We start from the raw sequence: 455,987 nt of genomic DNA, 5'->3' as shown, positions 1-455,987 counted from the left end.
TACTCGTCGATGAGCCCGTGTGGCATCAGCGAGGCCGCGAGGCTCGCGCCACCGACCTCGATGACGCCATCGCCTCCAGCCTTGAGCCTGCGGACCTCCTCGACCGCGTTCTCGCTGATCAGCGTGCTGTTCCAGTGGACCTCGGTGAGCGTCCGGGAGAAGACGACCTTCGGCTTCTCCGTCCAGAGCGTGGCGAACTCACGCTCGATGCGCGGCGCGTCCTCGGGCACGTGCGGCCAGTACTCGGCCATCAGCTCGTACAGGCGACGGCCGTGCAGCGAGACCTCGATCTCGCGGTAGCGGTCGTTGTGGAACTGGTGCAGCTCCTCGTCCGGGTTGGTCCAGTCGATGCTGCCGTCGCGGTCGTTGATGTAGCCGTCGAGGGACACGCTCAACCCGTAGATCAGTTTCCTCATGACCGGGTAGACCTCCTATGCACTCGAAACTCATCGGCGCTCATCGGATATTAGAGGCAGGCTTCAGGCTCTGGGGCCCGCCGCGAAGGCATCTACCGGGACCCCGACGCAGTCGAACACGGCATCGACCAACTCGAGCAGAACCGCGCTGTCGCAACCAGGTTCGACAAGCTCGCCGCCGGCTACCTGGCCGCCATCCACATCGCCGCCATCGACCTATGGCTCTGCGTCGGTGCCCGGCCCGGAGCCCTAGTCGTGTGTTTCGTCGGCGCCCGCTACGGCGATCATGTTCGCGGCCGCCAGTGCCGTGTCCTCGACACTGCATCGGCCGAGTCCGCACGCGGTGGCAACCGCGTAAGCGGTTCGGCCGGAGGCGCGTTCGAAATGCGTCAGCGCGTCGGCGCTGTCCTCGGTGGAGTCCGGAGAAACGACACCTGCGATCAGCCGCCAGCCCGGATCGAGCTTGCCCAACGGCGCATAGAAGGCGGGATCCCGGGGTGCCGGCTCGGCACCGTATGCACACGGAATATGGACCGGAGGCAACGGGACGCCCGACCTGTTCAGCTGTCGCGCGGTGTGATTGAGCAGCGTCACCGCAGGGGCGAGATCGCGCGGCGACAGCAGGCTCTTGTGCTTGTAGTCGCCATAACAGAGGTGCACCGCAATGTCGGCGGCGATCTCGTGCATCCGCCCGATCACGCCCGCGAGCTGTCGCGCGACCAGCGGGGCGATCGCCCACTGCGAGCGCAGCTGCTGGGCTTTCACCATGCTCAGCAGCGCGAGAGGGGATTCGAGTTGGAATAGCACATGGTCACCGTGCTGTGCGATGACCGTCCTCATCTCCTCGAGCACCGCGTCGGTGAATACGGGCAGATGCCGGAGCGCCGCGATGAGCAGACCCGAGCGGCGCACGGCTTTCCCGACGGGAAACCCGGTCGAGACCGCCGCACCTGCGAACACGAACATGGCCAGATCCAGCGGATTGGGTTGGCTGATCTGCACTTTCGTGGCAGCCAGCTCCGCGCGGCCGCTCTGCAATGCGTTGAACGCGTCGACGACCTCACTGATTCGGCCGATCCGATCCATGCTCACGTGCTGCGGCTCCAGCGTATGCCCCGAGCGCAGACCGTAGGACGGGAAGTCGCTGTAGTCTGCGTAGTCTCCCTGCCGCTTGACCTCGAACACATCCTGGTCCTTGCGCGCCAGTAGGTAGTCCATAATCCAGTCCGGATCCAGATCCCGGGGGACCGCGGTCACCGGGTGACCCTCGCTACGGTCGAGGACCCATTCCATCACAGCGCGATCACTCGTCACCAACTCCGCGGGCAGCGTTCCGACGTAGTGCAATTTTCTAGTCAAACCGAGCTCCCCTTTTTCCGGACACGTACAAAGGTCGATCCCATTGTGTCCCAGCGGCATCGACTCCATGTCCCCATGAGTGACTGCCGCGGCAGCACATTCATCAGCAACATGCTCCGGGGCACGGTTTCGCTGGCGGCTCCCGAGCCTGCGGGTTCGGGCTCCACGGCAGCCCGGAAGGGGCTCGCGTGGTGGGGAACGGGCAAAGACATGCTCCGATGCGCACCTGCTTCGATGAACGGAATGCACGACCTCGCGGTTGATGTCCACAGCCTCGGTCGCAAGTGTCCAGCGGGCGGCCACGAGCTGTTCTCGCAGACGATATCGGGCGTCACCGCTCGCTCGCGTGCAGGCATTCGTAGTGGTCGCGCACCTCGATCGCTCAATTCAGCTGGCGGACCGTGTGGTCGGTGGCGTCGATCGCGATCGGCGCGAACTCGGTGCAGCCCCGTTACTGCCCGAAGCGCCGGGTCCCGAATGAACGCGCGAGATGCGGACTAAACCGCTTGGACGGTGATGCGGTAGCCGAGGCGAACCTCGCGGGCGGGATGGGCGGCGGCGGTCAGATGGAGCCAGCGGTGCAGGGCGTCGCGTGGGTCCGGGACATAGGCCGCGTGTGCGTGGGCGACGCCGAAGGGGAAGCTGCCGGACGCGGCGGTGGCGGTCATCAGATGCATCTCCGCCCAGAGTCGCGGTTCGGGTGCGTCCTCGGGCAGGGGGCGGGTGTTCGGGAGGAAGAAGCCGAACTGTTCGGCGGGGGTGCCAGAGGTGTGGATGAGCGTGCCGGTCGTGAATAGTCGCACGGTTCCGGTATGCACCACGCATTGCGGCGTCAGGTGTAGGGGTGGGGTAGGTTGCAGCTCGAGCTGGAAAACCATGCGCCGACTCTACGTGTCGCCATGTGCTCTGAAAGCACTGGTACATCAATCCCCGCAGGAATGGCCCGTGCGCCCGCGGAATCCCGTGCGGAATGGACGCAGCCGCCGAACGGGCGCGTGCGGACCGGCTACCAAACCTCTTGCAGCGGTTCGATGCGTGCGGGAACGTGTTTGTGCCAAGGGGTTCCCGCAATGGCATCGCGCCAGGTGGCATCGGTGAGTTCGTTGGCCGCTACCCCGGTACGGGTGCCGTCGGGTAGGTCGAGGCCCAGGCCATTGGGCAGGGACGCGTGGCCGGGTTGCATGCGGTCGTTGATTTCGACGGCGGCGACGGCGGTGCCGCGGCGGGTGGTGATGCGGGCATGGTCGCCGGTGGTGAGGCCGAGGGCGTCGGCGTCGGCGGGGTTGAGGCGCAGGGCGCCGTCGGGATCGCGGCGGCGCCATGTGTTGTCGCGGAAGATGGTGTTGGCGGTGAAGGAACGACGTTCCCCGGCGGCCAGGACGAACGGGAATTCGGCGGTGGTGTGCGTGGCCGGGGTGCCGGGAAGTTCGCGCAGGGCATGCAGTAGTTCCGGGATTGCCAACGCAATTCGCTGCTGCGGCAGGTAGTCCCAGGCGTCCGGATAGTCGTCGACGGTGAAGGTGACCCCGGAGCGGCCCGCGAGAATGGCATCGAAGAGAGCGTCGGCATTCGCGTGGCCAGCGCGGCGCATCGCGGCAGGGTGCACCTTGGCGACACGCTGCGCGAGCGCCCACAGCACGGCGGCGGAGCGCGCGCCATCGGGCAGCGTCGGACCGAGCGTTTCATAGAGCAGATACGGCGCGACCCCGCCGATCTTCTTGTCCAGGGCGAGCAATGCGGCGAAGGCCCAGGTGTAGGGGCGGCGGCCGAGTTTCGCGGCGGTGCGCAGTACGGCCAGCTCGGTACGGCCGACGGTGCCGAGTTCCCGGATCAGGCGGGCATAGATCTCGGGTTCGGGCACAGTGCCGGGCAGCGGGTCGAGCACCGGCGCGCGCAGATGAAAAGTATTGTGCGGGAACTCCAGATTGAAGAAGGTGGCCTCCCACTTTTCGAACTGGCTGGCCGCGGGCAGCACATAGTCGGCGTGGTGTGCGGTTTCGGTGAGCGCGACATCGATGACCACGACCAGCTCCAGTGCCTCGAGTGCGGCGCGGAAGCTGGTCGAATCGGCCAGTGAATGTGCGGGATTGGCGGATTCGATGATCATCGCGCGGAACCGGTCGGGGTGGTCGGTCAGGATTTCCTCGGCGATCGAGTTGCACGGGACCATGCCGCCGAGGATGGGTGCGGCGGTGACCGGGCTGCGCTTGATGTCGCGGCTGTAGCCCGCCAGCGGGGCCATCCACGAATGTGGTTGCATAGCACCGGGTTTGGCAAAATTTCCGGTGAGCAGCCAGAGCAGCTTGTTCAGATAGGAGATCAGCGTGCTGTTGGGACTCTGCTGCACGCCCAGGTCCTCATAGGTGGCGACACTGCTTGCGGTACCGATCCGGTGCGCGGCGGTGCGCAGGAGTTCAGCTGGTACGCCGCAGGTTTCGGCGTAGGCGGCGACGTCGATATCGCGCAGCGCGGTGGTGACGGCGTCGACCTGGTCGAGGTGTTCGGCGAGGAAGGCGTGGTCGAGCAGATCGTCGCGAACCAGGATCGCGAGCATCGCGGCCAGGCACCACGCATCGGTGCCCGGGCGGACCTGCAGGTGGATATCGGCCAGGTCGGCGGTTTCGGTGCGGACCGGATCGAGCACGATCATGGTGCGGGCCGGATCCTTGGCGATCTGCTGTAATACGGTGCGCGCACGTGGCACGCCGTGCGACTGCCAGGGGTTCTTGCCCAGGAATACCGACACCTCGGCATGTTCGAAGTCGCCGGTGGTGTGGCCGCCGGTCAGGTGCGCATCGACCCAGCCCTCGCCGGTCTTTTCCTGCGCGAGCGCGGTGGAGCGGTAGCGGCTGCCCAGCGCGCGACGCAGGGCACCGCTGTAGGCGCCGCCGAGGTGGTTGCCCTGTCCCCCGCCGCCGTAGAAGAAGATCTTGTCGCCGCCGTAGGTGTTCTTGACCTTGGTGAGGCGCGCGGCGACCTCGGAGATCGCGGTATCCCAATCGATTTCGGTGAAGCTGCCGTCGGCCTCGCGGCGCAGCGGAGAGGTCAGACGGGTGCCGCCGTTCTGATAGTGGTCCAGGCGCAGCGCCTTGTTGCAGGTGTATCCGGCGGAGGCGGCGTGGTCCTTGTCGCCACGGATCTTGGCGAAGCGGCGGCCGTCGAGTTGGATGAGCAGACCACAGTTGTTTTCGCACAGGATGCAGGCGGTCTTGTGCCACTCCCCCGGTGCGGCAGCAGTATCGGCATGCTCGCGCTTCGACCGTTCGGCGTTGCCGAGGTGATCAGCTGGTTCGACTCGGCTGCCTTGCTGCGCGGGGGTGCTCATACTGTTCCTCTGGTCGGTGTCGGTCGGCGCCGTAGTGTTCGTCAACTGGTCTGGTCGACGCGGGTACCGTCGATCCATGCCTTCGGCTCGGCGAGGAAGGGTGTGTCGCCGAGGCGGGCCAGATCGTCGAAGAAGGCGTCCTGGGTGCGGGTGGCGGCCTTGCTGCTGCCGGTGGACAGGAAGGCGGCGAGTTCGTGATTCAGCGCACGCGACAGGGACTTTTCGGTGCCGAAGTAGATCGCGCGTTTGAGTTCCTTGATGACGACCGGATTGCGCGCGGCCAGGCGCGCGGCCGTGGCCCTGGTTTCGGCGAGCAGCTCGTCCTCGGCGGTCAGGCGATGCACCAGACCCAGGCGCAGACCCTCCTGTGCGCTCAGCGGTGCGCCTTCCAGGGTGAGTTCGATCGCTTTGGCTGCGCCGATCAGTCGCGGCAGGCGCTGGGTTGCACCGCCGCCGGGAATCAGATCGGCGATGGACTCGATCTGGCCGAGCTTGACGTGGTCGGCGTCGGCGGCATAGCGGATATCGCAGGCGAGGGCGATCTCGTGTCCACCGCCGAGGGCGGGACCGTTGATGGCGGCGAGGTAGACCACACGAGATCGGTTCATCCGCATGGTCGTTCGCTTCCAGCGATAGCCCCACACCATGCCGGTGCCGAGGCCGCCGCCGACACGCTCCAGCACCCGCGCCGCGCCCGGCACCCGCAGGCCGGTATTGAGCACCGGGATGAGCGGCGCTACCGCGCGGGCCGGGATGAACGGATGCGGCATCGCGAGCATGCCGGTGAGCGCGCTCGGATCCGCGTGGGTGAGGAAGCGCCCGGGCAGCCCGCCGGTGAGCACGATCGCGCCGACCGTGTCGTCGGTATCGGCAGCCGTGGTGAGCCGATCCAGATCGCGTACGACGGCGGGTGTGACGAAGTTCAGCGGCGGCGCGACGATGGTCGCGGTGAGGACTCTCCCGTTCTGGGCCAGCTCGATCGTCTCCAGATCGAGCTCGACTGCTCGCGACATCGGCGTCTCCTCTGGTCGGCGCATCGGCGGCGGGCGCACGGTGGAACCTTGTCGCTCCTACCCGGCACCGATTATGGTCTCCACCATAATCGGGATGTCAAGATGCAGCGATCGGCGCTGCGGTGACCGTCGACGGAGCGCCGCGGGTACGCCGCTATTCGCCGGGAGAGCTGATGGCGGCGGCGAGGTGGGCCTGGAGTTCGCGGACCGCATCCTCGAGCGGGGCCGTATCGCGTTCGACTCGGCACAGGGCGATCGCGCCCTCGACGGCGGCGATCGTGAGGGTGGACATGCGCCGGGCGCGGGCCGGATCCAGGCCGTGGCGGACGAGGAGATCGGTGAGGGCGGTGTTCCAGCGGGCGAAGATCGCGGCGGCGGCCGTGGCGAATTCTGGTGCGTCGTCATTGGTTTCGACGGCGACCGCGAAGATCGGGCAGCCTGCTCGGTAATCGCTGTCGATGAGGGTGTGCCGCCACAGGGCGACGAACATGTCCAGGGCGACCATCGGGTCGTTATCGCGAGTGATCGTCTCGATGAATTCCGACATCGAGCCTCCGGCCGCGGTCAGGGCGTCGGAGATCAGTTGGGTGCGACCGCCGGGAAAGTGGTGATAGACCGAACCGCGCGGCGCGCCGGTATCGGCGAGGACTCGGTCCACGCTGGTGGCGCTCGCGCCGTGGATACGCAGAGATTCGATCGCGCCCTCGATCATCCGCCGCCGTGCGTCACGCACCCGAGGGCGCGGCGGAGCATCCTTGTTCGATCGGCGTGTCGCTGCCATCTAGCCATGGTATGGGACACCCCATAATCGCGCGGAGTGCTGGTCGGCCCGCCGCCGCGGCGACGCATCAGCACATCCGGGCCACGGCGCGCAGGCGGATGCGACGCCGCTCGCGCACGAAACCGGAACCATCGTTCGGTGCGCGGGCAGGCGGGAGCGAAGTCCTAGGTCACGCGGCTGGTGTGGAAGTCGAGAACGGCCGCGAGGGTCTCTTCGGGGGCTTCGAGCTGCGGGTAGTGACCGACATTCGGCAGCTCGACGACATCCGGGTTCGCAATGAGTTCGCGATAGCGACGGACCATGTGCGCGCCGGATGCCGGATCGAGCAGCCCGTCGATCAGCCGGACCGGGACCGGCGTCTCGCGCAGTGCGCCCACCCAGCGCTCCCGGTTCGCCTTGCGCTCGCCCATGTAGCGAATCAGCTTGTGCCCATTGCTCTTCCCGTGCTTGCTGCACCACAGGATCCAGAACTGGTCCAGCTCGGCGGCAGTGGGCCGGGTGTCGGGTCCGAACACCGCGGCGAGGCTGCTGCGGAAGACCCGTTCGTTGGCGAACACCCCGACCAGTGGTCCGAGCGGACTGGCCAGCAGCTTCTGCACCAGCCGCGCTCGGTGGGTCTCCGGGAACAGTCCGCCGTTGAGCAGGCATGCCGATTCGATGACCAGCGAGTCGTCGCCGTCGGCGCGACGTTGCGCATGGCGGGCCAGCAACTCCTGGGCGACGGTATCGCCGTAGTCGTGGGCCAGCAGGTGCACACGTGAGATCCCCTGCTCGCGCAGCAGGTTCTCGTGGATATCGGCCTGATCGGCGATCCGGTAGTCGTAGTTTCGGGGTTTGGCCGACCAGCCGAAGCCGATCATGTCCGGTGCGATCAGACGCGCGAAACGTTCGCGCAGGCCCGGCCATACGGCATGCCAATCCCAGGACGCGGTGGGGAATCCGTGGATACAGAGCAGATTTCCGTCGCCGCTGCCGCTGCTGTCCTGCCAGAAGATCTGGTGGCCGCGGTGGGTGTAGCGTCGCCCGCTCGCCCGCCAGGACGCAAACTCTTCCATGTCTACCTCCTTCGTGCCGACAACTATCGCGCGCGAACGGTACCGCCACAGCAATTCCGGGGAACCGACCTGACTGTCCGTGTCACGTACCATGTGGTCTTTTTTCAGCCGGGTGTTTGCTCTGCGAGAATGCCACAGTGCATGTCGCGATCGGCCTCGTTGTTCTAGTCGCGTCGGCGGCGTCGCTCGCGGCGCTCGCGCGACGGTTCGGGATACCCGAACCGCTGGTGTTGACGCTGGCCGGGGTGGTCGCGTCGTATTTGCCGCATGTGCCCGAGGTCCATCCGGATCCGGAGATCATTCTGCTCGGCTTTCTGCCGCCGCTGCTCTACACCTCGGCGATCCGTACCTCGCTGGTCGATTTCCGGGCAAATGCGCGCACCATCGCGCTGCTGTCGGTGGGGCTGGTGCTGTTCAGCACCTTCGCGGTCGCGGCGGTGGTGTGGTGGTTGCTGCCGGTGTCGTTCGCGGTGGCGGTCGCATTGGGTGCGGTGGTCGCGCCGACAGATGCGGTCGCCGCGACCGGGATCGCACGGCGCATCGGCATGCCGCGCCGGATCGTCACCATCCTCGAGGACGAGTCGATGTTCAACGACGCGACCGCATTGGTGACGGTGCGCACCGCGATCGCGGCGGCCGCCGGGACGGTGTCGGTGTGGAAGGCCGGTGGTGACTTCCTGCTCGCCGCGGGCGGCGGTGCCGCGGTCGGCATCGTGGTCGCCTATCTGCTGGCGATGCTGCGACGGCGGATTACCGATCCGGTGCTCGACACCACGCTGTCGTTTCTTGCACCCTTCGTTGCCTACCTGCCCGCCGAAGGTATCAAGGCCTCCGGTGTGATCGCGGTGGTCACCTGTGGCATGGTTCTCGGCCACGGCGCGCCGGTATGGCAGAGCGCCGCCTCGCGGATCGCCGAGCGCACCAATTGGCGCACCATCCAGTTCATTCTGGAGAGCGTTGTCTTCCTGATCATCGGATTGCAGATGCGTGCCATCATCGAGGGCGCGTGGGACAGCGGACTCGACCACCGCACCCTGGTCGTGGCGACCGTGGCGGTCATGCTGACCGCGATGCTGTCGCGGCCGCTGTGGGTGTTTCCGGTATCGGTGCTCTCGCGCATGCTCGGATTGTCGAATGCCGATGTGCCGCTGAGTCATCCGGTGGTGGTGTCCTGGGCGGGGATGCGCGGGGTGGTCACCCTGGCCGCGGTGCTATTGCTGCCCGCTGACACACCGCAGCTGCCGGTGCTCAAACTGCTGGCGCTCGTCGTGGTCGCGGGAACGCTACTGCTGCAAGGGACTTCGCTGCCGTGGGTGGTGCGACGGCTACACGTGCGCGGGCCCAGTCGCGCGGAAAACGCCCTGCAGAAGGCGAACCTGTTGCAACAGGCGACCGCCGCCGGACTCGCCGAACTCGAAAAACACATCACCCCGGATACGCCGCCGGGGGTCGTGGAGACCTTGCGCGATCGGGTCACCTGGAAGACCAACGCGGCCTGGGAACGGCTCGGCCGCTCGGAAGCGGAATTGGCGACACCGACCGCGGAATATCGGCGGCTGCGACTCGAGATGCTGCGCGCGGAACGGGAAACGGTACTGCGCGTACGAGATTCGGGCGGTGCGGACTATGAGATCCTGCAGTATGTGCTGTCCCGGCTCGACCTCGAAGAATCGATGATCGACCGCTATGACGAAACCGAGGAGGAGCGCCTCGAACCGCTCGCCGCACCCGCGGCCGCCGACACCTGTCCGCATCTGGAGGCCGCCCCACTGGTGCTCGAACCGACCGAACTGGACGAATGCAAGGAGTGCATCGCCGAAGGACTGACCTGGGTACATCTACGAATGTGCCTGTCCTGCGGTCACATCGCCTGCTGCGACTCCTCGGTCGGCAACCATGCAACCAAGCACTACACCACCACCACCCACCCCGTCATGCGCAGCGTCGAACCCGGCGAAGCCTGGCGCTGGTGCTACATCGACGAACTCCTCGGCTAACCCCACCGCCGCCCGCCGACGGAGCCAAAAGGCCGCTGACCTCACTACGCACAGCGACCATTCGACTCCCCTCGGCGATCATCTCCTAGGCGCTCCGGGTGGGCGGCAGCGCCCGCTGAGGGGAGTCGGATGGTGGTTTCCGAGCGGGTTGGCGCCCGCCCTGTGACTGCCGTCGGCGGTTGATCAGCGGCGGGCGTGGGAGTAGATGAGGCGGGCGTACTGGGCGAGGAGTTTGTCCAGGGAGATGTCTTCGCCGCCCGCGGCGATTTGTTGGTAGCCGATCAGCATCGACATGCCGAGAGCGGTGACCACTGCGGTGGTCTCGTCGTCGCCCACAACGCCTTTGATCGCCTTGTGCACGGTGCGGCGGCGCGATTCGTCTACCCGCTTGAGTGCGAGATTCACCGATTCGTCATTGGCGGCCCAGGCACGGATCGCGGCCTCGGCGGCGTGATGCAGGCCCGAGGCGAGGTCGGACATGGCGCGGATGTCGTCGTCGGGATTGCCCTGGTTGAAGTTGAGCGTGCGCAGGATGACGACTTGGCGGTTCTCCCAGTGCTCGAGCAGTGCGTCCACGAAGCCCTGCCAACTGCCGAAGTGATGGTAGAACGAGCCGCTGGTGACCCCGAGACGGCGGCACAGCACGCCGATATTGAGGCCTTTGAAGCCGAGTTCGGCGAGGACCTCCAGAGCGGTGTCGAAATACTGCTCCTTGGTGACCACTCGTGACATTCGCAGGCGCCGTTTCTGTTGGTGCGGGCAGGGGCGAGAAGGACCAGACAGTACCTCATCGTATTGCCACCTCGCGGGAACGTAGCGAAGTCTACGAAATAGCGTCGCCCTGCCGCAAAAGTACCCGTGACCGGGCGAAACATGCAGTGGCGCAGTGGAACAGAGTTTGCCGGCGCGATGCGGAACCCCCGTGTTCCGATAACAGAGCAAATGCTCTGTTATAGTCGTGACATGCCCCGTCCCCGGACCCATGACCCCGACACCGTGCTCGATGCCGCGGAGTCGCTGGCCGTGCGCTCGGGTCCCGCAGCGGTCACCATCCGTGCCGTCGCCACCGCGACCGGAGTGTCCAATGGCGCGATCTATCACACCTTCGGCTCGCGTGCGGAACTGCTCGGGCGCAGCTGGTTGCGTGCCGCGCGGCGGTATCTGACGATGCAGGCGGACCTGGTCGAGGCGCACTTGGGCGCAGCGGAGGTCCTCGCCTCGAGTTCGTCGAAGGGCCGAGACGCCGCGCACTCGCCGCAGGTCGTCGCGGCGATCCTCGCCGCGGCCGAGACGCCGGTCGAGTTCGCGCAGCGGTTTCCGGATTCGTCGAAGCTGCTGCTGCTGACCGTCTCCCGCGACGAACTGCTCGGTGACGAACTGCCCGACCACATCGCGGCCGAACTCGCCGGAACCGATGACGCGCTGGTGGGACTGATCATTCGTCTGTCGCGCGCCCTGTGGGGTCGTGGCGACCGCGGCGCGGTCGATGTGATCACCACCTGCATCGTCGATCTGCCGACCGCCATCCTGCTGCGCCGCGACCGAATCGCCGAGCCCATTGCCCGCCAGCACCTGCGAGCCGCCGTTCGCGCGGTGCTCGAGGTTGGCCCACCCGACCGAATCTCGAAACCCACTCCGGACGAAGGAACAACATGAGCACACTGAGCTACCACGAGAAGATTGCCGTCCTTGACCTCGGGGACGACGAAAACCGTTTTACCCCAGCCTTTCTCGAGGCCGTCAACGCCCACATCGACACCGCGCTCGCCGAGGGCGCCGATGGTCTGGTGACCACCGCGAGCGGCAAGTTCTACTCCAACGGCCTCGACCTGGACTGGCTGGTCGCCAATGGTGAGCGCACCCAGTGGTACATCGGTCAGGTGCAGGCGCTGTTCGCCCGCGTGCTCACCCTGCCCATCCCCACCGCCGCCGCGCTGCCCGGCCACGCCTTCGGCGCGGGCGCCATGCTCGCCCTCGCCCACGACTACCGCGTAATGCGCAGCGACCGAGGCTACTTCTGCCTGCCCGAGGTCGACATCCGCATCCCGTTCACCCCGGGCATGGCCGCGCTGATCCAGTCCAAGCTGACGCCCAAGGCCGCGGTCGCCGCGATGACCACAGGTCGCCGCTTCGGTGGCGTCGACGCGAGGGCGCTCGATATCGTCGACGCCACCGCGGCCGAAGGCGCGGTCACCACCGCCGCCGCCGCGATGCTCGCCCCGCTCGGCGGTAAAGATCCCGCGACGCTCGGCGCGATCAAGAACACCATGTTCGGCTCGGCGGTCACCAAGCTGACCGACGCTGGCGCGTAAACCGCTGTGCCCCGATAGGTTTGCAAGCAGTCGACCCAGGAGCCCGATATGACCGACGCCGCCACCCTGCACCGCGAGGGCCACATCGCGATCATCACCCTGAACCGGCCCGAGGCGATGAACGCGGTGAACGCCGCGCTGTCGATCGCCGTCGGCGCGGCACTCGAGGAGTTGGCGGCCGATCGGGATCTGCGGGTCGGCGTGATCACCGGGGCCGGTCGTGCGTTCTGCGCGGGCGCCGACCTCAAGGAATTGGCGCGCGGCAACGGCATTCACGACCCGGGGCACCCGGAATACGGATTCGCCGGGCTGGTGCAGCATTTCGTCGATAAACCGCTCATCGCCGCGGTCAATGGGTTCGCGCTCGGCGGCGGCACCGAGATCGTGCTCGCCTGCGATCTCGCGGTGATGAGCGCCGACGCCCAACTCGGACTCCCCGAGGTCACCCGCGGCCTGTTCGCCGCCGCGGGCGGGGTGCTGCGGCTGCCGCGTCAGATCCCGCCCAAGATCGCCCACGAGATGGTGCTGACCGGAACCCCGATCGATGCCACGGCGGCCGCGCACTGGGGGCTGGTCAACCGGGTTGTCCCGGCCGAGCGAGTGCTGCCCACCGCGGTGGAACTCGCCGAGACGATCGCCGCCAACGCGCCGCTGTCGGTGCGTGCGTCCAAGCGAATCATGCACCGCGTCAACGAATTCGGCTCCGAGTGGGACAACCCGATCTGGGAGATGAGTTTCCGGGAGGCGGCTCCGATCTTCACCAGCGCGGACGCGCTGGAAGGTCCGCGCGCTTTCGCCGAGAAGCGTGCGCCGCAATGGCACGGGGAATGACGGTGGATTGCCCGCCTACTCGGCGCCGCCAGCACTGTCGGTGAGATGCGTATCGAAGAAGGCGAAGATGCGATGCCAGGCGTCGCGGGTGGCCTCCGCGTCGTAACCGAGGCCGGTGACCCGCAGCACCGGGTCGATGGGGAAGACATTCGCGAAACCGTGCATGGTGCCCGGATAGGTCTTGATGTCGTGTTCGACGCCGAGTTCGGTCAGCGTGCGGTCGAGCTTGCGGCCCGCGCCGATGAGTGAGGGATCGAGCTGGGCGTAGCTGGCGACCACCGGGCACGCACCCTCGAGTTGGGCGCGGTAGTCGCCGTAGAGACCCGGATAGAACGGCGCGGCCGCGTCGAAACCCATGGGCGCGGTGAGCAATGCGAAGCCGCCGCCCATGCAGAAGCCGATGACCGCGGTCTTGCCGGTGCAGTCGGGATCGGCGACGAGCCGGTCGCGGGCGGCCAGGATCTCCCGGATCGCCGGGCTCGCACCGGTAAGGACCAGCGAGCGCATGACCGCGCGGATGCAGCGCACCCGGCCGTTGGCGAACAGGTTCGGGGCGATGGTGAGATAGCCGTAGTCGGCCAGCATTTCGGCATTGCCGCGAATATCGGCGCCGAAGCCCACGCCGTCGTGGATCACCACGACACCGGGCCAGGGTCCATCCCCGGTCGGGCGGGCCAGGATCGCCTCGAGAGTACCGTCCGGCGCGTCGAGCTCGATGGTATTCATGACCAGAATGTATGCCCCTGTCTCAGACGTGTACAGCCACAGGTGGTTATCGCGTGGCGCACTCGATCGCGTGGCGCGAATTTCGACGTTGAGCGTGAAATGCCGATTCGGCGGCGGCGGGTGGTTTAACCTCAGCGCGTCATTCGAGCGAAAGGTGACCCGTTCATGTCTCGGCCACCGTGGCGCGCGCTATCGGTCGCGATCGCCCTCGTGCTCACCGTATTCGCGGCCTCCACCCTCGTCGCGGCCGACAGCGGTGACTACGCCGGTCTCGATCCCGACCCCACCGGTGACGCCTACCTCGATCAGCATTTCCTGACCGACGGATTGGCCAACGGCACCATCATATCGTCGCGCTCGGTGCAGATTCTGCCGCCGCTGGCCGCGACCTCGAGCTTCGACGCCTGGCAGGTGTGGTTCACAACCACCGCCGCCGACGGCACCTCGATCGCCGCGATCACCACCATCATGAAACCGAAGGCGTGGAATGGGCGGCTCGTCAGCAACAACTACGCCATCGACAGCATCGGGCTCGGATGCAATCCGTCCTACCAACTGACCCATGAGGTCTCCATCGAGGCGCCCGATATCACCCGCCAATTGCTGTCACACGGTTACGCGGTCGTCATGACCGACTATCAGGGACCGAAGATGGCCTACGCGCACGGGCCGACCCACGCGCGCGAGGTACTCGACGGAATCCGTGCGGCACTGCAGTTTCCGGCGGCCGGGCTGACGGGCAGCCCCGTCACGATGATCGGCTACAGCGGCGGCGCGATCGCCACTGTGTGGGCGGCGCAACTGCAACCGACCTATGCCCCCGAGTTGCCGATTCTCGGCGCCGCCGCCGGTGGCACGCCCGCTGATCTGAGTCTGCTGCGCACCACGATGGATGGGAAACCGCCTGCCTCGGCGCTGTATCTGATGGCGGCGTTGGGTGTGGCCAGGGCGACACCCGGTGCGCTGGATCTGCTCAACTCGACCGGCGTGCGGACCGCGCGCGAGAACAAGAACCTCTGCTCGAGTGCCGCGGTGCTCGGTGTCGCGCCGATACCGCTGCGTTCGTTGACCAAGGTCGACCCGTACCAGGCCGAGGTCACCCAGCGGATCTACCGCGAGACCAAGGCCGGTGGGCTGACACCGACGATGCCGATCTACCTGTGGCACGGCCTGTTCGACGAATGGATTCCGGCCGCGGGCGCGCAGGCGTTACAGCAGCGATGGCAGAGCGCGGGAGTGCAGGTTTCCCTGACGCTGCTGCCCTGTGACCACCTCAGCTGTGCGTTCACGCCGGGGGCGATCACTCAGATCGATGAGTGGATGGGCGTCGCCTGAGCGCATCGGGCCGCGTCAGCGCGGTTGCGGGGCGAACAGGTCGAGCACCGTGCGCGCGAACCGCTGATAGCGGTCGGTGGTGAACTGCTCGGGTCGGGTGAGCACCAGATGGGCGGCGCGTTCACCGATGGCGAGCAATGAGATCGCGGTCAACTCGGCATCGAGTTCGCTGAGGCCGGGGCGGCGGTCACGGCCCCATCCGATCTGGGCCCCCAGCTGGGTGAGTGTGAATTCCCTTGCGGCGGCGGCCCGTTCGCGGACCTGTGCGGGGTGTCACCGGCGGGTAGCAGCAGCAGCGTCGAAACGTCAACGTGATCGCCCGATTCCCCGACCGCACCCGATCCTGAGACTCGGCCTCCACCACCACCGTTCGCAACACCCGCCGCGCCAGCGCCGCGGACCCCACCGGCCTGGCCGCACCACACATGGCTTCCTGCACCCCATCCGATCCGGCATACGGTCACGTCCACACTCGGCCGTGACACGAATCGCCGCCCGCGGTGCCATAGATACGAACCTGGAGTTTCAGTAGCGCACTGAGGTTGGTCGTAGCCGAATTCCGCTGTGGCCGAACAGGATAATGGTCACCGCAATAGATGCCCACCGGTGCTCGCCCGCGAATCCCGATGCCTGCAAGGCCGATCGAGACGCGACGCCGACGCGTCCAGTCGATCCGATGCGGACCCCGGGCCGCACCGGCCGCGCCCGGTGTGCGAGTCTTGACCGGACATTCCGGTGAAAGGGCTGCTCATGACGCTCGGCATGGTGCTCGGCGACTGCTCCGCTCGCACTTCGATGCGGGGCTGCTAGCCCGTCCTTTTCCGGCCCATTCGGCTGCCTCGGGTCGTCCCGCTCCTCGTCGAAGTGCTCTCCGTGCCAACGCACGTCCGATCACGAGGAGCACTCCATGTCGACCATCCAGTGGACCGAAGCAGATGCCGACCACAGCGCGCAGTGGCATTCCGAGAGCGCCGCGCCGATGCCCACCCGGGTCGTCGTCATCGATGACCGCATGCGCGCCGATATCGCCTACCGGCTGGCCTGCGAAGGGACGGCGCTGCTGTGGCGCGGCGACTTCCACAACGCGCGCCAACTGTTGCAGGCGTTGTGCCGTCGCATCGATCGCAAACCCGTGCCGACGGGTGCAGGTCCGGCCGAATCCTTTCGCCTCTATCGCCGTGCGCGCGGCCATCGGGCCCGGGTGCTGGGCAGGCTGATCGTGCAACTGGAGCGGGATCATTCGCTGGCACTGCGACGGGCACCCGATGTGCGGCAGGCGTGCACCGAGGCCTACGGGGCGTCGCCGGAGCCGATGGTGGTCGCGTACACCGAACTGCTCGGTGCGATCGGGGCACACGAATGGCGTGAAAACGGTGTCCTGGTACCAGCTCTCGGCGTGCGGATCCACCCGCACTACGGGGTGTTCTCCCCCGTGCGCGGAGAGTACGTCGATCTGGTCGCCACAGCGCCGATGCCGGTCGAGCACCGCACCGCCTTCGATCTCGGCACCGGCACCGGCGTGCTCGCGGCCGTGCTGGCGCGCCGCGGCGTCGACCACATCGTCGCCACCGATATCAATCCGCGCGCGCTGGACTGCGCCCGAGACAATATCGACCGGCTCGCGCTCACCGGTCGCGTCGAAATGCGTGGCCCCGCCCTGTATCCAGACGGGCGCGCGCACCTGGTCGTCTGCAATCCGCCATGGCTCCCGATCCGTCCGACCTCGGCCGTCGAACAGGGCGTCTACGACCAGGACAGCACCATGCTGCGCGCCTTCCTGACCGGTCTGCCCGACCACCTCGAACCTGGTGGCGAGGGCTGGCTGATCCTGTCGGATCTCGCCGAACGCCTGGAACTGCGCACCCGCGCGGAACTGCTGGCCGCCATCGATGCGGCGGGCCTGCGCGTCGTGGATCGGATCGACACCACACCGAGGCATTCCCGCCCGAAGGACACCAGTGACCCGCTGCACGCTGCCCGAGCCATGGAGGTCACCTCGCTGTGGCGGCTGGTCCCCTAGATGTGCTGTCTCAGGATGTTGGTTCCACGGCGTCGATCTCGAAGGGTGCGCATCACGCGATTCATCGGTGTGACTGGCACGACTGTAATGATTCCTGCTGGGTTCGACGATCCTGCTGTGTGATCTTGTCGGCCATCGAGATATGAGGGATCGTAAGTGAGAGTTGCTATTTCAGCAGTCGTACTAGCCGCGGCAATCCTGGGTGCCAGTGCCTGCCAGGACAGTGCGACCGTGACCGGGTCCGTCTCGACGAGCAGTTCGACGGCCGCGTCCACCACGACGCCTGCTTCGAGCCCGGTGACGAGGACCGACGCTTCGGCCACATCAGAGGAAACGACGACGAGGACCGGCGCTGCGGCCGTGTCAGAGGAGACCACGACCCGCGCTCCGGCCACGTCAGAGGAGACGACGACGCGGTCCGCGCCGGTCACGAACCCGGCTGGCACGGCATGCGAGCACGTGACTCGGCAACAGTTGCAGCAGGTGCTGGACGCGAGCCGTGTCTCGTCGGTGCCGATCGTGCTCGGGGAACCACAATGCAAGGAATACTGGGCGATGGCGTGGTCGGAACACACCGATGCCGCGCCGCAGCCCACCGGATATCTGTTCCAGGTCTCGTCGCAGGGCTTCTGGCAATACATCACGCAGGGCAGCGCGATCGACTGCATCGCGAACGGAGTGCGGGCCGATATCGCCGTGATGCTGCGTGGCTGTCGGAAGTAACGTCGACAACGCGCGGGCCGGCACCGAACATGGGATGCCACACCGAGATCCCCACCGTCGGATACCTCGCCATCATGGTCGGCGATTCGTGGTCGGGCGCTGTGGCGAAATCGGGTGAAAACGGCACGCGCGCACCGTGGTGCGACCTACGGTCGGGGAGAAAATCCGGCCGTAGTGATTGTGATGGGCGATGACCGAACCGAATACCACCTGTGCTGCCTTCCAGCGCGTTGCGGCGATCGATCCCGATGCGATCGCGGTGCGCTCCATCGGCGGCGGGCAAGCATTGACCTGGCGCGAGTACGCCGAACAGGTCCGGCATATCGCGGCGGGATTGCACGGGCTCGGAATCGGGCGCGGCGATACGGTCGCGCTGATGATGGCCAATCGGGTCGAGTTCTATCCGATCGAGGTGGGCGCGCAACACACCGGCGCCACCTCGTTCTCGGTGTACAACACCCTCGCGCCCGAGCAACTGAACTATGTCTTCGGCAATGCGGGCAACCGGGTGGTGATCTGCGAGGAACAGTACGTCGAGCGGGTCCGCATGTGCGGTGCGCCGATCGAGACCATCGTCTGCGTGGATGCCGAGCATGCCGCGACGATCAGCCTCGCCGAGCTGAAGGCCAAGGGCCGCAACGATTTCGACTTCGAGGCGACGTGGCGATCGGTGCGTCCCGACGATATCGCGACGCTGGTCTACACCTCCGGCACCACCGGGAATCCGAAGGGTGTCGAGATCACCCACGCCAACCTGACCGCCGAGGCGCATGCGTTCAACGCCGTGCTCCCCGTCGAATTCGGCGACCGCCAGACCTCCTACCTGCCGACCGCGCATATGGCCGACCGGTTCACCGCGCTGTATCTGCAGGAGTACTTCGGTACCCAGATCACCGTGGTGCCGGATCGCACCCAGCTGCCCGCGGCACTGGTGGACGCGCGGCCCACGATCTGGGGTGCGGTGCCGCGAGTGTGGGAGAAGTTCAAAGCGGCGGTGGAATTCTCGGTCGCCAATCAACGCGACGAATCCACTAGGGCCGCACTGCAATGGGCGCTCGGCGTGGCCGCGCGCAAGGCCGCGGTGCTGCTGGACGGGCGCACTGTCGGGGTGGAACTGGCCGCCGAATGGGCCGAGGCGGACGAGTTGGTGCTGTCGAAGCTGCGTGCCGAACTCGGCCTGGACCAAGTGAAGTGGGCGATGTCGGGCGCGGCGCCGATCCCACCGGAAACCCTCGGCTTCTTCTGCGGTCTCGGCATCCCGATCAGCGAGATCTGGGGCATGTCCGAACTGACCTGTGTGGCCAGTGCCAGTCCGCCCGCCGAGGCGCGCCTCGGCACCGTCGGGCGGATGCTGCCCGGTTCGGAGGCCAAGATCGCCGAGGACGGCGAATTCCTGGTTCGCGGACCGCTGGTGATGAAGTGCTACCGCAGGGAGCCGGGCAAGACCGCCGAAGCGGTCGACGCCGACGGCTGGCTGCACACCGGCGATATCCTCACCCGCGACGCCGACGGTTACCTGCGGGTGGTCGACCGCAAGAAGGAACTCATCATCAACGCGGCCGGAAAGAATATGTCCCCGGCCAATATCGAGAACACCATCAAGGCCGCCACTCCGCTGGTTGGTTCGATCGTCACGATCGGTGACGCGCGCCCCTACAACACCGCCCTGATCGTGCTCGACGCCGAATCCGCGACACCTTATGCGGCCCAACGTGGTCTGCCCGACGCCTCTGTGGCCGCACTGGCGGTCGATCCGGGGGTCATCGCAGACATCGCCCGGGGTGTGGCGGCAGGCAATGCGAAACTGTCTCGGGTCGAACAGATCAAACGCTTCACCATCCTGCCCGTGTTCTGGGAGCCCGGCGGCGATGAGATCACCCTGACCATGAAGCTGCGCCGCAAGCCGATCGCAACGAAATACGCCACCGAGATCGAACACCTCTACGCGTCGGACCGATCCGACACCGTGCACGTACCCGCCGCTCAGGTCGCCTCGGAGGTCTGACCGGCGTGCGCCGCCCGCTGATCACCGCCCGGTTGCCGGCATTGCCGAAGACATAGTTCAGCTCGGGCGCGCGGGCGCTGTACACCGAGAACGAGGTAGCGCCGGTCTGCTGCGCCGCACGTCATCACCATGCGCTGATTCGGGCAAAGGTCGCGAGCGATCCTGCGTTGCTCACCGGGTGGTGACGCCGCGGCGCCTCGCACATCAATCGGGCGACTGCCGCAGGGCTTCGACCGGGCAGCTGTCGACCGCGAGTTCGGCATCGGCACAATCGGATTCGGCCACCTGCTCGACCCGTATCTGCACCTTGCCGGACTCGTCGACCTGGAAGACGTCCGGCAATAACGCCTCGCATATGCCATGGCCCGCGCAGCGAGTTCGGTCGGCGATGATTCTCATACGGGCCGCCGGGTTTCGACGCGAGCGGCTTGCAGGTGGATCGGGAGGCCATCGAGCGGGATCGGGCCGGTCGCCCATCCCATGGGCGGCACATACCCGGCAGGCACAGACCACCGATAGTGCAACAGCATTCGATGCATGATCGCCTTGACGGTCATGCCGCCGAAGTACAGGCCGATGCATTTGTGCGCGCCGCCGCCGAAGGGCGCCCAGACATAGCGGTGCGATTTGTCCTCGTGGCGCTCGGCGGTGAAACGCTCCGGATCGAAGACATCGGGGTCGTGCCACCAGCGGTCGAGGCGCATCGCCGGATGCGAGCCGATGACGACGATGGTGCCCGCGGGCACGAAATGCCCCTGAAGCGCGGTATCGCGCACCGTCTCCCGGATCTGCTGGCCGACCGGGGAGTACATTCGCAGGATCTCCTTGAACACCAGATCCAGGGCGGGCAGCCGGTCGAGATCGTCATAATCGAGCGAATCCTTGCCCAACGCTTGGGATTCCGCGCGTAGCCGGTCCTGCCACTCGGGGTGCAGGCCCAGTTGATAGCCCATCATCGACAGCGCGATGGTGCTGGTGTCGTGTGCGGCCATCAACACGAAGATCAGATGGTCGACGATGTCCTGATCGGTGAAGGTATGGCCCTCATCGCTTGCGGTATGGCACAGCACGCTGAACAGATCATCGCCGGTACCGGCGCGTCTCGCGGGCATTTCCTCGCGACAGTAGTCCTCGAGCACCTTGCGCCCGCGCAATCCCTTCGCCCACAGACCCCCGGGCAGATTGGTGCGCACCAGCGCCTGCCCACCGCGCACCGCGTCGATGAACGCGCGCTCGAGCCGGGCGGCCTCCGGGCCGAGGCGCGCGCCCATGAACACCTCCGACGCCATCCGAAGCAGCAGATCCTTGGTCGCCGGGAACAGTTGAAGGTCATTGCCGGGCAACCAGTCGCGCATGCCGCGGGCGATCGCCGGCGTGGTGATGTCGAGATAGCCGACCAGCCGCGGCCGGGTGAACGCCTGCTGCAGGATGCGCCGGTGGTACCGGTGCTCGTCGAAGTCACGCAACAGGATGCCGCCGTGGAAGAACGGTCCGATGAAGAAGTCGTAGCCGCGCCGGGCGGAGTACACCTTGTCGCGGTCGGCGAGGATTTCCTCGATCGCCTCCGGGCTCACCACCGTCACGACGCGGCGGCCGAGCATACCGGCCCACTGGATCGGACCGTATTTGTCGAAGCGCCGTCGAGCGAAGTCGAGATTGTCGGTCATGGCGGGAAGCGCGTGCCCGATCACCGGTAATCCGTAGTCGCCCAGCACCGGCCGCAACTGGCTGCCCGCGGGCGGATCGGCGAGGATTCGGGTCCGTGTGGGATAGCGCTCAGCCAGTGTGGCCGCGGCATATTTCGCCCGAAGGCCGATGGTCGCCATCATGGTCGTGGTCCTCTCGCGCCTTTGCGAAACCCGTTGTGATCCAGACCATACCGGAATCGATAGTTTCCGTAAACGCTTGTTTCCTGATTGTGCTGCGGCATACTGACCCTGTGACACGGGCAGCGACCGGGATCTACCGCGGCACCTCCGCCGAACAGCGGCGCGAGGAACGCCGACGTCGCCTGATGGACGCCGCACTCGACATCATCGGCACCCAGGGCTGGGCGACCACCACGGTGCGCGGGGTCTGCGAACAGGCCAAGGTCGGCCCACGTTTCTTCTACGAGAGCTTTCCGGACCTCGACGCCCTGGCCGCGGCCGTGCACGACGAGATCATCGACACCGCCATCCGCAGCTCCCTCGACGCCTTGGGCGCGGCACCCGACGGCATCGCGACCAAGACGCGCGCCGCGGTCACCGCCATTCTCACCTCCGTCATCGCCGATCCGCGTCGCGCCCGCGTCGCCTTCGCCGAGGCGCACGGTAGCGAAACCCTGATGCGCCGCCGCGCCGCCGCCATGCGGACCATCGCCGACGTCGTCGCCGATCAGGAGCGTGCGCTGCTGGACCCGCCGCCGGGCAGCGACACCCTGGTGCGCGCTGTCTCGCTGATGATCACCGGCGGCGCTGCCGAACTCGTTCTGGCCTGGCTCGACGGCGGCATCGACGTGACCCGTGACGAACTCATCGATCTCTGCGTCGAATTCGTTCTCACCTTCGCCGACAATCTCGCCACCATGGCCGCCCGCCTCCCACCGAGACCATCTCACTGACGCTTACCGGGGGAAGGTCAGGCGTTGCGGGCTGAGGTAGTCGACTGGGTCGTGCATTGCGCGGAATTCCGGGCGTTGGTCGGCGGTGATGCGGGCCAGTTCACCGCGCAGGGGTGCGTCGTAGGTGGCGGCCGAGGCGGTGATGCCGGGCAGCCAGTTGTCGTGGTGGGTGGGGACGAACAGTCCGGGGCGGATCGCCTCGATATAGCGACGGGGGTCGCGCAGGCCGTTGGTGATCTGGTTGAAGCCCTGGACCGCGCCGATCTGCAGATCGGTGGGCGGTAGGTCGGCGAATACGTCGAAGACGTGGGGCGCCTTCTCGGTGAGCGGGCCCGAGGAATCGTGCCATACCAAGGAGAATCCGGGGACGCGGAATTGGTAGAGCAGGGTCCCGCCCTCCGGGTCGTTGAGGCGTGGCGCGCTCTGCAGTACCCCGGCCAACGTGGGTGGATGCCGCACGAGCGCGCGCCACTCCGGCCTCGGGAAGAACGGCGAGGATCCGCCCGGCCGCTCGGGTGCGGTAGGCGCGGAGTGCACGTGGCGGACCGCGGTCACCTCGACCGCGCCGACGGTGAAGTCGTGCCGCTCCCCCGGCCGCGAACTCCCGTCCCCGAGCGCGACCGTCGGGAATGTCGGATCCGCCACCTGCGCACGGATATTCGCGCCATGGTCGGCGGTTCCGTACACGACAGCGCCGCACGCCTGCGCGATCCGGCCCGCATCACCGGCGTGATCGAAATGCCCGTGCCCGATGAAGATCGCCTCCGGCGCCAGATCCGCCAGATCCTGCGCGGTAGCGGGCACGTAGCCGGTGCTCGTCAACCGCGGCACCCACGCATCGAGCAGAAAGACCGAACCGGCCATCGCGAACGCATAGGTCGTGCACCCCACCCAGGACAACACCACCCGATCCGCGCGCACCGCACCCGTATCCGAATCCACCATATCCGCCCCGAAAAACCGTGTGCGCGCCGCAACAGTCCGCGGATCCCCCTGCCCGCCCGAAGCGTCCAAACGCCCCGCTGCGAGCCCAACCCCCGCCCCGATCACCCCATCGAGCTTGGACCGCCAACCCACCGAACCGCGAGGATGCATGCCGCACATCCGTGTACAACACCACGGATCAACTCCCTGAACAACCCATTCGCCGATCTCAACGCGCTCCTGCCCGATCACGTCGCCACGACACAGGCGGGTTCCCGCACCACACGCTCGATTGCCTATGGGCGATGCCGAAAGCATGTGTACCGTGCGCTATCACCGCCTGCAGCGTGCCTTGCGATCCTGTTCACCACGGTCGACGACCTGTTGGCCCCGCTGGCGATGCCGGAACGGCCGCACGCCCGGTAGGGCATCGACGGTGGTCGAGACCTCGTGGTACCGCCGGCCGACAGTGGCATGCCCTGGTGGGCCAGCTGTCGACCGTGACTACAGCCGTACGCCGTGCGGCGCGTCCACAGCAGTGGAGATGAGGACCGGGGCCTCGCCGGTTCTGGTCGCCACGGTCGGCGAGGGGCCGGGCCCTCGAGGTCCTGGTCGGCGCTCTGCTGCTCGTTGGTGATGCCGGACCATCGCGGTACGTCAGCAAGGCATCGACGGCGATGCGCGGCCGCAGCGGCAAGCCGTGTTCGGGGCCAGCTGTGAGCTATAGCTGCACGCCGAGTAGTGCATCCACGGCGGTGGCGACGAGGGTGGGGGCCTCGTGGTCCTGGCCGCCGTAGTCCATGGCCTGAGTGGCCCAGTTGTCGACGGCGGCAAGGGCTTTCGGGGTGTCGAGGTCGTCGGCGAGGTGTTGGCGCAGGCGTGCGACGGTGTCCTCGGCGGCAGGGCCGGATGTGAGCGCGGTAGCGCGGCGCCACAGGTCGAGGCGGGCCGTGGCCTCGGCGAGGACGGCGTCGGTCCACATGCGGTCCTGGCGGTAGTGACCGGCGAGCAGGCCGAGGCGGATGGCGGCGGGGTCGACTCCGGCGCGGCGCAATCTGGAGACCAGCACCAGATTGCCCTTGGACTTCGACATCTTCTCGCCGTCCAGGCCGATCAGACCGGCGTGCACGTAGTGACGGGCGAAGCGGCGGCCCGAGATCAGTGCCTCGGCGTGCGCGGCAGAGTACTCGTGGTGCGGATAGATCAGGTCGCTGCCGCCGCCCTGGATATCGAATTCGGGGCCGACGCGGTTGAGCGCGATCGCAGCACACTCGATATGCCAGCCCGGGCGACCCGCACCGAACGGAGCGGGCCAGGACGGCTCGCCGGGACGGGCGGCGCGCCACAGCAGCGCGTCGATGGTGTCGCGTTTGCCGGGACGGTCCGGGTCGCCGCCGCGCTCGGCGAACAGGCGGTCCATGGTCGCCCGGTCGTAGCCGGATTCGTAGCCGAATTGCTCGGTGGCGTCTGCACGGAAGTAGATGTCGGGGTACTCGGCATCGTCGACCGTGTATGCCGCACCGGAGGCCAGCAGCTTCTGCACGAATTCGACAACCTCGTCGACGGATTCGATCGCGCCGATGTAGTCGCGCGGCGGCACGATGCGCAGCGCGGACATGTCCTCGCGGAACAGATCGATTTCGCGGCTGCCGAGATCGCGCCAGTCCACACCGTCGCGGGCCGCGCGCTCGAACAGCGGGTCGTCGACGTCGGTGACGTTCTGCACGTAGTGCACCTCATGGCCCGCATCACGCCACAGCCGGTTGACCAGATCGAAGGTCAGATAGGTGGCGGCGTGTCCGAGATGAGTGGCGTCGTAGGGGGTGATCCCGCAGACGTACATGGTGGCCGTTGGGCCCGGGGTCACCGGGCGAACCTGCCGGTCGGCGGTGTCGTACAACCGCAACGGTGGCCCTGCTCCGGGAATTGTCGGTAGGGCGGTGTCGGACCAGGACTGCATGATTCGAGGGTAAAGGTGTGGTGACGGCCATCGCGCCGCACCCTGCCTCGAGCGGTACTTGCCACGGCAAAGACCCTGGATCTGACCTGCTCCGATGTCGTAAAAGTCGGAAGTCAACGTTTCCGCTCTCGCGGATCGAATTACCGCGAGTGGCGCAGGTCACTCCGATTCCCGCCGATGTCGCGCGTCCACTTCTGCCCACGGCTACACCATTTGCAGCGGGTCGAGCGCCAGGAAGGTCTCCTCGTCGCAGCCACTACGGACTGGAGGCGCTGTCGTTGGAGTTCGGCTGGATCCGTCAGCCACGGCGGCGGCGTATTCGCGCTGCGACAGTGTGACGGATCGGCCCACACGCTCGCGGTGGCGACCGTGAGTTCTCGGCGGCCAGCGGCGCCCGGCCTGGCTCACCGACACCGCCGCAGTGGACGGTTTCAACGGGCAGGGCAGCGCCAGATCAACAACTGCGTGGGTCTTTCGCGACTCGGTCGACGGTGCGGCGCAGCGCAGACGACCGACAGCTGCGACGCGACGGCCTGGACCCGCCAGCGGCCCCGATATCGGTCGCACACTGAGTCGATGGCCGGGCACTTCGTGTGCGGGTGCCCGAATCCCGCCGGGGCCGAACGGGATAGCGCTACGTTGGACGGGTGACTGTTCTCGGTGCGGTGTCGTTGCCCCAGCTTTCTCCCGAACGTTTGGTCGCGGTGGCGGCCGCGGCGGAAGACAGTGGTCTCGAAGAGTTGTGGCTGTGGGAGGACTGCTTCTGGGGCGGTGGGATTGCCACGGCCGCAACAGTGTTGGCGCGAACCGAACGGGTGCGGGTCGGCATCGGCGTGATGCCGGTGCCGCTGCGGAATGTGGCACTGACCGCCATGGAAGTGGCGGCGCTGCTGCGGCTGCATCCAGGGCGGGTGATTCCGGGGTTCGGACACGGGGTGCAGGACTGGATGGGGCAGGTCGGTGCTCGCGTCGAGTCGCCGATGACCCTGTTCCGCGAGCATGTGGACGCGCTGCGCGGCCTGCTGAACGGCGAGAAGGTCAGCACCGCTGGCCGATACGTGCGGCTCGACAATGTCGCCCTGGACTGGCCGCCGACCACACCCCCGCCGATCGCCGCCGCCGCGACCGGTCCGCGGACACTGCGGCTGTCCGGCGAACTCGCCGACGCCACCATCCTCACCGCGCGGACCACCACCGCCGGAGTCCGCGCCGCCCGAGCGCTCATCGAGGAGGGCCGCTCGAAAGCCGGACGCACCGAAGCGCATCGCCTCATCGTCAACCTGCTCACTGCCACCGGCTCGGACGCGTCCGAGCGCCTGAGGGCCGCCCAGCAACGCAACGGCAGTGAACACCCGGCCGAGGCGGGCATCGCGGGCGATGCGCACGCCATCGCGGACGCCGTCCGCCGCTACGCCGAGGCGGGCGCGGACACCGTCGTCCTCGAACCCACCGACGACGATCCGAACCTGATCGAATTCGTCCGCTTCGTCGGCGCCGAAGTCCGCCCGCTGCTGAGCTGAGTCACCGCGACGTCCGGCCGAGGTCGCCTGTGTGCATTCCTCGCCCGGACGGCCGCGCATACGAATACCCCGCTCAGCACAGCTCGTGCATCGTGGCATTCGATGCACGATGGCACTTTCCGCACATCGCAAGCAGTCGATGGCGGTCGGATGGTGCCGCCCGGTTCAGAACGCGGGCCACGGAATCGGTCGCGACGTTCGCGGCACCGGCATGACCGGGTTGTCCACCAGTTCGCGCGTGCGGTCGGCGAGTGCCTCGATCTCCATGTCGGTGAGATGCGGTGCGAGATCATCGGCGACCGCGCCGGGTAGCGCCGCGGCGAAGGCGGCGATATCGGCCATCAGACCGTCGCAGATGGGTTTGCCCGCCCAACCCCACAGCACCGTGCGCAGCTTGTGCTCGCTGTGCAGGCAGATGCCGTGGTCGACACCGTAGACCTGCCCGTCGACACCTTCCAGGGCATGTCCGCCCTTGCGGTCGGCATTGTTGATCAGCACGTCGAGCACCGCCATCCGCTGCAGGCGCGGGTCGTCGGCGTGGATGAGCGAGACCTCGTTGCCCGCCGGGTCCTCGGCGCGCAGCACCTCGCAGAACCCGTCCGGCACCGCACCCAACGGAACCAGATCGACCAGATCGAGCCGGTTGCCCTGGTCGGTGTGGTTGTCCACCGACTCCACCCACCGCTGCACCATGCCGGGCCCGTACGGGCCCTCGCGCAGGATCGTCTCCGGAATGACGCCCCAGCCGAGTGCGTCCGACACCCGATACGAGGCGACCTCACGCCCGGCGAGGGTGCCGTCCGGGAAATCCCACAGCGGGCGCTCACCGCGCACCGGCTTGTACACCACGCGAACGGACACGCCATCGGAGCCGTCCGTATCGCAGACCAGGGTGACGTTGCTCGCGGTCGTCACCCGCCCGATCACCGTCAATTCCGCGGTGTGCCACCGAGGCTCGGCCACCGACTACTCCTCTAGCTCGGCCGCGCCGAAAATATCCCCGCGCTTGTATCCGTTGGTTCGCACACACATATGTCCGCGCGCCGACAGCGGCTCGCCGCACAGTGGGCACGGCGGCCGCCCCGCCGCGATCACCCGCGTCGAGCGCAACGCGAACTCCCGCGCCTGGATCGGGGTCAGGAATACGCGCACCGCGTCCGGACCTTCCTCGGTGTCGTCGAGCACCACCGATTCATCGACCTCGGTCTCGGTGATCGCCAGCAGTTCCACGACCACCGCACCCGCGTCGGCGTCCCAGCCCAGCCCCATCGTGCCGACTCGGAATTCGGCATCGATCGGGGTCACCAGCGGGTCGCTGTCGGAGATGTCGTCGGCCTGCGGCGGCACCTCCGCACCGAAGCGGCGCGCGACCTCGTCCAGCAGCAGCCCCATGCGGTCGGCGAGCACCTTTACCTGCTGCTTCTCCAGTAACACGCTGACCACTCGTGGTTCCTGCACGGCCTGCAGGTAGAACGAGCGGTCGCCCGGCTCACCGACGGTCCCGGCGACAAAACGATCGGGGGTGCGAAATACATGGATTGCGCGAGACATCTGCACCTCCTGATACGTGACCCTGATCGACTAACCGCGGCGCTGGACTCCGCAACACGCCACCTACTCGTTTACAAGGAATCTCAACGCTCCGCATTCCCATTATCCGCACTCGGGGTACCACCCAGCTCGCCACCGGGAACCGGACCCGATGTATCGACCGGTTCGGCGTCCGACGGCGTCCGGGAATCCGATGCGGGCCGTTGCGGTCTGGTTGGCGCCAAGCCCGACAGATCCGTGCCCGTGTCGTTGAGCCGCACCACATACGGCGCGGTCGGGGTGTAGCGCACGACACTGATCGAGGCGGGCTCGACCACGATGCGCTGGAAACCGTCGAGGTGGATGCCGAGCGCGTCGGCGAGTACGGATTTGATCACGTCACCGTGGGTGCACGCCACCCACAGCACATCATGACCGGCCTTCTCGGCGAATCTGCGATCGTGCTCGCGAACCGCCTCGACGGCACGCACCTGCACCTGCGCCAGCCCTTCCCCGCTCGGAAAGATCGCGCCCGAGGCGTGCCGCTGCACCACCTTCCACAGCGGTTCGGTCAGCAGATCCGCGATCGCCTTGCCGGTCCAGTCGCCGTAGTCGACCTCGATCAGCCGATCGTCGTACTCCGGCTCCAGACCGAGCTTTTCCGCCAATGGCGCGACCGTTCGCTGACAGCGCAGCAGCGGTGAGTGCACGATGTGCTCGATCGGCAGCGCGGCGAGTCGCTCGGCGACGGTGCGGGCCTGGGTATTGCCGTATTCGGTCAGATCGACACCTGCGCTGCGCCCGGCCAGGGTGCGGGCGGTGTTCGAGGTCGAGACACCGTGCCGCAGCAGGATCACCGTCATGGCACCAGCCTAACGATCATGTCGCCGACACCACTCCGCCCGCGAGCAGGCCCATAACGGTCAGGCCGAGCACGATGCGGTAGCCGACGAACCAGTCCAGCGAATGTTTACCGACGAACTTCAACAGCCACGCGACCGAGGCGTAGCCGACGACGAACGCGAGAATCGTCGCGACCAGCAGTTGCGGACCGCTGGCATGGAGACCCTCGCCCGCCGGTTCGAACGCGTCGGGCAAGCTGAACAATCCCGACGCGGTCACCGCGGGAATGGCCAACAGGAACGAGAACCGTACGGCCGCTTCGCGCTCCAGTCCGAGGAACAGACCCGCCGTCGCGGTCGCGCCGGATCGTGACACGCCCGGTATCAGCGCAAGACATTGCGCGAAGCCCATGATCAGCCCGTCGCGGGTGGTCAGCTGTTCGAGCGGGCGGATTTTGCGCCCGTAGTACTCACCGGCGGCGATGACCAGCGCGAACGCGACCAGCATGAACGAGATCAGCCACAGATTGCGGGCGCCGGTGCGGATCTGATCCTTGAGCAGGAAGCCGAGCACACCGATCGGAATGGTCGCGATGATCACATACCAGCCGATGCGGTAATCGAGTTCGCGCTGAGCCTGTTCATCGAGGACGCGCTTGTGGTCGGCGGTGATGACCGGAAGTCTCATGGTGGGCTGGTCGTGCAGCGGCAGATCCTGCTGACCGCGGGCGGTCAGCCTGTCTCGCAGGCCAGCGAACCACGCGATGATGATCCGCCAGATGTCCTTGGCGAAATACACCAGCACCGCGGCCTCGGTGCCCAGCTGGGTCACCGCGGTGAACGAGGCGCCCGCGTCATCGCCGAAGAACACCGCCGACACGATGCGCAGATGCGCCGAGGAGGAGATCGGCAGAAACTCCGTGAGCCCCTGCACCAGACCGAGTACCAAGGCCTGCACCCAGGTCATCGACTCGCCGACCACGAATCCGCCTCCACTTCCGCCCGAAATACCTGTTCCTACTGGGCAATTGGTCCGGCGGCCGGTCGCGTCCCTGGGACCATCGCCGCAATCACGCAGCGACAGTACAGTGTCGAGACTACGACGGCGTGCCCGGCTGTTGCGCTGCGTGCAGGTTCGCACCGGATGGGGTGCGGATTTCCCACTCGAACTCGGGTCCGTCCGGACCGGATTCGCGGTCGAGGTCGCCGACTCGTCAGCGCGCCGGTGCGACCCACTGTGCTGGTGGGCGTCGAGTTGCGTATCCACACTCTAGGCTTGGCGCCGTGACGATTGCGCGGACACGGTGATGGAACAGCGGACGGTCGGCCGCAGCGGCCTACGGGTGTCCCGGATAGGACTTGCGACCCACACCTGGGGTGCGCACACCGATACCGATGAGGCAGCGGTGCAGTTGGTGGCGTTCGCCGAGGCGGGCGGCACCCTGGTCGATACCTCCCCCGCCTACTCCGGCGGTACGGCACAACGGATCCTGGCCGAACTGCTCGGCGATCTGGTCTCGCGCGACGATCTGGTGCTCAGCGGCTGCGCGGGTGTTGCGCCGCGGGCCACGCCCGCGCCCGCGGGACCGACCGTGCCCGCGCCGGAACCGGTGCGGGCGGCCGTGGACACCTCGCGCCGCGCGCTGCTGCGCCAGCTCGATCGGACGCTGCTCGAATTGGGCACCGACTATCTCGATATCTGGCATGTGGCGGCCTGGGATCCGGCGACCCCGCTCGACGAGGTCGCCGCCACCGTCGAATTCGCGGTCCGCTCCGGGAAGGTCCGCTACGCCGGGGTGCGAGGTTTCAACGCCTGGCAGGTCGCCAGCCTCGCCGCCGTCGCGCCCGTCACCGTCGCGCAGACCCCATACTCGCTGCTGGCCCGTGATACCGAAACCGATTTCATGCCCGCCACCCGGCATCACGGTGTCGGGTTGATCGCCACCGCGCCGCTGGCCGGGGGCATTCTCACCGGCAAGTATCGCGATGGAGTACCCGCCGATTCGCGTGGCGCGGACGAGGCGACCGCCGCCGAGATCCGACACCGGCTCGACGACCGCGCCACCCGGGTCGTCGACGCATTGGTGACCGCCGCCGATGGCCTGGCCACCTCACCGTTGGCGGTCGCGCTGGCCTGGATCCGGGATCGTCCCGGCATCGCGAGCATGATCGTCGGCGCCCGCGATATCGGGCAGCTCACCGGGGTATTGGCCGCCGAGACACTGGAACTCCCGCGCGCTATCGCGGCCGCGCTCGATGACGTGAGTGCACGCACGGAATGACGGAGGCTAGCCTTCCCTGCATGAGGTTTCTCGACCGTGTCCGATCCGACGGGGCACGTTTCCTCCTGGCCGCGCTGGCGTTGACCCTGCTGGTCGGTTCGGCCGCCTGCGGTACCGGTGGCGACGCCGCGACCTCCGGCGGGCGTGGGCCGGTCACCGCGAAACTGGAGAATCTGGACCCGGTGCCGATCGGGCCCGAACCCACCCCGACGCTGCCGGTGACCGTTCGCTCGTTCGACGGGGCCGAGGTGACGGTGACCGATGCCAGCCGCATCATCGCCGCCGACCGCTACGGCACCCTGGCCCAGACGGTGTGGGCCTTGGGCATGGGCGCCAAACTCGTCGGGCGCAGTACCGCGGCCGCGTTCCCCGCGGTAGCGAATGTGCCGAACGTGACCGGCGGCAGCGGGTCACTGAACGTGGAATCGATTCTGGCGCTGCGTCCTTCGGTGTTCCTCACCGACAGCACCAGCGCCGCGCCGCAGGTGCGTGAGCAGTTGCGCGCAGCCGGGGTCACCGTCGTCTACTTCGATCCACAACGCACCATGGACGGGGTGGTGCCGCAGATCGAAGCGGTCGCCGCCGCACTCGGCATCCCCGATCGCGGCCACGCCCTGGCCCAGCGCACCCGCGATGAAATCGCCGCCGCCAGTGCCGCGGTGCCCAAACCCGACAAGCCGCTCACCATCGCCTTTCTCTATCTGCGCAGTACCGCCATCACCATGCTCGCCGGACCCGGCTCCGGCGCCGACGCCCTCATCGCCGCCCTCGGCGCGCGCGACGCAGGCACCGCGGCCGGGTTGACCGAGCCATTCGTCGCGATCACCAGCGAGGGCATGATCGCGGCCGGACCGGATGTGCTGCTGGTGATGTCGGATGGCCTGAAGTCGGTCGGCGGCGTCGACGGCCTCGAGAAAGTGCCCGGCATCGCGCAGACCCCCGGCGGCCGCAACAAACGCGTCGTCGACATGTCCGACGCGGTGGTATTGAGCTTCGGCCCGAATACCGGCCGAGTGATCGCCGCCCTCAGCGAGGCCGTGTACGGCACCGAGCCCGCATGAACGGCACGCCACTTCGCATGCGGGGCCGCGGCGATCGGCTCGTGCCCGGGATCGGCGCGGCCGGAGATCGGCGAGATCGAGCGATGACCGCAGGGCTCATCGCCGCATTGCGTTCGGAGCGGCGCGGGGTGAAACACCGGCCGGACTCCTCGGGTTCGTTGATCGGTGGGCGCGACGCACTCAGGTGTCAGCGCGGTGTCATCGAGTTCGTGAGCGCATCGTGTGTCCGACCTGTTGTGCAGATCGCGGGGGCGAGCATCGCCGAGGTGCGGGCTGAGCGAGCGAATCATGTCACAGCCGGCTTCGTGGATTCGCCGGGCGGTGGCGGGGTGCGGGCATGAGCGAAAAGGCTACGGGGGCAACGGCGTCCGGTTCGGCGATGCCGCACAGTCCGCAGCCCGTCGTGCCGAAGTCGCGGGGGCGGTCGCGCACGACGATCGTGTTCGTGGTGGCGGTCGTCGCACTCGTGGCGTTGGCGTTGGCGTCGGCGGCGATCGGACAGGTGCCGACGACGCCTGCCGAGGTGGCGGGGAGTGTGCTGCATCGGATCGGGCTGGATTGGGGGCCGATGCCCGCGCATCCGGCGGGTGAGGTGACGTTGTGGCAGGTGCGGTTCCCGCGGGTGGTGCTCGCGATGCTGGTCGGCGCGGCGCTGGCGACAGCGGGTGCACTGCTGCAAGGGGTGTTCGCGAATCCGCTCGCCGAACCGGGCGTGATCGGGGTGTCGGCGGGGGCGGCGGTCGGTGCGGGCACGGTGATCGTGGTGGGTGGCGCGTTCGTGGCGGCATGGTCGGTGGCGGCGGCCGCATTCGTCGCGGGGCTGCTGACGACACTGCTGGTATATCTGCTGTCGCGGTCGAACGGGCGCACCGAGGTGGTCACGCTCGTGCTCACCGGTGTCGCGATCAATGCCTTCGCGGGCGGATTGATCGCGTTGTTGCTGTTCATCGCCACCCCCGCGGCGCGGGACCAGATCGTGTTCTGGCAGTTGGGCAGTCTCAACGGAGCCACCTGGGAAGCGGTGCGCGTCGTCGCCCCGCTGACCGCTCTCGGCATTCTCGCCGCGGTCCTCATCGCACCCAGCCTCGACCTGCTCGCCCTCGGTGAATCCGCCGCCCGCCACCTGGGTGTCGATGTGGAACGGTTGCGGCGCAACGTCATCGTCGTTGTCGCCGTACTCGCCACTGCGGGCGTGGCCTTCACCGGCATCGTGCTGTTCGTCGGCCTGATCGTGCCGCATGTGGTCCGCATGCTCGTCGGCCCCGCCCATCGCATCCTGATCCCGTTGAGCGCCATCATCGGCGCCGTCGTCCTGCTCGCCGCCGACGTCGCCGCCCGCTCCCTGGTGCACAACGCCGACCTCCCCCTCGGCATGCTCACCTCCCTCATCGGCGGCCCTTTCTTCTTCTGGCTCCTCCGCCGCACCCGCGCCCGCGCCGGAGGTTGGGGATGAGCCGACCAGCCGACCTGTGTCACGACCCGCACAGCGCACCGATTTTCGGTTCCCCCAACGCCCTCGGCATGCGCGGGCGCGAGAGTGGCGAGGTGGCGGCGTGAGTGGGGTGCTGCAGGGGTTGAGTTCGGTGTTCGCGCGGACACATGAGCTGCCGGTGGCGCCGAAGCGGGGGGCGGTGACGTTGCGCGCGACCGGCGTGAGCGTGGATCGGCGGGGGGCTTCTGGCGCGCATACGCGGCGGGTGCTCGAGGCGGTCGACTTCGATGTCGTCGCGGGTGAAGTCGTGGCGCTGGTCGGTCCGAACGGCGCGGGTAAGTCGACGCTGCTGGCGGCGCTCGCTGGTGAGCTCGAACCGAGCGAGGGTGCGATCGAACTCGATGGGCGGGCGCTGGCGCACTGGTCTCCACTGGATATGGCGCGCCGTCGTGCGGTGCTGCCGCAGAGCCACACCGTCGGGTTTCCGTTCACCGCCCGCGAGGTGGTGGCGATGGGGCGAGCACCCTGGCTGCGCACCGAGCGGCGTGAGCTCGACGATGAGCGGATCGCCGCCGCCATGACCGCCGCCGATGTGGAACACCTTGCCGCCCGGGCGTTTCCGACGCTTTCGGGTGGCGAACGTGCCCGCGTCGCACTGGCCCGGGTGCTCGCCCAGGACACCGGAACCCTGCTGCTGGACGAACCCACCGCCGCCCTCGACCTCGGCCATCAGGAAGCGGTACTCACCCTGGCCACCGCTCGCGCTGCCGCGGGCGCCGCCGTCGTCGTCGTACTGCACGACCTCGGCATCGCGGCCGCCTACGCCGACCGCGTCGCCGTTCTCGAGTCCGGCCGCATCGCCGCCGACGGCGCGCCCCGCAAGGTCCTCACCACCGAACTGCTCACCCGCGTCTACCAACACCCGGTCGAAGTCCTGGACCACCCGATAACCGGCGCCCAACTGGTACTCCCGGTCCGCCGCTGACGCGATCTCTGTCGGATTCGAGTGAGAGGCGCATGCTCAGAAGGGCTTCGGCTATGACCGAACTCAGGCCTGCCGCCAGAGCAACCGCAGCGCGCCGTTCACTGCCCACACCGCGAAGAACGCGATCCCGGCCACCGTCGTGACGGCGAGGCCGATCAACACCGCGGCACCGCCGAACCACGCGACCTCCACAGCGGCGCGCCAAGGGCCGGTGAGCGGGAATCGTGCGTTCTTGCCGCCGCCTGCCGCGAACAGCGCCCACACCACGATGAACACCGCCGGTGCACCGATTCCGGCGATGATGCGCACAATCGGATTCGCGTCCAGGGTGAATCCCCAGATCGCCGCTCCGGCGAGCACACCGAGCTCCAGCAGGAACATCAGGGCCAGATTCGCGCCCTTGACCACGTTCATTCTCGATCCTCTCGCCCGCTCAGGGCAGCCAACTCAACGCCAGATCAACTTCAACACCGCGGGTGTCAACAGCATGCGGACCACCGACGCGTCCAGGACCAGCGCCGCGATCATCCCGTAGGCGATGTACTTCATCAGCACCAGATCGGAGAAGCCGAACGCGCCGGTCACTACGATGAGAATCGCTGCCGCAGAGGTGATCACGCTGCCGGTGTGGGCGATGCCGTAGCGGATGGCCTCCGGCGGCGACGCACCGTCGGCGCGGGCCTCGGCCATCCGGGACAGCAGGAATACCTCGTAGTCGGTGGACAGCCCGAACACCACCGTCACGATGAGCGCCAGCACCGCGAACATCAGCGGCCCCGGCGTGAAGTCGAAGATCCCGGCGCCGTGTCCCTCGACGAACACCCAGGTGAGCACGCCGAGCGTGGACGCGAGGCTCAACGCGCTCATCACAACGGCCTTGAGCGCCAGCACAATCGAATGAAATGCCAGATACAGCATCACCAATGCCGCGGCCGCCAGAATCGCGACCAACAGGGGTAGTCGCACGAGTAGTCCGTTGATGCTGTCGCGCTCGAGCGCGGGCACTCCGGCCACCATGATCTCGACCCCGGGGGGCTCCGGAATCGCCCGCAGTGCATCGATTACCGCGTCCGCGTCCCGCTTGTCGGCGAGACCGGCATCGAGTACGTTGATCCCGTCCTTGGTCGGCGCCGCTGGTTCGAAACGGCCGGTGAGACCGTGGATTTGGCTCGCCTCGTAGCGAATATCGCTGAGCTGCTGCGGATTCGCGCCCACGACGACGAGTTTGATCGGTTCGGTGCGGAAGCTCGGGAACAGCTGGTCGAACCGTTCCTGTGCGACCCGCGCCGGATTGTCCCGAGACAGATACCGTTCGCTGATCCCGCCGAATTCGATATTGCGGATCGGGATGATCAATGCGAGCAGTCCGAGCACGATCGGTACCACCACCGCCCAGGGCCGCCGCATCGCCAGCAGCGCCAGCCGGGAGAAGAATCCGGCGTCGATCTGTGCCTCGGTCTTGGTGCGCGAGAAGCGATGCCAGCCCCACAGATCGATCCGACGCCCGACGATGCTCAACACCGCGGGCAGCGCCGTTACCGACAACAGCGCGGCCAGCAGCACCGAGCTGATGCCGCCGTAGGGCACCGACCGCAGCACCCCGTTCGGGAAGATGAACAATGCGGCCAAGCTGATCGCGATGATCGCGGCCGAGAACAGTACGGTGCGCCCGGCGGTGGCCACGGTGCGCGCCGTCGCCTCCTCCACACTGTGCCCGGCGGCCAATTCCTCACGGAACCGGGTCACGGTGAACAGGCCGTAGTCGATCGCCAACCCCAGACTCACCAAAGTGACCACCGCACTGGCGAAGACGTTCACATCGATGTGATCGGTGAGCACCCGGATGGTGCCCTGAGTGCCCAGCACCGTCATCCCGCCGATCAGCACCGGCAGTAGCGCTCCGATCACCCCGCCGAAGACGAAATACAGCAGGATCGCCACGATCGGCAGCGCGATGATCTCGGCGCGGTGGATATCGTCCTGCATGCCCTGGTTGATGCCCTCGACGATCGGCTGCAGCCCGGCCAATTGCACCGTGGTGCCGCCCGGTCCGCCGCCCGCGTGCCCGGCGCCGAGCTCACCCTTGATCGCGGTGTAATTCTCGACCGTCGCGGTGCCCTCCCCGCGCAGTCCGACGCTGGCGAAGGCGTGGGTGTGCGAGGCGTCGGTGGCGTGGGCGGCGAAGGGACTGTCCCAATAGCTATCGATCTTCTGGACCCGGTCCGGGTGGCGGGCCAATAGTTGCTTCAACGCGGTGGTCACCGCGCCGCGCACCGCGGGGTCGTCGACGGTCGTCCCCTCGGGCGCGGTGTAGAGCAGGATGATGTCGCTGTCGGTATCGCGGCCGAAGGTGGCGTCGGCGATCTTGGACGCGGCGACCGATTCACTGCTCTCGTCGAACCAGCCCTCCTGGGTGAGCCGGCCCGCGAGATCGCGGCCGTACCAGCCCGAGAGCAGCACCACGACAATGGCGATGCCGAGCACGAGGTGGCGATGGCGGTGGATGAACCGTCCCCACCGCAGCGACCCGGATTCGATCATCTAGCCGCAGGCCGGAGTGCGGTAATCGGCCGAGCGCAGAATGCCGCACAGGTCGGTGCGCGAGATCTTCCACTTACCGTCGAGCAGCACGAAGTGCACGACGGTGGTGCGCACCGCGGTGCCGGTGCCGTCCTTGTCCAACCGCATGGTCGCGGTCAGGGTGCCGTCGCGATTGTCGAAAACCGGATCGGTGACGCCGTAGATGGCGCGCGGATTGTCCTGCAGCGCGCGATACATATCGGGGATGGCGTCGTGGAAGGCGGCACCGTCCTCGATGAGGTCGGTGCGTTCGGAGTCGGGCAGCGCCGGATCCAGCGCGCGTTTGATCTGCGCATCCAGTTCGGCGGCCGTGGGCAGCGGCCGGTGCGCGGCGCTCGAGGAGGTCGCTATCGAGGACGACAGGGAGGCGATGGCCGAGGAGCGCGCGGCGTCGACCGAGGCTTCGTCGTGTCCCGTGCTGCACGCGGCGACCACTGCGACGAGGGCGGTCGCGGTCAGCACGGAACGGGCGAATCGTGTGGTTGGCATCACCATCTACATACCATCTATGACGGCACTGATCCGTCCCAGCAGCGCACGCACGGTTGTCACGTCACGATCCGCGGCCGCTTCGACCCGTTGGGCATCCGGGATCATGTCCCGGACCAGCGCGACCACGCTGCGTTCGTCGTCGAGATCGATATCGGTGGCCCGCGCCTGCGCGATCGCGACGACGTCCTCCGGCCCCGGCACATCGGTGTCCAGGTCGGCGCGGTAGATCTCCAGTACCACGGTGGACCGGACGGTGCGGAAGGCGTAGGGCCTGCCGTCGGCCGTGGTACCGAATCCGTGAGCAAACGGACCAACGGTTATGTCATCGATGGCAAATCCCGATGGATGGTCGGCTTTCAACCGGATCTCCCTGGCTTGGACACTGTTTCAACTCAACCGTAACCCCGATCACCGACATTCACCGCCGGCGACGACCCCGGTAGGCCGGGAAGGTGCGCCATCATGGTCAGATGGTGATGTAGCGGAAGGTCGTCGTAGTAAGGAGTTCGGTGGATGCGCCCTCGTGGCTGTGTTCGATTGGCGGCATTCGCGGGGCCCACCGTGGTCACGCTCCGCTACCGCCTCCGGGCCCGCCGCGGGCTCCCCTCGGTGCTGGCGAGTGTGGCGGTGCTGGTGCTGATCGCCGGATGTTCCACCGAGTCCGATAGCGACAAGCTACAGACGCGACCCGCGGCCACCGCGGCGATCGCGCCCGCGCAGACCGCGCAACCCACCGGGGACGTCGTACGGCTCGCGAACCCGATCGGCGGGCTGCTCACGGAGACGGGCACCGGCGCGTTGGTAGCGCTCGATACGAGCCGCGAAACGGGCACCACGCTGTTCGTCATCGACCCAGCGACGATCGCGCGCAAGGATTCCGAGGGCGCTTCCGGCGTCGGAATGCGCACGCTGATGCTCCCCGCGCCCGGCGTCGGCTTGGCGCAGGGCAAGCCGGGCGAGCTGCTGATCCCGGCCGACCATCGGATCATGCGCGTCGATATCACCTCCGGCGTGATCACCCAGGTGCCCGTCGACGGCGACGTCAGATCGGTGCGCTACCGCGACGACGGCACCTTGTTCATCGGTACCGCGGACGGCAGAGTTCGCGAACTCTCCCCCGACGGCGTAGTCGCGAAGACAGTCTCCGGCCTCGCCTCCGCCGACGCACTCGCCCTGACCGGCGACCACGTCTCGGTCCTGGATCGCCGCCAGACCTCGCTCACACAACTCGACTTCGGCAAAGATCGCCTCGGCCTGGCACTGCGCGCGGGTGATGGCGCAACCAACCTGATCACCGACCCGTTCGGCCGCATCACCGTCACCGACACCGCCGGTGACGAACTGCTGGTCTACACGGCCGGACCGCTCGTACTGCGTCAGCGATTCCCGGTAGGATCGTCGCCTTACGCGCTCGCCTACGATCAGCGGTCCGACACCGTATGGGTGACGTGCACGCAGAGCAATGAAGTGGTCGGATTCGACCTGTCGACGGGTATACCGAAAGAAGTGGGCCGATACCCGACGGTACGGCAGCCGAACTCGGTGACCATCGACGAGCGCACCGGTGACCTGTTCGTCGGTTCCGCGACCGGAGACGGTCTGCAGCGGATCCGCGCGGACCAGCGGAAGAAAGGGCAGTGATGGCGCCACAACCCACGGCGGGAGCGACGGGCCCGGACGAGATAGCGCAGCGTAACCGTGCGGGGCGACGCGGGCGCCGCCAGCCGGATCGCACCCCGCGCGCCACGCTACCGGCGAGCTGGGAAACCAGCAGCGACGATTACGAATACGTCCCGCTGCGGCTACCACCGGAGGTGACCCGGGTGACGGCGTCGATGCGACTGGCCATCCAAGCCGAATTCGGCGGTTGGGAACTGTCCCGCGTGCGGGCCTATACCGACGGCAGCAGGCGGGTGCTGCTGCGGAGGCGAAAAACCGCACTACTACCCCAGCCCGAACCGGGAATGTGAGGCTATGTATTCACTGCTGCTGCGCCTGATGTTCCTGCTGCCGCCGGAGCGCATCCACCATCTGGCGTTCACGGCCATGCGGCTGGCCGCCCGGTTCGCGCCGTCGCGCTGGGCGATGACCAAGGTCCTCACTACCGACGATCCGATCCTGCGCAACCATGCCTTCGGTATCGACTTTCCCGCGCCACTGGGCCTGGCCGCCGGATTCGACAAGAACGCCGACGGTGTCGACGCCTGGGCGCCACTGGGATTCGGCTTCGCCGAGATAGGCACCGTCACCGCACAGGCCCAACCCGGCAATCCCGCACCGCGCCTGTTCCGGCTGCCCGCCGACCACGGCCTGATCAACCGGATGGGCTTCAACAATTACGGTGCCGCCGCGGCGGCCCGACATCTGCGCAACCGCCGCGGCGGTGTCCCGATCGGTGCGAATATCGGCAAGACCAAAATCGTCGAACCTGCCGACGCCGCAGCCGATTACGCGGTCAGCGCCGCCCTGCTCGGTCCGCTCGCCGAGTTCGTCGTCGTCAATGTCAGCTCCCCCAACACCCCCGGACTGCGTGACCTGCAGGCCGTCGAATCCCTGCGCCCGGTCCTGCAGGCCGTCCTCGACAGCGTCGAGGTCCCGGTGTTGGTGAAAATTGCCCCCGACTTGTCCGACGAGGATGTCGACGCGGTCGCCGATCTCGCCGTTGAACTCGGCCTCGCGGGCATCGTCGCCACCAACACCACCATCCGCCGCGACGGCCTGCGCACCGATCCCGCCGAGGTGACAGCCATGGGTGCCGGCGGCCTGTCCGGTCCGCCCGTCGCCGAACGCTCCCTCGAAGTCCTGCGCCGTCTCTACCGCCGCGTCGGCGACCGCCTGGTGCTGATCTCGGTCGGCGGCATCGAAACCGCCGACCAGGCCTGGGAGCGCATCCTCGCCGGAGCCACCCTGCTGCAGGGCTATACCGGATTCATCTACGGCGGACCGTTTTGGATGCGCCACATCCATCGGGGGTTGGCGCAGCGGCTGCGCGCGGGCGGTTACCACTCGATCGCCGAGGCGGTCGGCGCGGAGCACGTCGCGCACACCTGATCCCGACCGGTCGTTTCGTGCGGCCGATGCATTGTTGCGGGACATGCCATTTCGTGGCCACGCGGCCTGAGCTTGTGCGCGGCGGCGAGATCGATCAGATCGTCGCTCCGACTCGACGATGGACCTCGCGCACCACGACGGCATCGACCGCCTCCCCTCCTGGCGGCCGCTGCCTCGCGGCGCCGCACGCTACCGGAACATCCACGGTGTCCGGTCGGTGTGCAGCGACATCCGGTGGGAGTGGACCGAGTGCCCTGCCGTGTCGCAGCCTGTCGCGTCGTCTTCCTGAATCCCGTTGGTGCGCTGGTGGAGTCGGGTCAAGATCCGCTTGGACAGCCGGATCACCGCCTCCTCCCAGATAATGCCGAGCGTCCCGGCCAGGATGGCTGCGTCGGCGTGGGCATGCCGGTCGTGCACACTGTCGAGATCGCTGAGGATCTCGTCGAGTTCCATTCCAGCCCTTGCCTGTTCGCGGGTGAGCCGTCGTTCGGGGAGCCAACTCAGCCGCCACACCGCGGCCCCGGAACCGGTCTCGCGGTAGGCGGACTCGGGTGATAGATCGCTGATCATGGTCCAGTCGGTGGCCTGGACGGTCATGGGTGCCTCCGGTGTAGCAATTCGAGCCCGATCAGCTCGAGGGGTATTCCGAGTTGCCCGGCGCAAAGGAAGGCCCGTGCCCGAACCGTCGAGTCGTGCCGGAAATCCTGGGTGCTGAAGATCTCTGCGAGATCCATTCCCGCCATTGCCTGTTCCCGCGTCAGTAGTCGGTCGGGCAGCCAGCTCAGCCGCCACGATTTCGCCCACTCCTCCGCCAGCCGGTGGGCCGACTCCGCGGTGATATCGCTGGTCATCGACCAATGAGTTACGTAGATGGTCACGAATGCCTCCTGTCGAGCATCCGTCGGTGCAGCAGGTGCAGGGTCTGCTGCACGGTGATTCCGAGTTGATCGGCCAATGCCCGCGCGTGCGCGTCGTGGTCCGATGCCGGGTCCGGATGGCTCAGGATCTCCTGCAATTGCATTCCGGCCCAGGCCTGTTCGTGGGTCAGGTGATTGGGTAGCCAGCTCAGTCGCCATGCTGGTTCGTCGTAGCCCACCACCCGCCACGCCCATTCGTCGGGCGTGCCGCTGCTGGTCATGGACCGGCTGCATTCGTAGATCGTCACGGCTGTCTCCAGGGACGGAGGAGGATGTCGCCGACCGCATGTAGGTGCACTGAGCCCCGGTCGACCGCTGCGGCGCGGTCAGCCGGGGCCTGCTGGATGGAGCAAGCGACGAAGGTAGCTGGGATATGCGAAATGTCCTGGCGAACGTGAATCGTTCGCCTAGACCGGGGCGCGGTTCGGCTCGAGCTCGGTATCGGTCCCGCCGGCCCTTGGCTCCCCGCGCCGCCGTGCGTTCCTGATCAGCAGAATCACTCTCATCACCAGGCCCTCCCGAGTCATCTGGTGGGCGACCCGCAGTCGCCGTAACTCAGTGTGGCATTTGCCATTCACTACGGTCAATTGCCGTTGTAAGTTGGTAATTGCCGGTTCATACGGCGGCTAAACCCGAAGACTGGGTAACACCCATGGATACCACGACGAAACACCGACGAACCACACGGAGATGGATCTCGCCCATGGTCCAGCAGGACTCACGCACGGTTGCCATCCGCAATATCCTCACCAGGCTCAGCAAGCGCTCGGGGCTGAGCGCGGATCGCTTGCGCACTACCGAGATCGACGTGGCTCCGCTGCTGGATCTACCCATCGTTCAGCAGCGTGCGCAGCAGGAGGGGGTATCCCCGGAGGAGGCCGTGCTACCGGTGGTCAGCGATCTGGCGCGGCAGTTGGATCCCACCAATCGGTTGATCGCCGATGTCGAGCTGGCTCTCGGCCTGCTGCGCGAAAAGCATCCGGCCGGAATCGATCAGGACCGCCTGTATGCCGCGGACCTCGGCGAGCGCCGGGAGTATCTGACCGCACAGTGGCGGGTGCTGCACGAGGCGCTCGGGGCCGAATCCATCCCCGACGCGCCGTCGGTTCGGTCGTTGCGGGCAACGCCCGAACGTCGGGCTTTTACCGCCCTGGCCGGACAACTCGCGGCCGCGTCGACGTATTCGGTGTCGAACTACCGATTCACACCCGAGCCGAAAGTTCTTATCACGCTGCCGGATTCGCAGTCCCGCCAAGGCGTGGTCACGGTCATCGGATCCGCGGTGATCGACCACATCTACCGGATCAGCGATATCCCGTCGGCGGGTAAGTCCACGCCCGGCAGTTTCGAGGTACATGCTGGTGGCAAAGGCTTGAACCGTGCTGTCGCCGCCGCGCGCCTCGGCCTGCGGGTCCGGCTGGTCTCGGCCGTCGGCGACGATGACGCGGGCAGGCATATCCTCAACTACCTGGCCACTGAAAACGTCGATACCGAGTTGGTCCGGGTGGTGCCCGGCGCGCAAACGAACGTGTCGGCGGTAATGATCACCAGTACCGGTGTGTCCAGCAAGATCGGTTGCGAGGATGACCGCATCCGGCAAGGGGCATACGACATCCGGGACCCGAAGCTCCGTGCGGCACTCGAGTCCTCGGACGCGGTCCTGCTGACCTTCGAACAGCCCGCCGACGCGGTCCGGCGGGTGCTGGCCATGGTCCGCGGCCTGGCCGACCCACCATCGCTGGTGGTGCATCCCTCGCCGCCGGTCGATGCGCCGCAATATCTCTATGAGTATCTGGATGCCGTCGACTATCTCGTGGGTGCGCCATGGGAATTGCGCCGCATGCTGCCCAGAGATTCCGTCGCGGCCGGACCCGACGATGCGCAGCGACTGCTCAGCCTCGGTGTGCGGGCGGTATGTGTGACCGAGGGCTTCCGGTGCACCGTCCGGTCCGCCGACGTCAACGCCGATATCGCGAATTTCCCAGTCGCGCTGGAGGATTCGCCGGGCGCCGCAGCGGCGTTCTCGGCGGCGCTGGCATATCAGCTCGTCACCACCCGGCGACCGGCCGATGAACCGGAATTTCGGTGGGCGACCGCCGCCATGGTCGCTACCCAGTCGTTCGGCGATATTCCGGACGCTATGCCCTCCATTCGGGATATCGACCGAATCGTGCAGCTCGCCGGGGAAGAACCGGCCGGAGCATGATGCTCACACGGCGCGGCTCGACAGAGATTTACAGCGCCGAAATGGTGATCGAGTTAGAGTTCCGTCGTTCGCCTGGCAGCCCGAGAAATCTCGTGCCGCACACGACAGCAACCCCAACTGTCCAATCGTCGTCGGAGGAGCATTGACCCCAGCTGTGCCCGATCTCGGTGAGACCGCCCATCGGCTCACCCGCAAGGGGCATGATCTGCAGGTTCGTGTGATGGAAGTGGCCGGTGGCGCCGAGTGCGGGCATGTGCTCGTCTTCGGCGACGTCGACGATGGGTGTCTGGTCCGGGTGCATTCGCGGTGCTTATACGGTGAAGGACTCGGCTCGGATGATTGCGATTGTGGGCCCGAACTGGACAAGTCGCTGGATCTGATCTGGGCCGAGGGCGGTGGCGTCCTTGTGTATCTGGAGCAAGAGGGCCGCGGCGTCGGCTTGGTCGCCAAGGCGCTCGGCTACCGGGAAAGTCAGCGTTCGGGGGCGGACACGTTCACCAGCTATGAACGGCTGGGATTCCCTGCGGACAGTCGGAGCTATCTGCACGCGGCGAAAAGTCTGCAGGATCTCGGATTGACCCGGGTGCGTCTGCTCACCAATAATCCGGCCAAGGTCGCGGAGCTGCGCTCGGCCGGTCTGACGGTCACCATGGAGCCGTTGCTGACTCCGGTACTCAGCGCGCGGGCCGCTGCCTATCTCGACGCGAAACGTCGACGCCGCGGCCATCTGATCCCCATCAGCGATGTGCCATGGGCGCCGGACGTACAACCGGTGTTCAAACCCAAGAGCCGCATCTGGCGTGTCTTCACGTTGCGCGTTCAGGCTCGACGCGCCCGTCGCCGCGCCGCTCAGCCAGCACTTCCCGCGTCCAAGTAACGGACACGATTACCCCGATCTGGCTACCATGAGTGAGCCGCGCCACTCGGTGCTATCCCACCGCGTGACACGATGAGATAGAGTCGCCTGCAATTTATCAGGAGCAGCGGGTCTCGGGCCGTGTGGGAACCGCACGGTTGCGCGCTGGGCGCGGTTCACCCCAGAGATATCGGGAAACGAGAAGATGACGACAACAGAAATCGGTTTCGCGCACGAGTCCGGCAAGACGGTCTACACGGTGCCCGAAGCATTCCAGGAAACCGTCAAGCTACGTCCGGATCAGGTCGCGTTGCGCACGGTCGGCGGCACCACGGAGATCAGCTGGCGCGAGTACGGCGAACGGGTCGAAGCGCTGGCGGCGGGGTTGGCCGGACTCGGGGTCGGCCACGGCGACACGGTCGGCATCATGCTCACCAACCGGCCCGAGTTCAATCTGGTCGATACCGCCGCACTGCATCTGGGCGCCACTCCGTTCTCCATCTACAACACCAGCTCCGCCGAGCAGATCACCCACCTGTTCACCAATGCCGAGAACAAGGTGGTGATCACCGAGCGCGCCTTCCTCGAGGTGATCAAGGGCGCGGGCGTCGCGCTGGAGCACATCGTGGTGGTCGACGGTCCGGCCGCCGATTCGGTCAGCCTCGCCGACCTGGAGGCGAAACCGGCCGCCGACTTCGATTTCGATGCGGCCTGGCAGGCGGTCACCCCGGACGATCTCGCGACCTTGATCTACACCTCGGGCACCACCGGCCCGTCCAAGGGGGTGGAGATCACCCACCGCAATGTGATGGCCCAGGTCATCGCGCTGGTCAACGGCCCGCTGCGGGTCGGTTTCGACGACCGCGCCATCTCTTATCTGCCCGCGGCGCACGTCGCCGACCGCATCTCCGGACACGCGATCAGCCTGCTCACCGGCATTCTCATCACCTGCGTACCGGATCCGCGCGAGATCGCCGCCGCACTGCCTGACGCGCGCCCCACCATCTTCTTCGGTGTGCCGCGGGTGTGGCAGAAGATCAAGGCGGGTATCGACGGCAAGCTGGCCACCGAACCGAGCCCGGTGAAGAAGGCGCTCGCGCACTGGGCCATCAGCACCGGTATCGCGGCCGCGCGAGCCGATTTGACCGGTAAGGGTCGTGGCCCAGTGCTCGCAGCGCAGCACAAGGTCGCCGACGTGCTCGTGCTCTCGAAGCTGCGGGCCGCGCTCGGTCTGGACAATCTCAAAGTCGCCGCATCCGGCGCCGCGGCGATCCCGGCCGAAACCCTCGAATACTTCCTCGGACTCGGGTTCACCGTCAGCGAGGTATGGGGCATGTCGGAGACCACCGGCGTGGCCACCTACACCGAATTGGCCAAGCCGCGACCGGGTTCGGTCGGGCGCGCCGTCGAGGGCCTGGAACTGCGGCTCGGCGAGGACGGCGAGCTGCTGGTACGCGGCCCGATCATCACACCCGGCTACCGCAAACAGCCCGACAAGACCAAGGAGGCCCTCGACGCCGACGGCTGGCTGGCCACCGGCGACGTCGCCACCATCGATGCCGACGGGTATGTGCGCATCGTGGACCGCAAGAAGGAACTGATCATCAACGAGTCGGGTAAGAACATCTCCCCGACCAATATCGAGAACGCGGTCAAGGCGGCCTCGTCGCTGATCGGTCAGGTGGTGGCGATCGGTGAGGCCAAACCGTTCATCTCCGCGCTGATCGTGCTCGATCCGGACACCGTCGCCATCCGGGCCAAGGAAATCGACGCGCCCGCCGACGATCTCGCCGCACTGGCCACCCGCAAGGAAATTCTGGACGAGGTGCTGGCCGCGGTCGTCGCGGGCAACCGCAAGCTATCGCGGGTCGAGCAGATCAAGCGGTTCACCGTGGTCGGCAAGTCGTGGGAGCCCGGTGGTGACGAGCTGACCCCGACGATGAAGCTCAAGCGCAACCCGATCGCGGCCAAATACGCCGAGGAGATCGGCACGCTGTACACCACGCCGCTGCCCGAGTCGGTCGTCAACGTCTCCTGACCTCGCACAAGATCTGTGGCCCTGAGCAAACGCTCAGGGCCACAGTCGTTCCCGTCCGCCGCAGGAGCGCACGCATCGGTCGGCCGGACCGCATATGTCCGGTCACGAGCAGACGTGTGCGCTTCCTAGGCGACCTCGTACTTGGCGACGATGGTCGCGCGGGCGAGGGTGTGGGAGAAGAGATTGAAACCGAGGTAGGCGGGGGTGCCGTTCTCATCGATCTCGAGCCGGTCCACGTCGAGCGCGTGCACCACGATGAAGTAGCGGTGGTACCCGTGTCCCGCAGGCGGCGCCGCACCCACGTATCCGGGGAACGCGCCGTCATTGCGCAGCGTGACCGTGCCGCTGGGCAGCGACCCGCCCTCGCTGCCCGCGCCGCGTGGCAAGGAGGTGATGCTCGCCGGGATATCGGCCACCGCCCAATGCCAGAAGCCGGACGCGGTCGGCGCGTCCGGGTCATAGACGGTGACCGCGAAACTCTTTGTCTCCGTAGGGAATCCGGACCAGGACAACTGGGGCGAGATGTCCTTGCCGCCCGCACCGAACACGCCGCTGACCTGATCGTTGTCGAACGTCTGGCCATCGGCGACATCCTCGGACGTCACCGTGAAGCTGGGCACCTGTGGGAGCGCGTCGTAGGGGTTGTAGGAGTAGTCGGGCACGATGGTCCTTTCGATCGTCAGCTGTGCAACAGGAAGTGTTCCAGCACCTGGGTGCCGAATTCGAGTGCTTGCACCGGAACCCGCTCGTCGACACCGTGGAACAGCGCGGTGAAGTCCAATTCCGGTGGCAGTTGCAGCGGTGCGAAGCCGAAGCAGCGAATGCCCAAGCGGGCGAACGCCTTTGCGTCGGTACCGCCGGAGAGCATGTAGGGCACGGTGCGACCCTGCGGGTCGTGGGCGAGGATGGCGTCGTTCATCGCCTCGACAAGATGTCCGTCGAAGGTCGTTTCGTAGGAGTCGAGTTTGGTGATCCACTCGCGTTCGACATCCGGGCCGATCAACTCGTCCACCTCACGTTCGAACGCGGCCTGCCGTCCCGGCACCACCCGGCAGTCGACAACCGCCTCGGCGGTCTGCGGGATCACGTTCGCCTTATAACCCGCCTGCAGCATGGTCGGATTCGCGGTATCGCGCAGCGTGGCGCCGATGATGCGGGCGATAGTGCCCAGTTTCGCGAGCTGACCCTCGATATCGGGGCTGGACGGATCGAACTCCAACCCGGTCTCCTCGGCGACGGCGGCAAGGAATTCGGCCACCGAATCCGAAAGCACCAGGGGGAAGGTGTGTTTGCCCAGCCGCGCCACCGCCGCCGCCAAAATCGTGACCGCGTTGTCCTCGTGCAGGAATGAGCCGTGGCCGGCACGGGCCTTGGCGCGCAACCGCATCCAGCCCAGCCCCTTCTCGGCCGTCTCCACCAGATACAGCCGACGTTCGGTGCCGTCCGGACGCGGCACCGTCAGTGAGAATCCGCCGACCTCCCCCACCGCCTCGGTGATCCCCTCGAACAGATCGGGCCGGTTGTCGACCAGCCACTGCGAACCCCACTTGCCGCCGTTCTCCTCATCGGCGAGGAAGGCGAAGACGATATCGCGCGGCGGCACCGTGCCCTCGATCTTGAACTGCCGCGCGATGGCCAGCATCATGCCGACCATATCCTTCATATCGATCGCGCCGCGCCCCCACACATAGCCGTCGCGCACCGCACCGGAGAACGGGTGCACACTCCAGTCCGCGGCTTCGGCGGGCACCACATCCAGATGTCCGTGGATCAGCAGCGCACCGCGACTCGAATCGGCACCTTTCAACCGCGCGAACACATTTCCGCGGCCCGGTGCCCCCGATTCGACATATTCGGTCGTATAGCCCGCCTGATGCAGCTGATCGGCCACCCACTGCGCGCACTCGCGCTCCCCCTTGGTGGTGGCCAGATCCCCGGTGTTGGAAGTATCGAATCGGATCAGCGTACTGACCAACTCGACCACCTCGGACACGGCACGAGATGTGGTGTTCGGACCGGATACTTCGCCACTTGCAGACACGTACCCTTTCCTACCACCTGGTACCGGCCGCGCCACGCCGAACCTCCGGCGTACGACCGGGTTCGCACCGCCTGTGGTGCGGATTCGCGCGCCGACCACATCAGCATCACGATGATCGCAACGACCGCAAAGCCGGATGGTCCGAGTAGACTCCGCGGTTCTGGTGCGGACGCAGCGCCCGCACCGGAGGATGGTGCGCTACGGGGTGTGCCGGTCGAGTGTGAATACCACCTCGTACCGCCCCGGACTCGCGTGGCCGAAGCGCTTATTGCCGTCGATCAATCCCCGGTCCATCAGATGCCCGATAACGCGCTGGACGGCGGCGAGGTCCTCGGTCTGTGCGTAGTTCACGACACGGGTGCCATCGAGGCTGCGGTGCAGGCTGGCCGAGATCCAGCCCCTCGCGCGCTACCTCGGCTGCCCGTGCGAGGTAATCGATCAAGGGCTGCTGCTGTTCCGATGCCACGGTAAAGGCGCTTACCGGTGCCGACCCAAGTCCTTTTCGACCCCTGCAGCCTACGTGGTTTGGTCGAAAGAGGTCAGCTGCCAACACCTTCCGCGAACCGCACTCGGACTGCTGCGGCTCGGCGCGCTCGCACGACGGCGGCCGTCATCCGGGCAAATGCACGCGTCCGGCGCCGATCCGGTCGATGCGGACGCGTCCCCACGCGCCCAGCGGTGCCAGCGCGGCGTTGAGCGCACTGCCCAACTCGGTCAACCGATACTCGACCTTCGGCGGCACCTCACGGTAGATCTCACGGTCGACGATGCCGTCCTCCTCCAGTTCGCGCAGCTGCTGGATCAGCATCTTCTCCGAGACTCCGGGCAGACCGCGGCGCAGTTCGCCGAAGCGACGCACACCATGGTTCTCCAGTTCCCAGAGGATCAACGCCTTCCACTTGCCACCGACCACGTCCATCGCCGCGTCGATGCCGCAGAAGTATGGCCCGGATCTCTTTCCACCCATCGCCTGACCTCGCTACCTGTTCACAAACGTGTCGGTAAGTACCCGACCGAATAGTAGGTACTTGTCGACGTCTCCGGCAAAGAGCAGATCATCGACGGCCACGGCCCCCTGGCCTTCGAACGCACCGTCGAGGAACGCACCTGACCACCCTGCGCGTCGTACGCTCCCCCGAACGCGCGACCCCAGAAATCACCAGCTAAACCCACGATTTGGTCAACGCCGGCACATCCGATAACCTTGCTGAGCACACCGGTCCGGGTGGCGGAATGGCAGACGCGCTAGCTTGAGGTGCTAGTGCCCTTTATCGGGCGTGGGGGTTCAAGTCCCCCTCCGGACACCAGTGCTAAACCCAAGGTCGGCCCCGACGACAGCGAGCTGTTGTTGGGGCCGAAACTGTATGTGGAGTTGCAGGGCTTGATACAGGTTCGCCTTGTCTGATCGCGCGTCGGCCGCGAGTACGGCGGTGATGTCGCCGAGTGAGTCGATGAGCTTGCGGATCTCGGTTTCGGTCAGCCGAGGTGCATGCGGCAGATTCTGGAGTTCTACGTGGGCTGCCGCTTTGTCGGCTTGCGCGGTGTTCATCGCCGAGACCAGCGCTTGTGGGTCCACCCCGGCCTCGATGGCGGCGAGGTGGCGCGTGAGCCGGGCTTCGGCGTCGGCGACGCCGCCGCCGCAGCGCACGCTTTGCGTCGCGGTCGTCGTCGTTCTGGGCGGCCAGCAGTGTCGCCACGGTGTGATCGCGGTGGGCGCGATCGAACAGGGTCGCCAGCCACCCTCCGGAAGCATCCGCCTCCCCACTGCCGCTGTCCATTCACGTCCACCGCTACCGCAACCCGTCGCATCCCAGGGGTGGCGCTCTGAGTTGGGGTCCCGGTAGTAATCCTGCGAAAACAACGACAATGGTTTGACCAGCAATGATGGCGGGCGTCCTGGTCCTCGACCTCTTTATCGGGTATTGCAGCGAGAGCGCGTAATTGGTTGCGACCATTGTTCTCATGAGCACTGAGCCCAGCGCTCCTCAACCCTCGGGCGAGCAGCCCGAGGCCGACGCGGCGCAGCCTCAACCATCACCGGCCTCCGCCGACCCGTCGCAGCCGCCGACTGCTGATGAGCCGCCCGGCGCAACCTCTTCCGCTCCGAATGAACCTCAAGCCCGCGGTGCGGACCGCAGCGGACGATATGCACTTGTCACCGCGCTGAGTGCGGCACTGCTGTCAGGAGTTGTATCGGCCGGTGTCGCGGCCTACGTCAGCGCGAACCAGTTGAACCGCACCGCACAGTTGACCGCGGAGACGACACTACGAGCGGAACGGCAGAAGGCGTACGCCGACTACCTCAACAGCCTCGGCGACGTGGCGACAGCGATGGGCGAGCTCAAAGGCGCGCTGACGGCGCATCCACACGACCGCGCTCTCGCCTCCCAAGCGATAAACACGCTCGCCAACGCTTTCACCGTCGGTACCAAAGCCGCCAACGTCGTGACCGTCGCCGGGACGGACGGCATGCAGACCATCATCATCGATTACAAGCACAGCGTCGTGGTGCCTGTCATCGACGGAAGGCTCACCCCCTTCGTGATGCAGTACGTCGAACCCGGAACGGCAGGCGAGAACGACGACGCAGGCATGGACCGAGAGTCCTCCGCACTCGTCACCGCGATCGACGGCTACGTGGACAACCTTGGCAAGCTTGTCCACCAATTCGTTGAGCAGGCCCGCAAGGACCTTCATACGCAGTAGGGTCCCGGTAGGCAGCCCAGAACGTCGTCGAACGGACCAATCGTTGCGGAGCGAGTAGTCGGCACGATCGGTCAGGGCCACGCCTCGTGTCGTCACCGTCCGGGCCTGCCGGGGAACCGAATACCTGCCAACTCCAACACTCAAACGCCGGCGCCCAGATCATGCGGGCCACAGAATTCCTGGCCTGGCTGGGCGAATCCGGTCTGTCGTTGCGCCGCTGCGACCAGGCAACACTCGACGGCTGGCACGCCACCCATCTGGTTCACCAGCGCGCCAGCAGCAAATCGTTCTTCGACTGGGCGAAATCCACCGACCGCATGCCTCGACTCGACGTCCCGGCCACACCAACCCGGCCCGGGCAGTCACTCACCCAGCACCGACGCCTGCAAATCCTTCGAAAGCTACACCTATGCGGGATGGTTCGCCTGCCTGGCCGATCCGACGCGGGTTCGGCTACTGCATCAGGTCGCCACGCGCCCGGCGGGCATCACCGTGGGCGAGTTGGTCGAGGCGCTGGACATCGGACAACCCACGGTCTCGCATCATGTCCGCAAGTTGGCCGATGTCGGGTTCGTCAGCGTCCACAAGAACGGAACCTCCACGGTGGTGATGGTCAATCCGGCATGCTGCACCGGCATGCCGCATGCCGCGGACGCGGTCATGGGCGTGCTCACCCAGCGTCCGTGCTGTCCGGCCGATCTACCCGCCGATGTGAGCGTGCGCGCGATGACCGACGGCGACTGGGATGATGTGCTGCGCATCTACGGCGAAGGGATCGCCACCGGCAACGCCACCTTCACCACCGAGGTTCCCGACCGTGAATCCCTTGACACGCAATGGCTTCCGGATCACCGGTGGGTCGCCGAGATCGACGGTGCCGTGGTGGGCTAGGCGGCGCTGAGCCTGGTCTCGGCGCGCGAGTGCTACCGCGGGGTAGCCGAGAACTCCGTCTACGTCGCCGAGGACATGCGCGGACGCGGTGTCGGCAAGACGCTACTGCACAAGCAGGTCATCGCCGCCGACGAAGCGGGCCTGTGGACCTTGCCGACCGCAATCTTCCCGGAGAACCGCGCCAGCATCGCCCTGCACCACTCCGCGGGCTACCGCACCATCGGCGTGCGCGAACGCATCGCCCAACTCGACGGAGTCTGGCGCGACACCGTTTTCCTCGAACGCCGCAGTCCCGTGCACTGACAACGGATCTCGCAAGTCCGCCCGCTCACGTGAGCGAGGTGAGGGTCAGTTGTCGGCGATGGTGCTCGTAGTGCCGACCCGGGTAGCGGTAGATGTCGGCGAGGGTCATGTAGTCGTGAAAGTAGGGATCCCAGCGGGTCGAGTAGTGCATCCCGCGCGTGAACTCGCGCTCACGCTGGAATGATCGCTCTAGCGCGCTGATGACGCGGTCGAGTTCGGCGCCCATGCGCTCCCGGTTGTAGAACCGGGCCGCCAGGCAGGAGCCGTAGTAGTTGACCTGATGGAACGGTCGTGTTGCCGCGTCGAGGAGGCGAGCGAAGCCACGGTCCACGGGGTCAGGAAGCCGATCGAACACCCGCACCAGGATCAGCAGTCGCTGCACGATCATGTAGCCGAACACCATGTGGAACGGCAGTTGCTCGTTGGTCCACCGTGTTCCCGACGACGGCGCGTTCCACTCGTCGGCGCGCACAAGCGCGAGCAGTTGATGAAAGTCTGTGCGCGCTCGCTCCAACTCGGCGGCCAACGCGGCGCGGTCCACCGTCGGGTCTGCCATGCGATGCTCCTCAACCTGTATTCGCATTGTCGCACCGCGCTTGGTGGACACGACCGATTCGGCAGTTCGAGAGCGCGGCCCGGACCTGCGGGCCTTCATCGCCCGCCGGGTCCCGCGCCCGGAAGACGCCGACGACATCCCGTCGATCGTGTTCCTGCGAATGGCCAAAGCCTGGACAATCTGCGTGATCAGGACCGGCTGCTGGGGTGGATGTATGCCATCACCCGCAACGCGATCACCGACTACTACCGCTCAGCGCCCCACCGCCGCGAACTGCCATCGCCGCCGCCCCGGACAACCCATCCACCGGCGACGCTGAACTCGACACCGACGAAGCGGTGCAGAAGGAACTCGCCTCGTGCCTGGTTCCGATGCTGTCCGCCCTGCCCGCCCAGCAAGCTGCCGCGGTGAAGATGGTCGACCTCGACGCCCGCACACACGCCGCCGCCCGAGCAGTCGGGTATCTCGGTATCCGGGATGAAATCCCGCGTCCAACGCGGCCGCGCCGCTCTGCACGCACCGACTCCATCCAGCGATGAGATGCGACGTCACTGCACCGCTAATTCAGCAAGTTTCGATATCACACACCGCCAGTATCGGAACTTCCACGGATCAGGTACGGGAACCGAAGTCCGGCTGCAGATTGATCCCTCGCGAGACAAACGCGGCGGCCTCCTCGGACCGGTGCTGCCCGGCGAACGGCCCCGCCGCCGGACCGCGTCACAACAGGACACCGACGAACTCGCCGCCCGCCGCCAACTGGTCGCCGTCACCCGCGCCCGAGACTACCTCTGGCTCGGAATCGTCGACGGAGCACTGTGAATCAACTAGGTGACTGGTGTCGAACGGACCCTTATGCGGGCCCCCGGCGAGATCGCCGGGCCCACATAAGGGTGTTGGGCTGGTTGGACGGTCTCGGCGGCTGAGAGTTGTTCCCGGTTGCGCCGGTAGCGATTTGGCGTTCGGGGTGTTGCCGGTTGTCAGGCGGTGGCGGCGCGCAATCATGAAATGGCAAGCCCGGAAGGGCAATCGGGGGCGACTACTGACTCCAGCGCGACCGGCTCGACCCCGCACACCGGCCCTTCGGACAAGCCACAACCCGGACCTATCACCAAACAGACCAACCCCGACCTGCGAATCATGTCTTGACACGAGAGGGGAGCCATTATCGTGCGTTGGTCGAGCGCTCCGCAGTTCCTCTCGCTGTATCGCGCGCCGCGTACCGCATGACTGGTCGGGGCCCATCCGATAGGTCGGCTTGCCTGCCGAAATCTGGTACAGAACAAGGGATTACGGCCTGGGTTACCAGAAAATTACGGCCTCCGACGCCTTCGTCGGTAGCGTGGGAGGCCGCGAGCATCGGCTCGTGACCGAACGAAGGTGATACCCGTGAAAGTGCTGTTCAGTGCAACTCCGGCCTATGGCCACGTTCTGCCGCTGGTACCGCTCATGCAGGCGGCCGTCGATGCCGGCCACACCGTCGGGCTGCTCTCTAGCGCCGGGTTCCGCACCGCGATCACCGGCGAACTTCCCGGGAACGTCGAGTTCCTCCAGGCCGGGGTGATGCCCGACAGGTTCTCCCAGGAGGCGGCCGACCGCACCGGCGCTGATGTCTTCCATCCGACGCCCCCGGTCATCGGAGAGATCTTCGGCGGCGCCCGAGTCGACCTCGCCGTCGCCGAGAGTGTCGAGCGGGCCATCGACTGGCACGCGGATCTCGTCATCGCCGAACCGTTCGACGCACTGGGACCGCTCGTCGCCACCCGGCTCGGCATTCCTTGGCACAGAGCGGGTCTCGGCCCGGCTCTCCCGGCGATCATCGCCGAGGAGATCGACCGCGCCGCCGCGATCCGATACGAACGACTACATCTGCGCCCGGTCTCGCCCGCGAGCTACATCGATCCGTGCCCACCTCAACTCCAGGATCCGAAATGGACACCCGCGACCGCGGTACAGCCGATCCGGCCACAAGCCCACCGCCGCTCGGAAAACGTCGTTCTGGAGCTACCCGACTTCGACCCGGCCGACCGGCCCACAGTGCTCGTCACCTTCGGCACCATTTTCTCCGACCCTGACACGCTCTCCGCAGCCGTCACGGCCGTCGCAGACACCGGAGTAAACGTGATCGCCACGCTCGGCGCATCCCTGCGCCACCCGACCGCGCATCGGGAACCCCGGCAGCACACGGCCGGAACCGACCCGGCACGCGTACGGTACGTGCCCTTTATCCCGTTGGCCCAGCTCCTCGACCGAGCCGATTTGGTCGTCGGCGCAGGGGGCGTCGGCACCATCCTCGGCGCCCTCGCCCATGGCCTACCGATGGTGCTGTGGCCCCAAGGCGCCGACCAGCCCATCAATGCTGCCCGCGCCGCCGCGTCGGGAACCGCGATCACTGTCGACGCCGCGACCGCAATCTCCGTGGCGGTGACGAAGGCGCTCGATAACCGCGCATACGGTGCGCGGGCCCGCGAGGTCGCGGACGAGATCGCCCAGCGTCCCGGGCCCGCCACGGTGATCGCGGAGATTACAAACCCGTAGCACCGCGACACCAGGGAGCAGCGATCCACATGACCGAAACTCGTGAACTGTATATGAATCTCATGAAGCGCGTGCTCACCAGTCTCATCGACGAGGACGCACCGCTCCAGACTTTCGACTTCGGCGACGGAACCGCACCCGCCGACCTCCGCCTCGTGGGCCGCGACTGGCCTACCGTCGCACACACGATGGTGGGCTCGAAGCGGCTGGACAACCTGCAACTGTGCGCGGAAACCGTTATCCGTGAAGGGATTCCGGGAGATTTCATCGAGGCCGGCCGACTGACGTCGAGAGCGGACCGCAGCCCTCCTCCGAACAGGCGGTATTCGGCTATGAGCGTGCGCCTACTCTCGCTACATGGACCGCCCGCCCGGAGTGTGTCGGGCGTTGACGGCCGTGGATCGCTCGGACATAAACGACGCTCGCGGATGGCTGAACCTCCGCAAGGTGTTCGCGCAATACCACACAACAGCGAAACCGCAGATCGATGACCTGCGGTTCCGCCAGCCGGTGGAGCTAAGGGGACTCGAACCCTGACCCCCACACAGGAGTTCGTGATGTCTCGTGATTCCCGCTTGGCCCCACTCCTGGGCAGAACGATCCCTCATCCCAAGTGCGCGAAGGTTTCTTGGATTATCAGCGTTCCTCAGGAAACCGCCGGTCAGAACCGGTCCCATCCTTATAGGGCACCGCCGGGGCACGAACCTGCGCAAACCGGACCAGAACCGTCACGCCACCGCTATTTCGCGATGACCAGCAGTTTTCGATGTTGCAGGAGGTTGGCGTACTGGTCGATACCCCCTCCGGACACAATTCGCAGCGGTTCTACCTGCTGTTATTCAAACCCACATTGACACCTTGTGACATCGTCGCAGGTCGGAAGCGCGGGGGTCCAAGTCCGTCCCGGACACCACCCGCCACGTTCCGCTCCATCGCGGGCCGGCTCATCAGCTGCACCGCCGCCACGACAGTCGCACCCCGCGAGACACGGTGCCGGGCAGCAACTCACGCCGGGTAGCTCGAGCAGGACGACTACGAAGAAATCCTTCCAGCCCCTCCTCTCGGTGAGCCACCTCGGTGTCACCTATCTGCGCAACAGCCCCAGCTGCGGCCGGAATGGATGATGCAGTCTCGTCTCGAGCAACGGATGGTCTCGACGGGCCGCTTTCGGGTGTGCTACACCTCGGCTTCCGTACCTCACCCCACCGGAACCTCTCCAGGTCCACAGCAATGTCAGCGGCATGAGACGCGACCTGGCATCCCCCAATTTCTGACCTTGGGTGGGCATCAAGGTAAGGACAGGGATTGAGCCACGGAGCCAGAGCTGCCAAGTCTTCGGGATTCAGCTTGGTAACGCCATTCTCACACTCGCGATGAGAGCCCGTTCTGTAGTCGTAATCCGCATACATGCGGGTGTTACATACTGAGCAACTCCACGCAGTTATCATGGTCTCGGATTTTCTTGCACTCTGGACTCATGAAGTAGGACAGCTTCACGAGCTTCGCCTGGCTGTGGAAGCTCCTGGTAGAGCTTGAAACCAAGATTCTGAACAAGGTAGGTTTGTTTTGCCCATTCATATGCGTAGAGCGCTCTCTGCAGCCATCGTGAGGGACAATCTTGAAAGTAATCGCTAAAGCAATCACTGGGGTGGGGATCGTCCATCATCAGGGCTTCCATAGCCGCATGAAACCCGGCTCTGTTGATATCTATGTCGTGAGAATTCATGATCAATCCTTGGTTTGAATTAGTGTGAGACACCTCCGGCGATGGCAGCAATAGCAAGAGGCAGCAACATACGGATCGCATTTACCTGTCTGCTTGGAACAACGCCAGCAATCCGCGGCCCAGTTGCCGCAAGCCGGCGGACTGGATCGACGCGTTCGCCGTCAGAGGCCGGTGGTGCGCGTACCGGCGAACGGTAGCGAAGGGCTCGTCGCGGCAGTGCTGTTCGCAGAGGATCGGATCGCCAGTAGTACGCACCAGGAGACACGTCGGAAATGAATTCCGCGGCGGGCTGGGCCGGCGTGGCCGGCGACCGTACCAGCAACACCGGATCACCGTTCGGATCCCGGATCAGCCGCTGCCAGGTGAACACCTTCCCTGCGGTGCTCTCCCGAGCCTCCCGCACGACCTCCTCAGCCGTCGGATAGTTCAGCGCCCCCGCTTCGTCATCAGAGCCATGCTTGCCCCGGTTCGTCGGCAAATCCCACAGCGAGTCGATAAGGGCTGGCGCCTCGGCCATCGCGCATCCTTCCGTTCACCTGGAATATGAACACTCACCGTACGTTCGATAGGTAGCTGTTCAGTTGGTGACCATCGTCACTACACTTCGGAAGGATGTCAAGTGATCTGCTGGTACCTCTGCAATCTGGTTGGCAAGGGGTGTGTACGATGTTCAGCATGCCTGAACATGAGATCGCGGGTGAGGGTTCTGGCGACACCGGTGCGGGTCATCTGGTACGCCAGGCTCGAACGGCGGCTAGAGTCTCGCTGCGCGAACTGGCGCGCACCATCGGCGTCAGCGCGGGGACCCTCAGTGCCATCGAGAACGGCAAAACACCGCTGACCGTCGGCCGGCTCGACCGGATCGCTGCCGAACTCGGCGTCTCCACCGTCGACATTCTCGCCACCCGGCTACCATCAGCCGCCGACGCTACCGGCACATCATCCGCCCGGTCGGCCGGTGATGGGCAAACATGGCGCAGTTTCGAGCCCCTGGAACTCGATCCTGCTCTCGACGCGGCGATCTCCGCATTCCTGCAAACCGGTTACCACGGCGCGACGATGAGGAGCATCGCGGCCAACGCCGGTATGAGCGTCGCCGGCGTCTACCACTACTACTCGAGTAAACAAGACCTGCTCGTCGCGATCTTCGATCTCGGAATGTCCGAACTGCTTTGGCGAATCCCAGCGGCCCGCAACGACGGCGCCACCGCGGTCGAACGATTCGCCAAAATGGTCGAAGCCCTCACGCTGTTCCACGCGTACCGTGGTGACCTCGCGTTCATCGGCGCCAGCGAAATGCGCAGCTTCGACGAACCCAACCGCTCCCGAGTCGCTACTCAGCGCATAGATATTCAGCGAATGATCGACGACGAAGTTGCCGCCGGCATCCGGGCAGGCGAGTTCACCACCCGCTACCCCCGCGAAGCCGCCCGCGCTGTCGCCACCATGTGCACGTCTCTGCCGCAGTGGTTCCGCCCTGGCGGCCCCATCTCTCAACAACAAATTGCCGTCGAATACGCGCAATTCGCCGTCGACATCATGCGCGGACACACAACCCGAGCCGTCATGGCCCAGACTTCTTCAGGGAGTGTCGGCTCCAGTAGGAGTTGAAGGTTCCGTTGCTGGGCGGTCGGCAACAAAGGTAGTCTCCGCCGCGACGAACTACTGGAAACCCTCGAGATGGCGAAACCGGCCCGCGCCCAGGTGATCGTGCTCGCTCTGGTACTCGGTGCCGACGAGAACCGGGCCACCAAGAAACTGTGGCGCTACGCCGAGCGCGGCGTGCGCCGCTACCTGAAATTCCTGTGCGAGCTCGGACACCGCTCGTGCCAGTCGAACTCGCCGCCCTCGGCGACGTTGGTGATGCGCCGCGCCTCCGCGCCCTGCCAGTGCGGCGCAGCCCAACAACCACCCGTGGCCCGCAGCGAGAGGACCGACGAACACCGATACGACCGGGCTGAACCACCTCGAGCGGCTTTGCTGGCGAGGCAGGCCACCGTGTCCCCTACTGTGACTGGTCGGTCACGGCGGTTTCGAAGCAGGTAAGCCGCGAAAGGGCTTCCAGCTGTTCGAGATAGTGTGTGAGCGACCGATGTCGCAGGCGAGGCTGCACTATGGTGGCGCCCGCCGCACTTAGTACGCCGATCACCTGTTCGGCATGATCCGGTGCGGCGACCGGGTCCAGCGGCTCCGGTGTCCCCACCACCACCTCGAAATCCGGTGCGGCGGGCGCACACTCCTTCAGCCGAGCCCGCAGCTGTTCAGCAGTCACGGCGGCGGGCATCCATCCGTCGCCGAGCATGGCTGCACGTCGCAGTGCGGCGTCGCTGACGCCGCCCACCCAGATCGGCATGCGCCGCTGCACGGCATGCGGATCGACTACCAGACCAGAGAATTGGACGTACTGCCCGGTGAATTCGGGCGCGCGCTGCCCCAGCGCGACACGCAGGGCCGCGATAGCTTCGTCGGCCCGACGTCCGCGATCGGTGAACGGTGCACCCAGCATCTCGAATTCCTCACGCGCTGTCCCGACGCCGACACCCAGCACCACCCGGCCGCCGCTGATGCGGTCCAGGGTGCCGTATCGCTTGGCAATGGCCAGCGGGTGGTGGTATCCCAGCACAAGCACACTGGTGCACAACCGGATTCGCGTTGTCCGGGCGGCCAGGTACGACAGCGTGGCCAGTGGATCCCAGTAGCGGGTCCCGCGCGCCCCTTTCAACATGGCGGACTCGGAGTGCTCCGCGACCGCGATGTGCTCACTGCATGTGACATGGTCGAAGCCCAGCCGATCACCGACCTCGGCGACGCATGCGATCTCCTCGATCCCGGCTTCGCTCTCCCACTCGGCGGAGCGCCCCGGAATCTCCAACACCACCGGGGTACTGATACCCATCCGCACCTTCACCAGTCCTCCCAAGGGTCGATCGTCCGCAGCGGGCCCGTCGGCAGTATCGTCTCGACGTCGGGACACGGCGGTCCGAATCCGGCGGCGTCCCATTCTCTCTCTTGCGATCAGCCAGCTCGCGGGTGACCTCGGCTGGGTCCGAGTCCAAGTACAGCAGCCGGATTCGCACCGAGCCAGGCAGGTATTCAACCGTGCCGTCCAGCCGCGGCGCCGGATGCTTGCGTAGTGAACGCAGCGCGAAGGTCCACGCGCCGGCCACGCCCACTTGGCAGGCAACCGCACTCGGTCGTACCAGCGATGCTGCCCTGGTGTCCGCAGGCCGTGTGGCTCCGCCAGCCGGCTCACCGTGATGTGCAGGCACTGATCTCCAACTCGGTGGCGCTGACCCGCCGCACCTGGACGCCGACCGCGTCGGTGACCTCAGGCGCGTGCTGGTACACCATCAGCAACAGCTGCCGCGCCGCAGCGGCCAGTTCCTCGTCCGCGCCGGCGTCGGCATGCGAGAGTTCCTCGGCCAGCACGGCCCGCCGGGCGGGTGACTGTGGCTGCTGTTCCACCACACCGACATCCACGGAACGGAATCGGCGGGCGATCAACTCCTTCACACTCCGATAGGCGTCTGCGACAACCTGTTTCGCTGTGTCGGTAGTCCCCGCAGCCGCACCGGCCGCAATCGCCGCCGCCACCATCGTCACCGGATGCAAGATGTTCCTCAGCGACATGCCTGAATGGCTATGGCGCCAACAATTATTGGCATTCGACAGGCATGCGTATGCGAGCGAATACTGCCGTAATGATCTCCGCCACACCGAAGGATCAATTCAAATGTGCGTCAGTCACGACAGCATCCGCAGACGAGGCGTTCTGAGGGGGCTCTTGCCGGCGGGATTGCCTTGACCGCAGATCTCAGATGTCGTGAATCGACTCCGACCGGCCTCCGTGGGTTGGCCAACAAAGCGACGCGACAACCGCGCAGCACAAATAGTGAATCCGCGACCCATTATGCATATATCGGCATTGCCGTCGCTCATTGCTGATGACATTTGCGTTTGGGCATACCCGGACAGCAATAGCTCAGGCGAAATTCGGCATTTGTATGTGATAGCGCACACCGCCACTATTCGAAATACGGCTTGCAGATCCGCACGAAGCGGCGTTTGCCGGCACTCTCACCCGAACCGATAGGTCACGTCCATGAGCAGCTCCCCACGAGTAGCCCTGCCCCGCACCGAACAGTAGCTCCCAGCGGGATCGCGCTGGCAACACTCGCCGGCACCACACTCGAGTGGTATGACTTCTTCCTTTACGGGACATCCGCCGCGCTGATATTCAACAAGCAGTTCTTTCCGTCCCTCAGTCCCACGGTCGGCACACTCGCGGCATTCGGCACATTCGCCGTCGGGTTCATCGCGCGCCCAATCGGAGGCTTGGTCTTCGGCCACTTCGGCGACCGGATCGGGCGGAAGGCGACCCTGGTCGTGTCGCTGGTGATGATGGGGCTCGCGTCCACACTCATCGGCGTCATCCCGAACTATGCCTCGATCGGGTTCTGGGCGCCGGTCCTGCTTGTCACCGTCCGCATCGTCCAGGGCGTCGGACTCGGTGGAGAAGGCGCCGGCGCGACGCTCATGTCGATGGAACATGCGCCCCCGAACAAGCAAAACCTCTATGCCGGCTTCCCGCAGATGGGCACACCCGCCGGACTCGTTCTCGCCAACACCGTCTTCCTGGTGTTCAGTACCCAACTGTCCGAGCAGGCATTCACCTCGTGGGGCTGGCGCGTGCCGTTCCTGCTGAGCTTTGTCCTCGTCGCGATCGGCCTGGCCATCCGGCTGCGCGTCACCGAATCGCCGTCGTTCACCCGGGTCCTCGCGGAGGCGGACGTGGTGAAGTTCCCGCTGACGGAATCGTTGAAGGTCGGATTCTCCCGGCTATCCCTGACCCTGCTCGCGGTGGTCGCAAACTCCGCGGTTGCGTACGTGTTCATGGTCTTCGCACTGGCCTACGGCACCCAGCGGCTCGGTTACGGCAAGAACTTTCTGGTGCTCAACGTCACAGTCGCGGCCATCCTGTGGCTGGCAACGATTCCGTTGTGGACGGCCTACGCCGATCGCCACGGTCGACGCGCGATGTTCGTCATCGGATCCGTAGCGATCCTGGCCTGGTGCGTCGCGTTCTTCCCGCTATTGAACACCGGTAACAGCGCCCTCGCGGTTCTGGCATTCCTCGGAATGGGCGTCATCATCCCGGTGACGCACTGCGTGCAGGGCAGCATCATCGCCGACACATTCCCCACGCACGTGCGGTACTCCGGTACATCGCTGATTCTGCAATTGGGTGCCATCCTCGGGGGCGGCCTGACTCCGATAATCGCCACCGCACTGCTCAACGCGACCGATTCCTCGATGGGGGTGACCTGGTACCTCGCCGGGATCTGTGGTGTCAGCCTCGGCGGCGGTGTCGCGCTGTTCCGCCGCTACCCGGATACGCTGACCCAGCACCCGCACCGACCGACGGGCCCGACCGCAGACCCGGCAGTATCGGTGCAATGACGGTGCGAACGGAGTACCTGATGATCGCCCCAGAGCCGGTGCACACCGAAACCATCCGCTATGCCACAGCGGGCCGATTCGAGAGGCCGCGTCCGGTCACCGCTGACGACCCAGCCAGTGGCCAGCTCTGTCCCCAGCTGTCGTCGCGGCTCGACGCCGTGATGGGCCGGCCCCACGATCGCCCTCCGCAGGGCGAAGATTGCCTGAACCTATCCATCGCCACCCCTGCGCGTGATCACCGGGCGCGACCGGTGATGGTGTGGTTACACGGCGGCGGATTCAACAGCGGTGGCGGACTCATGCAGTGGTACGACGGCAGCAGATTGAGCGCCGACGGTGACGTGGTCGTGGTCAGCGTCAACTACCGGCTGAGCATATTCGGATTCCTGCACCTCGACGGAATCAGCACAGGCAACCTCGGCATCCTGGACCAACTCGAGGCCCTGCGCTGGGTGCACGCACACATCGGCGAATACGGTGGCGACCCCGACAATGTGACTCTCTTCGGTCAGTCGGCCGGCGGTGTATCGGCCCGACTGCTGATGGAGGTGCCCGAAGCGCGCGGCCTGTTCCACCGAGTCATTATGCAAAGTGCCCCGCTGTCGATCTCGAAGCAAGATCCCGAGATCGCGGCGCGGGCAGCTGAGATCTTCGCCGACCACCTCGGCTCGGATCCGCGCACCGCCGACCCCGCCGACATTCTCCGTGCGGTCCACGCGACCGCCGCCGAGTGGAAGAACGTCGCCGCGTATTCCTTCGAGCCGCCATTCGGTCCGACCGGAGGGGTCGGCCCCCTCGACGCGTCCGACGACAGGCTCGGCGAGCTCGCCACCGACCTCGACGTGCTGTACGGCTGGAACGCCGACGACCTGACCGCATTTGCCCCCCAGGGGCGCGACATCGAGCCGATGATGGAGGAGATCTTCGCTGCGCCGTGGCGAGCACTGAACCAGCGGCTGGTGCGGGCGGGCGCACACACGCAGTCCTATCGCCTCGACTGGCGTCCGGATGGCTCGGCGTTCGGGGCAACCCATTGCCTCGAACTGCCGCTGCTGCTGGGGCCCGAGAACGCTTGGCGCGGATCACCGATGCTCGGCGGCACCCTCTGGAACGAGGTCGAGGCATTCGGCACAGCGCTGCGCCGCGCGTGGATATCATTCGCCCGCACCGGTACCCCCGACTACGAAGCCACCGCATCGTGGCCGATCACTTGGCGGCGCGAAACCGATTCCGCTCTGCGCCCGGTACGGTTGGCGCCATAACTGGAAAACGAGTCGGCGCGGGTGTACGCCCGGTTGACCCGGCCGGGGTGGCTGCATCCAGATGAGCCCAAACATGCTGTCGCGCTGCACTATTCGCACTGCGGCGCAGGAGGATGGCGCCGAAGTGCTTGTCGGCGGCGGGATTCCGAATCTGGGCAGCGACCTCGCCGGCGGGGCATGGATCGAGCCGACCCTGTGGCAGGGACTGGACAATACCGCCCGCGTGGTGCGCGAGGAGATCTTCGGTCCGGTCGCCGCGCTGATCCCCTTCGATGACGAGGACGAGGCGGTGCGCCTGGCCAACGACACCGACTACGGCCTGGCAGCGGCGGTGTGGACCCGGAACCTCGAGCGCGGCCATCGCGTCGCCCAGCGCATGCGCGTGGGCATGTCCTGGATCAACACGTGGTACTTGCGCGATCTGCGCTCTCCCTTCGGCGGGGTGGGCCGCTCCGGCATCGGCCGCGAGGGCGGCGCCCACTCGCTGCACTTCTACACCGAACCGACGAATGTGTGTGTGGCCCTGTGACAAATCCAATGATCGAGCAAGCCGCCGAGCGGCTCCGAACCGCCGCCGAGACCCGCACGCCGTGCGAACCGGTGCGCGACTTGATCGGCGATTCGGATCTGGAAACGGTCTACCGGGTGCCGGCACTGGTGACCGAATCCCGTTGCGCGGCCGGACATCGCATGATCGGGCGCACCGCCGCCGCGGTCCAGGGCGAGTTGGGTGTGGAAAGCCCCGACTTCGGGCACCTGTTCTCCGACATGGCCTTTGCTGATCATGAGCCGATGCCGCTGACGGGGTTTCTACAACCGCGGGTCGAAGCCGAGGTGGCGTTCGTGCTGGGGCGCGATCTGGACCTAGCGGGCGCCACGGTCGCCGATACGCAGCCCAGTCCGGAAAGCCGTGCGGTGCACACACTGGGACCGTCGACCGGGACGACCGGCCCGAGTGCGCTCGACCTGATGAAGGAGGCATCGTGACCGATATCGCCTGTCTGGCAACGGAATTGGATGAGGCAGTCCGGAATGTGACCGCCATGGCGCAGCTCTCGGCCACGGTGCCGCTAACCCTCGACCAAGCCTACGAGGTGCAGCGGGCCGGTGTGTCCTTGCGGTGCGACCGCGGTGACGCCGTCGTAGGCGTCAAACTCGGTTTCACCAGCAAGGCCAAGGCAATTCAGATGGGTGTCGGCGATGTCATCATCGGCGTCCTCACCGCGAGTATGCGGATCGATGACGGCGGTGAGGTCGACACGCACCGGTTGATCCATCCCCGGGTCGAGCCCGAGGTCGCCTTCCGCCTGGGTGACGATATCGATCCGCACGATCCACGTGCCGATCCACGGTCCGCGGCGGTCGAGGTGGCACCGGCCCTCGAAATCATCGACAGCCGGTACCGTGACTTCACCTTCAGTCTCGAGGACGTCGTGGCCGACAACACCTCCGCGGCCCGATTCGCCGTCGGACCGTGGCAGTCGCTGGCCGAGGTATCGAGCGGCCTCGACCTCGCAAACCTCGGCGTGACACTCGACATCGATGGTGATATCGCCGAAATCGGTTCCACGGCAGCCATTCTGGGCCACCCGCTACATGCCCTCACCGCCGTCGCGCGGATGGCCCGCCGCTACGGACTTCCCCTGCCGGCCGGAACGATCGTCCTGGCCGGCGCGGCGACCGCCGCCGTCCCGCTGCCGACGACGCCGGGCACGTGCGTCACCGCGGCCGTCACCGGACTCGGCCGGGCCAGTGTCACGATGGGACAACGCCATGACTGAATCATTTCTCGTCCACGGCAAGGCCACCCCGCGCGGCCGTTTCCCGCACGCGAAGGCTGCGGGTGGATTCTTGTTCGTCTCCGGCACCAGCAGCCGCCGCCCCGATAACAGCTTCGCCGGTGTACGGGTCGACGAATTCGGCGTCACCGACCTCGACATCCGGGTGCAGACCCGCGCCGTGCTGGACAACATTCGCGACATCCTCGCCGCCGCGGGCGCCGCACTCGACCACCTGGTCCAGATCACCACCTATCTGGTCGACATGAACGACTTCGGCGGCTACAACGAGGTCTACGGCGAGTACTTCGACCACGTCGGCCCGGCCCGCACCACCGTCGCCGTGCACCAACTGCCGCATCCGCATCTACTCATCGAAATCCAGGCAATGGCCTGGGTGCCCGATCCCATCGAAAAGGAGTCCGAGCGATGACCATCCCGCCTGTCGTCAATTTCGCTGCGTGGATCGCCGAATACGAACACCTGCTGCGGCCACCGGTGAACAACAAGCAGGTGTGGAAGCCCATGGGCGACTTCATCGTTCAGGTTGTCGGCGGCCCCAACGAACGCACCGACTACCACCTCGACCCGTACGAGGAGTGGTTCTATCAGGTCAAGGGCGATATGCACGTCAACGTGATGACCGAGGACGGTCCCCGGCGCATCGACATCCACGAGGGTGAGATGTGGATGCTGCCGCGTAATGTGCACCACTCGCCGCAGCGCCCCGAGCCCGGATCGATCGGCATTGTCATCGAGCGCATCCGGGAAGAGGGCACGGTCGAGAAGTTCGTGTGGTTCTGCCTGCGCTGCCATCACCGGGTGCACGAGGTCGAACTGCAGGTTCGCGATATCGTCACCGATCTACCGCCGGTGTTCGAGCAGTTCTACAACTCCGAACAAGCTCGCACCTGCGGCAACTGCGGTGCGCTGCACCCGGGCCGGGGGTGAGCTGTGACCCCGGCCCACGAAACCATCGATATCCATACCCATTTCGTGCCGCAGTGGTGGCCGGATCTCGGTCCCGGCCAACCGTGGCTGCGGCTCGAATCCGAACGCGAGGCCATGATCATGGTCGGCTCCACCGAGTTCCGGCGGATTCAGTCGGACGCCTGGGACACCGAAATCCGGCTGGCCGCCATGGATTCCGACGGTGTCGCCGCTCAGGTGGTATCACCGACCCCGGTGTTCTTCTCCTACGACACCCCACCGGAGCAGGCGGTGAAGGTCGCCCGCATCTTCAACGATCTCGCCCTCGAAATCTGTGCTCCAGGCGAGGGTCGGCTGATCCCGTTCTGCCAAGTCCCCCTGCAGGATCCGGATGCCGCCTGCCGTGAACTCGACCGCGCGGTCGATGCCGGCCACGCCGGGGTGGAGATCGGCAACCACGTCGGGGACCGCGATCTCGACGATGCGGGTGTGGTGACGTTTCTTCAGCATGCGGCCGATCGCGGCGTTCCGGTGTTCGTGCATCCCTGGGATATGCCCTCCTCGCCGCGCCTGGACCGCTGGATGGCGCGTTGGCTGTCCGGCATGCCCGCGGAAACCCATCTGTCGATCATCGCGATGATCCTCGGCGGGGTGTTCGACAAGGTTCCCGACTCACTGCGGATCTGTTTCGCCCACGGCGGCGGGTCGTTCGCGTTCTGGCTCGGGCGCTTCGAGAACGCCTGGCACCGGCGCGGCGATCTCATCGCCACCTCGCAACAACCACCGTCGGCGTATCTGCGCCGTTTCAGCGTCGATTCGGTCGTCTTCGATCCGGTCGCGCTGCGGACACTGGTCGATACGCTCGGCCCGACCCAGGTGATGGTCGGCAGTGACTACCCCTATCCGCTCGGCGAGCGACCCGTCGGGCAGGTGGTCCACCGCGCCGAATTCCTCTCGCCACCGGACCGTACGGCCATCTTGTCCGGCAATGCTCGGCGATTCCTCGGAATCGTCACGTGACTCGTGGACACCTCGACTACGTCGAGCTCGTGGAGGGTGGCACAGATGCGCAGGTCAGCGCCCACTGGTCGAGCAGTTGGCCGATGGTCGGTGCGGGATTGGCGAGCAACGCCCGTCCGATCTCCCGGACTCGGTGGCGTTCGGCTGTGTCGAGATATTCCACTGGGGACGTGCCATCGACGCGGGCGAGCGCGAGCGCTGGGAGCAGCGCCGCCACCCGCGTGCCGAACGCGCTCGGTGATTCCCAGTCGATGTGGCGCGCGTGTTCGCCGGCCAGCGCGTGCGCCGCCGCGCGCAGTTCGGTGGCGCGGCCCGGCAGCTTGACCGATTTGATGAGCAGGTGGTTGAGGCAGAAGGCGATGTCGAACGCCGGGTCGCCGAACCATGCGCATTCCGCGTCCAGCAGCACTGGGCCGTCGGGACCGAGCAGGATATTTTTCGGGCTGAGGTCACCGTGCACGACGGCGAGGTGCGTGTTCGCCGTCGTCCGGGCCAGTTCGGCGAACCGATGCCGCAGGTCCGGGTGAGTTTCTGCGGTCACCCGCAGGAACGGTTCGATGCGTAGGGCGTCGAAATTGTCGTCGGTGGCGAATCGATGCGGACTGTGTGGATCGGTGGCACTCACCGAGTGCAGCCGGCCGACGAGATCACCGACCGCTCGGGCGGCCGCGACATCCACCCGGCCGTCGAGCAATTGCGCTTTCCACACCGGGTACTGCTCCGGCAGCAGGAATTCCATCGCGAACAGGCCCGCTTCGCCGTCGTGGGCGATGACCCGTGGTACCTGACCCGGGCACAGCCGGGCGGCGAACTGCAGCCAGTCGTACTCGACCCGGTTTCGTGACACGGGTGCGAGCCACTCGTGCGCGACCTTGAGCTGAGCCAGTGCTCCCTTGACACACACTGTCCCGGTGGGCAGGTCCACTTTCCACAGATCCGACGACACGCCGCCGGTCAGCGGAGTCAATTCCGCGTGCTCCCCTTGCCCGAGTAATCCCTGCCTGCGCAGGAATTCACGCACTCGTGTGTGGGGGTCGGTTGCGGTCATCGGGCCAACGCTGCGGCGGGGAAAGGGCTGAATCGCAAAGCGGTGTCCTCCGCGATGCGGATCAGCTGGTTGTACTTGGCCAGGCGCTCCGACGAGCGCACCGACCCGACCTTGATCTGCCCCGCGGCGGTGCCGACAGCGAGGTCAGCGAGAAAGTCGTCCTCGGTCTCACCGGAGCGAGCCGAGACCACGCAGACATAATCGGCGTCGCGGGCTGCGGAAACAACGTCGAGAGTGCCGGTGAGCGTCCCGTTCTGGTTGACCTTCACGAGGACGCCGGTGGCACATCCCTCCGCGATCCCTTGCGACAGGCGATACGGGTTGGTGGTGAACAGGTCGTCGCCGATCAACCGCACCCGATCTCCGAGCCGCGCGGTCAGCGCCTGCCACCCGGCCCAATCCTCCTCGTCCAGCGCATCCTCTATGGACACGATGGGGAAGTCGTCGACCCAGGACGACATGATGTCGATCATGTCCGCAGCGCTGGCCCGACGCCCCTCCCTGACCAGGTGATATTCCCCGGACGTGCCGTCATACAGGGACACGGCCGCGACATCGATCGCGATCGCGATATCCACGCCGGGCTCGAGCTCGGCCCGTTCGATCGAGGCCATGAGCAATTCGAGCGCGTCCCTTCCGGTGCGGCAGCCGGGGCTCAGCCCACCCTCGTCGGCGAGCAGCGTCGGCAGTCCGCGTTCGGCACACACCGCTGCCGCCGCGTCGCGGACCCGCGCGGTGAGCTGGATCGCCTCCAGCATCGAGGTCGCCGCAATCGGCACGGCGAGAAAGTCCTGGACGTCCATCCCGCGTCCAGCATGCAGACCGCCGGAAAGGATGTTGACCATCGGCATGGGCAGCACCGGTTCGGCGATACCGGTAAGGTCCGCAATCCGCCGATACAGCGGCTGCCCGGACACCTTCGCCGAGGCCCGGCAGATAGCCAGCGACGTACCCAATACTGCGTTGGCGCCGAGCCTGGACAGCCCTGGCGTGCCGTCGAGTTCGCGCAGGAGGTGATCGCAACCCCGCTGGTCCATCACGTCGTGCCCGCGCAGCGCGGCCGAAATCTCCTTATCGACGTGCTCGACGGCGGACAACACGCCGAGGCCGTTGAAGACCGTCTTGTCACCGTCGCGAAGCTCATGCGCCTCGTGGGTGCCGGTGGACGCACCGGACGGCACCGAGGCACGGGCGACAACACCGTCCTGAAGGCATAGCTCGACCTCGACCGTGGGCCGCCCACGGGAATCGAGCACCTGCCGGCCGTGCACGCTGTGGATCACGTTCATGAAGACACTCCGTTAATTGTCGTCTGTACAGGTTGGTTTGCAGGGAAGTCGAGGGGTTCGCCACGCAGGACTCGGACAACTTCCGGTTGCGGCGCTGCGGCGGAGTTCGATGGTCGAGGCGTCTGAGGAGAACGCGCTGTGGGGGGTGATCACCACCGAATGGAGCTCCGTCAGTTCGGCGGGCGCGGCGGGCTCCGCTCTTCGAGGACGTCGAGGCCCGCGCCGCCGCGGTGGCCTGCCCGCAACGCCGGCGCGAGCGCCGCGGTGTCGGCCAGGCCGCCGCGACTGACGTTGACCAGCAGCAAACCGGGCGGTATCAGCGACCGACGAACTGCGCCACATCACCGGCGATTCGAAGACGGCGAAGTCATCCGAGGCACAGATATCTCCGGCCGCCCGGACCGGAACCAACGGCGGCGGGCGGTACCGCAGGACATCCTGAATGTGTCGCCGAGCCTGGGCTAGGTGCCGCCCGGAAACCGGGTCGAAGCGTGAGTGCACCGGGGCGTTCGCCCCCAGCTCACGGGGAACCTGCAAGAGCTGGGTGACGAACGGGCCGGCGGATCCGATAGTGAGCGCTCCCCTCGGCGTCGTCCCGAGGTCAAGGCTGTGGGAGCCGGGTATCCAAATGACTGATCCGCCCCTCAGGGGTGCGGTCCTCCCACCGGGCACCGCTCAGGAGGTGAAGTATCCCGGGTGCTCGGACTGGACCCTTGCGGCCTGATCGAGCACGTGACGAGAATGTTCCGCGATGAGGTGCATACCCGCCTCGACGTCCCTGTTCTCGAGCAGATCCACAATGCGTATGTGCTCGTCGATGACGTCCCGGGAGATCACGGTCTCGGAATAGGTCAGACGGCGAAGACGGTCCAGCTGCAGCTTGGAGCGCCGTATCACGTTCCAGACTCCCGGATAACCGCCCAGCCTGAAGATCTCCTGGTGCAGATCCTCATCCGAGACGAAGAAGGCGTCAACGTCGCGGTCCGCCACTGCCTGCTCCTGACGTAGCAGAATGCGCCGGAGCTCTCCAATATCGCCGCCCGATTCGCAGGCTTCCCGGAATGCCGCCGTCTCGAGGGTGCGGCGAATGAAGCAGGCTTCCCGGACCTCCGCTAGGTCGATGAGCGCCACGCTGGTGCGGACCTGGGAGACGACGCTGAGCAGGCCCTGGTCGACCAGCCGGAAAATGGCTTCCCGCAACGGCGTCCGGCTTACCCCCAACTGCACGGAGAGCTCGGTCTCGGACAGAAGAGCCCCTGGTTCGAGCCGCAGGTCGCGGATCGCCGACGCGAGCTCATCGTGGACCCGGTCTGAGATGCGCTGTCGAGCCGGGATGCGGTCGACCCGCCGCAGACCGACCGCCGGTGACGGCGGCACCCCAGCGGATAGGGAAGTAGAAGGCATGCTCAATTTTGACACACCTAACCGCTTGTATACAAGTATGTTTGGGCTCTAGTATCTAGCCACCTACAATCAAAGGGGATTGGAATGCAGCGGAGACTTCTCTCGCTTGTGGCAGCCGGGGTCCTGACCGTCCTTGCGGTCTCGGGGTGCGGGCCCGCGGGCAGCGGTGGCGCGGGCGGCAGTGGCAAGAAGCTCACCGTCGGGCTGATCATGCTTCAGGGCGACGAGTACTTCAAAGGGATTCAGTCGGCCTTGGCAGCGGCGGTGAAGGCCGACGGGGGTACGGTCATCACCGCCAACTCGAACAACGATGCGGGCGCGGAGGCCACCGCCGCGCAGAACATGATCCAGCGCCAGGTTGACGCGATCATCATGCAGCCCGTTACCGTTGCCGGCTCGCTGGCGACGATGAAATCGATCAAGGCTGCGAGCATCCCACTGATCTGCTACGGCAACTGCTCGGCCGATGCCACGAATCCCTCCGTTGTCAAGGGTGTCGTCCAGTCCGACAACACGGCCCTGGGGTCGGCGACAGGAAAAGCGGCCGCGGAGTACATCAAGGCCAAGCTCGGCGGGTCGGCGAGGATCGGCATCCTGAACTGCGACAGTGCAGCCGAAACCTGCAAATTGCGCAAAGCCGGTTTCAAGAAGGCGCTCGAGGATGCGGGTGTTACGGCCACCTACGCCTCCGACCAGGAGGGATTCCTCGCGGACAAGGCCACTACCGTCGCCACGAACATGCTCTCCGGGGACCCCGGCATCAACCTGCTCTGGGCCGCCAATGAAGGAGGCACCGTCGGGGAGGTGACCGCGGTCCAGCAGTCCGGCAAGACCATTCCCGTCTTCGGCACGGACATCTCGAAGCAGCTCGCCGGCTTCCTGCTGGATAAGAACAACATTCTTCAGGCCACGACCGGGCAGGACCCGCAGACCACCGCGAAGGACGCGTACGAGCAGGCCAAGAACGCCGTTGCGGGCCAGGCGAACTCCCCTCTGGAGACCGATCTTCCCGGAGTCACCTACACCCGTGACGATCCGACCGCAGTGAACAGTTACCTGGGCAAATAGGAACAGGCGCGTGCCGAGGCCCTTGCGCGCCCCGGCACTGTGTGTCACCGCTCATCGATGAAGGAACGCTTGTGGATAAGACCGTGCCCCCGATCCTGGAATGCACTTCCCTCAGCAAAACCTATGGAACCGTCAAGGCGCTCGTAGACGTCGACCTCACGCTTCGTGCCGGGGAGGTGCGGGCCTTGCTCGGGAAGAACGGGGCCGGGAAGTCGACCTTGGTGAACCTCATCTCTGGGTCCCAGCAGCCGGATCCCGGACGCGGAAGGCTGCGTGTGTCCGGCAAAGAGGTGCATTGGAGTCGGCCGGGCGACGCACGGGCCGGCGGCATCGCCATGGTGCACCAGGAGTTCAGCCTCGTGCCGGGACTGTCGGTGGCGGAGAACATCACACTCGGTCGCTGGCCCGAACGCCGGACCGGGCTGGGCTTCATCGATTCCAAGACGTTGGAAGACAATGCCCGGTCGGCCATCGAGATGCTCGGCGCACCGATTCCGCTCTGGCAGGAAGTCGGCAACCTTTCCCTGGCGCATCAGCAACTCGTCGAAATCGCCAAGGCACTTCTCGACGAGCCCAGGGTACTGATCCTGGACGAGCCGACCAGTGCCCTGAACAGTCACGAGGTCCACGCGCTGCTGGCCCTGATACGACGCCTTGCCGCTCGGGGGGTGGCGATCATCTATGTTTCCCACCGGATGAAAGAGATCCCACTGGTTGCCGACACACTCACCGTGTTGCGAGACGGTCGCGAAGTGCAGACCTTCGGAGCGCACGAGGCGAGCGTCGAGAAGGTGGCCGCGCTCATTGCAGGCGAGAGCGGCCAGGTGGCGGCCCGGATAGAGCACCGGGACCGCCGTGACCAGCCGGTCGTACTGTCGGTGCGGGACATGCGCATCCCTGGTGTGCTGGACGGCGTTGACTTCGATCTGCACAACGGTGAAGTGCTCGGCATTGCCGGGCTGCTGGGATCGGGGCGGTCGGAGCTCCTCGAAGCCATCTACGGCCTGCGGCGCGGTGTCCGGGGCGCGGTGTCCGTGGCCGGGGAACGCGTCCTGCGCCGTCGCCCCCGCCGCATGCTGGCCAGGGGCGTCGGACTGACCCCTGAGGACCGGAAGGGCTCCGGGATCGTGCCGATGCTCGGGGTCGGGGAAAACATCCTGCTATCGGCCCGGGGCCGGGTGCTGCCGCGGTTCTGGATCAAGCCCCCGCTCGAGGCCGCGGTGACGAAGGAGGCGCTCCGCACGCTCTCGATCGTCGCGTCCACAGCGGGACAAGAGATCGGCACTCTTTCCGGCGGAAACCAGCAGAAGGCTGTGATAGGGCGGCTTCTGGCGGCGAAGATGTCGGTGCTGCTGCTCGATGAGCCAACCCGCGGCATCGACGTCCACGCCAAAGGCCAAATCTACAAGCTCATCCGAGAGCTGGCCGCCAGCGGGATTTCCTCCATTTTCGTTTCCTCGGAGCTCGAAGAACTCTCGGAAGTCTGCGATCGCGTGCTGGTACTCCGGGACGGTCGGATTAAAGACGAAGTCGTCGGGGGCGATGCCACGACGGAAAAACTATTGGCGCTTGCCATGAAAGAAGGCAACTGAAATGTCCGAGCCGGATGTCATACAGCCCCAAAAAAGGGTCGTCGAATCCGAGGCCGACGGCCTGTTCACGCGCATCCGTTCCTGGGAGGGCATCGGCCTGCTCGGCGTGCTGGTGCTGGTTTTCCTGGTGCTGGCCGTCAGCGCACCGAACTTTCTCAGTACGCATAACCTGCTCAACATTCTTCAGCAGGCTGCCTTCTTCGGGATCGTCGCCTTCGCTATGACGCTGGTCATCGTCGCCGGTGAGATCGACATCTCCGTGGGATCCCTGGCCGCGCTGTCATCTGCGTTGTTGGGAGTCATGGTCGTCAACCTCGGATGGCCGATGTGGGCCTCGTGCATTCTCGTGCTTGCCGCCGCCGCTACCATCGGCGCCTTCGCTGGATGGATCCGGGCGGTATTCGGAGTGCCGACCTTCATTGCCACGCTGGCCCTGTACCTGGGACTGCGCGGCATTGCCATGCTGATCACCAACACGTTCCCGATTCCCGTAGACTCCGACAAGTTTTTCTACTGGGGCAGCGGCAAGATTGCCGGGGTCATTCCTGTGCCGGCGGTCTATCTCCTGATCGTCTTTATCGTGATCGCGGTGATCGCACGCAAAACGGTATTCGGCCGGTCGATCTACGCGGTGGGCGGAAATGCCAAATCTGCCGAACTCTCCGGCATCAACGTGCGCACCATCCGGATTTCGGTGCTGGCGATCTCTGCGTTGACTGCGGCGGTCACCGGGTTGCTCCAATCCGCACAGCTTTCCTCCGGGAACGGCACCATCGCCAACGGGCTGGAGTTCGATGCGATCGCCGCCGCCATCATCGGTGGTGCCTCGCTCAGTGGCGGCAAGGGGACCATCGTCGGGACCCTGATCGGTGTCCTGTTCATCGCCGTACTCATGAACGGGATGGTGCTGCTGGGAGTCGACCCCTATGCCCAACAGGTCGTCCGCGGAGCCGTCGTCCTCATCGCGGTCTTGGTGAACGTATGGCGCTCACGCCGGGCGGCAACCTCGACCTGACCAGCGGGCCACCACCACCTCAGGATCATCGAAACAAGGAAGAAATGGCCACGATACCGCCCAACGACACCGAACGATTCAATCTCGTTGCCGCTTCGCTCTACACCGCAGTGCTCGGCGACGTCCTGGATGCACTCGGCCGCACGCACCAGTTCCTGCCGGCTGCGGTGCAGCCCCTGTTGCCCACCATGACCGTGGTCGGCCGGGCGATGCCGGTTCTGGTCGGGGATGTTTTCGGGATGCCGGCGAAGCCTTTCGGCAACCTGACAGAAGCCCTGGACGCCTTGCAGCCCGGCGACGTCTACCTGGCCCGTCGCGGCCGTCTCGATTGCGCCGCCTGGGGCGAGATCATGACTGCGGCCGCCCGTGCCAGAGGCGCGGTCGGCGCCGTCATCGATGGGTACCACAGGGACACCGACAAGGTTTTGGACCAGAACTTTCCCGTCTTCAGCCGCGGCAGCTACGGCCAGGATTCGGGAGTCCGCGGCTACGTGCTGGACTACGGGATTCCCCTTGAAATCGACGGTGTTCAGATCTCCCCCGGAGACCTCGTCGTCGGGGACAGGGACGGCGTCCTGGTCATCCCGGCCGCCCTCGAGGACGAAGTGCTGGCACTTGCATTGGACAAGGCCAGCGCCGAGAACCAGGTCCGCCACGCCATCGAACAGGGAATGAGCACCACCGAAGCCTTTGCGACCTACGGCGTCCTGTGAACGCCGCAGGTACAGCCCGCGATCGAAAGCGACAAGGAGCAAAACGATGGGTTCCGTAGAACTTTTTCCGACGCCTGACGTTGTGATCCGTGCCCAGGCCACGGTCGGTGAAGGACCTGTCTGGGACCGTCGGACCGGCCGGTTGTGCTGGGTCGACATCAACAACGGCCTGCTCTTCGAGAATGACCTCGCCACCGGCGGACAAAGCACCTCCGCCTTGGGCACTCTCCTGGGCGCGGCGGCGCCCCGGGCCCAGGACGAGGGATTCGCCGTCGCTGTATCCGAAGGTCTCGGGATCTTCGCCGACGGAAAGCTGCAGATTCTGGACCCGGTGCTGCCCGAACCCACCCGGCGCATGAACGACGCCAAATGCGACTCGCGTGGCCGGCTCTGGGCCGGGAGCACCCACCTCGACTTCGTCCCCGGCGTCGGTGCTGTGCACCGATGGGACGGGCAGGCGCCCAGCAGTATCGTGGCGACCGGATTCGCCCTGCCCAACGGCCTGGGCTGGAACGCCGAAGACAACACCATGTACCTGGCGGACAGCATGGCGAACCTGCTTTTCAGCGCGCCCTACCGCAGTGACGAAGGCGAGGTCGGAGCATTCACCCCGCTGTGCGAGATCCGCGGCGGACTGCCCGACGGGCTCGCCGTCGATCTGGACGGATGCCTGTGGGTCGCGATCTGGGGCGGCAGCGAGGTGCGCCGGTACGCCCCGACAGGCGAATTGATCGGACGGATCCCGATGCCCGTCGAACAACCGTCGAGCTGCGCCTTCGCCGATGACGGAACGCTGTACATCACCTCGGCATCAGCGGACATCTCCGAAGACGGGCTCAGCAAGCAGCCGCTGGCGGGCTCGGTCTTCGCGCTCGCCACCAACACCGCCGGTGTTCCCGTCCAGCCCTTCGCCGCATGAGCCCGCGGACCCTCGACCTCACGAGCCCCGACCTACAGGTCAGCATCGATCCCGGCAGAGGAGCGGACATTCTTTCGCTCGTCCACCGGCGCACCGGAGTGGACGCGCTCTTCAGTACGCCATGGCGGGAACGCGCGGACGCTGTCCGCGACGGTCAGCGGCCCTCGACATACGACCCGGTCGCTGGATGGCTGGAGCAGTACCGGGGCGGCTGGCAGACATTGTGCCCGAACGCCGGCGACCCTCGGTCCGTCCACGGCGCTCCCGTGGCATTCCACGGCGAAGCCTCGGTCGTCCCCTGGCAGGTAGACGAAGCATCGACGGGCTCGGCCCGCCTGCATGTGGAGCTGTTCTCGGTCCCGGTGCGCATCGACCGGGTCATCGAGCTCCGAGGCCCCCGGCTGCACCTCGCCGATACGCTCACGAACCTGAGCGGCACCGCTCTGGAGTTCGACTACTCCAGTCACCCCGCGCTCGGCGGCCCATTCCTGGACGGGGACTGCCGGCTCGAAACCGGCGCGCGCCGGTTCACCAGCGACCCGGAGCGGGAAACAGTGTTCGACTCCGGCTCGGAACACCGCTGGCCCTGGGCCGTCACGAAATCAGGAGAGCGTGTCGACCTGCGCCACATACCTCCCCGCGGTGGGTCGCGTGAAGTGTTCGGGTGGCTGCACGACTTCACCGAGCACTGGGCCTCGGTCACCAATCTGGACCTGGGTCTGACGGTCCGCCTCGAGTGGGACGGCACGCACCTGCCCTATGCATGGCTGTGGCAGGAGCTCAACGCCACCCAGCAGTTTCCCTGGTACGGGCGGGCCCGCGCGATGGCCATGGAACCGGCAAGCATGCAGACCAGCGGCCCGGACCGGCGAAGCGCCCTGCGCCTCGGACCCCGGGCCGCGATCGAGATCCCACTGAGCATCAATTTCGAGGACAGGAGTGCGTGATGGGTGAACACGACCAGCGGGTCGCCCTGGTCACCGGCGGATCCCAAGGCATCGGCAAAGGCATCGCGCTGGCATTGGCCCGGCAGGGCTCGGCCGTCGTCTGTCACGGGCAGACCGAGGACCCTGCCCAGGAAACGGCGGCGGAAATCAACCGGGCAGGCGGCAAGGCGGTTGCGGTATGGGGACCGATCGACGATCCCGAAACCAACCGGTATGCGGTCGAGCAGGCAATTTCCCGGTACGGGCGGCTCGATACCCTCGTCACCTCCGCCGGGATTCAGCGGTACGGCGACGTCCCCTCCACCTCAGAGGAAACCTGGGACGAGGTTTTCGATGTGAATGTCAAAGGAGTTTTCCTCGCCGCCAGGGCAGCCCTGCCCTACCTGCGCCAGAGCCCGGCCGGAAGCATCGCCATCATCGCCTCCGTCCAGGCCGCCGCGACCCAGAACAAGGTTGCCGCCTACACGGCAAGCAAGGGCGCTCTCATCGCCCTGACCAGGGCGATGGCGGTAGACGAAGCCGAGTACGGGGTCCGCGTCAACAGCATCAGCCCCGGTTCGGTGGATACACCCATGCTCCGCACGTCAGCGGCACTGTTCAGCGACGGCTCGGAAGAGAGCGCCCAACGGATCGTCGCGAACTGGGGCACCGCGCACCCGCTCGGCAGGGTGGCCGAGCCCGAAGAAATCGGGGAAGTCGTCTCCTTCGTGACCAGCCCTCGAGCCAGCTTCGTCACGGGAGCGGAAATCCGGGTCGACGGAGGCCTGCTCGCACGCATTGCCGCTCCTCTTCCTGACACGAAAAACTAAAAGCACCGACGCAATGGCCGAACCGACCAGGGCCAACTGAAAGGTTGCATGATGATTCAACTGAGCGAAATGCTCTCCCCCCGGCCCGAGCCGCTCTGGAAATTGATCAAACAGTGCGGGGTCGATAACGTCGTCGCCCTCCTCAACGGAGCCGAACAGGACCAGCGCATGTTCGCCTCTGTCGGCAAGAATGGATTTTCCGGGACTGCCTCCGACGATATTCCGTGGGGAGAGGCAGCGATCAGACGCGATATCGGAATTTTCGCCGAACACGGCCTCACAGTGGTCGCCATCGAGGACACGCCTCCTATGGACAAGGTCCGCCTGGGACTTCCCGGGCGGGACGAACAGATCGAAAACATCCACACGCAGATACGCGCGATGGGCCGGCTGGGCATCCCGACCCTGTGCTACAACTGGATGGCCATCTCGAGCTGGGGACGCACGAACGTGGACATCATCGGGCGCGGGGGCGCTCTGGTCACCGGGTTCCGGGCAGCGGACAGTGCAAGCATGCCCCCGCTCGCGGAACCGGGCGAGATCACCGAAGACCAGTTGTGGGATGCGCTGGGCTACTTCCTCGACGCCGTTATCCCGGTTGCCGAAGAAGCCGGAGTCCGGCTCGGGATGCACCCCGACGACCCGCCCCGCCCCATCGGCCGCAACGTGCCACACATCATGCGCTCCCCCGACGCATTCCGACGGCTACTGTCGCTGTTCCCCTCCACCAGTAACGGCATCACGTTCTGCCAGGGCAATTTCGCCCTGATGGACGCCGACCTGCCCGCACTGATCAGGGAATTCGGCGGTCTGGACCGAATCAGCTTCGTACACTTCCGCGACGTCCGGGGCACCGCCGACGACTTCCAGGAAACCTTCCACGACGAAGGCCAGACCGACCTGCCCGAATGCATGCGCGCCTATGCGGAAGTCGGTTTTTCCGGACCCATGCGTCCGGACCACGTCCCCACCATGCACGGCGAATCCAACGACCGCCCGGCTTACGGCACCCTGGGGCGCCTGTTCGCCATCGGATACATTCGCGGCCTCGAACATTCGGTCTATGGCAAGCCTCCGCTCCCCGAGCCGACGGAACACGCCCTTCCTGCGCGGGCCTGAAAAGACGCACACGTCCGGCCGTCGGGGCGCGCGAGGCGCGGCCCTGCCGACATGAAAAGGAAATCTGACTTGAAAATTGCACGCATCGGTGCGCCCGATGAAGAGAAGCCTGTCGTTTTCCGGGGCGAGGAATGTTACTCGCTGGAGTCCATCACCAAGGACATCGACGCCACGTTCTGGGCCTCGAACGGACCGGTGAGAACCGAGCAGGCGCTCGCCACCGGCGCTCTGCCCCTGCTCGATATCGATGGCATCCGTGTCGGAGCCCCCATTGCCCGGCCCTCATCGGTGATCTGTATCGGAATGAACTACGCCGCGCATGCTGCCGAATCCGGGTCCAAGCCCCCCGAGGTCCCGATCGTCTTCCATAAAGCACCCAACACCGTCGTCGGCCCGTATGACGATGTAGCAATCCCTTGCGGCTCATCCAAAACCGACTGGGAGGTTGAACTCGGCATCGTTATCGGAAAACGCGCCTCATACCTCGAAAGCCCCGATCAGGCACCCGATTACATCGCCGGATTTGTCACCGTCAACGACCTCTCCGAACGCGAATTCCAACTAGAAGTCTCCGGTGGCCAATGGTCCAAAGGCAAAAGCTGCGCCGGCTTCTGCCCCACCGGTCCGTTCCTCGTGACCCCCGACGAAGTCGACAGCCGCGACCTCCGCTTGCGCAGCTGGGTCAATGACGAGGTCCGCCAGGACTCGTCGACCGCGGATCTGATCTTCGACGTCAACACCATCATCTACGACCTCAGCCAATACCTGGTCCTCGAACCCGGCGACCTCATCTGCACCGGCACTCCGGAAGGTGTCGCCCTCTCGGGGCGATTCCCGTATCTCGCGGCCGGGGACGTCGTTCACATCGAGGTCGAAGGCCTCGGCAGACAGCGCCAACAATTCACCGCCGCGTGACCAAGGGACCCACAATGGAATTCGAAGGCCTCAAAGCCATCGTCACCGGCGGCGCTTCCGGAATCGGAGCCGCCGTCGCCGCCCAGCTGAACAAGCGCGGTGCCACCGTGGCGGTACTCGACCTCGACCCCGGGCAGGCCGCATCGGGCCTGCTCGCACTCCGATGCGACGTGTCAGACGACCAATCCGTGCGCGCCGCCGTCGAGAAGTCGGCCACAGACCTCGGCGGTCTCGACATCATCGTCAACAATGCCGGAATCGGGGCCCAGGGCACAATCGAGAGCAATGACGACCCGGAGTGGCACCGAGTCTTCGACATCAACGTCCTGGGAATGGTCCGGGTATCACGGGCAGCCCTGCCGTACCTTCGCCGCTCCGCGCACGCGTCCATAGTCAACACGTGCTCGGTAGCCGCGATTGCGGGCATACCGGAACGAGCCCTCTACAGTGCCTCGAAGGGGGCCGTCCTGTCTCTCACCCTCGCCATGGCGGCGGACCACCTCGCAGCAGGGATCCGTGTGAACTGCGTGAGCCCGGGCACCGCCGACACACCCTGGATCGGCCGCCTCCTGTCCAACGCGCCCGATCCGACAGCAGAAAGGTCCGCCCTCGAAGCACGCCAGCCCCATGGAAGGCTGGTCACCCCTGAAGAGGTAGCAGCCGCCGTATGCTATCTCGCAAGCCCGCTCGCCGGCTCCACCACCGGCACCAACCTCGCCGTCGACGGCGGGATGCAGGGGCTTCGCCTGCGGAGCACGCAAGGATAGGGCCCCCACCAGTTGGTAACAGAATCTGAGTGATCGCGGGCACCCGGCCGTCGGCGTGCGCGTCGGTCACCAAGGGCCGCAAGATGATCCGCGACTACTCGATGCCGATGCTGCGCGCCTACAACGCGGAGGCCGACACCCTCGTCCGAAGCCTCGAGCCGTACGAGCTCTATCGGCTCTCGAACGCCTCGACAAGATCGCTATCACCATCGGACGGCTGGGCAAGACGATGCAGCTACACGTCGCCCCGATCTATCACGAGCTCCGCCGACGCGAGCTGGACAACCTCCGTGTGTGCGAGTGCACTCACACACACGGAGGTTGTCCAGTGATTCTATGCTTTGACCTGCGCTGATATGTTCGCCGTGTGGTGTCTTGCGGATCAGGGACAGGCGCTCCTGGTCGGTAGCGTCAGCGGTGTTTCCGGGCGGACGGTCGCCGGGCCGCCGGGCGTCTCGACGGTGACCGGACCACCCGAAGTGACGTCGACGGTCGTGCCTTCCGGTCGGATGCGCACGGTCAACCTGCTATCGCGTACCGCGAGGTCGCGCACCGTCATCCCCTCGGGAAACCCACTGGGCAGCATCGGGTCCAGCCGGGGACCCGTCTCAGTCCATCGCAGCCCGCTCGGTCCGTACAGCAAACCTTGTAGGAATCCGCCCGCACCTGTCACGAAGATCCACGCCGGTTGACCGACCGTGTTCTCACCCGACCGTTCGCCACGCGCCTCGGACTGGAAACCATATGGCGGTCGGACATATGGCTGCACCGATTGATCCAAGAACTGCTGGGTGCGGCAGGGGTCGTACTGCGCGCTGAGGATCGCGCCGGCGCTGTTGCTCATGTTGGGGCCGTCGGGATCGGTGCGGTCGAAGTAGTACGCCAGTGTCGCCTCGGGCGAATAGCCCGGTGCCGCATAGGAGTACGGGTAGCTGATCAGCACCGTGTCGGCCTGCTTGATCTTCGCCCCTTGGTACCCGAGATACTCGGCGGGCACCCCTGGCACGATGTCCGGCGGCATCGCCATGTGCGCGGCGATATCGGCCCATTGCGGGTTCAGCGGCAGTCCGGCCAGCCGGGCGGCCGACATCGCGGTGCGCATCGTCGCCATCACTCCGGCGTTGGTGAGTGCGTTGTCCACGGAAAACGAAACGTATTCGTCGGCGCCCGCCGCGGGCGCGTAGTGGTAGCGGCCGTCGGGCAGCTTCGGGCCGACGCGGGCAGCCTGGTAGTTCGCGATAGCTGTGATCACCGGCGCGCCGCTGTCACGCAGCCATTGCTCGTCGCCGGTGGCCGAATAGTACTGCCATTGTGCGAGCGCGATCTCGTTCCCCAAATGTTCCTGAACCAGTCCGCACACCGCCGGTGACGCGCACCGCTGTGTCGGTCCGTCGTTCCAGGGGAATAATGCGCCGGTCAGCCCAAAGGCGCGCGCGTTCGCCTCGGCTTGCGGTAGCGCCGCGACGCGGAAATCCACCACGGTGCGGGCCAATTCGGGATAGAGCGCGAGCAGGGTCGGGAAGATCCAGGTCTCGGCGTCCCAGTAGGTCAGGCCGCCATAGTCGTCGGAGGACAACCCCGCGGGCTGCACGGACCACCGCTGTCCGGCCCGGACGCTGGACAGCACTGAATACAGTGCGGGCCGGATCCAGTCCCGATAGTCGTCGCGGCCGGGGATCTCGATGGCGGGCTGCCACAAGCGATCCCACTCTGCTGCGTGTTCGGCGTGGGCGGCAGCGAAACCACGCGCCGCGCTGGATTCGGAGACGTCGGTGGCAATCGCGCGTGGGTCCGCGCCGTCCGTGCCGGAGGCGATTCCCACGTACTTGGTGACCGTGTAACTGCGGCCCGCCACGACAGTGCCGTCGAACCGTGTTCCAGCCGTCGCCCCGTTCGTAGGTAGTGCGGCGCCACCCAGCTCATCAGGCGTGGTGACCGTGGATACCAGGAAGGCCGTGTGGTCGGTGCCGTCGGCGCGCACGCCGACCGTGGTCTGCCCCCGGTTCGGATCGGAGGCCGCCGTCGTCGGGGTGACCCGGCGCGCGGCGGCCCCGTCGATCAGGTCGGTGACGGTGAGCGGCCCGGAGAAGTGCGGAGTGACAGTGAGCTGCTGGACCGCGAGGTTCTGCTGCGCCCGTGACACGAAGGTCCGGTAGGTCAGATCCAGCCGGTGTTCCGCGTCGGGTGTCCAGGTGGCTTCGGTGGTGGCGGTGGCATCGCGATAGTTCAGGCGCTGGCGGTAGTGCGTGAGCGTGGCCGGGTCGACGTCGGCTCGGTAGGTTCGGCCCGCGACGTCGACGGTCAGGCTCGACCACGCGGGGAGCGCAGCGATCGCCTCTGTGTTGTTCAACGACATGGACTTCATGGCATAGAAGCCCGCGAGATACGTTCCGGTGTAGCGCGGTTCCACTAAGGGGAACGAGGTGCGCACCGAGACGCCGTAGTCCTGATATCCGGCGCCGCTCGGCGGGATCATCGCGCCGATGCGGCCGTTGCCCAGGTACGGGGCAGCGCGGAAGTTCTCGGGTTCGAACATCTCGGAGACCGCCGACCAGCCGTCTCCGACTGCCTGCCCGCCCTGCGCGGTCGCGACCGTGGACAGTCCGGGCAGCGGCACAAACGCACAGGTCAGCAGCACCGCACCGATACTCGACACGAGTCGCATCGGGCCGACAGTAGCAGCGGTCACGCTGAGCCGATCGCAACGACACGGCGGCTGCACCACGTCCCTACTACTCGGGTACGCCGCGGCGCAGCAGCTGTCCGATGAGCTCGTCAATCGCGGCATCGTTGCGGTCGTCGAACGAACTGGACAGCCACCTCGATCGAGTCCGACCAGCGGGTTTCGGTCCGAATATCGAGTTCCACGGGTATCGCGACGCGGTGCGCGAGGATGCGCAGGCCGGGCCCGCTCTGCGACAGGACCGCGGAGTGGAAACCGCCTGCTAGGGAGGTGCTTGCTCAGCAGCGGTGACAGCGTCCGCGTTCACGACGGGTTCGGGCCGCCGCGACCCTTCGCTCGCGCCGATCACGCCGTACAGCACCAAATCCTCGAGGGAAGTCGCGAAGCCGTCGAGATCGTCGATGTCGCGAATGCACATCGCGAACAGCGCCGCACCGGCGATCGTGTCCAACAGTGTGTTCGGGTCCAGCCCCGGCCGGGCGGGTTCGCCGTCACCGGGCAGGTACTCGGCCAGTTCGCGGCGGGTGGGGGTATCCAGGCGCGCGGAGAGCTTCTCGTACAAACTGGAGTCGCCACGCATCTCCGCCATCAGGCCCGGCATGGCCTCGCGGGTCTCGGCCGCGCCGAACAGTTGGATCGTCCCCCGGATCACTTTGCGGATCTCGCCGATCAAATCGGGTGCGACCTGGTCGGAACCGACGTCCCGGAACACCGCCTGCGCGATCAAATGCGACTTCGTGGGCCAACGCCGGTAGATCGCCGGGCGGCTGACGCCCGCCCGCGTGGCGATGGCATCGATGGAGGTCGCGGCATAACCGCGTTCAACGAGTAGCGCGCGAGCGGCGTCGAGCACCGCCCGGTCCACCGCGGGGTCGCGGCGGGGGCCCAGCCGAGGGCGTTCGGTCACGAAATCCGTCCTTGTCAGCGCGATCGGGAGTCATTACAGTCTGTCACGACTAAAGTCGATACGTAGTGTAACGACTTTGATTCGAGGAGTTTCAATGAGCGCTGCTGCCCCGCCTCTCCCCACGCCGGCCGAGACCTATGAACCGGTGCCCCTGCTGCGGGACAAGGTCATTGTGGTGTCGGGTATCGGTCCCGGCCTGGGACATTCACTGAGCGTCGAGGCCGCCCGCATGGGTGCCAAGCTGGCGTTGGTCGCCCGCACCGAGACGAAACTGGAGAAACTAGCCGAGGAGGCGCGGGCGGCCGGCGGCACCGCGCTGGTCGCGCCGGCCGACATCACCGTCGAGGAGCAGCGCCGCACCATCGTGGAACGCACGCTCGCCGAATACGGACGGGTGGACTGCCTGATCAACAACGCCTTCGCCATACCGCCGATGAATCCCATCACCGAGATCGAGCTGGGCGCTCTGCGGAACGCGAACGAGACCAACGTCTTCGCCCCGCTGCGCCTGTCGGCCCTGTTCGCCGATGCCCTGGAGCAGTCGCGGGGCTCGATCATCATGCTCAACTCGTGCGTGTCCTATAGTTCGCAACCGGAATACTCCGGCTACAAACTCTCCAAAGGCGCACTGGCGCACCTGGCTTCGTCGCTGGCCACCGAACTCGGCCCGCGCGGCATCCGCGTCAACAGCATCGCACCGTCATACGTCTACGAAGGCATCAACAAGGCCTATTTCGATTGGCTCGCAAGCCAGGCCGGTGTCACCCACGCCGACATCTATCAGCAGAAGGCCGCGCCCACCGACCTGCAGCGGCTGGCCGGTCCCGAGGAAGTCGCCCGAGCCGCCCTGTTCTTGGCCAGCGATCTCGCCTCGGCCGTCACCGGCCAGATGCTGACCGTCGACTGCGGCGAGTTCCACCGATGAACACAGGAGTACCCGTGAGGAAACGAATCGTCTTGTGGGGCACCGGCGTCGTCGGCTCCATGGTGCTGGCCGAAATCCTGCGCCACCCGCGCTTCGAACTGGTCGGCGTCGGCGTCAGCAATCCGGCCAAGGTCGGCAAAGACGCCGGCGACCTGTGCGGCGCACCGAAAACCGGTGTGCTGGCCACGAATTCGGTCGAGGAACTCATCGCTATCCGCCCTGACGCGGTGGTGCACTACGGTCCCACCGCCGCGATGGCCGATGACAACATCGCGATCATCGGCGCGTTCCTGCGCGCCGGGATCGATGTCTGCTCTACAGCCATGACACCCTGGGTGTGGCCGGGCATGGACAAGCTTCCTGCCCTCTGGCGCGATCCGATCACCGACGCGTGCGCCGTGGGCAACGCATCCTGCTTCACCACCGGCATCGACCCGGGTTTCGCCAACGACCTGTTCCCCATGACCCTTATGGGCCTGTGCGGCGAAGTCCAGTCCGTGCGCGCCTCGGAACTGCTGGACTACACCGACTACGAGGGCGACTACGAATTCGAGATGGGCATCGGCCATCCGCCGGAGTTCACCGCGCTGCTCGAACACCCGGACATGCTCATCATGGCGTGGGGCGCGACCGTCCCGATGATCGCCGCCGCCGCCGGCATCGAACTCGACGACATCACCACCACCTGGGAGAAGTGGGTGACACCCGATGATCGTCCCTCGGCCAAAGGGGTGCTAGAGGCGGGCACCGTGGCCGCGATCAGGTTCACCATCAACGGCATCTACCGCGGGCGCGAGGTGATCACGCTCGAACATGTCAACCGCATCGGCCTCGACGCCGCCCCCGACTGGCCCGCGGGCACCCGCGACGACGTCTACCGCGTCGACATCGTGGGCTCCCCCTCCATCTCCCAGGAAACCTCCTTCCGCTTCACCGACGGCTCCGCCCGCACGCCCGCTGTGGCGGGATGCCTCGCCACAGGCATGCGCGCCCTCAACGCTGTGCCCGCCGTCAACGACCTCCCGGCGGGCTGGGTGACCGCACTGGACCTGCCGCTGATCCCTGGTATCGGCACCATCCGATGAACATCAGCACCGACCCGGCGAGACTCATCGCCGCGCGGCCGGCTGTGACAGCGCCGACTGCGCTCGACGAGAATCGGACCACGGCGTCGATATGTGAGGCCTCGGCCTGACCGTCGGCGCGGCATCCATCCAGTTGTGGAATACGCTGCCGCTCAACCGATTCGCAGCGGCCGAGATGCCGCGTGTGGATCGTGTGTGATGTCGCGCACGACTCTCACACCTGGTGCACGACTACGTCGTACCGAGCCAGCCACGACGTCTCGACGTCACCTCCGGATGTGGGGTGACGCCGCATGAGCCGGCCGAGCACAATGCGATCGATGCAAGCCATTGCTCTGCAATAGCTTTCGTGTCTTCCGTATTGCCCACCGACTTGAACCCCACCTTTCACCCTGGTGGCTGTTTCGAAACGCACGGGAGCGCGAGCTAGCCGATATCGACGACTCGCGCCCACGCCGGTGGTCCGTCCGGAACGTATTCGGGATCGCGTTCGCTCCACGAAGGGGCCCGGCGGAACAAGCCCACGACGGTGCGGCACCACGGCTTGGTTTCGGGCCAGGGCGTCTGACCGTCGGTGAGGACCACGACGACGTCCGGGCGGGGTTGAGCGCGAAGGGCTGTGGCGAAACCTGTGCGTAGGTCGGTTCCACCACCGCCCACCAGCGGTATGCCCTCGGCCGCGCACAGCGGGTGCGCGATCCGGGCGGCCGCGTCGCAGGACAACACGGTGAGCAGGTCGCGGCGCCCGCCCGCCGCGCGGCTGATGGCAGTCACTTCGAGTAGGGCGCTGCCGAGTTCGGCGTCGCTGACCGAACCCGAGGTATCGATGATCACGCTGACGCGAGGTGGCGTGCGCCGCAGGCTCGGCAGGATGACGCCGGGCACACCGGCCGAGCGTCGCGCGGGCCGGCCATAGGTGTAGTCCTCGCCGACCCCGGACGCGGAGACGGCCGCGCGCAGTGCCGCGCCGAGCAGGTCGCGCCAGGGCTGCGGTGGATGGAATGCTTCCTGCGCCCAGCGCCGCCATCCTTCGGGCACGTTGCCCGGCCGGCCGATGATGCCCTGCGCCACCCGGAAGCGCACGCCGTCGCGTTCCTGTTCGCTGAGGCCGTCCGCGCCGAGCGGCCCCAGCTCCCATTCGCGTTCCAGGCCGTCGGCGCCGCTGCCGCAATCGAGCCACGCCATGCCCGGCGTGTACGTTCCGAACCGGAACTCCCGCAGGTACTCCTCCATGAGTTTGCCCGCGGGCAAGTCGATATCGGCGGGCAGGATCGCGCCCTCCGGGCGGACCAGTCCGTCGCCGAAGATGTCGTCGTTGATTTCGAAGTCTGCGGCGATATTCATGCGCAGCCGTTCTCCGGGCCCGCTCAGATCGTGCTCGCGGGCGAAGCGCTCACCGCGGCCGTGATGGTCGCGCAGCAGGTGCGAGACCTCATGCACCAGGACCCCGGCCAATTCCTCGACGGGCAGGCTGTCCACGAACGCGGGCGAAACGTAGCAGCGCCAGTATCGGTCCACACTCATCGTCGGGACGCGGCGCGATTCGACGATGTGCAGAGCGAAAAGGGCGGTCGCCAGGTAAGGCCGGACTCGGACGGCGTATAGCCGGGCGGCGAAGAGCTTTTCCAGATCCAGTTTCTGGACCGCTGCCGACATCGTCATCGGCTCGCCCGCACGAGGTCGGCGGCGCGATCCGCGCGCTGCGACACCGACACCACGCCCGCGAGCTTCTCGATCGAGGCCGGCACCTCCCAATTTCCCTGGCGCAGTGTGGCGAGCGTGGTCGCGGGGACGACCACCAGATCCGGCGCCCCGGTTTCGATCGCCTTGACCAGCAGCGCCCACGCCGCATCCCAGCGGGATCGCTCCGGGCGCTGACGCACCGCCGCGACCACACCGTCGAGCGCGGCTTGGCGCAGATCCCCGCGCTCGGGGAGCTCAGCGCCCGCCGGATCGGCCAGCAGCGTCTCGGGGTCCGGGAGGTCCATCCGGTCCAGGCTGGTCAGCAGTTCGAAGCCCGGGCCATCCCCGACCGCGCCCCGGACCAACAGCGACAGCACATCCCTGGAAGACCCTGCGGCGGTGGCGAATGCGATCAGCCGCAGTGTCATCTCCCAACTGCGAGGCGAAGCCCAGGCGCTGCCCCGGCGCGCTTCACTGCTCGGCATCTGATGCACGAGCTTCGGGCGCGCCGCGAGCAGCACACACACCGCGCGACGTGCGAACGCCACTGCCTCCGTAAGCTTTTCCGGGTCGAGCTGCGGCAGTGTCGCGCGCGGCCAGGTGCCGCCGAGACCGCGCACGACCACATCGTGATCGTGCACCCATTGCAGGTGCACGAACCGATTGGCCAGCGGCGGGCTCAGCTCCCAGCCATCGGCCGCCGACGAGCGCGGATTGGCTGCCGCCACGATTCGGACGCCGGGCGGCAGCTTCAGTGAACCGATCCGCCGCTCCAGCACGAGCCGCAGCAGGGCAGCCTGCACGGCGGGTGGCGCGGTGGACAGCTCGTCGAGGAACAGCAGCCCCCGGCCCACACGGACCAATCGCACCGCCCAGTCCGGTGGTGCCATCGGAACACCGTGCTCCGCCGGGTCGTCGCCGACGATCGGCAGACCCGAAAAGTCCGACGGCTCATGCACGCTCGCGATCACCGTGGTCAGCGGCAGATCCAGAGTTCGGGCGAGTTGCGTCAGGGCCGCGGTCTTACCGATTCCCGGCTCACCCCACAGCAGCACCGGCAGGTCAGCGGCCACCGCCAGGGTGAGGGCCTCCAGTTGGATATTGGGGCGCGCTTCGGTGGTGGTCTCGCCGAGCAGTGTCAGTAGATCAGCGGCGATATCGAGCTGGGAAGCGTCAACCGCAGGAGTATGAGCTGCGGAGCCCGTGACTGAAGCAGACATATGAATCACCTTGTGTTGTAGGAGGATTAACGGAAGCGACGCTGGGAAGTCGTCGCGCAAACGCGGGCGGTCGTGCGCAGTAGTCGCAAGATCGGGAAGCAGTCGCCTCGCGCCGGAGCGCACTGCTGCGGCAGGGTCAGTAGCTCGTCGCGTTGCGCGGGTGCGCGCGGCGATCTCGTGGACGGCGAGCGCCGGGGTAGTTGGGGGCGAGTTGCGGTTCGGATAGCCCGGATCGGTAGAGCCCGTAGGTGATTCGCTGTTGCGCTGTGGCTGTCAGTTCGTCCCGGAGAACGCCGTCGCGCAGGATCGCTTCGGGACCGAGCAGGCCTTCGACGACGCAGAGTGCGCCGGCGACGTCACCATGTGCGAGACGTTCGCGAACGCCGGTGAGGCAGTCCGGTTGGCGATGTGCCCGATCGATGGCCTGCAGGCAGGGCAGCGGGGTGCCGGTCAAGGCGGCCAGGAGTTCCTCGCGCCGGATCTCGGCCGGGTCGTGGTCCAGCGCGGACAGCGCACCGTCGACCAAGCCGATTCGATGTTGCTCGCCGCCGCATTCCACCAGGTGTGTTCGCTCCGCTTGGATTGGCCCCCAGACGGATTCGCTCGGCGAATAGCCCGGCACCAGCGCCGCGGCGACCAGCGGATGCAGTCGATCGAGCGAGATCACGCCGGTGCGAAGCAGTTCCAGGTCGGGTGGTTGCCAGGTCGCGGCGTCGGGCAGCACCGGAAGCGCGGAAACAGCTCCGGCCGGGTACGCCGCCGCGATCCGCAAGCCAGCAGGCCCCAGTTCGGCAATCACCCGTTGCCTGGCACCCAATCGCACCAGGAACGTATTCTCCTGTCGCTCTTCGGAATCGAGCAGGATTCGCGCCTCTGCACCCCAACGATCAACGGCGTAGCCGCGATCGCGCGGCACAATCTCCAGCAGAGCCGGGTCCAGCGCCGACCGGTCGGCGCCCGGTTCGGCTCCACACCGTACCCCCAGCTCATCGGCCCTGCGCGCATCCCAGAGGTGACGGTGCAGGTCCATCCGGAAACGCCGGTCCGGCCGGGGATGCGGATGCAAGCCGGTTGCGGTGCCGGGCCCATCCCACAGCGCGAGGCCGACCCGCTGTCCGGCATCCGCCCACGCCGGCGCGGTACGGACCACTAGATGCACGAAACCGGCTCTGCCACGAGGGTAACGAGCGAGCGTGATCGTCAATCCCGGCCGGAGCAAACCATCCGGAGCAACCCTCGGCAGGTGCCAGCGCAGCAGATCCGGGGCCAAATGCCGGAGATCGGACCGAACCTCGGCCACCAACTCCCGGCCGTAAGCCCTTGCCATAGCACGTAAATCGACATCGACATCGAAACCGGCGGCAGCACAGGCCCCGGCCCAATCCCCGGCGCGACGCCGAGCGGTAGTGGTTTCGATCATGGAGGGCGGCACGGCGAACTCACGCACGCGCGGCCAGAAGGAAAGGCGGGAATCGTCCGCATTCGTCTTCACAGTGAGCATCAGCACTCACCTTGGACGAACGGGACCTCCGATCTGCGACCAGAAGTAATCATCATCGCGCCGATCATAGAGCGTGTTGCCGAACCTCGCCAAACACGGCCGGGAACCAAGCTGGCGACGACCGCCGTCAGACCGGCTCGGCACGGAAGTGGAGGTATGCGGTGTCGAGGGGGATGTCGACCGCGAACCAGGCGGCGGATCGATCGTCGTCGCGCGGGCACCAGGCGGTCGCGATGCACAGCCGCGCCACTCCCGCAGCAGCCCAGGCCGGGCAGGTGCCCCGCGATCCCGGCCGGATCGACCGGGCCCGCGCGCTCTACCGCCGCTGAGACCGATCAACAGGGCCCACGATGACGTCTTCGAGCAGGTTCACTGTGCATGGGTGGTTCTGAAGGACAGGGCTACCGGGGGCGATGGATTTTGGCACCTTCGCGTATCGGCGTTCCGGTTTCATCTGGTGGACCATCCCAGGCCCTCACGCGAACTCCTGCGATCTGGTCGCCGAGATTTGATTGGCGAGAATCCGTCGGACTCTGTCTTTTCGTCCTCTTGGGGCTCCCTGCACCAGCTCATAGCTTTGAGTCGAAGCCGGTGTCCACCGGCCTTTCTCTGACGAAGGACGCCCCCATGCACGTTCAGGTAGTTCTGTTCGACGGGTTCGACCCGCTCGACGTGATCGCCCCATATGAGGTCTTTCAGGCTGGCGGCACGGCATCCGGTGGTGCTGTGACAGTCGAGTTGGTTTCCGCCGAAGGTCCCCGGGAGGTTGTCAGCGGCACCGGTGGTTTGGCGTTGCGTGCCACGGGCATTCTCGACCCCGATCGTTCCGGCCTCGTCGTTGTCCCCGGCTCGTCCGGTCGCGTCGGCGATCCCGGTGAGCTGCCCGGCGATGACGTCGATGGTGACCGGGACGAGTTGATCGCGGTCGTGCTCGGCCGGACCTTGACCACCGAGTTGCCGGCCCGGCTCGGGGCGGCCATGACCAACCCGCGGATCACCATGGCCACTGTGTGTGGTGGCTCTCTCGTTCTTGCTATGGCGGGATTGATCGAGGGCCGCTACGCAACTACTCATCATCTGGGCCTGGATGTGCTCGATGCCACTGGGGTTCACGTCGTCCGCGCTCGTGTTGTCGATGACGGGGACCTGGTCACCGGCGCGGGTGTCACCTCCGGCCTCGATCTCGGCCTTTACCTGTTGGAACGCGAGATCGGACCGCAGATCGCCCATGCGGTGGAGGAGCTGTTCGCACATGAGCGCCGCGGCACCACCTGGCGCGCCCAGGGCCCCGCACCGGCCCCCTTGTGACCACGCCCCACGCACACACCGCTCGAGAACAAGGAAGCACCCATGTCCATCGAAGGTATTTGGGATCTGATTATCGCCACCCCTGTCGGGCGCGTGGCGCCGGTTATCGAACTACGGCGCGAAGGTGATGCGTTCGTAGGGTTCGCGCGGGGCACTGACGAGGAGGTACCCCTGCACGACGTTGTCGTTGACGGCAACCAGATCACCTGGACGCAATCGGTCACCAGGCCGATGCGCCTCAATCTTGTTTTTGCTGTCACGATCGATGGCGACACTCTTACGGGTACCTCCAAAGCTGGCCGTCTGCCATCCTCCAAGGTGACAGGTAGCCGCCGACCCGCAGGCGGGTAGCCCGCCACGCTCCGCGAAGAAGCACTCGGCCTATGCGCGCACAGTGACCGACCGCTCGGGGTCGAGGGAGTAGTGGCGAACCGGAGGACGACCGCCGGTGTGACCTCGTAAGACTGCCGGTCAGAGCCTGTGTCGATGGGCTGCGGGCCATCGGGTTCACGCGGCGTATCGCTGTCACCTGGTCGAGCTGTCACACCTGCTCGACGTCGGGCTCGAGAGCCATGGTGGCGATGTGCTGCTGCCTGAGTTGCTGGCGCCGGCCCGGACCGAAGGTCCGGGTCGCGCATCCGGCGGAGCGGCGCGATCGACGAGACGCCGGTGGACTGAACTCGTCACAGGGTTCTGGCGCGATTCAGTCCGGGGCGGGACGAATTACCTTCTCCCGCATGGACGGCCGACGCGCGCACGCGCGCTCCGGTTCGCCCGGCGGCTCCCCCAGCGCTGAACGACTCAGCGGATCTCGAGGCTACAGACCGAGCACATCGCCGCAACCAGAAGGATTCTCATGCAGATATCACGCGGGAAATCTCGGACACGACATGCACACCCCGGCCCGATTTCAGCCGACACCGGTCATCTCGCGCGTATACATGCTGGCGTCCGGGTCAAGATCACGCGTGCTGGCTGGGCCTCGGCAACAGCGGCCACAGCAGCACCCACAGTCGTCTTCCTCGGAGCCAATGCGGTTGGTGGCCTCGGTCCGGCATTGCTCTGTACCGCGGCTACGGCAGTCGGCATCCTCGTATGGCGCGTACGCGCTCGATACCAGGTCGTCCACACGCTTCTGGGCGCATCGCTTGCCACGGCCTGCGCTGTTTCGGCGGCCTTCACCGGGCAGGCGAAGAGCTTCTTCATCCTTCCTATGGTGTTGCCGGTCGCAGCCTCGGTCGTCTGTCTTCTTTCGGTGTTGACCGACCGCCCCTTGGCAGGTGTGGTCGCGAACCGGATCGTGGGCGGCCCACCGCAGTGGCGTGCGCACCGGCCCCTTCGCCGCTTCTATGCGGTGACCACTTTGTTCGTCGCCGTAGTGAGCCTTGCGAGCCTCGTCGCTCAGATCGCCCTTTATTACTTCGCCTCGATCGCGTGGCTCGGAATCCTCCACATCTTGATGGGGCCGATGTGGGCCGGGATCACGGCCGCCTCCGTTGTCCTGTCCCGCCAGGCGGTGATTCGCTACCGGACGCCCGCCGACTGCGCTGCTCAACCGAAGAGTTGACCTCGCTCGACGCCACCGGACTTCCGCCGGAAGCGCTGGACCGATTCGATGTTCCGACGGTAGCCACGACAGTCGGACATATGGTGTAGGTCATACGCGCAGGCTATTTTTGAGTGGGAAGGTTGCAACGGCGCATCGATTACCAAGTACATCGTTTCCACCGCGAATCGGGGTAATGCCGCTGTGGTCGAGGTTGTCGACTATCGTGCCCTCTTCGAGGCGGCACCGGGTCCTTATCTGGTGCTCGACCCTTCTTTGCGCATCGTCGCGGTAACCGACGCATACATGCAGGCAACGATGACCGAACGACCGGATATCCTCGGCCGAGATATTTTCGATGTCTTTCCCGACAATCCGAACGACCCGGAAGCCGAGGGCATGCGCAATCTGCGCGTATCCCTCGAACGGGTCGTGCATGATCGCATCGCCGATGCCATGCCCGTACAACGCTACGATATTCGCCGCCGCGACGGTTCATTCGAACAGCGGTTCTGGAGTCCCGCCAACTCTCCGGTGCTCGACGAAACAGGTCGGCTGCGATACATCATCCATCGGGTCGAAGACGTCACGGAATTCATGCGGTTGCAGGCCGAGGGCGCGGCGCAACAGGAGGAAACCTCCGCGCTGCGCGCATCGGCGCGGCAAATGGAACAGGAGGTATTCGCCAGAGCCCGCGAGGTGGCCGAGACGAGTCGCCAACTCAAGGAAGCCAATGCCGAACTCGCACGTATGTACGCGCGAGCAAAGGAACTCGACGACCTCAAGAGCCAGTTCTTCGCCAATGTCAGCCATGAGTTGCGTACACCGCTGATGCTCATCCTGGCGCCGGCGCGAAAGTTGCTCGACCATGCTGCGCTCGACGACCCGTCACATGACGACCTCGAGGTGATCGTGCGCAACGCCCAGGTGCTCCTCGGCCAGGTCAACGATTTGCTCGATACCGCACAGCTCGAGGCGGGGGCGATGCGGCCGGAATACGCGCATGTCGACGGGGTCGATTTGGTGCGGCTTTCCGCGGCATTCTTCGAAACGATCGCCTTGGACCGGGGCATCGAGTTCCAGGTCGAGGCCCCGGACCACCAGGTGTGGGCCGACTTGGATCCAGAGCATGTGCAGCGGATCGTGGTCAATCTGCTGTCGAATGCCTTCAAGTTCACCCCGGCCGGCGGCAGCGTCCGGTGCACGGTCGGTGCTGCCGACAACTCTATCGTTATCGAGATCGCCGATAGCGGACCCGGCATTCCGGTCGCTCAGCGCGATGCTGTGTTCGAGCGATTTCGTCAGGTCGACGGTGGTGCGAGTCGGTCGGTGGGTGGCACCGGGCTGGGGCTCAGCATTGTCCGAGACCTGGCCCAGTTGCAGGGAGGTTCCGTCACGATCGCCGACGCACCTGAGGGCGGCGCACTCGTTGTTGTCGAGATACCGCGCGCCGCGCCGGCAGGTATGCCCGTGCTCGGGACCGGGGCGCCGGCGAACACGGCCGGCACTGCGGCGAATGTGCTCGCCGCAGTGGCAACCTCGGTTGGCGACCTGCCCGTATCCACGGTGAGCCGACCGCCCCTGAGCACTGACCAGCGGCCCGCGATCCTGGTGATCGAGGACAATCCCGACCTGAACAAGCTTGTCCGCGAATCACTTTCGGACAATTACGAGGTGGCCTCGGCTTTCGATGGACAATCCGGGCTGGAACTGGCGAAATCCAGCAGACCGCAGTTGATCGTGTGCGACATCATGATGCCGCGGATGAGCGGAGACGAAGTGGTGGGTCGAGTACGTTCCGACCCCGATCTGGCGAATACCCCGATTCTCATCGTCACCGCCCGTGCCGATGACCAGTCGCGATTGGAATTGGTGCACGCCGGAGCCAACGACATCCTCCAGAAGCCATTCGATGTTGCTGAACTCCGTGCGCGCGTCGACAATCTGGTGCGGTTACGACGAGCCGAAGACCAGGCGCGGACCTTGCGGTTGATCGACGAACGCGAGCGTATCGCTCGAGAACTGCACAAGACGGTGCTGCACCGTCTGTTCGATATCAGTTTGAAACTGGGGGCGATTCGTCAGCTCGCGCGCGTGTCCGCCGTGGCGTCCCGCATCGACGGGACCATCGCCGAACTCGATGCGGTGATGGCGCAGATCCACACGACCGTTGCCGGACTGGAAGCCGAAACAGGCACTCCGGACAGTTTCCGGGTCCAGGTGCAAGATATGGTCGGCGATGTGGCCGAGGAGTTGGGGGCGGTATCCGAGGTCACCTTCGACGGTCCCGCCGACTGGGCCGAGGCGGCAGTCGTCGATGTCAGCCTGGCGGCCCTGAGTGCGATCCTGACCACGATCATCGCACGCGAAGTGGCCCAGGAAATCGAGGTCACGGTCATCGCGGATCGCGACCTGTGCATCAGCGTATGCGAAACAGCCAGCGCACCAGCGGCTTCCGCGCCCCGCTCCGAGGAGCTTGCGGTACTCGCCGCGAAACTGCCCACCTATTCCGTAGCGTTGACCACCACATCGCCCGCACCGAACCAACACACTTGGACCTGGACGGTGACCGCACCGCCGCAAGACTCCGCGGATTGCAGGGAGATCACCGCGTGAGGCGGCCGGCTGGTGGACCCCGCATCGCGTAGCGAAGTGGATGCGCTGTTGCCGGCGATCGTCCGTCGTGCGAGATGGGGCAGGACGTCGCTATCTCTCGAAGGCTATCGCGTGCCGCTGGTGCAGCAACTCTTCCTTCCATGATGACCATCATTGGTGCCGCGATCCTGCTCGTGAGGTTTCGACATAGCAACGCAGGGTGTTGGGGTTGCGTAGCGGGACTCGGCCATGAGTTCGAGCAGGCTGGCGCCTGCCTCGCCGAGGCGTGTCAGGGCTATGATCAAGGACAAGGGCCGCCGGTTCGGAAGTGGTGCCAACCAGCCAATGGAGGTTCCCTATGCCTATGTCACCGACCGTGCATACGTGCCTACGCAATGCAGGTGTCGAATATGAAGTCGTGCGGCATCCGCACAGCCATAGCAGCACCGAGACAGCCGTAACTGCGGCCATCCCCGGCGACCGACTCGCCAAGACGATCCTCCTCGAAGACGAGCAAGGGTACGTCGGTGCCGTGTTGCCATCCACTCATCACCTGCGGTTGTCGAAACTGTGGGACCAAACCGGACGGCGTCTATCGCTGGCCAACGAGTCGGACATGCGGGAAATCTTCAAAGACTGTGAAGTCGGCGCCATCCCTCCCCTCTGTACCGCCTACGGCATGAAGACACTGATGGACGAAAGCCTGAGCGCGCAACCTGATATCTACTTCGAGGGCGGCGACCACGAGACGCTCATCCACATGCGTACCGAACAATTCATGCGCTTGATGGAACAGGCAGAAAAGGGACACTTCTCCTAGCGCATGCAGAGATTCTGTGCACAAGGACACGCGGCGGTCGGCGCTGCCGGAAGGTTCTGCGCCTGTTCGCAGTCGGCGATCTGAGATCAGGCTAGGACAGCAGGACGGCGCGCTATCGCCGAGTGACGAAATCGACTGGCTGGAAATCCGGTTGCTCGCCGAGCTGCGTAAGGACGCACTCACCAGGAGCATGCAGGGCCGGCTCAGCTTCGAAGACTTCCGCTGCGGTTCGTCACTCCAGAACATGCCGGTGCGGTGTCGGCCGAGGGCCATGCCCGCACCGGCGTGCGTTAAGGGTTGCGACTGATCGTGATGCAGTGGTGCACCCGGCTTTTCGAGGTGCCGACGCTCCGGTACGTGTCTTCGCAGGCCCTGTCGGAGTCGACGCTCCTCGATGTCGGTGCGGTGCCACATCAGCTTGGTCTCGGCGCGCAGTACCTCGCGACGCAGGCCCCCGTCATCGTGGATTTGCGCCTCGACCAGCATCGCGACCGTGCGGGCACGGTTGCATACGACTGGTGATTTCCGCGGCCCGTAACAGCGGAGGATCATCCGACGACTACGCAGGGGGTGCCGGACAACCGTCCAAATTCATCAGACCCATTGCGCGTCTGTCTTTTTCAGGCAAAGCAGCAGGTGCAGGAGGAGAGACTGTGCGGATCATGCAGATGTTGGGCAGGGGGCGCCGATGGCGCGCCGGCGCCGGACTGGTGCTCGGCGTCGTGGCGCCGGTGCTGATCGTGACCGCGTGCACGGCTGACAAGCAGGATTCCGCCGCGCCGCGCTCTGGCACTGCGACGGCCACCTCGATGAGCGCATCGAGGACGACGCCCCCGGCCACCACCGCGGCACCGGGCAACCCCGGCGAGACCGTTGGAGATCCGGGCAATGGGGGTGGAGCAGGCACCGGACAGACGGCCGCCGGGCAGCCCGTCACTCCGGGCGGCACCGACAACTGCGGAATCGACTACTGCGGCGCACCCACGGAATCCCAGCCGACACCAGGCGGCACGGACACCTGTGGCGTGACCTTCTGCGGCACAACGAGCTATCCCGCTCCGGCACCCGGCGGCACCGACTACTGCGGCGACACCCCATGCGGCATCTATGTCAAGTGCACCGACAAGATCAACTACGCGGGCGATCCACGGTCCAACAACGAGATCAACAGCATCGGCGCACGAGACGGCAAGTGTCCCGAACCGATTCACCCCACGACAACCAGCAGCGCAGCACCCCCGACCACGACCACGGTGGCGCCAACGACTACTTCCTCACCGACTACGACCGTTACGACGACAACGGCTACGCAGCAGTAGGAGGGCGGGTCTGGAGTGCGGTGCCCAGTGCGCGGGCACCGGACACCGCCATCGTCGTGTGGGGCGCTGCGGCCCCTACGCCTTCTGACAGGCGTAACAAGCGTCCTGATAGGCGTCCCCAGTCCCAACAACTACTGTGCGGCCAGCTTTCAGGATTTCGGGACCGTGTACTGGGGCCGCAGACACCGTCCGGCTGCCGCCGAGACCGACCTTGACCCACATTTCCGCAGGTCCGGGGTGATCGAATGGCGCTAGGGTAAAGGGGGGTGGGTGCGAGGAGTCGGAAGATGAGCACCACCATCGTGATCATTGTCGTCGTCGTTTTGGTCATTTTGCTTGCGGCCAGTGCATGGGTGTTGATGCGCAAACGGCGCGAACACCAGCGGGCCGAAGCCGAGGGCATTCGGGACCGCGCGGCGGAACGGGAATTCGAGGTCGATCAACGGGAGGCACGTGCGGAGGAGACTGCCGCCAAGAGCCGTGCGGCAAAGGCTGAAGGCGAGGTCAAGGCGGCACAGGCCGAGCAGCTTGCCCAGCAGGCGCATGCGCATCGCAGGGAGGCAGCGGATTCGCGCACCGAGTTGGACAAGGAGTGGGAGCGCGCGAATAAGGTCGATCCGGACTCGAAGTCAGGTGAGAAGCAGCAGGGGGCTGATCCTGGACAGCCGTCACACAGCCCCTGACAAGGATCCCGAGGTTTCTCCGGCTTTCCGTGGCTCGGGAGCATGAGCACAGCGCGCTCCCGACCGTAACGGTGCGTTTCAGCGGTTGGGGCTGCGTCCGAGGGCGGGCGGAAGGCGCGCACCGGCAGCCACTGACCCCTGGATCGCATTCGCGCTTCGGATCCCGGTCGCCGTTCACCGCTGCGCCGTACTGAGCGCGCTCAGCGTCGGCGGTAATGGACCCGTGTCAGAACTCGGTCCACATGTCATCCACCAACCCGCCACCACTGTCGAATGGTCATGCGCGGTCCAACCCGCTGGCACCCGCACTGCCGACTCTGCCTGCTCGGCACATGCCGCGAGGGCGTTTGTCAGGCGACTTCGCAGCGGCTGTCCGCGCCGATCGCTTGCTCGCGCAGCGTATTCAGGGTCTTGGTGAGAATGCGGGAAACCTGCATCTGGGAGACGCCGAGGCGCGCGGCGATCTGGGATTGGGTCTTGGCTTCGAAGAAACGCAGGATCAGCACCCGACGCTGGGGTTCGGGAAGCGCGGCGATCAACGGGCGCACCGACATCGCGTCTTCCAACAATCGGTAGCACGGCTCTACGGCGCCGAGGGAGTCGATGACCGAGGCGCGCGTACCTTCGTCGTTATCGCCGACCCCGATGTCGAGCGAGTTGGTCTGGTAGGCATTGGCCGCGATCAACGCCTGAGTGACCTCACCGAGGTCGAGATCGAGTTCAGCGGCGATCTCCCGCGCGGTCGGCATTCGGCTGAGCCGCTGCGCCAGTGTCTCCACGGTCGGCCGAATCAGCGCCTGCAGTTCTTTGGCCCGGCGCGGTACTCGCAGCGCCCAGGTGTGGTCGCGAAAGTAGCGCCGCACCTCACCCATGACGGTCGGCACCGCGAACGACAGGAACGAGCAGCCTCGCGTGAGGTCGAAACGATCCACCGCCTGCACCAGCCCTAGCCGAGCGATCTGCTGCAAATCCTCGAATTCGGTACCACGACCCGCGAACTTGCGTGCAATGTGGTCGGCCAAGGGTAGACACCGCCGCACGATCTCCTCGCGCACGAGCTGCCGATGAGGGTCCCCGGGCTCCAGGGCAGCCAACTTCTCGAACCATGGCTCGATATCGTCGTAGTTGTCACCGGCACCGGTAGCGTGTCGGGATCCGTCGTTTCGAACTGTTGTTCTACTCATCCGAGTCTCCCTCACTTCCTATGAAGTTCGATTTCACAGGGGTACCCCAGTTGCCGTAATCGAAACGTGACCAAGGGGGCGCCACCCGCTCAAACCAGAGTGCTCGAGCCCGAGACCAGCGGCGATACTCGAGCATTCCGCGCCGGACACACAAGCGTTGCCAGGTTCGGGTCGGTTAGACCTGGACTGTGTCCAAGCATTCGGGCCAGTCCAGCACTTTGCCGAACCCGCGCTCGTCGCTTCCGCACACCAGCCCGCAGCCGCCAAGGTTCTGGTGATCTGTACCGCGTTCGACGATCAGCTGTCGCAGCTGCGTGCCGGTGAAACGATCAGCGCGCTCCGGTTGACCGCGACGCATCTCGGCCTGTTGACCTCTGTCTGCAGACCCAGCCCCTCCGCTCGCCCGATGTACGCGCCGAGATCCGGAGCCAGGTCTATGACTGCGCCTCCGCGCGGGCCATAGTCCGGCTGGGTGCCGACCAGCGCGGCGCCGTTTCCGCGCCGCACCGAGCGACCGAGGGTTCGGCGAGCAGCCCGCAAATATGGACCGGTGGCGACACCGGCGACTCAACCACGCGTGCCGACGTGACAGTCATCCAGCGACCTGCCGTGCAGCGAGAGCCCGTACCTATTCGCCTGCGGCAACCGCAGCGACACGCTGGCGCGCGCCCTCGGCGGCGTGCACCTCGTTCGCGTACAGCAGGCCGTAGGTGAAGCCGTTCTCATCGACTGCCGTGCCCGCTGCTGTCGCGGTTCGCCACAGGAAATCGGTCGACACGACGCTGTCGTTATAGTCGCCGAGTAGCCGGTGAATCTTCTTGTAGTACTTGATGTTCGACCTTGCACGTGCGGGCTTTAGAACGGGCTTGTGTAATTCGGCGGCGTAGCGTGCGCGTTTGGCGGCTTTACGCGCGCGGTGTAGCGATTCGTGTCGGTGGTTGTGCAATGCGGTCACTAACCGCCGGTCGGCTTTGCTCGCGGCCCGGCGGGCCCGCTTCACGAGTTGGCGCCGACGGATACGCCGCTCGAACGGTGGCTGTGATTTCCATGTCTGCAGGGTCGCGAGCAGTCGCAAGTAGCGGGGCGAGTTCATTGCCTCAGCGAGAGCATTGCGGCTCGGTAACTGCCGAGCCAGCAGCGCCGCGTCGATCCGCGCAGCGACGGGACCCAAGATGAGTTCGGGAGGTAGGGCATTGATTTCCTCGGCGAGGCGTCGGCGTTGGACGTGGCAATCGCGTATGTCGCCGAGCAGTGCTGCGTACCATTTCAGCTCGTTGTCGATCTCGCCGATGGCGGAGCGGTTCAGGAGCTTGCCGAACACGCGTAGCGTGCTGCGGAGTCGCCGCGTCGCGACACGGGTGTCGTGGATTGGTTCCTCGCCTCGGCGTAGCCCGACGTCTCCGACGAAGATCAGGTCGATCTGTGTGGTCATGTATTCGTGCACGGCGCGTTCCGCCCGGGAGTTGGTGGCGGCCGGTCCGGTTCGCTCCGGCAGTACACGAGACAGCTTGGAGGGATAGCTCGCCATGCGTGCGCCTGCTTCGGCGAGCCGGTCCCGCAATATCGTCGGGATTTTGTCGGTATTCGGGCCGAGTTCGACCTCGATCTCACGCCAGGCGAGCAGTTCCGCAGGCTGGTCGGCTGCGGTCGAGTCCACGGTGTCGTCATCGATCTCGACGATCAATTCGCCGTCCGAACCGAGGATGCGGTGACGGCGGCGCAATGTATGAACCGTGGCGACCGCATTCAACGGTCTACCCAGCGCGGCGCCGTTGACGACCTCGGCGAGTTCGTGCGGCAGCTCGTCCGACAGCCGGGCGGTTACTTCGACGCGACCACGTGAGTGCGGGATCTTCAGCTGCCACCCGGATTCGTCGTCTCCCTCACGGCGGCGCAACGTCAGGTCGTGGGCGAGCAGGTCCCGCTCGGCGGTGTCGAAATAGGTACTGGTCAGCTCGACCGGCAACTCCTCGATGCGGCTATTCGTGACAAGGTCGTCGAGCCTCGGAAGCGTGAAGTTCCGGTCGACCGCCCATTTGCTTTCACGTTCGAGTACGTCCTTCATGCGCTAGCGCATTCCCTGCAAACCGCGTGTCAAACAGGGAAAGCGATCTCGTTGCGGCTGATCGCGCCGAAAGCTTCCCGTCCAGCGGAACGGGTGAACACATCGGGTTGGTTGGCGCCGCTGCTGTCCGCTGTCCTGTACGGCCTCTCGGACGTCATCGGTGGAATTGCCTCTCGGTGTGTCCATTTCGCGGCTAGCGCGATCTCCGGACAGTCGGCCGGACTTGTCGTCGCGGAACTCGCACACGCCACGGCTTACTCCGGCATGGGGGCCGGTCGCGGCCGGAAGCTCGCGGCTGTCTGCATGGTCATGTCTCAGGCAGATCTTGCGGCGTCCCCTCCGCCGCAGTGATGATCTTGATCACCGCGGCAACAAGCCCGCCGTCGGGATCGCTGAGACGCGGCAAGGATCTCCGATCTACCAACAGAGATCCAAGAGTGAGATCTACCAGTTCAGCACCGACCTGCTCGGCAGATCGACGCCCTTCCGGCTCGAACCACGTCCACGCCCATTGCGCGGCACCGAAGATGAGCAGGCTGCGGATACTCGTATCGACGGGCCGGAACTCACCCGACGCAACGCCCGCATCGACCACGCCGTGCATTATTCCGATGTAATGCCTTCGGAGCTTGCGCCCCTCGGAATTCTCATCCTGCTGCGCGAACCGCGCGACCTCACGCTGGAATGCGACGGTCCGATTTCGATCGTGCACCTGATAGAGCATGGCCGCGTGCAATAGCCCAGCAAGCCGTTCGGTCGGCGTAGAAAACTCCGACACGATGCGCTCGGCCTCGTCGATCCGGCGCCGCATATAGGCAAGATGCAGAGCTTCCAGCAACCGCGCCTTTGTGCCGTAGTGATGCACGATCAAGCCCTGGGAGATGCCCAACTCGCTTGCAACACCACTGAAGCTGGTCCCGTCGTAGCCCTTCTCGGCAACTTGGCGCGTGAAAATGTCGAGGATCGCACCCGACTTGCCCGGTCCCGCCGCGCGCCCACTCACCGATCCCGCCCCTCCTCGTTCAACTTTGCCGCACACCCTAGCATCCACTGACTGCTCAACCAGTCATTGACTGAGTGTGCAGTCAGTACTAACATTATGCGCCGAGTCACAGCGGCGTACTCACTGCATCAACCATTCATCTCGAAATAGTCGAGCAATCAGCTATGAAACAGCATGCCTGTCCCACCGAGGCTGTCATCGACCAATCAGCATCGGAACTCCACGTACGAGCCCGCGCCCGCGGCATGGGGTACCTGCGCAGCGATCGCTCACGCACATGCTCGACGGCACCATCCGATCTGCGCTTCGCATGACCGGGCCCCCTGGCGACGCCAGCAACATCTCGACGCGCATCGCCCGAGGCGGCGACCAGTATGTCATCACCGGACGTAGAGGGTGGTCCCCCGCGCCATGAGCCCTCGCTGCCAGCTGGTCACCATCCACCGCGTTGCAACCGAGTCCGAGCAGACAGCCCCGGCGAAGTCCACCGCATGGCCGTCGCTGGCAACGAACTTCGGGGCCACACAACATGATTCGCTGGCAACCCGTCTCCTTGACGGTGACGGCCCAGCGACGAAGGACCATCTGGCGCACCTGAAGTGTCGGCCCGCGATGAAAGACATGTGATCACCCGTGGACGCGGGTATGGCGGGGCGGGGGGATCCGGCGATGGATGCGGCAGCTTTGTTGTCCCCGGATCAACTATTGGCGGCGATCGCCGGGCGTCTCGCCGAGCCGTTGCCGCTGATCGCGTGGGCGAGAGAACTGGGCGATCTACACGCCGCCCTGATTCCGGCGGTTTTGAATCCCCGGCGGCCTCCACCTGACGTCACCGAGGCAGACCTCCATGCGGATATCGCGAAGGTCATCGACAAGATCAACTCTTGGGCGGTGTTCTACGTCCGCCACAGCCGGTGCGCCCGCCGCCACACTCACTCCTTTGGTGAGGTCATCAGTCATGTCGCAAAGACCTACGCCGAGGCCTGGTGGACGGTGCTGCACGCCGACTGCGAGGAGCTTCGGCACTCGGCGTGGGTCCATCTCGGCGAGGTCCGTGAAGGCTATGCGCAACTCATCGGCGAGATCCGGGCCGGCCGCGTTCAACTCCCACTGGGATGGCGAGGCATCCGACATACCCGACAAAATGACAGCACTCCGACACAACAGGAAACCGACCAGGAAGTGGAGCACGAGGGCAAGCAGTAGGCCGGGTTGTCTCGTCGGGCAGTCAGCAATGGGACCGATCAGGTGCAGGTTGTGACCTGCCCACCTGCGAATAGCGGTTCGTCTTTGTGCCGGCTTCGAGTTGATGTCGCTTCTCGGCGGTCACCTGGCGCGCGAGACCGAGGCGGCTCGGCCGGCAACGGTGAGGCCCAAGCGCGCGGCGGTGTGAACGAGGCGCGAGACACCGTCCTGGGTGAACGAGCTCGCGTGCTCGGCGGCGAAACTCTCGATGGTCTGTGGGGGCCGGCCGGTCAGGTCGCGCACGGTGGTGCTGACCGTCGCGCCGGCACCGGCACGGAACAGTTCCGCCATCTCGGCGAGATGCTCGACGTACCAGTCAGGCTTTCCCTGGCGCCGGAGCACGTTCGCGGCGAGCTTTGGCGGCGTGTTGACGTAGCGGACCCGTTGTGCGGTCGCGCTGGCGAGGACCGCGGCCAGTTCCGCGTAGCTGAACGCGCGCGGCCCGGTGACGTCGTATACGCGGTCATAGTGGCTGTCGCTGGTCAGCACCGCGGCGGCGACGGCGGCGATGTCGCGGGCGTCGACCATCGCGATCGGTGCGCTGTCCATCGGCGCTGCGAGCAGCCCGAGCTCGGAGACCATCGGCGCTGCGGTCTCGAGGAGGTTCTGCATGAAGAATCCCGGGCGTAGGAAGGTGAAGGGCACGCCTGTCGCTTCGATTCGGTGCTCGGTCTGCCAATGCTGGCGGCCGATCTCCGCCGGACCGCCGGGTGAGACCGAGGGTGCAATGCCGGACACCTTGACGATGTGGCCGATATGTGCCCCGAGCGCGGCGTCGACGGCGTTGCCCTGTAGCTCGGCCTGCCGGAGGTCCTGGACCGAGACGAGGAACACGCGGTCGACGCCCTGCATAGCCTGGTCGAGTGAGGCGGCGTCACCCAGGTCGCCGGTTGCCAGTTCGACGCCTTGGTCGGCGAGTGCGGTTGCCTTCGACCGGTCGCGGATAAGCGCTCGCACCGGCGATCCTGCCGAGACGAGCAGGCGTGCGACTTCGCCGCCGATTCTTCCGGTGGCCCCAATGACGAGAATCATGCGCGGCCGACCTCCTTCTGGGCTGTACGGATCGAACGGGCTGCGCGGTTGGCGGCGGCCACATCCCCGCCGACCAATGACCTGTACAGGCCGGCTATGTGGTCGAGGTCGCTGGTTTCCGGCATCGCGAACACGATGCGGTCTGGCCGCACGATCGCGACGTCACCGCCGTGTCGGTCGAAGAAGTCGAGCGCGTAGCCGTCGATGTCCTCGACTGCGACGGTATCGGCCTCGCAGCGGGTCCGGCGGTGGCCGGGTCGGCTGATGGAAAGGAAGCTGGCGCCGAGCGACGTCCACAGCGCCTGGCTCTCTGGGCGCAAGTGGACTTGTGGATCGAGATCGCGACCGAGGACGGCCCAGCCGCTGCCGATCAGGTCGTCGAGGGGCCGCAGCCGTCCCTCTGGTGTGCGGACCGTGGGCTGGGGGAACGTATGTCCGGCGCCGGCGCGGCGTCGCGAACTGTCGAACGCTCCGGATGAGTACCGGAGGTCGGGCTTGAACCGTCCTTCGGTGAAGTAGGGCAGATGCGCCACCTTCGTCAGCATCGCGTCACGAACCACGGCGACACGGCGGCGGCGGGTTTGCACCATGGCGCCGGAGAAGCGGGTCAGCCGGGTCATGCGTGTGACGTGCGGGCGTCGCTCACGCTCATAGCTGTCGAGCAACGACGGGTCGGCGTCATCTGCGATGACCGCCGCGAGCTTCCAGGCAAGGTTGTGGGCGTCGCGTAGGCCAGAGCTGAGTCCCTGTCCGGCGAACGGCGGCATCAGGTGCGCCGCGTCGCCGGCGAGAAGCACACGGCCCGAACGCCATTGGGTCGCAGTGCGGGCGTGGAACGTGTAGACGATGTGCCGGAGGATGGTGATCCGGTCGGGGTCGACCCACGGGGAGATGAGTCGCCGCGCGTTCTCCAGAGTTGCGAGTTCAGCGTGGTCTTCGCCCGGGAGAACCATGAACTCCCAGCGGTGGTGCGTCCCGGGTAGTGGCAGCGTCACCGCTGGACGGTCCGGATTCCCGATGAACTGGAAGGACGTGACGTCGGTCAACGGGGCCTCGAGCTCGGCGTCGACGACGAGCCACGGCTGCGCGTACGTGGAGCCGGTGAATTCAATGGAGCGGAGGTTGCGCACGGTGCTTCGTCCGCCGTCACAGGCCACGACGTAGCGCGCGCGGATCGCGGTCTGCCGACCTCGGTCGCCGGCGCGAGCCCACACGGTCACGCCCTCGCCTTCTTCGTGGATTCCTTCGACGCGGACGCCCATCCTGACGGTGATATGTGGATACCGCGCGACCCCCTCATAGAGCACACGCTCGAGGTCGGGCTGGTAGAAGAACGCGAGCTGCGGGAACCCGTTGCGGCCTCCACTGGGATGCATCGTGACCAGCGGGTCGCCATGCATGGAGAGGAACTGCGTGCTCTGCCCCAGGTCGAGAAGTGGTAGGAGTTGATCGACGAGGCCCGCCGCCTGAAAGACGCGGAGCACTTCGTCGTCGGTGGCGCCCGCGCGCGGCATGGTGTATGGCTCGACGTCGCGCTCGAGCACGATCGTCCTGACCCCGGCCTGGCCGAGCAGGTTCGCGACCATCGCGCCGACCGGCCCGTAGCCGACGATCACAACATCAGTGTTTTCCGGGTCGCCGTCGGTCCGGGTGCCCGCTGTCGACTCGGTCTGAACTTTCATCAGCATGGACTGTTCTCTCACTTGTACCGGCATCGAGCCGGCAGGACGGAAGTCCGGATGAGCGGCATTTTGGTGCCGCGCAGAGCGTCGGTCACCCACAGAGACGACGCTTTCCTCAACACTGAGTGTAGCCTCAGTCTACTGAACGTCAAGAGATGAAGCGCCGACGGCGCGAGGTCACGTGGACGCGCGGAGACGTTCGCTGAGCTCTTGGCCCGGCTCGCAGCGGAACAGCGAAGAGGAGTCGTCAGCGCTGGCCGGTGTCGCCGGAAGATCGCGAGGCCAGCTCCGTGGCCTCGCTTGGCGGGATGCCGAGCAGGCGCAGTGAGTACGCGACGAATTCAGCGTCGACCGATCGGTCGAGCTCGCCGTCGAGTCTGGCGCGCATGCATCCGATCAGCGCCCCGCCGATCATGTACTCGGCCAGGGCAGGGGTGAGTACCCGGAAGCGATCGTCGTTGATTCCGCGACGGACATCGGATAGCAGGCGGGCTCCGAGCCGTTTGAGGAGCGACTCGTGCGAGACGGCGACCCTGACGAGCAGCCATCCCCACACCGGATCGTCGGCCGTCGCCGCGAGTGTGCCGTGAAGAGCAGCGGCGACGATCCCGGCAGGGTCGGAGAGTTCGGACGTGAGCGCGTCCATCGCCTGCCCGTGACGTTCGAGCGCGTCGTCGATAACCGCGTCGAGCAGCTCTTCCTTGGTGGAGAAGTAGTTATAGAAGGACCCGAAGCCGAGATCGGCGGTCTCAGCGATCTCACCAATGGTCGCGGCATCAACGCCCTTGCGGGCGATCACGGCGCGGCCGGCGTCCAGCAAGCGCGCACGCGTCTGGGCTCGACGGCGGGTGGCCCTGTCCTGGCGGCGGCCGTCGGGCTGGAGTGTGTCGTTGCCGGTGGCCATAACCTGCTCCGTCGACCCGCCCACTGCCTTCTTCGGCTGGCTCACCGCACTTGGTGCGGCGACGGGTTCGATCAGGTCGTCCATCGAGCAGTCGAGGATGTCCAGCAGTGCCGTGAGGATCCTGAGATTGAGTCGCTCGGGCCGTTCGGTGACCAGCCGGTAGACCTGGCTCGACGACAGCGCGATCTCCCGCTCCGCCAGCGGGGCGATCAAGTCCGTGGTCTGGAACATCCCGCGATCGGCCATGATTCGACGCAGGTGCCAGCGGTAGTCCGGCTTCCCGGGCATCAGCGGTCCTTCCCGTTCGGTGTGGCCGATTCCAAGGCCGGTGCGAGCGCCTTGTACAGCGCGATGTTGCCGCAACCCACCCTCCAAGACTCGCCCTGATAGGGAGAATATCATGCATTAAACGGGAGAGACTGGCCAAGAGCATGACTGCAAGTGACTGTGCGATCGGCTCGAGCCTTGGCAGCGATCGCGCGACCGACACTGTCTCGCCCATCTGATGCAATTCCCGAGGATTGGCGTAGGTGATCGTCGACCCGGTCACCGCACAGATTCGCGTCGCGGTATCGACGCTGCTCGCCGACACCGATGCCGAAGATCCGTCCACGGCGGACTTGCTGCATGCGGTCATCAACCAACTCGTAAAGCAGGCGAGGCTGCTCAGCAGCGAAAACCGCAACTCGCGATAGACCGCGGCGATGTCCGACAAGGTGGACGATGAATCGGGCTCGGTTCGTACCGGCCCAGCTGCACGGGCCTTCGATCAGAAAATGGCCGCCGTTCATTCTGTTGGCCGCCGACGACAACGAGGAGTGTGCGATGACTGGAATGACAGTTGGTTTCGCCGGGCTCGGCGCGATGGGGCAGGGCATGGCCGCCAGCCTGCTTCGGGAAGGCTATCGGCTGCTGGTCTGGAACCGCTCCCCCGAGCCGGTCGCCGCGCTGGTCGCGCAGGGCGCCGACGCGGCCGGGCGTCTCGCTGACGTGTTCGCCGCCGAAGCGGTCGTCTCGATGCTGGCCGACGACCAGGCCGTCGAGCAGTCGCTGCTCGACCCGACGCTGTTGGCCGGTGCAAAGGCGGCGGTGCACCTCAACATGGCGACGGTCTCGATCGCCCTTGCCGAGCGGGCCGAAGCCCTGCACACCGAGCACGACATCGGGTACGTCGCCGCGCCCGTCCTCGGCCGGCCCCGAGTAGCTGCTGCCGGCGAACTGAACATTCTCGCCGCCGGCGACGAGACGGCGCTGGCGAAGGCAGCGCCGCTGCTGTCCGCGATGGGGCGGCACACCTGGCATTTCGGCACCCGCCCCAGCCACGCCAACGCCGCAAAGATCAGCGTCAACTTCCTGATCGCCTGTGCCATCGAGTCCATGGCCGAGGCGTGCAGTTTGGCGGAGTCTCACGGTGTCCAGCCCACCGACCTGGTCGAAATGCTCAGCGGCACACTGTTTCCCGGGCCGATCTACTCCGGCTACGGCGCAATGGTCGCCGAACGCCGCTACGAACCAGCCGGCTTCCGGCTGCCACTCGGCCTCAAAGACGTCAACCTCGCCCTCACCGCCGGCGCGGCCGCGAACGTCCCGCTGCCGTTCGGCAGCGTGCTGCGCGACGCCTTCCTCGACGCCCTCGCCTACGGCGACGGCGATAAGGACTGGGCCGCCGTCGCCGCCGTGGCCCGCCGCCGGGCCGGGCTGCCCGCATAGATTCTTCCGGCGCACCGACCGGCACCACGCAGACCCGATAAACGCTGCTCCCGCCTCTGGGCGCAATCCGCACCGGGAGCCTTGCCCCACGATGCTGATAGAAGCCGGCCGATCGCTGATTTCACGGCGAGGCGCAAACGCGTCGGGGACGCCTACGCTCGATCGCCGACTCCACGGATCAACTCGATTCCGCGGCCGAGGTTGTCGAGGCGCGCGTGTAGGGTGTCGCCCCCCGGATAGAGGCGAACGGTGTCGACGCCGGCGTCGCGCCAGGTGCGCAGGCGGTCGCGGACCATGTCCTCTGTGCCGATCAGCGTTGTGGCCATAACCATTTCGTCGGTGATGAGAGCCGCGGCACCGTCGCGGTCACCGCTCTGCCAGCGCTCTCGCACCCGAGCGGCGACGTCGGCCCAACCTTGGCGGCTGTAGGCGTTGTTGTAGTAGTTGGTGGTTCCGGAACCCATGCCGCCGAGGGAGAAGGCGAGCTCCTTCCTGCGGCTGCCGACGACGGCCGCCAACTGGGCCGCATCGGCGACAATATTGATCTCCGCGCCCTGGCAGATATCGAGATCGGCGCGGGTGCGTCCGGATCGGGCCAGCCCGGCGTCGAGGTGGGTGAGGTAGGCATGCGCACCTTCGGGGATGAAGCTGGTGCCCAGCCATCCGTCGGCGATCTCGCCGGTCAGTTCCAGCATCTTCGGCGACAGTGTGGCGAGGTAGATCGGCACTGCGATGGGTTGCATGCTCAGCCGCATCGGACGGCCCTCGCCGCCGGGCAGCGGAATGGTGAAATGGTCGCCCCGGTAGGTGATTTTGTTGCCCGTGAAGACCTCGCGGATGATCTGCACGGTTTCGCGCATGCGGGTCAGCGGGCGCGCGAACGGAATACCGTGCAGGCCCTCGATGACCTGGGGACCTGAGGCGCCGAGACCGAGCAGGAAACGCCCTTCGGAAAGCTGCGCCAGGGTCATGGCCGTCTGGGCGATGAGCACCGGGGATCGGGTGCCGAGTTGAATGACGCCGGAGCCCAGCAGGATTCGCTCGGTACGCGCCGCCAGAAAGCCCAGCGGCGTGGCCGCGTCGGTGCCCCAGGCCTCGGCCACCCAGCAGATGTCCAGGCCGAGCTTCTCGGCTTCGACGACGAATTCGGTGAGTTCGGACCAGCCGACGGAAGAGCCTTCGATCGTTGTTGCCGTACGCATTACGCCGCACCCTCCACCAGATCCTTGATAGCGGCCAGATTGGCCTTCATACCGGTCTCGAATTCGCGCAGCCGGACGAAGACGATCTTTTGCTCCTTGTCGGGCATCGCGTCGATGGCGTAGCTGAGCCCGGAGCGGGCCGGGCCCATCTGCGTCCATTGCTCGAGGACCGACCCCGCACCTTCGGGTCGCAGCGTGAAACGCCAAATGCTGGAGGGATATTCGGGGTCGCCGACCGCCCAGGCGAAGCTGGACTCCGGATCGAATTCAACGATGGTGCTGATCGTCTCCCAGGATCCCAGCGCCTCGTGCGCGTTCTGCCCGCTGAACCGCGCACCCACCGCAGGGGTGGTCGCGCCGTCGAGCCACTGGACGGCGCGCAGTTCGGCGCTGAGGCGCGGCATCAGGTGGATATCGCTCACCCACCTCCACACCCGATCCGGCGGCGCATCGATGTAGGTCTGCACCGCCACGGTCGGGGTGTCCGCGTATCTCTGCCCGGTCCACTCCACAATCAGTTCCTTCCGCCCGTTGACGTCCATAGTTGCGTAGATAGACTTACCAGCGCAAGACCTGCTCGCAATATTGAACAGCTGAGTCTCAATGAAAGACCCGCTAGGATGACGACATGAAACGGACCTCGTTGGCGAACTGGCCCTGCTCCTTGGCCCGCACCATGGACCTGCTCGGTGACTGGTGGACGCCCCTGGTCCTGCGCGAGGCCTTCTACGGCATCCGCCGCTTCGATGAGTTCCAGCAAGAACTCGGCATCGCGCGCAACACTCTTTCGGAGCGGCTGCGTCGGCTGGTCGAGGCCGGGCTCATGGACAAGCGCGTGTACGAGACCATGCCCGTGCGCCACGAGTACCTGCTCACCGAATCCGGCCGCGACTTCTACGGCGTCATCGCTACCATGACGGCATGGGGTGACCGCTGGCTCGCAGGTGCGGCCGGCCCGCCGATCGTCGCACGACACGACACCTGCGGCCACGACGCCGACGCAGAGGTGGTGTGCTCACACTGCAAGCAGCCGCTGGCGTCGCAGAACGTGACCCCACGACCCGGACCCGGGTACCCGCCGAAGTTGCTGCAGCGCCCCAATATTCGACGGCGGTTTCACCTCGACGATCCGGACCGTCGGCCTGCTGACCTCGCCTGAGAGTCGATCATCCGACGCCGATGGTTCCGACCGTAGCGATCCACCGAGTTAATGCTCGCAGAAAATCGCCCGGGCGCTCCCGCTCGAACCAACCCCTACGCAGTTTTGACTACCCCAAACTGCTTGCGCCGCAAAGGAGAACAAGTGATTGCAGTGATTGCGAAGGCAGTCGATCGCCCGGGCCCAAGAGCTCACAGCCGCTCCGAATCTTTCCGGGCGGCCTCCCGGCTGACGGGACTCTTTGCTGCCCTACCGGGAAAAGAGAACGTCGACCTGGTGAGAATGCCCGCGCAAACCGGCGGCCGCGGCGGTGAAATGTGACCGCATCGCCGACCGGACTCGCCTCGACCGAGGACATGTACACGCTGCCCGAACAACCTCTCGGCGCAGAGGTTTTCACTGCGCGGTATCGGATGCGCACCTCCGATATCGATGCTGCGATGCGGCTTCGGCTCGATGCCGTCGCTCGCTACCTGCAGGACATCGCCGCCGATATGATCGAGACCTGGCAACACTACGAAACCGACCCGTTCTGGATCCTGCGCCGGACCATCATCGATGTGATCGAACCGATCAGCTGGCCGGGAAATGTGACGGTGCAACGGTGGTGCTCTGCCACCTCCACCAGATGGATGAACATGCGGCAGACGATCCGCAGCAGCCATGAGACCTCGCCGTTCAACCCGGAGCACCGCCCGCCCGGCCACATCGAAACCGAGTCGTTCTGTATCAAGGTCGACCGATCCGGGCAACTGTCGCGGATCACAGAAGCCGCGCAGGAACATCTGAACCGGCACGTGGCGGACACCCGGCTGCGCTGGCGCCCACTCATCACCGAGCCGCTACCCGCTGCCAGCGCAGACGATCGACAATTCAGCATCCGCGCAACCGATATCGACCCGTTCGATCACGTCAACAACGCCGTCTACTGGCACGCTGTCGAGAACGAACTCGCAATGCACCCTGACCTTATCGAGCGACGTCACCGGGCCATTGTGGAATTCCTTCGTCCCATCCCCCCGGCCACGCGCGTCACCGTTCGAACCAGCAGGGACCCGCATCAGCTCGTCGTCTGGCTTCTCTTGGACGAGAACACGATCGCGGCGACCGCAACGGTGAGACTGCTCGACGAACGCTGACCGGAATCCCATTGCAGCTCTAGGGTCCATCCTCAAAGTTTTTGTGCTCGATATGCTTTGACCTCTGGTGGCACGAGTCGACCAAGGAACAGTGCCGAGTGATCGAGCCGTACCTCGCCGGGCCTACCGGCCCCGACGAGGGTAGTCATACGGCCGCTCACCCCCCGACACCAACGACCATATGACTACCCTCGACAACCAAAATCCCGGCAACGCAACCACAGCCAGTCCTCGCGCCCGAGGCTGGTCCGCCTATGCCGACGATCCATGCGTGCCGCGCCACTTCGGCGCCCATGGGCCAAAGGTTAGCGCTCGGGGGCGTCGGTGGTCAGGAGTGTGTTCGGGATGAGGAGGATGGCGCGGATACCTCCGTAGTCGGATTCGGCCAGTCGGACCGAGATGCCATGCTGGGCGCCCAGTCGCGCGACCACGAACAGGCCGAGCCGCGAATCGGCGGACAGCGCTGCGACGCCGAAATCCGGTGCCCGGCGCAGCAAGTCGTTGGCACGCTCCAGATCGGCGGTCGGCATGCCCATCCCTTGGTCGCTGACCTCGACCACGACGCCTTTGCCCACCGTATTGCCGGTCACGTCGACGCGCGAGTGCGGGGGCGAGAAGGCGGTGGCGTTGTCGACCAGTTCAGCGAGCAGATGGATGAGATCGGCGACAACGCCGCCGACGACGAAGACTTCCGATAGCCGCGCGGTCCGCACCCGTGTGTAGTCCAGCGTTTCGCTCACCGCGCTACGCACGAGCTCGGCCAGCGGCACCGGTCGACGCCACTGCCTGCCAGGTTTGCCGCCGCCGAGGATGATCAGGTTCTCGGCGTTGCGGCGCTCACGCGTGGCCAGATGATCCAGGCGGAAGAAGGTCTCGAGCAGCCCCGGATCCTCCTGCCTGGCTTCGGCCTCGTCCAGAAGTTCGAGTTGGCGGTGCACCACGATCTGGGAGCGGTGGGCGATGTTGAGAAACACCGCCCGGACGTCCGCGCGCGTACGCGCTTCGGTGACCGCGGCCGCAACGGCGGCGGAGTGGGCGCCGTTGAAAGCCCTGGCTACCTGACCGATCTCGTCAGAGCCGAAATCCAGTCGAGCAGCATCCTTCTCGGCATCGATATGTTCGCCCTCGCGGAGGCGGCGCATCGCATCGGGCAGTTCCACCTCGGCCAAGGCCAACGTTTGGCTCCGCAACCGCTTCAAACGGCCGATGAGACGGTTGGCCAGCCACAGCGATGCGAGGATGGCGACTGCCGCCAGGACAAGCACGCCCGCCCCGGCCAGCAGCGAGTTTCGGGAGGTTCGGGCGGCGTCGTCCAGGGCGACCCCGTTGGCGTGCTCGTTCTGTCGCTGCCACAGCTCGAGTAGGTGGTGGTTGACCTGGTCGGCGGCCTGATGCCAGTCGCCGATGCTCAGCGGTGGAGGCTGCTGGGCGCCGGGTCTACTCGGCGGCGTGATGATGTAGTCCTCCATGACGCCGAGCTGCTGCCAGGCGGGGGACTCGATCAACTCTCGGGCGAGGTCTTTCTGCTGACCGCCGAGATCGGCGGCGAGCTGGGGTAATTCGGCGCGGTAGTAACCGACCATGGTGCGGTATTCGCGAACCAGCGCGGCAGGCAAGCCGGGCGAGCTCGAGGCCACGACAGTAAGCGCGGCAGCGCGCGACATCGCCTCCACTGTGAGCAGCACGCGCGCCGTGTCGGCGAACTCGAACGCGATCGGGGCGTCGGGGGCAGTCTTGCCGACGATCCGGATGCCGAAGACGACCGCGTGCAGCAGTTTGGTGTACATACCGTAGGCGTCGGAGATCGGCAGGGTTCGAGCATCGATTTGGCCGCGGATCGTCGGCAGCTGTGATTTGACCGAGTCGAATCCGCCTGTCGCGGTATCTGTTCCACCCGTGCTCATATCCGCCAGCGCCGTCTCGAGATCCGCGATCCCCAGAAGGGCATGGTCGAGCCGCTGGCGGGCCCGTCCCAACGCCATCGGATCCGGTTGGTCACCGGTCAGTTGCGACAGCGACAGCAGGCGTTCCTGCTCGACCGCGCCGATCATCTCCCGCGCTTGGGCGGCGGCGGCCTCCAGCACCGAGGACCACGCCTTGACATTGTCGCCCTGTCGGGCCAGATATCCCGCCGCACCCACGCCGAGCACGAGCACGGTGAGGCTCGGAACGAGCGCAATCGCGAGGATTCTGGTTCGGATGCCGAGCGTCGCTCTGAACATCGGGCAAACGTATCCGCTCACTGCTGCCGGACTCACTCCGTTTCTGCACAGCGAAACAACATTGACAGTGGCGTCTGACGGGCCAGAAGTCCCGCGCGGCCGATGAATGTATGAGCCCGACCCCGAGGCCATTTGATTTACCCACCCACGCGATTACCGGGATCGGTCGAGCGAGGAAATTCCGATGCTCACGACCTTTTGTCGACCGTCCTATGATCGGAATGTCGGGGTCTGCTGTTTCACATCGTTTCGGTGGAGGATGGATGGCTCGAGGTGCGTGACGAGTCGGTCGAGACGCGCGCCGCCGATCGCGGATTCGCGCGGGTGGATGGGTGAGCGCTCGGTGTCCGGCGGTGACGTGGACAAGACGCGGCGCGATCTGCGGCTCGGTATCTCAGACGAGCTGGCGGTGGCCGGGTTCGACGAGCCGGAGGAGATCGGCCGTGGCGGCTTCGGGACCGTATACAGGTGTACCGAGCATTCGCTCGACCGCACTGTAGCCGTCAAGGTGCTCCACGCGGAGATCGAGGAGGACGATCGCCGCCGATTTCTTCGTGAGCAGCGTGCCCTGGGGAAGTTCTCGGCTCACCCGAACATCGTGCAGGTGCTGCACGCTGATGTCACGGCCAGCGGACGCCCGTTCCTCGTCATGCCGTTCCATGCACGCGGGTCGCTCGCCGCCCGCGTTCGAACCAGCGGCCCGTTCGAGTGGCAGGAAGTGCTGTCGATCGGGATCAAAATGGCAGGTGCGTTGGCTGTCGCGCACACCTGCGGAATCGTCCACCGCGATGTGAACCCGGCCAATGTCTTGATCAGCGATTACGGCGAGCCGCAGCTAGCTGATTTCGGCATCGCACGCGTCAGCGGCGGCTTCGAGACGGATGCCGACCTCATCACGGGCACTCCCGCGTATACCGCCCCCGAGGTATTGCGGGGCGAGCAACCGACCGTCGCCTCGGACCTCTACGGACTGGGTGCGACGCTGTTCACCCTGCTCACCGGACATGCCGCGTTCGAACGCAAGGCTGAAGAATCGATGGTCGCGCAGTTCGTGCGCATCACCTCGCAGCCGATCCCCGATCTGTGCGCGACGGGAGTTCCGGCCCTCGTGTGCGCGGCCATCGAGGCGGCGATGGCGCACGACCCGCCGGATCGTCCCAGGTCTGCACGTGAATACGGCGAGCGGTTACGCAACATCGAGTTCGCCTGCGGCCTGCCCGTCGACAAGATGGCTCTGCCGACCGAACCCGACTCCGCGGTCGGGCACCTGCCCGAACCGACCGGGCCGCCGCAGCCGCCGCTACCGACACCGACGACCCGATACCGGCCGCCGAGATCCCCACGTCGCTTGGTCGAGCGCCCCCGCCTGCTGAGAGAACTGCGCGACGGCCAACCGCGGCGCCTGGTCCTCATCCACGCACCTCCCGGCTTCGGCAAGACCACCTTGGCTGCGCAATGGGTAGACGTTCTGAAGGCCGACGGCATCCCAGTCGCGTGGCTGAGCGTGGTCGCGGACGACAATAACGTCGTCTGGTTCCTGACCCACCTCGTCGAAGCCCTCCGACTGGCCCGACCGGCCTTGGCCGGCGAACTGGCACAGATTCTGGAGGAAGAATCGAGCGACGCCGCAAGCCTGGTGATGACGACATTGATCAACGACATCCACCACGGTGACGAGCCCGTCGCCCTCGTCGTCGACGACTGGCATCGCGTGACCAGCCGGGCAACGATCGGCGCGATGCGGTTCCTGCTCGACAACGCGTGCCATCATCTGCGGTTGATCGTCACCAGTCGCACCGCCATCGGGCTTCCGTTGGGGCGCATGCGCGTTCAGGACGAACTGGTGGAGATCGACGAAGGCCTGCTGCGGTTCGACACCTCGGAGGCCGAGCGTTTTCTGGTCGAGGTCAACAACCTTCCGCTGGCCGCCCCCGAAGTCGACCAGCTGTGCGAGTCGACCGAAGGGTGGGTTGCCGCTCTGCAACTCGCCTCACTCTCATTGCGCGGCAAAGACAATCCCGCCGCGCATATCGGACAGATCTCAGGACAGCACTACGCCGTCGGCGAATACCTCATGGAAAATGTGGTCGAGACTCTCGAACCCGACGTGCTCGAATTCATGATGCGCACATCTGTGACCGATACGATATGCGGCGATCTGGCCGAAGCTCTGACGGGAGCGCAATCGGGACAGGAGATGCTCGAGGATGTGCGCCGACGAGACCTGTTCCTGCGCAATATCGATGACGACGATCTACGGTGGTTCCGCTATCACGGATTGTTCGCGGATTTTCTGCGCCGCCGCTTGATCCGGCAACAGCCCGGCACAATCGAACGACTGCACGCGATCGCCTCGAGGTGGTTCGCCGAGCACGATATGCTCGCCGAGGCCGTCGACCACGCGCTCGCCGCCGACGCTCCGGACCGCGCGATGCGATTGGTCGAGGAGCATGCCGATACTCTGATCGAGAACTCCCGGATGGCGTCGTTGCTCGGGCTGGTCGGCAAGTTGCCCTCGTCGATCGCCGAATCCAGTCCGCGCCTGCAGTTGGCCGTGGCATGGGCGAACATCCCGCTGCAGCGCCCCGCCGCCGCGCACATCGCGCTCGAGCGGGTGGAAACCGTGCTCGCTTCCCCCTCCGGTGCAGACGACGCGACGGATCTACGATTCGAGGCCGATTTGGTCAGGGTCGCCGAGTCCTTGGTGACCGATCGGTTCCAGGACCTGCCGGAATCAGTGGTTACCCGGCTGCAGTCCCCCGTCCGTCCGTTTCTGGCACACGTGGCGGCGGGCATCGCGGCTGGCGCCGCCCTCTACCGTTTCGACTTCGATGCCGTACACCGCTGGCACGACTGGGCCACGCCCTACCGCGTGCGCGCCAGCGGCCCGTTCGGAGTCGTCTGGAGTGACTGCATCGCCGGAATGGCCGCAGTCGAACAACTCGACATCGCCGATGCGGAACGGGCTTTCCGTGCCGCACTGCAGTTGGCATTGCGGACCGGCAGCCGATCCAATGCCACCCGGCAAGCATCGGCCCTGCTCAGTGAACTGCTCTATCAGAAAGGGCAATTCATCGAAGCCGGAGAGCTGCTCGAATCAGGCCACGGCATCGCGGCAGGCGGAGTGGAATTCCTGCTGGCAAATTACGGGACCGGCGCCCGGCTCGCGGCCTTGCGCGGTGATCTCCCCGGAGCCGACCAACGCCTCACTGAAGGGCAGAGGCTTGCAAAAGATCTCGCATTGCCGCGACTATCCGCACGCATCGTCAACGAGCAAGTGCGACTGGGTCTTCCGATTTCTGCGGCCGAACGTGACGCGCTCGATCGGCTCCCGCCGTACCGCCGCCAAACGAACCAACTGCTGTCGAACGTTGCGGAACTCGCTCAGGACTCGGCCATTCGACTGCTCCTGGCTCGCCGAACCCCGGCGACCGCGCGGTCAGCGACCGATCGAGCCGCGCAACTGCTGCACGAGATCGACCAGCAACCTCGTCCGTGGGCGGCACTGCACGCCCGGCTCCTGTACGGCTGCTGCCTCGTCGCCTCTGAGCACACCGCACAGGCAATCGAGCAGGCGACCCCCGCGCTGGCCCAATGCGCTCGACTCGGCTTGGTCCGCGTCGTCGTCGACAGCGGTCCGAGTATCGCTCCGGTGATCGAGGCCCTGTCCGAGGTTCCCGAACAGTCAGGTCTGCCGCGGCCATTCCTGCAACAGCTGCTGGGCGAGATCGAGTCCGAGCAACAGCGGCGTGCAGGCAGGCACTGACCCGAGGCGGGCGCTTCCAGGAAGAGTCCACGTCCGCCCTCGGTCGCCAATCAGGCTGCGGCACACCCGGTTTCGATGGCTTGCGGAAGTACCTGTCGCTCTTCGAAGGGTAAGGACAGCAGCGAGCCGAGACGGACTCTTACAACGTGCATGTGGCTCCGCATGCGCCATCGGGAATTAAGATTCCGTTGTGCAGAATAAGCGGAGTCCGATGATCGAGCGGCCGACCTACATGCTCGAGTCGGTGGACAACGCGCTGCGTCTGATGCAGATGCTGCGTGATGTGGGGGGTGTGCGACTCAAGGACGCCGCCGAGGAACTGGGTATCGCACCATCTACGGCGCACCGGTTGTTCGCAATGCTGTTGTATCGAGGGTTTGCCCTGCAGGACGAGAAACGGCGCTATCACCCGGGCCCCGCCATGGGTGCCGGTCCGGCGCGGCGGGGGTGGACTCGAGAATTCACTGACAGGTCGCGCCCGCACATGGAGGCATTGGCCGGCGAGTGTGGGGAGACGGTGAACTTGGTCATCCGCGTGGGCGCGCAGGTCCGTTTTCTACTGTCGGCGGAGTCGAGCGAGATGCTGCGCGTCGGCGATCGTCAAGGTCAGGTGCTCGCCGCCGAACGCACCGCCGGCGGGAAGATCTTGCTGGCCCAGTTGGGCAGGCAGACGCTGGCGCAGCTGTACCTGAGGCCGGGCGACCACGCGTACGCCGAATCCTGGCCTGGCGACCGGCGGATGCCCCGCGAACAGTTCGACCCGTTCGTCCATGAGTTGGACAATTGTCGTTCCTCGGGCTTCGCGATCAACCTGCAGCAGACCGAGGAGGGGATCGCGGCCTTCGGGATGGCAATCCGCAATCACACCGGACGAGCACTCGGGGCGATTTCGGTGGCGGTGCCGGTCGTGCGCTACGCCCAGCACCTACGCGGGCCGCTCGTGGCGCAGATGCGCAATGCCGTTGCGGGCATCGAAGCCGACGTCGCCGCCATCGAAGCATAGATTCTGGACAGAAGAACATCCTGGGGTGTCGGGTGTGTACGGCGATACCGTGTTTGCGACGAAGTGTCTCGTGATGCCCGCGCGTCGCGGCGGATCGTTTCAGAGCCGGTGTGGGGCTGTGCCCCGCGGCCGTCGGCCCAGCGGGTGATCGCGGCGAGCGTTGCCTCGTGTCGGATGCCTGAAACCTTCGATGGACCACGGCTGAACACGTCATCCGAATTGCAGAACTCGGCAGCGTTGGAACGCGGTCTCCCGGGAGGCGTCCTCCCAAGCTTCGATGTCGTCGCGGACTTGGTCGAGGTGGGCGAGGATGCCGTCGACGGCATCGGCGCCGAGCACCAGTCGCAGTGGTGTCCGATCGACATCGAGGGCGGTGAGCATGACAGCCGCGCCGCGGACCGGGTCGCCGGGCTGTTCTCCGCCACCTGCGGCGATGACAGCGCGCATGCCGCCGACCGTGGCAGCGTAGTCGGATAATTCGGAGCTGACCGTGGTGTTGCCGGGCAGGCTGGTGCGGAACGATCCCGGCTCGACGATCATCACCTTGATGCCGAGTGGCCGGACCTCCCTCGCGAGAGCCTCGGACATGCCCTCGACGGCGAACTTGCTGCCGCTGTACGCGGAGAAGCCCGCCCGGGAGGTCTGACCGCGCAGGCTGCTGACCTGGATGATCGCTCCCGATCGTTGAGCGCGCATATGCGGAAGGACGGCGCGGACGACTGCGGCCGGCCCAAAGACGTGCAGTTCGAACAGATCCCGCAGTTCGGCGTCGGAGGTCTCCTCGAAAGCTCCGATATGGCTGCGGCCCGCATTGTTGACCACGACGTCGATGTGGCCGTAGCGGGCTGCGATGTCCGCGACAGCGGTGGCGATCGCGGTCTGATCGGTGACGTCGAGGCTCAGCGCCTCGATCCGATCCGGGTGGGCGGCGACGAGATCTGCCAGGGCTTCGCGTCGCCGCGCGGCCGCGACGACAATGTTCCCGGCGGCGACGGCCGCCTCGGTGATGGCCCTACCGAAGCCGGAATTGGCACCTGTGACAATCCAGATCTCGTTCATTACTTCAGCGTGCGGCCAGGTTCAGGGTGCGTCCAAGACCTGTCGTGATAACCATTGGTTATGGACCTGCACGGACGCGATCTGCGCTACTTCCTGGCTGTCGCTGAAGAGCTGAACTTCACACGCGCGGCCGAACGGCTCTATGTATCGCAGCCGGCACTGAGCAAGCAGATTCGGGCACTCGAAAGATATTTGGGCGCGCCACTTTTCACCAGGGCTCCGCAGCAGGTGACGCTCACGCCCGTTGGTGAGGCACTGCTCCCGCACGCACGGACAGTGCTGGAGGCACTCGACGCCGCGGCCGCGGCGGTGGAGCAAGCGCGAGCGGCCCAGCGCAGCACCCTCGTGATCGGGATGGGCGCGAGCCCGGGGCGTGGCGGACTGCTGCCGGCGGTGCGGTCGCGGTTCCTCGCGACCTATCCCGAAGTCACCTTGAAGTTACGTCAGGTGGGCTGGCAGGACCCGACCGCCGGACTGTCGGACGGCAGCAGCGATCTGGCCTACATTCGGCTCCCGCTGCCGGATCCGGAGCGCTACGCCACCACAGTGGTATCGGAGGAGCCCCGGCTGATCGCGCTGCCTCCCGGACATCAGCTGGCGGGCACGACGGCATTGGACTTCGCGGACCTGCTGAACGAGCCGTTCCTGGCGCTGCCGCATGCAGCGGGACCACTGCGGGACTACTGGCTGGCAATGGAGAAGCGGGCGGGGCGGCCGGTCCGCGTCGGCGCCGAGGTGGCCGGTATCGACGAGGTCAACGAAGCTCTGGCGGCCGGCCTCGGTGTGATCCTGACCGCCGCGGGCGACGTTCCGTTGCTCGACCGCGGCGGGGTGACTTTCCGCCTGGTCCGCGATCTACCCCCGCTACTTTTTGCGCTCGCCCGCCGCGCGAACGACGAGCGTCCTCTGGTTCGAGCCTATGAGCAGGCACTACGAGCAGTCCGCGACGTCGACGAGAAATAGAAGCACGCAGTGCATCAGCGGACCATCACGTCGGTCCGGTGCCCGACAGAGCTACCGAGATCCTCGAATGCGCTTCGCGTTCAGAGCCAGGTGGGCGCGGCAACCGCCGGACCCGTCGTGGCGGTGCCGATTGCCCCGCGGCCGGTCGCCCAGCGAGTCACCGCGGCAAGTGATCCCGTGATCGTGGTATCGGTCGAGCTCTCGGGCAGAACAGCGACCAGCGACCGATCATCGACCCGATAGGCCAAACCCGCGCCGACATCGCGTGTGCGCCAGACACTGACGACATCGTCGAGCAGGCTGCTCGAGATCACGTCGGGGAACACGTCGAAACGACCACCGTTGGCGAGGTCCACCGCGTGAATCCACACCTCGCGGCTGCGCATCCACAGTGTCTCCACGACCGGAACCGAACGCCCCTGCACAGTACGGACTTTCGTGTCCCAGGCCGCGTCCGGGAGGTTCCGCCACTTCTCGTCGAGCCGCGCGACCGTGTGGTCGAACAAGTTCCGCAGCGCCGCGGGCGACATCGTGGCGCCCTCCTCGATGTCGCGCCCACGTTGCTCGGGCGAGGTGTACATGGGTGTTTCGATACCCGTCGCCGCCCAGTCGAGCAGATTACCGAGGGCTACCGCGTTGTAACTCACATGCGCGACGAGGTGGCGTCGGGTCCAGCCCTTCAGCAGGGTCGGTTCCCCGAGTTCGTCATCGGTGAGCGCGGCGAGCCGCTCCGCGAAATAGGCGGTGCCACGGCGGGCGAGAAGCGATTGTTCGGTGCGTGCGAGATCGTGGAATCCCATCAGCGTGCGACTCCTATTTGACAATCGTCTTGTTCCGGACGGTCCCGAGGCCCTCGATGGTGACCTCGACGGTTTCCCCGTTCTGGATGTAGACCTCGGGCTTGCGTGCGTGGCCGACACCGCCGGGAGTCCCGGTGCAGATGACGTCACCCGGTTGCAGGGTGACGATGTGGGAGATGTAGTCGATCAACGTGGCGGGCTTGAATACCAGGTCGTCGGTGGTGGTGGTCTGCACGGTACGCCCTTCGAGCTTGGTCTCGAGCGTGCTTCCGAAGGTGTACGACTCCGTGGTGGTGAGGAAGGGACCGAAACCGGCGGTCTTCTCGAAGGACTTGCCCTGGTCCCATTGCAGGGTGCGGGTTTGATAGTCGCGCATCGTGTAGTCGTTGATGACCGAGTAGCCGGCGATGTAGGCCTCGGCGTCGGCTTCGTCCACCTGGTAGGCGGTCTTGCCGATAACGACGGCGAGCTCACCCTCCCAATCACATTGCGTCGCGGCGTAGGACGGGACGATGACGTCGTCGTACGGCCCGGTCAGCGCTTCCCGGAACTTGGCGAACAAGGTCGGGTAGGCGGGCAGTTCCCGCCCCATTTCCTTGATGTGGGTCGCGTAGTTGAGGCCGACGCAGATGACTTTGCTCGGTTTGGGGACCACGGGGGCGTATTCGATGCCGTCGAGGTCGATCGAGAGACCGTCCGCCGAATCGGCGATCTGCCGCCAGTCCGGCGCGGCGAGCAGCTCGGACAAGTCGGTGTATCCATCGATGACAGTGGCGAATTCGTCACTGTCCACCCGGACTGCGGCGGTGACGTTCCAATTCAGATGCAGAGTGGCCAATCGCATAGGTTCAGGCTCCTTCGGAAATCTGGGTGCGGTCGAAATGCAGGCGTTCGACGATCGGGGCGTCGGAGAACATGAACAGGTCCAGGCCGTGGTCGGTGTCGATGGACCATTCCGTCCAGGACGGGACGGCGATCATGTCGCCCTTCCCGATCTCGAAGACCTTGTCCCCCAGGTGGAATCGTCCGGTGCCGTTGAATACCTGGTAGACCGACGATCCGACGTCACGGCGCGGGCGGGTGTGCGCGCCGGCGCGCAGGCGGTGGAATTCGGCGCGAATGGTCGGCATGACATCGCCGCCGGTGGTGGGGTTGGTGTAGCGCACCGCGGCATGCCCGGGTTCGGTGGTGGCGGCGTAACCTTCGTCCTCGAGGGCGAGCTGTTCGCGCAGTGCCGCGTCGGTATGCTCCCACCGGTAGGCGGCGATCGGCGAGCTGGTCCTACTGCCCGATCCGACCAGTGGGCGCAACCCGGGATGGGCCCAGAGTCGTTCGGCGCGTGAGATATCCGGTGTGCCGTCGTCGGTGACGCCATCGGAACCGAATTCGAAGAACCCGGTGTCGGTGTAGTTGACGAACGGAATGTCGAGGCCATCGATCCATGCCATCGGCTGATCGGTCTCATTGTGGTGGCCGTGGAATGCCCAGCCCGGAGTCAGCAGGAAGTCGCCGCGGCGCATGGCGACCGGATCGCCGTTGACGACCGTCCAGACGCCTTCGCCCTCCACGACGAATCGGAAGGCGTTCTGCGCGTGGCGATGCTCGGGTGCGATTTCCTTCGGGCCCAGGTACTGGATGGCGGCCCACAGCGTCGGGGTGACGTACGGTACACCGCCCAGACCGGGGTTGGCCAGAGCGATGGCTCGCCGCTCCCCGCCGCGTCCCACCGGGACGAGGTCGCCGGCGCGCTGCGCGATCGGATAGAGCGTGGACCACTTCCAGACGAAGGGAATCGCCTTGGACGCCGGCGTCATCGGCATGAGGTCGTTGGTCTGCGTCCAGAGCGGGTTCAGGTGTTCTGCTGTGAAGTCCCGGTAAAGCTGCTCCAGCGCCGGGTCGGTCGCGGTCGCGGTGTCGACGTTTTCGATGGTGCTCATAGCTTTCCGCCTTGTTCAGACCGCGTGCGCGGTGCCTGGTTCCAGAACGACGAGTTCGCAACTGTCGGGACCGAGATTCCGCAACAGCTGGTAGTGCAGTTGCTGGTGAATCCGAGCGAGTCCGGCCTGGTGGATGGGGATCGCAACGCGGGGCGCGACGCGGCGCAGGAAGTCGATGCCTTCGCCGATCTTCATCCACGGTCCGCCGGCGGGGATGAGCAACACCTCGATCGCATGCCCTTCGGGGAAGCTCTCGAGGTCATCGCCGGGATGCAGGATCGATCCGTCGATGACGTAGCCGTTATTGAGGACGTTCGGCAGCGCGGCGTGAATGCACGCGTGCGCGCCGCCGATCACGTCCACCTGTACACCGGCGACCCACAGTTTGTCGCCCGGCTGCACTGTGGTGACGGTCCGGTCGAGGCCCGAAAGCAGTGCGGCGCTGGCGGAATCGGCCATGATGTCGGTGGTGGGATTCACCGCGAGCACGGCCGTCAATCGGTCGATGTCGATGTGGTCGGGGTGCGAGTGGGTGATCAGCACCGCTGTCAGACCACGGAGTTCTTCGAATCCGGTGGAGTAGGTGCCGGGATCGATGAGGACGCGGATCTCGGCGTCGGGCGCGGGGATCTCGAGGAGCACGCAGGCGTGCCCGAAGTGGGTGATCTTCATTGTTCTCGTTTCCATGGGTCAGATCCAGAACGGGAGGGCTGGACGGCTTCGGTCCGGGGTTTCGAGTAGGCCCCCGTCGTTGCGACCGGTCACCCAATCGAGCAGTCCGGCTGGGGTTCCGGTGATCTCGATGGGCCCCGGATGGTTCCCGGGCCGGGTGCACAGTGCCTGATCGGATCCGGTCGGTCGCAGCACCAGTGCGGGCCAGTCACCTCTGTGTCGCACCGCTCGTACCGCGTCGGCCAGCAGCTCGTCGATCAGATTCGTGGGCAGGTCTTGGAAGCGACCACCCAGGTCCACGTGGTGGACGGTGACTTCACGCAGCCGCAGCCATACCAAGCGGGAGACGGTGACCAGTTCCCCTGTGGGAGTGCGGATCAAGCGCCCCCAGTCCGCGGCGCGCAGCCCGGACATTGTCGTTGCGAGCCGGTCCGCCGAGTCGAATGCATCGGTGATCAGTACCGCGCCGGGTCGGTCCGCACCGGTGTCGACGGTCCATCGTCGGCCCGAATCGCGGCCGGTCAGCTGGTTGTTCATGCTGTCGGCGTGGTTCGCCAGGTGGGTGACCACTGCCCCGGTGGTCCACCCGGGCAGTGTCGATTGCTCGTTGAAATCCGATTCCCAGTACTCGTCGATGGTTTCGAGCAGGCGTGTGGTCTCCGACTCGAGCCAATCGAGGAGCCGATCAGCGGACATCGGCCTGCTCCGCGCGTCTGGCCAAGTACTCCCAGCCGGCACCCAGCTGACTCGGGTTCCAGATCTGATCACGTTTGAAGCGTGTCTCCTGTTCATCCGACCATACCTTCGGTCCACCAGCGGCCAGTGCGAGAAGTTGTGTGCGGCAGGCGCGTTCGAGCAGTACCGCATACATGACAGCGCTTGCGGCGTCAGGTCCGACCGTCACCGCACCGTGGTTGGGCATCAGGATGCCGTGCGCGTCACCGAGTGTCTCGGCGAGGGCGCGGCCCAGGTCCCGGGTCGCGATGAGGGCACCGGTTTCGGCGAAGCGGGGCAGCTGCGGATAGGTGAACGGCACCGCATCGTGCGAAATCGGTTGCAGCTCGACGTCCATCGACGCGAAGGCGGCGAGTGCGGGTGCATGGGTGTGCACGACACAGCCCACATCCTTGCGCCGCGCCATGATCTCGGTGTGGATGGGGAATTCGAGGTGTCGTTTTCCCTCCCCCATCAGCACCGCACCTTCGGGCGAGACGAGGTGGACCTTGTCGATGGCGATTTCTTCGAATCCCCAGCCGGAGGCCTTGATCCACACGCCCTTGCCATCCGGGTCGCGGACCGAGGCGTGGCCCCACACCATGTCACTGAGGCCCGCGAAGGCGAGTGCACCGCTGGCCCGGACTACCTCGCGCACAACGTCGTTCATCAGTTCTCCTATCCGACGCGGACCTGGTATAGCCAGTCCAGGTCGATGTAATGCTCGGTGCTGTCGCGGGCGAAGACCCGGTTACGCAGTTCTCGCACGATGGGGTCTTCGGTGTGCCAGATCTCGCCCCACATCCGGGCCACCGACTGGATCTGGGCGGTGCGCGGAATACGTTCGGCCTGATATGCGGCGAAGGCTGCGTCGACGTCACCGCTGTGCTCGACCATGAACCGGGTCAGGCACTCGGCGTCCTCCACGGCCTGGCACGCGCCCTGGGCCAGGTATTGCAGCATCGGGTGCGCAGCGTCACCGAGCAAGGTGACCCGCCCGACCGTCCAGTTGGCCAGTGGCGAACGGTCGTACATCGGCCAGCGCTTCTCGCGTTTGAACTGGGAGACGGACCCGCGTACCTGTCCACAGGCGGTGCCGAAGTGCTCGTCGAGTTCGTCGGGGGTGCCCCACTCCTCGGTCCCGGCGATGGCGGGATCGAAACGGTCGCTGCGGAATACCGCGACCTGGTTGTACAGGTCGCCTCCCCGGATCGGGTACTGCACGAGGTGCTTGTTCGGTCCGATCCAGATGATTTCGTCGTCGTTCTCGACGGGCACGGTGACCTCGCGCATCGGGAGCGCACCGCGGTAGGCGACGTAGGCCGAGCAGATGGGGGCGTCGTCGGAGAGCAACGTGCGGCTTGTGGACCACAGGCCGTCCGCGCCGACGACCGCGCCGCACACGTATCGGGTGCTGTCGGCGAAATCGACTGCCACCGTGTTGTTCTCGCGGTTCGCGATCCCGGTAACCGTTTTGTTGGTCTCGAGGGTGATGTTCGTCTGCGCGCGACAGGCGTCGAGCAGCGCGTCGAGCAGATCGCCGCGGTGCAGCACCGAGTAGGACTGTCCGTAGCGTTCGACGAACCGGTCCGCGAGATCGACGGTGGCCAGGTGCTCACCGGAGTCGATGTCGAGGAAGACCAGGTTCTTCGGCCGGACCGCGATCCGCTCGATGGCACCGGTCAGCCCGAGCTGATCGAGGATACGAATTGCGTTGGGCGCCAATTGAATACCGGCACCGATTTCACCGAACTCCGGGGCCTGTTCGACGATGTGCACAGCGAAGCCCGCCTGTGCCAGGGCTAGTGCGGTGGTCATACCACCGATGCCGCCGCCGATGATCAGAAAGGGAATACGCATGACTTACTCCTTGATCCATGAGGCCGCGAGCGGGGTGTCCACACCGACCGCGCCGAGTCCGACCGCGCCGCCGGGGTCGCCGAGGGCTACTTCGCGACCGGGCAGCGGTAATGCGAAGAACGCAGCGTTGTCCTGCTGCCAGGTCGGGTCGGTGATGTCCTTCGGGCCCTGGATCGCCGACACCGGGCATTCGGACAGGCAGTTGCCACAGTCGATGCATTCGTTCGGGTTGATGTATCGCTTGGTGAGACCCTCGTAGATGCAGTCGACCGGACACATGTCGACGCAAGAACCGTCGAGTTCGTCGATGCAGGCGTCGTTGATGACATAGGCCATGTCGGGCCTCCTTTCGGGCTACCAGCCGGGCTGGGTTCCTCTGTCCGCCAAGCTGGGGTTGCGCTTTCAGACCACCGGTTGGGGTGACATCTCGGTGGAGTGGCCGGGGAACAGGCCTTCGCCGGGCCGCAGGGTCACCGCGATGTTGTTGACGGCCGTGGCCGCCTCGCCGAATCCGACCGCGATCAGTTGCACCTTGCCGGGGTAGGTGGTGATGTCACCGGCGGCGAATACGCGAGATCGGCTGGTGGCCATGGTGGTATCGACTTCGATCTGTTTGTCGGTCATCCGCAGCCCCCACTCGGTCAGTGGGCCGAGCGCGGCGATATGACCGAGGGCGGGAATGAGGATGGTGGCGTCGAGTTGCTCGGTGGTGTCGTTGACGCAATCGCGGACGGTCACCGCGCGCAGGGAGCCGTTACCGTGCACCTGGGCGATCTCACTGTTGATGATCATCCGCGCCGGGGTAGCCGACAGCTGGGCCAGCGCGCTCTGGTGCGCCCGGAAACGGTTGCGACGATGTACGACGGTGACCGAGCGGGCGTGCGAGACAAGGGAATTGGCCCAGTCCACCGCGCTGTCTCCACCGCCGACGACGATCACATGATCGTTTGTGTATTGCTCGGGCGAGCCGACGACGTATTCGACGCCGTGTCCGGTGAATCCGTCCAACGCCGGCAGCGGTCGCGGGGTGAAGCGGCCGATGCCCGCGGTGACCAGGACCGCGCAGGCGCGGATGCGGGTGTCGGTCGCGGTGGTCATGATCAGCGAACCGTCGGGCTGGTCTTCGAGGGTGGTGGCCTCTTGATTCAGCAGAATGGTCGTGTCGGCGGTCGTCGCCTGCGCTACCAGTCGATCGATGAGTTCTCGGCCGCGGATCGCCGGGAAGCCTGCGACGTCGTAGATGTATTTCTCCGGATACAGCGCGGCGGTCTGCCCGCCCAGGTGCGGGAGGCTGTCGACGAGGGTGACGCTTAGTCCGCGCAGGCCCGCGTAGTAGCAGGCGAACAGCCCGGCCGGACCGGCTCCGGTGATCAGCAGATCTGTTTCGATCATGGTCAGCTCCAGATCAACCCGTCGGTGGCGGGCTTCTCTTGCGCCAGGTCGGTGTACGCCCGCTGAGCGGCTGGATGCAGCGGGACCGGGGTCTTCGCCATCGTGGCCGGATCCAGTGGGTAGCCGACCGGTGTGTGGTCGGGGGCCATATGCATGTACTGGGCCTCGAGGGCCTTGCGCTGCTGGACCATGCACCAGGTCGCCAGGTAGGCGATGTCGTCGGGCAGGTCGTCGCGGCACAGCACCACCAGGTCGGCGAAATCCAGTGTGCGCAGATCACTTTCGAGACCGGGAAGGTATCCGGCGTCGACGGTGACCGTGCCCCAGCCGAGTTCGGCGAAGTTGTCCATGGCTTCGTCGCCCCAGTCCAGGTAGCGGACCGGCCGCCGGTCGGCGATGTGCTGCCATACCGGCATCATGATCGCTTCATTGATCAGCACATTGGCTTGGCCGGTGGTGAAAGCGTGGAGTGCGGGGAACGGCCGCTCCCAGTAGGCGAAACGGGCGCCGTTGGCCACCAGCGTTTCCGGGTCCGCCCCGGCCAGCCGCAACCCGTGATGGGCGGCCATGCCGATGGTGTTGATCCCATCCTCCGCGCAGGTCGCGATGACCAGCTGGTCGGCCACCTTCGCGAGGTCGGCCACTGTATGCACCGGCAGGCTCGCGTCGACTGCGATGACCAAGCGGTCACGGTGCGCGATCGAGCCCAGCGCCCGCAGGTTCGGCTGCGGGCCGACCCCGATCGGTCCCGATCCGTCGAAGACGAGCCGGATGGCCGGGGCCGGGGTCATGACCGTGATGTCGACCTCGCCCGCGAGCAGAGCATCGGTCTGATCGCGGCCGCCGCGCCCCGCCCAGGTGGCGAAACGTGAACCGGCACCACATCTGTCGCCGATCTCTTGGGCCAGCCACCCGCAGATGCGGGTCATGTTCGCCTGGCCCCAGTCGGCCCGGAACTGCAGCGTGATGTCCCGCTCGATCCGAGGTTCGGCCGTCGCCCGCACTCCCGCTGTCATTCCGCGACCAGCGCGCTCAGACCCACCTCATCGAGGGTCAGGTCGATCTCGGTGATGGAGTCGAACGGGAATCCGACCCGCTCGAACTCCTTCTCGACCGACGCCGCATCGGCCGCCTCGTACAGGGTCACGATGAACCCCGTATCCGTATTGGCTTCCAGCCGCTTGAACGTCGCGTGCACGCCCTTGGCTACCTCGGGTCCGAAGCCGGCGACCTCCTCGGCGGACAGTCCGGGTGCCTGATGGAGGCTCAGAAAGAGGGGCATATCGCTCTCCTATATTGGTGTCACGATGTAGAACACTGTTCCTCATAATGACATGCTGTAGGTCACACTGCAAGAAAGTTGTGGTTGTAGTGGCTTGCCCGGCGGCTATGCGACACGGACGCCAGGGATGGCGACGGGCCGCGCGAGACTACGCATGCAGGCGGTGCCCTCCGGCCGACGAAGACACCTCCCCCGTCTGCCGTGATGCTGTCGACCGCCCGACCTCGTTCGGCATTGCGACCGGTCGCCAGCGCGCTGGCGCCCTCGGGGCGTACATCCAGGCGATCGCTACACCGATCCCCTTCGTCGTATCGGCGACCAGTGCAACCCGGCCGCTCGATCGCGCCATCAGGCCTCCACTTCACCAAGCCTTAATGTCTCACAATGAGGAACAGTGTTTCATATTGCGCCATGCCGTTCAGTGCATCACGAGAATTTTGGTTCCGCTATGAGGTCTTACGTTCCCTATCGTGAGATGAGTTGGATCACAGTGCTCGGGTGACAGGCGATGCGACCAGCGGAAACCGCACCGCCGTGGGATACCGTGAACTCATGAATGTCAATCGCCTCGATCGGCCGGGCAGCACCACCAAGCCTGTGCGAGCGGACAATTCGGATGAGGAATCCGACGAGCGACCCGCCGGCCTGATCGGAGCGGTCGACAACGTACTGCGCCTCCTGCGACTGTTCGAGAACAGCAAACAGCTTCGGGTCAATGAGGTCAGCCGCGAAATGGGTCTGTCCCGTTCGACCGTGCACCGGATGCTCTCCACGTTGAGCTACCACCAGTTCGTCGAACAGGACGAGTTCTCCCGGGCCTATCAGCCAGGACCGGCCCTGGTCGACATCGGGCTGGCCGTCGTGCAGAACATGGACATCCGGGTGATCGCCCGCAGTGCGCTGACCAAGCTGTGGACCGAGACCAACGAGACGGTCCATCTGGCGATCCTGCGTGGACCCGAGGTGCTGTTCCTCGACAGCATCGAAAGCCAGCAGATCGTGCGCACCGGCAGCCGCATCGGCTGGACCCTGCCCGCCCATGCGACCGCCAGCGGCAAAGCACTACTGGCCGAACTCGACGAGGTCGACCTACTTGCGCTGTATCCGAACGAGAAACTCGAGGCGCCGACCGACACCGCACTCAACAGCAGGGCCGCCCTGATCACGCAACTGGCCGAGACGCGCGACCGGGGCTACGCGATCAACAACGCCGAGAGCGAGACCGATGTCAGTGCCGTCGGTGCTGTCGTTCGCGACCGCGCCGGGCGGGCACGCGCATCGATCTCGGTAACAGCGCCCCGTTCGCGCGTCGACCAGGAGTGGGTGACGGCGACCGCCGCCGCTACCGTCCGCATCGCGGACGAACTCAGCGGCCGGATCGGGTAGCCGACAACACTGCATCACCAGCCACTTTCGGTGACCTTCGCGAACCATCGGGTTCACGCGGAGGTCACCGAACGCGTTTCACGGTCACAGGATTTCGATTGTTCGCAAATCGACCCTCTCGGGCCCGCCCCTTGCTAACCTACGGTTCGTGATGTGGGCCACCGTTCCGCATCGCGCTACATAACACTTGGTGAGCTGGCGGTGTGTCGTATCCACCCTGGTCGAATACCCGACTCAGCTCTCACCGAGATCGACCCGAGAGCAGACGCGACCATGAACGCAACGCCGACAAAGACGACTACCCCCACGACGACGACTCCGACTGCCACGGCCCGCCCCGCCTACCGGCTGGCATTGCTCCTCGGCCTTGTGCTGCTCATCCCCATCGGGGCTATCGCCTCTACAACGAAGTGATACAGAGGAATTCAGCTCATGGCACTGAACGAACCCACACCCGCCGAAGTCGAGCAAGAGATCGTCGAACTACTGCGCATCGAGGAGATCGGAGCCCTGGCCGTCGTCACCCCGAACGGCGCTCCGCTCGTCGCGACCATGCACTTCGCCTCCGCCGGGCTGGCCACCTACGTGCACACCTTCACCTACACACGCAAGTACGTCGCCCTCTCGAGCGACAACCGAGTCAGCTACACCCTGGATCACCTTCCGGCAGACGGCTTCGCGGGGCGGGCCGCACTCCGCGCTGTCCAAGTCAATGGGATCGCCACCCGGGTGACCGAACCTGCCGAGATCGACCGGGCGATCCAGGTAAGCCACGAGCAATTCGAGTGGCTCAAAGACGCTGATATCTACAAGAGCTTCAAGCGAACAGGTGGCGCCGGCAGTCAGGTCTTCTTCCGCATCGACCCGGTCGAGGCGCTGTGGACCGACAATCGCGTGCGCATCCAGTGGCGCACGCTGGTCAGGTTCGATGCCGACGGTAAGCACGTCGCGAGGCTCGAGCCATACAAGAGTCAGGGCTGACCGACCGCTGCGGCAAGTGTCGACGGACGCTTGCCGACGGTACCGACGCTTGCTACTGTTGTCTCGTGACGTGGGTCACTGTTCCGTATGATGCGACAGAATGCGTGGCAATCAGTCGCCGATCGGCCCGGACGCCATATCGGAGCCCTGCCCCGCACCTGGCGTCACCGCCCGCGTCCGGCCCGCCCATGCGTGCCCGCCGGCCCCAACCCCCGGACCGGCGGGCACGCATGAGGCACAGTTCGAAGGAGAATCATGTGAGCCAAGCCATCGAAGCCGCCGCAGCCATCCCCGAGATGACCGCCGGAAAGCGAATCCCGCTGCCCACAGGCAAGCGAGAACCGTTGAAAGTCAGCGTGTACGAGCGAATGGCGAAAGCCGGCGCCGAACTGGTGCCGATCTTCCCGTACGACGACGCGGGCGCGATGGTGCCGTGCGGCGCGCTCATGTACGGGGAACCGGGCAAAGATCACGGCCACTTCTTTCACGCCAACTCGGTGTCGGAGGTGACGGTGATCTTCGGCGCGAACGACGCGATGCTGCAGACCGGCCAGATCATGGCGCTGCAGAAGTTCCACGGTGTGAATTCCTTTCTGCGCGACCAGGAGAACCCCGAAGCCTTCGTGCTGGTGACGGTCACTCAACTGCAGTCCGAGGAGGCCGGGCAGAAGGAAGCCATGGTCGCCAAGTGTCAGAGCTGCAAGAAGGAAATGCTTCGGCACGAATACGATGCCGGCCCCGAAGGCGCACCGGATTTCGATCCGACCCGATTCGGCAAGGCCGACGACGTCTACCGACAGTTCTCCACCATGGTCGGATCCCACGAATTCGCGGCGATCCGCAACTCCGCTGCCGGTCGCACCTGCCGCAATTGCGGGCACGTGAACACCGAATTCCCGGCCGACCCGTGGGGCTGGGGCCGAGTGGTCGAACAAACCCGGGTCGCCAACGCGGCATACCACGCACTGCACAAGACCGCGCAGGAAGAGGGATAATCACATGTCGCGCCGCCGTATGCTGTCAGCCTTCAAAACCGGTGCCACAGTCGGCAATTACGCCGACCTCGCGGTCCTGCCGATCGATGTCGACCCCCAACTGGTGCTGTCGAGAAATTGGGTCGACCAGCCGTTCTATCAGATCTTCGCCAAGGACACCATTATCGTCCAGATGTCGGGCTCGTCCCGAATCAGTATGCGCAACAGCAATGTCAACTACTTCATCGCTCAGGTCGGCGACAACGTCTACGTCCCAGCAGGCACACCGCACCGTATCGAGCCCATCGAAGAGGGCGTCATGCTGCGCTATGTCGCGCTCGAAGCAGGACTCGTAGCCGCGGCCTGGTTCTGCGACACGTGCGGCAAGGAACTGCACCGTCTGGAATGGGAACACGACAATGACGTCGAAGCCGCACCCATCTACGCGACCGCCTGCGCCCGTTTCAGCGCCGACCTCGAGGCCCGTACCTGCGGCACGTGCGGCGCTGTAGCCGAACCGATCGACCTCGACATTCTCGGCTGGTCCGGACTCGTCTCCGAAGCCGTCCCCGCCGCGGGATAAAACATCCGATCCGATTCCGGCTCCGCACTCATCCAGTGCGGAGCGGTTCGAGCACGCGACGAAATCGCCTGCTGTAGAAAGTGATTCGACACTTGTTCAAGGACATTCCGACCGTTTACGGAAAAGGCACGAAGACCCGGCAGGAATGCCAGGACTACATCGCCGACTCGCACCGCTCGCTGGTCGAGCTCGTCGAAACCTGGGTCACCGATTTCGAATCCTTGGCCGGCCTGCGCGAACTGGTGCGTGCAGCCAACGAACCGTTCGTCGACGCCGACCGCAGCACCTCGATCCTGTCGATCGAATACGTCGCCGTGGACAGCGACCACACCGGAATCGAGGACTGATCATGTCGAATCTCGGGCATGCGGGCGCAATGTTGATGTTGCTGTTCGGTGGGCTCGCCACAGGCGGAATCTGGGTCATCGCCGTCGACCGGCTCGCAGTGTGGAACCGAATGTCGGTGGTCGAGTATGCGACCGACTTCCGGCGCACGTTGAAACACGTCGATCCGATGATGCCGATCTTCGTATCGCTGTCCGGCCTCGGCGCGGTGCTGTTCTCCACCCAGTCATCGGGGAGCTCGCGACTGTTCGGCTGGCTCGGCCTGCTCTGCCTGGCGGTGATCATGATCGGTTCGATCCTGTTCGGCGAACCGATCAACTCGAAGTTCCGCCGGCTCGCCGAGGGCACGCCGCCCGAGGGCGCCGAGGGGCTCCGCACATTCTGGCGGCGATTCCATTTCGCCCGTACCGGCGTCGCGGTCGTGGCGCTCATCTTCCTCATTGCCGCGGTCATCGCGGCGGTGTGATCTCAAAGTTTTTCGGATAAGGGAGTTTTCGTGCAGGAGCCGATTTACGACGTAGCGGTGGTCGGCGCCGGTCCGGTCGGGCTGGCGGTCGCGCGCATGCTGGGCCTGGCGGGTCATTCGGTGATCGTGCTGGAGCGCTGGCCCTCGCTGTACCCGCTGCCACGTGCGGTGCATTTCGACCATGAAATCGGGCGGGTTTTCCAGGCCATGGGCCTGCGCGACGAGATCGAGGCCATTTCCGCACCGGTTCCCGACCACTACGAATGGCGCAACCGCAACGGCGATTCACTGGTGCGGATCGACTGGTCCGGGCTCGGCCCATCCGGATGGCCGGTGGCGAACTTCTTCTCCCAGCCCGAACTCGAGCAGGTGCTCGGCGACGCGGTCGCGGCCATGCCGCAGGTAGCGGTCCGGCGCGGCCGCGAGGTGATCCGGCTCGCTGCCGAACCCGATCAGGACGTCGTGCTCACTCACACCGGTGCAGACGGTGCCACCGCACAGACCCGCGCTCGGTATGTGATCGGCGCGGACGGAACCAACAGCTTTGTCCGCGAACAGATGTCGACATCCATGCAGGATCTCGGATTCTACTTCGACTGGCTGATCGTGGACACCATTCCGCAGGACGACCTGGTGTGGTCGCCGCAGAACTGGCAACTCTGCGATCCCATCCGGCCGACCACGATCGTCTCCGGCGGGCCGGGGAGGCGCCGGTGGGAGTTCATGCGGCTACCGGGTGAATCACTCGACGACCTCAACCGCAGCGACACCGCGTGGCGACTGATGGAGCCGTGGGGCCGCACCCCCGCGAACACTGTCCTGGAACGGCATGCGGTCTACACCTTCCAGGCGCGCTGGGCCGACCACTGGAACGAAGGCCGGCTGTTCCTCGTCGGCGATGCGGCGCACAATATGCCGCCGTTCGCCGGTCAGGGCATGTGCTCGGGCATTCGTGACGCGGCCAACCTGAGCTGGAAACTCGATCGAGTACTGCGCGGGCAATCGGATCCAGCGCTGCTGAACACCTACACCAGCGAGCGACTCACCCACATCCAGCACGCGATCGCCATGTCGGTGGAGCTGGGCAAGGTCATCTGCGTGCTCGACGAGGAAGCCGCCGCGCAACGCGATGCTCGCATGATCGCAGGCAACGCCGATCCTGCTGTGGTGCTCCCGATTTCCGCTCAGCCGGTACTCGGGCCCGGCGTCGTGGCGACGGGAATCGACCTCCCCGGGCTGCGCGGCACCTTGTCGCCCCAGTTCCGTGCCGAACTCGATGGTAGAACAGCACTTCTCGACGACCTGGTCGGCGCGAACACCGCCATGCTGCTCACCACTGACGCACAGCTTCCCGAAACCCTCGGCGAGCAAGCCCGTGCCGAACTCGCCGACCTCGGGGTTCGGTTGCTCGTCCTCGCGCGGTTCACACCCGCATCGAACGCAGTCACGCCGATCGCCACGGCCGCCACGCTGATCGATGCCGACGACGAATGGCATTCCTGGTTCACGCAATTCGGTGCGACCGCGGCACTGGTACGCGCCGATGACTACATTTTCGGAGCCGTACCCGACATACAAGCCGTCGACGGCCTCATCTCCCAATACTCCCGGCATCTCCGGGCACAGGTTCACCCATCGGCCGATCTGGCCACACAGACAAGGAGCAATTGACGTGCGTATCGCAAACCTCGGTGGCCGGGCGGTTCTCATTCACGGACAGCGCGCCATCGATATCGCCACCGCGAGCGACGGACGCTTCGGACCCGAACTGTCCCCGATCTACGAGAACTGGGATGCGTTCCGGGCCTGGGCCGATGCAGCGGAGCAATCGGACACCGACGGTGTCGAGATCGATCGGCGGGCGCTCGGCGCTCCATCCCCGACACCCCGCCAAACCTTCGCGATCGGCCTGAACTACAGCGCGCACGCCGCGGAATCCGGTTTCGAATCCCCGACCCAGATCCCGCCGGTCTTCACCAAGTTCGTCAGTAGCTTCAGCGGCCCCGACACCGAGGTCGTCATCCCGACCGGCGGCACCGTCGACTGGGAAGTGGAGTTGGTGGCGGTCATCGGCCGCACCGCGGCCAAGGTCAGCGAGGCCGACGCCTGGGACTACGTCGCCGGGCTCACCGCCGGGCAGGACATCTCTGAACGTTCCTCCCAGTTGGCCGGTCCCGCACCCCAATTCAGCCTCGGCAAGTCGTTCCCCGGTTTCGCACCGATGGGTCCGTGGCTGGTCACCACCGATGAGCTCGGCAACCGTGACGACCTCGAACTGGGCTGCACCCTCGACGGCGAGCAGATGCAGAAGGGCCGCACCCGCGAACTGATCTTCTCCGTGCCCGAGCTCATCTCCAAGCTGTCGCACACCACCACCCTCTACCCGGGGGACATCATCTTCACCGGCACCCCCGCCGGCGTCGGCGTCGGCCGCGATCCCCAGCGGTTCATTCAGCCCGGTGAGCGCCTGGACAGCTGGATCGAGGGTATCGGTGAACTGCACCAGAGCTTCGTGGCCGAGTCGCAGGAGTAGGTCATGGCGCTGCACGGCCTTTCCCACGTCACCATCGGTGTTCCCAATCCGGCCGAAACCGAGGCCTACTACACCGATTTCGGTTTGACGCCCCGCGGTGACGGCTGGTTCGCGACCCAGGACGGCGGCGACCAGCTCGAGATCGTCCACTCGTCCCATCGCCGCCTGGTCGAGCTCGGCATCGCCGCGGACGCCGCCGACGACCTCGACGCCACCGCTGCCCGACTGGGACGCCTCGGCGTACCGGTTTACTTGCGCCCCAACGTGCTTCGCGCGACCGAACCGATCACCGGCTCGCAGATCAATATGAGTGTCACTGCGCGCATCATCCAGCCAATTACACCGCCCACTCCCTACAACGGCCCCGGCCGTGTCGAAAGAACCGGAAAACGGGCCGCCTTCATCGATCGCACAGGCCGGGTCCGGCCCCGCAAACTGGGGCACGCCGTCCTGGGCACCACCGACCTGGAAACCACCATGCGATTCTTCGTCGAGGGGCTCGGTTTCAAGGCAAGCGACTACATCAAGGACCACGGCGCGTTTCTCCGTTGCTCCACCGACCATCACAATGTCCTGGTCCTGGCGGCCCCGGTGTGCTTTCTGCACCACACCTCCTGGCAGGTGGAGGACATCGACGAGGTCGGGCGCGGAGCATTCGCGATGCTCGAAGACAACCCGGAGCGCCATGTGTGGGGCCTGGGCCGTCACCACGCAGGCTCCAATTTCTTCTGGTACCTCAAGGATCCCGCAGGCAATTTCAGCGAGTACTACTCCGATATGGACTGCATCGTCGACGACCAACTGTGGAGCCCTGAAACCTTCGAAGGCGCACAGGGTTTGTTCAACTGGGGTCCGCCGCCCCCACCGTCGTTCCTGCACCCGGAAGATCTGGCCGCACTCATGACCGGAGCCCACAAAGACCTCTGAGTGCGCGAACAACGATGACGAGCCCCACCGGTCACGAGGCGAACCCCGGGGCTCGTCGATATCCACCGAACAGACCGAAGCAGCTGCCAGTCCGACTTTCCTCATCGCATCGCCGGCACTTCTCGTACCCGTCCAGAAGGACATCATGTCCTTCACCGCGAGCGAAGATGGCCGCCGCGGTGTTCGCCGTGCTGTAATACAGGCTTGGAGGTGATCGCGTGACCCGCCAACCCACCATCGAGGACAAGTTCTCCTTCGGCCTGTGGACGATCGGCTGGACAGGTGGCGACCCGTTCGGTCTGCCGACCCGACCGACGCTCGGACCGTGGGAGTATGCCGAACGCCTGTCCGAGCTCGGCGTCTGGGGAATTACCTTCCACGACAACGATGTATTCCCGTTCGACGCCGACGAGGCCACCAAGGAGCGCAACCTGGCACGCCTCAAAGACGCCACCGATCGCTGCGGTCTCACCATCGAGATGGTCACGACCAACACCTTCACCCACCCGGTCTTCAAGGACGGCGGGCTGACCGCGAACGACCGCTCGATCCGCCGCTTCGGACTGCGCAAAGTCCTGCGCGCGGTGGATCTGGCGGCACAGGTCGGCGCCACCACCTTCGTGATGTGGGGCGGACGCGAAGGCAGTGAGTACGACGGATCCAAGGATGTCTTCGCCGCATTCGAACGCTATAAAGAGGGTTTGGACACGGTCGCCGGATACATCAAGTCACAAGGTTACGACCTGCGAATCGCGTTGGAGCCCAAGCCCAATGAGCCGCGCGGCGATATCTTCCTGCCCACCGTCGGGCACGCACTCGCCCTCATCGCCGAACTGGAGCACGGCGATATCGTCGGCCTCAATCCCGAAACCGGCCACGAGCAGATGGCCAACCTGAACTATATGCACGCCCTCGGCCAGGCATTGTGGAGCGGCAAGCTGTTCCACATCGACCTCAACGGCCAACGCGGACTCAAATACGACCAGGACCTGGTCTTCGGACACGGCGACCTCGTCTCCGCATTCTTCACCGTCGACCTACTCGAAAACGGTTTTCCCGCCTACCCAGACGGCCCGCGCTACACCGGGCCCCGGCATTTCGATTACAAACCCTCGCGCACCGAACATCTGACCGGCGTGTGGGAATCGGCGAAGGCGTGCATGGCGACCTATCTGATGCTCGCCGACAAGGCGCGCGCCTTTCGTGCGGACTCCCGGGTGCAGGAGGCGATGGCCTACTCGGGTGTCCTCGATCTGGCGCAGCCGACTCTCGGTGACGGGGAGTCGGTCGAAGCATTCGTCTCGGGCGATGACGGTTTCGATCCGGACAAGGCCGCCGAACGCGACTTCGGTTTCGTCCGACTGCAACAACTCGCACTCGAGCACCTGATCGGCTGAGGCGAACACCGAGCATCGGGCCGGACAGGGCCTCATCGAATGCCGGTGCGGCAGACCCGATCCGGTCCCACCGCGCGTTCCTGACGCCGGGGCGGGGGCGCGGCCCTGCGGAACGGCTCGGTCTGTCGGTGGCGTTGTGCACGTTGCCGTGGCTGGGTTTCGTGGCGGACCGGGTGGCGGCCGCGCCGCCGGTGGCGGTTGCCCGGTTGGCCGAGCAGCTGAAAGTTGATGCGTCGCTGATCCGTTCGTACAGGAAGCGTGCGCAGACCCGCACCGAGCATCTGCGGCTGGTCGCGCAGTTCCTGGGCTGGCGGTCGGCCGGTTCGATGGAGTAACGGATCGTGCTCGCATGCTCCTTTGCGGAGTGGGCGTGAGTGAGTTCATAGAGCACGCGCCACATTCGTGACTAGGTTCTTTGAATATGGATAACGACGGACCCAGCCGGACAGCGCTCATCACCGCGTATGCCCGCGCCTATCACCAGATCGCTGACCGACCACTGATCTTCACCGACCCCCTGGCGGCACGTCTGCTCGGCGTCACCGCAGCGGAATTGACCGAATTGGGCACGCCCACAACCGACTACCTCGATCTCGTGGTCAGCGATCGGTCCCGCCGCCTGTTCTTCGCCTCCCGCGCCCGCTTCGCCGAGGACGCCGTGGCCGCGGCCATCGCCGCTGGTGTGCGGCAGGTCGTGATCCTCGGCGCAGGCCTGGACACCTTCGCCTATCGCAATCCGCACCCGGACTTGCGTGTCTTCGAGGTCGACCACCCCGCCACCCAAGCGTGGAAACGCGAACGCCTCGTTGCAGCCGGAATCGACCGCCCTGAAACGTTGACCTTCGTACCGGTCGACTTCGAAACCCAGACGCTGGCAGCGGGATTGGAATCCAGCGGATTCACACGGACGGACCCGGCCGTATTCGTGTGGCTCGGCGTCGTGTTCTATCTGACCCCGAACGCTGCCCATGCCACCCTCGAATACATCGCTGGTCAGGCCGAGCCGGTCGAGGTGGTCTTCGACTACCTGCAGCCTGCGGACAGCGACGAGGACCGTGCGCACCAGCAGGCACGTGCGGATCGGCTGGCCGACGCCGGCGAACCCGTGTTCAGCTACTTCACGCCCGACGACATCGCCGCACAGCTGCGCGCCCTCGGCTTCACCGACCTCGAAGACCACTCCGCCCCCGACCTCATCACCGGCTACCTCGACGGATCCGCAAGATTCGGGGGCGAACCGCCCCGCGCGCTGCGCGCAAACCGCATACTGCGCGCGAGCCGCTGAGGATTGCCTGCCGCGCGGTTGCAGCCGCCACAAGATGAGCGTCCAGGCGCGGGAGCGTGGGGCCAGGATGACCCGGCCTGCTGCCGTGACCGGTCCGCCCGCCGATGTCATCGCGGCCGCGCGCCGCGCCCTCGATCGGACGCACCGGTACCTGGCCCGCTGCAAACTGGCCGCCAACACGGTCACCGCCGACCGCCGCCAGAATCGCGGTAGAACTGAGTGCCTTGCAGCACGCTGCCGTCGCGGGGCATCGTCACGGAAATCGCCTGGGTAGTCACCGCCGTGATGACGATGCCCCGCATCATCGCCTGCATACCGCTGGCGAGGGCCTGCTCGTCCAGGCGCAAAGCCTCGATGACTGATCGGGACGAACGCGGAGGCGATGCCGATACCGACGCCGACTTCAGTACGGGATGGGCTTGTTCTCCTCGGCCCAGGCCTGCTCGATTTCGCTGCCGATCGACGGCGGGAAGAGCCCAGCGATCATCCAGGTGTCGCGGGCGACCTCGTTGATATTGAATTCGAGGTACAGGCCGCGATCGTGCGTATAGGGGGCCATGAGGGTGTCGAGGCCGCGGGTCATGCGCTTTCGCATTTCAGGGTCGTCTAGTTGACGGGCGAGGTGGTCGATGGTGATGCGCACCGAGGCGGCGCTGGGTTTGCCGCCCACGTAGAAGGAGTCGGCGGGGAGTTCGTGGAAGAGGGCTACGGCATAGAACTCCGGGAGGCCGAAGCGGGCGTAGTAGGCGGTGATGTCCTGGGCGAAGTTTTGCTTGTCCTCGGGGGTATAGGTGTTCGTGGGGTGGTAGATGTGCCAGAGCGGCATGGTGAATTCCTTTGAGCGACCCGGTGTCTCAGCGACGGAAGGGAAGGACGAGGTTTTCGACGGGACCGGAGAGGGATGCCTTCACCTGCCGGGTGAACTCATCGACGAGGACTTCGTGCGCCCCCTGTTCCAGGCCGTCGGCGAGGGCGGCGGCGACCGTGGCGGGGCTGAGCTTCACGGCATCGATGGCCTTGACCATGTCGGTCTCGGCGAAGGCGAGGTGGACACCGACGACCTGGGTGCCCTGCGCCGTCAGTTCGATGCGCAGGGAGTTGGTCAGAGACCACAGGGCGGCCTTTGACGCACCGTAGGCTGCGGCCCCGGAGCTCCAGGACAGCACAGAGTGGATATCCACCAGTGCGCCACCACCATTGGCGGCGAGGATAGGGGCGAAGGCCTGGGCGATGCGCAGGGGCCCGAAGACGTTGGTCTCGAATGTTTCGACGACATCGGCCATTTCGGCATGCAGTAGCGGCGCTGGGCGCAGTACACCCGCGTTGTTGATGACGATGTTCACATCAGTGGCCCGATCCGCCACGGCCGCAACCGAATCCGGGTCGGTAACCTCCAATTCGAGCGGGACGATGCGGGCGTCATCGCCCGCCTCGGGCTTGCGGGCGGTGGCGTACACCTTGGTCGCGCCACGCGCCAGGAGCTCCTCGGTGAACGCGCGGCCGAGGCCGCGCTGCCCGCCGGTGACCAGGGCAATAGCGCCTTCGATTGTGGTCATGTCTACCTTCCTGAATCGTTTACGTCGTTGCTGACTATATATGACTATAGCCAACATTCTGGGTCCGCGGCAGAGGGGGACGCTGCGGCACAGCGCGCTCACCCACGCCGCCGAGGACGGCGCGTCCACCCCGATGTTGATGAAGATGTCCGGGCACGTCTCGGTGCGCAGTCTCGGGAAGTACGCGCGTCCGTCGGCCGAGGCGTTGGCGAGGTGGCGCGCGGAGACCGAAGCGGCCGCGCGAGGCCGCCGCTGAGGGGAACGCGGCAGCTCGGTCATATGAGTTGTGACCGGCCAGGGCGGTGTCGAGTTGGGGTCGCCGTAGTATCGGCCGAAAATCGGGCCGATATGACGTAACCGCTGGTCAGGGCAGCGTGTCGGTGGTACGTGGCATGACTCGAAGGCGGTCTACTGTGCACTCGGGAGGGATTGCGGCAGGCCGAATATGGGCAGGACAGTGTTTTCGAAGCGGGTCATGGCGCTGATTCGGTCGCCGGCGAGGGTGAGGACGAAGAGGCCGACTCCGTGGATGCCGGTGGGGGTGTGTCGGTAGACCCCGAATGCCGGCTGACCGTTGGCTCGCGTCGGCACCAGTTCGAATCTCTGTACCGAGCCGAAAATGAATGCGCAGAAGCGGGCCACGTTGTCTCGGCCCTGGTATTCCAGCGGTATCGGTGGCATCGACATGAAGACGTCGTCGGTCAACAGAGCCACCAACGCGTCGATGTCGGCAGATTCGTAGGCGCTGACGAACTTCGCCACGATCGCGTCCTCGGCAGGTGAGTCGCCAGCAGGCGGCTGCTCTCGGGCAGTAGTCACCGGCAGTCGGCGCTGCATTCCTGCACGCGCGCGTTTGAGGGCGCTTTTGACCGATTCGACGGTCGTGTCCAGCATGTCGGCTACTTCGTTCGCGTGGAATCCGAGGACGTCGCGCAGGATGAGGACGGCGAGCTGGCGAGGCGGCAAGATCTGCAGGGCGGTCACAAAGGCCAAGGAAATGGATTCGGTTTGCTCGTAGCGCGCCTCCGGACCGAGCGGCACACTGATCGCACCGTCCAGAAGGGCGTCGGGATAGGGCTCGAGCCAGTGGATTTCGCCGAGTCCAGTGGGTTCCGGTGGTTCGATTCCCGGGATGTCCCACTGCTTTGCAGGACGTCGGCCAGCAGAGCGCAGCGCGTCGAGGCACCGGTTGGTGGCGATGCGGTAGAGCCAGGTGCGAAGTGAGGCTCGCCCGTCGAATCGTTCGAGACCTCGCCAAGCGGCGAGCATCGTGTCCTGGAGAGCGTCCTCGGCATCCTGAAACGATCCGAGCATCCGGTAGCAGTGCACCTGTAGCTCGCGACGGTGTGGCTCGGTCAGCGCTCGGAATGCCTCGCCGTCGCCGGCCTGCGCCCTCGACATCAGGTCCGTTCTCGCCAACTCCACTCCCGCCACCTCATCCCTTGTGTGCAGTTCCATCCTGTATGGACGCCGGCCAAGGCGCGAACGGGGCGGTCGCGGAGCGCCTCCTTTTCCGATGCCGCGGCGTCTAGACCAGTGATAGCCGACAACATTGTCAAAGGAGCACGGAAATGGGAAAGATCGTCATCAGCTCAAATGTCACACTCGATGGAGTGGTCCAGGACCCGGACGGCGAGGAGGGCTTCGAGCGGGGCGGCTGGTTCCACCAGTTCGTGGGGAGCAAGGACCTCGAAGACTGGGTCGCCCGCGAGACGGAGGAAGCGCTGGGCGTCGAGGCGCTACTGCTGGGCGGGCGGAGCAGTGAGTGGTTCGCGTCCCGGATGCTATCGCGGGATGACGCGGATATCCGCGTGAGCCCCGAGTGGGCGGACAGAGTGAAAAGCCTCCCCAAGTACATCGTGTCGTCGACTCTCGAAGATCCTCAGTGGAGCAACGCCACGGTCCTCAACGGCGATGCGGTAAAGGAGATTTCGGAGCTGAAGCGGAAAGTTGACGGGGAAATCCTGGTCTACGGCAGCTATCAGCTCGTGCGCACACTGATAGAACAGAACCTGGCCGATGAACTGCGGCTGGTAGTTTTCCCGGTCGTGCTGGGAACCGGCCTGCGTATCTTCGACGAGACCAGCGACAAGAAGCCGCTGCACCTGGTCAACACACGAAAGATCGGTGACGGCCTGGTGTTCTACACCTACGAATTCGTGCAAGGCTAACGGCTGTCGACGGCGACGAAGTCGCGTTCGTCGGTGTTGCAGTATCCCCCGTTTGACGGAATTCGGGGAGAAGCTTGGTGGCGGGCGGGTTGATGGGATCGCGGATGCTGTCGTAGGTCATGAACGAGACCCACTCGGTGTTGATGTCGAGCTCCATCGCCCGCACGGCAGCAGTTCGGCGAGGGTGCGCACGGACAGCGCAGGGCCCATGGCGTAGACGATGTTTCCGTCCGCGGTGATACCGACGCCGGAGCGCCAGACGAAGTAGCGATTGTTGTCCGAGCCGATGGACCATTGATAGGCATGATCGGCTCCTCGCCTCTCGATTCGCTGTGGCTGGACACCGAATACATTCACAGGAGAAGAGGCCAGGATCCGTCCGCTTCTTCGGGCAATATTGGATTCATGCCGAAGACATCAGGGCGGCTGTTGAAACTGCTCTCACTGCTGCAGTCTCGCCGGGATTGGCCGGGGGCGCTGCTGTGCGAGCGCCTCGAGGTCAGCCCCCGCACCGTGCGCCGCGATGTCGACCGGTTGCGCGAGCTCGGCTACCCCATCGTGGCCACCAAGGGCCCAGACGGCGGGTACCGGCTCGACGCCGGATCCGAGCTGCCCCCACTGCTTTTCGACGACGAGCAGGCCGTAGCCCTCGCCGTCGCACTCCAGATCGCCACCACCGCCGGCGCCGGCATCGAGGAAGCCGCCGCCCGCGCACTCACGACCGTCCGGCAGGTCATGCCCGCACGGCTGGCCCGCCGCATCGACATGCTGCGGATCACGACAGTCGAGGATCCAGCGACCGGACCGGACCGGCAGGTCGCCCCCGCGGTGCTCATGACACTCAGCGCCGCTGTCCAGGCCCGCGAGGAGCTGCGGTTCGACTACGCCCCGGCATCCGCGCCGAAAGCTGCGGGCAGCTCCGTCGTGATCCCGCCGCGCCGAGTAGAGCCTCATCACCTGGTCACCCGAGGCGGCCGGTGGTACTTCATCGCCTGGGATCTCGAGCGTTGCGACTGGCGCATCTTCCGCGCCGACCGGATCACCCCGCGTACTCCGACCGGCCCCCGATTCACCCCGCGTGAGCTCCCCGGAGGTGACGTGGCGGCCTTCGTCACCAGCAGATTCCGCGGTTCGGCCGGTTCCGTCGACTGGCCGTGCCACGGCGAGGTGATCCTCGAACTTCCGGCGGCGATCGTCTCCGAATTCACCCGCGACGCGATCATCGAGGACCTCGGCCCGAATCGGTGCCGGCTGATCCTTGGTTCGTGGTCTTGGATCGCGCTGGCCGCCACCCTCGGCAGATTCGATGCCGATCTCGAGGTCGTCGAACCGAGTGAACTTCGAGATGCCTTCGCGCACTTGGCTCGCCGCTACGCCGCCGCTGCGGCCGGCACACCCGCATTGCGGCCGGAATCCCGCGCCGGCGGGGTCGTCGCCGAGGGTGATGAGCCGCGCGTCAGCGAAAGCCGTCGAGTTGGCGCTGACACCACTCGCGGAAGGTCCGACAGGTGATTCCAGTGATGTTCTCGATTCCGCCCGAATCGGTTGCGGCTACGGCGAATCCGACTGCCCGGCCGAATCGCTGTCGTCGAGGCCGAATCTCGATCGGCGGTGCGCGGCGCGCAACTGGTGCTCTGCCTCGATGGACATCGGATGATCGGAACCGAGGGTGCGCAGGCAGCTGGCGTGGGTTGCCATGTACCAGTAGAGCGCTTCGTCCTGCTGCCCCGACGCCCAGCACGCATCGGCCAGCACCAGCTGGGACCCGAGCGTGCGCGGATCCTCCGCACCGAACGTATCGATACATCGACCGACCTCCCACCGGAGCTGGGCAACGTCAGGACTCGCCGCTGGCGTGCGCTCGTCTACCGCCGTGCGCACTCCCAGCCGGTGACCGAACCACCACGCAATGACACCGACGACCCCGGCAGCCGCATAGGCACGCCAGTAGCCGCTATCGGTAAACCACGATCCGACCGCGAAGATCGTGCAGTACGCGGCCACCCCCGCCCCAATCCTGCTACCCCAGAACCAGAACGCCGACCTGCGCATTGAACTCCTTGCGAGCGATGATTGCTGCGTACTACGCATGTTCGTAGCCGAACGGGCTCACGATTGGTGCGCCGTCACCGCTGCGCTCAGGGCCCGGCGGCTCCCTACCCGAAGGGCTGAGGGACTCCTACGCTGCGAACCCGCCGAACGGCAAGCCTCGGCGCTGACAGCAATTTACGAGACACGCTGCGCTGCACAACAACTCAACCGAGGGCATTGGCATTGCCGGAGGCGCGGGACAACGGTCTCCTGGAACAGCTTCGGCTATGGCGACAGCGACTGCGCGCTCTAGATCGGTGAGAATCGACGGTTCGGCGGGTCGACGACGCACTCGAAGATGGTCACCGCCAGACGATTCCACATCTGCACCGAAGGATCTCTGCGAGCAACCGCGCGGCGGCGTTCCTCGAATCCATGCGTTACACGACTACCCGAGCACGCCTGCCGCAACATGCAGACCCAGCTCGCCACGAAGACGCAATCGAATACGCCGATGTCCAGGATTTCGATATCCGGGAAAAGTCGGCTGCTCCGCTGGACCTGGTTCGGCGGTGCCTGCTCCGACCGTACCCGTTGGGGTCACGGGGTGGCGGGCAGGATCGGGGGGACGAATTCGAATGTCATGCCGAGCAACCATACGAGAAGCAGTACCACCGGCAGGTGGAATATGAACTGCAGGAACGTGAATCCTACGAGGTCGCGGGCCCGCAGTCTGAGCACTGCCAGCAGCGGCAGCATGAAGAACGGGTTGATGAGGTTCGGCAGCGCCTCGGCGACGTTGTATATCTGGACCGTCCAGCCGAGGTTCATGTGGACCTCGGTCGATGCCTGCATGACGTAGGGGGCTTCGACCAGCCATTTTCCGCCGCCGGACGGGACGAAGACGCCGAGTACCACGGTGTAGAGGGCGATAACGATGGCGAAGCTTCCGCCGCCGCCGATGCTCGTGAAGAACTGCGCGAGGTGTTCGGAGATGGTGAGACCACCCCTGCCCTTCGCTTTGGTGAGGACCGCGGCCATGGCGGCGTACAGCGGGAACTGGACGAGAATTCCGGCCGTGGCGGGTACAGCGAGCGAGACCGCTTGCAAGAACTTGCGCGGAGTCCCGTGCAGCACCAGGCCCAGCATGAGGAAGACGAGCAGATAACCATTCAGGCTGCTGACCACGGTAAGCACTGGTTTGGTGGTCAGCTGAGAGGCCAACCAGCCCAGCGTCATCAGCCCGGCCAGGATCGGCAGGATACGGCTGTACTCGAGCCATTCCCCGGGACGGGAGCGTGGAGCCACTTCCGCGGGCTGGTCATCCAGATCGACGTCCAGTTCCTGGGCGGTCTTGATCGCTGCATCCTTCGGTGCCGAGAAGTGCGCGATCACCACCGTGAGCGCCATGATGATGGCGCACATGAGCAGGGACTGCCATGTGAAGATCGTGTGCCCGAAGTCGAGGACACCGGTGATTCTGAGCAGGGCCGGAGGCAACGAGGTGGCGGTGGCCTGTAGCTGCGCGGCCGAGGAGGATATTCCCAGCGCCCACACGGCGCCCAACCCCATGAACGCCGCCGCGCCCAGCGCGCGATAGTCCACGCGCAGATCGCTCCGACGGGCGATAGCACGGGCCAGCAGACCGCCGAAAACCAGACTGAGTCCCCAGTTCAGAAACGATATCGACATCGACAGGAACGCAACGAAACTCACTGCGCTGCTGGCGGTTTGCGGCAGGGTGGCCAGCCGGTCGATCAGCCGAGCGACAGGTGGGGAGGTGGCGATGACGTATCCGGTGAGAACCACCATTGCCATCTGAAGGGTGAAAGCGGTCAGATCCCAGAAGCCGTCGCCGAACGCGTTCGCGACCGTTCGCGGCGACGAGCCGTTGGCCAGTGCGGCGACGGCCACGATGAATACTCCCGCCAGCGCGACGACGTAGGCGTCCGGGAACCATTTCTCTGTCCACCTGGCGAGCGACTGCGCAACCCGCGCAAGACCCTTTTCAGGGCTGGCTGCTGCAACCTCTTCGGGGCTGGTTTCTGCACTGGTGGACGTCATCCCGTCGTTCCTCATCTTTCTCTCGCGCACGAGACTGCCCGATGCCTGTGACGCACCGCACAAGACTCGCTTGGCGAGTATTGATGCCCCACGGTGTCCGGACAAGAGGGAAATGCGCAGGTACGGTCTGCAAAAATGCACAAACAGCCGGTGGTGTGGCACTCAGCGGCGTTTGCGCGGTACCGAGGTGGGCAGCGCCGAATTGAGCAGGCCGAGTGCGTACGAGGCGTCAGCCGTACCGCCGCTGGCCCGCACCGCCCGTCGTTCCGGCGAAGGCCGGAGTCTGTCAGCCGAGTTCATCGAGTTTGCGCCGCAGCACCGCCCGCTCGCGCTCATTGCCGCACAGCTCCGCCGCGCGCTCCAGTTCGGTGCGCGCCTCATCGGTGCGTCCCAGGCGGGTGAGCAGCTCACCGCGAACGCTCGACAGCAGATGCGAATTCGACAGCGCCTCAGCCACTGTCAACCTGTCCACGATCGGCAGCGCCGCGGCCGGTCCCTGGGCCATGGAGACCGCCACCGCTCGGTTGAGGTCGACCACCGGCGACGGGGCCAGTCTGCCGAGCGCCTCGTAAATGAGCACGATGCGCTCCCAGTTCGTCGTCTCGACCGAGGCTGCGACGGCATGACATTCGGCAATCGCCGCCTGCAAGCCGTAGGCCCCGAGGCCACGGCCGACCTGCGCCGCGCGGGCCAAGGCGGCCCGTCCCCTGCGGATCGCGGCGCGGTCCCAGCGGCGGCGGTCCTGCTGCTCCAATAGCACCGACTCGCCATCCGGTCCGGTGCGGGCCGGAAAGCGCGCCCCGGTCAGTTCGAGCAGTGCGAGTAGGCCGTAGACCTCGGGCTCGTTCGGCACCAGCCGGGCCAGCACGCGGGCGAGGCGCTGTGCCTCGCCCGCGAGCTCGAATCGGATCAGCGCGTCACCGGAGCTGGCCGAGGAACCTTCGGTGAAGATCAGATAGATCACGTTGAGCACCGAGCCCAGGCGGTCGGCCCGCTCTTGGGCCGACGGCACCTCGAACGGCACCCGCGCCGCCGCCAACGTCTTCTTCGCGCGGGTGATCCTGGCCTGCACGGTGGCGGTCGGCACGAGAAACGCCTTGGCAATCTCATCGCTCGTCAGGCCGCCGACTACCCGCAGGGTAAGCGCCAGCCTCGCCTCCCGTGACAGCACGGGGTGGCAGGAGATGAACATCAACGCGAGCACGTCGTCATCGATCCGGTCCGGATCCCAGAGCATGTCCTCGGTCTCGCGAGTGGGTTCGCCCCCGGAGACCGCACCGCCCTCGCCCAGATCACGGGCGAGGGCGGCATACCGTTCGTCGAGGGCGGAGCGCCGACGGAACGCGTCGATCGCGCGACGGCGACCGACCGTGAGCAACCACCCCGCGGGGTTGCGGGGCGCGCCGTCACGTGGCCAGCTGACCAGGGCCTCGGCCAGCGCCTCCTGGGCGAGGTCCTCGGCCAGCGCGAAATCGCCGGTGTACCGCGCGAGTGCACCGACGATCCGCGCCGAGTCGATCCGCCAGATGGCAGCGACGGCCGCACGGCCGGTGTGATCAGCCATCGCCGTTGGATCCGATCAGAGCTGACCGGTCGCTTCCCGCCACGCCCGCTCTTTCTGGATCCACTCGTTGTCCTGCGGGAACTCATCGATCGTGGTGACCCGGCGGATCTCGGTCTTGAAGCCGGGGCCGGTGATCGGCGACCGCTTGGCCCACTCCACGGCTTCCTCCTTCGATGTCACGTTGAGAATGTAGAACCCGCCGAACAGCTCCTTGGTCTCGCCGTAGGGTCCGTCGGTGACCACGGGCGTCTCGGCGGAATAGTCGACGACCACGCCATCGGCGGCATCGTCGAGGCCCTCCGCGGCGACCAGCACACCGGCCCGGATCATCTCCTCGTTGTACCGACCGACGGTCTCGAGCAACTTGTCGAAGTCGATATTCGCCATCCCCGCATAAGCCTCGTCGGTGGCGCGCCAGATCAGCATGTACTTCATGGTTCTGTCTCCTCGAGTATCCGGGTCCCTCTCGGACCCTCTCACCCCTGGGTCGAACGGGGAACGTCCTAGATCGACGCGCCGCCGATAAATTCTTTACCACCATGTCATCTCAGGACCGGAATTCACCGGTAGATCCGTCCCCGGACAGCGCCAACCGGACGGCGACGGCGGCCGCCCGATCCTCTCCCGCGGCGGCGCTCTAGTGCAGGTCCGTGGTCAGCGTGATCCGGGTCAGTTCTCGGCGCGGGAGGATGCAAGCACATTCGCGCTGTCGAATCATGTTTGTGTGCAACGTATTTCGCGCAGAAGACGCGCGTCACCTTGCATGGGCGTCGAAGAATTGCCAACCCGCATCGGCGGCGTCGAAAGCGTGTGTCGTGGCGCCGATGACCGCTTTGGGGAGGTATTGCGATCCGCCGGGCCACGTGTGGCCGCCATTGTCGACCTGCATGAACTCCACCGCGGTGCCGGACGCGCACTCGGCAGCGGTGAACTGGTGGACTTCGGTGCCTTCGTCGCCGCCGGGCAATACGGTCTCGCCGGGCGCGCCCGGACAGGCGTCGAGTTCGCGCCAGCGGCTCGCGAGGTCGGTCGCCGAGACGATATCGCTGCGGCCGCCGCGGCCTATCATCGTGCCGCCGTTGAAGGGCACGATCGGGTCGGCTGTTCCGTGGGTCGCCATGACCGCCACCGGCCGCGTTGGATGGCATGCCACATCGACGCCCAATGTGCCTGCGACAGGTGCGATTGCGGCGAAGACGTCCGCACGATCGCATCCCAGGCGGTTGGCCATGAAGCCGCCGTTGGACATGCCGGTGGCGAATACACGACCAGGGTCGATTCCGTAGTCGTGCACCAGTTTGTCGGCCAACGCCGTGATGAAGCCGACGTCATCGATGCCGCGACGATCGGGTTCGGAGGCACCGCGCCCGTCGGCCCAGTTCTTGTCGACACCGTCCGGATAGACGACGACGAACCCGTGGGCGTCGGCGACATCGCTGTAGTGGGTCAATTCGGCTTCGCTGCGGCCAGTGCCACCGCCGCCGTGCAGCGCCACGACGAGACCGCTCGGTCTGCCGCCACCGAGGGGAGCATGCACGACGTAGGTGCGTAGCAGCCCGCCGAACTGTAGTTCGCCCACTTGGTCACCGCTGGGTGTGGCCCATGCGCTGCGCGGCCACCAGACGGCGACGCATATGACGGCGATACTCGCCATGATCGCCAGCAGGAACGTCAGTACGGTTCGGTGCGTCCGCGGCGAGGTGGCCTTAGTGTGTGGAACCGTCACAATGCCAAAGATACTGGACGGCGTTGGACGGTATCGCCGATGTCGAACCATCCTGAACCAGCCGATATCGGCGTTCGGTGGGGCCGGGACTGCACAGCTCTTGATGTCGAGCGAGATCTACTGCACGAGTGCACTTCTGGAACCGGCTGTCATGCGGCAGTCATGTCACGGTAATATTGGGGCGGTTGCTTTACCTTGATGCGGCGCATCCCGCCCGAACAAAGGTTGGTGAGTCCACCGGTGTCGGTATCGATGTTCGACGAGGCGCTTCCGCGCGGCGAACGTGACGGTGTTGGGTTGCGAGTCGGTGCGATCATCGACCGGGGCGGGGAAGTATTGCTGTTGGAAGCCCCCAGTACGGGGCCGATCCCGCTCACCCGCAAGCTGCCGGGCGCCACCGTGGAATCGGGCGAGTCGGTTGCCGCGGCGGTCATTCGCGGAGTCCGCGAGGAGACCGGTTTGACCGTCACCGGCATCGGCCACCACATCGGCGACTTCGACTACCTGTCTCCGGCCGGAAAGCCGGTCCGACGCCTGCATTTCGCCGTGGACGTGGCATCCACCGGTCCAATTCTGCTCAGCGCACACGCTGGCTACATATGGGCGCCATTGGATGGAGAACTGCTGGTGACGCCGTCGATCCGCGGAATCCTCCAAGCCTATAAGGACCTCGTCTACCGCTGATCCCATGTCGTCGGTGACCCCGCGTCGTGAGTGGAGCGAATCGGCGGCTACGGCCGTACCGTGCTGTCTCCCGTCGTGCGGCACTGCATACCGATGCGATCGGACGCGCTCGATCTGGACGGATTCATCGCTCGATTCTCATGGCACCCGGTCCCTGCGCCGACTGATCTAGGCCTGATCTTCGAGTGGAGCAGGCCAACGGTCGATGCGGGTCAACGGGGTGCGGCGAGTTGGTGGGATGAGGTCGCGCAGGCTGCGGTCGGCGCGCAACGCCGAGCGTGCTTGCGCCGCATAGTGTTCGGCGTGGCGGACGGCTGGGTGGCGGTGGCGCGCTTCGGCAAGCCATCCGGTGGCTTGGCGGATGGCCTCGATGCGGGTGAGCGGCGGCTCGGTGGGCAGTAGCAGGGTCGCGTGGGCGGGGGCGACGACGATCGCGGAGCCGAGATGCTGCAGGCAACGTCCGATGCCGAGGTCGTCGTCCAGGACGCGAAACGCCGTCAGAGCGAGTTGCCAGCAGCGCAGGGCGCGGCGGGGTTCGCCGCGGGCCCACCACAGCACGCCCATGGTCTCGTGGGTCTGGGCGCGCCCGTCGGGGTCTCGGCCCGTGCGAGTGAGGGAGTCGGCCAGCTCGAGACGATCCCCTGCGGCGTCGAGCCGTCCCTGCCCGATGTACACGACGGCCAAGTTGATCAGTGCGCACACCTCGCCGGAGACATCGTCGCGGGGCAGCAGCCACCACGCCGTTTCCAACTGATCGGCCACGCTGTCCGGATCCGGCGGTCCAGCGCTGAACCGCCGCAGCGCGGCACGATGTTCCCAGCGGGCGGCCAGGCTCGTCGACAACCGCCGCGGACGGTAGCGCCGTGGCCGTCGCGTGAGCCGACCTGCCCGCAGCAAGACCAGATCACGGCTCAGCTCGTCGAGGCCGGAAAGCGCGCACAGATCAGCTGCCACGCCACGCCCGTTCTCCCCCAACCCGATTCGTGCGTACCAGACATCCAGGCTATTACCGAGCCGAACCAGGTGCGCGAGCGCCGCGGCGGGAAACTGCACTCCAGAGTTCGCGCACGCGGCAATCAGCGCACGCAGATACGGTTCCTCGGATTCGAACCACCGCCGAGCTCCCACGGCGAAGCGCCGCGATTCCAGCGCGATCGCCCAGCGCTCGGCTCGGTCGGCGTAGTGGTGAAGCAAGGCGGTGAGCGCGGCGCCCCACTGCGGTCCGGCGGTGACCGTGGCTCGATCCGGCAGCCTGGGCACCTGTCGCACGCAGAACCGCTGGGCTCCGTGATCGGCCAGGATTCCGCGACGTCGCAGCCCGTCCAGTTGCACCGCCGCGGTGCGTGCCGAAGGTTCCCGGGCCAGCGGCAGTCTGCCCTGGCTATCGCGAATGGCGTTGAGCACGGCCAGTAGCGCGACGCTCTCGTAGTCATGCATGGGCAGGTCGCGCAGCACGGCGGCCACGAGATGCCCGTCCAATGCGGCGACCGGCCGCGGCGGCGGCGGATCCACGCGCGGTGGGCGGTCCGCCAGCGCGGGACCCGGTTCGACCAGACCCGCGATCAGGTCCATCTCGCGGGCGGTGCGCACCTTCGTGCCATACCCGGCGGCGAATCGGTACAGCGCATACGTCGCCGCCGCCGCGATGAACAGCACCGACAGCCAGCGCAGCGTGCCGTTGAGAAACTGGACGAGGGCGTTCTCGCCGAAGGAGTTGACCACGAGCGTCCGCACCAACTCGAACAGCACGGTGTATGCCACTACCGACGCGGTGCCCAGAAACCCTTGCCAGATCGACGATCTCGGCGTCGCGGTCTGCCCTACCGCTTCGGTGCGTTCGGTGGGCGCGCTCACCGGGCTGCCGCCCCGGCCATGCCGGATGTTTCCAGCGGTTGGGCCTGTCTCATCGCAGCACTCCCCCGGTCAGTCCCGGTACCAGCCAGCGCCGCCAGGTCACCAGCACCAGCGCCACCGGCAACACCGTCGACAGCAGCGAGCCCGCCGCCAGCTGCGCGGCGTTCTCATTGAACTGCCGCGCCTCGCCCCACAGCAGCAGCGACCATGGGCTCGCGCCCGCTCCGCTGACCACGAGTCCGATGAAGAAGTCGTTCCAGACCTGGACGAATTCGAGCACCGCCACCGCTGCCAGTGCGGGTCCCGACGAGGCCAGCACCCGCCGCGCGATCGTGCCCGGACTGGCCAGACCGTGCAGCGCATCGGCGGCTGCACTGCCTGGTGGTGCGAGCATGGCCCCGCGCAAGACGAGGATGGCGATCGGCAGTCCCGCGGCGGCGTGTACCAGGATCAACGGGATTCTCGTCCCGGACAGCCCATTGACGCCGATGAAAGCATCGATCGGCCCGAGATAGGTCTGCGCCGGGATCACCGCGAGCACCACCAGCCCCACGACGGCCAGCCGCGCCGCGGGCCCGTTCGGGCGCAGTGCGGCCAACCGATAGGCCACCGGCACCGCCGCGGTCACAACGACAACCGTCACGATCCCCGCCACCCATGCGGTGGTCTGCAGTGCGCGCCACAACCCGTCGTCGTTCCACACCACGCTGATCGCGGAGAATCCGAACCCGTCGTGCCCGTGCACTCCGGTGTAGGCGAGCACACCGATCGGAAACAGCGCCAGCACCGAGACGAGTGCGATGCCAGCCGCCCGCATCGGACCCATGCGACGCCGTCCGGCCGCCGAAATCTCTTGCACCGCAGGCCAGCTCGTCCGGTGTCGGCGGACATCGATCTGCAACAGCCACGCCACCGAGCCGACGAGCACCGCCAGCGGCAGCGCGTAGGCCGCTGCGGCGCTGGCATCGGCGTCGGCGGTCAGCCGCCACCAGTGCACGGTCGCACTGTCCACCTGGTACTCCAGTGCCCCGGGCACCCCGATCAGCACGACGTCGAACACCCGAGCTGCCGCGACCCCGACCGCCAGCCCTGCGATCAGCAGCACCGGCCGCAGCAACTCGTACAAGCGCACCGCCAGCGGTCTGCCATCGTCGCGATACAGATATCCGGCGCGCGCCGGATCGGCTTCTATCGCATGAATTCCCGCGCGGAACAGTCCGGTGAGAAATCCCAGCCAGGTCCACAGGAACGCCGAGGCCAGCATCGCCGCGAGCCACCACCGATAGGCCCCGACATCTTCGATGCCCAACCATTGCGCGCCATGGCCGAAGATCATGCGGAATGCCACCCCCGACACGAACGCCGACATCCCGAACGGCACGATCAGCGGCAACCACAGCCACCGCACCGCACGCCCCCACCAGGCGATCGCCAGTGCCACGCCCAGTAGCCCGACCCCGAATGCCACCCACAGCAACGTGCGCAGGTAAGCGCCTCGTCCGTCGGCGGTCATCGTGCCGCCCAGCAGCCACATCCCGCCTACGGTCCCCGCTATCGACAACAGCCACAACAGAATTCGCTGCCACCCCGCCAGCCGACGGAGCAGAGCAGGCAGCAGCGCACCGACGGCGACGACCGCGCACGCGAGCACACCGACCGGATGCGCCCGCGTGGCGATGAACACCGTCCACCCCGTCGGAACGAGCAGCAGCGCCACCGTCAGCACCGTCACCGGCAGCCCGGCCGCCCAGCCGAGCCAGCGCCGCGGCCTGCCACCCGGGACCAGCGGACCGCGCATCCGGCGCGTAGCGAGCTCGATGCGCAGTCCGTTGACTTCGAAGTCGGTGGGCAGCGTCATCGGCGCCGCCGCTCGAAGTCGTCCAGTGCGGCGATCGCGCGATCGATGGACTCGGCCACCCGCGTCTGTGCGCCGTCCCCGATGGCGATCAGGAATTCGGTCAGCACCCGCCACAGTCCTTCTCGCCCGCCCACCGCCCCGATCCGATCCGACAGGTCGAAAGCGCTGCGCGTATTCAGCTCGCCTGCCGAGGGCGCGAGCAGCGGCGAATAGTCGGCCACGGTACGCAGGTTCGGCGCGAGAAACCCGCCGTAGCGCTCGATCCACGGCAGCGGCGCATCCGCACCGGCCAGTTTCTCGACGAGTTCGTTCGCGCGCCCACTCGCCTGTTGCAGCACCACCATCACGTCACCGCCGACGATCTTCGGCCGCCCCTGCACCGCTGTGACGGACGGGAAAGGCGCGACCCCGACTACGTCCTGGACCTTGCGTCCGGACGCGCGTACCGCGCTGCGCACTATCGGCTCCGCGAAATCCGGCGCGACGACCGCCGCTGCTCGCCGCTGCTCGAACACATCCCGGATGGCGTCGGGAAACTGTCTTGCCAACGTGACTCCGACACCGCCGGGAAAGGCATGACGGTGTCCCCACAGCACCCCCAGGTGCCCGAACGCCGCCCGCACCGCCGGGTTGTCCCACTCCCGCACGGATTCCGACGCCAATTCGTCGTAGATCCTGGGGGATTCGGCCAGCAAAGCGTTCTCGAAGAAATCGGTCAGCACCCATCCGTCGGCGGCGGCCAGTGCGAGTAGGCGATTCGGCGATTGAGCCAGCACTTCCATGCGATCCACCCAGTCCGAGATGGTCCATTCGGTCGGATCGCCCAGGTGGTAGGCGGCGAATTGCTGCCGGTCGAACCACACCAGCGACTTGTCGGCGGCCTTGAACGGCACACCGAAAGGTTTGCCGTCATAGCGCAGCAATCGTTGCCAGGGCTCGGCGTACCGCGTTCCGTTTTCATCGGTCCACACCGTCTCGGCGATCGACCGCAGTTTGCGTCGTTCGGCGAGTTCGCGCACTCGCCCAGCCTGCGGCAGCATGACCACGTCCGGCGCGGATCGGCCACCGGCGGTGAACGCGGTGTCGGTGTTGTCTCCGAGCGGGATCACTTCCACGTCGAAGCCGAGGTGTAATCCGTCCACCACGGCGTGGAAGGCCGCCAGTTCCGACCCGCTCCAGGACACCCCGACCCGCACCGCGTCCGCGCTGCCCAACAGCAGATCGGGCGCGCAGGCGGCGGCAAGCGGGACGACCAGTCCCGCTTGCAGCACCGCTCTGCGCGTCCCCATCGACCCCCGATATCATTGCGTACCAATCGAACTCGATTATGCGCCAGCGGCGGTGCACCAGTGGGCGAGTTCACGATCTTCGCAACACATCGCCCTGCGGCTGAGCCGTCGGTGTCGCTGCGGTGACCGACTCCTCCAGCGAACCCGTCGAACCACAGCCGCCGCGACATCGACGACTTCCGTAGCGCAGCCATCGGACGGGGCGCAGTGGATTGCCGACAATCTTCCGCGCTCGGTCTCGATCCGGCCGACCTATGACTGACGATCACCCGGTCGGTGCTAGCCGCCCTGCAGCCAGCGTTCCTTCAACGTCCAGTGGTTGGCCCACCAGGCGCGTACGACTTCGGGATCAGCGTTCAGCGGTGGTGGCGAGGACTCGCCGGGAAAGAGCCAGTTGCCGTCCGGCGCACCGACCGTGGTCGGGGTCGATGTCGGCGATTCGGTCGTGGTGGATCCGGGTTCGGTCGGCGCTGTGGTGTCCGTTCTGGGTGCGGAGGCGGTGGTGGGCGGGGTGCGGCGTGCTGGTGTCGGTGTGGGTGCGATCGGCGTGATCTGTTGTGGCGGCGGTTCGCTGGCGATCGACTCGGCCGGGGTAATGGTCGGTGCCGATTCGATGGTGATCGACACCGATGGTGTGGCGGATGTGGGTGCGCTCGGCGGCAGCGCTTCGGCGGCTCCGACGACGAGTTCTGCCGGACGGTCGTCGTGGATCTGCGCCAGCGCGATTCCGGACGCACCCAGTACGGTCGCGACGGCGGCGGCGCCCAGTAGCAGTCGCCGTTTCCGACGGCCGTCGGTCGGCGCCGGCATCGGTAGCTCCCGGAGCCGCTCCGCGGCGATCAGTGCCGCACCGCGTGCCGCGGCATCGGCGTAATCCGGGACCACGATCACCGGCACCTCGAGTCCGAATCGCAGCGCGGTCGCGATATCGGGATCACCCGCCCCCGAACCGCAGACAGCGACCGCCTCCGGTCGCACGTCGACAGAATCCAGAATCGGGGAGATCCCGCCGACCGTCTTGCCTGCGGTATCGGCGTCGACAGTGCCATAAGCCCAGGAGCCGGCTGCCGATACGGTGTCCCGTGCCGGTCCGAGGAGCACGAACGAGGTGTGGCCGTCCACGATCTCCAACACGAGCACGGTGCCGAATTCGTCGAGTCCGCGCTCCTGCCGGGTCATTACGGCCAGCGCCGACCGATTCGAGACCAGCGACGACGACGCCCACTTCCCGGCCGCCAGTTGCGAAACGATCGACCGCCGCTCGGCCACCGACCGGTACACGATGGCGACGTCCTCGACCCCGGTGTTGTCACCCAACTCTTCGGCGAAACCGTCCAGTACGTCGGTGATGGCGGCACCGGCCGTACCCCCGTGTAGACGGCGCTGTACCGAACGTAGAACGATCCCCCGCGCCCCCTCTGCAAGCACGACCCCGCGCACCACCGTCTGCTCCACCGATATACCGACTGTGGCCATGCCGAACACCTCGATTCGAAAACAACTCTGCTCTGTGTTTCGCAACGGACACATCAACCGATTGCACGCCCGCTCGACTTCCTTCAGAGGAGTTGACCTTGCCTTCACGACGCAACGCCTTGCGGCTGCTTGCGCGTATTCCTCCAATCTTCAACCAGGTGCCCGGTTCTTGCTGCTCGATCTCCATGTCCGATGTTGCCGATCGGAGCAGAATTCTGGTTTGAACCAACCACTGTGGGAAGGAGATGTGCGCGATGGAAAGTAATGCCGATACGCCCTCCAGACCGGCCTGGGTCCCTGCGGACCTGTACCCGTTCGCAGACCACTTCGCTGAGATCGACGGTTCGCGGGTGCACTACGTGGACGAGGGCAGCGGAGCGCCGCTGATCTTGCTGCACGGTAATCCAACGTGGTCGTTCCTGTACCGGAACGTGATCATCGGGTTGCGAGATCGGTTCCGCTGTATCGCCATCGACTATCCCGGCTTCGGGCTCTCGCGGGCCGCTCCTGGTTACGGATTCACCCCCGCCGAGCATGCCCATGTGGTCGAGCAACTCATTACGCGGCTGGACCTGCGTGATGCGACCCTGCTGGTGCAGGACTGGGGCGGCCCGATCGGATTCGCCGTCGCCACGCGACACCCCGACCGATTCGCCGCATTCGTGATCGGAAATACCTGGGCTTGGCCCAAGTCCGATCCGGGCACCCAGGCGTTCTCACGGTTCTTGGGCGGTCCGATCGGCGGCTGGCTGATCCTGCACCGCAACTTCTTCGTCGAGCGAATCATCCCCGCGGGTGTCCGGCGCAAGAAGCTGTCCCATGCGGTGATGGCTGCCTATCGCGGTCCGTTCCCGACACCGGAATCACGTCGGCCGGTGCACGTCTTCCCTCGCGAAATCCTCGGCAGCAGAGCATTTCTCGCCGAAGTCGAGCGTGGATCGGAGGTGTTGCGCGACCGCCCGGCATTGCTGGTGTGGGGCACGAAGGACGTCGCGTTCCGCGCACCCGAACGCCGCCGATGGGAGCAACAGTTTGCCGACCACCGAACCGTCCTGCTGAACGGCGCCGGTCACTACATCCAGGAAGATGCCGCCGATGAGATCGTCGCCGCGATCATCGAATGGAACAAGCGCTGACAGCCGCCGCCCGGCCAACAGGGGATCGCGAGCCGACCCGTGTACGCGGATCACTGGAAACCCCTGACACCCGCCGCATGACCGAATGGGATCTCACGCACGAGGATCTCGTGGGTGTCGGCACTTCGCCATGTGAACACGCATCCACAATGCGTGGCCGGTTCGCGGATTCGAGTAATGAACTACCCGTGACCAGGGACAATGGTGGCTGGAAACTGGTGATGCGCATCGCAATCCGACAATGACGTACGGGAGCCGGGGCCATGGGTGACATCGACGTCTGGAAAGACAGGGTGCTGTCGGTCCTCGACACTGTGCCCGCCGGCAAGACGGTGAACCAGAAGAGGTTGCTGACGATGGTCGCGGCGCGGTTTGCCGCCAGCTTCGAGGCAGGCGAACGCGATTCGATGGCCGGCGAGCCGATGTGGTGGATCGCGGTCTCCGCCGCGCTGAGCAGCCTTCGTGCGGAGGGGCTCGTCGTGCCGGGGGCACCGATCGAACTCACCGCGCGCGGCAGCAGCGAGGCACCCGACGCGATCGCGCGCGCGGCAGCCTATGTTCCGACGCAGGGGCGGATGCCGGCGCCCGGCGCGCCGGGCAGGTTGCCGGTCGCGGGCGTTATCGCTCCCCCGTTGCGCGCACACCTCGAGAAGCGCAGATCGGAGCACGCCCGGGCGGCCGAGGCGGGCACCGCGTTGCCGGCCGGGGCGGACGATCCGATATCCGTCATGGTCGAGCTCAACTCGACCTACGGCCGCGGTCTCAATGCCGCGTTCAACCGGCTCAAAGAGCTCTGGAAGCTCGTCGCAGCTGCCGGTGCCCCGTTCCACCTCACCGACGAGTACGCAACGGGACGGCTGACCCCAGACCAGATCGAGGGGCTGGTGTCCGCGGATGCCGTGGTGTCGGATATGTCGGCCCGGGCAATGCAGCGCATCTGGCCGGACTTCGAGATCCACGGTCAGATCGACCAGTCCTTTGTGACGATCAAGGCCGAAGCCGCCCAACGATCGTTCAATGCCTACGGCGAGGGAATCGTCTGGGCGGTGGTGGATTCGGGCATCGACCGCAACCACCCGCATTTCCTCGCCAATGAGACACTCAGCCATCGATCGGTGCGCGATCTGCATCGCACATGCCCGGGAGACGGGCCTCCCGTTCGTGACGGTGCGCTCCTCGACGAGGAGGGACACGGCACCCATGTCGCCGGAATCATCGCTGGCGGACTGAGCGGATGGGCGAAGAAGGTTGTCGTCACCGAGAATCGGTACAACACCGCCGATGGCGCCGAGTTGCGCAGGCGCACTGTCGTCGAGCCTGCGCGCCTGTCCGGGATCGCGCCGCGGGCAAGGCTCGTGAGTCTCAAGGTGCTCGGCGCGAAGGGCAACGAAAACGCACGGGTCGGGCGGGTGATCCAAGCCCTGTCCTATGTGCGCAAGGTCAACGCGGCGAGCGATAACGCACCCCGTATCCACGGGGTAAACCTCAGCCTCGGTTACGGATTCGATCCGGCGTGGTACGCGTGCGGAAGTAGCCCACTGTGCATCGCGGTCGACAACCTCGTCCGCAGTGGCGTCATCGTCGTAGTCGCGGCCGGTAACTCGGCGTACGTCAGCCTCTTCGTCGAAGACCAGAACGCACCGACCCGGTTCAGCACCGGAATGACGATCAACGATCCGGGAAACGCCAAGCGGGCGGTCACGGTCGGTTCGACGCACCGCGATGCGCCGCATACCTATGGAATCTCCTACTTCTCGTCGCGCGGGCCGACCGGCGACGGACGGATGAAGCCGGATCTGGTCGCTCCGGGCGAACGCATCACCTCGGCTGCCGCGGGCAAGCTCGGTGCGGACGCCTTTCGATCCTTGGGGAGACGCGAGGAAGGCGCGGCCGTCTATATCGAACAGAGCGGTACCAGCATGGCCGCCCCACACGTCTCGGGTGCCATCGCGGCATTCCTGTCGGTCCGACGCGAGTTCATCGGCGACCCCGAATCGGTCAAGCGGATCTTCGTCGAGTCGGCGACGCCACTGGGCCGAGATCGTTATCTCGAAGGTGGCGGACTCGTCGACCTGATGCGAGCCCTTCAATCCGTCTGAACCTGGCGACCAAGGAGTAGTGAGAAGATGCCGGAATCTATTGGCGATAAGCCACTGTGGATCGTTTCATTCGATAAGGACGGTGATGTCGATCGGGTCGGCGCGGACGCACTTGTCGCGGGCGTGCGCCAGCGGCAGATCACCGACCTGATGGTGTTCTCGCACGGCTGGAACAACGACCGGAGTAAGGCGGTCGATCTGTACCAGCGGTGGTTCGGAAAGCTCGACACGTTGCCATCCGCCGCGACGCGCCGGATCGGCTACGCGGGCGTGGTTTGGCCGTCGGAGCGCTGGACCGACGAACCGATCGGGGACTTCGCGCCCGCCGCTGCGCCCACCGGGGCCGCGGCGGCAGGCCGCCGGGAATCTGTGCCCGCTGGAGCACCGACGCTCGACGCCGACACCCTGCGGATGTTGAAGACGACCTTTCCGGACGGCGCGCAACAGCTCGATCGGATTGCGGAACTGCTCGGAACCGAAGAACCGGACCACGGCACCATCGACGAACTGTTTCGACAGATGCGCGAGTTCAGTATCGCCACGTTTCCGGGAAATGCCGACAGCGAAGGCCCAGACGGCAACGCGGACACCGGGTTTCCCCCGATGCTCAGCGCGGACAACGACGCGTCGAAAGTGTTCCGGGACTTCGCGATGGAGCTGATGAGATCGGGTGTCGACCTCGATTCGGCGGAGGGTGGCGCTGCCGGAATCGGCGACCTGTTCGGGAAGGTGCTGCACGGCGCCAAAGAGGCGCTGCGGACGCTGACGTACTGGCAGATGAAGAACCGCGCCGGTGTCATCGGCGAGAAGGGCCTGGGACCGCTTCTGGGACAACTGAATCGGGAATTCCCGAGTCTGCGCATCAATCTGATCGGCCACAGCTTCGGTGCCCGGGTCGTGTCGTATGCCCTGACCGGACTACCCGACGGCCTGGTTCCGTCCCCGGTGAAATCTGTCACGCTGCTGCAGGGTGCGTTTTCGAGCTTCGCGTTCGCGGATCCGTTGCCGTTCGATCACAACCGCCGTGGCGGTCTGGCCGGACGATCCAGCCGGGTGGACGGGCCCGTCTCCGTCTGCTTCTCCAGCCACGACGGAGCATTGAGCAATTTCTACCCCCTTGCGTCGAAGGTCGTGGGAGACAACGCCGCAGGCGCGCACGGTGACAATCCGTGGACGGCGATGGGAGCAGTCGGTGCGTTCGATGTAGCCCAGGTTGAGCTACATGGCGTCGGTGACGACTATCCGTTCGCCGCAGGCGAGCTGATCAATATCGATGCGTCCAACACCGTAGTGAACGGCACACCGCCGTTCGGCGCGCACAGTGACATCGTGCACGAAAACCTCGCCTGGATCGTCGTGAAAGCAAGCAAGCTCGACACGCAGTAACCGACTTCGACTCGGGTTGGCAACGATGGTGTGGCGAAGGTCAGTTGGCTGCGGATGCCGGGTGCTGCTTGCGGATGGTCAGGATTTCGGTGACGGGGCGGCGCGGGGTCGGTGGTGCTGCGGTGGAGTCGGCGGGTGCGGTGCCGATGCGGATGATGACCTGAGGTGTCCCGGTGTGGGTGAGTGCGCCTGCGATGGCGGTGACCGCAGCGGGCAGTTCGGTGATATGGGTCAACGCGCAGGTGGCCAAACCGGCGGCGGTGCACTCGAGCAGGACCGCGGAGAGCGCCTCGCCGGTGTGCAGCCAGTCCGCGGCGGTGTTTCCGGTGGAGGTGAGCACCAGCAGCCGGGCCTGGTCGTCGAGGTCGCCACGGCGCTGGGAGTGTGTGGCCGAAGGGAAGCTGCGGGCGATCGGTACGTGCGAGGCTTCGGCGTCGGAGACCAGCGCTGCCGGGGGCACCCCTTCGGAGGGGCCGGTATGCCCTGCCCACCAGTGCAGTTCGGTTTGGTAGTCGGCGTCGTAGCGACGGTCGGTGCTTGCTTGTTCGGAGGCGGCGGCGAGTAGGGATCGGGCTTTGTCGTCGAGGATGTCGAGTTCGACATCGTGCGGGCTGGTCAGCATTCGCGCGATATGCACGAGGTCGTCGAACGCCGGTGGCGGAGTCATGGGGAGCCGGTCGGTGCGTCGGTTCCTGATCGCCGCGGCGCGGGTCATCACTGTGGTCGGCGGATCGGGCCAGATGCGGAAGTTGATCGTGGCGAGCAGTTCGGGTCGGGTCGGGTCAGGGATTCGCTGGGTGTCGGTGTGCCAGCCGCGGGCGGCCAACGCGGTGCGCAGGTGATGCAGCATCGCCCCGCAGCTGATGATCAGTTGCCGACCCTGTGGATCGGCGGAGCTCAACAGCCGGTCCTCATCGCGGTAGAGGTCCAGCTCGACGCCATCGAATTCCCAGCGCCACGGCTGAGTGTTGTGCACCGAGGGCGCACGGCTGGCCAATTCCAGAGCCGCCGCCACGGTGGAGATCTCCGGCACCGGCGGTGCGGGAAATGTGTGGCTTTCGGTCATATCTGCCATTGTCCTCGCCGCAGGTGTTGCGGGTCAGCACCGAACGTGCCGGAACCCAGGGAGCCGGGCAATATTCGGCCAGCCCGCTCTGCCGGCATCGGTTGTCGGAGCCCGGTGGCATCATCGGCGTATGGTCACCGTCGAGGATGTGCGCGAACTAGCGCTAACCTTGCCTCGCTCCTACGAGGCGGTCGTCGCAGACCGCATCAAGTTCCGCGTCGGGCGGATCGTCTACATCGCCTTCTCCCGAGACGAATCCGTCATGGGCTTCGCTTTTCCCAAGCCGGAGCGCGCGACGCTCATCGCCGCCGAACCGGAGAAGTTCCGGCTGCCACGGCCCTCGGATCAGCGCTACAACTGGGTCGAGTGCTGGACGGCCGCGATCGACGAGTACGAGATGCGCGAATTGATCGTCGACGCCTGGCGGATGGTCGTACCAAAATTCTTGCACGACCATCCCAGCACATCCGCCGCCACCCGCCGCCAGGGCTGAGCGACGGCGCCCGCGGATTTCCGGGAGCGCACATTCACTCTGCTGGTGTCAGGGAAGTATTCCAGAAATCGGCATAGCGGCCGCCGCGGCGCAGCAGCTCGTCGTGGCGGCCTTACTCCACGATTCGGCCGCCGTCCAGAAAGACGATCCGATCAGCGCGCTGGATGGTCCGCAGCCGGTGGGCCACGCATATCAGCCGCGCGATGGTGAAACTGGGAGCGCGCGACCGCGCGCAATTGGTCGTGATCGCCTACCAGACCGGGTTGAATCATTTCACCCCGTAGCGCTGAGCGGTTCAGCGAAATTCGACGTTTTATCGAAACAGGTTGTGGGCCAGCGCTATTGCGCCTTCGACATCGGGTAGGAGAAGCCGCTCGGGATTATGACACGTCAACAGCGAGATTCACTTCAATGCCGAACTAGAACCTGTTACAGTCTGCCGATTCGAGGCGCTCTCGTACGCCTCATATCGGAAGGTTTCGCTCATGTACGACCGATGCCCCTCGGCCAACAACGGTGTTCGCTCAGCGATGACCCGCCGTAAATTCCTGGCGGGCACTGCAATTGCGGCCGGGGCGATGGCGCTCAGTCCGGCCGCGTGGACCGCGAAGGCGTCGGCGGCACCCATCGGCAACGGGGATCATGTGCCGAACCTGATCATCGGAAGCGGCTACGGCGGTGCGGTCGCCGCGCTGCGATTGTGCCAGGCGGGCAAGCAGGTCGCGATGATCGAGATGGGGCAGAACTGGACCACGCCCGGGTCGGACGGAAAAGTCTTCTGCACCATGCTGAATCCGGACCAGCGGTCGTTTTGGTTCCGGACCAAGACCGATCAGCCGGTCGGCTATTTCGTCGGGGCGGATATCAACCGATCCATCAGCCCGAGCGACGCCGGTGTCCTGGACTCGGAGCATTTCGCCGCGACGCGGGTGTATCAGGGCCGTGGTGTGGGCGGTGGCTCGCTGGTCAACGGCGGTATGGCTCCGCTGCCGAAACAGGACTACTTCCAACAGATCCTGCCATCGGTCGACGCAACGACGATGTACTCCACCTACTTTCCCCGGGCTCAGGCCGCACTCGGGGTCAACAATGTCGACTCGGCCTGGTTCGAGTCGGCCGACTGTTACAAATACGCGAGGGTCAGCCGAACGACCGCCAACAACGCGGGTTACGCGACGACATTTGTGCCCAACGTCTACGACTTCAGTTATATGCAGAAAGAGCAGGCGAATACCGTCACGCGCTCGGCGCTGGGCGGTGAGGTGATCTATGGCAACAACTATGGAAAGCGCTCGCTGGACAAGACCTATCTGGCGGTGGCCGCCGCGACCGGCAACCTGAGCATCTCCCCACTGCACAAGGTCACCAGCGTGGCACCGGCCGGGAGCGGCTACACGGTGGTCATTACGCAGATGGATGTCCTCGGCAATACGGTGGCGACCAAGACCGTCACCGCGGATAAGGTGTTCTTCGCGGCGGGCAGCGTCGGCACCAGCAAGCTGTTGGTGACCATGAAAGCGCTGGGCAAGCTGCCGAACCTGGCCGATTCGGTCGGCACGGGTTGGGGCAACAACGGAAATGTGATGGTGGGCCGGGCCGGGCTCGATTTGACCGGGGCGCTCCAATCCGCGATCCCCTGCATGGGCATCGACAACTGGGCCGATGCCGATGGTCCGGTATTCGCCGAAATCGCCCCGTTCCCAACGAGTACCGAGAACGGCGTGAATCTCTATCTGGCGATCACCAAGAACCCCAACCGTGCTCGGTTCACCTACAACTCATCCACCGGCGGGGTAGATCTGTCCTGGCAGGCGTCGCACACCCAACCCTCGATCGATGCGGCGAAACGGGTATTCGATGCCATCAATGCCAAGGCGGGCACGGTGTATCGGTCCGACCTGTTCGGCGTCTACAAGATCTGGGGCGACGACTTCGTGTACCACCCCCTCGGCGGCTGCCTGCTCGGACAGGCCACCGATAACTACGGCAGGCTCAACGGATACTCGGGTCTGTATGTCATCGATGGGTCGCTGATTCCCGGTAGCACCGGCGTCAACCCCTTCCTCACGATCACCGGCCTCGCGGAACGCAATATCGAAACGATCATCGCCTCCGACCTGGCATGACGTTTGTCGATCAGCCCTGCTAGCAGGCACGACAGGCCCCCGGACCCGCTGCTGAGGGGTTCGGGGGCGAAGCCGCTGAGAGGCCCGAGAGTGGGGCCGGCTAGAGCGAGCGCGAGATGATTTCCTTCATGATTTCGCTGGTACCGCCGTATATCACCCTTTCGTAAGGAGATCGCGCCGAACCGGGAGCGCTGGAGCAAGCAACACCACGTCGACCGCGAGTTCTGGAACAAGGCCGGAGACGCAGGCCTGCTCGGCCTGGATCTGCCCGAGGAATTCGGCGGCGCAGCCGAGCGGTTCAACGAAGCGCATCGCGCGGCGGCCGCGGATCCGGCATCGGCGCCGCTCCAAGGATTCATCTTTTTCTGAATACAGAATCTGATGTACTGTCCGAGTGTGGAAGCACTGCTGCACCCTGATGCGTTGGCCCGCTTCGGGCATGCCCTGTCGGATCCGACGCGCACCCAGATCTTGCTGAGCCTGCGGACCGCACCGAGCTACCCCTCCGATCTGGCCGAGCAGATCGGAGTCTCACGGCAGATCCTGTCGAATCACCTTGCGTGCCTGCGAGGTTGCGGGTTGGTGGTGGCGATTCCGGAAGGCCGCCGGTCACGCTACGAGCTTGCCGACCCGCGCATCGCTCGCGCGCTCAACGACCTCACCGGCTTGGTGCTGGCGGTGGACCCCGCCTGCTGCCCGGACTCCGATGACCGGGGGTGCTGCTGATGTCGAAGTCGCTGGGAATCCCGTCGGTGACCGTCTCGGGTCTGTCGCCGCAGCGGCGAGCGGTGTTGGCGAGACGTATCCGATGGTTCGTCGCCGCGACCATCTCCTACAACGTGCTCGAGGCGATCATCGCGCTGACCGAGGGCGCCCGTGTGTCGTCCACGGCGTTGATCGGATTCGGTCTGGACTCGGTGATCGAGGTCTCCTCCGCGGCCGCGGTGGCGTGGCAGTTCGCCGGGCGTGACCCGGAGAAACGGGAAAAGGTCGCGCTGCGGATCATCGCATTCTCATTCTTCGCGCTGGCCGCCTACGTCAGCGCGGATTCGATCCGATCCCTGTTCGGAGTTGGTGAGGCCCGGCACTCTCTGGTCGGCATCACACTGGCGGCGGTGAGCGCGGCCGTCATGCCGGTGCTGTCGTGGGCGCAGCGTCGCGCCGGGCGCGAACTCGGTTCCGCCTCAGCCGTTGCCGACTCCAAACAAACCCTGCTCTGCACCTACCTGTCGGCAGTGCTGCTGGTCGGGTTGCTGTTCAACAGCCTTTTCGGCTGGTCGTGGGCCGACCCGATCGCGGCACTGGTCATCGCCGGTATCGCAGTCAAGGAAGGTGTCAACGCCTGGCACGGCGAGACTTGCTGCCCGGCCCCCGCCGCCCTCGGTACGAAGGACCCCGCAAGTGGGCAGGAATGCGAGTGCTGCTCGTAAATCATCAAGGGGTGGTGGATATTTCGTCAGCTCCCTGCTTCGGCGCTACTCGGAGGTCGGGGAACATCCGCGAGAAATCCGGCGCTAAGGAGTGACCGCACATAGTGACGCACTATGTGCGGTCTACGCGTATTTCATCTGATGAATGATCCTGATAGCCAGGCGATTTGGGCGTTGAGCTGCGGGCATTCGCCCTATGTCGACTGACTGTGACCGTCAACCAGGGAGTGAGCGGGGTAGACCGAACAGCTGCAGTACGGCGTTGTCGAAGCGGGTCATGGCACAGACCTGTTCCCCTGCGACGGTGAGGACGATGAGGCCGGTCCCGTGGCGGACGCCGGTCGGGTCGCGCAGGTAGATGCCGAACGCCGGTTGGCCGTTGGCCCGCGTCGGCACCAGGCTGAACTGTCTGGACGCTGCGAACATGGCGGCGCAGAAGCGGGCCACGGATTCCCGTCCCTCGTATTCGAAGGGCAGCGGCGGCATCGAGATGAAGACGTCGTCGGTCAGCAGTGCCACCAGGGCCGCGATGTCGCCGGATACGAACGCGCGAACGAATTCTGCCGTGATGGCATTCTCACTGGGCGAACCGGGGGCGGGGGCTGGTGCGTGGTCGCGCGCGGTCCCGCGATGGTGCCGCAGACCCGCGCGTGCCCGTTTGAGGGCACTGTTGACCGAGTCGACGGTCGAGTCCAGCATGTCTGCCACTTCACTCGCGCGGAATCCGAGAACGTCGCGTAGGACGAGGACTGCCAGCTGACGCGGGGGCAGAGTCTGAAGCGCGGTCACGAACGCCAGGGTGAGCGATTCGTTCTGCTCGTAGCGGGCTTCCGGTCCGAGCGGCATTTCCATCGCACCGTCGCCCAGCTCGTCGGGATACGGCTGCAGCCAGACCACTTCACCGAGCCGGGTCGGTTCGGGCGGTTCGACATTCGGCACATCCCATTCCCTGGCCGAGCGTCGGCTTGCCGACCGACGCGCGTTGAGGCACTTGTTGGTGGCGATCCGATAGAGCCAGGTGCGGATCGAGGCGCGCTCCTCGTACCTGTCGATGCCCTGCCACGCGGCCAGCAGAGTGTCCTGCAGGACATCCTCGGCGTCTTGCAGCGACCCGAGCATGCGGTAGCAGTGCACCAGCAACTCCCGCCGGTATGGCCCGGTCAGCTCGCGAAACGCCTCGCCGTCCCCGGACCGGGCTCGAGTCATCAAGTTGTCCGTCGTCAACGTCGCCTCTGCTTTCCCGTATTTCATGGCAGTTCCATCGGGTATAGACACCGGCCACACGCAGAACCGGGCGGCGTGCATGTAGGTCCAACGTACGAGCCGATCCCGGGAGCCGAGCATTCGGCGGGGAAAGGAGGACCGTGAGGAAGTTGGTCGCAGTCTTACGCGCTTGTACCCGGGGGTTGAGGAGCATCTGGGAGGAAAGTCACGCTGAGCAGACAGGGGGAATCACGTTGCTGTGCTGGTGATTTCATGTCGGCGTGACTGATCAGGTATTGCCCGAATACGGGCGTTTCGGTGCGTTGTCCCGCGTGGAACTCGAACGGTTCTGCTACCTCGATGACGAGGACCGAAGGTTGATCGCGGCGAGGCGCCGTGACTACATCGGAAGCCGCTACCCCGCGCACGGTGGCCAGGTCGAGCATCGCGGCCGTCGCGTGCCGATAAACGGCCTGATATCCGGCTTCGCCGACCAGTGGGCGTGCCGGTGCCGCCCAGTTACCCGGTCGGCCGGGGTCTGCATAGAGCACAAGGAAGCGTGCCGGTGCCGAGCCGGTGCGCAAAAGGTCCGACCAAGGAGGTCAACGCTGTGCGGAAGGTGATCGAGTACGTCCTGGTTTCGGCGGACGGCGTCTTCGAAGACCCGGTGGGGATGGGGGTCGGCGAGTATCAGGATGAGGCATACCTGCTCGACGGCTTGGGTCTACTGACGGCATGTGATGCGATTCTGTTCGGCCGCCGCACCTACGAGGCGTTCGCCGAGCTGTACGGCGGCAGGGCGCACAAGCCAATGTGGGCCGACCGGCTCGACGCAATCCCGAAATATGTGTTCAGCTCGACGCTGGAGAAGGCCGACTGGGGCAACCCGACCATCGTTCGAGGCGATGTCCTCGCCGAGGTGACCCGGCTCAAGCAGCAGCACGGTGGGAACCTGCTGATCATGGGCCACGGACTGCTCGGGGAGACGCTGCTGCGGGAACGGCTGATCGACGTGATCGACCTCGCCATCTACCCCTTGCTGGCTGGAAGCGGGAAGCAGTTCTTTCGAGAGGGGCAAGACGCCAACCTGAGGCTCACGGCCGTAAAGACCTTCTCGAAGATTGTCAAACTGACCTACGAGATAGAGAGGTGAGAGGAACTACTCACGGTGATGGAGACGTCAGTCCTGGTCCGGTGCGTCCGGGTTGCGCAGTGGGCGCTGGGCTCCGCCGAGGTCTGTAGTGCCCGTCGATGCCGATGTGGGCGCGGATGAACGGTGACAGCCTGGCCGCGTCGGGGTCCAGCACCGGATAGCCGCGAGGTCGGCGGCCGATAGTGACGGCGGTGGGCGTCCGGTCGACAGGCGCGTCGCGTCGAATATGTTCGGACAAATATTCTGATCAGCAGATCGAACAGCCCACTATTTCGGCAGCTCAGCGATTCAGCACCGTCGTATCGAAGAAGTGTCGCGAGGCCCGGTACACATGCCGACCCAGTTCGATCGGGCGCCCGGAATCATCGAAGGCGACCCGCTGCATGGTCAGTACCGGCGCGTTCGTGCGCTCCTCCAGCAGCTGAGCCTCGGCCCGGGTGGCACTGCGGGCGCCGATCCGCTGACGCGCGAGTGCGATGTGAATCCCCTTGGCCCGCAGGCATTCATAGAATCCGTGCAGTTCGAGCTGGTCGGGCGCGGGCGCGAATTCGGCGGGTACGTAGTTGGTCATGACGGCCAGCGGCTCACTTCCGGCTCGGCGCAGCCTGCGAAAGGTTACGAAGCGGGCATCCTCGGGCACGCCGAGCTCCTTGGCGATGTCGATATCGGGAGTGCCGAGCTGGTAGTCGAGCAATTCGGTGGTCGGCTCCTGTCCGGCGGTGAGCAAGTCGTCGTACAGGCTGGTCAATTCGACCGGGCGATGCACCTGATTCTGTACTACCTGGGTTCCCACCCCGCGCCTTCGCATCAACAGCCCTTTATCGACCAGCGCCTGGATTGCCTGCCGAGTGGTCGGCCGAGACAGGTTGAGCCGCTTGGCCAGGTCCAGCTCGTTCTCGATGCGGTCGCCAGGGGCGAGCCGACCCTTCAGGATCGCGTTCTCGATGCCCTGTGCCAGTTGGAAATACAGCGGGACCGGGCTCGTGCGGTCGATCGCGATATCCAGGGGCGCTGGCATCGTGTGCTCCTCGGGGCGGGCGGGCGCTGGTGAACGCCGTTGCATCCACTCTAGGACACTCCGAGCGGACTCGCTTACATATGTCTGTAAGTCAGTATGTCCTGACAAAGTCTTGACAAGAGGGTAGGGCGCGGCGCACAGTCTGGACAGGCGGCAATGCCCGTCCAGTTGGACCAATTCCTGGAGTCAGCCTGTGAACGCTCAATTCGAGGTGGTGTCGACCGGCCGGGTCGGCGTCGATATCTATCCACTCCAATCCGGAGTCGGCCTGGAAGATGTCGACACCTTCGGCAAGTTCCTCGGTGGCAGTGCCGCCAATGTCGCGGTGGCGGCGGCGCGGCTGGGACGGCGCACCGCGCTGTGGTCCGGTGTCGGCGCCGATCCCTTCGGCCGGTACGTGCGCCGCGAACTGGTCCGCCTCGGCGTATCGGATGCCCTCGTGCAGACCACCGACCGCCTTCCGACGCCGGTGACCTTCTGCGAGATTTTCCCGCCCGACGATTTCCCGCTCTACTTCTACCGCGAGCCCAGCGCGCCGGACCTGCAGATCACCGGTGGACAGGTGGATCCCGAACTCATCCGCGGTGCGGGCGTGTACTGGTCCACCGTTACCGGACTGTCCCAAGAGCCCTCGCGGACAGCGCATTTCGAGGCCTGGTCGATCCGGCAACGCCGACCGCTGACCGTGCTGGACCTGGACTACCGGCCGATGTTCTGGGCCGGGGAGAACCAGGCCCGCGAACAGGTACGCGCAGCTCTGCCCCAGGTCACGGTTGCGGTCGGCAACCGCGAGGAGTGTCGCATCGCCGTCGACGAGACCGACCCGCATCGCGCCGCCGACGCGCTACTGGATCTGGGCGTCGAACTGGCCATCGTCAAACAGGGCCCGGATGGGGTACTCGGCAAGACGCGCCACGAATCGGTGGTGGTGCCGCCAGCCACGGTCGAAGTGGTCAACGGCCTCGGCGCCGGAGATGCCTTCGGCGGCAGCCTGTGTCACGGCCTGCTGGCCGGGTGGGATCTGGAGACCGTCCTGCGCCGCGCCAACGCCGCCGGGGCCATCGTGGCCGCCCGGCTCGAATGTTCCACCGCCATGCCGACCAGCGCCGAAATCGACGCCCTTGTCGCGCTGTCGCTGACCGGAAAGGCCCAGCAATGAACGTAGCCGAGCTGACCGAGTTGCGCGCGGCTGATCCCGGCGCCGTCGCCAGGGCGTTCAACGCCAGGACACGCCGCGGTCTGGTGCGCGGAGACGGCCGTTTGATGATCATCGCCGCCGATCATCCGGCCCGCGGCGCACTGGCGGCGTCGGGCAACCCATACGCCATGAACAGCCGCAAGGAACTGCTGGATCGGCTGGTCACGGCATTGGCCCGGCCCGGTGTCGACGGCGTGCTCGGCACCGCGGACATCATCGAAGACCTGTTGTTGCTCGGCGCGCTCGAGGACAAGGTCGTATTCAGCTCGATGAACCGGGGTGGTATCGCGGGGGCGGATTTCGAGCTCGACGACCGGATGACCGGATATACCGCACGGGCGACCGCCGCGGCCGGGCTCAACGGCGCCAAGATGCTCAACCGGTTCGATCTCACCGATCCGGGCACCCTGTCCATGATGACCGCGAGCGCCGCCGCCATCGATGAACTCGCCGCGCTCGGCTTGGCCGCGATGCTCGAGCCGTTCCTGTCGAACCGGCCCGGCGGGCCGGGGACCAAGGTGGTCAACGATCTGTCACCGGATGCGGTCATCAAGAGCGTTCATCTTGCCCAGGGACTGGGCTCCACCTCCGCCTACACCTGGCTGAAGCTGCCCGTCGTCACCGAGATGGAGCGGGTCATGGACGCCACCACCCTGCCCACCCTGCTGCTCGGCGGCGATCCGAAGACGGACCCGGACGACACCTACGCCCATTGGGCGAAAGCCCTTGCGCTGCAGGGAGTTCGGGGCCTTATCGTGGGCCGCACCCTGCTGTATCCACGAGATGACGACGTCGCGGGCGCGGTCGATACGGCCGTGTCGCTGGTGCGGTGATCGAGATGCACAGTAAGCACTACGTGCCCGCCGCCCGCAGCTATCGTGCGCCGTACACGGTCGAGATCACCCAGGAGTCGGCGGGCTGGGAGCACTGCAGCCTGCACGTCATCGAACTCGAGCCGGGACAGTGCCATCGCACGCACAGCCGCTCCGATGAGATCGTCGTCGTGCCGCTGTCCGGTTCGTGCACCGTGGTCAGCGGTGGCGAGTCGTGCGAACTGGCCGGGCGCGCAAGTGTATTCGACGGCCCGACCGACTTCGCCTACATCGGCCGGGACAACTCCTACACCGTGACCAGTACCGCTGGCGGGCGATTCGCACTCGGTGGCGCTCGCGCTCGACAACAGCTCCCGTTCCGATATGTCCCCGCCGTCGAGGTGCCGGTGGAGTTGCGTGGTGCGGGCAACTGCAGCCGCCAGGTACACAACTTCGCGACCGCGGACACCTTCGACGCCGACTCGATCATCGCCTGCGAGGTGATCACGCCGGGCGGGAACTGGTCGTCGTATCCGGCGCACAAACACGATGAGCTCACCGATACCGAGACCCCGCTCGAGGAGATCTACTACTTCGAATTCGCCCGTGGCGCTGATGATTCGCCCGGCTTCGGCTACCACCGCGTGTACGGGACCCTCGAGCGGCCGATCGATGTGCTCGAGGAGGTCCGTGACGGCGATGTCGTGCTGGTACCGCACGGCTACCACGGCCCGTCCATCGCCGCGCCCGGCCACCACATGTATTACCTGAACATCATGGCTGGTCCCGGTCCGGAACGGGCCTGGCGGATCAGCGACGACCCGGCACAGGCCTGGCTGCGCGGCACCTGGTCCGATATGGCGATCGATCCGCGACTTCCCATGAGCGCGAAGCAGACTCCACCGTGAGTCCGATCGGCGCCCCGACCGGGCGGCGAGTGCAGAGACGACGGGCATGAAGCTCGTCCTCGCATCCGCGGCGTGAGCACCGGTAGTAGGTGGCGAAAGCGGCGCGGTCGGTGCAGATCGGCTCGCACGACCCCGGCTCAGTAGGGGCCAATGGCGAAGAAAACCGCATTCGGTCTGCGAAATTCGAACGGCAGTTCGTCATCCAACCAGTCCTGCTCGACGCCCCCATCGAGCTGTCCGACGCCCTCACCCACGATCACACGCCATGTCAGTGGCTGCAGTTTTGCGATCACCCGACAGGGAAGGCTTCCGGGCACCCGGGTCCGGTGGACTTCGTAACGCACGGCCGTCAGATTACCGAACATCCGCACGTTTCCTGACCGCCCATAAGTGAACTTGCAGGAGGGGGTCCCGGAACTCGCCTATTCAACTGTCGAGTTGGCGAGGGGGTCCAGCCGCTGGGTGACCGGAATCGGGGTGCGGTGACGTAGCGACTCCAGGTCGCTGCCGCCTCGGCGGCGAGTGACGTAGTGGTAGCCGAGCGCATCGGCGACGACGGGGGCGGGCATCTGCTGGATGTGCTGTCGCATGGCCGATGCGCGGCCCGCAACGTTGAGGACACCAAGGGCATTCAGCAGGCCACCCAGTGTCTGTGCCCGAGGATTTGGAAGAACATCCGGCCGACGGCGGTGGAGGTGTCGATGCCCTGGTCGAGCACCACCAGGTCCACACCCCGGTCTTGGAGAGTCTTGGACAGCTCGATCAGGTGCTCGAGGGAGCGCCCGAGACGGTCGGGCTTGGTCACCACCAGTTGGGCTTTGGGCCGGTTGGCCACCAACAGCGCCTTGCTCCGCTCGGGCCGGGAGGCCATTTGCCGGAGGCCTAGTCGATGAAGATCTGTTCGCACTCGGCCGTAGCAAGTGCGTCGTGCTGGGCTTCGGCAAGCTGATCGATTGGGATGCCGTACGCGCTGGCTCCCGCATCTTGTCCTGCCGAGGCGCGGTATGAATCGGGGGCCTGTCCGCACTGGTAACGGTGCCTGGAGACCCTGCGGACACGCGGGAATCGACAGGAGCGGATGTGCGAAGAGACCGACCTGGAGTAAACGCGCCGCCTCCTGTGTTGTGCCACTTACTGCTACAGCGAGTGCGACGCGGTGGGCTCGCGGTCCATCGTTGGGAGGGATAGGAGCCGATGAGCCTTCGTCAGTTCGAGTATGCCCTGGCCGTTGCCGAGGTGGGCTCGGTGACGGCAGCGGCGGAGCTGCTGCACGTCGCTCAACCGTCGATGTCCCAGCAGATCCGCAACCTGGAGCGGGAACTCGGCGTGACACTGTTCGCCCGCACACCGACCGGACTGGTGCCCACCGTGGTGGGTCGCGCATTCCTGCGGGAGGCGGAGGTCGCGGTGCGCGCGTCGCGGCGGGCGCGGGCGACGGCGCGGGCCGGTGCCGATGAGCTGGTGGGCGAGTTGGTGGTCGCGGCGCAGATGGGCTTCGGCACCCGGCAGCTGCCGGGCGTGCTGGGTACGCTGCGCCGCCGCTTCCCGCGGCTGGAGGTCACCGTCTTCGAAGAGCCGAGTTCCGCCGAGCTGGAGCGGCTGTGTCGCCAGGGCGTGCTGGACCTCGCCCTGATGGCGGCGTGCGAGCGTGGCCCCGCCGACGCCCACCACCTCGGCTACGAAGAGTTCGTCGTGGTGCTGGGCGCCGGACACCGGCTGCTCGCCGTTGACCGGGTCGAACTGCGCGAGCTGGAGGGGGAATCGTGGGTGCGGTTCGACCGCGACAGCGCGCTCGACGGTGTGCTGACGGGCGTGCTGCGTGACAACGAGCTGACCCCGACCACAGCCGCCCGCGTGTCCCAGACCGTGACGGCCGTGCGTTGGGCCGCCCACGGACTGGGAGTGACGCTCGTCCCTGCCTCCGCAGTTCCCCACGGTTACGAGCACCTCGCACGCCCGGTGGTCCCGGTCGTGTCCCAGCCCGTCGTCGCCGTGGTCCGGCAGCACGCGGGCCCGGCGGAGACGGCCCTGCTCGAACTTCTGCGTGAGGAGAGCTGGCACCAGCCCGCTCAGAGCTGGGTGACACCTCCGTCCACGACGAACTCGGTGCCCGCCGCGTAAGTGGCATCGAATGCGAGAAATGCTGCCGCCCTGGCAATTTCACCGGGAGTGCCGAAACGTCGCATGGGATTGTCCGCGACCCGTTCGGCTTTGAACTGTTCGGCGGCCTCCGCGGTCATCGTATTTTCCAGAATTCCCGTGTCGATGGGACCCGGGCTGATCGCGTTGACACGAATTCCGCGCGGAAGCAACTCGCGGGAGAAGCTACGGGCCATCGAACGCAGCGCCGCCTTGCCCGCCGCATAGACACTGGTCTCCGGTAAGCCCAGGACGTTCGCGTTCGACGTGGTGAGTACGACGCCCGCGCCCATGCTGAGCAACGGGGCGAGCTTCTGCACCGTGAAAAAGGCGCCCTTAACGTTGATCGCGAACAGTTCGTCGAACATCCGCTCGGTCGTCGACTCGAAGGGCGTGAGGGTTGCAATGCCCGCGTTCACAAAGAGGGCCTCGATCGTGCCGAGTTCGGCCTTCACCCGGTCTGCCAGAGCATCCAGATCGGCCAGCGCGGCCACATCACAGCGGGCGGCAATCGCGTTCTCGCCCAGCCGATTCCGCGCGGTGTCTAATGTGTCCTGCGAACGACCGCTGATCACCACGCGGGCTCCGCCTTCGACCAGTAGCTTCGCCAGCGCGAACCCGATGCCGCTGCCGCCGCCTGTGATCACGACATTCTTGCCGCTGTATGCACCCATGCCAGGATTCCTCCGTTATCTTCTCGAAAGCCGGTCAGCCCCTGGGGAATTCGCCGCCATCGACGACGAGACTGCTCCCGGTCAGCCAGCTTGCCCGGTGCGACACGAGGAACAGCACCGCGTGGGCGATGTCGTCGGGTCGGCCATCGCGCCCCAACGGTGGAGTGGTGTCGTCCTGGCCCGGCCCCGCGTCCAGGCGCGCCCACTGCTCCCGTGTTGCTTCGCCGCCGGGAGTGGCGGTTCTGCCGGGAGACACGGTGTTGACGCGGATTCCGAACGGGGCCAACTCCGCGGCCAATCCCCGGCTGTAGTTCTCGAGCGCCGCCTTTGCCGTCGTGTAGTGCAGGAATGGCGGTGCCACAGTCGGAACCGCGGCCGACGAGATGTGCACGATCATCCCCGAACGCCGTTCCCGCATCCCCGGTGCCAGCAACGAGTTCAGCCGCACCGAAGCCAGGAAGTTCAGGTCCAGTGCGTCTTGCCACACCTCGTCCGGGATCGCCAGGGCGCCTTGGTACGGTCCCGCCCCGCCCGCGTTGTGGACCACGATGTCCACCCCGCCGAGCAGCTGCTGCGCGGCCGTGGCGAGCGCCTCGGTGCCAGCCCGCGTCCGCAGGTCGGCCGCCACGAAGGTGGCCCCCTCCGGCACCGTGCTGGTTGCCGATCTCGCGGTTGTGAGCACTTCGGCGCCCGCGTCCAGGAGTTGGCGCACAATGGCCGCTCCGATTCCGCGAGTGCCCCCCGTTACCAGGGCCCGCTTCCCCGCGAATTCTCGTGTTCCCGAACCGTTCTCGATCGTGCTCATGCCAGCGGTCCTCTCGATTGCGTGTGTCGGCTCGACGGAAAAGAGATCGATGTGCCCAGAGCGTGAATCTTCGGAGAAACCGCGATGAGCACCTCGTCGAGCTGTTTCACGGTACGTCTGCAAAAGAACGCGAGGCAAAGACGAGAACTCAGCAGCTGGCATAGGCAATTCCTATGCCACCCCGGCCCTTTCGCTCGGTCGACGCAGAAGGGGATCGTCCATCGGCAGCTCGGTCGGCACGACCATCCGCAACTCGGCATGAGAATGCGTTGGCCACGATGCGGACGCGTGGGTGACACGACAACCGGTGACGTCAAACTTGGCCGATACCGGACGATCTCGATCTCACCGATTGACGTCAAGGTTCATTCGGTGGGCAGGAAATAGATTGGACGGGATTCGGTTCAGGTTGATAGCGTGCGCGAGAACGTGACATCACGCGAGGAGGTGAGACCCATGAACGCAATAACCATGTGGGTGCGCCCACCCGTATTCACGGTCGGGCAATAGACGTAGGTGACGCCGGGAGCGCCTGAACAAGGCAATCCCGAAACGCAACACCATGCATTTCATCTCCGGGACATCGTCGAACGGTGTCATCGAACGTAGTTTCATTCTGGATGCCGATCGCGATCAGCAAACCGGAACCCCGAGTTACCCGCTCGGCTGTGCGGAAGACGGGTTCGAACTCGCGCCCTCTACGTGTTGATGTAGGCCGCGAGGTGCTCAGCGGTGAGGGTGGAGCGCTCGGCGACGAGGTCGGCGGGTGTGCCCTCGAAGACGATCTTGCCGCCGTCATGGCCCGCGCCGGGGCCGAGGTCGATGATCCAGTCGGCGTGCGCCATGACCGCCTGGTGATGCTCGATGACGATGACCGACTTGCCGGCGTCGACGAGCCGGTCGAGCAGAGCGAGCAACTGTTCGACGTCGGCGAGGTGCAGGCCCGTTGTCGGCTCGTCGAGGATGTAGACGCCGCCCTTCTCGGTCAAATGGGTGGCCAGCTTGAGCCGCTGCCGCTCGCCGCCGGACAGCGTGGTGAGCGGCTGGCCGAGGCTGAGATAGCCGAGCCCGACGTCGGCGAGTGCCTGAATGATCTTGTGCGCCGCCGGGATCCGCGCCTCGCCGGTACCGAAGAACTCCGCGGCCTCGGTCACCGACATCGCGAGCACCTCGCTGATATCGCGGCCGCCGAGGTGATAGTCCAGCACCGCTGCCTGGAACCGCTTCCCCTCGCACTCCTCACAGGTGGTGGCGACGCCCGCCATCATCGCCAGGTCGGTGTAGATGACACCGGCACCGTTGCAATTGGGGCATGCGCCCTCGGAGTTGGCGCTGAACAGCGCTGGCTTCACGCCATTGGCCTTCGCGAACGCCTTGCGGATCGGTTCGAGCAGTCCGGTGTACGTCGCCGGGTTGCTCCGCCGCGAGCCGCGAATCGCACCCTGGTCGACCGACACCACACCTTCACCCGCGGGGATCGAACCGTGCACGAGCGAACTCTTGCCGGAGCCCGCAACGCCGGTGATGACGGCGAGCACTCCGAGCGGGATGTCGACGTCGACATCGCGCAGATTGTTCGTCGACGCGCCGCGAATCTGCAACGTGCCGTTGGGCTTTCGCACCGCCTCCTTCAAGGCGGCCCGGTCGTCGAAATGGCGGCCGGTGATGGTGCCGCTGGTCCGTAACCCCTCGACGGTGCCCTCGAAACAGACGGTGCCGCCGCCGGCACCGGCCCCGGGGCCGAGGTCGACGACGTGGTCGGCGATGACGATCGTCTCCGGTTTGTGCTCCACGACGAGCACCGTGTTGCCCTTGTCCCGCAGCCGCAGCAGTAGGTCGTTCATTCGCTGGATGTCATGGGGGTGTAGGCCGACGGTGGGCTCGTCGAAGACGTAGGTCACGTCGGTGAGCGAGGAGCCGAGGTGACGAATCATCTTGACGCGCTGTGCCTCACCGCCCGACAGCGTGCCCGACGGCCGGTCGAGCGACAGGTAGCCGAGCCCGATCTCGACAAACGAGTCGAGGGTGTGCCGCAGCGAAGCGAGCAGCGGCGCCACCGACGGCTCCTGCAATCCGCTGACCCATTCGGCCAGGTCGCTGATCTGCATCGCGCAGGCGTCGGCGATACTGCTGCCCTTGATCTTCGACGATCTGGCTTCCGCGCTGAGCCGAGTGCCGTCGCACTCCGGACAGATGGTGAAGGTGACCGCTCGCTCCACGAAAGCGCGAATGTGCGGTTGCAGCGCCTCGACGTCCTTGGACAGCATCGACTTGCGAATCCTCGGGATCAGGCCCTCGTAGGTCAGGTTGATGCCCTCGACCTTGATCTTGGTCGGTTCCTTGTGGAGTAGGTCGTTCAGCTCGCGTTTGGTGAACTTCTTGATCGGCTTGTCCGGGTCGAAGAAGCCACAGCCGGTGAAGATCCGGCCGAACCAGCCGTCCATGCTGTAGCCGGGGATGGTGAGCGCACCTTCGTTGAGCGACTTGGTGTCGTCGTACAGCTGGGTCAGATCGATGTCGTTGACCGAACCCCTGCCCTCACAGCGCGGGCACATGCCACCGGTAATGCTGAAGCTGCGACGCTCACGCACCGTCTTCCCGGAGCGCTCCACCGTGACCGCACCCGCTCCGCTGATCGATGCGACGTTGAACGAGAACGCCTGCGGCGAGCCGATGTGCGGCTTCCCGAGTCTGCTGAAGAGGATGCGTAGCATCGCATTGGCGTCGGTGGCGGTGCCGACCGTGGAACGGGGGTCGGCACCCATCCGCTGCTGGTCGACGATGATCGCGGTTGTCAGACCGTCGAGGACGTCGACCTCCGGCCGCGCCAGCGTCGGCATGAAGCCCTGCACGAAGGTGCTGTAGGTCTCGTTGATCAGCCGCTGCGACTCCGCGGCGATCGTGTCGAACACCAGCGAGCTCTTGCCCGAACCGGAGACGCCGGTGAAGACCGTCAACCGGCGTTTGGGGATCTCGACGCTGATGTCCTCGAGGTTGTTCACGCGCGCGCCGACCACGCGGATGAGATCGTGGCTGTCGGCAACCCAGGGTGCGGGCGATTGCGTGTCCGTCTTCTTGGCCATGCTGATCGTGTCTCCATCTGTTACGCGGGCCGCCTGCGCGGGCTCCTTCGGAGTCGCCTGGCTCGAGCTGACCAGCTTCGAGCAGTGCGTTCGGGTCTTTGTCGGTGCCGCCGTGGCAGCTGTTCGCCATCGCGGGCGGTACTGGTGGCGGGCGGCCGCCACCGGCACCGTCATCGGGCCCATGCGCGGAGCCGCCCGCGCAGGTCAGGTAGCCGGACGGCTCAACTCGGTTATGCGATGACTCAGCGCAGCTGCTTGATGCGGACCATATTGCCCGCGGGATCGCGGAAGGCGCAGTCTCGAACCCCGTACGGCTGCTCGGTCGGTTCCTGGACGACCTCGACGTTATCGCTGGCCTGCAGCTTTTCGAAAACGCCGTCGAGATCCGCGGTGGCCAGGTTGATGCTGGCGTAGGTGCCCTTGGCCATCATCTCGGTAATGGTGCGGCGTTCGTCGTCGGTGACGCCGGGGTCGGCGGCGGGCGGATGCAGAACGATGGATGTGGGCTGGCCGACGGGGCCGACGGTGATCCAGCGCATCCCGTTGTATCCGACGTCGTTGCGGACCTCGAAGCCGAGAGTGTCGCGATAGAAGGCCAGGGCAGCGTCCGGGTCGTTATGCGGGAGGTAGGTCTGGTGAATGGTGATGTCCATGGCGATCACGCTAGTTGCGACTCGGTGGCCTGCGCTTCTCGATTCCTGATCGGTCTGGTCACCTGCTTCGCCACGCAGGACGGCATCCCCTCCGTCGCGAGCGCCTGCTGGTCTCGATAGACGCTGGGCGGCACGCCGACCAATTCGGTGAAGCGAGTACTGAAGGTACCCAGTGACGAGCAGCCCACCGCGAAACAGACCTCCGTGACGCTCAGATCACCACGACGCAGCAGCGCCATCGCACGCTCGATGCGCCGCGTCATCAGATAGGCGTACGGCGGCTCGCCATAGGCGAGCCGGAACTGACGGCTGAGGTGCCCGGCCGACATATGCACGTCGCGAGCGAGCGCCTCGACATCCAGCGGCTGCGCGTACTCCCGGTCGATCCGGTCGCGTACGCGGCGCAACCGCGCGAGATCGCGTAGGTGGTCCTCCGTTGCCGGTCTGCTGGTCACCTACCAGATCGTGCCATATCGGCAGTCCAGCGGTCGAGGAGTGGGTGAACGGCTAGAACCCGCACGCGGTATCGACGGCTGACATGGCCCCCAGGAACGCCGGGTCGTTGAGCACGCTCTGCCGATCCGGATCCGCCACCGCCGCCAGCCGATTCAACTGCACCACCGCATCGCTGAGTGTGGCCCGCACCCGGCCTTGGTCGGCATTGGCCTCGGCATCGGCGAATTTCGTGGTGAGCTCGGACCACCGCAGCTTCGTTTCCGCCAGTCCGCGGCCATTGGAGCTGTCGATCGCGTCGGTTTCGGCGCTGAAATCATCGATCGCCGTACTGAGCACTGTGCAGGTGGCAGCGTCGCCGACCGCGTTCGCGGACCCGGCCACCACGACGCCACCACCGATCACGCCGATCACCGCCGCCATCGTGAGAAATGCGCCGCGCATGCGATCACTACCTTCCTACCTACGTTGTGAGCCAGCAATGTGTATCAGCGTGCTCACGATGCCGCAACTTCGAGTCGTGAAGCGGCACAGTCATACTCATGGCTGTCTCGCTTCGTTGGCTGTAGGTGGGTGCTGTCGATTCGGTGAGTACTGCAGCGGATTCGGTCGCAGCAGGACGGCCGTCGCGTGCGTCGGCACCGTCGGCTTCTGGTCGCGCGTCTCAGGTGGTGCCCGCGCTCATCCCGCCGGAGATGGTGATGGCTTCGCCGTTGAAGTGACGGCCGTGTTCGCTGACCAGGAGCAGGATTGTTTCGGAAACCTCTTGCGGCACAATCAGATCGCCGTTCGGCGGTCCGGCGGCGAACATGGCTTCGACATCTTCGAGGGTAGGATTCTCGATATCGGGCACCATGGCGGCATACATGGCCGGGTTCATGATCATATCGGTGCGCACACCGGCCGGCAGCACCGCGTTGACCGTTATACCGTGCGGAACCAGTTCCTGTGCAAGCGATTTCACCAAACCGACGACACCCCACTTCGCCGCCACGTAGTGGCCGGAGTTCGCCGCTCCCATACGGCCGACGATGGACGAGGTAGCAACGATTCTGCCGGATCGGCGTTCGATCATATGCGGCACCACGGCACGAAAGCTGTGGAAGACACCGCTCAGGTTGACGTCGATCATGTCCTGCCACATCTGCTCGTCCATCTCGGCGATGGAGGCACCCGAGGCGATACCCGCATTGGCGAGCAGGATGTCGATCCGGCCGAATTCGGCGATGGCGCGTGCGGCGACGGCGTCCATCTCGGATCGGCTGCGCACATCGGCTTTGACCGCCACACAACGCCGTCCGGTCTCCTCGACCAGCTTGACGGTCTCGGCGAGATCGTCTTCGGAGCTCAGCGGATACGGCACACTGCCGATCGGCTCGGCGATATCGCAGAGCACGATGTCGGCGCCTTCGGCGGACAAGGTGACCGCATGCGAACGCCCTTGACCGCGAGCGCCGCCGGTGATCAGCGCGACCTTGTCGTCCAGCTTCCCCATATCCGCATCCCCTCTCGACTCGGCAGTCCCATGGTTACACGGGGTCGCAGGACGTTTATCGCGAATCCGGAATCGACGGCCTCCGTAGCACGGTTAAACAGGTATGACGAACACACTCGAAGGTTCGACCGCACTGGTGACCGGGGCGACGGCGGGCATCGGCCGCGCGATCGCTCTGCAGCTGGCCGCTCGCGGCGCCGACGTGGTGGTGCACGGTCGCAGCATCGAACGCGGCGCCGAGGTGGTTCAAGAGATCGCAGACACTGGAGGCAGGGCTCGTTTCATTTCAGCCGATCTCGGCGCGGCCGACGATGTACGCCGCTTGGCCGCGCAGGCGGGCGCCGTCGATATCCTGATCAACAATGCTGGCGTATACAAGTTCGCCACGACCGCAGACTCCGACGACGCGTTTTTCGACGAGCACATCAACCTGAACCTGCGGGCGCCGTACATTCTGATGCAACAACTGGCGCCGGGGATGGCCGAACGCGGCAGGGGTGCCGTGGTGAACCTGAGCACTATCGCGGCTGGGACGCCGGCACGTGGCGCGGGAATCTACGGCGCGAGCAAGGCCGGCCTGGAATTGCTGACGCGGGTGTGGGCCGACGAGTTCGGTCGCGATGGGGTCCGGGTGAATGCAGTGCAGGCCGGCCCCACCGAAACTCCCGGTACGGCAGCCACTCCGGGCCTCACCGACGCCCTTGGTGAGCTGGCGACGCTGGGCCGGGCGGCGGCCGCCGACGAGATCGCCAACGCAGTCACGTTCCTCGCCTCGCCCGCGGCGAGTTACATCAACGGCGCGATCGTGCAGGTCACCGGCGGCCAGGCTGCGATTGCGCCGTGATCATGGATTCGCCGGCACTTCGAACGCCGAGTTGCCCAGGCCGGCGCCCACATATGGCACCTCGGGTCAGCTTGCGGACCATCCCGACCAGCGGATGACGTCGATGGCGACGACGGGACCGGGCGGCGGCTGGGTCAGGTACACCGGATAGCGTGCGGCGAGAAGGCGTTGGGCCAGTAGGGCTTCGGAGCTGTCGGTAATGCGGGCGGTGCCGTCCGCTCGGGTCCACCACAACTGGGTCCAATCGTCGCTGTAGTGGTCGGCGAGGACAGCGACCCCCGGGTTCGCGGCGATATTCGCCAAGCGGCGCAGGGCGGTTGTCGTCTTCGGCTTCGCATCGACAGCGGTATAGATGGTGTCGTCGGCAACCGCGAATACGATCGGCACGATGTGCGGGCGCAGGTCCTCCGAAACCGTCGCGAGCCGGGCCACCGGTTCTGCGATGAACCGCTCCCGCGCCATCCCTGCATGTAGTCGCACCACTACCGCCCTGCCCGCCTGGCGGCCAGAAAGTCATCGACGATGCGGACGCAGTCGGCGCGATCATCGCGTTCGAAACCGACGAGTTTCGCGGTGAGGATCGGGCCGACGAGCTGCAGTAGCGCCAGTTCGGTGTCGTAGTCGCCGAGTTGTGCCGCGGTATCGGGGTTTGCGAGTACCTCTTCGAACGGGGCACGGTGTTGCTCGATGAACCGATGACGCAGGGCGGCCAGCGCGGAGCCCTGATCGGCCACCTCCGGGCTCAGTGCCAGCCAAGCCAAGGTGGTGAGTTGCATCGGCGCCTGCGAGATGAGCGTGGCCTGGTGGTAGAGCAATTCGATCAGCCGGGTGCGCAGCGGTCCGGTGGTCGGCGCCGCGGCTGGCGGTGGCAGCAGTCTGTCGAAGGTTGCGGCAAGCAATTGTGTGCTGCTGTCGAAGTGGCGATAGAGGGTGGTGCGGGCGACCTTAGAGGTCCGCACGACCGCATCGATGGTGACCGCTTCGATCCCGCCGGACAGCAGCAGTTCGGCGGCTGCGTCCAGTAATCGGTTGCGGGACCGTATCTTTCGCGGATCCTCGGATTCCTGCTCGGCCATGTCCAACGGAGTCTATCGCAACCGGGTAGTCGTATGCTACTGATAGTAGCGTAGCGATACCAACAGTATCGTTTTATGGTGTGAGGAGTGCGCCATGGACACAGTCGAGATCCTGGAAGCGCCGCGCCTGTCCCGGTCACTGTGGTGGACGCTGACGGTGTCGTGCCTGGCCGTAGCGCTGGTGATCGCCTCCATGGCGGCGCTGTATACGGCCTTGCCGAGTATCGCCGTCGATATCGGCGCCAGCCAGGTGCAGTTGACCTGGATCGTCGACGCCTACACCCTGGCGCTGGCCTGCCTGGTACTGCCCGCCGGTGCGCTCGGAGATCGGTACGGGCGCCGCGGCGCGTTGATCGTCGGCTTACTCGTGTTCACAGTCGCCTCACTGCTGCCGCTGCTGGTGCGGGACCCGATCGTGCTGATCGCCGCGCGGGCTGGGGCAGGCGTCGGCGCGGCCCTGATCATGCCATCGACACTGTCCATTCTGACCGCGGGCTTCCCGCCGTCGGGCACGGGGCGCGCGGTCGGCATCTGGGCAGGCGTCGCGGGCTGCGGCGGTGTGTTCGGCATCGTCGGATCCGGGGCGCTGCTGCACTGGTGGTCGTGGCACGCGATCTTCGCCACTCTGGCGGGGATCGGCGCGGTGTTGCTGGTGGTCGCGTTCACCCTGCCGGAGTCGCGGGAAGCCGATCGGCCACCGTCGGATCCGATCGGATCGGGCTGCGTGGCCGTCGGGATCGGGCTGGTGGTCGTCGGCACCATCGAGGCACCGCTACGCGGCTGGCTGAACGCGGGGGTCCTCGGACTGTTCGCGGGTGGTGCGGTAGCGCTGGCGACTTTCGTCGTGGTCGAAATGCGGTCCGAACATCCGCTCCTGGATGTGCGGCTGCTCGCGCTGCGCGGATTCGGTTCCGGCGCGGCGTCCATCACCATCGAATTCCTTGCGACATTCGGTGTCTTCCTACTGCTCGTGCAGTACCTGCAGTTGGTCCTCGGTTACAGCGCGCTGCGGGCGGCGTCGGCCATAGGTCCGATGGTCGTTCCACTGGCGGTGATGTCGGTCGTGGTGCCGTGGCTGGCCGACCGGATCGGGCCGCGGGTGGTGATGTCGACGGGTATGGTCGTTCTCGCCGCGGGACTCTTCGCAACGAGCAGATTCGACAGTGGGACAACCTATCTCGACGTATTGTGGCCGCTATTGATCATGAGCGTCGGCATCGGGTTCAGCATGGCGCCCGCGACCGCCTTGATCATGACCGATGCCCCCATGGCGAAGCAGGGTGTCGCCGCCGCGGTCAATGACGCCGCCCGCGAACTCGGCGCCGCCATCGGAATCGCGGTGGCGGGCAGTGTGCTTGCGGCAGGCTATAGCGCCCGGGTCGAACCCGCCCTCCCCCGGCTCCCGGAGCAGGCTCGCGGCCCCGTCTCCGAATCCTATGCCGCGGCACTGGAACTGGCCGATCGGTCGGGTCCGGGAGGGCAACCGTTGCGCGAATTCGCCGAGGCCGCCTTCGTGCACGGCATTTCGCAGGCGGCATTCGTACTGGGGTGCGTGGTCTTGGTCGGCGCGGTGCCGATCGCGATCTGGTCGCCCGGTCGCAAACGTCGCCGACCTCGATGGGCGGGTACCGTTGCGGCGCGAGTCCGGGCCGTACGATGCCAGCTGATCCCGTCATTCGAGTCGCGAAGGGGCGTCACCGATGCCGATCGACCAGCTCGCCACAAAATTCCGCGCCGTCGACACGACGGCCATCTGCGACGCCGATAAGTCGACGCGGGTGCTGGACAGTGCGATTCGACTGCGATCCGCCGAGCCGCGCATCTTCGGCCCCGCCTTCACCGTCCGCTGTCGCGGCGACTTCCTCGCGGTGCTGCGGGCCGTCGAGACAGCCGCGCCCGGCGATGTACTCGTGGTCGACGGCGGTGGAGCCGATATCGCCTTCGCCGGAGAGTTGTTCGCCCGCGGCGCGCTCGTCCGCGGCCTCGGCGGCATCATCGTCGACGGCGGGTACCGCGATATCGGCTATGTCCGCGGCTGCGCGTTGCCGGTGTACAGCCGATTCGTTACGCCGATGGCGGGCACCACTTCTCAGCTCGGCCAGCTGCAGATCCCGGTGATCTGCGGCGGTGTCGAGGTGGCTCCCGGCGATCTGATCCTGGCCGATGCAGAAGGAGTCATTGTCGTCGCTCCCGAACGGATCGAGGCCTTGCTCGATGCGGCAGCGGCGGTCAAAGACGCCGAGGCCGAACTTGTCGCGCTACTCGACGCCGGGTCGACGCTGAGCGACGGTCTCAACGTCGCCGAGCACACCGCAGCCCTCGAACGCGGCGAACCCTCGGCACTGCGGTTCCTGGTCTGACGGCCCGTAGGATGAGCGGCTGTGTCCGTACCCCAATCGCTCACCCAGGTCCGTGCCCGCATCGATGCCATCGACGCCGAGTTGATCCGCCTCCTGGCAGAGCGGCAAGGCATGGTGCGTTCAGCCGCGGCGTTCAAGACCGATGAACACGCCGTCCGCGCGCCGGACCGGGTGGCGCAGGTGGTGGCGCTGGCCCGCGAGCGCGCCACGGAAGCGGGTCTTGCTCCCGCCGTGGCGGAATCGGTGTGGCGGGCCATGATCGATGCCTTCATCGAACTCGAACTCAGTGCGCAAGCTGCGCTGCGACAGAGCTGATCTCGATACCAGAGCCCTTCGGCGGGCCCGTGCCGATTCGGGTTCTCGCCACAGCTCGCTGCACACGGGTCGGTCCGGATATCCGGTCTACTTGCGGCGCGTAATCCGTTGCCACCAACGGGGTTCGGCCGGTGGATGCGGGGACCTCGGCTCGATCGTTTTCGGCTGCCCATCCCGCCGCACGGTAGCTCGGCCGCCGCGCCACTGCGCGACGACCTCTTCGGTGCTCACCGGCCCAACCGGAACGTACGGCCCATGTGGCATCCGAAGCCAGTCCACGATGCGTTCGTTCAGCTCCGACACCGTTTCGCGAACCTCACGCTCGGAAGCCATATCCCGTACCAGTTCGGGGAGTTCCTCGATATCGCGACGCAGCACCAGGGACGGGGGCAGCAGGCCGTCCGCACGCACCCCTTCGCCCCGCAGATAGTTCTTCAGCCACCAGTTCTCGTCATAGGCGGAGTTCGGAATCGGTTTGCCCGCGCCGCGAAGATTGTCGAATTCGCCGCGTTCGGTGGCCTCCCGGATCTGTTTGTCGATCCACGATTCGAAGGTCACACCGAGGGGTTTGCGCTCGGTCATGGCCATTGTTTCGACAGAACGTCCATACCTCCAGTTTACGGACGGTCCGGAAACACCCCGGTCTGCTGGTAAGGATGTTTCCCATGACCAGTCATGTCCTCGCGATCGATCTCGGCAAGACCGGCTGTCGCGCTTCGTTGCGCGTCGGCGGAAGCCAGACGGGCTATGCCGAAGCGCCGGGTGCGCCCGGGCTCGCCCATGCCGCGGGTGTCGCCGCGGCCGAACGTGCGATTCACGCGGTCATCGACCAGATATCACCGATGCCGACTACTTTCACGCTTTCGATCGGTGCCGCCGGTGCCGCATCGGCCCCGGCCGCGGCCGCATCCCTGGCCCGGCGCATGGCCGAGTTCGCTGGCGCGGTGGCCGTCACCTCCGACGCCGTCACCGCACACGCCGGTGCGCTCGGCGGATCCCCCGGTGTGGTGCTGGCGATCGGAACCGGTGCCGTCGCGACGGCGGTCGACGCGGCGGGCCGGTTCACCAGAGTCGACGGCTGGGGACCGCAGCTCGGTGACGAGGGCAGCGGCGGCTGGATCGGCCTCGAAGGTCTGCGCGCCGCATTGCGCGCCCACGACGGCAGGGGTCCACACACCGTCCTGACCGAGAAGGTCGGCGAACACTACGGCATCGACCTGGACGGATTGCCGAAATACCTTGGTGAACACGATAATCCGGCATTGGTCGCAGCCAGCTTCGCCCCCGTCGTCGCGGCTGCCATGGACGACACCGCGGCGGCCATCATGGCAACCGCCGCCCGCGCGCTCAGCCGCACCGTCCTCGCCGCCATCGAACGGTCCGGCATGCGCCCGCCGGTCCCCTACGCGATCACTGGCGGACTCACCAAACTCGGTGCTCCGCTGCTGGACCCGCTCGACCGCCAGATCGCCGACTCCATCGACCGGCGTGACCCGCTCGGCGATCCGATCGACGGCGCGGCCCTGCTCGCCGTCGACTCCAATACTGCGCTCGAAGCCCTGGTCACCCGAATCGTCTGACAATCATTGACAGATCTTCCCTGACACCTGACACTAATTTGCATCTCGTCCGCCCGCGTCACCGGGGAGCTGCGTTGAACGCACTCGATCTCGCCGTCATCGTCATCTATCTCGTCGCCGTCGCATGGATCGGCCTGCGGCTGTCCGGGAAACAGAAGTCCAGCAGCGACTATTTCGTCGGTGAGGGCCGAATGCCGTGGTGGACGGTGTGTTTCTCGGTGGTGGCCACCGAAACCAGCGTGCTCACCGTCATCTCGGTTCCCGGCGGCGCCTACACCGATCAGGCCTTCGGCAATGTCGAGTTGGCCATCGGCTACATCATCGGGCGCACGATCGTGGCCATCGTGCTGATCCCGCTGTACAAGCGCGGCGGGTTCGTCAGCGCCTACCAGTACCTCGAACTGCGCTTCGGCCGCTACCTGCAGGGTGTGGCATCGGTGACCTTCGTATTCACCCGGCTGCTCGCCGAAGGCGTGCGACTGTTCGCCTCCGCCATTCCGATCAAGTTGCTGCTCAGCGAATTCGGGCTCGACTTCGGCTACGACGCGATCATCATCGTGCTGACGCTGCTCACCGTCGTGTACACCTACCTGGGCGGTATCAAGGCGGTGATCTGGACCGACGCGTTGCAGATGGGCCTCTACCTGGCCGGTGCGCTCATCGCGATCTGTGTGCTCACCGGTCACGTCGGGGCTTCGGGCTGGTCGGATGCGTTGCACGCGGGCAAGTTCCGCGTCTTCGATACCGATTTCGGTGTCGCGCACATACTCACCAGCACCTTCGCGCTCCCGACCGCGATCATCGGCGGCGCGATCTTCGCGATGGCGTCACACGGTTCGGATCAGTTGATCGTGCAACGCATCCTGGCGACGCGGTCACTGCGCGACAGTCAGAAGGCGATGATCGGCTCGGGCATCTTCGTCGCCATCCAGTTCGCGGCATTCTCTCTGGTCGGCGTGCTGCTGTGGTCCTACAACGGTGGCAAGACGGCAAAGGAACTCGGGCTGGCCAGTGCCGACAGCCTGTACCCCAATTTCATTCTGCACGGGCTTCCAGTGGTGATCTCGGGGTTGCTCGTCGCCGGAATCCTCGGCGCGGCAATGGGTTCGCTGTCGTCGGCGCTGAATTCGATGGCGAATTCGACGGTCGCCGACATCATTCGCAGCTTCTCGCGCCGGACGATCCCCGATCACACACTGCTGCGGCTCGCCCGGGTCATGACACTGGTGTGGGCGGCGCTGATGGCGTTGTTCGCGATGGGCTTCAGTGCGACGACGGGCAATGTGTATCTGACGGCGCTCACCATCGCCGGATACACCTACGGCGCGCTGCTGGGCGCGTTCCTGCTCGGGCGACTGGTGGCGCGCGCCAATCAGGTCGACGCTATCATGGCGTTCGTCGCCACGGTGATCGTGATGACATTCGTGGTGCGGGTCATCAAGATCGATGTCACGGTTGCGGGGAAGGTGGTCGAAAAGGGTATCGCGGCACAGTGGTTGGTGCCGATCGGTGTGCTCGTCACCCTGGTCGTCGGCGCGATCACGAGTCTGTTCCATCCAGCGTCCACGCGGCGAGAGCCGGAATCTGTTGCGGCGGTGGCGTAGTGCGCGTCATCGGGTTGATGTCAGGGACGTCGCACGATGCGATCGATGCCGTAGGGGCGGATATCGTCCTGCGGGACCAGACCATTCATGTGTACCTCATCGGGCAGCTCAGCCGACCGTACCCCGGTTCGTTGCGATCGGAACTCATCGCGGCCTTGCCGCCGGGTACGGTCGATATGGCGACGGTATGCCGACTCGATACCGCGATCGGTCAGGCCTTCGCCGACGCGGCCGATGCCGCGATGCGCGAATTCTTCGGCGGCAGTGCCGAACTCATCGCATCGCACGGCCAGACCATGTACCACTGGGTATCCGACGGCACGACCCGCGGCACGCTGCAGCTCGGTCAGCCCGCCTGGATCGCCGAACGCACCGGAGTACCGGTCGTCAGCGACTTTCGCTCGCGCGATATCGCCGCGGGCGGACAGGGCGCACCGCTCGTCGGCCTCTTCGATGCGCTGTGGCTGGCGGGACGACCCGGGCGCGCGGCGGCATTGAATATCGGTGGGATCGCCAATGTCACCGTCACCGGTGACCAGCCGGTCGCCTTCGATACCGGCCCCGGGAACGCGCTCATCGATGCCGCAGTCGAACGCTGCACCGGCGGTTGCGAGCATTTCGATCACGCCGGGGTGCGTGCCGCACGCGGGCAAGTCGATGCGCAGCTGCTGGAAATCCTTCTCGCGGAACCCTATTACCGGGCACCGGCACCCAAGACGACCGGGAAGGAGCTGTTCAACCATGCCTACCTGGAGCGCGTGTTGGACGGCCGTACCTTATCTGCCGACGATATTGTCGCCACTGTGACCGCGCTGACCGTACGCACTATCGCCGACGCACTCGCGCCGCTGCACCCGACCGAAGTCATCGCCTCGGGCGGCGGAACTCGCAATCCCACGTTGATGGCGCTGCTCGGCGCGCACCTGGACGGCGCGAAACTGTGTACCTCCGACGAACTCGGACTCCCCTCGGCAGCGAAGGAAGCCACCGCATTCGCCGTGCTCGGCTTCCTCACCGCACACGGCCTGGCGGGCAGCCAGCCCGCTTGTACCGGAGCGAAGCGCGCGACCGTACTCGGTTCGATCACCCCGGGAGCGGCCGGGTTCACGATCCCGGCCGCTGCGGCCGCCGCGCCTCAACTACTCAGGGTCCACCATGTCTGAGGGTGATGACGTTCGCACTCGCCTGCTGGCAGCGCTGCCGCGGCTCACACCGACCGCGCTGCGCGTCGCACAGGTGATCCGACACGATCCGGCCGCCGCCGCACAGCTGACGGTCAGTCAGCTCGCCGAGCGGTCGGCGACCAGTACCTCCGCGGTGGTCCGGCTGGCCAAAACGCTGGGCTACGAAGGCTATCCGCAGTTGCGGCTCGCACTGGCCGCGGTCGGCGGCGACGACGGATCTCCGGTTTTCGCCACCGATATCGATGCCGACGACGAACTGTCCAAGGTTCTGCACAAACTCACCGCCTTCGAAACCGAGGGCATGGTCGCCACCGCGGAACTCGCCGATCCGGCGACTATGCAGGCCGTTGTCGACGCACTTGTGGGTGCCCGACGCGTGCTACTCGTCGGCATCGGCGCCTCCGGACTCGTCGCTATGGATATGGCGCAAAAGCTCACGCGCATCGGAATGTGGTGTGCCGCCTGCACATCCGAGGACGATGCGCTGGTCCAGGCCGCCCTGCTGCAGGCGGGCGATGTGGGCGTCGCGTTCTCGCATTCCGGCGAAACCGCCGCGGTCGTCGAAGCCGTGCGTCGTGCTGCCGAAGCGGGCGTGGCCACAGTCGCCGTGACGGCCGGAACTCATTCCGGACTCGCGAATTCCGCCGCGCACACGGTACTCGTCGCGGGGCGTGAAGACGGATTCCGTTCCGCGGCGATGGCCAGCCGCATGAGCCAACTCCTCATCGTCGACGCACTGTACGTCGGTGTCCTGCAACGCACACCGTCCGCCGGCAAAGCCCTGCGCCGCACTTACGACGCGGTAGCCGATCGCCGAACCAAGGAGGCCGAATGAAACACGTCCGGGCAGTATTTCGCCGTCGCCTCGCGATACCGGTGGCGCGGTGACCGAAATAGGTTCGCTGACAACAGAGGCGGCCAATCCGCGCACCACCACACTCGACTCGATGCCGATCGAGGAGTTACTGCGCACCATGAATGCCGAAGACACCGGTGTGGCTTCGGCGGTGGCGCAGGCGATCGCGGAGATCGCGCAGGCGGTCGAGCTGATCGTCGAATCGCGGCGACGCGGCGGCCGCTTGATCTATATCGGCGCGGGCACCAGTGGCCGACTCGGTGTACTCGACGCGGTGGAATGCCCGCCGACCTTCGGCACCGATCCCGGCGAGGTGCTGGGGATCATCGCGGGCGGCCCGCAAGCCTTCCTGCGCGCCGTCGAGGGTGCCGAGGACGAGCCCGCCCGCGCCACCGCCGACCTGTCCGCGATCGAGCTCACCGGCGACGATGTGGTCGTGGCGCTGGCCGCGAGCGGGCGAACGCCCTACGCCATCGGCGCGTTGCGGCAGGCTCGCTCGATCGGCGCCGCGACGGTGGCCATCTCGTGCAACCGCAATGCCGAAGCCAGTGCGCATGCCGATGTCGGAATCGAAATCGATACGGGCCCAGAGGTTTTGACCGGTTCCACGCGATTGAAGGCGGGCACGGCCCAGAAGATGGTGTGCAATATGCTCTCTACCGCCGCCATGGTGCAGGCGGGCAAGGTCTACGGCAATCTGATGGTGGATGTGAAGCCGACCAACGCCAAACTCGTCGACCGGGCCCGCCGGATCATCACCGAGGCGACCGGAGCCGATTCCGCCACGGCCGCAGCGCTTTTGGATGCGGCCGACGGTCACGTCAAGACCGCCATCGTCATGCGCCTGGCCGGAGTCGGAGCGCCGGCGGCGCGCAAACTCCTGCACGACGCGGACGGACGGGTGCGTGACGCCCTCGGCTAGTTCGTGCTCCGAGTTCGCCACGCAGCAGGCTCAGAGGTACTCGGGCGTAGGCGGGATCGGCTTGCCGTCCGCCACCGCCGTCACCACCGCATCCGCATCGGCGGCCCGATACTCCTCGCCATACACCGCACCATCGCGGCGCGGGGCCTCCATAACCGCGGTGGCCGCGGTCGCACCGAGATCCACCGGCACGAATCCGGCGTCGGCGATGAGCCCGGCCACGATCGCTTTGGCTTCCGCGTCATCACCGCAGAGCCACTGCACCACCCGGTCATCTCCGACCCGATGGGCAGCATCTGCCTGGAAACCCGAGGTCAGCGTATTGAACGATTTGGTGTAGCGCGCGCCGGCCATCCGCTCCGCGTTGAACTGCGCGGCTGTCGTACCTTCCGGTGGCTGCGGCGCGCCGAATTGATTCGTGGTGTCGATGACGATCTTGCCCGCGAGGGATCCGACCTGCGCCAACGCCTCCGGCAGTACCGGCCACGGCACCGAGATCACCACCACATCGGAGATCGCGACCGTCGCATCGGGTGCACCGATCGTGACGCCGCGCCCGATGTCGGCGGCCAAGGCCGCCAGTGTGTCCGGGTTCCGGCTGAAGGCCAGCTGGATCTGGTGTCCCGCCATGGCCAGTTGGCGGGCGATGCCGCCGCCGATCCGGCCTGCGCCGATAATGCCGATTCTCATACCACTCCTCGGTAACCGCAATTCTCCCCACCCATTGCTGGAACTGCGCGGGGTCAACCGTTTTCGACGCTACCCTGGCTCACAGTTCCGCGCCCCGCCGGAACACAGTGTCGGCAATTCGGAGGCACCATGCTGTCCCTGCAGGAGATTTCGGACCGCTTGGAGATCGAGGACCTCATGGTCCGGTACTCGCATGCGGTCGACACCCATCAGTGGGATCTGCTCGACGATATCTTCACCGCGGATGCGCATATCGACTATTCGGCCATGGGCGGCGCGGTCGGCGATCTCGAATCGACGAAGAAATTTCTCGCCACCGTTATGCCGAACTTCCTTGCGTTCCAGCATCTGATCAGCAATTCGTCGATCACCGTCGACGGTGACACCGCCACCGGGCGCACCATGTGCCACAACCCGATGCTGGTCTCGACCGGCGAAGGTCAGCAGAGCCTGATGCTGTGTGGGCTCTGGTATCTCGACACCTTCGAACGCGTCGATGGCCGATGGTGGATCAAGCGGCGCGTCGAGGAGAAGAGCTTCATGTTCGTCGCGCCCGGCACTGCCGGAATATGAACCGAGGCTCCCGGATCGGGAGCCTCGGCCGGGATGTTCGGTCGGTCATTCGTTTTGGCATTTATCGCCGCCGCACGGGCAGGCGCCGCCGTCCTGGCAACCGCACTGGCAATCGGGACCGCAGGTACAGGGAAGAACGCTGGGAACCATCGCAGAACCTTTCCGAAGTAGGGATCGCTGCCCGAGAACACCGAGATATAGCCGAAAAGCATAGTCGGACCACAGCGCGATCCCGCTGCTCGGACCATAGCCGTCGCAATGGCCTTCAACTGGTCTTGCGCGCGACGGCGAGGATCCGCCGGAAGGGCAACCAAGTGACCGAGATGCCGGCGGCGCGCAGCTTGGATTCGACGAGCGCGGCCAGCCGGGCCGAGGCCGGTGCCTGCTCTTCGCCGTGGTGGGCGATGAGCTGGAGCCCTCGCCGGGCCGAGTATTCGGCGCGCAGCTCGGATCCTCGGACCAATTCCGAGTCCCGGCCGCCGGCCGCGTTCACCGATTAGCGGCCAGCACTGCCGCGAGGCCTTCTTGCAGATCCTTGACGAAATACTGGGGAACCTCCAGCGACGGGAAATGTCCCCCGCTTTCGGGCGACCTCCATCGGACGATCTGTCGGTACCGCTCCTGTGCCCAGGGGCGCGGACACTTCTCGATGTCGCGGGGATACATACTGATTGCTGACGGGACGTCGACCCGAAGTTCGGGGTCGAGCGAGTTGACACCGCCGTGGCTTTCGTAATAAATGCGGGCTGACGATGCGCCGGTCCGCGTCAGCCAATACAGGGTGACGTCGTCGAGAATGCTGTCTCTGGAAATTGTCTCGAACGGGCTGTCTTCGGTATCTGTCCACTCAGCGAACTTGTCAAGGATCCAGGCGAGAAGCCCGACTGGTGAGTCGACGAGCGAGTAGCCGATGGTCTGCGGTCGGGTCGCCTGCTGCTTCGCGTACGCCGCGTGGTGGCGCCAGAAATCGCGGGTTTCCTCGGTCCATTTGCGCTCGGTCGGCGTCAGCCCATCCGTTGTCAACCCGGGCGGTGCCTGCGCGAGCGTTGTGTGGATGCCGAGAACGTGCGCCGGGAACCTGCCGCCGAGGACCGTGGTGATCACACCTCCCCAGTCGCCGCCGTGGGCTGCGAACTTGCTGTAGCCGAGCCTTTCCATCAGTTCCACCCATGCGGCCGCGATCTTTTCGGTTCCCCATCCGGTGGTGGCCGGCTTGTCGCTGTAACCAAAGCCTGGTAACGACGGGACCACGACGTGGAACGCTTGCGCGTCTGCATCTTTCGGATCTGCCAGCTCGTCTACTACATCGATGAACTCAGCAATGCTGCCTGGCCAGCCGTGCGTCAAGATCAGAGGAGTGGCGTCTGCGCGCGCGGATCGGCGGTGTAGGAAGTGGATCCCCAGATCATCAATGGTCGTGCGGAACTGGCCGATCCGGTTGAGGCGCGCTTCGAACGACCGCCAGTTGTACCCGGTGCGCCAGTAGTTCACGACATCGACGAGGTCGGCGAGAGGAACGCCCTGTTCCCATCGGCGAGGGTCGGGCGCGGCGCGATAGACCGTCTCGGCTTCCGGTAGCCGCGCCGCGGCTAATCGCGCGCGCAGATCGTCGAGGTCAGCGTCAGTTGCGTGGGTTTCAAATGCTTGCACGTCGCTGGTTGGACGGGACATGAGACCTCCTGGTCATCGTGAAACCGGCTAAGACCTACCTCGAACCGGCTAAGACGGTTCTAACATGCCTTCATGCCAGCGTGCAACCCGCTAAGGTGGTTCCATGCATGCTGAGTTCCCTGACTTTCGCCTCGGTAACGTGCTGGCGACCAGCTTCACGGGGACTCTGACGGAGCGTCGTGGCAACGCTGTGGAACGCATTCCCACGCCGCACCGACTCGTCGACTGGCTGGCAGCGAACGGCCTAGCCGTGGACTCCTGCACTACCGCCCAGCTCGAACTCGCTTGGGAACTGAGGGAATCAATTCACGCCGCCGCGACAGCGGCCGCGATCCAAGACGCTCTCCCTGCGTCTGCTGTCCAAGTCATCAATGACTGCAGCATTCAGGGTCGGGCCGCGGCCATCCTGACGCCCGAGGGCAATCGGCGATGGCGACTCAGCTCGGCTTCCTGCGTAGAAGATGCCCTAGGCGTGATCGCCGCCGACGCGATCAGCATCATCGCAGGCGAACGAGACGGAAGACTGGCCTTGTGCGCATCACCAACCTGCCGAGCCGCCTTCTTCGACACCAGCCAAAGTCGCACCCGCAAATGGTGTGACATGAACACGTGCGGGAATCGTCAGAAGAAAGCGCGCTTCAATGCCAACCAGCGCAAAAATCCCAACTCAGCAAAGTAGTCGTTACCCTCGGTACATCCAGGTTGGCCCCCACGTCTGCGACACATCTGTCGCGTTGGGTGCACCCCAACGGCACCACTAAGAGCCATCCGTCGCCTTCCATCAACGTGCTCGCGGTCTCCAGTCGCCCAGTCGTGTTGACTGCGACCAAGTTCGACCGGTTCGCCGGCGACATGGCCGTGGCCAGCCAGACCCTCACCGGCCTACGCGAGCGCGGCGTGCTGTTCGGGCTCGGCAGCTCGATCTAGGACTGGGACGCCCCCTTCGACAGGCTGTTCCTACAGACCCCGGCAATGGCCGCCGAATTCGAAGCCAACCTCGGGCACCTCCGCACTCGCGAAGGCATGGCCAAAGGCCGACTCAAAGGCAAAGCACCGAAACTGCGTCTCGCAGCACGGAAAACTATCCACCGCCGGTACCACGACCCCGACGACGACGCGAGCCTCGCGGACTTGGCCGAGGAATGCGGACTTGGCCGAGGAATACAGCGTCGGCCGCTCCATCATCAGCAGCACAACCCCGCCCCGGGCCTAACGCTGACCCGCGACCAAACTGGCCGCTACATCGGAACCGAATCCAGATACCGGCCACCCGACATCACCGCTGGTCCAGGCAACTTCGTTGTTTTCGCGCGACTACTACCGGGACCCCAAGGAGCGTGGCGGAATTTCGGGCGCGCCGCTGGGGTTGGTGCGGGGAGCACTGTGAACGATGGGAGTGAAGTGAACGATTTCAATGCGCAGGTGATCAATGAGTTCCGCGCGAACGAGGGCAAGGTCGGCGGCATGTTCGAGGGTGCGGCGATGGTGCTGATCACGACGACGGGCGCCAAGTCCGGCCGACAGGTCACCAGTCCGCTGGTCTATCTTCCCGACGGGGAGCGCATCGTGCTCATCGCCTCGAACGGCGGCGCGGAAAAGCATCCGGCCTGGTACCACAACCTGCGCGCGAACCCGGAGTTCACCGTGGAGATCGGCACCGCGAGCTACCGAGCGAAGGCCGAGGTGGTAGCCGGTACCGAACGCGACGAACTGTACGCGCGAATGGTCGAGATCATGCCGGGCTTCGGCGAGTACCAGGCCAAAACGTCCCGGTTGATTCCGGTCGTCGCGGTGTATCGCCAGGCGGCCTGACACGCGGATGAGCCGCGGCGGTGTCGGGCCGCGGCTCATCCGAGCCGATCTCGGTGGGGCACTACTGGTCTGAACGATCAGGATTTGTCGCCGAACCACTGGCGCAGTGCTTCGAGCAGTCCGCTGTGCGCGCCGGCGTCCGCTGCCCAGGCCACGTAACCGTCCGGGCGGACCAGTAGCGCGGAAAGCTCCCGTGGTGCAACGGGTTTCGCCGTTACCACGCGCACGAGTTCGGACCACGGTGCGGCGATCGTCCGGAGTTCATGGGAGTCGTCGAGGTCCAGCAGGACCGCGCGACCGTCGGTGCAGTGTGCACCGAGACGACTGCCGTCGGAGAGTTCGATATCCGGCGTGACCGCGCCGATGAGGTCATGGCCGGTGCCGAGGTCGTAGCGGTGCAGGACGCCGGAGATCTTCTTGAAGATGGCGGTCGAGCCGTCGCGGGTTGCGAGCAGATCGGTCATCACGCCGCGTAATGCCTTGCTGCGCTGGTCGAGTCGCATCAGGGGGATTTGCGCGCGGGTCCACTCCAGGACCCAAGCGCCGATCGGATGCCGTTCGGTGGTGTAGGTATCGAGCAGGGTTTCGCTCGCGTCACCACGCACCACGGCAGCCAGTTTCCAACCGAGGTTGACCGCGTCGCCGATGCCGAGATTGAGACCTTGCCCGCCGAACGGCGAATGCACATGGGCCGCATCGCCTGCCAGCAGGACACGGCCGTTGCGGTAATCGGTGACCTGGCGAGTGTTGTCGGTGAAGCGAGTCGCGGAGTGCACGGCGGTGATCTCGACCGGCACGCCGGAGACCGCGCGCAGGCTGGCCTGCAATTCGGCCGCGGTCACCGGCGTGGTGCGATCGGCGGGCGGGCCATCGAGCTCCACGGTGAGGAAACGACCCGGCATCGGGCCGTTGACATAGATTCCGGTGTCGGTAGAGTTCCAGCCGGGCCGCAGCCCCTCCGCGCCGGTCATCTCGACCAGCGCCTGATGCCCGGTGATCTCCGGATCCAGACCCGGAAAGTCGAATCCGGCCTGCTTGCGCACCGTGCTGCGGCCGCCATCGCACCCGACCAACCAATCCGTGCAAACCGTACTGTCGCCGACGCGAACGGTGACACCGGTTCCGTCATCATCGAATTCGGTCAGCTCGACGCCGCGACGGATCTGGACCCCCAATGCGGCGGCACGCCGGGCCAGAATCGCTTCGATCCCCTGTTGGGCCACCATCACCGCTTCGGCGCCCGGGCCGAGTTCGGCGAAAGCCGGATCGTCGAAGTCGATCTCGGACATGCGGAGCATGATGCCCGCGAAATGACCGGCAATAGGTAGGCGCTGGGTGGTCGCCTCGGCGCTCGGCGGCATACCGGCGCGGATGCGCTCCAGCACCGCGTTCTGCTGTTCGAGCAGGTCGGGCAGCAGTCCACGGCGGTAAAAGGCTTGTGCGGTCGGCACATTGATCGCACCGGCCTTGATGGTCATATCGGGTTCGGTCAGCCGTTCGACCACCAGCACATCCACGCCGCCCAAGCGCAGTTCGCAGGCCAGCATCAGCCCGACCGGACCGGCCCCGGCAACGACCACATCGAATGTCTCGTTCATGAACCCGACTCTGCCGACCGATGATTGCGGAGGTCTTGCGTCGGCTTGCGTGCGCCTTGCGTCATTCCCGCGGCGCTGCTCGCCGCCGGGAGCCGTTCATGCCGAACTCAATCGAGCTGGTCGATGGCGGCCACGCCGATCTCGTGGTCGGTCTGCGACAGCGCCGCGCCCGACACGCCCAACGCGCCGATGACCGTATCGCCGGAGCGAATGACCAGACCGCCGCCATAGGGAACCAGAGATCGCGCCCCGGCCAGGCCGAGTCCGATACCGAAAAGCGGCTGGCCCGGCTGGATGGCCGGGGTCAGGTTGATGGTGTCCGCACCGATCGAGATGGCGGTGAAGGCCTTACCGATCGCGGTATCGATGGTGATGAGCGGCGCGCCGTCGGCGCGCGCGAACGCGACCAGATTGCCGCCCTGGTCGACAACCGCGAGCGCGACCGTCTCGGATCGGTCGGTGGCCGCGGTCCTTGCGGCGGCGATAACGGCGTGTGCCTGGTCGAGGGTGATCGTCATGGTTGTGCGCAACCACCGCATATCCCCGGCTATTCCGAAGTTGTGTGAGCTGATGGATTCTATGGTCCAGCGGCGGTGCGGCGTAGAGAATCGAGTCGGACGAAGGAGACCCATGGAACCGATTGTTTCCGTCACCGGCGGCAAGATTCGTGGCCGGACGACCGCCGGCGTGAGTGCATTTCTCGGAGTGCCGTATGCGGCCGCGCCGGTCGGGCCCGCGCGGTTCCGCCTGCCTACGCGCGTGCCGGACTGGCAGGGGGTTCGTGATGCACTCACCCATGGCGCTACGTGTGTGCAGTCGCCGTATCCCCCACCGATCCACGCGCTGATCGGCAGTGACGGGATTCCGGGCGACGAATATCTGAATGTCAATGTGTGGACGCCGGATCCGGGCGGTTCGGGACTGCCGGTCATGGTGTGGATTCACGGCGGCGCGTATACCCGGGGGTCCAATGCCCGGGTGATCTATAACGGTGCAGGGTTCGCACGCGACGGTGTCGTGCTGGTTTCGATCAACTATCGGCTCGGCATTTCCGGATTCGCGGCGGTGGCGGACGCTCCGCTCAACCGAGGGCTGCACGATCAGCTGTTCGCCCTACGGTGGGTGCAGGAGAACATCGAATCCTTCGGCGGGGATCCGAATCGGGTCACGATATTCGGCGAGTCAGCGGGCGGAATGAGTGTGGCGACGCTGATGGCTTCGCCGCTGTCGCGTGGGCTGTTCCGGCAGGCGATCATGCAGAGCGGCAATGGGTCCGCGGTGGTCGCCGCCGAAGATGCGCGCAAGCTGGCCGGTGAGCTGGCCACCGAGCTCGGGATCAACGCTGTCGCAGACGATTTCGGCCGCCTCGGTCCTGATGAACTTCGCGCCGCGCAGGACGCGCTCGCACTCGCACTGCTGAGCGATCCAGATCCGGCGCGCTGGGGTTCGTCGATCATCGCCAACGGGCTCGGCATCATGAGTTGGCTCCCGGTGATCGATGGTGAACTGATCGAGGGCAGGCCCGTCACGGTGCTTGCCGAGCAGCCTGATCGCGCCGTGCCCTTCATCGCGGGATGCACCGCGGAGGAGTTCCGCTTCTTCACGGTGCCGACCGGTGTTGCCGCCGGGATCACCGCGGAGACACTACCTTTCGTGCTCACCCGCTACGGAATGGATCCTGCGCTGGCGGATATCTACGGACCGAACCGCCCAGCGGCGACGCCTGCGGATATCTTCGCCGCGATCATCACCGATCGCGCCTTCCGTTCCGATACCCTGCGCCTCGCGCAATCGAACGCCGCCGCAGGCGTGCCGACCTACGCCTACGAGTTCGCGTGGCCGTCGGCCATCGAAGGGCTCGGCGCATGCCACGTACTGGAGGTGCCCTTCGTCTTCGACGCGCTCGACGGCGCACACTCACTGACCGGCCCCAACCCGCCCCAGTCGCTCGCCGACGAAATCCATTCGGCGTGGGTAGCTTTCGCCGAGCACGGCGATCCCGGATGGCCGCTGTTCAAGCCCGATACACGCCTGGTACGGATCTTCGACAGCCCGCAATCGATTGACGTGAGCGATCCGCGTGGGGATGAGTTGGCGGCGTTGCGAAAGTCGGTCGGCTAGGCGCAGTGTCGAAGTGAGTTGAGGGGTGGCACCGCTGTGTGATCTGGAAGTTGTTGCAGGTCTTCGCCGGTGCGGCCGCGAGATCGGCAGCCATTACGTGCTCCCTCATGAACACCCTGATCGACGCTGGGCGCCCTGCCGCCTGGTTCGGCCTTTCACTTCCGTTGACTACGGACTCCTCATCGTGCATTCCTCCACCCATGTCCGCTGGCGAACGGGAGCAACCGACGGACAACTCCGGGAGACCGCAGGGTCTGTGCGACTGAAAGAAGGATGCCTCTTCGCTGAGTCGAGGGAACCGCAGAGTGCTGAGCTGCGTCAAAGACCTATACAAGTACAGACACGCTTCGCCTCGAGAACGACGATCACAGGAACGGCAAGGCAAAGAATGACCGAAGAATTCAAAGTAAGCCCGGACGATATCTACCTGGCCGCACGCGGCTTATGGAAGATCGCCGAGGACAACAGTCAAGCTGTGACGTATTCCAAGAAATGGCTCGACGTGCAGAGCGACGGCGGCCTCGTACTCACGCCTGTGCTCGATCAACTGCAGGAAGCGTGTGATCAGTTGAAGTCGAACTACGAGCGTTTGGGCACGGTGACCGACGACTCGTCCACGGAGTTGACGAAGGCCTCGAGGATGTATCGAACGACCGATTTCGAGCGGGCTAAGAATATGGACGCCTACTACGGGGAGCCCGGAAAATGACGACAACCACCACCTATCCCGTCGAAAAGCTGTTCGACCCGGATCTGCAGAAGCAGTTGCGAGAGATCCTGAACGGCAAGGGCAGCTTGCGTGACCTCGCGCAGAGCGAGTCGTTCATACGTCTCAGTGATGCTGTACTTCCGAAGGTCGCCGCGGATCTAGGACGAAGAACACCAGAGGAGATCCAGCGTCTGGCCGAAAAAGGGAAAACGATACTCGAGAGCTACCGCAACGAAGAACCCGATGCGGCGGCCGGCCCGGCGACCGATCAACAATCGGTGGTGCCCCGGTCCCAGCCGAGTTCGGCGCTGGCGACACCGTCGAATTCAGCACCTGAGCCGCCGAGCGGCAGTGGTCCAGGACCGGCACACAATGTGATTCCCGGAACTCGCAAACCCGACCGCGATCGGATCGTCATGCCCGATGAACCGGATGACGACGACCTCTACTACGAAGACCGACGCCGACGCGGTTGGTTGGAATGAGCGTGACCCTGTGCCACGGTCATCGGCACGATCATGTGGGTAATGGTCTCACCCCGATCCTCGGTATGTATTCAGGCCGGTCGCGATGACGTATCAGAGGCCGTGGACCAGCGAGAGCGATTTGATGGTCCGCCTACGTCGGTGTCGGGAGCCCCTACCGTTCACCCGAATGCTGTACCAGAAGAGCGCTGCGCGGACCGTCGAACCACTCGAATTGGAGATCGCCCAAGACCTTCCGGACACATGCAGCCGGCATGGACGTCTGGCGGTGTCGCGGCAACGGTTCAGGGCCTGCTTCTACGATACGAAGCAGCATCCTCGGTTCCACCGCACCGCCGTGGTCAGGGTGGCGTCGAAGCAACTCGCGCCGATGTCGACGATCCTGGTCGGCGCTTGGCCGGTCTGCGACCGGTGCGAACGTGAACGCCGGACATACCGCCGTGCCGCATCCATTCTCCTGTCGGTGATGGCCGCAAACCTGGCAATCTTGACGATCCTGATCGCTGCGGGCTGGGCAGGTATCAAGTTCGAGACAGCAGTCGGTCCGATGGTGTGGGCTTTCTCTCCGGGCTCGATTCCCTTGGGACTAGTGGCAGCAGTGTGGCTTTTCCGCAGGAGTACCGAGCCTGTGATGTTCCGCCAGATTGATGACGAACAGTTCGCCCTCGTACAGGCCCACCCCGGCTTTGCCGCTGCGATGCAGGCCATGCCCTGCCCGAATCCTTCGGACGGTCCGATCGAGGGCTGAGGCGAGTTCACGAGTTGGGTCAGCGTAGCCACTGGTTGATCGCTGCGATGTGGATGGTTGTCCAGGTCGCGGACGGCGAGTTTGTCGAATCTGGTTGCGACGGCACAGTTGTGCTCGAGTTGGTCTATTCCGCGTTCGACTGCGTTGCGCTGCCGATAGGTGTCGGGGTCGTAGGGCGGGGCCGCCCACCGCGGCCGCGCTCTGCGGTCGGGCGTTCGATGTTCTGGCAGGACAATCTGCCACCGGCTGGGATGCAGGGCTGAACCGCCCCGACTTTCCGGCCGGCTTCATGGTTGAGTTACCACCGGCTGGGATGGCTGTTGTCGAGCGTAATAGGCGGTCTCGTACTCGGCGGGTGGGACGTGCCCGAGCAGGCTGTGCAACCGCCGATTGTTGTACCAGTCGACCCATTCCATCGTCGCGTACTCGACGTCGTCGAGGGACCGCAACGGCCCAGCGAGAAACGGACTATCCCCGGCGACGGCTTCGGTTTTGAACAATCCGATCGTGGACTCGGCCAGGGCATTGTCATAGGCATCGCCTACACTGCCGATCGAGGCCGAGATGCCTTCGGTGACAAGTGTTTCCGCGAAGGCTATCGCAGTATATTGCGACCCGGCGTCGCTGTGATGTATCAACCCTTCGGGCACAGCGTGACCGTCGTGGTCTCGTCGCCACAGCGCCATCTTCAGCGCGGCTGCAACCATCGCGGTGTCCTTGATCGTGGCCGCCTGCCAGCCCACGATGGAGCGGGAGAAGCAGTCGATGACGAACGCCACATATACGAACCCGGTCCAGGTGGGCACGTAAGTAAAATCGGTGACCCACTTGCGATTTGGCTCGGGCGCGGTGAAGTCGCGGTCGAGAAGGTCCGGGGCTCGGCGATGCCCGGCGCCTTTCCCTGCGATTGTGGTGCGGTGTTTGCCACCGCGGACCACGCCCGACAGGCCTTCGTCACGCATGAGCCGGTCGACGGTGCCGATCCCGACCCTGTGGCCCTGACGACGCAGAAACGGGGTCATCTTGCGGCGCCCATACAATCCTTCGGGAGTGCCGACGGTGGCCAGCAGCGCGTCGGTCAGCAGCGCGTCGGTTACCGTCCGCGCCGACGCAGGCGCGGTCTTCCAGTTCCGATAGGTGCGTCCGGCGACCTGCACGCCCTGCTCGGTGAGCACGCGACAGATCGGATCGACCCGGTAACCCACAGCACGCATCTGATCGATGAACTCACAGATCAACGGCGGCGCGGGTCGATCTCCCGCGCGAAGAAAATCGAGGCCGCTTTCAGAATCTCGTTGGCCTCCTTCAGATCTCGGACTTCTCGTTCGAGCTCCTTGATCCGCACCTGCTCGGCGCTCGTCACCCCGGGAGCCTTCCCGGTGTCGATCTGGGCCTGCTTCACCCAGACACGCAGGGTCTCGGCGTGGATGCCGAGCTTCGGAGCGAGCGCCTGGCAGGCGGCATACGCCGACGGATACCCGTCGAGTCGCTCCAGCACCATCTTCACCGCACGCTCACGCTGCTCGATCGGATAACGCTTGGGCATGGCCCACATCCTTCACAAAGAAGGAAGCGGCCAGAAAGTCGGGGCGGTTCAGGCATTGATCAGGGGTGTGCTCGACCAACGATGAGCGGTCGATTGATACGTGACCGTTCCGCCCGTTCACCCCTGCTGACTGGGCCCCGATGGCAGGTCCACCGGCTATGCGAGTTGTAGTTGCTGCTCGAACTCGGTCGGTACCCATTGCTCACGGAATGCTTGCGGGGTAAGGAAACCCAGCGATCCGTGTGGCCGGTAACTGTTGTACTCGATGCGCCAATCCTCGGCAAGGACCCGCACCTCGGTCAGGGAATGAAACACCTCGCAGGACAGGAACTCGTCGCGGAAACGCCCATTGAACGACTCACAGACACCGTTCTGCCACGGCGATCCCGGATCGATGAACGAGGCATCGACCCCGGTGAACCGGCACCAATCCCGCATCGCGTGCGCGGTCATCTCGGTGCCATTGTCCATGCGAATGTGCATCGGCTTCCGCCCGGTGGCCACGATGATCTCGTGGAGCACACCGACCAGCTGATCGGCGGTGCACGACCGGAATGCTCTGGTGGCCAAGGCTTCCCGCGTGAACTCGTCGACAATGTTAAGGAACCGGACTTGTCGACCGTCGACAGTGACATCGACCTGGAAATCCAGGGCCCACATCTGATCCGGGAACGACGCCTTCAGACGCTGATTCCGACCCGGCCCGATGCGGCGTTTCTTACGCACTCGACTCGGTCGCTTCAATCCCTCCTCACGCCAGAGTCGTTGGGTGCGTTTGTGGTTGGTTACCAGACCCTCGCCACGGCACAACGCGTGCGCCTTCCGCCAGCCCCACCGCGGATGACGCCGGGAGATCACGCGCAGCCGCTCCCTCAGCGTCCGTTCGACCTCGGCGACCGCGCGCGGCCGACGTTGCACCGACCGCGACTGCCCCACCACTCGGCAGGCGCGGCGTTGCGACACCCGAAACCGCTGCTGCAGAACCACCACGGCCCTGCGACGGCGGTCCGGGCTCAATAGTTTCCCCGGTTCACTTCCTTGAGCATGTCGATATCGAGGGCCTGCTCGGCGACCATCTTCTTCAACCGCGCGTTCTCGCGCTCCAGCTCTTTGAGCCGTTTCGCGTCGTCGGATTTCATGCCGCCGTACTGGGCTTGCCAGCGATGCCAGGAAGCCTCGGAAATCTCGAGGTGCTTGCACACCTCCTCGATCGAGAATTTCTCCCCGATCAGCTTCTCGCCCTCGCGCAGCTTGCGGATGATCTGCTCGGGGGTGTGTCGTCGTCGCGCCATGTCGTGATCTCGTCCTCCTGCACCCATTCTGGTGCATCAGAACTCTCACAACCGCTGGACCTGCTCAAAGGGCTCCAGTCACTGCGCATATCGCCGAACCGAAGCGATCCGCTGAGCAGATACCAGTTCGACCTGATCTTGGTTCTCGTTCGGCAGACGCGTGCCGGTTAGCGGGATTGCGGGGCCGAGTCGGTCAGTGGCGCAGCGTGATTCGAGCGGACGAGTTACTGTGCGCTGGAAATCGTTGCGGCAGAGGCACGCAAGGCGGCGCGGGCCGCGACTACGGCCGGGTGTGCGCCAGTTCCTCGCCGGTAGGCCAGATGGGTTTTGCGGCAGGTCGGCAATGCTGTCAGCACCACGTTCGGGGGTGGGGTAAGTGCGCCGAGTTCTGGGACGAGGGCAACGCCCTGTCCGGCCGCGACCAGTGCGAGGACGGTGCTGAAGTCGTCGACGTGGTGGCGCACTCTTGGCGTGAATCCGGCTGCCTGGCATGCTCGGATCGTCATCGTGTGACAGAGCGTGCCCGGTGTGCCGACGATCCAGGAGGCGGTGCGGTGCTCCGATAGTGGCGCGGCGGTGTGTGCGGCCAGGTAGATCGTCTCCTCCAGGAGCGGCTCGGTGTCCAGGGCGGGATCGGGCTCCGCGGGCACATAGTCGTACTCCTGGACCAGCGCGACATCCAGCGTGTCGGTGCGCAGCGCGTCCGGGACGGTCGCCGGATCCAGTTCCGTTACCAGCAGTTCCAGTCGCGGATGGTCTCGGCTGAGCGTGATCAAGGCCGGGGACAGGATCGGTGCGACTGCGGTTGGGAAGGCGCCGATGCGCAGCGTTCCGGTGAGCGCGGTGCGGGAGGCAGCGAGGTCGGCGGTGGCCTGCTCGAGCGCCGCGAGAATGGTCTCCGCATGTTCGACCAGCGTCAGTGCGGCGGGCGTCAGGGCGACGCGTCGTCCGGTCCGCTGGAGCAGCGGGACACCGGCCTCCCGTTCCAACGCGGTCAACTGCTGGGAGACCGCGGATGGCGTATAGCTCATCGCCTCGGCGACGGCCGCGATCGTCTTGCGGTGGGCCAGTTCGCGCAGCAGGCGCAGCTTACGGACATCGAGCATCAGCTCAGCTTATGCTTATCGGAAGAAATATGAACTAGACCTGAAGTATCAGTGCCCGGCAACCTGGGAACCATGACGCTCACCGGCCTCTTCGTCCCCCTGATCACGCCCTTCTTCGCCAACGGCGAACTGGCCGCCGATGCCCTTGCGGGCTTGGCCCACGAGATACTCGATGACGGCGCGACGGGAATCGTCGCACTCGGCACTACCGCCGAAACCGCCACCTTGACCCCCGAAGAGCGCAACCGCGTCCTCGACATTTGCGGCACCGTCTGCCGAGAACGCAACGCCCCCTTGATCGCCGGTGCGGGTACGAACTCCACCGCCGCCTCGGGCGAAGCCCTCGCCGTCCTCGGCTCAACCGTGACCGCCGCGCTCACGGTTGTCCCCTACTACACCCGTCCCTCTGAGGCAGGCGTCCTCGCGCACTTCCGCCATTTGGCCGCCACCAGCCCGGTCCCCCTCATCGTCTACAACATTCCGTACCGCACCGGACGCACTCTCAGTCCCGACACCCTCCACCAACTGGCCCGCATCCCGAACATCATCGGCTTCAAACACGCGGTCGGCGGCATCGACGACACCACCATCACCCTGATGAGCACCCTCCCGCCGAATGTCTCCGTCCTCGCGGGCGACGACCTGCACGCTGCCCCACTCCTCGCCCTGGGCGCATCCGGCGCCATCCTCGCCGCCTCCCACCTGGCCACCTCAGCCTTCGCCACGCTGATCCGCCTGTGGCACAACGGCCCCATTCCCGAAGCCCGCCAACTCGGCCACCGCCTGGCTCCCCTGTCCGCAGCCCTCTTCACCGAACCCAACCCCGTAGTCATCAAGTCCGCGCTGGCCGCCCAAGGCCGCATCCCTACCCCTCACGTCCGTCTCCCCCTCCTCCCCGCTTCCCCGGCCGCGACCGACGCCGCCCTCGAAGCCCTGACCCACATCCCCGCAACCGTCCCCGCCTGACGCGCGGATCGCACCACAGTGTGCCTCGGTATCCGATAACGCCCCGCCCACATCATGACGTGCGGGACTCAGCCCGAGCAGGTGCAACCGGTGGTGTGGTCGGCAATCTTATTGGCAGCTGTTCTCGACGCCGGTAGGGCTCAGGCCGGTCGTCGTTGCACGGCGTCGGAGATCACCGCTGCCACGAACTTTTCGACTGTTGATGTAGTCGGTGGGCCGGGGTCGCGGTCTGTGAACAACAGGTGCCCGCCACCGACCAGGGAGAGGGTGAGTGAGTCGATATCTGCGTCGGCTGCGATGCGGCCCAGTTCACGCTCAGCGTTCAGATAGGTGGAGATCGCGGTCGTCGCCTCGGCGAGGATCGCCATGCCGCCGCCGGGCCTGGCTTGCCGCAGTCGCGCGCGCAGCTCGTCACGGAAGGTGATGAGCGGGATGATCGCCACCGGAACCGGTCCGAACAGGATGGTCAGCGCGCTGGTCAGATTGGCGGCCACCGTGCCGGCGCCGGCAGAGGCGCGCAGCTCACTCGCCTGCGCTTCGAGCTGCGCGGCCCGGTCGAGCACGAGGTCGGTGAGGAAGGTGTCGAAGTCGGTGAAGTGCCGGTGCAGAACGCCTTTGGCGCAGCCCGCCTCGTCGGTGACAGCCCGGCTGGTCAGCCCGTTCGGCCCGGCGCGCAGCAACACACGGTCGGCTGCGTCGAACAGTTGCCGCCGCGCGTCGCGAAGGTGCATCCCAGTCGGCACTCACAGATCCTTTCGTTCGTCGATCCAGCCGCATTATTGCGCAGTGGGCATGTGCCCACTAAGGTGGGCGCATGCCCATAATACCGGGAGAGCAACCAGCACCGTCCCCAGCGCAGCCGGGGCAGTTCCAGCGGATGGCCGTGTCGTTCGGCGTCGACGCACAGCGCTACGACCAGGCCCGGCCCGGCTACCCCGACGCATTGGTGGCGCGGATCCTCGCCGAGACCCCCCGGGCGGACGTGCTCGACGTGGGCTGCGGTACCGGCATCGCGGCCCGCCAGTTCCAGGCCGCAGGGTGCACGGTGCTCGGCGTCGAACCCGATATGCGGATGGCCGACTTCGCGCGAGCCCGCGGCCTGCGGGTCGAGACGGCAACCTTCGAGGCGTGGCAGCCGGGTGACAGGATGTTCGATGCGGTCATCGCCGCTCAGTCGTGGCATTGGGTGGATCCGGTTGCCGGCGCCGCGAAGGCGGCCGGCGTGCTGCGTCCAGGGGGACGGCTGGCGATCTTCGGTCACGTGTACGAGCCACCCGCCGAGGTGGCAGAACCGTTCGCCGCCGCCTTCCGGCGGGTGGCGCCGGACTCCCCGCTCAGCGGCCAACCGGCTCGTCGTCCCCTCGAGCTCTACCAAGCGGGATACGCGAAAATCGCCGACCAGATCCGCCAGACCGAACAATTCGAAGATCCCGAACAGTGGCTATTCGACTGGCAGCAGTCCTATACGCGCGACCAATGGCTGGAGCTGCTCCCGACCACAGGTGGCCTCACCCAACTCCGGCCTGATCAGCTGGCCGAGATACTGGACGCGGTCGGCAATGCCATCGACTCTCTGGGCGGATCCTTCACGATGGACTACACCACCCTGGCCGCGACCGCCGCACGCGCAGGCACTTCCTGACGGCCGCGCCCGGCACCGAAGCCGGTCCAGGGGCCGATGGCTGCGGCGGCCGACACCGCAAGGCTTCGGGTTTCCGCTGGAGAACATTGCGGCGCTGTTGCGGGCCGAGCCGACCCAGGACCCGCGGGATCTCGTCCGGCCGCAGTTGGCGGTGGTCGGTGAACGCATCGCCCGGGCAGCCGGACTGCCTGAGCGCCTACTCGGTGTGCTCGACGGACTCGATCCCGCGGTCGATCCGTCGACATCGAAGTTCCTGCGATCGGTAGCGGAGACAATTTCCATGAATCAGCCACTGACCCCGAGGAATTCGCCCAGCTGACGCGGCAGCGTGAAGAAGACGCACGGCAGTTGGGCGCGGAAGAACCAGCGGCACTATCGAAACGACGCGAGACGGCCTTCGCGGCGATGAGCCCGGCCGAACGCGAGCCAACGCAGGCGGAACCCGCACGGAAGATTCCGCCCGGCATCGACATCGCTGGCGGACACGCTCAGCCGTCCTCGCGTCGACCTCGGCCGTCTAGACGACGGATCGCCGGGTTCCAGCTGCACTGCGCCTATGGAGGGGCCGGTCGACTCGAAACCGGATGCCCTCGTCCTACCGTCGAATGCTCCGAACTGGGATCGAACCGTGCGCCAGGCTATCGAATTGGAGTTCAGGTGAGTGCCTGCCAGGTCCAAGTGGTGGAGAGTTCCAGGGGCGTAGTGGGGGTTACCGGGTGGGGGTGGGTGTTGAGGCCGTTGGGTGGGCCGGATTGGGGTTCTACGCAGGCGGCTTCGGGTTGCTGGTCGAAGATCACCACCCAGTGGGCAGGGCTGGTGATCTTCAGCTGCAGTGCGTGCGGCCAGGTGAGCGTGACGGTGGTGCCGGTGGGCATCGCGAAGCAGTCGTCCCAGGGGCCGGGTTGCGGGGCGATCCGGCGGCCGGTGGGAAGGTAGTCGGTGCCGCGTTCTTCCTGCCAGGCGGGAGTGAAGTCGAGCTGGATATCGTTGCCGGAGCCCAGGTTTCGTAGGAACCAGGGGTGCCAGCCGACCTGGGCGGGAAAGCTGTCCGCGGCTGCTTCGACGCGCATCGTGAGGGTGACCGAATCCAGGGTGAGCTCGATCAACTGGGTGACTCGGCCGGGATAGGGCCATGGGTCTGTCAGGTCGTAGCTCAGCGTGGCGGAGGTTTCGGAGGCACTGAGAACCTGCCAGGCCGTGTCACGGCCGGTGCCATGGATGGCGTGCGGCGCGGCGTTGATGGGCATTTGATGGATTACGTCGCCATTTCGGAACTGGCCCAGTCCCATTCGGCCGCACCAGGGGACCATCGGGAACGCGCCGTAGCGCGGACCCTGCCGCAGCAGCTCCAAACCGCTGATCCGCAGACTGGTCAGCCGTCCGCCGTCCGGCGGATCAATCGTCAGCTCCGCTTTCCCAGCGGTCAGCACGACAGTGGAATCGCCTGCATCGGCCATGAGCACTCCTCCTCCGGCAATGAACTGGTCCAGTGGGACACACTGCCACGGCGGCGGCCCCGATGTGCGGCGTGTACGCACTGGGGGCATCAGCTGATCCAGTACCGGCGTACCAATGTGCCGTCGGTCCAAGGCTCGATCGAATCGAGAATCCCGTCGCAGGATTCGATAATGCGCGCGGAGGCGGCGTTGGTGTCGTCGCAGGTGACGAGGATTCGGTCCACACCGAGGTCGCGAGCCACGGAAATGCTGGTGTGCAGGATCGCGGTGCCGTAACCGAGGCCACGGAACTGACGCAGGACGGCGTACCCGATGTGCCCGCCACGGCGCGTCAGAGCGGGGTTCAACGTGTGCCGGACCGAGGCTCTTCCGATGACCTCGTCGTCGACGGTGGCCACGAGGTAGGTCTCGGGCACGATGCCGGGTGGTAATCGCGACCGCTGCGACGGTTTTCGAGGGTCGTGAGGTACTGCGACCAGGTCATGCCCGGCTCGAGACCGAGCGCAAAGTCGAACCCATGCTCCGCCAACTCCGCGTGCGCCGCGCGGACTGCCTGCTCATCAGCGGCTCGAGGCACCCGGAGCAGCACAGTATCGGGCGGCACGGTATCGGTGCGGCGGGACGATTCCGGCATGGCGGCGACAGTAGGCGGTATGGCTGAGCCTTGTCGACGAGATTGATCATCACATCGAGCGGGCGTGGGATGGCGTAGCACATCCGACTCGGCACCGTGTCGGTGTGTGCGGCGCCGGGCGCACGGGCGTGGCACTCGGTGCAGGTCGACCGGGCGGTTGTAGGCGTGACGCGGATACGGTTACGTCATCACGATGGCACCCGATGCCGGAGCGCGCGGTCGGCGAGCTGCCGGATAGCCATCCGAACAGCGCGGATATCGCGCTCCCTTGTGTGGTCCGATGTATGCGCGCGCGGTCGGGTCGATGCAGTCCGACCGGCGGTTGAGAACGCGAGGTGGCGCGTTTGCTGGATATAGTGCGGGGCGTGTCCTTCATCCAGCCTGCTCTCGACCGCATTCCGGAGCCGTATCGGTCTTATCTGATCCGGCGCCGCGAACTGCTGAAGTTCGCGGTGGTCGGCGGGATCACCTGGTTCATCGATACCGGTATCGTGTACGCGCTCAAACTGACCGTGCTCGGTGAAAAGCCGCTCACCGCGCGGGTTCTCGGCGTATTGATCGCCACCATCGTGTCGTATGTGCTCAATCGGGAGTGGTCGTTCCGGACCAGGGGCGGCCGGGAACGGCATCACGAGGCGGCCCTGTTCTTCGCCATCAGCGCGCTCGGCATCGGTGTCACCCTGTTGCCGCAGGCGGTAGCGCTATATGCGCTCGATATCCGGGTGCCGCACGTCAGCCCGGTCACGCAGGCGGTATCGAACTTCATTACCGGCCAGATCCTGGGCGTGCTGCTGGCCATGGCATTCCGTTACTGGGCGTTCCGCCGGTACGCCTTCCCCGACGATCTCGTCCAATCCGAACTGGAACCGCGGTAGGCCGCTTACCTTCGAGGTAATTGACCCTGAATCCGGACAGACCGAAGATCGCCGATGTGACTCGAATCGGCGTTCTACTGCCCAGCCGCGAAACCGCCATGACCGGCGACCACGACGCCATCGGACTGGTCCGCTTCGCCCAAGCCGCCGAGGAAGCCGGTTTCGACTCGGTGTGGATCGGTGACTCCCCGTTGGCTCGGACCCGCGTCGATCCGCTACCGCTGCTGGCCGCAGTCGCCGCGACCACCTCGCGGGTACGACTCGGCACCGCCGCATTCACCGCGACATTGCGTCATCCGCTGCTCGGCGCGCACACCGCAGCCACAGTCGACCAGCTGAGCAACGGCCGGTTGATCCTCGGCCTCGGCGCCGGATTCCCGTTGCCCGAGAGCCAGGACGAATTCGGCGCTGTCGGTGTGCCTTTCACCGCACGCGTGGGCCGCCTCGACGAGACGGTCGCCATCTGGCGGCAGAGCTGGTCCGGGGCAACCGATTTCGACGGCCGCTACTGGCACCTCGACGACCTGTCCCGCACGCTGCCCGCCGCGAGTCCGGCCGGTCCCCCACTCTGGCTGGCGGGCAGCGACACACCTCGCGTGCTGGAACGGGTTGCGCGGCACTACGACGGTTGGCTGCCGTTCCTGCCGGACCCTGACGCCTACGCCCGCGCGTGGACCACGATCCGCGAAAAGACCACCCGAACCATCACTCCCGGCCTGTACGCCACGATCAATATCAACCCGGACGCTGCCGCCGCGCGCACCGAACTCGACGGCTACGTCCGGCAGTACTACCGCCAACCCCTGGACGTAATGTCCACGATCCAAGCCTATTTCGGCGGATCGGCCGACGAATGTGTGCAGTGGCTCGGCCGATACCTCGACGCCGGTGCGTCGCATCTGGTGCTGCGCATCGGATCACTCGACGCCCGCCGCCAACTTGATCTGCTCGCCGACGCGCTGCTGTCCGCCCACCAATCGGCGTGAGTCTCAGGCCTTGCGCTGGGCGATCTGAATCAGATTGCCACAGGTGTCGTCGAGAACCGCGGTGATCACCGGTCCGTGATCGAGCGGCTCCTGGGTGAAATACACGCCCAGCCCGCGCATCCGCTCGTATTCGGCGTACAGATCGTCCACCGCGAACGACGCACCCGGAATCCCATCCTCGACCAGCGCCTTCTTGTACGGCCCGACCGCCGGATGCCCGTCGGGCTCCAACAGCAATTCGACGCCGTCGGGTTCCTGTCGTGAGGTGACGGTCAGCCAGCGTGCCTCGCCGAGTGGAACCTCGGTCTTCTTCACGAAGCCGAGGACCTCGGTGTAGAAGCGCAATGCCTTGTCCTGATCGTCGACGAACACACTGGTGATGTTGATGCGGATCATTTGTCCTCCGGTAGCCAGCGGTGCGTGAGTCGCCGCAGTGGTTCTCGATTCAGATGGTGGAACTTGTACCGGCCGTCCCGGCGCGTGGTCACCAGACCGGCGGCCGCGAGCACCTCCAGATGCTGCGAGACCGCCTGCCTGCTCGAGGTGAGTTGGTGGCCCATGGTGAGTCGGGTGCAGAGCTCGAACAATGTCTGGCCGTCGCGATCGGCCAGTTCGTCGAGGATCGCGCGGCGCGTGGGGTCGGCCAATGCTTTGAATACGTCGCCTGCCGGGCCGGTGCTCACGCTCTCACTATAGGCAAGTGTTTACTTGCCTATCAAGTGACGGGTTGCGCAGACCGTGCGGTACGCAGGGCGAATAGGGTCGTGGCCGAGTTAGATTGGGTGGATGAGTTATGAGTTCGTGGTGCTGCCCGCTGGCGCGGCAGCATCGCCGGGGGACGTACTTCCGTATTTTCGGTCGCGCCGCGGGCAACCCGCAGACGATCATCTCTACCAGACCGTCATTGCCGGACTGCACGGGTGGAACAGCCGAATTCCGGCCGCCGCCCCGCACGCCAGACTGCGCATCGAGGCGGCAGGAGATTCGGTACGGGTGACCGCGGCCGATAGTGTGGACCGCCGCAGAACGCGTGGCTCCGCCAAGGATTACGCGGCGCCGCACGTTCGCGAGCTCATCGAGGCTCTCATCACCGGTTTCGCGTACGAAATCTACGATGCGCGGGCCAACACCTTGACCAGCCCCGAAATCCGCCGCTTCGTCCTGGTGGATATCGGCGGTGAGCGCAAATACTCCTCCCTCACCCAACGCGATATCTTCGACTGGGTCCGCCAACTCCACCTCTTGGCCGCCACCCCCTTTCTGATCGCCGAAAAGCGCAGTGCCACAAAGAGTTTCATCCAGACCTACCGCAACTCCCCCACCGACTACACCCTCGAACTCCACCACCCGGTCCGCGACCAACGCCTCGGCGCCACGATGACCGACGGCGCGACCGTCGCCCAACTCATCTGGGATTGGGCCAGCGACGAGTGGAGCCGCCTCGACCAAGTCCCGTGGGAGCCGTTGGACTGAGCCACACTCCAAAGGCCAACATTCACTACATGATTCGAGCCGCGGCCACTCGGCGGTTGGCGTCCTTCGATCGGGTCCTCGGCGATGCCACGGATTCGTTCGCGGATCTCTGGAATTGGCTCTCCGCCGCCACTACACCGTGTCGTACAGTTGGCGCGCCCGCTGCAGATCAACCTTTTGACCGTCGTCAAGCTCGAGAAAGTAGTTGCACTGCCACTTCTGAGACCTCTTTGCTTGACTGTTCTTCGTCACGGACCACGGCGGATACACACGAAACCCACGCTTCCCGCCCCGACCATCCACTGAAACGATGCCGTGCGTGACCAATGCGGTCTTCGGGAACACGAACTGACCGAAATACGGCCCCTCCCGCACACTGATCACCAGTAGATCGATGCCGTCGATGCATGCGAACGGCTCCGTCGACCCATCCTCCGCACGCTTCCACACAGTGACGAACGCCCCCACTTTTGCAGGCGTCAGCTTGCCCACCCGGAACCTGACCGACCCGCGACCCACGCTGGAAACGAACGCCCCGTACTCAGCGTTGTCCGCCTCAGGAACTGGATCCGAAACCGTCAAACCGAGACGGTCGAACAGACGCCTCATCTCGACCACGTCAGGATGTACACCAGCAGAAACCAAACCAACTCCCCACCGAACAAGATGTCGCGTTCAAGGGAGTCTATGTGACGAGGGTGTCGCCATGTCCCGTTGCCTTTGCGTCGACGGGTCGATGTCGTTGCGGGCCACCGAGGGCCGGGCAGCGATGTGGCCGAGGCCATCGACCAGGTCGCATCGGGTATAGATGTAGTCGTTGCCGTGCGCAAACGCCGCGACCGCGTTGGAGCGCAACGTGTCCGACTCGGCCCACGACGGTTCCGGCATGGGACGACCATAGGGTCGCCCCCTCGTCCGGGAACCGATTATCTGTGGGACGCGCCTATGACGAATGGCCCGGCAACACGCACACCGCGTCCAAGCCGAGCACATGGTTGAGCCGTCCGAAGGCCAGCCACGATCCGATGCTCATGCTCAACTCGACGATCTCGGTCTGGCTATAGTGCGCCCGCATCCGGTCCCAGAACTCCTCGTCCAGATTGTGGTGATCGGTGGCGTAACGTTCGGCGTATTCGGCGGCCAGTCGGGTGCGGTCGTCGAACAACTCGGTGGTGCGCCAGTTGGTCACCGCGTCCGCGAACGCCGCTTCCACCTTCTCGCCGTCGCGCTCGGTGCGCCAATCCAGGCAGAAGATGCAGCCGTTGACCTGGGCGATCTTCAGTCGCGCCGCTTCGAATTCGCGCAGTCCGAGGGTCGAATGCGAGTAGACCGACAGCGAGAAGTTCGAGGCGGCCAGGCCGATTCCGGGTACCATCTCGCCCCAGACGTAGCCGATCGGGTCCTTGCCTTCGGGAATGTCGATGATCATGGGAGCTTCCTTCCGAGCTTGCCGACTGCGGGGCGCAGTGGGACATCGAGCGCGTCATAGAGTCCGGGTTCGGCGTCGACGAGCCAGTCGATGGCGTTCACCAGTCGGCCGACCGCGGTGGCATTGCCGCCCGCGGAACGGTTTCCGTCCTCGTCGGCAGCCTCGATGGTGATCTCGATGTGCGGATGGCCCTCGATGATCACGCGGTGCGCGCCCTCGCCGTCGGGTGGTGTCGGCCAGTCGGGTGCACAGGACGGATGGATCCGGGTGACGTGTTCGATGACGATGCGGGGTTCCCCCTCCACTATCCCCTGCACCTCGAATCGCACCGCGCCCTGTGTACCCGCTTCGAAATCACCCATCCGCTCGGTGCTGACGGTGGTATCGAGTGCGCGCCGGTCCAGGGTTTCGCGAATCTCGTCTAGTTCGACGCCGAGCGCCCGCGCCATCAACCGAATCTGCCCACCCCACACCATGGTCGGCACGCTCGGCGCCACCATCGGCGGCAGGTAGTCCATCGGCTGACCCATACCGACCAGATAGCGGACCGAATCGGGCTGGTCGTAAGTGGTGTAGTCGAAGATCTCCTGGCAGCGGATCGCATCGACCGTGCTGGCGAGTCCGCTCATCAGCAATGGCAGCACGTCATTGCCCCAGCCGGGATCGACGCCGGACACGAACAGCGATCCGCCGCCGAGTGCGATCGCGGCCAGCACCGGATCGCGCAATTCGGGTGGCGCGCTGGACGGATCGTAGAGCGCGTAGAGCGCGGGGGTGACGACCACGGCTCCGGCATCGATGGCCCGGAGGATGTCGGCGAGTGCGTCATCAGGGCGGATATCGCCCGAAGCCGCGTACACCACCGCCCGAGGCCCGGCCGCGAGGGCCGCCTCGATATCGGCACTCGCCGTCACGCCGAGGTGGTAGTCGAGCCCCGCGAGCGGCCCCGCGTCGCGGCCGACCTTATCGGGGTTGTGGACGAGTACGCCCGTGAGTTCCAGCGCCGGGTGGGCGTCGACGGCGCGGATGGCCGCACGGCCGACATTGCCGGTGCCCCAGACGATCGTGGGGATCATCGAGTGAGCGTAGCAAGCGCTTGGTTCGGTGACTGGGATTAGCGCAATTACGCAGTGCGGCTATGGAATTCGGGCGGTCACTTCCCGGCGTTATAGCGGACCAGATACTCGGCGAAGCGCCGGATGTCGATGTCTTCCCACGCCGTCAAACGATCGGCGAATTCCCGATGGCGACGTTGCTCTGCCGCCCCTGCGACCCGGCGCCCCTGCGCCGTCGGTCGCAGAATGTGGTTGCGGCGATTGTCCGGATCGACCTCCCTGGTCAGATATCCCAGTCGCTCCAGCGCGCCCACCTGCCGACTGACCGTGGATTTATCGAGGACGAAATGGTCGGCCACATCGGTCGCCTGACAGCCGTCGCGCTCGATGACCAGGTCCAGAATGCTGAATGCGACCAGCGACAACTCCGGATGCAGCTCCGAGGCGCGGCCGCGGGCGCGCCGGGCGAATGCGGTCAGTTCGCGCTGGATGGTGTGGATCGCCGTGGTGCGCGGTTCCGAGGTCATGGTTGCACTATACATCAGTTGTATGATACAACGCTTATGGTTGTATTTACCAACTATTAGGAGTTGACCCCGATGCGCTCGCACCAGCTACGGCATGTCGCCGGGCATCTGCTGACCCCACTGCTGATGTGCCTCGGCATGGCCCTGGCCTACCTGGGCGCGTTCCATCAGCCCGAGCCCAACCATCTGAAGGTGGCCGTGGTCGGCACATCCGCGCAGGACATGGTGCTGGCGCAGACCATGAAGGACAAGGCGGGCGACGCACTCGAGGTGGTCACACTGCCCACCCGTGCTGCCGCAACGGTGCAACTGCGTGAACGCACCCTCTCCGGCGCTTACGTTCCCGACGCCCAATATCCGGAACTGCTTGTCGCCAAGGCCAATTCCGACACCACGGCCATGGCGGTCGAACTGGTGTTCCGGCAGGTCGCCGGAGCCCGGGGCATGCCGATGACGGTCACCGATATCACCCCGACGGCCAGTGGCGATCCGACCGGGCAGGGCCTGTTCTTCCTGCTCGTCGCCCTGAGCATCGGTTCCTACGGCAGTGTTGCCGCGATCGGCGCGGCCGGCGCCGGACTGTCCATGCGGGTGCGTGCCGCGATCGGGCTGGGCACCTCACTCGTGGTCGGCATTATCGGAATCGCGGTGGCCGGACCCGTCTTCCATATCGTCGACCACGACTACGCGGCGATCTGGGCCATGGGCTGGCTGTACTCGGCGGGCATCATCGCCATCGGCATCGCGCTGCACACCTTCCTGAAGCGCTGGACCACCCTTGCGCTGATGGTGTTGTTCGTGATGCTCAACTTCACCACCTCCGGCGGCATCTACCGTCCCGAGTTGCAGAACGGTTTCTTCGGCTCGCTGCACGCGTTCTGGAACGGCGCGGGTTTCGTCGAGGGGGCGCGCAGCCTGTTGTACTTCGATGGCGGCGCAGGTTTCGCGAGTCGGATCGCCAGCCTGTTCGTGTGGGTGGCGGCCGGCGCGGTGTTGCTCGTGGTGGCCGCCAGATATGAGCGCCGCAACTCCCCCGCTCCGGCGGCTCCCGAGCGTGTGGCGCGATCGGTCGATGCCGAAGCGGAAATCGAAGAGGCGGTCGGCGTCTGACGCCTCGGGCATTCGAATCGCCCCACGGATTCCGCCCGATCCGTGGGGCGAATTCCCTGGTGCGGCCGCGGGGTTCGCGGCCGTGTTTGCGGTCGTGTCGCATCGCGGCCCAGCACCGGGTACGATGATCGCATCGCCGCTCTGGCACTCCAATTCCGCAAAACTTGGTTTATGTGTAACCGTGAGTTACACATAAGTTCTGGCCGGGCATGCCCTGCAGCTTCGCGTGGCGCGCAACATCCTCGAACGCGCACCCGAGTTGATAGACGCCCCCGTCACGTGCAAGATCGTAGCTGTGTCGCGTGGCGGCGCCGGGTGGACGGCGATCGGCATGGAGGCACCGTGATCGAGGAGTCCGCCGTGCGTCCACATTCACACTCGCACTGAGGTCGAGCCGGGCATCGAAGCCCCTGGGCATTTCCCAACATCTTCGCGGAGCCGCACAGCCGTGCGTCTTCCTTGATCGAGAGACGATCCATGGCAGTGCACCTCGACGTCAACCGGGCGCGCGCGCTCGGGCAGGAACTGGTGGCGGTCCACCACTGGCTCCGCACCGAACTCACCCGAATCCGTACGGACGTCACCGCTTACGCAGCGGGCTCCGATCTGCGGCCGATGCAACTTCGCGCCCACTGCACTGCATTCTGCGCAGCGCTGACCCGACACCACACCAGCGAAGACGCCGCGGGCTTCCCGGCGCTTGCCGCGCAGTTCCCGGAACTGGCACCGGTATTGACGCAACTGCGCGCGGACCACGAACTGGTCGCCGATATCCTGCGCAGGTCGACCGAACTGCTCGACTCGATCGGGCCGGACAATGCCGACACCGTGCGGCGTGAACTCGACGGCCTGGCCGCGATCCTGGAATCGCACTTCCGGTGGGAGGAACGCAGGCTCGTGCAGGCTTTCGACGAACTCGAAATGGGTACAAGAACAGGCGGGGAACTTCTCGGTGCCGAGGTCGGGTGAAGACAGCGCGTAGCGAACCGGTGCGAGGTGGTAGCCGGGCGACGGTGGGGCCGCGTACGGTCCTGTCGGGATCGAGCCGCCGACCGCATCCGAGACGAGTACGGTATTACCGGCCGGACCGCGTAGACAGGGGCGAGGAAGCATCGGTGGAAAGTCGGGGCGCGATATGAATCAACCGTATTCGCACTGGTATGCCCAGAATTCGCCGGAGAACCTACCGCTGGCCGCCCGCTACCGATCCGCCGATCCGATCACCTGGAACGGCAGTCTCGTCTACCCGATGTACACCGAGCAGGTCGGACCCGCGCCGATCCTGGTCACCATGACCCTGCTGTCCGCCGCGCCGCCCGCAGGGCTGCGCGGACAGGGAATCGGGCTATCGGTCATCGATGGGCACATCGGGATCGATGGCAGGCGCCTAGCCGGTGTCGACGTGTGGAGCGACGCCCTCGCCGCGGGCGTGAGCTTCGAAGTAATCCCCAGCGATCCGGGCTCACTGTTCTCCCTGACCCCAGTCTGGGTGGACGGCTACGGCGCGCAGAAATCCTGGACCGGCAACTACGGCATCCTCATCGAACAACCCCCGAGCGGCCGACTCGTGCTCTGGTGCAGTGTCGGCGAGGGCCCACCCAACTTCGCCAACCTCGTCCTCGAGGTCGACACCGCCAGCCTCCCCGCAGTCTCCGCCCCGACCCCGCCCGCCTTCGCTGCCCACATTCCGGCAAACCAACCGACGCGGCCCGCGGAATCCCCCGACGTACAGTCGAAGCCGCCGACCGCCCCACAGCGAACAGTCTCCGCCGAATCCGAGCAGCCTCGATTCCCAGGTGCGCAGCCGACACCCCCCGACCTCGAATTGGTGCGGTTCTCGGAGCCACAGCACTCGGCATCCGCTCGGCCGGACCTCCTGGCGGCGGAGCAAACCGCACCATTGCAGCCCGCCTTAGCGGAACCGCGACCGACAGCAGTTACGGGCACAGCGCAGGCACGGTCTCCGGAGATGCGGAAACCGGATTCCGGCCGCATCCAGCTCCCGGAGCCATCGCAATCCGAACCACCGCAATCGCAGATACAGCGGCCGGACGCGGATGGGGACCATGGATACAGCGGTGCCCTTTACGATCTCGGCGTCGCGATGTTCGGGCGCGGTGAGGAGGAGCAGGCCTGCGGGCTGTGGGCGCAGGCGGCCGATGCCGGGCACGCCGGAGCGGCCTACGACCTCGGGGTCGTGTTGTTCCGCCGCGGCGAGCTCGGCGATGCCGAACGATGGTGGCGCACTGCGGCCGACCGACGCGAATCACGCGCCATGGTCGGACTTGCCGAACTCCTCGAGCGGCAGGGCAATCATGCCGAGGCCAGGGCCTGGCGCGCCTACGCGGCCGAGGGCCAGGCCGGGGAACCTGGTCAATCGGTCAATTCTGGCTGAGCGCCAGCGGGATTCGATGCGGCAAGCTGTGCTCTGGCCGCCATCAGGGCGAAGCCGAGGAGATTCAGGCCGCGCCAGGCGGATGGAGTTTCGGCACGCGGGTCGTCGGCGGCAAGGCCGATTCCCCACACTCGGTCGACCGGGCTTGCCTCGACGAGCACTCGGTTTCCGGTGCCGAGTAGATAGCGCTTCAGTTCCTCGTGCTGACCGAACTTCGCCACATTTGCGGCCACCACGACCTCGAAACGGCGTGCGTCCCAGATGATCTCGTTGAATCCGCGCACGGTGCGGCCGCGCTGCGCCGCACCTATCCGACCCCGCAGGTCCGACAAGCCTGCGCCGAAGCCGGAATCGCCATCGACGAACCGGTCGGCCTGGTCTCCCCCGATCGCTGGCTCACCCGCTACCAGGCATTGAGCTGGCAAATCACTTGCCCAACTCCGCCGCCTTGCGGGGATCGGCGGGGATACGATGCGCAGATGGCGCATCCCGCTCCGCCGGTTCCGGGGGCGACGGTCGCTCCGGACCGCTCGCCGGGTGGTTCACGCGGCGTCGGGGTCGCCGAGGTCGTAGCGCGGTTCGCGGCGGCGTGGCGGGCGGCCGACACGCCCCCGGATCTGCCCGCCTACCTGCCGGACTCCCCCGCCATTCGCCGGGTATCGCTGATCGAGCTGATCAAGGTCGACCTGGCGAACCGGTGGATGCGCGGCACCGAACCGAAGCGTCTCGCCGAATACGTCGACGACCTGCCGGAATTGCGCACCTGGCCGCTACCGCCCGATCTCATCTACGAGGAGTTCCACATCCGCAGGCGCGCGGGCAGTTCGGTGGATGTCGAGGAGTACACCGCGGCCTATCCGGAACAGGCCGAGCAGCTCTCGCAGATGCTGGCGACCGACGACTACCGCAGCACCTTGCTGGCGATCTCCGCCGATCCGGTAGATCTGGACGAGATCGAGGTCGGTCAGCAGATCGACGATTTCGACCTGATGACCGGTCTGGGCCGTGGCGCGTTCGCACGGGTGTTCCTGGCCAGACAGCGTTCGATGCAGCGGCTCGTCGCGGTGAAGATCTCCCAGGACAAGGGCGCCGAACCACAGACACTGGCCCAGCTCGACCACGACTACATCGTGCGGGTCTTCGACCAGCGGGTCCTCGAGGGCCGCCGACTGCGGCTGCTGTACATGCAATACGTGCCGGGCGGGACCCTGTTCACCGTGCTCGAGCGCGTGCGCAGCACACCAGCAGCCGAGCGCAGCGGCGCACTCCTGCTCGACGTCATCGACTCCGTACTCGCCGACAAGGGTGAGATCCAGCCCAGCGAATCCGCGGTGCGCGCCGAATTGGCCGCCCTGTCCTGGCCGGAGACCATCGCCTGGCTCGGGCGCAGACTCGCTCAGGCACTGGACTACGCCGGACGCTCTGGGGTGCTGCACCGCGATATCAAACCGGCCAATGTGCTGCTGACCGCCGAGGGCATCCCCAAACTTGCCGATTTCAATATCAGCTTCAGCGGCAATGTCTCCGGTGACAGCCCGGTCGCCTACTTCGGCGGCTCCCTGGCCTATATGTCACCGGAGCAGCTGGCGGCCGTGCATCCAGACAAGTCGACGACGGCCGCCGACCTCGACACCCGCAGCGATCTCTATGCACTGGCGGTAATGCTGTGGGAATTGCTCACCGGCAGTAAGCCTTTCGATGACAAGACGGCGACCGGCGGTGACCGCACCGCACTCGACGACATGCTGGACCGCCGCTCGAGCAGCCCGCAATCGCTGCCCTACCAGGACCTTCCGGCCGACTGCCCGGCCGCGCTGCGCCGCGCGCTGGTCCGCGCCCTCGATCCGGATCCCGATCGGCGCTGGGCGCGCGGAGCGGATATGGCCCAGCAATTCGATGTCTGCCTCGATGCGCGCGCCCGTGACCTGGTCGACCCGCCGCCGCGTAGTTGGCGACTGCGTGCCCGACTGCTCATGCATCCCATCATGGCGCTGGCCATCGGCGTTCCCAACGCATTGGCAATCCTGTACAGCTACAATCACAATCGCACACTGATCATTGCCAAACTCGATGAGAAGGCACAGCACCGCTTCGATCAGATCGCCGTCACCGCCTATGGCATCTGTTTTCTCATCGGGTTCATCGTCACCAATGTGCTGGTGGTGAATCTGTGGTCCATTTCGCGCGGACTACGCAAGGGCAAGTCCTACGACGCACCAACGCTGTCGCGAGCCCGCAGCGATACGTTGCAACTCGGTCGCCGAAATGTGTTGACCTGCTTCGCATTATGGGTACTGGCCGGCGTCGTCGTGCCGGTTTCGGTGCAGGTCTCGGGCAATCACCTCACCACCGAGGCCTATGTGCACTTCTTCATCACCCAGATCGTATGCGGTGCGATCGCCATGGCCTATCCGTATTTCCTGGTCAGTTTCTATGCCGTGCGCAGCATCTACCCGATGTTCCTGCCGCACGGCGGACTCGGCGCGGACGATGACGCACAACTGCGCCGACTCGACCGCAGCAGCACCTATTTCCTCGCCATCGCCGCCGCCGTACCGCTGCTCGGGGTTGCGGGTGCGACATTCATTCCCGCCGCGGATATTCCGGCGGTCATTGTCGCGCTGCGCGTACTCTGTGTCGGCAGCGCGCTGGCCTTCATCGCCATCTACTGGTTGTTCCGTATGCTCGAACAGGATCTTGCCGCGCTGGAACGGATTGTCGCCGAACGCGTCGTCGCCCGCTGAGCATGATCTACGGCTGACACTCGATGCATTTTCGCGGTCTGCGCAACCGAATGCGCATGCGGGCAACCTGTTCGGGCCGAACCGCGCGAAGCAGCCGCGCGCCGCACACGGGTCGGCACCATCGCTGATGCCCGAATGACGTACGGCGCGCGACGAACTACACCGGAGTGAAGTCCCTACTGGCGATGTAGGTCGGGCGTGGCGCCGGAGCCGCGAACGGCTCCACCAACGTGTTCTCCACGCTGTTGAACACCAGGAAGATATTCGAGCGCGGGAACGGGGTGATGTTGTTCGACGAGCCGTGCATGATATTCGAATCGAACAGCAGCGCCGACCCGGCGTGACCGGTGAACTGGGTGATCCCGTAGCGGTTCGCCAACGACGCGATATCGGTGTGGGTGGGCACGCCGATCTCCTGTTCCCGCAACGACTCCCGAAAATGTTCGGCCGGGGTGCTGCCGGTGCACGGCACGAAGGTGCGGTGCGAACCGGGCATCACCATCAGACTGCCGTTGATCGGGTAGTTGTTGGTCAGGGCGATCGAGAGGCTGACCGCGCGCGGCGCCGGCATACCGTCCTCGGCGTGCCAGGTCTCGAAATCCGAATGCCAGTAGAAGCCGGTGCCGCGGAAGCCGGGCATGTAGTTGACTCGGCTCTGGTGGATGTAGACCTCGGAGCCGAGCACCTGCCTGGCCAATCCGGCGACCCGGGATTCGCGCACCAGATCGGCGATCGCGCCGCTGAGCCGATGAACCTCGAAGACCGAACGCACCCGGTTCGAGGACTTCTCCACGATCACCCGGTCGTCACCGCGCAGCTCCGGATCACCGGCGAGACGATCGATTTCCGCGCTGAAATCGTCCACCTCGGTGAGGGTCAAGAGCTGCTCGACGATGCCGAACCCATTGGCGTCGAAGGACGTCAGCTCCTCGGAATCGACCGCACTCCATACGGTCGGATCGGCACGGTCCTGATGCTGGCCCGCCGCTGCGAGCCGGGTCGGGTAGCGATCGTCGGTGTGCACCAACGTCATTGCGCCTCCTATCGGCTGACTTGGGCCGCGACGAGCGGGTAGACACCGTCGCTGTCGTGGACCTCCTGCCCGGTGACCGGCGGGTTGAACACACACATCATCCGCATCTCGGTACGCGCCTGCAGGCGGTGACGTTCGTGTTCGTCCAATAGATACATCGAGCCGGGCGCCAATTCGTAGGTCACGCCGTTGTCCAGATCCGTCAGTGTGCCTTCGCCTTCGATGAGCCAAACCGCCTCCACGTGATAGCGGTAGTGGAACTCGTGCACGGTCCCGGCCTCGATGGTGGTCTCGTGGAAGGAGAATCCGACGCCGTCACCACCCAGCACGATGCGTTTACTGCGCCAACCATGGCCTTCGACATCGCGGTCGGTGCCGGTGATCTCCGCGGTGCTGCGCACGATCATCTCAGCGCTCCTGTCCGCAGACGGTGCCGATGGCGCCGGTCAGCACCCGCAGACCGTGCTCGACCTCGTCATCGCTGACGGTCAACGGCGGCAACAACTTCACCACCTCGTCCAGCGAACCGGAGGTCTCGACCAGCAGCCCGCGCTCGAAGGCGACCTGGCAGACCTTGCCGGCCTGCGAGGGATCGTCGAAGACCACGCCGTGCACCAGTCCGCGACCCCGCGTCGAAATACCGGGGAAGTACTCGGCAGCCTGGGTCAGCGCCGCACCGATGCGCTGCCCCTTCGCCTCGGTCGAGGCCTGCAGCGCACCATTGGACCAGAAGTGTTCCAGCGCCGTCTGTGCCGTGATGAAGGCCGGGTTGTTGCCGCGGAAGGTGCCATTGTGCTCGCCCGGCGCCCACTGATCGAGTTCCGGTTTGAACAGCACCAGCGCCATCGGCAACCCGTATCCGCCGATGGACTTCGACAGCGTCACGATATCGGGGGTGATGCCAGCGATCTCGAAGGAGAAGAACGGCCCGGTCCGGCCACAGCCCATCTGTACATCGTCGACGATCAGCAGAATGCCACGCGCCGTGCACAATTCGGCCAGATGCCGCAGCCACTCTGGTCGTGCTATGTTGACGCCGCCCTCACCCTGGACCGTCTCCACGATCACCGCGGCAGGCCGGTCGAAACCGGATGAGGAGTCGTCGAGGACCCGCTCCATCCACTGGAAATCGGCGGTGGTGTTGTCGAAGTAGCCGTCGTAAGGCATATGCGCGGCATGAACCAGCGGCACACCTGCGCCCGCACGCTTGGCGGCATTGCCGGTCACCGACAGCGCGCCGAGCGACATGCCGTGAAAAGCGTTGGTGAAGCTGATGATCGTCTCGCGCCCGGTGACCTTACGAGCCAGCTTCAACGCGGCCTCAACGGCATTGGCGCCGGTCGGTCCCGGAAACTGGACCTTGTAATCCAGGCCGCGCGGCGCGAAGACGGTGTCACGCAACGTTTCCAGCAGTCGCCGCTTGGCCACGGTCGACATATCGAGGCCGTGGGTGATCCCGTCACCGGCGATGTACTCCAGCAGCGGCTTCTTGAGCACCGGATTGTTGTGGCCGTAGTTCAACGCCCCCGCACCGGCGAAGAAGTCGAGGTATTCCTTGCCGTCCTCGGCGCGCAACCAGGTGCCCGACGCGGTGGTGAACACCGTCGGCCAGGCCCGGCAGTACCCGCGGACATTGGATTCCAGTTCCTCGAAAATGGTCGTCTCGGCGGTAATCAACGGCGATCCTCCTGCTTGCGGGCGGTGGGGGCGATCAGATAGAGGTCCTCGGCAGCGTGGCTGTCCGGGAAGAGTTCGGGATCGAACAAGGGCTGCTTGGTCATGCGCGCCGCCCGGCGACGCGCGACCGAGGTGAACATGGCGACCGAGGCCGGATTGTCCGGTGCGATCGTCGTCTCCAGCGCCGAAACACCGGCGGCGGCGACGGTGTCGAGCAGCGTGTTCAGCAGTGCGGCACCGAGTCCGCGGCCCTGCTGTTCGCGCTCGACCGCGACCTGCCATACGAAGAGGGTCTCCGGCGCCTCGGGGCGCAGGTAGCCGATCACGAATCCGACAACCCGACCGCCCACTTCGGCGACCACCGAGGTGCTGGCGAAATCGCGACACCACAGCAGGTAGGCGTAGCTGGAGTTGGTGTCGAGGACCCGCGAATCCTTGGCAATACGCCAGATCTGGGCCGCATCGCCGACTCGTGGCGGGCGCAGCACCGGCTGCGTGTGCGGCGCCGAAATCGGTACGGCCGATGGGTATTCGGTGATCGTCGGGTCGATCGTTGTGGATAGAGCATGCAGTGACATACATCTCCCTTGTCGGGTCTGCAGTACTTATCCAGGCTTGCGGAGCAACTTTGAGGTGAACTGGTCGATCTCTTTGCGGTTGTGTTACGAAAAGATCACAACTGCAGGCTGTGTCACATTTTTAGTGCGTTTCAACGCTGGAGATCGAGGCGATACCCAAGTCCGCGCACGGTAACCACGATGTGCGGATCGGAGGCATCGCGCTCGATCTTGGTGCGCAGGCGGCGCATATGCACGTCGACGATCCGCTCGTCGCCGAAAAAGCCGTCGTCCCACACTCTTTCGAGCAATACCGAGCGACTGAGCACCCGGCCCGGCGACTCCGCGAGTTCGCAGAGCAATTTGAATTCGGTAATGGTGAGCCGGATTTCGTCCTCACCGCGGCGCACCGCGCCGCCGTCGCGATCCAGCACCAGCGGTGCGTCCGGATGTGCGTCGAGCACGGCCTCCCTCGGCACCTCCCGCTCCATGGTGAGGCGGGCGCGGCGGCGCAGCGCACGCATGCGGGCAGAGATCTCCTTGATCTCGAACGGCTTGGTGACATAGTCGTCGGCGCCCGCCTCGAGCGCGGCCACCACATCGTGGGTGTCGTCGCGGGAGCTGACCACAATGATCGGCACGTCGTGTTCGCGCCGGATCTCCCGGATGCAGTCGAAGCCGTCCATATCGCCGAGCATCAGCTCGACGATCATCACATCGGGGGCGTCATTGCTGCGCAGATAGGTCAGCGCGTCCTCGGCCTCATGTGCCTCGGCAACGTCGTACCCCTCATCCTCCATGGCCGAGCGCAGCGCGCCCCGGACCACTTCGTCGTCGTCAACGATCATCAGGTTTGCGGTCAAGCCCTCATCCCTTGCAGCCACGCGGACGCGACGCGACGCGGAGACTCGCGTACCCATAACCGACGCGACAGTCCGCCTTCGAGCACCTTTGCCAACTCTGGAAGTACCCGTACCAGCCATTCGGTAAACGGCAGGTCACGAGCAGTCGGTTGGCGTCCGGCTACTCCACCCTGGGGGCGCGCACCCGTTTTGCGCAAATTGACTGTGTTCTACGCCACATCTAGGTGGGCTTACCGATCATCGCGATGGGACTGTTCCAGCCGGTTGAAGTTGCTCGGCCCGCCGTCGGCCCGGCGCTCCTGATAGCGGAAGGTCAGCCGGCGCGCGTCGAAGGTGGCGAACCATTCGTCCCAGCCCACCGCGCGCAGCACCGCGCCGCCGTATCCGGGAAAGTCGAAACGCAACACGCCGAGGCGACCGTCGTATTCACTGCCGGGCATGGTGGCCGGGCGCGCACCTCGCTGCTCGGCCCAGCGCCGGATCACATCATGATTGCGGGTGACGAGAATGCGACCCGCCTGCTGCGAGCTCTCGGCGCGCACGATCGACTCCGGCGGTTTCTTCAGCGAACTCGAAGCCCCCGGTCCCGCGTACGGATCTCGGGTGCCCGGTCGTCGCTGATCGTTCATGACGACCTCCTTGCGCGTCGGCATCATTCGTCCGGTTACCTGACGCGTACCCGTACGTAACCTCGGGCAAACAGTGGATCCGGTCACAGCGAAACACATTGGGCGACAACATATTCCCGACCAGGTCAATCGCGCAGCGCTTGATCGCGCAGCTTGCCGAGCGTTCTGGACAGTATCCGGGAGACATGCATCTGCGAAACACCGAGCTGCTCGGCGATCTGAGACTGGGTCTTGGCCTCGAAAAAACGCATGACCAGCACCTGATGTTCCCGCTCGGGCAGTTCCTCGATCAGCGGACGGACGGCCAGATAGTCCTCCACGTACTGGTAGCTGGGCTCGTCGTTGCCGAGGCTGTCCAGCAGGGGCAGGGGCGCGTTGTCGATGTCATCGCCCGCCACCGCGTCGATGGAGCTGGACTGGTAGGCGTTGCCCGCGATGAGCGCCTGGGTGACCTCGACGAGATCAACCGACAGCTCCGCGGCGATCTCGCGGGCCTTGGGCAATCGGCCGAGCCGCTGCGCCATCGCCTCGATGGTGGGGCCGATGCTGAGCTGGATCTCCTTGGTGCGTCGCGGCACGCGCACCGCCCAGGTGTTATCCCGGAAATGCCTGCGCACCTCGCCCATGATGGTCGGCACCGCGAACGACAAGAACGAGGAACCGCGCGTCACATCGAATCTATCCGCGGCTTGAACCAGCCCCAAACGGGCCACCTGCAAGAGATCGTCGAAGTTCTCGCCGCGCCCGGAGAACTTGCGCGCAATATGCTCGGCCAGCGGCAGACACCGGCCGATCAGCTCCTCCCGCAACGCTTCTCGACGGGGATCGGCCGGATCGAGGGCGGCGATCTTCTCGAACAGTGGCTCGATATTGTCGTAGCTGTCGCGGTGCGACCTCGACTCAGCCGCCATCGGTGCCTCGCGCCCAGCTGAAGTCGACGACCGTCGGATAGCCGGAGACCGCGCTGTCGAACGGCTCCTGCACCGCCGCAATCGACTGCGTCAGCGTGCGCACGATATGCCAGCCGAATCCAGCCTGACCGACCACCGAGTCCGACACCGCCACCGATGCGACGTGCACGAACATCTCGTTGTCGTTGTAGGTGAATTCGCAGTCCAACGTGGAACCCGGCGCCGCGTCCAGGATCAGCGAGGTGGCCACCTCATCGAGCGCGAGCCGGATATCGACCACTTCATCGATCGCGAAATCCGCGATCAGCGCGACGGTTTCGGCGAGCGCGCGCAGCATGGTGAGCTGCTCGAGCTCCGCGGGTACGCTAACCCCGATCGTCGTCGTCCGCTTCGCCGAGGTCTGGGAAGTCCACTCCCCCATGCCCATCACCACCTATTCCTCCGAGCCGACCGGAACCTGCCTTCGGGCCGGTGACCATTCGCGACGTACCCGGCCGATCACGATCGAAACATCGCAATCGGCGGACAATCGAATCAGTCGGCCCCGATCCGTTCATGCGCAGTCAACAGCACATGGTCGAACTTCGTGCGCAGATCGGATATCGAATGAGTGAGCGAGCTCAGATCGGCGACCAACCGCGTGGCCAGCGTCCGCAGCTTGATATTGGTCTCCTGAGAGCGCCAGCTCAGCACCCGGAATGCCTGGTCGGCGCTGAGACCGTAGACCAGCATCAGCGCGCCCTTCGCCTGCTCGATCACGGCCCGGGCCTCGTACAGTTCGGGCAGCGCGTCGTCCAGGGTCTGCTGCTGACGCTCCTCGAGCGCGGCGGTGAGGTCGATGTAGTACCCGGAGGTGCCGATCACCGCATCCGTCTCGTCGAGCATCTGATCGGCGACCACGATCACATGGTGTACGTGGCCCGCGGTATCGATGATCCGGTGCCGGCTCGAGAACGGCCGTGCGGTCTCGATGGATTTGGCCAAGGTATCGGCCACCTGCGCGCGATCCTCGGGATGTTTGTGCGAAAGCAGCAGTTCGGTCGTCGGTACCACTGTTCCCGGCTCGTATCCGTGCAGCAGAGCGACCTCGTCGGACCACTCCCACCGCTGATCGGCGAACCAGAAGCGGAAGGTGCCGACACGCTGTGGCTTACCCATGCCGATAACCCGGCCCAACGCTTGCGCATCCTGGGGTGAAGCCGATCGACTCTCTCTCACAGCGCCAGTATGGAGTGCGCCGAGGCCCAATGGCGGATATCGGCCAGACCAGGGACTTAAGGCACTTCAGGTGTCGAGCGCGGCGCGCATCGTTGGAAAATCGCAACACACGGCGCGTACGCCGGTGACGGTGAGCACCCGGTCGACCTCGCGGCGACCCGCCACAATCCGCACGTTCGGACCGCCGTGTGAGGCCCGATGGGTGATCGCACCGATCGTCGCCGCGGCCCGGATGCTCAGGAATCTGGTGGCACGCAGGTCCAAGACGACAGCATGGCAGCGGGTGGTCACCGCCCGTTCGAGCATGGCGCGGAATTCTGGGAGTGCGGCCGCATCGAGTTCGCCCTCGGCGCGGATGACCACACACTGTTTACGGCGATCGATCCGTTGTGCCCAGAACCGACTCCGCGGCCGTAAGCCGGCGCGGTACTTACCGTCGGATCGGTACTGAAGAATGGCGGACATATCGAACCTCCCAGAGGGATGCCCGGCCCTGCGCAACAGGATCGGACGGCGGGAGGGGCGGTGACCCGGCTTGTTCGTTGTGCCGCGTCGGTGGTCGCCATAGTGCGTCAGGTGTCGCTACGCCAGCTCCCGCTGGCCGGTCCCGCACCGTGCGTGTCGCGTGTCGGACCGGGTCGGCTGTAGTCTCAACCTGTCCCTAGTCTGGCACGGCGACTTGTCCTGATTCAACCATCCGCTCGGTCGCCGACACCGCGCCAGCGCCACGGTGCGAGCACCCAGGCCGTCGCGAACAGCGCTGCGACCACTACCCCCGACACCACCCCCGCGACCGGCCCCGCGACGGTGTCCATCACCAGAATCGTCGCACCGGTCAGCGCGAGTCCGAGCAGCGCGATCCCGGCCATGGCGCAGCGATGCGCCGCAGCGACGACATTGCCCAGCCGATGTCGCCGGAACAGGATCCGATGCCATGACACCGGTGCGACCAGGAATACCGTCGCCCCCATCGCCGCGGCCACGGTGGCCAGATAGACCAGCCGCATCGGCTGCGACAACGTAGCGAATCCAGCCTGGAACGGGAGCAGCAACAGCGATCCGATGAGGAATTGCACACCCGTCTGCACCACCCGCAACTCCTGGATCAGGCTGGCCCAATTGCGGTCCAGCCGTTGGGTTTCGGTCTCCTGCCTGGCTTGGTGGTCCCAGTTCTGATCACCGGCGGTCACAGGTGGCGCATACCCGCGTCGCGCGGGCATACACACGGCGATCTTCCATTGCCGCGGAAGTAGCCGCGGCCGCCGCGCTTGCGAGCGGTTGCAGAGAGGCCGAAAAGGCGATCAGCAAGAGCGATACTCCGTGTAGTGAATTCGTCGCGCAGGAAAGGGACAAACAGTGCATCAGTCGACAGGCGCAGAGAAATGGGTTGCCGGATATACGTCCGGCAACCCATTTCTCTTGTTACGGGCAGCAATTATCGAGAACTACCGACCCTGCTGGTGAGCGCGCTGGCGTTGTTCCTGTAGCTCGGCTTCGGCACGCTCCTTCTCAGCGGCCGCTTCCTTTTTGGCCGCTGCACGCTGTGATTCCGCCTTTTCCTGCTGGGACCTGCCTTCGTCCCGCAGATCGTCGTTTCCGAAGACCGCGCCAGCCGCTTCCTTGACCTTGCCCTTGGCGCCTTCGACGACGCCTTCGAGCCCTTCGCGGGGACTGCTCTTGTGCTCGGACACGATATCTACCTCCGAAATATCGGTTATCAGGTGGACACTGGCCGCATACCCGGGATCGGCCCGTTGAATCGAAATTCCGAATTTTCGTGGCAGATTCGCCCAATGCGCAGGGCAAGTTCTTGCGTAGCACTATCGCTACCAGAACCGAATCCCGCCGTTCCGGCTAGCGTCATTCGTGTGGTCAGTCGACCAAGTTCGGTTCGACCCCGGACGCCGCCCGCGGCCCGATATCCCTGCGAGGAACAATGACCGATGCGCTGCTACTGGCATCCGGTGCGGGGCGACAGCTGCAGACCATGACGCTGAAGGCCGGTGCCGAGCGCTCCGATGTCTGGTCGACCTTCGAGGCCGAGGTGCCACCGGGTTCGCTATCGGTGCGCACTGGCGCGGCCACGCCGAGGAGGTGACCGCCGACAATGAAGTGCCGGAACGCATCTCCGCGCACCTGCGCCGACTGCGGGAACCGCTGTGCGAGCGCCTGCGTGACAGTCGACTGCCCAGCGGCTCGGATGCCGGTGATCAGGTAGACGGCCGATTCCATACCTACCATGATCGCAGCGCGGCGCCACCGTTCCGAAAACGCGCTCACGTCGCGGACTCGGGCTGTAACGTGTTCTAAATCCGCGCGCCGGGTGGGGTTGACCAATTGGTAGTGCGGGCGTCTCACGTGCTGTTCGGAGGGGCTGGATGCCACGACTGTCGATGCTGGGTGCGGTTGCGGCCCTGGTTGTTTCGTGCACAATGATCGGCTCGCCCGCGCGGGCCGGGGTATTCACCTGGACCGATATCGAACAGTCCGCCGTGCCGAAGGCGGAGTGCGGCGCGGGGTCGTTGCCGGAGACAGGTTTGCAGGGCGATGTTCCGGCGGCGGATCGGGCCAGCGGGCGCAGCACCGAGGGGTATCGGTGCAACCTCTCGTTCGTCGGCGGGTTGCAGCAGCAGGGCGGCGGGATTCTCTCGCCGACCTACGACCATTGCTCGTACACGGGCACGTTCTTCCCCGGGAACCTGCTCGATGGGGCGGCGCCGGGCGTACACGTCCTGGACGTCTCGGATCCGGCCGACCCGGTGCACACCGCGACGCTGAACGAGCCCGCGATGCTGGGCGGCACGTGGGAGTCCCTGAAAGTGAATTCCGCGCGGAAGCTGTTGGCCGCGACCGCCGTTCCGATCACCACTGGCACCGCATACTTCTCGATCTACGACATATCCGACTGCGCCCATCCGGTACTGCTCAACCCCGGTCCCGGCACCGATCTGACAATGCCGTTGCCATTTCTGTCGCACGAGGGTGGTTTCTCCCCCGACGGCAATACCTACTGGGCCTCCAGCACCAGCCCAGGGCTGCTCACCGCGATCGACGTCAGCAATCCGGCGAATCCGCACGTTATCTGGAACGGGCTGCAGTCGTTGACCGCACACGGTTTCGGTATCAGCCCGGACGGCAACACCATGTACTTCTCCATCCAGAACGGGATGAATATCCTCGATATCAGTGCGATCCAGCGCCGGGATCCCTATCCGGTGGTTCCGCAGATCGCGACGTATCACTGGGCCGACGGGTACTTCAACCAGCAGTCCGTTCCGGTCACCTACGATGGCAGGCCGTATATCTTCACCGGCGACGAAGCCGGTTCCGGCGGTGTGAAATTGATCGACGTCGCCGATCCGGCCGATGCCAGGAAGGTCGCGACGATCAAACTCGAGATCAATATGCCCGCGCACCTCGGCGACCACGCCCAATCGGCGACCGGCAACGGAATCTTCTCCTACGACGCACACTATTGCGTCGCCGATCGGCCCGCGGATCCGACCGCACTGGCCTGCAGTTGGATCGCCTCGGGCATCCGTGTCTTCGATGTGCGCGATCCCGGCGATATCCGGGAGATCGCCTACTACAACCCGCCGGCGCAGACGGGAAAGCAAGGGCAGCTGCTGAATTCGGTGCACGCCGATACGTCGATCATCGGCGCTCCGGTCTGGAATTACGTCCCATTGGCCCGCGAGTTGGTCAACGGCAAACTCGATCCGACCACCATATTCGGCCCGCGCTCGGGCATGATGTTCGGCGGCGATATCAGCTCGGATTGGTGCCTGTCGCCGCCGATGTTCCATGGTGATCAGATCTGGACCACCTGCACCGACAATGGTTTCATGGCGCTGCGGCTGGATAGCGGAATCTACACACCGCCTGCCGATCAGGAGTCGACCATTGGCTCGTGAACGCCTGCGATTGGCGGCGGTGGCTGCGATTTTCCTGATAGTCGGTGCAGCGGGCGGTTTTTGGGCACATCGACCGGTCGATGCCGGGCGTACCGGCCCGCTCTCGACCGTGGATATCGGCTTCGCCCAGGACATGTCGGTCCACCATGAGCAGGCGGTGCTGCTCGCTCGAACCCTGCCCGCCGACGCGGGGCCGCTGATTCGCGGCGTAGCGGAGCGGATCGTGTTGGCGCAGACCGCCGAAATCGCCCAGCTGCGCGGCTGGCTGCAACTGTTCGATCTACCGCTGAGCACGGATCAGCCGATGCACCGGATGGGTCACGAGCACACCGGACACGGCGCACCCATGCCAGGTTCGGCGTCTACTTCCGAGATCACCCGACTAGCCGGGATGCACGGCACAGAGGCCGAAGTCCTGTTCCTACAGTTGATGATTCGCCATCACCGTGGCGGTGTGGAGATGGCGCAGACCGCCTTCAATACCGGCTCCGCCCCGGCGGTCACCCGGACGGCGCTGGAGATGGTCAACGAGCAGGGTAACGAAATCGGCCAGATGACAGCACTATTGACCGCCCGGCAAGGCCAACCCCTGCCGTTCCCCTGATGTATCAGCTCGCCCGGTGTATCGGGTGCAGCCGCGACAGTGCGCGCACCGCGTCGGCGCGCGAGATCAACTGATCGCCGTCGAGTTCGGCGATGGCCGCCTCCATCCACTCGCGGATCAGCGTCGACATGCCGATGCCTCGAGCATCGGCGAGCTGTTTGACCCGGGTGTGCAGTTCCAGCGGCATGCGGATGGAACTGGTCACCACGATGTCGTCACCGGGGGCGAGCGGCGGCGGCGCCTTATCCGGCGGGACCGATTCATTGCTGAAGGTCAGCCGATCCATGAACGCCGTCACTTCGTCCGGGGTGGACGGGAACTCCTTCTCGCTCATCACCGGTTCTCCTGTTCCCACTCCTCGAACATTGTCAGTTCGTCGGCACGCATTTCGCGGGCGCCGATGATCAGCCAGGTCCATTGGTCCTGCCGGCGCGTCGCCACGATCAACGGCCGCCCGGCACCGGTGCGCCCCCAGACCGACAACACCGTGACGTTCCCGTCATCGGCGATCCGCGGCCACCGCCTGGTGCCTTCGAGGACTTGGCGTACCTCCCGGGGTCCGATGCCGATCAGGTGCGCGAACGCCCAGTCCGGCCACTCGAACCCCATGAACACATACTACGCGCATAGTAACCGACCGATTGGTCGCTATTCACTATTCTTAACATATAGGATTTTTCCTACCTATGTTCGAGATCATGAACATGGCTCACGCCAAGGTCGTCACCGGGGGTCGAGGAGTAAATCCGCCCGATCCGGCGCTAAGGATTTACGGCAGATAGCGGCACACTATCTGCCCTCTGGCCCGTATTTCATCTGATGAATGATTCTCCGTGTCAACGTTTTTGGGTTCTGAGCTGGGAGTATTCGACGATTGCGGACTTGCGGTGACGTTCCGGAATGTGTCATGGCCAGGGCTGTGATCAGACGCTTTTCTGTGGGCCCTGATCATCTGATGAACGAATCGTTCGGCAGATGTTGGGTGGTTGGTGGCGGGATCGCGGAGGTTGGAGGTCGCCGGGGCGGCTCATCGGGTCGTGGCGGCCGGGGTGCTGTTGCTGCGTCCGGACGTGCAGGTGTGAGAGGCGATGGTGGAAGCGTGGCGGCAGCAGTTGAGCCGGAACCTGGCCTTCGGCACCGTCGATGCACGGTTGGATCTGCTATGACGCGATCAGGTGTTCCTGCAGATCGCCGAGGAAGAGCTGCCGATGCCCGAACCCTTGGGCAGTCTCATCACCGATGAGGATTCTGAGCATGGGAGGCCGAGTAGCGCAGAGGTGGTTCGGTGTCGAAGTCAGGTGGCGAGGTCGCCGAGTGGCGATGGCGACCTCAGAGTTGACGTCGGTCCTGTCCGATGGGCTACGGTGTGAGGCGATGACTACCGGGACGGCGATGCGCCACACACGGATTGGTTACCCGGTGCTGTTCTGAGCGCAGCGCGGGCCGGTGTTGGCCCGCTTTTCGATCGAGTTTCCTGCGTTGCGCGGGCTCCGCCTTCGTCGTGTTGATCACAGGACATCAACCACGACAGAAGGATTCAACGATGACTGCAACGCACGGTATTTCGGTAGACGTGCAGACACCCGATGGTGTCGCCGACGCATACGTCGCCTCCCCCGACGATGGCGCCGCCCATCCAGGAGTGCTGGTGATTCAGGACGGCTTCGGACTGCGGCCCAGCCTGCGGTCGCTGGCCGATCGTATTGCCGCCCACGGCTACACCGTCCTGCTTCCGAACGCCTATTACCGGCACGGGCGGTCGCCGGTGATCGAGCTGCCGGACTTCATCGACCCGGCGCAGCGGCCGGAGATCTTCCAGCAGGTCTTCCCGATGATCCGCGAGCTGACACCGGAGCTCCTGCGTTCCGATGCCGGCGCTTACCTCGAGTGGCTGGCAGCGTCGCCGCAGGTCTCCGAGGGGAAGGTCGGCCTCACCGGCTACTGCATGGGGGCGCGGCTGGCGGTGCTGGTCGCCGCCATGTTCCCCGATCGGGTCTCGGCGGTGGCCGGATTCCATGGCGGACCGCTCGTCACCGACACCCCGGACAGTCCGCACCTGACCGTCGGAAACATCACCGCGGAGCTGTATTTCGCCCACGCCGGCGTCGATCACCACATGACTCCGGAACACATCGCCCAGTTCGACAAGGCACTTGACGCCGCCGGCGTCCGCTACCGCACCGAGGTCTACGAAGGGGCCCAACACGGCTACACCCAGGCCGACACCTCCGCCCACGACCTCGAAGCTGCCGAACGGCACTACCGCGAACTGCTGGCCCTGTTCGACCGCAATCTGCGCCAGTAGCTGAGGAAACCCAACCCGGATCCGGAGTCCGACCACGCACGTCGGCCACAAGCCAGCAGCCGGTCATGCACTCCCTGCAACACTCGCAGTCCACTGGACATGTGGTGACGTGAAAGCGGCGACAGCGGAACAGGCAAGAAATAGCAAAGAGCACAACACGTTTCGTGATGCCTCGGGACGCTTCCCGAGGCATCACTGTGTTAGCGCCGGATGCCGGCCGGTTGCACCACTACTCCCAACTGCGCCGCCATGCGAGCCCGGCCAGCGCCCGCAAATCCGTGACTCCCGGAGGGATACGAGCACATCAAATATGGGATGGCACCACCAATAGACTGCGAATCGTCCTGGCGCGACGGTACGTTCGCGAGGGGGCGGCTCGGGAAACTATCTGCGGTAGCGCGGGAGACGGTCGAGATGGGCGCGGTGCGGACACCGGGCGAGTTTTGACATCCTTGGAGGTGTCCGGGCTGGGCTTCGCCGCCCGGGCCAGGGGATTGAAACCGGCTTGCCGGCTAGGCTTCCGGCATGAGCACGGCGCAGTCCGACAACCTTCCCGGTCGACAGGACAGGCGGCGATTCCGGTCACAGCTCGCCTGGTACCTGTTGCTCGCCTGCGCGGTTGCGTCTTGCCTGGGCGCACTCGTCCGGGCAAGCGCCCCAGACGGCGCCGAGTCGTTGCTGTTGCGATTCTTTTTGATCAGCGCGTCGTTCGGGTTGTTCTGCGTGATCATCGGCTACCTGACCCGGGTAGTCGTAACCCGGCGGCTTCGGGTACCCGAGCTGAGTCCCTTGCTTGCGCCGGCGCTGGTGGTGGCGTCCACGGTGGCTGCGTGGAGCGCAGACCTACCGATCGCTGTGCGCTGGCAGTTCTCAGCGCACAGCTTCGATGACGCCGCACAGCAGGTGCGCAACGGTGTCGATCCGCGGACGTTCGAAGGTCACCAGCTCGGGCTCTACCGCATCGACAGTGCGGACGGCTACGCCTGGGGTATCTACTTCAGGACCAGCCCCATGACGGGCAACTGCTCGAGCGGGGGCGGAGGGTTTGCCCAGCTCACCGGCGCCTCTCCCGCGTCTGACGCATTCCATCACCTGAATGGTGACTGGCATTGGTTCTGCCTCGACAGTGCTGGAGGGGAAGTGACAGTGCCAGACCACCCCATCGGGGGATGGCGCTAGTGTGTCGCGCCTGAAATTCAGTCTTTAAGTTAGTAGCCTGTTTTTGTGCCGCATCGTGGACCTTCTGCTGTTGAGATCACCTTGTCCGCCAACGAGCGTGCCGAGTTGGTGTGCAGGTCGGAGTCGCCGGATCGGCGTGAGGCCGAGCGGGCCCGGATCGTGCTGGCGTGTGCTGATGGCATGTCGAATGCTGGTGCGGCCCGGCAGATCGGTGTCGCGGTGGTGACGGTGGCGAGATGGCGGCGCAAGTTCGCCGACAAGAGGTTGGATGGGCTGTTGGACCGGGGTCGCGAGGGGCGACCGAAGGCGGAGTTGATGTTGACCGATGCCGAACGCGTGCAACTGATTTCGTGGGCGCGCCGGGCCAAGACGGCCCAGTATCTGGCAATGCGGGCGAAGATCGTGCTGGCTTGCGCCGAGGGGGCGACGAACAGGCAAGTCGCGGCCGACCTCGGTGTGGACGAAAAGACCGTGGTCCGCTGGCGGGCTCGTTTCATCACCGACCGCTTGGACGGGTTGTCCGACGAGCCACGGCCGGGCCGGCCGCCGTCGATCCTGCTCGACCAGGTCGAAGACGTGGTCATCACGACTTTGGAGTCGACCCCGGGCAAGGACACCCACTGGTCACGGGCGTCGATGGCCGAACGCAGCGGGCTGTCGAAGTCGACGATCGGGCGGATCTGGAAACGCTTCGATCTCAAGCCGCATCTGCAGGACTCGTTCAAGCTGTCCACCGACCCGCTGTTCGTGGAGAAAGTAGTCGATGTCGTTGGGCTCTACCACAATCCGCCCGAGAAGGCTGTTGTGCTCTGCGTCGACGAGAAGAGTCAGATCCAGGCCCTGGACCGCTCCCAGCCGGTGCTGCCGATGATGCCGGGCACGCCCGAGCGCTGCACCCACGACTACCTGCGCCACGGCATCACCAGCCTGTTCGCCGCGTTCAACATCACCGACGGTAGCGTCATCGGCGAACTGCACCGCCGCCACCGCGCGCGAGAGTTCAAGAAATTCCTGATCACCATCGACAAGGCCGTTCCAGTCGAACTCGACGTGCACTTGGTCTGCGACAACTACGCCACCCACAACACCGCCGAGGTCAAGGCATGGCTGGCTCGCCACCCTCGCTTCCACATCCACTTCACCCCAACCGGATCCAGCTGGCTCAACCAGGTCGAACGCTGGTTCGGCCTACTCACCGACAAACTCATCCGCCGCGGCGTCCACACCTCGGTCAAAGCCCTCGAAGACGACATCAAAGACTGGATCGACACCTGGAACGACAACCCGCGCCCGTTCACCTGGACGAAAACAGCCGACGAGATCCTCAAATCTCTCGCCGACTACCTCGCGAAAATCAACCCCACCACATCAACACAATCAACTCGATAACTTAAGGGCAGAATTTCTGGCGCACGACACTAGCTAACGAGTCCCAGGACACGGTGACGGTTACGGCTGGCTTTCCGGCCGATCGGCTTACACCGTTTGGTTTGTGCCTCTTCGATTCGGCATCCCGAGTCGATCCTCTTCATGGATCGGTCGGCGTCGACAACCAGTGTGGCCCCAGCCACTGGGCAACGCCTGCTCACTCGTCGTCGCGGGCGTCAGGATCGCGTAACTTCCGGTGGGTGCCACTGGGATCCGGCCGGTGACCGATCTGGCCGCGCACTTCGAGATGACGCGGTCGAGCTTCTCCGAACATCTGCGGGTGCTGCGGGAGGCCGGACTGGTCAGCGAGAACAAGGTCGGGCGGCGGCGGCTGTATCGACTCGAGGCGGCCCCGCTGTACGAGATCCAGGAATGGCTGTACCCGTTCGAGCGGTTCTGGCGCGAGAAGCTGGCCGGGCTGCGTTCCCTGCTGGACACCACGGCGGAGCACTGAACGACCTGACCATTCACGTGGACCAGTTCCGCACGTCGCCTACTCGGTGAGTGATCAGGCTGATTCCGCCGACACGACGATGGTGGTCCAGCCACCCAGGTGGATGTGGTCGCCGCTCTGCAGTGGGACCGCCACCCTCGCCGGAATCAGGTCCTCGCTGCCATTGAGGCTGGTGCCGTTGGTGGAGCCGAGATCGGTAATGCTGATACCGGTGTCGGCGATGTGAATGGTTGCGTGAGCGCGTGAGACTCCGGCGTCGGCGGGGGCGATGCCCAGATCGATATCGGGTTGCAGGCCCTGGGAGACGCTGTGCTTGCCGATCAGGATGTCGGTGCCGCGCAGGGTGATTCGGCGCTCGGGATAGAACGCCGGAAATTCGACCTGATCGGCGTCGGGGCCCTTGCGGGCTTGCACCCGATCGAAGAATTCGCGATCCGCGGTAATGGTTGCGACCCACATGAGCGCTCCGGGCGCGGCGGCAACCTCTGTGACAGTGGCGATTTCGGTCGGCGCGAACTCCGGCGTCCGCGCCGCCGGAGTCGGCAGCGCCGAGTCATGTCCGCAGACTTCGCAGAATCGGCCGCTGCTCGGCGACCCACAGGACGGGCACAGCGCGGCGGCCACCGTCGGAGCGGGCGCCCCGATCGGCGAACCGCAGACATCGCAGTAGTCCGTCGCGACGGAGTGATGCCCGTCCGGACAGGTCGCAATCGCCATCAACCCTCCTTGCGTACCCGCGCCGTCTTGGTAGACCGTGCGTCCAAGGCCATTTCGTCGGCGGCCTCGACTTTGGCGCGCAACCGCACGGTGCCGTTGTGCTCGTCCACCTCGACCACACCGCGCAATAGTTTCGCCGTGCCCTCGTTCCCGGATTCGGCAGCCAACTGCACCGCACGCCGCAGCTTCGCCGTCGCGGTTTCCACATCGCCGTTCTTGCGCGCGCTCAACCCCTCCTGCACGACCTGTGCGAGTTCGGCCTGTCCGGTGTAATGCGCGACGCGCCTGCTGATTCGGGCCGAAAGCTCGGTCTCGGTGGTCCATACCGCACGAACCAGTCCCTGCCCGACCACCTGCTCACCCGCGACCACACTGATCCGCGCCGCGAGCTTCTCCCGCCCCGGCGCGGCGGGCTCGACCCGCACCTGTACGTGATAGTCGCGGTCTTCCGCACCCCAGGCCCCGAGCGGGTACTCCCCCAACTGCGCTCCGGCATCGGTGCGCCGCGTAGTCAGATCCTCGATCGTCGGCGCGACCTGTTTGACGAACCGGACATTCGCGCCCGCCGGTGTCCACACCCGCAGTGTCAATTCCGGAATCGCCTTGGCCATCGAGGTCTGCATCATGGCGGCGAAGTCGGCGGCCAGGTTGGCCGGATTCGCGACGATATCGACGGTGCCGTGCAGCGCCGAGGCGATGGTGCGCAATTCGTCCACCCGCCAGTCGGTTCCGACGCCGCGGCAATCGCAGGTGAATATCCCCTCGGATTGCTCGATCTCGGCGGCCAGCGCCGAGGGCTCCTCGTGTTCGTTCTTGCCGTCGGTGAGCAGGATGGCGTGCACCATCGCGTCGGGGTGCTTCTTGGCCAACTGCCGGGTGAGTCCGAGCCAGGTGCCCATGGCGGTGCCACCGTTGGGACGCAACTTGTCCAGCGCGCGGCGAGCCGCGGCCCTGGTGTCGCGGTTGGCCGGCACCGATGGTTTATCGCTCGGATAGATCAACCGCGCCATCGAGGTGCCCTCGATGATCGCGAACCGGGTGCCGTCTTTCAGCACATCGAGCGCGGCCAGGGTGGCCCGGCGCGCACCCTCGAACTTCTTGCCGGTAGCCATCGATCCGGAGCAGTCCATGATCAGCACTTCCAGCCGCTGCGGCGCCGGTCCGGCCGCCACGAAATCCGCGCCGGTCTCCACGGTCACCACCGCGTCCACCGTATCCGCGCCCTCGGCCAGATATTCGTTCTGGTCGATCGCTACCGAAATACCCTTATCCGCCAAGGAACTCACCGTGCTTCTCCTGCATCGACCGATGGCCCGATCGGCACCAATGCGACGGTGATGTTGTCGCTCCCCCCGGACCGAAGCGCGAATTCGATGAGGCCCCGCGCCGCCTCCCTACGCGGCATCCCCGTGACCATCCGCGCCAGCTCCGCCGGATCGGATACGTAGTTCCAGAGTCCGTCACTGCACAGCAGCAACACCCCGGGGCCGGTGGTGTGGAAGGTCTGCACACATCTGTCCGCCCATGGTTTGTCCTCGCTGTCGGCTCCGAGCCAGCGCAACAACGTATGCGCCCGCGGATCCCGCATCGCGGATTCCTCATCCATCGCGCCGGCGTCGACCAGTGCCTGTGCCCACGAATCGTCCACGCTCAGTCGCCGCGACGGCGCATTCCCGCCCGCAATCGGTTCGATGCCGTCACCGCGCAACCAATATGCCCGGCTGTCACCGACATTCACGACAGTGATCTCCACGCCGTCGCCCCCATATCCGCGCACGATGGCCGAAACGTAGGTGCACGACGGGGCGTGGCCATCGTGCACCGCGATATCGCGGACTGCCCGCGACGCCGCGGTGAGCCCGGCCATGACAACCGCTGTGCCGGACAGTGATTCGGCCAATGCGGTCAGGCAGGCATCGACACCAGCGCGTGCCGCAGCCCCCGAAGCCACCTGCGGATCCTCCGACGTGGAGACACCGTCGCTGACCGCGATCACCGTGGCGATGGGGCGCCCGTCCGCGTGCTCGATAACCGCGGCCGCGACCGCATCCTCATTGCGCGCGTGCGCGATACCGCGATCGGTCGCGACGTACAACGCGCCCAGATCGGCCTCGAACCGGTCCGGTTCCGGACGCAGCTGCCCGCAGCCGCGGCAGTAACCGTCGATGTCATAGCTGGTGCCGCCGCACCCCTCACAGTTGGGGGTCGCATCCGGATCCGAATGCGGCAGCGCGACCCGGCGCGCGCCGAGCTCTCGTCCGCACGCCTCGCAGAACCGGTCGGCCACCCCGACCCGCGCCCCGCATTCCGGGCATCGCGGTGACACCGCAGCTTTCGGTGCTGTCATAAGGTCGTCCTCGGCCGGATCGTATTGGCCCGATCCACCAGCTCGAATCGTGCCCACATGTCATCGGTTTCGCGAGCGAGGTCGCGATAGCAGCGCTCCAAACCGGTCCGTACTCCGTCCTGATCGAGGTTCGCGCCGAGCAGCGCTCCATGTGTTGTCGGTGTTTTGCCCGCGGACAACCACTTCAGCGCGGCATCGAGCACGCGCATCCGTACCTGTGCGCCACGGCTTTTCGAGTCGATGCGCAGGGCCTCGACCCGTCCGCCCGCATTTCGCAGGATCGGTTCGGACAGTTCGTCGGGGGTGCGATCGGCCAGCATTGTCTCCACAGCGGTGAGGCGAGCTTCGGTATAGAGCGCCGATGTCGCATCAACCTCGTCGAGGACGGTCACCGCGCCCTCGCGATCACCATCCGCGTTGCGGAGCCGGGCCAGGCCGAAAGCGGCGCTGACGAAGCTGTGATCGGTGCGCCAGACGGTGTCGTAATAGTGCGCGGCCTGCCGCTTGTCCGGTTGCGCGCCCGCCAACTCGGCGACGGCTGCCTCCGCCAACTTCGGTGCGGCCTCGCCGGGCAGCGCGGCGTATACGGCATCGAAATCGGCATAGGCGGCATCGAAACCGCCCGCGAGCAATTCGGCTTGGCCGCGATACCAGGCCAGCCGCCAGTCACCGGGCAGGGTGTCGGCCAGATCGTCGATACGGCGCAGTGCATCGGCCGGATCGCCTACGTCGAGCGCGGCGCGCACCAGCCGCAACGGAATCTCCACCGACGCACCGCGCGTCGTGAGCACCGACCGCAGCCCGGCCTCGAAGGCGTGCTCCAGTTCCGTTGGCGTGGTCCCGCCGGTGGTCGCCAGCAGTGCTGAACCGCTGTCGTTCGGATCGACCAGCGGAACCGGCAGTGCCGCAACAATACTGGCCGGTGTCGGGGCCTCTTGCACCCCGAAGACGCCGCGTGGCGGCCCGAAGTACGCCGACATTCCGGGACGCGGCACACCGTCATCGGTGCTCAGGACCTCGCGCAGTACTCCGGTCAGCTGATCGGCCATCTCCTCCATCGAGGAGAATCGCGCCTCGGGGTCCGCATCGGTCGCGCGTTCGATGAATCGATACAGCGAATCATATTGCGCCAGTAACGGTTCGGCGTCCGGCGTCGGCAGCGCGCCGAAATGTCCGCCCTGCTGTGGCACATTCATCATCAGCACCGCGAGTGTGCGGCCCACCGTGTATACCTCGGTCGCGACAGTCGGCCCGGTTTCGGAGATCTCCGGCGCCTGATAACCGATGGTTCCGTAGATGGGACTGTCCTGATCGTCCATGGCGATCACCGCGCCCATATCGATGAGTTTGAGCTGCTCATCGGTCTGCATCACGTTGTCGGGCTTGAAATCACAGTAGGCGAGGCCGAGCGAGTGCAGGTAGCCGAGCGCGGGCAGCATCTCCAGGATGTAGGCGATGGCCTGGGGTGGCGGCAGGTAGCTGCCGTCGCTGTCGCGGCGGGCGCGCAGAATCTGTTTGAGCGAGGTGCCGCCGACATACTCCATCACGATATAGCCGACCGCGACACCGTCGGCGCCTCGGTGCTCGACGAAGTTGTAGATCTTGACGATGCTGGGGTGCTCGACCTCGGCCAGGAACCGTTTCTCGGCGACCGCCGCCGCCATCGCGTCCAGATCGCCGGAATTCAGCAGGCCCTTGAGCACCACCCAGCGGCCGCCGACATTGCGGTCGGTGGCCAGATAGATCCAGCCGAGTCCGCCGTGGGCCAGACAGCCGACAACGTCGTACTGGCCGCCGACCAGATCACCCTTGCTGAGCTTCGGCGCGAAGGAGAACTGGGTGCCGCAGTTCGGACAGAAGCCCTCGGTGCGACCGGGTATCCCGTCGCGGCCGCGGCCGACGGGCCGTTCGCATGTGCCGCAGAACCGTTTTCCCTCGGCGACCTGAGGATCGGCCAGTACCGCGGTGGCCGGATCGATGCGCGGTATCCGCGGCACATCCACCATGCCGGCGCCGAGCCGACCGCGCGCACTGGACTTCGACGAAGACCGGCCGGTGCGCACCGAGCGCCCGGAGGCGCGGGTGCTGGCCGAGCGTGTCGACAGACTCGATGGTGCGGATATCGCCGGTGCAGTGCCGCACATGTCGCAGTACCCGCTGACGATCGTTCCGCCGCAGCCTGTCTCGGCGCACGTCTGCCCCTCGCCCGAACCCTGGTGCGCCACCGACGTTTCCGCTGCGGCCGTGGCAGGTGCCGTGCCGCAGGTATCGCAGTACCCGCCTACGATGGCTCCATCGCAACCGGGTTCGGTGCACGTTTGCCCCTCGCCCGAATTCATCTGCGCCACCGGCGTTTCCGCCGATACCGTGGTGGCCTCGGTGGGTGCCGTGCCGCAGACCACGCAGTATCCGTCTTCGATGGTGCCGCCGCATCCCGGCTCATTACAGGTCATCTTCCCCGCCCCGATTTCTCCCCGATGATCTGCTGGAAGTCGGCGACCGCCCGGGTGACGGCCGCGAGATCACATGGTCTGCGTGTGAGCAGGCCCGCCGCGATCTGATCGGCGGCCAGCACATCTCGGTCCTCGCCGACACCTAGTCGGGCCGCCTTCGCCCGATAGGCGGCCAGCCGCCCACGCAGTTCGACGCGTCGATCCAACAGCCCCTGGGCCAGTCCCTCGGCGGTGGCCGCACCGGCCGTCGCGTCGGCGATCCGGCCGCGCAAGCGCACCAGGTCCGCGGCCGCCGCAGGATGCGCCGCGAGCACATCCAATTGTGCGCCGAGCGCGGCGGAGTCGTCGGTGTGCACCGGCAGCGGGCCCGCCAGAATCTTCACTTCGACCTGCGCCCTGGCCGCCGCTGCCCGTGCTCGGGTGTCGCGCAAAACCGTTAGGCGCCTGCGTGTCTCGGCGATGGACCCGGCCCAATCCGCTGCCACCGCATCGAGTTCGGCCAGGATCGACGCCACCTGCCGCAACTCCCCCGACAACTCGGTGATACGCGCGTCGATCTCCGATACCGTCAGCGCGAGCGGATCGGTCGCCGAACGGCTCAACACTGCGGCGATGCCATCGCCGATCGCGCGCAGTTCGGTCGTCTCGCCCCCGGCGGCGCGCGCCTTGTCCACCATGTCCTGCAGCGGCGCGAGGCCCGACATCACCCGGGTGTTCACCGCATCGACCGCGTCGAAGAATTCGGCGATCTCCGGGAAGGTGGCCCGCATGCGATCAACGGTATCGGCGAGTCCGACGAATAGGACCTCTTCCGCGGGTCCGGTGAGCGAACGTTGCGCCATCGGTATCGGTCTGCGCGACGCCTCGTAGGGCAGCCCGCGCAAGAGCCGGGTGAGTTCGCCGCGTTCGCTGTCGTCGAGCCGAGTACGAGTGCCGCGCACCTTCTTCGCCGAATCCAGGATGCCCTCGAGGCGGCCGTAGTCCTCCCACATCAGCGCGAGTGCGGCGCGCACCGGCAGCCAGCGCTGTTCGGTCAGTCCGGCCGGCGGATAGCGCTGTAGCAGTGTGTGGCCCGGATGTTTGTCCAGTTCCAAGAGAGTGGCGGTGATGGCGTCGAGTTCGGTTGTGCGTGCGGCCAATTCACCGTCGATCTCGGCGAGTGTGAGTAGCTGCATGGTCGCCGTTCTCACTCTTTGTACCGGAGATCGGGTGGTCCCGGCGATGGTCCGAGCGCACTCAGTCTGCTGCTGTAGAGCTGCTGCCAGGTGCCGTCACTGCGGATGCGCTCGAGTACGCCGTTGACGAAGCGGACCAGATCCGGACTCCCCTGCGCGATGCCGACCGCATAGGCGCCGGTGCCGATCACCTCACCGACGATCTCCAGGTTCCGATCCTGGGCGACCAGACCGACCAGGATCGGATCGTCGGCGCTGATCGCGTCCACATGGCCCTGTTGCAACGCGGCCAGACAGTCGGTCCAGTTGGATGCACCGAGGACGATCGGCCGCTTCGGCAGGGTGAACAGCGGGCCGGGTGAAGTCGTGCCGCGAGTGACGCATACCCGCTTACCACCCAGATCAGCGCTGGTCCGGATGCCCGAGTTGCGGACGGCGAGAATACGTTGGGTCGCACGGTAATAGACACCGGAGAAGTCGACGTCGCGGCGCCGCTCACAGGTCGCCGAGAAGGTGCGCACGATCAGATCGACCTGCTTGTTCTGCAGGGCGGGTATCCGCTCGGCCGCGGTGACCGAACGCAATTCGATCTTGTCGGGGTCGCCGAACAGGGAGCGGGCGATCTCCCGCGCGATATCGATATCGAAGCCCTCGAGCTGTCCGGTGGCGGGGTTGCGGAAGCCGAACAGATAGGTGTTCTGATCCACGCCGACCCGCAGCTTGCCGCGAGCGACGATAGCCGCCATCGTCGAACCCTGCGGCATCGCACCGGGACTCGGCAGCGGACCGGGGCGCAAGCTGGCCTCGGCGTCGCAGTTGCCGTCGGATTCGGACTGCGGCGGTGTGGTGATCTCGGTGAGGTCGGGCTTCGGGTCGATCGCGGCCACGTCGGTGGACATCGGGGCCTTGATGCCGGAACCGCATGCGGTCACCAGCGCGCTCATCGAGACCAGTGCCGCGGCCACCATCAGCCGCGCGAAGTCGTGCCGTCGCCACCTCACAGGAACTCCTTCAGCCGTGGCCACAGCCCCGTGATGAGCGCGGCCGCCGCGCCGAACAACAGCACCAGCGTCCCCGCTGGAGCGAGCGTCAATGCCGCACCCGCCGAATCGACCCCGTCGCGCAACTCACTGCGTTCCTCGATGAGGTTGTCGTGCAACAGTTGATCGAGTTGGGCGAACCGCATCGCCGAAGATTCCGAACCGGTGCCGATGGCCTGCGCCACCGCCCCCGGATAGTTTGCCGCCTCATACGCTTCGCGCTGTTTTGCATGTCCGGCGGTCCAGCTGAGCACCCCCCGCGAGGCCGCGGAATCGGGTCCGGTCACGGTCGCCAACAGATCCGCCAGTTCGGTGGTGTGCTTGCGGTAATCGGTTTCGCTCGCGGTGATATCGCCCCGGGTGATCAACTCGAGGGTTTCGTCCGTGCGTGCCTGCTGGGCCAGGATCCGGGCCTGGGTCAAGGCTTCGAAGCGACTCGTCGCCCCTGATTTGCCGGTATCGAGTGCCGTCGCGGCGATGGTCGTCGCCGCGATCAGCCACAGCAGCGCGACGGCGGTCGCGCCCGCGCCGACTGCGAGACCGAGGTTCACCCGGCGATTCGTGCGGCGCAGCAGTACGAAAGTTCCTGCGCCACAACTGATGAGCACCAGCAGCAGCAACACAATGGTCGTCCACGGCAGTGCACCGATATCGTGCTGATCCTGCCGCAGCCCCGCCATGCGGTCCTTGCTGAGCCTTTCGGCGTTGGGCAGCAACGAATTCTGCATCAACAGCGATGCCTCGTGCAGATAGGACGAGCCGACCGGAAAGCCCTGTCGGTTGTTCGCCCGCGCCGTTTCGACCAGGCCGGTGTAGGCGGGCAGGTCGGCCGCGATCTTGGCGACGATCGTCCTGGTCTGCTGATCGGCGGCGCCGGTGGTCGCCTCCGAGAGCGCGGCTGCCGCCGCAGCGAGCGCCTGCTGGTATTTTCCGCGCACTTGCGGTGATTCGATGCCGCCGGACAGGAAGGCCGTGGCCGCCGACGCGTCCGCGGCCGACAGCGCGACGTACAGCGTCTGTGCGGCGTAGGCCAGCGGTTCGGTGCGCTCGAGCACCGTATCGCGGCGCGCGACCTTGCCGCTCAATTGATCGGCGGAGGTCGAACCCGCGAGCAGACACAACACCACGGATATGACGGCGACCGCGCCGATCGCACCCGGGGTCGTCCTGGCCAAGCGTCGGAACCACGCACCCCCGCTGCGCATGGTCGCCGGTAGGCGAATCTTCAACACCGTCCCCCTTCGTCTACCCGGCCGGTGTTCCGATCGCGATAGTACGGGAGGGAATTCGGGTTTGCCGCCCATCGCACCGGGGGCATCGAAATCGGAGGCTAATCCGACGCCACATCGAGCAGCGGTGCCAGGTTCGGCGTCCACCGCGGGTATTGAGCGAAGACATCGCTGAAGGACTTCGTCGGTTGGCCGAGCGGCAGGCCCGCTGACCTGTCGGCGTGCAGTTCGTGCTGCAGCGATTCGACCGAACGCACCAATCCGGTATGCAGACTGCGCTGTTCGAGTATCGCGCTGCGGCCGGTCACCCCGATGGCGCCGATGAACGTGCCATCGGCATCGCGCACCGCCGAGGCCACGCAACTCCACCCCACCGCGGTCTGCTCGCGCTCGTGTACGAAACCGGTATCGCGGGCCTCATCGAGCAGTGCCCGCAGTTTGCGCGGATCGGTGACCGAATACTGTGTCAGCGGCGCCCATCCCGTGGCGAGGATATGTTCGGCCTGTTCCTCGTGTGCGGCGATCTGCAGCCGACCCGCGGCGGTGAGAACCATGCTCGCGCCGAACGAGGCCAGGCTCGGCCAGTTCTGTCGCTTCATCACCGAGGCATAGTTGCGGCCGAACGCCGAGCCGTTGAGGGTCAGCTCGCCGCCGTACAGGCTTGCACACCACACGATTTCGCCGCGCGTGCGCAGATAGATTTCTTGGATGTAGGGCTGGGCGGTGACGACGAAACCGTGCTGCTGGGCCGCCCGCAGACCGTGGTAGATCAGCAGCGTGCCCGCGCGATAGCCCTCCCGGGTCAGCTCGAGCATGCCGCGTCGGACCAGATCGTTGGCGATCCGGCGGACGGTGGGTTTCGGAATGCCGGTGCGCCGGGTCAGGGTGGCCAGGCTGACCGGATCCCGGTAGTCGGCGACCGCCTCGATAATGGTGACGGCACGCCCGACCACGGTGTGATCATCGGGCATAGCGCACGTCCGAGGCGACCGGAGTGCAGCGGCGACACATCATGTCGACCTTCTGGGAATTCGGTACCGGCCGCGCGAAGAATCATACGCGGTAGCGATGAGTGTGCGACCGCGCTGCCGCCCTGTCAAACCGATATCTCGTTGGACGGCCGTTGGAAATTCGTTGGCCGGTGCCGTGAATGTCAGGGGGTCGGCGAAAGCGTACCGACGAGTGTTCGGTACCGCCCCCCAACGCACCCCTATTCCAACCCTCCAGCGTCGCACCCCGACGCGACCGTAATCAATGCACGCACAGCCAATTTCGCCGAACGTGTCACTCAGTGATACGGCGGTGATGTTTCCGCACCGGATTTGCCGGACGCTGATTCCACGTCCCGTCCACCGGGCTCGGCGAGCAGGAAAGTGAACCCAGTGAAGTACCTACTCACCGCCGTTCTCGCGGTGGTCGCGGCCCTCGCCGTCGTCCTCGTGATCGGCAGGTCGCATTTCGATATCCATATGCCGCAGGTCGATCAGGCTTCGAATCAGGATCAGCCCAGCGGCAAGAGCACCGGATCGTCGGGTGGCAGCGGCGATTCGAGTGGGACGAGCAATTCCGGTTCCACTGGGCCCACCGGACCGACCGGTCCCACCGGGAAACCGGAGCAGACCAAGAAGCACACCGTCGTCTTCGACGTCACCGGCAGCGGCAAGGTCCGCGACCTCAGCTGGGGCGACGGCTCGAGCAGCTACCTCGGCGCGGGCAGTACGACACTGCCGTACTCGCACACCCTGGTCAGTAACAGGACCGGTGGTTTCGTCGTCTACGTCGAGGGCACGCCCGATCCCGCCGGTGCGGCCCACTGCAAGATCACCGTCGACGGCAAGGTCGTCGCCGATCAACAGTCCACCGCCCGCGGAATGTCCTGCCGCGCAGAAATTTCCAATTAGCCGGAGGTCAGGAATGCGTGAGGATACTCGTTTCAAACTCACCCAGGCGGGAGTGAGCGCCAGCCGGGTGTTCCCGTTCTATGTCGTCTGCGATGTCTCTCGGTCGATGTGGGATCCCGCGTGGACCAACCAGAAGATCACGCCATTGGAGACGGTGGAACAGGCGCTCCCGGATATGCTCAATGTGCTGGAAGAGGATCCGACCACCTATGACACCGCGCATCTTTCGGTCGTCGCCTTCGGTGATTCCGCCGTCGCGGTGCTGCCACTGACCCCACTGCGCATCGACCCCTCCATTCCGGCCCTGCCGCGGCAGGGCGCAACCGATTACGCGGACGTATTCCGTTATCTGGATCGGCAATTGCGTGCCGACCACAAGCGTTTCGCCAGTGCCCGCCTGGACACCTACACCCCGGTGATCTTCTTTCTCACCGACGGAAATCCCCAGGTGCGTGGCCAGTTCCAGCCCGAGGAGGTCTGGGTTCCGGTGCGCGCCGGACTGGAAGCCTCCGGCCATCCGTTCCGCCCGGTGGTGGTGGCCTTGGGTATCGGCGATGTGCGTGAGGAGACGGTGCGGCAGTTGCGTTCACGCAATCCGGTCGGCGTCGCATGTGTCGCTGAAGGCAGTGTGGCGCCAGGAGATCTGTTGCGCGCCATCATCAACAGCATCAAGTTCTCGATCAGCAGCAGTGTCGGCCAGGGGCGGTTCCTGTTCCGCACCCCCCTCGGCATGCGGGAACTGGACTGAATACCCATGATGCTGACTACATTTCGTCGCCGACCTATCCTGATCGTGGCCGGGATCGCCCTGCTGGGCACCTTGCTGTCCATCATCGCGCAACTGCTGGCCGACAGTGGGCCCGACAGCTGGACCACCACCGCCGTCGCCCAGCGGGTATCCGACGAAGTCTCGGGATGCCCGACCGCACCGCCGAGTGAGCCGGAAAACGTTGTCGCCGTCGTGAAGTCGCCGGTGCGCGCGCAGCTGGTCAATACCTCCGGGAACACCTGTGCGCTGATCTCGGGTCTGCCCATCACCCTGCCCCAGGACAGTAAGTTGCCCAAGCCGGGGTCGGGCCCGGTCCTGCTGCGCGATATCGATGGCCATGAGGTCAGCGCCCGGCCCTCCGGCAAGGCCGGTGATGTGCTGCTGGTCTCGATCGCCGATCCCGCGCCGGTGCGCTCCGAATTGTGGTGGCTGCCAACAACTCTGATGTGTTTGCTCACCGCGGCGGCGACCGGAGCGGCCGTGGTGCTCGTCGGACCCACTCCTGCAACGACGCCTGTTCCGCCGATTGCCGATCGTCGAGAACCCGAACGCCGCGAGCTTCCCGACCGGGCCGAAGCCGTTCGGCCGGTAGAGCTCCCCGCATTGACCACCTCCGGTGTGAGCGGACTCGCGGTCGACCGCGGCCGCAGCGGCCGCTACGACGTATATGCCGCAACGCAGGTGGGACTTTCGCATGCCAAGGACGGCCATGCCCGCGAAGACGCCTACGCCATCGGCGGCGATCCGGCCCACGGCTGGGTATATCTGGCGGTCGCCGACGGGCTCGGCTCGGCCGCCAATTCCCATGCCGCCGCACAGCGCGCGACTCGGGCCTGCTTGACGCTGCTGCATCACTACGCGGGCTCGCTCGATCGCGTCGGCTATCCGTCCACCTGGGAACCACTGGCAGCGGAGATCACCGCGAAGGTCGCCGCACAACTCGAGGCGGGCGCCGTCGACGAACTGGCCGCGCTGATCGACTATCGCAGCCCGCACGGCGCGGGCAATAACAAGCGCACATCGATCCCGGCCTGCACCTTGGCCTTTGCCGCGCTCGGCCCGGTATCGGCGGACGGCTACCCGCTGGCCTGGGCCACCGTCGGTGATTGCGATCTGCTGCTGGTGGATCTGGATTCCGGTGCGACCAAATGGCTGACCCAGCACACGACCAAGCACGGGATGATCAGCAATGTCACGCCGTCGCTACCGCGCGACGCCGATCGGGTGATCGCCGGGTTCACCTTCGTCCCGGCGAATCTGATGGTGGTGCTGGCCAGCGACGGGATGGCGGATGCGATCCGGCTGGTGCCCGAACAGTTCGCGACACTGCTGCCGCAGATCGCCGGGCCACGCCCGGCCGAGCACGTCTTCGGTCAGCTGGTCGGATTCGACCTGCCGGGCCTGCACGACGATCGCACCATCGTCGCGGCCTGGCCGACACGTGGGCGCGGGTCCGCCCGGGAAATACGATAGGTGGGGGGAATGACAATGCCGGGGTGGTCGGCGGACGGCCGCAGTGAATACCGCGTGGGCGAACTGCGCGTCATGGGTGACTTCCCGTTGGGCGAGGGCGGCTCCGCGCAGGTATGGCGGTGCACGACACCGGATCAGGTATCGGTGGCGTTCAAACGCTATGACCGGGATACGGTTCAGCAATTGCAGCCCGGGGTGCTGCGCGAGTTGGTCGGCTGGCCACACCGGCTGGACCAGGACGATCGCAAACGACTGCTGGAACTGTGCGCGTGGCCGCATGCGGTGGTCGTCGAAAACCGCACTGTCGTAGGCATTCTCATGCCGTTGGCCCCGCGCGAATTCTTCTTCGATACCAGTAGCGGACCGCAACCCCGCGCATTCACCAGGGTCGCGGTGCGGGTGCCGGACGCGCAGAAGCGCGGACACACCTATTTCGACTTCCCGCACAAGATCGCCCGGCTCGGCCAATTGCTGGTGGATCTGCAGTTCCTGCACGATAACGACATCGTCGTCGGGGACCTACAGCCCAACAACATCCTGACCACCGACGCGCGCCCCGTCGACGGCGTCGTCTCGGCGCACAACTACTTCCTGGACTGCGATTCGTTCATCATCGCGGGCCGCGCGGCGACCCCGCGACTGGACCCGCTGCCCTGGCGGCCGCCGTATCCGGTAGAGCAGTTCACCGCTACCACCGATATGTTCAAATTCGCGCTGCTGATGATCCGCTGCCTCGCTGAGAATCTGGCCGCGAATCAACTGGACTACCGCCAGTACACCCAATTGCTGCCGACCGGGGATTTCCAGAAGATCGACCGGCTGCTCACCACGCCCCAGCCCGATCTGACATCCGCCGACCTACGGGCGCTCGCACTGGCCTGGCAGTCAGTCGTGCGGCCGGACGGCCGGGTATATCGGCGCACCGACTTCGCGTTGCGTGAACCGTGGAACGAACACACCCGCGCCGCGCACTTCGCCGAATTCGCCGCAGCCGCGCCGACGGGCAGTCCATCGGCGCAAGGCATTTCGCCCGGCGTGGTGGTCGCGGTCATCGCGGTAGTCATCGTCCTACTCACCATCATTATCGCCCTCGCCTGATCAGGAACGCCCGATGCCGGAATCCGAACCCGCACTCCTGCTCACTACCGGAGCGACCCGCCACCGAATCTCCGGACGCACCCATTCCCTCGGTTCCGGCCGCGGCGCCGATATCTCGGTCAGCGACGAAGGCCCTGCCGGACAATGGCTTCGCTTCCGGTACGTCAACGGGTGGGCCATCCGAGCCGTCGATCCGGTGATCGAGGCGACCCTCGACGATGCGCCGATCGCCACTCGCGCTTGGACGCCGATCGACGGTTCGGGCGCGCACGACCTCCGGATCGCGGTGCGCGGGCGGAGGTTCCGCATCGTCATCGCGTATGCGGACGGCAATGGAAACAAAACGCCGCCGACGGTTGTCGGTGCGTCGGGTCGGACACCGGATCCGTCTATCGACCCGCGCGCATCGCAAACCCCGCCGCGACCGCGACACCAACAGTCGTCCCCGCCCACCACGGTCCCACCGGCGGCAGACCCTACGCCGGTCGATCCGGCCGCAGCTGCGCCGACACCAGCCGCGATGCAGACCCCTCCGCGACGTCAACATGCACATCCGAACCGGCCGGCCGCCGCCCCTTCGAGAGCGCGTGCAGTAGCCGACCCAACGCTGATCGATGAGCCCGCACAGGCATCGCCTGTCGGCCCCGCGGCCCAGCACAGTCCCCCGCTACCTGGTCCCGCATCGCGACTACATGTCCCACCATCGGCCCGGCCCGGATCCTGGTCGGTTCCGAGCGATCGGCCCCTCGCAATCGGACGTGAGGGTGGTGCCGCCGAAATCGCTTTGCCCGGATTGGATTTGGCGCACAGGCATGCGACAGTGCGCTGGACCGGGCGCGCTATCGAGGTGCGCGGGCTCGCCACGAATGCGCGGCCATTCGTCGACGGCAAACCCGTACTGCACGCCCGGCTGCGGGTGGGTGAGCAATTCATGGTGGCGCACCACACTTTTGAAGTGTCGGGGCCCGCCCAGCTCTCGCTGGTGCCCGTCGCTGTAATCGCGCGTGAGCCGCTGCTGCGATTCGACGGGGTCAGCCTGCGCTACCAGGGGCGCACCGAACCCACATTGCGCGATCTGACCTTCGAACTGGGTCGCGGCGAGGTCCTGGCCGTCATCGGACCGTCCGGGGCCGGGAAGTCCACCATGTGTGCGGGTCTGCTCGGCGAGGTCGCGCTCGCCGCCGGATCGCTGCGGCTCGGCCAGGTCGACCTCGTCGCCTCCCGCATGCAGGCCAGTCACCTCGTTTCCTTTGTGCCCCAGCAGCCGGCCATGTACGGCGATCTCGCGGTGCGCGATGCCCTGCTGTGGGTGGCCGGTCTGCGCACGGCCAGCGATACCAGCCGGACCGAGCGGTCGGCCCGGGTCGACACCGTGCTCGCCGAGATGGAGCTGGGCGGTGAGGTGAACAAGCGGATCGACACACTGTCCGGCGGTCAGCGCAAGCGCGTCTCGACCGCGATGGAACTGCTCAGCGATCCGCAGCTGCTCGTGCTCGACGAACCGACCTCCGGACTCGACGAGGGATTGGACCGCGCGATGATGCAGCGGTTGCGCGTGGTCGCCGAAACCGGCTGTGCGGTCATCGTTGTCACACATTCGATGGTCAATGTCGACTGCGCCGACAAGGTGCTCGCGGTGACCGGCCGCGGGCGGCCCGGATTCTTCGGATCGCCCCGGGAACTGCTGCGCGCCTTCGAGGTCGACAGTTACGCCGAGGTGATGGACCGGTTGCGCGCCGACCACCGAGCCGGGCAGCCGTCGACGCCCTCGACCCCGCAACCCGACGACCGGGCGGTCGCCACGCCGATGCGCGGTTCTGTGCATCGGCATCTGCCGCGCCTCATCGGTCGGGAATGGGCCAGGCAGCGCAATGGATTCCGTACGCTCGCACTGGGTTCGGCGGCCGGCATCGGCTTGACCACGTTGCTCGCCGCGGCCGCTTCCGACACCGGGCTCAGCGGTGATCCGCGCGCGATGAGTTCGGTCATGATCGCCTTGATCGTCTGTCTCACCTTCTTCTCGATGGCGCAGTCCTTCGCCGCCATCGTGGACGATCGTGTCGTCATCGAACGCGAAGCGCGCTGGGGCATTTCGGCGGCGTCGGTGGTGCTGGCGCGCGCGATCACGTGTACCCCGCTCGCGGTCCTGCTCGGCGTGGCATCGATCATCGGATACCAGGGCATGAAGTCCGGGCCCGGCGATCCGGTGCTTCCGGAGCCCTACGGTCTGCTGCTCTTCGGGACCACACTGCCGCTGGCCGCGATGGCGCTCGGACTGCTGGTGTCGGCATGTTCGAAATCGTTGCGGCAGGCGGTTTTCGTGCTCATGGGTGTGCTGGCGTTGCAGGTGGTGATGACCGGGCTCGCTCCGCCGTTCGAGGGTACGCCCGGTCGGGTACTGAAGATGTTCGCCTATGCCGCACCGTCGCGGTGGGCATCCGCCGGGCTGGGTGCCGATATCGGACTAACGGTGCCCGACCCGAATACGAATCCGTTCAAAGATTTGATCTGGACCCATGATCTGCGACATGTCTCGACGGCCGCGGCGGTACTGGTCGTCATCGCCGTCGTCGCCATCGCAGTGACCATTCGTGTGCTACGGCGACAGCTGCTGGCCCTGAAGTAGGAGCTGCGTATGACATCACGAACTCGCTCGTTGCTGATCATCCTGGCCCTGGTGAGTTTCGGCGCGGCAGGATGTTCCTCCCCCGCGCCGCACGGGGTTCAGGAGCAGCCACCGGAACCGGGCGCACCACATGTGGCGACCGCTCGGGCGGGACGGATTCCGAGCGGGACCATCACCCTGAAAACCAACCGACAGGTCACCTTCGAACCGAATTCCCTGCGGTACTGCACCACCAACGGGGCCGGATTCAAGTTGAGCACCGGAGAAACCGTATGGCTCAGCGGAATCGCATCCCTGGAATTCGGACCGCAAGAAGGTGCGGAGCTGCAGGTGACCTACCGGCCGTGGGGCGCGAAAGGTTCGATCGCGCAGATCTTTCCAGGTCCCGATTCATCGAATAGCCAACCCGCTACCGGTCGAATGTCGGCGGTATGCCAATTCTTCAAGGCGAACGGCGGAGAGCGGTATCTGCCGGGTGAGCTGACGAGTATCATCTTCAACCAGGAGACCGAACCGCAGAACTGATATCGGCGATAAAGTCCTGGCGAATCATCGGGACGTCAGCGCGACCACAATCATGACGATCGATATCGCGAGGGAAATCCAGCCGAGCCGAAGCGACCGCGCGGCCGACAATGGCGGCGCGATGAATGCCCGTCGCGCGTAAACCCGTTCGCGAATACCGCGAACGATCGCGATCGGGCCGAGCACGAGGCCGAATCCGAACAGCGACAACACAATTAATGTTACGGCGACCCAGGTGCGAGCGATCGGATCGGATGCGGCGACGGGTGCGGGCGGCATCGCCGCGACGATGGGCTGACGTTGCGGAGTAACCACGTTGTTGCGCGAAACCGGGGCACTCGGTAGCGAGGTATCGCGACAGGGTTGTGGGTCAGCGGACCACGGGCGCGGCTCGTCAGGCGTGAGACGCTCGGTGGCCTCATCCGGCTCGGACAGGACAACTTCGTCCGGCACCGAGGACGCGACGTCTGCTGGCTCGGGCACGGTGGCTTCGCCCGACTCGGACACCCCGACCTCACCAGCCGAGGGTGCCATCACCGTCTTGCGCCGCCCGCTCTGCTCGTCTCTGGCTTGTGCCGCAAGGAATTCCACCAGCGCACCGGCCGTCGGCCGGGCGTCAGGGTCCTTGTTCATCGCGGCCACGACCATGCGCCGGTACCGACCCGGCACACCGGTCAGATCGGGATCGTCCCGAATTATCCGTGCTATCACCGCCGCCTGGCTGTCCGCGTGGAATGGTGGCCGACCGGTTGCCGCGAAGGCGACCAGCGCACCCCACGCAAAGATGTCGGCGGGCGGGCCGACCTCCTGGTTGCCGAGCATTTCCGGTGGCATCCAGGCCAGTGTCCCGATGATGCGGCCGGGCTCGGTGAGTCGGGTGGCATCGGTGATTCGAGCGATACCGAAATCGATGACCCGCGGCCCGTCCCACGACAGAATGATGTTGTCCGGCTTCAAATCCCGATGAGTGACATCCGCGCCGTGGATGCACTCGAGCGCCTCCGCAAGCCCGCTCGCGAAATCGTATAGCTGTGCTGCCGACATCGCGCCGTGGTCCCGAATCGCATCCGCCATCGATTCCCCGGATACGAAGGAATTCGCCAGCCAGGGTCGCTCGGCATCGATATCGGCGGCCACCACCTCCGCGATGCGCCGCCCGTGCACGCGCTGGGCGGCCGTGACCTCTTGCCGGAATCTGGCCCGGAATTCTGGATCTCGCGCTAATTCCACATGCGGCATCTTTATCGCGACAACGCTGCCGTCCGGTCCGAAACCCTGAAAGACGATGCCCATTCCGCCCGCACCCAGGCGTCCGTGTAACACGAACGGACCGATAGCCGTCGGATCATCCGGCAACAATGGTCTCAGCATTCTCCCTCGCCGATCACGCTGAGCTGTCGTGGTTTTCGGAGTTTAGCACTCCGCGCCGATATTTTCCGACCGCGTTGGTGAGCCGTTGGAGTTTCATTGGTCGCCGCCAGGAATCTCATGGGCATGACCCCGACGACGAACCCGATCCGCCGCCCCGCCGCAGCCGTACTGGCCGCCATCGCGGGCCTGACGATCGCGGCTCTCCCCGTGACACACCTGCCCGCCGCCACCGCGGCGCCGACCGCCAACTGCACACACGCCGACGATCCCGTACTCCCGCCGGACAAGGCGCCGACGGCCAACTCCGGCTCCCGCAACCGCCTGCGCGACCTGTTCCCCGACCTCGCCTACCGCCACGAGATCGAGAAGGCAGTCCTGTGCCTGACGAACTTCGAACGCACCCAACGCGGTCTGCCCGAACTCGAATGGAATATGCAACTCGTCGACTCCGCCGAAAAGTACGGCATCGAGGCAGATCGCCTGAATTGGTGGACCGGCAGCACTCGCGCGGAAACCGTGAAGTGGCACATCCATCCCGAATCCCCCCGCACCTCCGCCGACGACGAACAGGAGGCTCCGATCCAAATCGGCAAACGCATCGCCGCCGCCCAACCCTGCGCCCCCGGCAAAACCCTGGTGTTCTGGGCCGAGAACACAGCCTGGGGCACCGGCAACCACTCCACCGCCCGAGTCACCGTCGACGCCTGGATGCACAGCGACCACCACCGAGACAACATCCTCAACAAAGACGCCACCCTCCTGGGCCCCGGGGTCGTCTACGGCTTCGCCCAACCCGGTACAGCACCTGACCAGGCAGGTCTCTACGTCCAGCACTTCGCATCCTGCAAGTGATCCAACCCGACCGACGGTGCCGGAGCCGATCGTCATCGACTGCTCCGGCTATATCCGACGGCTCGTCCTGGGCGTTGGCGACGGCGTGCTTTTGGCCGGAATCCATCGCTACCGATCCAGCGACCACGATGTGGATCCCGGCCAAAAGCACGCCGGGAGGACAGGGTTGGTGCGCCGAGTCCCGGTGCAGTACTAGGCGGTGGGATCCGCGCAAACCTCGGCCAATGCCTGGAAGGACTTCTTCGGTTCCAGGCTGCCGTCGGGCATGACCTTGTTGACCCCGAAGGCGGCCAGGTCGAGATCGAAGCGCGGGTCCGGGTTGTGCGGGTAGGTCCAGCTGGCAAAGGTGAACCAGAACGCGGTATCCACGCCCTCGTCCGCGGCGACCCGGAAGACGTCGCGCAGGTAACGGACCTGCTCATCCTCATCGCGGATGTACTCGCCCCGGATGCTGGGCGGATCGGTGTCGAAATCGGCAATCTCCCAGCCGAGTCCACCGCGCGGCGCCGCGCCCCGGTATGTGCAGCAACCGAATTCGGTGATCGCGACCGGCTTTCCATGCCGCAGGTATCCCCGTAGGCCCGGCCGGAACTCGGGGTGGTCGGGCTCGCCGTAGGCGTCGACACCGACGATGTCGAAGGGGGCCCAATCGATGGTCTCCCATGTTCCGGAGGCGTAGGTGAGCCTGCCGTCGAACCGCTTTCGCGCTGCCGCCGCGGTCTCGGCCAGCACCGCGTTCACCCGGCCGGAGGCCTCGGTGAGCCCGGCCAGGACCTCGGCATCGCCCTTCATTATGTTCTCGAGCCGGGCGAAGGTATCGGCGCCGGGGAGGAATCCGGTGTCGAACACCGTCATCTCACAACCGGCGACAAAGACTTGTGCGCCAACGGCTTTGGCGCGATCAGCGCAGTCGGCGAAGTACGGCACCAGCTCATCGCCGTTCAGCTCGCACGGGAACGGCGAGAACCAGACCTCGAGGCCGACATCGACAGCGTGCCGGGCGGCGGTCATGAGCCGCTCGGGATCACCGCCGCTGATCCGAACCGCATCGCACTGCAGCTCATCGGCGATACTGCGGATCTCTCGCCGCGCGATGTCGGGGTCGAAATCGGGCCGAGTGCTCTGCCCGCCGGGGGCAAAGCCGACGTCGTAGGTGATGCCCTTGGCCCGCATGCGCCTTTCGGTCATGGGATACCTTTCTGCTCAACCAACTTCGGAGAATCACCGGGTATCGCGGTCCGGGCTCCCGGGCTAGAACGTTAGGTATCCGCCGAATAGCCAGCAACTGAACCCTCGCCACATTCGCGATATAAGAGCAGTTCAGTGCCGGGATTTGCAGTTGCAATGACACTGCCGGTTAATGCACGCCAGCGGGTGCTATGTTGCAATGGCTCGAGGCCCGGAAGGTGTGCCGGTGCCGCGGGACGGGGGATACAAATCGGAGAGAAGGTAACGCCAATGCCGGGACGCAGGCTGACCGAACACGACCGGCAGCACATCGCCGCTGGATTGGCGCAGGGACTGGATCTGGCCGAAATCGCCCGCAAGCTCGACCGTCCCACCTCGACGGTGACCCGCGAGGTCACTCGCAACGGCGGTCCTGGCCGATACCGCGCGGACCTGGCCCAGCTCGCCACCACCCACCGTGCCCGGCGCAAACCACGCCCGGCACCCACCCGGCCGATCAGCGAACACCGAGGTCCCGGCCCCGCCGCCACAGCCTCCTTCATCCGCGAGCTCACCGCGGCATTTGCCGCCACCGGCCTGCCGCGCACTGCCGCCGGGGTGCTGGCCTGCCTGTTCACCGCCGAAACCGGCGGCCGCACCGCCGCCGAACTGGTTCGCGAGCTCCGGGTCAGCGCCGCAACCATCTCGGTGGCGGTGGCGCTGCTCGAGGAGCAGGGACTGATCGTCCGCGTCCGCGCCGAAAGCGGCCGTCGCCAACGCTATTTCATCGACGCCAACGCCAGCCACCGCACCGTGCTGGCCAGCGCCCGCACCAACCAGCACCTCGCCAATATCGCCCTGCGCGGCGCCGAAATCTTCGGCGCCGCTACCCCGGTCGGCGCCCGCCTCGAAGCCGCCGGCCGCTTCCTCGAACACCTCGGCAACGACATCGTCCGGTCCGTGGAACGCTGGCATGCCACGATCGACGCCGACTAGCTAGCAGTTTCGAATACTTGCGAGGTCCGATATCGAAGCGAGTGTGCTGCGGCAGAGTCCGGTCACCAGCAACGACTGAGCCATGGGGGATCCGGTTCGTCAGACCTTGTTCGACGCGGGTTCCTTGTCGAGATAGCGGCCCATCGCCCAGTTCAGCCCGCGCATGGCGAGGTTGTAGGACGGCGGGAAGTAGCGCTGCGCCAGGTAGCCGATCCGGATATCTGGCGAGGTGTAGACCATGTACTTATTGCGCTCGACCCCGCGCACCACCGATCGGGCGGCCTGCTCCGGGGTGACCGCGTGCCGCATGAACAGCGCGACGCCCTTCTGTACCGCCGCCGCCTGCCGGTCGATGCCCGCGATATCGGCGCTGTCCACCATCGGTGTCGCCATCGCACCGGGGCAGACCAGGCTGACGCCGATCCGGTGCCGACGCAGATCGAACCGCAGCACCTCCGAAACGCCGCGCAATCCGAATTTGCCCGCGCTGTAGGGCGCATGCCAGGGCAGCCCGAAGAGTCCGGCGGCCGAGGCCACATTCACCAGGTGTCCCCCGCGACCGGCCTCGATCATCGGTGGCACGAACTCCTCGATCACGTGGATGGGACCCATCAGATCGATATCGATGGTGCGCCGCCACTGCTTGTGCGTGAGTCGATCGACCGTGCCCCAGGTGGCAATGCCCGCCACGTTCATCACGATGTCGACGCTGTCCACCTCGGCATGTGCCTTCGCAGCGAGGGCGACCACCGCGTCGTAATCGCTGACATCGGCACGCGCGGCGAGGTGCACGACACCGCCGGTCGCGCGTACTTCGTCGGCGGTACGCTGCAGGCCGATGTCATCGATATCGGTGAGGATGACCGACGCCCCCTTGGCGGCCACTGCTAGCGCCGTACTGCGACCCAACCCGCTCGCCGCGCCGGTGATCAGGCAGTTCTTGCCGTCGAACTTCGTCATGGACCATGACGATAGACAATTATGAACACTGTTGTCTATAGATACTGATCACCGTCCCAGACGAACTTTTTCGTACCTCTGGCCGGATCGTGGAACTCGATTCAGCCCTAACTTGCCGAATGATAGCTGTTAACTATCGGTCGCCGTCCGGTGATCTAGGTAGGGCAGGAATGTTCGAGCACTGATTCCACGTTCCGCATACTGTTACAGGTACAGGATCATCGGGAGGACCATATGGGGAACCTGTTCAGATCTACCGCGTCGGGCAATCGAGCGGGTTACCGACGTGGCTGAGGGACGGGACACAGCGGCGCGCAGTTCGACACTCGCCGGGTACCGCGATGCCTCGATCACCACCACACCGGCCGCGCGGCCGATCATTTCCATCGCGCTGTTGCTGATGAGCGTCGCGCTGGTCTACGAGGCAGGGCGCGCCGCCCCCGGGGTGGACCACGGCTGGTTCGCCGCCGTCTCCATTGCCGGACTCTTCGTGGTCCGCGGGCTGCACTTGCGCCGCCCGATCACCCTGCCGCATTTCACGATCGCGGTCTTCGTCCTCGCGGCGGCCAATGTCGCCTATCGCGCCTCGCATCCCGGCTTCGGCTTCGTCTTCCTCGCCGCGACCGGATTCATCCTGATGTTGCCGCAGGCGAGTCGGCCGCAGCCCGAGCAGCTGTATCGCGTCGCCGAACTCGTCGGCCGGACCGAACGCGATCCGCTCGCCGCATTCGCGCTGCATTCGTCGAAGTCCTACTACTTCAACGCGAACTCGACGGCGGCTATCGGCTATCGGGCCCGCTTCGGGATCGCGGCGGTCGCCGGTGATCCAATCGGCGATCGGGCCGCCTTCCCGGCTTTGCTCTCGGATTTCTCCGAATTCGCGGCGAATCACGGATGGCGGGTCGCGGTACTCGGCGCCAGCCCGGAAATGGCGGGGATGTGGCGACATCGGGCGATCGAGCATCGTGGGTTGCGCGCGATACCCGTCGGGCGCGATGTGATCATCGACGTGGGCACGTTCGCGATGGTCGGACGGTCCTTCCGCAACCTCCGCCAGGCCGTGAGCCGCACCCGCAATTTCAGCGTGACCACCGAAGTCATCAGCGAGACCGACCTGAGTGAACCCCTGCGGGCCGAACTGCTCAATATTGTCGATTCGTGGAAGACCGGTCGGCAGAATCGCGGCTTCTCGATGATCCTCGATCATCTGCTGGACGGTCGGAATCCGGGCATGCTGCTGGTGCTCGCCCGGGATGAGGATGGCCGCGTCGTGGGCTTCCAGCGCTACGGCGTCTCCGGGCGCGGGCGCGAGCTGAGCCTGGATGTGCCGTGGCGGCGCAAGGACGCGCCGAACGGACTGGACGAGCGGATGATCGTCGATCTGGTCGACTACGCCCGTGACCAAGGGATCGAGCGGATCTCATTGGCGTTCGCGCCGTTTCCCGAGCTGTTCGCCGAGAAGGAGCGGTCACGGACCGGGAAGCTGATCTATCTGCTTGTGCACCTGGGCGATCCGCTGATCCGGCTGGAGTCGCTGTACCGGTTCCTGCGCAAGTTCCGCGCGATGTCGGAGCAGCGGTTCGTGCTGATCCGCTGGCGCGAGGTGCTGCTGGTGGCCGCGGCGCTGCTCACCCTCGAGTTCGTGCCGCACCGCAAGCAGCACTAGTCGCGGACGGTAATGCCGAACGATCGGGCGAACTCGGGGGCCAGATCGAGCAACTGGAGCGGGGTGATGGTCGCGCCGCGCAGCGCGTCCAGGCCCTCGGCGATATTGAGGTGCGCGGCGCCGCGCAGGTCGACCTGTCGCAGTCGGGCGCGATTGATCAGCAGGCCCTCGATAGTGCTGCCGGGGAAGGTCACCTTGGTCAGCTCGGCGTCACCGAAGTCGGTGTGGCGCAGCACGCAATCGACGAATTGCACCTCGCGCAGTTTCGATTTGCGGAAGTTCACGGAGTCGAATTTGCAGCCCTCGAAGCGCACTCGACGCAAGTTGGCACCACCCGCATCGACGCCGGACAACGCACCGGCGATCAATTCGACGTCCTGCCAGGAGGTATCGGACAGGTCGGTGCCGACCCACCGCACGCTGCGCTGCCAGACGTCGGTGAATCGCGAGAAGCGCAGGCTGCCGCGGTTGATCGCGAGCGAGGTGAAGACGGTTTCGTTGAAGCGCCCGTTGCCCGCATCGACGTCATCCATTTCGGCACCGGTGATATGCACACAGTCGTAGTCACCTTCGGGCTCGAGCGCACCTTCCAGCGGCGTCAAGTAACGCGCGTAGGGCAGATTTTCGAGCTGGTCGGGCACGGCTGACCTCCGGATTCGGCGACGATTCTCCCTGTCTACCAGTCACTGCCGACACGTCAGGGTTCGATGCGGTCCAGCAGCCAGCGCGGGCCGACGGATTCGGCGCCGAATGGTTCGAGTCGAGCGCGCAGCGCGCGGTCGGCCGTCACGACAGTGATCGGCCGGGTGCTGTCCTGCTCGATCGCTGCCGCGACAACGTCGACGATCGCGTCGTCGCCCGAACCCCGCGCCAGCACCACACGCAGGCCATCGAACTCATCCGACGACGCGGCCTTCGCGGCGCCTTCGAGCACGACGATCAGATCGGCTGGTTGCTCCAGCGTTTGCAGCCGCCTGAGTAGTCGCCGGGTCGCACCGGCGCGATCACGCCACCAGCCGTCGGGCCGCGAGCCGACGACATTTGCGGCGTCCACCACGATCAGCATCACTCCATCGTTACTCGCCCGCGCTCGTCGGCGCGAGGCGGACGGCACGGGTGTGTAGGTAGCGCTGCTGCGGGAGGCTCATTGTCTGTTGCGCCGCCAGGAGATACGCCTCGCGGGCGGCGGTCCGATCCCCCATCGATTCCAAGAGATGCGCACGGACCGCGGACAGCCGGTGATCCCCAGCCAGCTTGCCGTCGGCAGCCAGGTCGTCAACGAGTTTCAATCCGGCATCCGGGCCGCGCGCCATGGCGACGGCTACCGCGTGATTGAGGGCGATGATCGGGTTGTCGACAAGCGCGAGCAGGCGTTCATAGAGCAGCACGATCTGCGGCCAGTCGGTGTCCGCGTAGGTCGGAGCCTCGTCGTGTAGTGCGGCAATGGCCGCTTGGAGTTGATACGGGCCCGGCACACCGCGGGGCAGGGCGTCGGTGATCAGCGCGATGCCCTCGGTGATGGCGACGGTGTTCCACAGTGCGCGATCCTGGTCTTCCATCGCAACGAGTTCGCCGGTCGGTCCGGTGCGGGCGGGTCGACGGGCGTCGGTGAGCAGCATCAGCGCCAGCAGGCCGGTGACCTCGGCGTCGTCGGGTAGCAGTCGGTGCACCAGACGGGTCAGGCGAATCGCCTCGGCGCAGAGTTCGACGCGGTGCAGGCTCGGTCCCGACGTGCTGGCATAACCCTCGGTGAAGATCAGATACAGCACATGCAGCACGGCGGCCGCGCGTGCGTCGCGGTCGGCACCGGCGGGTGGGGCGAAACCGATGCCGCTGTCCTTGATCGTCTTCTTGGCACGGCCGATGCGTTTGGTCATGGTCGCCTCGGGCACCAGGAAGGCGTGGGCGATCTCGGCGCTGGTCAGGCCGCCGACCGCGCGCAGGGTCAGCGCCACCCGCGAGGCGGGTGAGAGCGACGGGTGGCAGCACAGGAACAGCAGAACCAGGGTGTCGTCGGAGTCGGTCGGGTCGCGGTCGGCGGGCGGAGTCAGCCAGTCCTCGGGCAGCGCCCAGCGGGCCACGGTGTCCTCGCGGCGGCGGCGGGCCTGCTCATTGCGGAGCAGATCGGTCAGGCGGCGGGAGGCGGCCGTGATCAGCCAGGCGCGTGGATTGTCCGGAATGCCGTCGACCGGCCACTGGGTGGCGGCGGCGAGCAGACCCTCCTGGACCGCGTCCTCCGCGGTGTCGAAATGCCCGTACCGCCGCACCAGCGCGGCGAGAACCTGCGGCGCCGAAGTGCGCAGCAGGTCCTCGACCTCGGTGCCCGACATCGAAGGGACTCAGCCGAATTCGGGTGCGGACTCCGCGATCGGCCGGACGTCGGCATAGGCGGTATCGGCGATATGCGGTGGAGCCGGGCAGGTGCTGAGTTCGGCCGCGATTTCGGTGGCGCGGTCGAAGCTCTCGCATTCGACGATCCAATATCCGGCGAGGACCTCCTGCGTTTCGGCGTAAGGGCCGTCGGTCACGAACGGCGCACCGTTCTTGGTGGTGATCCGGCGGGTGTGCACCGGTTCGACCAGACCGCGCGTCTCGACCAGTTCACCGGATTCCTCCAACTTGTTGTTGAGGTTCCCCATGAACTGTGTCATTGCCGCTAGGTCCTCGGCGCTCCACGCCGGTTTGCCGGTTTCCTTGCCGACCATGCCGTCGTAGTCCTGCTGCGAGCCGTAGCTCAGGATCATGTACTTCATGACAACTCCTCCGCTGTGACGGCGCCCGTGTGGCACCGCTCGTCAGATACGTCGCAGCCGCTGACCATTCTCGGACATCGCCGCTGCCGAGCGCAGCAGTTGCAGTGCGAGCAGCGCGACCGCGCCGAATTCGACGCCGGACGCGAGCAGCAGTCGCACGCTGAATCCGTCCAGCGACGGCCACGCGACCAGCCCGAGCACAGCAACCAGCGCGGTGATCCACGGCCACTTCTTTCTCGACCGTCGGATCATGGCGATGACGAAAACCAGCCAGCCCAGCTGCGCAATCGGGGACATCGTGCTGCATGACTGTGCTCGGACGAGGACCGCACCAGTCCTTCGCGTGCTCGTACGGCGGGCAATGCGCGACCCGTGACATGCTGAGCGACATGGTGATCGATGGCTTTGTCGCGTCCGGGTTCGAAGCGGTGCGGGAGGTGTTCGCAGCGAATTTCGCCGAGCAGGGGGATATCGGGGCTGCGGTGACGGTCTATCGGGACGGGCAGCCGGTGGCGGATTTGTGGGGTGGGCTGGCCGATCCGGAGGGTGAACGGCCGTGGGAGCGCGATACCTTGCAGCTGGTCTATTCGGCGACCAAGGGTGTCACCACGACGGTCGCGCATCTGCTGGCCCAGCGTGGCGAGCTCGATCTGGACGCGCCCGTGGCGCGGTACTGGCCGGAGTTCGCCGCGGCCGGTAAGGCCGACATTCCGGTGCGATGGTTGTTGAGCCACCAGGCGGGGCTGGCGGCGCTGGATAAGCCGGTGCCACTGGCGGATGCGCTGGCCTGGGGGCCGATGGTGGACGCACTCGCCGCGCAGACGCCGAACTGGCCGCCCGGTACCGCGCACGGGTACCACGGGCGGACGTTCGCGTGGCTCGTCGGTGAGGTGATCCAACGGGCGACGGGCCGTACCGTCGGGCGGATTCTGGCCGAGGAGATCGCCGGGCCGTTCGGCGTCGACTTCTTCATCGGATTGCCCGCGGCCGAACGGCACCGGGTCAGCCGACTTGTGTTCGCGCCCAAGGTCGATGTGTCGTCGGTTCCGGCGGAGTTGGTCCCGGAGCACCTGCGGCCGATGCTCACCGCGATGCGCGATCCGGAGGCGTTGGTGAACCGCGCCTTCCAGGTCACCGACCCGGCCGATATCGACTTCAACGATCCGGCGGTACACGCTGCGGAGCTCCCGTCCAGCAATGGGATCGGCACCGCGCGCGGTCTCGCCCGGCTCTACGCCGCGACGATCGGGGAGGTCGACGGCGTCCGCCTGCTGACCCCGGAAACCCTGGCCGCGGCAACGCGTGAACAGGCCGGTGGCATCGATCGCGTCATGATGCTCCCGGACCGCTACGCCACCGGATATATGCTTCCCACCGAGGATTTCGCCCTCGGCGGCCCCAACTCCTTCGGCCACCCCGGCCGCGGCGGATCCCTCGGCTTCGCCGACCCGGACACCGGCATCGCCTTCGCCTACGTCACCAACTACATCATCGAAGGCGCACCGGACCTGCGCGCCCGCAGTCTCATCGACGCCGTGAACAACGCGCTCGGATAGGCGCCAGCGTCGTCCTGAACGCTGTTCCGGTCTCGATTCCGCGGGATTGTGTGGCCGAGGATGGGCACTCGAGCCGCCGTCCCCGGCATCCAGCCGGGTTCAGCACAAGGTACGGATCCAGCGCCGGGTGTCGGCGGGGTCGATCACGTCGTCGAGTTCCAGCACGGTGGCGGCCGTGAGGGCCTTGCCGTTGGCATAGGCGAGTTGGACCAGGTTGTCGAAGGCCTCCTGACGTTCGGCGGGGTCTTCGATGGCGGCGAGTTCCTTGGCGAAGCCGAGACGGACCGCGCCCTCCAAACCCATACCGCCGATTTCGCCGGTGGGCCAGGCGATTACGAACCGTGGGGCGCGGAAGGAGCCCGCCGCCATCGCTTGTGCGCCGAGGCCGTAGCCCTTGCGGATGATGACGGTGCCGAGCGGGACGGTCAGTGCGGCGGAGTCGATGAACAGCTTGCTGAACTTGGTGACGGTGGCTTCCTTCTCCGCTTCCGGACCGACCATGAAACCTGGTGTGTCGCACAGTGATACGATCGGCAGGCCGTGAGCATCGCAGAGTTGCAGGAAGGCGCTGAGCTTATCGGCGGCGGGGGCGTCGATCGCGCCGCCGAGGTGGTGGCAGTCGTTGGCGATGAGACCGAACGGGCGGCCTTCGACGCGGATGAGCGCGGTGACGACACCGATGCCCCAGTCCCGGCGCAGTTCCAGCACCGAATCGACGTCGGCGACCGATGTGATGACATCGCGGATATCGAAGGCGCGCAGTCGATTCTCCGGGACGACATGGCGGGCGACCCGGGGATCCGGTGCCGACCAATCCTGCAGCGGCCCTTGGAAATACGACAGATAGCGGCGGGCAACGGCAACCGCCTCGACCTCATCGGCGGCGACGATGTGCACGACACCGTTGCGGCGTTGGACATCGATGGGACCGATATCCTCGGGTGCGTACACACCGAGTCCGCCGCCCTCGATCATCGCGGGACCACCCATGCCGATATTGGCATCAGGGGTTGCGATGACCACATCGCACATTCCGAGCAGAGCGGCGTTACCCGCGAAGCAGCGCCCGGACACTATGCCTATCAATGGAACTCGACCCGATAGCGCGCCCATCGCGCGGAATGTGGTCACATCGAGACCGGAGATGCCCGAGTAATCGGTATCCCCCGGTCGCCCGCCGCCGCCCTCGGTGAAGAAGACCACCGGCAACCGCTGTTCGTGTGCGAGTTCCAGCATCCGATCGGTCTTGGCATGATTGCGCATGCCCTGGGTGCCCGCCAGCACCGTGTAGTCGTACGACATCACCAGTGCCCGAGCGACTTCCGCACCGAACATGTCCGCGTTGATGGTTGCGATGCCACCGATCAGCCCGTCGGCCGGGGTATTGGCGATCAGATCCTCGGGGCTGCGGCGCAGTCGCTGTGCGGCGACAGCGAGGGCGCCGTATTCGAGGAAGCTGTCCGCATCGACCAGGTCCGCGATGTTCTCCCGAGCCGTACGGCGACCCAGCCGACGCCTTTTCGCAACGGCCGCCGGACGCCCCGCATCCAGTCCGATCCGATGCCGCTCCCGCACCTCCGCCAGATCGGTGCGCACCGCGTCCAGGTCGATGGCCTCGATAGCCGCGGCGGGACCGTCATGGTCGGCCTCGACCCAGCTGAACAACAACGCATGCGGGTCAACCGTCGCACCCGGTATGACAAAGTGCCGCAATACCCGCAGCGGCCGTTCCGCCCGCAGCACATGCTGCATCTTCATCGCCTCGAGCACAACAACTTCCGTGCCTGCTGGAACAACACGGCCCTGCTCCGCAAGACTCACCACCGTCGCACCCATCGGCGATCGCATCCCCTGCTCATCGCCCTCCAGTACAGCCTGGACCTCCGGTTCCACCGCATCGGCCACTTGGTCCCGACCGATCACGGTGGGCTCGTAGTTGCCTGCCCGACCGAGGAGTTCGCCGATATGCTGCTCGAACCATGACGTGGACACGAGGACACCGTCGGCGAGTTGATCCAGCACCGCACGTAGGAGTCGCGCGTTGGTATCGACGCCAGTGACCATCGTTTCCGCCAGCGCATCCGAACAGCGCCGCACCGCAGCCGAATACGTCGGCCCATACGCAACGACTTTCGCCAGCAACGAATCGAACTGGGCGCCCTGCCGCATCCCGGTGTACGCCGCGGTATCCACCCGAACTCCCACCCCGGTCGGCGCGGCGAACTCCGTCAACACGCCGGCACTCGGTAAAACCTCTCCACCCGCCGTCACCATCTCGGCATTGATCCGTGCCTGCACCGCGAACCCCCGCACTCCAGCGACCCCCACGCCGCGATCGACATTCGGCCCAGCACTGTCCGCGCGATCATCGCGGCCATCGGTTGGCGCACGATGGCCGCGCTGAGCAGCGCCCGCATTCTGTCCAGCGCCACGTACCGAATCCGACGATCGGGTGTCACCTGGGTGATCGCGTACGGCAGACGAAAAGTCCCTACGCTCAGCGGTTTCCACGAGGCCGCCGAGCGCGAGATCATTCAGCCCGGCGCCGCGTGCGAGGTCCAGTTGCACCGCAACCAGGTCGACATCGGTCACTGCTTCGGTGACCGTGTGTTCGACCTGTAGGCGCGGGTTGACCTCGAGGAACCAGGCGTCGTCGCCGGTGACGAGGAATTCCACCGTGATCACACCGCGGCAGGACACCGATTCGGCAATCAGGATGGCGTCACGGTGGAGTCGTTCCCTAAGTGCGCCAGGGAGATTCGGAGCGGGGGCGATTTCGATCAATTTCTGGTGGCGACGCTGGACGCTGCAATCGCGGTCGCCGAGGGCCATGGCGCGATCGCCGTCCGCGATGATCTGTACTTCGATGTGTCGCGCGTCGGCAGCCAGTGCCTCGGCGTAAACGGTGTCGTCGCCGAAACCGGCGCGAGCTTCGGCCCTGCAGTGGTCGAGCGATTCGGCGAGCGCCGCGGCCGTGCGCACCACGCGCATGCCGCGTCCACCGCCACCGGCCGCTGCCTTCAGCATCACACCGGCGGGGTGATCGGCGAGGAATGCGGATATCTCGGCCGGATCCGCGCCGAGTGCTGTCGCGGGCAGTACCGGAACCCCGGCCTGCCGCGCGGCGTCCCGCGCCGACAGTTTGTTGCCGAAGATGCGCAGCACCTCGGGCGAGGGGCCGACGAAAAGCAGACCGGCCGCCGCGCAGGCCGCGGCGAAATCGGCGCTCTCGCTGAGGAATCCATAGCCGGGGTGCACCAACGCACCCACACCCGCCGTGTCGGCCGCCGCGACCACGGCGGCGATATCGAGGTACGCGGCGGCCCCGATACCCGGCAGTTGGACCGCGTCGTCGGCCAAGCGCACCGGCAGTGTCGCCGCCTCCTCGCGGGTATACAGCGCGAGGGTGGAGTAATTCCGCTCGCGGGCGGTCCGGAGCACCCGGACCGCCACCTCACCCCTATTCGCCACCACCACATGCATGCCCGACAGTCTGCGTTGACATTGACGTCAATGTCAACGACGATGGATGCATGACTCAGGCAGGCTGGTCGGTCCGAGCGGCGCGGGAAAGGTCGCATACCGACCGCCACCGCGCCTTACTCGACGCGGCCACCCGCGTCTTCGCCGAGCGCGGCTACGACAAGACCACTGTCGCCGATATCACCGCCGCCGCAGGCGTCTCCCGCGCGACGATGTATATCTACTTCGCCTCCAAGGACGAGATCTTCCTCGCCCTCGCCGCCCAGGTCCGCGACGATTTCCTCGCCGCGCAGGAACCCGATATCGATACCGACGACCCCCGGGAAATGCTGGCGGCAACTATCGATGCCTTCGCCGCCGCGGTCCGCAACGCCGGACCCATGCTGCGCCTCATCGACGAACGCGGCGCCGTGGACGATCGAGTCGCCGCCCTCGCTCGGGAAATCGCCGAACGCCCCATCCGCCGCTTCACCCGATACCTCGAACGCCTCCGCGCCGCGGGTCGCATCGCCCCCGCCGTCCCGCCCCGAATTGTCGCCGAAACGATCGGCTACGCCCTGACTCGCGGCACCCTCACCCGCATCGACGCGACCCCGCGCGCCCGCGCCACCTATTTGGCCCACATGCGCACTGTCGCGGAGACTCTCTTGGCCCCAACGTGATCCGCCGATCACCCAGCGTCCGATTTCGCGCGAATCCGGCAGGCCCCCGACGATGACGAGTGACGCGGCGCCTTGACCGGAGACCAGGAATGGTCGTGGGTCCGGTCGAGGCGCCGGCATTGGTCGCCGCGGGGTCATGCTGGCAGTCAGCCCTCGGCTACTCGAGGTCCTGAGCTCCTGGGATTCGATCCGCTACCACGGATCAAGCGCGAGATTCCGTGTCTATTTACGGTATTCGCGGAACGTGGCACGCACGTCGTCGACGATGAGGTCCGGTTCCTCCATCGCCGCGAAGTGACCGCCTCGATCGAATTCCGTCCACCGCACGATGTTGTGGTTCCGCTCGGCGATGCGGCGGACAGGGATGCCGAGGTCCTGCGGCAACACCGCCACAGCGACCGGCACATCGGTCTCCGGTTCGGGCCTCCCCCACGTCGCGGCGCCCTCGTAGTAGTAGCGCGCCGACGAGCCCGCGGTGCCGTTGAGCCAATAGATCATGACGTTGGTCAGCATCGCGTCACGATCGACGGCGTCCTCGGGCACGTCGGTCGAGTCGGTCCAGTCCTTGAATCGTTCGACGATCCACGCCAGCTGACCTACCGGGGAATCGGCGAGCGCGTAGGACAGCGTCTGCGGGCGAGTGGCCTGCAACATCGCATACGCGCCGAGTTCGTACTGTGCGCGCTGGGCCAGCTGCAGTGCTCGCTTCTCGGCAGGATTGTCGAAGTCGGCCGTCTCGGGAGTGACGGTGGCCGAGGCGATCATCGTCACGTGCAGCGCCACGACGTGCTCGGGATCGATCACCGCCAGTTCACGCGAGATGGCCGCGCCGGTGTCTTCCCCATGTGCGGCGTAGCGGTCATAGCCGAGCCGCTGCATAAGTTCGGCCCAGGCCCGCGCGGCCCGGCTCGTCGACCAGCCGACCGCGGGCCCGGACAATCCGAATCCGGGGATCGTCGGCACGACGACATCGAACGCGTCCTCGGCCCGGCCACCGTGCGCGACCGGATCGGTCAGCGGACCGATCACGTCGAGGAACTCCACGATCGATCCCGGCCACCCGTGGGTGAGAATCAGCGGCATGGCGCCGGGCACCGCGGACCGGACATGGATGAAGTGCACATCGTGACCGTCGATCTCGGTGCGGAACTGGGGGAACGCGTTGAGTCGCGCCTCCTGCGCCCGCCAGTCGTAGGTGGTGCGCCAGTACCGCGCCAGCTCCTGGGTGTAGTCGAGCGGAATGCCCTGCGCCCAGCCGACTCCGGTGACGCCGTCCGGCCAGCGGGTCTCGTCCAGTCGCCGATGCAGATCGTCGAGCTGGGCTTGGGGGACGTCGATGTGGAAGGGAGTGATCTCTGCGCTCATGAGAATCACTTTACGGATCAGCTAGGACATCTTGTGCCCTAGCTCTGCGGAAGAATACACAGTGTGTTGGAAACTTCGGCTCGCCTCCTCGAACTCCTGGCGCTCCTGCAGACACCCCGTGTGTGGACCGGCGCCGATCTGGCCGAACGCCTCGAGGTCGATGCACGAACCATCCGCCGCGACATCGACAAGCTGCGGAATCTCGGCTACCCCGTGCACGCGGTCGCCGGAGCGGCGGGATATCGCCTGGGCGCGGGAACCAAGCTGCCCCCGCTGCTCTTGAACGACGATGAGGCGGTCGCCGTCGTCGTCGGGCTGCGCACCGCGGCGGGCGGAACGATCACCGGCATCGAGGAGAGTTCGCTGCGGGCGCTCGCGAAGCTGGAGCAGATCCTCCCGGCCCGGTTGCGGCACCGAGTTTCGGCGCTGCAGGCGGCGACCGTCAGCATGCCGGCAGGCACGCCGTCCGTGGACGCGGACGTCCTCACCACGATCGCCGCCGCGATCCGCGACCACGAACAGCTCCGCTTCGACTACAACACCCACGACGGTTCCGAGATCCGGCGGGCGGCCGAACCGCATCGGCTCGTGCACACCGGGCGGCACTGGTATCTGGTCGGCTGGGACGTCGAGAAGAAGAATTGGCGCACCTACCGTGTCGACCGCCTCCGCCCGCGCATACCCAACGGGCCACGATTCACCCCGCGCGAGGCACCCGAGGTCGACCTGACCGGCTGGGTGTCCCGCGGGGTCAGCACCGCCCCTTATCGCTACCAGGCGCGCATCACCCTCGAGGTATCGGCCGCCGTCGCGGCGGACCGCATCCCGCCGACCGTCGGTGTCATCGAGGCGATCGACGATGGGCACTGCCTGCTGCACACCGGCTCGAACTCACTCGACGAAATAGCCGTCTACACCGGACTTTTCGGCTTCGGATTCCACGTGCACGAACCACCCGAACTCATCGACCACCTACGCGCGCTGGCGCACCGCGTCACCGCGGCCATCACGCCCCGCGACGACGCACCCGGTTCGACCGACCGCACATCATGATCCGCACCCCGACCAAGCGTGGGCCGAAAACGATCTGTGACCCAATCACAAGCCACTCTGGGCGTCATCGCGAATCCCCGGTCGGCCGGAGCATGGTTGGGACAGAATGGGCCTCTCAGGCGGTGGGCCGCGGGCCAGCGCCGCGAATGGTCCGCCGGCAGCGACCGAGTCACCAACCGAGACAGCGGATCACCGACCAGCCACCCTTGCTTGCGCCGGTACTCGCACGCTCCGCGCAGCGACGCCAGGCGGACGTTGAACGTCTGCGCGGACCGATTGCCCCACTTGAAGGTGAACCAGCCGCCGACCCGCTCGGCCTCGACTTCCTCATCATTGCCACTGGCGGTCGCCGACCGCCGCCACTTCCGAACCTCCGTCGGCGAATATGACCTGACCCGTCACGAAACGGTTATCCGCGCTGGACAGCCAGCAGATGAGCTCGGCGACCCATTCCGGCCGCCCCGGAAACCCACCGAACGGTTGCGGCGCAGCGGTCTCAACAGCATTTCGCACGGCTTCGTCGGCGAAGATCAAGGAAGCTGCGGGCGTGTCGACGACACCCGAGGCCACCACGTTGAGGGCAATGCCGGTGCCGGCCCATTCGGAGGTCGGGGCGACCCTGCGCACCCAGCGATTCAACGCACGTTTCGCAGCCCCGTAGGCACCGGCCGTGCCACCCAGAGCGGGATCGGCCTCGAGCAAAGCAACAGCGGCAGTCTCGTCGCCGTCGAGACATGCCTGCATGACGCGCTCGTTCGCCGGCGCCAGAGATGAGGTCGACGATACGGCCACGGCGCGGGGCGCGGGGCTGCGCGCCAGCAGTGGCCGAAGCCCCTGCAACGTGGCAACGGCACCGAAATAGTTCGTTTCCAGCAGACCGGTTTTGCCGCCGCCGGCGATGGCGAGTACCGCGTCGATCGGCCCGTACTCGTTCACCTGGTCGATCATCGACTGCCGGCCGTCGGGTGTGGACAGATCGGCTTGGATCTCGGCGTCATTGAGGTCGCATCCGATGACCTTGGCGTCGTGTTCTCGAAGCAGCGCGGTGGTCGCTGCGCCGATGCCTGATGCCGAACCGGTGACGACGTATGTTCGCCCAGCGAACCCTGTGTGCGACGACATTGCATCCTCTCCTGCCAGGCGTCCGGGCACCCGCGACTGCACTGCCGCGCCCGGTGGCCAGGACGCATCGACACCTTATGCGTATGCCGCTGTCGCGCGGCGGTCGGAGCGCGATCCCGGCGCCCGTCGTCGCCGACGCACTCGGCTTCTCCGCCAAGCACTTGACCCGAGTCCGGGGCGAGGCCGGTGGAAGCTGGACGGCACACTCCACCAAGGAAACCCGCCGCGACTCAACAAGGTGATCTGAGGACTACCGATGAGTTGAATACGGGTCCCCCTCTCAGTTGGTGAGCAATGGCAGAACACCGAAAGGCGTTGCCGCACAGCGCGTATTGACACTATCGCGTATTAACCAGCCGAGTCCCAGGGGCCTGCTCGTCAGCCGAAAAGGTACCGTTTTTCGTGACCCCCGTTCAACGCCCCGGGAGCATCTGGACGCCGATTGATAACGGCCGAAAGAGCTTTCACGCGCTACGGGATACGATGGCGGCTGCACCCTGGGCGATCAGCTTGCGGGCCTGGCCCGTCGGCTTGCCGCTGGGGCGAGCGGCGCTTGTCGCGCCGTCGAACGTGAGCACCCCGTCCTCCAGCGGCGCCTTGCGCAGCAGTGCGCGATCGCGGAAGTAGTTGTTGATCACCTGCCAGGGGCCCCGGGCACCCTGGCGCGGCATCACACTGTCACCGCGCTGGATGTAGCCGGAGGTCAGGGCGCCGCCCATTACCGACTGATCGGATCGGTCGGCGTCTTCGGCGATCGCGACCACCTTTGTGAAGCCCTGCGCCTTCATATGGTTGAGGACTCGACAGAAGTATTCGGCGGCCAGATCCGCCTTCAGGGTCCAGGAAGCGTTGGTGTAGCCGAGCACCAGCATCGCATTGGGGATGCCGTCGAGCAGGGTGCCCTTGTAGACCACGCGCTCGCGCGTCAGCACCGGTTCTCCGTCGACTTCGAGCGTCGCACCACCCAGAATCTGCACGGTGAGGCCGGTCGCGCTGATCACGATATCGGCGGGTAGCTCCTCGCCGGAGGTGAGGCGGATGCCGGTTTCGGTGAAGGTGTCGATGCGGTCGGTGGCGATCGAAGCCTTACCGCTGCGCAGCACCTTGAACAGGTCACCGTTGGGGACTACGCAGAGCCGCTGATCCCACGGGTTGTACGACGGCGTGAAGTGCCGCATGTCGATGTGCTTGCCGACCTGCATCCGCACCGCGCCGAGGAACAGCTTCTTGGCCAGTTCGGGGTTGGTGCGCGAGAGCTGGAAACTGGCCCGCTGCAAGGCGATATTGCGCGCCCGTCCGGCCCGATAGGCGATCTTCTGCGGCACCCGGGCGAGCTTCATCCCGACCGCGACCGGGTCGTCTGCGGGCAGTGCGGTGATGTAGGTGGGCGAGCGCTGCAGCATGGTGATGTGCGCGGTGTCCTCGGCCATCGCCGGAATCAAGGTGATCGCGGTGGCGCCGCTGCCGATCACCACGACGCGCTTGCCGCGGTAGTCCAGATCGTGCGGCCAGTGCTGCGGATGCACGATCGGTCCGCGGAAGTTTTCCTCGCCGGGAAATTCCGGGCGGTATCCGTTGTCGTAGTCGTAGTAGCCGGTGCAGCCGACCAGGAAGTTGCTGGTGAAGATCTCGGTCTCGCCGGTCTGCTCATCGAGCGCTTCGACGGTCCAGCGTCCGGCCTCGCTCGACCAGCCGGCCTTGGTCATCTTGCGTCCGAAGTGAATGTGCTCGGTGACGCCGTACTCGGCGGCGGTGTCCTCGATGTACTGGCGGATATGCGGCCCGTCGGCGAGCACCTTGGTGCCGATCCAGGGACGGAAGCCGAAGCCGAAGGTGTACATATCGGAGTCGGAGCGGATGCCCGGGTACCGGAACAGATCCCAGGTTCCGCCGACGGCACGGCGGCGCTCCAGGATGGCATAGCTGCGTCCGGTCTGTTCGCGGGTGAGATGGCAGGCCATCCCGATGCCGGACAGGCCCGCGCCGATGATCAGTACGTCGACATGCCGCGTCATTGAGGTATCCGTTTCGTCTGGTCTCACCCGGGCACCCTTGTCCGAGCGTCCCCACGAGATTACGTGTTATCGACAGTAACGTCTAGTCGCCCTTGGCGTGACACCTCGATCAGCGCAGCCGATCGCACTTGCCGAACGATTGCCGGATAGCAGCCTGCACCTCCTGCAACGCCACGCCGGACGCACAACTGCATGGCACGCATATTTGCACCGCCGATTGCCTGCTGATCGCCCGCAACCGCCCCGGCGTCACCCGTACCAACTTCGCCGACCACAATGGATAGCCGACTCCGCCCCGTCGGCGGAGCCAGAGCACGCAGTAAGGGAGTTCATGACCAGCGCAACCCGGTGGCGCCGCCGCCTGCCCGACTCCGCGACGAGCCAGGAACCCGGGTCGCCGACCCTCGAGCGCAGCCTGGGACGCGTCGACCTCACAGCCATGGGTGTCGGCACCATCGTCGGCGCTGGCATCTTCGTCATCACCGGAGTCGCGGCCGCCGAGAAGGCCGGGCCGTCGATCGTGCTGTCGTTCCTGCTGGCCGGTACGGTCTGCGTGCTGGTCGCACTCTGCTACAGCGAACTCGCGGCCATGGCGCCGGTCTCCGGCAGTGCCTACACCTACACCTACGCCACACTCGGCGAAGGTCCGGCGTTCCTGGTCGGCTGGAATCTGCTGCTCGAATTCGTCATCGCGGGCGCCGCGGTGGCGATCGGCTGGTCCGGCAGCGTCGTATCGGCGCTGCACACCATGTTCGGTATCAGCCTGCCCACCGCGATCACGGCAGGTCCGTCCGAGGGCGGCATCGTCAACCTGCCCGCCGTACTCGTCATCGCCGTCGTTGTCGCGGTGCTGGTCGGCGAGGTGTCCCTGACGGCCAAGATCACCAAGGCACTGGTCGCCGTGACGATCGGCGTGTTGGTCCTGGTCGTCGCGATCGGCGCACCGCATATCGATATCGGCAATTGGACCCCGTTCGCGCCTTTCGGATTGGGCGGCATTGTCGGTGGCGCCGCCATCGCATTCTTCGCCTTCCTCGGATTCGACGTGGTCGCCGCGTCCGCCGAGGAGGCGCGCAACCCGCGCCGCGATATCCCGTTCGCGATCATCGGCACTGTCCTCATCGCGACGCTGCTGTACGCACTGGTGAGCGCCGTACTCACCGGCATCGCCCCGTTCGCCAGCCTGAACAACGCGTCGCCGATCGCTACAGCCTTCGGGAATCTGCGCATCGGCTGGATCGGCAATGTCATCGTGATCGCCTCGATTATCGCGCTCACCAAGGGGCTGCTGCTGATCGTCTACGCACAGGTCCGGCTGATGTTCGCGATGTGCCGCGACCGGCTGCTGCCGCGCGGTCTGGCCGAAACCGGCAAGCGCGCTACCCCGGTCCGGCTGACGTTGCTGCTCGGCGCTATCTGTGCGACCATCGCCGGTCTGCTGCCGATCGATATCGTGGTGGAGTTGGTGAATATCGGCGCGCTCTCGGCCTTTGCCGTCGTCTGTGTCGGCGTATTGGTCTTGCGCAAGCTGGAACCGAATCGGGAACGCCCGTTCCGCACCCCGCTGGTACCGCTGGTGCCGATTCTCGCGCTCATCGGCTGCGTACTGCTGGCAACCACCTTGGACGGGCTGACCTGGGTGCGGTTCGCGATATGGGTGGCGCTCGGTATCGCGATCTACCTGGGCTACAGTCGCAAACGCTCCACCTTGGCCGGTCCGACCGTAACCATCTCAACGGTTTCTGCCGACCGGTAACCGGCGCGAATTTCGCCATTGGGATTTTGCACGAATGCATTCCGGATCATTGCGTCGCACTGGTGAATTCGGCACGCTCTCTGGATAAGAGCCACGGCGCATACCCTCGCGGCCGTGCCGGAGAGGACGACGACCCGATATGTCCGATGACGAAAAGCAGATCCGAATCCTGATCGAGCGGTGGGCGGCGGCGGTTCATACCGGTGATCTAGCCGGAGTGCTCACCGATCACGCCGACGATATCGTCATGTTCGACGTACCCCCGCCGAACGAAGGTGTGCGCGGTATCGATGCCTATCGGGACATCTGGCCCGGCTTCTTCGAATGGCTGGCATCGGGTGCGACCTTCGACATCGTGTCGCTGGAGGTCGTCGCGGGCGCGGACGTGGCCTTCGCGTATGCACTGCTGCTGTGCGGTACGGCGGAGGATTTCGCGCGCGATCCGGCCAAGCGGCTGCGGATAACCTTCGGCCTGCGCAAGCAGTACGGGCGCTGGGTCGTGGTGCACGAACATCACTCCTTCCCCGACGACAGCCCCGCACCCGAAGCCTGAGATCACCCCGGTTCGCTACGGTGGCATCGAGCGCAACGATGCACCGGCCGCTCAGTGGCAGCATCGTTGCAGAGAGCGCGGCATCGAGTGCACCGGGAGTTCCACGTGAATCAGCCTGATAACGACGCCCTTTCGAACCATGCGGGCACCCGCCCCGCCGCCTGGTACGAGAACTGGACGGAGGTCCCGGACTCGCCGTGGCGGGATCGGCCCGAGCCGGGCGGTCAACGTGAATACCGCACGCTCACCTACGAACGCGATGGACGCGTAGCGCGGATCACCTTCAACCGACCGGAGAAGGGCAATACGATCACCCCGGATACGCCGGTCGATCTCGCGCACGCGGTCGAGCGCGCCGATCTGGATCCGCGGGTGCACGTGATCCTGGTATCCGGGCGGGGCAAGGGCTTCTGCGGCGGGTATGACCTGGACATGTTCGCCGAACAGGGCAGCCACGGTGTCGACGGCTCGACCGAGACCACCGGCACCGTGGCCGATCCGCTGGTGCAGGCGGCCAATCACAATCCCTGGGGCACATGGGATCCGATGATCGACTACGCCATGATGAGCCGGTTCAACCGCGGTTTCGCCAGCCTCATGAACGCCAATAAGCCGACGGTCGCCAAACTGCACGGCTTCGCCATCGCGGGCGGCACCGATATCGCGCTCTACGCCGACCAGATCATCTGCGCCGACGACACCAAGATCGGCTACCCGCCCACCCGTGTCTGGGGCATCCCGGCGGCGGGCATGTGGGCGCATCGCCTCGGCGATCAGCGCGCCAAGCGGCTGCTGTTCACCGGCGACTGCATCAGCGGAAAACGGGCCGAGGAATGGGGTCTCGCGGTCGAATCGTGTCCGGCCGACGAACTCGACGAACGCACCGAGGCCTTGGTGGCGCGCATCGCGCGAATGCCGATCAACCAGCTGATGATGGCCAAACTCGCACTCAATTCGGCCTTGCATTCGCAGGGCGTGACGAACTCCGCGATGATCAGCACCGTCTTCGATGGCATGTCCCGACACACGCGCGAGGGTTACGCCTTCCAGCTTCGTTCGGCCACCGTGGGGTTCCGCGAGGCCGTTCGCGAACGCGACGAACCATTCGGCGACTACAAGCGGGCGCAGTTCCGCACTGACGAATAGGGATCGAGATCACCGGGTGTAGCGGTGTTTGACGCCGACCGGGAAGTAATCAGGCCGTGCGCGGCGCAGAACGTCAACATATCCCCATGCGAGAGCACGTCACCGTCATCGGCGATGTGATACCGGATCAACGGAACTCCGGAGTCGGCGGTGAACGCCAGTGTGCCGTCTACGGATTCGAAGTACTGATCTGCCGGATCGTGCGCCACCGTCGCGATCGGCGGCGAGACGATGTTTTCACCGCTTCCTGCGGTGGTGCAGCCGAGATCGCTGGTGGTTAGCGGGGTGAGCGGAAGCCCGTCATCGGCTACAAAAAGTGATAGGCCTGCGCTGCAGATTCGGTGGCGCGATGATGTTCGGTATGGGCACAACCATGCTGGGCGACGGTTCGACGCAGCCGGAGCAGAGTACTCGGGTGCCGATATGAACGCCGCGGCGCCGATCGCCAGGGTGGACAGCATCATCGAGGGAGCCCACCGCGTCTACTTCGGTAACCGTGCCGTCACAGATCGCCTCGAGCAAGGGGCGCGGCGACTGCACGAACCGCTGCGGATCGCCCTGGCGGGTGCCGTCAAGGCCGGGAAGTCGACGCTGCTCAATGCACTTGTCGGCCAGGACATCGCCCCGACCGACGCCACCGAATGCACCCGCGTCGTGACCTGGTATCGGCACGGCGCCACGCCGACGGTCACCGCCCGGCTGGCGGGCGGCCGGTCGGAGAATGTACCGATACAGCGAGCCGACGGTGGTCTGACGTTCGACCTCGGACTGCTTACCGCGGCGCAGGTCGATCGCATCGACGTCGACTGGCCGGTGCGCCGCCTTGCGCGCACAACGATCATCGACACACCCGGCACCACGTCACTGTCAACGGATGTGTCCGCGCGCACGCTGCGGTTGCTGACTCCCGACACCGGCTCCGCGGGCGCTGATGCGGTGGTCTATCTGTTTCGTTCCCTCGACGATTCCGACCTGGCACTGATTCGTCGGATCGGGGAGCATGTCGGCGGCAGCGCCGGTCCGCTCGGAATCGTCGGCGTCCTCTCGCGGGCGGACGAACTCGGTGCGGGCCGTCCGGACGCAATGCACTCCGCCCGCGCGGCAGCCAAAGACTTCACCCGCGAGTTGGAAACGACGGGCCTGTGTCAGGCGGCCGTACCGGTTGCGGGTTTGCTCGCCTTTACCGCGAAGACTCTTCGACAGAGCGAGTTCGTCGCCCTTCGCCAGGTTGCCGAGGTTGCACCGGCCGACCTGGAATTGGCCATGCTCTCGGCTGATCGATTCCAGCGCGCCGAGCATCTGCCGATCGATGCCTCGACACGACAGCACCTCCTCAAACGTCTGGGGCTGTTCGGAATTCGCATGACACTGACTCGATTACGGGCCGGGACCAGCGATTCGCCGGCTCTCGTCGACGAACTGATCGCGCGCAGTGGCATCGGCGAACTCGAGCGCGTGATCGATATTCAGTTCGGCCAGCGTGCCGACGAACTGAAGGCACATACCGCTCTGCTGATGCTGAAGCGGATATTCGACGCCAACCCTGCGGCCCCGGCCGCACCGCTGGGCCGGGAAGTCGCGACCCTGCTCGCAAATGTGCACGGCTTCGACGAACTCCGTCTCCTCAGTCGGCTCCGCTCGACCAAGACGGTGCTGTCCGAACACGAACTGACCGACCTGCAACGCATGATCGGCGGTCAGGGGACCGGACCGGCCGAGCGCTTGGGAATCGAACCGTTCGCGGTCGCGGGCGTGGGGCAGGACATCGCATTGGCCGAAATCAGACGATGGCGATCCCGGGCCCAACACCCACTCGCGGACCAGTTCACAGTCAACGCCTGCTGGGTGGCGGCACGCAGTGCCGAAGGCGTCCTGAGCGAGTTGAGGCGGGGTTGCGCCCCGTCTGTCCGATAGCGCTGCTTATGAAACTCGCCGAGTGGGGTATGAGTGCGGGGTGGTGGTCGCGGCTGGTTGAGTCGGAACGTGAACCTGCTCATTCACCGCGGGAGTCGGCTGGGTTTTGGGCACGCCGATCACAACAAACCCAACAATTGCCGCAGCGAGCGCGGCGACGATCGTCCCTGCCGCAAGAATTGTTCGTTTACGAGGCCGACGGCCGACCTTTTCGCCACCTCCGATGGCCCCAAGGGCCACCGACTTCGGGGGTACGACGACAACCGGCGGCTTGCTCGCGACGGCGGCGGGAGGCGGCTCGGAAGCTTGCGGTTCGGAAGCTGGTTTCGGTGCCGAGATGGATGGCGGCGGCACCACCACCGATGTGGTGGTACTTGCCGAAGAACGCGCAAGCAGAGCAGCGCCGGTCGCCGACGTGAGTACTGGATCGGGTTCACCGATCACGGTTACCTGGAACTCCGCGGACAAGATCTCGGCGACGAGCGGGGTTGCGGCCGCGCCACCGGCCAGCACCACTGCGCGCATCTCACGAGTATCGATTTCGTTGGTGTGCAAGGCTTCTCTGACAAGTCCGGCTGACCCGACAACCTGCTCTCTGATCAAGTCCTCCAGTTCGGAGCGGACCAGTCGCACATCGTGACGCAGATGTCCCAGCTCCACCTCGACCACCGCGGCCGTTTCGGCGGAGAGCGTCTCCTTGGCCTGGCGACAGCGCAGGCGCAATTCGCTCAGCGGCGCCAGCAAAGCAGGGTCCGCGAGATCGACGTCTTCGAGTTCCCCACCCAGGCCCTCGAGCACATGCCGCAAGATGGCGTCATCGATGTGAGCACCACCGAATTCCGCACTCCGGACGGTGCTGCCGATTTGTTCGGTACCGCGGGCAACAGAGATGCTGAGGCCGTTGGCGCCGAGGTCATAGAGGACGACGGTGCCGTCCGGCGGCAGCCCACGTGTCGACTCGACGCGAGCGAGAATCGATCCGACCTCGTCCACAAGCGTCACGCTGGTCATGTCCATGCGGTCGAGCGCCGAACGAAGCGCCTGCACGCCGGGTGTCTTCCAATGGCTGGGATATGTCGCCGCGATTGCGGGCGGCCCGGTGAACGCACCGGCCGAATACCGTGTCAGATACTGGACGGCGCGGGCGACGAGATCCTCAGGCCGATGGGCGGACCCGTCGGCGGCGATGAGATCGATCGGGTCACCGACGCGGTCGACGAACCCGCTGACCACAAGTCCCGGGTGGACCTGGCGGGCGTCGCTGTCGAGTGGAGAGAGTATCGGCGCCATGCCTTGCGTCATGATCAATGTCGCTTGGTGCTGGGTTGTCCGCAGCCGCGGTGCGCACCGCCCGGAACCCCCGGCCGTCGCGGACACCGCATCGGCTGCGGTGGCGAAACCTGCCGAGCCGATCTTGATTCCAAGACTTCCAGACATGCACACCTCTCGGTTAATGGTCGGACTTACCTGCGCTTATCAATCTCGTTCACGCGCGGATCATCGGCCACGCCCCCAAGTGCTCAACCAGACCCCTGAAGGGGTGGGGTTCATTCACCCAAGGTGGCCCGCAGCCGCGTGGCACCCTCGCGAACCGCGGCGAGTACGGCCAACTTCTTCTCGACCTCGGCGGCACGCTTTTCCCGCTCGCCGAACTCCATGTTGGCTGCCTCCTGCGCTGCCTTTGTCGAACTCTGCAGCGACGCCAACGCCTGATCGGCGGATTCCTTGAAGTGATCGCGCAACTCCCGCTGCACAATCCGAAGGCGGTCGCGGGAGAGCTTGTGCACCTGGAAGGACACGTCGTCGATGTACTTTCGGAGCGTGACCTGAGCTTCACTACGGCGGCGCGCCATTCGTCCGGCGCGGTCCTGCTGGTATGCCTTCACACCGAGCACGACGCCTGCTCCGAGCGTGATCGGATTCATCATCGCCATGCCGAGCATCGTCGCGCCCATGCCGATGATCATCGCGCCGCTGTAACCGCCGCGGACTGCGGTGAAGCCCTTCTCCGCCAGCGAAACCTTCATCTCCCTCAGCTCGCCGATCCTCAGTTCGGGATCGATGAGGTCGCCATCGCAGATAGCCTCGAGCGCGGGAAGGTCGGTGCCGATACCATCCACGGCGAACGATGCCGCCACCCGCTCGGCCAGTACCTGCGCGGACTGGTACGCCCAGACGAAGTTGTCGCCGACGGCGGCGCTCACCTGCTCCTGGACCCACCCGGTCAGCTGCGGCCACTTCTTGTCCGGATCGTCGTCCGCGAGCTCGGACTCGATGTGCTTGTTGATGCTGCGCAGCCGTTCCCGAAGGTCATGCTCGATCTCGGAATTGAGGTCCGCGACACCGTCGCTCAATACTTGCTGCCACGACCTCGCCGACTTGACCTGCGCATCCGATATCTGCTTGCGCGCTTCCAACTCGTCGGCCATGCGTTGGCGGAACCCTGGGTCGCGCAACGCATTCAATTCCGCCTCGAACGGCACTGTCAGGTGCTGTGCGACAGACTCGAGATCCCGCGCCAAGCGGACACGCCGCTGGGCGCCCAGGTCGGCGAGGCCCTCACTGCGGAGGAATCCGAGCAGCTCGGGATAGCCGGATTCGGCGTTGAGTTCCTTATCGCCGAGGCGTATCGCGTGGCTACGCAGCGTCGACGAAACCGGAATGATCCGGCAGTCCACCTTCGCATCAGCGAGGTGGCGCCGGTCGGCGTCCACGATCCGGCGCCATTCGGGGTACAGGTCGATCTTGGTCAACGCGATGACGGCCGTGGGGCACAGACCGATCACCTGCCGCACGAACCGAAGTTCGGGTTCGGTGAACTCCTGGCTGGTGTCGCTGACAATCACGACGGCATCGGCCAGGGCCACCTCGTTCAATACTCGCGCGGCATGCCGCTGGCCGGGGCCGCCGACGCCGGGGGTGTCGACGAGGGTCAGGCCATTCGGCAGCGTCGCGATGTCGATGCCGACCTCCGCGCGCACCACCTGGCAGCCGCGTGCGTGCGGCGACTTCGCCAGGTCGGTCTGCAGTTCGGCAAGCGGTACTGGAGTTGCGGCGAGAGTTGCGGCACCAGGCGTCTCGACAACCAACTTCGCCGCCGATTCGTCCGCGTGCCGGACAACGGTGACCACCGAGGTGGCTCGACGGTCACCGACTACGCACACCTGCTTGCCCAGCAGGGCGTTGATCAGTTGGCTCTTCCCCTGCTGGCGCAACCCGACAAACGCGATCCGCACGGAAGCGTCGGCGGACCGGCGCAGCACGTTCTGGAGGGTGCCGAGCAGATCATCCCGGTCCGCCGACTGTGCGAGCCGAGTCAACCGATCGACCAGGACTGGGACGACGGCGACCGCGATGCGGCCGTCCCGGTTCTCAACTGCTGGCTCACTCACTGGAGCTGTCCTCCGATCGGTGCGCCGAGCCGACCCACCCGCCGGTAGTCGTCTGCCCGCATACTCAGAACATGTCGAGGGCATCGCCGCTGGTGTCACCCATGTCGTCGAAACCACCGTCGGACCACGCGCCCGCGTCGCCTGCCGCCCCGTCGCCCCAGTCGCCGCCATCGGAACCCGCGTTGTAGGTGTCGTCCTCGAACCACAGATCGTCGAGCGGCTGCTGATCCGGTTCCTGGTCCACCGGCTGCTGATCAACCGGTTCCTGGTCCACCGGCTGCTGATCAACCGGTTCCTGATCAACCGGCTGCTGATCAACCGGCTGCTGATCAACCGGTTCCTGGTCCACCGGTTCCTGGTCCACCGGCTGCTGGTCCACCGGCTGCTGGTCCACCGGCTGCTGGTCCACCGGCTGCTGATCAACCGGCTGCTGATCATCCGGCATCTCTTCGAGATCGGGGATATCGCCGAGCTGATTCATGATGTCGTCGAATCCGGGAATCTGGCTCAGCTGAGCCGCCACATCCTGCGGATTCGCTGTGGCGTCATCGGGAGCCGAGGTGCTGCCGAGCTGATTCATGATGTCGTCGAATCCGGGAATCTGGCTCAGCTGAGCCGTCACATCCTGCGGATTCACTGTGGTGTCCCCGAGACCCGGGATATCACCCAACTGAGTCATGATGTCCTCCAATCGTTTGCCCTCCATAGATGTCTGTCGTCGAACGTGGATGGGGCGATCCACGTCGGGACTTCCCAGTACCAAGTGGTTCGCGATCCATGGTCTGGGCTTATGAGAGCGGAAAGTAGACACCTGAGGGGGAAGAAGCCCACACCCTTAGTGGCGGGCATCCGCCCCTAAGGGCAGCGACGACGCCATTCTCGTCGGATAATTCTTCGACGGCGTGGTCCCCTGGCGCGGCACCCGCTGCCACTACTGATACCGGAAACGGTGGGGTCGCGGTGCTCGATAGTCATTTCGAGGACGGGAGGACTGGCGGGGATGTCGGATATGCGGGCTGGGTTCGGCGTACTCGGACCGGTTCAGTTGACGATCGACGAGGTGGCGCAACCGCTCGGCGGCGTCAAACAGCGTGCGGTATTGGCCTATCTGGTGCTCAATGCCAACCGGCCGGTGTCGATGGAGGCGCTGGCGCAGGCGGTGTGGGAGGAAAACCCGCCGCCCGATATCCGGATCAGTCTGCACACCATGGTGTCGAATCTGCGAAACCATTGCGGGATGCCGGACTCGACGCGCGCACGATCCTCTCCCGCGCCGGAACCGGATACCGGATCACGGTGGCCGGGGACAGTTGCGATGTCTTACGCTTCCGCGCTCACAAGGAGTCCGGGCTCCGGGCCATGGCCGCAGGCCGCTTCTCGGTGGCGAGCGACGTGCTCTCCAATGCGCTCGCACAATGGCGCGGCACCGCGCTGGCGGATCTGCAGGGACTCGGGTTCGCCGATGCCTTCGCCACCGCCCTCGACGACGAGCGCATCGGTGTCGTCGAGGCTCGCGCCCAGGCCGAGATCGCGCAGGGCCGGGCCGATAACGTCATTTCCGAGCTGGCCGAACTGGCGGAAAAGTACCCGTTGCGCGAACCACTGTGGGAGCAGCTGATCACCGCGCTGTATGTAGGTGGACGGCAGAGCGACGCACTCGAGGCGCTACGCCGGTTGCGTGCGACCCTCGCCGATGAGCTCGGCATCGATCCGGTGGCTTCGATTCGCGAACTCGAAGCGCGGATGCTGCGTCAGGAACCGCTCAGCCCGCCCGCGGATGCCGTCGCCTCCGCGCTGCGCGCAACCACGATCGTCGACCTGATCGCACCCGGATCCCAAGCGTACCTGCGGGATTCGACCGGACAGACCTTCCCGATCACCGGCCCGTTCACCCGCATCGGACGGCTGCCCGATAACGATATCGTGCTCGATGACGGCAAGGTCAGCCGCCATCACGCCGTGATCGTCAGCAATGGGCTGACGTGCATGGTGAAGGATCTGTTGTCCTCCAACGGTATCTACGTCGGCGGGGTTCGGGTCATCGACGGGGCCGCGCTCACCGACGGCGCGGTGATCCGCATCGGCGATACCGAATTCACCTTCGGCGTCGCGCCGCACAACTAGCCGAAGTGCTTATCGAACCAGTTCAGCAGTTGGGCTTCGGTTTTCGGGCCGGGCATCGGGTTATCCGGTGCCAATGTGCAGAATTGGGCGATCAGGTGGGCGTCGTCGTGCACGGCGAGCAGGCAGGTCCGCGGGCCGATATCTGGATCGTTGTCCACGAAGCAGAAGAGCCTGCCGACCTCGGTGCCAGCCTTGCGCCACGCGTCGTCGGTGCCGCCGCCATCACCGCAGACGTGTCCGCCGAGCACGCCGACATCGGCTCGGTACAGGGCGTCGGCCGACTGACGGTCCGGCAATCTGAAAAAGAGGGCGGACGGATACTCGGCGGGAGTACTGCACATTATGTAGGCAGTCACCGCACCGCCCGGCGGTGGCAGGTGGGAACAGTTCGCGGGACCGAAGTCGTTGGCGAGGCGCCCGAAGACGGCGTAGTCCTCGCGGGTGAAATAGTCCGGGTCACGGGCGGCTTCCTTGGTCAGGAACTGCGACCCGGTGAACTTGCTCATGTAGTCGCGCAGCGGCTCGTCGCTCGGCGTCGGCCAGATGTAGAACGCCAGCGCCAGCTGGGTTTCATCGGTCATCAGCAGGGATGGTTTCGGCGCGGTCGGTGTTTCCGCGCGATTGGCGATGCAGGCCTTGCGGCCGATCTCCTTGCCGTCGCGGATCGAAGGGCCGTCCGATCCGGCGGGGTCACCTGGACAGTTCTTGGCCTGGAAGGTGCGCAACAGGACGTTGTAGTAGTCGCGCAAGGCGTCGAGGCTGCGGAAACGCATGTATCGGGCCGCGGGTTCACTGGCCGCGGGGTTGTCCGGGCAGAAGATGACCGCGACGGTGGTGGAGGTGTCGGGCTGTTCGTGCAGGCAGGTGGATCGTTTGCGGCCGGTCTGAGCAATGATCTTCAGCAGGTCGATATCCGCGTCGCGCAACGCGGTGGCGTCGGCGACCGCGGTGCCTGTGCGATCACCCAGCAATTTCCAAGCCCCGAAACCGGCCCCGGCGGCGGTGATGGCGGCAACGGTCAGGATGAGTGCGACAAGTATGCGGCGGCGCCGTGCGGGAGCCGCGGCGCCGGTCTTCGCGCCGTCGGTACTCCGGTCGCCGGTAGGCCGGGAATCGGTTGTCTGTGCTTCGGGATGCCCGGCATCCTCTACCTCGAGAAGCCCTGTCGAGCGGGAATTATCCATTCCCCCTGTGGCATTCGATGTTCGATCGGGGACGGCATCCTGCACTCCGGTTGCGGGCTCAGGCGATACCGACCTCTGTGTGCGCCGCTCGGTGGTGGCACCAGCGCTCGTCAGTGCCGCCTGCGCGGCGGCCGCGAGTTCGCTTGCGACGCTGAAACGTTCGCGCACGCTCTTGGCCATACCGCGGGCGATGACGGTATCGAGCGCGGGGGTCACACTCGGCCGGATCATGCTCGCTCGCGGTACCGGCTCGAACAGATGCGAACTGATGATCTCCGCGTCGGTAGTGCCCGGATAAGGCCTTGCGCCCGTGAGGCATTCGTACAGCACACACGCCAAGGAATAGACATCGACCGCTGGTGTGGTGGGCTCGGCCCGGAACCGTTCCGGCGCCATATAGCTGAACGAACCGATCACCGCACCGTGGGTCGTCAGCCGATGATCGGCACTCGAATGGGCGATTCCGAAATCGACCAGATATGCGAAACCGTCCGGCGTGAGCAGGATATTGTCCGGTTTGACGTCGCGATGGATCAATCCCTCGGCGTGCGCGGCATCCAACGCGGTGGCGATCTGACGGATCACCGCTACTGCCTCCGCCGGCGCCATCGGCCCCTTGGTTCGCAGCACCGACGGCAAACTGGCACCGTCCACCAATCGCATATCGATATAGAGGCGGCCGTCGATCTCGCCGTAATCGTGAATCGGGATGACATGCGGTTCCCGCAGCCGCGCGGCCGCATCGGCCTCGCGCTGGAACCGTTCGCGGTACCCGTCGTCCTGTGCGAGCTTCTCGAGCAGCACCTTGATCGCCACAGTGCGGCGCTTGCGCATGTCGTAGGCCTGGTAGACCTCACCCATGCCACCGCGACCGATCAGACGATCCAATCGGTAATGTCCGAACATCGTGCCAACCGTCAGTGGCTGGCGCTGGCTCGTCATCTCGTCCTCCGCGATGCAGACCGAAGCCGTTTGCTCGTCGGTCAACTGTAGGTTCGGCGGGCGGTTCCATGAGCGGTTTCGCACCGACTGCGGGATGTTCCCCCTGATTGATCTTCTGAGCACCCCGGTTGGTTAACCATTGGTGCCGTCACGCGCCGATCGCTCGTCGACGATAGGGTCCAAGATGTGACCTGGACCGTTGGCTTCGACCTGGATATGACGCTGATCGACTCCCGGCCGGGTGTGAGCAAGGCGATCGACCAGTTGGGTGCGGAGTTCCGGCTGCCGCTGCGCGGGTCCGAGTTCGCCGACCGGCTCGGCCCGCCGCTCGGGATGCTGCTGGCCGATGCGGGTGCGCCCGAGGAGTTGATCCCGGCGCTGGTAGCCCGCTATCGCGAGATCTATCCGTCGATCGTGCCCGCCATTCCGGCCATGCCGGGTGCCGATGCCGCCTTGGCCGCGGTGCGGGCACGCGGCGGGCGGGTGCTCATCGTGACCGGTAAGCACGAGCCGCTGGCGCGGTTGCACGTGGAAGAACTCGGTTGGCGAATCGATGAGGTGGTCGGGGATCTCTGGTCGGATGGGAAGGCGGTCGCACTGCGCGAGCACGGGGCCGACTTGTTCGTGGGCGATCACGAGGGCGATATGCGTGGCGCACGGGCGGCCGACGTCTACGCGCTCGGGGTCACGACCGGTCCGTGCAATGCCGACGAATTGCGTGCTGCCGGAGCGGAATTCGTCGTGCAGGAGCTCACCGAGTTCCCGGACTGGCTGGCCGCGCACGGTCCTCGCTAACGCCCACGCCCCGCGCCGTCCACTGCCTCGAAGCGCAACGCCAACCCGTCCAGCAATGCGCGCAGCCCGGTCTCGAATGCGGCGTCATCGATATCGCGCTGGCGCCCCGACAGCAGATGCGCCTCGTCCAAATGCGGGTAGTTCCCGCGATACGCGGCCGCGTCTTCGGGGAACCCGCCCGCGAACGACCCCAGCGTCGATCCGGTGACGAAGAACCGCATCAGCGCACCCACCTGAGTCGCCTCTCGCCGCGGCCACCCCGCCGCCACCAGTCCCCCGAATACCGCATCGGCCTGCCGCAACGCATTAGGCCGGCGGCCCATGCCCTGATTCAAGGCGGGCACCAACTTCGGGTGCGCCGCCAGTGCCGCGCGATACGATCTGGCCCAATCGCGTAGCGCCGCTTGCCAATCCGAGATGTCGGTGAACATCGACAGATCGATCAGTCCGAGTACGGCGTCGACCATGGCGTCGAGCAGATCGTCCTTGGTGGCCACGTGGTTGTAGAGCGAGGGGCCCTGTACACCGAGTTCGGTGGCGAGTCTGCGGATCGATACCGCTTCCAGCCCTTCGGCATCCACCAGATCCAGCGCGGCCGACACGATGCGGTCGCGGCTGAGCAAGGGCCGACGCGGTCTCCCCAACGAAAACCTCCTGGTGGGTCCGTCCAGTGTCGCATGGCGGATGCCCGCAACAATAAACTTGCATCGTTAGTTTATCGAGGATTAGCATATAAGAAACTTCCACCGTTAGTTTTACCCGTCGGGAGCAAGGATGAACCTGGAACTCAGCGACGAACAGACCGCCGCCCAGCAGCTCGCGGCGGATTTCGTCGACCGTGAGATCGCGCCGCATGCCACTGAATGGGACCGTGCCGAATCCGTCGATCCCAAAATCGTGCCCAAACTGGGTGAACTGGGCTTTCTCGGCCTGACGATTCCCGAGGAGTACGGCGGCAGCGGCGGTGACCATCTCACCTACTGCCTGGTCCTGGAGGAACTCGGACGCGGTGATTCCGCCGTGCGCGGCATCGTCTCGGTCTCGTTGGGCTTGGTCGCCAAGTCGATCAACCACTACGGCACCGACGAGCAGAAGCACACCTGGCTGCCACGCCTCACCGCGGGCGCCGCACTGGGCTGCTTCGCCCTCACCGAGCCCGAAACCGGTTCCGACGCGGCCCAATTGCGCACGCGCGCGGTCCGCGACGGCGACGACTGGGTGTTGTCCGGGACCAAGATGTTCATCACCAACGGCACCTGGGCCGATATCGCACTGGTCTTCGCGCGCACCAGCGGTGAGGGACACCGCGGCATCACCGCATTCCTGGTCCCGACCGACTCCCCCGGCTTCAGCGCCCGCACCATCCACGGCAAGCTCGGACTGCGCGGACAGGCGACCGCCGAACTCGTGCTCGACGGCGTCCGCATCCCCGACAGCGCCCGATTGCACGACGAAGGCAAGGGGTTCACGGTCGCGATGGCGGCGCTGGCCAAGGGGCGGATGTCGGTGGCCGCCGGCTGTGTCGGCATCGCGCAGGCCTGCTTGGACGCCGCCGTCGGATACGCCACCGAGCGCGAACAATTCGGCAAGCCGATCGCGGGCCATCAACTGGTCCAGGAACTGCTCGCCGATATCGCCCTCGATGTGGACGCTGCCCGGCTGCTCGTGTGGCGGGTCGCCGATCTCATCGACCGCGGCGTCGAATTCGCGGTGGCATCGTCGAAGGCCAAGCTGTTCGCGAGCGAGGCCGCGGTGCGCGCGGCCGATCGGGCGCTGCAGGTCTTCGGCGGCTACGGGTATATCGATGAATTCCCGGTCGGCAAATATCTGCGCGATGCGAAGGTGACGACCCTCTATGAGGGCACCAGCCAGATCCAGAAGCTGCTGATCGGGCGTGCGCTCACCGGGGTGAGCGCATTCTGATGACCGCCGTTCACAACTCCCGAGAAGGACGTTAGATGACCAGATTCACCGACCGGGTCGCCGTTGTCACCGGCGCGGCGCAAGGTATCGGCGCGGCCACCGCCCAGCTGCTGGCCGCACAGGGCGCGCAGGTCGCGGTGCTCGATCGCAACGCACCCGAGGACACCGCGAAACAGATCGCCGCGGCCGGCGGTGTGGCCCGCAGTTACGTCTGCGATGTCACCGAACGCGCCTCGGTGGAATCGGTATTCGCCGACATCGCCACCGATCTCGGCGGTCCGCACATTCTGGTGAACAACGCGGGCATCACCCGCGACGATCTGTTCTTCCGGCTTTCCGAAGACGACTGGAACGCGGTGCTCTCGGTGAACCTGAACGGCGTCTTCCACTGCACTCAGGCGGCCCAGGAATACATGGTCGCGCAGCGGTACGGCAAGATCGTTTCACTGTCCAGTCGCTCGGCGCTCGGCAATCGCGGTCAGGCGAACTATGCCGCCGCGAAGGCGGGCATCCAGGGCCTGACCGCGACGCTCGCCATCGAGCTCGGGCCGTACAACATCACGGTCAATGCTGTCGCACCCGGCTACATCGCCACCGCGATGACGGCCGCGACCGCGAACCGGGTCGGGCTCAGCGCCGAGGAGCACCAGCAGGCTGTGGCCGAGCGGACGCCGTTGCGGCGGGTTGGTCGGCCCGAGGAGGTCGCGGCGGTGATCGCATTCCTGGCCAGTGATGAGGCGTCCTATGTCAGCGGTCAGACGCTGTACGTCAATGGCGGGGCCCGCTGAAGATCGTGATCAAGACCGATCGGTATGGGAAGATGGAGATGGTTCGCGCGATCGACAGCGTGGATCGACGTCTGGCCTCGGGCCAGTGGAAATAGCGCAATGGAGATAGCCGTCAACTGAAGGAGCAACCATGCGCGCCAAGTCGAATCAATTCTTCGGATCCACGCTTGCCGTGGTGTTCAGTAGCCTCGCGATGGTGTCCGGTCCGGTCGCCATGGCTCAACCTCCGTCTTCGGATCCGGCGCCGCAGTGCCAGCCCGGAGATTTTCAGGTCCAAGGCCCCTACGATTGCAATTGCGGGCAGAACGGCAAGTGGGTCTGCAACGAACGGGGGCACGGAGGCGACTGAGGCGTGTTTCGAAAGTGCCGTGTCAGTTTCATCGGCTCCCGAGTGGCTCGGGCCAATGGACATAGCGCCTTGGGGATAGCCGCCGACTGAAGGAGCAACCATGCGCGCCAAGTCGAATCAGTTCTTCGGATCCGCGCTTGCCGCAGTGTTCGGCAGCCTCGTAATGGTGTCCGGTCCGGTTGCCATGGCTCAACCTCCTCCTTCGGGTCCGACGCCAGAGTGCCAGGCCGGAGAATCTCAGAACCAGGGCCCTTACTACTGCGTCTGCGGCGACGACGGTCAGTGGGTCTGTCACCTATCGGACCGCTGAGCCCAACTCGGCGTTCACCAAGGAACGGCACCGAAGCGGTTGAAGAACCCGCCGGTGGGTCCGTCCGGCTCGATCGTGGCCAAGCGCACGATGGCATCGGTGCCCTCGGTGACCGTTTGATGGCCCGAGTTCCCGTTCAAATCCGTTGCGGTGTAACCGGGATCGGCCGCATTGACCCGCATCTGCGGCAGCTCGCGGGAGTACTGCGTGGTGATCATGTTCAGCGCGGTTTTCGAGGATGGGTAGACGAGCCCGAGGATCTGCGATTCGATCCTGCTCGGATCGGAGGTGTTGGTAATCGAACCGATGCCGCTGGACACCATCACGATGCGCGGGTGGGTGGACGCACGCAGCAGCGGTAGGAAAGCGTGGATCACCTGCACCGGTCCGAAAACGTTCGTCTCGAAGACTTCGCGGAAATCAACGGCCACGGTATCGGCGGGGGTGGCGCGCGTGCCGCCGATACCCGCATTGTTGATCAGCACATCCAGGTGCGGAGTCCGGCCAGCGATGGTCTCGACGGCAGCCGCGATCGATGCGGCGGAGGTCACGTCCAACTGGACGAATTCGACCCGCAGACCCTGTTCGGCGAGGTCGAAGGCGGCCGCCTTGCCGCGATCCGCATCACGCGCACCGAGAAAAACCTGCCAGCCGAGTTCGGCCAGCCTGCGGACCGTCTCACGGCCGAGTCCCTTGTTCGCCCCGGTCACCAGGGCTGTGGTGGTGCTGCTCATGACCCGAGTCTGGCCTGCTGCCCGGATTTCGCTCCAGGGCCGATAACTCCTGGGACCGGCAGTACCACCCCGGCACCCGTGCACTGCGGCATCATCGAGACATGGATCGCACCGAACTCGCCGCGCTGCTGCGGCAAGCCCGTGCTCGGGTGCGGCCGAGTGATGTTGGACTGCCGAGCGGTTCGCGCCGTCAGGTGCCCGGGTTGCGGCGCGAGGAGGTCGCCCAACTCGCCGGTGTCAGCGTCGACTATGTGGTCCGCCTCGAACAAGGTCGAGGACCGCGCCCGTCCGCCGCGGTGCTCGGCGCGCTGGCCCGCGCACTGCGGCTCGAGGACATCGAACGGGATCTGCTGTTCCGGCTGGCCGGTTCGGCGCCACCGCAGGAGGGACGGATCGCCATGATGGTGCGGCCGAGCGTGCTGCGGCTGCTGGACCGGATGGCGGATCTGCCCGCGCTGGTGATCTCCGCGAAAGCCGATGTGCTGGCCTGGAATTCGATGGCCGCGGCACTGCTCGGCGACTTCTCCGCGTGGTCGCCCGCCCGGCGCAACATCATCTGGCAAGCGTTTCTGGGCACCGAGCCCTCGCGTGTGGTCTTCACACCCGCGCAGGCCGAGGCAGCCGCGGAGTCCTGGGTCGCCTCGCTGCGCAGCGCGAAGGCCGCATATCCCGACGATCCGGACCTGGCCCGCCTGGTCGCCGAATTACGTTCGCGCAGTGAGCGATTCGAGCGGCTATGGCGTGAGGGGCGCACCGGTAACCGGCGCAGTGCCACCAAGACCATCGATCATCCCGAGATCGGACGGATGGTGCTCGATTGCGATGCACTGTTCGTACCCGACACCGACCAGGCCGTCGTCGTCTACTCGGCAGCACCCGGCACCCCGGCCGCTTCGGCGCTGGAACTGCTGCGAATCACGGGGACTCAGCAGCTTACCGAGCGGTGTTAGGGCTACGCCGAGAATTCGTCGGCGAGGGTGTTCCAGAACATGAGCTCGTAGTCCTGGAAGAGCCTGGCGTATAGGTGCGCCTCGCCCGGCTTCAGCCGCCCATTGTCGAGTCCGGCTTGGATGGCGGCGAGGGCACGCTGTTCGACCTCGGGCACGTCGGCGGTGAAGAAGTCGAAGAACGCGCACGCGGGGTCGTCGAAATCGTAGTGGGCGCGCATCGCCGCGGCGATATCCCCGCAGTACCTGCCGAATGCGGTGAAATTCGAGTAGATACCCGCTGCGGCGGCGGCGGATTCGGCGTGCAACGCCAACCAGGCGACGTAGGCCGGATACGCCTGGCAGCCCGCCCTCGGCAGCTCCATACCCTGGTCGGGTCCCACCGCCGCCACCAGCGCGTCCAGCAAGCCGTGCGCCTGCTGCTCGCCCGATACCAGCCCGCCGAAGAAAACTCGGGCGTGCGGTTCGTCCGCCCGCGCCGCCATGGCGTGGAAGCTACGCCAATCGCTGCTGGTGATGCGCTGTTCCTCCGCCGCGATCGCCGCGAACACCGCCTGTGGCGCCTTGCCCGTCGTGATCAGCGGAACCAAGCGGTTATCGTCGTCGCGCGGAGCCAGCTCCGCCTGGATCCCTTCGAGCAGTGCACGGGCGGCAAGAGTCATCGAAACCTCCCTATCCGGACGGGTATCTCTGTCTATTCAACCGCCCTGCGAGAGCTATCGCGGTCATTCGGTTCCGTCGACGCCGTGTTCGACATCCCAGCGTTGCCGGGCCGACGCGATGACCTCTTTGTGATTTCGCGACCAGTCGGCGAGCGCGCCGATCGCGGCGGCCAGGCTGCGGCCGGTTTCGGTGAGCCGATACTCCACCTGCGGTGGAATCGTCGGGTACGCGATCCGCTCCACCATGCCGTCCCGGCACAGTCTTTTGGTGGTCAGTGTCAGCATCCGCTGCGAGATCCCCGGAATCGCCCGCTCCAATTCACGGAACCGCCGCACACCTTTGCTCAACTCCACGATCACCAGCACCGTCCACCGATCGCCGAGCCGGTCGAGCACATCGCGGATGCCGCAGTCGTCATCGCCACAGGGACCGTCGGGAATAGTGCCCGCCACCTGCGCGGTGACCGCCGTGTTCGTGACCGACATCAAAGTGCCTCCTTATGCCGCGATCCGGGACCGCCGATGCTGGGACGAGTTTCAGCAACTACAACAATCGGGAGCGTTCCGATGATCCTGGTAACCGGCATCTCCGGATCCCTGGGTGGCCTCGTCTACCGCGGCCTGTCCACCCTCGATGACCTGACAGTGGCGGCGGGCAGCCGCTCCGGCGACGACACCGCCACACGCCGTATCGATTTCGACGATCCGGCAACGCTGGCCGCGGGGCTGCGCGGTGTCGACGTACTCGTCATGATCTCCGCAGGATACGCCGAGGACGATGTGGTGCTGGCTCGCCACGGCGCCGCGGTCGATGCCGCCGCGGCAGCCGGAGTCCCGCATGTGATCTACACCAGCCTCGCGGGTTCCGGTGATCTGATGACCATCGCCCTACCACATCGCTGGACCGAAAAACGGCTGGCCGCAGCACCATTCGAGGTGACTGTCCTGCGCAACGGCCTCTACGCCGAAGTGCCCGTCGGTCTCGCCGTCGCGGGAGCGGCGGCCTCCGCCGAATCCGGTGTCTTCGCCGCGCCATTCGGCACCGGCCGGATCTCGGTGGTAGCGCGCGAGGATCTTGCCGAGGTGGCCGTACGGGTGGCCGCGGAGACCGAGCGCGATCTCGCGGCGGGGCGACGTAGCAGGCATGCGGGCAAGGTGTACGAGCTCGAGGGCGTCACCGCGATCGGCGGTTCGGATATCGCCGAGATACTGAGCCGATCCGTGGCCCGCCCGGTGAACTATCTCCCCATCTCCCTTGCCGAAATGCGGAATATATTGCAGGGCACTGGATTAGAGCCATATCAGTGCACGCACACGCTGTCCTTGTTCGCCAACCTCGGCGCTGGCCTGCTCGAGGCATCCGGCACCGACCTGCGCGACCTGCTGCCGACCGCACCCCGCGATGTTCGGGCGCTCATTACCGGCGCGGTGCGGGCTGGTGGGTATCAATCGGTATCGGTCGGCACGACCCATTGAACGCCCTTGGCGAACCGTGCTTCGGTGCCCGAAGCACGGTTCGCCTTGACGGGCCAGGTGAGCAGAATGTGCATCACCCACGGCGCTGACGCCGAACGCGTCCCGGAAGGGAGTATCTCGCGCAATGCAGTGCCGATTCCGGCGCGCGGTAATTCACTGGCAGAGCTGTTCACCGCTGAATTAGTCTCGGGTAGATGCGCTTGCTCGTGCCATACCACCTTGATGAGTATCGGCCAGGGATCGATGCCCCTATTACTCCGGACGCGGTGATCACGGCCGAGCTGCCGGAGATCGACGATCCATGGGCTCGCATGGCCGTGCTCTACGACGTTGTGGCGGACCAGGTTGCGGCGTCTGTTCGCCGGGGTGAACGGGCAGTGGTCGCGTCCGGGGACTGCACCACTGCGCTCGGAACCGTGGCCGGGCTGCAACGCGCCGGGCTGGATCCCGCGCTCGTCTGGTTCGACGCACACGGTGATGTCCAGACCCTGGAGACCTCCGCGTCGGGCTACCTCGGCGGATTCCCGCTGCGCATGCTCGTCGGCTACGGCCGCCATTTGCTCGCCGACCGGATCGGCTTGCGCGACATCCAGGAAGAGCACGCCGTATTGGTCGGCGGCCGCGACCTCGACCCGCCGGAAGTGGAGTATCTGCGCGCCGCGCAGATCCGGCACCGCCCCGTCGACGATCTCGGCGAACTCCCGGACGGACCGCTCTACCTGCACCTCGACTTCGACGTCATCACCCCCGACGACCTCCCCGGACTCCTTTTCCCCGTCCCCGACGGCCCCACCCTGCCCACAGTCTCGGCCGCGGTGCGCACCGTCCTCGCCACCGGTCGGGTAGCGGCCTTCGGCCTCGCCTGCACCTGGCGCGACCACGCCGGCGCCGCCCACCACGTCCGCCCACTGATCGACTCCGCCTGACTCGCACAGATGCTGGAACAGCGCTCGCCATAATCGGGATCCGCACGCTGGGCACCGACACAGCGTCCGAATCCTGATGCGGGGTGCGGCTCTTCGAGGTCGCGGCTCGACGCCAACACCTAGGATCGGAACACCATGGATGCCTTCTATGTGCCTGACGGCTCGGACCCGGATCTGTTTCATCCCACCGAACTCACCCGGGGGCCGTGGTCGCCGGATGCCCAGCACGGCGGGGCACCGTCGGCGCTGCTCGGGCATGTCATCGAGCGGTGCGAGCCGCGCCCGGAATTCCGGGTGGTACGGGTCGCGGTGGAGTTTCTCGGGCCGGTGCCGCTCGAGCCGCTGCGGTGCGAGGCGCGCGTCACCCGGGCCGAGGCGCGAGTTGCTCAGCCCGGACGCAGTGTGGAATTGATCGAGGCCACACTGAGCTCCGACCGGGGACCGCTACTGAAGGCCAATGCCTGGCGGATGCGGCGGGCCGAGCCGGAACTGGAGGTGCCGACCGAGGTGCTGCCGACCGGCACCCGGCCCGGCCCGGCCACCGTGACGCCGAGCCCGGAACACAGCTTTCCCAGCAATCAGCCCGTCGGCTTCCACACCGGAGTCGAATACCGTTTCATCGCAGGCGCATTCCAGACTCCGGGTCCGGCCGTGTGCTGGATTCGCCTGCGCTACCCGATCGTTGCCGCCACCGAGCTCAGCCCGCTGGAGCGCACCCTCGCCGCCGCCGACTTCGGCAATGGCGTCAGCTCCGTGCTGCCATGGCGCCGATACGTGTTCATCAATACCGATCTCACCGTGACCCTGCACCGCGAGCCCGTCGGCGAATGGGTGTGCCTGGACGCGGTCACCTACCCGGAACGCAGCGGCGTCGGGCTGGCCGAGTCCCGCTTGTTCGATGAGCAGGGCCCGATCGGGCGCGGCACCCAGACCCTGCTGCTCGGCACGCGCTGACACCGCCCGCAGTTGGCCGCGCCCGATTGCTCAGACGCCCTTGTACTTCCGCAGGTATTCACCTGTCAGTGACATCGGGTGCATCAGCAACTCGGCGGGGGTGCCGGTGAATACGACTTCGCCGCCGTCCTTTCCGCCGTCGGGGCCGAGGTCGATGACCCAGTCGGAATGGGCTACCACGTCGAGGTTGTGTTCGATGACCACCACGGTATTGCCGCGGTCGACCAATCCGTCCATCAACGCGAGCAGGGTATCCACGTCCGACATGTGCAGGCCGGTCGTCGGTTCGTCGAGAACGTAAGTGGTGCCGGTGTTCTGGAGTTGAGTGGCCAGTTTGATGCGTTGGCGCTCGCCGCCGGAAAGGGTGCTCATGGCCTGGCCGAGGCTCAGATAGTCGAGGCCGACTTCGTTCATCGTGCGCAATTTCGTGGCGAGTGCCTTTTCGGTGAAGAAACTCAGTGCCTCCTCGGCCGACATCTCCAGCACGTCGGCAATCGACCGGCCGCGCAACATCAATGCCAGCACCTCGTCGGAGAACCGCCGCCCGTCGCACGCATCGCAGTGGGTGGTCACCGGGTCCATGTAGGCGATCTCGGTGATGATCACGCCGCGGCCCTCACACTGCTTACAGGCGCCGGTGGAATTGAAACTGAACAGGCCGGGTGACTCGCCGGTCGCCTTCGCGAACAGCTTCCTGATCGGATCCATCAGTCCCAGATAGGTTGCCGGAGTGGAGCGAGACGATGCGGCGATCGCCGACTGGTCGACGAAGATCGCATCGGGATGTGCGAGCACGAACACATCCCGGATGAGACTGCTCTTTCCCGATCCGGCCACCCCGGTGATCGAGGTCAGGATGCCGGTCGGAATCGCAACCGTCACATCTTTGAGGTTGTGCACATTCGCATGCTCGATCAGCAACTCGCCGTTCGACTTCCGGAAGGTGTCCTTCACGGTGAACGGCCTGCGCAAGCCGGCGCCGGTCGGCGTATCCGCGGCGCGCAGTTCCGCGAAGCTGCCCTCGAACACCACTTGTCCGCCGTGCAGTCCGGCCCGCGGCCCGACATCGACGATATGGTCGGCGATCTGGATGACATCGGGATCATGTTCGACCACGAGCACGGTATTGCCCTTGTCCCGCAACGCCCTCAGCAAGTTGTTCAACCGCCCGACATCGCGCGGATGCAGTCCGACGCTGGGCTCATCGAAGATATAGGTCATCCCGATCAACGTGCTGGACAAGTGTTTGATCATCTTGAGCCGCTGCCCCTCACCGCCGGACAGCGTGGCGGTCGGCCGATCCAGGCTCAGATAGCCGAGCCCGATATCGATGACGCGCCGCAGTGCGATCCGGATGGCGGCGGCCAGCCCCAGCGCGGCCGGATCGGTGATCTCGTCGAGTACCACCATCAGATCGGTGATCTGCAGACCCGACCAGTCGGCGATAGTGCGGCCGCAGATCTTGGTGGCCAGCGCGGCGGCATTGAGCCGGGCGCCGTCGCAGGTCGGGCACACGCCCTCGGTGAGGAATTTCTGCATCTGCTCGCGCGTCTTGGCACTGAGCGTCGAGGTGTCGCGCTGCAACCGGGTGCGCGTGAATTTGGCTGCCAGCCCTTCGTAATTCGCCTTCCAGGTGCCCTTGCTGAAGGTCAGTTCCACCTTGCCGCCGGTGCCGTAGAGCAGATCGGTGAACTCTTCGTCGGTGTAATCGGTCAGCTTCTTGTCCGGGTCGAAGCGCCCCGACCTGCCGTACATCTGCCACTCCCCGCCGCCGACGGTATAGCCGGGCAGCAGGATCGCACCCTCGTTGAGCGACTTGGTCCGGTCGAGCAGCCGATCCGGATCGGCCCGCACCGTGACCCCGAGCCCGTCGCAGTCCGGGCACATGCCCTGCGGCACATTGAACGAGTAGTTGTAGACGAATCCTGCTGAGGGCGAACCGAATCGGGCGAACATGGCGCGCACCATGGAATAGATATCGGTCATCGTGCCCACGGTCGAGCGCGGACCGCCGCCAACGGGCTGCTGGTCGATGATGACCGGGGCGGTCAAATTCTCCATCGCCTCGGCGTGCGGCCGCTCGTAGCGCGGCAGGAAGTTGAGAATGAACGCGGGAAACGTCGCATAGAGCTGACGCTGGGACTCCACGGCAATGGTGTCGAAGACGATCGACGATTTACCCGAGCCGGAGACACCGGTAAACACGGTGATCTTGTTCTTCGGGATCTCCAACGACACATTGCGCAGATTGTGCTCACTGGCACCGAGCAGACGGATGACATCCGTCGCGACGACGGAATCGGCAGAAGGCATGCCGACCACCATGCCACGCGCTACCGACAAAAAGCCCGGCGTAATGTGATGTAGATCACATTATTGAATTTTAGGCATCGACCGGAATAGGTGTTCTCACCAGCAGATTTATCCCCGACGCAGATTCATGCCGCACGACAAGGCACACGGGGTCCAGTGACGCGAAAAGTCGCGCTGAGAGCGTGTCTCACATGGATCCCCTTTTTTCGCCCTGACCGATGCACCGTCGCAGACCGCGCGTGACCAGTCGATCATGCCTTGACTGCCGAGTTCGTCGAGGACCGCCCGGTGCAGGCGCCGCCACAGCCCGGCCTCGGTCCACGCCGTGAACCGGCGATGCACAGTGGGCACGGTGACCCCGAACGACGGCGGCAGATACCGCCAAGCGCACCCGCTGGTCAGCACGAACACGATCGCGGTGAACACCGCGCGATCATCCACCGGCGCAGTGCCCCCACCCTGCGGGCGCGCCTCGAACCGCGGGATCAGCGGTTCGGCCAACGCCCACAACTCATCCGGCACCAGACGCCGCGACAGTTCGCCCACCGCAACATGATCACAGGATCAGCCCAATAACCACGTGAGACATAAGTCAGTTGCAGTTGGACGGTGTCTCCCGGAACCACGCTGTTGGGGACTTTGCCGAAAGGGGTGTGCATCATGCGCGGAGCGCATCAGCGTCAACGTTGCGCCACGTGCGGTCGGCGACGAACTCTGGGAAACGAATAGGTTGGGGCACTTCACATTTGACGCTGCGGTCGCCTACCCGGCGCAAGCAGCTTCGTTGCACCGCGCCGGATTTCCTCGATCACCGCGTCGAGCGCACGGCCGGTCGACCGGCGGCGGTGACGGACCAGCAGCAATCCGGGTTCGACGATCGCCGGCCCGGCGAAACGAGCCAGCCGCCGCTCGTCGACGGCGAAATCGGGCAGTACGGCCAGTCCGAGTCCGGCGGCGACGCAGGCCCGGGTGGCCTCGATACTGCCCAGCCGAGTCGTGCGAACCACTGCCGCACTGTCCCGCAGGCACCGAGCGACCTCGTCGCTGTAGGTGCAGCCCTCTTCGAGAAGGAACCATCGCTGCTTGGCCAACTCCGCCCACGATCGCGCTGTCACCGCTTGTCGCTGATCGGTAACGAATGCGAGCTCGAGCGTGCCCAGCTGATCGACAACGAGATCGGGTACCTCGAGCGACGGCTCGAGAATCAACGCAAGCGCATACCGGCCGGCACGCAGCGCGTGGGTCGCGTCGGTCGTGCCCGCCGGGGACAGCGTGACCTCGACTCCAGGATGACGCCGTTGCAACGCCGCGATCACTGCCGGAAGCAGGTGCCCGCACAAGGATTCCGGTGCCACTATGCCGACCGTTCCCTCGATCGGGCCACGCACATCCGGATCGGTGCGCAGCGCTGCCTCGGCATCGAGGACCAGACCGGCTTTCTCCAGGGTCCGCCGCCCGGCGTCGGTCAGCGTCGCGCCGAGCCGCAACCGATCGAACAGCCGCAGCCCGAGCTCGGCCTCCAACGTCTTGATGTGTGCGGTCACTGTCGACTGGGCGAGGTGTAATTCGGCCGCGGTCGCAGTGAAACTGCCGGTCCTCGCGAGTGCGACGAAGGTGGCGAGTACCCGGGTGTCCATACCGTCGATGCTATCGGAATATTCGATGGATACGATCTGAATACATCGTTGGACCCGATCATCGCTCGATGCGAGCATGAGACATATGAACACCGAAGTACTGCGCTACACCGCATTCAGTACCGATCCGGCCGGCGGCAACCCCGCCGGGGTCGTCCTCGACGGGACCGGACTCGACGACTCCGAGATGCAGCGAATCGCCGAGAAAGTCGGCTATTCGGAAACGGCCTTCCTGAACCACACACACGACCGGCACTACCGGGTGCGCTATTTCAGCCCACTCGCAGAGGTCGATTTCTGCGGGCATGCCACCGTCGCGACCGCGGTGGCACTCACCGAACGCATCGGCCCCGGCGCGCTGAATTTCCGAACCAATATCGGCGATATCGTCGTCGAGACCAGTACCGCGGACGATCGCCCGACGGCGACATTGACCAGCGTCGCAACGCATTCCAGGGCGGCGACCGCGACCGAGATCTACGACACGCTGGCAGCACTGGGCTGGGACCCAACCGATCTCGATCCGGCCTTTCCAACCCGGGTTGCCTATGCCGGCAACGACCATCTGATGCTGGCCGCCGCATCCCGCGAACGCCTCGCCGCCCTGGACTACGACTTCGACGCCCTCGGCACGATCATGCGCGAGGCCGGATGGACGACGGTGCACCTGTTCCACCGCGAGGACGATCGCCACTTCCAGGCCCGCAACCCCTTCCCCATCGGCGGAGTCGTCGAGGACGCCGCAACCGGTGCCGCAGCGGCGGCCTTCGGCGGATACCTCCGCGACATCGGTCACGCCGATTCGGGCCGGATCATCATCACCCAGGGCGTCGATATGGGGCGGCCAAGCCAGCTGCTGGTCGACCTCGATCCAGCCGCAACCGGCATTCGGGTCACCGGAAACGCAGTACGGATCGACTGAGTATCAGCCGGAACCGCACTGAATTCCGCACGGAGCGGCAAATTACCGCGGCGGCAATGCAGTTGCTAAGAGCATGTCTCACGTGGTTATTGGGCTGATCCTGTGATCATGTTGCGGTGGGCGAACTGTCGCGGCGTCTGGTGCCGGATGAGTTGTGGGCGTTGGCCGAACCGCTGATCCCGCGGTTCGAGGCGCGCCCGCAGGGTGGGGGCACTGCGCCGGTGGATGATCGCGCGGTGTTCACCGCGATCGTGTTCGTGCTGACCAGCGGGTGCGCTTGGCGGTATCTGCCGCCGTCGTTCGGGGTCACCGTGCCCACTGTGCATCGCCGGTTCACGGCGTGGACCGAGGCCGGGCTGTGGCGGCGCCTGCACCGGGCGGTCCTCGACGAACTCGGCAGTCAAGGCATGATCGACTGGTCACGCGCGGTCTGCGACGGTGCATCGGTCAGGGCGAAAAAAGGGGGATCCATGACCGGCTCGAACCCCGTCGATCGGGGCAAGGCCGGCTCGAAGATCCACGTGATGTCCGACCGTGCTGGCCTGCCGCTGTCGGTGGCGATATCGGCGGCCAACACCAACGACGCCGACGCGCTCAAACCTCTCGTCAAAGCCGTCCCCGCGATCAAGTCCCGACGCGGACCGCGGCGGCGCAAACCCGCCAAACTGCACGCCAACAAGGCATACGACCATGTCGAACTACGAAAGTGGGTGCGAGACAGGGGAATTACCGTCCGCATCGCTCGCAAGGGCATCGAATCCAGCAAGAAACTCGGCCACCACCGTTGGGTTATCGAACGGTCGATCGCCTGGCTGTCCGGCTACCACCGGCTCTCGATCCGATACGACCGCAAGGCCACCCACTACCTCGGCTTCCTCACCCTCGCCGCCACATTGACCTGCTACAAGAAACTCGCGAAAGCCGGGAAGCCAGCGACGTGAGACACGCTCTAAGGGATTCGGGCTGGTGCGAGCCCGGCGACCCCGGTGCCGTACATGGACATCACCCACTCGGCGACAGGTCATCGGATGGAGAACAGACCCCAGGTGATTGCCCAGGTCAGCCAGGCGCACCCGGCGGCGAGCAGCACGCCGAGCCCGGCGCGCGGCACTGCAGCCACCCCGGTTCGGCCGCGCACGGCAGTGGTCGCAGTGCCGGCCAGCAGCACAGCGGTGAGTATCGCGAGTCCTTGCAGCATCAGCCACACCAGAGGTCGGCCGGCGACCACCGGGCCGACGGTCCGGGCGTCGGCAGCCAGGATCGACTCCACGTACACCACGGTCGCGACCAGCGAGAGTAACCCGCACAGCGCCAGCAGCCGAGCGGATCGGCGGGCGGGGCGGGGGCGGCGGTTCATCGACGAAACCAACAGGTAGCCGAGGAAGACGACCAGCACGGTGGCGAGCACGATCGACTGGACCCACGCCGAAGTCCACCAGTCGCGGCCCGGGTCGACGCTCGACAGGGCTTGAGACGGAGGCGGTTGCGCCGAGGAGACCGGTGCGGCATCGTTGGCTACCTGGTTCACCCAGGTGGTCATGGCATCGAGGTAGCCGGGAGCGAAGGCGCCTTTCGGCGCGCCCGGACCTGCTGCGGCGCCCAGCCGGTCGAAGCCGTCGGTAGTCGAGCGCCCATTGTGGGCAGCACCGGTGAGGAAGCGGATGGTGACCGAAGGGCAGCCGGTCAGCGTGTTCTGCAGCACCGAAGCACTTTCCGCGGGTGGGACCTGTACGTCATGATCCCCCCACAGCGCGAGCACCGGGACGCGCACGCCGCGCAGCGCCGGCCGGGGATCGAATCCGGCCGCAGGGAACGCCCCGGTCTCGCCGATCAATCGGGCAGCAGGCCCGGCGACGGTGCCTGCGAGCGGACCGGTATCGCCGTGGTGGCGCAGGGTTTCGGCCAGACTCCAGGTCTGCGTGCGCAGCGGAGTGAACCCCGGGGCCCCGAGGGTGACCAGGAAGGCGACGTCGCCGGATCTCACGGCGACCAGCGGTGCGACCCAACCGCCCTCGCTGAGTGCCCACAGTCCGACCCGATCGGCCCGCACTCCCGGTGTGTGACGGAGGGTTTCGACCGCGGCGAGCGCATCGTCGGCGAGCAGAGAGAGGTCGCGGTGGGTGCGTGAGTAGCCCGTGGTTCGCTTGTCGTAGATCAGCGTGGTGATCCCGGCCGCCGCGAAGGCGCGGGCCTCGGCGAGGTATTCTGTGCGCGGCCCGGGCCCGGCGCCGCCGACCAGGACGATGCCAGGTGCGGTGGAATGCGGTGCGGCCGCAGCGATCACCGAGCCGCGCAGCGTCAGCCCGCCACCTCCGGTGAAGGTGACATTCGTACCCTCGGTCGACGCGACAGGGCCGGACGCGGGATCGGCACCGGCAGCCGGGGTGAAGACAGCGGTGAACGACACCGATACCAGCAGGGCAAGTACAAATGATCTGAGAGAACGCATATTCGGAGGGCCTTTCGAAGCCGGTTCAGGTCTCGGGAAAGCCGAAGAGCCGTAGCAGTACGGGTTTTCGCTCGTCGCCGGCATCGTCGGCGACGGCGCCGTAGCGCTGGACGAGCTGGATGTATTCCTCGAAGAACTCGCGCAGGAGCGGCAGATCCACGCGAATAGTGGCGCGGGAGAACAGGAATGCGTCCGCCCATGCCCCGAGGTCGGGCGCCTGCCGTTCGAACCCTTCGTACAGTTCGACGAGTTCGGCGAGATTGTTGCGGCTTATTTCCGTGCTGGCCGCCCGCATTTCGGCGGTCTGTGCGGTGTACGGCGGAAACCGGCGGTCGCCGGGAACGGCGCGCCACCAGCGTTCCTTGCCGGTGGCCAGTTCCGGGACTTCTTCGACGAACCCGTATTTGGCGAGCTGCCGCAGGTGATAGCTGGTGAGCCCACTACTCTCGCCAAGCGCCTGAGCGAGGGTGGTGGCAGTGACCGGACCACCACGCAGTTGTTCCTCGATGCGCCGGCGCAGTGGATGCGCGAGCAGTCGCAGCACGGCCACGTCGGTAATCGTCTGGGGGACAGGCTGATCGGCCACGAGGGTCAGCCTAACTCGTGCAAAGAGGCTTTGCAAAGAGCATTTGCAACTCGGATCCCGGGATCGTCGGCGATTGATAGGAGATGTCGGGCCCACGGCACTCCCCCGGGACGCAGGGCGACCGCGGAGGAGGCACGCAGTGGCGGCGCAGCCGGTGGCCGCGCACACCCGGCTCCTATTTCCGCCCGAGTTCCCGAGTACACCTTTCAGCGCCGGCGACCGCAAACTCGCTGCGCCACCACAAGACTCGCTGTCGGATGCGGTAGGCGCGGCGCGCTCAGCGCAGCAATTCCATCACCGGAGCCAACTGCTCCATACTGTCTTCCAGCACTGTGACGTAGCTGAACCCGAATCGCTCCCGCCGCTGTTCCAGCTCCTCGGCCATCTCCTTCGGCGTTCCGATCAGCAGTGCGGGCAACTCCTCCAGATGTTCGGCGACATCCGATGGCAGATACGGCCCATAGCGTTCCAGCGCCGCGGACCGCTCACTCGGCGGCACCACCCGCTGCAGCAGGATATTCAGTTCGACGTCCTCGATCCGCGACCCGAGCAGCTCCCGCAGGAACGCGATCCGGCCGTCGGTGGCGGCGGGCCCGAGCAATTGCAGCGGCCCGCCGTTGTACGCGGGAGCGGCGCCGGGCAGGGCGACGATATCGGCGTATTCGGCCGCGACCCGCAGCAGCCGATCGCCAGATCCGGCGATGATCAGCGGCGGCCCGGCGGGTTGTGCGGGTCGCGGCCGATACTCCGGATCGGCGAACAACCGCCGCAGCGTCGCGACGGTCGTGGCCAACTGCTCGACGCGCTGGCCGCCGCTTTCGAACGCGATCCCGGCCGACTCGAACTCCGCCCGCACATATCCCGCCCCGAGTCCCAGTTCTACCCGCCCATCGCTGAACAGATCGGCCGTTGCCACGTCCCGAGCCAACAGCGCGGGGTTGTAGAAGGGCGCGTTCAGTACGAAGGTCGTCAGCCGAACGCGCTCGGTTGCCTCGGCGGCGAGCATCAGCGCCGGAAATGGCGCTGGTAGCCCCAAATGATCGGCAACGCCGACCACGTCATATCCGAGTTCCTCTGCCCTGCGGCACTTTTCGACCCATTCGGCCCGCGAAGCGAGAGCCAGCAGGGTGACACCGAACCGGAACTTGCGTCGCGAGGCCGTCACCCCTCCTGTCTACCAACCGCACCGACGGTGTGCACCCGAAACCGCGATCAACAGATCAGCATGAGGCGAGCACCAGACCCGCCCACACCATTTCGGCCAGGATCACCTCCGCCGCTGGTACCGGTCCCGCGCTGCGCAACCTCGACGAGGTGGCGATTCGCCGCAGCGAGCTGCGCCACCGCGACGGACCGGATTCGGTCACGGCCCGACGTCTCCCGAACCTGCGCCGCATCAATCCGATGGTGGCCACGATGAGTGCTGCGATCAGCATGATCGGTCCCCTACGCGCCCACCCGATGCACCGCGGCAGGCCGCCGCGACGGCGCACCACCGGTCCGTCGTGCCCACACCATGCCGTACTGGATCAGACTCTCTGCCGTATCCAGGACGGTCTCGCGGACCGGCCGCATCGACCAACCGGGTTCGCGGCGCGCCTGCTCGGCAGCCGAGTCGCTCGATGCGTCCCGATGTCGGCAACATCAGACGCGATGGCCGCGGTCTTCGATGTCCTGACCGACGCCATCGCCGAATGCGTCTGCCAGCCGATAAGGCCGACCCTGGCCATCATGTGGTGGAGCTCGGCCCACGGCACGGCCTTGCTGTGGCTGGACGGTCAGCTCGAAAACGCCGCCGCCAAGTCGGCACCACCGCGCCGACGCTGGTCGAGGACACCATCAGCACATTTGCCGCAGTGGCCGCGCCGGGCGGGTGACATCGAACAGCTCGTAGGTCCGTGACCTACAGTGAATGCCGAACGTTTGCTGTCGGATACACCCGCACTCTTCGAGAGGGATATTCATATGACACAGCAGCTCGATCCCACGGTCCGCGAATTCGTCGACGCACTCAACGACAACGACTCGGAGCGTCTCCAAGCCGTCCTCACCGAGGACGCGTCCATGTCCGATGACGGGGTGGAGCGCAATCTCGCCCAGTGGACCGATTCCGAGATCTTCAGAAGCAACGGACGCATGAATGTCGAGTCCGTCGACGCCGGCGGCACCGCGCTGCTCGCCGAGTACACGAATTCCCGTTGGGGATCGATGCGCACCGCATGGCGGTTCACCGTGCGCGATGGCAAAATCAGCCGATTCGAGACCGGCCAGGCCTGAGTACGCTCGAGTTCGTGTTGGTTACGCCCCACTACGGCACGGGCTCCTTGGCGGATCTGTTTCCCTCCCTCCTCGCCGGGCTCGGCGTGCCCGGCGAGGTCGACCGGCTCGGCCTCGAATTAGTCGCCGACCAGATCTGTGTGCTGCTGGTCGACGGCCTCGGCGCGGACGCACTGGCCGCGAATTCCGAAGTGGCGCCATTCCTGTCGACTCTGACGCAGCGCACGCTGACGGCGGGATTCCCGAGTACGACCACGGTCAGTCTGAGTTCACTCGGCGTGGGTGCACCGCCCGGTGAACACGGGCTCGTCGGGTATCTGATGCACGTGCCCGGCTACGACCGGCTGGTGAATGCGCTGACGTGGCGGCTGCACGGCGCCGGACCGAAGATCGACCTGCTGCGCGATCTGGTGCCCGAGCAATTCCAGCCCGCCCCAACGGTATTCGAGCGAGCCGCGGCCGCCGGCATCGCGGTCGCGCAGGTCGCGCCGCATCTACAGGCAGGTTCCGGACTCACCCGAGCCGTGCTGCGCGGCTGCGAGTTCCGCCCCTATGTCTCCTTCGGCGATTTCGTCGACGGAGTCGCCACCGCGGTGCGCGCGGGCCCCCGCTCGCTGGTCTACGCCTATCACGGCAACCTCGACACCACCGGGCATGTGCGCGGACCATCCTCTTACGCTTGGCTTCTGGAGCTCGCGCACGTCGACCGACTGGCCGCGACCATCGCCGAGCACCTGCCGCCCGATGCCGCGCTCATCGTCACCGCCGACCACGGCATGGTGGAACTCGCCGACCGCGTCGACTTCGACACCACCGAGGTACTGCGCGACGGAGTGCGCCAGCTCGGCGGTGAACCGCGCGCCCGCCACATCTACACCCGCGACGGCGCGAGCGCCGATGTCGCGGCGACCTGGCAGGAGTACCTCGGCGCCGACTTCGAGGTCAGCACCCGTGCCGAGGCGATCGGGCGCGGCTGGTTCGGCCCCACCGTCACGCCGCGGATCGCCGACCGCATCGGAGATCTGGTGGTGGTGGCCCGTGGCCTGCGCGGCGTCGTGCGCACCGGTGCCGAACCGCTGGAATCGATCCTGATCGGCCACCACGGTTCGCTGACGCCCGCGGAGATGTATGTGCCGCTGCGCACGTTCCGCCCGTAATCGGGCCGCTGCCCTAGGCTGGACCGCGACGTCGCGGGCATCGCCGCCCGCCCAGCCGCCAGGAGGATATATGCACGCCACGCTGTTACGGACCGGACTCGGAGTCGCGGCGGTCACGTTACTCCTGGCCGGCTGCTCCGATATCCAGCGTGCGCTCAACCAGGGTGGCGACACCACCTGCCGCGACTACGTCAAGCAGGACCAGGACGGCAAGCGCATGACGATCACCAAATTCATCAAGCAGCAGACCAACGATGATCACGAGCCAGCGGGAACGGCGGTCGACGCCACGATGGTTCAGGTGGATCTGCTGTGCGGCGTCCAAGTCAATCAGGACACCCCGATCAAAAAGGCAGATATCGCGGGCATTTTCATCAACAAGTAGCGGTGGTCAGTCCGCGACGTCGTGCGCAGCCAGCCAGTCCGCCGCCCGCTTACGCGAGGCCCGTGACAACCAGGCGTCCTGGATCACCTCGGCCAGTTCCTGCTCGGTGAGTTCGCCGATTCGGCTGCCGCGCACCAGAACCGACAGATGTCCGTTGAAGTGCGGTGTGGTGAAGAACGGTGAATCCGGATCCTGCACGAGCGCGAGTTTGTCCGACTCCGAGGGCACCCAGATGACGATCACATCGGTATACCGCTCACCGGTGTCCGGATCGAAGGCGTCCGGGCGCGGGTTGCGGAAGAATACGAAGGACTTGGCGCCGACCTGGTAGACCGCATTGCCGCGCGGTCCGTCCACTCGATTGACGAACGGCATGCCAATGGCAAGTTCGTGCACGTCGGCGAGCCGGGCCCGCCGCGATACGGTCGCCATATCAGCAGCCTAGAACCCCGACCGCGCAAGCGGTTTGAAACACCAATGAAGACTGGTCGGTTTGCCGTCAAACCCTCCCCGACCCATAATGCATACGCCATCATGAGAGAGCGAATCCGCAGCCCCGGGCCGAGACCGCAAAGCCCCGCCGTCCCGCTGCAGAGCGGGACGGCGGTGTCGCGGGTGTGCGGGTCAGCGGCCGGGTAGGAATCGGAAGCCGCGCGCGAGGGTCATCAGCAACCGCTGCCACTTGTCCTGCGAAATCACGGCTGGCGCATCGAGATTCATAAATCTGGTGACAACGACGGTCTGTGGTTCGGTGAACTTCAGCAGACCGTCCGGGCCGTGCCTGCGCCCGACACCGGAAATGCCCATACCGCCCATCGGTGCGGCGGTGGTGCCCCACGCCGGTGCGTAACCCTCGTCGACGCAGACGGTGCCCGCATGCAATCGCTCGGCGATCCGCTCGCCCGCAGATTTGCTCTCCGCCCACACGCTCGCATTCAGTCCGTACTCGGTAGCGTTGGCCAGGTCGATCGCCTGCTCGACATTCTCGACCGGGTAGATCGAGACCAGCGGACCGAAGGTTTCATTGCGACCGCATTCCATCTCGTCGGTGACATCGGCGAGGACGGTTGGTTCGAAGAACAACGGTCCCAGATCCGGGCGCGCCGCACCGCCCGCGAGCACCTTCGCACCTTTGGAGGTCGCGTCGGCGACGTGTTTGGCGACGGTCTCCAATTGCGCCTCGGAGATCAAGCTGCCGATATCGGCCGAATAGTCATAGGCGGCACCGAGTTTCGCGGCCCGGACGGCGGCGACGAACTTCTCGGTGAATTCAGCGGCGACGGCTTTCTCGACGTACAACCGCTCGATCGAGATGCACAGCTGTCCGGCGTTGGAGAAACAGGCGCGCACGGCGGTCTTGGCGGCCCTATCCAATTTCGCGCCACGGGTGACGATCATCGGGTTCTTGCCACCGAGTTCGGCGGAGAAACCGATGAGCCTGCGCCCGCACTGTTCGGCCAGGGCGCGCCCGGTCGCCGAGGATCCGGTGAACATCAGGTAGTCGCAACTATCGACGATCGCGGTGCCGACCACGGTGCCCGGGCCGGGGACGACGGCGAGCAGGTCACGGGGCAGCCCGGCCTGGTAGAGCAGCTCCGCGCTGGCCAGCGCGGAGAACGGGGTCTGGCTGTCCGGCTTGACGACCACCGCATTGCCCGCGAGCAGCGCCGGGATCGAATCGCCGATGGACAGCAGCATCGGATAGTTCCACGGCGCCACCACACCGACCACACCCTTGGGCTGGTGACGCACGCTCGCGCGGTTGAGCACCGGGAATGCGCCGGGCACGCGGTGCGCGTCGAGCAGGTCGGGCGCGACCCTGGCGAAGTAGCGGGCCGCGAACATCAGCCCCATGATCTCTTCCTGGGCGGCCCAGCGCGCCTTGCCCGTTTCGGCCTGGATCACGTCCATCAGGAATTCCCGATGTTCGATGACCAGTTCCCGATACCGCTCGAGCACTGCGGCCCGGTCCTTGGCCGAGCGCACAGCCCACCGGGCCTGTGCCGCGCTGGCCTTACCGACGGCGACCGCCACGTCCTGGGCGGCGCCCACCGGCACACTGCCGAGCGGCTTGCCGGTGAAGGTCTCGGCGATCGTCTTGCGCGCACGCGCGGCCGGATCATCGATTGCGGCGAGCGCACTGAGACGGTCGAAGACTTCGGCATTCGGCGCGGGCATCGGTGCCTCCTACTTGTGAGTAACCCCGGGATACACACAACATACGCCGCGCGAGGTGCCCGCAGCAGCCGCTGGCCCGCGGTTGACGCAGAACGACGCCTATTCGGCCGAAACTGTCACGTTTCGCGGAGATGATTTGTCTCATGGACACCCCCGCCGACGACGAACTCAGGGAGGAATCATGAATATCGCCTTGTGGATCGGACAGATCCTGCTGGCCATCGTGTTCACCGCATCCGGGATCGCGAAATCCACGCAGTCCAAGGAGAAACTGGTCGAGATGGGCCAGACCGGTGTCGCGGTGTTCCCGAAGACGGTCGTGCGACTGACCGCCTACAGCGAACTGCTCGGCGTCATCGGGATCATCGTCCCCTGGTGGACCGGGATCGCGCCGGTGCTCACCCCGCTGGCCGCCGTCGGTTTCGCGATCGTGATGATCGGCGCGATCACCTCGCACATCCGCCTGCACGAACCCCGCAATATCGCGATCACCACGACGATCCTCATCATCGCCGTGCTGGTCGCCATCGGCCGCTTCGCTGGCCTGTGATCACGGTGACGAGCTGACCGCCGAATTCGGTTCAGGCGCCGCGTCTATCCCAGATGTGTTCGAGTTTCGGGCCCAGCTCCAGACCGATTTCGCGTTCCGCCTTCACCGAACGGGCCAACAGCTTGCGTGCGCTACGGAACGGCAACCGGTCGACACTCCACCCCCACAGTCGCTCGTTGACCATCTTGAAGGCCTGCTCGGTCGCGGTGCCGACAATCGCGCCGCCGATCGCACCGGGCGGGCCCGCGACGATGAGTCCGCCGCCCGCGCCGAGTCCGGCGCCGAGGGCCTTCGGCAGCACCTCGATCACGACGGAGCGCAACAGTTCCAGGCGATCGCGGGTGGAGTCGAGTTCGGTGACCACAGCGTCGGCCGCCTCGGTAAGGGCGCGGCGGGCCCGCTCGGAGCGATCGGCGTCCTCAGCGGCGAGTTCGGCGCGCAGTGTCCGATAGCGTGCCACCGCCTTGTTCTCACGCAGATCTTTGGCACGCCGCAGCAGGGCCTCCGGGCCGCCGCGGGTACCGTCCATCGTTTCCACGAGGTACGGAAGAAATGAAGGCGTCCAGGGCAATTCGTCGTCGCGCCAGCCGTCGCCAGCGGTGCGGCAGCGTCGGGCGAGTTCGGCGAACACCTCCGCCTCGGTGGCCGCGCGCCGGTTCGCCGCGCCGGTGCCGATCGCGCCGATCACCCGGCTGCGCGACGGCGATACGATGTGCGGTGCGCCGATCTGCTGTGCGTAACCAGTAAAGACCAGATGACCTACCAGAAAGCGCGCCAACTGCTTATCGCGCTCGTCGGGCAGCTGCGGGTCGAGATATTCCAGTGCCGGATGCCATTGGTAGCGCATACCGTGCAGCGTGCGCAGGATCTGGTCGGCGACGCCGCCGGGCACGAAGGGACCGTGTGCCATCCGATCCTTGATCTGTTCCAGCGCGGCGGCTTTCGTCCGCCCATACAGATCGAGCGCGACGTCGACATGGACCAGCGTCTGCTCGCCGTCGGCGTTCATCGCGCTCCCGAGACCGTCGCGGTACGTCATCTCCTCGACGTCGAAGGTGCTCGGATAGTTGAAGGCAGGCAGCTTGTCGTGCAACACGATCAGGTCGAAGAACGTCGCCAGCGCGCCCAGATCCGCTGCGATCACCGACCAGCGATCCGACCCCGCCGCCCTGCCCTCCAAAAAGAACTGGCCCACCCGATACACCAGCGGATCGACCACCACCGACAGCCCCTGCGGCGCAAGACTTTCCCACTCCCCGATGCTGCCGACGCGAACGTATCGCGGGCCGATCGGACCGGCGTTCATCTCCTTGGCCGCCTCTCCACACCATCGCTGTGCGCCGAATGTGCAGCGTAACTCGGGCCACCCCAGTGCACCAGAGGCCTTGCCTGAGCCCATCTTCCAGAGTGCAGCATCATCCAGAATGTCAAATCCTGTCCCGCTCACCGGGACACGGGCAACGAAACGGTCACAACTGGTTTAGGTTATGTCGATGTTCAGAGCGAGGCTCGGGGTCCGAACGCGGATTCTGGCGATCGCGCTCGTCCCGAGCCTGACTCTGCTCGTGGTCGGCGTGGGCGCGGCGGGATACCTGGTTGCCGAGGGAAATAAGGCCAAGGACTGGGCGTCGCAGAATCAGCAGGCGATTCCCTCGACCCGCGAATTGCTCGAGGCCGTCCAAAGTGAACGGCAGCTCACGCTGGCCGCGCTCACCGGCGACGAGACGGCGGCACCCGCGCTCGGCGCGGCCCGGATCCGGCTCGACAGCGCACTGAAGGGCCTCATCGAGGTATCGGCTGGGCTGCGCGCGGTGGACGATTCGAAGATCGGCGATAACGCCGCCAACTTCATGACGCTCTCGACGTCGATGACCCAGGTTCGGACCGCCACCGATGCGGGCGCACTTCCCCTCCCCGATGCGTACAACTTCTACAACCGGCTGCTCGATGTCATCTCCTTCGGTACCGAGATCGCCGAGCAGACCGCGCCGGACGCCGAAATCGGCGTCCACATCGCCGACGGTATGCGGATCTTCCTGGCTACCGAGGCGATGTCGCGCAGCAACGCGCTCGCGGCCATGATCGTCAATGCGAACGGGCCGACCCCCATTCCGATCGAGGAGTTCCTGCGCCAGACCGGCTTCTACCACACCGAAGTCGGCAATCTGGCGGGCGAACTCGACCCGAAGCAGCAGGAGAGCCTGCACTCACTGATGGCCGGTCAAGCCTGGCAGCAACTGACCGCCATGGAAAATGCCCTGACCCAACGCAATATGACCATCTCGAGCACAACCTCCACCGGCACCAGTTCGAGCGGAACTTCCAAACAGACGACGCCGCCTGCACTGCCGCTGAGCACGCAGGAGTGGCACAGCGCCGCCGCAGAGGTCAACCGCGGACTGATCGACGTCTGGATCGACCAGAACAAGTATTCGCAGAAGCTGGCCGAGGACACGGCCGCCGACGCGGCCGCGAACTCCGCATGGGCGGGCGGCGGAGTCGTGGTGGTCAGCCTGTTGGCGTTCGTCATCGCGATCGTGCTGGCAAACCGGATCATCCGCAGGCTCAAGCGACTTCGCGGCGAAACCCTGGCCCTGGCCGATGAGCGCCTACCCGAGCTCATGCGGCGACTGGGCGAGGGCGAGCTCATCGATCCCGATGCCGAGGCGGCGAACCTGGACTACGGTTCCGACGAAATCGGCCAGGTGGCCAAGGCATTCCAGCATGCGCACGCCGCGGCCGTCGCGGGTGCGGTGAACGAGGCCAGGACCCGCGAGGGTGTGAAGGCGGTCTTCCTCAATATCGCCCACCGCAGTCAGATCGTGGTGCACCGGCAGCTGGAAATCCTCGACAAAGCCGAAGAGCGCCAAGAGGATCCGATCCTGCTGGAGACGCTGTTCCGGCTCGACCATCTCGCCACCCGTGAACGCCGCAATGCCGAGAACCTGATCATCCTCGGCGGCGGCCGGCCGGGTCGGCAGTGGCGCAATCCGGTGCCGCTGATCGATCTGGTGCGCAGCGCGGTCGGTGAAACCCTGGACTACGCACGAGTTCGGGTGGCCCGGCTGCCGGAGACGCATGTGCTCGGCGCCGTCGTGGCCGACCTCATCCATCTGCTCGCCGAACTGGTGGACAATGCGACCTCGTTCTCGCCGCCGCAGTCGCGGGTCGAGGTGACCGGCAATGTGGTCGGCAAGGGTGTGGTCGCCGAGATCAGCGATCAGGGCATGGGTATGCCCGAGTCCGAGATCACCAGGGTCAACGACATGCTGCGCCAGCCACCGGATTTCGGTGTCGCGGCGCTGTCGGCGGACTCTCGTCTCGGCCTGTTCGTTGTCGCGCAGCTGGCTGCCCGCCACGGTGTTTCGGTCCGAGTGACGGAGTCCGATTACGGCGGCATCCGCGCCATCGTCCTCATCCCGGCGGCCCTGCTCGCCAACGGAACCCCGGCGCTCAGCTCGGGTGCCGAACCTTTGGAATCGGTGCGCAGGCGACGGCACCCGGTCCCCTTCGTCGACTCCTCCCCCTACGGTGTCGCCGAAACCGATTCCGCGGTTCTCACTGCGCCGCCGCTCGCACCGCCCGCGGCGGAGCCCGAGCCTCCGGCGAATCCGCCGCGGCCCACATTCGAGGCGCCGCAGCCAACGGGGTCCGATACCAGGCCCGCCCTGCCGCGCCGCAATCGGCAGGCCAGTATCGCACCGCAGTTGGCGCAGCAGGCCCCGACGGAACCGCCCGCCGAGCAGCCGCCGGAGCGCGAGCGTTCGGCCACGCAGGCCCGAGATCTGATGTCGGCCATCGAAAACGGGACCAGGCAGGGGCGTCGCGCAGTGCCCGACGCCGCCCTCCCCGATACCGTGGTGCCCGAGGTGGCCACCACCGAGCATTTCGGCGCGTCGCCCGCGCCGACTCACAATTCTTCGGATGAACAGGAAGGCAACGGTGACTTCTTCCAGCCCCGGTGATCTCAACTGGCTGCTCGATGATCTGGTCGATCGCCTCGCGGGCGTGCGCTATGCGGTGGTGCTGTCCACCGACGGCCTACTGCTCGGGCGTTCGACCACGATGACCCGCGAGGACGCCGAACACTTCGCCGCCATGTCTTCCACTCTCTACGGCCTGGCCCGCAGCGCCGGCGCCCGCTTCGACGGCGGCGGGGTCCGCCAGGCGGTGATCGAACTCGACCGCGCCGTGCTGTTCGTGACCTCGGCCGGAGACAACGCCTGCCTCGCGTTACAAGCCGCCGAAACCGCCAACCTCGGCATGGTGGCCTACGAAATGAACGTCACCGTCCAACGCGTCGGCACCTACCTATCGACCCCCGCCCGACTGCCATGACACACCCCGGTGGGCAATGGTTCGACGAAGACGCCGGTCCCCTGGTCCGGCCGTATGCCCTCACGCGTGGGCGGGTCATGGGGGCAGGTCATGACCTGGACATGCTCACCGTGGTCGTGACGGCCCATCCGGCGCCCACCCTGCGACGCACCGAACCCGAATACACCCACATCGTGGGCCTGTGCCGCCTCCCGCAGTCGGTCGCCGAAGTGGCGGCACACCTCAAACTCCCCCTAGCGGTAACCAAGATCCTCGTCGGCGACCTGATCGGCGAGGGCCACCTGATCTTCCGGGCACCGGTACAGCCGGACGCGGGCCCCGGCGATCTCAACATATTGCGAGCGGTACTGGATGGCATCCGAAAACTTTGACCCGACCCGCCCCGGTGCGACACCGCATCTGGCCGCCTCGGTCAAAATCCTCATCGCCGGTGGCTTCGGCGTCGGCAAAACCACCATGGTCTCCGCGATCAGCGAAGTCGCGCCGCTGCGCACCGAGGAACTGATCACCGAGGTCTCCACCGGCATCGACGACCTGTCCGGTGTCGAACACAAGACGACCACCACCGTCGCCTTGGACTTCGGTCGCATCACCATCGACCAAGACCTGGTCCTCTACCTGTTCGGCACCCCCGGGCAAGACCGATTCTGGTTCCTCTGGGACGAACTGTCCCGCGGCGCACTCGGCGCGGTCGTGCTCGCCGACACCCGCCGCCTCGGCAACTCCTTCGCCGCCGTCGACTTCTTCGAACGCCGCGGACTGCCCTTCCTCGTCGCGGTCAACTGCTTCGACCACGCCCCCGTCTACACCATCGACGAGGTCCGCGACGCCCTCGACCTCGACCCCCACACCCCCGTCCTACTCTGCGACGCCCGCGACCGCACTTCCTGCAAAGAAGTACTGCTGAACCTGGTACAACACCTCATCGAACGCGCCGGACGGGCACCGGTCGCCACCTAGTGGTATGCGCGGCGGGTGCTGAGGTGCCGGCCGGTGATGCTCGACTTTCCAGTCGTCGAGGCAACCGACGAGTCGGCGTTCGGTGTGTTCACCGAACGCCGTTTCGAGGGTAACCAGCCAGATCCCGTCGTACTCCAGTGGACCCGCCACGATGCGCACGTGATTCACGGTGCTCGCTCATTCCTTCCACCGGGTCAGCGCGGGATCCTCCGCCGGATCGGTGTCACGGGTCTGCGCGTCGAAACCGATTACCGCGCGGGTGTTCTCGGCGTCGGCGTCGGTGTGGAACTTCATACTCGACCCCTGTCAGATCTGATGTAGCCAGGAAATGAAGAGCAGCACGCCGCCGACGGTCAGCAGCAGCGAGACCGGGAGCGGCCACCATGGGCCGTCCCGGCCGAGTAGTCGGCGGGTCAATCGCACCTGCACCGCACCGAATCCGGCCAGCAGCAGACCCCACGCGGGCAATAGGCCGATCCCGAGCAGCGCGTGCACCACCCAGGCTCCGGCCAATGTCGGACCACCCCACGAGTGCTCCAGATCGTCGGCGGCGATGAGTGGGTAGAAGGTTCCGCGCACCGCAGCGGCGGTCGCCAGGAACGCCAGAAACCAGGTCAGCACGCCGACCGCGGCGGCAAGCATCGAATGCACAATCGCACGCACCGCCAAGGCGTCTCGCGGGGCGATGAAGATGCCGAGCATCCGACGCGGGACCCGAAACCGGCTCGCGATGGGGCCGAGACCGATCACCGGCGCCGCCAACGCGTATGCGGCCCAACGCAACAGTGTGCGAACCGTGGTCATGGCATCGACCGTATCCCGCGCACCGCCCCGGATGGGTGAGCTAGCACATCATGCCAATCGGCCCGCGTCGACGAGATCGTCGAAGAGCAGCTGATCCACCGGCGGCACCAGTGCGCGGTCGGCGTACGAGAACCAAGCGACCTCTTCGATCTCACTGCTGGCCGCGAGCGTGCCGTGATACTCGGCGGTGTAGCAACTCATCCGGACCACCACATCGGTGGTGGGTCCGTGCAGCGCGGCCTCGTAGGTCCCGACGTGGGCGGCGGTCTCCGGGAGCAGTGCCACGGTCAGCTCCTCTTCGATCTCGCGTAGCAGCGTCTGCAGATCGGACTCCGCCCCCTCCCGTTTGCCACCCGGGATGTAGAAGATGTCCTTGCCTTTCGGGCGCGCGCACAGAATGCGTCCGCCCTCGATGCGCACCCACGCGACCGTGTCGATCAGCTGTGCCATTCGCCCGTCCGCCACCGCCGCAGCCTAATGGACGCACCGCTCAGTGGGCGTGCTGGAGGCTGGCGGGCAGGATCGAGTGCTCGCCCGCGCCGGGACCGTCGACGGGACGCAGGTCGCGCCCACGCACCCGCTCGCCGCATTCGGCGCAGACCGGTTCGATCACCGTGGTCTTGCCGCAGCTTTCGTGGACCGCCTGCACCGGCGGACCGTCCGGTGCGGCCCATTGGTCGCCCCATTGCCGCATGGCGTTCACGATGAGCCACAGCGAGCGCCCTTTCGGCGTGAGCTGATAGTCGTAGCGGACCGGATTCTCCTGGTAGGGGACCTTGACCATGATGTCGTGCGCAACGAGGTGTTCCAGGCGCTGAGTGAGCACATTGCGCGCGATGCCGAGGCGCGCGCGGAAGTCGTCGAAGCGGGTCACCCCGAACAGTGCGTCGCGCACGATCAGCAGCGTCCACCACTCGCCCACCACCTCCAGACACTGGGCGACCGAGCAGTTCATCTCGTCGAAGCTGGTCCTGCGCATGAACCTCAGCATAGTCGGTTGCTTCAAAGAACTCACTAGCCTATGGTTCGTTTCATGATGCAACTCACTGGTCGGCTGGGTGACGAGTTCGCCCTGGCCGAGACCGACTACCGCATCTGGCGGGCCCAGATCGATAAATCCTGGCGGGGCTGGACCGGCCCGCACGGTGGTGTTATCGCCGGACTGCTGGTCGAGGTCGCGCGGCGCGCGGGCGGCGGCGACCTCCCGGTGCGCGCGGTGGATCTGCGATTCCTCGGCCGACCGGCCGATGGGGTGCTCACCTTCCGAGCGATCGCACATCCGGTAGGGCGTAGCACCTCGGTCGTCGAGGTAATGGCCGATCAAGAGGGCACATCCGTCGCATCCGCCGCGGTCACCTTCGGCCGGACCACGCCCACCCAGGTGCCCGATCTCCGGCCGACCACCGCGCCGCAGGTGCCCGCGCCCGATGACTGTGTACCGTTCCGGCTGCCACCCGAAATCGTGCCCGTCGGAGCGCATTTCGAGATCCGCCCGGCCGCGGGACCGCTGCCGCTCACCGGCGCGGACGAGGCATGGATGTGCGCGTGGATCTCGCTGGTGCCGGAGCTGGCGACCGATGCCGCGACGCTGGCGGTACTCGCCGACGCGCTACCGCCCGCCGTCTTCCCCACCCTGTCCAACCCGATCGCCGCGCCGACGGTTGCGTTCTCGATGCATCTGCACACCGACCTGGCCGGGCTGACCCATCAGCCGGTCCTCGTCCGCGCGACCAACGCCAGCACCGGCGGCGGTTGGTCGGTCGACGACATCGATATCTGGGATCGCGGCGGCGCGCTCCTCGCCTCGGCCCGCCAAACCCGCCGAGTGCTCGGCTGAATCGGAGACATAGTCGTGAATTCCCTAGTTCCACCGCAGTTGGTACGTCGCCGTGGTGGCCGGACTCATCGGCTTTGCTGCGCGGAAGCCGCAGCCGAGCAGCTGGGGCTGGGGCAACGCTTCAGGTCCGGCGATCGGACCCGACCCAAGGAGCTCGAACAGCTCATTCGGGGGTTGCGGACCGCCGCGCGGCTGGTCCCAAGGTGGTGGCAGACTTGCCGACGAGCCGAGTCGCGCGTCTCCATAATGGCCTCGCAGACGCTGGCGATCGAGCGCACCGCCCCTAAAATCGGACTTTCGTCCCTGCCGCTTGGGACCGAAGACCCTGCTCCCGAGCCCGCCCAACCGGCACCGTGATTATCGGGGCGCGGACAAACCGCCGAGCCGCGGCCCATCATCATCGGCAACCGGAGGCATCATCGTGAGCGACGCGTCATATCACACCAAGCCCGGCGAGAGCTCGGCCGATCCGCACAGCACTCCGAGCATCGTGCTCTTCATGTTCGGCCTGCTGGGCCTGGCATCGACGCTGACCGCGGCGGCGTTCGGACTCCCGGATTGGACCAAGCTCGGCGCTGCCACGGCACTACTGTTCCTCGCCAGCTTGGCAATGTTCGTCCTGGAATTCGAACGGCAGCGCCGTCTGGCCGCGCGCCGTACCGGTACCGAAACCGCGCCCGAATAGCTACGCCACGTGCACGGCGAACCCGCTGTGCCCGATGGCCGCCGCGACGTGATCCGCAGCGGCCTTCAGGTCACGGGTCGGGGGTAGTGAACCGTCGAAGGTGGTGACGGACAGATCGTTGCCGCCGATCTCCCAGGTGCCGGCGATACGACCGCCGATGACCAGGATCGGGGAGATCCACCCGGCCGCCCGGCTCACCCGAGCGCGATGTGCGGCAGGCAGCAGTTCAGTATCGCCGGTGCCGGGGCCGAGCACGTATTGGTCGAAGGCACCCAGCAGATGGACCGAGGTGCACAGCGGCTCGGTGGCGGCGAGTTCATCGGCGTGTTCGGTGAGCACATAGGAGCGACGGCCCGCGATATCGACCTCGGTCAACACCTCCCCCAACTCCGAAAACCACCGCCGTACCACCGTCTTCTTCAGACTGTTGCGGCTGAGCCAGGCATCGAAGGATTCCGGGGTGGCCGGACCGTAGGCACCGAGGTAGGCGGTGATGGCCACCGGTGCGGCGGCATCCGGATCGGGCAGGCCGCGCCAGCCGCGGATCAGGTGGGACGGACTGGTGAAGGTCACGCGGTTGCCCTGCGCCGGACCGTGACATAGCGCGCCCTGCCAGGCCAGCGGCTTGAGCAGCGCACCCCAGCCCGAGCGCAACTCCGCACCGAGCCGATGGAAGGCGGGATCGGCGACCAGCGCATCGACCAGTTCGTCACGGCTGAGCACAACACCATCCAGGACCTGCGACACCGCGTCGACCAATGCCGCGACCTCCGCCGGGGAGGCGCCGAACGTGCGCTGCCAGGTGGGCTTTTCCCAGGTGCGGGCCGAGCCGATCAGCGAAAGGACCGCCGCCGCCAGCTCCGGGGCGAGCGCATGCAGGGTGCCGCGCATGGCCCAGGTCTTCATCACGGTGCCCCCGGCCAACTCCGGTAGCAGCGCACCGGGTTCGGGGGTACGCCGCCGTAGCGCTACCGCGAGGTCGGCCGCCGCGGTCACCTGGGCCTGCACACCGCACAGCCGCTCGACGATCTCGGTGACCCCGATATCGACTCCCAGCGTGACGTATTGCCTGCGCAGTCGCCATGTGAAGACCTGATCCCAGGTGAGGTGCACCTACTTCCCCTCCTTTGTGTCCAGCCGACCGGCGTGCCGCGGATTCGGACGGGCGCCGGATTCGGCCCAGGACCCGATTCATCCCAGCACTGTGGTGCAGAACAGTACTCCGACAGCGATTTCCAGTAGGCCGATCACCGTCGCCGCCATCACGGCGAGCAAGGCTGTCCGGTTGGTCGCGCGCCGCACCGGCCCGACGGGCGCGGCCAAGCGCTCGGCCCTTGCCAGTACGGCGGTAGCCGCGGCGCTCAGCGCGCCCGCCGGGACCGGACCGGTCGCGCCCACGATCGCGAGCAGGCCGCCCAACAGCGGTTCCGGCCCATGTCGGCGCGCGGCCGCATCGTCGGCGCACATCTCCAGCAGCCGACCGATTTCGCCTACCCCGTCGGTCAGCAGACGCACTCCGGGCAGGGTGATCGCGATGGCGCGCAGTAAGCCGAGCAGCGCGCCATGGCGGCCGCTCAAATGCGCGTGTTCGTGCGCGAGCACCGCGGTGAGCTGTTCGCGGGTCAACGCGTCGACCGCGGCGCTGGTGACGACGATGGTGTCGGGGCGTCCGGCCACGCAATAGGCCTGGCGCTCGGAGGAATCCAGCACCACCGCACCTACGCCCGGCATGCGGCGGCCGACCATCCGCACAGCGTGCCCGTGCGCGCGGGTTGTGCGCCGCAAGCGCAGCATGGCTCGCGAGGCGTGCGCCAGCAGGCCGATGACGGCGACGGCGACCAGGGCTGCCAGTGTGAGGGTTCCCAATTGTGCGATCAAGCCGCCGTGCAAGTGGACGGGCGTCGATAGGACTGTGTAGGAGTCACGCAGTGTGTCGGCGGGATGCCGGCAGAAGGTGGCGAATTCGACGATCAGCAGTCCGGCCGCCATGGCCCACGCGCCGAGCACGCCCGCGATCGCGACCAGCCAGGCCAGTACACCGAGCCGGGGCGCGACGCCGCGCCTGGTGAGTCTGCGCAGCACGGTCGGGCCGAAGGTGGCCACCAAGCTGCCGTAGATCATCAGGCTCACCGCTATGTTCACGGCGCCTCGGGCGTCTTGCGCGAGGTCAGCCGACGCAACGCGGCACGCAGCCCAGCCGACTCCTCCTCGCTGATCCGATCGACGAAATGGCTGAGCACCAGATCCGAGCGGCCGCCGGAGCCGAGCGCCTCGAGCATGAGTCGGGCACTGTGTTCCTCACGGGTGAGGGTGGGCCAGTATCGGTAGGCCTTGCCCGCGCGTTCGCGCGCCAGCCAGCCCTTGCGATGCAGGTTGTCCATGGTCGACATGACCGTGGTGTAGGCGATACCGCGTTCGGCGGCCAGTTCGTCGAAGATTTCGCGGACCGTTGTGGTCTCCGCGTCCCGATCCCAGATACGGTCCATGATCACCGCCTCCAAATCCCCGAAACCACGCACGATGTCGACTCCCTCATCACTACTGGACGTCTCTGACGTCCCAGGGTAGCTGGCCACGCTCATTACTACGTAGTCATACCGTAGATTCGCCGCGCGGAAATCCGCCGCTTCGCTCGCCCCCCGCTCACACCGACCGAAGACCGCGAACTCCGACTCGTTCCAGCAAGCGCGCCCGTCGCGTGCTGTGACCGATCGACGCATCTGTCACCGACTGCGGCGCCCGAGCCGGCAGTTGTTACTGCGCTGACCGAGAAGAGGTGTAGCCGAGATTGCTCAGAGCATTTAGCTGTTCGACCGGTCTGCGGGAGATCACAAAAGTGCCTGGAGTCGACCTGTCCAGTCAGCACGGCAAGCAGAAAGGCAACGCACGACATGGTGTGCGGCCCCCAGCATGGGCCGCGGCCGCAATGCCGAAGCGGAAGGAGTCGGTGAGGGCCGAGCACGCGCGCAGCTGGCAACCCTTCTTGACGCGCTACCGTCCGGTCTATGCGAACATATGTTCGTGTCCGATGTCGCTCGCCCACCGCACCCCCAGGTCAGCGGTGCTCGCGCGCGATCAGGACGACCGCGGATCCAGGCGCGAACGGAGGCGTCGATTCTGCATGCGGATCTCGACTCGTTCTATGCCTCGGTCGAACAGCGTGACAATCCTCGGCTGCGTGGGCGTCCGGTCATCGTCGGGGGCGGGGTGGTGCTCGCGGCCAGTTATGAGGCGAAGGCTTTCGGGGTGCGCACGCCGATGAACGGCGGTGCGGCGCTACGGCTCTGCCCGCATGCCATTGTCGTGCCGCCGCGCATGTCGGCCTATGCCGAGGCGAGTAAGTCCGTCTTCGAGGTCTTCCACAACACCACACCGATGGTCGAGGGCATCTCGATCGACGAAGCGTTTCTCGATGTGAGCGGACTGCGGCGGATCGCTGGCGAACCGATCGAGATCGGGCGACGGCTGCGGGAGGCGGTCCGCGATCAGGTCGGGCTGCCGATTTCGGTCGGCATCGCCCGCACCAAATTCCTCGCCAAGGTGGCCAGCGCGGTCGCCAAACCCGATGGTTTGCGCCTGGTGCCACCGGAACTCGAACTCGATTTCCTGCATCCGCTACCCGTCGAAAGACTCTGGGGCGTTGGTGAGGTCACCTCCCGCACCCTGCACGAACACGGCATCACCAGGATCGGCCAGCTTGCCGACCTCGGCGAGTCACCGCTGCGCGCGATCCTCGGACCGGCCGCCGCCCGTCACCTGTATGCCCTGTCCTGGGCCCGCGACCCGCGCCGCGTCGAGACCGGCGTCCGCCGCCGTTCCATCGGCGCCCAACGCGCACTCGGCCGCCGCCACCGGCCGCCCGATGAGATCGAGGCCTACCTGCACGGCCTCACCGACCGCCTCGGCCGCCGACTGCGTGCGGCCGAGCGCGTCTGCCGAACCGTGGTGCTGCGCATGCGTTTCGACGATTTCACCCGCGCCACCCGCTCCCACACCCTGCCCGAGGCGACCGACCACACCGAGACGATCCTGCATGCCGCCCGCACTCTGCTCGGCACCGCGATGCCCATGATCCAGGAGCGCGGCCTCACCCTTATCGGCCTGGCCCTGACCAACCTCGACAATGCCGACGCCGTCCAACTCACCCTCCCGCTGGAACCCCGCGCCACCAACACCCTGGACACCACCCTCGACGACCTGCGCCGCCGCTTCGGGTCCGCCGCCGTCACCCGCGCCGCCCTGATCGGGCGTGGCGAAGGTCTTTCGGTACCGCTGCTGCCGGACTGATACTGCAACGGCACTCGGGCGCATCTCATCTACACCGCCGGCGAGGCGTTGCTGCTGTCTCCGCTGACCGAACTGAGCATGGCGGACGCGCGAAAATTCTTCGAACTCCGCTATTTCGGCGCTCTGACCACCATCCGAGCGGCAGGTCGACGGGTCCGGCGATCCCGGCCAATCGTGCAAATGCAGCGCCGAGCCGCCCGAACACACCCCGGACCCACTGGCCCGCGCCGTGTATCCTCCATGCGGGCCGGTTCGGCGGGGGGTGACCATCGAACTTCGGAAACCGCGGAAGCACAGGCCCGCAACTCTGCCGCGCACCCGAGGAGTTCTCGATGCCCTACGCAATACTCGGCCTTATCACCCTGGCCCTGTGGGTCTACTGCCTGGTCGATATCGTCACCTGCCCCGACGCGGGCATCCGCAACCTGCCCAAAATGGGCTGGCTCATCATCGTCATCCTGATACCGACCGTAGGCGCGCTGCTGTGGCTCTTCGCGGGTCGCCCCCTGCACGAGGGCCGCCCACGCGCCACCACCCGTTACGCCGAATACGACCGCCCCGGCCGCCGCGTCCCGCAGAACCCGGACGACGACGAAGCCTTCCTCCGCGGTCTGCGTGAACGCGCCGAATCCCAGCGCCGCGAAGCCCGCCGCCAAGAGGAAGAACGGAAGCGCGAGCTGGATCGGCGCGGCGAGCAGGGCGAACTGTAACCGTCAGCGGCGCAACGGAATCAGAGGCGCTCGATGATGGTGGCGTTGGCCAGGCCGCCTGCTTCGCACATGGTCATCAGGCCGTAACGGCCGCTGGACTGTTCGAGGTGGTTGACCATGGTGGCCAGGATGCGGGTGCCGGATGCGCCGAGGGGGTGGCCGAGGGCGATGGCGCCGCCGCGCGGGTTGAGTTTGGCGGGGTCGGCGTTGAGGTCGTGCTGCCAGACGAGCGGGACGGGGGCGAAGGCCTCGTTCACTTCGTAGGTATCGATGTCGTCGATGGTGAGACCGGCCTTGGCCAGGGCCTTGCGGGTGGCGGGGATGACGGCGGTGAGCATGAGCAGCGGGTCGTCGCCGGTGACCGCGAAGGAGTGGAAACGGACGCGCGGGCGCAGACCGAGGGCGTTGGCCTTTTCTTCGCTCATGATCAGGGCGGCGGAGGCGCCGTCGGTGAGGAGTTGCCGGGGGTGATCGACCATTCGATCTCCGGGAAGCGCGCCTTGAATTCGTCAGCGGCGAAGGCGGGGCGCAGACCGGCCAGCCCTTCGGCGGTGGTGGTGGGGCGGATGGTCTCGTCGGCGGTGAGGGTGCCCGCGGGGACGAGTTCGTTGTCGAAGCCACCGGCCGCGGCGGTGTCGGCGGCGAGCCGGTGCGAGCGGGCGGCGAAGGCGTCCAGGGTCTCCCGGTCCAGCTTCCAGCGCTGAGTGATGATCTCCGCCGAAATACCCTGTCCGATAAGGCCTTCCGGGAAGCGGTGGACCAGCGGGCCGCGGTTGGCGTCCTTGCCCTGGGCATTGGAGAACATCGGCACCCGGCTCATCGACTCCACGCCACAGGCGATCGCGATGTCATAGGCCCCGGCGATGACGCCCTGCGCCGCGAAATGCGCGGCCTGCTGGCTGGATCCGCACTGCCGGTCGACGGTGGTGGCGGGCACCGACTCCGGGAATCCGGCCGCCAGCACCGCGGTGCGCGAAATATTGAACGCCTGCTCCCCGCTCTGGGTGACGCAACCGCCGATCACATCGTCGACCAGCGCGGGATCGATGCCGGTGCGCTCGATCAGCGTCCGCAGCACCCCCGCCAGGAGCGTCGCCGGATGCACATCCGAGAGTCCACCACCGGGTTTCCCCTTTCCGGAGGGTGTGCGGACAACGTCGACGATGACTGCGGATGTCATGACGGCTCCTTGCTGTGTCTACGATCGCCCATGCGAACGGCGATTAACTTATGACACTGTACGCCGAGCCGCCGCACCCCCGCGACCCCCCGGGGTTCGCGCGCGAGCCCCAGGCCTTACCCGACACTGAGCACCGCCCTTGGCGCGCACCATGATCTCTCGGTCCCGCTTCACCTCGCACCGCGCCGCACATACTCCGGATTCCTTCCCCGATGACAAGGCCGACGCTACGCCGATCAGCGAGAACGCTTGGGGCGCTTGTCCATCAGGCGCAGGATGAGAGGGGTGAAGATGAGTTGCATGGCCAGTTCCATTTTGCCGCCGGGCACGACTATGCAGTTGGGGCGGGACATGAAGGAGTCGTGCAGCATTGACAGTAAATACGGGAAGTCGATGACCTTGGGGTCGGCGAAGCGGATGACGACGAAGCTTTCATCGGCGGTGGGGATGGTGCGGGCGATGAAAGGGTTCGAGGTGTCCACAGTGGGGACGCGCTGGAAGTTGACGTAGGTGTGGGAGAACTGGGGGCAGATGTATTTCACGTAGTCGGGCATGCGGCGCAGGATCGTATCGATCACGGCCTCACTGGAATAGCCGCGTTCGGTTTTATCGCGGATCACCTTCTGGGTCCATTCGAGGTTGACGATCGGCACCACCCCGACCAGCAGATCCGCGTATTGCGCGACGTTCACCGAATCGGTGATCGCGGCGCCGTGCAGACCCTCGTAGAACAGCAGATCGCTGCCGGGTGTCAGGTCCTCCCATGGCGTGAAGGTGCCAACAGGTTGCCCATAGGGTTTGGCCTCGAACTCGTCGTGCAGATACTTGCGCACCGAACCGACGCCGGTCTCACCGTAATCGCGGAACAGTGTCTCCAACTCTTTCAGCAGATTCGCCTCCTCACCGAAGTGCGAGAAGGTGCGATTGTGGTTCTGCTCGGCCTCGGCCATCGCGAGTTTCATCTCGTTGCGGTCGTAGCGGTGGAACGAATCCCCTTCCACGATCACCGCATTGATACCTTCGCGGCGGAATATCTCCTGGAAGGTCCGTGTGACGCTGGTCGTTCCCGCACCGGATGATCCGGTGATGGCGACGACGGGATGCTTGACCGACATGGCACCTCCTCGATTGCCGGACAGTGTTCGGTTTGCGGTGGCATTCAGCGACCGGCCGGACGGAACAGCGACCGGGAACCGAACAGTGAGCTGTCGAAACTCGGCCCTTCCTCGGGCTCGCTGTGATAGCGCTCGATGCGCTCGACCTCATTGCGCGAACCGAAGATCAGCGGCACCTGCTGGTGCACCTGCTCCGGCGGCACCTCCAGCACCCGGTCACCGCCCGTGGTCGCCCATCCCCCGGCCTGTTCGACGATGTAGGCGATCGGATTCGCCCCGTACAGCAACGAGACCCGCCCGGACCGCCGGGTGTCGTACGGGTACAGATAGACCCCGCCGCGGGTGAGGATGTGGAAGGTGTCCGCGACCAGTGACGCGACCCAGCGCATATTGAAATCCCGCCCGCGTGGCCCGTCCACACCGTCGAGGCATTCGTGCACATACCGGCGCACCGGCCGCTCCCAGAACCGCTCATTGGCCGCATTGATCGCGAAACCCGAAGTGTCCTCCGGGATTCGCATCCGCGGATGGGTCAGCACGAACGCTCCGATCTCCCGATCGAGGGTGAACCCGTCGACTCCGCTGCCGGTGGTGATCACCAGCATGGTCGCCGGCCCGTACAGGGTGAATCCGGCGCAGACCTGACGCACGCCCGGCTGCAGAAAGTCATCGACGCTCGGCGGCGCACTGTCCGGTGCCCGCAGCACACTGAAAATGGTTCCGACAGGCAGGTTTACATCGATATTCGAGGATCCGTCCAACGGATCGAAGGCCAGCAGATATTTACCGCGCCGGTGCACATCGGGCACCGGATGGATATCGGTCATCTGCTCGGACAACAGCGCCGACAGATGCCCCGTCCATTGGGTCTCGGCCACCATGATGTCATTGGCGATGGCGTCGAGTTTGCGGTGCACTGTCGGCGGCAGGTTATCCGGTTCGGAGGCGCCGAGGGAGCCGACGATGGCGCCCCTGGTCACCTGGTTGGCGATGATCTTCGTCGCGGTCGCAACGACATTCACCAGAGCAGAGAATTCACCGGACGATCCGGGATGCCGGTGTTCCTCCTCGATCGTGTACCGGGTGAGGGTCTTCAGTCCTTCTGGCATGAGTTCTCGATCTCGTCACGCGGGGGCCCTGGCGGTCGGCCCATCCGGCTGTTGTGCCCGGAACACACTGCTGCCGTAGACATCCCCGTCGGTCAGCGTGATCAGGTCGGACTTCGTGAGCGGTCGCCGCAGCTCGACCAGCCGCTTGGCCTGCCGTAACCGGCAGCGGTCCAGGGCATTGCGTACGCTGCGCGCATTGGAGAATCGAGGCCTGGTCATCCGCAGCGCGAGATATTCGCCGAAGGCCGCGGATCCGGTGTCGTCGAAGCGGAAGTTGTCGCGCGCCACCATGAGGTCGGCGATGCACACCAGTTCGTCGTGGGTGTAGTCGCTGAATTCCAGATGATGGGCCACGCGCGAGGACAGTCCCGGGTTGGCGGAGAAGAATTTCTCCATCCGATCCGGATAGCCCGCGAAGATCACCACCAGGCTGGTGCGTTCGCTTTCCATTTCCTGCAGCAGGATTTCGATGACTTCCTGCCCGTAATCGCGTTCGTTCTCCGGGCGGAACAGGTAGTACGCCTCGTCGATGAATAGCACTCCCCCGGCCGCCTTGGCGAGGGCTTCCTTGGTTTTGGGTGCGGTATGCCCGATGAACTGGCCGACCAGATCGTCACGGGTCACCGTGTGCACTTTGGGTTTGCGGATGTAACCGAGCGCGTGCAGCATCTGCGCCATCCGCAACGCGACGGTGGTCTTACCGGTACCAGGGCCACCGGTGAAGCTCATATGCATGGTGGGCCGGGAGGCCTGCAGGCCGAACTGCTGCCGGGCCCGATCGATGAGCAGCAGCGCCGCGATCTCGCGCACCCGTCGCTTGACATTTGCCAGCCCGACGAGTTCGGCATCGAGCCTGGTCAATACATCCTCGACGTCGTTGCCCGCGATATCGGTGGACAAATCCAACACCGCGTCGTCGGCCAGCTCCTCGCCTTGCGGCGGTGCGTCCGCTGGCACCGCGCGCACCGGCCTGCCGTCGTCGACGCCGGGCCGGTGCAATCGGAAGCCGCTCGCCGCGCTCGATCCTTCAGCCGCCATACCGGGTACCAGGCCGTTCATCGGTGGCATAGGACCGCAGTCCGTAGATCTGGCGCCGGTCCGGGCCCTCGGTACGGGTCAGCAGGAAGCCTGGTTCGTCGGCGGGGCGCTGCACCAGGAAACTCAATGCGGTGGTCTGCCTGCCGTAACGGGCATCATAGGCGAGCACCCGAATGTAGTGCCGCGGAAAGGTATTGCGGCAGGCGTCGATCTCGGCGAGCACACCGTCGGGCTCGTCGAGATCGAACAGCGGCAGCCCCCACATCTCCCAGTAGGCGTTGCGAGGGTGCGGGTCATCGGTGTACTCGATGGACACCGGCCAGTTGTTGAGCAATGCGTAGCGCACCTGGGCGGCGATCTCGGCGTCGGTGAGTTCGGGCAGGTACGAGAAGGTTCCGTGACGCAGATACATGGGCAGATCCTGTCGTTCAGCGGCTGGCCGTCGGCACGGCATCCGGTGCGTCCGTGGAGGTGTAGTCGAAGGTGACATCACCCCAGGTCGAGAGCGCGACATCGAGTGGGCGGCAGATCTCGGCGGCCTTGCGCAGCACCTCCGGACCTTCCTTCAGCAGGTCGCGACCTTCGTTGCGGGCCTTGACGACCGCCTCCAACGCCACCCGATTCGCCTCCGCACCAGCCGCGATGCCGAGCGGATGCCCGATGGTGCCGCCGCCGAACTGCAACACCACGTCATCGCCGAAAAGGTCGAGCAGTTGGTGCATCTGGCCCGCGTGGATACCGCCGGAGGCGACCGGCATGACCCCACCCAGACTCGCCCAATCCTGATCGAAGAAGATGCCGTTGCCCGGGTTGGTGGGAATGTGGTTCTCCCGCAACGTGTCGTAGAAGCCCCTGGTGGTTGCCGGATCGCCCTCGAGCTTGCCGACCACGGTGCCGGCGTGCACATGATCGACACCGATCAGCCTGCACCACTTCGCCAGCACCCGGAAGCTCACGCCGTGGGTCTTCTGCCGGGTGTAGGTGGAGTGCCCGGCCCGATGCAGATGCAGCAGCACACCGTTGCGCCGCGCCCAGTGCGACATCGACTGCATGGCAGTGAATCCCACGGTCAGGTCCATCATGATCACGACGCTGCCCAGTTCCTTCGCGAACTCGGCGCGCTCGTACATTTCCTCCATCGTCGCCGCGGTGACATTGAGGTAGTGGCCCTTGATCTCACCGGTTTCGGCTACGGCGCGATTGACGCCCTCCATGGCGAACAGGTATCGGTCGCGCCAGCGCATGAACGGCTGGGAGTTGATGTTCTCGTCGTCCTTGGTGAAATCCAGGCCACCCTTGCACGCCTCGTAGATCACTCGCCCGTAATTGCGGGCGGACAGACCGAGTTTCGGCTTCACCGTCGCCCCGAGCAGCGGCCTGCCGTATTTGTTCAGATACTCGCGTTCCATGACGGTGCCGTGCGGCGGACCCTGGAAGGTCTTGACGTAGGCCACCGGAATCCGCATGTCCTCCAAGCGCAATGCCAACAACGGCTTGAATCCGAAGACATTGCCGATGATCGAGGAGGTGAGGTTGGTGATCGACCCCTCCTCGAACAGGTCGAGATCGTAAGCGATGTAGGCGAAGTACTCCCCGGGGCGACCGGGCACCTCATCGATGCGATAACACTTGGCCTGGTAGCGATCATGTGCCGTGAGACGATCGGTCCACACGACGGTCCAAGTGGCCGTAGAGGATTCACCCGCGACGGCGGCCGCGGCTTCGATCGGGTCCACCCCCTGCTGCGGGGTGACGCGGAAGACGGCGAGGATGTCGGTATCTTTGGGGAGGTAGTCCGGCGCGTAGTAGCCCATCGACGCGTAGGAGTGCACACCCGGATCCCAGCGGTTCGGTTCGGTTTCCTCGGTCATCATTCCTCCGCTTCGGGTGAACGTCTGATGAGTTCAAGGATGACCGGGGTGTTAACGACAAACAATTTGATTGTTTCTCGGAATACTCAACGGATTCATAGAGTTTGATACCGTCGAATTGTGGGTATGGTGAGTGCGGCTCGGATGGAAACATTCCTGGCCGTGGCCCGACAGGGCAGTATCCGCCGCGCCGCCACCCAGCTGCACATCACCGAGGCCGCGGTGTCCGCGGCTGTCGCCCACATCGAAAAGCAGCTCGGCGCGAAGCTCATCGCGAAGTCCGGACGCGGTATCGCGCTCACCGAGGCGGGGCGCATCTACTCCGAATACTGCCGCACCATCCTGGGCCTCATGAAGGAGGCCAACGCGGCCGTCCGTCGCGCCGAAACCGGCAAGCTGCGGATCGGCGTCGTCGCCACCGCTGGTGAGTATGTGCTGCTGCGGCTGCTCGCGTCCTTCCGTAACCGCTATCCGGATATCGAACTCAGCCTGTCCGTCCACCCACGCGACGTGCTGTTCCTCGAATTGCACCACCACGAAACCGATCTCGTCATCGCGGGCCGACCACCCCGCGACACCGGACTCGTCATCCGCGCGCGCCGCCCCAGTCAGCTCGTCGTCGTCGGCGCGCCAGGCTGCCCGGATCCCCTGCACAGCACCTGGCTGCTACGCGGCCGCGGGTCCGGCACCCGCGACGCCACCCTCAGCCTCATCGACCGTCTCGAAATCGCCCCGCCCACCCTCACCCTGGGCAGCCACGGCGCCGTCCTCGCCGCCGCCCGCGAAGGTCTCGGCGTCACTCTCATCCACAGCGACGCCCTTGCCCAAGACCTGGAATCCGGTCTGCTGCATATACTCCCGGTAGACGGCACCCCCATGGACCGCCCCTGGCACGCCATCACCACTCGCACCCCGACTCCCACGACGCGTCTGTTCCTCGCCCACATCCTCGACCCCGCCGAAGTCGGCCCACACGCCTTCCACGCCGGTTAGCCCTGCACTCGCGGACCACGTGGCTCCACTGGACGAATAATTCCCAAGTTCGGCTGCATGGGCGGGTTGTGCGATCTGATCGAAATGACACTTCAACCTGACGTAACGTCAGGTTTTGGCGTGGGTGGTGCACATCGATCGAATCCGCTTCAGGGCAGCGGGAAGGGTCGGGCGGTGGAGTCCGGGGGGCACGACACCCGGACTCCACCCGACTGGCGATCGACTGATCGCACAGGATGTCGGCGGAAATTCGCCATCGGGATGATTGTGGCCCAAATAGTGGCTCAGCAGCATGTTTTGCTGTTACGAGCCCGTGAATATCGTGTTCTACGCAGCGCGTTTTCCTGGGCCGATGCTATCGGATGACACCAACTACACCTGCCTGTGGGGACCTACCCGACGCGAGGCTGTGCCAGACTGGCCCGCATGGCTGGTGGGGAAGCGTTGATTTCGAATGTGTCCGATACCGCGCGTTGGGTGGCCGCCTACCGCGCGGTCGAGACTGCGCGCGCGGACGCGCTGTTCCGCGATCCGCTCGCCGATCAGCTGGCCGGGGAGCGCGGACGTGCCATGGTGGCGGCCGCACCTCGGGTGATGCGCGGCGGCTGGCCGGTGGTCACCCGGACCGTACTCATCGATGACCTGATCGCCACCTCGATCCGCGAGGGCTGCGATCGGGTGCTGAATCTCGCGGCCGGACTCGACACTCGCCCGTACCGCCTCGACCTGCCTGCCGATTTCGTCTGGGTCGAGGCCGATCTACCCGCGCTGACCACGGAGAAGGACGCCGCCCTCGCCGACGAGAAGCCGCGCTGCACCCTCATCCGCCGTGGCGTCGACCTCGCCTCGCCGTCCGCGACGGCGAAGTTCCTGGATGCGGCACTCGGCCCGCTCGGACCCGAAAACTCGCACGCTACAAAGGCTTTGGTGATCACCGAAGGCCTGCTGATGTACCTGGAGGAGGAGACGGTTCGCTCCATCGCCGGCGCACTTGCCCGCCCGGAGATCAACTGGTGGGTCATGGACGTCACGGTGGCGATGAAGAGAATGCGCGCCGGTTCGATGTTCGAGAACGCTCCCCTCGAATTCGAACCCACACACGGGATCGCCTACTTCGAGGAACTCGGCTGGCGCCCACTCGAGGTCGAACACCTCCTTGTGCAGGCCCGCAAACTGGACCGTGCCCCGTGGTACCTGCGCCCCTTCACCTACCTCCGCCAACCGAACCCCCGCAAACCCGGCCGCGGCCCGTGGTCCGGAGTCGTCCGATTCCGCCGCGTACCGGATCGACCCACCGGCTGAACCGGCCCCGTCCACACGTCAGTTCGTCACTACACGTCGAATTGCGAGTCCAATGTGACCGGACAGTTCTGACACTCCAGTGACATGACATCCCTGACACTGACGGGCTGATCGGCGCGAGTGTGCGGTGACGAACTGACGTGTGCGGTCGCGAGTTGCGTGCGGCGGACCGGATCAGAACTGGCTGTGTTGGGAGTCGAAGGTGAGGACGCGACCGCCGAGTAGGATCTGGGAGCCCGCGGCCAGGGTGGCCGGGTGGTTCGGCATCGCGCGGATCCACTCCTGATGGCCGGGCATTCGGATATACGTACCATTCGCCGACCCCTGGTCGACCACGGTCACATCCCACTCGACCAGCCGAATCTCCGCATGCGCCCGTGACATTCCCCCCGACCGGTCCGGCAACCGTATCGGTCGCGCACCGCGCGCCACCGCCGCCGCATGCTCGGGTTCCCGTCCGAGGACGATGTCATCGTCGAGCACGAACGACGTCCCGTCATCGAGCATCAGCAACCCGAGCGGCGGCCGAACACCCTCGGTCAATACACAGGTCAGCTGATCCATCCGGATCCCGCACACCGCACAAAACGACACCCGCGGATCATTCAAATGCTGCCGCGAACACATGAATCCCCGAACAATGACACCACCGCCCTCGGGCAGCACCACCGGAACCACCCCGCCGGTCCGGACCGGCACCGGAATCGGCACATTCGGCACCAAGGTATCCGTATCGAACTCCGGCTCGCCGGACTCCGCGATGGGGCCAGCGTCAGCCCCGCCACCGACCTCAGCACCCCCGACTCCCTTCCGAAGCCCGACCGGTTGCCCCACCCGGACATCCGACGACGGCATCGGTGACCCTCCCACCCCGACACCCGCGTCCTCCGATTTCCTCAACCGAGAAGCACGCTTCGGTGCAGCCGGTGCACGATCCGACGCGGGCGCCCCGAACCACAGCACCGCCCCGGCCCCGGGCGCGATCCCCGCATCGAGCCCGGCGACACCGCGCCCCGGTAGCACGGCCTCGCTCACCCCGTCCTCGTCTACGAACAACCCCACCCCGATATCAGGCGCCGGAATCACCACCCGGTCCACGGTGAATCCGGCGTCACGGCCGTGCAGCACTTCCGAGCGATCCGAGCCTTCCAGCACCGCTGTCACCGCGCCGTGCAGAAACAATGCCACCCCGTCCGCACTGGGCGTGATCACTGCGAACTCCACCTGGTCCTCGTTGTCCAGGTTCATCAACCACGTGGTGGCAAGGCGCGCAAATATGCGCCCGGTGCGTCGTTGCACCTCGGCACCGGCCTCCCGCACCAGGCCCAGTAGCGCCGTCATCGTCTGGCCCGCGGGCGATTCGGCAGTCGCCGCAATATCCGCGCGATGGGCGACCACGATGACAACGCCATCGGCGTTCGCGATCAGATGCGTACCGCCCGGCAACACCTCGAGCCGCGGATCGGTCACAGGAATCGACCGCCCCGAAACCGCCACCGGTGGAACACCACCCGCATCGGCCCGTTCACGATGAGCCAGAACACGATCCAGGTGACGGTGAACTGGATGAGGAATGCCGTCAGCGATGGGTGCAGCGCTCGCGGCAGCACGATTGTCGTGTAGTGCACAAGGACCCACATCAGCGCCGCCTCGTTGACGATCGTCCAGAAGCCGAACAGCGTCGGCCAGTCCTTCTCCCACCGGAACTGCTGCAGAAAATGGTAGAGCAACTCCCACAGCACGCCCATGAGCACAGTCGCGAGCAGCACCGACAATGTCACGCGATACGCATGACCCAGTGACAGCGATCCGGTCGGCAACACCGGCGTGATGATCACCGCGACAACGAATCCGAGGGCGCCGAGCACGAGTATGCGCGTTTGAATCCGCCCGTTCAAGGTAAGCAGCATCGGTTCAGATCTTCTTGTTCGTCGCCCACAACCACCATTGCCGCGTCGAGCGCAGCGGTCCCATGCGCTGGCAGAAACCCAGCGCCGCAAGGTCGTCCGCGATCTCCTGCGCCGCGATCTGCAATCCGAGGAAGGTATCGACCCCGGGAAACGGACCACCCAGCGTCGCGCTACCCGATGCATAGATGCGTCCGCTGCCACTTCGCGTGCCGATCAATTCGAAGGTGGTCGCCACATCCATCCGCCCCACCGGATTACGTCCGGCCCCAGCATGATCCAGCAGATCTGCCAGCAACCGATGCTCGCGCACGTCGGCCTCCAGTCCGGTGCAGTCGATGATGTAGTCGGCGGCGGTATCGAAGGGCTGGGTCGGCGGCGGAAACGGTAGCGGTGCGGTCGGATCCGGCACGATGGTCGTGATCACCCCACCCGGCCCCGGCCCGGGCCGCAGATCGCGCGCTGTGCCCGCCATCACCTGATACCAGCCCTCCTCGCGACCACGCCGCAACTGCTCCTGCCATCCGTTGCGTACGGGTGTGCTGGTGCCGCCCATCTCCTGGTACGCCCGCGCCCGCTGTTCCCCTTGCAGCGTGCGCATTTTCGCCTCGAGCTGCCCGCCCCACACCGACTTCGGATAGTTGAATCCCTGATAGGACCAGCCATCGCCGGATTTGCGGCGGTTGAAGAGATTCGAGCCCTGCGCCTTGCCCACATAGTGGCGGAACAGATGCAGGATCTGGGTACTCAGCCGAAACTTGTCGCGATCATCGATGATCCGCTGCAAAACCCGGCTGGCCACGATCCCGCTACCGCGAATCATCACGGTGCACGGCCTGCGCTGCAACGCCTGGTAGACGTGCTCATGCGGTTCGTAGGCATTCACCACCCGCGTCGGATCGCGATACTTCTCTCGGTACTCCTGCAGATCGGGCAGCAACTTCAGCCCCGGATACCCAACGCCCACATGGACATATGAACTGCGAAACGCGATCCGCTTGGTCGGCGTCGCACCGGCGGGCGGGGTGAGGATGGTGAAATATCCACCGCCGTACCGTTTGCGCACCATGCGTACCTGCCCTTTGTGCAACGAACCCGCAAACCCGATCCGATGGAATTCCCGTTCCATCGAAACGAACGCCTGCCCGGCCTTCGGCGTGTAGTAGTTGGCGAAGATCGGCTCGGTGAACACATTCCACAGCGGCCGGATCGTTTTCTCCGCCAACGCCTCGCGCACCGCATAGGACGGAAACCCCCAGATATTGTCCGGAGTCGAGGCCGAGTCACTGCGCAACCGCTCCCCGCGGGGAATCTGCGACACCCGCGTCAGATACTCATACGACGACCACGGCACCTCCTGCGGCCCGAGCACCGCCATCGATGCGGCCGCGACGCCGTAGATCCGCAGGGTGTCATAGGTAACGAAGGACCCGATCCCGCTGCCGATGGTCACGAACGGAACGTCCACCACCGGAATTCCCGCCCGGCCCACCATCTCATCGGTCCACACGTCGGTTTCGACGAGCTCCCGGGTGATATCTCCCCGCATTTTCCGGATGCTACCGGCCGGAACTTGGCAATGGCTTTCGATTACCTTGCCCGACGCGTGGTACCGATCTGGGCCAACCTGCCACGCCGCGCCCCCTCGCAGACGTACCATCCCTGCGTGGCCGACGCAATTCGTTCCACCCCGCTGCGGGTTCTCGTCTACAGCAACGACGCCGATACCCGGCGCCAAGTGATGCTGGCACTGGGCAGACATCCACACGCCGAACTACCCACCTTCGAATACCTCGAGGTGGCGACCGCGCCCGTGGTCATCGAGCAGATGGATGCGGGCGGTATCGACCTGGCCATCCTGGATGGGGAATCCGCTCCCGCGGGCGGGCTCGGCATCGCCAAACAGCTCAAGGACGAGATCGACAACTGCCCACCGGTTCTGGTGCTCACCGGTCGCCCCGACGACGCCTGGCTCGCGAATTGGTCACGCGCGGAGGCCGCGGTGGCGCATCCGATCGATCCGATCAGGCTCACCGAGGCCGTCGTCGCGGTGCTGCGCAACCGCACTGCGGCCTGACCGAATTTCGCGGGTAAGCCCGCGTTACCCCGTGATGCCCGTGTCTTCGGACGCGGGCATTCGAATGTCACGTGACGGCGCATCACTGAGCGGGATCCGTCGGATCGGATTACCCCCGATTCAGTCATAAATAGCAGTCCCGTTTTCGATCAAAGACCCCAATCGAATAAATGGTCGACCCGGCGCGTCAGTTGTAGGCTGTGCCGTAGCTCACATGAGCGCGGGCCTCGATATGACAGACCCGCGCGGTGCGAGCAGGCCATGAGGCGAGTCTGACCGAGGCGGACAACGACGTCAGCCCGCCTCGGAAGCTGCCCGTAGCGACTGCTTGCAGATCGCTCGAAGGGTCTGCCACGGATCCCGACGCCGTCCATCACACCCCGGCGCCGTCGGGAACATGACACCCAACCGCCAGCTACAGCTCGCAAGGAGGGGAAGTGCAGTCGTGAATATCGAGATGCCCACTCTGGTCCTCGGCGCGGTCGCCGCCGCGTTCGCGGTTTTCTCCATCATCCTCTCGGCCCTCATCGGCCCCAAGCGCCACAACCGGGCCAAACAAGAGGCCTACGAATGTGGCATCGAACCGACACCGCACGCCATTGCGGGCGGGCCGGGAAACGTTACCGGACAACGCTTTCCGGTGAAGTACTACCTCACCGCCATGCTGTTCATCATCTTCGACATCGAGATCGTGTTCCTCTATCCGTGGGCTGTCCACTTCGATGCGCTCGGTTTCTTCGGTCTCGCCGCGATGGCGCTGTTCATCTTCAACGTTTCCGTGGCCTACGCCTACGAATGGCGCCGCGGCGGTCTCAGCTGGGACTGATCGCCCATACGTCATGGCAACAGGGCAATACACCGTCACCGCCATACGCACAGTGGAAGTGAGAGTTAGTCGAACATGGGTCTCGAGGAAAAACTGCCCAGCGGCTTCCTGCTGAGCACCGTCGAAGATTTCGCCGGATATCTGCGCAAGGGCTCACTGTGGCCCGCTACCTTCGGTCTGGCCTGCTGCGCCATCGAGATGATGGCCACCGGCGCCGGACGTTTCGATATAGCCCGCTTCGGCATGGAGGCGTTCCGCGCCTCACCGCGGCAGGCCGATCTGATGATCGTCGCGGGCCGGGTCAGCCAGAAGATGGCACCGGTGCTGCGTCAGGTCTACGACCAGATGACCGAACCGAAATGGGTGCTGGCCATGGGCGTTTGCGCGTCCTCCGGCGGCATGTTCAACAACTACGCCATCGTGCAGGGCGTGGACCATGTGGTGCCGGTCGATATCTACCTGCCCGGCTGCCCGCCCCGCCCGGAGATGCTGTTGAACGCCATCTTGGCCCTGCACGCGAAGATTCAGGCGATGCCGCTCGGCGTCAACCGCGAGGAGGCCATCCGCGCTGCCGAAGAGGCCGCTTTGGCGTCCACGCCGACCATCCGGATGGAGGGTCTGCTGCGATGACCTTCGATTCCCCCGACAATACCGAGACCAGGACACCGCAGGAGCTCGTCGACGCTGCGGCCACCGCTGGTCCGGAAGGCACACCGCCGGAACCGGATTCGGCGCCGACCGAGGTGGTCAACGTACGGCGCGGCATGTTCGGCGTCAGCGGTACCGGCGACACCTCCGGGTACGGCCGCCTGGTCCGCCCGGTGACACTGCCCGGCAGCACCCCGGCGCCATACGGCGGCTACTTCGACGAGATCGTCGTCGAACTGCACGCCGCCCTCGGCGCGGTCGGCACCCGCTGGGAGAATGCCATCGAGAAGGTGATCGTCTTTCGCGGCGAACTCACCCTGCACGTGCGGCGCGAACACCTCGTCACCGTCGCCCAGACGTTGCGCGACCACGCGGCACTGCGTTTCGAGCTGTGCCTCGGCGTCAACGGCGTGCACTATCCCGACGACACGGGCCGCGAACTGCACGCGGTCTATCACGTCATGTCCATCACGCACAACCGACGGCTTCGCATCGAGGTCTCCGCACCGGACGCCGACCCGCATATCCCGTCGCTGTTCAGCGTGTATCCGACCACCGACTGGCATGAGCGGGAAACCTACGACTTCTTCGGCATCCTCTTCGACGGCCACCCCTCGCTGACGCGCATCGCGATGCCCGACGACTGGCGTGGCCACCCCCAGCGCAAGGACTACCCGCTCGGCGGGATCCCGGTCGAGTACAAGGGCGCGCGCATTCCGCCGCCCGACGAGCGGAGGGCGTACAAGTAATGAACGACATCGACACCCGGCCCGGCGTCAACAACGACACCGGGCCCGAACCCGCTGGCAAGCCGAAACCGGAACCGACCGTGGTGACAGTGGCAGGCCAGGACTGGGACGCGGTCACCGAAACCCTCGGCGGCGCAGGCGAAGAACGCATCGTCGTCAATATGGGCCCACAGCATCCGTCCACACACGGCGTGCTCCGGCTCATCCTCGAGATCGAGGGCGAGACGGTCACCGAGGCCCGATGCGGCATCGGCTATCTGCACACCGGCATCGAGAAGAATCTGGAATTCCGGAACTGGGCGCAGGGCACCACCTTCGTGACCCGGATGGATTACCTCTCGCCCTTCTTCAACGAGACGGCGTACTGCCTCGGCGTCGAGCGGCTGCTCGATATCGAGGACCAGATTCCCGAGCGCGCCACCATCATTCGCGTCATGCTCATGGAACTCAACCGGATCTCCTCGCATCTGGTGGCGCTGGCTACCGGCGGTATGGAGCTGGGCGCACTCACCCCGATGCTGTTCGGCTTCCGGGAACGCGAACTGATCCTGGACGTCTTCGAGACCATCACCGGCCTGCGCATGAACCACGCGTACATCCGGCCCGGCGGCCTCGCCCAGGACCTGCCCGACGACGGGGTGAGCAAAGTCCGTGAGCTGCTCGCCCTCTTGCCCAAGCGGCTGCGCGATATGGATCATCTGCTCACCCAGAACCCGATCTGGAAGGCACGCACCCAGAACATCGGCTACCTGGATCTCACCGGCTGTATGGCGCTCGGCATCACCGGCCCGGTACTGCGCTCCACCGGTTTGCCGCACGATCTGCGCAAGGCCGCACCGTACTGCGGTTACGAGAACTACGAATTCGACGTTCCCACCACGACCGGCTGTGACTGCTACGGCCGCTACTGGATTCGGGTCGCGGAGATGAAGGAGTCGCTCAAGATCGTCGAGCAGTGCCTGGACAAACTGCGGCCCGGCCCGGTGATGGTGGACGACAAGAAGATCGCCTGGCCGGCCGATCTGCAGCTGGGTCCGGACGGACTCGGCAACTCCCCCAAGCACATCGGCCGCATCATGGGCACATCCATGGAGGGACTCATCCACCACTTCAAACTCGTCACCGAGGGCATCCGAGTCCCGGCGGGACAGGTGTATGTGGCCGTCGAATCGCCACGCGGCGAACTGGGCGTGCATATGGTCAGCGACGGGGGCACTCGCCCCTATCGCGTGCACTATCGCGACCCCTCGTTCACGAATCTGCAAGCGGTGGCGGCGATGTGCGAGGGCGGTATGGTCGCCGACGTCATCGCATCCGTCGCCAGCATCGACCCGGTAATGGGCGGAGTAGACCGATGACAGAGATCTTGCTGAAACTGTCCACCCGGCCGCAGCCGTTCGCGCCCTATGTGCGCGAGCGGCTGGAGATCGATGCGAAGGAGATCATCGCCCGCTATCCCGAGCCGCGCTCAGCGCTGTTACCGCTGCTGCATCTGGTCCAGTCCGAGGAGGGCTGCGTCACCGGCACCGGTATCGAATTCTGTGCCGAGCAGCTGGAATTGACCGGCGCCGAGGTCACCGCCGTGGCCACCTTCTACTCGATGTACCGTCGTACCCCCACTGGCGACTACCACGTCGGTGTCTGCACGAACACCCTTTGTGCGGTGATGGGCGGTGACGCCATCCTCGACACGCTGCGGCGACGCCTCGGTATCGGGCACGGCGAGACCACCCTGGACGGGGCGATCACCCTCGAGCACATCGAGTGCAACGCCGCATGTGATTTCGCGCCGGTGGTGATGGTCAACTGGGAGTTCTTCGATAACCAGACTCCGGAATCGGCTGCCGCACTGGTGGATTCGCTGCGCAGGGGCGAGCAGGTGACGCCGACGCGCGGCGCACCGCTATGCACGTTCAAGCAGACCGCACGCATCCTGGCCGGATTCCCCGACGAACGCCCCGGCGTCCTCGACGGCGCCGCGGGCGAGGCGACGCTGGCTGGCCTGCGGGTCGCGCAGGAACAGGATATGCAAGCGCCGGAACCGAATTCGGAGGGCGTGTGATGACCCTGACTCCCGTACTCACCCGGTACTGGGATGACCCGCAGTCGTGGACCATCGAGCACTACCACGCGCACGACGGCTATCAGGCGCTGCGCAAGGCCCTGCGCATGCAACCTGACCAGATCATCCAGACCGTGAAGGACGCCGGCCTGCGCGGCCGCGGCGGCGCAGGGTTCCCGACCGGCATGAAGTGGAGCTTCATCCCGCAGGGGACGGGACCCGATGGCGTCACCAAGCCGCATTACCTGGTGGTCAATGCCGACGAGTCGGAACCCGGTACCTGCAAGGACATTCCGCTCATGCTGGCCACCCCACACACGCTCATCGAGGGCGTGATCATCGCGGCCTATGCGATTCGGGCGGCACACGCGTTCATCTACGTGCGCGGTGAGGTCGTTCCGGTGCTGCGGCGGCTGCAGGCCGCGGTCGCGCAGGCGTATGCGGCCGGATTCCTCGGCAAGAATATTCTCGGCTCCGGCTACGACCTGGAACTGATCGTGCACGCCGGAGCTGGCGCGTATATCTGCGGTGAGGAAACCGCGCTGCTGGATTCACTCGAGGGTCGGCGCGGCCAGCCCCGACTGCGTCCGCCGTTCCCGGCCGTCGCGGGCCTGTACGCCTGCCCGACGGTGGTCAACAACGTGGAATCCATTGCCAGCGTGCCGCCGATCATCCTCAACGGCACGGCCTGGTTCCGGTCCATGGGCAGTGAGAAGTCCCCCGGCTTCACGCTGTACTCGCTGTCGGGCCACGTCGCACGGCCGGGGCAATACGAGGCGCCGCTGGGCGTTACGCTGCGCGAACTGCTCGACTACGCCGGTGGCGTGCGCGCGGGACATCAGGTGAAGTTCTGGACGCCCGGCGGTTCGTCGACGCCGCTGTTCACCGACGAACACCTCGACGTGCCCCTGGACTACGAGGGCGTCGCGAGCGCCGGATCCATGTTGGGCACCAAGGCATTACAGATTTTCGACGACACCACCTGCGTGGTGCGCGCGGTGCTGCGCTGGACCGAGTTCTACGCCCACGAATCCTGCGGCAAATGCACCCCCTGCCGGGAGGGCACGTACTGGCTCGTCCAACTGCTCGGGCGGATAGAGGCGGGCCGGGGCACCGAATCCGATATCGAGAAGCTCCTCGATATCAGCGACACCATCAACGGCAAGTCGTTCTGCGCACTCGGCGACGGCGCGGCCAGCCCGATCATCTCCTCGCTGACGTACTTCCGCCAGGAATACCTCGACCATCTGCGGCTCGACGGCTGCCCGTTCGATCCCGCGCGATCCACCGCCTGGTCCGAAGGAGTGATATGAGTACAGCATCGCGTAGCGATTCGGTGGGGGGCGGTGGCCGGGTGACGGGAGGGCGTACAGCATCGCGTAGCGATTCGGTGGGCGGCGCTGGCAGGGTGGCGGGTGGGCCGGCCACCGTGAATTCCACTACCAGTGGGCTCGTTCCGGCCGACCTGGTCACCGTCACCATCGACGACACCGAGGTCAGCGTGCCCGCGGGCACCCTGCTGATCCGGGCCGCCGAACTGATCGGCATCCAGATCCCGCGCTTCTGCGACCATCCGCTGCTCGACCCGGTCGGCGCGTGCCGTCAGTGCCTGGTCGAGGTGGAGGGACAGCGCAAACCGGTCGCTTCCTGCACGATGGCCGTCGCCGACGGCATGATCGTGCGTACCCAGCTGACCTCACCCGCTGTCGATAAGGCGCAGGAGGGGGTGATGGAGTTGCTGCTCATCAACCATCCCCTCGACTGTCCGGTCTGCGATAAGGGCGGCGAATGCCCGCTGCAGAATCAGGCGATGTCCAGCGGTCGGCCCGAGACGCGGTTCGATGGCGTGAAGCGCACCTACCCCAAGCCGATTCCGCTCTCGACCGCGGTGCTGCTGGACCGGGAGCGCTGCGTGCTCTGCGCCCGTTGCACCCGCTTCTCCCAGCAGGTCGCCGGGGATCCGTTCATCGAACTGATGGATCGCGGTGCGCTCGAGCAGGTCGGCATCGCACAGGCCGAACCGTTCGACTCCTACTTCTCCGGCAATACCGTGCAGATCTGCCCGGTCGGCGCACTCACCGGCACCAGCTACCGGTTCCGGGCCCGCCCGTTCGACCTGGTCTCCAGCCCGAGCGTGTGCGAGCACTGCGCGTCCGGTTGTGCGCAGCGCACCGACCATCGACGCGGAAAGGTATTGCGCCGCTTGGCGGGTGACGATCCGCAGGTCAATGAGGAGTGGAACTGCGATAAGGGCCGATGGGCATTCACCTATGCGACCGAACGCGACCGGCTGACCACACCGCTGGTGCGCGGCTGGGACGGCAAACTCGCCCCGGCATCCTGGTCCGAGGCGCTCGCCGCCGCCGCGGAAGGTCTGGCGTCGGCCTTCGGCAGCGCAGGTGTCCTGGTCGGCGGCCGCGCCACCGAGGAAGATGCCTACGCCTACGCCAAATTCGCCCGAATTGCCTTGGGCACCAACGATATCGACTTCCGCGCCCGGGTGCATTCGGTCGAGGAGGCGGACTTCTTGGCGGCCCGGGTAGCCGGACAGGGCGTCACCGTCGACTACGACGCGCTGGAGAACGCGCCGGTGGTGCTGCTCGTCGGATTCGAGCCGGAAGAGGAGTCGCCGATCATCTATCTGCGGCTGCGCAAGGCTGCACGCAAACGCGGTATGCCGATCTTCTCGCTCGCCGCCTACTCCTCGCGCGGACTGGACCGGATGGCGGGCACTCTGCTGCAGGCCGTGCCCGGTGCCGAACCCCATCTGCTCGATGCCCTGCGCACCGGTGAGATCGCAACGGACTCCGCCGCATCGGCGACGGCAGCGCAGCTGCTGCGTCAACCCGGCGCGGTGGTCTTGGTCGGCGAGCGGATGGCCGGAATCCCCGGTGCGCTGTCGGCCGCGGTCCGGCTCGCGGACGACACCGGTGCCGCGCTGGCCTGGGCGCCGCGGCGGGCCGGTGAGCGTGGTGCGGTCGAAGCGGGCGCGCTGCCGGGCCTGCTGCCCGGTGGCCGCCCCGTGGTGGATCCTCGTGCGCGCCAACAGGTTCGCACGATCTGGAACGTTCCAGAGCTGCCGGTCACCGTCGGTCGCGACACCGCCGCCATCCTGGAGGCCGCACCCGCCTTGGGCGCGCTGATCATCGGCGGGGTCGATATCACCGACCTGCCGGATCCGCAGGCCGCCCTCGATGCCATCGACGCAGCCCGCTTCGTGGTCAGCCTGGAGTTGCGGCACAGCCCCGTCACCGACCGCGCCGACGTCGTCTTCCCGGTGGCGTCGGCGATGCAGAAGTCCGGCACCTTCCGCACCTGGGAGGGCAGGCCGCGGCAATTCGATGCCGCACTGGGTGAGTCGATGGTTCGCCGCGAACCCGCACCGCTGTCGGATCAGCGGGTGCTGCAGGCCATCGCGGACGAGATGAAGGTGGCGCTCGGACTCCCCGACACCGCCTCCGCGCGTGCCGAACTCGCCGAACTCGGCGCATGGGACGGGCCACCGGTCGCCGCTCCCGCACATCGGCCGCATCCGGTGACGCAGCCGGGTCCGGGCACCGCCATCCTGTCCGGTTGGCGGATGCTGCTGGATCAGGGGCGCATGCAGGACGGCGAGCCGAATCTGGCGGGCGTCGCGCGGCCGCCGGTGGTGCGCCTGTCCGCCGCCACCGCCGCCGAAATCGGTGCGGCCAACGACGATCCGATCGTCATCGCCAGCGACCGCGGCGCCGTCACGCTGCCGCTGCTGATCACCGATCTGCCCGATCGGGTGGCATGGCTGCCGTTGAACTCGGCGGGCTGCTCGGTCAACGAACAGCTCGCCACCCAGCCGGGCGGTGTGGTGCATCTGCAGCGCGCCGACGAGAGGATGAAGGAACACCGCCATGAGTGATCTCTCTCTTTTCGGCCACGACCCGCTGTGGCTCGTCATCGCGAAGTCCCTGGCGATCTTCGCCTTCCTGCTGCTCACGCCGATGATGGCGGTGTATCTGGAACGCAAGATCGTGGCATGGATGCAAATGCGCGTCGGCCCGAACCGGGTCGGTCCCAAAGGTACGCTGCAGGCCGTCGCCGACGGCGTGAAGATGGCGCTGAAGGAAGATATCGTCCCGGCGATCGTCGACAAACCCATTTTCATTCTGGCGCCGGTGATTTCGGTGGTCCCCGCATTCATGGCGTTCGCGGTCATTCCGTTGGGGCCGGAGGTGTCGATCCTCGGCCATCGGACCGCATTGCAGCTCACCGATCTGCCGGTGGCCGTGCTCTACATCCTGGCCATCACCTCGATCGGCGTCTACGGCATCGTGCTGGCGGGCTGGTCGTCCGGTTCGACATATCCGCTGCTGGGCGGGTTGCGCTCGACCGCACAGGTGATCTCCTATGAGATCGCGATGGCGCTCTGCTTCGCTACGGTATTCCTGCTCGGCGGCACCATGGCCACCTCCGGCATCGTCAAGGCACAGGAGGGCACCTGGTATGTCTTCCTGCTGCTGCCGTCGTTCCTGATCTACTGCGTATCGATGGTCGGTGAGACCAACCGCGCACCGTTCGACCTGCCCGAAGCCGAGGGTGAGCTGGTCGGCGGCTTCCACACCGAGTACTCCGCACTCAAATTCGCCATGTTCATGATGGCCGAATACATCAACATGGCAACGGTTTCCGCACTCGCCACCACCCTGTTCCTCGGCGGCTGGCACGCGCCGTTCCCGATCAACCTGTGGGACGGCGCCAATTCCGGTTGGTGGCCGTTGCTGTGGTTCACGGCGAAGATGTGGACGTTCCTGTTCGTGTTCATCTGGTTGCGCGGCACGCTGCCCCGCCTGCGCTACGACCAGTTCATGAATCTCGGCTGGAAGCTGCTGATTCCGACCTCGCTGCTGTGGGTGATGCTGGTCGCCACCGCCCGGGTGTTACAGAACGAGGGCTACCACATCCAGACGCCGTTCCTGGTGATCGGCGGGCTGATCATCTCCGGACTGATGGTGCTGATGTTCCTGCGGGCCGGGCGCAAACAGGGCGAACCGCCGACTGTCGAGGAGCCCAGCCGATCCGACAGTGGCGCAGTGTTCCTCGGGTTCCCGACACCGCCGCTGCCGGATCCGTCGACCCGGCGGCCCGCGCCCAAGCCCGGACTCTTCGAACCGCTGGCCGGGTTCGCGGTCACCTTCACCACCATGTTCAAGAAGTCCAATACCGAGTCCTATCCGGAAGAGAAGGTCCCGACCGCGCCGCGCTATCACGGCCGCCATCAGCTCAACCGGTATCCGGATGGTCTGGAGAAGTGCATCGGCTGCGAGTTGTGCGCGTGGGCCTGCCCCGCGGATGCGATCTATGTCGAGGGCGCCGATAACACCGAGACCGAACGCTTTTCGCCCGGCGAGCGCTACGGGCAGGTCTACCAGATCAACTATCTGCGCTGCATCGGCTGCGGATTGTGCATCGAGGCCTGCCCGACCAGGGCGCTGACCATGACCAACGACTACGAGATGACCGATGACAACCGCGCCGACCTGATCTATGAGAAGGACCGGCTGCTCGCCCCGCTGCAGCCCGGTATGACCGCGCCGCCGCATGCGATGTATCCCGGCACGACGGAGCGTGACTACTACTGCGGCACTGTCCCGGGCGATGAAAGCGGTTCGGATACACCGCATTCCGATACCTGGGAGCCCGCCGGGGCGGGCGCGGAAGGAGGCGTGAGGTGACCGAATTGATGTTGGCCGCCCGAACATTGGCCGCCGAGCCACTGACCCACACCTCCACCGGTGAGGCCGTCCAATTCTGGATCCTCGGACCGCTCGCGGTGATCGGAGCGCTCGGCATGGTGTTCGCGGGCAAGGCCGTGCATTCGGCGATCTGCCTGGCCGCAACCATGATCGTGCTCGCCACCTTCTACATGGCCCAGGACGCACTGTTCCTCGGTGTCGTACAGATCGTCGTCTACACCGGCGCGGTCATGATGCTGTTCCTGTTCGTGCTCATGCTCGTCGGCGTCGACTCCCCGGAATCGCTCGGGGAAACGCTGCGCGGGCAGCGGCTCGCGGCGGGCACGGTCGGCCTCGGGTTCGGCCTGCTGCTGATCAGCGGCATTGCCAACGGCATCCGCAACTCCGGAATCACCTATCCGGCCAAAGGATTCGCGTATCAGGATGTGATCGGCCAGCTCGCCGAACTGATCTTCGTCCGGTACGTGTGGGCCTTCGAACTCACCGGCGCGCTGCTGATCACCGCGACCATCGGCGCGATGATCCTCGCGCATCGAGAGAACTTCGGGCCGCGCCTCGATCAGAAGGAGCTCTCGCGCCGCCGGTTCCGTAGTGCCTACGACCCCGCCCGACCGTCGGATCGCGCCACCCCGCTGCCGACGCCGGGTGTGTACGCCAGGCATAACGCGGTCGATATTCCGGCGCGGCTGCCGGACGGTTCGTTCGAGGAGCTGTCGGTCAGCACGATCCTGCGGCACCGCCGCACCAAGGCGCTCGAGGAGGCCGCCGTCATCTCGGTCGGCGCCACCCCGACGTTCGCGGTCGACGCCACGTATGAACCCGAAACCGCCACGGACGTCGACGATTCGACGCAGGCAGACGAGGAAGGCAAGCGGTGAATCCTGAGAACTACCTGTTCCTGTCCGCCCTGCTGTTCACCATCGGCGCGGCCGGTGTGCTGCTGCGGCGCAACGCCATTGTGGTGTTCATGTGCATCGAGTTGATGCTCAACGCGGTCAACCTCGCCTTCGTCACCTTCGCCCGGCTGCATTCGAATCTGGACGGTCAGGTGTTCGCGTTCTTCACCATGGTGGTGGCCGCGGCCGAAGTCGTTGTCGGGCTCGCCATCATCATGACCATCTTCCGCGCCCGCCGTTCGACCTCGGTCGACGACGCCAACCTGCTGAAGTTCTGACGTGGATACCGCAACGCTCTGGGTGCTGCCGGCGCTGCCGCTGGCCGGTGCCGTCGTGCTGCTACTGGTCGGGCGCTACAGCGACAAGTGGGGTCATCTGCTGGGCTGTGCCACGGCGCTGGCCTCGTTCGCCTTCGCCGTCGTCGCATTCTTCGATATGCGCGGCCGCGCCGATGCCGCCCGCGCGATCCACAAGGATCTGTTCAGCTGGGTCCCGGTCGACGGATTGCAGGTGGACTTCAGCCTCCAATTGGATCAGCTGTCAGTATGTTTCGCACTGCTGATCACCGGAGTCGGATCGCTGATCCACATCTACTCCGTCGGCTATATGGGCCATGATCCGGGGCGGCGGCGCTTCTTCGCCTACCTCAACCTGTTCCTCGCGGCCATGCTGCTGCTCGTGCTGGCGAACAACTACCTGGTGCTCTACCTCGGCTGGGAAGGCGTCGGCCTGGCCTCCTATCTGCTGATCGGGTTCTGGTACCACAAGCCGACCGCGGCGACCGCGGCCAAGAAGGCGTTCGTGGTCAACCGGGTCGGTGATATGGGGCTGGCCATCGCGATGTTCACCATGTTCGCCACCTTCGGCTCGATCGACTTCGGTGCGGTGTTCGCAACCGCGCCGCAGGCGAGCGAGGGCACGTTGACCGCGATCGGGTTGCTGCTGCTGCTCGCCGCATGCGGCAAGTCCGCGCAGGTACCGCTGCAGTCCTGGCTCGGGGACGCGATGGAGGGCCCGACACCGGTCTCCGCGCTCATCCACGCGGCCACCATGGTGACAGCGGGTGTGTACCTGATCGCGCGCTCCGGCCCGATCTTCGATCTCGCGCCCAACGCGCGGCTCGGGGTGGTGCTCGTCGGCGCGGTGACGCTGCTGTTCGGCGCGATCGTCGGTTGCGCGAAGGATGACATCAAGAAGGCGCTCGCGGCGTCCACCATGAGCCAGATCGGTTATATGGTGCTGGCCGCCGGCCTCGGACCGGCCGGATATGCGGTCGCCATCATGCATCTGCTCACCCACGGGTTCTTCAAGGCCGGGCTGTTCCTCGGGGCCGGATCGGTGATGCACGCGATGGACGATGAGACCGATATGCGCCGCTACGGCGGACTGCGCACACTGCTGCCGATCACCTACATCACCTTCGGGCTCGGCTACTTGGCCATCATCGGGGTGCCGCCGTTCGCCGGATTCTTCTCCAAGGACCGGATCATCGAGGCGGCGTTCAACCAAGGCGGCGCAGGTGGTTTGGCGTTGGGGACGGTGACGCTGATCGGTGCGGGGCTGACCGCGTTCTACATGACGCGGGTGATGATCATGACGTTCTTCGGCGAACGCCGTTGGAAGCCCGACACCCATCCCCACGAGTCACCGTCGGTGATGACCGGGCCGATGATTCTGCTCGCCATCGGATCGGTCGCCGCGGGTGGGCTTTTCGTCTTCGGGTCGTCGCTGCAGAACTGGCTCGAGCCCGTTGTCGGGGCACATCACGGCGAGGAGGTCGTGCCCGCGGGCGTCGTCACCGCACTCGCCCTGCTGGTGGTCGCGGTCGGCATCGGCTTCGCCTACAACCAGTTCGCACAGCGCGAAGTACCCGAGACCGCACCGGAAGCCGTGTCCGCGCTTACGATCGCGGCCCGCAAGGACCTCTACGCCGACGCGTTCAACGAGGACGTGTTCATGCGCCCCGGTGCGTATCTGACCCGGTCGCTGGTCTTCCTCGACAATCGCGGCATCGACGGCATCGTGAATGGGACCGCCGCACTGATCGGCGGATTGTCCGCGCGGATCCGGCGGGTGCAGTCGGGATTCGTGCGGTCCTACGCCCTGTCCATGTTCACCGGCGCGGCCCTCGTGGCCGCAGCCCTGCTGGCAGTGAGGCTCTGGTGAGTTCGTATCTCCGGTTGATCGCGCGGTTGCGTCCGGCTGTGGCGGTGCTCGTACCCGATGTGTCCATGTTCACCGGCGCGGCCCTGGTGGCTGCAGCCCTGCTGGCAGTGAGGCTCTGGTGAGTTCGTATCTCCGGTTGATCGCGCGGTTGCGTCCGGCTGTGGCGGTGCTCGTACCCGATGTGTCCATGTTCACCGGCGCGGCCCTGGTGGCTGCAGCCCTGCTGGCAGTGAGGCTCTGGTGAGTGACTTTCCCTGGTTGACCACGCTGTGGGTGTTGCCGGTCGTCGGCGCGGTGGCGGTGCTGCTGCTGCCCGCGTCCCGGCGCACCCTCGCTCGCGGGCTGGCGTTCGGCGTCGCGCTGGCGGTGCTGGTACTCGGCATCGTGCTGGCCGTGCGCTTCGAACCCGGTGGGGCGCAGTATCAATTCGTCGAATCCCATGAGTGGATTCCGGCCTTCGGCGCTGGCTATACGCTCGGGTTGGACGGAATCGCGTTGGTGCTGGTGCTGCTCACGGCCGCGCTGGTGCCACTGTTGATCCTGGCCGGTTGGAACGACGAACGTGAGGTCGGCAGTGGACGCCGGGTGTCGCACACCTATGTCGCCCTGACCTTGCTCGTCGAGGCGATGGTGCTGATTTCCTTTGTCTCGCTCGACATTCTGCTGTTCTACGTGTTCTTCGAGGCAATGCTCATCCCGATGTACTTCCTCATCGGCGGATTCGGGCCACGCAGCGCGGATCTCGCGCATCGTCAGCAGCGTTCGCGGGCGGCGGTGAAGTTCCTGCTGTACAACCTGTTCGGCGGTCTGATCATGTTGGCCGCGGTGATCGGGTTGTATGTGCTCACCGTGCGCCAGGGGCTCGGGTCCGGATCGTCGGGCACCTTCGACTTCCGCACGGTCGTCGCGGCGGCCAATGCCGGACAGCTCGGTGCGGGTCCGGCGGTGCTGAACGCGCTGTTCCTCGGGTTCATATTCGCGTTCGCGGTGAAGGCACCGCTGTGGCCGTTGCATACGTGGCTGCCGGATGCTGCGGTGGCGGCGACGCCATCCAGTGCGGTGCTGATGATGGCGGTGGTCGACAAGGTCGGCACCTTCGGCATGCTGCGCTACTGCCTGCTGTTGTTCCCCGATGCTTCGGGAACCTATGCGCCCCTTGTTATTACGCTCGCGGTGATCGGCATCATCTACGGCGCGCTATTGGCCATCGGGCAGACCGATGTGATGCGGCTGATCGCCTACACCTCGATCTCGCACTTCGGATTCATCATCCTCGGCATCTTCGCGATGACCAGTCAGGGGCAGACCGGGGCCACGCTCTACATGGTCAACCACGGCATCTCGACGGCCGCACTGTTCCTGGTCGCGGGATTCCTGGTGTCGCGCAGGGGAACTCGCGCGATCGCCGCCTACGGCGGGGTACAGAAAGTGGCACCGGTACTCGCGGGCACCTTCCTGATCGCTGGTCTGGCCACCCTGTCACTGCCCGGCCTGGCGCCGTTCATCAGCGAATTCCTGGTGCTGCTCGGCACATTCACCCGCTACGGTTTCGCGGCGGTGATCGCGACCGGTGCGCTGGTACTGGCCGCGCTGTATGTGCTGTGGATGTATCAGCGGATGATGACCGGTCCGGTCAAGGAGGGCAACGAACGGCTCTACGATCTGGTCCCGCGCGAGCTGGCCGTGGTGGTGCCGTTGATCGCCGCGCTGCTATTCCTCGGCATCTACCCGAAACCGGTGCTGGACTTCATCAATCCCGCGGTGGGCCAGACGCTCACCACCATCGGCGTCCACGATCCCGCGCCGAAGACGCCCGCGATCCCCGAAGCAGGACCGGCCGGGGCCGATCACGGAGGTGCCCACAAATGACAGTGTTGCTCGCGGCCAGTTTGCCCGCGCCGAGCATCGAATACGCCGAGCTATCGCCGATGCTGATCGTCTTCGGTGCCGCGGTGATCGGGGTGCTCGTGGAGGCGTTCGCGCCGCGCCGCCACCGGTACGCCATCCAAGTGCCCTTGGGGCTGGCCGGATTGGTCGCGGCGCTGGTGGCGGTGGTGCGGTTATCGGGGACCACGGCGACCGCGATGGTCGGTGCGGTCGCGATCGATGGCGTGACGCTGTATCTGCAGGGCACGATTCTGCTGGTGTCGATTCTGGCGCTGCTGTTCATGGCCGAGCGCGGTGCGCAGCCGCGGCCGCAGGGGCGGTCGGGGCCGGGGACCTGGAGTCTGGCCGCGGCGACTGTCGGTAGCGGAGTGGACGCGTTCACCCCACAGGCCTCCGCGGTTCCGGGCAGCGCGGGCGAAATGGCCGCGGTCCGCGCGGGTGTCGCGACCACCGAGGTGTTCCCGTTGGCCATGCTCGCGATCGGCGGACTGCTGCTGTTCCCGGCATCGAACGATCTGCTCACCATGTTCGTCGCCTTGGAAGTGCTGTCGCTGCCGCTGTATCTGCTGTGCGGGCTGGCGCGGCGCAAGCGACTGCTCTCCCAAGAGGCGGCGCTGAAATACTTTCTGCTCGGCTCGTTTTCGTCCGCGTTCTTCCTCTATGGGGTTGCGCTGCTGTACGGACAGGCGGGGACCGTCAAACTCGGCGGGATCGCCGACGCGATAGCCCAGCATCCGCAGAACACCACCCTGGCGCTGCTCGGTGTGGCGATGCTGGCGGTCGGCTTGTTGTTCAAGATCGGCGCGGTGCCGTTCCAGTCCTGGGTACCCGACGTCTACCAGGGCGCGCCGACCGCGGTCACCGGATTCATGGCCGCCGCGACCAAGATCGCTGCCGTCGGCGCGTTGCTGCGTATTCTGCAGATCGCCGTGCCCGGTATGCGCGACGACTGGCGGCCGGTGCTCGCCGCCGTCGCCATCGCGACCATGGTCATCGGCGCGGTCATGGCCATTACCCAGACCGACGTCAAGCGCATGCTGGCCTACTCCTCGGTCGCTCACGCCGGTTTCATTCTCACCGGCCTGGTCGCGGCCAACGAGGCGGGTACCTCGGCCATCCTGTTCTACCTACTGGCATACGGACTCGGTACGCTCGGCGCCTTCGCGGTCGTCAGCCTGGTCCGCGACACCGCGGGAGACGAGGCCACCGCCATGTCTCAATGGGCCGGTCTCGGCCGCCGATCTCCCTGGCTGGCAACGATTTTCGCGCTCTTCCTGCTCTCCTTCGCCGGCCTGCCCCTCACCGGCGGCTTCGTCGCCAAGTTCGCGGTCTTCCAAGCCGCGGCCTCCGGCGACGCCACCTACCTGGTGATCATCGGTGTCATCTCCAGCGCCATTGCCGCCTTCTTCTACATCCGCGTCATCGTCCTCATGTTCTTCACCGACCCGCCCGCCGAAGCCCCCACCGTCGCCACCCCGTTCCTGACCACCACGGTGATCACCTTCACCGCGGGTGCCACGGTCCTCCTCGGCATCCTCCCCCAGATGCTCCTCGATTTGGCCGACCGCGCAGCAACGTTCGTCCGCTGAACAACTCCCCCGACACCGCCGCACTCATCCCCGGGTGCGGCGGTGGTCTCGGCCTGAGCCCGCCTCCAGCGACCTGCCCGGTCGGTGGAACCGGATCGGTGAGGCCGCAAACCGTTCGTCACCTTCCCGATCGCGTGGCGGCGCAGAGCAGCATGTCGTGCCGCGTACCGCCGAACTCGTCGTAGCTGTGCAGCAGACGCTCGCGGACGTATCCGTCCGACTCCGCGACGCCGATCGAGCTGGTGTTCCACGGCTCGATGTACAGCTCGATGCGGTGCACAGCGGAGATTGTCCAGGAAGCCGGTCACCGCTCGCCGTACGGCGCTGGCGAACCTGAGACCGCGGTGGCGCGGCAAGACCGAATAGCCCACCTTCACACGGCCTTTCGGGAGCTCGCGCAGCCAGAGTCCGATCATGTCCACGGCATTGCCGGTGTCGGTGTCAGCGATCGTGAAGGCAAAGCCGACGCCTTCGGCGTGACGGCCGCGTTGCCGGTGTACCCAGTCCGCGGCCTGGGTGGCAGTCGGAAAGGCGGGCAAGGTGCCGAACGGCTCAGTGCAGGTAGGACGCTCCGTTGACGTTCAGTACCGCACCGGAGCTCCAAGTCGCTTCTGGGGAGGCGAGATAGCGTACGGCCGAGGCGATTTCCTCGGGTTCGGCGACGCGGTCGAAGGGGCTCTGGGCGCGGACGTCATCGGTGACGCGGTGGGCGACGCGCTCGGTCGCCACGAAACCCGGCGCTACCGAGGCGACCGCGATGCCGTACGGCGCCAAATAGACCGCCAGCGATTGACCGAGGGCGTGGACGCCCGCCTTGGTTGCGCCGTAGGCGGGGTAGTCGGGTTCACCCCGGAACGCGCCACGGGAACCGATATTGACGATCCGCCCGGGGACACCCTTGTCGATCATGTGTCGGGCCGCGCAATAGGAAACGTTCGCCGTACCGATCAGGTTGACATCCACGGTCTTGCGCCAAACGTCCTGCCATTCGGCGTACGACGTTTCCGCAAGGGGCTGCGGCAGATTGACCGCCGCATTGTTCACCAGCACATGCACGGTGCCGAGCGCTTCGACAGCCGCCCCGACAATCCCCTCGGCCCCTTCCGGCGAACCGATATTCCCGTCGACGAGCACATGCCCGTCACCCGGCAACCGCCGCAACGTTTCCTCGGCATCGGCCCGCCCGGAGGAGTAATGCACCGCAACCCGATCACCGTTTTCGGCGAAAGCCACCGCCACCGCCCGCCCGATCCCCCGCGAAGCCCCCGTTACCAACACACCACGACTCATCCGCAGATCACCATTCCCCTACCCTGCCATCCTCGCCGCGTCGCGACCCGATGAGTTCGGTGTCCGAGTCATCGAGCGCGGTGCCCCCATCGGTCGAATCGGATTTGTGCTGGCTCCTGAATCTGGTTCTCAGCACACGCGATCGGGCGAACGCCGCGTTCAGGCGGTTCCGTAAGGGCGCGGGGCGTGGATCGATGTTGCGGAGTGCCTCGGTGAGCAGGCGGATGGGTTCGGTGCACGAGGTGTAGCGGGCATCTGGGTCTTTTGCGAGCGCCCGCTGCAGGATCGCGTCGACCTCGGGCGGTATCCAGTGGTTGCGTGTGGAGATTTCGGGGGGTAGGTCGTGCAGTTGGGCTTGTGCGGTGGCCATGGGGTTGCCGCGCGGGAACGGCGGGCGGCCGGTGAGCAGTTCGATGGCCGAGCAGACCAGTGCGTACTGATCCGTCGCTGGGGACACCGTGCCAGCCCGCAGCAGTTCCGGGGCGGCATACGGTACCGATACGACGACGAAACCATTGGTGGCCAGGGGCGGTTCGGGCCGGTGCAGCCATCGGGCCTGATCGAAGTCCGACAGCTTCACCGTCGCGGGCTCGTCTGTACCGACCAACACATTCGCCGGTTTGACGTCGAGATGAACCACATCGTTGGCGTGCACGCAATCCAGTCCCGCCGCAACCCCGGCCAGCACGTGGAGCACCCGTCCCAGATCCGGGCGCCGGTGCGGCCTCCGCACCAACGTCGCTCCGGTCGACCCCGCCACATACTCGTGCGCCGACCACAGCCGGCCATCGGTTTCACCGTGTGTGTACATCCGCACGATATTGGGATGCCGCAGCGTGGACAGGATGTCGAACTCGTGCACAAATCGCGCACGCGCCTCCGGCGACCGACTGTCCTCCGGCCCCAGAATCTTCAGCGATACCAGTCGCGACCGTTCCAGATCCTCGGCCAGATATACATCGCTGCTGCCGCCATGACCGAGCCGAGCCTTCACAACAAATCCAGCAAACTGGTCATTCGGCGCGAGTAACACGGACTCACCGTAGTTCGCCGACGTCCGGCATCGCCGGGGCTACCTCTCCGTGCTGGGAAACCATGGTTCATTCGCGGGACCATGCCGTCGAATACCGCCGGTAAGTGCGGTGGATCGGATCAACTCGTGCCCACGCACCACAACCAGGTCAAAGCACATCGAGCACAACAACTTTGAGGACGGACCCTGGGACAACAGTGGCCTAGGCCCGGACATCGAGTTCCACCACCGAGCCTGGTTCGCCGCCCGGCCGGTCGACGGCTTGCAGCCAGCGGTCGATGCACTCCAGCAGTTCGTCGGGGTCGACGGGCTTGGTGATGTAGTCACTGGCGCCGGATGCCAAACTCTTCTCCCGATCGCCTGCCATGGCCTTCGCGGTGACCATGATGATCGGGAGCCGGTCGAAGCGGGGCATTCTCCGTATCGCTGCGGTCGTGGCATATCCGTCCATCTCCGGCATCATCACGTCCATCACGATGACATCGACACCCGGGTTGGCCTGCAGTGTTTCGATGCCTTTTCGCCCGTTGGTCGCGTGGTCCACCGACATTCCGTTCAGTTCCAGCACTCCCGCGATCGCCAGGACATTGCGGGCATCGTCATCGATGATCAGAACCTTGCGTCCGGCCAGTCTGGGCTGCCCCGCCGGGCGCGCCGGTGTTTCGAGCTCCGTCCGGTGTGGATGGGTCAGCAACAGGATGAACCGTTCGCAGAACTCATCGGGCGAAGCCACCAGTTCGACTCCGTGGTCCCGGGCATCCGCCTCGATAAGCCGTTCCTGGTCGGGATCGAGTTCACCGACGGGATGTGCAAGCAGCGGAATACTTCTCGATTCGGTGCCCGCACGCAGACCACGCAGGAACTCCGGCGTCCACACGCCCGGCAGGCTCGCATCCAGCAGGACACACCGATATGGAAGGGCCGGCAATGCCTCGAGTGCCTTGTCGGGGGTACCGACGGACTCGATACGCACCGACCCTGCGGTGTCCGCAAGTGCCCTAACGACCCCACGGACCATCCGGGTCAGCGGCCTGCTGTCCTGGTCTTCTATGACAAGTATGGAACGATCGATCGGCTTCGACCGCGTCCTCGACTCGGCCGCGACCTCCAGCTGCGGTGTCACCGGAATATAGACCGTGAACGTACTACCGACGCCGAGCCGGCTTTCGGCACTTATCTTGCCGCCGAGCAAGTTCGCCACCTGCCTGCTGATCGACAGGCCGAGGCCGGTACCGCCGTATCGCCGGCTGGTGGTGCCGTCGGCTTGCTGAAACGCGGTAAAGATGGCCTCCAGGTTCTGCTCGGCGATACCGATTCCGGTGTCGCTCACGGAGAATGCGATGTGGTCGTCCTGCCGCCACACTCTGAGCCGGATCATGCCTGTCTCGGTGAACTTGACCGCGTTGGACAACAGGTTGCGTAGCACCTGCCGCAACCGCTGCTCATCGGTGTTGAGGTGGGTGGGAACGTCCGGTTCGACATCGACGTCGAACTCGAGGCCCTTCTGGCTGATGAGTGGCCGGAACGTGGTCTGCACGTATTCCAGCAACTGCCGCAGCGGCACGAACTCCCTTTGAATATCCATCTTCCCGGCCTCGACCTTGGACAGGTCGAGAATGTCGTCGATCAGCTGCTGTAGATCCTTGCCGGCGGACTGGATCACGTTGGCGAATTCGACCTGCTTGGCGGTCAGATTCCGGGTTGTGTTCTGCGCCAATATGCCCGCGAGGATAAGCAAGCTGGTCAACGGTGTGCGCAGCTCATGCGACATGTTCGCGAGGAACTCCGACTTGTACTTCGACGCCAGCCCGAGCTGTTGGGCTCGTTCCTCGATCTCGCGCCGGGCCTGTTCGATTTCGAAGTTCTTGATTTCGATATCGCGGTTCTGGCGGACCAGCAGCTCTGCTTTTTCTTCGAGTGCCGCATTGGACTGTTGCAGCTCTCCCGCAAGTCGCTGCGATTCCTGGAGCAGGGCGTCGGTGCGCGCGTTGGCCATGATCGTGTTGGCATTCACGCCGATGCTTTCCATCAGCTGCTCGAGAAAATCTTGCTGTACCAGCGTGAACCGGCTGAAGGAGGCCAGTTCGATCACACCGAGCACCTGGTCCTCGAACACTATCGGCAGCACGATCAAGTTGACCGGTCGCGCGGCCCCGAGACCGGAGCTGATCTGGACGTAGTCCGGTGGTGTCCGGTCGACCACGATTGCCTTTTTGGACAGCGCCACCTGCCCGACCAGCGACTGGCCGAGCTCGAATACGACGTTGTCCCCATTGCGCCCGTAGCCCGCGATCAGCTGCAACCGAACGTGGCTGCCTTCGGATTCCATGAAGAAGAACGCGCCGTACTGGGCGCCGACGAGCGGGGTGAGCTGGTTCATGATCAGCTGGGCGACAGCGCTGAGATCCCGGTGTCCCTGTAAGCGTCCGGACATCCGCGCCAGGTTGGTATTGAGCCATGCCTGCTCTTCGTTGGTGCGGGTGGTTTCGCGGAGGGACTGCACCATTGCGTTGATGTTGTTCTTGAGTACGGCGACCTCACCTTGTGCCTCTACAGAAATCGATCGGGTGAGATCTCCGGTCGCCACCGCGCTCGCGACCTCGGCGATGGCACGCACCTGACGGGTGAGGTTGCCGGCGAGCTCGTTGACGTTCTCCGTCAGTCGCTTCCAGGTTCCGGATACGCCCTCGACCTCGGCTTGTCCGCCGAGCCGGCCATCCTTACCCACCTCGCGTGCCACTCTGGTCACTTCGGCGGCGAACGCCGACAACGTATCGACCATGGTGTTGATCGTGGTCTTGAGTTCCAGGATCTCACCGCGCGCGTCGACGTCGATCTTCTGCGACAGATTGCCGCGCGCCACAGCCGTGGTGACCTGGGCGATGGATCGAACCTGACTGGTCAGGTTGCCCGCCATCGAGTTCACATTGTCGGTGAGGTTCTTCCAGGTGCCGGCGACATTGGGCACGCGCGCCTGCCCGCCGAGGATGCCTTCGGTACCCACCTCCCAGGCAACGCGGGTGACCTCGTCGGCGAACGAAGACAAGGTGTCGACCATCGTATTGATGGTCTGCGCCAGCGCGGCGACCTCGCCCTTGGCTTCGACGGTAACTTTCTGCGACAGGTCGCCGCGCGCGACCGCGGTGGCGACCTGGGCGATCGACCGCACCTGATCGGTCAGATTGTCCGCCATCACATTGACGGACTCGGTCAGACCCTTCCAAGTACCGGATACGCCTTTCACGTCGGCCTGGCCGCCGAGCCGCCCCTCCGTACCAACCTCGCGCGCAACGCGAGTGACCTCGTCGGCAAATGAAGACAAAGTGTCGACCATCGTATTGATGGTGTCCTTCAACTCGAGGATCTCGCCCCGGGCATCGACCCGGATCTTCTGCGACAAATCCCCGCGCGCCACCGCGGTCGTGACCTGGGCGATCGACCGCACCTGATCGGTCAGATTGTCCGCCATCACATTGACGGACTCGGTCAGACCCTTCCAAGTACCGGATACGCCTTTCACGTCGGCCTGGCCGCCGAGCCGCCCCTCCGTACCAACCTCGCGCGCAACGCGAGTGACCTCGTCGGCAAATGAAGACAAAGTGTCGACCATCGTATTGATGGTGTCCTTCAACTCGAGGATCTCGCCCCGGGCATCGACCCGGATCTTCTGCGACAAATCCCCGCGCGCCACCGCGGTGGCGACCTGGGCGATCGACCGCACCTGATCGGTCAGATTGCCGGCCATGAAGTTCACCGACTCCGTCAGGCCCTTCCAAGTGCCCGAGACTCCCGGCACCTGGGCTTGGCCACCGAGTTGTCCTTCGGTACCGACTTCACGGGCGACGCGGGTGACCTCGTCGGCGAACGAGGACAGCGTGTCGACCATCGTATTGATGGTCGACTTCAGCTCCAGGATCTCGCCACGTGCATCCACGGTAATCTTCTGCGACAGATCCCCCTTCGCCACCGCGGTCGTCACCTCCGCGATCGACCGAACCTGCGCCGTGAGATTGCCCGCCATGATGTTCACCGATTCGGTGAGGTCCCGCCATGTTCCCGACACGCCGGGCACCTGCGCCTGGCCACCCAGCCGTCCTTCATTGCCCACCTCTCGAGCGACACGGGTCACCTGGTCCGCAAACGCCGAGAGCTGATCCACCATCGTATTGATGGTGTTCTTCAGCTCCAGCAACTCTCCTTTGACATCCACGGTGATCTTCTGCGACAGGTCGCCCTGCGCCACCGCTGTGGCGACGCCGGCGATGTCGCGGACCTGAGCGGTGAGGTTATCCGCCATCGCATTCACCGACTCGGTCAGATCCTTCCACGTGCCCGAGACCCCGGGCACCGACGCCTGGCCGCCGAGTTTGCCCTCGGTGCCCACCTCCCGGGCGACGCGGGTGACCTCGGTCGTGAACAGTGAGAGCTGGTCCACCATGCCGTTGAATACGGTGGCGATCTCGTCCAGCAGCGGATCACCGACCTTGGGCAGGGACCGCCGGAAGTCACCATCGCGTACCGCTTTGAGCCCATCCAACAGGGGCTGCAGGCGTTCGTCGTTGCTGCTTACCCGATCCATGGTCGCGCTGTCGTGGACCATTAGCTGTACCTACCTAACTTTGCCTCTGCAGCCACTCAGTGTCCGAGGTCGACGTCGAAGTAATCCTGGCCAGCGGCGACCCGCCGAATAGCGTCCAGTAGGTCGTCGAACACTCCGGTTTTGAGCACCAGGCCAGCACCACCCGCCGCGATCACCCGATCGACCATGGATTGGTTCGCATCCCCGGTGAAGACCAGGATCCTGGTCTCCGGGGAGACGGTGCGCAGCCGCTCGATCGCATCGATCCCATCTCCATCGGGCAGCCGACGGTCGAGCAGGATGACGTGCGGATGGTGACGGCTTGCTGCACCGATGGTGGCCTCGACCGACCTCGCTATTTCGATGACCTCGATGTCGTCGACGAGTTCGAAGGCGGAGTCCAACGCCATCACCACCATAGGGTGATCTTCCGCCACCAGCAGCCGGGTATAACCAGCGTCGACATCAGCCGACATGAATGTCATTCTACATCGACGCCTGTTTGTTGCTGCCAGATTTCTACGAGTCGAACTTTCTGACGGAACTTTCGTGCTCTCAATTGAATCGACACAATATCTGTACCGTCTTGCGATCCGGATCGCAAGACGGTTACCAAGCCTTCGGAAATCTATCCGTGTCGGTGCAATACTGCTGCAGCCTACCGCCGATACGGTGGCTGACGCAGGTCTTGGTCGTGATCAGTGCCGCATTACTGTATTGCCACAGAATGGAGCGCACACCTACATCAGCGGCCACACTCGTCACCACACCACGAGCGAAGCAGCATCGAGCCTGTCATCCGCCGATGTCACTGCCGGACACGGGTGACATGCTGTTGAGCACCTGCGGCGGGCAGACTTCGAGTTTCCCGTGATGGTTATCGGCGTCAGGGGCGGCACGAATATGCGGGGAATATACGGGTTGATGGATGGACATAAGATAGACGCGGATATATTCAATAATCGCGAACAAATTATCAGCTGACCGGATTTATCGCAGCTAGGAGCGATCCGCTGAATTAATTTGCCATGGTCACCAGGTGCGGAAAAGCCCATCGCCACTGAATGCCTTTTGATACGACAACCCTCGTAGTTCTGATGAGGCGGCCAAGTGGGTAGCTGTGGATTTACCTTGGGTTCGCCACGCTGTGATCTGCGGCTGGAAGGTCGCGTGGGGCTCGCCTTGGACGACGAGGAGTTTCGTCCGACAGGCAAATCGAACAAAGAGGTGGCGGCCGATCTGGGGATCTGACCGCAGACTGTGGGTAAGTGGCGTGACCGGTTCGTCGCGCGGCGGCTCAAAGGGGCGGTCGATGCGCGCGCGGCCGGGCGCCGCGCGCGATCACCGACGAGCAGATCGAGGCGGTGCTGGTGGCCACGTTGGAGCCGCAGCCGGCCGATGCCGACGAAATCCTCGAACGACTCGCCTCATATCTTCAACGAATTCCCGACGCAGGACACTACGAGGCTGCTTCGAGCACTTCACGCAAGCGAGCGGCGAATGCGGCTGGATCCTCGACGAATCCGGTGTGCCCGCCCGGGAATATGGCCGGCGTGACGTCGATGGCCGCGCCGAGAGCTCGGGAGGCGCGGTCGCAGAGCTGGTCGGTCGAATCGGCGCCGATGCCGATAATGATGCGCACCGGGGTCGATTGCAGCGCAGCGCTGTTCGGCTCCCACGTGATCGTGCCGCGCATCTCATGGTCGAACCAGTAGCGTTCGCTGGCCAGTTGTCGTGGGTCGCGCTCGCCGCCGAACATCTGCTGCAGCACCGGTTCTGGCATCTGAATGTTGGCGTTGGCCATGAACTTACGCCATGCGCCGACCACATCGCCGGTGCGGTAGGTGGCGATCATATCGTCGGTGTTGGCGCGCACTCGGTCGCGGTCGTCGAGCAGTTCGCCGAGCGGGGGTTCGTGGGCGATCACGGTGGTGACCAGGTCCGGTTGGGATTCGGCCAGTGCCAGCACGCTTACGGCGCCGCCGCTGGATCCGAAAACCACCGCCGGACCGATTCCGAGGTGGGCGATCAGGCGGGCGAGGTCGTCGGCGCGCAGTTGCGGAGTCGAGTCCTGCTCCGGATCGTCGAGCACGCTGCCCTGGTGCCCGCGCGGATCGGTCGTCAGTACGGTGCGGTTGACGGCGAGCAACTCGGCCAGCGGCGCAAAGGCCGTCGCGTCCATCGGGGCGCCGACCAGCACGACCAGCGGTCCGCTACCGCGCACCTCGTAATGCAGCCGCGCGCCGGGCACGTCGAGGGTTTGTGCGGCGGCGGTCGAAGTCGGGGTCATCAAGATCTCCTCGAGCTGTAGTCATGGGTCTTCGAGAATGTGGACCGCCCCGCCGCCGCGAACTAATCGGTCCCCCACCAACTTTCTTGCGCACCCGCCCGCCGCGTGCCCACTCCTTCCCGATATCTCAACTCCGGTGCGGCTGATCGACCGCGACGGCTTTGTGGCCACGAGGCCATCGTCTCGGACCGGAACTGCACGCTCAGCTGACGGCAGCACCGAACCATTTCGGGAGCTGGCTGAGCAGATCTTGCTGATCGTCACCGACCCACGCCACGTGGCCGTCCGGTCGTAGCAGCACCGCGGGCACGTCCAGTTCCGCACTGGCGTCGACTACGTGGTCGACCCGGTCCGCCCAGCCCGCCACCGAAAGCAGGCCGGTCTGGTCGAGCAGCAGTCCGCGGCCGCCGCGCATCAGCTCGTAGAGTCGCCCTCGCTCGAGACCTACGTCCCGTAGCCGCCTGCCGAGCAGTTCGTGACCTTCGCCGAAGTCGTAGCGGACCCCGATCGCGGTGATCTTCTCGATCAGGTACCGGTTCACGTCCTCGAAGTCCATCAGCTCCGACACCAGCCGGCGTACTGCCTGGGGCCCCGGCTCGAGAGCCAGCAGCTCCATCTGCGCGCGGGTGTTGATCAGCACGTCGGCGCCCACCGGATGCCGTTCGGTGTGGTAGCTGTCCAGCAGTCCCTCCGGTGCCCAGCCGTTGACCTCGGCGGCCATTTTCCAACCGAGGTTGAACGCATCCTGAATGCCGAGGTTGAGCCCCTGCCCGCCCGTCGGCGGGTGGATGTGCGCCGCATCGCCGGCCAGCAGCACCCGGCCGACCCGATAGCGCTCGGCCTGCCGGGTGGCATCGCCGAAACGGGACAGCCAGCGCGGTGAGTGCACGCCGAAGTCGGTGCCGGCGGTCGCCCGCAGCTGCTGCTTCAGCTCATCCAGAGTCGGCGGGACCGTGCGGTCCTCGGCCACCCCCGCGGCGGGCGCGCCGATGCGGTACACCCCGTCCCCGAGGGGTATGGCGCCGAACCGGAGCTGGGTCTTGCGGACTTCGGCCACCACGGCGTTCACTGTCTCCGGCGGCGCGGTCATCGCCACCTCGCCCAGCAGCGTGTCGACCCTGCTGGGCTCGCCGGGGAAGCCGACGCCGAGCAGCTTGCGCACCGTGCTGCGGCCACCGTCGCAGCCGACGAGGTAGCGCGAGCGCAGCTGGGTGCCGTCGGCCAGCTCGACGGTCACCGCGTCCTCGTTCTGGCTCAGCCCGACCAGTTCGCAGCTGCGCCGGATCTCGACGCCGAGTTCGGTGGCGTGCTCGGTCAGCAGCCGCTCGGTGATGGTCTGCGGGATTCCGAGGAGGTACGCATGGGCGGTGTCCAGCCGGTCGGGCTGCGGCTTGGAGATGCCGGCAAAGAAGCCGCCGACCGGGTACTGCTTGCCATGCGCGAGGAACTGCGCCAGCAAACCGCGCTGGTCCATCACCTCGATACTGCGCGCGTGCAGGCCGAGCGAGCGGACGATCCTGGTCGGCTCCGCGTCCTTCTCCAGCACGAGCGCGTGCACGCCGTGCAACCGCAACTCGCTGGCCAGCATCACCCCGGTCGGTCCGCCACCGGCAACGATCACGTCAATCATGAAAACCCCTCATTCGACAAGATTGCATTTCGACCAGCTGCTCCGCGCGTTCGGAACGGCGCGCGCACCCGCACTTCCGCGCCGAGCAACCGCACCCCGAGCCCATCGGCGGTTCGACGCCCCGCGCGACCCATACATCGCCAGAGCACGTGTACATCGGGAATCCCTGATTTCCGCAGGTTCTGACTTCGGCTGGACATTCTGCAGCACGACAGGGGTCTTGCCGCAAGGCCCCTGGTGCGCTATATGTTGAAAGTGGCAAGGGGTGTGCAACCTCCTTGCCCTTGCTTTTGTCGTCCGCTCTGGACGGACACTTTCCGTGCGAAGCCGCATGAGCCCTGGGCGGGAGCACGCCGGCGAGGACGCCAAAGTCGCGCCGACCGTCCCGGCCTCGGCCGGGTTCACCCCGCCGGACTCCGACACCCGGTGCGGTCGCGCACCGCGATCGACCGGCTCATCGGCCGCCGCGACATCCACGTGCACGGAGCAGCCACTGCTACGAAACCTGCTCTCGCTCAGACGAACTGCTCCGGGTCGATATCGAGAACCTCCACCTGGCCGGGCACTGCTGACCGGTGAAATTCCAAGGACGCCAAGCCCCGCTCCCGCCGCCGAGCACATCCTCGAATCCGTGGACTGGGGCCGCGCTGGCGCCAGGGTTGTTAAAACTAGGGGAACTAGGTTATAAACTAAGTACCCTAGCTTGAGCGGAGAGGCTATGTCACCACGCGCCGGGCTCACTGTCGACCGGATCACGCAGGCAGCAGCAGAACTGGCGGATGAGGTCGGCTTCGACAACATCACCGTGGCGGCGCTGGCAAGGAAGTTCGGCGTCAAGGATGCGAGCCTCTACTCGCACATCAGAAATCTCGAGGACTTGCGCACTCGTGTCGCCATGCTGGCCGCCGACGAGAAGACCAGCCGTATCGCCGCGGCGGTGGCCGGGCGCGCCGGACGGGACGCACTCGCCGCATTCGCCGACGAATGGCGCGCCTACGCATTGGCGCATCCGGGTCGCTATGCCGCCACGCAGATGCCGATGGACCCGAGCACCGCCGCCGACTGGACCGGCGGGCGGCGGGCGATAGATCTGACCTACGGGATGCTACGCGCCTATGGTCTCGACGAGCCCGATATCACCGACGCGGTTCGCCTGTTGCGCAGCACATTTCATGGATATGCCACCCTGGAGGCGAGCGGCGGCTTCGGCCACTCCCGGCCGCCGACCGCATCCTGGAACCGCATTGTCGACGCTTTGCACACCACTCTCACCCACTGGCCGTCGACCGACGAGAAGGCGAAAACTCAGTGAGAACAGAAACATTCGCCGTGCCGGGCGCCACCCTGTATTACGAGGTTCGGGGCAGTGGCCCGGTGCTGCTGTTACTACCGGGCAGCGGCGGCGACGCCGGAATTTTCGATCCGATCGCCGATACCCTCGCCCAGCACTTCACCGTCGTCGCCGCCGATCCGCGCGGCTACTCACGCAGCGTCCTGGACGATCCCGAACCCGTGGACCAGCGGGTCGAGGTATTCAGCGACGACGCGCACCGACTCCTCGAACACCTCACGCCCGCAGGCGAATACGCCTATGTCGCCGGCATCAGCGGCGGCGCGGTCGTCGCGCTCGACCTGCTCGCCCGCCATCCCGAACGACTGCGGCTGGTCCTCGCCCATGAGCCGCCGTGCTTCGCGATTCTTCCCGATGCGGATGCGCACCGGGCGATGGTCGAGGAGGTGGTCGAACTGTTCTATGAACAGGGCCCCGCTGCCGCAGGCGGGCGTTTCATGCAGGCCGTCGGCGTCACGTCCAAGCCGCTGCCCGATCCAGCGGAGGTCCCATCCCGCACCGCCGAGATGCTCGGCCGTCTCATGGCCAACACCCAGGTGATGTTCGCCCACGAACTGCGCCAGATCACCGCCTACCGCCCCGACACGACCGCACTCGCCGCCGTCCGGGATCGCCTCGTACTGGCAGCGGGACGGGAAACCCGTGGCCAACTCCCCTACCGCACCGCCGAAACCATCGCGAGCCAGCTACAGCACCCGCTCGTCGAATTTCCGGGCGGCCACAGCGGAGTCCGTGAAACCCCAACTGAATTCGCCCGTACGCTGCTCGAAACACTGACTGCCAGCGTCACCGCCACCGACCGCTGAACCGACCGCAAGGCGAAACCCGGTGTGACGGTAGAGGATGTCGACCCTCGCTGTCTTACCGGCGGGCAGTGGAACTCTTCGAAGACCACACCGACGACTTCAGCCGTGGCCCGTTCACGCCTGGCGAAACCGTTCTCCACCCGATTTCGGCGAGTGCTATCGCGACCGACTCTCACACCCCGTCACGCCGGGCCGCTCATCCTCGGTGCGGCGCTGTCCCCGCTGCGGCGAGGATCTTCTGGACGATGTCTTCCGGCAGTATTTCTTCGATCGCAGCCTGGATGTCGTCCTCGGTGATGGTCGTGCTTTGTTGTGCCGATGCTTTTTCGGATGCCTTTTCGTCGAGGAGTTCAAGAAAGTCGTCGAGGACCTTGCCGAGCTCGGCTTCGGCTTCCGGACTCCAGGTCACATCCGGATCGCTGTGCTCCAGTATGTCTCGGATGAACGCGTCATCGCTCGCATCGGATGGCGGCGGGTTCTGGCGGAGCGGTTGGTGAGAGTCCGCGGGAGGAGCACTCGGCGGGATATCTGCGCGCTCGGCGACGCGCTGCGCCGCGAGCAGAACATCCTGGTGTGCAACCGTTTTCCTTTTCGACTGGTTGGCGTAGACGACGGCACGGTCGAGGATATCCGTAATATACATCCTCGCGACATTGTTCACCTTTGCAAAAACTCCATCGGAGACGCGCTGCACACCTGAACGTTTCGCGAGCCTGCGGATAGCCGGGCGAGAAATACCCGCCTTGTTCCCCGAAGTCTTCTTCTGCTGGGACATCAGCACTCACGTCCTTCCTGTCATCAGGGGAGCGCCCGGCCCGACCCGGTCGGCAGACATACCGGGCAGCGAGCGGCGCCGAGCTTTGCGTGTGATATCAGAACGTAGAGCAACCGCGGGACTACCAAGATCATTCTCAGCGTCAAGGTAAGCGTGTGACCTGCACATACGCCGTTCCTAGGCGATTACTACCGGAACCCGAATCTAGAACACTAGCAACGGATTGCTGTCCGCGGGCCGTCTTCTTTCAGTTCCCTATGCGAAATTCCAGATCGGCCGATATGCCGCATAGTCACCACTCATTCCCGCGATACCGGAACATATTCCGGCCGACGCCATGCCGGAACCGACAGATACGTCGCTGCCCGCAAAACCCACTCCACCGGCCCATATGCATGACTGCGCAACCATCGCTCGCTGAGCACGATCTGCACCGCATAAGTCACCAGCGCGATCCCGATAACGCCCGCCGGCGGCACATCATCGGCGAGCGCGAAACCATAACCGGTATAGATCACCATCAACACCACCGACTGCAGAATGTAATTCGATGCCGCCATTCGACCGGCCGGTGCGAGCAGTGCGAGATACCGTGCGGCGCGCCCCGATTCGGTCAACATGATGATCCCGGCGATATAGGCGAAGGTCATGAACGGGTTCACCAATTCCTGGATCCCGCCCCAATACGGTGGTGGCTCGAGCCAGTCCATCACATTCGCGAAGGTTACTGCCGAGACCGGCAGCCCGACCGCCAGCCCGCCCACCAATACCCGAGGTGCCCAGCCGCGCAACATCTCCCGATCGGTGAACAACGTGCGTTTGCCCGCCGCCATCCCGATCAGGAACAATCCGAGCGCCGGAACGCCCTGGGTGAACCAGGTCAGGAGCATCCACCACGGCCCCTGTGACAACTGCATCGCGAAGGTGTCACCGAAGCTGCCCGTATACGCCTCATGCAACGCCAGCACGTCGAACACATCGGCAAGCGCCGCAACACCGCCGGAACTCGGCAGAAACGCCCATACCGACCACACTCCATACAACACCGCCCCACTGATAACCGCCGCCCGCGGCCCCAGCCACCGCAGCAGAATCAAGATCAGGCACAGGAACGCGTACAGAGTCAGAATGTCGCCGATCCACAGCACAAACACATGCGCCGATCCGATCACCATCAGCGCGGCACAGCGTCTCAGCAACCGCGGATTCGCCGAGACACCGGCGCGCTGCGCCGCCGCGATCTGCAGGGTGAACGAATAGCCGAACAGAAACGCGAACAGCAGATAGAACCGGCCCCCGAACAGCCCCTCCACCACGGCGTTCACCACATGGTCGGCCGTACCGTCGAAGCCGAGCCGCGGATCGTCGTCGGTCCCGGCGAACGACCAGATCAGTGTGGCGACATTGACATTCACGATGAGGATCCCGAAAAGCGCGAATCCCCGAAGTATGTCGACCTCGGCGATCCGTCGACCGGACGCTGGAGCGGACAGCACCGATTCGGACATGATCCGACGGTAAGCGGCCGCGCCGAACCGGGCGTCCTCCCCTCGGCCGATTCCCACCCTGATCCGATCCACCCCGAACCGCTACCTCCGGCGTATTGACATCACACCAGGTCGGCGACCTCCAGATAGATCTGCCGCTCGACCGCGATCTCGACGAGGAAGCCGCGCTCCCCACTTGCCGAGGCCGTCGCATGGAATGCGGCCACCGCGACCTCCCCGATCCGCAAACGCTGGCCGGTGAACTCGCGCTGTCCCAGAATGATCGGCTGTGCCCGCTCGAACTCGAACTCGGTGACATCGTCGGGCAACGGGAAGCCGAGCAGGTCGGTGACGCTGTCGGGGATGAGCCGAGCCGCGACGATCTGGTCGAAACTCGGACGCCGCGCGATCCGGTGCGCCAGATACATCTTGCCCGCCCTCCCGAAGCACAGATGGGTCAGCAACTCACCGGTGTGCAATGGATGCGGATCGAGTTCGGCGAAGGATACGACGTGGCGCACGGTAACGCCGACGTCGCGCGCGATCACGGTGCCGCGCCGATCCAGGTACCCGCGAATCAGATTGCCCCGGAATGTAGTTCGCGGACATTGCGCGCCCGGATCGAGTTCGGCGAGCGACAGGTCCGCCGGATCGAAGGCGTGGCAGCCGCCGAATCCGGCACGTCGGTCGGCGCCGAGCGCCCGGCGGCCGCGTTCATCCAGTTCGACATCGAGCAGCACCTGGAAGTCGTATGGCGCGAAGAACATCGGCCGATGCGAGAGATAGCAGTCGGTGCCGGTCCCGAAGACCACCATCCCGTGTGTACCCACCGTGGGCGCCGACCGCAGTAAACCGGCATGCACGGCCGTCTTGGTGAATATCCCACCCATGAGGAGGCTCCTTTCCTCCGTCCCCGACCCCCAGCCTGACCGGAACACGCCCCCCTTGCCACGAGTGTCCGGCTACCCGAATCCCCCGACCCCCGCTACTCGACCTCCGTCATTCGATATGTCCGCTTTGTACTCCACGATCCCCCCGTCGGGCCGACTGGGCAATCGGTCATGACCTGGACATGGGGGTCGCCGGTAAATGCCCTGGGCAAGGGCCTGCGGACCTGGCGTTAGTTGTAGGTCTTGGTGACGCCGTCGAGGAGGTGTTCGAGGGTGTCGTTGGTCGGGGTGTCGATCACGTCGATCACATCGGTGGCCACCGGAACGTGGTTGTCGGCGGTGACCTTGGCGAACTGGGTGGGATCGCTGGTGCGGAAGCCGTGCTCGGCGGCCAGTCGCTGCAGGTCCGGGTCGGTGACCAGCAGGCGGCCGATGCGATCGCCGGAGGCGGTCAGCGGCACCAGGGTGTGCTGGGAGAGCACGGTCGGGGACGGGTAGGCCAGCACCATGCCGGGCGTGATCTGCCCGCGCACGGTCGCCTCGACGAATTGCGACTCGTAGATCCAGACCATCGGCGTCGGTCCCATGCCCGCCGAAAGGTATTCGCGAAATGGCCCTTCGGTGGAATTCTCCGTGTACCCCTGCCGCACGAACAGCCGCGATACTGTGGGCAGCACCGACTGTTCGGCCGCCGGGCCCTGCACGATGGTGTTGTCGTTGGCGACGTGGCTGGCAATGGCCAGGTACATGGCCGCGGAATTCGAGGTGCGCGGATCGGTCGTTGACACCAGGATGTTCTTGTGCACCGGGTACACGGTGTTGCCGGGCAGCTTGTCCCACTCCACGTCATTGCGCACGAGTTCGAGGTATCGGGCGATGTCGAAGGTCGACACCGGCCCCGGACGCAGCACACCGGCCGCGGTCAGCAGATCCGCGATCGGTTGGAAGGTCGCGATCGCCATGGGCGAGGAGAACGGCGTGTACTTCGTGCTGATATTGCGTGCCCGCTGAATCCGTTCGGCCGCTGGCGCACTGGACGGGAAGGCGAAGTCGTATTTCCCGAGGTCGATCGAGGTCGCGATCTGGCGCGACCCCGCCGGATCGACCGCCGCTTTCACGCCATTGCGGGCGAGTGCCTCCACGACGCGCGGATCTTCGAAGAACGCCATCTTCTCCGAGCCGACCACGCCGCGCACTGTGGTCACCCCGGGCGCCGCCGCGCCGGCCGCGATGGGTTGGTCGGGCTGGCGCACGGCGAATCCGACGACCAGGGCGAGGACCAGGACGACGACGGCGGCGGCCAGTGCCATCAACCGCTTATCGGCGACGAGCTTACCGGCGCCGGACCCGACGATCCGGCGTATCGCGTTGGCTTGTGTCCCCGTATTTCCCCGAACGGCAATACTTTTCGCCCCAGTTCCGGCGGCGGATGCGATATCGCTTCCGCCTTCGACGACGGATGCCGCCGCCAACTCCCGGCGTGCGATCCGCTCGATGAGAATCGGGACGAACTCGCGCACCGGATGCCCCGCGAACCGCTGCCGCGCCGTCGCCACCACGGTCTCGACCTGCTCAGTCGGGTAGTCGTCGACCAAGCGATCGGTCAACCGCTGAATAGCCTGCTCTTCGCGGACAGTAACGACACCCACCACAGTCTCCTCGGCGTCACATCGGTCTCCGGTTGCGACGGCACTCACCCCTGCCGCGCCGCCGAACCCTACCCAAAATCTTCCGCCCACCCGCACCGCCGCCACCCCCCATCGGTGGCGAGCGAATCCCACTTCGACTGTGCCGCTAAGGATCTGCCACGGGCGGGTATCCACGTCTCTGCCCAGGTCAGCGCGAAATCGCGGCCCGAAAGGCCGATCGTCCACGAGTGGCCCGCCCCGCGACAGACGAGAACTCCGGCCCGAACTCGCGCCGAAAGTTCCATGCGCCGTTCACCTTTCGCCACCCCACGTTGTCCACATGTTTCCACGACACCCGGGCGCCGCCCTGTCACCGCGGCACCGGAATCCCAGTCGCGCACAACAATCCGGCGGCAGCAACCGAGCCGGGCCAACAGCCGCCGTCTCGACGGCGTCCTGGCACGTCCGCGACGGGGCGACTCGGGAAGCTATCCGCGGTAGTGGGTCGGAGGTCGGTCGATGGGGCAGGTTCGGACGCGTCCGATGCCAGTGAGCGACGCGGTACGGATCTGCTTGGCGACGATCACCGTGCCCAATACCGAGCGACGTATGCGGCGGCACTGGATCGGTTGGTGGCCGAGTTCGGGGCGGACGCGAAGGTGGCGCTGCTGGAATAGGGAGCCGGATCGGGTAAGCGGCTGGTTCGCGTTCGTGTGGGGCGGTAAATCGCACCGGCTGCGACGCTCCCGGTCGACACATACGGCCGAAGAAAGGCGCGGCGACGCCGGTATTGACGCTGTCCGGCCAGACGTCGGTGCGAAGCCTGGCCGATACCGAGCGAGTGTCCGACGAAGGGTTTAGCGCGCCGATATCGAGCCGACAGCGACCCGTCCGCGCGTCGCCGCGGCGGCCGATGGGACGAAATGGTGGATGTTTGTGCGCCCGGTCGTCCACAGTGTGGTCGATCGTTCGACGCGTTCCGGGTCACTGCATCAATAGGGCATGTGGGTGGTCGGGCGACACCGGGCAGACGCGGGCACGGGTACATAGTCCGTGCCGTTTTGCACGGCGGGAGGTTCCGGTGGGTCGGTGAGGATGTCGGTGACCGTGGCGGCGGACCGCCAGAACATCGCGGTCTTGGGCATGCCTACGGCCTCGGGTCGGAGTCGTGGTCGAGCGGGCACCACAACACCTGCAGCAGGTCCGCCCCCGCGGGTGGACGCAAACCGGGCACGTCACGCACGAACAGTTGCGCGACCGGCAGCATCGCAATCGGACCTTTCGGCAACCGGACAGTTCTGTCCAGCCCGTCGAGGATTTCCCGCTCCTGTGGGGTCAGAGCCCTGTCGTAACGGCCGGCATGGATCCACCGTTCCAACCTGGCGTCCGCCGGGGACATCAACTCCTCCGGGGAGTTCGAGTAGGGACTCCAGCCCGCCTGGTCGTGGGGGCCGGGGCAGCTCGGCCATGGCTCGCTCGCCGGCCACAGCATCGGTCCGCCAACCGAGCTGTCGTACGGCGTAGGCGTTCCGGGGCGTTTTCGCCACGCACACCAGTAGCCCACGAAGCCGGACACGGCGACGGTCACCATGGCCAGCGCCGGATTCACATCAGTCGCACCACGCCACGCGTCCCGGATTCACGGTGCGATCATGGCCCGGATGTCGGGCAGATTCCCGATCCGCTGGGTTGCGGGCCGTCCCGGCGCGTCCGCTTGGGGTGAGCCGGTGGCGCGCAGCCGGGCCCGCACTTCGGCCGGGGTCTTACGTCCGGCGGCCGCCGCGGCGAGTCCCTGGTAGCTGGCGACCGAGCCGACGACGATCGGGGATGCGCTCGAGGTCCCACTGAAAGTGTCGGTGTACCAGTAGTCTTCGTCCGTGCCGCCCTGTAGGTCGCCGTATCCTGTGGTGGTCACCTCGAGGCCCCAACCCTGCGCATCGACGCGGGATCCGTAGTTGGAGAATGCGAGCCGTGAGCGCGCGGGGCCGTGATCGCGGCCGTGGAATCCCGGCGGCGGGGCGCCCGCACCGACCAGGATCGCGCCGGAATCGACCGCGCCGCCACGGAACGGGTTGCGCCAGGAAGACGGGAAGTCGGCGGGCCGGGTGTCGTAGAGCGCGCTGTCCAGGTCCTCGGCACCGTTGCCCGCGGCCCCGACCACGATGACGCCGCGCCCGATGGCATAGCGGATCGCGGCCCAGTCGTCGGGCCACCATTCGATCGCGATGTATCCCGCCTGGTCCGAACGGTTCTGGTAGTTGTAGTGCGGTCCGGGCCGGTGCAGTTCGAGCAGGATGATGTCGCCGGCGCCGAGTGCGTCGGCGGCGGTGCGGATGGCGGCGGCGGAGCCCGCGTCGAAGACCGAGACCGCGCGGATGGCGGCGTCGGCGGCGATGCCGGTGATACCGAAAGTGTTGACGTCACCGCTGATCTCACCGGCCACCGCGGTGCCGTGATTGCGCCACCCCGCATCCGCCGACGGCGCATTACCGATCACCCCGCCCTGGTTCGCCAACAGGTCCTCGTGGGTGAATCGCCACGCGCCCTCCACGTCCACGATGCGCACACCCGCGCCGCGACCGCCGGGTCGGGTCCAAGCCCAGCGCGCGTTCACGCCCTGTGGCGCGGCGTCCAGATATCCTTGCCGGGCTTCGTAATTCGGCGTAACCGGTGGTGCGTCCTCGAGTCGACGGGCCGCGATATCGGCCAGGACGACCGGTGGTGCGATCGGCGGCTCGGCGGGCGGTTTGACGTAGGCCGCCTCGACCGCATCATCGGCACGCAGCCGATCCGCGACCGCCTCGAGTTCCGCTCCGACGCCCCGCACCGCGAAATAGTTCAGATACTCCGCACCGACCGGCTCCTGATCGGTGCCAGCGATCCGCTGCGGCAGCCGATCGGCGGGCCCGAAGATCCGCACCGGCGCACCGCCTTCCGGTAACAACTCGACCAGACGCGACTGCGCCGCGAGACTCTCGCGCACCGCATTCGGATCGATACCCGCCCGGGCACCGTGGGTGACAACGATCAGTTCCGAACCACTTGCCGTGGGTGCCATGCCCGACAGTTAACCCGCCCGATGATCTTCGCGCCACCGAAACCGCGCCAACGCGGTTGTGCGCCAACTCAGTTCGGCGAGGCCGGAATACGCGCCGCCCGCGGGACCGGGACGACCTCGCCGCGGCCGCGAGCAACGGTGAGGACTTCCAGCACGCCGATCACGATCGCGCAGCCACCGGCCGCCATGCCCAGCATGTCGACGGAATCGAAGGGCAACGCGATCATGACAATTCCGACGAACATGGTCAGCAGGCCGAACACCTCTTGCCAGCCACTCTCGGGCAACTCGTCGGCCCAGACGGCGACGGTGGCTTGCGCGATGCCTCGGACGGCCCAGCCCAGGCCGATCCACACCGCCAGTAGCAGTACCGAGTTCGTGCCACGCAGCGACAACACGGCCAGCGCGACCGAGGCGACGCCGCTGAAGAACACGAAGGTCCGCAGCGCGGCCGAGAATCGAGAACCCATCGCGATGATCAGCTGTAGCGCACCACTCAATAGGAGATAGAGACCGAACAACAGTTCCGCGGTCGCGTCGGTCTTGTCCGGCCATACAGCGATCAGCACCCCGAGCACCACCGAGCAGATGCCCGCGACCAACACCGCCTGCCGCGCCTCTCCGACAAGGGAACCCCCACGACCCGCACTCTCGTTTTCGGGCATAGCTCCATAGTATGGCCCGAGAATGCGGATAGCCGAATGTTTGCGTTAGACGCGCGGAATCCCGATATCTTTCCGACGGGCTCTGGGCTCATGCCCCGATCGCGAGGACCACGCCACGGGCGGTGGAGCCGTCGCCGAGTTGCCACGGCACGGCCACCTGAGCGCGGGCCGCACTCGTGCCCACAGAGTCGGAGACCCAGCGTGAAATAACGATCGTACCGCCGTTCACAGTGATATCGGTGTGCGACAGCCCATCGTTGGTCGAGACGAGTTCGCTTGCGGCATAGGCGAATTCACCCACCGTGACAATGACCGACGGATCCGGGGTATCGCTCTCGCTCTGCGCCTGCGCCCGCACTCGCCCGGCCAGCAGTGCAACAACCTGCGCGACTGCCACCGGATCCCGGGTTCCGTCATAGATCCATCGCTGCCCGAGCACCCCGTGCATCGAGGTGCCGATGAGTGCGTCATCGGCACCGTCGAGTGGCGCGCCACGGTAGGTCAGCGGCAGGTGGTAGGTGAGTGCCTCCGGCCCTGCGCCATCGGTCACCAGCATGAATTCGATGCCGACCGTGCCCGCCGGATCGTCGAGTCGGAAGCCACCGACCTTGGTCAGCTCCGGTGTGCGCCCACTGTCTGGATACCAGCGCCGGGTCGGCAACCAAGCGGTGAGCAGTTCGAGCTTGTCGGGAGACATGGTCGTGTGGTGGATGACAGCCATGGGGCACACTAACCCTCGGCGGCAGCGGACGACGTTACGCGGCTTGGAGTTCGGGGGTGCGTGCGACGGCCCGCCAGAGCTCAGCCGCGATCCACCCTACGATCCGATGGCTGCCGCACCGGCCGCATCGAAGACTTCGGAATCACCGCAGCGCTGCTCGGATCGGCCGGCTGAACGAGTACCGAGACCCATCCTCACCTTGCCCGGATCGAGTGCACAGTAATGCCGCTGGATTTCGATTGCGGTTCGTCCTTGCCTGCAGGCACTCTCGCATCGTGATCGATGTGCGGTCAGCGAGTTCGGGCGATCGGGACGTGCCGCGCGGCGGGTGCGAAAGATCAACCGTGCGTTGGCGAAGCTGTCCCCGCACGCGCATCCGGAGTTGGATTTCGAGGGCCATTCGAGCAGTTGGCGACCACCGAATGATTGGCGAGTTCGGCAGCATAGTGCGCCGGTCCACCTCCGTGTATCGTCCGAATTCATGGGTGACCTGGCAGGTGACCCCGCACCGACAAGCGGCCGGTTGTACTCACCACTGTTGGCGGTACGCAGTTCGAGCCAGTTGATAGCGTGAATGCCGGTCGGACAGACTGCTTCGGCGTACGCGACTAGGAGGTGGGTTGCCGCCTTACGGGTCAGGCCGAGCCGAATATTTCGGTGGCATCCGTATAGATGTACGTATGCCGAAACCACCTCCTTCGCGCGCCCTCAAAAACCGCCTCTGACGGTGGAGTCGAAGCGCTCATGCGAGCCGCTTCGGAGTCGCCCTGTCCAAAAGTTCCCCTGGGGTCCACCCAACACAAAATGGTCCGGCTCCAAGCCGGGCATTTTGTCGGTTCCGACAATGGTCACCAACGTTCACATGCACCGGTAGGTAGTCTCCGGAGCCCGTGGTGGTTTCCGGACCGGCGACAGCGGATGCTGCTGTCGGCATGGTTGTCATGCAGATGTGTCACCGATCCGCGACCCTGTTCACCTAGTCGTGGTGTCCATACGACATGCTGGTTCCGTGGTAGTTGCGTCTGATGTCGTCCCGGTGCGTGGCAGTGAGTACTCGGTTTTGTTGCGTCGGATCCGGGAGGCGGATCTGTTGGACCGGCAGTTGCGGTACTACGGGTGGAAGAGTGCGATGACCGCAGGGGCGTTCGTCGCCGGGTGGGCGGCATTCTTCGTCATCGGTGATTCGTGGTGGCAGCTGGGTGTCGGGGTGTTCCTGGCCGCGGTGTTCTCGCAGATCGCGTTCTTGGGGCATGACGCCGGGCACAAGCAGATCTTCGCTTCCCGGCGAGCCAATTACCTCTACGGTGTGATCGCCGGCAACCTCGGTATCGGGCTGAGCATCGGCTGGTGGACCAGCAATCACAACAGGCACCACGCCCACCCCAACACCGAGGGTGCAGATCCCGACGTCATGGGAATCCTCGCCCATTCCAGCGACCGCGCACGAGAAGGCAGGGGTATCCGTCGGCTGATCTTCCGCTACCAGGCCTGGCTGTTCTTCCCGATGTTGTTGCTCGAAGGCGGCAGCTTGCACTACGCGAGCGTCCGGGCTGTGTTTCGCTGGCCGATCCCCAATCGCGTCTGGGAGGGTGCGCTGCTCGCTGCGCACGGTGTCGGGTACCTCTCCGCGGTGTTCCTGGTCCTGTCGCCGGGTAAAGCGTTGGCGTTCATCGCTGTTCAGCAGGGTCTGTTCGGGTTGTACATGGGCTGCACGTTCGCCCCCAACCACAAGGGGATGGAAGTTCTGCCTGAAGGCGACAACACCGACTTCCTGCGCAGACAGGTGCTCACCTCACGCAATGTCCGCGGCGGCTTTCTCGTCGACACCGCCCTGGGCGGCCTCAACTATCAGATCGAGCACCACCTGTTCCCGTCGATGCCCCGCGCCAACCTGCGGCGAGCCCAGCCGATGGTCGCCCAATTCTGCGCCGAGATCGGCGTGCCCTACTGCGAGACGAGCCTTGTCGAGTCCTACGTCCAAGCGCTGAGCCACCTCAACGACGTCGGGCGCCAGACCTCGACGACACCTCAACCGGTCGAGTAGTGCACTCCCGTCTGTCATAGCCGAGGATCCGTAGGCACCCGATTCCGTATCGCACCGCTCACTGGGAACCACCCGCTATACCCCTTCAGGTATCCACGAGGTCGGATTGCGATTTCGGGACGGTCGACCAAGCATCGCACGGTTCGTATGCTGGTCCGTCAGGCCCACCAGAAGCCCAGCTCAGGCCGGGCTTTGTGCTTTCCGGCCCTACTTCGCGTCGGCCGATCTTCCAACTGATTCACCACTGAGTTGTTCGACGCGTCCCGGTCGGTCCCACTGCTGACCTCCCTGCGGACAGCCATTTCAGGAGACCGCTGTCGTCGTCGAAACCAAAGGATGTATCGCCCTCCGCTATCCCGGAGCGGCATCGGATACCGATCCCCTTCGGCGCTCGCGAGATTCGGCAACCAAATGGTCCAGCTGGCGTTCGGCGCGCTCTGCCCGTGCCAATGTCTGCGCCCTGGCATCGTCGAGTGCAGCCAGTCGTTCGGCCGCTTCGCGCCGCGCCTGCTCGAGTGCCGCCGCCGACTCGGCGCGCACCGCCGAGATGTCCGCACTCGCCGCGCGGCGAACATCGGCAAGCTCACCGCGCGTCCGATCCAGTTCCTCCCGCACTCGCTTCAACTCCTCGCGGGACTCCGCGACAACCTGATTGCGCTCGGCGGCAGCCTGTTCGGCTCGTTCGATGGCACGTTCGGCATCCGCGGCGCGCTGCACCGCCAGGTCGCGTTCGGCGCCGGCCGCGGTGATCTGCTGGGCGGATTCGCGCCGGATCTGCTCGATCTCGGCGGCCGCTTTCCGCCGCGCCAACTCGACATCCTCGGTTGCCTGCTGCCGCGCACGTTCCATATCGTCGGCGGCCTCGCGACGGATAGTGCGAATCTCGGACTCAGCCTCGCTGCGTGCCGCGAACACATCGTCGGCGGCCTGTTTGGTCACCCGCTCGACCTCACGCATCGCATCCGCCCGCGCCGCATCCGCCTCGGCGACCAAGGATTCCGCATGCTCGGCCGCGCTCGCCGCATCGTCGGCGGCCGATTCCGCGGCAGCCCGAGCCTCGTGCGCCTCTCGGCGCGCCTGCTCGGCCCCGACCGTCGCGACCTCCGCCTCGGCGATCCGCCGCGCCGCATCCGCCTGTGCGGCCTGTACCTGCGCCTCGGCGATGGACGGATCGGCCAGCGTGGACAGTTCGGCCACCGCCGCGGTAAGTGTGTTGCCCAATTGATCGGCCAGCCCACGGAATTGGGTGAGCAACTCATCGGCGCGCAACCGAGCCACCGTCACCGGCCCCTGTTGCGTCACCGTGACAGTGCCTGCGGGAGCTTCCGACTCCTGTTGCTGCCGTTGCCGTTCCCGCCATGCCCGCCATCGCGTGTGGTCCGGATGATCACAGTATTCCGAGGGCCGCCCAGGCCCTCCTCCGCGGGTAATCGGTCGGGCGCACCCTGGGTAGCTACAAACGTTGGACACCACAGAATCGTAGCGTTGATTTCGTCGTATCCAACGTATTCACACGAAACGAAATCCGTGTCGCCCCAGAGGTTTCCCCTACGTGGCGATCCAGCCTGACCGCCGATAAGTGAACATTATCGGCGGTCAGACTGCATCACGTCATCGCATATCTCCTCTCGGAGTTACGTTTACGTTTGGTTTGTGACAACGCAACGTATTGCCAACGGAACGCGCCAAAACTGGGTACCTCCGACCGTGTCAGGTCTCAGCGGCGCTGGCGGTTCTGTCATGTACGTGACGGGACAGCGGCGGGGTGCCCATCTCGAGCCACAACTATCGACGAACCGACTTCGCCCGGGAATCCTGAAGCTGGCCCCAGCCCCAAAGCAGCTTCGCGCTCAGGGTGATTCGTCTACTGTTGCCGGGCGTGCGTCAGGAGTGGTCGACCGAGAATTTGATCGGGTCGTGGACGCTGGTCGGTGAAGACTGGCGGCTGGTGGGCAATAAGTCGGGCGCGACCCGTCTCGGCTTCAGCCTGTTATGGACACACGCCTGGACCTGAGCCGAGAACGTGTTGCGGGCTAGAGAATTCCTGTACGTCGGAAGTGGCCGCGAAGCTGGACCAGCAGTGGACGCTACGTCACTGCAACGGGACGTCCGCAGTCAGCCGGTCGACGAGAAAGGCGAGGATCTCGTCGCGGGCCGCGGTGGTCGGCTCCCCCGCCGTATCGACCAGATGCGCGGTGACCACACTGTGCGGGCAGCCGACGATCTGCGAGAAAAACGGCGGCGGAGAGGGATTCGCCGCGTCGGCGGGCAGCACTCGCGGCTCGAAACGCGGACCCAGCGCTGCGGCGTAGGCGGCGAAACGCTGCGCGGTGCAGAAGCGGTCGCCCTCGAAGCGATAGGCGCGCACCACGAGATCATCGCGATCGAGTCGCTCCCGCACGGCCGCGAGCTCACCGGGCGAAATCTCCAGTCCGCCAGGCTCATCCAGTGGCAGCGACGGCTGGCACAGCACCGGCGCCAGCATCGCGGGCTCGAGCATCATGGTGAGCGCGAAATTCCCGGTGAAGCACATACCCAGCGCGCCGACGCCGAGACCGCCGCATTCGCGATGGGCCAGGGCTGCCAGCGCACGCAGCCACACCGCGACCGGGCTGGACTTGCCCGCGCCGAAGGCCCGGAATTCCGCGCTGACACAGGCTCGCTTGAAGACTTCCACGCCGGCCTCTGCCTCCGGATAGGCGCCGTCGCGGCCGAACAGTGACGGCAGGTAGACGGTGAGCCCAGCGTCGCGCACCCAGCGGGCGAAGCGAGCCACATCGGGGCTGATGCCGGGCATTTCCGCCATGACGATGACCGCCGGTCCGATGCCGCTGACGTACACCGTGCGGGCTACTCCGTCGAGCGTGATCGACCGGGGTGCGAAATCGGCGAGGTCGTCGTCGAGAGAATCCTGCGGGAGAGATTGCTGCACACCCCAAACCCTGCCGCAGCAGGTCAGCACACCGCCATTGGCAAGATCGCCACTCTTCGGTCTAATCTCGCCACATGATTACCCACCTCGCGCTGGACGGTGTGCTCGAAGGTGCACTCGGCCTCGGTATCGACATCGTCGACACGGCAGCCGGGATCGCCGGTGACACGACGGGCGGGCGGCTGCGGCAGCGCGTCGCATCACTCGATGGGTTGCCGGTCCGATCCAGCGGTGGGCGGCTGATCAGCGTCGATACCGAAACCCCGCTCGGCGCGGCGGAGTTCGAACCCGGCGATATTCTGGTGCTGCCGGGGCCGTCCGCGTCCAGCGAAGCGCGTGTCGAGGAACTGCTGACCCGACCCCAGACCATGCAGGCCGTCGAAATCATCCGGCGTGCCGCTGATTCCGGCGCTACGGTAGCTACCTCCTGCTCGGCTGTCTTCGTGCTCGCGGCCTCGGGGCTGCTGTCGGGCCGGGCCGCCACCACTACCTGGTGGCTGGCGCCGCTGTTGGCCCGCCGTTTCCCCGATGTCACCGTGCACTCCGATCGCATGGTGGTCGACAGCGGCGCAATACTCACCGCCGGTGCGGCTTTCGCCCACACAGATCTGCTGCTGGCGCTGGTCGCCCGCCTCGGCGGCGGTGCGCTGGCCGAGCAGGTGGCTCACTACCTCGTGCTCGATGCCCGCATGTCGCAGTCGCGCTACATGGTGCTCGAGCATCTACGGGCCACCGACCCTGTGCTGCGCGCCGTGCAACAGCACGTGCACGCCAATCTGCACCGGCAACTATCGCTGGACGAATTGGCCAGTGTCGCAGCGGTTTCTCCGCGCACTCTGACCCGCCGCATCCGCGACCGTGTCGGCGTCTCACCCACCCAGTACGTTCATCGCCTCCGGGTCGGGCAGGCGGCCACCCTACTCACGACCACGCGCGAACCCGTCGACGTGATCGCGGGCGCGGTGGGTTACGCCGATCCGGCGGCCTTCCGGCGCATCTACCGCAGGCACACCGGCGAGACACCGACCGCCACCCGCACCCGCGCGGCCGAATCGACCTAATAGGAGTGCCGTTAGCGGTCGCGTCACCTGGTTCATGAAGCCCTGTTCAGCCAGGTAGCCACCGCGATCACTGTTCTTGTTCGGTCGCCAACGTGAGGTAGCGGTGCAGTGATGTCTTCGGGATGCCGGTCTTGCTCGTGATTTCACCGAGGCTGTTTCCTTGTTCGCGGAGCAGCCGGGCATAGTCGATCTTGCCGTCGGGCCAGGCAGGGGGTCGGCCGATGTGGCGGCCCTTGGATTCGGCGACGCTGCGGGCGTGGGCGGCGCGTTCGGCGGTGAAGGTGCGTTCCATCTCCGCGAACAGGGCGAGCAGCAGCAACGCGATGCGGGCCATGCCTTCGTCGGCGGTGTTGATCGGGATGAGGTTAGGGGATGGGCACACCGTTGGTGGCAATGTCGCGTGGTCGTGCCAGTTCAGGTCGGGTCGTAGTTGCTGTCGGTCAGCGATGGCGGGCCGGGCCGGGCGCGATCGCCATGACACGCTGAGCCTGGGCGAGCAGAGCGTTGTCGAATCCCGATGGCAGCGAAAGCAGCAGTCCAGCACCGGGACCGGACCCCGAAATCGTTGCGGGGAGCGTGATTCCGCAGGCGCCGAGGTAGCTGAGCACCATGGTGGTGCGCAGGGCGGTGGCGTTGGCGCTGTCGTAGCGGGCCGGGTCCGATCGAAGGTCCGACAGGCTCGGCGGCGAATGGCGCACGGTGGGGCACAGCAGGGTTGCGTCGTCGAGTTCGGCGGCGAACTCGGTGCGCAGTCCGGACATCGCCGCGTAGACGGGAGCGATGGAATCCGCTGTGCGCGCATTGCTCTCGAGTCTGCGTCGGGTGGCGGGCTCGATCGGCATCGTAGAATCGAGGCGGTGGCGATGCAGGCGGAAGGCTTCCGCGCCGACGATGGTGCCGTTGCGGTCCATCAATTCCTGGGCGGTGGCCAGCGATGACAGGTGGCGGACGCGAATATCGGCTCCGGTGGAACGCAATTCGGCGATGATGGCGGCGAAATCGGCAGCGATCTCGGGTGCGGCGTCCTCGGTCCATTCGCCGGCGGGGATAACGAATCGCGGTGGCAGCGAACGTCGACCAGTGCTGGCCGGAGCGAGAACGCGGTCGAGCGCGATGATGTCGTCCACAGTGGTCGCGAAGGCACCGATACTGTCGAGTGTCTCGGACAGCGGCGCGAAGTCCTGCGGGCCGTAGCGTCGCGGGCTGGCCCGATATCCGACGATCCCGCAGTAGGCGGCGGGCACGCGTACGGAGCCAGAGGTGTCGGTGCCGACCGCGAGCGGGACGATGCCGCGGGCCACGGCGACCGCGGATCCCGACGAGGAGCCGCCCGGGACCAGTTCCGGGTCGAGAGGGTTTGTCGGTGTCCCGAAACAGAGATTGATCCCGAGGCCCGAGAAGGCGAATTCGCTGAGATTTGTCTTGCCGATGGTGACCAGTCCGCTGTCGTGGGCCCGCCGGACGAGATGACTGTCCACGGTGGCGGCTTCGTCGTGCAGATGACTGGCCGAGCCTCGAGTCGTGACGGTGCCCTGGATGTCGAATACGTCCTTCCACGCGATGGGGACCCCATCGAGCGGGCTGCGGCGGGCGCGGCGCAGGCGGCGGCGATCGCTGGCGCCGGCCTGGTAACTGGCACGCTCGCTGGTGACGGTGGTCATGATTGCGGCCGAATCCGGTCGCCGGGCACGGTCGATGGCGGCGGCGACCAGCTGCGTCGACGTCGTTTGGCCCTGCGTGAGAGCGTCGGCCATCGAGGTGGCGGTGGTCATCGAGGTGGCGGTGGTCATGGTGGGTACTCCCATTGGCCGGGTGCGGAACGATTCCTTAGCACGCTATCGACATGCATTCCCGCTAGGATGTGTGCAAATATCCATCAGATCCTCCCAGGACTGTGTATTCACCCATTGTCCAAGGTTGCTGCCATTCGGTTGACTGAGTGGCATGACAGCGTTGAGCTACCCGGAGCCAGTGACCGTACCGGCCAGGCAGGCCCGGTCGGTGACCTTGCGCAAAGGCGAGCGATTACGGATCACCGACGTCGCAGGCGGCCAGGTGGGCGATGTGTTCGCCTACAACGCCCACGACATCACCGAACACCACAGCGCCTCGCATACCCGCACCGATATCAGCCGGCTGTTTCCCGCGCTCGGCGAATCCTTCGTGACCGACCGCCGTCGCCCCATCCTCACCTATCTGGCTGATACTTCACCGGGTGCGCACGACATGCTGATCGCCGCCTGCGATCCGGAACGCTATGCGGCATACGGTGATACGGACCACGCCAATTGCGCGGACAATCTGCGACAGGCCATGGCCGAGCTGGGGCACCGACCGCTGCGGTTCATTCCGCAGCCGATAAACGTCTTCATGCGCATACCGGTCGCGCCGGACCAGAGCCTGTCCTGGCTCGAAGCCGCCACCGCACCCGGGGACGCGATCACATTCCGCGCCGAAATGGACTGCCTCGTAGTCGTTTCGGCCTGCCCGCAGGACCAGAACGTCATCAACGGTGCCGAACCGACACCGCTGGCCCTGACCATCCTTCCCCCGTTGACCGAGGAGACCACCGATGACAGCCACTGAACTGGCCCACCCGGCGCTCGAGCCGTTCGGGCTCGACACCCTGAAGCTGCGCAACCGATTCGCCGTCGCACCGATGACGCGTGTTTCGGCAGAGCCGGACGGCACCCCCACCGCGCAGATGGCCGCGTACTACCGCGACTACGCGGTGGGCGGATTCGGGCTGATCATCACCGAGGGCGTCTACCCGGATACCGCCCACAGCCAGGGCTATTTCAACCAGCCCGGCCTGGTCACCGAGCGGCATATCGCCGGATGGCGCGGGGTGGTGGACGCCGTGCACGCGGCCGGAGCTCCGATCGTCGCGCAGTTGATGCACGCCGGGGCCATTTCGCAGGGCAATGCCTATGGCTTCGAGACCATCGGACCGTCGGCCGTCCAGCCGCGCGGGCAGATGATGGCCGACTACGGCGGAGTCGGCGGGCCGTGGAACGCGCCCCGGGAAATGACCGCGAGCGATATCGACGATGTCGTGGCGGGTTTCGTCGCGGCGGCTGAGAACGCCCGGAAGGCAGGTTTCGACGGGGTCGAGATTCATGGGGCCAACGGTTATCTGCTCGACCAGTTCCTCACCGACTACACCAATCAGCGCACCGACGAGTACGGCGGTCCGGTGGAAAACCGTATCCGCCTGACCGCGCGTGTGTTGCGGGCAATGCGGGACGCGCTCGGCGACTTCCTCATCGGGGTCCGGCTCTCGCAGACCAAGGTCAACGACTTCACCTACCGCTGGCCCGGCGCGGAAGCCGATGCGCAGGTCATCTTCGCGACCCTGGCCGAGGCCGACTACCTGCACATCGCCAGCGAGGGCCGGAATTTCATCGAGACCGCGCGATTCCCCGGTGGCGCGACCGTCACCCAGCTGGCCCGCGAGGTGTCCGGCCGCCCGGTCATCGCCAATGGTGGAATGCACGCCCTCCCCCAGGCCGCCGATGTGCTGACCGGCGGACATGCCGATGTGCTTTCGCTGGGTACGGGTGCACTCGCGAATCCGGACCTGCCGCGCCGGGTGGAGACCGGGGCCGAACTCCCCGCGTTCGATCATGAGATGCTCCATCCTATGGCCACCTTGGACTCTGCCGCGGCATGGCGCATGCGAACCGGCAAATGAGCGATCGGAACTGGACCCGCGGCGCGGCCGCTGTGGCGACACTGACCTTCGACGTCGACGCGGAGACGCCGATTCTCGCGGAGGGACGCCGCTACGCCGACCATCCGATGGTGATGTCGCACCAGTCGTACGGACCGGATGTGGGTGTGCCGCGGATCCTCGATCTGCTCGACGAAATGGCCATTCCCGCAACGTTCTTCGTGCCCGGCTGGGTAGCGGAGCACCGTCCGGGTCTGGCCGCATCGATCATCGATCGCGGGCACGAGGTCGCGCACCACTCCTACAGTCACCGGCCGCCCACCTCGCTGCCGGCCGGTGGCGAACGCGCCGATTTCGAACGCGCACTGGATGTCTTCGCGGCACAGGGCATCGACATCGCCGGGCATCGCGCGGCGATGTGGAGCGCCAGTCTCGAAACCCTCGGTTTGGTCGCGGAATACGGTCTGTCCTACGACTCATCGCTGATGGGTGACGACCGGCCGTATCTCGTGGACAGTGCGCACGGGCCGGTGGCGGAGCTGCCGGTGCACTGGTCGCTCGACGACTGGGAGCAGTATGCGTATCTGCCCGAACCGCGCATCGGGTCGCTCATCGAATCGCCGGTCAAGGTCGAGCAGATGTGGCGCGCCGAACTCGACGGTATGCGCCACTACGGCTGCCTGTTCAACGTGTGCATGCACCCGTTCCTCACCGGGCGACCTGGCCGGATCATGGCCTTGCGCAACCTCATCGCCTACGCCCTGGAGTGCGGTGACGTTACCTTCGCCCGCTGCCGCGATGTGGCGGCCTGGGCGCGAGCGGATGCGCGGACTCCGGCCCGCCCACTGCCGGTCTACGACGTGGATCCGGCCGTCTATCCGAGCTGAGCTCGCGCGTCACGACGCTTCGGTGACCGAATTGCCGTGCGCCCCGGTCACCGGCTACGGCGCATGGCCGCCGGACCGCCGTCCGCTACGGCGCAGTCACCGCACTGCCGTATGTGGTGTGGTGACCGGCCCGACGGTATCGGCCGCCAAGGCGAGGAACAGGTCCACGGTGTCCTCCAGGCGGTTGACGTTGCGGCCGGTCAGCTCGGTGATCCGGGCCATGCGGTTGCGCAGGGTATTGACGTGTACGTGCAGGGCGGTCGCCGTGACCGCCCACTGGCCGTCATTGGCAAGGAAGTTTCGCAGGGTGTGCTCGAGTTCGGTGTGGGCGCGGGTGTCGTGGTCGCGGATGATGCCGAGCACCTGATCCGAGAACCGTTGCAGCACTTGCTCATCGAGCAGGCCCAGCAGCATACGGAAGGTGGCGATATCGGCGAAGGTGGCGGTGTCCGCGCCGTCCTGCACGCGTAGGACCTGGCAGACCTCTCGGGCGCGCACCAGTGGTTCCCGCAGCGCACCGGCGTCGGCGGCGATTTCGCCGAGCCCGATGACGATCCGACCGGTCATCGCGCGTCTGCTGAGTTCCGAGGACAGATCGCGGGCGAACCGCGCCAACTCCGCAGCGGTGCGCTCCCAGGGGCAGATGGCCACCACATCGTGGCTGCCCGCCGCGGTGCACACGGATATGCCGTGGGCGGCGAAGTACGCGCCAACGGCATGGGCGATGTCATCGGGCGGGGTGTCATCGTTGCCGGCTGCGGCGACGGGTGCGAGCGCGAACACGCCCAGCGGCCGATCCGATGGCACCCCATAAGCGCGCAAACGCCGGCTCACCTCGGCGCTGCGACGCGGCCCGGACAGGATCATCTCCAGCAGCTCGGCGGCAAACCGAGCCTCGATGGCATGCACCGCTTGCTGTTTGGTGACCTCGAGGCTCAGGAAACGCGCGGCCTGGGCCAACGCCTCCCGGTCGGTGGCGGTGAGTTTCGTAGCCGGTTCCAGGCAGTACAGCCCGGCGTCGATCTCCCCCATCGCACCCTCGATGAGATAGAGCGCCGATCGTCCGGTGTCCAGCAGATCGACCTCGATCGGCGGTGGCGTGCGATTGAGCGCGGCGGACGCGAGCCGTACCTGCTCATCGGTCGGTTCGCACCCGATACTGGCCAGGCAGCGGCCTTTTCGGTCGACGACCAGCAGCGGCAATTCCGTTTCGCCGCGCAGGATCTCGAGCACTCCGGCCGCGCCGCCGCCGCGCGAAAGGGCCGTGGCCAGGGCATCCCCTCGCTGGACGGTCGCGGTCAACTCCGCCTGCAGCACCTCGTTCTGGATCCGGGCGGCGGCCCGGGTGAGCGCGGCGAACGGCACCCCGATACACAGTTCGATCAGCGGCAGCCCACGCAAAAGGCACAGTGCGACGAGTTCTTCCGGCAGTGCTGGGGTCTGCGCCGTCAGTCCGAACACCAGCCCGACCGCACCCGACCGCGCAACGGCGTCCACGAACTGATCCACCGGGACGTGCGAGAGCCACAGGCCGTTGGTCAGCACTAGTTCGCCGGGCCGGACGTACCGCGACGGGTCGGGCAGTTCGGTGGTGTGCAGCCAGCGGATCTCCGCCGCCAGCGATTCGGTGAGTTCCGGCGTCACTACACGCAGCCCGAGAGCAGGATCGGCGATGAGTCGGCTAATGGTCAACACCTAGTGAAATATATATAGGCCACCGCAGTTTTGTGTATGAATGCACATCCCTATCTGGAGAGGAGCCGTGTTGATATGAGGTAGATCACTAACGAAAGAAGAAAGTCATGTCATCCCCGCAACCTCCCGGCAGCGCGAGCATCGCAGCCGAGGCCACCGCCCTCGACGACACCGGCGTCCGGTTCGACGATCACGGTGTGCTGCCCATTCCCGATCAGGAACGCGATTGTTCACCGTGGGAACTGTTCTGGGTCTGGTGCGGCGCGAATATCGCACCCATCAACTGGGTGCTCGGCGCACTCGGAATCACCCTCGGGCTCAGCCTGTTCGAAACCTTGATTGTCGTCATTGTCGGCAATCTGTTCGGCTGCGCGGTATTCGGCGTGTTCAATGTCATCGGCCAGCGCACCGCCGTCAATCAGATGGTGCTCGGGCGCTCGGCCTTCGGGATCACCGGGGCCGTGCTGCCCGCCGTCGTACAAGGTCTGTTGACCATGGCATGGGTCGGGGTGAACACCTGGGTTGTGCTCGATCTCGTGCTGGCCGTGCTCGACCAGCTCGGCGTCAGAGGTGGAATGGAGCTGAAAGTTATTGTGGCGGCCGCCATTATGGCTGTTCAGCTTGCCATCGCACTGTACGGGTTCTATGCGATCCGCACCTTCGAGAAGTACACCGTGCCGCTCACCATCGCGGTCATGATGGTGATGACGGTCGTGGCACTCGGCCGCACACATCTGGACTGGACCGTCTCCGCGGCCGACTCACCCGGCGCGAAGCTCACCGCGATAACGCAACTCGTCACGGCCATCGGTGTCGGCTGGGGCCTGACCTGGATTCCCTACGCCGCGGACTACAGCCGCTTCGCCCGCCCGAAGTTGCGCGCCCGAACCGTTTTCTGGGCGTCGGCGGCCGGAATGTATCTGCCCACCGTGTGGCTGGCGGCACTCGGCGCGTGCCTGGCGAGCGCGGGCGGCGGCTCCGACCCGTCCACCCTCGTCGTCGGCGCTTTCGGAGTGCTCGCAGTGCCCGTGCTGTTGCTGATCATGCACGGCCCGATAGCCACCAACATCCTCAACCTGTACTCGTGTTCGCTGGCGGCATTGACCATCGGCATCCGTATCGCACGGTGGAAGATCACGCTGTTCGCGGGCGTGGTCGCCGCCATGGTCTTGGCCGTATTCATCAACTCGTCGAGTTTCGCGCACGCCTTCGACAACTGGATGGTGTCGATTTTGATGTGGATCAGCCCGTGGATGTCGATCCTGCTCGTCGACTACTTCCTGGTGCGTCGCCACTCCTTCTCGGTGCCCGAGCTCTACCGCGATGCCGCCACTTCGGTATACGGCAAGTTCAACATTCGCGGGCTGATCAGCCTCGTCGCCGGTCTGCTCGCCGGCTGGTCCTGGCAGTATGGCGTGGTTTCCGCCATGCAGGGTCCAGTGGCGAAGGCATTGGGCAATACCGACTTCTCATGGCTGGCCGGCAGCCTCGTCGCCGGTGGCCTCTACGCCATCCTGACCGCCGCCCGCCGCCGGTAAGCTCGCCGCTCGATCCCGCCAACTCGCTGCCGCGGGAACTCGGCGACGCCGGCACGCAGCGTGCTCCAGGAGAGCGGCGTGCCGATTGTCTGAGCGAGGATGTACTGGCGCTGAATACTGTTGAGAGTCAAGGCGATCCAGAGGCGATGGCGCAGACTGACGGGTTCGTTGTGGTCGTGGCCGCGGGTGCGGTTGCGCGGCGGGCCAGGTGACAGTCACTGCCGTGGGGTGACCATCACCGGGTCACCCCACCAGACCTTCGCTCCGATGCGGTCAATGACCTACCAAGGGAAAGTGAGTGCCCCCGAGTGAGTATCGAATCCGAAATCCGCACGACCGCCGGAGTCGTGCGTGGCAGGTGGGAGAACGCCGTCGCGGTCTTCCGGGGTATCCCCTACGCCGAGCCACCGTTCGGCTCCCGTCGATTCGGTGCCCCCGTTCCGGTACAGCGGTGGGATGGCATCCGCGATGCGCTGGAGTTCGGTCCACTGGTTCCCCAAGCGGGCCATACAGGCTCGGTGATGTCGTCGGTGTCCGGCCGCCTCGGTGACGGTTCCGCCGACTGTTTGACCCTCAACGTCTGGTCACCGGACCTCGGTGCTGCTGGTCTGCCGGTGATGGTGTGGATCCAGGGCGGCACGTACCTCGAGAACAACACTGGTAACCCACATTGCGACGGTGCGACGCTCGCCCGGTCCGGTGTGGTGGTGGTCAGCATGAACTATCGCGTCGGCGCCGACGGCTTCGCCCGCATCGCCGGAGCCCCGGACAACCGCGGCATTCTCGACCAGATCGCCGCACTGCGGTGGGTCCAGGACAATATCGTGGCGTTCGGCGGTGATCCAGCCAATGTCACGGTTTTCGGCCAGTCCGCCGGCGGAGCGTGCATTGCCGCCCTGCTCGTTATGCCGATGGCAGCCGAACTGTTTCGTCGTGCGATAAGTCAGAGCATGCCGGGCACCTACTTCTCTGTACGGCTCGCCACCGCGATATCCGCAACGATCACCACACAACTCGGTGTCCAGGCGACCGTGGGCGATCTGGCGAGTGTCCCACCACGTGCACTGACCGACGCGACGGACGCGGTGATCGGCAAGATGGCGGAATTCGTCGAATCCTGGGGGCCCATGGCACTCACACCCACACCGTTCTCACCCGTCGTCGACGGCGATGTCCTGCCATGCGCACCATGGCGGGCGCTCGCGGACGGCGCCGCACGCGACATCGACCTGCTCATCGGCCACACCCGTGACGAATACCGGCTCTACACGTCCCGGCCCGGCGGTGAACCGACCGAGGCGCGTATGACCGCAGCATTCGACCACCTCGCACCCGGTACAGATGGCAATGCGCTCTACCGCACCGCCTATCCGGACGCGACCCCCGGGCAACGATATGAGCTTCTCAACAGCGACTGGCTGTTTCGGATGCCCAGCCTGCACCTCGCCGATGCCGCACACGCTGGCGGCGGACCCGTCCGGCTCTACGAGCTGGCCTGGAGCTTCAACTCCGAACAGGGCGCCTCGCACTGTCTCGACTTCCTGCTCATTTTCGGCACCCTCAGCCCCGACGAAGTGCGCGCCCACCGCTCCGCCCACCCGAACGCCGCGAACGAAATCACCCAGGTCGGCCATCACATGCGCACCGACTGGGTGAGCTTCGCGACAAGCGGCAAACCCGACTGGGCACCTTACGATCCACAGACACGAACCACCCGCGTCTACAATGCCGAACCAACCACCCAGCCCTACCCCGAAGAACGCTCGCGCCGCATCTGGTCCATGCACCAATTCGACACACTGGACCTACTTCATACCGAGTAACGAGTGTCAGGTCGGCCGCGGGCGGTGAATCGTTACCCCTCGCCCCTCGCCCCTCGCCCCTCGCCCCTCGCCCCTCGGCTCGGACCCGCCCGACTGGGCAGCATTTCCGCCGATAGGGAAGGGTGGGACGGTGCCGAACATCAGTCTGGATCGGGTCAGTGCAAGCCACGGGGCCGCGCCCATACTCACCGATATCACCGTGGCGTTCCCCGGCGGGCGGTGTGCGGCGGTGGTCGGCCCCAGCGGCACCGGGAAGACCACGCTACTGCGGCTACTCAACCGGCTCGACGAACCGAGCGGCGGCCGGATCCTGCTCGATGACGTCCCGATCACGCAATTCAACGCGCCAGACCTGCGCCGTCGCATCGGGCTGGTGCCGCAGCGACCGATGTTGCTCACCGAAACCGTCGCCGACGAGATCCGCGTCGGCCGTGCCGATCTCGCCGCCGATCGCCTCGATACGCTGCTCGCCCGGGTGGGCTTGCCGGACTTTCGCGATCGGCGTTGCCTCGAACTGTCCGGTGGCCAGGCGCAGCGAGTGTGCCTGGCGCGGGCCCTCGCCGTGGAACCGGAGGTGTTGTTACTCGACGAACCGACCTCGGCCCTGGACGCGGAATCCGCCGCGGCGGTCGGCACTCTCATTCGCGAGCACACCGCGGGCGGTGGCGGTGTCATCCTGGTCAGCCACGACACCGCCTTCGTAACCGACGTCGCCGAGGACATCTGGACTCTGCAGCACGGGCAGCTGTCCCCCAGCGATGAACGGAACCCTCAGTGACAGAACAGCTTTCCATACCCGGTTGGCCGGGTGTCGCGACCTCGCTCGTGCTCGTCGCGGTGGCCGCCGCGATCGCGTACCGCCAGCAACTGCACCTGACCCGCGAACTGCTCATCGCCGCCACCCGCGCCGCGGCGCAGTTGGTCGCCGTCGGTGCCATTCTGCTGATCCTGTTCCGGCACACCGGATTACCCGGCGCACTCGGGTGGGTTGTGCTCATGATCGTGATCGCCGGACAGGTGGCGGGCCGCCGCGGCAAGGGTCTGCCCCGATCACGCCGGGCCGCCACCATCGGCGTCGGCACCGGATCTGCCATTACGCTCGGCGCACTCATCCTGCTCGAGGTGATCTCCACTCAGGCCCGCGTCGTCGTCCCGGTCGGCGGCATGATCGTTTCGGCCTCGATGCAGGCCACCGGTATCGCACTACGGCGACTCCACGAGGATGCCCGCACTGCGCGCCCCGCCATCGAAGCCCGCCTGTGCCTCGGCCTTTCGGCGCGCGAGGCATTCCTGCCGCACCGCCGATCCGCGCTGCGCACCGCCCTGATTCCGACGATCGACGCGACCAAGGTCGTCGGCCTGATCAGCCTGCCCGGCGCCATGACCGGACTCATCCTCGCCGGTGTCGACCCACTGACCGCCATTCGCTACCAGATCGTGGTGATGTACATGCTGCTCGCGGCCACCGCCCTCGCCGCGCTCACCGCCGCCCGCGTCGCCGAGTCCTACCTGTTCGACGACGCCCACCGGCTGCGACCGCTCTCGGACTGACGCGTGTCGCGACCCCAGGGGAATCGCGGGAGAACGCATAGGCTTTGGTTGTCAGACGCTGGGCCGGCAGATGGGAGCGAGTGGGTGGGCGATGCGGTGGTCGCAGTGCCGGAGTCGGTGCGCACGGAGTTACGGCGTGGGGTGCGCAGTGTGCTGGTCGATGCTGTCGCGCTGCGGTTGGTGCGCGAGCGGTTCGATGACGAGCAGGCCGGGGCGTTGCGGCGTTATCTGGAGGCGTCGCAGTCGGCGAATACGTTGCGGGCGTATCGAACCGATTGGATCGCGTGGCAAGGCTGGTGTGCGGCGGAAGGTCGCCAAGCGCTGCCCGCGGATCCGCTCGATGTCGCGGTGTACCTGGCCGCGGCGGCGGATGCGTTGCGTCACAGTGACGATGGGTCGGGGCGGTGGGCGTTCAGCGCGGCCACCCTCGAACGCAAATCGGCCGCTATCGCGGCCGTGCACGCCGCCAACGGATTACTATCGCCCACCCGTTCCGATGTGGTTCGCCTGACCTTGCGTGGCATCCGCCGGACCCGCCGCACGCAGCCCAAGCGCAAGCGCCCGGTGCTGCTGCACACCCTCGAACAATTGCTCGCGGGACTGCCGGAACCACGATGGCCGACCGAACCCGCGCGACGCCGCGACGCCTTGGCGTTGCTGGTCGGATTCGCGGGGGCGTTGCGCCGCAGCGAACTTGCCGGGTTGCGGATCGCGGATGTGCGCGTCGATATCGACCACGGCACGGGGGAGCCGCTGCTGCTGGTGCAACTCCCGACCACCAAAACCGATCCCACCGGCATCGCCGAACAGCGCGTCGCGCTCCCCCGCGGCCAGCGTCCACACACCTGCCCGGTCTGTGCGTTCGCCGACTGGATCCAGCTGCTCGAAGTTCACCGTAGCGGTGGCGATGTGCGCGCCTGGCTCGATGACACACCCGCGACGTCACCGCAGATCCACCGCTGCCACGGCTATCAGGGCAGCGCACTCGCCGAAAACACCACGCTCCCACTGTTTCCGACCATCACCCGCCACGGCGGCATCGGCACCGAACCCATGTCCGGCCGCGCCGTCGCCGAGCTCGTCAAACGCTACGCCGCCCGCGCCGGACTGGATCCGGACCTGTTCTCCGGACACTCATTACGCGCCGGATTCGCCACCCAGGCCGCACTCGGCGGCGCGAGTGACCGCGAAATCATGCGCCAGGGCCGCTGGTCCAACCCGCGCACCGTGCACAACTACATCCGCACCGCAAACCCCTTGGAAGACAACGCCGTCACCAAACTGGGCCTGTAGGTCAGCAACTAGGATGAATTGCATTAAGTGCAACACTGCACATTCTCGCGATGAAGGCTGCGACGCAGGTTGAGAGCAATTGCCACCCTAGCGTGTCGCCGCGAAAATCACGCCCTACCTGGATGATTCCAGCGTTCCGCAACTACTTCACCAGTTTTGGGAATGAATTGCAATTTCCGGCCGTGCACGGGGTCCACCTGCCTCGTGGGCACGTCTCCTGAATTCCGGGCCGGCACCGTTCTCGCCGCACGTCGCCATGACCAGCGGCCGGTCGGACAGTCTGCGGCCGGAGCGGAACACGGTAGCCATTGTGACATCCGTCCCGTTGTGCGAAACGGCATTTCATGGCCTGCGCCAATCGATTCGGCTCTGCCGACACCATGACCTGGGATATGACACAACGAGTGCGTTAATTTGAACTGAAGGTCACCCGTTCGACTTTCCCGTTTGCGCGAAGCTGCATTTTATGTCCGCTGCGGCAGACCGATACCGTCCAATTCATGGAGTGGAGTTTTCTTGCGGCCGAAGAGCTCGCGGCCGCATTGCGTGCCGGTGAAGTGACCTCGGTGGAACTGACCGATGAGGCGATCGCCCGTATCGAACGCGACGACAAAGCGATCAACGCGATCTGTGTGCCAGATTTCGACCGTGCACGAGCCGCCGCACGCGAAGCCGACCAGGCGCGCGCTCGCGGCGAAGACGGGCCGCTGCTCGGTATTCCGGTGACGGTCAAGGAGTCCTACAACATGGCCGGGCTGCCCACGACCTGGGGCATGCCGCAGCACGCGAACTACGTACCGGCCGAGGACGCGGTACAGGTGTCGCGGTTGAAGGCGGCCGGCGCGGTGCTGCTCGGTAAGACCAATGTGCCGTTGATGCTGCGAGATATTCAGAGCTTCAACGAGATCTACGGCACCACCAACAATCCGTGGGATCACGGCCGCACGTCGGGTGGATCCTCCGGCGGTTCGGCGGCGGCCTTGGCGGCCGGATTCGGCGCGCTGTCCATCGGCTCCGACCTCGCCGGTTCGCTGCGCACCCCCGCGCATTTCTGCGGTGTCTACGCGCACAAGCCGACACTCGGGCTGGCGCCGACCCGCGGCATGGTCGCGCCGCCCGCGCCGGCCTTGCCGATCGACCTCGACCTCGCCGTCGTCGGTCCGATGGCGCGCACTGCCCGCGACCTCGCGCTGCTGCTCGACGTGATGGCCGGACCGGACCCGCTGACCCACGGCGTCGCCTACGACGTCGCACTGCCGCCCGCGCGCCACGAGCGGCTGTCGGACTTCCGGGTCCTGATCATCGAGGACCATCCGCTCATTGCGACCGGATCGGCGGTGCGGGCGGGCGTGAACCGGGTCGCCGAGGCGCTCGTCGACGAGGGCGCCCGCGTCGAACGGCGCAGTCCGCTGCTGCCCGATCCGACCGAAGCGGCGACGCTCTACATGCTGCTGATGCTGTCGAACGCCGCCACGAGTCTTTCTGTCGACGTGTACGAACAGCTGCGGACCCACGCCGCCGCCTTGAGCGCGGGCGACCGGAGTCTCGATGCGGCGCGGCTGCGCGCCATGGTGCTCAGCCACCGCGACTGGGTCGAGGCGAACAACCGTCGCGAACTGCACCGCCACGGCTGGCGGCAGCTCTTCGCCGAAGTCGATGCCGTGGTGTGCCCCATCACGCCCACTCCCGCCTTCCCGCACGACCACAACGGAGGTCTGGAGGACCGGCGCATCGACATCGACGGCGTCGAGTACCCGTACTTCGACCAGCTCGTCTGGGCCGGTGTCGCCACCATGCCCGGCCTGCCTGCCACCGCTATACCCGCGGGCCGGTCCCCTGAGGGGATGCCGGTGGGAGTGCAGCTCATCGGTCCGATGTTCGAGGACCGCACCCCGCTGCGGCTGGCCGAATTACTCGAGCAGAAGATCGGCGGCTTCCAGGCACCGTAGTGCGCGCACCGAATCAGACCAGTGCGTCGGCGTCGGTGCCCCGGCCGCCGCCAGGCCTGCGCACTCGAGTTCAAGAGGCCACTCTGGTGACGACACCGGCGAGCCCTCTTGCACCGAGCCAGGACCGAAAACTGCACGATTCCAATACCGCTACGGTGCGGCCGGCTCCAGGACGGGCTCTGGCATCACGGACTTTCTGGTGGGACGCAAGGCGATCCACAGCACGGCTGCCGCGCCGAGTGCGATCAGCATGGTCCAGACCGTGCCGACGTGCATGGCGTGGATGAATGCGTCATCGGCGGCATCGGCCAGGGCGGGCCGATCGATCGCGGTCGCCGCATGGCGTGCCTGTTCGGCGGAGATCCGTGCCGTGTCCTGTATCGGGCCGGGCAGATCGTGCAGGGCGGCGTCGATCCCACGCCGATAGGCGATCGACATGATCGTGCCGCCTACCGCGATCCCGAGCACGCTGCCGGTTTGTCGCACGGTGTTGGTGACGGCCGATCCGGCACCGGCTCGTTCCAGCGCCAGGGTGTTCATCAGCGCCGCCGTCACCGGGCCGATCACCATGCCGATCGAGAGGCCTTGGACCGCAAGTACGATCTCGTTCCAGATCAGGGGGGTGTGCAGCCCGAAGAATCCGAAGCTGCCCATGGCCAGTCCCGCCACGGTCAGCGCCGTGGTGGTGACGGGTCGCAGCGACCAGCGGTGTACCAGGCGGATCCCGAGCGGGCCGCCGATGATCACGCCCAGTGCCGCTGGGGAGCTGGCCAATCCCGCCTGCAGCGGCGAGAAGCCGCGTGCGCCTTGCAGATAGAACGCGCTGTAGAAACCGGCGGCGGTCATGGCGAACAGCAGCAATCCCAGTGCCGCGTTGCCGCCTCCGAACATGCGCTGGGCGAGCAGTCGGGGATCGAAACTCGGCTGCCGGGTACGCAATTCGATGAGCACGAAAGCGGTCAGCAGGGCAAGTCCCCCGATGATCGGCGCCCACACGTCGGTGCGGCTCCAGGTGGCCACCTGCCCCGCGCGGATCAGTCCATAGGCCAAGGTGGCGAGCCCGCTGATCGACAGCAGCAATCCGGTCGGGTCGAGCGGACGCGGGGTGGGGCTGCGGAAGTTCGGAACCAGCACGGCGATTCCGATCAACGCCACCGCCACGACCGGGATATTGACGAGAAAGATCGAGCCCCACCAGTAATGGCCGAGCAGCACTCCGGCGAGCAGCGGCCCCGCGGCGATGCCGACACCGGCTGATGCCGAGGAAATACCGATCGCGGTGGCCCGCGCGGGGCCGGTGAAGGTCCACATGAGGATGGCCATGGCGGCGGGCATGATCAGCGCGCTACCAACTCCCATCGCGGCCCGCGCCGCAATCAGTTGGCCCGCGTCGCTGGCGTATGCGGCGGCGATCGAGGAGCCGCCGAAGACGGCCATGCCCGTCGCCAGCACGGTTCGGTGACCGAAGCGGTCGCCCAATGCGCCTGCGGTGAACATCAGGGTGGCGAAGACCAAGGTGTAGGAGCCGGTGGCCCATTGCAGTTGGGCGGGTGTCGCACCGAGTCCGCGGAGCGGGTCGGCCAGAGTCTCGAAGGCGGTGCTGAGGATGGTGTTGTCCAGCCAGATCAGCAGCGAGGACGACAGGAGTACGGCGAGGATCAATCGCTGCCTGGACTTCGGCAGCGTCGGAGACGTGGTCATGGGAACCTTCGCTATGATTGGCAGGAACCTGACGATTGTGCGCAATCGTCAGGAACCTGTCAATCTCGGAGGAAGGGCTGGGCGTTGGGCTCCTACCGCAACGAGGTCGGATCACTGACCTTTATGGTCCGCACGGTCTGGCTTCATATGCGCGCGGCAATTGGCGAGGAGCTCAAGGCTTTTGGTCTTTCGACCTCGCAATATGCCACCCTGATGATGACCGAGGCGCATCCCGGAATGTCGGTCGCCGAGATCGCCCGCGCGGTCGCCAGCTCCCGTCAGGCGGCCAACGAAATGCTCGGTGGCCTCGAATCCGAAGGCCTGATCGAGCGCCGCCCGAACCCGACCGACCGGCGCACCCACCAGATCCACATCACCGAATCCGGCCGCAGCCGCTTGGCCGAGGCCAGCATCGCCGTCAATCGCCGCGAAGCCGAACTGGAATCGGCATTCACCCCCGAACAACAGAAAACGATCCGCGACTGGCTCGACGGCATCTCCGACGCCTGCCGCTGACCCGATCAGCCGCCACCGCCACAACCTCCACCACCACAGCCTCCGCCGCCGCAACTGCCACCACCGCCACAGCCGGAGTCGCCGCCTCCTGAATCGCCACCGCCGCAACCGCCGCCGTTGATATAAGCGCCCAGGCCAGCGCCGCTCGCGGCGGCTCCGCCGCGAGCGCGGGCGCGACCGCTGGCGGTCCACCGTTCGGCGCGACGGCGCTGGCGGAGGAAACGCACGACCGCGACTGCGGCGAATGCGGCGGCGATCACGAACGCCACGATGGCGGCGATCGGATAGAACTGGACCAGCACGGCTCCCGCGAGTACAAAGACCACGGCCGTCATGACCAACATCAAGACCTCCCCCACGGATACTCTCTGCGATCAGAATACCCGGCACCACCGACAATTTCGGCTACCCGAGTGCCCGTGCGCGGGAAGTGCGTGTCCACCCGATACCCGCGCCAGGGCGGGGCACAAGGCCGTGCACCAGCAGGTATCCAACCGGACGGAGATTGTCGGGCCCATGCCATAGTCTGGCTACGACAGGCCGACGTGATGGGCGCGGCACAACACGGGGGGCAGCAAATATGGCAGACGATCCGTCATCGCCCGATCCTCGACGTGGTCGGCGTCGTCCGGTCGGGTTGGGTAAGCGTGCGTGGCTCACGACCAAGGTGGTGCGCCGCTTGCTGCGGTTCATCGCCTGGTCGCGGTTCGTTCGTGTGACCGTGGTGAACCGCGAGGTCGTTCCGGCCAGCGGGCCGGTGTTGGTGGCCAGCAATCACATTTCGATGCTCGACGCGGTATTCCTGTGGGGCGCATTGCGGCGGCGCGCGATGGCGGTGGCCATGGCGGAGTTGTGGTCGTGGCCGGTGGTGGGCTGGTTGGTGCGGCGGCTCGGGCATGTGCCCGTGGTTCGACGCGACGCCGAATCCGGGCAGCAGGCCCTCGAGCACGCCGAATGGATCCTGCGCCACGGCGGCGTCATGCTCATCTATCCCGAGGGTCGATGCCTGCCGTCGGGCGAATCCGAACCGTACAAGCCGGGCGTCGCGAAACTCGCTCTGGCAACCGGTGTTCCGATCATTCCGGTCGCCACCACCGGCACCGACAATGTCCTGCCGCTACGCACCCAGCGCGGCGAACACCCCGGCTTCGACCGCTCCCATCCGGTCACCATCCGCTTCGGCACTCCGATCGACCCCAGCGACTTCGACTCCCCCGAAGAACTCCTCGCCCACCTGCGCATCCACATCGAATCCCTGCGCGCCGAATCAGCCTGATCCACAGCCGATTCCGGACCGCAGGCGCGGGCCGCCCACGTGTTCACGCAGAGCTCGCACCGGGAGTCGCCTACCGACCGGCACGCAATCCGCGATCGATGAAGTCGATCATCCACTCGAAGCTGACCTCCGGGTCACCGGTCCACTGGAATCCACCGGAGGCCTGCAGGGAGGCGAACCCGTGGAACGCGCAGCGCAGTGCACGCAGTGCGTGGTCCATCTCGGCCTCGGGGATGTGGTATCCGCGCAGTACCGCCGCCATCGAATCCAGCAGGCGGACACTGGGTTCCAGCAACGGATCATCATCGGTGCCGATGAATTCGGCGCCGATGGTGGCGGTATACCGGCCGGGGTGCGCCATCACGTAGGCGCGGAATGCGCAGGCGAAGGCCGCCAAAGCGTCGGCGCCGGAGAGTCCGTGCATGGCATCGCGGATCTGGCGGTCGAGTTCGGTCAAGGCCAAGACGGCGATACCCCGTTGCACGTCGGCCAGGTTGGCGACGTGTTTGTAGAGCGACGGTGTTCGAACCCCCAGCTTGTCGGCCAGCGGCGCCATTGCGAGATTGCCGTAGCCGACGTCGTCGGCGAGCTCCGCGCCCGCCCGAACGACGTCGGCCTTGGTGAGCCCGGCTCTAGGCACGAGCATGCTCCCGAAGGAAGGCCAAGGCGAGTTCGGCGACCCGCTCGGGCGCGTCCGCGTGTGGGTAATGCCCGGAGCCCTCGGACAATTCGACACTGCCCAGACCCGCGGGCATGAGCGCCACGATGGCATCGCCTTCGGCCTCGGGGTTCGGGAAGTCGGGGTCGGCGGTACCCATGATGATCAGCGCGGGCACGCTGAGGTTGGGCAGTTGCGCTTCGGCATCGGCCGGAGTGGACTTGCCGGTCTTCAGGAACTCCGCGAACCGGCCGGGTGCACGCAGTTGCTCGGTCAGCTCTGCCATGTACTGGTCGTAGTCGGCGGGCTTGATCGGGTAGGCGACATTCAGGTAGCTCATCCACAGCCCAAGGCTCTTGAAGATCATCGCGCCCAGCAGCCGAGTCATACCGCTGCGGTAGCGCGCGACGGTGAATACCGCACCCACGTCGAACTGCTGAGTCTTGGTGAACGGGTTGAGTTCGATGATGCCGCTGACGAGTTCGGGAGATTGCGCGGCCGCGATGGTGGCGGCACCACCGGAGATGGAGTGGCCGATGATGACCGCGGGCCCGCCGAGGTGGCGAATAAGGGCGAGCAGGTCACCCGCGACATCGGTGCGGGAGATGGCCTCGCTGCCGTCGTGGGACGTCCAGTTCATGCTGGATTCCCCGTGCCCGCGCAGGTCGGCCGACGCGACCCGAAAGCCCGCCGCGATCAGCTTCGGCGCCAAATGCCGATACGCCTGCCGCCGGTCACCGATCCCGTGCGACAGAACTACCAGCGGGCCACTGCCAGCCACTTCGTAGGCGATCTGTCCACCGTCGATGGTCAGGTACTCGGTCATGTCGAACTCCCAATGCGTCACTGGCTAATGTTGATAGCCGTAAAGCTAATCGGATTAGCCATAGGTGTCAAGCGGTGTTCCGGGTCTTTCCGAGAGGCAAGTCCGGATGTCGACTTGGGAATCCCCCTCCGACACCTCGCGTGGCTGTTCACGATCATCGAGTTCGCTCCGCGGATGACCACGGCGAGCGAGTAGAGCCAACCGGGCCTATCCGAGAACCTCACGGGCAGTTCGTATCTCGAGAACGACGACGACGTCCGGAGCTACGATGAGTCGTATCGAACCATCCACCACATCGCGCCCCTAGGTGAATCCTGACGTGACGCCCTTCCCCACAGGTCGAACGATCCTTGTTCGAGACATGATCTACGGCAGGTCGTTCACCGAATGGCCACAGCAGGTCATCGAGGACGGCGGCAACGAACTGCGGGTACTGCTGACACCCGGCACGGTCGGCCTCGGCCCGGCACTGTGGATCAGGTCGATGCGCGAGAACGACCCCGCGGCCCGTGGACAGCTGCTCGAGGCCTATGCCCGCCGGGGAATGGGAGATGGCGACCTGGACCTGGCAGCGCACCACCCGGCTGGCCATCATGTACGCCGACCGCTACTTCGCCATCGCGCCGATGTGGAACGAGCGCGGCGAATTCCTGTGCTGGTATGTCAACTTCCAGCTGCCGTTCATGAGGACCGCAGAGGGTGTCGATACCAGCGACCTGCATATCGACCTCGTCGTCGAACCCGATCTGACCTACCACTGGAAGGACGAAGACGAGTACGCGCTCGCCATCGGACTGGGACTGGTGCCCGAGGCCTGGCAGCGCCAGATCACGACCGCGCGCGAACAGGCGGTGGCGATGATCGAGCGTCGCGACGGCCCCTTCGGCGAGGAGTGGCTCACGATTCCCGCTTAGCCCGAGCTCAGTCCTGGATGCGGCACCAGGGACGTTCGGCTTCCAGCGCGAAGGCGACTTCCAGCAGTGTGCGTTCGTCGCCGTGGGCGGCCGAGAATTGCATGCCGATCGGGAGGCCATCGCTCGAGGTGCCCATGGGGAGCGAAATCGCCGGTGTGCCTGCGACATTGTTGAACGGGGTGAACGCGACCCAGGAGATCAGACGCGTGAAGAGTTCGTCGAATGGGACGGTCGGGTTCAGATAGCCCAGTTGCGGGGTGGTGTGCACCAGGACCGGTGACAGCACCAATTCGTTGTCACGGGTGATCTCGTCGTAGGCGTGTCGCACCTGCGATAGGCGGTAGAGGATGGCCGGAGTGCGCAGTATCGACTTCCGATACAGCGCACCGAGTCCGCGGGTGAACTCATCGAGTCCGCTCGGCCGGAACCGTGGATCGACTGCCAACTTCCCGCCCACCGTGATCAGGAACGCCAAGAGCCCCCAGTAGACGGTGAAGTCGTCGACGAAGCGCCGCCCGACCGGCGGTGCGACCGGCCGCACCTCATGCCCCAGCTTCTCCAGCACGGCGATGGTGTCATCGAGGACCGCGCGGGTCTGCGGGCAGGTTTCGGTGCCGGTGACGGAATCGGCGATCACCCCGATGCGCAGCCGCCGACGCGCCGGACCTTCCACCAAACCGACCGGCGGCAGCTTCGGATTGCGCCAATAGCGTTCGGCGGCAGCGAAATACGTCGCCGTATCACGAACAGATCGAGTGAGAACACCTTCGGACACCAGATTGATCGGCATCGACCGCGCCTGCGGCCCGTCGATATGCCGCCCGCGACTCGGCTTCAAACCGACCACGCCGCAGCACGCGGCGGGAATGCGGATCGACCCGCCGCCGTCGTTACCGTGCGCGATCGGCACCACACCCGCGGCAACCAACGCGGCCGCACCACCCGAGGATGCGCCCGCCGAATACTCGGTATGCCACGGATTACGCGTCGGTTCGGCGACGGCGAACTCGGTGCTCGCGTTCAAACCGAACTCCGGCAGCCGACTCTTGCCCAGCACCGTCATCCCGGTACTCAGTAGCTGTTTCGTATACGGCCCGTCCTTCGCGCACGGCCGCGCGACGAACGCGGCGGTGCCATGGTTGGTCGGCAGTCCGCGCACATCGGTGTTGTCCTTGACATAGGTCGGCACACCGAACAGCGGTGCATCGACATCGCCCGAGATCAACCCGGTGGTCTCGATCACGACGGCGCGCAACGTCGGATCCACCTGCGCCGCCCGCGCCCGCGCCGCCGCGGCGACCTCCGCCGCGCTGACCGCACCACGACGCACCAGATCCGCGATGGCCACCGCGTCGTGGTCAGCGAGCACATCATCAGTGAAGGCATGGAATCGCTGTGTCGACATATCCGGATTCTGCGCGCTCCCACACCGACAATGTGCCGTTTTGAACAAGCGCCCTGTCATGCCGTCGCATTGCCGCCCCACAGCTTCGGATATCGTTCGACCAGCAACACCGACGAGGAGACCTACAACATGAATAGCTCGATCGCCGTCCCGCTATGCCTCATGGCTGCGGGTGTGCTGAGTATCGTCCCAGCACAATCGGCTTCGGCGGATACACTGCCCGACCAGTCCCGAACGGTCACCACCGAGGACGGTTGGCAGCTGACAGTCACGAAATCCGCGGAAAACCTGGATCGAGTGCCCAATCTCGCGGACACTGCCTTCACCCGGGAAGGGTTCGTCAGTCTGCGCGCGGCCGCCGATATCACCGGCGCGGGCAGTGTCTCGGTGAATTCCGGCACAATCACACTCGGCTACCAAATCGGTTGCCAGATAGATGTTTCCAACGGCATCTCGATCGGACTCGCCGCCTCGGTCGGACCGAATGTCAACGTAATGGTCGCGCCGGCACCGGGACTGAGCGTCGGTGTCGGCGCCGCGGCACTGCCCAGCGTATCCACCACGTTCAAGCCGGGCACCATCACCACCATCCCGTTCGGCACCAAAGCCCTTGCCGGACCACATGGTTCGATCACCACCGATCAGGTGCAGATCAAAATCGATGCCTGTATGGGGCCGGTCAGCCTGCGCTCTTATGTGATCGCCACCATCTCCACCAACACCGCGGACAATTCGGTCGCGGTGTACGGCGACCCGATCTGGTTGTGATCACCATGTCCGCCGACATCATCACATCCCGTACGCGATCAGCCGCCGCGCTGCTGGTCGCCGCCGCGGGCATCCTGGCCACCGGCGCGATCTCGACCGGCACCGCCACATACGCGGCACCGATCGTGCCCGCCACCACCTGCGACAGCGCCGCCGGTCCCGACTGCAGCGAACCGGACAAGACTCCGGAACGGGTCATCGTGCCCGCACCGATGGCGCCGATTCTGACACCGGCCGCACCGCCCCCGCCCGCCAAGCCGGGTTCACCCGCCGCCGCGCTGACGCCACCACCACCGGGCCCGAATCTCGGCGCACCGATCGTGCCCGCCGAGCAGTAACTCGACGACCGGCACACTCAGCTGCGGCGCAGCTCGAAAATGCGGAAGATACGGCCGCCGGACAGCTCGTGCTCCATTTCGTAGCCCGGCCAGAACTCGACGGCGAGATCCCACGCGCGTTTGCGGTCCACCCCGGTGACCTCGGTGACGGTCACCGGGAACTTCTCGCCTTTCAGCAGCGCGGTGGCGGTGCTCGCGGCACGAAGGTTCGCCGACCACACCGGATGCTTCGGGCTGCCCCAATTCGAGCCGACGATCACGAAATCGTCACCACGCGGGACATACAGCAGCGACGTGGTGCGCGCAATCCCGGTCTTGCGGCCCGCCACGGTGATCTCGATCGAGGGCAAACCCGCGAGATCCAATACGCCGTGCCGACCACGGCTGACCCGCCGCAGGAACCGCTCCAGCAGCAGCACGATCGGCGCCATACGCATGACCCAGCGGTACTGCGCGATCCGGCGAGCTAGCGCGGGCAGCGGATTCGACACCATAGTCAAAAATCCTGACAGAAATCGCGGCCAGGACAGCGACCGGGACCCCGCGGTGAGACCAGCCTCACCCGCGGGGATGCCCGCCATGTGCTCTGTGTCACGAAAACCGTTGGGCTACCGACGCAATCGTGGCCGGTGGCCCGTCGACGGCCAACTCCGGCAGCGGACCACGGTGGGGCTCGATCTCGACCAAGGCCAGTTGCCCGGAACACCCCTGACTCAGACTGGACGCGGGCCGGTCCGCGGTCAGCACATTCGGATTGCCATGACGACAGAACGTAGGGTCGGCCGGATCCGGGTCGTACCAGGCACCGGTGGACAACTGCGCGACCTGCGGCCGGATCGCGTCGTCGATGACCAGACCGGCCAAACAGCTCCCCCGGTCGTTGAAGATCCGCACGATATCCCCATCCCGCAGACCCCGCGCCGCGGCGTCGTCGGGATGCAACCGCACCGGTTCACGCCCGGCGATCTTCACCGATCGACTGTGCGCGCCGACATCGAGCTGACTGTGCAGTTTGGTCCGCGGCTGATTCGCGACGAGTTGCAGCGGGAACCGTGCGGCCGACGCACCGCCCAGCCATTCCTCCGGCTCGAGCCAGACAGGATGCCCGGGGCAATCGGCGTACCCGAAACCATCGATCGTCGCCGAGAAGATCTCGATCCGGCCGCTGGGCGTGGCCAGCGGGAAACGCTCTGGATCCGCGCGGAAATCGGAAAGCAGGACCGGATCCGGATCGGGCGTCGGTAGTGCCAGCGACTCGCTGTCCCAGAATTCGTCGAAATCCGGCACCGCCGGATCGTTGACCTCAGCGCGCCATTGCTCATACAGGTGCCGCAACCACTCATCGACGGTGCGTCCCTCGGTGAATTCCTTACCGACACCGATCCGTTCGGCCAACTCACCGAAGATCGCGTAATCATCGCGGGACACACCGTGCGGGCGGGTCAGCGCCTTCATCGGAAAGAATTCGCGGTCGTTCTGCCCGGCACCGTAGTCGTCGCGTTCGATGCTCATGGTCGCTGGGAGCACGAAGTCGGCATGGCGTGCGGTGGCGGTCCAGAACGCATCGTGCACGACCACGGTCTCCGGCCGCGCGAACGCCGCGTGCAGCCGGGCCAGATCCTGGTGGTGGTGAAAGGGGTTCCCGCCGCACCAGTACACCAGCTTGATATCCGGATACACCAACAGCGCGCCGTTGTAGTCGAAGGTCTGCCCCGGATTCAGCAGCATATCGGCGATTCTGGCGACCGGAATGAAGGTCGCCACACCGTTGCTGCCCTGCCGAACCCGCGGCACCGACCGACCGCGCGCCGGTTCACCGACATGCGCGCTCGACCCGTAGCCATGTCCGAATCCACCACCGGGCAGCCCGATTTGGCCCAGCATCGCCGCCAGCACCACCCCGAGCCACAGCGGCTGGACTCCGCGCTCGGCACGCTGCAGCGACCAGCTGACACTGATCATCGTGCGCGCCGCGGCCATCTCGTGCGCCAGCGTCCGGATCCGCTCGGCCGACACGCCGGTGATCGACTCCGCCCACCCCGGATCCTTCACGACGCCATCGGCTTCGCCGCGCACATAGCCGACGAACCGGTCGTATCCGACCGTATACCGATCCAGAAATTCCTTGTCCGCCAACCCGTCCGCGTCCAGCACCTGCGCGAGCGCCAGCATCAGCGCGGTATCGCTACCCGGCCGCGGGGCGATCCACTCGGCCTCGGCCTCGGCCGGAATGTCATCACGCAGTGGGCTGATCGAGACGAACCGGCAGCCACGCGCCCGCGCCGCGCCGATCCAGGTCTTGGTGTTGTGCCGTGATACACCACCCGGCGACACCGCGGAATTCTTCGGCGACAAACCACCGAATGCCACCACCAACTCCGCATGCTCGACCAGCACACTCTTCGCGGTCGCGTGCCCCAACAACAGCTCCGCCGAGCCGATCACGTGCGGCAACAACACCTCCGAGGTACCGAGGCTGTAGCTGTTCACATGCCGCACGTAACCGCCGAGGCAGTTCAGGAACCGATGCACCTGACTCTGCGCATGATGAAACCGCCCCGCACTCGCCCACCCGTACGACCCGCCGTACACCGACTCCGCACCGTGCTCGCGATACACCCGACTCAACTCACCGGATAACAACTCGAACGCGGTCTCCCACGAGACCGGCACGAACGGCTCATCACCCCGCCCCGTCGCCCCCGGCCCCCGCTCCAACCACCCCTGCCGCACATACGGTTGGTCGATGCGCGTCGGATGATGCTGCGCCGATGCCACGTTCTCGATCAACGCCATCGGTTCCGGATCCCCACGCCACGGCCGTACCGAGGTCAACCGCTCCCCATCGCTGTCGGCCTCGAACACTCCCCAGTGCGTCAGATGCGTGGTCATCACCCCACGGTAGCCCGCCTCACCGACAGGTTCACTTCTTTATGAACGCCAGCAGATTACTGTCGAACCGCTCCCGATGCGTGAGGTGTAGCCCGTATGGGGCATTCTCGTAGACGAAATGGTCGGCGTGCGGCAACAGCGCCGCCAGCCTGTTCCCGGTGTACTCGACCGGACACGACACATCGGTATCGCCATGGATGATCACCGCCGGTACCGTCACCGCGCGCACTTCGGCGCTCAGGTCGGCATTCGCCATGTGCTCATTGCATGCCAGCAGCGCATACATCGACGAACGCGACAGATCCTCTCATCCACTGCTGTTGTGCCGCAGAGATTTCACATCCCGGCTGCCCCTCGCCGAAAAACGCACCGCACCAAGCTCATCGGCCTCACCACCGACGAAACCCAATCCCTCTTCCTGACCGGATTACCAACGGCCGCCACAGATCTCGGCCTCGGCGCCGCGGCCGCTGCCACCCAACTCGAGCTCACCGCCGCACTACCGGTCGAACTGCGCCGCTCGCATCCAGCGCTGCTTCCACCTGGACGCGCCGTCCTGATCTCACGGCCGTCGCGGACGCGGTATGGAATCAAAACAAGAGCACATCCGACACCACCGCACGGCCCGACCACATGAGGTCACCAAGACCGTCGCACCCTACGGACTCGTCCTCACGCCGGGCCACTGGTACCTGGTCGGCCATCACACCCGTCAGCGACGCACCTATCGCGTATCCCGGATCCTCGACGCCACTGCGCTGCCCCAACCCTTCGACCGTCCGGCCGGATTCGATCTCGCCGAGCACTGACGGACGCACCTTGCAGGCTTCGACGCCCGCTGCCTGCGCGACCGAGCGAGCGTCCTCCTCTCGCCGCGCGGTCTACGCCGACTCCCGGACCTGATCGATCCGGCCGTCGTGGCAGCGGTCGAACGAACCGCCACCTCACCGGACGCGGATGGCTGGTTCCGAGCCGTCATTCCGATCGAATCGATCGAGCGCGCGCTGCCCGAACTACTTGCCTGCGGCGCGGATGTGGAAGTCCTCGAACCACACCAACTACGCGCACAACTGAAAGGACGGCGTCGACGCGCTGTCACGGCTCTACCGGACCTGATGCACGCTCGGGCGGGCGGACTCCAGTCCGATCCACGAAGGTCGACCGTCAACCCGGCCGGAGTCCACCTTGTCGGCGCTCGATGCCAGGCCGCCGATCAGTGGTCGTACCGGTATTGCGGCGCCGGGCCCCCGACCAACTCAGCGATCAGGACGCCAGCACAACCAGCAGTACCGACCCAACAGTATGTTGAGCGCGCTCGATATTCACCTGGACGAGCAGCGGGCTGGCGCAACTGCGCGCTGGTCCGCGACTGCTTGCCCGCCTGGCAATCTCAGATACAGATACTGAAGCTGAAGAAAGGCCCCAGCGGAATGTTGAAGCAGAAAACGACCGAACCGGCGGGCGTTGGTGTTACCGGCTCCGCCGACGCTGCAGGTGCGGCGAGAGCGCCAACGGATACGGTGATGGCGATCGCGGCGATCGCCGAGGCAATTCTGGTGGTCATTACAACTCCTGACTAATCGACGATGATGAGATCCCCGACCAGAAATGGTTGCTCTACGATCATCCGCTGATCCGATGGCGGGCACAAGACCGCGCATCGACCCGTGCAGAATGCGCGGTCGGGCGGTGCACCGCCCGACCGCGCATTCTGTTCGACTCAGGATTCGGATTCGATCGGCAGTCCCGCCTCGGTCCAATCCTGGATGCCCGCGCGGTAGGCGCGGACGTTTGTGTACCCGAGGGCACGCAGCTTGACGGCGACGACCTCGCTGTTCTGGCAGGCGTTATTGGAGCAGTAGGTCACGATGGGTGCGTGCGGGTCCGGAAGCAGTTGCGCGGCTCGGGATTCCACATCGGCTTCGACCAGGGTGAGCGCGCCCGGCAGGTGTGCCTTCTCGTAGTAGCCCGCACCGAGGGTGTCGAGCACCGTGACCGAACCGGCCTCGATCGCGGCGGCCAGCTCTGCACGGGCGATGACTGTAGTCATGAGATTTCCTTCCTGACAGCACCTAAATTTTATGTGCGTGCGCACGCTATTATATGCGTGCGGGTGCACGCAAGTGGTTAGAATCGGTCTGTGACGCAATCGGAGAACCATCGCCACGCGGCGAGCAGCGCATGGTCGGCACTGCTGCGCGTACACGCCAGCCTGGTCCCGCGCCTGGATGCCGAACTGCGCCGAGACTTCGGACTCCCGCTCGCGTGGTACGACGTACTCCTCGAACTCGACGGCGTCGAACCACTGCGTATGACCGATCTCGGCGAACGCGTCGTGCTCAGCCGCACCCGCGTCAGCAGGCTCGTCACCGAGCTCGCGGCCGCGGGTCTGGTCGTGCGCGAAGCCAATCCCGACGACGGCCGATCCGCCTTCGTCGCCATCACCGACGCGGGTCGCGAACGCCTGCACGCGGCCGCGCCCAGCTACCTCGCCAGCATCCAGGAATGCTTCGCAGCCAAGCTCGATCCAGACGAATTGCTCAGCCTTGCCACGACTCTCGGCAAGATTCTGGGTCCGACCGATATCGCGATCACGTCGGGGCGCGTGCGCAGCTCATAGGCCGCAACGCTGCACGCCATGCAATTGGCTGCCGGACAGTCCGATCCATCGGGCAATTCGACCGTGGCAGTCGATGCAATTCGGGTCACACTGCCGCGCTACTGGGTATTATTTCTGAAATACTGCCACTTCACATTGGCCTGTACCTTTGATTGCAGGCACATCGAGCGTGCACCCCTGGAAAGGATGCAGCCCCTTGGCGATCGGCGCGGCAGAGCAAGCAGCACAACTATTTTCCCCGCGGCAAGGAGCCCGCTGATGTTCACGCGCTGGGGGGATCTCGTATACCGGCTGCGCTTCGCCGTCATCGGGATCATAGTCGGCGCGCTGCTGGCGCTCGGCGGATACGGCTTCGGCCTCGACGACCATCTCAGCTCCGGCGGTATGGACGATCCGACCTCGGAATCCGCACAGGCAGCGCGCCTGGCCGACGCCGCCTTCGGACGCAATCACGACTTCGATGTCGTCGTGCTCTACACCGCGCCGGACGGCAAGACGGTCGACGATCCGGAATTCAGCCAGCCGATCATCGACAACCTGAACAGCCTGCCGCACAAGTATCCCGGCGAAATCACCGGCATCAACGCCTCCTATTGGCGTGTCGAGAACGCCAAGATCAGCGGCGCGAAGGCGGCGACCGAAGATAAGAAGCACGCGGTGGCCGCCATCGCCATCGCGGGCGACAACGACACCGACTCCGTGCGCAACTTCCGAAAAGTCAAGGACGCCTTCGCCATTCCCGGTATCGACGTGCAGGTCAGCGGGCTGCAAGCGGTGGCGGGCACACTCAACGACACCATGGCCGACGACGTCCACCGCATGGAAGTCCTCGCCATCCCCGCCGTCGCGGTCCTACTCTTCTTCATCTTCGGCGGCCTCGTCGCCGCCGCGCTGCCGCTGATGGTCGGCGGGCTCACCGTGATCGGCGCCTCCGGCATCATCATGTTCCTGACGCGCTTCACCGAGGTGAATTCGTTTGTCTCGTCGGTACTCTCGATGATCGGTCTGGGCCTGGCGATCGACTACGGGCTGTTCATCGTGAGCCGATTCCGCGAGGAACTCGCCGCAGGCTACGAGACCCGCGTCGCGGTACGCCGCACCGTCATGACCGCGGGCCGCACCGTCGTGTTCTCCGCGACGATGATCATCGCGAGCCTCGGCGGCATGCTGCTGTTCCCCCAGGGCTTTCTCAAGTCGATGGCCTACGGTGCCATCGCGACGGTGCTGCTGGCCGCGTTCACCGCCATCACGATCCTGCCCGCCAGTCTGGCCATCCTCGGTCCGCGCGTGGATATGCTGGGTTTCAAGCGATTCCGAAGAACCAGGACCGCCGAAGAAGTCGAGGACGGTCTCTGGGGCAAGACCACCCGCTGGGTGATGCAGCGGCCACTGACCGTCGCGATTCCACTGGTCATCGTGCTGTTCCTGCTGATCATCCCGGTCAAGAACCTCATCTTCGGCGGCTTCAGCGAACGATATCTGCCGCCGGACAACCCGACTCGCGTCGCACAGGAACAGATCGACACCTTCTTCCCACAGCGCCGATCCGACCCGATCGAACTGGTCTTCTCCGCCGATAGCAGCGGCCCGGTCGGCGACGCCTGGCGCGCCGCGGCCAACGCCCCAGGTCTGGCCAGTCAGTTCGATATGCCGTCCAAATCGCTGACGCAGGACAACGTCTACCGGACCAAGGCGACGTTGGTAAACCCCAATGAGGCGGGCGAAACCATCGAATACCTGCGCGCCATGGAACTACCGGAGGGCGTCACCATGCTCGTCGGCGGGATACCGGCGATGCAGAAGGACAGCATCGACGCGCTGCTGTACCGAATCCCGGTGATGATCGCGCTCGTACTACTGGTAACGACGCTGCTGATGTTCCTCACCTTCGGCTCGCTCGTACTGCCGATCAAGGCCGCCCTGATGAGCGCGCTCGGCCTCGGCTCGACTCTCGGCATCCTGACCTGGATATTCGTGGATGGTCACGCCGCGGGACTACTGAACTTCACTCCGCAGCCGATCCAGTCGAATGTGCTCGTGCTGATCATCGCGATCATCTACGGACTATCCACCGACTACGAGGTCTTCCTGCTCTCCCGCATGGTCGAAGCCAGGGCCAAGGGCGCGAGTACCAGTGAGGCGGTGCGCACCGGCACCGCGCACACCGGACGCATCATCACCGCCGCCGCACTCATCCTCCTGGTAGTGACCGGCGCGTTCGCATTCTCCGATCTGGTGATGATGCAGTACATCGCCTACGGCATGATCGCCGCACTGTTCATCGACGCGACTGTGCTGCGCATGCTGCTCGTACCCGCCGTGATGAAACTGCTCGGCGACGACTGCTGGTGGGCACCGGTCTGGATGAAACGTCTTCAGGAGAAAATCGGACTCGGCGAACCAATTCTGGACGATGAACGCCCGGGCTCCGAGGAGATGCGCGACCTGGTCGGAACCACACCGATCACCGACCCCGTCACCCTCAAGCTCCCCGTCGTCACCGCCGGACGGTCGGACGGTTCCTAGTCTCGGACCGACGGCTGCGCGAAAGGGACGCCACGCGCCGCCTCGGGAGGTACGCTCTGCGCCGGAAAGCCCGCGGACCCGATCGCCGGACCTGGCGACCTGGTCAACCACCGGCCATTGGACCGAAGGACGACCGCGATGTGCAGCTACCGCCTCGATGCCGAATACGCCGATCCGACACCGCTCGAGGTGCGCATCGACACGCACGAGCGCTACTCCGAACAGCCCGACGATCCGGTCGCCGATGTCCTGGGCGCGCTAGCGCTGACCGGCACCGAACATCTAGCCGATATCGGCTGCGGGGACGCGCGTTTCCTCGCCCAACTGGCCGCCGCCGGTCACCACGGTTCCCTCGTCGGCATCGACACCTCCCCCGCGATGATCGCCGCTGCCGATGCGGTACCCGGGGTGCGCGGGGTGTTCGGCAGTGCGGAGCGAATCCCCTTCGACGACAACAGTTTCGATGTGATCACCGCGCGGCACATGCTCTATCACGTGCCCGACCCGATGGCCGCACTCAGGGAGTTCCGCCGCACCACCAAACCCGGCGGGTCGGTCACCGTCGTCGTCGATCATCCCGGTACCTGCCCCTACACCGGCGAACTCGTGGCCGCGCATGCCGCGACCTATGGCGTCGGTGCGGGCTCCGCGGTCATCAGCACCGTCGACTCCGATACTTTGCCGGAGCTGATGGCCCCGGTCTTCGGCGACGTGCGGATCCATCGGTCCGACAATGCTCTGGTCTTCGATACACCCGAACCGCTGGTGCGGTTCGCCGAGGCGCTGTTCACGTTCCACGGCGTGACACCGAACCACCCACGGCGGCAGGCGATCCTGACCGATCTGCGCGAGGACATCGAGGACTGGTTCACCCATCATCCGGGACGCACCTGGCGCGATCCGAAGGGCTACATCGTCGCGACGGCTGTCGTCGAGCCGGAATAGACGATCACCAGGGCAGCGCGCCTTCGGCATCGAAGTAGCCACCGGTGGGGCCATCGGGGCCCACCAGCGCCATGCGCACGATGATCTCGGCACCCTGTTCCACCGTCTGGACGCCGGTATTCGCGTTCAGATCGGTCTTCGTGAAGCCAGGCTCCACCGCATTGATCCGCATGTTCGGGAACGCCTTCGCGTACTGCACAGTGAGCATATTGACCACGGTCTTCGACGCGGGGTAGGCCACTCCGGGATAGGCGTAGGCCGGGGTGCCCGAAGTGGCGACGCTGGTCAGCGAGGCCAGACCGCTGCTGACGTTCACCACGACCGGTGCGGTGGACCGCTGCAGCAGCGGAAGAAATGCGTGCAGCACGCGCACGGTGCCGAAGACGTTCGTGTCGAACGTCTTTCGCATCACGTCGGCTGTCAGGTCCGCGGCGCCGACCACGACGTGCCCGACACTGCTCTCTTCCTGGATGCCCGCGTTATTGATCAGCACGTCCAGCCCACCGTCGGCCGCTATGGTCTCGACCGCGGCCGCCACGGACGCGTCGTCGGTGATGTCGAGCCGAACGACCCGCGCGCCCAACTGCTCGGCGGCGCGACGACCGCGTTCGGCGTCCCGGCTACCGATGTAGACGGTGTGGCCCGCGGAAACGAGTCGACGGGCGGTCTCGAAGCCGAGGCCTTTGTTCGCTCCGGTGATCAGTGTTGCTGTCATGACTCCACGCTAGTTTTTAGAGCGCGCTCGAAGTCAAGTCGACCCCTCACCTCTTGGCTCGGTTTTGGTTGTACTGATCTCGCGTTGTGTTCGGGAGGTGATTTCTGGTTGGCGCCTGTGCATGCATAGATGCGCATATCTACCTACCATCATATTATTTTCGGTCTGTGATTCTCAGTCGCCCAGTGAAGCCAGCTCGATGTATCTGGGGCTGGTAGGTGTGCCGCCCGCTGGATAGTCGACTCTCACTTCTGCGCTCACTCCCCCGTCCAGCCAGCGGCGCTCTGCGACTACCTCCACTCCCCCAACCCATTTCGCGTGTACGTCTCTCGCGAAAGTCGACCGACCAGCTACCCTCGTCGCGTGGTCCCGCCCCGACCCGGCACGCGCCGGAGGTCCACGAGCGCCCGTCACCCCAGGAAGCAGGAGTTCGATGCGATCACAGAGTCGTCGCCATATCTTGGCGACCCTGGCGGCCACCGCTGCCGCCGTTATCGTCGGCGGTACCGCGCCCGCAGCGGCGCACCCGGCGCCCGCACAGGTGCAGCCGCTCGGCGCCGATTTCCTCTGGGGCGTGGCCGCATCGGGCTACCAATCGGAAGGCTCCGCGCCGGACAGCAATTGGTCCCGATATGTGGCCGAAGATAAGACAGCCGATCCGTACCTCGACTCGGTCGACTTCTTCCACCGCTACCGATCCGATATCGACCTGGCCGCGAAGCTGGGCGTGAGGGTCTACCGCATCGGCATCGAGTGGGCCCGTGTGCAGCCGCGACCGGGTGAATGGGACGAGGCCGGACTTCGCTTCTACGACAATGTGATCGCCGCGATCACCGCCGCCGGCATGCGGCCGATGCTCACCATCGACCACTGGGTCTACCCGGGTTGGGAGGTCGATCGCGGCGGGTGGTCGAACCCGAATATCGTCGAGGACTGGCTGGCCAACGCCCGCACCGTCGTCGATCGGTACGCCACGGACAACCCGCTGTGGGTCACGTTCAACGAACCAGCCGCTTACATCATGAACGAGGCCACCCACGGCGGCCTCACCGCCAGCGCCATTCCGACGATGCAGGACCGAATCGCCCAGGCGCACAATGCCATCTACGACTACATCCACGCGGTACAGCCCGGCGCCATGGTCACCAGCAACGTCGCCTATATTCCCGCGGGCGAGGATGCGGTCAACGGCTCACTCATCGACAAGATCGCCGCGAAGCTCGACTACATCGGCATCGACTACTACTACGGCGCCTCCCCTGACACCGTCACCCAGCTGAGCCTGAACGAACTCTGGAAGAACCCACTCGAACCCGAGGGTATTTACTATGCCCTGCAACACTATTCGCGCAAGTTCCCCGGCCGCCCGCTCTACATTGTCGAGAACGGTATGCCCACCGAGAACGGCACACCGCGCAGCGACGGCTACACGCGCGCCGACGACCTCCGCGATACCGTCTACTGGCTGCAGCGCGCCAAGGCCGACGGCATGAACCTCATCGGCTACAACTATTGGAGCCTCACCGACAACTACGAATGGGGTTCCTACACACCACGTTTCGGCCTCTACACGGTCGATGTCCGGACCGATCCCGCCCTTACCCGCATACCGACCGACGCCGTCCCCGCCTATACCGAGATTACCCACAACGGCGGAGTCATCCCCGACTACCGCCCCATTCGCGACCCCAAACCCTGCTCGTTCGTCGACGCTGCCGCCAGCTGCGCCGACCCGGTCACCGTGCCCCGTTGAACCAGGGGGCAGGCACCGACGTCGGCTCCCGGGGAAGCCCGGGAGCCGACGCTCGACTCAGGCGCCGGTGAACTGCTCGCCGGAGATCGAGCGGGATTGTTCGCCGTCGACGCCAATGGGGATATCGCCCTCGAGTGTGGTGCGGTACAGAACGCGGGTGACATCGAGGTGGTTCAGGTCGCCCGGGGCCAGATGCGCGGTGGCACGGTTGTCCCAGAACGCGAGACTGCCCTTTTCCCAACGGAATCGGACGGTATAGGCCGGATTCGACAGTTCGTCGAACAGCAGCTGCAGCACCGCATCGCTCTGGGCCGGGCTCAGGCCGACGATATGGGTCGTGAAGCCGGGGTTGACGAAGAGCACCCGCTCACCGGTCACGGGATGCACTCGGACGACGGGATGTTCGGTAACCAACGGGGCGTTGGCGACCTTCTTCGCGTAATCGCTGTCCTCGTTCCATGCTGGCCTGCTACCACCGAACCGGTGCACGGCCCGCAGTCCCTCGACGAACGTCTTCAGCGATTCGGGCAGGTTCTCGTACGCCGCGGCGAGATTCGTCCAACTGGTGTCCCCGCCGCGCGCCGGTGCGATCTCGGCCCGCAGCAGTGAAGCGGCGGGTGGGTTGATCAACGCGGAGACATCGGTGTGCCAATGGTTGGTGTAGGTGAATTTCTTGATGCCGAAACGCTTTTCGTAGAGCCGACTGTCGACCGCAAGGATCTCGGGGAATTCGGTCGGCGCGTCATCGTCGTACGGATGTGACGGTGTCACGGCGCCGAAGCGCCGGGAGAAGGCGATGTGCTCGGCGTGGCCGATGTGCTGATCGCGGAAGAACAGCACCTTGTATTCGTAGAGGGCCGAGGTGATGTCGGCGACTTCCTGATCGGTGAGCTCGGCGCGCAGGTCGACGCCCGCGATCTCGGCGCCGATATGTCCGGCGACCGGCGTGATCTGGACAGTGGTGGCGGGGCTTTCGCTGACGGTGGTCATGGTCGTGCTTCCTTCGGGGATGGGTTGGGATGGTCGGCGGGGCCAGGGCGACAACCGCTGCTGCCCATGCGCATGAAGTCGACGGCACGCCGCCTGGTCAGCTGGGTAGTCATGCGCCGACTTCGGTCCGCACCCGCGCGAACTGGCTTTCCACCGGAGCCAGCCCGTAATGCCCGCGCAGGGACGTCGCGGTGTAGTCCGTCCGGAACAGGCCGCGTTCCTGCAGGATCGGGACCACTCGGTCGACGAACTCCTCGAGCCCGCCGGGCAGATACGGCGGCATGATGTTGAATCCGTCGGCGGCACCATTGTCGAACCACGACTGCAGTTCATCGGCAATCTCGGTGGGTGTGCCCGCGATGGTCCGGTGCCCGCGTCCACCACCGAGCTTGCCGATGAGCTGACCTACGGTGAGGTTCTCGCGTTCGGCGAGATCCTTCACCAGCGTGAATCTGCTCTTGCCACCCTCGATATCGCTCTCCTGCGGCAGCGGCGGCAGTGGCGCGTCGAGCGCGTATTCGGTGAGATCCACGCCGAGCAGCGAAGACAGCTGCCGCAGTGCGTAATCCGGCGAGATCAGGTCGGTGAATTCCTGTTCGAGCGCCAGTGCTTGTTCGCGTGTGTCGGCGATGAAGGGCACCAGGCCCGGCAGCACCTTCAGATCGTCGGCCGAGCGACCGTACTTCAGCAGCCGTGCCTTCAGATCCCGGTAGAACGCCTGCCCTTCCTCCAGCGTTCGTTGCGCGGTGAATACCGCCTCGGCATACCGCGCGGCGAAGTCCTTACCGCTCTCCGACGACCCGGCTTGCACCAGCAGCGGCCGCCCCTGCGGGCTGCGCGGTGAATTCAGCGGACCCTTGACCCGGAAGCGTTCACTGGCGTATTCGATGGTGTGCACCTTGTCCGGATCGGCAAAGACGCCTTCATCCGGATCGAGCACGATCGCCGAGGACTCCCAGCTGTCCCACAGCCGCACCGTGACATCCACGAACTCCTGCGCCCGTTCGTAGCGCCCGGCGTGCTCCGGAATGGCGTCGAAGCCGAAGTTGAACGCCTCCTGTTCATTGGCCGAGGTGACGATGTTCCATCCGGCCCGCCCACTGCTGATGTGATCGAGCGAGGCGAATTTGCGTGCCAGGTTGAACGGTTCGTTGTAGGTGGACGACGCGGTGGCGATCAGGCCGACGCGTTCAGTCGCGGCGGCGATCGCCGCAAGCAACGTGAGCGGCTCGAAGACGGCAAGGGTATTGCGCTCGATCCGCGGTCCGACCGCCAGCCCGTCGGCGAAGAAGACCGAATCGAGTTTGCCGCGCTCGGCGATCTGCCCGAGTTCCTGGAAATGCCGCACGTCCAGCACCCGGCGTTCCTCGGTCCGTGGATGCCGCCAGGCCGCCTCGTGATGGCCGACTCCCATGAGGAAGGCGTTGAGGTGGAATTGCTTGCGAGGTAGAGACATCGGAGGTCCTTAACGAGAGGATTCGGTGCGCCAGCGGGACAGGCGGCGTTCGAGGGCGACGACCACGCCATTGAAGGTCAGCCCCAACAGCGAGATCGCGAGGATGCCCGCATACATATTCGGAATCTGGAAGTTCTGCTGGGCGGCGGTGATCAGGTAGCCGAGTCCGGCTCGCGCACCGACCATTTCGGCGGCGATGAGCACCAGGATCGAAGAGGCCGCCGCCATCCGAACACCGGTGAATATTGATGGCACCGCAGCGGGCAGGACCACCTTCTGGAACAGCCGAAGCGGAGAGAAGCCGAGCGAAACAGCCGATTTGATCAGCAGCGGCTCCACCGTGCGGACACCGGTGATGGTGTTCAACAGGATCGGGAAGAAACTCGCGTAGACCACGAGCGCGATCTTGGACGTCTCGCCGATCCCCAGAATCAGGATGAACACCGGCAACAGCGCCAAGGCCGCTGTGTTGCGGAACAATTCGAGAATCGGAGTGAGCAACTCCGCCACCGGCCTGTACCAGGCGATCGCGACACCGACCGGAATGGCCACCGCTAGTGCGAGGAAGAATCCGGTCGCCGATCGGGTCAGGCTGGCCGAGACGTGTTCCCACATCTCACCGCTCTGGACCAGGTCGACAAAGGCCTGAGCGACCGTCGAGAACGGCGGCAGGAAGACCTCGTCGACCAGCCCGAGGCGCGGGGCCGCCTCCCAGACCGCGACCAGCAGACCAATGGCGGAAGTGGGCTTGAAGATTCGCCACGCAAGCAGCGCAAGCGCTCGCAATACCCGCGGCGCGCCGACCCGCGCCGGTGCGACGGACTCCACCCGGCTCCGCACGACGACCGGCCGGGACTTCTCGATAACCTGTACCGCGCTAGACATGAACCGACTTCCTTTCGGTATTCGCGGCCGACTCCCGCTCGAGTCCCTGCGCTCGGGTGACCTCGCTCTGCAACTGCGTCCAGATCTGATGCCGGGCTTCCCTGAAGCGTTCGCTCGAACGCACATCCGCACCGGAGTCCCGATCGATTTCGATATCGATAATGGCCTTGACCCGCCCCGGCCGGGATGTCAGCACCGCAACCCGCTGGCCGAGGTAGACGGCCTCGTCGATGCCGTGGGTGATGAACAGGATGGTCTTGCCGGTCGCCCGCCAGATCCGCAACAGCTCGTCCTGCAAGGACTCCCGGGTCTGGGCGTCGAGCGCGGCGAACGGCTCGTCCATCAACAGCACCTCCGGATCGAAGGCGAGGCTGCGGGCAATGGCAACGCGCTGCTTCATCCCACCGGACAGCTCGTGCGGATAGCGATCACCGAAACCGTCGAGCCCGACCAACTGCAGGTATTCGGCCGCGATCTTCCGACGTTCCCGGCGCCGGACACCCTTCGCCTCCAAACCGAATTCGATATTGGCTCGCGCGGTGCGCCACGGCAGCAGCGCATACTGCTGGAACACAATGCCTCGGTCCAGTCCGGGACCGTTGATCGGCTTACCGTCCAACAGGATTCGCCCGGCACTCGGCTTGCTCAGCCCACCGAGCAGATCGAGCAGCGTCGACTTTCCGGAACCGCTGGGGCCGACGAGTACCAGGAATTCGCCCTCACGTAGTTCCAGCGATATATCCTCGATCGCGGTGAACTCCTGGTTCGAACCCCGGACCGGAAACTGTTTGCGCACACCGGTGAGTGCGAGTTTCACCTGACTCATTTCGCCGCGACCGCCTCTCCGGTCGGGCCGGCAGCCGGACCGTAGGTGCCATTGGCGTAGGGGTTGTCCTTATTGGTGAACAGATCCTTCGCGGAGAGTTTTCCCGCGGGCAGATCACCGTTGCGGACCAGCCAATCGATCCAGATCTGCAGTTCCTTCTCGGCGATCACAGCACCGGGCACCGGGATGCCCGGACTCTTCCAGAACTTCAGCAGATCGGTATTCTCGTTGCGCCCGCGCTTATTGATGATCGAGGCGAGGCGTGCCACCACCTCGTCGCGCGGTGTCACCTGCAGCCAGCGCGTCGCCCGCGCGGTGCCCTGCACGAAGTCCTTGACCGCCTCTGGATTCTGGGCGATGTAGTCCTTGCGGAAAACGTAAGTCCCATAGTCGAACTGCCCGAACAAGGCCTTATCGGTGTAGAGCGGGTGGATCCCACCGCGCCCTTCCGCGCTCTCCCGAAAGACGCCGCCCAGGGTGCCGACATCGATCTGGCCCTTGCGCAGGGCGTCCTCGGTATTGGCGGGCGGCACCACGATCAACTCGACCTGTTTGATCTCCTGGTCGGTCAGCCCCTGCTGGTGCAGCCATTCCCGAGTGATGAATTCATGGTGTGCGCCAAGGGTATTGACACCCACCTTCTTGCCGATCAGATCCCGTGCCGAGGTGATACCGGAATCGTCGCGAACGAAATAGCCGGTGAACGATTGCTCGTCCGCGCCGTAGGAACTCAGTACCGAGGTGACTGCCGCGCCGCCCGCGACCAACTTGACGACCGCGCCGTTGAACGCGCTGCCGAACTCGATCTGTCGGGTCGCGGCGGCCTGGATATTCGCCGGTCCGCTCGTGGTGTCGCCCTCCCAGTGCAATGCGATCTTGGAGAAGTAGCCGAGGTCGTCGGCCAGTTCGAAGGCCGATACCTGGCCGGTCGACCCCTGGTAGCGCAGCACGGCCTTGCCGTCGGCATCGGTGCCCGGCCCGGACTTTCCGCAGCCGGTGAGCACCGCGAGTGCGGCGGGAATGGTGAGTGCAGCGGCCAGCGCACGGACGATCCGTGGCCTGGTTTTCTGGGACAACGTCATGGGAGTTCTTTCACCGAATGCGCCCTGCCGCGCGGCGGCATCTGAGCACGCCGCAACGACAGGTAAGCGCGAAGGATTACCTGATTGTCGAATGCGGCTACCGGTTTTCGGCGACCGCGGATTCAGGCGCGACAGACTCCGTGCGGGAGGCGCATGAGATCTACCGTGCGACGGCGGATCAGCGCAGTGGATTCGACCATGTCAACGACCTTCGTGGATTGGATAGAAGCGGCGACCCCGCGGCTTTGTGTCCATGGTGGGGTCGCCCCGTGCCGGGCGACAATGCCGATTTCACATTGTGAAAATCACCGTGAGTACAACTCGACCGGCGCATCGGTAATGGCGGCGGTCGAGTGGAAGAGTGGCGCGATCCGGCCCGAGATCCGGCGCATCGCCGGCACGATGCCACGAACCAATTCCGCATTGAGACGCGCCGAACGAGCCTGTACGCCGAGCGCGCCCCAGACCTGCCTGTCGGGGCCCAGGATCGGCACCGCTACCGAGCGCACCGGATCCTCGCGCTCGATGATCTCCTCGGCGAAACCGCTGCGGCGCACCCGATCCAGATCGGTGGGCAGCAGCGGCGTCGGCCGCCGGTCCGGTCCGTCGACAATGGCTCCCACCGGGGAGAAGGCCAGTAGCGCGTGCCCGACCGCGCTGGATCGCAAGGGCTGGCGGGCGCGCGGTAGCTGGTTCGGGCAGAAGTACACCGGCGGCCTGGCCTGGAAGACCGTGACCGCGTCCCGGTCCTCGGCGACACTCAGGCTGACGGTTATCTTGATGCCCGCGGCCAGCGCATACAGGTGCGGCGCTGCCGCGTCGATGCCCAAGCGCGACAGCGCGGGCCGGGCCAGTGCGGCGAGTCCCTGGCCGATGCGGTAGCGATCGGTCGCTGCATCTTGCTCCAGCAACCGGCCCCGCACCAACGCCTGGGCCAGCCGATAGGTGGTGCTGACCGGCAGGCCCGCACGATGGGCCAATTCGCTCACCGACAGTTCCGGATCATCGCCCTCGAAGCAGTTCAGCACGTGGATCGCGCGGTCGACCGCTTGGGCACCCGAACGGGGTTGATCGGCGGCAGTCATGGTTCCTCCTGATATTTCTACCGATCGGGATGTGACCAGAACTATCGCCGGGTGCGCCGGGTGCGGCAATGGTTCTGCGCCGGCTGCGCAGATTTCTCGCGTATCAATGTCCCACGCGTCAAAATCGCGCTGATTGCAAGGGTTTCGCGATGCCGATGACGTTCGTAGATTTCGAATTCCCTGCGCTGACCCCGCATTCCGCCGACGATTGCCCATTCTCGGCCGCAATCCCGACGCCTCAGGAGCAGACGCATGAGTGAACTCTGGCAGACCGATACCGATGTGCTGGTGATCGGTGGCGGACCGGCCGCCGCATGGGCGGCCGTCCACGCGCGCGAGGCAGGGGCCGAGGTGACCCTCGTCGATAAGGGTTACTGCGGAACCAGCGGCGCCACAGCGCCTTCCGGCACCGGCGTCTGGTACGTCGCCCCGGAGGCGACCGCGCGGGCGCATGCCAAGGCGAGTCGAGAGGCACTCGGCGGCCATCTCGCCGACCACTATTGGATGGATCGGGTCCTCGATCAGACCTACACCAATATGAATAGGCTTGCGGTGGAGGGCAAATACCCGTTCCCGATCGACCCCGCGACCGGCGAGCAGCTACGTACCGGAGTGCAGGGGCCCGAATACATGCGCCGGATGCGCATGTGGATCAAACGCCTCGGTGTCCAGATCCTGGATCACGCGCCGGCTCTCGAACTGCTGGTCGACGACGAAGGCACGGTTCGTGGCGTGGCCGGATACCAACGTCAACTCGACCGCGACTACCGCATCTCGGCAGGTGCGGTGGTGTTGGCCAGTGGTGGCTGCGCGTTTCTCTCGCGCGCGCTCGGCACCAACGTCGACACCGGCGACGGCGCGCTGATGGCCGCCGAGGTGGGGGCGCGCTTCTCCGGTATGGAGTTCTCCAATGCCTACGCGATCGTGCCCAAGGGTTCGACCATCACCAAGACCGCCTACTACGGCTACGCGACGTTCTTCCACGAGGACGGGCAGGTACTCGAGGGCGCTGGATCGACAAAGGGACGATCTGTTATTGCCCGAACCCTGTTGTCGGAGCGGGTGTTCGCACAACTGGACCGGGCCGATGTGACGGTACAGGCACAGATGCGACTCGGGCAGCCCAACTTCTTCCTACAGTTCGATCGGCGCGGCATCAATCCGTTCACCGACCGTTTCGAGGTCGATCTGCTCGCCGAAGGCACGGTGCGCGGCACCGGCGGCATCGATGTCGTCGACGACGACTGCGCGACCACGGTGCCCGGGCTGTTCGTGGCGGGAGATGCGGCCACCAGGGAACGGATCTGCGGCGGTTTCACCGGTGGTGGCAGCCACAATTCGGCGTGGGCGATGTCGTCGGGGAGTTGGGCGGGCGCGGGCGCGGCCCGATTCGCGCTCGGCTCGTCGCGGCCCGACGACGCGGCCTTGCATGGTGCGGGCCGGGTCGGATTGCGGCCGACGGGCTCGCCCACGCTCTCGGCCGCCGAGGTCGTCGACGCCGCGCAGCAGGAGCTGATTCCGTTCCAGAAGAACTATTTACGCCACGGCGATCGACTGCGGCCCGCCCTCGATGAACTCGACACGCTCTGGAAGCGCGCCGGTGCGGAGCTCGGCGGCCGCACCGGAGACGAGCGGATCCGCGCCCGCCAGGCCGCCGCCATCACCGCGGTCGGCAGGCTCATGTACGAATCGACATTGTCGCGCACCGAGACTCGCGGCATGAGCAAGCGCTCCGACCATCCGCACTTGGATCCGGCACAGCGGCACCATATCCGCTCCGGTGGCCTCGACACCGTGTGGACCGTGACGGCCGCGGTGGCGTCATGATCGAACGCGTACTCGCCGACGCCTGCATCGGCTGCGATAAGTGCGTCGACGCCTGCCCCACCAATGTCTTCGACCGCACCGAATCCGGAATCCCCGTCATCGCAAGGCAATCGGACTGCCAGACCTGCTTCATGTGTGAGGCCTACTGCCCCACCGACGCGCTGTATGTCGATCCCGAATCGACCCCGCTGGCCGCGGGCAGCCCCATTCCCGAGGACCAGATCGGCCGCTATCGCGAAACACTCGGCTGGGGAAAAGGGCGCGCGGCAGGCGCACTGGTCGCTATCGGCCCCCGCCTGCCCCACGGCGCACCCCCGCCCCGCCTCACCACCTGACCCCGCACCCCTTGTCGGGATCCGCACCCATTGCAGGCACCCGATATCGGGTGCGAATCCCGAGAAGCAGTGCGGGTGTTCGGACGCGGCCTGCGTACTCAGCCGCGGTAGCCGAGTTGGTCGAGTAGCCCGTCGAGTTGGAGTTCGAAGAGTTCGGCGCGGTCGGCGAAGGTGTCGGTGCCGTACTGGTCGAAGACGTCGAAGGTCACGGCACCGAATAGACCGGTCCACATGGTGATGCCGCGGGCGATGAGCCAGTCCGGTACGTCGAGGTCGAAGACCGCTCTGATATTCGCGAAATTGCCTGCGAGCGCGGATGATATCGACCGCTCCTTTGCCGGAGCGGTGAGCAGACCCGCATGGTAGGCGCGGGCGAACAGGGTCTGCATGGTGGCGATCACTCGGGTGCCGGGGACAGTCGTCTGTTCCGCTGGAGCGTCATAGCCAGGGACCGGTGTGCCGAATAGCAGTCCATAGCGGGCGGGTTCGGCCAGTGCCCAGGCGCGGACGGTGCGGCCGACGATGCGCAGCCCCTCGATCGGATCGTCGGGGGCATCGGCCAGCGCCGCGTCCACCGCGTCACCGAGCGCGTTATAGCCGTCGATCACGAGCAGAGTCAGCAGTTCATCGCGGCTGCGCACATAGCGGTAGACCGCCGAGGAGACGACACCGAGATCGCGCGCGACCGCGCGCAGCGACAGGGCGGCCGCACCATCGGTGGCCAGATGTTCGCGTCCGATCCGGACGATATCGTTCATGGTCTGGGCCCTGGCACGGGCTCGTGGTGTCGTCGCCATATCGATCACCTTGCGCGGTCTCGAGAGCGATGTCAACTAATGCGAGCACTGCTCTTGACTTCGGGTTGCGACGACGACATGCTTGACAGAGCTCACCAGAGTAGACGTCGGAGGATGCACCATGTCGGATTTGCACATCGTCACCGGAGCCGGACCCACCGGAACCACCATCGCCGAGCAATTGGCCGCATCGGGTGTGCAGGTGCGGGTGCTTACGCGCTCCGGCAGCGGTCCCGACCATCCCCTTGTCGAGCGACGCAAGATCAATGTGACACTGCCCGATCAGCTTTCGGGTGAGTTCGACGGCGCGACAGCCGTCTACCACTGTCTCGGCGGTTCGGAGTACACGGCGAAGGTCTGGCAGGCCGAGCTGCCACCGGCCGAGCTTGCCGTACTGGACGAGGCCGAAAAGGCAGGCACGGTAGTCGTTTTCGCGGAAAACCTGTACTCCTACGGCAAGGTCGACGGACCGATTACCGAAAACCTGCCCCGCAATGCCGATTTCGGCAAGCCCGGTGTCCGGACCCGGCTGCTGCGCGCCCGCGAGGCGCATGCGGCGGCAACGGTGAGCGTCGCCGCCGCGGACTTCCTCGGCCCATACGTGCGCAATTCGCTGGCCGGAGAGCAGCTCTTCGTCCCGATCCTCACCGGTAAGCGCGTACAGGCATTCGGCAAACTGAATCTCCCGCACTCCTACACGTATATGCCCGACCTCGCCGCCGCCATGATCCGCGCGGCCGCCGACCGATCGGTGTGGAACTCCGTCCTGCACGCCCCGACCGCACCGCCGCTCACCCAGCGCCAACTCATCGACGCCATCGCGGCCGCCGCGGGCGTCGACTCGCCCAAGGTCTTCGCGGCACCGGCCGCGATGCTGCGCCTACTCGGCATCACCAGCGAACTCATGCGGGAACTCGCCGAGATGAGCTACCAGGTCACCCGCCCGTTCGTGCTGAACTCCGCCGCCAGTGAGCAGCGCCTCGACCTGCACCCGACACCCATCGACCAGGCCGTCGCAGCGACCGTCGCGTGGTGGAAAACCCAGCTCTGAACCCCCGAACGGGGCTTAGCTACTCGGTAGTAGTGTTACCGGTGTCACTGGCGACACAGATCGAGGAGCACCACATGGGCCAGCGGGAGACGGATTTCGACGTACTCATCGTCGGTTCAGGATTCGGTGGCAGCGTTACGGCACTGCGGCTGATCGAGAAGGGGTATCGGGTCGGGGTACTCGAGGCAGGTCGGCGCTATGCCGACGACGAGCTCCCGGAAACCAGCTGGGACCTGCGCAAGTTCCTCTGGGCGCCCAAGCTCGGGTGCTATGGCATCCAGCGCATCCATCCACTGCGCAACGTGCTGATCCTCGGCGGCGCCGGTGTCGGCGGCGGTTCGCTCAACTACGCGAATACCCTCTATGTGCCGCCGGAGCCGTTCTTCCAAGACCAACAGTGGCGCGATATCACCGACTGGCGCGCGGAACTCACGCCGTACTACGAGCGCGCGAAGAAGATGCTCGGCGTGGTGCAGAACCCGCATCTGACACCGGCGGACGAGGTGTTCAAGAAGGTCGCCGATGATATGGGTTTCGGCGACACCTTCGTACAGACCCCGGTCGGCGTCTTCTTCGGCGAACCGGGAAAGACCGTGACCGACCCCTACTTCGGCGGTGTCGGTCCCGATCGCACCGGCTGCCTCGAATGCGGTGAATGTATGACCGGCTGCCGCCACGGCGCGAAGAACACCCTGGTCAAGAACTACCTGTATCTCGCGGAAAAGGCTGGCGCACAGGTGATCCCGATGACGACGGTGACCTCGATCCGCCCGCTGCCCGACGGCACCTGGGACGTCTCGACCGAGCGCACCGGCGCGTGGTTGCGCAAGCGCCCGCAGACCTACACCGCGGGCCAGGTCGTGCTCGCCGCGGGCACCCTCGGCACGCAGAAGCTATTGCACGCGATGCGCGATAAGGGTGTGCTCCCCGAATTGTCCAACCGGCTGGGCGAACTCACCCGCACCAACTCCGAATCCATTGTGGGCGCGGCGACCCGCAAGGTGGATCCTGACATCGACTTCACCCGCGGCGTCGCGATCACCTCATCGATCCACCCGACCCACGACACCCACATCGAGCCAGTTCGCTACGGCAAGGGCTCTAATGCCATGGGACTGATGCAGACACTGATGGTCGACGGCGGCGGCCGGATGCCGCGCTGGCTGCGCTTCCTCGGCCAGGTGGTACGAAACCCGTTCACCCTCATCAGTTTCCTGAGCGTGCAGAACTGGAGCGAGCGCACCATCATCTCCCTGGTCATGCAGCACCTCGACAACTCGATCACCACCTACACCAAGCGAACCCTGTTCGGCCGCAAGCTCACCAGCAAACAAGGCCACGGTGAACCGAATCCGACCTGGATTCCGGCGGGCAACGAAGTGACCCGCAAGGTAGCCGAGGAAATCGGTGGCGTCGCCGGCGGCAGTTGGGGCGAAGTCTTCAATATCCCCCTCACCGCCCATTTCCTCGGCGGCGCACCCATCGGCGCGAACCGCGACTCCGGCGTAATCGACGCCTACCACCGAGTTTTCGGCTACCCGACGCTGAGCGTGGTCGACGGCGCGGCGGTATCCGCCAACCTCGGCGTCAATCCGTCACTGACCATCACCGCCCAAGCCGAACGTAGCGCCGCCTACTGGCCCAACAAGGGCGAGCAGGATCTGCGTCCGCCGCAAGGCGTTGCCTACCAACAGATTCAGCCGATCGCCCCCAACAACCCGGTCGTCCCCGCCGCGGCACCGACCGCCCTGCTCCTCCCGATCGTCGAGATCCGCTCCGATAAGTCCGCCGCCAGCTGACGCAGCCCCAGGGCCTTCGATCCGCCGATCAACCGGGAACGGTTGACCTGGTATCACCGCAAGGTCCAGCTGACCTTGTTCGACACCAGAAGCTCACCGATGCCAAGAATGCCTCGGGCCGTCGTCGCGTCAATTGCACTGCCCCGCCGAGTCGCCAGCGTCGACCTCAGGCGTGTCATGCTGGCGGGGTGGAATCGGAGGCGGCGCAGATACTCGGCATTCTCGATCAGCTGCTGGCGATCGTGCGGTCCGGGCCACAAGATGTGAGCTGGCAGTCTCGGTATGCGGATGAGGCGGAGCTCGCGGTTGATCTCACCGAACATGCGGAACTGATCCGGCAAGGGGATCTGAGTCGGTTGCCCGATCTCAGATTTCTGTTCCTGACGACCGGGCCGCTGTGCGAGATCGCAGCCAGCAGTGGGTGGTTGGAGACCTATACCGTGCTCGGGAACCGGTTCGATCAGTTGTACGAGCGGCTGCGGTCGCCGTGATACCGGCCGTACGAGCGAATCCCTGTGCGCCCCAGGTCGACAGCGGTGTACTGGGGCGCATCCGTGCGCGACTAATTGCGCACGAGCAGGACCGCGCCCGCCACAACCAGGGCCAGCACGATGGCCGCAAGGCCGAAAGCGAGCCGATGGGTGCGCAGAGCGGGAATGAAGCGGTCGACGGCATATCGGCCCGGACCTGTGAGAGCGAGCGCTGCAGCGGCAAGGGTGAGGATCAGTTCGTATTCGATGCCCTTCGGGGCGAAGAAGCCGCCGCCCCATTTGACGGCGATCGCATTCAGGAGGGTTCCGACCAGCGCCGCGGCGGCGAGCGGGGTGAGTAAGCCGACGGCGAGAGCGAGTCCGCCGAAAGTTTCGCTGAGACCGGCGACTACCGCCATCGCCTTGCCCGCGGGGTAGCCGCTCATCTCGAAGAACTTGCCAGTGCCGTCGAGACCGCCGCCGTTGAACCAGCCGAACAGTTTCTGGGCGCCGTGTGCGGCCATGGTCAGTCCCACGACCAGCCGCAGTACGAGCAGACCGAGATCGTAAGTCTGCGTGGGCGTTGCGGTTTCGATGGGATGCACGGGAGCGGTGAGCGTGGCGGTCATGCGGATGCCTTTCGTCGGGGGTGGATCAGCCGAACTGGATGGAGCGCCGGGCCATGCCCAGCCAGAACCCGTCGATCACGGTGCGTTGGTCGGCCAGATCGTCCGCGCTCGCGCCGAGGGCGACGAACAGCGGTGCGAAATGGTCGGTGCGCGGATGCGCGAGATGTGCCGCGGGGGCCTTGTTTTCGAAGTCGAGCAGGGCGTCGAGATCGTGGGCGGCGAGGGTTTCCCGGCCCCAGTCGTCGAATTCGGCGGTGAAGCTGTAGACATGCCCGTCATCGCCGGTGATGGCGCGCAGATTGTGGGTGAAGAAACCGCTGCCGATGATCAGCACGCCCTCGGCGCGCAGCGGCGCGAGCTTGCGGCCGACCTCCATCAACTGCTGGGGGTCCAACGTTGGCATCGACAGTTGCAGCACCGGAACATCGGCATCCGGATACATCTCCTTCAACGGCACATAGGCCCCGTGGTCCAGCCCGCGATCCGGGACATCGACTACGCCGCCGCCGAGCAGCTTGCGGACCTTGTCCGCCAGTTCCGGCGCTCCGGGCGCGGCGTACCGCACCTGGTAGTAGTGCTGAGGAAAACCGCCGAAGTCGTAGACCAGCGGGACCGTTGTGGTCGCGCCGAGCGCGATCGGCGCAGCCTCCCAGTGCGCGGAAATCATCAAAATCGCCGTGGGCCGCGGCAATTCGTGCGACCACGCGGCGAGTTCACCGGGCCACCGGGGATGGTCGGCCAACGGCGGCGCACCATGTGAGAGGTAGAGCACCGGCATCTGTCCGGACCCATCCCGCATCGAATCGCGAAGCGATGTCGCACTCATTGCTGCTCTCCATCCAAATAGTTCAAATTTGAACTCGAACCGACTATAGCTCGTTGTTCAAATTTGAACAACCCGGGTAGAGTGGAAATCGTGGCTGACGCGAAATGGCTCAATGAGCGGGAGATGCGTACCTGGCAGGGGTTCCTGGCGGCCGGGGCGCTCGTCGGCCGCCAGATCGAACAGCACCTGAAGCAGGAGGGGCTCTCGCACACCCAGTACGAAGTCCTGGTCCGCCTCGCCGCCACCCCGAACGGCCAACTGCGGATGACCGAACTGGCCGATGCGCTCTACACCTCGAAAAGCGGCCTGAACTACCAGGTTACGCAGTTGGAGAAATCCGGGCTGGTCCGCCGCGAAGCCTGTCCGACCGACGTCCGCGGCGTCACCGCCGTCCTCACTGCAGACGGCCGTCACCGCCTCGAGCAGATCGCACCCGGTCATGTCGAAACGGTCCGCCGCGTGCTCATCGATGTGCTCAGCCCCGAACAGCAGCAGGCCATAGCCACCGGGCTCGGCGAGGTCGCGCGGCGACTCGGCTAGGTCGAGCCGATCGGACGAGCGCGATCCGGCGTGCGCCACCGCCTACTTCGCCCAGGTAGGACTGCGCGGGCACTTCCGGGGTTTGCCCTGATGACTCCGGGGTTGGGGTCCGACCAAAGGAGGACACCAGCCGCGACCATCGGGCGATGTCACCGCTGCGGGAAGCACGCACAATCAGGGCCGTAAGAAATCTGTTGGGAAACTCTAAGCCACAACAGATTTGATGCCCAGGTACGGATGTGACGCTGATGGTCGCAGATTGACGCCAGAACGGAGAAGACAGTGCCAACGACGTTTCCGAGTTCCGTCACCGAGACCACGTCGGATACGGTGCAGGACTGCCGCCGACGTGGATGGACGGTCGCCGAAACGGCCAATGGCGTCTGCCTGATCACCGACGAACAGATATCCGCCATCGAACTCACCGGCGCACTGGCCGCCACTGTGCGCCGGTTCCTGCGGGCCAACAACCTGTCCGGTCCCGTGATCGAGATTCCGGGCGCTGAGCGCCACGAGATCCATCTGGTCGTCGGCGCCGCCAAGGCAGCGATGGCGATCAGGGCACTGCGCGATGTCGGCGCGATCGTCCACACCGGCGGTGCGTCCATCCCGCTGCCGCCGACCCGACTGTCGGCCGGTTCGGCCTGCTGGGGGATTTCCCCGGCCGAGGCCCGCTGGGTGCCGCCGGTCGTCGCGATCGCCGCCGCGGTGCGCGCGGCCGAAACCGGCCGCAAACCGCACCTCAGCGGCGTGGCCTGCTGAAATCGCGACCCGGGTCGCCGGAATCGGCTCGGGGACAACGACCTTGCGCTGCACGCGTTTCATCCAGTTGTGACTATGTGGCGGTGTTTTCGCGCTGTCAGGTGGCGCGCCGGATGACGAGGGATTCAGCTGCGGATGCCTGGACCTTACGTCTCGATGTGGTGGTCGAGTACCTCGCGCAGGCGCGACAAGGTGGCCTTCCAACCTCGCTCCAAGGCGGCCGAGCGACCACTGAACTTGTCGACTCTGTCGTAGTCCCGATGAGACACATTGGCATGCCGACTACGCCGACAAGATCTGATTCGAAGGACACGCCGATCCGGCGACGATGACGCGTGCACCTCTCAGAGTTGTCCAAGCCGTATTGCCGATCGCCCGCGAATCGGTCCCGGTCGCCCGTGCGCCGACGCTGGGGCGCGATCACGGAGGCGAACACGGGTACCTAATTTTGTTGGGACAGACGACCGGCGAGCTCCACTGAACCTGGTGCCGGTCACAACCGAGCTATCCGCCCGAGACCGATACATCCGGATCCACCCCGGCCTCTGAGCGGATCGCCGGACGGGCGAATACGACTCGGACACAGTCGTGTTCGCGCGATATGTGTGACGGCGTGGCAAACCAGCAGCGGTCCGGGCGGAGCCGATCACCGACATTTTCGACACGCCACCTAGCGAACGCCAGAGTGCGTTCGTCCAGGGATGACGAATCGGTGCGGAAAGGAAGCGGCTTCGAACCACGACGACAGGGCAGGTGGCCGCGTTAGCCAGCGGTCTGCTCGCCGGTCATCGAACTGACCGCGGTCGGTGCTGCCGTGGATGCGACGACGCGGTGCCCTGGTCCGCTGAACCAGGCAGCGCGCGGGCTGCCAGCTACCGGATGGTTGCACGTCGAAGGCACTCAGTGGTTTGCGGCGGTAGTGCTGTTCGGACCGGTTCGTGGTGCAGACCCCGATATCGAGGAGTATGATCGCTCGGTGATCGAAACATGTTACGGTCGAATGCATTTGGCGAGCCGCTCAGTTTCGGACATGCGCGTCTATGATCGCGCTGCCCTGGGAGCGGCCACCGAGGTTCTAAACGCGTAAGGCCGTAACAGCCTGTGGATCAATGGGATCCATCCACCTCGCAGCGTTCCAGTAGCAATATGCCCCCGACCCGTATGACCGGTAGTGGGCCGACGATCTGGAGACGGTCGCATACACAGGCGTGAAAGACCGTGCAGTTAAGCAGATCTCGCCGTTAACGTGTCATTCGTTCTTGGGAGCTACTTTCTTGGTCATGTCATTGCATTCGCTGGAGTTCGCAGCCGATCCGCACGCCGCGTACGACGACATGCGGCGCCGTCACGGTCCGCTCGTTCCGGTGGAGATCACCGCCGACGTACCGGCGACGCTGGTGATCGGCTACCGCGAAGCGCTACACATCCTGGGTGATCCGGCGCACTTCCCGGCGGACCCGCGAGCCTGGCAAGCTACCGTTCCGGAGCACTGCCCGGTCTTGCCGATGACGGAATGGCGGCCCACCGGCTCGAAGACGTTGGGCGAGGACCACTCTCGCCATCGGGCGGCTTATACGGCCACCCTCGACAAGATCGATCTGTACGCACTACGCCATGCGGTCGAAGCGATCGCGGTGCCGCTGATCAACAGCTTTTGCGAGACCGGGTCCGCGGATCTGCTCGGCCAATACGCGGTCCCGCTCACCGTGCGGGTGCTCAACGATCTGCTCGGATTCACCCCGGAGGCGGGGCAGGAAGTGTTCGCAGCCCTGGTGGCACTGCGCGACGCGGCGGACGCCGCATCTGCCGAACGTGACGACCAGCGGTTCACCTCGGCGATATCGGATGTCGTAGCCGCCAAACGCGCGGCACCTGGTGCGGACGTGATTTCCTGGCTGACCGGACATCCAGCCCAGTTCGACGATGCGGAGATCGTCGCGCAAACGGCCATGTTGTACGCGACCGGCACCGAACCGACGTGGAACCTGATCGTCAACACAGTGCTGTTGATGGTCACCGATGACCAGTTCCACGACGAACTCCTGGGCGGCGCGCTGTCCATCCGAGACGCAATCGACGAAGTGCTCTTCACCGATCCACCGCTCGCGAATTTTTGTTCGCGTTTTCCACGTCAGCCCCAGATTATCGGGGATTCGTGGTTGCCGGTCCATCAACCCGTTGTGATCAGTTTGGCGGCCTGTAACGAAGATCCCGCGATCGGTGGCGACCGGACCGGCAATCGGTCGCATCTGGCGTGGGGCGCCGGGCCGCGTTCGTGCCCGGCCCAGTCGGTGGCTATGGTCATTGTGCAAGAAGCGCTCGACCAACTGCTCGACGCCTTACCCGATATCGAATTGGCCGTGCCCACCGACCATTTGCAGTGGCGGCTGGGCGCCTTTCACCGAGCTCCGACCGCGGTCCCGGTGATATTCCCGCCAGCACCACCGCTTACTTTCGTATAACGAGAACCCTCGGGTGAATTCAGCGCGGCAGGAGCACACTCGCGACGGCGCCGATGCCTTCGCGCCCATCGAAGCTGTCGGACCGTGCGTTCCGCGCTGGACCACGCCATGATCCGGTTCGATCAGGTGTGACTGCCGCGCTATGCGCTGCTGAGTGGTCACGTTCAGCGCCGATGGGCAATTCGAGTGCGCCCTCCCGCCGCGAATGCTCTGGTAGATCGACTTGCTCGTTGAACGAGAACGCACAGTCGCCACCCACTTGCGTAGCTGCACCTATACGCGGGCTGACACAACACGACATTCACCAGCGACGACCACGCCCAGCGATCGCTGACCACCTGAACCCGCAAATCCGATAACCGGAGGCGAGTCGATCGCGGGCAGGTCGACTTCGGTCAGCGAGACGCCTGCGAGTTGCCCTCGCAGGCACTCGTTATGATCACGTTCCTCTGCCCGCTGTCCACTTACGAAGAGGAATGCCCATGGCACGCAAGGTCGTTGTGACGCTGGTCGATGACTACGACGGCAAGTCCCCCGCCGAGGAAACAGTGTCCTTCGCACTGGACGGCGTCGAATACCAGATCGACCTGTCCACGCCCAACGCCAGCCAGCTGCGCGGAATCTTCGAGAACTGGACACCGAACGCCCGGAGAACCGGTCGCACACCGCGGGGCAAGGGCCAAACCTCCCGCTCGGCGAACGACCGCGCACGCACCGCCGCCATCCGCGACTGGGCACGCAAGAAGGGGATCACCGTCTCAGCGCGCGGACGAATTTCGGCCGAGGTGGCCGACGCGTATGAGAAAGCCAACGCCTAACCGGGCCACCGGGATTGCGCCAGCACACCCGTCGGCCGCTCGAGATTCGGTGTCGCAACCACGGCGCGGCTTCCCACCGCCGTGGACGAGGTTGGCTAAGCTTGCTGCGCTGTGCGACGTGGCGGCGTCCGCACAGCGAACGGGGAAGGGAACCCGCCCGGCGACGCTCCGCGTGTCGCCGGGCGGGCCTCGGAAAGTCCACGACGCCGTCCACCAACCGGGCTTTATCGGGCATCGTCACAGGCCTGGATCGAGGACCGAGGTGGTGAGAAGTTCCGCATCACCGGCGGTGATGCTCATGATGACGGCCGGAAGCCTCAGCGCGACAAGCGATCCCGGGGCGACGGTGGCCATGAGCCGAGCGACGAGCGGAATCAACGGCCCCTGATCAACATGTCCGGCCGACCGGCGGCCAGAAAGTACAGCTCATCATCCCCGGGATCGCCACCTCCACCGCACGATGCAACGACACATGGGTGAGGTCTTTACCGCGATCGTGGGCAGCCGCGACCTACCCGGTGAAACGATCCCCGGCGCGGACCTCGAACTCGACCGGAATCGGGTTCGTGTACCAGGCCACCGACCTCGATTCACCCGGCGTGCCACGGGTATTCGCGGGAGTGAGCCCGAAATACCAATTCCCACCGCCCAGTTGGAGTTGCGGTAGTAGTCGCCGAAATCCAACGAAGTTCGGGTAGTGCCCGGTTGCCAATCGGTCGCCGAAAAAGGAGTGGCCCGTGGGCCGCTGTGGTTGGTAGCCTGTCGGGACCGTGACATCGTGCGAGGAGGTGAGACCCATGAACGCTGCATCGAAGTGGGTGCTCCCCCTCGCCGTCACGGTCGGGCGAACGTCGTAGTTGTCGCCGGGAGCGCCTGAACAACGGCAATCCCGAGAGGCGACAACCATGTATTCACAACATTTCACGTTCGAAACAGGCGAGCCCGCCGCTATCATCACGCGGGTCGCGGACACCCAGTGGCACGCCGCGGTGGACGGCCGGGTGGTCGGCAGCGGCGACGTGGCCCGGCGGCCGGACGGGCGGCTCTTCGTCAGTATCGACGCCTGGCACGCCACCGTGTTCGACCAGCTCGCCGCGGCCCTGCGGGCCGAGCTGCCGCGGCCGCTGTACACCGTGGTGGACGAGTTCGAGACCGACCTGACCGCAGGCTGGCGGCGGGCGGGCTTCACGCCGGGCCGCCGCGAGTGGGAGTATTCCGTGCCCACCGACCCCGCGGTCACCGGACTCGACTCCACCGCCGGGGACACCTCGGTCACGATTGTGGCCGCAGGGGCCGCGGCGGAAGGTCCGCTGCGGGCATTGGACCGGGCGATCCGCGACGAGGTCGAGGCGACCGTCGGCTGGCAGGACATGCCCGCCGAAGTGCTGCCCCGCACGGACGGCGACACCGTCGTCGACCCGTCCAAATATGCGGTCGCGGTGCGATCGGGCCGCTATGTCGGGCTGATTCGCGTGGTGCAGGCGACTCGGCGGCCGCGCATCGGCCTGATCGCGGTCCGGGCCGGGGAGCAACGCACCGGCGTGGCGCGGGCGCTGCTGGCGCACGCGCTGGGCACGCTGCACCGGGACGGGCTCGGCCCGGCGTACACCGAGGTGAACGAATCCAACACCGCGGCAACGGCGCTGTTCGACAGCATCGGCGCTCAGCGCGGCGGCAGCAACCTGGAACTGGTGCTGCGATGACCAAGACGAGCAAGGGCATCGAGATCGAGGGCACCGTTAAGGAGTGCCTGCGCAACGCCACCTTCACGGTGGAGCTCGCCAACGGGCACACCGTGCTCGCGCACATCAGCGGGAAGATACGGAAGAACTACATCAAGATCATGCCCTTCGACCGGGTCTTGGTGGAGCTCAGCCCGTACGACCTGGCCCGCGGCCGAATCCTCTTCCGATACCGGACGTAACCGGGCCCTAACCCACGTGCGTGCCAAGTGTCGTCCCGGCGACACTTGCCACTCATATGGGTCTGAGCAAGGGGTGAGCCGCAACTCCGGTGGCTACTCGCACAGTCGGTTTCCGACCGCATCGGATTGCGTTCGGACTGATCGCAATCCTGTTCGGCGGGTAGGGAATACGGTTGGCTTCGACAAATGAGTTCTGCACGACCTCGGCCGTTGAAGACGGTCACCGGAGTGAGCGGCGCGGTGAGTGTGTATGCGGCCGCGATCGATCCGACTGATACGACAGTCGCGTCCTCGATCGAGATCGCGAAGATTGCCGAGGCCAATAAGTTCGACGCGTTGTTCGCCGCCGATCTGCTGAGCTTCGGCGCGCAGGGTGCGATCGGCGCGCAGGAGCCGCTGATCTTCCTGTCCGCGTTGAGCGCGGTCACCACACACGTCGGCTTGATCGCCACGGTGACCAGTACCTTTCATCACCCCTTCAACCTCGCCCGGCTGTTCGGAACGCTCGACCATGTGAGCAACGGCCGTGCCGCCTGGAACGTCGTGACCTCCTCGGTGGGTGAAGAGAATTACGGCGACCAAGGCCTGCCGAGCCCCGAAGAGCGATATGCGCGCGCGACCGAAGCACTCGAGGTCGTCAATGCGCTGTTCGACAGCTGGGAGCCGGGGGCACTGACTCCCGATGGGCGCGGTGACGCGGTCCTCGACGCGACCAAGGTGCGCCCGATCGAGCATGCGGGCCAGTACTTCACGGTGCAAGGTCCGCTCAATATTCCACCGTTGCCGCAGCGGCGCCCGGTCCAATTCCAGGCGGGTCAATCGGTGGGCGGTATCGGGCTCGGCGCCCGCTTCGCCGAGGTGGTCTTCACCTCGCTACCGACTCTCGACGACGCGCTCACCTATACGAAGACGGTCCGCGCCCGAGCGAGCGACCTCGGGCGTGCACCCGGATTACCGCTGATCATGAGCTCGTTACACGCGACATACGGAGCAACCGAGGAGCAGGCCCGCCAGCTGGTTCGCGAGGAAGCCGAAGCGACCGACTTCGATACGGGCCGAATCCGTTTGGCCGATATGTTCGGTGGCGGCATCGACCTCTCGGAACTGCCGCTGGACCAACCGATCCCGCAAACCCTACTGCCGGAGCTGAATTCGGTGAATCGCCGCCGCGGCCGCGTGGAGATCTTCACCAGGCTCGCGGCATCGGGCCGCACGCTGCGCGAGCTGATCATCGCATCGAAGGACACCGGCCACTGGGCCGCCGCCGGAACTCCGGAACAACTGGCCGACGCCATCGAAGAGCGCTACCGCGCAGGTGTCCTCGACGTCATCTCCCTGGGTGGCCTGGCCGATCCCCGCACCCGGGACTTCGTCACCAACGGAGTTCTGCCCGAACTACGCCGCCGCGGCATCGTCGGAAACGACTACATCGGCAATACATTCCGCGAGAACCTCGAACTACCCGCACTGCCTGCGCGATCTGGTGGTGCCCGAGGCTGAGCCTGCGGCCCGCGATCCCGATGCGGACCCGGTCCCGCTGACCCACCGAGTAGCCTGGCGATGGCCGAACACCACAATTCGACCAGTGACGTCGAAAGGCCCGATCCGATGACCGAACGCACACCGGACTGGCGACGAGACGGAGTGCAGGTCGTCCCCGGCGACCGCCTCGACCCCCGCACCGAACAGACACCAGGTATGCATCGCGAAGCCGCGATCAGCCATGCCATGGTCGGGGCCCACAAGATCTGGGCCGGCACCGTCCGGATCGAACCAGGCGCGAAAACCGGTGCGCACCATCACGGCCCGCTCGAAAGCGTGATCTACGTGGTCACCGGCCGCGCCCGTATGCGATGGGGCGACCGGCTCGAGTTCATGGCCGAAGCGGGCCCTGGTGACTTCATCTACGTCCCGCCGTTCGTACCGCACCAGGAACTCAACGCCACCGACGACGAGCCGCTGAGCTGTGTAGTGATCCGCAGCGACCAGGAACCGATCGTCATAAATCTCGACATCCCCATAGCGGAAAACCCTGAATCGGTCCCGTGGATCGACCCGCATCATCCACCTCGGTAGCACCCGGATCGCCTTATCAGGGGCGCAGCGCACCGCGGTCCCGTAGCAGCGGCACCCCCTTGTCGACGAATTCATCGAAGACCCACGGCACCAGGTGGGAGCGAGGATGAAGCCGTCGGAGCCGTCGTTCTGGACGAAGGTATCGATCTGCTCGGCGACCTGGGCCGGGGTTCCGACCAGCGCCCACATTTGAACAGATCACCGGGGTGAGTTTCTTCGCGTCAACGACCCATATCACTTGGCCTCGTGAGGTTCGTGGCGGTGCTCGCACGGTCCGACGCGGGGGCTGGTCAACGGTTGAGATCAGCTGGAGCCATGGGAAATAGCTTGTGGACGAAGGGGATTGAAGACCACGAGCGGATATGAATTGCGATGAGCGCAACCGATGCCAGCGGTCGTGCGCCTCGCTAATGTTCTCCGGTCGGACCCTGTTGCGGAGGAGTGCGCGATGACCACCGAGTCGACCATCGACATCGATACCTCACTGCACCCGCTCGACGACCCGGTGCGGGCGTCGCTGCGTGGTGAGCACCACCGTTTCGCCCGTTGGGTGGGCCGCATCGGCCGCTACGACCCGGAGGTCGCCAGATTCGTCGGTCATCCGCCGGTACTGGACGAACAGGACTGGGCCGACCTGAGCACCCTCCTCGGACCGGGCGGCAGCACCGCACTGCGCGGCGATGGCCATGTGCCGCCGGACGGGTGGACGGTGCTCGACGAATTCGGCTCCGTGCAAATGAACGGCACCGAACTCCGCGTGGCCCACGATCCGGAACTCGACGTCCTGACCGCTGCGGATGTGCCCGAGATCCTGGACCTGATCGCCCGCACCGAACCGGGCCCCTACGCACCGCGGACCATTGAAATGGGCACCTACCTGGGGCTGCGCGTGAACGGCAGGCTGGTGGCGATGGCAGGTGAGCGCTTGCATCCACCGGGCTGGACCGAGATCAGCGCCGTCTGCACCGACGCCGAATTCCGTGGCCGCGGCTTCGCCTCCCGCCTGACCCGTGCGGTCGGCGCGGGTATCCGAGCACGCGGTGAGACGCCGTTCCTGCACGCCGTCGCCCACAATGCGACGGCGATCAGTTTGTACGAGACGCTCGGATTCACACTACGCAAGCACTCACTGCTGACGATCGTGCAGGCACCATCGCCCGCCGATCCGGTACCGACGCCGAACTAGCGAGGGAATCTCGCTCAGGAACCTGCGCGACATTCGTTCGGAGCGGGCTCGCCACGCAGACGTCCGTCGATCCAGCTGACCTCTCCGGGGAAGCCGGTGAACATTGCGATGATGTGCTCGCCGGGATCGGTGCGGTGCACCGCGGGGACACCGCGCGCGCATTGGTCGCGGTAGAGGTTGTAGCCGTTCTCGAAGGGGATCCAGAAGTCGGTGGCGGCGTGGTAGATGTACAGCGGGACACCCGATTTCCGGTCGGTCAGGCCCGTCCGCGCAAAGATCTCATCCGCGATATTGCTGTCGAGCGGGTCGGCGATATCGGCCGCGACCTCGATCGGAAGGCCGACGATGCCGAGTGGGCCGTTGCTCTCACCACAGGTGTCCTTGATCGGGGAGGTCGCCGCCCACTGCGCAAGGTGATTCATATACCCGAGAATCTGCGGGTATTCCCGGCCCATCGCCAGCGCGACAACCAGCAGAACGCCGGATGTGGAGCTTCCATCGAAGTGGTGTGCGACCATGCGATAGTCGGTCACCAGTCCCCCGATGGCCGCCCCGACCACCACACCAGCCAATTCCGGCGCATACTCGTCGAGCAGCATGGCAGCCGCGTACGACGCGATCGCGCCGCCGGAATACCCGCCCATGCCGAAATGGCTGCCCGCGAACTCCGCTGGCAGCATATTCCGTACCGCGCGAATGGCATCGAGCAGCACGTGCCCGGCGACAGTCGGTTCCGCATACGCCATCCACGGACCTTCATGATCGGGGATGAGCACCGCATAGCCGCGGCCGACAGCCCACGCCGTGGTCGGCGGGATCAGATCATTCACATTGAATTTGCTGTGCACCCCGTGCGCCATTGCAAAGCTCGGCGTGCAGCTCAGCCCGAGCGAATTGATCGGCAATGCGTTCACCACCACCGGCCGATCCCCCGGACCGGTCCACGCGGCAGCGGGAATCACTAATGTCGCGGTGCCGAAGGACGGCCTGCCCGACGCGTCCGTCGTCCGGAACTTCAGCAGCACCGACCGACTGATCGGCACCACCACCAGCGGCGCGGAAGTCGCTGTCACATCACGCCATTCGATGATGTTGCCAGCGGCGAGCCGGTCGAGGCCACCCGGCCATTCGTCGAAGATCCGATCCCCCGATGGTGCGGGCCGCACCGCTTGCCATAACGCCGCCAACTCCGGCGGCAACTCACGCCACGGCGGCGACGCGGCGGGCGCGAGTGATGGAGCGGGGATGTTGGCACCGATCCACTGCTGCAACCCGGACGGGCCTGACCCACTCGGTGTCACCGGCACTCCCGGGCCGTCGGCTCGGTCGGCGTGTGCGGGCACCGGACCCACCACCAGCGAGCAGCCGATCATGGCCGCGACGAGAACAACTCGGAGCTTCGACATGTGGATCTACTCCTCCGGAATTCGAGTCCGCCCCCCTGAGGGGCCCGACCAAGTCGCACCGGAACCGCAGTCAGCGCGGTTCGAACTCCTCACGACCGAGCCTGTCTTCGATACACCTCGAGCACAAAGTCCAAAACCACGCGCGCGCAGACGATAACATGACCGCGGCTCATCTATTGGAACTGCAGGTCGGCGGGGCCCGATGCCGCCGAAGGCTGTCGGTCAGCGCCGCCGTCCGTCCCAGGAGCGAGCGAAGGCCACCCGGGAACACATCCTCGACACGGCGGCGGGCTATTCGGGAGCGCGGTATCGCCGATCGAAACCAACCGCCACACCACACGTATCGACCATCCGTAGGTTGACCGCACAAGTCAGCTGCGTTCGTACGTGCCGGTCAGCTTGCCTCGGGCGATGACGTGTCCGTTGATCGCGGACAGCGTGCTGGCGCGGGTTGCGTCGATGCCGAGTCCGCTGGGTTCGTCGAGAGCGAACAGCTGGAAGACGTAACGGTGTCGGCCGTGGCCGGGGATCGGTCGTGGTCCGGCGTAGCCGCGGCGTTTGAACGCGCCGACTCCGATCCGGATCGTCGTACCTGCGACGGTGGAAGTCGCTGCGACTGAATCGATCTCGAGCACACCTTCGGGGCTGTGACCCAAAGTTCGCAGCTCGCGGGCCGCGGTGGATTCCAGACGATTACGGCCGAGGCCGATGCGTTCACGACAGTTCTCGCAATGCGGCGACAGGACAAGAATTGATGGCCGCGCGTGCGACGGCGACCTGTTCGTCCGGCACCTCAGCGCCGTCGAACCGGTAGGTCAACTCCGCCTCGTCGTCGAGACTGAATACGGTCGGGGCCTGTTCGGTGCACAGCCCGTGCCCCTCGCAGCGGTGGTAGTCGACGATGATCTTCATCGGTGGCTCCTTTCAGGCGGGGATGAGTTGCACGGGCAGGCGGCCGTAACGATGGATGATGTTGTTCATGGCCCATTCGGGCTGCCCGGTTATCTCGATGCGATCGACTCGTTCGAGCAGGGCGCGCAACATCGCCTGGGTTTCCAGACGTGCCAGGCCCTGGCCTGCGCACCCATGGGTGCCGTGGCCGAATCCGAGTTGGCGTGCGGCATCGCGGCGGATGTCGAAGGTGTCGGGGTCGTCCCATTGGAGTGGGTCGCGATTGGCCGAGCCATAGATCACCACGACCCGCGCACCTTTCGGGATAGTGGTGCCGCCCAGCTCGACGTCACGAATTGCCTTGCGCGAGAACGCCCGGACCGGCGCTTCGAACCGGACGACCTCGTTGACCGCGTTCGGGATCAGAGTCGGATCCGCCTTCAACAGCTCCCATTGATCGGGATACTTCGCGAACAGATGCAGCGAACTGGCGATCGCGCCGATCGTGGTATCCAGCGACGGCGCCAGATAGTCGAGCATGAGCGCCGGACATTCCGAATGCGCCAGCTTGCCCTCATCGGCGGCCTGCAATACGTCGTGACCCGCACCGCCAGGGATGATTTCGCGGTCCCTGGTGATACGCCGGGCGAACCTCATCATCTCCAGGCCCGAGGGCGCGGACTTCACCGATTGCCGGTTGATCGGCCCGAGCGCGTCGAAAGTGGCTCCCGCCCAACGTAAGAGGTTGTCGCGGCCGTGTTGCGGCCAGCCGATCAGATCGGGTACGACCGACATCGGCAGTGCGGTCGCCAGTTCGACACCGTCGATGTGGCCGCGGGCGATCGCCGCCTCGACTGCCGCGGCCGCCTGCCCGTCGACTATCTCTCGCATCGCGCGCAAGGCCCGGGGGGTCAGTCGGTGGGAGAGCAGCGCACGGCGGCGAGCGTGGTCGTCGCCATCACTGTTGAGTGTGGTGCCCCGCGAAAGCCGATTGGTGATCGGATTGAGAGCGACACCGTCGCCGGAGATGAACGTCGCATCATCGAGCAGCACCTGCTTGCATTCGGCGTAGCGCGGTAGCGCATAGGCACGCTGCCTGGCCAGCCAGACGACCGGGCCGAGTTCACGCAATCGCGCATAGTGCGGGTAGGTGTCGCGAATGGCTTGCTGTGAGTACAGATCGGGTAGGTAGGTCGGGACGTCGGTGTGCGTATGCATCGGGACTCCTATCAACAGGACGTTCGCCTCCGGATAGCCGCTGCATCCACCGGCCGGATCGCGATCGAATTGGGCATTCAACGAATCGCTTCGAGCAGGACCACGACATGGCCGACGGCAATCAGGCCGGTGATCACCGCGGGCGCGAACTCCGGCACACTGTCGCGTTTGCGCAGATGAGTGGCGATTGCGGTCTCCCTTATCTTCAACTGAAGATATCGTCACTCACGACGATATGGTCAGTCAAGTGTTCCTGAAGAATTACTCACCACTGACTCGCAGCCCAGCAGCCCGCCCGTACACCGAAAAGATGGCCGTCGACGAAGACCGGATCGTCATCCGCTGCCGTCCCTACGCGACATTCGCCCAGCCACCACGTCATGTGCACCGCAACGATCAAGCCGAGCAGATCACCCACTGGGTCCCGGGCACGGTCCCCTGGGACGCCGCACACCCAGAATGCGGACTGCGCACCGCGAGTTCCCAGACCACGGGCCATTTCCTGAGTAATCTCTGAATCGTCGATCGATGCTTCGGAGCCCAGTCGCCGTCGTGGAGCGGGAACCCCATGGTCACCCATCGCAGGAATCCGATTGTCGCGGTTGTGGCAGTTGCCGCGTCGATCACGCTGGTGCTCACGGCGTGCACCTCCGATCGGTCCGCGACATCGGGCGGTGGCAACGCTGGCCCCAACGCCACACCGGTCGCCTACCGGGAGCCGGTCGAACTGACCAGCAGGGACGGCGTTCTCGAAGTGCGGCTGTCGGCGCACCAGGGCACCGTTGCACTCGACACGGCCTCGAAACCGGTCTCGAATTTCCTGGTCTTCGGTTACGAACTCCTCAGGGGAACCGCCTCGGACGGCTCTACCAAAGGTGACAACAGTTACCCGGCGCCGACGCTGCATGTCGATCCCGGCGAGCGTTTGATCGTGCACTTCGACAACGATCTGCAGGATCTGACGATCAGAGACTTCTACAACCCGGCCTTCACCCCGGCAGGTGGCGATGTGCCGATCTACCCGCCTGCCCTCACCTCCTCGCCCATCAACCTGCACACCCATGGGCTGCACGTGAGCCCCGACGGCAACGCCGACAACGTTCTGCTCGACATCCCAGCGGGCAAGGGCAACGTCTACGACTTTGCGGTCCCGAAGAGCATGCCGAACGGCATGTACTGGTACCACAGCCATCGCCATACGGTCACGGCTCAGCAGACCTACCTGGGACTGGCGGGCCTACTGGAAATCGGGCGACCCGACGGCAACCTGCCGCTGGTGACGCGGAACAACATTCCGATCCGCACCATGGCGCTGCAGTACAACTTCGTCTTCGACCGCAAGGGCAATGGCCACCAGTTGAACGACCCGAACTGGCCGCAGTATGTGAGCACGCTACGGCCGCCGCAGGAATCCCAGCTCGCCAACGGCACCTACCGGCCGAATATGGCTCCGGTGAACTTCGCCGAGACGGCCATCGGCTCCCGATACGTCACCAACTGGCACACCGGTCCGCTATCGCCCGCCAACCATCGGGGGCAGAACCAATTCGTGCCGAGCAACCTGCAGAGCTTCACCAGCGATCCGACGACCCAGCCGCCCATTTCGATCCCGGCGGACCCGAGCCTGCCGGACAACCAGCGCGACGTGCAGTTCACCATCAACGGGCAGTTCCAGCCCGCCTTGAAGCTGAAGCCGGGGCAGACCGAGATCTGGGTCCTGGCGAATATCAGCGACTTCGCCTATATCCCCGTCACGCTGACCGAGACGGCGACTGGCAGC

General features: G+C 65.8%; 450 protein-coding genes, 1 tRNA gene and 12 pseudogenes (2 of these 463 only partly in view). 230 read left to right on the top strand and 233 right to left on the bottom strand.

The window, feature by feature from the left end; all coding sequences use genetic code 11:
* From ACQP1G_RS24940 to ACQP1G_RS24910, 7 genes are all read right to left on the bottom strand, one after another.
* A protein-coding gene (locus tag ACQP1G_RS24940) for a dihydrofolate reductase family protein (RefSeq protein ID WP_433191999.1) crosses the window boundary here: on the bottom strand, positions 1–416 show its 5' portion. 136 nt of this gene lie to the left of the window's left edge; the window shows 416 of its 552 coding nt (coding positions 1–416); the start codon lies at positions 414–416; its stop codon lies off the left edge, out of view.
* A gap of 249 nt (positions 417–665) precedes the next feature.
* Complete coding sequence (locus tag ACQP1G_RS24935) at positions 666–1,775, bottom strand: hypothetical protein (protein WP_433191998.1); 1,110 nt, start codon at positions 1,773–1,775, stop codon at positions 666–668.
* Positions 1,776–2,272: 497 nt separating this feature from the next.
* Positions 2,273–2,653: a hypothetical protein gene (locus tag ACQP1G_RS24930; protein ID WP_433191997.1), complete on the bottom strand. Its 381-nt coding sequence runs from the start codon at positions 2,651–2,653 to the stop codon at positions 2,273–2,275.
* Between the two features lie 128 nt (positions 2,654–2,781).
* On the bottom strand, positions 2,782–5,100 hold the full coding sequence (locus ACQP1G_RS24925) for a molybdopterin-dependent oxidoreductase (RefSeq protein WP_433191996.1): 2,319 nt from the start codon (positions 5,098–5,100) through the stop codon (positions 2,782–2,784).
* Positions 5,101–5,141: 41 nt separating this feature from the next.
* Complete coding sequence (locus ACQP1G_RS24920; protein ID WP_433191994.1) at positions 5,142–6,113, bottom strand: enoyl-CoA hydratase/isomerase family protein; 972 nt, start codon at positions 6,111–6,113, stop codon at positions 5,142–5,144.
* 154 nt (positions 6,114–6,267) lie between these two features.
* On the bottom strand, positions 6,268–6,894 hold the full coding sequence (locus tag ACQP1G_RS24915) for a TetR/AcrR family transcriptional regulator (RefSeq protein WP_433191992.1): 627 nt from the start codon (positions 6,892–6,894) through the stop codon (positions 6,268–6,270).
* 164 nt (positions 6,895–7,058) lie between these two features.
* On the bottom strand, positions 7,059–7,949 hold the full coding sequence (locus tag ACQP1G_RS24910; RefSeq protein WP_433191991.1) for an alpha/beta fold hydrolase: 891 nt from the start codon (positions 7,947–7,949) through the stop codon (positions 7,059–7,061).
* Positions 7,950–8,086: 137 nt separating this feature from the next.
* Between ACQP1G_RS24910 and ACQP1G_RS24905 the strand changes: the two genes are divergently transcribed.
* Positions 8,087–9,946 carry a Na+/H+ antiporter gene (locus tag ACQP1G_RS24905; protein WP_433191989.1) on the top strand — a complete coding sequence of 620 codons (1,860 nt, stop codon included), beginning with the start codon at positions 8,087–8,089 and terminating at the stop codon, positions 9,944–9,946.
* 183 nt (positions 9,947–10,129) lie between these two features.
* Here ACQP1G_RS24905 and ACQP1G_RS24900 read toward each other — a convergent pair whose 3' ends face one another.
* A complete protein-coding gene (locus tag ACQP1G_RS24900) occupies positions 10,130–10,678 on the bottom strand; it encodes a TetR/AcrR family transcriptional regulator (protein WP_433191988.1) in 549 nt (182 codons plus the stop codon).
* A gap of 231 nt (positions 10,679–10,909) precedes the next feature.
* On the opposite strand from ACQP1G_RS24900, the gene ACQP1G_RS24895 reads away from it, so the two are divergent.
* From ACQP1G_RS24895 to ACQP1G_RS24885, 3 genes are read left to right on the top strand one after another with little or no spacing between them, the layout of a single operon-like run.
* Positions 10,910–11,602 (top strand): TetR/AcrR family transcriptional regulator, encoded by a 693-nt coding sequence (locus ACQP1G_RS24895; RefSeq protein WP_433191986.1) that lies wholly within the window; start codon positions 10,910–10,912, stop codon positions 11,600–11,602.
* Positions 11,599–12,258, top strand: a complete 660-nt coding sequence (locus ACQP1G_RS24890) for an enoyl-CoA hydratase-related protein (protein ID WP_433191985.1) — start codon at positions 11,599–11,601, stop codon at positions 12,256–12,258. The genes ACQP1G_RS24895 and ACQP1G_RS24890 overlap by 4 nt, the downstream gene beginning before the upstream one ends.
* 48 nt (positions 12,259–12,306) lie before the next feature.
* Positions 12,307–13,089, top strand: coding sequence for a crotonase/enoyl-CoA hydratase family protein (locus tag ACQP1G_RS24885; protein ID WP_433191983.1), 783 nt, complete (start codon positions 12,307–12,309; stop codon positions 13,087–13,089).
* Positions 13,090–13,104: 15 nt separating this feature from the next.
* Here ACQP1G_RS24885 and ACQP1G_RS24880 read toward each other — a convergent pair whose 3' ends face one another.
* Positions 13,105–13,815, bottom strand: coding sequence for a dienelactone hydrolase family protein (locus tag ACQP1G_RS24880; RefSeq protein ID WP_433191982.1), 711 nt, complete (start codon positions 13,813–13,815; stop codon positions 13,105–13,107).
* A gap of 165 nt (positions 13,816–13,980) precedes the next feature.
* Between ACQP1G_RS24880 and ACQP1G_RS24875 the strand changes: the two genes are divergently transcribed.
* Complete coding sequence (locus ACQP1G_RS24875) at positions 13,981–15,150, top strand: lipase family protein (protein WP_433191981.1); 1,170 nt, start codon at positions 13,981–13,983, stop codon at positions 15,148–15,150.
* 15 nt (positions 15,151–15,165) lie between these two features.
* Here the strand turns inward: ACQP1G_RS24875 and ACQP1G_RS24870 are convergent, their stop codons facing one another.
* Complete coding sequence (locus ACQP1G_RS24870; RefSeq protein ID WP_433191980.1) at positions 15,166–15,303, bottom strand: hypothetical protein; 138 nt, start codon at positions 15,301–15,303, stop codon at positions 15,166–15,168.
* A 754-nt stretch (positions 15,304–16,057) separates the two neighbouring features.
* On the opposite strand from ACQP1G_RS24870, the gene ACQP1G_RS24865 reads away from it, so the two are divergent.
* Positions 16,058–17,170: a methyltransferase gene (locus ACQP1G_RS24865; protein ID WP_433191979.1), complete on the top strand. Its 1,113-nt coding sequence runs from the start codon at positions 16,058–16,060 to the stop codon at positions 17,168–17,170.
* Here ACQP1G_RS24865 and ACQP1G_RS24860 read toward each other — a convergent pair.
* Positions 17,167–17,601: a hypothetical protein gene (locus ACQP1G_RS24860; protein WP_433191977.1), complete on the bottom strand. Its 435-nt coding sequence runs from the start codon at positions 17,599–17,601 to the stop codon at positions 17,167–17,169. The genes ACQP1G_RS24865 and ACQP1G_RS24860 overlap by 4 nt on opposite strands.
* A gap of 28 nt (positions 17,602–17,629) precedes the next feature.
* Between ACQP1G_RS24860 and ACQP1G_RS24855 the strand changes: the two genes are divergently transcribed.
* Positions 17,630–17,893: a hypothetical protein gene (locus ACQP1G_RS24855; protein WP_433191976.1), complete on the top strand. Its 264-nt coding sequence runs from the start codon at positions 17,630–17,632 to the stop codon at positions 17,891–17,893.
* Between the two features lie 190 nt (positions 17,894–18,083).
* A complete protein-coding gene (fadD11, locus tag ACQP1G_RS24850) occupies positions 18,084–19,898 on the top strand; it encodes a fatty acid--CoA ligase FadD11 (protein ID WP_433191975.1) in 1,815 nt (604 codons plus the stop codon).
* 204 nt (positions 19,899–20,102) lie between these two features.
* On the opposite strand, the gene ACQP1G_RS24845 is transcribed toward fadD11, so the two are convergent.
* Both ACQP1G_RS24845 and ACQP1G_RS24840 read right to left on the bottom strand, forming a co-directional pair.
* Positions 20,103–20,297, bottom strand: a complete 195-nt coding sequence (locus tag ACQP1G_RS24845; RefSeq protein WP_433191973.1) for a ferredoxin — start codon at positions 20,295–20,297, stop codon at positions 20,103–20,105.
* Positions 20,294–21,727: a cytochrome P450 gene (locus ACQP1G_RS24840; RefSeq protein ID WP_433191972.1), complete on the bottom strand. Its 1,434-nt coding sequence runs from the start codon at positions 21,725–21,727 to the stop codon at positions 20,294–20,296. The genes ACQP1G_RS24845 and ACQP1G_RS24840 overlap by 4 nt, the downstream gene beginning before the upstream one ends.
* A 110-nt stretch (positions 21,728–21,837) precedes the next feature.
* Between ACQP1G_RS24840 and ACQP1G_RS24835 the strand changes: the two genes are divergently transcribed.
* Entirely contained in the window at positions 21,838–22,500 is a 663-nt protein-coding gene (locus tag ACQP1G_RS24835) for a TetR/AcrR family transcriptional regulator (RefSeq protein WP_433191971.1), read from the top strand.
* A gap of 3 nt (positions 22,501–22,503) precedes the next feature.
* Here ACQP1G_RS24835 and ACQP1G_RS24830 read toward each other — a convergent pair whose 3' ends face one another.
* A complete protein-coding gene (locus ACQP1G_RS24830; protein ID WP_433191970.1) occupies positions 22,504–23,595 on the bottom strand; it encodes an MBL fold metallo-hydrolase in 1,092 nt (363 codons plus the stop codon).
* Between the two features lie 550 nt (positions 23,596–24,145).
* Positions 24,146–25,384, bottom strand: coding sequence for a cysteine--1-D-myo-inosityl 2-amino-2-deoxy-alpha-D-glucopyranoside ligase (mshC, locus tag ACQP1G_RS24825; RefSeq protein ID WP_433191969.1), 1,239 nt, complete (start codon positions 25,382–25,384; stop codon positions 24,146–24,148).
* Positions 25,385–26,031: 647 nt separating this feature from the next.
* Between mshC and ACQP1G_RS24820 the strand changes: the two genes are divergently transcribed.
* On the top strand, positions 26,032–26,904 hold the full coding sequence (locus ACQP1G_RS24820) for an LLM class flavin-dependent oxidoreductase (RefSeq protein ID WP_433191967.1): 873 nt from the start codon (positions 26,032–26,034) through the stop codon (positions 26,902–26,904).
* A 165-nt stretch (positions 26,905–27,069) separates the two neighbouring features.
* Here ACQP1G_RS24820 and ACQP1G_RS24815 read toward each other — a convergent pair whose 3' ends face one another.
* The 4 genes from ACQP1G_RS24815 to ACQP1G_RS24800 all read right to left on the bottom strand — a co-directional run bounded on the left by ACQP1G_RS24815 (position 27,070) and on the right by ACQP1G_RS24800 (position 30,243).
* A complete protein-coding gene (locus ACQP1G_RS24815; protein WP_433191966.1) occupies positions 27,070–27,867 on the bottom strand; it encodes an SCO1664 family protein in 798 nt (265 codons plus the stop codon).
* A gap of 3 nt (positions 27,868–27,870) precedes the next feature.
* On the bottom strand, positions 27,871–28,455 hold the full coding sequence (locus ACQP1G_RS24810) for a DUF3090 domain-containing protein (RefSeq protein ID WP_433191965.1): 585 nt from the start codon (positions 28,453–28,455) through the stop codon (positions 27,871–27,873).
* A gap of 83 nt (positions 28,456–28,538) precedes the next feature.
* Complete coding sequence (locus ACQP1G_RS24805) at positions 28,539–29,297, bottom strand: histidine phosphatase family protein (protein WP_433191964.1); 759 nt, start codon at positions 29,295–29,297, stop codon at positions 28,539–28,541.
* 16 nt (positions 29,298–29,313) lie between these two features.
* Positions 29,314–30,243, bottom strand: a complete 930-nt coding sequence (locus tag ACQP1G_RS24800) for an undecaprenyl-diphosphate phosphatase (RefSeq protein ID WP_433208777.1) — start codon at positions 30,241–30,243, stop codon at positions 29,314–29,316.
* 340 nt (positions 30,244–30,583) lie between these two features.
* Here ACQP1G_RS24800 and ACQP1G_RS24795 point away from each other — a divergent pair, with 340 nt between their 5' ends.
* From ACQP1G_RS24795 to ACQP1G_RS24775, 5 genes are all read left to right on the top strand, one after another.
* Positions 30,584–31,558: an aldo/keto reductase gene (locus ACQP1G_RS24795; protein ID WP_433191963.1), complete on the top strand. Its 975-nt coding sequence runs from the start codon at positions 30,584–30,586 to the stop codon at positions 31,556–31,558.
* Positions 31,559–31,578: 20 nt separating this feature from the next.
* A complete protein-coding gene (locus ACQP1G_RS24790; protein ID WP_433191962.1) occupies positions 31,579–32,619 on the top strand; it encodes a heme/hemin ABC transporter substrate-binding protein in 1,041 nt (346 codons plus the stop codon).
* Positions 32,620–32,702: 83 nt separating this feature from the next.
* Complete coding sequence (locus tag ACQP1G_RS24785) at positions 32,703–32,960, top strand: hypothetical protein (protein WP_433191961.1); 258 nt, start codon at positions 32,703–32,705, stop codon at positions 32,958–32,960.
* 38 nt (positions 32,961–32,998) lie between these two features.
* On the top strand, positions 32,999–34,072 hold the full coding sequence (locus tag ACQP1G_RS24780) for a FecCD family ABC transporter permease (RefSeq protein WP_433208775.1): 1,074 nt from the start codon (positions 32,999–33,001) through the stop codon (positions 34,070–34,072).
* Between the two features lie 109 nt (positions 34,073–34,181).
* Entirely contained in the window at positions 34,182–35,036 is an 855-nt protein-coding gene (locus ACQP1G_RS24775) for a heme ABC transporter ATP-binding protein (RefSeq protein WP_433208773.1), read from the top strand.
* A 63-nt stretch (positions 35,037–35,099) separates the two neighbouring features.
* On the opposite strand, the gene ACQP1G_RS24770 is transcribed toward ACQP1G_RS24775, so the two are convergent.
* Genes ACQP1G_RS24770 through ACQP1G_RS24755 form a run of 4 tightly spaced genes read right to left on the bottom strand, consistent with a single transcriptional unit; the run spans position 35,100 to position 38,468 of the window.
* Positions 35,100–35,450: a YrdB family protein gene (locus ACQP1G_RS24770; RefSeq protein WP_433191960.1), complete on the bottom strand. Its 351-nt coding sequence runs from the start codon at positions 35,448–35,450 to the stop codon at positions 35,100–35,102.
* A 33-nt stretch (positions 35,451–35,483) separates the two neighbouring features.
* A complete protein-coding gene (locus ACQP1G_RS24765; RefSeq protein ID WP_433191959.1) occupies positions 35,484–37,577 on the bottom strand; it encodes an MMPL family transporter in 2,094 nt (697 codons plus the stop codon).
* Entirely contained in the window at positions 37,578–38,105 is a 528-nt protein-coding gene (locus ACQP1G_RS24760; protein WP_433191958.1) for a hypothetical protein, read from the bottom strand.
* 6 nt (positions 38,106–38,111) lie between these two features.
* A complete protein-coding gene (locus ACQP1G_RS24755; RefSeq protein ID WP_433191957.1) occupies positions 38,112–38,468 on the bottom strand; it encodes a hypothetical protein in 357 nt (118 codons plus the stop codon).
* A 153-nt stretch (positions 38,469–38,621) separates the two neighbouring features.
* Here ACQP1G_RS24755 and ACQP1G_RS24750 point away from each other — a divergent pair, with 153 nt between their 5' ends.
* The 3 genes from ACQP1G_RS24750 to ACQP1G_RS24740 are packed head-to-tail and all read left to right on the top strand — an operon-like array spanning position 38,622 to position 41,159.
* Positions 38,622–39,749: a YncE family protein gene (locus ACQP1G_RS24750; RefSeq protein WP_433191956.1), complete on the top strand. Its 1,128-nt coding sequence runs from the start codon at positions 38,622–38,624 to the stop codon at positions 39,747–39,749.
* Positions 39,749–40,078: a DUF5703 family protein gene (locus ACQP1G_RS24745; protein WP_433191955.1), complete on the top strand. Its 330-nt coding sequence runs from the start codon at positions 39,749–39,751 to the stop codon at positions 40,076–40,078. Before ACQP1G_RS24750 ends, ACQP1G_RS24745 begins: the two co-directional genes overlap by 1 nt.
* Before the next feature lie 4 nt (positions 40,079–40,082).
* Positions 40,083–41,159, top strand: coding sequence for a quinone-dependent dihydroorotate dehydrogenase (locus tag ACQP1G_RS24740; protein ID WP_433191954.1), 1,077 nt, complete (start codon positions 40,083–40,085; stop codon positions 41,157–41,159).
* A 189-nt stretch (positions 41,160–41,348) separates the two neighbouring features.
* Here the strand turns inward: ACQP1G_RS24740 and ACQP1G_RS24735 are convergent, their stop codons facing one another.
* The 3 genes from ACQP1G_RS24735 to ACQP1G_RS24725 are packed head-to-tail and all read right to left on the bottom strand — an operon-like array spanning position 41,349 to position 42,324.
* Positions 41,349–41,756, bottom strand: a complete 408-nt coding sequence (locus ACQP1G_RS24735) for a hypothetical protein (protein ID WP_433191953.1) — start codon at positions 41,754–41,756, stop codon at positions 41,349–41,351.
* Positions 41,753–42,037, bottom strand: a complete 285-nt coding sequence (locus ACQP1G_RS24730) for a hypothetical protein (RefSeq protein WP_433191952.1) — start codon at positions 42,035–42,037, stop codon at positions 41,753–41,755. Before ACQP1G_RS24730 ends, ACQP1G_RS24735 begins: the two co-directional genes overlap by 4 nt.
* Positions 42,034–42,324, bottom strand: coding sequence for a hypothetical protein (locus tag ACQP1G_RS24725; RefSeq protein ID WP_433191951.1), 291 nt, complete (start codon positions 42,322–42,324; stop codon positions 42,034–42,036). The genes ACQP1G_RS24730 and ACQP1G_RS24725 overlap by 4 nt, the downstream gene beginning before the upstream one ends.
* 455 nt (positions 42,325–42,779) lie before the next feature.
* Here ACQP1G_RS24725 and ACQP1G_RS24720 point away from each other — a divergent pair, with 455 nt between their 5' ends.
* The 3 genes from ACQP1G_RS24720 (at position 42,780) to ACQP1G_RS24710 (ending at position 47,176) form a co-directional block, all read left to right on the top strand.
* Positions 42,780–44,282 carry a PfkB family carbohydrate kinase gene (locus ACQP1G_RS24720; RefSeq protein WP_433191950.1) on the top strand — a complete coding sequence of 501 codons (1,503 nt, stop codon included), beginning with the start codon at positions 42,780–42,782 and terminating at the stop codon, positions 44,280–44,282.
* 142 nt (positions 44,283–44,424) lie between these two features.
* A complete protein-coding gene (locus ACQP1G_RS24715; protein WP_433191949.1) occupies positions 44,425–45,159 on the top strand; it encodes a GTP cyclohydrolase II in 735 nt (244 codons plus the stop codon).
* Positions 45,160–45,343: 184 nt separating this feature from the next.
* Entirely contained in the window at positions 45,344–47,176 is a 1,833-nt protein-coding gene (locus ACQP1G_RS24710) for an AMP-dependent synthetase/ligase (protein ID WP_433191947.1), read from the top strand.
* A gap of 125 nt (positions 47,177–47,301) precedes the next feature.
* Here the strand turns inward: ACQP1G_RS24710 and ACQP1G_RS24705 are convergent, their stop codons facing one another.
* The 4 genes from ACQP1G_RS24705 to ACQP1G_RS24690 all read right to left on the bottom strand — a co-directional run bounded on the left by ACQP1G_RS24705 (position 47,302) and on the right by ACQP1G_RS24690 (position 50,184).
* Entirely contained in the window at positions 47,302–47,838 is a 537-nt protein-coding gene (locus tag ACQP1G_RS24705) for a YbhB/YbcL family Raf kinase inhibitor-like protein (RefSeq protein ID WP_433191946.1), read from the bottom strand.
* 17 nt (positions 47,839–47,855) lie between these two features.
* On the bottom strand, positions 47,856–49,217 hold the full coding sequence (locus ACQP1G_RS24700; RefSeq protein WP_433191945.1) for a M20/M25/M40 family metallo-hydrolase: 1,362 nt from the start codon (positions 49,215–49,217) through the stop codon (positions 47,856–47,858).
* Between the two features lie 198 nt (positions 49,218–49,415).
* Positions 49,416–49,568: a hypothetical protein gene (locus ACQP1G_RS24695; RefSeq protein ID WP_433191944.1), complete on the bottom strand. Its 153-nt coding sequence runs from the start codon at positions 49,566–49,568 to the stop codon at positions 49,416–49,418.
* A gap of 259 nt (positions 49,569–49,827) precedes the next feature.
* The gene (locus ACQP1G_RS24690) at positions 49,828–50,184 is read right to left on the bottom strand and encodes a winged helix-turn-helix transcriptional regulator (protein WP_433191943.1); all 357 of its coding nucleotides are present in this window, start codon (positions 50,182–50,184) and stop codon (positions 49,828–49,830) included.
* 252 nt (positions 50,185–50,436) lie between these two features.
* On the opposite strand from ACQP1G_RS24690, the gene ACQP1G_RS24685 reads away from it, so the two are divergent.
* A tRNA-Leu gene (locus ACQP1G_RS24685) sits at positions 50,437–50,524 on the top strand.
* On the opposite strand, the gene ACQP1G_RS24680 is transcribed toward ACQP1G_RS24685, so the two are convergent.
* On the bottom strand, positions 50,503–51,099 hold the full coding sequence (locus ACQP1G_RS24680; protein WP_433191942.1) for a hypothetical protein: 597 nt from the start codon (positions 51,097–51,099) through the stop codon (positions 50,503–50,505). The genes ACQP1G_RS24685 and ACQP1G_RS24680 overlap by 22 nt on opposite strands.
* A 59-nt stretch (positions 51,100–51,158) precedes the next feature.
* Between ACQP1G_RS24680 and ACQP1G_RS24675 the strand changes: the two genes are divergently transcribed.
* Positions 51,159–51,923: a hypothetical protein gene (locus tag ACQP1G_RS24675; protein ID WP_433191941.1), complete on the top strand. Its 765-nt coding sequence runs from the start codon at positions 51,159–51,161 to the stop codon at positions 51,921–51,923.
* Positions 51,924–52,325: 402 nt separating this feature from the next.
* Positions 52,326–53,117 (top strand): annotated as a pseudogene (locus tag ACQP1G_RS24670) (helix-turn-helix domain-containing GNAT family N-acetyltransferase); the annotation flags it as partial.
* 25 nt (positions 53,118–53,142) lie between these two features.
* On the opposite strand, the gene ACQP1G_RS24665 reads toward ACQP1G_RS24670, so the two are convergent.
* Positions 53,143–53,673 (bottom strand): DinB family protein, encoded by a 531-nt coding sequence (locus ACQP1G_RS24665; protein WP_433191940.1) that lies wholly within the window; start codon positions 53,671–53,673, stop codon positions 53,143–53,145.
* A 206-nt stretch (positions 53,674–53,879) separates the two neighbouring features.
* Here ACQP1G_RS24665 and ACQP1G_RS24660 point away from each other — a divergent pair, with 206 nt between their 5' ends.
* From ACQP1G_RS24660 to ACQP1G_RS24645, 4 genes are all read left to right on the top strand, one after another.
* Positions 53,880–54,212 (top strand): hypothetical protein, encoded by a 333-nt coding sequence (locus ACQP1G_RS24660; RefSeq protein WP_433191939.1) that lies wholly within the window; start codon positions 53,880–53,882, stop codon positions 54,210–54,212.
* A gap of 145 nt (positions 54,213–54,357) precedes the next feature.
* The gene (locus ACQP1G_RS24655) at positions 54,358–54,495 is read left to right on the top strand and encodes a hypothetical protein (RefSeq protein WP_433191938.1); all 138 of its coding nucleotides are present in this window, start codon (positions 54,358–54,360) and stop codon (positions 54,493–54,495) included.
* A gap of 567 nt (positions 54,496–55,062) precedes the next feature.
* On the top strand, positions 55,063–56,211 hold the full coding sequence (locus ACQP1G_RS24650; protein WP_433191937.1) for a glycosyltransferase: 1,149 nt from the start codon (positions 55,063–55,065) through the stop codon (positions 56,209–56,211).
* Between the two features lie 29 nt (positions 56,212–56,240).
* The gene (locus ACQP1G_RS24645; RefSeq protein ID WP_433191936.1) at positions 56,241–56,702 is read left to right on the top strand and encodes a TylF/MycF/NovP-related O-methyltransferase; all 462 of its coding nucleotides are present in this window, start codon (positions 56,241–56,243) and stop codon (positions 56,700–56,702) included.
* A gap of 953 nt (positions 56,703–57,655) precedes the next feature.
* Here the strand turns inward: ACQP1G_RS24645 and ACQP1G_RS24640 are convergent.
* Together ACQP1G_RS24640 and ACQP1G_RS24635 are read right to left on the bottom strand one after the other, a co-directional pair.
* A complete protein-coding gene (locus ACQP1G_RS24640) occupies positions 57,656–57,937 on the bottom strand; it encodes a hypothetical protein (RefSeq protein ID WP_433191935.1) in 282 nt (93 codons plus the stop codon).
* Positions 57,938–57,956: 19 nt separating this feature from the next.
* Entirely contained in the window at positions 57,957–58,454 is a 498-nt protein-coding gene (locus ACQP1G_RS24635) for a hypothetical protein (RefSeq protein ID WP_433191934.1), read from the bottom strand.
* A gap of 158 nt (positions 58,455–58,612) precedes the next feature.
* On the opposite strand from ACQP1G_RS24635, the gene ACQP1G_RS24630 reads away from it, so the two are divergent.
* Entirely contained in the window at positions 58,613–59,548 is a 936-nt protein-coding gene (locus tag ACQP1G_RS24630) for a TetR family transcriptional regulator (protein ID WP_433191933.1), read from the top strand.
* A 51-nt stretch (positions 59,549–59,599) separates the two neighbouring features.
* Here ACQP1G_RS24630 and ACQP1G_RS24625 read toward each other — a convergent pair whose 3' ends face one another.
* The 3 genes from ACQP1G_RS24625 to ACQP1G_RS24615 form a co-directional block, all read right to left on the bottom strand.
* Positions 59,600–59,758: a hypothetical protein gene (locus ACQP1G_RS24625; protein ID WP_433191932.1), complete on the bottom strand. Its 159-nt coding sequence runs from the start codon at positions 59,756–59,758 to the stop codon at positions 59,600–59,602.
* A gap of 184 nt (positions 59,759–59,942) precedes the next feature.
* A complete protein-coding gene (locus ACQP1G_RS24620; protein WP_433208770.1) occupies positions 59,943–60,833 on the bottom strand; it encodes a TIGR03619 family F420-dependent LLM class oxidoreductase in 891 nt (296 codons plus the stop codon).
* A gap of 353 nt (positions 60,834–61,186) precedes the next feature.
* The gene (locus ACQP1G_RS24615) at positions 61,187–61,567 is read right to left on the bottom strand and encodes a hypothetical protein (protein ID WP_433191931.1); all 381 of its coding nucleotides are present in this window, start codon (positions 61,565–61,567) and stop codon (positions 61,187–61,189) included.
* Positions 61,568–62,095: 528 nt separating this feature from the next.
* Between ACQP1G_RS24615 and ACQP1G_RS24610 the strand changes: the two genes are divergently transcribed.
* The 8 genes and pseudogenes from ACQP1G_RS24610 (at position 62,096) to ACQP1G_RS24575 (ending at position 68,387) form a co-directional block, all read left to right on the top strand.
* Positions 62,096–63,397 carry an MFS transporter gene (locus ACQP1G_RS24610; RefSeq protein WP_433208767.1) on the top strand — a complete coding sequence of 434 codons (1,302 nt, stop codon included), beginning with the start codon at positions 62,096–62,098 and terminating at the stop codon, positions 63,395–63,397.
* Positions 63,394–64,659 (top strand): carboxylesterase family protein, encoded by a 1,266-nt coding sequence (locus ACQP1G_RS24605; protein ID WP_433191930.1) that lies wholly within the window; start codon positions 63,394–63,396, stop codon positions 64,657–64,659. Before ACQP1G_RS24610 ends, ACQP1G_RS24605 begins: the two co-directional genes overlap by 4 nt.
* A gap of 103 nt (positions 64,660–64,762) precedes the next feature.
* A pseudogene (locus ACQP1G_RS24600) lies at positions 64,763–65,188 on the top strand (aldehyde dehydrogenase family protein); the annotation flags it as partial.
* A complete protein-coding gene (locus tag ACQP1G_RS24595) occupies positions 65,185–65,646 on the top strand; it encodes a 2-keto-4-pentenoate hydratase (RefSeq protein ID WP_433191929.1) in 462 nt (153 codons plus the stop codon). The pseudogene ACQP1G_RS24600 and the gene ACQP1G_RS24595, both read left to right, overlap by 4 nt.
* Entirely contained in the window at positions 65,643–66,440 is a 798-nt protein-coding gene (locus ACQP1G_RS24590; RefSeq protein ID WP_433191928.1) for a 2-keto-4-pentenoate hydratase, read from the top strand. Before ACQP1G_RS24595 ends, ACQP1G_RS24590 begins: the two co-directional genes overlap by 4 nt.
* Positions 66,433–66,870 (top strand): RidA family protein, encoded by a 438-nt coding sequence (locus tag ACQP1G_RS24585; protein WP_433191927.1) that lies wholly within the window; start codon positions 66,433–66,435, stop codon positions 66,868–66,870. Before ACQP1G_RS24590 ends, ACQP1G_RS24585 begins: the two co-directional genes overlap by 8 nt.
* A complete protein-coding gene (locus ACQP1G_RS24580; RefSeq protein WP_433191926.1) occupies positions 66,867–67,388 on the top strand; it encodes a 3-hydroxyanthranilate 3,4-dioxygenase in 522 nt (173 codons plus the stop codon). Before ACQP1G_RS24585 ends, ACQP1G_RS24580 begins: the two co-directional genes overlap by 4 nt.
* 3 nt (positions 67,389–67,391) lie before the next feature.
* Entirely contained in the window at positions 67,392–68,387 is a 996-nt protein-coding gene (locus tag ACQP1G_RS24575; RefSeq protein ID WP_433191925.1) for an amidohydrolase family protein, read from the top strand.
* Positions 68,388–68,403: 16 nt separating this feature from the next.
* Here the strand turns inward: ACQP1G_RS24575 and ACQP1G_RS24570 are convergent, their stop codons facing one another.
* The 4 genes from ACQP1G_RS24570 to ACQP1G_RS24555 all read right to left on the bottom strand — a co-directional run bounded on the left by ACQP1G_RS24570 (position 68,404) and on the right by ACQP1G_RS24555 (position 72,128).
* A complete protein-coding gene (locus tag ACQP1G_RS24570; RefSeq protein WP_433191924.1) occupies positions 68,404–69,435 on the bottom strand; it encodes a phosphotransferase family protein in 1,032 nt (343 codons plus the stop codon).
* A complete protein-coding gene (eno, locus tag ACQP1G_RS24565; RefSeq protein ID WP_433191923.1) occupies positions 69,432–70,724 on the bottom strand; it encodes a phosphopyruvate hydratase in 1,293 nt (430 codons plus the stop codon). Before eno ends, ACQP1G_RS24570 begins: the two co-directional genes overlap by 4 nt.
* Before the next feature lie 170 nt (positions 70,725–70,894).
* On the bottom strand, positions 70,895–71,041 hold the full coding sequence (locus tag ACQP1G_RS24560) for an NAD(P)-dependent oxidoreductase (protein ID WP_433208764.1): 147 nt from the start codon (positions 71,039–71,041) through the stop codon (positions 70,895–70,897).
* A 358-nt stretch (positions 71,042–71,399) separates the two neighbouring features.
* Positions 71,400–72,128 carry a GntR family transcriptional regulator gene (locus ACQP1G_RS24555; protein WP_433191922.1) on the bottom strand — a complete coding sequence of 243 codons (729 nt, stop codon included), beginning with the start codon at positions 72,126–72,128 and terminating at the stop codon, positions 71,400–71,402.
* Between the two features lie 108 nt (positions 72,129–72,236).
* Between ACQP1G_RS24555 and ACQP1G_RS24550 the strand changes: the two genes are divergently transcribed.
* From ACQP1G_RS24550 to ACQP1G_RS24505, 10 genes are all read left to right on the top strand, one after another.
* Positions 72,237–73,196 (top strand): substrate-binding domain-containing protein, encoded by a 960-nt coding sequence (locus ACQP1G_RS24550; protein WP_433191921.1) that lies wholly within the window; start codon positions 72,237–72,239, stop codon positions 73,194–73,196.
* Positions 73,197–73,267: 71 nt separating this feature from the next.
* A complete protein-coding gene (locus ACQP1G_RS24545) occupies positions 73,268–74,788 on the top strand; it encodes a sugar ABC transporter ATP-binding protein (RefSeq protein ID WP_433191919.1) in 1,521 nt (506 codons plus the stop codon).
* Position 74,789: 1 nt separating this feature from the next.
* Positions 74,790–75,803 (top strand): ABC transporter permease, encoded by a 1,014-nt coding sequence (locus ACQP1G_RS24540; RefSeq protein WP_433191917.1) that lies wholly within the window; start codon positions 74,790–74,792, stop codon positions 75,801–75,803.
* On the top strand, positions 75,770–76,516 hold the full coding sequence (locus ACQP1G_RS24535) for an RraA family protein (RefSeq protein WP_433191915.1): 747 nt from the start codon (positions 75,770–75,772) through the stop codon (positions 76,514–76,516). The genes ACQP1G_RS24540 and ACQP1G_RS24535 overlap by 34 nt, the downstream gene beginning before the upstream one ends.
* Positions 76,517–76,562: 46 nt before the next feature.
* Positions 76,563–77,435, top strand: a complete 873-nt coding sequence (locus ACQP1G_RS24530) for an SMP-30/gluconolactonase/LRE family protein (protein WP_433191914.1) — start codon at positions 76,563–76,565, stop codon at positions 77,433–77,435.
* Positions 77,432–78,382 (top strand): DUF4432 family protein, encoded by a 951-nt coding sequence (locus ACQP1G_RS24525; RefSeq protein WP_433191913.1) that lies wholly within the window; start codon positions 77,432–77,434, stop codon positions 78,380–78,382. The genes ACQP1G_RS24530 and ACQP1G_RS24525 overlap by 4 nt, the downstream gene beginning before the upstream one ends.
* Positions 78,382–79,191, top strand: coding sequence for an SDR family NAD(P)-dependent oxidoreductase (locus ACQP1G_RS24520; protein ID WP_433191911.1), 810 nt, complete (start codon positions 78,382–78,384; stop codon positions 79,189–79,191). The genes ACQP1G_RS24525 and ACQP1G_RS24520 overlap by 1 nt, the downstream gene beginning before the upstream one ends.
* Positions 79,192–79,239: 48 nt before the next feature.
* Complete coding sequence (locus tag ACQP1G_RS24515) at positions 79,240–80,310, top strand: mannonate dehydratase (RefSeq protein ID WP_433191910.1); 1,071 nt, start codon at positions 79,240–79,242, stop codon at positions 80,308–80,310.
* A gap of 69 nt (positions 80,311–80,379) precedes the next feature.
* Complete coding sequence (locus tag ACQP1G_RS24510) at positions 80,380–81,225, top strand: fumarylacetoacetate hydrolase family protein (RefSeq protein WP_433191909.1); 846 nt, start codon at positions 80,380–80,382, stop codon at positions 81,223–81,225.
* Positions 81,226–81,239: 14 nt separating this feature from the next.
* Positions 81,240–81,992: an SDR family NAD(P)-dependent oxidoreductase gene (locus tag ACQP1G_RS24505; protein ID WP_433191908.1), complete on the top strand. Its 753-nt coding sequence runs from the start codon at positions 81,240–81,242 to the stop codon at positions 81,990–81,992.
* Positions 81,993–82,374: 382 nt separating this feature from the next.
* On the opposite strand, the gene ACQP1G_RS24500 is transcribed toward ACQP1G_RS24505, so the two are convergent.
* Positions 82,375–84,657, bottom strand: a complete 2,283-nt coding sequence (locus ACQP1G_RS24500) for a glycosyl hydrolase family 65 protein (protein WP_433191907.1) — start codon at positions 84,655–84,657, stop codon at positions 82,375–82,377.
* A 101-nt stretch (positions 84,658–84,758) separates the two neighbouring features.
* Between ACQP1G_RS24500 and ACQP1G_RS24495 the strand changes: the two genes are divergently transcribed.
* Positions 84,759–84,941 carry a hypothetical protein gene (locus tag ACQP1G_RS24495; RefSeq protein WP_433191905.1) on the top strand — a complete coding sequence of 61 codons (183 nt, stop codon included), beginning with the start codon at positions 84,759–84,761 and terminating at the stop codon, positions 84,939–84,941.
* Here the strand turns inward: ACQP1G_RS24495 and ACQP1G_RS24490 are convergent.
* Complete coding sequence (locus ACQP1G_RS24490) at positions 84,938–85,582, bottom strand: helix-turn-helix domain-containing protein (RefSeq protein WP_433191904.1); 645 nt, start codon at positions 85,580–85,582, stop codon at positions 84,938–84,940. The two genes, ACQP1G_RS24495 and ACQP1G_RS24490, sit on opposite strands and share 4 nt — an antisense overlap.
* 94 nt (positions 85,583–85,676) lie before the next feature.
* Here ACQP1G_RS24490 and ACQP1G_RS24485 point away from each other — a divergent pair, with 94 nt between their 5' ends.
* Together ACQP1G_RS24485 and ACQP1G_RS24480 are read left to right on the top strand one after the other, a co-directional pair.
* On the top strand, positions 85,677–86,507 hold the full coding sequence (locus tag ACQP1G_RS24485; protein WP_433191903.1) for an SDR family oxidoreductase: 831 nt from the start codon (positions 85,677–85,679) through the stop codon (positions 86,505–86,507).
* Between the two features lie 14 nt (positions 86,508–86,521).
* Entirely contained in the window at positions 86,522–87,592 is a 1,071-nt protein-coding gene (locus tag ACQP1G_RS24480; RefSeq protein WP_433191902.1) for an NAD(P)H-dependent amine dehydrogenase family protein, read from the top strand.
* A 426-nt stretch (positions 87,593–88,018) separates the two neighbouring features.
* Here ACQP1G_RS24480 and ACQP1G_RS24475 read toward each other — a convergent pair whose 3' ends face one another.
* The 3 genes from ACQP1G_RS24475 to ACQP1G_RS24465 all read right to left on the bottom strand — a co-directional run bounded on the left by ACQP1G_RS24475 (position 88,019) and on the right by ACQP1G_RS24465 (position 91,996).
* Positions 88,019–89,254, bottom strand: coding sequence for a vWA domain-containing protein (locus ACQP1G_RS24475; protein ID WP_433191901.1), 1,236 nt, complete (start codon positions 89,252–89,254; stop codon positions 88,019–88,021).
* Entirely contained in the window at positions 89,251–90,495 is a 1,245-nt protein-coding gene (locus ACQP1G_RS24470) for an AAA family ATPase (RefSeq protein ID WP_433191899.1), read from the bottom strand. The genes ACQP1G_RS24475 and ACQP1G_RS24470 overlap by 4 nt, the downstream gene beginning before the upstream one ends.
* A gap of 136 nt (positions 90,496–90,631) precedes the next feature.
* Positions 90,632–91,996, bottom strand: a complete 1,365-nt coding sequence (locus ACQP1G_RS24465) for a hypothetical protein (RefSeq protein ID WP_433191898.1) — start codon at positions 91,994–91,996, stop codon at positions 90,632–90,634.
* A 173-nt stretch (positions 91,997–92,169) separates the two neighbouring features.
* On the opposite strand from ACQP1G_RS24465, the gene ACQP1G_RS24460 reads away from it, so the two are divergent.
* The 9 genes from ACQP1G_RS24460 (at position 92,170) to ACQP1G_RS24420 (ending at position 100,267) form a co-directional block, all read left to right on the top strand.
* Positions 92,170–92,325, top strand: a complete 156-nt coding sequence (locus tag ACQP1G_RS24460; protein ID WP_433191897.1) for a hypothetical protein — start codon at positions 92,170–92,172, stop codon at positions 92,323–92,325.
* 298 nt (positions 92,326–92,623) lie between these two features.
* Positions 92,624–93,304 carry a DJ-1/PfpI family protein gene (locus tag ACQP1G_RS24455; protein WP_433191896.1) on the top strand — a complete coding sequence of 227 codons (681 nt, stop codon included), beginning with the start codon at positions 92,624–92,626 and terminating at the stop codon, positions 93,302–93,304.
* Positions 93,305–93,346: 42 nt separating this feature from the next.
* The gene (locus tag ACQP1G_RS24450) at positions 93,347–93,655 is read left to right on the top strand and encodes a hypothetical protein (RefSeq protein ID WP_433191895.1); all 309 of its coding nucleotides are present in this window, start codon (positions 93,347–93,349) and stop codon (positions 93,653–93,655) included.
* 505 nt (positions 93,656–94,160) lie between these two features.
* On the top strand, positions 94,161–94,871 hold the full coding sequence (locus ACQP1G_RS24445; protein WP_433191894.1) for a DUF3159 domain-containing protein: 711 nt from the start codon (positions 94,161–94,163) through the stop codon (positions 94,869–94,871).
* A 183-nt stretch (positions 94,872–95,054) separates the two neighbouring features.
* Positions 95,055–97,466 carry an ATP-binding protein gene (locus ACQP1G_RS24440; protein WP_433191892.1) on the top strand — a complete coding sequence of 804 codons (2,412 nt, stop codon included), beginning with the start codon at positions 95,055–95,057 and terminating at the stop codon, positions 97,464–97,466.
* 343 nt (positions 97,467–97,809) lie between these two features.
* Positions 97,810–98,265, top strand: coding sequence for an aminoacyl-tRNA deacylase (locus tag ACQP1G_RS24435; RefSeq protein ID WP_433191891.1), 456 nt, complete (start codon positions 97,810–97,812; stop codon positions 98,263–98,265).
* A 357-nt stretch (positions 98,266–98,622) separates the two neighbouring features.
* Positions 98,623–98,787: a hypothetical protein gene (locus ACQP1G_RS24430; RefSeq protein WP_433191890.1), complete on the top strand. Its 165-nt coding sequence runs from the start codon at positions 98,623–98,625 to the stop codon at positions 98,785–98,787.
* A 131-nt stretch (positions 98,788–98,918) separates the two neighbouring features.
* Positions 98,919–99,584, top strand: a complete 666-nt coding sequence (locus tag ACQP1G_RS24425; RefSeq protein WP_433191889.1) for a hypothetical protein — start codon at positions 98,919–98,921, stop codon at positions 99,582–99,584.
* 287 nt (positions 99,585–99,871) lie between these two features.
* The gene (locus ACQP1G_RS24420; RefSeq protein WP_433191888.1) at positions 99,872–100,267 is read left to right on the top strand and encodes a hypothetical protein; all 396 of its coding nucleotides are present in this window, start codon (positions 99,872–99,874) and stop codon (positions 100,265–100,267) included.
* Positions 100,268–100,617: 350 nt separating this feature from the next.
* Here ACQP1G_RS24420 and ACQP1G_RS24415 read toward each other — a convergent pair whose 3' ends face one another.
* The 3 genes from ACQP1G_RS24415 to ACQP1G_RS24405 form a co-directional block, all read right to left on the bottom strand.
* Positions 100,618–101,451: an RNA polymerase sigma factor SigF gene (locus tag ACQP1G_RS24415; protein ID WP_433191886.1), complete on the bottom strand. Its 834-nt coding sequence runs from the start codon at positions 101,449–101,451 to the stop codon at positions 100,618–100,620.
* Positions 101,452–102,079: 628 nt separating this feature from the next.
* Positions 102,080–103,516, bottom strand: a complete 1,437-nt coding sequence (locus ACQP1G_RS24410; RefSeq protein ID WP_433191885.1) for a CHAD domain-containing protein — start codon at positions 103,514–103,516, stop codon at positions 102,080–102,082.
* Positions 103,517–103,823: 307 nt separating this feature from the next.
* Positions 103,824–104,519 (bottom strand): TetR/AcrR family transcriptional regulator, encoded by a 696-nt coding sequence (locus ACQP1G_RS24405; RefSeq protein WP_433191884.1) that lies wholly within the window; start codon positions 104,517–104,519, stop codon positions 103,824–103,826.
* A gap of 633 nt (positions 104,520–105,152) precedes the next feature.
* Here ACQP1G_RS24405 and ACQP1G_RS24400 point away from each other — a divergent pair.
* Positions 105,153–105,725: a hypothetical protein gene (locus ACQP1G_RS24400; RefSeq protein WP_433191883.1), complete on the top strand. Its 573-nt coding sequence runs from the start codon at positions 105,153–105,155 to the stop codon at positions 105,723–105,725.
* A 120-nt stretch (positions 105,726–105,845) separates the two neighbouring features.
* On the opposite strand, the gene ACQP1G_RS24395 is transcribed toward ACQP1G_RS24400, so the two are convergent.
* From ACQP1G_RS24395 to ACQP1G_RS24380, 4 genes and pseudogenes are all read right to left on the bottom strand, one after another.
* A complete protein-coding gene (locus tag ACQP1G_RS24395; RefSeq protein WP_433191882.1) occupies positions 105,846–106,796 on the bottom strand; it encodes an SDR family oxidoreductase in 951 nt (316 codons plus the stop codon).
* On the bottom strand, positions 106,793–108,478 hold the full coding sequence (locus ACQP1G_RS24390) for a bifunctional 3-(3-hydroxy-phenyl)propionate/3-hydroxycinnamic acid hydroxylase (protein WP_433191881.1): 1,686 nt from the start codon (positions 108,476–108,478) through the stop codon (positions 106,793–106,795). Before ACQP1G_RS24390 ends, ACQP1G_RS24395 begins: the two co-directional genes overlap by 4 nt.
* Before the next feature lie 247 nt (positions 108,479–108,725).
* Positions 108,726–109,382 carry a TetR/AcrR family transcriptional regulator gene (locus tag ACQP1G_RS24385; RefSeq protein WP_433208761.1) on the bottom strand — a complete coding sequence of 219 codons (657 nt, stop codon included), beginning with the start codon at positions 109,380–109,382 and terminating at the stop codon, positions 108,726–108,728.
* Between the two features lie 18 nt (positions 109,383–109,400).
* Positions 109,401–109,670 (bottom strand): annotated as a pseudogene (locus tag ACQP1G_RS24380) (helix-turn-helix domain-containing protein); the annotation flags it as partial.
* Positions 109,671–109,912: 242 nt separating this feature from the next.
* On the opposite strand from ACQP1G_RS24380, the gene ACQP1G_RS24375 reads away from it, so the two are divergent.
* Together ACQP1G_RS24375 and ACQP1G_RS24370 are read left to right on the top strand one after the other, a co-directional pair.
* Positions 109,913–110,077, top strand: a complete 165-nt coding sequence (locus tag ACQP1G_RS24375) for a hypothetical protein (RefSeq protein WP_433191880.1) — start codon at positions 109,913–109,915, stop codon at positions 110,075–110,077.
* 130 nt (positions 110,078–110,207) lie between these two features.
* Positions 110,208–111,092, top strand: a complete 885-nt coding sequence (locus ACQP1G_RS24370) for an NAD(P)-dependent oxidoreductase (RefSeq protein WP_433191879.1) — start codon at positions 110,208–110,210, stop codon at positions 111,090–111,092.
* A gap of 152 nt (positions 111,093–111,244) precedes the next feature.
* Here ACQP1G_RS24370 and ACQP1G_RS24365 read toward each other — a convergent pair whose 3' ends face one another.
* Positions 111,245–112,294, bottom strand: a complete 1,050-nt coding sequence (locus ACQP1G_RS24365; RefSeq protein ID WP_433191878.1) for an LLM class flavin-dependent oxidoreductase — start codon at positions 112,292–112,294, stop codon at positions 111,245–111,247.
* Positions 112,294–112,806, bottom strand: coding sequence for an SRPBCC family protein (locus ACQP1G_RS24360; RefSeq protein ID WP_433191877.1), 513 nt, complete (start codon positions 112,804–112,806; stop codon positions 112,294–112,296). The genes ACQP1G_RS24365 and ACQP1G_RS24360 overlap by 1 nt, the downstream gene beginning before the upstream one ends.
* A 116-nt stretch (positions 112,807–112,922) precedes the next feature.
* Between ACQP1G_RS24360 and ACQP1G_RS24355 the strand changes: the two genes are divergently transcribed.
* Together ACQP1G_RS24355 and ACQP1G_RS24350 are read left to right on the top strand one after the other, a co-directional pair.
* Positions 112,923–113,453, top strand: a complete 531-nt coding sequence (locus ACQP1G_RS24355) for a winged helix-turn-helix transcriptional regulator (RefSeq protein WP_433191876.1) — start codon at positions 112,923–112,925, stop codon at positions 113,451–113,453.
* A 317-nt stretch (positions 113,454–113,770) separates the two neighbouring features.
* Complete coding sequence (locus tag ACQP1G_RS24350; RefSeq protein WP_433191875.1) at positions 113,771–114,592, top strand: acyl-ACP thioesterase domain-containing protein; 822 nt, start codon at positions 113,771–113,773, stop codon at positions 114,590–114,592.
* 305 nt (positions 114,593–114,897) lie between these two features.
* Here the strand turns inward: ACQP1G_RS24350 and ACQP1G_RS24345 are convergent, their stop codons facing one another.
* The gene (locus ACQP1G_RS24345; protein ID WP_433191874.1) at positions 114,898–116,814 is read right to left on the bottom strand and encodes a nitrate- and nitrite sensing domain-containing protein; all 1,917 of its coding nucleotides are present in this window, start codon (positions 116,812–116,814) and stop codon (positions 114,898–114,900) included.
* A 328-nt stretch (positions 116,815–117,142) separates the two neighbouring features.
* On the opposite strand from ACQP1G_RS24345, the gene ACQP1G_RS24340 reads away from it, so the two are divergent.
* Both ACQP1G_RS24340 and ACQP1G_RS24335 read left to right on the top strand, forming a co-directional pair.
* Entirely contained in the window at positions 117,143–120,580 is a 3,438-nt protein-coding gene (locus ACQP1G_RS24340) for a protein kinase domain-containing protein (protein WP_433191873.1), read from the top strand.
* 190 nt (positions 120,581–120,770) lie between these two features.
* Positions 120,771–121,583: an IclR family transcriptional regulator gene (locus tag ACQP1G_RS24335; RefSeq protein ID WP_433191872.1), complete on the top strand. Its 813-nt coding sequence runs from the start codon at positions 120,771–120,773 to the stop codon at positions 121,581–121,583.
* A gap of 210 nt (positions 121,584–121,793) precedes the next feature.
* On the opposite strand, the gene ACQP1G_RS24330 is transcribed toward ACQP1G_RS24335, so the two are convergent.
* Positions 121,794–122,642, bottom strand: coding sequence for an oxidoreductase (locus tag ACQP1G_RS24330; protein ID WP_433191871.1), 849 nt, complete (start codon positions 122,640–122,642; stop codon positions 121,794–121,796).
* Between the two features lie 60 nt (positions 122,643–122,702).
* Here ACQP1G_RS24330 and ACQP1G_RS24325 point away from each other — a divergent pair, with 60 nt between their 5' ends.
* Positions 122,703–123,605, top strand: a complete 903-nt coding sequence (locus ACQP1G_RS24325; RefSeq protein ID WP_433191870.1) for a LysR family transcriptional regulator — start codon at positions 122,703–122,705, stop codon at positions 123,603–123,605.
* Between the two features lie 80 nt (positions 123,606–123,685).
* On the opposite strand, the gene ACQP1G_RS24320 is transcribed toward ACQP1G_RS24325, so the two are convergent.
* From ACQP1G_RS24320 to ACQP1G_RS24270, 11 genes are all read right to left on the bottom strand, one after another.
* Positions 123,686–124,405, bottom strand: coding sequence for a maleylpyruvate isomerase family mycothiol-dependent enzyme (locus ACQP1G_RS24320; RefSeq protein ID WP_433191869.1), 720 nt, complete (start codon positions 124,403–124,405; stop codon positions 123,686–123,688).
* Between the two features lie 13 nt (positions 124,406–124,418).
* On the bottom strand, positions 124,419–125,249 hold the full coding sequence (locus ACQP1G_RS24315) for a fumarylacetoacetate hydrolase family protein (RefSeq protein WP_433191868.1): 831 nt from the start codon (positions 125,247–125,249) through the stop codon (positions 124,419–124,421).
* Positions 125,250–125,253: 4 nt separating this feature from the next.
* Positions 125,254–126,342 (bottom strand): cupin domain-containing protein, encoded by a 1,089-nt coding sequence (locus ACQP1G_RS24310; RefSeq protein WP_433191867.1) that lies wholly within the window; start codon positions 126,340–126,342, stop codon positions 125,254–125,256.
* Between the two features lie 15 nt (positions 126,343–126,357).
* Complete coding sequence (locus ACQP1G_RS24305) at positions 126,358–127,029, bottom strand: MBL fold metallo-hydrolase (protein ID WP_433191866.1); 672 nt, start codon at positions 127,027–127,029, stop codon at positions 126,358–126,360.
* A gap of 3 nt (positions 127,030–127,032) precedes the next feature.
* Positions 127,033–127,710, bottom strand: coding sequence for a maleylpyruvate isomerase family mycothiol-dependent enzyme (locus ACQP1G_RS24300; protein WP_433191865.1), 678 nt, complete (start codon positions 127,708–127,710; stop codon positions 127,033–127,035).
* Positions 127,700–128,398 (bottom strand): class II aldolase/adducin family protein, encoded by a 699-nt coding sequence (locus ACQP1G_RS24295; protein WP_433191864.1) that lies wholly within the window; start codon positions 128,396–128,398, stop codon positions 127,700–127,702. The genes ACQP1G_RS24300 and ACQP1G_RS24295 overlap by 11 nt, the downstream gene beginning before the upstream one ends.
* Positions 128,399–128,406: 8 nt before the next feature.
* Complete coding sequence (locus tag ACQP1G_RS24290; protein ID WP_433191863.1) at positions 128,407–129,588, bottom strand: FAD-dependent monooxygenase; 1,182 nt, start codon at positions 129,586–129,588, stop codon at positions 128,407–128,409.
* A 3-nt stretch (positions 129,589–129,591) separates the two neighbouring features.
* Complete coding sequence (locus ACQP1G_RS24285; RefSeq protein ID WP_433191862.1) at positions 129,592–129,924, bottom strand: indolepyruvate ferredoxin oxidoreductase subunit alpha; 333 nt, start codon at positions 129,922–129,924, stop codon at positions 129,592–129,594.
* A gap of 66 nt (positions 129,925–129,990) precedes the next feature.
* A complete protein-coding gene (locus tag ACQP1G_RS24280; protein WP_433191861.1) occupies positions 129,991–130,980 on the bottom strand; it encodes an NAD(P)/FAD-dependent oxidoreductase in 990 nt (329 codons plus the stop codon).
* A gap of 2 nt (positions 130,981–130,982) precedes the next feature.
* A complete protein-coding gene (locus ACQP1G_RS24275) occupies positions 130,983–131,996 on the bottom strand; it encodes a TAXI family TRAP transporter solute-binding subunit (protein ID WP_433191860.1) in 1,014 nt (337 codons plus the stop codon).
* The gene (locus ACQP1G_RS24270; protein ID WP_433191859.1) at positions 131,993–132,262 is read right to left on the bottom strand and encodes a nickel-binding protein; all 270 of its coding nucleotides are present in this window, start codon (positions 132,260–132,262) and stop codon (positions 131,993–131,995) included. The genes ACQP1G_RS24275 and ACQP1G_RS24270 overlap by 4 nt, the downstream gene beginning before the upstream one ends.
* Positions 132,263–132,814: 552 nt before the next feature.
* Between ACQP1G_RS24270 and ACQP1G_RS24265 the strand changes: the two genes are divergently transcribed.
* The 12 genes and pseudogenes from ACQP1G_RS24265 to ACQP1G_RS24210 all read left to right on the top strand — a co-directional run bounded on the left by ACQP1G_RS24265 (position 132,815) and on the right by ACQP1G_RS24210 (position 143,139).
* Positions 132,815–133,648 (top strand): IclR family transcriptional regulator, encoded by an 834-nt coding sequence (locus ACQP1G_RS24265; protein WP_433191858.1) that lies wholly within the window; start codon positions 132,815–132,817, stop codon positions 133,646–133,648.
* A gap of 432 nt (positions 133,649–134,080) precedes the next feature.
* Positions 134,081–134,629: a pyridoxamine 5'-phosphate oxidase family protein gene (locus ACQP1G_RS24260; protein WP_433191857.1), complete on the top strand. Its 549-nt coding sequence runs from the start codon at positions 134,081–134,083 to the stop codon at positions 134,627–134,629.
* Positions 134,630–134,886: 257 nt separating this feature from the next.
* Entirely contained in the window at positions 134,887–135,624 is a 738-nt protein-coding gene (locus ACQP1G_RS24255) for a hypothetical protein (RefSeq protein ID WP_433191856.1), read from the top strand.
* Between the two features lie 4 nt (positions 135,625–135,628).
* Positions 135,629–136,186: a hypothetical protein gene (locus tag ACQP1G_RS24250; RefSeq protein ID WP_433191855.1), complete on the top strand. Its 558-nt coding sequence runs from the start codon at positions 135,629–135,631 to the stop codon at positions 136,184–136,186.
* 80 nt (positions 136,187–136,266) lie between these two features.
* The gene (locus ACQP1G_RS24245) at positions 136,267–136,533 is read left to right on the top strand and encodes a hypothetical protein (protein WP_433191854.1); all 267 of its coding nucleotides are present in this window, start codon (positions 136,267–136,269) and stop codon (positions 136,531–136,533) included.
* 2 nt (positions 136,534–136,535) lie between these two features.
* Positions 136,536–136,997 carry an anthrone oxygenase family protein gene (locus ACQP1G_RS24240; protein WP_433191853.1) on the top strand — a complete coding sequence of 154 codons (462 nt, stop codon included), beginning with the start codon at positions 136,536–136,538 and terminating at the stop codon, positions 136,995–136,997.
* A gap of 30 nt (positions 136,998–137,027) precedes the next feature.
* Positions 137,028–138,668: a bifunctional 3-(3-hydroxy-phenyl)propionate/3-hydroxycinnamic acid hydroxylase gene (locus ACQP1G_RS24235; protein WP_433191852.1), complete on the top strand. Its 1,641-nt coding sequence runs from the start codon at positions 137,028–137,030 to the stop codon at positions 138,666–138,668.
* Position 138,669: 1 nt separating this feature from the next.
* On the top strand, positions 138,670–139,530 hold the full coding sequence (locus ACQP1G_RS24230; protein ID WP_433191851.1) for a fumarylacetoacetate hydrolase family protein: 861 nt from the start codon (positions 138,670–138,672) through the stop codon (positions 139,528–139,530).
* A gap of 3 nt (positions 139,531–139,533) precedes the next feature.
* Positions 139,534–140,457 carry a VOC family protein gene (locus tag ACQP1G_RS24225; protein ID WP_433191850.1) on the top strand — a complete coding sequence of 308 codons (924 nt, stop codon included), beginning with the start codon at positions 139,534–139,536 and terminating at the stop codon, positions 140,455–140,457.
* 218 nt (positions 140,458–140,675) lie between these two features.
* Positions 140,676–141,854 carry a xylose isomerase gene (gene xylA, locus ACQP1G_RS24220; RefSeq protein WP_433191849.1) on the top strand — a complete coding sequence of 393 codons (1,179 nt, stop codon included), beginning with the start codon at positions 140,676–140,678 and terminating at the stop codon, positions 141,852–141,854.
* A gap of 74 nt (positions 141,855–141,928) precedes the next feature.
* Positions 141,929–142,186, top strand: a pseudogene (locus ACQP1G_RS24215) (DUF4158 domain-containing protein); the annotation flags it as partial.
* Between the two features lie 89 nt (positions 142,187–142,275).
* Positions 142,276–143,139, top strand: coding sequence for a class I SAM-dependent methyltransferase (locus ACQP1G_RS24210; RefSeq protein WP_433191848.1), 864 nt, complete (start codon positions 142,276–142,278; stop codon positions 143,137–143,139).
* A 182-nt stretch (positions 143,140–143,321) separates the two neighbouring features.
* Here ACQP1G_RS24210 and ACQP1G_RS24205 read toward each other — a convergent pair whose 3' ends face one another.
* The 3 genes from ACQP1G_RS24205 to ACQP1G_RS24195 are packed head-to-tail and all read right to left on the bottom strand — an operon-like array spanning position 143,322 to position 144,695.
* Entirely contained in the window at positions 143,322–143,486 is a 165-nt protein-coding gene (locus ACQP1G_RS24205) for a hypothetical protein (protein WP_433191847.1), read from the bottom strand.
* Between the two features lie 56 nt (positions 143,487–143,542).
* Positions 143,543–143,965, bottom strand: coding sequence for a tautomerase family protein (locus tag ACQP1G_RS24200; protein ID WP_433191846.1), 423 nt, complete (start codon positions 143,963–143,965; stop codon positions 143,543–143,545).
* A 28-nt stretch (positions 143,966–143,993) separates the two neighbouring features.
* Positions 143,994–144,695 (bottom strand): SDR family oxidoreductase, encoded by a 702-nt coding sequence (locus ACQP1G_RS24195; protein ID WP_433191845.1) that lies wholly within the window; start codon positions 144,693–144,695, stop codon positions 143,994–143,996.
* 40 nt (positions 144,696–144,735) lie between these two features.
* On the opposite strand from ACQP1G_RS24195, the gene ACQP1G_RS24190 reads away from it, so the two are divergent.
* A complete protein-coding gene (locus tag ACQP1G_RS24190) occupies positions 144,736–144,951 on the top strand; it encodes a hypothetical protein (RefSeq protein ID WP_433191844.1) in 216 nt (71 codons plus the stop codon).
* A gap of 152 nt (positions 144,952–145,103) precedes the next feature.
* On the opposite strand, the gene ACQP1G_RS24185 is transcribed toward ACQP1G_RS24190, so the two are convergent.
* A complete protein-coding gene (locus ACQP1G_RS24185; protein WP_433208759.1) occupies positions 145,104–146,096 on the bottom strand; it encodes a sigma-70 family RNA polymerase sigma factor in 993 nt (330 codons plus the stop codon).
* Between the two features lie 170 nt (positions 146,097–146,266).
* Here ACQP1G_RS24185 and ACQP1G_RS24180 point away from each other — a divergent pair, with 170 nt between their 5' ends.
* Together ACQP1G_RS24180 and ACQP1G_RS24175 are read left to right on the top strand one after the other, a co-directional pair.
* Positions 146,267–146,866, top strand: coding sequence for a dihydrofolate reductase family protein (locus tag ACQP1G_RS24180; RefSeq protein WP_433191843.1), 600 nt, complete (start codon positions 146,267–146,269; stop codon positions 146,864–146,866).
* Positions 146,867–147,271: 405 nt separating this feature from the next.
* Positions 147,272–148,378 (top strand): helix-turn-helix transcriptional regulator, encoded by a 1,107-nt coding sequence (locus ACQP1G_RS24175; RefSeq protein WP_433191842.1) that lies wholly within the window; start codon positions 147,272–147,274, stop codon positions 148,376–148,378.
* Positions 148,379–148,417: 39 nt separating this feature from the next.
* On the opposite strand, the gene ACQP1G_RS24170 is transcribed toward ACQP1G_RS24175, so the two are convergent.
* From ACQP1G_RS24170 to ACQP1G_RS24150, 5 genes are all read right to left on the bottom strand, one after another.
* A complete protein-coding gene (locus ACQP1G_RS24170; RefSeq protein WP_433191841.1) occupies positions 148,418–148,918 on the bottom strand; it encodes a tetratricopeptide repeat protein in 501 nt (166 codons plus the stop codon).
* Between the two features lie 579 nt (positions 148,919–149,497).
* On the bottom strand, positions 149,498–150,961 hold the full coding sequence (locus ACQP1G_RS24165) for a short-chain fatty acid transporter (RefSeq protein WP_433191840.1): 1,464 nt from the start codon (positions 150,959–150,961) through the stop codon (positions 149,498–149,500).
* Positions 150,962–151,247: 286 nt separating this feature from the next.
* Entirely contained in the window at positions 151,248–152,525 is a 1,278-nt protein-coding gene (locus ACQP1G_RS24160) for an RNA polymerase sigma factor (protein ID WP_433191839.1), read from the bottom strand.
* Between the two features lie 15 nt (positions 152,526–152,540).
* The gene (locus tag ACQP1G_RS24155) at positions 152,541–152,960 is read right to left on the bottom strand and encodes a YciI family protein (RefSeq protein ID WP_433191838.1); all 420 of its coding nucleotides are present in this window, start codon (positions 152,958–152,960) and stop codon (positions 152,541–152,543) included.
* Between the two features lie 319 nt (positions 152,961–153,279).
* Entirely contained in the window at positions 153,280–154,200 is a 921-nt protein-coding gene (locus ACQP1G_RS24150) for an extracellular catalytic domain type 1 short-chain-length polyhydroxyalkanoate depolymerase (RefSeq protein WP_433208757.1), read from the bottom strand.
* 279 nt (positions 154,201–154,479) lie between these two features.
* On the opposite strand from ACQP1G_RS24150, the gene ACQP1G_RS24145 reads away from it, so the two are divergent.
* Positions 154,480–154,935 (top strand): NUDIX hydrolase, encoded by a 456-nt coding sequence (locus ACQP1G_RS24145; protein ID WP_433191837.1) that lies wholly within the window; start codon positions 154,480–154,482, stop codon positions 154,933–154,935.
* Between the two features lie 168 nt (positions 154,936–155,103).
* On the opposite strand, the gene ACQP1G_RS24140 is transcribed toward ACQP1G_RS24145, so the two are convergent.
* From ACQP1G_RS24140 to ACQP1G_RS24125, 4 genes are all read right to left on the bottom strand, one after another.
* Positions 155,104–156,789 (bottom strand): hypothetical protein, encoded by a 1,686-nt coding sequence (locus ACQP1G_RS24140; protein WP_433191836.1) that lies wholly within the window; start codon positions 156,787–156,789, stop codon positions 155,104–155,106.
* Positions 156,790–156,838: 49 nt separating this feature from the next.
* On the bottom strand, positions 156,839–158,647 hold the full coding sequence (locus tag ACQP1G_RS24135) for a hypothetical protein (RefSeq protein WP_433191835.1): 1,809 nt from the start codon (positions 158,645–158,647) through the stop codon (positions 156,839–156,841).
* Positions 158,644–159,936 carry an ABC transporter substrate-binding protein gene (locus ACQP1G_RS24130; RefSeq protein ID WP_433191834.1) on the bottom strand — a complete coding sequence of 431 codons (1,293 nt, stop codon included), beginning with the start codon at positions 159,934–159,936 and terminating at the stop codon, positions 158,644–158,646. The genes ACQP1G_RS24135 and ACQP1G_RS24130 overlap by 4 nt, the downstream gene beginning before the upstream one ends.
* 279 nt (positions 159,937–160,215) lie before the next feature.
* On the bottom strand, positions 160,216–161,412 hold the full coding sequence (locus tag ACQP1G_RS24125; protein WP_433191833.1) for a hypothetical protein: 1,197 nt from the start codon (positions 161,410–161,412) through the stop codon (positions 160,216–160,218).
* 254 nt (positions 161,413–161,666) lie between these two features.
* Here ACQP1G_RS24125 and ACQP1G_RS24120 point away from each other — a divergent pair, with 254 nt between their 5' ends.
* The 3 genes from ACQP1G_RS24120 to ACQP1G_RS24110 all read left to right on the top strand — a co-directional run bounded on the left by ACQP1G_RS24120 (position 161,667) and on the right by ACQP1G_RS24110 (position 166,033).
* Positions 161,667–162,548 (top strand): alpha/beta fold hydrolase, encoded by an 882-nt coding sequence (locus ACQP1G_RS24120; protein WP_433191832.1) that lies wholly within the window; start codon positions 161,667–161,669, stop codon positions 162,546–162,548.
* A 263-nt stretch (positions 162,549–162,811) separates the two neighbouring features.
* The gene (locus tag ACQP1G_RS24115) at positions 162,812–164,647 is read left to right on the top strand and encodes a S8 family peptidase (protein ID WP_433191831.1); all 1,836 of its coding nucleotides are present in this window, start codon (positions 162,812–162,814) and stop codon (positions 164,645–164,647) included.
* Between the two features lie 27 nt (positions 164,648–164,674).
* Positions 164,675–166,033 (top strand): serine-threonine protein kinase, encoded by a 1,359-nt coding sequence (locus ACQP1G_RS24110; RefSeq protein WP_433191830.1) that lies wholly within the window; start codon positions 164,675–164,677, stop codon positions 166,031–166,033.
* Positions 166,034–166,073: 40 nt separating this feature from the next.
* Here the strand turns inward: ACQP1G_RS24110 and ACQP1G_RS24105 are convergent, their stop codons facing one another.
* Entirely contained in the window at positions 166,074–167,099 is a 1,026-nt protein-coding gene (locus tag ACQP1G_RS24105; protein ID WP_433191829.1) for an Acg family FMN-binding oxidoreductase, read from the bottom strand.
* A 130-nt stretch (positions 167,100–167,229) separates the two neighbouring features.
* Here ACQP1G_RS24105 and ACQP1G_RS24100 point away from each other — a divergent pair, with 130 nt between their 5' ends.
* The 5 genes and pseudogenes from ACQP1G_RS24100 (at position 167,230) to ACQP1G_RS24080 (ending at position 171,148) form a co-directional block, all read left to right on the top strand.
* On the top strand, positions 167,230–167,592 hold the full coding sequence (locus ACQP1G_RS24100) for an MmcQ/YjbR family DNA-binding protein (protein ID WP_433191828.1): 363 nt from the start codon (positions 167,230–167,232) through the stop codon (positions 167,590–167,592).
* Between the two features lie 530 nt (positions 167,593–168,122).
* Positions 168,123–169,718, top strand: coding sequence for a GMC oxidoreductase (locus ACQP1G_RS24095; protein ID WP_433191827.1), 1,596 nt, complete (start codon positions 168,123–168,125; stop codon positions 169,716–169,718).
* A 159-nt stretch (positions 169,719–169,877) separates the two neighbouring features.
* Positions 169,878–170,018 (top strand): annotated as a pseudogene (locus ACQP1G_RS24090) (acyl-CoA dehydrogenase family protein); the annotation flags it as partial.
* A gap of 81 nt (positions 170,019–170,099) precedes the next feature.
* Positions 170,100–170,444, top strand: coding sequence for an ArsR/SmtB family transcription factor (locus tag ACQP1G_RS24085; protein ID WP_433191826.1), 345 nt, complete (start codon positions 170,100–170,102; stop codon positions 170,442–170,444).
* Positions 170,444–171,148 (top strand): cation transporter, encoded by a 705-nt coding sequence (locus tag ACQP1G_RS24080; RefSeq protein ID WP_433191824.1) that lies wholly within the window; start codon positions 170,444–170,446, stop codon positions 171,146–171,148. The genes ACQP1G_RS24085 and ACQP1G_RS24080 overlap by 1 nt, the downstream gene beginning before the upstream one ends.
* Positions 171,149–171,364: 216 nt before the next feature.
* On the opposite strand, the gene ACQP1G_RS24075 is transcribed toward ACQP1G_RS24080, so the two are convergent.
* Positions 171,365–172,372, bottom strand: a complete 1,008-nt coding sequence (locus tag ACQP1G_RS24075) for a sigma-70 family RNA polymerase sigma factor (protein WP_433208755.1) — start codon at positions 172,370–172,372, stop codon at positions 171,365–171,367.
* Positions 172,373–172,961: 589 nt separating this feature from the next.
* On the opposite strand from ACQP1G_RS24075, the gene ACQP1G_RS24070 reads away from it, so the two are divergent.
* On the top strand, positions 172,962–173,504 hold the full coding sequence (locus ACQP1G_RS24070; RefSeq protein ID WP_433191822.1) for a dihydrofolate reductase family protein: 543 nt from the start codon (positions 172,962–172,964) through the stop codon (positions 173,502–173,504).
* 280 nt (positions 173,505–173,784) lie between these two features.
* Here the strand turns inward: ACQP1G_RS24070 and ACQP1G_RS24065 are convergent, their stop codons facing one another.
* Positions 173,785–174,522 (bottom strand): GntR family transcriptional regulator, encoded by a 738-nt coding sequence (locus ACQP1G_RS24065; RefSeq protein ID WP_433191821.1) that lies wholly within the window; start codon positions 174,520–174,522, stop codon positions 173,785–173,787.
* A 193-nt stretch (positions 174,523–174,715) separates the two neighbouring features.
* Between ACQP1G_RS24065 and iolC the strand changes: the two genes are divergently transcribed.
* The 3 genes from iolC to iolB are packed head-to-tail and all read left to right on the top strand — an operon-like array spanning position 174,716 to position 177,440.
* Complete coding sequence (gene iolC / locus ACQP1G_RS24060; RefSeq protein ID WP_433191820.1) at positions 174,716–175,681, top strand: 5-dehydro-2-deoxygluconokinase; 966 nt, start codon at positions 174,716–174,718, stop codon at positions 175,679–175,681.
* Positions 175,678–176,553 (top strand): Cgl0159 family (beta/alpha)8-fold protein, encoded by an 876-nt coding sequence (locus ACQP1G_RS24055; RefSeq protein ID WP_433191819.1) that lies wholly within the window; start codon positions 175,678–175,680, stop codon positions 176,551–176,553. Before iolC ends, ACQP1G_RS24055 begins: the two co-directional genes overlap by 4 nt.
* A gap of 5 nt (positions 176,554–176,558) precedes the next feature.
* Positions 176,559–177,440 (top strand): 5-deoxy-glucuronate isomerase, encoded by an 882-nt coding sequence (gene iolB, locus ACQP1G_RS24050; RefSeq protein WP_433191818.1) that lies wholly within the window; start codon positions 176,559–176,561, stop codon positions 177,438–177,440.
* 137 nt (positions 177,441–177,577) lie between these two features.
* On the opposite strand, the gene ACQP1G_RS24045 is transcribed toward iolB, so the two are convergent.
* The 3 genes from ACQP1G_RS24045 to ACQP1G_RS24035 are packed head-to-tail and all read right to left on the bottom strand — an operon-like array spanning position 177,578 to position 178,347.
* Positions 177,578–177,805, bottom strand: a complete 228-nt coding sequence (locus ACQP1G_RS24045) for a hypothetical protein (RefSeq protein WP_433191817.1) — start codon at positions 177,803–177,805, stop codon at positions 177,578–177,580.
* 57 nt (positions 177,806–177,862) lie between these two features.
* On the bottom strand, positions 177,863–178,030 hold the full coding sequence (locus tag ACQP1G_RS24040; RefSeq protein WP_433191816.1) for a hypothetical protein: 168 nt from the start codon (positions 178,028–178,030) through the stop codon (positions 177,863–177,865).
* Positions 178,031–178,071: 41 nt separating this feature from the next.
* Positions 178,072–178,347: a recombinase family protein gene (locus ACQP1G_RS24035; protein ID WP_433191815.1), complete on the bottom strand. Its 276-nt coding sequence runs from the start codon at positions 178,345–178,347 to the stop codon at positions 178,072–178,074.
* A 287-nt stretch (positions 178,348–178,634) separates the two neighbouring features.
* Here ACQP1G_RS24035 and ACQP1G_RS24030 point away from each other — a divergent pair, with 287 nt between their 5' ends.
* Positions 178,635–179,561, top strand: a complete 927-nt coding sequence (locus tag ACQP1G_RS24030) for a LysR family transcriptional regulator (RefSeq protein WP_433191814.1) — start codon at positions 178,635–178,637, stop codon at positions 179,559–179,561.
* Here ACQP1G_RS24030 and ACQP1G_RS24025 read toward each other — a convergent pair.
* From ACQP1G_RS24025 to ACQP1G_RS24015, 3 genes are all read right to left on the bottom strand, one after another.
* Positions 179,510–180,253, bottom strand: coding sequence for an SDR family oxidoreductase (locus ACQP1G_RS24025; protein WP_433191813.1), 744 nt, complete (start codon positions 180,251–180,253; stop codon positions 179,510–179,512). The two genes, ACQP1G_RS24030 and ACQP1G_RS24025, sit on opposite strands and share 52 nt — an antisense overlap.
* 34 nt (positions 180,254–180,287) lie before the next feature.
* Positions 180,288–181,058, bottom strand: a complete 771-nt coding sequence (locus ACQP1G_RS24020) for an SDR family oxidoreductase (RefSeq protein ID WP_433191812.1) — start codon at positions 181,056–181,058, stop codon at positions 180,288–180,290.
* A gap of 698 nt (positions 181,059–181,756) precedes the next feature.
* Positions 181,757–184,141: an ATP-binding cassette domain-containing protein gene (locus ACQP1G_RS24015; RefSeq protein WP_433191811.1), complete on the bottom strand. Its 2,385-nt coding sequence runs from the start codon at positions 184,139–184,141 to the stop codon at positions 181,757–181,759.
* Between ACQP1G_RS24015 and ACQP1G_RS24010 the strand changes: the two genes are divergently transcribed.
* A complete protein-coding gene (locus tag ACQP1G_RS24010) occupies positions 184,122–184,382 on the top strand; it encodes a hypothetical protein (RefSeq protein ID WP_433191810.1) in 261 nt (86 codons plus the stop codon). The genes ACQP1G_RS24015 and ACQP1G_RS24010 overlap by 20 nt on opposite strands.
* 1 nt (position 184,383) lies before the next feature.
* Here ACQP1G_RS24010 and ACQP1G_RS24005 read toward each other — a convergent pair whose 3' ends face one another.
* From ACQP1G_RS24005 to ACQP1G_RS23990, 4 genes are all read right to left on the bottom strand, one after another.
* Positions 184,384–184,794: a VOC family protein gene (locus ACQP1G_RS24005; RefSeq protein ID WP_433191809.1), complete on the bottom strand. Its 411-nt coding sequence runs from the start codon at positions 184,792–184,794 to the stop codon at positions 184,384–184,386.
* A gap of 5 nt (positions 184,795–184,799) precedes the next feature.
* The gene (locus ACQP1G_RS24000) at positions 184,800–185,249 is read right to left on the bottom strand and encodes a helix-turn-helix transcriptional regulator (RefSeq protein WP_433191808.1); all 450 of its coding nucleotides are present in this window, start codon (positions 185,247–185,249) and stop codon (positions 184,800–184,802) included.
* Positions 185,250–185,301: 52 nt separating this feature from the next.
* Positions 185,302–185,691, bottom strand: coding sequence for a hypothetical protein (locus tag ACQP1G_RS23995; protein WP_433191807.1), 390 nt, complete (start codon positions 185,689–185,691; stop codon positions 185,302–185,304).
* 220 nt (positions 185,692–185,911) lie between these two features.
* Positions 185,912–186,742, bottom strand: coding sequence for a mycofactocin-coupled SDR family oxidoreductase (locus tag ACQP1G_RS23990; protein WP_433191806.1), 831 nt, complete (start codon positions 186,740–186,742; stop codon positions 185,912–185,914).
* A 103-nt stretch (positions 186,743–186,845) separates the two neighbouring features.
* Here ACQP1G_RS23990 and ACQP1G_RS23985 point away from each other — a divergent pair, with 103 nt between their 5' ends.
* Positions 186,846–187,586: an SDR family NAD(P)-dependent oxidoreductase gene (locus ACQP1G_RS23985; RefSeq protein ID WP_433191805.1), complete on the top strand. Its 741-nt coding sequence runs from the start codon at positions 186,846–186,848 to the stop codon at positions 187,584–187,586.
* 66 nt (positions 187,587–187,652) lie between these two features.
* Here ACQP1G_RS23985 and ACQP1G_RS23980 read toward each other — a convergent pair whose 3' ends face one another.
* Together ACQP1G_RS23980 and ACQP1G_RS23975 are read right to left on the bottom strand one after the other, a co-directional pair.
* Entirely contained in the window at positions 187,653–188,048 is a 396-nt protein-coding gene (locus tag ACQP1G_RS23980) for a TIGR03668 family PPOX class F420-dependent oxidoreductase (RefSeq protein WP_433208753.1), read from the bottom strand.
* Positions 188,049–188,068: 20 nt separating this feature from the next.
* The gene (locus tag ACQP1G_RS23975) at positions 188,069–188,662 is read right to left on the bottom strand and encodes a TetR/AcrR family transcriptional regulator (RefSeq protein WP_433191803.1); all 594 of its coding nucleotides are present in this window, start codon (positions 188,660–188,662) and stop codon (positions 188,069–188,071) included.
* A 94-nt stretch (positions 188,663–188,756) separates the two neighbouring features.
* Here ACQP1G_RS23975 and ACQP1G_RS23970 point away from each other — a divergent pair, with 94 nt between their 5' ends.
* The 3 genes from ACQP1G_RS23970 to ACQP1G_RS23960 are packed head-to-tail and all read left to right on the top strand — an operon-like array spanning position 188,757 to position 191,337.
* Complete coding sequence (locus ACQP1G_RS23970) at positions 188,757–190,430, top strand: MFS transporter (RefSeq protein WP_433191802.1); 1,674 nt, start codon at positions 188,757–188,759, stop codon at positions 190,428–190,430.
* On the top strand, positions 190,363–191,022 hold the full coding sequence (locus ACQP1G_RS23965) for an RraA family protein (protein WP_433191801.1): 660 nt from the start codon (positions 190,363–190,365) through the stop codon (positions 191,020–191,022). Before ACQP1G_RS23970 ends, ACQP1G_RS23965 begins: the two co-directional genes overlap by 68 nt.
* 21 nt (positions 191,023–191,043) lie before the next feature.
* Positions 191,044–191,337, top strand: coding sequence for a chorismate mutase (locus tag ACQP1G_RS23960; protein ID WP_433191799.1), 294 nt, complete (start codon positions 191,044–191,046; stop codon positions 191,335–191,337).
* A gap of 87 nt (positions 191,338–191,424) precedes the next feature.
* Here ACQP1G_RS23960 and ACQP1G_RS23955 read toward each other — a convergent pair whose 3' ends face one another.
* Complete coding sequence (locus tag ACQP1G_RS23955; RefSeq protein ID WP_433208751.1) at positions 191,425–191,919, bottom strand: DUF1992 domain-containing protein; 495 nt, start codon at positions 191,917–191,919, stop codon at positions 191,425–191,427.
* Positions 191,920–192,002: 83 nt separating this feature from the next.
* On the opposite strand from ACQP1G_RS23955, the gene ACQP1G_RS23950 reads away from it, so the two are divergent.
* From ACQP1G_RS23950 to murQ, 5 genes are all read left to right on the top strand, one after another.
* The gene (locus ACQP1G_RS23950; RefSeq protein ID WP_433191798.1) at positions 192,003–192,917 is read left to right on the top strand and encodes an N-acetylglucosamine kinase; all 915 of its coding nucleotides are present in this window, start codon (positions 192,003–192,005) and stop codon (positions 192,915–192,917) included.
* A 74-nt stretch (positions 192,918–192,991) separates the two neighbouring features.
* Positions 192,992–194,521 carry a sodium:solute symporter gene (locus ACQP1G_RS23945; RefSeq protein WP_433191797.1) on the top strand — a complete coding sequence of 510 codons (1,530 nt, stop codon included), beginning with the start codon at positions 192,992–192,994 and terminating at the stop codon, positions 194,519–194,521.
* Positions 194,521–195,684, top strand: a complete 1,164-nt coding sequence (locus ACQP1G_RS23940) for an anhydro-N-acetylmuramic acid kinase (RefSeq protein WP_433191796.1) — start codon at positions 194,521–194,523, stop codon at positions 195,682–195,684. Before ACQP1G_RS23945 ends, ACQP1G_RS23940 begins: the two co-directional genes overlap by 1 nt.
* On the top strand, positions 195,677–196,540 hold the full coding sequence (locus ACQP1G_RS23935) for a MurR/RpiR family transcriptional regulator (protein WP_433191795.1): 864 nt from the start codon (positions 195,677–195,679) through the stop codon (positions 196,538–196,540). Before ACQP1G_RS23940 ends, ACQP1G_RS23935 begins: the two co-directional genes overlap by 8 nt.
* 49 nt (positions 196,541–196,589) lie before the next feature.
* Positions 196,590–197,483, top strand: coding sequence for an N-acetylmuramic acid 6-phosphate etherase (murQ, locus tag ACQP1G_RS23930; protein ID WP_433191794.1), 894 nt, complete (start codon positions 196,590–196,592; stop codon positions 197,481–197,483).
* 30 nt (positions 197,484–197,513) lie between these two features.
* Here the strand turns inward: murQ and ACQP1G_RS23925 are convergent, their stop codons facing one another.
* A complete protein-coding gene (locus tag ACQP1G_RS23925; protein WP_433191793.1) occupies positions 197,514–198,194 on the bottom strand; it encodes an NADPH-dependent F420 reductase in 681 nt (226 codons plus the stop codon).
* A gap of 108 nt (positions 198,195–198,302) precedes the next feature.
* Here ACQP1G_RS23925 and ACQP1G_RS23920 point away from each other — a divergent pair, with 108 nt between their 5' ends.
* Positions 198,303–198,746 carry a nuclear transport factor 2 family protein gene (locus tag ACQP1G_RS23920; RefSeq protein WP_433191792.1) on the top strand — a complete coding sequence of 148 codons (444 nt, stop codon included), beginning with the start codon at positions 198,303–198,305 and terminating at the stop codon, positions 198,744–198,746.
* A gap of 265 nt (positions 198,747–199,011) precedes the next feature.
* Here ACQP1G_RS23920 and ACQP1G_RS23915 read toward each other — a convergent pair whose 3' ends face one another.
* Entirely contained in the window at positions 199,012–199,209 is a 198-nt protein-coding gene (locus ACQP1G_RS23915; protein ID WP_433191791.1) for a hypothetical protein, read from the bottom strand.
* Positions 199,210–199,235: 26 nt separating this feature from the next.
* Complete coding sequence (locus ACQP1G_RS23910; RefSeq protein WP_433191790.1) at positions 199,236–200,417, bottom strand: epoxide hydrolase family protein; 1,182 nt, start codon at positions 200,415–200,417, stop codon at positions 199,236–199,238.
* A gap of 103 nt (positions 200,418–200,520) precedes the next feature.
* On the opposite strand from ACQP1G_RS23910, the gene ACQP1G_RS23905 reads away from it, so the two are divergent.
* The gene (locus ACQP1G_RS23905) at positions 200,521–201,096 is read left to right on the top strand and encodes a CGNR zinc finger domain-containing protein (protein WP_433191789.1); all 576 of its coding nucleotides are present in this window, start codon (positions 200,521–200,523) and stop codon (positions 201,094–201,096) included.
* A 278-nt stretch (positions 201,097–201,374) separates the two neighbouring features.
* On the opposite strand, the gene ACQP1G_RS23900 is transcribed toward ACQP1G_RS23905, so the two are convergent.
* Positions 201,375–201,611, bottom strand: coding sequence for a hypothetical protein (locus ACQP1G_RS23900; RefSeq protein WP_433191788.1), 237 nt, complete (start codon positions 201,609–201,611; stop codon positions 201,375–201,377).
* Positions 201,612–201,818: 207 nt separating this feature from the next.
* Between ACQP1G_RS23900 and ACQP1G_RS23895 the strand changes: the two genes are divergently transcribed.
* A complete protein-coding gene (locus ACQP1G_RS23895) occupies positions 201,819–202,229 on the top strand; it encodes a nitroreductase family deazaflavin-dependent oxidoreductase (RefSeq protein ID WP_433191787.1) in 411 nt (136 codons plus the stop codon).
* A gap of 77 nt (positions 202,230–202,306) precedes the next feature.
* Here ACQP1G_RS23895 and ACQP1G_RS23890 read toward each other — a convergent pair whose 3' ends face one another.
* Complete coding sequence (locus tag ACQP1G_RS23890) at positions 202,307–203,827, bottom strand: FAD-dependent monooxygenase (RefSeq protein ID WP_433191786.1); 1,521 nt, start codon at positions 203,825–203,827, stop codon at positions 202,307–202,309.
* 107 nt (positions 203,828–203,934) lie between these two features.
* The gene (locus ACQP1G_RS23885) at positions 203,935–204,345 is read right to left on the bottom strand and encodes a GlcG/HbpS family heme-binding protein (RefSeq protein WP_433191785.1); all 411 of its coding nucleotides are present in this window, start codon (positions 204,343–204,345) and stop codon (positions 203,935–203,937) included.
* A gap of 112 nt (positions 204,346–204,457) precedes the next feature.
* On the opposite strand from ACQP1G_RS23885, the gene ACQP1G_RS23880 reads away from it, so the two are divergent.
* The 4 genes from ACQP1G_RS23880 to ACQP1G_RS23865 all read left to right on the top strand — a co-directional run bounded on the left by ACQP1G_RS23880 (position 204,458) and on the right by ACQP1G_RS23865 (position 207,890).
* The gene (locus tag ACQP1G_RS23880) at positions 204,458–205,948 is read left to right on the top strand and encodes a carboxylesterase/lipase family protein (protein ID WP_433191784.1); all 1,491 of its coding nucleotides are present in this window, start codon (positions 204,458–204,460) and stop codon (positions 205,946–205,948) included.
* Between the two features lie 388 nt (positions 205,949–206,336).
* Complete coding sequence (locus tag ACQP1G_RS23875; protein ID WP_433191783.1) at positions 206,337–206,657, top strand: type VII secretion target; 321 nt, start codon at positions 206,337–206,339, stop codon at positions 206,655–206,657.
* Positions 206,654–207,142, top strand: a complete 489-nt coding sequence (locus ACQP1G_RS23870; RefSeq protein ID WP_433191782.1) for a hypothetical protein — start codon at positions 206,654–206,656, stop codon at positions 207,140–207,142. The genes ACQP1G_RS23875 and ACQP1G_RS23870 overlap by 4 nt, the downstream gene beginning before the upstream one ends.
* A gap of 169 nt (positions 207,143–207,311) precedes the next feature.
* Positions 207,312–207,890, top strand: coding sequence for a hypothetical protein (locus tag ACQP1G_RS23865; protein ID WP_433191781.1), 579 nt, complete (start codon positions 207,312–207,314; stop codon positions 207,888–207,890).
* A gap of 287 nt (positions 207,891–208,177) precedes the next feature.
* On the opposite strand, the gene ACQP1G_RS23860 is transcribed toward ACQP1G_RS23865, so the two are convergent.
* From ACQP1G_RS23860 to ACQP1G_RS23850, 3 genes are all read right to left on the bottom strand, one after another.
* A protein-coding gene (locus tag ACQP1G_RS23860; protein WP_433191780.1) for an IS3 family transposase occupies positions 208,178–209,436 on the bottom strand; the annotation gives its coding sequence in 2 pieces (ribosomal slippage) (positions 208,178–209,163 and positions 209,163–209,436; 1,260 coding nt in all).
* A gap of 156 nt (positions 209,437–209,592) precedes the next feature.
* Positions 209,593–210,728 (bottom strand): IS3 family transposase gene (locus ACQP1G_RS23855; RefSeq protein ID WP_433191779.1). Its coding sequence is split into 2 segments (ribosomal slippage): positions 209,593–210,467 and positions 210,467–210,728, totalling 1,137 coding nucleotides; the frame shifts between segments, so codons are not numbered across the junction.
* 224 nt (positions 210,729–210,952) lie between these two features.
* Positions 210,953–211,834: a LysR family transcriptional regulator gene (locus ACQP1G_RS23850; RefSeq protein ID WP_433191778.1), complete on the bottom strand. Its 882-nt coding sequence runs from the start codon at positions 211,832–211,834 to the stop codon at positions 210,953–210,955.
* Positions 211,835–211,906: 72 nt separating this feature from the next.
* Here ACQP1G_RS23850 and dapA point away from each other — a divergent pair, with 72 nt between their 5' ends.
* Positions 211,907–212,800, top strand: a complete 894-nt coding sequence (gene dapA, locus ACQP1G_RS23845; RefSeq protein ID WP_433191777.1) for a 4-hydroxy-tetrahydrodipicolinate synthase — start codon at positions 211,907–211,909, stop codon at positions 212,798–212,800.
* Between the two features lie 140 nt (positions 212,801–212,940).
* Here the strand turns inward: dapA and ACQP1G_RS23840 are convergent, their stop codons facing one another.
* Positions 212,941–213,543 carry a TetR/AcrR family transcriptional regulator gene (locus ACQP1G_RS23840; RefSeq protein ID WP_433191776.1) on the bottom strand — a complete coding sequence of 201 codons (603 nt, stop codon included), beginning with the start codon at positions 213,541–213,543 and terminating at the stop codon, positions 212,941–212,943.
* Positions 213,544–213,614: 71 nt separating this feature from the next.
* Here ACQP1G_RS23840 and ACQP1G_RS23835 point away from each other — a divergent pair, with 71 nt between their 5' ends.
* Together ACQP1G_RS23835 and ACQP1G_RS23830 are read left to right on the top strand one after the other, a co-directional pair.
* On the top strand, positions 213,615–214,442 hold the full coding sequence (locus ACQP1G_RS23835) for a class I SAM-dependent methyltransferase (RefSeq protein WP_433191774.1): 828 nt from the start codon (positions 213,615–213,617) through the stop codon (positions 214,440–214,442).
* Between the two features lie 97 nt (positions 214,443–214,539).
* On the top strand, positions 214,540–214,761 hold the full coding sequence (locus ACQP1G_RS23830; RefSeq protein WP_433191773.1) for a hypothetical protein: 222 nt from the start codon (positions 214,540–214,542) through the stop codon (positions 214,759–214,761).
* A gap of 334 nt (positions 214,762–215,095) precedes the next feature.
* Here ACQP1G_RS23830 and ACQP1G_RS23825 read toward each other — a convergent pair whose 3' ends face one another.
* Positions 215,096–215,899 (bottom strand): aldose 1-epimerase, encoded by an 804-nt coding sequence (locus ACQP1G_RS23825; RefSeq protein WP_433191772.1) that lies wholly within the window; start codon positions 215,897–215,899, stop codon positions 215,096–215,098.
* An 89-nt stretch (positions 215,900–215,988) separates the two neighbouring features.
* Complete coding sequence (locus ACQP1G_RS23820) at positions 215,989–216,315, bottom strand: GNAT family N-acetyltransferase (RefSeq protein WP_433191770.1); 327 nt, start codon at positions 216,313–216,315, stop codon at positions 215,989–215,991.
* A 583-nt stretch (positions 216,316–216,898) separates the two neighbouring features.
* Between ACQP1G_RS23820 and ACQP1G_RS23815 the strand changes: the two genes are divergently transcribed.
* Positions 216,899–217,408 (top strand): GtrA family protein, encoded by a 510-nt coding sequence (locus ACQP1G_RS23815; RefSeq protein WP_433191769.1) that lies wholly within the window; start codon positions 216,899–216,901, stop codon positions 217,406–217,408.
* A gap of 20 nt (positions 217,409–217,428) precedes the next feature.
* The gene (locus ACQP1G_RS23810; protein ID WP_433191768.1) at positions 217,429–218,394 is read left to right on the top strand and encodes an LLM class flavin-dependent oxidoreductase; all 966 of its coding nucleotides are present in this window, start codon (positions 217,429–217,431) and stop codon (positions 218,392–218,394) included.
* Positions 218,395–218,397: 3 nt separating this feature from the next.
* Here the strand turns inward: ACQP1G_RS23810 and ACQP1G_RS23805 are convergent, their stop codons facing one another.
* Positions 218,398–218,787 carry a VOC family protein gene (locus ACQP1G_RS23805; protein ID WP_433208748.1) on the bottom strand — a complete coding sequence of 130 codons (390 nt, stop codon included), beginning with the start codon at positions 218,785–218,787 and terminating at the stop codon, positions 218,398–218,400.
* Complete coding sequence (locus ACQP1G_RS23800) at positions 218,787–219,077, bottom strand: ArsR/SmtB family transcription factor (RefSeq protein ID WP_433191767.1); 291 nt, start codon at positions 219,075–219,077, stop codon at positions 218,787–218,789. Before ACQP1G_RS23800 ends, ACQP1G_RS23805 begins: the two co-directional genes overlap by 1 nt.
* Before the next feature lie 103 nt (positions 219,078–219,180).
* On the opposite strand from ACQP1G_RS23800, the gene ACQP1G_RS23795 reads away from it, so the two are divergent.
* Positions 219,181–219,867, top strand: coding sequence for a hypothetical protein (locus ACQP1G_RS23795; protein WP_433191766.1), 687 nt, complete (start codon positions 219,181–219,183; stop codon positions 219,865–219,867).
* A 132-nt stretch (positions 219,868–219,999) separates the two neighbouring features.
* Here the strand turns inward: ACQP1G_RS23795 and ACQP1G_RS23790 are convergent, their stop codons facing one another.
* The 5 genes from ACQP1G_RS23790 to ACQP1G_RS23770 form a co-directional block, all read right to left on the bottom strand.
* Complete coding sequence (locus ACQP1G_RS23790) at positions 220,000–220,512, bottom strand: MepB family protein (protein ID WP_433191765.1); 513 nt, start codon at positions 220,510–220,512, stop codon at positions 220,000–220,002.
* 30 nt (positions 220,513–220,542) lie between these two features.
* Complete coding sequence (locus tag ACQP1G_RS23785; RefSeq protein WP_433191764.1) at positions 220,543–220,755, bottom strand: hypothetical protein; 213 nt, start codon at positions 220,753–220,755, stop codon at positions 220,543–220,545.
* Positions 220,756–220,810: 55 nt separating this feature from the next.
* Complete coding sequence (locus ACQP1G_RS23780; protein ID WP_433191763.1) at positions 220,811–221,296, bottom strand: carboxymuconolactone decarboxylase family protein; 486 nt, start codon at positions 221,294–221,296, stop codon at positions 220,811–220,813.
* Positions 221,293–222,372, bottom strand: coding sequence for an NAD(P)H-dependent amine dehydrogenase family protein (locus ACQP1G_RS23775; RefSeq protein ID WP_433191762.1), 1,080 nt, complete (start codon positions 222,370–222,372; stop codon positions 221,293–221,295). Before ACQP1G_RS23775 ends, ACQP1G_RS23780 begins: the two co-directional genes overlap by 4 nt.
* A 77-nt stretch (positions 222,373–222,449) precedes the next feature.
* Positions 222,450–222,878, bottom strand: coding sequence for a MarR family winged helix-turn-helix transcriptional regulator (locus tag ACQP1G_RS23770; RefSeq protein WP_433191761.1), 429 nt, complete (start codon positions 222,876–222,878; stop codon positions 222,450–222,452).
* Between the two features lie 72 nt (positions 222,879–222,950).
* On the opposite strand from ACQP1G_RS23770, the gene ACQP1G_RS23765 reads away from it, so the two are divergent.
* The 3 genes from ACQP1G_RS23765 (at position 222,951) to ACQP1G_RS23755 (ending at position 226,383) form a co-directional block, all read left to right on the top strand.
* Complete coding sequence (locus ACQP1G_RS23765; protein ID WP_433191760.1) at positions 222,951–223,988, top strand: hypothetical protein; 1,038 nt, start codon at positions 222,951–222,953, stop codon at positions 223,986–223,988.
* Between the two features lie 477 nt (positions 223,989–224,465).
* Entirely contained in the window at positions 224,466–224,957 is a 492-nt protein-coding gene (locus tag ACQP1G_RS23760; RefSeq protein WP_433191759.1) for a hemerythrin domain-containing protein, read from the top strand.
* 166 nt (positions 224,958–225,123) lie between these two features.
* The gene (locus ACQP1G_RS23755) at positions 225,124–226,383 is read left to right on the top strand and encodes a hypothetical protein (protein WP_433191758.1); all 1,260 of its coding nucleotides are present in this window, start codon (positions 225,124–225,126) and stop codon (positions 226,381–226,383) included.
* On the opposite strand, the gene ACQP1G_RS23750 is transcribed toward ACQP1G_RS23755, so the two are convergent.
* Positions 226,362–226,808: an NADAR family protein gene (locus ACQP1G_RS23750; RefSeq protein ID WP_433191757.1), complete on the bottom strand. Its 447-nt coding sequence runs from the start codon at positions 226,806–226,808 to the stop codon at positions 226,362–226,364. The genes ACQP1G_RS23755 and ACQP1G_RS23750 overlap by 22 nt on opposite strands.
* Before the next feature lie 54 nt (positions 226,809–226,862).
* Here ACQP1G_RS23750 and ACQP1G_RS23745 point away from each other — a divergent pair, with 54 nt between their 5' ends.
* Entirely contained in the window at positions 226,863–229,127 is a 2,265-nt protein-coding gene (locus ACQP1G_RS23745; protein ID WP_433191755.1) for a serine/threonine-protein kinase, read from the top strand.
* 157 nt (positions 229,128–229,284) lie between these two features.
* Here ACQP1G_RS23745 and thpD read toward each other — a convergent pair whose 3' ends face one another.
* From thpD to ACQP1G_RS23680, 13 genes are all read right to left on the bottom strand, one after another.
* On the bottom strand, positions 229,285–230,160 hold the full coding sequence (gene thpD, locus ACQP1G_RS23740) for an ectoine hydroxylase (RefSeq protein ID WP_433191754.1): 876 nt from the start codon (positions 230,158–230,160) through the stop codon (positions 229,285–229,287).
* 8 nt (positions 230,161–230,168) lie between these two features.
* Complete coding sequence (locus ACQP1G_RS23735; protein ID WP_433191753.1) at positions 230,169–230,567, bottom strand: ectoine synthase; 399 nt, start codon at positions 230,565–230,567, stop codon at positions 230,169–230,171.
* Position 230,568: 1 nt separating this feature from the next.
* Positions 230,569–231,837 (bottom strand): diaminobutyrate--2-oxoglutarate transaminase, encoded by a 1,269-nt coding sequence (ectB, locus tag ACQP1G_RS23730; protein ID WP_433191752.1) that lies wholly within the window; start codon positions 231,835–231,837, stop codon positions 230,569–230,571.
* Positions 231,834–232,415, bottom strand: a complete 582-nt coding sequence (gene ectA, locus ACQP1G_RS23725) for a diaminobutyrate acetyltransferase (RefSeq protein ID WP_433191751.1) — start codon at positions 232,413–232,415, stop codon at positions 231,834–231,836. Before ectA ends, ectB begins: the two co-directional genes overlap by 4 nt.
* Before the next feature lie 131 nt (positions 232,416–232,546).
* Positions 232,547–233,257, bottom strand: coding sequence for a response regulator (locus tag ACQP1G_RS23720; protein ID WP_433191750.1), 711 nt, complete (start codon positions 233,255–233,257; stop codon positions 232,547–232,549).
* Between the two features lie 230 nt (positions 233,258–233,487).
* A complete protein-coding gene (locus ACQP1G_RS23715; protein ID WP_433191749.1) occupies positions 233,488–233,886 on the bottom strand; it encodes a hypothetical protein in 399 nt (132 codons plus the stop codon).
* 125 nt (positions 233,887–234,011) lie between these two features.
* Positions 234,012–234,797 carry an RNA polymerase sigma factor SigF gene (locus ACQP1G_RS23710; protein WP_433191748.1) on the bottom strand — a complete coding sequence of 262 codons (786 nt, stop codon included), beginning with the start codon at positions 234,795–234,797 and terminating at the stop codon, positions 234,012–234,014.
* Positions 234,787–235,218, bottom strand: a complete 432-nt coding sequence (locus tag ACQP1G_RS23705; RefSeq protein ID WP_433191747.1) for an ATP-binding protein — start codon at positions 235,216–235,218, stop codon at positions 234,787–234,789. The genes ACQP1G_RS23710 and ACQP1G_RS23705 overlap by 11 nt, the downstream gene beginning before the upstream one ends.
* Before the next feature lie 113 nt (positions 235,219–235,331).
* On the bottom strand, positions 235,332–235,955 hold the full coding sequence (locus ACQP1G_RS23700) for a PAS and ANTAR domain-containing protein (protein ID WP_433208746.1): 624 nt from the start codon (positions 235,953–235,955) through the stop codon (positions 235,332–235,334).
* A 126-nt stretch (positions 235,956–236,081) separates the two neighbouring features.
* The gene (locus ACQP1G_RS23695; protein ID WP_433191745.1) at positions 236,082–236,480 is read right to left on the bottom strand and encodes an STAS domain-containing protein; all 399 of its coding nucleotides are present in this window, start codon (positions 236,478–236,480) and stop codon (positions 236,082–236,084) included.
* A gap of 224 nt (positions 236,481–236,704) precedes the next feature.
* A complete protein-coding gene (locus ACQP1G_RS23690) occupies positions 236,705–237,205 on the bottom strand; it encodes a DUF6328 family protein (protein WP_433191744.1) in 501 nt (166 codons plus the stop codon).
* Positions 237,206–237,460: 255 nt separating this feature from the next.
* Positions 237,461–237,706, bottom strand: coding sequence for a microaggregate-binding protein 1 (gene mbp1 / locus ACQP1G_RS23685; protein ID WP_433191743.1), 246 nt, complete (start codon positions 237,704–237,706; stop codon positions 237,461–237,463).
* A gap of 181 nt (positions 237,707–237,887) precedes the next feature.
* Positions 237,888–238,247, bottom strand: a complete 360-nt coding sequence (locus ACQP1G_RS23680; protein ID WP_433191742.1) for a hypothetical protein — start codon at positions 238,245–238,247, stop codon at positions 237,888–237,890.
* A gap of 200 nt (positions 238,248–238,447) precedes the next feature.
* Here ACQP1G_RS23680 and ACQP1G_RS23675 point away from each other — a divergent pair, with 200 nt between their 5' ends.
* Positions 238,448–239,929, top strand: a complete 1,482-nt coding sequence (locus ACQP1G_RS23675) for an LVIVD repeat-containing protein (protein WP_433208743.1) — start codon at positions 238,448–238,450, stop codon at positions 239,927–239,929.
* Positions 239,919–240,533 carry a DUF305 domain-containing protein gene (locus tag ACQP1G_RS23670; RefSeq protein ID WP_433191741.1) on the top strand — a complete coding sequence of 205 codons (615 nt, stop codon included), beginning with the start codon at positions 239,919–239,921 and terminating at the stop codon, positions 240,531–240,533. Before ACQP1G_RS23675 ends, ACQP1G_RS23670 begins: the two co-directional genes overlap by 11 nt.
* Before the next feature lie 4 nt (positions 240,534–240,537).
* Here the strand turns inward: ACQP1G_RS23670 and ACQP1G_RS23665 are convergent, their stop codons facing one another.
* Together ACQP1G_RS23665 and ACQP1G_RS23660 are read right to left on the bottom strand one after the other, a co-directional pair.
* Positions 240,538–240,867 (bottom strand): hypothetical protein, encoded by a 330-nt coding sequence (locus ACQP1G_RS23665; protein WP_433191740.1) that lies wholly within the window; start codon positions 240,865–240,867, stop codon positions 240,538–240,540.
* Entirely contained in the window at positions 240,867–241,142 is a 276-nt protein-coding gene (locus tag ACQP1G_RS23660) for a hypothetical protein (protein WP_433191739.1), read from the bottom strand. The genes ACQP1G_RS23665 and ACQP1G_RS23660 overlap by 1 nt, the downstream gene beginning before the upstream one ends.
* Positions 241,143–242,076: 934 nt before the next feature.
* Here ACQP1G_RS23660 and ACQP1G_RS23655 point away from each other — a divergent pair.
* The 4 genes from ACQP1G_RS23655 to ACQP1G_RS23640 all read left to right on the top strand — a co-directional run bounded on the left by ACQP1G_RS23655 (position 242,077) and on the right by ACQP1G_RS23640 (position 245,899).
* Positions 242,077–242,838 (top strand): dienelactone hydrolase family protein, encoded by a 762-nt coding sequence (locus tag ACQP1G_RS23655; RefSeq protein WP_433191738.1) that lies wholly within the window; start codon positions 242,077–242,079, stop codon positions 242,836–242,838.
* A 525-nt stretch (positions 242,839–243,363) separates the two neighbouring features.
* Positions 243,364–244,017: a hypothetical protein gene (locus tag ACQP1G_RS23650; RefSeq protein ID WP_433191737.1), complete on the top strand. Its 654-nt coding sequence runs from the start codon at positions 243,364–243,366 to the stop codon at positions 244,015–244,017.
* 81 nt (positions 244,018–244,098) lie between these two features.
* Positions 244,099–245,406 (top strand): IS630 family transposase, encoded by a 1,308-nt coding sequence (locus tag ACQP1G_RS23645; protein ID WP_433191736.1) that lies wholly within the window; start codon positions 244,099–244,101, stop codon positions 245,404–245,406.
* A gap of 259 nt (positions 245,407–245,665) precedes the next feature.
* Positions 245,666–245,899, top strand: coding sequence for an ArsR/SmtB family transcription factor (locus tag ACQP1G_RS23640; protein WP_433191735.1), 234 nt, complete (start codon positions 245,666–245,668; stop codon positions 245,897–245,899).
* Between the two features lie 54 nt (positions 245,900–245,953).
* Here ACQP1G_RS23640 and ACQP1G_RS23635 read toward each other — a convergent pair whose 3' ends face one another.
* Genes ACQP1G_RS23635 through ACQP1G_RS23620 form a run of 4 tightly spaced genes read right to left on the bottom strand, consistent with a single transcriptional unit; the run spans position 245,954 to position 250,969 of the window.
* Positions 245,954–246,616: an FHA domain-containing protein gene (locus ACQP1G_RS23635; protein WP_433191734.1), complete on the bottom strand. Its 663-nt coding sequence runs from the start codon at positions 246,614–246,616 to the stop codon at positions 245,954–245,956.
* Positions 246,616–247,902 carry a vWA domain-containing protein gene (locus tag ACQP1G_RS23630; RefSeq protein WP_433191733.1) on the bottom strand — a complete coding sequence of 429 codons (1,287 nt, stop codon included), beginning with the start codon at positions 247,900–247,902 and terminating at the stop codon, positions 246,616–246,618. The genes ACQP1G_RS23635 and ACQP1G_RS23630 overlap by 1 nt, the downstream gene beginning before the upstream one ends.
* Positions 247,899–248,963 (bottom strand): phosphatase, encoded by a 1,065-nt coding sequence (locus ACQP1G_RS23625; RefSeq protein ID WP_433191731.1) that lies wholly within the window; start codon positions 248,961–248,963, stop codon positions 247,899–247,901. Before ACQP1G_RS23625 ends, ACQP1G_RS23630 begins: the two co-directional genes overlap by 4 nt.
* Positions 248,960–250,969, bottom strand: coding sequence for a tetratricopeptide repeat protein (locus tag ACQP1G_RS23620; RefSeq protein ID WP_433191730.1), 2,010 nt, complete (start codon positions 250,967–250,969; stop codon positions 248,960–248,962). Before ACQP1G_RS23620 ends, ACQP1G_RS23625 begins: the two co-directional genes overlap by 4 nt.
* Here ACQP1G_RS23620 and ACQP1G_RS23615 point away from each other — a divergent pair.
* Positions 250,968–251,444, top strand: a complete 477-nt coding sequence (locus tag ACQP1G_RS23615) for a hypothetical protein (RefSeq protein WP_433191728.1) — start codon at positions 250,968–250,970, stop codon at positions 251,442–251,444. The genes ACQP1G_RS23620 and ACQP1G_RS23615 overlap by 2 nt on opposite strands.
* Here the strand turns inward: ACQP1G_RS23615 and ACQP1G_RS23610 are convergent.
* The 4 genes from ACQP1G_RS23610 to ACQP1G_RS23595 all read right to left on the bottom strand — a co-directional run bounded on the left by ACQP1G_RS23610 (position 251,413) and on the right by ACQP1G_RS23595 (position 255,831).
* Positions 251,413–252,606: a hypothetical protein gene (locus ACQP1G_RS23610; RefSeq protein ID WP_433191727.1), complete on the bottom strand. Its 1,194-nt coding sequence runs from the start codon at positions 252,604–252,606 to the stop codon at positions 251,413–251,415. The two genes, ACQP1G_RS23615 and ACQP1G_RS23610, sit on opposite strands and share 32 nt — an antisense overlap.
* The gene (locus tag ACQP1G_RS23605) at positions 252,603–253,592 is read right to left on the bottom strand and encodes a glutamate ABC transporter substrate-binding protein (protein WP_433191726.1); all 990 of its coding nucleotides are present in this window, start codon (positions 253,590–253,592) and stop codon (positions 252,603–252,605) included. The genes ACQP1G_RS23610 and ACQP1G_RS23605 overlap by 4 nt, the downstream gene beginning before the upstream one ends.
* Positions 253,589–254,863 (bottom strand): hypothetical protein, encoded by a 1,275-nt coding sequence (locus tag ACQP1G_RS23600; RefSeq protein ID WP_433191725.1) that lies wholly within the window; start codon positions 254,861–254,863, stop codon positions 253,589–253,591. The genes ACQP1G_RS23605 and ACQP1G_RS23600 overlap by 4 nt, the downstream gene beginning before the upstream one ends.
* 98 nt (positions 254,864–254,961) lie before the next feature.
* Positions 254,962–255,831, bottom strand: coding sequence for an IclR family transcriptional regulator (locus ACQP1G_RS23595; protein ID WP_433191724.1), 870 nt, complete (start codon positions 255,829–255,831; stop codon positions 254,962–254,964).
* Positions 255,832–256,242: 411 nt separating this feature from the next.
* Here ACQP1G_RS23595 and ACQP1G_RS23590 point away from each other — a divergent pair, with 411 nt between their 5' ends.
* From ACQP1G_RS23590 to ACQP1G_RS23565, 6 genes are read left to right on the top strand one after another with little or no spacing between them, the layout of a single operon-like run.
* A complete protein-coding gene (locus ACQP1G_RS23590) occupies positions 256,243–256,761 on the top strand; it encodes a hypothetical protein (RefSeq protein ID WP_433191723.1) in 519 nt (172 codons plus the stop codon).
* Positions 256,762–256,774: 13 nt separating this feature from the next.
* The gene (locus ACQP1G_RS23585; RefSeq protein WP_433191722.1) at positions 256,775–257,509 is read left to right on the top strand and encodes a vWA domain-containing protein; all 735 of its coding nucleotides are present in this window, start codon (positions 256,775–256,777) and stop codon (positions 257,507–257,509) included.
* A 6-nt stretch (positions 257,510–257,515) separates the two neighbouring features.
* Positions 257,516–259,003 carry a protein phosphatase 2C domain-containing protein gene (locus tag ACQP1G_RS23580; protein ID WP_433191721.1) on the top strand — a complete coding sequence of 496 codons (1,488 nt, stop codon included), beginning with the start codon at positions 257,516–257,518 and terminating at the stop codon, positions 259,001–259,003.
* A gap of 9 nt (positions 259,004–259,012) precedes the next feature.
* Positions 259,013–260,101, top strand: coding sequence for a hypothetical protein (locus tag ACQP1G_RS23575; protein ID WP_433191720.1), 1,089 nt, complete (start codon positions 259,013–259,015; stop codon positions 260,099–260,101).
* Positions 260,102–260,114: 13 nt separating this feature from the next.
* On the top strand, positions 260,115–262,727 hold the full coding sequence (locus tag ACQP1G_RS23570; RefSeq protein WP_433191719.1) for an ATP-binding cassette domain-containing protein: 2,613 nt from the start codon (positions 260,115–260,117) through the stop codon (positions 262,725–262,727).
* A 9-nt stretch (positions 262,728–262,736) separates the two neighbouring features.
* Complete coding sequence (locus tag ACQP1G_RS23565; protein WP_433191718.1) at positions 262,737–263,252, top strand: hypothetical protein; 516 nt, start codon at positions 262,737–262,739, stop codon at positions 263,250–263,252.
* 24 nt (positions 263,253–263,276) lie between these two features.
* Here the strand turns inward: ACQP1G_RS23565 and ACQP1G_RS23560 are convergent, their stop codons facing one another.
* Positions 263,277–264,623: a serine/threonine-protein kinase gene (locus ACQP1G_RS23560; protein ID WP_433191717.1), complete on the bottom strand. Its 1,347-nt coding sequence runs from the start codon at positions 264,621–264,623 to the stop codon at positions 263,277–263,279.
* Between the two features lie 123 nt (positions 264,624–264,746).
* Here ACQP1G_RS23560 and ACQP1G_RS23555 point away from each other — a divergent pair, with 123 nt between their 5' ends.
* On the top strand, positions 264,747–265,475 hold the full coding sequence (locus ACQP1G_RS23555; RefSeq protein ID WP_433191716.1) for a CAP domain-containing protein: 729 nt from the start codon (positions 264,747–264,749) through the stop codon (positions 265,473–265,475).
* A 192-nt stretch (positions 265,476–265,667) separates the two neighbouring features.
* Here ACQP1G_RS23555 and ACQP1G_RS23550 read toward each other — a convergent pair whose 3' ends face one another.
* Positions 265,668–266,663, bottom strand: a complete 996-nt coding sequence (locus ACQP1G_RS23550; protein WP_433191715.1) for a hypothetical protein — start codon at positions 266,661–266,663, stop codon at positions 265,668–265,670.
* 270 nt (positions 266,664–266,933) lie between these two features.
* Between ACQP1G_RS23550 and ACQP1G_RS23545 the strand changes: the two genes are divergently transcribed.
* Entirely contained in the window at positions 266,934–267,638 is a 705-nt protein-coding gene (locus tag ACQP1G_RS23545; RefSeq protein WP_433191714.1) for a helix-turn-helix domain-containing protein, read from the top strand.
* A gap of 99 nt (positions 267,639–267,737) precedes the next feature.
* Here ACQP1G_RS23545 and ACQP1G_RS23540 read toward each other — a convergent pair whose 3' ends face one another.
* The gene (locus ACQP1G_RS23540) at positions 267,738–268,598 is read right to left on the bottom strand and encodes an SDR family oxidoreductase (protein WP_433191713.1); all 861 of its coding nucleotides are present in this window, start codon (positions 268,596–268,598) and stop codon (positions 267,738–267,740) included.
* 286 nt (positions 268,599–268,884) lie between these two features.
* On the opposite strand from ACQP1G_RS23540, the gene ACQP1G_RS23535 reads away from it, so the two are divergent.
* Positions 268,885–270,264: a bifunctional lysylphosphatidylglycerol flippase/synthetase MprF gene (locus ACQP1G_RS23535; RefSeq protein WP_433191712.1), complete on the top strand. Its 1,380-nt coding sequence runs from the start codon at positions 268,885–268,887 to the stop codon at positions 270,262–270,264.
* Here the strand turns inward: ACQP1G_RS23535 and ACQP1G_RS23530 are convergent.
* The 5 genes from ACQP1G_RS23530 to ACQP1G_RS23510 are packed head-to-tail and all read right to left on the bottom strand — an operon-like array spanning position 270,261 to position 273,314.
* Positions 270,261–270,905 carry a pentapeptide repeat-containing protein gene (locus tag ACQP1G_RS23530; RefSeq protein ID WP_433191711.1) on the bottom strand — a complete coding sequence of 215 codons (645 nt, stop codon included), beginning with the start codon at positions 270,903–270,905 and terminating at the stop codon, positions 270,261–270,263. The two genes, ACQP1G_RS23535 and ACQP1G_RS23530, sit on opposite strands and share 4 nt — an antisense overlap.
* A gap of 56 nt (positions 270,906–270,961) precedes the next feature.
* Complete coding sequence (locus tag ACQP1G_RS23525) at positions 270,962–271,330, bottom strand: hypothetical protein (RefSeq protein WP_433191710.1); 369 nt, start codon at positions 271,328–271,330, stop codon at positions 270,962–270,964.
* A 10-nt stretch (positions 271,331–271,340) separates the two neighbouring features.
* Positions 271,341–272,594, bottom strand: a complete 1,254-nt coding sequence (locus ACQP1G_RS23520) for an RNA polymerase sigma factor (RefSeq protein ID WP_433191709.1) — start codon at positions 272,592–272,594, stop codon at positions 271,341–271,343.
* A 9-nt stretch (positions 272,595–272,603) separates the two neighbouring features.
* A complete protein-coding gene (locus ACQP1G_RS23515; RefSeq protein ID WP_433191708.1) occupies positions 272,604–273,017 on the bottom strand; it encodes a YciI family protein in 414 nt (137 codons plus the stop codon).
* Between the two features lie 42 nt (positions 273,018–273,059).
* Complete coding sequence (locus ACQP1G_RS23510; RefSeq protein ID WP_433191707.1) at positions 273,060–273,314, bottom strand: hypothetical protein; 255 nt, start codon at positions 273,312–273,314, stop codon at positions 273,060–273,062.
* A gap of 92 nt (positions 273,315–273,406) precedes the next feature.
* On the opposite strand from ACQP1G_RS23510, the gene ACQP1G_RS23505 reads away from it, so the two are divergent.
* Entirely contained in the window at positions 273,407–274,573 is a 1,167-nt protein-coding gene (locus ACQP1G_RS23505) for a serine hydrolase domain-containing protein (protein ID WP_433191706.1), read from the top strand.
* Between the two features lie 99 nt (positions 274,574–274,672).
* On the opposite strand, the gene ACQP1G_RS23500 is transcribed toward ACQP1G_RS23505, so the two are convergent.
* Positions 274,673–278,056 (bottom strand): carboxyl transferase domain-containing protein, encoded by a 3,384-nt coding sequence (locus ACQP1G_RS23500; RefSeq protein ID WP_433191705.1) that lies wholly within the window; start codon positions 278,054–278,056, stop codon positions 274,673–274,675.
* A 50-nt stretch (positions 278,057–278,106) separates the two neighbouring features.
* Here ACQP1G_RS23500 and ACQP1G_RS23495 point away from each other — a divergent pair, with 50 nt between their 5' ends.
* Positions 278,107–278,718: a TetR/AcrR family transcriptional regulator gene (locus ACQP1G_RS23495; RefSeq protein ID WP_433191704.1), complete on the top strand. Its 612-nt coding sequence runs from the start codon at positions 278,107–278,109 to the stop codon at positions 278,716–278,718.
* A 222-nt stretch (positions 278,719–278,940) separates the two neighbouring features.
* Here the strand turns inward: ACQP1G_RS23495 and ACQP1G_RS23490 are convergent, their stop codons facing one another.
* Positions 278,941–280,083 carry an epoxide hydrolase family protein gene (locus tag ACQP1G_RS23490; RefSeq protein ID WP_433191702.1) on the bottom strand — a complete coding sequence of 381 codons (1,143 nt, stop codon included), beginning with the start codon at positions 280,081–280,083 and terminating at the stop codon, positions 278,941–278,943.
* 63 nt (positions 280,084–280,146) lie between these two features.
* Here ACQP1G_RS23490 and ACQP1G_RS23485 point away from each other — a divergent pair, with 63 nt between their 5' ends.
* Complete coding sequence (locus ACQP1G_RS23485; RefSeq protein ID WP_433191701.1) at positions 280,147–281,136, top strand: helix-turn-helix transcriptional regulator; 990 nt, start codon at positions 280,147–280,149, stop codon at positions 281,134–281,136.
* Between the two features lie 330 nt (positions 281,137–281,466).
* Here ACQP1G_RS23485 and ACQP1G_RS23480 read toward each other — a convergent pair whose 3' ends face one another.
* Positions 281,467–282,258, bottom strand: a complete 792-nt coding sequence (locus ACQP1G_RS23480) for an SDR family oxidoreductase (protein WP_433191700.1) — start codon at positions 282,256–282,258, stop codon at positions 281,467–281,469.
* A 464-nt stretch (positions 282,259–282,722) separates the two neighbouring features.
* Positions 282,723–284,273: a flavin-containing monooxygenase gene (locus tag ACQP1G_RS23475; RefSeq protein WP_433191699.1), complete on the bottom strand. Its 1,551-nt coding sequence runs from the start codon at positions 284,271–284,273 to the stop codon at positions 282,723–282,725.
* A 331-nt stretch (positions 284,274–284,604) separates the two neighbouring features.
* On the opposite strand from ACQP1G_RS23475, the gene ACQP1G_RS23470 reads away from it, so the two are divergent.
* The 5 genes from ACQP1G_RS23470 to ACQP1G_RS23450 all read left to right on the top strand — a co-directional run bounded on the left by ACQP1G_RS23470 (position 284,605) and on the right by ACQP1G_RS23450 (position 289,642).
* Complete coding sequence (locus ACQP1G_RS23470) at positions 284,605–286,029, top strand: APC family permease (RefSeq protein WP_433191698.1); 1,425 nt, start codon at positions 284,605–284,607, stop codon at positions 286,027–286,029.
* A 139-nt stretch (positions 286,030–286,168) separates the two neighbouring features.
* Positions 286,169–286,582 carry a YybH family protein gene (locus tag ACQP1G_RS23465; RefSeq protein ID WP_433191697.1) on the top strand — a complete coding sequence of 138 codons (414 nt, stop codon included), beginning with the start codon at positions 286,169–286,171 and terminating at the stop codon, positions 286,580–286,582.
* Between the two features lie 105 nt (positions 286,583–286,687).
* Positions 286,688–287,728, top strand: a complete 1,041-nt coding sequence (locus ACQP1G_RS23460) for a crotonase/enoyl-CoA hydratase family protein (RefSeq protein ID WP_433191696.1) — start codon at positions 286,688–286,690, stop codon at positions 287,726–287,728.
* 86 nt (positions 287,729–287,814) lie between these two features.
* The gene (locus ACQP1G_RS23455) at positions 287,815–288,009 is read left to right on the top strand and encodes a hypothetical protein (protein WP_433191694.1); all 195 of its coding nucleotides are present in this window, start codon (positions 287,815–287,817) and stop codon (positions 288,007–288,009) included.
* Positions 288,010–288,151: 142 nt separating this feature from the next.
* The gene (locus ACQP1G_RS23450) at positions 288,152–289,642 is read left to right on the top strand and encodes a dynamin family protein (protein WP_433191693.1); all 1,491 of its coding nucleotides are present in this window, start codon (positions 288,152–288,154) and stop codon (positions 289,640–289,642) included.
* A gap of 6 nt (positions 289,643–289,648) precedes the next feature.
* Here the strand turns inward: ACQP1G_RS23450 and ACQP1G_RS23445 are convergent, their stop codons facing one another.
* From ACQP1G_RS23445 to ACQP1G_RS23435, 3 genes are all read right to left on the bottom strand, one after another.
* On the bottom strand, positions 289,649–291,079 hold the full coding sequence (locus tag ACQP1G_RS23445; protein WP_433191692.1) for an Hsp70 family protein: 1,431 nt from the start codon (positions 291,077–291,079) through the stop codon (positions 289,649–289,651).
* 110 nt (positions 291,080–291,189) lie between these two features.
* A complete protein-coding gene (locus tag ACQP1G_RS23440) occupies positions 291,190–293,034 on the bottom strand; it encodes a dynamin family protein (protein ID WP_433191691.1) in 1,845 nt (614 codons plus the stop codon).
* Positions 293,035–293,098: 64 nt separating this feature from the next.
* Positions 293,099–293,713, bottom strand: a complete 615-nt coding sequence (locus tag ACQP1G_RS23435) for a hypothetical protein (RefSeq protein ID WP_433191690.1) — start codon at positions 293,711–293,713, stop codon at positions 293,099–293,101.
* A 321-nt stretch (positions 293,714–294,034) separates the two neighbouring features.
* On the opposite strand from ACQP1G_RS23435, the pseudogene ACQP1G_RS23430 reads away from it, so the two are divergent.
* Positions 294,035–295,158: pseudogene (locus ACQP1G_RS23430) on the top strand (BTAD domain-containing putative transcriptional regulator).
* On the opposite strand, the gene ACQP1G_RS23425 reads toward ACQP1G_RS23430, so the two are convergent.
* Entirely contained in the window at positions 295,155–297,284 is a 2,130-nt protein-coding gene (locus tag ACQP1G_RS23425) for a serine/threonine-protein kinase (protein ID WP_433191689.1), read from the bottom strand. The pseudogene ACQP1G_RS23430 and the gene ACQP1G_RS23425 overlap by 4 nt on opposite strands.
* 186 nt (positions 297,285–297,470) lie before the next feature.
* On the opposite strand from ACQP1G_RS23425, the gene ACQP1G_RS23420 reads away from it, so the two are divergent.
* A complete protein-coding gene (locus tag ACQP1G_RS23420) occupies positions 297,471–298,079 on the top strand; it encodes an HAD family hydrolase (RefSeq protein ID WP_433191688.1) in 609 nt (202 codons plus the stop codon).
* Here ACQP1G_RS23420 and ACQP1G_RS23415 read toward each other — a convergent pair.
* A complete protein-coding gene (locus ACQP1G_RS23415) occupies positions 298,076–298,723 on the bottom strand; it encodes a TetR/AcrR family transcriptional regulator (protein ID WP_433191687.1) in 648 nt (215 codons plus the stop codon). The genes ACQP1G_RS23420 and ACQP1G_RS23415 overlap by 4 nt on opposite strands.
* Before the next feature lie 130 nt (positions 298,724–298,853).
* Here ACQP1G_RS23415 and ACQP1G_RS23410 point away from each other — a divergent pair, with 130 nt between their 5' ends.
* The 3 genes from ACQP1G_RS23410 to ACQP1G_RS23400 all read left to right on the top strand — a co-directional run bounded on the left by ACQP1G_RS23410 (position 298,854) and on the right by ACQP1G_RS23400 (position 301,139).
* Positions 298,854–300,002, top strand: coding sequence for an acyl-CoA dehydrogenase family protein (locus tag ACQP1G_RS23410; protein WP_433191686.1), 1,149 nt, complete (start codon positions 298,854–298,856; stop codon positions 300,000–300,002).
* A gap of 35 nt (positions 300,003–300,037) precedes the next feature.
* Positions 300,038–300,790, top strand: a complete 753-nt coding sequence (fabG, locus tag ACQP1G_RS23405; protein ID WP_433191685.1) for a 3-oxoacyl-ACP reductase FabG — start codon at positions 300,038–300,040, stop codon at positions 300,788–300,790.
* 130 nt (positions 300,791–300,920) lie between these two features.
* Positions 300,921–301,139 carry a hypothetical protein gene (locus ACQP1G_RS23400; RefSeq protein WP_433191684.1) on the top strand — a complete coding sequence of 73 codons (219 nt, stop codon included), beginning with the start codon at positions 300,921–300,923 and terminating at the stop codon, positions 301,137–301,139.
* Positions 301,140–301,463: 324 nt separating this feature from the next.
* Here ACQP1G_RS23400 and ACQP1G_RS23395 read toward each other — a convergent pair whose 3' ends face one another.
* Entirely contained in the window at positions 301,464–302,183 is a 720-nt protein-coding gene (locus tag ACQP1G_RS23395; protein WP_433191683.1) for an SDR family oxidoreductase, read from the bottom strand.
* A gap of 101 nt (positions 302,184–302,284) precedes the next feature.
* Here ACQP1G_RS23395 and ACQP1G_RS23390 point away from each other — a divergent pair, with 101 nt between their 5' ends.
* The gene (locus tag ACQP1G_RS23390) at positions 302,285–303,133 is read left to right on the top strand and encodes a helix-turn-helix transcriptional regulator (protein ID WP_433191682.1); all 849 of its coding nucleotides are present in this window, start codon (positions 302,285–302,287) and stop codon (positions 303,131–303,133) included.
* A 2-nt stretch (positions 303,134–303,135) separates the two neighbouring features.
* Here ACQP1G_RS23390 and ACQP1G_RS23385 read toward each other — a convergent pair whose 3' ends face one another.
* Together ACQP1G_RS23385 and ACQP1G_RS23380 are read right to left on the bottom strand one after the other, a co-directional pair.
* A complete protein-coding gene (locus ACQP1G_RS23385) occupies positions 303,136–303,792 on the bottom strand; it encodes a hypothetical protein (protein ID WP_433191681.1) in 657 nt (218 codons plus the stop codon).
* Between the two features lie 63 nt (positions 303,793–303,855).
* A complete protein-coding gene (locus ACQP1G_RS23380; protein ID WP_433191680.1) occupies positions 303,856–304,278 on the bottom strand; it encodes a winged helix-turn-helix transcriptional regulator in 423 nt (140 codons plus the stop codon).
* An 81-nt stretch (positions 304,279–304,359) separates the two neighbouring features.
* On the opposite strand from ACQP1G_RS23380, the gene ACQP1G_RS23375 reads away from it, so the two are divergent.
* The 3 genes from ACQP1G_RS23375 to ACQP1G_RS23365 all read left to right on the top strand — a co-directional run bounded on the left by ACQP1G_RS23375 (position 304,360) and on the right by ACQP1G_RS23365 (position 307,148).
* Positions 304,360–305,268, top strand: coding sequence for an NmrA family NAD(P)-binding protein (locus ACQP1G_RS23375; RefSeq protein ID WP_433191679.1), 909 nt, complete (start codon positions 304,360–304,362; stop codon positions 305,266–305,268).
* Positions 305,269–305,462: 194 nt separating this feature from the next.
* The gene (locus tag ACQP1G_RS23370; protein WP_433191678.1) at positions 305,463–306,194 is read left to right on the top strand and encodes an arginase family protein; all 732 of its coding nucleotides are present in this window, start codon (positions 305,463–305,465) and stop codon (positions 306,192–306,194) included.
* Between the two features lie 135 nt (positions 306,195–306,329).
* The gene (locus ACQP1G_RS23365) at positions 306,330–307,148 is read left to right on the top strand and encodes a thioesterase family protein (RefSeq protein WP_433191677.1); all 819 of its coding nucleotides are present in this window, start codon (positions 306,330–306,332) and stop codon (positions 307,146–307,148) included.
* Positions 307,149–307,178: 30 nt separating this feature from the next.
* Here ACQP1G_RS23365 and ACQP1G_RS23360 read toward each other — a convergent pair whose 3' ends face one another.
* The 3 genes and pseudogenes from ACQP1G_RS23360 to ACQP1G_RS23350 all read right to left on the bottom strand — a co-directional run bounded on the left by ACQP1G_RS23360 (position 307,179) and on the right by ACQP1G_RS23350 (position 311,098).
* Positions 307,179–309,461 (bottom strand): ATP-binding cassette domain-containing protein, encoded by a 2,283-nt coding sequence (locus ACQP1G_RS23360; protein ID WP_433191676.1) that lies wholly within the window; start codon positions 309,459–309,461, stop codon positions 307,179–307,181.
* A 198-nt stretch (positions 309,462–309,659) separates the two neighbouring features.
* A pseudogene (locus ACQP1G_RS23355) lies at positions 309,660–309,983 on the bottom strand (transposase); the annotation flags it as partial.
* A 218-nt stretch (positions 309,984–310,201) separates the two neighbouring features.
* Positions 310,202–311,098 carry a LysR family transcriptional regulator gene (locus tag ACQP1G_RS23350; protein WP_433191675.1) on the bottom strand — a complete coding sequence of 299 codons (897 nt, stop codon included), beginning with the start codon at positions 311,096–311,098 and terminating at the stop codon, positions 310,202–310,204.
* An 85-nt stretch (positions 311,099–311,183) separates the two neighbouring features.
* On the opposite strand from ACQP1G_RS23350, the gene ACQP1G_RS23345 reads away from it, so the two are divergent.
* A complete protein-coding gene (locus ACQP1G_RS23345) occupies positions 311,184–312,020 on the top strand; it encodes a PhzF family phenazine biosynthesis protein (protein ID WP_433191674.1) in 837 nt (278 codons plus the stop codon).
* A 140-nt stretch (positions 312,021–312,160) separates the two neighbouring features.
* The gene (locus ACQP1G_RS23340; RefSeq protein ID WP_433208740.1) at positions 312,161–312,961 is read left to right on the top strand and encodes an IS5 family transposase; all 801 of its coding nucleotides are present in this window, start codon (positions 312,161–312,163) and stop codon (positions 312,959–312,961) included.
* An 80-nt stretch (positions 312,962–313,041) separates the two neighbouring features.
* On the opposite strand, the gene ACQP1G_RS23335 is transcribed toward ACQP1G_RS23340, so the two are convergent.
* From ACQP1G_RS23335 to ACQP1G_RS23315, 5 genes are all read right to left on the bottom strand, one after another.
* Positions 313,042–314,469 (bottom strand): alpha/beta hydrolase family protein, encoded by a 1,428-nt coding sequence (locus ACQP1G_RS23335; protein ID WP_433191673.1) that lies wholly within the window; start codon positions 314,467–314,469, stop codon positions 313,042–313,044.
* Between the two features lie 25 nt (positions 314,470–314,494).
* Positions 314,495–315,055 carry an ArsR/SmtB family transcription factor gene (locus ACQP1G_RS23330; RefSeq protein ID WP_433191672.1) on the bottom strand — a complete coding sequence of 187 codons (561 nt, stop codon included), beginning with the start codon at positions 315,053–315,055 and terminating at the stop codon, positions 314,495–314,497.
* A gap of 277 nt (positions 315,056–315,332) precedes the next feature.
* A complete protein-coding gene (locus ACQP1G_RS23325) occupies positions 315,333–316,220 on the bottom strand; it encodes a TIGR03621 family F420-dependent LLM class oxidoreductase (protein ID WP_433191671.1) in 888 nt (295 codons plus the stop codon).
* Between the two features lie 55 nt (positions 316,221–316,275).
* Complete coding sequence (locus ACQP1G_RS23320; RefSeq protein WP_433191670.1) at positions 316,276–316,491, bottom strand: hypothetical protein; 216 nt, start codon at positions 316,489–316,491, stop codon at positions 316,276–316,278.
* Between the two features lie 10 nt (positions 316,492–316,501).
* Positions 316,502–316,630, bottom strand: coding sequence for a hypothetical protein (locus tag ACQP1G_RS23315; protein ID WP_433191669.1), 129 nt, complete (start codon positions 316,628–316,630; stop codon positions 316,502–316,504).
* A 57-nt stretch (positions 316,631–316,687) separates the two neighbouring features.
* Here ACQP1G_RS23315 and ACQP1G_RS23310 point away from each other — a divergent pair, with 57 nt between their 5' ends.
* From ACQP1G_RS23310 to ACQP1G_RS23295, 4 genes are all read left to right on the top strand, one after another.
* Positions 316,688–316,957, top strand: coding sequence for a TetR-like C-terminal domain-containing protein (locus ACQP1G_RS23310; protein WP_433191668.1), 270 nt, complete (start codon positions 316,688–316,690; stop codon positions 316,955–316,957).
* Positions 316,958–317,020: 63 nt separating this feature from the next.
* A complete protein-coding gene (locus tag ACQP1G_RS23305) occupies positions 317,021–317,332 on the top strand; it encodes a nuclear transport factor 2 family protein (protein ID WP_433191667.1) in 312 nt (103 codons plus the stop codon).
* 14 nt (positions 317,333–317,346) lie between these two features.
* Positions 317,347–318,489 (top strand): alkaline phosphatase family protein, encoded by a 1,143-nt coding sequence (locus tag ACQP1G_RS23300; RefSeq protein WP_433191666.1) that lies wholly within the window; start codon positions 317,347–317,349, stop codon positions 318,487–318,489.
* A 70-nt stretch (positions 318,490–318,559) separates the two neighbouring features.
* On the top strand, positions 318,560–318,874 hold the full coding sequence (locus ACQP1G_RS23295; RefSeq protein WP_433191665.1) for a hypothetical protein: 315 nt from the start codon (positions 318,560–318,562) through the stop codon (positions 318,872–318,874).
* Positions 318,875–318,880: 6 nt separating this feature from the next.
* Here ACQP1G_RS23295 and ACQP1G_RS23290 read toward each other — a convergent pair whose 3' ends face one another.
* Complete coding sequence (locus ACQP1G_RS23290; RefSeq protein ID WP_433191664.1) at positions 318,881–319,306, bottom strand: MmcQ/YjbR family DNA-binding protein; 426 nt, start codon at positions 319,304–319,306, stop codon at positions 318,881–318,883.
* 192 nt (positions 319,307–319,498) lie between these two features.
* On the bottom strand, positions 319,499–321,052 hold the full coding sequence (locus ACQP1G_RS23285; protein WP_433191663.1) for a succinic semialdehyde dehydrogenase: 1,554 nt from the start codon (positions 321,050–321,052) through the stop codon (positions 319,499–319,501).
* A gap of 181 nt (positions 321,053–321,233) precedes the next feature.
* On the opposite strand from ACQP1G_RS23285, the gene ACQP1G_RS23280 reads away from it, so the two are divergent.
* Positions 321,234–321,602, top strand: a complete 369-nt coding sequence (locus ACQP1G_RS23280) for a DoxX family protein (RefSeq protein WP_433191662.1) — start codon at positions 321,234–321,236, stop codon at positions 321,600–321,602.
* Positions 321,603–321,633: 31 nt separating this feature from the next.
* Here ACQP1G_RS23280 and ACQP1G_RS23275 read toward each other — a convergent pair whose 3' ends face one another.
* Entirely contained in the window at positions 321,634–322,908 is a 1,275-nt protein-coding gene (locus ACQP1G_RS23275) for a hypothetical protein (protein ID WP_433191661.1), read from the bottom strand.
* Between the two features lie 187 nt (positions 322,909–323,095).
* Between ACQP1G_RS23275 and ACQP1G_RS23270 the strand changes: the two genes are divergently transcribed.
* From ACQP1G_RS23270 to ACQP1G_RS23255, 4 genes are read left to right on the top strand one after another with little or no spacing between them, the layout of a single operon-like run.
* A complete protein-coding gene (locus ACQP1G_RS23270) occupies positions 323,096–325,567 on the top strand; it encodes a sensor histidine kinase (RefSeq protein ID WP_433191660.1) in 2,472 nt (823 codons plus the stop codon).
* Positions 325,545–325,940 carry a roadblock/LC7 domain-containing protein gene (locus ACQP1G_RS23265; protein ID WP_433191659.1) on the top strand — a complete coding sequence of 132 codons (396 nt, stop codon included), beginning with the start codon at positions 325,545–325,547 and terminating at the stop codon, positions 325,938–325,940. Before ACQP1G_RS23270 ends, ACQP1G_RS23265 begins: the two co-directional genes overlap by 23 nt.
* Positions 325,937–326,311 carry a DUF742 domain-containing protein gene (locus ACQP1G_RS23260; RefSeq protein WP_433191658.1) on the top strand — a complete coding sequence of 125 codons (375 nt, stop codon included), beginning with the start codon at positions 325,937–325,939 and terminating at the stop codon, positions 326,309–326,311. The genes ACQP1G_RS23265 and ACQP1G_RS23260 overlap by 4 nt, the downstream gene beginning before the upstream one ends.
* Complete coding sequence (locus ACQP1G_RS23255) at positions 326,292–326,900, top strand: GTP-binding protein (RefSeq protein WP_433191657.1); 609 nt, start codon at positions 326,292–326,294, stop codon at positions 326,898–326,900. Before ACQP1G_RS23260 ends, ACQP1G_RS23255 begins: the two co-directional genes overlap by 20 nt.
* Positions 326,901–327,206: 306 nt before the next feature.
* Here ACQP1G_RS23255 and ACQP1G_RS23250 read toward each other — a convergent pair whose 3' ends face one another.
* Genes ACQP1G_RS23250 through ACQP1G_RS23240 form a run of 3 tightly spaced genes read right to left on the bottom strand, consistent with a single transcriptional unit; the run spans position 327,207 to position 328,683 of the window.
* Complete coding sequence (locus ACQP1G_RS23250) at positions 327,207–327,704, bottom strand: hypothetical protein (RefSeq protein WP_433191656.1); 498 nt, start codon at positions 327,702–327,704, stop codon at positions 327,207–327,209.
* A gap of 48 nt (positions 327,705–327,752) precedes the next feature.
* On the bottom strand, positions 327,753–328,169 hold the full coding sequence (locus ACQP1G_RS23245) for an NUDIX hydrolase (protein WP_433191655.1): 417 nt from the start codon (positions 328,167–328,169) through the stop codon (positions 327,753–327,755).
* A gap of 25 nt (positions 328,170–328,194) precedes the next feature.
* The gene (locus ACQP1G_RS23240; RefSeq protein ID WP_433191654.1) at positions 328,195–328,683 is read right to left on the bottom strand and encodes a winged helix-turn-helix transcriptional regulator; all 489 of its coding nucleotides are present in this window, start codon (positions 328,681–328,683) and stop codon (positions 328,195–328,197) included.
* 54 nt (positions 328,684–328,737) lie between these two features.
* Here ACQP1G_RS23240 and ACQP1G_RS23235 point away from each other — a divergent pair, with 54 nt between their 5' ends.
* Together ACQP1G_RS23235 and ACQP1G_RS23230 are read left to right on the top strand one after the other, a co-directional pair.
* The gene (locus ACQP1G_RS23235; protein WP_433191653.1) at positions 328,738–329,541 is read left to right on the top strand and encodes an acyl-CoA thioesterase; all 804 of its coding nucleotides are present in this window, start codon (positions 328,738–328,740) and stop codon (positions 329,539–329,541) included.
* A gap of 421 nt (positions 329,542–329,962) precedes the next feature.
* A complete protein-coding gene (locus ACQP1G_RS23230; RefSeq protein WP_433191652.1) occupies positions 329,963–330,226 on the top strand; it encodes a hypothetical protein in 264 nt (87 codons plus the stop codon).
* Here the strand turns inward: ACQP1G_RS23230 and ACQP1G_RS23225 are convergent, their stop codons facing one another.
* The 3 genes from ACQP1G_RS23225 to ACQP1G_RS23215 all read right to left on the bottom strand — a co-directional run bounded on the left by ACQP1G_RS23225 (position 330,227) and on the right by ACQP1G_RS23215 (position 332,745).
* Entirely contained in the window at positions 330,227–331,339 is a 1,113-nt protein-coding gene (locus ACQP1G_RS23225) for a winged helix DNA-binding domain-containing protein (RefSeq protein ID WP_433191651.1), read from the bottom strand. It lies immediately after the preceding gene.
* A 78-nt stretch (positions 331,340–331,417) separates the two neighbouring features.
* A complete protein-coding gene (locus tag ACQP1G_RS23220; RefSeq protein ID WP_433191650.1) occupies positions 331,418–332,368 on the bottom strand; it encodes a M56 family metallopeptidase in 951 nt (316 codons plus the stop codon).
* The gene (locus ACQP1G_RS23215) at positions 332,365–332,745 is read right to left on the bottom strand and encodes a BlaI/MecI/CopY family transcriptional regulator (RefSeq protein WP_040690485.1); all 381 of its coding nucleotides are present in this window, start codon (positions 332,743–332,745) and stop codon (positions 332,365–332,367) included. The genes ACQP1G_RS23220 and ACQP1G_RS23215 overlap by 4 nt, the downstream gene beginning before the upstream one ends.
* A 496-nt stretch (positions 332,746–333,241) precedes the next feature.
* On the opposite strand from ACQP1G_RS23215, the gene dinB reads away from it, so the two are divergent.
* Complete coding sequence (dinB, locus tag ACQP1G_RS23210) at positions 333,242–334,513, top strand: DNA polymerase IV (RefSeq protein WP_433191649.1); 1,272 nt, start codon at positions 333,242–333,244, stop codon at positions 334,511–334,513.
* A 332-nt stretch (positions 334,514–334,845) separates the two neighbouring features.
* Positions 334,846–335,223, top strand: a complete 378-nt coding sequence (locus ACQP1G_RS23205) for a PLD nuclease N-terminal domain-containing protein (protein ID WP_433191648.1) — start codon at positions 334,846–334,848, stop codon at positions 335,221–335,223.
* A gap of 20 nt (positions 335,224–335,243) precedes the next feature.
* Here ACQP1G_RS23205 and ACQP1G_RS23200 read toward each other — a convergent pair.
* From ACQP1G_RS23200 to ACQP1G_RS23175, 6 genes and pseudogenes are all read right to left on the bottom strand, one after another.
* A pseudogene (locus ACQP1G_RS23200) lies at positions 335,244–336,403 on the bottom strand (thiolase family protein).
* A 236-nt stretch (positions 336,404–336,639) separates the two neighbouring features.
* Entirely contained in the window at positions 336,640–337,518 is an 879-nt protein-coding gene (locus ACQP1G_RS23195) for a phosphoribulokinase (protein ID WP_433191647.1), read from the bottom strand.
* Positions 337,519–337,562: 44 nt separating this feature from the next.
* Positions 337,563–338,627: a class 1 fructose-bisphosphatase gene (locus ACQP1G_RS23190; protein ID WP_433191646.1), complete on the bottom strand. Its 1,065-nt coding sequence runs from the start codon at positions 338,625–338,627 to the stop codon at positions 337,563–337,565.
* Positions 338,628–338,642: 15 nt separating this feature from the next.
* Positions 338,643–339,686: an AAA family ATPase gene (locus ACQP1G_RS23185; RefSeq protein WP_433191645.1), complete on the bottom strand. Its 1,044-nt coding sequence runs from the start codon at positions 339,684–339,686 to the stop codon at positions 338,643–338,645.
* Positions 339,655–340,077 (bottom strand): ribulose bisphosphate carboxylase small subunit, encoded by a 423-nt coding sequence (locus tag ACQP1G_RS23180; protein WP_433191644.1) that lies wholly within the window; start codon positions 340,075–340,077, stop codon positions 339,655–339,657. The genes ACQP1G_RS23185 and ACQP1G_RS23180 overlap by 32 nt, the downstream gene beginning before the upstream one ends.
* Before the next feature lie 16 nt (positions 340,078–340,093).
* Entirely contained in the window at positions 340,094–341,539 is a 1,446-nt protein-coding gene (locus ACQP1G_RS23175) for a form I ribulose bisphosphate carboxylase large subunit (RefSeq protein ID WP_433191643.1), read from the bottom strand.
* Between the two features lie 123 nt (positions 341,540–341,662).
* Here ACQP1G_RS23175 and ACQP1G_RS23170 point away from each other — a divergent pair, with 123 nt between their 5' ends.
* A complete protein-coding gene (locus tag ACQP1G_RS23170) occupies positions 341,663–342,529 on the top strand; it encodes a LysR family transcriptional regulator (RefSeq protein ID WP_433191642.1) in 867 nt (288 codons plus the stop codon).
* 426 nt (positions 342,530–342,955) lie between these two features.
* Complete coding sequence (locus ACQP1G_RS23165) at positions 342,956–343,831, top strand: class I SAM-dependent methyltransferase (RefSeq protein WP_433191641.1); 876 nt, start codon at positions 342,956–342,958, stop codon at positions 343,829–343,831.
* Positions 343,832–344,005: 174 nt separating this feature from the next.
* Here ACQP1G_RS23165 and ACQP1G_RS23160 read toward each other — a convergent pair whose 3' ends face one another.
* From ACQP1G_RS23160 to ACQP1G_RS23150, 3 genes are read right to left on the bottom strand one after another with little or no spacing between them, the layout of a single operon-like run.
* Positions 344,006–345,301 (bottom strand): FHA domain-containing protein, encoded by a 1,296-nt coding sequence (locus ACQP1G_RS23160; RefSeq protein ID WP_433191640.1) that lies wholly within the window; start codon positions 345,299–345,301, stop codon positions 344,006–344,008.
* Complete coding sequence (locus ACQP1G_RS23155; protein WP_433191639.1) at positions 345,298–345,741, bottom strand: hypothetical protein; 444 nt, start codon at positions 345,739–345,741, stop codon at positions 345,298–345,300. The genes ACQP1G_RS23160 and ACQP1G_RS23155 overlap by 4 nt, the downstream gene beginning before the upstream one ends.
* Before the next feature lie 4 nt (positions 345,742–345,745).
* On the bottom strand, positions 345,746–347,287 hold the full coding sequence (locus ACQP1G_RS23150) for a hypothetical protein (RefSeq protein ID WP_433191638.1): 1,542 nt from the start codon (positions 347,285–347,287) through the stop codon (positions 345,746–345,748).
* Positions 347,288–347,404: 117 nt separating this feature from the next.
* On the opposite strand from ACQP1G_RS23150, the gene ACQP1G_RS23145 reads away from it, so the two are divergent.
* The 16 genes from ACQP1G_RS23145 (at position 347,405) to nuoN (ending at position 364,364) form a co-directional block, all read left to right on the top strand.
* Positions 347,405–347,815 (top strand): Rv3143 family two-component system response regulator, encoded by a 411-nt coding sequence (locus ACQP1G_RS23145; RefSeq protein ID WP_433191637.1) that lies wholly within the window; start codon positions 347,405–347,407, stop codon positions 347,813–347,815.
* 457 nt (positions 347,816–348,272) lie between these two features.
* Entirely contained in the window at positions 348,273–348,641 is a 369-nt protein-coding gene (locus ACQP1G_RS23140; protein ID WP_433208737.1) for an NADH-quinone oxidoreductase subunit A, read from the top strand.
* A gap of 75 nt (positions 348,642–348,716) precedes the next feature.
* Positions 348,717–349,271, top strand: coding sequence for a NuoB/complex I 20 kDa subunit family protein (locus tag ACQP1G_RS23135; protein ID WP_433191636.1), 555 nt, complete (start codon positions 348,717–348,719; stop codon positions 349,269–349,271).
* On the top strand, positions 349,268–350,038 hold the full coding sequence (locus ACQP1G_RS23130) for an NADH-quinone oxidoreductase subunit C (protein ID WP_433191635.1): 771 nt from the start codon (positions 349,268–349,270) through the stop codon (positions 350,036–350,038). Before ACQP1G_RS23135 ends, ACQP1G_RS23130 begins: the two co-directional genes overlap by 4 nt.
* 8 nt (positions 350,039–350,046) lie before the next feature.
* Positions 350,047–351,396, top strand: a complete 1,350-nt coding sequence (locus tag ACQP1G_RS23125; RefSeq protein WP_433208734.1) for an NADH-quinone oxidoreductase subunit D — start codon at positions 350,047–350,049, stop codon at positions 351,394–351,396.
* Positions 351,393–352,100 (top strand): NADH-quinone oxidoreductase subunit NuoE, encoded by a 708-nt coding sequence (gene nuoE / locus ACQP1G_RS23120; protein ID WP_433191634.1) that lies wholly within the window; start codon positions 351,393–351,395, stop codon positions 352,098–352,100. The genes ACQP1G_RS23125 and nuoE overlap by 4 nt, the downstream gene beginning before the upstream one ends.
* Positions 352,100–353,413 carry an NADH-quinone oxidoreductase subunit NuoF gene (nuoF, locus tag ACQP1G_RS23115; protein ID WP_433191633.1) on the top strand — a complete coding sequence of 438 codons (1,314 nt, stop codon included), beginning with the start codon at positions 352,100–352,102 and terminating at the stop codon, positions 353,411–353,413. The genes nuoE and nuoF overlap by 1 nt, the downstream gene beginning before the upstream one ends.
* Positions 353,410–355,992, top strand: a complete 2,583-nt coding sequence (locus ACQP1G_RS23110; RefSeq protein WP_433191632.1) for an NADH-quinone oxidoreductase subunit G — start codon at positions 353,410–353,412, stop codon at positions 355,990–355,992. The genes nuoF and ACQP1G_RS23110 overlap by 4 nt, the downstream gene beginning before the upstream one ends.
* Positions 355,985–357,805: an NADH-quinone oxidoreductase subunit NuoH gene (nuoH, locus tag ACQP1G_RS23105; protein WP_433191630.1), complete on the top strand. Its 1,821-nt coding sequence runs from the start codon at positions 355,985–355,987 to the stop codon at positions 357,803–357,805. Before ACQP1G_RS23110 ends, nuoH begins: the two co-directional genes overlap by 8 nt.
* Before the next feature lie 8 nt (positions 357,806–357,813).
* A complete protein-coding gene (locus tag ACQP1G_RS23100; protein ID WP_433208732.1) occupies positions 357,814–358,704 on the top strand; it encodes an NADH-quinone oxidoreductase subunit J in 891 nt (296 codons plus the stop codon).
* Positions 358,701–359,000, top strand: coding sequence for an NADH-quinone oxidoreductase subunit NuoK (gene nuoK, locus ACQP1G_RS23095; protein ID WP_194813637.1), 300 nt, complete (start codon positions 358,701–358,703; stop codon positions 358,998–359,000). The genes ACQP1G_RS23100 and nuoK overlap by 4 nt, the downstream gene beginning before the upstream one ends.
* Position 359,001: 1 nt before the next feature.
* Positions 359,002–360,888, top strand: coding sequence for an NADH-quinone oxidoreductase subunit L (gene nuoL / locus ACQP1G_RS23090; protein WP_433191629.1), 1,887 nt, complete (start codon positions 359,002–359,004; stop codon positions 360,886–360,888).
* Positions 360,885–361,010: a hypothetical protein gene (locus tag ACQP1G_RS23085; protein WP_433191628.1), complete on the top strand. Its 126-nt coding sequence runs from the start codon at positions 360,885–360,887 to the stop codon at positions 361,008–361,010. Before nuoL ends, ACQP1G_RS23085 begins: the two co-directional genes overlap by 4 nt.
* Entirely contained in the window at positions 361,007–361,132 is a 126-nt protein-coding gene (locus ACQP1G_RS23080; RefSeq protein WP_433191628.1) for a hypothetical protein, read from the top strand. Before ACQP1G_RS23085 ends, ACQP1G_RS23080 begins: the two co-directional genes overlap by 4 nt.
* Positions 361,129–362,757, top strand: a complete 1,629-nt coding sequence (locus ACQP1G_RS23075; RefSeq protein ID WP_433191627.1) for an NADH-quinone oxidoreductase subunit M — start codon at positions 361,129–361,131, stop codon at positions 362,755–362,757. The genes ACQP1G_RS23080 and ACQP1G_RS23075 overlap by 4 nt, the downstream gene beginning before the upstream one ends.
* On the top strand, positions 362,754–364,364 hold the full coding sequence (gene nuoN / locus ACQP1G_RS23070; RefSeq protein ID WP_433191626.1) for an NADH-quinone oxidoreductase subunit NuoN: 1,611 nt from the start codon (positions 362,754–362,756) through the stop codon (positions 364,362–364,364). The genes ACQP1G_RS23075 and nuoN overlap by 4 nt, the downstream gene beginning before the upstream one ends.
* Positions 364,365–364,482: 118 nt before the next feature.
* On the opposite strand, the gene ACQP1G_RS23065 is transcribed toward nuoN, so the two are convergent.
* From ACQP1G_RS23065 to rox, 8 genes and pseudogenes are all read right to left on the bottom strand, one after another.
* On the bottom strand, positions 364,483–364,644 hold the full coding sequence (locus ACQP1G_RS23065) for a GNAT family N-acetyltransferase (RefSeq protein WP_433209522.1): 162 nt from the start codon (positions 364,642–364,644) through the stop codon (positions 364,483–364,485).
* Positions 364,645–364,657: 13 nt separating this feature from the next.
* A pseudogene (locus ACQP1G_RS23060) lies at positions 364,658–364,903 on the bottom strand (GNAT family N-acetyltransferase); the annotation flags it as partial.
* Between the two features lie 13 nt (positions 364,904–364,916).
* Positions 364,917–365,654: an SDR family NAD(P)-dependent oxidoreductase gene (locus tag ACQP1G_RS23055; RefSeq protein ID WP_433191625.1), complete on the bottom strand. Its 738-nt coding sequence runs from the start codon at positions 365,652–365,654 to the stop codon at positions 364,917–364,919.
* Positions 365,655–365,661: 7 nt separating this feature from the next.
* A complete protein-coding gene (locus ACQP1G_RS23050; RefSeq protein ID WP_433191624.1) occupies positions 365,662–366,648 on the bottom strand; it encodes a serine/threonine-protein kinase in 987 nt (328 codons plus the stop codon).
* 241 nt (positions 366,649–366,889) lie between these two features.
* A complete protein-coding gene (locus tag ACQP1G_RS23045) occupies positions 366,890–371,287 on the bottom strand; it encodes a HAMP domain-containing protein (protein WP_433191623.1) in 4,398 nt (1,465 codons plus the stop codon).
* Positions 371,288–371,322: 35 nt separating this feature from the next.
* Entirely contained in the window at positions 371,323–371,742 is a 420-nt protein-coding gene (locus ACQP1G_RS23040; RefSeq protein WP_433191622.1) for a response regulator, read from the bottom strand.
* Positions 371,743–372,725: 983 nt separating this feature from the next.
* Entirely contained in the window at positions 372,726–373,556 is an 831-nt protein-coding gene (locus ACQP1G_RS23035) for an alpha/beta fold hydrolase (protein WP_433191621.1), read from the bottom strand.
* A gap of 202 nt (positions 373,557–373,758) precedes the next feature.
* Positions 373,759–375,186: a rifampin monooxygenase gene (gene rox, locus ACQP1G_RS23030; RefSeq protein WP_433191620.1), complete on the bottom strand. Its 1,428-nt coding sequence runs from the start codon at positions 375,184–375,186 to the stop codon at positions 373,759–373,761.
* Positions 375,187–375,904: 718 nt separating this feature from the next.
* On the opposite strand from rox, the gene ACQP1G_RS23025 reads away from it, so the two are divergent.
* Complete coding sequence (locus tag ACQP1G_RS23025; protein ID WP_433191619.1) at positions 375,905–376,498, top strand: TetR/AcrR family transcriptional regulator; 594 nt, start codon at positions 375,905–375,907, stop codon at positions 376,496–376,498.
* Positions 376,495–377,343, top strand: coding sequence for an alpha/beta fold hydrolase (locus ACQP1G_RS23020; protein ID WP_433191618.1), 849 nt, complete (start codon positions 376,495–376,497; stop codon positions 377,341–377,343). The genes ACQP1G_RS23025 and ACQP1G_RS23020 overlap by 4 nt, the downstream gene beginning before the upstream one ends.
* Positions 377,344–377,539: 196 nt before the next feature.
* On the opposite strand, the gene ACQP1G_RS23015 is transcribed toward ACQP1G_RS23020, so the two are convergent.
* The 8 genes from ACQP1G_RS23015 to ACQP1G_RS22980 form a co-directional block, all read right to left on the bottom strand.
* Positions 377,540–378,118 (bottom strand): histone-like protein, encoded by a 579-nt coding sequence (locus ACQP1G_RS23015; RefSeq protein ID WP_433191617.1) that lies wholly within the window; start codon positions 378,116–378,118, stop codon positions 377,540–377,542.
* 299 nt (positions 378,119–378,417) lie between these two features.
* On the bottom strand, positions 378,418–379,626 hold the full coding sequence (locus ACQP1G_RS23010) for a DUF418 domain-containing protein (protein ID WP_433207986.1): 1,209 nt from the start codon (positions 379,624–379,626) through the stop codon (positions 378,418–378,420).
* Between the two features lie 101 nt (positions 379,627–379,727).
* On the bottom strand, positions 379,728–380,495 hold the full coding sequence (locus tag ACQP1G_RS23005; RefSeq protein ID WP_433207983.1) for a hypothetical protein: 768 nt from the start codon (positions 380,493–380,495) through the stop codon (positions 379,728–379,730).
* Positions 380,496–380,725: 230 nt separating this feature from the next.
* A complete protein-coding gene (locus ACQP1G_RS23000) occupies positions 380,726–382,144 on the bottom strand; it encodes a three-helix bundle dimerization domain-containing protein (protein WP_433207980.1) in 1,419 nt (472 codons plus the stop codon).
* A gap of 1,126 nt (positions 382,145–383,270) precedes the next feature.
* Positions 383,271–383,732 carry a hypothetical protein gene (locus tag ACQP1G_RS22995; RefSeq protein WP_433207977.1) on the bottom strand — a complete coding sequence of 154 codons (462 nt, stop codon included), beginning with the start codon at positions 383,730–383,732 and terminating at the stop codon, positions 383,271–383,273.
* 30 nt (positions 383,733–383,762) lie between these two features.
* The gene (locus tag ACQP1G_RS22990) at positions 383,763–385,181 is read right to left on the bottom strand and encodes a S8 family serine peptidase (RefSeq protein WP_433207974.1); all 1,419 of its coding nucleotides are present in this window, start codon (positions 385,179–385,181) and stop codon (positions 383,763–383,765) included.
* A gap of 68 nt (positions 385,182–385,249) precedes the next feature.
* On the bottom strand, positions 385,250–385,846 hold the full coding sequence (locus tag ACQP1G_RS22985) for an HdeD family acid-resistance protein (protein ID WP_433207971.1): 597 nt from the start codon (positions 385,844–385,846) through the stop codon (positions 385,250–385,252).
* A gap of 88 nt (positions 385,847–385,934) precedes the next feature.
* On the bottom strand, positions 385,935–386,543 hold the full coding sequence (locus ACQP1G_RS22980) for a maltokinase N-terminal cap-like domain-containing protein (protein WP_433207968.1): 609 nt from the start codon (positions 386,541–386,543) through the stop codon (positions 385,935–385,937).
* Between the two features lie 1,033 nt (positions 386,544–387,576).
* Here ACQP1G_RS22980 and ACQP1G_RS22975 point away from each other — a divergent pair.
* A complete protein-coding gene (locus ACQP1G_RS22975; RefSeq protein WP_433207965.1) occupies positions 387,577–388,611 on the top strand; it encodes a fatty acid desaturase family protein in 1,035 nt (344 codons plus the stop codon).
* Between the two features lie 351 nt (positions 388,612–388,962).
* Here ACQP1G_RS22975 and ACQP1G_RS22970 read toward each other — a convergent pair whose 3' ends face one another.
* Positions 388,963–389,913 carry a hypothetical protein gene (locus tag ACQP1G_RS22970; RefSeq protein ID WP_433207962.1) on the bottom strand — a complete coding sequence of 317 codons (951 nt, stop codon included), beginning with the start codon at positions 389,911–389,913 and terminating at the stop codon, positions 388,963–388,965.
* Positions 389,914–390,490: 577 nt separating this feature from the next.
* Here ACQP1G_RS22970 and ACQP1G_RS22965 point away from each other — a divergent pair.
* A complete protein-coding gene (locus tag ACQP1G_RS22965; protein ID WP_433207959.1) occupies positions 390,491–390,625 on the top strand; it encodes a hypothetical protein in 135 nt (44 codons plus the stop codon).
* A 78-nt stretch (positions 390,626–390,703) separates the two neighbouring features.
* On the opposite strand, the gene ACQP1G_RS22960 is transcribed toward ACQP1G_RS22965, so the two are convergent.
* The gene (locus tag ACQP1G_RS22960; RefSeq protein ID WP_433207956.1) at positions 390,704–391,543 is read right to left on the bottom strand and encodes a dienelactone hydrolase family protein; all 840 of its coding nucleotides are present in this window, start codon (positions 391,541–391,543) and stop codon (positions 390,704–390,706) included.
* Positions 391,544–391,617: 74 nt separating this feature from the next.
* On the opposite strand from ACQP1G_RS22960, the gene ACQP1G_RS22955 reads away from it, so the two are divergent.
* Complete coding sequence (locus ACQP1G_RS22955) at positions 391,618–392,604, top strand: GlxA family transcriptional regulator (RefSeq protein WP_433207953.1); 987 nt, start codon at positions 391,618–391,620, stop codon at positions 392,602–392,604.
* Positions 392,605–392,671: 67 nt separating this feature from the next.
* Here the strand turns inward: ACQP1G_RS22955 and ACQP1G_RS22950 are convergent, their stop codons facing one another.
* Positions 392,672–392,986 carry a hypothetical protein gene (locus tag ACQP1G_RS22950; protein WP_433207950.1) on the bottom strand — a complete coding sequence of 105 codons (315 nt, stop codon included), beginning with the start codon at positions 392,984–392,986 and terminating at the stop codon, positions 392,672–392,674.
* A 58-nt stretch (positions 392,987–393,044) separates the two neighbouring features.
* Positions 393,045–394,394 carry an amidase family protein gene (locus tag ACQP1G_RS22945; RefSeq protein ID WP_433207947.1) on the bottom strand — a complete coding sequence of 450 codons (1,350 nt, stop codon included), beginning with the start codon at positions 394,392–394,394 and terminating at the stop codon, positions 393,045–393,047.
* A 154-nt stretch (positions 394,395–394,548) separates the two neighbouring features.
* Between ACQP1G_RS22945 and ACQP1G_RS22940 the strand changes: the two genes are divergently transcribed.
* From ACQP1G_RS22940 to ACQP1G_RS22930, 3 genes are read left to right on the top strand one after another with little or no spacing between them, the layout of a single operon-like run.
* Positions 394,549–395,190 (top strand): DUF1989 domain-containing protein, encoded by a 642-nt coding sequence (locus ACQP1G_RS22940; RefSeq protein WP_433207944.1) that lies wholly within the window; start codon positions 394,549–394,551, stop codon positions 395,188–395,190.
* Complete coding sequence (locus tag ACQP1G_RS22935) at positions 395,177–396,298, top strand: NADH:flavin oxidoreductase (protein ID WP_433207941.1); 1,122 nt, start codon at positions 395,177–395,179, stop codon at positions 396,296–396,298. The genes ACQP1G_RS22940 and ACQP1G_RS22935 overlap by 14 nt, the downstream gene beginning before the upstream one ends.
* The gene (locus ACQP1G_RS22930; RefSeq protein ID WP_433207938.1) at positions 396,295–397,164 is read left to right on the top strand and encodes a polysaccharide deacetylase family protein; all 870 of its coding nucleotides are present in this window, start codon (positions 396,295–396,297) and stop codon (positions 397,162–397,164) included. The genes ACQP1G_RS22935 and ACQP1G_RS22930 overlap by 4 nt, the downstream gene beginning before the upstream one ends.
* A 96-nt stretch (positions 397,165–397,260) precedes the next feature.
* Here ACQP1G_RS22930 and ACQP1G_RS22925 read toward each other — a convergent pair whose 3' ends face one another.
* Complete coding sequence (locus ACQP1G_RS22925) at positions 397,261–398,859, bottom strand: PucR family transcriptional regulator (RefSeq protein ID WP_433207935.1); 1,599 nt, start codon at positions 398,857–398,859, stop codon at positions 397,261–397,263.
* 107 nt (positions 398,860–398,966) lie between these two features.
* Between ACQP1G_RS22925 and ACQP1G_RS22920 the strand changes: the two genes are divergently transcribed.
* The 6 genes from ACQP1G_RS22920 (at position 398,967) to ACQP1G_RS22895 (ending at position 407,013) form a co-directional block, all read left to right on the top strand.
* On the top strand, positions 398,967–400,397 hold the full coding sequence (locus ACQP1G_RS22920) for a cytosine permease (RefSeq protein ID WP_433207932.1): 1,431 nt from the start codon (positions 398,967–398,969) through the stop codon (positions 400,395–400,397).
* Between the two features lie 308 nt (positions 400,398–400,705).
* Positions 400,706–402,220 (top strand): carboxylesterase/lipase family protein, encoded by a 1,515-nt coding sequence (locus ACQP1G_RS22915; RefSeq protein WP_433207929.1) that lies wholly within the window; start codon positions 400,706–400,708, stop codon positions 402,218–402,220.
* 130 nt (positions 402,221–402,350) lie between these two features.
* On the top strand, positions 402,351–402,998 hold the full coding sequence (locus ACQP1G_RS22910) for an ABC transporter ATP-binding protein (protein WP_433207926.1): 648 nt from the start codon (positions 402,351–402,353) through the stop codon (positions 402,996–402,998).
* On the top strand, positions 402,995–403,771 hold the full coding sequence (locus ACQP1G_RS22905) for an ABC transporter permease (protein WP_433207923.1): 777 nt from the start codon (positions 402,995–402,997) through the stop codon (positions 403,769–403,771). The genes ACQP1G_RS22910 and ACQP1G_RS22905 overlap by 4 nt, the downstream gene beginning before the upstream one ends.
* Positions 403,772–403,855: 84 nt before the next feature.
* On the top strand, positions 403,856–405,064 hold the full coding sequence (locus ACQP1G_RS22900; protein WP_433207920.1) for a site-specific integrase: 1,209 nt from the start codon (positions 403,856–403,858) through the stop codon (positions 405,062–405,064).
* 500 nt (positions 405,065–405,564) lie between these two features.
* Entirely contained in the window at positions 405,565–407,013 is a 1,449-nt protein-coding gene (locus tag ACQP1G_RS22895) for an amidase (RefSeq protein ID WP_433207917.1), read from the top strand.
* Between the two features lie 150 nt (positions 407,014–407,163).
* On the opposite strand, the gene ACQP1G_RS22890 is transcribed toward ACQP1G_RS22895, so the two are convergent.
* Positions 407,164–408,714 (bottom strand): MFS transporter, encoded by a 1,551-nt coding sequence (locus ACQP1G_RS22890; protein ID WP_433207914.1) that lies wholly within the window; start codon positions 408,712–408,714, stop codon positions 407,164–407,166.
* A gap of 147 nt (positions 408,715–408,861) precedes the next feature.
* On the opposite strand from ACQP1G_RS22890, the gene ACQP1G_RS22885 reads away from it, so the two are divergent.
* Entirely contained in the window at positions 408,862–409,230 is a 369-nt protein-coding gene (locus ACQP1G_RS22885) for a MarR family winged helix-turn-helix transcriptional regulator (RefSeq protein WP_433207911.1), read from the top strand.
* A 5-nt stretch (positions 409,231–409,235) separates the two neighbouring features.
* On the opposite strand, the gene ACQP1G_RS22880 is transcribed toward ACQP1G_RS22885, so the two are convergent.
* Entirely contained in the window at positions 409,236–409,574 is a 339-nt protein-coding gene (locus ACQP1G_RS22880) for a hypothetical protein (protein WP_433207909.1), read from the bottom strand.
* Positions 409,575–409,810: 236 nt separating this feature from the next.
* On the opposite strand from ACQP1G_RS22880, the gene ACQP1G_RS22875 reads away from it, so the two are divergent.
* On the top strand, positions 409,811–410,506 hold the full coding sequence (locus ACQP1G_RS22875) for a lysophospholipid acyltransferase family protein (protein WP_433207906.1): 696 nt from the start codon (positions 409,811–409,813) through the stop codon (positions 410,504–410,506).
* Positions 410,507–410,576: 70 nt separating this feature from the next.
* Here ACQP1G_RS22875 and ACQP1G_RS22870 read toward each other — a convergent pair whose 3' ends face one another.
* Positions 410,577–411,146, bottom strand: coding sequence for a TetR/AcrR family transcriptional regulator (locus ACQP1G_RS22870; RefSeq protein ID WP_433207903.1), 570 nt, complete (start codon positions 411,144–411,146; stop codon positions 410,577–410,579).
* The gene (locus ACQP1G_RS22865) at positions 411,139–411,990 is read right to left on the bottom strand and encodes an alpha/beta fold hydrolase (RefSeq protein ID WP_433207900.1); all 852 of its coding nucleotides are present in this window, start codon (positions 411,988–411,990) and stop codon (positions 411,139–411,141) included. The genes ACQP1G_RS22870 and ACQP1G_RS22865 overlap by 8 nt, the downstream gene beginning before the upstream one ends.
* A 551-nt stretch (positions 411,991–412,541) precedes the next feature.
* Here ACQP1G_RS22865 and ACQP1G_RS22860 point away from each other — a divergent pair.
* A complete protein-coding gene (locus ACQP1G_RS22860; RefSeq protein ID WP_433207897.1) occupies positions 412,542–412,904 on the top strand; it encodes a DUF402 domain-containing protein in 363 nt (120 codons plus the stop codon).
* Between the two features lie 7 nt (positions 412,905–412,911).
* On the opposite strand, the gene ACQP1G_RS22855 is transcribed toward ACQP1G_RS22860, so the two are convergent.
* Positions 412,912–414,309, bottom strand: coding sequence for an amidase (locus ACQP1G_RS22855; RefSeq protein ID WP_433207894.1), 1,398 nt, complete (start codon positions 414,307–414,309; stop codon positions 412,912–412,914).
* Between the two features lie 129 nt (positions 414,310–414,438).
* Between ACQP1G_RS22855 and ACQP1G_RS22850 the strand changes: the two genes are divergently transcribed.
* Both ACQP1G_RS22850 and ACQP1G_RS22845 read left to right on the top strand, forming a co-directional pair.
* Entirely contained in the window at positions 414,439–415,077 is a 639-nt protein-coding gene (locus ACQP1G_RS22850) for an MspA family porin (protein WP_433207891.1), read from the top strand.
* A complete protein-coding gene (locus tag ACQP1G_RS22845) occupies positions 415,074–415,415 on the top strand; it encodes a hypothetical protein (protein WP_433207888.1) in 342 nt (113 codons plus the stop codon). The genes ACQP1G_RS22850 and ACQP1G_RS22845 overlap by 4 nt, the downstream gene beginning before the upstream one ends.
* Before the next feature lie 17 nt (positions 415,416–415,432).
* Here the strand turns inward: ACQP1G_RS22845 and ACQP1G_RS22840 are convergent, their stop codons facing one another.
* The 3 genes from ACQP1G_RS22840 to ACQP1G_RS22830 form a co-directional block, all read right to left on the bottom strand.
* Positions 415,433–415,909 carry a nitroreductase family deazaflavin-dependent oxidoreductase gene (locus ACQP1G_RS22840; protein WP_433207885.1) on the bottom strand — a complete coding sequence of 159 codons (477 nt, stop codon included), beginning with the start codon at positions 415,907–415,909 and terminating at the stop codon, positions 415,433–415,435.
* Positions 415,910–416,006: 97 nt separating this feature from the next.
* A complete protein-coding gene (locus ACQP1G_RS22835) occupies positions 416,007–418,307 on the bottom strand; it encodes a molybdopterin-dependent oxidoreductase (RefSeq protein WP_433207882.1) in 2,301 nt (766 codons plus the stop codon).
* 31 nt (positions 418,308–418,338) lie between these two features.
* Entirely contained in the window at positions 418,339–418,563 is a 225-nt protein-coding gene (locus ACQP1G_RS22830) for an alpha/beta fold hydrolase (RefSeq protein WP_433207879.1), read from the bottom strand.
* Between the two features lie 66 nt (positions 418,564–418,629).
* On the opposite strand from ACQP1G_RS22830, the gene ACQP1G_RS22825 reads away from it, so the two are divergent.
* Both ACQP1G_RS22825 and ACQP1G_RS22820 read left to right on the top strand, forming a co-directional pair.
* Entirely contained in the window at positions 418,630–418,944 is a 315-nt protein-coding gene (locus ACQP1G_RS22825; RefSeq protein ID WP_433207876.1) for a hypothetical protein, read from the top strand.
* Positions 418,892–419,389, top strand: a pseudogene (locus ACQP1G_RS22820) (WYL domain-containing protein); the annotation flags it as partial. The gene ACQP1G_RS22825 and the pseudogene ACQP1G_RS22820, both read left to right, overlap by 53 nt.
* Before the next feature lie 308 nt (positions 419,390–419,697).
* On the opposite strand, the gene ACQP1G_RS22815 reads toward ACQP1G_RS22820, so the two are convergent.
* Positions 419,698–419,871, bottom strand: coding sequence for a hypothetical protein (locus ACQP1G_RS22815; RefSeq protein ID WP_433208729.1), 174 nt, complete (start codon positions 419,869–419,871; stop codon positions 419,698–419,700).
* A 156-nt stretch (positions 419,872–420,027) separates the two neighbouring features.
* Complete coding sequence (locus ACQP1G_RS22810) at positions 420,028–420,357, bottom strand: rhodanese-like domain-containing protein (RefSeq protein WP_433207873.1); 330 nt, start codon at positions 420,355–420,357, stop codon at positions 420,028–420,030.
* Positions 420,358–420,447: 90 nt separating this feature from the next.
* Here ACQP1G_RS22810 and ACQP1G_RS22805 point away from each other — a divergent pair, with 90 nt between their 5' ends.
* The 3 genes from ACQP1G_RS22805 to ACQP1G_RS22795 all read left to right on the top strand — a co-directional run bounded on the left by ACQP1G_RS22805 (position 420,448) and on the right by ACQP1G_RS22795 (position 424,398).
* A complete protein-coding gene (locus ACQP1G_RS22805) occupies positions 420,448–420,927 on the top strand; it encodes a MarR family winged helix-turn-helix transcriptional regulator (RefSeq protein WP_433207870.1) in 480 nt (159 codons plus the stop codon).
* 258 nt (positions 420,928–421,185) lie between these two features.
* Positions 421,186–423,453 carry an MMPL family transporter gene (locus ACQP1G_RS22800; RefSeq protein WP_433207867.1) on the top strand — a complete coding sequence of 756 codons (2,268 nt, stop codon included), beginning with the start codon at positions 421,186–421,188 and terminating at the stop codon, positions 423,451–423,453.
* 138 nt (positions 423,454–423,591) lie between these two features.
* Entirely contained in the window at positions 423,592–424,398 is an 807-nt protein-coding gene (locus ACQP1G_RS22795) for a class I SAM-dependent methyltransferase (RefSeq protein WP_433207864.1), read from the top strand.
* Positions 424,399–424,402: 4 nt separating this feature from the next.
* Here ACQP1G_RS22795 and ACQP1G_RS22790 read toward each other — a convergent pair whose 3' ends face one another.
* Positions 424,403–425,113 carry an SDR family NAD(P)-dependent oxidoreductase gene (locus tag ACQP1G_RS22790; RefSeq protein ID WP_433207861.1) on the bottom strand — a complete coding sequence of 237 codons (711 nt, stop codon included), beginning with the start codon at positions 425,111–425,113 and terminating at the stop codon, positions 424,403–424,405.
* A gap of 433 nt (positions 425,114–425,546) precedes the next feature.
* On the opposite strand from ACQP1G_RS22790, the gene ACQP1G_RS22785 reads away from it, so the two are divergent.
* A complete protein-coding gene (locus ACQP1G_RS22785; protein WP_433207858.1) occupies positions 425,547–426,866 on the top strand; it encodes a family 1 glycosylhydrolase in 1,320 nt (439 codons plus the stop codon).
* A 57-nt stretch (positions 426,867–426,923) separates the two neighbouring features.
* Here the strand turns inward: ACQP1G_RS22785 and ACQP1G_RS22780 are convergent, their stop codons facing one another.
* The 6 genes from ACQP1G_RS22780 to ACQP1G_RS22755 form a co-directional block, all read right to left on the bottom strand.
* Positions 426,924–427,856 carry a TauD/TfdA dioxygenase family protein gene (locus tag ACQP1G_RS22780; RefSeq protein WP_433207855.1) on the bottom strand — a complete coding sequence of 311 codons (933 nt, stop codon included), beginning with the start codon at positions 427,854–427,856 and terminating at the stop codon, positions 426,924–426,926.
* A 109-nt stretch (positions 427,857–427,965) separates the two neighbouring features.
* A complete protein-coding gene (locus tag ACQP1G_RS22775) occupies positions 427,966–429,312 on the bottom strand; it encodes an LLM class flavin-dependent oxidoreductase (RefSeq protein ID WP_433207852.1) in 1,347 nt (448 codons plus the stop codon).
* 9 nt (positions 429,313–429,321) lie between these two features.
* Positions 429,322–430,197, bottom strand: a complete 876-nt coding sequence (locus ACQP1G_RS22770) for an ABC transporter permease (RefSeq protein ID WP_433207849.1) — start codon at positions 430,195–430,197, stop codon at positions 429,322–429,324.
* The gene (locus ACQP1G_RS22765; RefSeq protein WP_433207846.1) at positions 430,190–431,023 is read right to left on the bottom strand and encodes an ABC transporter ATP-binding protein; all 834 of its coding nucleotides are present in this window, start codon (positions 431,021–431,023) and stop codon (positions 430,190–430,192) included. The genes ACQP1G_RS22770 and ACQP1G_RS22765 overlap by 8 nt, the downstream gene beginning before the upstream one ends.
* On the bottom strand, positions 431,020–432,105 hold the full coding sequence (locus ACQP1G_RS22760; RefSeq protein ID WP_433207843.1) for an ABC transporter substrate-binding protein: 1,086 nt from the start codon (positions 432,103–432,105) through the stop codon (positions 431,020–431,022). The genes ACQP1G_RS22765 and ACQP1G_RS22760 overlap by 4 nt, the downstream gene beginning before the upstream one ends.
* A 305-nt stretch (positions 432,106–432,410) precedes the next feature.
* Positions 432,411–433,190 (bottom strand): IclR family transcriptional regulator, encoded by a 780-nt coding sequence (locus tag ACQP1G_RS22755; RefSeq protein WP_433207840.1) that lies wholly within the window; start codon positions 433,188–433,190, stop codon positions 432,411–432,413.
* 252 nt (positions 433,191–433,442) lie between these two features.
* Between ACQP1G_RS22755 and ACQP1G_RS22750 the strand changes: the two genes are divergently transcribed.
* Positions 433,443–435,017, top strand: coding sequence for an FAD-binding protein (locus ACQP1G_RS22750; protein WP_433207837.1), 1,575 nt, complete (start codon positions 433,443–433,445; stop codon positions 435,015–435,017).
* Entirely contained in the window at positions 435,014–435,352 is a 339-nt protein-coding gene (locus tag ACQP1G_RS22745; protein ID WP_433207834.1) for a 4Fe-4S dicluster domain-containing protein, read from the top strand. The genes ACQP1G_RS22750 and ACQP1G_RS22745 overlap by 4 nt, the downstream gene beginning before the upstream one ends.
* A gap of 98 nt (positions 435,353–435,450) precedes the next feature.
* Here ACQP1G_RS22745 and ACQP1G_RS22740 read toward each other — a convergent pair whose 3' ends face one another.
* Entirely contained in the window at positions 435,451–436,149 is a 699-nt protein-coding gene (locus tag ACQP1G_RS22740) for a TetR/AcrR family transcriptional regulator (protein WP_433207831.1), read from the bottom strand.
* A gap of 121 nt (positions 436,150–436,270) precedes the next feature.
* Here ACQP1G_RS22740 and ACQP1G_RS22735 point away from each other — a divergent pair, with 121 nt between their 5' ends.
* From ACQP1G_RS22735 to ACQP1G_RS22725, 3 genes are all read left to right on the top strand, one after another.
* Positions 436,271–437,200, top strand: coding sequence for an NAD-dependent epimerase/dehydratase family protein (locus ACQP1G_RS22735; protein ID WP_433207828.1), 930 nt, complete (start codon positions 436,271–436,273; stop codon positions 437,198–437,200).
* 74 nt (positions 437,201–437,274) lie between these two features.
* The gene (locus ACQP1G_RS22730; protein WP_433207825.1) at positions 437,275–438,999 is read left to right on the top strand and encodes a GMC family oxidoreductase N-terminal domain-containing protein; all 1,725 of its coding nucleotides are present in this window, start codon (positions 437,275–437,277) and stop codon (positions 438,997–438,999) included.
* Positions 439,000–439,187: 188 nt separating this feature from the next.
* The gene (locus ACQP1G_RS22725; RefSeq protein ID WP_433207822.1) at positions 439,188–439,490 is read left to right on the top strand and encodes a hypothetical protein; all 303 of its coding nucleotides are present in this window, start codon (positions 439,188–439,190) and stop codon (positions 439,488–439,490) included.
* A 71-nt stretch (positions 439,491–439,561) separates the two neighbouring features.
* Here the strand turns inward: ACQP1G_RS22725 and ACQP1G_RS22720 are convergent, their stop codons facing one another.
* Both ACQP1G_RS22720 and ACQP1G_RS22715 read right to left on the bottom strand, forming a co-directional pair.
* On the bottom strand, positions 439,562–440,098 hold the full coding sequence (locus ACQP1G_RS22720; protein WP_433207819.1) for a DoxX family protein: 537 nt from the start codon (positions 440,096–440,098) through the stop codon (positions 439,562–439,564).
* A 25-nt stretch (positions 440,099–440,123) separates the two neighbouring features.
* Positions 440,124–440,876: a dioxygenase family protein gene (locus ACQP1G_RS22715; protein ID WP_433208726.1), complete on the bottom strand. Its 753-nt coding sequence runs from the start codon at positions 440,874–440,876 to the stop codon at positions 440,124–440,126.
* Positions 440,877–441,014: 138 nt separating this feature from the next.
* Here ACQP1G_RS22715 and ACQP1G_RS22710 point away from each other — a divergent pair, with 138 nt between their 5' ends.
* From ACQP1G_RS22710 to ACQP1G_RS22675, 8 genes are all read left to right on the top strand, one after another.
* The gene (locus ACQP1G_RS22710) at positions 441,015–441,464 is read left to right on the top strand and encodes a MarR family winged helix-turn-helix transcriptional regulator (RefSeq protein ID WP_433207816.1); all 450 of its coding nucleotides are present in this window, start codon (positions 441,015–441,017) and stop codon (positions 441,462–441,464) included.
* A gap of 282 nt (positions 441,465–441,746) precedes the next feature.
* Positions 441,747–442,226 (top strand): hypothetical protein, encoded by a 480-nt coding sequence (locus ACQP1G_RS22705; protein WP_433207813.1) that lies wholly within the window; start codon positions 441,747–441,749, stop codon positions 442,224–442,226.
* A 1,280-nt stretch (positions 442,227–443,506) separates the two neighbouring features.
* Entirely contained in the window at positions 443,507–444,688 is a 1,182-nt protein-coding gene (locus ACQP1G_RS22700; protein ID WP_433207810.1) for a cytochrome P450, read from the top strand.
* A gap of 482 nt (positions 444,689–445,170) precedes the next feature.
* Positions 445,171–445,506, top strand: a complete 336-nt coding sequence (locus ACQP1G_RS22695; RefSeq protein WP_433207807.1) for a histone-like nucleoid-structuring protein Lsr2 — start codon at positions 445,171–445,173, stop codon at positions 445,504–445,506.
* 905 nt (positions 445,507–446,411) lie between these two features.
* Complete coding sequence (locus ACQP1G_RS22690) at positions 446,412–447,209, top strand: GNAT family N-acetyltransferase (RefSeq protein ID WP_433207804.1); 798 nt, start codon at positions 446,412–446,414, stop codon at positions 447,207–447,209.
* Positions 447,206–447,430 (top strand): translation initiation factor IF-1, encoded by a 225-nt coding sequence (gene infA, locus ACQP1G_RS22685; RefSeq protein WP_433207801.1) that lies wholly within the window; start codon positions 447,206–447,208, stop codon positions 447,428–447,430. Before ACQP1G_RS22690 ends, infA begins: the two co-directional genes overlap by 4 nt.
* 186 nt (positions 447,431–447,616) lie before the next feature.
* Entirely contained in the window at positions 447,617–448,930 is a 1,314-nt protein-coding gene (locus tag ACQP1G_RS22680; RefSeq protein WP_433207798.1) for an NtaA/DmoA family FMN-dependent monooxygenase, read from the top strand.
* A 60-nt stretch (positions 448,931–448,990) separates the two neighbouring features.
* Positions 448,991–449,506, top strand: coding sequence for a cupin domain-containing protein (locus ACQP1G_RS22675; protein ID WP_433207795.1), 516 nt, complete (start codon positions 448,991–448,993; stop codon positions 449,504–449,506).
* Positions 449,507–449,528: 22 nt separating this feature from the next.
* Here the strand turns inward: ACQP1G_RS22675 and ACQP1G_RS22670 are convergent.
* Positions 449,529–449,686 (bottom strand): annotated as a pseudogene (locus ACQP1G_RS22670) (F420-dependent methylene-tetrahydromethanopterin reductase); the annotation flags it as partial.
* 268 nt (positions 449,687–449,954) lie between these two features.
* On the opposite strand from ACQP1G_RS22670, the gene ACQP1G_RS22665 reads away from it, so the two are divergent.
* Positions 449,955–450,692: a GNAT family N-acetyltransferase gene (locus ACQP1G_RS22665; RefSeq protein WP_433207792.1), complete on the top strand. Its 738-nt coding sequence runs from the start codon at positions 449,955–449,957 to the stop codon at positions 450,690–450,692.
* A 14-nt stretch (positions 450,693–450,706) separates the two neighbouring features.
* Here ACQP1G_RS22665 and ACQP1G_RS22660 read toward each other — a convergent pair whose 3' ends face one another.
* The 5 genes from ACQP1G_RS22660 to ACQP1G_RS22640 all read right to left on the bottom strand — a co-directional run bounded on the left by ACQP1G_RS22660 (position 450,707) and on the right by ACQP1G_RS22640 (position 454,416).
* Positions 450,707–452,098: a lipase family protein gene (locus ACQP1G_RS22660; RefSeq protein ID WP_433207789.1), complete on the bottom strand. Its 1,392-nt coding sequence runs from the start codon at positions 452,096–452,098 to the stop codon at positions 450,707–450,709.
* A gap of 371 nt (positions 452,099–452,469) precedes the next feature.
* Entirely contained in the window at positions 452,470–452,733 is a 264-nt protein-coding gene (locus ACQP1G_RS22655) for a YbhB/YbcL family Raf kinase inhibitor-like protein (protein ID WP_433207786.1), read from the bottom strand.
* Between the two features lie 79 nt (positions 452,734–452,812).
* Positions 452,813–453,010: a ferredoxin gene (locus tag ACQP1G_RS22650; RefSeq protein ID WP_433207783.1), complete on the bottom strand. Its 198-nt coding sequence runs from the start codon at positions 453,008–453,010 to the stop codon at positions 452,813–452,815.
* A gap of 12 nt (positions 453,011–453,022) precedes the next feature.
* Complete coding sequence (locus tag ACQP1G_RS22645) at positions 453,023–454,207, bottom strand: cytochrome P450 (protein ID WP_433207780.1); 1,185 nt, start codon at positions 454,205–454,207, stop codon at positions 453,023–453,025.
* A 77-nt stretch (positions 454,208–454,284) separates the two neighbouring features.
* Positions 454,285–454,416 carry a hypothetical protein gene (locus tag ACQP1G_RS22640; protein ID WP_433207777.1) on the bottom strand — a complete coding sequence of 44 codons (132 nt, stop codon included), beginning with the start codon at positions 454,414–454,416 and terminating at the stop codon, positions 454,285–454,287.
* Between the two features lie 80 nt (positions 454,417–454,496).
* Here ACQP1G_RS22640 and ACQP1G_RS22635 point away from each other — a divergent pair.
* Together ACQP1G_RS22635 and ACQP1G_RS22630 are read left to right on the top strand one after the other, a co-directional pair.
* Positions 454,497–454,724: pseudogene (locus ACQP1G_RS22635) on the top strand (hypothetical protein); the annotation flags it as partial.
* Between the two features lie 51 nt (positions 454,725–454,775).
* A protein-coding gene (locus tag ACQP1G_RS22630) for a multicopper oxidase domain-containing protein (RefSeq protein ID WP_433207774.1) crosses the window boundary here: on the top strand, positions 454,776–455,987 show its beginning. 1,959 nt of this gene lie beyond the right edge of the window; 1,212 of the gene's 3,171 nt are visible here — the first part of the coding sequence; the start codon lies at positions 454,776–454,778; the stop codon falls past the right edge of the window.

The organism is Nocardia sp. CA-107356 (genome assembly GCF_050946365.1).
GTDB lineage: Bacteria > Actinomycetota > Actinomycetes > Mycobacteriales > Mycobacteriaceae > Nocardia.
This window is presented reverse-complemented; position numbering and strand designations above follow the sequence as displayed.

Bases quoted from the DNA above. Each gene is read 5' to 3' on its own strand.
- ACQP1G_RS24875 (WP_433191981.1), top strand. From the start codon at position 13,981: ATGTCTCGGCCACCGTGGCGCGCGCTATCGGTCGCGATCGCCCTCGTG.
- ACQP1G_RS24105 (WP_433191829.1), bottom strand. From the start codon at position 167,099: ATGACCGAAAGCCACACATTTCCCGCACCGCCGGTGCCGGAGATCTCC.
- ACQP1G_RS23755 (WP_433191758.1), top strand. From the start codon at position 225,124: ATGAATCAACCGTATTCGCACTGGTATGCCCAGAATTCGCCGGAGAAC.
- ACQP1G_RS22780 (WP_433207855.1), bottom strand. From the start codon at position 427,856: ATGACCACCGTCAGCGAAAGCCCCGCCACCACTGTCCAGATCACGCCG.
- ACQP1G_RS23425 (WP_433191689.1), bottom strand. From the start codon at position 297,284: ATGACGAGCCAGCGCCAGCCACTGACGGTTGGCACGATGTTCGGACAT.
- ACQP1G_RS23505 (WP_433191706.1), top strand. From the start codon at position 273,407: ATGGTGATCGATGGCTTTGTCGCGTCCGGGTTCGAAGCGGTGCGGGAG.
- ACQP1G_RS23150 (WP_433191638.1), bottom strand. From the start codon at position 347,287: ATGCGGGGAGATATCACCCGGGAGCTCGTCGAAACCGACGTGTGGACC.
- infA (WP_433207801.1), top strand. From the start codon at position 447,206: ATGACCAAGACGAGCAAGGGCATCGAGATCGAGGGCACCGTTAAGGAG.
- ACQP1G_RS22760 (WP_433207843.1), bottom strand. From the start codon at position 432,105: ATGACGTTGTCCCAGAAAACCAGGCCACGGATCGTCCGTGCGCTGGCC.
- ACQP1G_RS22955 (WP_433207953.1), top strand. From the start codon at position 391,618: ATGATTACCCACCTCGCGCTGGACGGTGTGCTCGAAGGTGCACTCGGC.
- ACQP1G_RS24845 (WP_433191973.1), bottom strand. From the start codon at position 20,297: ATGAGAATCATCGCCGACCGAACTCGCTGCGCGGGCCATGGCATATGC.
- ACQP1G_RS22720 (WP_433207819.1), bottom strand. From the start codon at position 440,098: ATGACCGCCACGCTCACCGCTCCCGTGCATCCCATCGAAACCGCAACG.
- ACQP1G_RS22765 (WP_433207846.1), bottom strand. From the start codon at position 431,023: ATGAGTCAGGTGAAACTCGCACTCACCGGTGTGCGCAAACAGTTTCCG.
- ACQP1G_RS23795 (WP_433191766.1), top strand. From the start codon at position 219,181: ATGAGTTATGAGTTCGTGGTGCTGCCCGCTGGCGCGGCAGCATCGCCG.
- ACQP1G_RS23650 (WP_433191737.1), top strand. From the start codon at position 243,364: ATGAGCACGGCGCAGTCCGACAACCTTCCCGGTCGACAGGACAGGCGG.
- ACQP1G_RS23385 (WP_433191681.1), bottom strand. From the start codon at position 303,792: ATGACTCTTGCCGCCCGTGCACTGCTCGAAGGGATCCAGGCGGAGCTG.
- ACQP1G_RS24810 (WP_433191965.1), bottom strand. From the start codon at position 28,455: ATGTCTCGCGCAATCCATGTATTTCGCACCCCCGATCGTTTTGTCGCC.
- dinB (WP_433191649.1), top strand. From the start codon at position 333,242: ATGTTCGTGTCCGATGTCGCTCGCCCACCGCACCCCCAGGTCAGCGGT.
- ACQP1G_RS23255 (WP_433191657.1), top strand. From the start codon at position 326,292: ATGGCATCCGAAAACTTTGACCCGACCCGCCCCGGTGCGACACCGCAT.
- ACQP1G_RS23545 (WP_433191714.1), top strand. From the start codon at position 266,934: ATGCCGGGACGCAGGCTGACCGAACACGACCGGCAGCACATCGCCGCT.
- ACQP1G_RS24795 (WP_433191963.1), top strand. From the start codon at position 30,584: ATGGAACAGCGGACGGTCGGCCGCAGCGGCCTACGGGTGTCCCGGATA.
- ACQP1G_RS24020 (WP_433191812.1), bottom strand. From the start codon at position 181,058: ATGAGCACGATCGAGAACGGTTCGGGAACACGAGAATTCGCGGGGAAG.
- ACQP1G_RS23270 (WP_433191660.1), top strand. From the start codon at position 323,096: ATGTTCAGAGCGAGGCTCGGGGTCCGAACGCGGATTCTGGCGATCGCG.
- ACQP1G_RS23335 (WP_433191673.1), bottom strand. From the start codon at position 314,469: ATGCGTTCTCTCAGATCATTTGTACTTGCCCTGCTGGTATCGGTGTCG.
- ACQP1G_RS24540 (WP_433191917.1), top strand. From the start codon at position 74,790: ATGTCCGAGCCGGATGTCATACAGCCCCAAAAAAGGGTCGTCGAATCC.
- ACQP1G_RS23370 (WP_433191678.1), top strand. From the start codon at position 305,463: ATGCGCTTGCTCGTGCCATACCACCTTGATGAGTATCGGCCAGGGATC.
- ACQP1G_RS22835 (WP_433207882.1), bottom strand. From the start codon at position 418,307: ATGACCACGCATCTGACGCACTGGGGAGTGTTCGAGGCCGACAGCGAT.
- ACQP1G_RS24055 (WP_433191819.1), top strand. From the start codon at position 175,678: ATGAACGTAGCCGAGCTGACCGAGTTGCGCGCGGCTGATCCCGGCGCC.
- ACQP1G_RS23540 (WP_433191713.1), bottom strand. From the start codon at position 268,598: ATGACGAAGTTCGACGGCAAGAACTGCCTGATCACCGGCGCGGCGAGC.
- ACQP1G_RS24225 (WP_433191850.1), top strand. From the start codon at position 139,534: ATGGCGCTGCACGGCCTTTCCCACGTCACCATCGGTGTTCCCAATCCG.
- ACQP1G_RS22940 (WP_433207944.1), top strand. From the start codon at position 394,549: ATGACAGCGTTGAGCTACCCGGAGCCAGTGACCGTACCGGCCAGGCAG.
- ACQP1G_RS24830 (WP_433191970.1), bottom strand. From the start codon at position 23,595: ATGCATCCTCGCGGTTCGGTGGGTTGGCGGTCCAAGCTCGATGGGGTG.
- ACQP1G_RS22735 (WP_433207828.1), top strand. From the start codon at position 436,271: ATGTCGGATTTGCACATCGTCACCGGAGCCGGACCCACCGGAACCACC.
- ACQP1G_RS24435 (WP_433191891.1), top strand. From the start codon at position 97,810: ATGTCACCGACCGTGCATACGTGCCTACGCAATGCAGGTGTCGAATAT.
- ACQP1G_RS24745 (WP_433191955.1), top strand. From the start codon at position 39,749: ATGGCGCCACAACCCACGGCGGGAGCGACGGGCCCGGACGAGATAGCG.
- ACQP1G_RS24155 (WP_433191838.1), bottom strand. From the start codon at position 152,960: ATGAAGTACATGCTGATCTGGCGCGCCACCGACGAGGCTTATGCGGGG.
- ACQP1G_RS23495 (WP_433191704.1), top strand. From the start codon at position 278,107: ATGACTCAGGCAGGCTGGTCGGTCCGAGCGGCGCGGGAAAGGTCGCAT.
- ACQP1G_RS23920 (WP_433191792.1), top strand. From the start codon at position 198,303: ATGCTGTCCCTGCAGGAGATTTCGGACCGCTTGGAGATCGAGGACCTC.
- ACQP1G_RS24890 (WP_433191985.1), top strand. From the start codon at position 11,599: ATGAGCACACTGAGCTACCACGAGAAGATTGCCGTCCTTGACCTCGGG.
- ACQP1G_RS23705 (WP_433191747.1), bottom strand. From the start codon at position 235,218: ATGGGGGAGTGGACTTCCCAGACCTCGGCGAAGCGGACGACGACGATC.
- ACQP1G_RS23480 (WP_433191700.1), bottom strand. From the start codon at position 282,258: ATGTCGTCGCACACAGGGTTCGCTGGGCGAACATACGTCGTCACCGGT.
- ACQP1G_RS23970 (WP_433191802.1), top strand. From the start codon at position 188,757: ATGGACACAGTCGAGATCCTGGAAGCGCCGCGCCTGTCCCGGTCACTG.
- ACQP1G_RS23835 (WP_433191774.1), top strand. From the start codon at position 213,615: ATGCCCATAATACCGGGAGAGCAACCAGCACCGTCCCCAGCGCAGCCG.
- ACQP1G_RS23520 (WP_433191709.1), bottom strand. From the start codon at position 272,594: ATGTCGGGCACCGAGGTCGAGGACCTGCTGCGCACTTCGGCGCCGCAG.
- ACQP1G_RS24900 (WP_433191988.1), bottom strand. From the start codon at position 10,678: ATGTCACGAGTGGTCACCAAGGAGCAGTATTTCGACACCGCTCTGGAG.
- ACQP1G_RS24790 (WP_433191962.1), top strand. From the start codon at position 31,579: ATGAGGTTTCTCGACCGTGTCCGATCCGACGGGGCACGTTTCCTCCTG.
- ACQP1G_RS23140 (WP_433208737.1), top strand. From the start codon at position 348,273: ATGCCCACTCTGGTCCTCGGCGCGGTCGCCGCCGCGTTCGCGGTTTTC.
- ACQP1G_RS23365 (WP_433191677.1), top strand. From the start codon at position 306,330: ATGGATGCCTTCTATGTGCCTGACGGCTCGGACCCGGATCTGTTTCAT.
- ACQP1G_RS22865 (WP_433207900.1), bottom strand. From the start codon at position 411,990: ATGACCGAGTACCTGACCATCGACGGTGGACAGATCGCCTACGAAGTG.
- ACQP1G_RS23765 (WP_433191760.1), top strand. From the start codon at position 222,951: ATGCGCTCGCACCAGCTACGGCATGTCGCCGGGCATCTGCTGACCCCA.
- ACQP1G_RS24750 (WP_433191956.1), top strand. From the start codon at position 38,622: ATGCGCCCTCGTGGCTGTGTTCGATTGGCGGCATTCGCGGGGCCCACC.
- fabG (WP_433191685.1), top strand. From the start codon at position 300,038: ATGACCAGATTCACCGACCGGGTCGCCGTTGTCACCGGCGCGGCGCAA.
- ACQP1G_RS23395 (WP_433191683.1), bottom strand. From the start codon at position 302,183: ATGAGCAGCACCACCACAGCCCTGGTGACCGGGGCGAACAAGGGACTC.
- ACQP1G_RS24325 (WP_433191870.1), top strand. From the start codon at position 122,703: ATGGACCTGCACGGACGCGATCTGCGCTACTTCCTGGCTGTCGCTGAA.
- ACQP1G_RS24195 (WP_433191845.1), bottom strand. From the start codon at position 144,695: ATGACCACAATCGAAGGCGCTATTGCCCTGGTCACCGGCGGGCAGCGC.
- fadD11 (WP_433191975.1), top strand. From the start codon at position 18,084: ATGACCGAACCGAATACCACCTGTGCTGCCTTCCAGCGCGTTGCGGCG.
- ACQP1G_RS23185 (WP_433191645.1), bottom strand. From the start codon at position 339,686: ATGAACGGCCTGGTACCCGGTATGGCGGCTGAAGGATCGAGCGCGGCG.
- ACQP1G_RS23990 (WP_433191806.1), bottom strand. From the start codon at position 186,742: ATGGGGAAGCTGGACGACAAGGTCGCGCTGATCACCGGCGGCGCTCGC.
- ACQP1G_RS23275 (WP_433191661.1), bottom strand. From the start codon at position 322,908: ATGAACGCCGGTCCGATCGGCCCGCGATACGTTCGCGTCGGCAGCATC.
- ACQP1G_RS24520 (WP_433191911.1), top strand. From the start codon at position 78,382: ATGGGTGAACACGACCAGCGGGTCGCCCTGGTCACCGGCGGATCCCAA.
- ACQP1G_RS24080 (WP_433191824.1), top strand. From the start codon at position 170,444: ATGTCGAAGTCGCTGGGAATCCCGTCGGTGACCGTCTCGGGTCTGTCG.
- ACQP1G_RS24885 (WP_433191983.1), top strand. From the start codon at position 12,307: ATGACCGACGCCGCCACCCTGCACCGCGAGGGCCACATCGCGATCATC.
- ACQP1G_RS24620 (WP_433208770.1), bottom strand. From the start codon at position 60,833: ATGGGTATCAGTACCCCGGTGGTGTTGGAGATTCCGGGGCGCTCCGCC.
- ACQP1G_RS22745 (WP_433207834.1), top strand. From the start codon at position 435,014: ATGATCGAACGCGTACTCGCCGACGCCTGCATCGGCTGCGATAAGTGC.
- thpD (WP_433191754.1), bottom strand. From the start codon at position 230,160: ATGACGTTGGTGCACACCGACGATCGCTACCCGACCCGGCTCGCAGCG.
- ACQP1G_RS23660 (WP_433191739.1), bottom strand. From the start codon at position 241,142: ATGGGGTTCGAGTGGCCGGACTGGGCGTTCGCGCACCTGATCGGCATC.
- ACQP1G_RS23695 (WP_433191745.1), bottom strand. From the start codon at position 236,480: ATGTCCGCCATTCTTCAGTACCGATCCGACGGTAAGTACCGCGCCGGC.
- ACQP1G_RS24930 (WP_433191997.1), bottom strand. From the start codon at position 2,653: ATGGTTTTCCAGCTCGAGCTGCAACCTACCCCACCCCTACACCTGACG.
- ACQP1G_RS22755 (WP_433207840.1), bottom strand. From the start codon at position 433,190: ATGACTGCCGCCGATCAACCCCGTTCGGGTGCCCAAGCGGTCGACCGC.
- nuoF (WP_433191633.1), top strand. From the start codon at position 352,100: ATGACCCTGACTCCCGTACTCACCCGGTACTGGGATGACCCGCAGTCG.
- ACQP1G_RS24190 (WP_433191844.1), top strand. From the start codon at position 144,736: ATGACTATAGCCAACATTCTGGGTCCGCGGCAGAGGGGGACGCTGCGG.
- ACQP1G_RS24470 (WP_433191899.1), bottom strand. From the start codon at position 90,495: ATGTCTGCTTCAGTCACGGGCTCCGCAGCTCATACTCCTGCGGTTGAC.
- ACQP1G_RS22885 (WP_433207911.1), top strand. From the start codon at position 408,862: ATGCGCGCGGCAATTGGCGAGGAGCTCAAGGCTTTTGGTCTTTCGACC.
- ACQP1G_RS23400 (WP_433191684.1), top strand. From the start codon at position 300,921: ATGCGCGCCAAGTCGAATCAATTCTTCGGATCCACGCTTGCCGTGGTG.
- ACQP1G_RS23455 (WP_433191694.1), top strand. From the start codon at position 287,815: ATGCGAGAGCACGTCACCGTCATCGGCGATGTGATACCGGATCAACGG.
- ACQP1G_RS24110 (WP_433191830.1), top strand. From the start codon at position 164,675: ATGCCGGAATCTATTGGCGATAAGCCACTGTGGATCGTTTCATTCGAT.
- ACQP1G_RS23985 (WP_433191805.1), top strand. From the start codon at position 186,846: ATGACGAACACACTCGAAGGTTCGACCGCACTGGTGACCGGGGCGACG.
- ACQP1G_RS23010 (WP_433207986.1), bottom strand. From the start codon at position 379,626: ATGTCCGAATCGGTGCTGTCCGCTCCAGCGTCCGGTCGACGGATCGCC.
- ACQP1G_RS23950 (WP_433191798.1), top strand. From the start codon at position 192,003: ATGACCAGTCATGTCCTCGCGATCGATCTCGGCAAGACCGGCTGTCGC.
- ACQP1G_RS24210 (WP_433191848.1), top strand. From the start codon at position 142,276: ATGGATAACGACGGACCCAGCCGGACAGCGCTCATCACCGCGTATGCC.
- ACQP1G_RS23575 (WP_433191720.1), top strand. From the start codon at position 259,013: ATGACAATGCCGGGGTGGTCGGCGGACGGCCGCAGTGAATACCGCGTG.
- ACQP1G_RS22890 (WP_433207914.1), bottom strand. From the start codon at position 408,714: ATGACCACGTCTCCGACGCTGCCGAAGTCCAGGCAGCGATTGATCCTC.
- ACQP1G_RS22840 (WP_433207885.1), bottom strand. From the start codon at position 415,909: ATGGTGTCGAATCCGCTGCCCGCGCTAGCTCGCCGGATCGCGCAGTAC.
- ACQP1G_RS23280 (WP_433191662.1), top strand. From the start codon at position 321,234: ATGAATATCGCCTTGTGGATCGGACAGATCCTGCTGGCCATCGTGTTC.
- ACQP1G_RS24485 (WP_433191903.1), top strand. From the start codon at position 85,677: ATGAGCGCTGCTGCCCCGCCTCTCCCCACGCCGGCCGAGACCTATGAA.
- ACQP1G_RS24865 (WP_433191979.1), top strand. From the start codon at position 16,058: ATGTCGACCATCCAGTGGACCGAAGCAGATGCCGACCACAGCGCGCAG.
- ACQP1G_RS23710 (WP_433191748.1), bottom strand. From the start codon at position 234,797: ATGGCGGCTGAGTCGAGGTCGCACCGCGACAGCTACGACAATATCGAG.
- ACQP1G_RS23510 (WP_433191707.1), bottom strand. From the start codon at position 273,314: ATGTCCCCGATTGCGCAGCTGGGCTGGCTGGTTTTCGTCATCGCCATG.
- ACQP1G_RS24780 (WP_433208775.1), top strand. From the start codon at position 32,999: ATGCCGCACAGTCCGCAGCCCGTCGTGCCGAAGTCGCGGGGGCGGTCG.
- ACQP1G_RS24615 (WP_433191931.1), bottom strand. From the start codon at position 61,567: ATGTCGCTGAGGAACATCTTGCATCCGGTGACGATGGTGGCGGCGGCG.
- ACQP1G_RS23100 (WP_433208732.1), top strand. From the start codon at position 357,814: ATGTTGGCCGCCCGAACATTGGCCGCCGAGCCACTGACCCACACCTCC.
- ACQP1G_RS23350 (WP_433191675.1), bottom strand. From the start codon at position 311,098: ATGGACACCCGGGTACTCGCCACCTTCGTCGCACTCGCGAGGACCGGC.
- ACQP1G_RS24495 (WP_433191905.1), top strand. From the start codon at position 84,759: ATGAGCTCGTCAATCGCGGCATCGTTGCGGTCGTCGAACGAACTGGAC.
- ACQP1G_RS23785 (WP_433191764.1), bottom strand. From the start codon at position 220,755: ATGCCGGAACCGTCGTGGGCCGAGTCGGACACGTTGCGCTCCAACGCG.
- ACQP1G_RS24355 (WP_433191876.1), top strand. From the start codon at position 112,923: ATGAAACGGACCTCGTTGGCGAACTGGCCCTGCTCCTTGGCCCGCACC.
- ACQP1G_RS23190 (WP_433191646.1), bottom strand. From the start codon at position 338,627: ATGCCAGAAGGACTGAAGACCCTCACCCGGTACACGATCGAGGAGGAA.
- ACQP1G_RS23850 (WP_433191778.1), bottom strand. From the start codon at position 211,834: ATGCTCGATGTCCGTAAGCTGCGCCTGCTGCGCGAACTGGCCCACCGC.
- ACQP1G_RS23465 (WP_433191697.1), top strand. From the start codon at position 286,169: ATGTCCGATGACGAAAAGCAGATCCGAATCCTGATCGAGCGGTGGGCG.
- ACQP1G_RS23290 (WP_433191664.1), bottom strand. From the start codon at position 319,306: ATGGCGACCGTATCGCGGCGGGCCCGGCTCGCCGACGTGCACGAACTT.
- ACQP1G_RS24365 (WP_433191878.1), bottom strand. From the start codon at position 112,294: ATGCGTACGGCAACAACGATCGAAGGCTCTTCCGTCGGCTGGTCCGAA.
- ACQP1G_RS24345 (WP_433191874.1), bottom strand. From the start codon at position 116,814: ATGTTCAGAGCGACGCTCGGCATCCGAACCAGAATCCTCGCGATTGCG.
- ACQP1G_RS24895 (WP_433191986.1), top strand. From the start codon at position 10,910: ATGCCCCGTCCCCGGACCCATGACCCCGACACCGTGCTCGATGCCGCG.
- mshC (WP_433191969.1), bottom strand. From the start codon at position 25,384: ATGCAGTCCTGGTCCGACACCGCCCTACCGACAATTCCCGGAGCAGGG.
- ACQP1G_RS23680 (WP_433191742.1), bottom strand. From the start codon at position 238,247: ATGGAATCGGCCGTCTACCTGATCACCGGCATCCGAGCCGCTGGGCAG.
- ACQP1G_RS24505 (WP_433191908.1), top strand. From the start codon at position 81,240: ATGGAATTCGAAGGCCTCAAAGCCATCGTCACCGGCGGCGCTTCCGGA.
- ACQP1G_RS24920 (WP_433191994.1), bottom strand. From the start codon at position 6,113: ATGTCGCGAGCAGTCGAGCTCGATCTGGAGACGATCGAGCTGGCCCAG.
- ACQP1G_RS24395 (WP_433191882.1), bottom strand. From the start codon at position 106,796: ATGATTCTCGTCATTGGGGCCACCGGAAGAATCGGCGGCGAAGTCGCA.
- ACQP1G_RS24720 (WP_433191950.1), top strand. From the start codon at position 42,780: ATGGTCCAGCAGGACTCACGCACGGTTGCCATCCGCAATATCCTCACC.
- ACQP1G_RS23775 (WP_433191762.1), bottom strand. From the start codon at position 222,372: ATGATCCCCACGATCGTCTGGGGCACCGGCAATGTCGGCCGTGCGGCC.
- ACQP1G_RS23955 (WP_433208751.1), bottom strand. From the start codon at position 191,919: ATGACCGAGCGCAAACCCCTCGGTGTGACCTTCGAATCGTGGATCGAC.
- ACQP1G_RS22860 (WP_433207897.1), top strand. From the start codon at position 412,542: ATGGCGACCTGGACCTGGCAGCGCACCACCCGGCTGGCCATCATGTAC.
- ACQP1G_RS24170 (WP_433191841.1), bottom strand. From the start codon at position 148,918: ATGCGCAGGTCGGCGTTCTGGTTCTGGGGTAGCAGGATTGGGGCGGGG.
- ACQP1G_RS22695 (WP_433207807.1), top strand. From the start codon at position 445,171: ATGGCACGCAAGGTCGTTGTGACGCTGGTCGATGACTACGACGGCAAG.
- ACQP1G_RS24295 (WP_433191864.1), bottom strand. From the start codon at position 128,398: ATGAACGACGTTGTGCGCGAGGTAGTCCGGGCCAGCGGTGCACTCGCC.
- ACQP1G_RS24260 (WP_433191857.1), top strand. From the start codon at position 134,081: ATGGCACTGAACGAACCCACACCCGCCGAAGTCGAGCAAGAGATCGTC.
- ACQP1G_RS24160 (WP_433191839.1), bottom strand. From the start codon at position 152,525: ATGGCTGATCACACCGGCCGTGCGGCCGTCGCTGCCATCTGGCGGATC.
- ACQP1G_RS22855 (WP_433207894.1), bottom strand. From the start codon at position 414,309: ATGTCGACACAGCGATTCCATGCCTTCACTGATGATGTGCTCGCTGAC.
- ACQP1G_RS24320 (WP_433191869.1), bottom strand. From the start codon at position 124,405: ATGGGATTCCACGATCTCGCACGCACCGAACAATCGCTTCTCGCCCGC.
- ACQP1G_RS24130 (WP_433191834.1), bottom strand. From the start codon at position 159,936: ATGGGGACGCGCAGAGCGGTGCTGCAAGCGGGACTGGTCGTCCCGCTT.
- ACQP1G_RS23205 (WP_433191648.1), top strand. From the start codon at position 334,846: ATGCCCTACGCAATACTCGGCCTTATCACCCTGGCCCTGTGGGTCTAC.
- ACQP1G_RS24310 (WP_433191867.1), bottom strand. From the start codon at position 126,342: ATGAGCACCATCGAAAACGTCGACACCGCGACCGCGACCGACCCGGCG.
- ACQP1G_RS23555 (WP_433191716.1), top strand. From the start codon at position 264,747: ATGACCCCGACGACGAACCCGATCCGCCGCCCCGCCGCAGCCGTACTG.
- ACQP1G_RS22895 (WP_433207917.1), top strand. From the start codon at position 405,565: ATGGAGTGGAGTTTTCTTGCGGCCGAAGAGCTCGCGGCCGCATTGCGT.
- ACQP1G_RS23315 (WP_433191669.1), bottom strand. From the start codon at position 316,630: ATGCGGCCGGTCCGCGAGACCGTCCTGGATACGGCAGAGAGTCTGATC.
- ACQP1G_RS23110 (WP_433191632.1), top strand. From the start codon at position 353,410: ATGAGTACAGCATCGCGTAGCGATTCGGTGGGGGGCGGTGGCCGGGTG.
- ACQP1G_RS24445 (WP_433191894.1), top strand. From the start codon at position 94,161: ATGCAGATATCACGCGGGAAATCTCGGACACGACATGCACACCCCGGC.
- ACQP1G_RS24840 (WP_433191972.1), bottom strand. From the start codon at position 21,727: ATGATGGCGACCATCGGCCTTCGGGCGAAATATGCCGCGGCCACACTG.
- ACQP1G_RS24690 (WP_433191943.1), bottom strand. From the start codon at position 50,184: ATGGGTGGAAAGAGATCCGGGCCATACTTCTGCGGCATCGACGCGGCG.
- ACQP1G_RS23635 (WP_433191734.1), bottom strand. From the start codon at position 246,616: ATGGCGATTGCGACCTGTCCGGACGGGCATCACTCCGTCGCGACGGAC.
- ACQP1G_RS22935 (WP_433207941.1), top strand. From the start codon at position 395,177: ATGACAGCCACTGAACTGGCCCACCCGGCGCTCGAGCCGTTCGGGCTC.
- ACQP1G_RS22770 (WP_433207849.1), bottom strand. From the start codon at position 430,197: ATGTCTAGCGCGGTACAGGTTATCGAGAAGTCCCGGCCGGTCGTCGTG.
- dapA (WP_433191777.1), top strand. From the start codon at position 211,907: ATGACGCTCACCGGCCTCTTCGTCCCCCTGATCACGCCCTTCTTCGCC.
- ACQP1G_RS23375 (WP_433191679.1), top strand. From the start codon at position 304,360: ATGATCCTGGTAACCGGCATCTCCGGATCCCTGGGTGGCCTCGTCTAC.
- ACQP1G_RS24200 (WP_433191846.1), bottom strand. From the start codon at position 143,965: ATGCCGCTCTGGCACATCTACCACCCCACGAACACCTATACCCCCGAG.
- ACQP1G_RS23040 (WP_433191622.1), bottom strand. From the start codon at position 371,742: ATGTCGGCTGATGTCGACGCTGGTTATACCCGGCTGCTGGTGGCGGAA.
- ACQP1G_RS24290 (WP_433191863.1), bottom strand. From the start codon at position 129,588: ATGCGTATTCCCTTTCTGATCATCGGCGGCGGCATCGGTGGTATGACC.
- ACQP1G_RS24760 (WP_433191958.1), bottom strand. From the start codon at position 38,105: ATGCCAACCACACGATTCGCCCGTTCCGTGCTGACCGCGACCGCCCTC.
- ACQP1G_RS23305 (WP_433191667.1), top strand. From the start codon at position 317,021: ATGACACAGCAGCTCGATCCCACGGTCCGCGAATTCGTCGACGCACTC.
- ACQP1G_RS24045 (WP_433191817.1), bottom strand. From the start codon at position 177,805: ATGTTCGGTAATCTGACGGCCGTGCGTTACGAAGTCCACCGGACCCGG.
- ACQP1G_RS23570 (WP_433191719.1), top strand. From the start codon at position 260,115: ATGCCGGAATCCGAACCCGCACTCCTGCTCACTACCGGAGCGACCCGC.
- ACQP1G_RS22660 (WP_433207789.1), bottom strand. From the start codon at position 452,098: ATGTCGAAGCTCCGAGTTGTTCTCGTCGCGGCCATGATCGGCTGCTCG.
- ACQP1G_RS22790 (WP_433207861.1), bottom strand. From the start codon at position 425,113: ATGACAGCAACACTGATCACCGGAGCGAACAAAGGCCTCGGCTTCGAG.
- ACQP1G_RS23130 (WP_433191635.1), top strand. From the start codon at position 349,268: ATGACCTTCGATTCCCCCGACAATACCGAGACCAGGACACCGCAGGAG.
- ACQP1G_RS23825 (WP_433191772.1), bottom strand. From the start codon at position 215,899: ATGGCCGATGCAGGCGATTCCACTGTCGTGCTGACCGCTGGGAAAGCG.
- ACQP1G_RS23550 (WP_433191715.1), bottom strand. From the start codon at position 266,663: ATGACCGAAAGGCGCATGCGGGCCAAGGGCATCACCTACGACGTCGGC.
- ACQP1G_RS23865 (WP_433191781.1), top strand. From the start codon at position 207,312: ATGCTGTACCAGAAGAGCGCTGCGCGGACCGTCGAACCACTCGAATTG.
- ACQP1G_RS24175 (WP_433191842.1), top strand. From the start codon at position 147,272: ATGCCGAAGACATCAGGGCGGCTGTTGAAACTGCTCTCACTGCTGCAG.
- ACQP1G_RS24450 (WP_433191895.1), top strand. From the start codon at position 93,347: ATGTCCATCGAAGGTATTTGGGATCTGATTATCGCCACCCCTGTCGGG.
- ACQP1G_RS23580 (WP_433191721.1), top strand. From the start codon at position 257,516: ATGATGCTGACTACATTTCGTCGCCGACCTATCCTGATCGTGGCCGGG.
- ACQP1G_RS23875 (WP_433191783.1), top strand. From the start codon at position 206,337: ATGACCGAAGAATTCAAAGTAAGCCCGGACGATATCTACCTGGCCGCA.
- ACQP1G_RS23260 (WP_433191658.1), top strand. From the start codon at position 325,937: ATGACACACCCCGGTGGGCAATGGTTCGACGAAGACGCCGGTCCCCTG.
- ACQP1G_RS24515 (WP_433191910.1), top strand. From the start codon at position 79,240: ATGATGATTCAACTGAGCGAAATGCTCTCCCCCCGGCCCGAGCCGCTC.
- ACQP1G_RS22750 (WP_433207837.1), top strand. From the start codon at position 433,443: ATGAGTGAACTCTGGCAGACCGATACCGATGTGCTGGTGATCGGTGGC.
- ACQP1G_RS24475 (WP_433191901.1), bottom strand. From the start codon at position 89,254: ATGACGATGTCGGCAGCGGTCCAGAAACTGGATCTGGAAAAGCTCTTC.
- ACQP1G_RS24915 (WP_433191992.1), bottom strand. From the start codon at position 6,894: ATGGCAGCGACACGCCGATCGAACAAGGATGCTCCGCCGCGCCCTCGG.
- ACQP1G_RS23715 (WP_433191749.1), bottom strand. From the start codon at position 233,886: ATGAACGATCAGCGACGACCGGGCACCCGAGATCCGTACGCGGGACCG.
- ACQP1G_RS23500 (WP_433191705.1), bottom strand. From the start codon at position 278,056: ATGCATGTGGTGGTGGCGAATAGGGGTGAGGTGGCGGTCCGGGTGCTC.
- ACQP1G_RS24735 (WP_433191953.1), bottom strand. From the start codon at position 41,756: ATGACCGTCCAGGCCACCGACTGGACCATGATCAGCGATCTATCACCC.
- ACQP1G_RS24390 (WP_433191881.1), bottom strand. From the start codon at position 108,478: ATGAAAGTTCAGACCGAGTCGACAGCGGGCACCCGGACCGACGGCGAC.
- ACQP1G_RS24535 (WP_433191915.1), top strand. From the start codon at position 75,770: ATGGCGCTCACGCCGGGCGGCAACCTCGACCTGACCAGCGGGCCACCA.
- ACQP1G_RS24265 (WP_433191858.1), top strand. From the start codon at position 132,815: ATGAATGTCAATCGCCTCGATCGGCCGGGCAGCACCACCAAGCCTGTG.
- ACQP1G_RS24240 (WP_433191853.1), top strand. From the start codon at position 136,536: ATGTCGAATCTCGGGCATGCGGGCGCAATGTTGATGTTGCTGTTCGGT.
- ACQP1G_RS24065 (WP_433191821.1), bottom strand. From the start codon at position 174,522: ATGCCAGCGCCCCTGGATATCGCGATCGACCGCACGAGCCCGGTCCCG.
- ACQP1G_RS24095 (WP_433191827.1), top strand. From the start codon at position 168,123: ATGACCCGCCGTAAATTCCTGGCGGGCACTGCAATTGCGGCCGGGGCG.
- ACQP1G_RS23025 (WP_433191619.1), top strand. From the start codon at position 375,905: ATGTCACCACGCGCCGGGCTCACTGTCGACCGGATCACGCAGGCAGCA.
- ACQP1G_RS24275 (WP_433191860.1), bottom strand. From the start codon at position 131,996: ATGACAGCGGGAGTGCGGGCGACGGCCGAACCTCGGATCGAGCGGGAC.
- ACQP1G_RS24925 (WP_433191996.1), bottom strand. From the start codon at position 5,100: ATGAGCACCCCCGCGCAGCAAGGCAGCCGAGTCGAACCAGCTGATCAC.
- ACQP1G_RS23975 (WP_433191803.1), bottom strand. From the start codon at position 188,662: ATGGCCGAGCAGGAATCCGAGGATCCGCGAAAGATACGGTCCCGCAAC.
- ACQP1G_RS22815 (WP_433208729.1), bottom strand. From the start codon at position 419,871: ATGACCACCAGAATTGCCTCGGCGATCGCCGCGATCGCCATCACCGTA.
- ACQP1G_RS23515 (WP_433191708.1), bottom strand. From the start codon at position 273,017: ATGAAGTACATGATCCTGAGCTACGGCTCGCAGCAGGACTACGACGGC.
- ACQP1G_RS24330 (WP_433191871.1), bottom strand. From the start codon at position 122,642: ATGAACGAGATCTGGATTGTCACAGGTGCCAATTCCGGCTTCGGTAGG.
- ACQP1G_RS23980 (WP_433208753.1), bottom strand. From the start codon at position 188,048: ATGGCGCGGGAGCGGTTCATCGCAGAACCGGTGGCCCGGCTCGCGACG.
- ACQP1G_RS24100 (WP_433191828.1), top strand. From the start codon at position 167,230: ATGGTCACCGTCGAGGATGTGCGCGAACTAGCGCTAACCTTGCCTCGC.
- ACQP1G_RS24630 (WP_433191933.1), top strand. From the start codon at position 58,613: ATGCCTGAACATGAGATCGCGGGTGAGGGTTCTGGCGACACCGGTGCG.
- ACQP1G_RS23380 (WP_433191680.1), bottom strand. From the start codon at position 304,278: ATGTCGGTCACGAACACGGCGGTCACCGCGCAGGTGGCGGGCACTATT.
- ACQP1G_RS24710 (WP_433191947.1), top strand. From the start codon at position 45,344: ATGACGACAACAGAAATCGGTTTCGCGCACGAGTCCGGCAAGACGGTC.
- ACQP1G_RS24570 (WP_433191924.1), bottom strand. From the start codon at position 69,435: ATGACCGCAACCGACCCCCACACACGAGTGCGTGAATTCCTGCGCAGG.
- ACQP1G_RS23055 (WP_433191625.1), bottom strand. From the start codon at position 365,654: ATGAGTCGTGGTGTGTTGGTAACGGGGGCTTCGCGGGGGATCGGGCGG.
- ACQP1G_RS24500 (WP_433191907.1), bottom strand. From the start codon at position 84,657: ATGCGACTCGTGTCGAGTATCGGTGCGGTGCTGCTGACCTGTGCGTTT.
- ACQP1G_RS24165 (WP_433191840.1), bottom strand. From the start codon at position 150,961: ATGACGTCCACCAGTGCAGAAACCAGCCCCGAAGAGGTTGCAGCAGCC.
- ACQP1G_RS24280 (WP_433191861.1), bottom strand. From the start codon at position 130,980: ATGATCGAAACAGATCTGCTGATCACCGGAGCCGGTCCGGCCGGGCTG.
- ACQP1G_RS24785 (WP_433191961.1), top strand. From the start codon at position 32,703: ATGACCGCAGGGCTCATCGCCGCATTGCGTTCGGAGCGGCGCGGGGTG.
- ACQP1G_RS24340 (WP_433191873.1), top strand. From the start codon at position 117,143: ATGGGTGAGCGCTCGGTGTCCGGCGGTGACGTGGACAAGACGCGGCGC.
- ACQP1G_RS23475 (WP_433191699.1), bottom strand. From the start codon at position 284,273: ATGACGCGGCATGTCGACGTACTGATCATCGGCGCGGGCCTGTCCGGC.
- ACQP1G_RS22675 (WP_433207795.1), top strand. From the start codon at position 448,991: ATGGCCGAACACCACAATTCGACCAGTGACGTCGAAAGGCCCGATCCG.
- ACQP1G_RS23285 (WP_433191663.1), bottom strand. From the start codon at position 321,052: ATGCCCGCGCCGAATGCCGAAGTCTTCGACCGTCTCAGTGCGCTCGCC.
- ACQP1G_RS23490 (WP_433191702.1), bottom strand. From the start codon at position 280,083: ATGAGCGCAGAGATCACTCCCTTCCACATCGACGTCCCCCAAGCCCAG.
- ACQP1G_RS24305 (WP_433191866.1), bottom strand. From the start codon at position 127,029: ATGGAAACGAGAACAATGAAGATCACCCACTTCGGGCACGCCTGCGTG.
- iolB (WP_433191818.1), top strand. From the start codon at position 176,559: ATGCACAGTAAGCACTACGTGCCCGCCGCCCGCAGCTATCGTGCGCCG.
- ACQP1G_RS24800 (WP_433208777.1), bottom strand. From the start codon at position 30,243: ATGACCTGGGTGCAGGCCTTGGTACTCGGTCTGGTGCAGGGGCTCACG.
- ACQP1G_RS23995 (WP_433191807.1), bottom strand. From the start codon at position 185,691: ATGCGCGGCGCATTTCTCACGATGGCGGCGGTGATCGGCGTGATCGGT.
- ACQP1G_RS22665 (WP_433207792.1), top strand. From the start codon at position 449,955: ATGACCACCGAGTCGACCATCGACATCGATACCTCACTGCACCCGCTC.
- ACQP1G_RS23250 (WP_433191656.1), bottom strand. From the start codon at position 327,704: ATGACCACGGTTCGCACACTGTTGCGTTGGGCCGCATACGCGTTGGCG.
- ACQP1G_RS24465 (WP_433191898.1), bottom strand. From the start codon at position 91,996: ATGCTCACTGTGAAGACGAATGCGGACGATTCCCGCCTTTCCTTCTGG.
- ACQP1G_RS23445 (WP_433191692.1), bottom strand. From the start codon at position 291,079: ATGTCTGGAAGTCTTGGAATCAAGATCGGCTCGGCAGGTTTCGCCACC.
- ACQP1G_RS23770 (WP_433191761.1), bottom strand. From the start codon at position 222,878: ATGACCTCGGAACCGCGCACCACGGCGATCCACACCATCCAGCGCGAA.
- ACQP1G_RS23585 (WP_433191722.1), top strand. From the start codon at position 256,775: ATGCGTGAGGATACTCGTTTCAAACTCACCCAGGCGGGAGTGAGCGCC.
- ACQP1G_RS24605 (WP_433191930.1), top strand. From the start codon at position 63,394: ATGACGGTGCGAACGGAGTACCTGATGATCGCCCCAGAGCCGGTGCAC.
- ACQP1G_RS24770 (WP_433191960.1), bottom strand. From the start codon at position 35,450: ATGAACGTGGTCAAGGGCGCGAATCTGGCCCTGATGTTCCTGCTGGAG.
- ACQP1G_RS23885 (WP_433191785.1), bottom strand. From the start codon at position 204,345: ATGACGATCACCCTCGACCAGGCACACGCCGTTATCGCCGCCGCAAGG.
- ACQP1G_RS23870 (WP_433191782.1), top strand. From the start codon at position 206,654: ATGACGACAACCACCACCTATCCCGTCGAAAAGCTGTTCGACCCGGAT.
- ACQP1G_RS24415 (WP_433191886.1), bottom strand. From the start codon at position 101,451: ATGAGTAGAACAACAGTTCGAAACGACGGATCCCGACACGCTACCGGT.
- ACQP1G_RS24300 (WP_433191865.1), bottom strand. From the start codon at position 127,710: ATGTCCGCTGATCGGCTCCTCGATTGGCTCGAGTCGGAGACCACACGC.
- ACQP1G_RS23180 (WP_433191644.1), bottom strand. From the start codon at position 340,077: ATGTATCTGCGTCACGGAACCTTCTCGTACCTGCCCGAACTCACCGAC.
- ACQP1G_RS24135 (WP_433191835.1), bottom strand. From the start codon at position 158,647: ATGACGCTGCCCACCGACTTCGAAGTCAACGGACTGCGCATCGAGCTC.
- ACQP1G_RS23165 (WP_433191641.1), top strand. From the start codon at position 342,956: ATGGCTGGTGGGGAAGCGTTGATTTCGAATGTGTCCGATACCGCGCGT.
- ACQP1G_RS24765 (WP_433191959.1), bottom strand. From the start codon at position 37,577: ATGATCGAATCCGGGTCGCTGCGGTGGGGACGGTTCATCCACCGCCAT.
- ACQP1G_RS23320 (WP_433191670.1), bottom strand. From the start codon at position 316,491: ATGCTGATCGCAGCACTCATCGTGGCCACCATCGGATTGATGCGGCGC.
- ACQP1G_RS23560 (WP_433191717.1), bottom strand. From the start codon at position 264,623: ATGCTGAGACCATTGTTGCCGGATGATCCGACGGCTATCGGTCCGTTC.
- ACQP1G_RS23655 (WP_433191738.1), top strand. From the start codon at position 242,077: ATGACTGCAACGCACGGTATTTCGGTAGACGTGCAGACACCCGATGGT.
- ACQP1G_RS22990 (WP_433207974.1), bottom strand. From the start codon at position 385,181: ATGGCACCCACGGCAAGTGGTTCGGAACTGATCGTTGTCACCCACGGT.
- ACQP1G_RS23345 (WP_433191674.1), top strand. From the start codon at position 311,184: ATGAACACCGAAGTACTGCGCTACACCGCATTCAGTACCGATCCGGCC.
- ACQP1G_RS23005 (WP_433207983.1), bottom strand. From the start codon at position 380,495: ATGGGTGGGATATTCACCAAGACGGCCGTGCATGCCGGTTTACTGCGG.
- ACQP1G_RS22740 (WP_433207831.1), bottom strand. From the start codon at position 436,149: ATGGCGACGACACCACGAGCCCGTGCCAGGGCCCAGACCATGAACGAT.
- ectA (WP_433191751.1), bottom strand. From the start codon at position 232,415: ATGTCACTGCATGCTCTATCCACAACGATCGACCCGACGATCACCGAA.
- ACQP1G_RS23295 (WP_433191665.1), top strand. From the start codon at position 318,560: ATGCACGCCACGCTGTTACGGACCGGACTCGGAGTCGCGGCGGTCACG.
- ACQP1G_RS23745 (WP_433191755.1), top strand. From the start codon at position 226,863: ATGGCGCATCCCGCTCCGCCGGTTCCGGGGGCGACGGTCGCTCCGGAC.
- ACQP1G_RS23310 (WP_433191668.1), top strand. From the start codon at position 316,688: ATGTCGGCAACATCAGACGCGATGGCCGCGGTCTTCGATGTCCTGACC.
- ACQP1G_RS23735 (WP_433191753.1), bottom strand. From the start codon at position 230,567: ATGATCGTGCGCAGCACCGCGGAGATCACCGGCACCGACCGCGATGTC.
- ACQP1G_RS23880 (WP_433191784.1), top strand. From the start codon at position 204,458: ATGGAACCGATTGTTTCCGTCACCGGCGGCAAGATTCGTGGCCGGACG.
- ACQP1G_RS24040 (WP_433191816.1), bottom strand. From the start codon at position 178,030: ATGCGACAGCACATCCAGCAGATGCCCGCCCCCGTCGTCGCCGATGCG.
- ACQP1G_RS24410 (WP_433191885.1), bottom strand. From the start codon at position 103,516: ATGAAGGACGTACTCGAACGTGAAAGCAAATGGGCGGTCGACCGGAAC.
- ACQP1G_RS23450 (WP_433191693.1), top strand. From the start codon at position 288,152: ATGAACGCCGCGGCGCCGATCGCCAGGGTGGACAGCATCATCGAGGGA.
- ACQP1G_RS23700 (WP_433208746.1), bottom strand. From the start codon at position 235,955: ATGGGTAAGCCACAGCGTGTCGGCACCTTCCGCTTCTGGTTCGCCGAT.
- ACQP1G_RS23435 (WP_433191690.1), bottom strand. From the start codon at position 293,713: ATGACTCAGTTGGGTGATATCCCGGGTCTCGGGGACACCACAGTGAAT.
- ACQP1G_RS24015 (WP_433191811.1), bottom strand. From the start codon at position 184,141: ATGGCCAAGAAGACGGACACGCAATCGCCCGCACCCTGGGTTGCCGAC.
- ACQP1G_RS23155 (WP_433191639.1), bottom strand. From the start codon at position 345,741: ATGCTGCTTACCTTGAACGGGCGGATTCAAACGCGCATACTCGTGCTC.
- ACQP1G_RS24030 (WP_433191814.1), top strand. From the start codon at position 178,635: ATGAGCCTTCGTCAGTTCGAGTATGCCCTGGCCGTTGCCGAGGTGGGC.
- ACQP1G_RS24740 (WP_433191954.1), top strand. From the start codon at position 40,083: ATGTATTCACTGCTGCTGCGCCTGATGTTCCTGCTGCCGCCGGAGCGC.
- ACQP1G_RS24125 (WP_433191833.1), bottom strand. From the start codon at position 161,412: ATGGCCACAGTCGGTATATCGGTGGAGCAGACGGTGGTGCGCGGGGTC.
- ACQP1G_RS22830 (WP_433207879.1), bottom strand. From the start codon at position 418,563: ATGGCGAATGCCGACCTGAGCGCCGAAGTGCGCGCGGTGACGGTACCG.
- ACQP1G_RS24120 (WP_433191832.1), top strand. From the start codon at position 161,667: ATGGAAAGTAATGCCGATACGCCCTCCAGACCGGCCTGGGTCCCTGCG.
- eno (WP_433191923.1), bottom strand. From the start codon at position 70,724: ATGAACGTGATCCACAGCGTGCACGGCCGGCAGGTGCTCGATTCCCGT.
- nuoN (WP_433191626.1), top strand. From the start codon at position 362,754: ATGACAGTGTTGCTCGCGGCCAGTTTGCCCGCGCCGAGCATCGAATAC.
- ACQP1G_RS24880 (WP_433191982.1), bottom strand. From the start codon at position 13,815: ATGAATACCATCGAGCTCGACGCGCCGGACGGTACTCTCGAGGCGATC.
- ACQP1G_RS24530 (WP_433191914.1), top strand. From the start codon at position 76,563: ATGGGTTCCGTAGAACTTTTTCCGACGCCTGACGTTGTGATCCGTGCC.
- ACQP1G_RS22730 (WP_433207825.1), top strand. From the start codon at position 437,275: ATGGGCCAGCGGGAGACGGATTTCGACGTACTCATCGTCGGTTCAGGA.
- ACQP1G_RS22810 (WP_433207873.1), bottom strand. From the start codon at position 420,357: ATGACTACAGTCATCGCCCGTGCAGAGCTGGCCGCCGCGATCGAGGCC.
- ACQP1G_RS24005 (WP_433191809.1), bottom strand. From the start codon at position 184,794: ATGGACATCACCATTCACCAGACCTACCTCCCGCATAACGACCCGGAC.
- ACQP1G_RS23525 (WP_433191710.1), bottom strand. From the start codon at position 271,330: ATGCTGATCGTGGTGGACGCCGCAAATGTCGTCGGCTCGCGGCCCGAC.
- ACQP1G_RS24910 (WP_433191991.1), bottom strand. From the start codon at position 7,949: ATGGAAGAGTTTGCGTCCTGGCGGGCGAGCGGGCGACGCTACACCCAC.
- ACQP1G_RS23910 (WP_433191790.1), bottom strand. From the start codon at position 200,417: ATGTCCCGTCCAACCAGCGACGTGCAAGCATTTGAAACCCACGCAACT.
- ACQP1G_RS22985 (WP_433207971.1), bottom strand. From the start codon at position 385,846: ATGCCCGAAAACGAGAGTGCGGGTCGTGGGGGTTCCCTTGTCGGAGAG.
- ACQP1G_RS22650 (WP_433207783.1), bottom strand. From the start codon at position 453,010: ATGAAGATCATCGTCGACTACCACCGCTGCGAGGGGCACGGGCTGTGC.
- ACQP1G_RS22645 (WP_433207780.1), bottom strand. From the start codon at position 454,207: ATGCATACGCACACCGACGTCCCGACCTACCTACCCGATCTGTACTCA.
- ACQP1G_RS24460 (WP_433191897.1), top strand. From the start codon at position 92,170: ATGTCGACCGCGAACCAGGCGGCGGATCGATCGTCGTCGCGCGGGCAC.
- nuoE (WP_433191634.1), top strand. From the start codon at position 351,393: ATGACAGAGATCTTGCTGAAACTGTCCACCCGGCCGCAGCCGTTCGCG.
- ACQP1G_RS22795 (WP_433207864.1), top strand. From the start codon at position 423,592: ATGTGCAGCTACCGCCTCGATGCCGAATACGCCGATCCGACACCGCTC.
- ACQP1G_RS23015 (WP_433191617.1), bottom strand. From the start codon at position 378,118: ATGTCCCAGCAGAAGAAGACTTCGGGGAACAAGGCGGGTATTTCTCGC.
- ACQP1G_RS23175 (WP_433191643.1), bottom strand. From the start codon at position 341,539: ATGATGACCGAGGAAACCGAACCGAACCGCTGGGATCCGGGTGTGCAC.
- ACQP1G_RS23615 (WP_433191728.1), top strand. From the start codon at position 250,968: ATGCCGGCGCCGAGCCGACCGCGCGCACTGGACTTCGACGAAGACCGG.
- ACQP1G_RS23675 (WP_433208743.1), top strand. From the start codon at position 238,448: ATGATCGGCTCGCCCGCGCGGGCCGGGGTATTCACCTGGACCGATATC.
- rox (WP_433191620.1), bottom strand. From the start codon at position 375,186: ATGATTGACGTGATCGTTGCCGGTGGCGGACCGACCGGGGTGATGCTG.
- ACQP1G_RS24180 (WP_433191843.1), top strand. From the start codon at position 146,267: ATGGGAAAGATCGTCATCAGCTCAAATGTCACACTCGATGGAGTGGTC.
- ACQP1G_RS22850 (WP_433207891.1), top strand. From the start codon at position 414,439: ATGAATAGCTCGATCGCCGTCCCGCTATGCCTCATGGCTGCGGGTGTG.
- ACQP1G_RS24085 (WP_433191826.1), top strand. From the start codon at position 170,100: ATGTACTGTCCGAGTGTGGAAGCACTGCTGCACCCTGATGCGTTGGCC.
- ACQP1G_RS24805 (WP_433191964.1), bottom strand. From the start codon at position 29,297: ATGACGGTGATCCTGCTGCGGCACGGTGTCTCGACCTCGAACACCGCC.
- ACQP1G_RS24640 (WP_433191935.1), bottom strand. From the start codon at position 57,937: ATGAATTCTCACGACATAGATATCAACAGAGCCGGGTTTCATGCGGCT.
- ACQP1G_RS23935 (WP_433191795.1), top strand. From the start codon at position 195,677: ATGTCTGAGGGTGATGACGTTCGCACTCGCCTGCTGGCAGCGCTGCCG.
- ACQP1G_RS22945 (WP_433207947.1), bottom strand. From the start codon at position 394,394: ATGACCACCGCCACCTCGATGACCACCGCCACCTCGATGGCCGACGCT.
- ACQP1G_RS23390 (WP_433191682.1), top strand. From the start codon at position 302,285: ATGGATCGCACCGAACTCGCCGCGCTGCTGCGGCAAGCCCGTGCTCGG.
- ACQP1G_RS23780 (WP_433191763.1), bottom strand. From the start codon at position 221,296: ATGATCATCGACATTCCCGAAGGCAAGGACCCGATCGGCTACGTCTGG.
- ACQP1G_RS23470 (WP_433191698.1), top strand. From the start codon at position 284,605: ATGACCAGCGCAACCCGGTGGCGCCGCCGCCTGCCCGACTCCGCGACG.
- ACQP1G_RS24635 (WP_433191934.1), bottom strand. From the start codon at position 58,454: ATGGCCGAGGCGCCAGCCCTTATCGACTCGCTGTGGGATTTGCCGACG.
- ACQP1G_RS22880 (WP_433207909.1), bottom strand. From the start codon at position 409,574: ATGTTGGTCATGACGGCCGTGGTCTTTGTACTCGCGGGAGCCGTGCTG.
- ACQP1G_RS22920 (WP_433207932.1), top strand. From the start codon at position 398,967: ATGTCATCCCCGCAACCTCCCGGCAGCGCGAGCATCGCAGCCGAGGCC.
- ACQP1G_RS24580 (WP_433191926.1), top strand. From the start codon at position 66,867: ATGACCATCCCGCCTGTCGTCAATTTCGCTGCGTGGATCGCCGAATAC.
- ACQP1G_RS23620 (WP_433191730.1), bottom strand. From the start codon at position 250,969: ATGGTGGATGTGCCGCGGATACCGCGCATCGATCCGGCCACCGCGGTA.
- ACQP1G_RS24250 (WP_433191855.1), top strand. From the start codon at position 135,629: ATGTCGCGCCGCCGTATGCTGTCAGCCTTCAAAACCGGTGCCACAGTC.
- ACQP1G_RS22800 (WP_433207867.1), top strand. From the start codon at position 421,186: ATGTTCACGCGCTGGGGGGATCTCGTATACCGGCTGCGCTTCGCCGTC.
- ACQP1G_RS23045 (WP_433191623.1), bottom strand. From the start codon at position 371,287: ATGGTCCACGACAGCGCGACCATGGATCGGGTAAGCAGCAACGACGAA.
- ACQP1G_RS24525 (WP_433191913.1), top strand. From the start codon at position 77,432: ATGAGCCCGCGGACCCTCGACCTCACGAGCCCCGACCTACAGGTCAGC.
- ACQP1G_RS24025 (WP_433191813.1), bottom strand. From the start codon at position 180,253: ATGGGTGCATACAGCGGCAAGAATGTCGTGATCACAGGCGGCGGCAGC.
- ACQP1G_RS23665 (WP_433191740.1), bottom strand. From the start codon at position 240,867: ATGAGCGAGAAGGAGTTCCCGTCCACCCCGGACGAAGTGACGGCGTTC.
- ACQP1G_RS23235 (WP_433191653.1), top strand. From the start codon at position 328,738: ATGATGCAACTCACTGGTCGGCTGGGTGACGAGTTCGCCCTGGCCGAG.
- ACQP1G_RS23410 (WP_433191686.1), top strand. From the start codon at position 298,854: ATGAACCTGGAACTCAGCGACGAACAGACCGCCGCCCAGCAGCTCGCG.
- ACQP1G_RS23565 (WP_433191718.1), top strand. From the start codon at position 262,737: ATGACATCACGAACTCGCTCGTTGCTGATCATCCTGGCCCTGGTGAGT.
- ACQP1G_RS24455 (WP_433191896.1), top strand. From the start codon at position 92,624: ATGCACGTTCAGGTAGTTCTGTTCGACGGGTTCGACCCGCTCGACGTG.
- ACQP1G_RS24285 (WP_433191862.1), bottom strand. From the start codon at position 129,924: ATGGCCTATGTCATCAACGACGCCTGCATCGACGAACTCGACGGTTCT.
- ACQP1G_RS22680 (WP_433207798.1), top strand. From the start codon at position 447,617: ATGAGTTCTGCACGACCTCGGCCGTTGAAGACGGTCACCGGAGTGAGC.
- ACQP1G_RS22875 (WP_433207906.1), top strand. From the start codon at position 409,811: ATGGCAGACGATCCGTCATCGCCCGATCCTCGACGTGGTCGGCGTCGT.
- ACQP1G_RS24270 (WP_433191859.1), bottom strand. From the start codon at position 132,262: ATGCCCCTCTTTCTGAGCCTCCATCAGGCACCCGGACTGTCCGCCGAG.
- ACQP1G_RS23760 (WP_433191759.1), top strand. From the start codon at position 224,466: ATGGCAGTGCACCTCGACGTCAACCGGGCGCGCGCGCTCGGGCAGGAA.
- ACQP1G_RS23170 (WP_433191642.1), top strand. From the start codon at position 341,663: ATGGTGAGTGCGGCTCGGATGGAAACATTCCTGGCCGTGGCCCGACAG.
- nuoH (WP_433191630.1), top strand. From the start codon at position 355,985: ATGAGTGATCTCTCTCTTTTCGGCCACGACCCGCTGTGGCTCGTCATC.
- ACQP1G_RS24555 (WP_433191922.1), bottom strand. From the start codon at position 72,128: ATGCCTTCTACTTCCCTATCCGCTGGGGTGCCGCCGTCACCGGCGGTC.
- ACQP1G_RS22980 (WP_433207968.1), bottom strand. From the start codon at position 386,543: ATGTCTCCCGACAAGCTCGAACTGCTCACCGCTTGGTTGCCGACCCGG.
- ACQP1G_RS24370 (WP_433191879.1), top strand. From the start codon at position 110,208: ATGACTGGAATGACAGTTGGTTTCGCCGGGCTCGGCGCGATGGGGCAG.
- ACQP1G_RS23625 (WP_433191731.1), bottom strand. From the start codon at position 248,963: ATGACAGCACCGAAAGCTGCGGTGTCACCGCGATGCCCGGAATGCGGG.
- ACQP1G_RS22700 (WP_433207810.1), top strand. From the start codon at position 443,507: ATGTCATTGCATTCGCTGGAGTTCGCAGCCGATCCGCACGCCGCGTAC.
- ACQP1G_RS24585 (WP_433191927.1), top strand. From the start codon at position 66,433: ATGACTGAATCATTTCTCGTCCACGGCAAGGCCACCCCGCGCGGCCGT.
- ACQP1G_RS23595 (WP_433191724.1), bottom strand. From the start codon at position 255,831: ATGCCCGATGATCACACCGTGGTCGGGCGTGCCGTCACCATTATCGAG.
- ACQP1G_RS22775 (WP_433207852.1), bottom strand. From the start codon at position 429,312: ATGTCTCTACCTCGCAAGCAATTCCACCTCAACGCCTTCCTCATGGGA.
- ACQP1G_RS24665 (WP_433191940.1), bottom strand. From the start codon at position 53,673: ATGGCAGACCCGACGGTGGACCGCGCCGCGTTGGCCGCCGAGTTGGAG.
- ACQP1G_RS24185 (WP_433208759.1), bottom strand. From the start codon at position 146,096: ATGTCGAGGGCGCAGGCCGGCGACGGCGAGGCATTCCGAGCGCTGACC.
- ACQP1G_RS22785 (WP_433207858.1), top strand. From the start codon at position 425,547: ATGCGATCACAGAGTCGTCGCCATATCTTGGCGACCCTGGCGGCCACC.
- ACQP1G_RS23035 (WP_433191621.1), bottom strand. From the start codon at position 373,556: ATGACCCCGACTTCGACCGCCGCCGCACAAACCCTCGACGTGCCCGGC.
- ACQP1G_RS24645 (WP_433191936.1), top strand. From the start codon at position 56,241: ATGACCGAAACTCGTGAACTGTATATGAATCTCATGAAGCGCGTGCTC.
- ACQP1G_RS22715 (WP_433208726.1), bottom strand. From the start codon at position 440,876: ATGCCGGTGCTCTACCTCTCACATGGTGCGCCGCCGTTGGCCGACCAT.
- ACQP1G_RS23890 (WP_433191786.1), bottom strand. From the start codon at position 203,827: ATGAACGAGACATTCGATGTGGTCGTTGCCGGGGCCGGTCCGGTCGGG.
- ACQP1G_RS24420 (WP_433191888.1), top strand. From the start codon at position 99,872: ATGAGCACCACCATCGTGATCATTGTCGTCGTCGTTTTGGTCATTTTG.
- ACQP1G_RS23905 (WP_433191789.1), top strand. From the start codon at position 200,521: ATGCATGCTGAGTTCCCTGACTTTCGCCTCGGTAACGTGCTGGCGACC.
- ACQP1G_RS22930 (WP_433207938.1), top strand. From the start codon at position 396,295: ATGAGCGATCGGAACTGGACCCGCGGCGCGGCCGCTGTGGCGACACTG.
- ACQP1G_RS24385 (WP_433208761.1), bottom strand. From the start codon at position 109,382: ATGGCCACCGGCAACGACACACTCCAGCCCGACGGCCGCCGCCAGGAC.
- ACQP1G_RS23195 (WP_433191647.1), bottom strand. From the start codon at position 337,518: ATGTCGGTCAAGCATCCCGTCGTCGCCATCACCGGATCATCCGGTGCG.
- ACQP1G_RS24115 (WP_433191831.1), top strand. From the start codon at position 162,812: ATGGGTGACATCGACGTCTGGAAAGACAGGGTGCTGTCGGTCCTCGAC.
- ACQP1G_RS22690 (WP_433207804.1), top strand. From the start codon at position 446,412: ATGTATTCACAACATTTCACGTTCGAAACAGGCGAGCCCGCCGCTATC.
- ACQP1G_RS23965 (WP_433191801.1), top strand. From the start codon at position 190,363: ATGCCGATCGACCAGCTCGCCACAAAATTCCGCGCCGTCGACACGACG.
- ACQP1G_RS23240 (WP_433191654.1), bottom strand. From the start codon at position 328,683: ATGCGCAGGACCAGCTTCGACGAGATGAACTGCTCGGTCGCCCAGTGT.
- ACQP1G_RS24315 (WP_433191868.1), bottom strand. From the start codon at position 125,249: ATGCGATTGGCCACTCTGCATCTGAATTGGAACGTCACCGCCGCAGTC.
- ACQP1G_RS23135 (WP_433191636.1), top strand. From the start codon at position 348,717: ATGGGTCTCGAGGAAAAACTGCCCAGCGGCTTCCTGCTGAGCACCGTC.
- ACQP1G_RS23360 (WP_433191676.1), bottom strand. From the start codon at position 309,461: ATGCCTTCTGCCGATTCCGTCGTCGCGACGGATGTCATCCGTCTGCTC.